This is a genomic window from Shewanella sp. Isolate11, assembly GCF_022398315.1.
Taxonomy (GTDB): Bacteria; Pseudomonadota; Gammaproteobacteria; order Enterobacterales; family Shewanellaceae; genus Shewanella.
The window spans coordinates 1-370885 of record NZ_JAKEVF010000004.1 but is presented as its reverse complement, the minus strand read 5'-3'; the positions used below and the strand labels follow the sequence as shown (position 1 = coordinate 370885).

General features: G+C 45.2%; 296 protein-coding genes, 6 tRNA genes, 1 rRNA gene, 1 other RNA gene, 1 pseudogene and 3 riboswitches. Of the genes and pseudogenes, 132 read left to right on the top strand and 173 right to left on the bottom strand.

Features of this window, described 5'->3' with window-relative positions; all coding sequences use genetic code 11:
- Both L1D21_RS12525 and pssA read right to left on the bottom strand, forming a co-directional pair.
- Window positions 1-124 (bottom strand): 16S ribosomal RNA (locus L1D21_RS12525); the annotation flags it as partial.
- 735 nt (window positions 125-859) lie between these two features.
- Complete coding sequence (gene pssA / locus L1D21_RS12520) at window positions 860-1684, bottom strand: CDP-diacylglycerol--serine O-phosphatidyltransferase (protein WP_239845594.1); 825 nt, start codon at window positions 1682-1684, stop codon at window positions 860-862.
- Window positions 1685-1831: 147 nt separating this feature from the next.
- On the opposite strand from pssA, the gene L1D21_RS12515 reads away from it, so the two are divergent.
- Complete coding sequence (locus tag L1D21_RS12515; protein ID WP_345773518.1) at window positions 1832-2284, top strand: DUF4124 domain-containing protein; 453 nt, start codon at window positions 1832-1834, stop codon at window positions 2282-2284.
- Window positions 2285-2373: 89 nt separating this feature from the next.
- On the opposite strand, the gene L1D21_RS12510 is transcribed toward L1D21_RS12515, so the two are convergent.
- From L1D21_RS12510 to rluD, 4 genes are all read right to left on the bottom strand, one after another.
- Window positions 2374-2685: a hypothetical protein gene (locus L1D21_RS12510; RefSeq protein ID WP_239845592.1), complete on the bottom strand. Its 312-nt coding sequence runs from the start codon at window positions 2683-2685 to the stop codon at window positions 2374-2376.
- 206 nt (window positions 2686-2891) lie between these two features.
- Window positions 2892-5465: an ATP-dependent chaperone ClpB gene (gene clpB, locus L1D21_RS12505; RefSeq protein ID WP_239845591.1), complete on the bottom strand. Its 2574-nt coding sequence runs from the start codon at window positions 5463-5465 to the stop codon at window positions 2892-2894.
- A 109-nt stretch (window positions 5466-5574) separates the two neighbouring features.
- Entirely contained in the window at window positions 5575-6294 is a 720-nt protein-coding gene (gene pgeF, locus L1D21_RS12500; RefSeq protein WP_239845590.1) for a peptidoglycan editing factor PgeF, read from the bottom strand.
- The gene (gene rluD, locus L1D21_RS12495; RefSeq protein ID WP_239845589.1) at window positions 6294-7265 is read right to left on the bottom strand and encodes a 23S rRNA pseudouridine(1911/1915/1917) synthase RluD; all 972 of its coding nucleotides are present in this window, start codon (window positions 7263-7265) and stop codon (window positions 6294-6296) included. Before rluD ends, pgeF begins: the two co-directional genes overlap by 1 nt.
- Before the next feature lie 123 nt (window positions 7266-7388).
- Between rluD and L1D21_RS12490 the strand changes: the two genes are divergently transcribed.
- Both L1D21_RS12490 and L1D21_RS12485 read left to right on the top strand, forming a co-directional pair.
- A complete protein-coding gene (locus tag L1D21_RS12490; RefSeq protein ID WP_239845588.1) occupies window positions 7389-8144 on the top strand; it encodes an outer membrane protein assembly factor BamD in 756 nt (251 codons plus the stop codon).
- 193 nt (window positions 8145-8337) lie between these two features.
- A tRNA-Phe gene (locus tag L1D21_RS12485) sits at window positions 8338-8413 on the top strand.
- Between the two features lie 224 nt (window positions 8414-8637).
- On the opposite strand, the gene L1D21_RS12480 is transcribed toward L1D21_RS12485, so the two are convergent.
- Window positions 8638-9069 (bottom strand): hypothetical protein, encoded by a 432-nt coding sequence (locus L1D21_RS12480; protein WP_239845587.1) that lies wholly within the window; start codon window positions 9067-9069, stop codon window positions 8638-8640.
- Between the two features lie 190 nt (window positions 9070-9259).
- Between L1D21_RS12480 and L1D21_RS12475 the strand changes: the two genes are divergently transcribed.
- The 3 genes from L1D21_RS12475 to L1D21_RS12465 are packed head-to-tail and all read left to right on the top strand — an operon-like array spanning window position 9260 to window position 11252.
- Window positions 9260-9796: an RNA polymerase sigma factor gene (locus L1D21_RS12475; RefSeq protein WP_239845586.1), complete on the top strand. Its 537-nt coding sequence runs from the start codon at window positions 9260-9262 to the stop codon at window positions 9794-9796.
- On the top strand, window positions 9796-10311 hold the full coding sequence (locus tag L1D21_RS12470; RefSeq protein ID WP_239845585.1) for a hypothetical protein: 516 nt from the start codon (window positions 9796-9798) through the stop codon (window positions 10309-10311). The genes L1D21_RS12475 and L1D21_RS12470 overlap by 1 nt, the downstream gene beginning before the upstream one ends.
- Window positions 10308-11252 (top strand): DUF4097 family beta strand repeat-containing protein, encoded by a 945-nt coding sequence (locus tag L1D21_RS12465; RefSeq protein WP_239845584.1) that lies wholly within the window; start codon window positions 10308-10310, stop codon window positions 11250-11252. The genes L1D21_RS12470 and L1D21_RS12465 overlap by 4 nt, the downstream gene beginning before the upstream one ends.
- Window positions 11253-11371: 119 nt before the next feature.
- Here the strand turns inward: L1D21_RS12465 and L1D21_RS12460 are convergent, their stop codons facing one another.
- The 6 genes from L1D21_RS12460 to L1D21_RS12435 all read right to left on the bottom strand — a co-directional run bounded on the left by L1D21_RS12460 (window position 11372) and on the right by L1D21_RS12435 (window position 17517).
- Window positions 11372-11605, bottom strand: coding sequence for a cytochrome c3 family protein (locus tag L1D21_RS12460; RefSeq protein ID WP_239845583.1), 234 nt, complete (start codon window positions 11603-11605; stop codon window positions 11372-11374).
- A 316-nt stretch (window positions 11606-11921) separates the two neighbouring features.
- Entirely contained in the window at window positions 11922-13610 is a 1689-nt protein-coding gene (locus L1D21_RS12455) for an NAD-dependent malic enzyme (RefSeq protein ID WP_239845582.1), read from the bottom strand.
- A gap of 436 nt (window positions 13611-14046) precedes the next feature.
- Window positions 14047-14511, bottom strand: a complete 465-nt coding sequence (locus L1D21_RS12450) for a DUF1456 family protein (protein ID WP_239845581.1) — start codon at window positions 14509-14511, stop codon at window positions 14047-14049.
- A gap of 98 nt (window positions 14512-14609) precedes the next feature.
- Entirely contained in the window at window positions 14610-15695 is a 1086-nt protein-coding gene (locus tag L1D21_RS12445; RefSeq protein WP_239845580.1) for a serine hydrolase domain-containing protein, read from the bottom strand.
- Window positions 15696-15699: 4 nt separating this feature from the next.
- Window positions 15700-16965 (bottom strand): Nramp family divalent metal transporter, encoded by a 1266-nt coding sequence (locus tag L1D21_RS12440; RefSeq protein ID WP_239845608.1) that lies wholly within the window; start codon window positions 16963-16965, stop codon window positions 15700-15702.
- 15 nt (window positions 16966-16980) lie between these two features.
- Window positions 16981-17517: a PH domain-containing protein gene (locus L1D21_RS12435; protein ID WP_239845579.1), complete on the bottom strand. Its 537-nt coding sequence runs from the start codon at window positions 17515-17517 to the stop codon at window positions 16981-16983.
- A 261-nt stretch (window positions 17518-17778) separates the two neighbouring features.
- Here L1D21_RS12435 and L1D21_RS12430 point away from each other — a divergent pair, with 261 nt between their 5' ends.
- Window positions 17779-18408, top strand: coding sequence for a glutathione S-transferase family protein (locus L1D21_RS12430; RefSeq protein WP_239845578.1), 630 nt, complete (start codon window positions 17779-17781; stop codon window positions 18406-18408).
- A gap of 59 nt (window positions 18409-18467) precedes the next feature.
- On the opposite strand, the gene L1D21_RS12425 is transcribed toward L1D21_RS12430, so the two are convergent.
- The 4 genes from L1D21_RS12425 to L1D21_RS12410 form a co-directional block, all read right to left on the bottom strand.
- Complete coding sequence (locus L1D21_RS12425; RefSeq protein WP_239845577.1) at window positions 18468-18968, bottom strand: DUF4447 family protein; 501 nt, start codon at window positions 18966-18968, stop codon at window positions 18468-18470.
- A 51-nt stretch (window positions 18969-19019) separates the two neighbouring features.
- Window positions 19020-19421 carry an SMI1/KNR4 family protein gene (locus L1D21_RS12420; RefSeq protein WP_239845576.1) on the bottom strand — a complete coding sequence of 134 codons (402 nt, stop codon included), beginning with the start codon at window positions 19419-19421 and terminating at the stop codon, window positions 19020-19022.
- A 99-nt stretch (window positions 19422-19520) separates the two neighbouring features.
- Complete coding sequence (locus L1D21_RS12415) at window positions 19521-20300, bottom strand: RelA/SpoT domain-containing protein (RefSeq protein WP_239845575.1); 780 nt, start codon at window positions 20298-20300, stop codon at window positions 19521-19523.
- Between the two features lie 150 nt (window positions 20301-20450).
- Window positions 20451-22535 carry a M13 family metallopeptidase gene (locus L1D21_RS12410; RefSeq protein ID WP_239845574.1) on the bottom strand — a complete coding sequence of 695 codons (2085 nt, stop codon included), beginning with the start codon at window positions 22533-22535 and terminating at the stop codon, window positions 20451-20453.
- A 288-nt stretch (window positions 22536-22823) separates the two neighbouring features.
- Here L1D21_RS12410 and rsuA point away from each other — a divergent pair, with 288 nt between their 5' ends.
- Entirely contained in the window at window positions 22824-23513 is a 690-nt protein-coding gene (rsuA, locus tag L1D21_RS12405; protein ID WP_239845573.1) for a 16S rRNA pseudouridine(516) synthase RsuA, read from the top strand.
- 71 nt (window positions 23514-23584) lie between these two features.
- Here rsuA and L1D21_RS12400 read toward each other — a convergent pair whose 3' ends face one another.
- Both L1D21_RS12400 and L1D21_RS12395 read right to left on the bottom strand, forming a co-directional pair.
- Window positions 23585-24016: a DUF3069 domain-containing protein gene (locus L1D21_RS12400; protein WP_239845607.1), complete on the bottom strand. Its 432-nt coding sequence runs from the start codon at window positions 24014-24016 to the stop codon at window positions 23585-23587.
- A 34-nt stretch (window positions 24017-24050) separates the two neighbouring features.
- Window positions 24051-24551, bottom strand: a complete 501-nt coding sequence (locus L1D21_RS12395; protein ID WP_239845606.1) for a phosphatase PAP2 family protein — start codon at window positions 24549-24551, stop codon at window positions 24051-24053.
- A gap of 244 nt (window positions 24552-24795) precedes the next feature.
- Between L1D21_RS12395 and L1D21_RS12390 the strand changes: the two genes are divergently transcribed.
- Window positions 24796-26709 (top strand): diguanylate cyclase, encoded by a 1914-nt coding sequence (locus tag L1D21_RS12390; RefSeq protein ID WP_239845572.1) that lies wholly within the window; start codon window positions 24796-24798, stop codon window positions 26707-26709.
- Here L1D21_RS12390 and L1D21_RS12385 read toward each other — a convergent pair.
- Window positions 26706-27479, bottom strand: a complete 774-nt coding sequence (locus tag L1D21_RS12385; protein WP_239845571.1) for an ABC transporter substrate-binding protein — start codon at window positions 27477-27479, stop codon at window positions 26706-26708. The genes L1D21_RS12390 and L1D21_RS12385 overlap by 4 nt on opposite strands.
- A 228-nt stretch (window positions 27480-27707) precedes the next feature.
- On the opposite strand from L1D21_RS12385, the gene queG reads away from it, so the two are divergent.
- The 4 genes from queG (at window position 27708) to L1D21_RS12365 (ending at window position 33377) form a co-directional block, all read left to right on the top strand.
- Window positions 27708-28835 (top strand): tRNA epoxyqueuosine(34) reductase QueG, encoded by a 1128-nt coding sequence (queG, locus tag L1D21_RS12380; RefSeq protein WP_239845570.1) that lies wholly within the window; start codon window positions 27708-27710, stop codon window positions 28833-28835.
- Between the two features lie 321 nt (window positions 28836-29156).
- Window positions 29157-30110, top strand: coding sequence for a PHB depolymerase family esterase (locus tag L1D21_RS12375; RefSeq protein ID WP_239845569.1), 954 nt, complete (start codon window positions 29157-29159; stop codon window positions 30108-30110).
- A 182-nt stretch (window positions 30111-30292) separates the two neighbouring features.
- The gene (locus L1D21_RS12370) at window positions 30293-32572 is read left to right on the top strand and encodes a TonB-dependent receptor (protein ID WP_239845568.1); all 2280 of its coding nucleotides are present in this window, start codon (window positions 30293-30295) and stop codon (window positions 32570-32572) included.
- Between the two features lie 133 nt (window positions 32573-32705).
- On the top strand, window positions 32706-33377 hold the full coding sequence (locus L1D21_RS12365; protein ID WP_239845567.1) for a response regulator transcription factor: 672 nt from the start codon (window positions 32706-32708) through the stop codon (window positions 33375-33377).
- A 444-nt stretch (window positions 33378-33821) separates the two neighbouring features.
- On the opposite strand, the gene L1D21_RS12360 is transcribed toward L1D21_RS12365, so the two are convergent.
- Window positions 33822-37343 carry a PAS domain-containing hybrid sensor histidine kinase/response regulator gene (locus L1D21_RS12360; protein WP_239845566.1) on the bottom strand — a complete coding sequence of 1174 codons (3522 nt, stop codon included), beginning with the start codon at window positions 37341-37343 and terminating at the stop codon, window positions 33822-33824.
- A 176-nt stretch (window positions 37344-37519) separates the two neighbouring features.
- Here L1D21_RS12360 and L1D21_RS12355 point away from each other — a divergent pair, with 176 nt between their 5' ends.
- Both L1D21_RS12355 and L1D21_RS12350 read left to right on the top strand, forming a co-directional pair.
- Window positions 37520-38704: an MFS transporter gene (locus L1D21_RS12355; RefSeq protein ID WP_239845565.1), complete on the top strand. Its 1185-nt coding sequence runs from the start codon at window positions 37520-37522 to the stop codon at window positions 38702-38704.
- Window positions 38692-39642: an alpha/beta hydrolase gene (locus L1D21_RS12350; RefSeq protein WP_239845564.1), complete on the top strand. Its 951-nt coding sequence runs from the start codon at window positions 38692-38694 to the stop codon at window positions 39640-39642. Before L1D21_RS12355 ends, L1D21_RS12350 begins: the two co-directional genes overlap by 13 nt.
- 81 nt (window positions 39643-39723) lie before the next feature.
- Here the strand turns inward: L1D21_RS12350 and L1D21_RS12345 are convergent, their stop codons facing one another.
- Window positions 39724-41823: a PHB depolymerase family esterase gene (locus tag L1D21_RS12345; protein WP_239845563.1), complete on the bottom strand. Its 2100-nt coding sequence runs from the start codon at window positions 41821-41823 to the stop codon at window positions 39724-39726.
- 112 nt (window positions 41824-41935) lie between these two features.
- Window positions 41936-42754 (bottom strand): 3-hydroxybutyrate dehydrogenase, encoded by an 819-nt coding sequence (locus L1D21_RS12340; protein WP_239845562.1) that lies wholly within the window; start codon window positions 42752-42754, stop codon window positions 41936-41938.
- Window positions 42755-42923: 169 nt separating this feature from the next.
- On the opposite strand from L1D21_RS12340, the gene L1D21_RS12335 reads away from it, so the two are divergent.
- Both L1D21_RS12335 and L1D21_RS12330 read left to right on the top strand, forming a co-directional pair.
- A complete protein-coding gene (locus L1D21_RS12335; protein WP_239845561.1) occupies window positions 42924-43631 on the top strand; it encodes a CoA transferase subunit A in 708 nt (235 codons plus the stop codon).
- A gap of 12 nt (window positions 43632-43643) precedes the next feature.
- Window positions 43644-44303 carry a 3-oxoacid CoA-transferase subunit B gene (locus L1D21_RS12330; protein ID WP_239845560.1) on the top strand — a complete coding sequence of 220 codons (660 nt, stop codon included), beginning with the start codon at window positions 43644-43646 and terminating at the stop codon, window positions 44301-44303.
- A 152-nt stretch (window positions 44304-44455) separates the two neighbouring features.
- Here L1D21_RS12330 and L1D21_RS12325 read toward each other — a convergent pair whose 3' ends face one another.
- From L1D21_RS12325 to L1D21_RS12305, 5 genes are all read right to left on the bottom strand, one after another.
- Window positions 44456-44659: a dodecin gene (locus L1D21_RS12325; protein ID WP_239845559.1), complete on the bottom strand. Its 204-nt coding sequence runs from the start codon at window positions 44657-44659 to the stop codon at window positions 44456-44458.
- A gap of 122 nt (window positions 44660-44781) precedes the next feature.
- Window positions 44782-45513, bottom strand: coding sequence for an HDOD domain-containing protein (locus tag L1D21_RS12320; RefSeq protein ID WP_239845558.1), 732 nt, complete (start codon window positions 45511-45513; stop codon window positions 44782-44784).
- A 231-nt stretch (window positions 45514-45744) separates the two neighbouring features.
- A complete protein-coding gene (locus L1D21_RS12315) occupies window positions 45745-46359 on the bottom strand; it encodes a GDSL-type esterase/lipase family protein (RefSeq protein WP_239845557.1) in 615 nt (204 codons plus the stop codon).
- 338 nt (window positions 46360-46697) lie between these two features.
- On the bottom strand, window positions 46698-48683 hold the full coding sequence (locus L1D21_RS12310; protein ID WP_239845556.1) for a TonB-dependent receptor: 1986 nt from the start codon (window positions 48681-48683) through the stop codon (window positions 46698-46700).
- A 168-nt stretch (window positions 48684-48851) separates the two neighbouring features.
- Window positions 48852-49076, bottom strand: a riboswitch (cobalamin riboswitch).
- Between the two features lie 151 nt (window positions 49077-49227).
- Window positions 49228-50520, bottom strand: coding sequence for an amidohydrolase family protein (locus tag L1D21_RS12305; protein ID WP_239845555.1), 1293 nt, complete (start codon window positions 50518-50520; stop codon window positions 49228-49230).
- 202 nt (window positions 50521-50722) lie between these two features.
- On the opposite strand from L1D21_RS12305, the gene L1D21_RS12300 reads away from it, so the two are divergent.
- From L1D21_RS12300 to L1D21_RS12275, 6 genes are all read left to right on the top strand, one after another.
- Window positions 50723-52288: a pepsin-like aspartyl protease gene (locus L1D21_RS12300; protein ID WP_239845554.1), complete on the top strand. Its 1566-nt coding sequence runs from the start codon at window positions 50723-50725 to the stop codon at window positions 52286-52288.
- A gap of 29 nt (window positions 52289-52317) precedes the next feature.
- On the top strand, window positions 52318-52881 hold the full coding sequence (locus tag L1D21_RS12295) for a GNAT family N-acetyltransferase (protein ID WP_239845553.1): 564 nt from the start codon (window positions 52318-52320) through the stop codon (window positions 52879-52881).
- A gap of 335 nt (window positions 52882-53216) precedes the next feature.
- Entirely contained in the window at window positions 53217-54023 is an 807-nt protein-coding gene (locus tag L1D21_RS12290; RefSeq protein ID WP_239845552.1) for an SAM-dependent methyltransferase, read from the top strand.
- Between the two features lie 24 nt (window positions 54024-54047).
- Complete coding sequence (locus L1D21_RS12285) at window positions 54048-54314, top strand: hypothetical protein (protein ID WP_239845551.1); 267 nt, start codon at window positions 54048-54050, stop codon at window positions 54312-54314.
- Window positions 54315-54332: 18 nt separating this feature from the next.
- Window positions 54333-56093, top strand: coding sequence for a GGDEF domain-containing protein (locus L1D21_RS12280; protein ID WP_239845550.1), 1761 nt, complete (start codon window positions 54333-54335; stop codon window positions 56091-56093).
- Between the two features lie 321 nt (window positions 56094-56414).
- Window positions 56415-58583: a cation:dicarboxylase symporter family transporter gene (locus L1D21_RS12275; RefSeq protein ID WP_239845549.1), complete on the top strand. Its 2169-nt coding sequence runs from the start codon at window positions 56415-56417 to the stop codon at window positions 58581-58583.
- Window positions 58584-58877: 294 nt separating this feature from the next.
- On the opposite strand, the gene L1D21_RS12270 is transcribed toward L1D21_RS12275, so the two are convergent.
- The 5 genes from L1D21_RS12270 to L1D21_RS12250 form a co-directional block, all read right to left on the bottom strand.
- The gene (locus L1D21_RS12270) at window positions 58878-60674 is read right to left on the bottom strand and encodes a S8 family serine peptidase (protein WP_239845548.1); all 1797 of its coding nucleotides are present in this window, start codon (window positions 60672-60674) and stop codon (window positions 58878-58880) included.
- 116 nt (window positions 60675-60790) lie between these two features.
- Window positions 60791-63319, bottom strand: coding sequence for a carboxypeptidase-like regulatory domain-containing protein (locus tag L1D21_RS12265; RefSeq protein ID WP_239845547.1), 2529 nt, complete (start codon window positions 63317-63319; stop codon window positions 60791-60793).
- Window positions 63309-64004: a hypothetical protein gene (locus tag L1D21_RS12260; RefSeq protein ID WP_239845546.1), complete on the bottom strand. Its 696-nt coding sequence runs from the start codon at window positions 64002-64004 to the stop codon at window positions 63309-63311. The genes L1D21_RS12265 and L1D21_RS12260 overlap by 11 nt, the downstream gene beginning before the upstream one ends.
- 475 nt (window positions 64005-64479) lie before the next feature.
- A complete protein-coding gene (locus L1D21_RS12255) occupies window positions 64480-65274 on the bottom strand; it encodes a CLCA_X family protein (RefSeq protein WP_239845545.1) in 795 nt (264 codons plus the stop codon).
- A 113-nt stretch (window positions 65275-65387) separates the two neighbouring features.
- Window positions 65388-67664 carry an acyl-CoA dehydrogenase gene (locus tag L1D21_RS12250; RefSeq protein WP_239845544.1) on the bottom strand — a complete coding sequence of 759 codons (2277 nt, stop codon included), beginning with the start codon at window positions 67662-67664 and terminating at the stop codon, window positions 65388-65390.
- A gap of 464 nt (window positions 67665-68128) precedes the next feature.
- Here L1D21_RS12250 and L1D21_RS12245 point away from each other — a divergent pair, with 464 nt between their 5' ends.
- Genes L1D21_RS12245 through L1D21_RS12235 form a run of 3 tightly spaced genes read left to right on the top strand, consistent with a single transcriptional unit; the run spans window position 68129 to window position 70814 of the window.
- Window positions 68129-68872 (top strand): (Fe-S)-binding protein, encoded by a 744-nt coding sequence (locus tag L1D21_RS12245; protein WP_239845543.1) that lies wholly within the window; start codon window positions 68129-68131, stop codon window positions 68870-68872.
- A 9-nt stretch (window positions 68873-68881) separates the two neighbouring features.
- Window positions 68882-70243, top strand: coding sequence for a lactate utilization protein B (locus L1D21_RS12240; RefSeq protein ID WP_239845542.1), 1362 nt, complete (start codon window positions 68882-68884; stop codon window positions 70241-70243).
- A 1-nt stretch (window position 70244) separates the two neighbouring features.
- Entirely contained in the window at window positions 70245-70814 is a 570-nt protein-coding gene (locus L1D21_RS12235; protein WP_239845541.1) for an LUD domain-containing protein, read from the top strand.
- A 111-nt stretch (window positions 70815-70925) separates the two neighbouring features.
- Here the strand turns inward: L1D21_RS12235 and L1D21_RS12230 are convergent, their stop codons facing one another.
- Window positions 70926-71825, bottom strand: coding sequence for a LysR family transcriptional regulator (locus L1D21_RS12230; protein ID WP_239845540.1), 900 nt, complete (start codon window positions 71823-71825; stop codon window positions 70926-70928).
- Between the two features lie 390 nt (window positions 71826-72215).
- On the opposite strand from L1D21_RS12230, the gene ppiC reads away from it, so the two are divergent.
- Entirely contained in the window at window positions 72216-72494 is a 279-nt protein-coding gene (gene ppiC, locus L1D21_RS12225) for a peptidylprolyl isomerase PpiC (RefSeq protein ID WP_239845539.1), read from the top strand.
- A 34-nt stretch (window positions 72495-72528) separates the two neighbouring features.
- On the opposite strand, the gene L1D21_RS12220 is transcribed toward ppiC, so the two are convergent.
- Complete coding sequence (locus tag L1D21_RS12220) at window positions 72529-74220, bottom strand: diguanylate cyclase (RefSeq protein WP_239845538.1); 1692 nt, start codon at window positions 74218-74220, stop codon at window positions 72529-72531.
- Between the two features lie 306 nt (window positions 74221-74526).
- Between L1D21_RS12220 and mgtE the strand changes: the two genes are divergently transcribed.
- Window positions 74527-75882, top strand: coding sequence for a magnesium transporter (mgtE, locus tag L1D21_RS12215; RefSeq protein WP_239845537.1), 1356 nt, complete (start codon window positions 74527-74529; stop codon window positions 75880-75882).
- A gap of 32 nt (window positions 75883-75914) precedes the next feature.
- On the opposite strand, the gene L1D21_RS12210 is transcribed toward mgtE, so the two are convergent.
- The 3 genes from L1D21_RS12210 to L1D21_RS12200 all read right to left on the bottom strand — a co-directional run bounded on the left by L1D21_RS12210 (window position 75915) and on the right by L1D21_RS12200 (window position 78947).
- Entirely contained in the window at window positions 75915-76793 is an 879-nt protein-coding gene (locus tag L1D21_RS12210; RefSeq protein WP_239845536.1) for a mechanosensitive ion channel domain-containing protein, read from the bottom strand.
- A 77-nt stretch (window positions 76794-76870) separates the two neighbouring features.
- Window positions 76871-78376, bottom strand: coding sequence for a methyl-accepting chemotaxis protein (locus L1D21_RS12205; protein ID WP_239845535.1), 1506 nt, complete (start codon window positions 78374-78376; stop codon window positions 76871-76873).
- Window positions 78363-78947, bottom strand: coding sequence for an SCO family protein (locus L1D21_RS12200; RefSeq protein ID WP_239845534.1), 585 nt, complete (start codon window positions 78945-78947; stop codon window positions 78363-78365). The genes L1D21_RS12205 and L1D21_RS12200 overlap by 14 nt, the downstream gene beginning before the upstream one ends.
- Before the next feature lie 636 nt (window positions 78948-79583).
- On the opposite strand from L1D21_RS12200, the gene L1D21_RS12195 reads away from it, so the two are divergent.
- The 5 genes from L1D21_RS12195 (at window position 79584) to proC (ending at window position 84615) form a co-directional block, all read left to right on the top strand.
- Window positions 79584-79760, top strand: coding sequence for a hypothetical protein (locus L1D21_RS12195; protein WP_239845532.1), 177 nt, complete (start codon window positions 79584-79586; stop codon window positions 79758-79760).
- A 3-nt stretch (window positions 79761-79763) separates the two neighbouring features.
- Complete coding sequence (putP, locus tag L1D21_RS12190) at window positions 79764-81260, top strand: sodium/proline symporter PutP (protein ID WP_239845530.1); 1497 nt, start codon at window positions 79764-79766, stop codon at window positions 81258-81260.
- 10 nt (window positions 81261-81270) lie between these two features.
- Complete coding sequence (proB, locus tag L1D21_RS12185; RefSeq protein WP_239845528.1) at window positions 81271-82371, top strand: glutamate 5-kinase; 1101 nt, start codon at window positions 81271-81273, stop codon at window positions 82369-82371.
- Between the two features lie 16 nt (window positions 82372-82387).
- Complete coding sequence (locus L1D21_RS12180) at window positions 82388-83635, top strand: glutamate-5-semialdehyde dehydrogenase (RefSeq protein WP_239845526.1); 1248 nt, start codon at window positions 82388-82390, stop codon at window positions 83633-83635.
- An 86-nt stretch (window positions 83636-83721) separates the two neighbouring features.
- Entirely contained in the window at window positions 83722-84615 is an 894-nt protein-coding gene (proC, locus tag L1D21_RS12175; protein WP_239845524.1) for a pyrroline-5-carboxylate reductase, read from the top strand.
- Window positions 84616-84680: 65 nt separating this feature from the next.
- Here proC and L1D21_RS12170 read toward each other — a convergent pair whose 3' ends face one another.
- A complete protein-coding gene (locus tag L1D21_RS12170) occupies window positions 84681-85376 on the bottom strand; it encodes an energy-coupling factor ABC transporter permease (RefSeq protein WP_239845523.1) in 696 nt (231 codons plus the stop codon).
- A gap of 267 nt (window positions 85377-85643) precedes the next feature.
- Between L1D21_RS12170 and L1D21_RS12165 the strand changes: the two genes are divergently transcribed.
- The 6 genes from L1D21_RS12165 (at window position 85644) to yghU (ending at window position 93764) form a co-directional block, all read left to right on the top strand.
- Entirely contained in the window at window positions 85644-86705 is a 1062-nt protein-coding gene (locus L1D21_RS12165; protein ID WP_239845521.1) for a PepSY-associated TM helix domain-containing protein, read from the top strand.
- Window positions 86706-86827: 122 nt separating this feature from the next.
- The gene (locus L1D21_RS12160) at window positions 86828-87070 is read left to right on the top strand and encodes a YdcH family protein (RefSeq protein WP_239845520.1); all 243 of its coding nucleotides are present in this window, start codon (window positions 86828-86830) and stop codon (window positions 87068-87070) included.
- Between the two features lie 191 nt (window positions 87071-87261).
- Window positions 87262-89340, top strand: a complete 2079-nt coding sequence (locus tag L1D21_RS12155) for a M13 family metallopeptidase (RefSeq protein ID WP_239845519.1) — start codon at window positions 87262-87264, stop codon at window positions 89338-89340.
- A gap of 392 nt (window positions 89341-89732) precedes the next feature.
- Entirely contained in the window at window positions 89733-90659 is a 927-nt protein-coding gene (locus L1D21_RS12150; protein ID WP_239845518.1) for a TAXI family TRAP transporter solute-binding subunit, read from the top strand.
- A 166-nt stretch (window positions 90660-90825) separates the two neighbouring features.
- Window positions 90826-92766 carry a TRAP transporter fused permease subunit gene (locus L1D21_RS12145; RefSeq protein WP_239845517.1) on the top strand — a complete coding sequence of 647 codons (1941 nt, stop codon included), beginning with the start codon at window positions 90826-90828 and terminating at the stop codon, window positions 92764-92766.
- Between the two features lie 137 nt (window positions 92767-92903).
- Window positions 92904-93764, top strand: coding sequence for a glutathione-dependent disulfide-bond oxidoreductase (yghU, locus tag L1D21_RS12140; protein WP_239845515.1), 861 nt, complete (start codon window positions 92904-92906; stop codon window positions 93762-93764).
- 226 nt (window positions 93765-93990) lie between these two features.
- On the opposite strand, the gene L1D21_RS12135 is transcribed toward yghU, so the two are convergent.
- The 6 genes from L1D21_RS12135 to L1D21_RS12110 form a co-directional block, all read right to left on the bottom strand.
- Complete coding sequence (locus tag L1D21_RS12135; protein WP_239845514.1) at window positions 93991-94584, bottom strand: hypothetical protein; 594 nt, start codon at window positions 94582-94584, stop codon at window positions 93991-93993.
- A gap of 640 nt (window positions 94585-95224) precedes the next feature.
- On the bottom strand, window positions 95225-97411 hold the full coding sequence (locus L1D21_RS12130) for an OsmC domain/YcaO domain-containing protein (protein ID WP_239845513.1): 2187 nt from the start codon (window positions 97409-97411) through the stop codon (window positions 95225-95227).
- Between the two features lie 205 nt (window positions 97412-97616).
- Complete coding sequence (locus L1D21_RS12125; protein WP_239845512.1) at window positions 97617-99752, bottom strand: hypothetical protein; 2136 nt, start codon at window positions 99750-99752, stop codon at window positions 97617-97619.
- A gap of 148 nt (window positions 99753-99900) precedes the next feature.
- Entirely contained in the window at window positions 99901-101415 is a 1515-nt protein-coding gene (locus tag L1D21_RS12120) for a DHA2 family efflux MFS transporter permease subunit (protein WP_239845511.1), read from the bottom strand.
- Window positions 101416-101431: 16 nt separating this feature from the next.
- On the bottom strand, window positions 101432-102499 hold the full coding sequence (locus tag L1D21_RS12115; RefSeq protein ID WP_239845510.1) for an HlyD family secretion protein: 1068 nt from the start codon (window positions 102497-102499) through the stop codon (window positions 101432-101434).
- An 8-nt stretch (window positions 102500-102507) separates the two neighbouring features.
- On the bottom strand, window positions 102508-102948 hold the full coding sequence (locus tag L1D21_RS12110; RefSeq protein ID WP_239845509.1) for a MarR family winged helix-turn-helix transcriptional regulator: 441 nt from the start codon (window positions 102946-102948) through the stop codon (window positions 102508-102510).
- 344 nt (window positions 102949-103292) lie between these two features.
- Here L1D21_RS12110 and L1D21_RS12105 point away from each other — a divergent pair, with 344 nt between their 5' ends.
- Complete coding sequence (locus L1D21_RS12105; protein ID WP_239845605.1) at window positions 103293-103538, top strand: DUF3297 family protein; 246 nt, start codon at window positions 103293-103295, stop codon at window positions 103536-103538.
- A gap of 166 nt (window positions 103539-103704) precedes the next feature.
- Here L1D21_RS12105 and L1D21_RS12100 read toward each other — a convergent pair whose 3' ends face one another.
- The 4 genes from L1D21_RS12100 to L1D21_RS12085 all read right to left on the bottom strand — a co-directional run bounded on the left by L1D21_RS12100 (window position 103705) and on the right by L1D21_RS12085 (window position 117565).
- Window positions 103705-108639, bottom strand: a complete 4935-nt coding sequence (locus L1D21_RS12100; protein ID WP_239845507.1) for a S8 family serine peptidase — start codon at window positions 108637-108639, stop codon at window positions 103705-103707.
- A 502-nt stretch (window positions 108640-109141) separates the two neighbouring features.
- On the bottom strand, window positions 109142-111238 hold the full coding sequence (locus L1D21_RS12095; protein WP_239845506.1) for a TonB-dependent siderophore receptor: 2097 nt from the start codon (window positions 111236-111238) through the stop codon (window positions 109142-109144).
- A gap of 455 nt (window positions 111239-111693) precedes the next feature.
- Window positions 111694-113835 carry a hypothetical protein gene (locus L1D21_RS12090; protein WP_239845505.1) on the bottom strand — a complete coding sequence of 714 codons (2142 nt, stop codon included), beginning with the start codon at window positions 113833-113835 and terminating at the stop codon, window positions 111694-111696.
- The gene (locus L1D21_RS12085) at window positions 113816-117565 is read right to left on the bottom strand and encodes a DUF5666 domain-containing protein (protein ID WP_239845504.1); all 3750 of its coding nucleotides are present in this window, start codon (window positions 117563-117565) and stop codon (window positions 113816-113818) included. Before L1D21_RS12085 ends, L1D21_RS12090 begins: the two co-directional genes overlap by 20 nt.
- A 516-nt stretch (window positions 117566-118081) precedes the next feature.
- Between L1D21_RS12085 and L1D21_RS12080 the strand changes: the two genes are divergently transcribed.
- Window positions 118082-118522: a cytidine/deoxycytidylate deaminase family protein gene (locus tag L1D21_RS12080; RefSeq protein WP_239845503.1), complete on the top strand. Its 441-nt coding sequence runs from the start codon at window positions 118082-118084 to the stop codon at window positions 118520-118522.
- A 163-nt stretch (window positions 118523-118685) separates the two neighbouring features.
- On the opposite strand, the gene L1D21_RS12075 is transcribed toward L1D21_RS12080, so the two are convergent.
- The 4 genes from L1D21_RS12075 to L1D21_RS12060 form a co-directional block, all read right to left on the bottom strand.
- On the bottom strand, window positions 118686-118922 hold the full coding sequence (locus L1D21_RS12075) for a thioredoxin family protein (RefSeq protein ID WP_239845501.1): 237 nt from the start codon (window positions 118920-118922) through the stop codon (window positions 118686-118688).
- 9 nt (window positions 118923-118931) lie between these two features.
- Window positions 118932-119933, bottom strand: a complete 1002-nt coding sequence (locus tag L1D21_RS12070) for a permease (RefSeq protein WP_239845499.1) — start codon at window positions 119931-119933, stop codon at window positions 118932-118934.
- Between the two features lie 130 nt (window positions 119934-120063).
- The gene (locus L1D21_RS12065; RefSeq protein WP_239845498.1) at window positions 120064-120624 is read right to left on the bottom strand and encodes a sigma-70 family RNA polymerase sigma factor; all 561 of its coding nucleotides are present in this window, start codon (window positions 120622-120624) and stop codon (window positions 120064-120066) included.
- 313 nt (window positions 120625-120937) lie between these two features.
- Window positions 120938-121861: a LysR substrate-binding domain-containing protein gene (locus L1D21_RS12060; RefSeq protein WP_239845497.1), complete on the bottom strand. Its 924-nt coding sequence runs from the start codon at window positions 121859-121861 to the stop codon at window positions 120938-120940.
- Window positions 121862-121980: 119 nt separating this feature from the next.
- Between L1D21_RS12060 and L1D21_RS12055 the strand changes: the two genes are divergently transcribed.
- From L1D21_RS12055 to L1D21_RS12040, 4 genes are all read left to right on the top strand, one after another.
- A complete protein-coding gene (locus L1D21_RS12055; protein WP_239845496.1) occupies window positions 121981-122430 on the top strand; it encodes a nuclear transport factor 2 family protein in 450 nt (149 codons plus the stop codon).
- A gap of 34 nt (window positions 122431-122464) precedes the next feature.
- Window positions 122465-123421, top strand: a complete 957-nt coding sequence (locus L1D21_RS12050) for an LLM class oxidoreductase (protein ID WP_239845495.1) — start codon at window positions 122465-122467, stop codon at window positions 123419-123421.
- A 269-nt stretch (window positions 123422-123690) separates the two neighbouring features.
- Window positions 123691-124326 carry a hypothetical protein gene (locus tag L1D21_RS12045; protein WP_239845494.1) on the top strand — a complete coding sequence of 212 codons (636 nt, stop codon included), beginning with the start codon at window positions 123691-123693 and terminating at the stop codon, window positions 124324-124326.
- Window positions 124323-124709, top strand: coding sequence for a hypothetical protein (locus L1D21_RS12040; RefSeq protein ID WP_239845493.1), 387 nt, complete (start codon window positions 124323-124325; stop codon window positions 124707-124709). Before L1D21_RS12045 ends, L1D21_RS12040 begins: the two co-directional genes overlap by 4 nt.
- Window positions 124710-125612: 903 nt before the next feature.
- On the opposite strand, the gene gcvP is transcribed toward L1D21_RS12040, so the two are convergent.
- The 8 genes from gcvP to zapA all read right to left on the bottom strand — a co-directional run bounded on the left by gcvP (window position 125613) and on the right by zapA (window position 134607).
- Complete coding sequence (gcvP, locus tag L1D21_RS12035) at window positions 125613-128501, bottom strand: aminomethyl-transferring glycine dehydrogenase (protein ID WP_239845492.1); 2889 nt, start codon at window positions 128499-128501, stop codon at window positions 125613-125615.
- Between the two features lie 126 nt (window positions 128502-128627).
- Complete coding sequence (gene gcvH / locus L1D21_RS12030) at window positions 128628-129017, bottom strand: glycine cleavage system protein GcvH (RefSeq protein WP_239845491.1); 390 nt, start codon at window positions 129015-129017, stop codon at window positions 128628-128630.
- 74 nt (window positions 129018-129091) lie between these two features.
- Window positions 129092-130186, bottom strand: a complete 1095-nt coding sequence (gene gcvT / locus L1D21_RS12025) for a glycine cleavage system aminomethyltransferase GcvT (protein ID WP_239845490.1) — start codon at window positions 130184-130186, stop codon at window positions 129092-129094.
- A 452-nt stretch (window positions 130187-130638) separates the two neighbouring features.
- Window positions 130639-131847: an FAD-dependent oxidoreductase gene (locus tag L1D21_RS12020; RefSeq protein ID WP_239845489.1), complete on the bottom strand. Its 1209-nt coding sequence runs from the start codon at window positions 131845-131847 to the stop codon at window positions 130639-130641.
- Between the two features lie 58 nt (window positions 131848-131905).
- Complete coding sequence (gene ubiH, locus L1D21_RS12015) at window positions 131906-133147, bottom strand: 2-octaprenyl-6-methoxyphenyl hydroxylase (protein WP_239845488.1); 1242 nt, start codon at window positions 133145-133147, stop codon at window positions 131906-131908.
- Window positions 133148-133206: 59 nt separating this feature from the next.
- Window positions 133207-133779, bottom strand: coding sequence for a UPF0149 family protein (locus L1D21_RS12010; RefSeq protein ID WP_239845487.1), 573 nt, complete (start codon window positions 133777-133779; stop codon window positions 133207-133209).
- 228 nt (window positions 133780-134007) lie between these two features.
- A non-coding RNA gene (gene ssrS, locus L1D21_RS12005) (6S RNA) lies at window positions 134008-134189 on the bottom strand.
- Window positions 134190-134298: 109 nt separating this feature from the next.
- On the bottom strand, window positions 134299-134607 hold the full coding sequence (gene zapA / locus L1D21_RS12000) for a cell division protein ZapA (RefSeq protein WP_239845486.1): 309 nt from the start codon (window positions 134605-134607) through the stop codon (window positions 134299-134301).
- Between the two features lie 414 nt (window positions 134608-135021).
- On the opposite strand from zapA, the gene L1D21_RS11995 reads away from it, so the two are divergent.
- Window positions 135022-135657, top strand: a complete 636-nt coding sequence (locus L1D21_RS11995; RefSeq protein WP_239845485.1) for a 5-formyltetrahydrofolate cyclo-ligase — start codon at window positions 135022-135024, stop codon at window positions 135655-135657.
- A 109-nt stretch (window positions 135658-135766) separates the two neighbouring features.
- Window positions 135767-136180, top strand: coding sequence for a copper resistance protein NlpE (locus L1D21_RS11990; RefSeq protein ID WP_239845484.1), 414 nt, complete (start codon window positions 135767-135769; stop codon window positions 136178-136180).
- Between the two features lie 136 nt (window positions 136181-136316).
- Here the strand turns inward: L1D21_RS11990 and L1D21_RS11985 are convergent, their stop codons facing one another.
- Window positions 136317-136916: a hypothetical protein gene (locus L1D21_RS11985; RefSeq protein ID WP_239845483.1), complete on the bottom strand. Its 600-nt coding sequence runs from the start codon at window positions 136914-136916 to the stop codon at window positions 136317-136319.
- Between the two features lie 207 nt (window positions 136917-137123).
- Entirely contained in the window at window positions 137124-137792 is a 669-nt protein-coding gene (gene ung, locus L1D21_RS11980) for a uracil-DNA glycosylase (protein ID WP_239845482.1), read from the bottom strand.
- A 205-nt stretch (window positions 137793-137997) separates the two neighbouring features.
- Between ung and L1D21_RS11975 the strand changes: the two genes are divergently transcribed.
- Window positions 137998-138309 (top strand): DUF3144 domain-containing protein, encoded by a 312-nt coding sequence (locus L1D21_RS11975; RefSeq protein WP_239845480.1) that lies wholly within the window; start codon window positions 137998-138000, stop codon window positions 138307-138309.
- Between the two features lie 198 nt (window positions 138310-138507).
- Here the strand turns inward: L1D21_RS11975 and lysS are convergent, their stop codons facing one another.
- Both lysS and prfB read right to left on the bottom strand, forming a co-directional pair.
- Complete coding sequence (gene lysS, locus L1D21_RS11970; protein WP_239845479.1) at window positions 138508-140022, bottom strand: lysine--tRNA ligase; 1515 nt, start codon at window positions 140020-140022, stop codon at window positions 138508-138510.
- Between the two features lie 12 nt (window positions 140023-140034).
- Window positions 140035-141133, bottom strand: a protein-coding gene (gene prfB, locus L1D21_RS11965) for a peptide chain release factor 2 (RefSeq protein ID WP_239845477.1) whose coding sequence is annotated in 2 segments (ribosomal slippage) — window positions 140035-141057 and window positions 141059-141133 — 1098 coding nt in all. Because the reading frame shifts where the segments join, the coding sequence is not laid out codon by codon here.
- 296 nt (window positions 141134-141429) lie between these two features.
- On the opposite strand from prfB, the gene L1D21_RS11960 reads away from it, so the two are divergent.
- Both L1D21_RS11960 and fdhF read left to right on the top strand, forming a co-directional pair.
- On the top strand, window positions 141430-142410 hold the full coding sequence (locus tag L1D21_RS11960; protein ID WP_239845604.1) for an ion channel: 981 nt from the start codon (window positions 141430-141432) through the stop codon (window positions 142408-142410).
- 249 nt (window positions 142411-142659) lie between these two features.
- Entirely contained in the window at window positions 142660-146886 is a 4227-nt protein-coding gene (gene fdhF / locus L1D21_RS11955) for a formate dehydrogenase subunit alpha (RefSeq protein WP_239845476.1), read from the top strand.
- A 171-nt stretch (window positions 146887-147057) separates the two neighbouring features.
- Here fdhF and L1D21_RS11950 read toward each other — a convergent pair whose 3' ends face one another.
- Window positions 147058-152223, bottom strand: a complete 5166-nt coding sequence (locus tag L1D21_RS11950) for a S8 family peptidase (protein WP_239845475.1) — start codon at window positions 152221-152223, stop codon at window positions 147058-147060.
- A 637-nt stretch (window positions 152224-152860) separates the two neighbouring features.
- Here L1D21_RS11950 and L1D21_RS11945 point away from each other — a divergent pair.
- From L1D21_RS11945 to L1D21_RS11930, 4 genes are read left to right on the top strand one after another with little or no spacing between them, the layout of a single operon-like run.
- Window positions 152861-153703 (top strand): MipA/OmpV family protein, encoded by an 843-nt coding sequence (locus L1D21_RS11945; protein WP_239845474.1) that lies wholly within the window; start codon window positions 152861-152863, stop codon window positions 153701-153703.
- Window positions 153693-154088: a DUF3019 domain-containing protein gene (locus tag L1D21_RS11940; protein ID WP_239845473.1), complete on the top strand. Its 396-nt coding sequence runs from the start codon at window positions 153693-153695 to the stop codon at window positions 154086-154088. The genes L1D21_RS11945 and L1D21_RS11940 overlap by 11 nt, the downstream gene beginning before the upstream one ends.
- Complete coding sequence (locus L1D21_RS11935) at window positions 154085-154777, top strand: response regulator transcription factor (RefSeq protein ID WP_239845472.1); 693 nt, start codon at window positions 154085-154087, stop codon at window positions 154775-154777. The genes L1D21_RS11940 and L1D21_RS11935 overlap by 4 nt, the downstream gene beginning before the upstream one ends.
- A 2-nt stretch (window positions 154778-154779) precedes the next feature.
- Complete coding sequence (locus tag L1D21_RS11930; RefSeq protein ID WP_239845471.1) at window positions 154780-156003, top strand: ATP-binding protein; 1224 nt, start codon at window positions 154780-154782, stop codon at window positions 156001-156003.
- A 68-nt stretch (window positions 156004-156071) separates the two neighbouring features.
- On the opposite strand, the gene chrA is transcribed toward L1D21_RS11930, so the two are convergent.
- The 4 genes from chrA to L1D21_RS11910 all read right to left on the bottom strand — a co-directional run bounded on the left by chrA (window position 156072) and on the right by L1D21_RS11910 (window position 160473).
- Window positions 156072-157337, bottom strand: a complete 1266-nt coding sequence (gene chrA / locus L1D21_RS11925; protein ID WP_275658987.1) for a chromate efflux transporter — start codon at window positions 157335-157337, stop codon at window positions 156072-156074.
- A 196-nt stretch (window positions 157338-157533) separates the two neighbouring features.
- Window positions 157534-158670, bottom strand: coding sequence for a 23S rRNA (uracil(747)-C(5))-methyltransferase RlmC (gene rlmC / locus L1D21_RS11920; RefSeq protein WP_239845468.1), 1137 nt, complete (start codon window positions 158668-158670; stop codon window positions 157534-157536).
- Between the two features lie 133 nt (window positions 158671-158803).
- The gene (locus L1D21_RS11915; RefSeq protein WP_239845467.1) at window positions 158804-159988 is read right to left on the bottom strand and encodes a glycerol-3-phosphate dehydrogenase/oxidase; all 1185 of its coding nucleotides are present in this window, start codon (window positions 159986-159988) and stop codon (window positions 158804-158806) included.
- Window positions 159989-160008: 20 nt separating this feature from the next.
- Window positions 160009-160473 carry a MarR family transcriptional regulator gene (locus L1D21_RS11910; protein WP_239845466.1) on the bottom strand — a complete coding sequence of 155 codons (465 nt, stop codon included), beginning with the start codon at window positions 160471-160473 and terminating at the stop codon, window positions 160009-160011.
- A 321-nt stretch (window positions 160474-160794) separates the two neighbouring features.
- Between L1D21_RS11910 and L1D21_RS11905 the strand changes: the two genes are divergently transcribed.
- The 3 genes from L1D21_RS11905 to L1D21_RS11895 all read left to right on the top strand — a co-directional run bounded on the left by L1D21_RS11905 (window position 160795) and on the right by L1D21_RS11895 (window position 163213).
- Window positions 160795-161226, top strand: a complete 432-nt coding sequence (locus L1D21_RS11905; RefSeq protein ID WP_239845465.1) for a hypothetical protein — start codon at window positions 160795-160797, stop codon at window positions 161224-161226.
- Between the two features lie 215 nt (window positions 161227-161441).
- Window positions 161442-162863, top strand: a complete 1422-nt coding sequence (locus L1D21_RS11900) for a cytochrome C biosynthesis protein (RefSeq protein WP_239845464.1) — start codon at window positions 161442-161444, stop codon at window positions 162861-162863.
- Window positions 162864-163015: 152 nt separating this feature from the next.
- The gene (locus L1D21_RS11895; RefSeq protein ID WP_239845463.1) at window positions 163016-163213 is read left to right on the top strand and encodes a cytoplasmic protein; all 198 of its coding nucleotides are present in this window, start codon (window positions 163016-163018) and stop codon (window positions 163211-163213) included.
- Window positions 163214-163294: 81 nt separating this feature from the next.
- On the opposite strand, the gene ahpF is transcribed toward L1D21_RS11895, so the two are convergent.
- The 3 genes from ahpF to L1D21_RS11880 all read right to left on the bottom strand — a co-directional run bounded on the left by ahpF (window position 163295) and on the right by L1D21_RS11880 (window position 166556).
- Window positions 163295-164860, bottom strand: coding sequence for an alkyl hydroperoxide reductase subunit F (gene ahpF, locus L1D21_RS11890; RefSeq protein ID WP_239845461.1), 1566 nt, complete (start codon window positions 164858-164860; stop codon window positions 163295-163297).
- Between the two features lie 180 nt (window positions 164861-165040).
- On the bottom strand, window positions 165041-165610 hold the full coding sequence (gene ahpC / locus L1D21_RS11885; protein ID WP_239845460.1) for an alkyl hydroperoxide reductase subunit C: 570 nt from the start codon (window positions 165608-165610) through the stop codon (window positions 165041-165043).
- A 202-nt stretch (window positions 165611-165812) separates the two neighbouring features.
- The gene (locus tag L1D21_RS11880) at window positions 165813-166556 is read right to left on the bottom strand and encodes a fused MFS/spermidine synthase (protein WP_239845459.1); all 744 of its coding nucleotides are present in this window, start codon (window positions 166554-166556) and stop codon (window positions 165813-165815) included.
- A gap of 198 nt (window positions 166557-166754) precedes the next feature.
- Between L1D21_RS11880 and L1D21_RS11875 the strand changes: the two genes are divergently transcribed.
- Together L1D21_RS11875 and L1D21_RS11870 are read left to right on the top strand one after the other, a co-directional pair.
- Window positions 166755-167300, top strand: coding sequence for a mechanosensitive ion channel family protein (locus L1D21_RS11875; RefSeq protein ID WP_239845458.1), 546 nt, complete (start codon window positions 166755-166757; stop codon window positions 167298-167300).
- A gap of 69 nt (window positions 167301-167369) precedes the next feature.
- Window positions 167370-168341 carry a magnesium transporter CorA family protein gene (locus tag L1D21_RS11870; protein ID WP_239845457.1) on the top strand — a complete coding sequence of 324 codons (972 nt, stop codon included), beginning with the start codon at window positions 167370-167372 and terminating at the stop codon, window positions 168339-168341.
- Window positions 168342-168361: 20 nt separating this feature from the next.
- Here L1D21_RS11870 and L1D21_RS11865 read toward each other — a convergent pair whose 3' ends face one another.
- Window positions 168362-169099: a dienelactone hydrolase family protein gene (locus tag L1D21_RS11865; RefSeq protein ID WP_239845456.1), complete on the bottom strand. Its 738-nt coding sequence runs from the start codon at window positions 169097-169099 to the stop codon at window positions 168362-168364.
- Window positions 169100-169189: 90 nt separating this feature from the next.
- Window positions 169190-170179 carry a 2-hydroxyacid dehydrogenase gene (locus L1D21_RS11860; RefSeq protein WP_239845455.1) on the bottom strand — a complete coding sequence of 330 codons (990 nt, stop codon included), beginning with the start codon at window positions 170177-170179 and terminating at the stop codon, window positions 169190-169192.
- A gap of 248 nt (window positions 170180-170427) precedes the next feature.
- Here L1D21_RS11860 and L1D21_RS11855 point away from each other — a divergent pair, with 248 nt between their 5' ends.
- From L1D21_RS11855 to asnC, 5 genes are all read left to right on the top strand, one after another.
- Window positions 170428-170838, top strand: a complete 411-nt coding sequence (locus L1D21_RS11855; protein ID WP_239845454.1) for a hypothetical protein — start codon at window positions 170428-170430, stop codon at window positions 170836-170838.
- Window positions 170813-171358 carry a class I SAM-dependent methyltransferase gene (locus L1D21_RS11850; RefSeq protein WP_239845453.1) on the top strand — a complete coding sequence of 182 codons (546 nt, stop codon included), beginning with the start codon at window positions 170813-170815 and terminating at the stop codon, window positions 171356-171358. Before L1D21_RS11855 ends, L1D21_RS11850 begins: the two co-directional genes overlap by 26 nt.
- 75 nt (window positions 171359-171433) lie before the next feature.
- Window positions 171434-171721 carry a hypothetical protein gene (locus L1D21_RS11845; RefSeq protein ID WP_239845452.1) on the top strand — a complete coding sequence of 96 codons (288 nt, stop codon included), beginning with the start codon at window positions 171434-171436 and terminating at the stop codon, window positions 171719-171721.
- 74 nt (window positions 171722-171795) lie between these two features.
- The gene (gene rluA / locus L1D21_RS11840) at window positions 171796-172473 is read left to right on the top strand and encodes a bifunctional tRNA pseudouridine(32) synthase/23S rRNA pseudouridine(746) synthase RluA (RefSeq protein ID WP_239845451.1); all 678 of its coding nucleotides are present in this window, start codon (window positions 171796-171798) and stop codon (window positions 172471-172473) included.
- A gap of 122 nt (window positions 172474-172595) precedes the next feature.
- Window positions 172596-173057, top strand: coding sequence for a transcriptional regulator AsnC (gene asnC, locus L1D21_RS11835; RefSeq protein ID WP_239845450.1), 462 nt, complete (start codon window positions 172596-172598; stop codon window positions 173055-173057).
- Between the two features lie 271 nt (window positions 173058-173328).
- On the opposite strand, the gene L1D21_RS11830 is transcribed toward asnC, so the two are convergent.
- The 3 genes from L1D21_RS11830 to L1D21_RS11820 form a co-directional block, all read right to left on the bottom strand.
- Window positions 173329-174438 carry a succinylglutamate desuccinylase/aspartoacylase family protein gene (locus tag L1D21_RS11830; RefSeq protein WP_239845449.1) on the bottom strand — a complete coding sequence of 370 codons (1110 nt, stop codon included), beginning with the start codon at window positions 174436-174438 and terminating at the stop codon, window positions 173329-173331.
- On the bottom strand, window positions 174438-175793 hold the full coding sequence (gene lysC, locus L1D21_RS11825) for a lysine-sensitive aspartokinase 3 (RefSeq protein ID WP_239845448.1): 1356 nt from the start codon (window positions 175791-175793) through the stop codon (window positions 174438-174440). Before lysC ends, L1D21_RS11830 begins: the two co-directional genes overlap by 1 nt.
- Window positions 175794-175924: 131 nt before the next feature.
- Window positions 175925-176101: riboswitch (Lysine riboswitch) on the bottom strand.
- A 132-nt stretch (window positions 176102-176233) separates the two neighbouring features.
- Complete coding sequence (locus L1D21_RS11820) at window positions 176234-176665, bottom strand: DUF3293 domain-containing protein (protein WP_239845447.1); 432 nt, start codon at window positions 176663-176665, stop codon at window positions 176234-176236.
- A 575-nt stretch (window positions 176666-177240) separates the two neighbouring features.
- Between L1D21_RS11820 and arcA the strand changes: the two genes are divergently transcribed.
- The 4 genes from arcA to L1D21_RS11800 all read left to right on the top strand — a co-directional run bounded on the left by arcA (window position 177241) and on the right by L1D21_RS11800 (window position 179621).
- Window positions 177241-177960, top strand: coding sequence for a two-component system response regulator ArcA (gene arcA, locus L1D21_RS11815; protein ID WP_239845446.1), 720 nt, complete (start codon window positions 177241-177243; stop codon window positions 177958-177960).
- A gap of 452 nt (window positions 177961-178412) precedes the next feature.
- Entirely contained in the window at window positions 178413-178730 is a 318-nt protein-coding gene (locus L1D21_RS11810; RefSeq protein WP_239845445.1) for a hypothetical protein, read from the top strand.
- Between the two features lie 7 nt (window positions 178731-178737).
- Complete coding sequence (locus L1D21_RS11805; RefSeq protein WP_239845444.1) at window positions 178738-179037, top strand: hypothetical protein; 300 nt, start codon at window positions 178738-178740, stop codon at window positions 179035-179037.
- Between the two features lie 128 nt (window positions 179038-179165).
- Window positions 179166-179621: a DUF2846 domain-containing protein gene (locus L1D21_RS11800; RefSeq protein ID WP_239845443.1), complete on the top strand. Its 456-nt coding sequence runs from the start codon at window positions 179166-179168 to the stop codon at window positions 179619-179621.
- A 127-nt stretch (window positions 179622-179748) separates the two neighbouring features.
- Here L1D21_RS11800 and L1D21_RS11795 read toward each other — a convergent pair whose 3' ends face one another.
- Window positions 179749-182001 carry a S9 family peptidase gene (locus tag L1D21_RS11795; RefSeq protein ID WP_239845442.1) on the bottom strand — a complete coding sequence of 751 codons (2253 nt, stop codon included), beginning with the start codon at window positions 181999-182001 and terminating at the stop codon, window positions 179749-179751.
- Window positions 182002-182301: 300 nt separating this feature from the next.
- Between L1D21_RS11795 and L1D21_RS11790 the strand changes: the two genes are divergently transcribed.
- Window positions 182302-183291 carry a class 1 fructose-bisphosphatase gene (locus L1D21_RS11790; RefSeq protein ID WP_239845441.1) on the top strand — a complete coding sequence of 330 codons (990 nt, stop codon included), beginning with the start codon at window positions 182302-182304 and terminating at the stop codon, window positions 183289-183291.
- Between the two features lie 369 nt (window positions 183292-183660).
- Here L1D21_RS11790 and L1D21_RS11785 read toward each other — a convergent pair whose 3' ends face one another.
- Entirely contained in the window at window positions 183661-185448 is a 1788-nt protein-coding gene (locus L1D21_RS11785; protein WP_239845440.1) for a flavocytochrome c, read from the bottom strand.
- A 374-nt stretch (window positions 185449-185822) separates the two neighbouring features.
- Here L1D21_RS11785 and L1D21_RS11780 point away from each other — a divergent pair, with 374 nt between their 5' ends.
- Window positions 185823-187784 (top strand): transporter substrate-binding domain-containing protein, encoded by a 1962-nt coding sequence (locus L1D21_RS11780; RefSeq protein ID WP_239845439.1) that lies wholly within the window; start codon window positions 185823-185825, stop codon window positions 187782-187784.
- Between the two features lie 11 nt (window positions 187785-187795).
- The gene (locus L1D21_RS11775; RefSeq protein ID WP_239845438.1) at window positions 187796-189175 is read left to right on the top strand and encodes a sigma 54-interacting transcriptional regulator; all 1380 of its coding nucleotides are present in this window, start codon (window positions 187796-187798) and stop codon (window positions 189173-189175) included.
- 129 nt (window positions 189176-189304) lie between these two features.
- Here the strand turns inward: L1D21_RS11775 and L1D21_RS11770 are convergent, their stop codons facing one another.
- The 14 genes from L1D21_RS11770 to L1D21_RS11705 form a co-directional block, all read right to left on the bottom strand.
- Complete coding sequence (locus L1D21_RS11770; protein WP_239845437.1) at window positions 189305-190579, bottom strand: dicarboxylate/amino acid:cation symporter; 1275 nt, start codon at window positions 190577-190579, stop codon at window positions 189305-189307.
- 570 nt (window positions 190580-191149) lie between these two features.
- Window positions 191150-192370 carry a phosphoenolpyruvate carboxylase gene (locus L1D21_RS11765; RefSeq protein WP_239845436.1) on the bottom strand — a complete coding sequence of 407 codons (1221 nt, stop codon included), beginning with the start codon at window positions 192368-192370 and terminating at the stop codon, window positions 191150-191152.
- Entirely contained in the window at window positions 192370-193032 is a 663-nt protein-coding gene (locus L1D21_RS11760) for a hypothetical protein (RefSeq protein WP_239845435.1), read from the bottom strand. The genes L1D21_RS11765 and L1D21_RS11760 overlap by 1 nt, the downstream gene beginning before the upstream one ends.
- Window positions 193033-196701 (bottom strand): ATP-binding protein, encoded by a 3669-nt coding sequence (locus L1D21_RS11755; RefSeq protein ID WP_239845434.1) that lies wholly within the window; start codon window positions 196699-196701, stop codon window positions 193033-193035.
- A gap of 276 nt (window positions 196702-196977) precedes the next feature.
- Window positions 196978-197361 (bottom strand): MAPEG family protein, encoded by a 384-nt coding sequence (locus tag L1D21_RS11750; protein ID WP_239845433.1) that lies wholly within the window; start codon window positions 197359-197361, stop codon window positions 196978-196980.
- Between the two features lie 266 nt (window positions 197362-197627).
- The gene (locus tag L1D21_RS11745) at window positions 197628-198422 is read right to left on the bottom strand and encodes a cobalamin-binding protein (RefSeq protein ID WP_239845603.1); all 795 of its coding nucleotides are present in this window, start codon (window positions 198420-198422) and stop codon (window positions 197628-197630) included.
- Between the two features lie 362 nt (window positions 198423-198784).
- Window positions 198785-199417, bottom strand: coding sequence for a cob(I)yrinic acid a,c-diamide adenosyltransferase (cobO, locus tag L1D21_RS11740; protein ID WP_239845432.1), 633 nt, complete (start codon window positions 199415-199417; stop codon window positions 198785-198787).
- A 63-nt stretch (window positions 199418-199480) separates the two neighbouring features.
- Complete coding sequence (locus L1D21_RS11735; RefSeq protein WP_239845602.1) at window positions 199481-201058, bottom strand: cobyric acid synthase; 1578 nt, start codon at window positions 201056-201058, stop codon at window positions 199481-199483.
- 39 nt (window positions 201059-201097) lie between these two features.
- Window positions 201098-201679 carry a bifunctional adenosylcobinamide kinase/adenosylcobinamide-phosphate guanylyltransferase gene (cobU, locus tag L1D21_RS11730; protein WP_239845431.1) on the bottom strand — a complete coding sequence of 194 codons (582 nt, stop codon included), beginning with the start codon at window positions 201677-201679 and terminating at the stop codon, window positions 201098-201100.
- Window position 201680: 1 nt separating this feature from the next.
- Window positions 201681-202457, bottom strand: coding sequence for an adenosylcobinamide-GDP ribazoletransferase (locus tag L1D21_RS11725; RefSeq protein WP_239845430.1), 777 nt, complete (start codon window positions 202455-202457; stop codon window positions 201681-201683).
- A 61-nt stretch (window positions 202458-202518) separates the two neighbouring features.
- Complete coding sequence (gene cobT, locus L1D21_RS11720) at window positions 202519-203547, bottom strand: nicotinate-nucleotide--dimethylbenzimidazole phosphoribosyltransferase (RefSeq protein ID WP_239845429.1); 1029 nt, start codon at window positions 203545-203547, stop codon at window positions 202519-202521.
- A gap of 30 nt (window positions 203548-203577) precedes the next feature.
- Window positions 203578-204645: an iron ABC transporter permease gene (locus tag L1D21_RS11715; RefSeq protein WP_239845601.1), complete on the bottom strand. Its 1068-nt coding sequence runs from the start codon at window positions 204643-204645 to the stop codon at window positions 203578-203580.
- A 100-nt stretch (window positions 204646-204745) separates the two neighbouring features.
- Window positions 204746-205558, bottom strand: a complete 813-nt coding sequence (locus L1D21_RS11710) for an ABC transporter ATP-binding protein (protein WP_239845428.1) — start codon at window positions 205556-205558, stop codon at window positions 204746-204748.
- Between the two features lie 128 nt (window positions 205559-205686).
- Window positions 205687-205831, bottom strand: a riboswitch (cobalamin riboswitch).
- A gap of 181 nt (window positions 205832-206012) precedes the next feature.
- On the bottom strand, window positions 206013-206666 hold the full coding sequence (locus L1D21_RS11705) for a histidine phosphatase family protein (protein ID WP_239845427.1): 654 nt from the start codon (window positions 206664-206666) through the stop codon (window positions 206013-206015).
- A 364-nt stretch (window positions 206667-207030) separates the two neighbouring features.
- On the opposite strand from L1D21_RS11705, the gene metH reads away from it, so the two are divergent.
- From metH to L1D21_RS11690, 3 genes are all read left to right on the top strand, one after another.
- Window positions 207031-210771 (top strand): methionine synthase, encoded by a 3741-nt coding sequence (metH, locus tag L1D21_RS11700; RefSeq protein ID WP_239845426.1) that lies wholly within the window; start codon window positions 207031-207033, stop codon window positions 210769-210771.
- 462 nt (window positions 210772-211233) lie between these two features.
- The gene (locus tag L1D21_RS11695) at window positions 211234-211446 is read left to right on the top strand and encodes a hypothetical protein (protein ID WP_239845425.1); all 213 of its coding nucleotides are present in this window, start codon (window positions 211234-211236) and stop codon (window positions 211444-211446) included.
- A 485-nt stretch (window positions 211447-211931) separates the two neighbouring features.
- A complete protein-coding gene (locus tag L1D21_RS11690; protein ID WP_239845424.1) occupies window positions 211932-213974 on the top strand; it encodes a S9 family peptidase in 2043 nt (680 codons plus the stop codon).
- A 115-nt stretch (window positions 213975-214089) separates the two neighbouring features.
- Here the strand turns inward: L1D21_RS11690 and L1D21_RS11685 are convergent, their stop codons facing one another.
- From L1D21_RS11685 to L1D21_RS11670, 4 genes are all read right to left on the bottom strand, one after another.
- On the bottom strand, window positions 214090-214770 hold the full coding sequence (locus L1D21_RS11685; RefSeq protein ID WP_239845423.1) for a Fe2+-dependent dioxygenase: 681 nt from the start codon (window positions 214768-214770) through the stop codon (window positions 214090-214092).
- 14 nt (window positions 214771-214784) lie between these two features.
- The gene (locus tag L1D21_RS11680; protein WP_239845422.1) at window positions 214785-217121 is read right to left on the bottom strand and encodes a TonB-dependent receptor; all 2337 of its coding nucleotides are present in this window, start codon (window positions 217119-217121) and stop codon (window positions 214785-214787) included.
- A gap of 445 nt (window positions 217122-217566) precedes the next feature.
- Window positions 217567-217929, bottom strand: a complete 363-nt coding sequence (locus L1D21_RS11675; RefSeq protein WP_239845421.1) for a response regulator — start codon at window positions 217927-217929, stop codon at window positions 217567-217569.
- Between the two features lie 188 nt (window positions 217930-218117).
- Window positions 218118-219617, bottom strand: a complete 1500-nt coding sequence (locus L1D21_RS11670) for a YdiU family protein (protein ID WP_239845420.1) — start codon at window positions 219615-219617, stop codon at window positions 218118-218120.
- A gap of 304 nt (window positions 219618-219921) precedes the next feature.
- Here L1D21_RS11670 and L1D21_RS11665 point away from each other — a divergent pair, with 304 nt between their 5' ends.
- Both L1D21_RS11665 and nhaD read left to right on the top strand, forming a co-directional pair.
- A complete protein-coding gene (locus tag L1D21_RS11665) occupies window positions 219922-220776 on the top strand; it encodes a pirin family protein (protein WP_239845419.1) in 855 nt (284 codons plus the stop codon).
- A 278-nt stretch (window positions 220777-221054) separates the two neighbouring features.
- Window positions 221055-222530, top strand: a complete 1476-nt coding sequence (nhaD, locus tag L1D21_RS11660) for a sodium:proton antiporter NhaD (RefSeq protein ID WP_239845418.1) — start codon at window positions 221055-221057, stop codon at window positions 222528-222530.
- A 114-nt stretch (window positions 222531-222644) separates the two neighbouring features.
- Here the strand turns inward: nhaD and L1D21_RS11655 are convergent, their stop codons facing one another.
- The gene (locus tag L1D21_RS11655) at window positions 222645-224027 is read right to left on the bottom strand and encodes a Na+/H+ antiporter NhaC family protein (RefSeq protein WP_239845417.1); all 1383 of its coding nucleotides are present in this window, start codon (window positions 224025-224027) and stop codon (window positions 222645-222647) included.
- A 540-nt stretch (window positions 224028-224567) separates the two neighbouring features.
- On the opposite strand from L1D21_RS11655, the gene L1D21_RS11650 reads away from it, so the two are divergent.
- Together L1D21_RS11650 and L1D21_RS11645 are read left to right on the top strand one after the other, a co-directional pair.
- Window positions 224568-224810, top strand: coding sequence for a ribosome alternative rescue factor ArfA (locus L1D21_RS11650; RefSeq protein ID WP_239845416.1), 243 nt, complete (start codon window positions 224568-224570; stop codon window positions 224808-224810).
- A 325-nt stretch (window positions 224811-225135) separates the two neighbouring features.
- Window positions 225136-226062, top strand: coding sequence for a DMT family transporter (locus L1D21_RS11645; protein ID WP_239845415.1), 927 nt, complete (start codon window positions 225136-225138; stop codon window positions 226060-226062).
- Window positions 226063-226112: 50 nt separating this feature from the next.
- On the opposite strand, the gene L1D21_RS11640 is transcribed toward L1D21_RS11645, so the two are convergent.
- The 3 genes from L1D21_RS11640 to L1D21_RS11630 form a co-directional block, all read right to left on the bottom strand.
- Window positions 226113-227075 carry a hypothetical protein gene (locus tag L1D21_RS11640; protein WP_239845414.1) on the bottom strand — a complete coding sequence of 321 codons (963 nt, stop codon included), beginning with the start codon at window positions 227073-227075 and terminating at the stop codon, window positions 226113-226115.
- Window positions 227076-227183: 108 nt separating this feature from the next.
- Window positions 227184-228224 (bottom strand): endonuclease/exonuclease/phosphatase family protein, encoded by a 1041-nt coding sequence (locus L1D21_RS11635; protein WP_345773517.1) that lies wholly within the window; start codon window positions 228222-228224, stop codon window positions 227184-227186.
- Window positions 228225-228430: 206 nt separating this feature from the next.
- Window positions 228431-229258, bottom strand: a complete 828-nt coding sequence (locus L1D21_RS11630) for a hypothetical protein (protein WP_239845413.1) — start codon at window positions 229256-229258, stop codon at window positions 228431-228433.
- 472 nt (window positions 229259-229730) lie between these two features.
- Here L1D21_RS11630 and L1D21_RS11625 point away from each other — a divergent pair, with 472 nt between their 5' ends.
- Window positions 229731-230393 carry a thiol:disulfide interchange protein DsbA/DsbL gene (locus tag L1D21_RS11625; protein ID WP_239845412.1) on the top strand — a complete coding sequence of 221 codons (663 nt, stop codon included), beginning with the start codon at window positions 229731-229733 and terminating at the stop codon, window positions 230391-230393.
- Window positions 230394-230484: 91 nt separating this feature from the next.
- Here the strand turns inward: L1D21_RS11625 and L1D21_RS11620 are convergent, their stop codons facing one another.
- Window positions 230485-231012: a cytochrome b/b6 domain-containing protein gene (locus L1D21_RS11620; protein WP_239845411.1), complete on the bottom strand. Its 528-nt coding sequence runs from the start codon at window positions 231010-231012 to the stop codon at window positions 230485-230487.
- 27 nt (window positions 231013-231039) lie between these two features.
- Window positions 231040-231561, bottom strand: coding sequence for a menaquinone-dependent protoporphyrinogen IX dehydrogenase (gene hemG / locus L1D21_RS11615; protein WP_239845410.1), 522 nt, complete (start codon window positions 231559-231561; stop codon window positions 231040-231042).
- A gap of 242 nt (window positions 231562-231803) precedes the next feature.
- Between hemG and L1D21_RS11610 the strand changes: the two genes are divergently transcribed.
- Window positions 231804-232625 (top strand): TIGR03899 family protein, encoded by an 822-nt coding sequence (locus L1D21_RS11610; protein ID WP_239845409.1) that lies wholly within the window; start codon window positions 231804-231806, stop codon window positions 232623-232625.
- A gap of 2 nt (window positions 232626-232627) precedes the next feature.
- Here the strand turns inward: L1D21_RS11610 and cobA are convergent, their stop codons facing one another.
- Window positions 232628-233449, bottom strand: a complete 822-nt coding sequence (gene cobA / locus L1D21_RS11605; protein ID WP_239845408.1) for a uroporphyrinogen-III C-methyltransferase — start codon at window positions 233447-233449, stop codon at window positions 232628-232630.
- Window positions 233450-233878: 429 nt separating this feature from the next.
- On the opposite strand from cobA, the gene L1D21_RS11600 reads away from it, so the two are divergent.
- The 3 genes from L1D21_RS11600 to L1D21_RS11590 all read left to right on the top strand — a co-directional run bounded on the left by L1D21_RS11600 (window position 233879) and on the right by L1D21_RS11590 (window position 236959).
- Window positions 233879-234871, top strand: a complete 993-nt coding sequence (locus L1D21_RS11600; protein WP_239845407.1) for a phospholipase A — start codon at window positions 233879-233881, stop codon at window positions 234869-234871.
- A 31-nt stretch (window positions 234872-234902) separates the two neighbouring features.
- Entirely contained in the window at window positions 234903-236354 is a 1452-nt protein-coding gene (locus tag L1D21_RS11595; RefSeq protein WP_239845406.1) for a S41 family peptidase, read from the top strand.
- A 65-nt stretch (window positions 236355-236419) separates the two neighbouring features.
- Window positions 236420-236959: a redoxin domain-containing protein gene (locus tag L1D21_RS11590; protein ID WP_239845405.1), complete on the top strand. Its 540-nt coding sequence runs from the start codon at window positions 236420-236422 to the stop codon at window positions 236957-236959.
- 8 nt (window positions 236960-236967) lie between these two features.
- Here the strand turns inward: L1D21_RS11590 and L1D21_RS11585 are convergent, their stop codons facing one another.
- The 5 genes from L1D21_RS11585 to L1D21_RS11565 form a co-directional block, all read right to left on the bottom strand.
- Window positions 236968-237378 carry a DUF3010 family protein gene (locus L1D21_RS11585; RefSeq protein WP_239845404.1) on the bottom strand — a complete coding sequence of 137 codons (411 nt, stop codon included), beginning with the start codon at window positions 237376-237378 and terminating at the stop codon, window positions 236968-236970.
- Between the two features lie 92 nt (window positions 237379-237470).
- Window positions 237471-239180 (bottom strand): hypothetical protein, encoded by a 1710-nt coding sequence (locus tag L1D21_RS11580; RefSeq protein ID WP_239845403.1) that lies wholly within the window; start codon window positions 239178-239180, stop codon window positions 237471-237473.
- 532 nt (window positions 239181-239712) lie between these two features.
- A complete protein-coding gene (locus L1D21_RS11575; protein ID WP_239845402.1) occupies window positions 239713-240465 on the bottom strand; it encodes a phosphoadenylyl-sulfate reductase in 753 nt (250 codons plus the stop codon).
- Window positions 240458-242155 (bottom strand): assimilatory sulfite reductase (NADPH) hemoprotein subunit, encoded by a 1698-nt coding sequence (gene cysI, locus L1D21_RS11570; protein ID WP_239845401.1) that lies wholly within the window; start codon window positions 242153-242155, stop codon window positions 240458-240460. The genes L1D21_RS11575 and cysI overlap by 8 nt, the downstream gene beginning before the upstream one ends.
- 84 nt (window positions 242156-242239) lie before the next feature.
- A complete protein-coding gene (locus L1D21_RS11565) occupies window positions 242240-244024 on the bottom strand; it encodes an assimilatory sulfite reductase (NADPH) flavoprotein subunit (protein ID WP_239845400.1) in 1785 nt (594 codons plus the stop codon).
- A gap of 634 nt (window positions 244025-244658) precedes the next feature.
- Between L1D21_RS11565 and L1D21_RS11560 the strand changes: the two genes are divergently transcribed.
- Window positions 244659-246185 carry a Re/Si-specific NAD(P)(+) transhydrogenase subunit alpha gene (locus L1D21_RS11560; protein WP_239845399.1) on the top strand — a complete coding sequence of 509 codons (1527 nt, stop codon included), beginning with the start codon at window positions 244659-244661 and terminating at the stop codon, window positions 246183-246185.
- 11 nt (window positions 246186-246196) lie between these two features.
- On the top strand, window positions 246197-247573 hold the full coding sequence (gene pntB, locus L1D21_RS11555; RefSeq protein ID WP_239845398.1) for a Re/Si-specific NAD(P)(+) transhydrogenase subunit beta: 1377 nt from the start codon (window positions 246197-246199) through the stop codon (window positions 247571-247573).
- Between the two features lie 77 nt (window positions 247574-247650).
- Here pntB and L1D21_RS11550 read toward each other — a convergent pair whose 3' ends face one another.
- On the bottom strand, window positions 247651-248553 hold the full coding sequence (locus tag L1D21_RS11550) for a hypothetical protein (RefSeq protein WP_239845397.1): 903 nt from the start codon (window positions 248551-248553) through the stop codon (window positions 247651-247653).
- Window positions 248550-249980 (bottom strand): bifunctional D-glycero-beta-D-manno-heptose-7-phosphate kinase/D-glycero-beta-D-manno-heptose 1-phosphate adenylyltransferase HldE, encoded by a 1431-nt coding sequence (gene hldE / locus L1D21_RS11545; protein ID WP_239845396.1) that lies wholly within the window; start codon window positions 249978-249980, stop codon window positions 248550-248552. The genes L1D21_RS11550 and hldE overlap by 4 nt, the downstream gene beginning before the upstream one ends.
- A 102-nt stretch (window positions 249981-250082) precedes the next feature.
- Here hldE and L1D21_RS11540 point away from each other — a divergent pair, with 102 nt between their 5' ends.
- The 5 genes from L1D21_RS11540 to L1D21_RS11520 all read left to right on the top strand — a co-directional run bounded on the left by L1D21_RS11540 (window position 250083) and on the right by L1D21_RS11520 (window position 258307).
- Window positions 250083-251009, top strand: a complete 927-nt coding sequence (locus L1D21_RS11540) for an LpxL/LpxP family Kdo(2)-lipid IV(A) lauroyl/palmitoleoyl acyltransferase (protein ID WP_239845395.1) — start codon at window positions 250083-250085, stop codon at window positions 251007-251009.
- Window positions 251010-251320: 311 nt separating this feature from the next.
- A complete protein-coding gene (locus L1D21_RS11535; RefSeq protein ID WP_239845394.1) occupies window positions 251321-253612 on the top strand; it encodes a nitric-oxide reductase large subunit in 2292 nt (763 codons plus the stop codon).
- 169 nt (window positions 253613-253781) lie between these two features.
- On the top strand, window positions 253782-255317 hold the full coding sequence (norR, locus tag L1D21_RS11530) for a nitric oxide reductase transcriptional regulator NorR (RefSeq protein WP_239845393.1): 1536 nt from the start codon (window positions 253782-253784) through the stop codon (window positions 255315-255317).
- Between the two features lie 21 nt (window positions 255318-255338).
- Window positions 255339-256841 carry a pitrilysin family protein gene (locus tag L1D21_RS11525; RefSeq protein ID WP_239845392.1) on the top strand — a complete coding sequence of 501 codons (1503 nt, stop codon included), beginning with the start codon at window positions 255339-255341 and terminating at the stop codon, window positions 256839-256841.
- Window positions 256838-258307, top strand: a complete 1470-nt coding sequence (locus L1D21_RS11520; RefSeq protein ID WP_239845391.1) for an insulinase family protein — start codon at window positions 256838-256840, stop codon at window positions 258305-258307. The genes L1D21_RS11525 and L1D21_RS11520 overlap by 4 nt, the downstream gene beginning before the upstream one ends.
- A gap of 76 nt (window positions 258308-258383) precedes the next feature.
- Here the strand turns inward: L1D21_RS11520 and glnE are convergent, their stop codons facing one another.
- Window positions 258384-261260: a bifunctional [glutamate--ammonia ligase]-adenylyl-L-tyrosine phosphorylase/[glutamate--ammonia-ligase] adenylyltransferase gene (gene glnE / locus L1D21_RS11515; protein ID WP_239845390.1), complete on the bottom strand. Its 2877-nt coding sequence runs from the start codon at window positions 261258-261260 to the stop codon at window positions 258384-258386.
- Window positions 261261-261495: 235 nt separating this feature from the next.
- On the opposite strand from glnE, the gene L1D21_RS11510 reads away from it, so the two are divergent.
- From L1D21_RS11510 to L1D21_RS11475, 8 genes are all read left to right on the top strand, one after another.
- Window positions 261496-262452: a hypothetical protein gene (locus L1D21_RS11510; RefSeq protein WP_239845389.1), complete on the top strand. Its 957-nt coding sequence runs from the start codon at window positions 261496-261498 to the stop codon at window positions 262450-262452.
- A gap of 9 nt (window positions 262453-262461) precedes the next feature.
- A complete protein-coding gene (locus L1D21_RS11505; protein WP_239845388.1) occupies window positions 262462-263373 on the top strand; it encodes a DUF350 domain-containing protein in 912 nt (303 codons plus the stop codon).
- Between the two features lie 10 nt (window positions 263374-263383).
- Window positions 263384-265111: a polyamine aminopropyltransferase gene (locus L1D21_RS11500; RefSeq protein WP_239845387.1), complete on the top strand. Its 1728-nt coding sequence runs from the start codon at window positions 263384-263386 to the stop codon at window positions 265109-265111.
- 76 nt (window positions 265112-265187) lie between these two features.
- On the top strand, window positions 265188-265601 hold the full coding sequence (locus L1D21_RS11495) for a DUF2170 family protein (protein ID WP_239845386.1): 414 nt from the start codon (window positions 265188-265190) through the stop codon (window positions 265599-265601).
- Between the two features lie 62 nt (window positions 265602-265663).
- Window positions 265664-266350: a PspA/IM30 family protein gene (locus tag L1D21_RS11490; RefSeq protein ID WP_239845385.1), complete on the top strand. Its 687-nt coding sequence runs from the start codon at window positions 265664-265666 to the stop codon at window positions 266348-266350.
- A gap of 79 nt (window positions 266351-266429) precedes the next feature.
- On the top strand, window positions 266430-267077 hold the full coding sequence (locus L1D21_RS11485) for a DUF4178 domain-containing protein (RefSeq protein WP_239845384.1): 648 nt from the start codon (window positions 266430-266432) through the stop codon (window positions 267075-267077).
- Window positions 267078-267150: 73 nt separating this feature from the next.
- Entirely contained in the window at window positions 267151-267483 is a 333-nt protein-coding gene (locus L1D21_RS11480; protein WP_239845383.1) for a hypothetical protein, read from the top strand.
- Between the two features lie 48 nt (window positions 267484-267531).
- Complete coding sequence (locus L1D21_RS11475) at window positions 267532-268338, top strand: ion transporter (protein WP_239845382.1); 807 nt, start codon at window positions 267532-267534, stop codon at window positions 268336-268338.
- Between the two features lie 117 nt (window positions 268339-268455).
- On the opposite strand, the gene L1D21_RS11470 is transcribed toward L1D21_RS11475, so the two are convergent.
- On the bottom strand, window positions 268456-269943 hold the full coding sequence (locus L1D21_RS11470) for a CYTH domain-containing protein (protein WP_239845381.1): 1488 nt from the start codon (window positions 269941-269943) through the stop codon (window positions 268456-268458).
- Window positions 269944-270198: 255 nt separating this feature from the next.
- Here L1D21_RS11470 and L1D21_RS11465 point away from each other — a divergent pair, with 255 nt between their 5' ends.
- The 4 genes from L1D21_RS11465 to putA all read left to right on the top strand — a co-directional run bounded on the left by L1D21_RS11465 (window position 270199) and on the right by putA (window position 276436).
- Entirely contained in the window at window positions 270199-270879 is a 681-nt protein-coding gene (locus L1D21_RS11465) for a TIGR00153 family protein (RefSeq protein WP_239845380.1), read from the top strand.
- A gap of 24 nt (window positions 270880-270903) precedes the next feature.
- Window positions 270904-272172, top strand: a complete 1269-nt coding sequence (locus L1D21_RS11460; protein ID WP_239845379.1) for an inorganic phosphate transporter — start codon at window positions 270904-270906, stop codon at window positions 272170-272172.
- 199 nt (window positions 272173-272371) lie between these two features.
- Window positions 272372-272947 (top strand): TIGR04211 family SH3 domain-containing protein, encoded by a 576-nt coding sequence (locus L1D21_RS11455; protein ID WP_239845378.1) that lies wholly within the window; start codon window positions 272372-272374, stop codon window positions 272945-272947.
- A gap of 309 nt (window positions 272948-273256) precedes the next feature.
- Entirely contained in the window at window positions 273257-276436 is a 3180-nt protein-coding gene (gene putA, locus L1D21_RS11450) for a bifunctional proline dehydrogenase/L-glutamate gamma-semialdehyde dehydrogenase PutA (RefSeq protein ID WP_239845377.1), read from the top strand.
- Between the two features lie 132 nt (window positions 276437-276568).
- Here putA and cydC read toward each other — a convergent pair whose 3' ends face one another.
- A complete protein-coding gene (cydC, locus tag L1D21_RS11445) occupies window positions 276569-278386 on the bottom strand; it encodes a cysteine/glutathione ABC transporter ATP-binding protein/permease CydC (RefSeq protein ID WP_239845599.1) in 1818 nt (605 codons plus the stop codon).
- Window positions 278387-278400: 14 nt separating this feature from the next.
- Window positions 278401-280242 (bottom strand): cysteine/glutathione ABC transporter permease/ATP-binding protein CydD, encoded by a 1842-nt coding sequence (cydD, locus tag L1D21_RS11440; RefSeq protein ID WP_239845376.1) that lies wholly within the window; start codon window positions 280240-280242, stop codon window positions 278401-278403.
- Between the two features lie 309 nt (window positions 280243-280551).
- On the opposite strand from cydD, the gene L1D21_RS11435 reads away from it, so the two are divergent.
- From L1D21_RS11435 to L1D21_RS11405, 7 genes are all read left to right on the top strand, one after another.
- The gene (locus L1D21_RS11435; protein ID WP_239845375.1) at window positions 280552-280770 is read left to right on the top strand and encodes a hypothetical protein; all 219 of its coding nucleotides are present in this window, start codon (window positions 280552-280554) and stop codon (window positions 280768-280770) included.
- A gap of 280 nt (window positions 280771-281050) precedes the next feature.
- The gene (locus tag L1D21_RS11430) at window positions 281051-282685 is read left to right on the top strand and encodes a methyl-accepting chemotaxis protein (RefSeq protein ID WP_239845374.1); all 1635 of its coding nucleotides are present in this window, start codon (window positions 281051-281053) and stop codon (window positions 282683-282685) included.
- Window positions 282686-283272: 587 nt separating this feature from the next.
- Entirely contained in the window at window positions 283273-283728 is a 456-nt protein-coding gene (locus tag L1D21_RS11425; protein WP_239845373.1) for a hypothetical protein, read from the top strand.
- 69 nt (window positions 283729-283797) lie between these two features.
- A complete protein-coding gene (locus L1D21_RS11420) occupies window positions 283798-284079 on the top strand; it encodes a hypothetical protein (protein WP_239845372.1) in 282 nt (93 codons plus the stop codon).
- A gap of 9 nt (window positions 284080-284088) precedes the next feature.
- Window positions 284089-284322, top strand: coding sequence for a hypothetical protein (locus L1D21_RS11415; protein ID WP_239845371.1), 234 nt, complete (start codon window positions 284089-284091; stop codon window positions 284320-284322).
- A 486-nt stretch (window positions 284323-284808) separates the two neighbouring features.
- Window positions 284809-285921, top strand: coding sequence for an agmatine deiminase (gene aguA / locus L1D21_RS11410; protein ID WP_239845370.1), 1113 nt, complete (start codon window positions 284809-284811; stop codon window positions 285919-285921).
- 13 nt (window positions 285922-285934) lie between these two features.
- Window positions 285935-287641 (top strand): amidase, encoded by a 1707-nt coding sequence (locus L1D21_RS11405; RefSeq protein ID WP_239845369.1) that lies wholly within the window; start codon window positions 285935-285937, stop codon window positions 287639-287641.
- A 115-nt stretch (window positions 287642-287756) separates the two neighbouring features.
- On the opposite strand, the gene L1D21_RS11400 is transcribed toward L1D21_RS11405, so the two are convergent.
- Complete coding sequence (locus L1D21_RS11400) at window positions 287757-288092, bottom strand: DUF3622 domain-containing protein (RefSeq protein WP_239845368.1); 336 nt, start codon at window positions 288090-288092, stop codon at window positions 287757-287759.
- Window positions 288093-288469: 377 nt separating this feature from the next.
- On the opposite strand from L1D21_RS11400, the gene L1D21_RS11395 reads away from it, so the two are divergent.
- On the top strand, window positions 288470-289921 hold the full coding sequence (locus L1D21_RS11395; protein ID WP_239845367.1) for a DEAD/DEAH box helicase: 1452 nt from the start codon (window positions 288470-288472) through the stop codon (window positions 289919-289921).
- Between the two features lie 83 nt (window positions 289922-290004).
- On the opposite strand, the gene dbpA is transcribed toward L1D21_RS11395, so the two are convergent.
- Window positions 290005-291444 carry an ATP-dependent RNA helicase DbpA gene (gene dbpA, locus L1D21_RS11390; protein ID WP_345773516.1) on the bottom strand — a complete coding sequence of 480 codons (1440 nt, stop codon included), beginning with the start codon at window positions 291442-291444 and terminating at the stop codon, window positions 290005-290007.
- Window positions 291445-291638: 194 nt separating this feature from the next.
- On the opposite strand from dbpA, the gene L1D21_RS11385 reads away from it, so the two are divergent.
- Window positions 291639-291950, top strand: a complete 312-nt coding sequence (locus L1D21_RS11385) for a hypothetical protein (protein WP_239845366.1) — start codon at window positions 291639-291641, stop codon at window positions 291948-291950.
- 27 nt (window positions 291951-291977) lie between these two features.
- Here L1D21_RS11385 and L1D21_RS11380 read toward each other — a convergent pair whose 3' ends face one another.
- Window positions 291978-292172 (bottom strand): YheV family putative zinc ribbon protein, encoded by a 195-nt coding sequence (locus tag L1D21_RS11380; protein ID WP_239845365.1) that lies wholly within the window; start codon window positions 292170-292172, stop codon window positions 291978-291980.
- Window positions 292173-292339: 167 nt separating this feature from the next.
- Here L1D21_RS11380 and L1D21_RS11375 point away from each other — a divergent pair, with 167 nt between their 5' ends.
- Both L1D21_RS11375 and L1D21_RS11370 read left to right on the top strand, forming a co-directional pair.
- On the top strand, window positions 292340-294253 hold the full coding sequence (locus L1D21_RS11375; protein ID WP_239845364.1) for an ABC transporter ATP-binding protein: 1914 nt from the start codon (window positions 292340-292342) through the stop codon (window positions 294251-294253).
- Between the two features lie 116 nt (window positions 294254-294369).
- Entirely contained in the window at window positions 294370-294858 is a 489-nt protein-coding gene (locus L1D21_RS11370) for a TIGR02444 family protein (RefSeq protein ID WP_239845363.1), read from the top strand.
- Between the two features lie 37 nt (window positions 294859-294895).
- On the opposite strand, the gene L1D21_RS11365 is transcribed toward L1D21_RS11370, so the two are convergent.
- Together L1D21_RS11365 and L1D21_RS11360 are read right to left on the bottom strand one after the other, a co-directional pair.
- The gene (locus tag L1D21_RS11365) at window positions 294896-296503 is read right to left on the bottom strand and encodes a GMC family oxidoreductase (RefSeq protein WP_239845362.1); all 1608 of its coding nucleotides are present in this window, start codon (window positions 296501-296503) and stop codon (window positions 294896-294898) included.
- Window positions 296504-296587: 84 nt separating this feature from the next.
- The gene (locus L1D21_RS11360; RefSeq protein WP_239845361.1) at window positions 296588-297094 is read right to left on the bottom strand and encodes a TAT leader-containing periplasmic protein; all 507 of its coding nucleotides are present in this window, start codon (window positions 297092-297094) and stop codon (window positions 296588-296590) included.
- Between the two features lie 136 nt (window positions 297095-297230).
- Between L1D21_RS11360 and L1D21_RS11355 the strand changes: the two genes are divergently transcribed.
- The 3 genes from L1D21_RS11355 to L1D21_RS11345 all read left to right on the top strand — a co-directional run bounded on the left by L1D21_RS11355 (window position 297231) and on the right by L1D21_RS11345 (window position 299442).
- On the top strand, window positions 297231-298205 hold the full coding sequence (locus tag L1D21_RS11355; RefSeq protein ID WP_239845360.1) for a hydrolase: 975 nt from the start codon (window positions 297231-297233) through the stop codon (window positions 298203-298205).
- A gap of 3 nt (window positions 298206-298208) precedes the next feature.
- Window positions 298209-298454: a YheU family protein gene (locus L1D21_RS11350; protein WP_239845359.1), complete on the top strand. Its 246-nt coding sequence runs from the start codon at window positions 298209-298211 to the stop codon at window positions 298452-298454.
- Between the two features lie 100 nt (window positions 298455-298554).
- Window positions 298555-299442, top strand: coding sequence for a phosphoribulokinase (locus L1D21_RS11345; RefSeq protein ID WP_239845358.1), 888 nt, complete (start codon window positions 298555-298557; stop codon window positions 299440-299442).
- Between the two features lie 232 nt (window positions 299443-299674).
- On the opposite strand, the gene L1D21_RS11340 is transcribed toward L1D21_RS11345, so the two are convergent.
- Window positions 299675-300454: a tetratricopeptide repeat protein gene (locus tag L1D21_RS11340; RefSeq protein WP_345773515.1), complete on the bottom strand. Its 780-nt coding sequence runs from the start codon at window positions 300452-300454 to the stop codon at window positions 299675-299677.
- 420 nt (window positions 300455-300874) lie between these two features.
- Here L1D21_RS11340 and crp point away from each other — a divergent pair, with 420 nt between their 5' ends.
- The 4 genes from crp (at window position 300875) to L1D21_RS11320 (ending at window position 304054) form a co-directional block, all read left to right on the top strand.
- Window positions 300875-301510, top strand: a complete 636-nt coding sequence (crp, locus tag L1D21_RS11335; protein WP_011864391.1) for a cAMP-activated global transcriptional regulator CRP — start codon at window positions 300875-300877, stop codon at window positions 301508-301510.
- 81 nt (window positions 301511-301591) lie between these two features.
- Window positions 301592-301936: a hypothetical protein gene (locus L1D21_RS11330; RefSeq protein ID WP_239845357.1), complete on the top strand. Its 345-nt coding sequence runs from the start codon at window positions 301592-301594 to the stop codon at window positions 301934-301936.
- Window positions 301937-302048: 112 nt separating this feature from the next.
- A complete protein-coding gene (locus L1D21_RS11325; protein ID WP_239845356.1) occupies window positions 302049-302723 on the top strand; it encodes a response regulator transcription factor in 675 nt (224 codons plus the stop codon).
- The gene (locus L1D21_RS11320) at window positions 302720-304054 is read left to right on the top strand and encodes an ATP-binding protein (protein WP_239845355.1); all 1335 of its coding nucleotides are present in this window, start codon (window positions 302720-302722) and stop codon (window positions 304052-304054) included. The genes L1D21_RS11325 and L1D21_RS11320 overlap by 4 nt, the downstream gene beginning before the upstream one ends.
- A gap of 310 nt (window positions 304055-304364) precedes the next feature.
- Here the strand turns inward: L1D21_RS11320 and L1D21_RS11315 are convergent, their stop codons facing one another.
- From L1D21_RS11315 to orn, 28 genes are all read right to left on the bottom strand, one after another.
- Complete coding sequence (locus L1D21_RS11315) at window positions 304365-305165, bottom strand: DUF1338 domain-containing protein (protein ID WP_239845354.1); 801 nt, start codon at window positions 305163-305165, stop codon at window positions 304365-304367.
- Window positions 305166-305228: 63 nt separating this feature from the next.
- Window positions 305229-306689: a succinylglutamate-semialdehyde dehydrogenase gene (gene astD / locus L1D21_RS11310; RefSeq protein WP_239845353.1), complete on the bottom strand. Its 1461-nt coding sequence runs from the start codon at window positions 306687-306689 to the stop codon at window positions 305229-305231.
- A 9-nt stretch (window positions 306690-306698) separates the two neighbouring features.
- Window positions 306699-307718, bottom strand: coding sequence for an arginine N-succinyltransferase (astA, locus tag L1D21_RS11305; RefSeq protein WP_239845352.1), 1020 nt, complete (start codon window positions 307716-307718; stop codon window positions 306699-306701).
- Between the two features lie 128 nt (window positions 307719-307846).
- Window positions 307847-309064, bottom strand: a complete 1218-nt coding sequence (locus L1D21_RS11300; protein ID WP_239845351.1) for an aspartate aminotransferase family protein — start codon at window positions 309062-309064, stop codon at window positions 307847-307849.
- Between the two features lie 384 nt (window positions 309065-309448).
- Window positions 309449-310594 carry an HDOD domain-containing protein gene (locus tag L1D21_RS11295; RefSeq protein WP_239845350.1) on the bottom strand — a complete coding sequence of 382 codons (1146 nt, stop codon included), beginning with the start codon at window positions 310592-310594 and terminating at the stop codon, window positions 309449-309451.
- 391 nt (window positions 310595-310985) lie between these two features.
- Complete coding sequence (locus tag L1D21_RS11290; protein WP_239845349.1) at window positions 310986-313460, bottom strand: prolyl oligopeptidase family serine peptidase; 2475 nt, start codon at window positions 313458-313460, stop codon at window positions 310986-310988.
- Window positions 313461-313616: 156 nt separating this feature from the next.
- The gene (locus L1D21_RS11285) at window positions 313617-314192 is read right to left on the bottom strand and encodes an aminodeoxychorismate/anthranilate synthase component II (RefSeq protein ID WP_239845348.1); all 576 of its coding nucleotides are present in this window, start codon (window positions 314190-314192) and stop codon (window positions 313617-313619) included.
- Between the two features lie 190 nt (window positions 314193-314382).
- Complete coding sequence (locus L1D21_RS11280; protein ID WP_239845347.1) at window positions 314383-314832, bottom strand: ClpXP protease specificity-enhancing factor; 450 nt, start codon at window positions 314830-314832, stop codon at window positions 314383-314385.
- The gene (gene sspA, locus L1D21_RS11275) at window positions 314832-315461 is read right to left on the bottom strand and encodes a stringent starvation protein SspA (RefSeq protein WP_239845346.1); all 630 of its coding nucleotides are present in this window, start codon (window positions 315459-315461) and stop codon (window positions 314832-314834) included. Before sspA ends, L1D21_RS11280 begins: the two co-directional genes overlap by 1 nt.
- Window positions 315462-315567: 106 nt before the next feature.
- The gene (locus tag L1D21_RS11270) at window positions 315568-316269 is read right to left on the bottom strand and encodes a cytochrome c1 (RefSeq protein ID WP_239845345.1); all 702 of its coding nucleotides are present in this window, start codon (window positions 316267-316269) and stop codon (window positions 315568-315570) included.
- Window positions 316269-317483, bottom strand: coding sequence for a cytochrome bc complex cytochrome b subunit (locus L1D21_RS11265; RefSeq protein ID WP_239845344.1), 1215 nt, complete (start codon window positions 317481-317483; stop codon window positions 316269-316271). The genes L1D21_RS11270 and L1D21_RS11265 overlap by 1 nt, the downstream gene beginning before the upstream one ends.
- Window positions 317483-318073 carry a ubiquinol-cytochrome c reductase iron-sulfur subunit gene (gene petA / locus L1D21_RS11260; RefSeq protein WP_239845343.1) on the bottom strand — a complete coding sequence of 197 codons (591 nt, stop codon included), beginning with the start codon at window positions 318071-318073 and terminating at the stop codon, window positions 317483-317485. Before petA ends, L1D21_RS11265 begins: the two co-directional genes overlap by 1 nt.
- A gap of 323 nt (window positions 318074-318396) precedes the next feature.
- A complete protein-coding gene (gene hflC, locus L1D21_RS11255; protein ID WP_239845342.1) occupies window positions 318397-319275 on the bottom strand; it encodes a protease modulator HflC in 879 nt (292 codons plus the stop codon).
- A gap of 2 nt (window positions 319276-319277) precedes the next feature.
- On the bottom strand, window positions 319278-320420 hold the full coding sequence (hflK, locus tag L1D21_RS11250; protein WP_239845341.1) for an FtsH protease activity modulator HflK: 1143 nt from the start codon (window positions 320418-320420) through the stop codon (window positions 319278-319280).
- A gap of 36 nt (window positions 320421-320456) precedes the next feature.
- Window positions 320457-321758 (bottom strand): ribosome rescue GTPase HflX, encoded by a 1302-nt coding sequence (gene hflX, locus L1D21_RS11245; RefSeq protein ID WP_239845340.1) that lies wholly within the window; start codon window positions 321756-321758, stop codon window positions 320457-320459.
- Between the two features lie 20 nt (window positions 321759-321778).
- A complete protein-coding gene (gene hfq, locus L1D21_RS11240; protein ID WP_239845339.1) occupies window positions 321779-322054 on the bottom strand; it encodes an RNA chaperone Hfq in 276 nt (91 codons plus the stop codon).
- A 94-nt stretch (window positions 322055-322148) separates the two neighbouring features.
- On the bottom strand, window positions 322149-323075 hold the full coding sequence (miaA, locus tag L1D21_RS11235) for a tRNA (adenosine(37)-N6)-dimethylallyltransferase MiaA (protein WP_239845338.1): 927 nt from the start codon (window positions 323073-323075) through the stop codon (window positions 322149-322151).
- Window positions 323062-324921 (bottom strand): DNA mismatch repair endonuclease MutL, encoded by a 1860-nt coding sequence (gene mutL, locus L1D21_RS11230; protein WP_239845337.1) that lies wholly within the window; start codon window positions 324919-324921, stop codon window positions 323062-323064. Before mutL ends, miaA begins: the two co-directional genes overlap by 14 nt.
- 9 nt (window positions 324922-324930) lie before the next feature.
- Complete coding sequence (locus L1D21_RS11225) at window positions 324931-326253, bottom strand: N-acetylmuramoyl-L-alanine amidase (protein ID WP_239845336.1); 1323 nt, start codon at window positions 326251-326253, stop codon at window positions 324931-324933.
- Between the two features lie 73 nt (window positions 326254-326326).
- Window positions 326327-326794: a tRNA (adenosine(37)-N6)-threonylcarbamoyltransferase complex ATPase subunit type 1 TsaE gene (gene tsaE, locus L1D21_RS11220; RefSeq protein ID WP_239845596.1), complete on the bottom strand. Its 468-nt coding sequence runs from the start codon at window positions 326792-326794 to the stop codon at window positions 326327-326329.
- Between the two features lie 107 nt (window positions 326795-326901).
- Complete coding sequence (locus tag L1D21_RS11215; RefSeq protein ID WP_239845335.1) at window positions 326902-328380, bottom strand: NAD(P)H-hydrate dehydratase; 1479 nt, start codon at window positions 328378-328380, stop codon at window positions 326902-326904.
- Window positions 328381-328742: 362 nt separating this feature from the next.
- The gene (locus L1D21_RS11210) at window positions 328743-329198 is read right to left on the bottom strand and encodes a hypothetical protein (RefSeq protein ID WP_239845334.1); all 456 of its coding nucleotides are present in this window, start codon (window positions 329196-329198) and stop codon (window positions 328743-328745) included.
- A 331-nt stretch (window positions 329199-329529) separates the two neighbouring features.
- Window positions 329530-329605: transfer RNA gene (locus L1D21_RS11205), tRNA-Gly, on the bottom strand.
- 41 nt (window positions 329606-329646) lie between these two features.
- Window positions 329647-329746, bottom strand: a tRNA-Gly gene (locus L1D21_RS11200).
- A gap of 17 nt (window positions 329747-329763) precedes the next feature.
- Window positions 329764-329839, bottom strand: a tRNA-Gly gene (locus tag L1D21_RS11195).
- Between the two features lie 41 nt (window positions 329840-329880).
- Window positions 329881-329981: transfer RNA gene (locus L1D21_RS11190), tRNA-Gly, on the bottom strand.
- A gap of 17 nt (window positions 329982-329998) precedes the next feature.
- Window positions 329999-330074 (bottom strand) — tRNA-Gly (locus L1D21_RS11185).
- Window positions 330075-330185: 111 nt separating this feature from the next.
- Window positions 330186-330731, bottom strand: a complete 546-nt coding sequence (orn, locus tag L1D21_RS11180; protein ID WP_239845333.1) for an oligoribonuclease — start codon at window positions 330729-330731, stop codon at window positions 330186-330188.
- A 113-nt stretch (window positions 330732-330844) separates the two neighbouring features.
- Between orn and rsgA the strand changes: the two genes are divergently transcribed.
- The 7 genes from rsgA to L1D21_RS11145 all read left to right on the top strand — a co-directional run bounded on the left by rsgA (window position 330845) and on the right by L1D21_RS11145 (window position 339166).
- Entirely contained in the window at window positions 330845-331900 is a 1056-nt protein-coding gene (gene rsgA, locus L1D21_RS11175; RefSeq protein ID WP_239845332.1) for a small ribosomal subunit biogenesis GTPase RsgA, read from the top strand.
- Window positions 331901-331935: 35 nt separating this feature from the next.
- Window positions 331936-332796, top strand: a complete 861-nt coding sequence (asd, locus tag L1D21_RS11170; RefSeq protein ID WP_239845331.1) for an archaetidylserine decarboxylase — start codon at window positions 331936-331938, stop codon at window positions 332794-332796.
- Between the two features lie 7 nt (window positions 332797-332803).
- On the top strand, window positions 332804-333676 hold the full coding sequence (locus L1D21_RS11165) for a DMT family transporter (RefSeq protein WP_239845330.1): 873 nt from the start codon (window positions 332804-332806) through the stop codon (window positions 333674-333676).
- Window positions 333677-333827: 151 nt separating this feature from the next.
- On the top strand, window positions 333828-337013 hold the full coding sequence (locus L1D21_RS11160) for a mechanosensitive ion channel domain-containing protein (RefSeq protein ID WP_239845329.1): 3186 nt from the start codon (window positions 333828-333830) through the stop codon (window positions 337011-337013).
- A complete protein-coding gene (locus L1D21_RS11155) occupies window positions 337013-337717 on the top strand; it encodes a glycerophosphodiester phosphodiesterase family protein (RefSeq protein ID WP_239845328.1) in 705 nt (234 codons plus the stop codon). The genes L1D21_RS11160 and L1D21_RS11155 overlap by 1 nt, the downstream gene beginning before the upstream one ends.
- A gap of 146 nt (window positions 337718-337863) precedes the next feature.
- Complete coding sequence (locus L1D21_RS11150) at window positions 337864-338790, top strand: D-2-hydroxyacid dehydrogenase (protein WP_239845327.1); 927 nt, start codon at window positions 337864-337866, stop codon at window positions 338788-338790.
- Window positions 338791-338974: 184 nt separating this feature from the next.
- On the top strand, window positions 338975-339166 hold the full coding sequence (locus L1D21_RS11145; RefSeq protein ID WP_239845326.1) for a bacterioferritin-associated ferredoxin: 192 nt from the start codon (window positions 338975-338977) through the stop codon (window positions 339164-339166).
- A 135-nt stretch (window positions 339167-339301) separates the two neighbouring features.
- Here the strand turns inward: L1D21_RS11145 and parC are convergent, their stop codons facing one another.
- The 7 genes from parC to nudF form a co-directional block, all read right to left on the bottom strand.
- Complete coding sequence (gene parC, locus L1D21_RS11140) at window positions 339302-341569, bottom strand: DNA topoisomerase IV subunit A (protein ID WP_239845325.1); 2268 nt, start codon at window positions 341567-341569, stop codon at window positions 339302-339304.
- A gap of 14 nt (window positions 341570-341583) precedes the next feature.
- The gene (locus tag L1D21_RS11135; RefSeq protein WP_239845595.1) at window positions 341584-342618 is read right to left on the bottom strand and encodes a PQQ-dependent sugar dehydrogenase; all 1035 of its coding nucleotides are present in this window, start codon (window positions 342616-342618) and stop codon (window positions 341584-341586) included.
- A gap of 136 nt (window positions 342619-342754) precedes the next feature.
- Complete coding sequence (gene parE, locus L1D21_RS11130) at window positions 342755-344641, bottom strand: DNA topoisomerase IV subunit B (RefSeq protein WP_239845324.1); 1887 nt, start codon at window positions 344639-344641, stop codon at window positions 342755-342757.
- Window positions 344642-344689: 48 nt separating this feature from the next.
- Window positions 344690-345268 (bottom strand): YqiA/YcfP family alpha/beta fold hydrolase, encoded by a 579-nt coding sequence (locus tag L1D21_RS11125; protein WP_239845323.1) that lies wholly within the window; start codon window positions 345266-345268, stop codon window positions 344690-344692.
- Between the two features lie 233 nt (window positions 345269-345501).
- Complete coding sequence (cpdA, locus tag L1D21_RS11120; RefSeq protein WP_239845322.1) at window positions 345502-346341, bottom strand: 3',5'-cyclic-AMP phosphodiesterase; 840 nt, start codon at window positions 346339-346341, stop codon at window positions 345502-345504.
- A 9-nt stretch (window positions 346342-346350) separates the two neighbouring features.
- Window positions 346351-346797, bottom strand: coding sequence for a DUF1249 domain-containing protein (locus L1D21_RS11115; protein WP_239845321.1), 447 nt, complete (start codon window positions 346795-346797; stop codon window positions 346351-346353).
- Complete coding sequence (gene nudF, locus L1D21_RS11110; RefSeq protein WP_239845320.1) at window positions 346794-347402, bottom strand: ADP-ribose diphosphatase; 609 nt, start codon at window positions 347400-347402, stop codon at window positions 346794-346796. Before nudF ends, L1D21_RS11115 begins: the two co-directional genes overlap by 4 nt.
- A gap of 269 nt (window positions 347403-347671) precedes the next feature.
- On the opposite strand from nudF, the gene tolC reads away from it, so the two are divergent.
- The gene (tolC, locus tag L1D21_RS11105; RefSeq protein ID WP_239845319.1) at window positions 347672-348997 is read left to right on the top strand and encodes an outer membrane channel protein TolC; all 1326 of its coding nucleotides are present in this window, start codon (window positions 347672-347674) and stop codon (window positions 348995-348997) included.
- A 259-nt stretch (window positions 348998-349256) separates the two neighbouring features.
- Here tolC and L1D21_RS11100 read toward each other — a convergent pair whose 3' ends face one another.
- Genes L1D21_RS11100 through L1D21_RS11090 form a run of 3 tightly spaced genes read right to left on the bottom strand, consistent with a single transcriptional unit; the run spans window position 349257 to window position 351473 of the window.
- Window positions 349257-350000, bottom strand: coding sequence for a TIGR04219 family outer membrane beta-barrel protein (locus L1D21_RS11100; protein WP_239845318.1), 744 nt, complete (start codon window positions 349998-350000; stop codon window positions 349257-349259).
- A gap of 3 nt (window positions 350001-350003) precedes the next feature.
- Window positions 350004-350975 carry a DUF2333 family protein gene (locus tag L1D21_RS11095; RefSeq protein ID WP_239845317.1) on the bottom strand — a complete coding sequence of 324 codons (972 nt, stop codon included), beginning with the start codon at window positions 350973-350975 and terminating at the stop codon, window positions 350004-350006.
- Between the two features lie 12 nt (window positions 350976-350987).
- Window positions 350988-351473, bottom strand: a complete 486-nt coding sequence (locus L1D21_RS11090; RefSeq protein WP_239845316.1) for a copper chaperone PCu(A)C — start codon at window positions 351471-351473, stop codon at window positions 350988-350990.
- A 36-nt stretch (window positions 351474-351509) separates the two neighbouring features.
- Here L1D21_RS11090 and L1D21_RS11085 point away from each other — a divergent pair, with 36 nt between their 5' ends.
- The gene (locus L1D21_RS11085; RefSeq protein WP_239845315.1) at window positions 351510-352247 is read left to right on the top strand and encodes an enoyl-CoA hydratase; all 738 of its coding nucleotides are present in this window, start codon (window positions 351510-351512) and stop codon (window positions 352245-352247) included.
- 49 nt (window positions 352248-352296) lie between these two features.
- On the opposite strand, the gene L1D21_RS11080 is transcribed toward L1D21_RS11085, so the two are convergent.
- The 5 genes from L1D21_RS11080 to dnaB form a co-directional block, all read right to left on the bottom strand.
- On the bottom strand, window positions 352297-352503 hold the full coding sequence (locus L1D21_RS11080; RefSeq protein WP_239845314.1) for a PspC domain-containing protein: 207 nt from the start codon (window positions 352501-352503) through the stop codon (window positions 352297-352299).
- A 153-nt stretch (window positions 352504-352656) separates the two neighbouring features.
- Window positions 352657-352941, bottom strand: a complete 285-nt coding sequence (locus tag L1D21_RS11075) for a hypothetical protein (RefSeq protein ID WP_239845313.1) — start codon at window positions 352939-352941, stop codon at window positions 352657-352659.
- Window positions 352942-353393: 452 nt separating this feature from the next.
- On the bottom strand, window positions 353394-354404 hold the full coding sequence (gene dusA, locus L1D21_RS11070; RefSeq protein ID WP_239845312.1) for a tRNA dihydrouridine(20/20a) synthase DusA: 1011 nt from the start codon (window positions 354402-354404) through the stop codon (window positions 353394-353396).
- Window positions 354405-354621: 217 nt separating this feature from the next.
- The gene (gene alr / locus L1D21_RS11065) at window positions 354622-355698 is read right to left on the bottom strand and encodes an alanine racemase (RefSeq protein WP_239845311.1); all 1077 of its coding nucleotides are present in this window, start codon (window positions 355696-355698) and stop codon (window positions 354622-354624) included.
- A gap of 208 nt (window positions 355699-355906) precedes the next feature.
- Window positions 355907-357313, bottom strand: coding sequence for a replicative DNA helicase (gene dnaB, locus L1D21_RS11060; RefSeq protein WP_239845310.1), 1407 nt, complete (start codon window positions 357311-357313; stop codon window positions 355907-355909).
- 121 nt (window positions 357314-357434) lie between these two features.
- Here dnaB and L1D21_RS11055 point away from each other — a divergent pair, with 121 nt between their 5' ends.
- Both L1D21_RS11055 and L1D21_RS11050 read left to right on the top strand, forming a co-directional pair.
- Entirely contained in the window at window positions 357435-359639 is a 2205-nt protein-coding gene (locus L1D21_RS11055) for a S46 family peptidase (RefSeq protein WP_239845309.1), read from the top strand.
- Between the two features lie 241 nt (window positions 359640-359880).
- Entirely contained in the window at window positions 359881-362838 is a 2958-nt protein-coding gene (locus L1D21_RS11050; protein ID WP_239845308.1) for a TonB-dependent receptor, read from the top strand.
- Window positions 362839-363053: 215 nt separating this feature from the next.
- Here the strand turns inward: L1D21_RS11050 and rplI are convergent, their stop codons facing one another.
- From rplI to rpsF, 4 genes are read right to left on the bottom strand one after another with little or no spacing between them, the layout of a single operon-like run.
- Window positions 363054-363506, bottom strand: coding sequence for a 50S ribosomal protein L9 (gene rplI / locus L1D21_RS11045; RefSeq protein WP_239845307.1), 453 nt, complete (start codon window positions 363504-363506; stop codon window positions 363054-363056).
- A gap of 27 nt (window positions 363507-363533) precedes the next feature.
- Window positions 363534-363761: a 30S ribosomal protein S18 gene (gene rpsR, locus L1D21_RS11040; RefSeq protein ID WP_011867078.1), complete on the bottom strand. Its 228-nt coding sequence runs from the start codon at window positions 363759-363761 to the stop codon at window positions 363534-363536.
- An 11-nt stretch (window positions 363762-363772) separates the two neighbouring features.
- Window positions 363773-364078, bottom strand: coding sequence for a primosomal replication protein N (priB, locus tag L1D21_RS11035; RefSeq protein WP_239845306.1), 306 nt, complete (start codon window positions 364076-364078; stop codon window positions 363773-363775).
- An 8-nt stretch (window positions 364079-364086) separates the two neighbouring features.
- Complete coding sequence (gene rpsF / locus L1D21_RS11030) at window positions 364087-364500, bottom strand: 30S ribosomal protein S6 (RefSeq protein ID WP_239845305.1); 414 nt, start codon at window positions 364498-364500, stop codon at window positions 364087-364089.
- A 226-nt stretch (window positions 364501-364726) separates the two neighbouring features.
- Here rpsF and L1D21_RS11025 point away from each other — a divergent pair, with 226 nt between their 5' ends.
- The gene (locus L1D21_RS11025; protein WP_239845304.1) at window positions 364727-365470 is read left to right on the top strand and encodes a DUF481 domain-containing protein; all 744 of its coding nucleotides are present in this window, start codon (window positions 364727-364729) and stop codon (window positions 365468-365470) included.
- Window positions 365471-366633: 1163 nt separating this feature from the next.
- On the opposite strand, the gene rlmB is transcribed toward L1D21_RS11025, so the two are convergent.
- The 4 genes and pseudogenes from rlmB to L1D21_RS11005 form a co-directional block, all read right to left on the bottom strand.
- On the bottom strand, window positions 366634-367374 hold the full coding sequence (rlmB, locus tag L1D21_RS11020) for a 23S rRNA (guanosine(2251)-2'-O)-methyltransferase RlmB (RefSeq protein ID WP_239845303.1): 741 nt from the start codon (window positions 367372-367374) through the stop codon (window positions 366634-366636).
- A gap of 73 nt (window positions 367375-367447) precedes the next feature.
- Window positions 367448-369904 (bottom strand): ribonuclease R, encoded by a 2457-nt coding sequence (gene rnr, locus L1D21_RS11015; protein ID WP_239845302.1) that lies wholly within the window; start codon window positions 369902-369904, stop codon window positions 367448-367450.
- Between the two features lie 49 nt (window positions 369905-369953).
- Window positions 369954-370598: a flagellar protein MotX gene (locus L1D21_RS11010; protein WP_239845301.1), complete on the bottom strand. Its 645-nt coding sequence runs from the start codon at window positions 370596-370598 to the stop codon at window positions 369954-369956.
- Window positions 370599-370797: 199 nt separating this feature from the next.
- A pseudogene (locus L1D21_RS11005) lies at window positions 370798-370885 on the bottom strand (IS200/IS605 family transposase); the annotation flags it as partial.

Sequence of the window (370885 nt, the reverse complement as noted above, 5' to 3'; positions counted from 1 at the left end):
CATTACTCACCCGTCCGCCGCTCGTCATCTTCAAAAGCAAGCTTTTGAAATGTTACCGCTCGACTTGCATGTGTTAGGCCTGCCGCCAGCGTTCAATCTGAGCCATGATCAAACTCTTCAATTAAAGTTTTTGTGTTCCAAACCCCGTTGAGAGTTTAGAACGGCTCAATGAATTCTGATTCGTTTTAAAGACTCGGAAGAATCTATAAAACGTTTGTACATATTGCTATGGACATTCATCGTTGCATTGAGAAATAAATCGTTTTCGATTAACTCAATACCTGTGAGTGTCCACACAGATTTCTTGTTTTATCTTGTTAAAGAACGTTCGCCGCTGTGGGCTAGGGCTGCGTATTCTACGCTTTCCTTGGTCGGCGTCAAGTGATTTTTTAAAAAGTTTTTTAAGTGGTTATTTACTACGCTGACCATTTAAAGCCTGGCGGTAAATCACAGCTAAAAAACTTGTTTCACTTGCTGCCCTGACTTAGCTTTACTTCGCCTTGCGACGCTGCCTGCCGTGTCAGTGGATGCGCATTATAGGGAGTTATTGAAAGGGCGCAAGGGCTTTTTTGAAGAAAATGACCAAACGTTCAAATAACAAACAAAACACATCCAAATAGTACTAAATTCCATCAAAATGACTAGATAAATGCTCATTTGGTAAAACAATAGACTTTAGTTTATCTACTCAGTGCTTTTATCAGCAGGCTTATTACCAAGAAAATAAGTCTGGCATAGATAATTGAACTCTGCCAAAAATCTCACCTGCCGTGCGGATGAAGTTAAAGAAATATGTTCGCCGATACAGATATGCTGCAAGATATCATCTCTATCACTCGGCTAGGACTCTAACTAAATACTAGGACGGTCTAGAAGCATCACTGTCTGAAGTAGTTGAGTCATTTTTGTTTGGGTCATTGTTACTGACTTCAGATTCATCCCCTACAAGATGACTCACCTTTAATTGTTTTACTGTTCTAATAGTATAAATCGGGCCGGATATAGCGTAGAGACAGAAAACGATAAACAGAATCGTGGCAGGTTGTACCGACACCACAACAAACAAGCCGACCAAAGCGAGTATCACCACAAAATTAACTCGACCGCGCCAGTCATAATCTTTAAATGAGTAATACCGGAAATTACTCACCATTAAAATACCAGAGCTCGCCGTGAGCAGTAATAGTAAATAACTGACTTGTGAGCCACTGATTTCATAATACGTGCCACTCCAAATTGCACCAGCGATGATGGCCGCAGCTGCGGGACTGGCTAATCCCTGAAAAAATCGTTTATCTGCCACACCGACTTGAGTGTTAAAACGAGCCAAACGTAGCGCTGCACCTGCACAATAGATAAACGCAGCTAACCATCCAACCTTACCTAAATCCGATAACCCCCAGTTGTAAGCGATTAAAGCTGGCGCCACGCCAAAGGACAGCATATCCGCCATGCTGTCATATTCGGCACCAAATTCACTTTGAGTATTAGTCATTCTTGCCACTCGACCATCTAATCCATCGAACAGCATGGCGACAAAAATGGCGATAGCAGCCTCCTCAAAGCGTCCATTCATCGAGGCAATAACCGCATAGAAGCCCGAAAACAATCCGGCGGTTGTTAATAAATTAGGTAACAGATAGATACCGCGGTTCTTTGCCGACTCTTTGTTTAAATTTTGCATATAATGGAAAGCAAGGTTATCTTCGATTAAGTTAAAGATAACACAGATTTTTATAATGACTTTTGGGGTCAGTTAACACTATTGTCAGCTAGGCTTCATTTACCATCCCCCAAAAGTACAGCTTATGCCGAACCGCTTATTTTATGGATGAATATCATGACTAGGAAAAGTTTTTGCGCTCTTTTATTAGTACTCTTTTTTTGCCCTACTCTTTTTGCGACCACTATATATAAGTGGGTGGATGAAAAAGGGGTAACTCATTATAGCCAGCAGATGCCGCCCGAAAAGCAGGCCGAAAAACTGTATAGCGAAGATATTGAACAGCAAAGAGTCGGCTTTGTTGCGCCCAGTGCTTCGGCAGCCAAAGAACCCGTACCTAGCGAAATGGAAGCTGCGGCAAATGAGATTAATCAAAAAGATAAAGAACAAGCCAAGATGATCTGTGACAGTGCCACTCACCAACTAAACGTACTCAACACCCATACAAATCTCACTAGAAAAAATGCTCAAACTGGTGAAATGGAAAAAATGACTGAAGAACAACGACAAGAACAAATTGCAGCCCAACAAGAACGCATACGCCTGTTCTGTACTCAATAAGCTTTCACCTTCATTCAGGCCACAAAGTAAAACAGACTCCTCGGAGTCTGTTTTTTGTTACGCTAAGCGTTATCTAGATTTTGGCTATATTACTGTTTACTTACCGTATACATTGAGCGGCTTACACCATCTTCACAAGCTTTTGTGCCTGCATCCCAACCATTATCAAATTGACTCAGGCCATCGAGAGTTTCATCCTTCATCGATTCAACGTCACCGAGATTAGGATCTTGTTTTACCTGCCCCGCATAGCGACACCCTGTGTTGTAGCCAAAATGGTATAGGCTATCGTATTCGACATTGCCCACACCAATATAGGTATCTTCGGTTTTTTCAGGCGATGAACTACATCCAAACATCATCATTGTTAATGCCGCTACCGTGACCAATTTTGCTTTCATCCATTACTCCTTCAATGTATCAAAATCGACTTTACTTACTCTTTGCAAACTAGACGAAATCGACCATGATTGCAAAGAGTGTGATGATTAATCAGCCAATATAATAAAAGGCTCAAACCTAATACACCAATCTCAGTGCATAAGTTTGAACCTAATATCTAAGCACAACCTCAACCCTGCTTTAAGGTGGTTTGAGCAACTAGCAGTTATTGACTAAACGCGAGTTCGCCGCCACTGGCTTCCACTTTAATCGGCGTACCCGGCAACAGTTGACCACTTAAAATCTGCTGCGCCAATGGGTTTTCGACTTCCTGTTGCAGCGCACGTTTCAAAGGACGCGCCCCATAAACCGGATCGAATCCCGCCTCTGCAATTAATGCTAATGCGTCATCACTAACCTCAAGTTCGAAATCCTTTTCAGCCAATCTTGCTTTTAGGTTATCGATCTGAATTTGAGCGATATGGGTGATATGCTCGGCTTCCAGCGGATGGAATACCACACTTTCATCGACACGGTTAAGGAACTCGGGTCGGAAACTGTGTGTCACCACATTCATCACTTCAGCTTTCATCTCTTGATAACTCGCCACACCGAAACGCTCTTGAATGACATCTGAGCCGAGATTCGACGTCATGATCACCACGGTATTACGAAAATCAACAGTTCGCCCCTGGCCGTCAGTCAAACGTCCATCATCGAGCACTTGCAGCAAGATATTAAACACGTCGGGATGTGCTTTCTCGACCTCATCAAGCAAAATCACCGAATAAGGTTTACGTCTTACCGCCTCAGTTAGATAACCGCCCTCTTCATAACCCACGTAACCGGGAGGCGCCCCAACTAAACGTGACACCGAATGTTTTTCCATAAACTCGGACATATCGATGCGCACCATAGCCGCTTCGGTATCAAACAAAAATTTAGCTAACGACTTACACAGCTCAGTCTTACCCACCCCAGTAGGTCCGAGGAATAGGAACGAACCAATTGGACGTTGAGGGTCGGCAAGTCCGGCTCGACTACGACGAATGGCATTAGAAACCGCATCAACCGCTTCGTTTTGACCAATAACCCGGGTATGTAACGCTTGCTCCATCTGCAACAATTTCTCTTTTTCGCCTTCAAGCATCTTAGAAACTGGAATACCGGTTGCCTTAGATAACACCTCGGCAATTTCGACATCGGTAACCTTGTTGCGCAGCAAAGTCATATCCTGCATCTCAGCTTGCGAGGCTAGATCGAGTTGTTTCTCTAACTCAGGAATACGACCATATTGTAGCTCTGACATACGAGTCAGATCACCAGCACGTCTTGCCACTTCCATATCCAATCGGGCTTGTTCGAGATCCGCCTTAATGTGTTGAGTGCCCGCCAATGCCGCTTTTTCGGTGTGCCACACTTCGTTTAGCTCTGCCGCTTTTTTCTCGACTTCACTCAATTCACTGCGCAAAGTTTTTAATCGACGTAAACTGGCTTCGTCGCTCTCTTTACTCAGGGCCTGCTCTTCTAACTTAAGCTGAATTCCTCGACGCTCAAGCTTGTCGAGAGGTTCAGGTTTAGAGTCAATTTGAATTCGGATACTAGACGCTGCTTCATCAATCAAGTCGATAGCTTTATCGGGCAGTTTTCTATCTGAAATATAACGATGCGACATACTGGCTGCAGCCACAATGGCCGGATCGGTGATCTCGACATGGTGATGAAGCTCATAGCGTTCTTTCAGGCCTCGTAAAATAGCGATGGTGTCTTCCACATTAGGCTCTTCCACCAGCACTTTCTGGAATCGACGCTCTAGGGCAGCATCTTTCTCAATATATTGACGATATTCATCTAAGGTTGTGGCACCAACACAATGCAATTCGCCTCGCGCCAATGCAGGTTTAAGCATATTACCGGCATCCATCGCACCATCGCTTTTACCTGCGCCAACCATAGTATGCAGCTCATCAATAAATAGAATGACCTGACCTTCCTCTTGCGAAAGCTCATTCAGTACCGCTTTTAAACGCTCCTCAAACTCACCTCGGTATTTGGCACCTGCAACCAACGCGCCCATGTCTAGAGCCAATACGCGCTTGTTTTTAATGCCTTCAGGAACCTCACCATTGATGATCCGCTGAGCTAATCCCTCAACAATCGCGGTTTTACCCACACCCGGTTCGCCAATCAAAACGGGGTTGTTTTTACTACGACGCTGCAACACTTGGATAGTGCGGCGGATCTCATCGTCACGACCGATCACAGGATCTAATTTACCTTGCTCGGCACGCTCGGTTAGATCTACAGTGAATTTTTTTAATGCCTGACGTTGATCTTCAGCGTTAGGATCATCGATATTCTTACCGGCACGCACCTGCTGGATGGTTTGCTCTAGCAGCTCTTGGGTCGCCCCCGACTTTTTCAAACATTGCGCTAACGCATCGTTGCCATCTAATGCGGCCAACAGAAACAGTTCACTAGAGATATATTTGTCTTTACGCTTTTGCGCCAATTTATCGCACAAATTGAGTAAACGGATCAGCGCTTGCGATAGCTGAACATCGCCGCCAGTCCCCTCAATTTGTGGTAAGCGTTCTAACTCTTGGCTAAGTGACGAGCGTAATGTGCTCACCGAAATCCCAGCCTGAGTCAGTAATGGATGAATTGAGCCACCGTCTTGATTCAGTAGCGCCATCATCAAATGAATAGGTTCAATGAACTGATGGTCTCGCCCCAACGCTAATGATTGAGCATCGGAGATTGCTATCTGAAATTTGTTAGTCATACGATCGAGTCGCATACAGCCTCCTAATTAACTATGAAGTTTACCTTCAGTATTTTGTTAATTTATAGATGGGGGCATTTTTGCTTATTTCAAGCAGATGGCGACGCAAAGCAGTAAAAAATTGCTACTTTTCTAACCAAATTAGAGAGGCCATTCGTCCAGTGACAGAGTCGCGGCGATAAGAAAAATAACGCTCACTCAAACGGTAAGTACAGTGAGGTAATTGATAGATGTGTTGCACGCCTAATGCCTGAGTTCGATAGCAAGCAATTCCCTGCAAATCGCCGAAGTATTTATCTCCCTGAGGGATAAAATACTGGCTGGTTTGTGGATGCTGAGACACAAAAGCTTGCCTGACCTCAGAACCCACTTCAAACGCATCAGCCCCAATACAAGGACCGAGGTAAACATATAATTCATCGGCAGGAGCATTAAACGACGCAACTGCAGCCTCGATAATCCCGCTACACAATCCGCGCCAGCCAGCATGTACCGCGGCCACTTGAGTTGCCTGCTTATCGCAAATCAACACTGGTAAGCAATCGGCAGTCATCACCACACAGACATGATCCGTCGAGCGACAAACACTGCCATCGGCAGTTCGATTGTCATCACTATCAAGATCAACGATATCGATACCATGTACCTGAGTCAGCCAGGCCGGTTCTGATGTTAGTCCCAATTGCAGTGATAACAGTCGGCGGTTTTGCAGCACAGCCTGTGGATCATCGCCCACATGTTCGCCAAGGTTCAAACTATCAAATGGCGGCTGACTGACACCCGAAGTGCGCTCACTAAAGGCAAGTTTAACACCATCAGGGATCTGCCAGTCAGCGGGGAGCATTAATACTCCTGAGGATTTGCTTTGGTATCTTCACGTAATGCACGAGTCAGAGTTTGCATATCTTCAGGTACAGGCGCCTGCCAGCTCATGATTTCCAACGTGAAAGGATGTGCCAGTTCAAGTCTTACCGCATGCAGTGCCTGACGATTGAAACTCATGTAGGTTTCTAAAAACTCAGGAGTCACCGCCTTAGGTGGACGCGGACGACCGGCATAAACAGGGTCACCCACTAACACATGACCAATATGTGCCATGTGTACACGGATCTGGTGAGTACGCCCCGACTCTAGGCGTAAACGTAAGCGTGTATGAGCACGGAATTTCTCCGCAACACGGTAATGAGTCACCGCCGGTTTACCGTTATGTACCACAGCCATATGAGTACGCTTAGTCGGATGGCGATCGATTGGCGCATCGACAGTACCACCAGAAATAATCACTCCTTGGACTAAGGCTTCATATTCACGCACGATTTCGCGCGCTTGCAATGCTGCCACCAAATGAGTTTGTGCCTCAACGGTTTTGGCTACCACCATTAAACCTGTAGTGTCTTTATCAAGACGATGCACGATACCCGCTCTTGGGACTAACTCGATAGATGGACAATGATGCAGTAGGGCATTCATTAACGTGCCATCGCTATTACCCGCACCGGGATGAACCACTAAGCCCGCCTGTTTATTGATAACGATAATATGCTCGTCCTCATAAACAATGTTCAGCTCAATCGCTTGCGCTTCGGCTTTGGTTTCCTCTTCCAGTGTGGCTTCGACGATGACCTCTTGGCCTTCAAGCACTTTTTCTCTTGGCTTAGTGTGTGCTACGCCATCGACGTAAACGGAGCCATTTAAAATCCATTCTTTTATACGTGTACGGGAATAGTCAGGAAACAACTCGGCCAAGGTTTGATCCAATCTTTGTCCGGTTTGTGTTGCTGTTATCTCGCTTTTTAGATTAATCTCTTGTGTCATAAGGAACCGTACCCGCGTTTTGGGGTCATAAATTAAAGTGCTATCTGTTACAATCGGATTGTTTCTATTTTATCCTGAAATGGAAAAATTCATAACTACAACTTAAAAGAATCGAATTCAAGTATGCATAATTTTGTTAAAGGCGCCGCTGTTGCCTTGTTATCACTGGCTTTATCGGCCTGCAGTAGTAGCCCAGAAGATGATACACTGGCGAAAACATCACCTGAAGTCTTGTATACACAAGCAAGAACTTCGATGGAACTGGGCAATTACAGTAAAGCCGTCCGTTCTTTAGAAGCCTTAGATTCCCGCTATCCTTTCGGAGCCCATAAAACTCAGGTTCAACTTGACCTGATTTACGCCTACTACAAGCTTGATGATTCAGCCTCTGGTATCGCGAACATCGACCGCTTTATTCGCCTAAATCCGACTCATAAAGATATCGACTACGTCTATTATATGCGTGGCTTAGTGAACATGCAGTCTGATAACTATATGTTCCACGATGTATTAGGTATCGACAGAACAGATAGGGATCCGAAGGCGGCACAAGATGCCTTTAATGATTTTGCCCGATTGGTAAAGTCCTATCCTAACAGCAAATACGCTGCCGATGCGCAAAAACGTATGCAATATTTGAAAAATCGCCTGGCTAAATACTCCATTACCGTTGCGGAGTATTATATCAAGATGAATGCTTGGAGTGCAGCAGCCGTTAGAGCACAATCGGTAATGGAGTCATATCCTGATACTCCATCGACCGAAAAAGCCCTAGAGATCATGGCAACCGCTTACGAAGAGCTAGGTCAGCAAAAACTAAAGGATCATGTATTATTGGTGATGAAAGCTAACTTCCCCGATAATGACCTATTGCAATAATATTAACAATTAGCTTTGAAATGAACCCCGTTTTAACGGGGTTTTTATTGTCTGCGACAAAATCACCTATTTGAGTCCAATAGGTGATTTTAAATTCATTTCGAATAAATCTTATTCAAACAGCTCTACTTGAGCACTATTTTTCAAAAATTAGTTGACTCAAATGCGCAAAAGCCTTTTAATGCACCCCGTTGCCCGAATAGCTCAGTCGGTAGAGCAGAGGATTGAAAATCCTCGTGTCCCTGGTTCGATTCCGGGTTCGGGCACCATATTCAATGAGATGCTTACAGCTTCTCAACAAAAAAACCTCGCTTAGCGAGGTTTTTTTGTATCTGCTATTCCTTTCCACATATTGTTCAATTATCACCCGTATATAGCCTACGGATACGAAGTAAATCATTGCAAATGCTTAACGTTATCCCCCTAGCAATAAACAACAAAAAGCACCTAATAAGGTGCCTTTGATAAATCATAAACCCCAACCCAAAGCGTTTTAGCTAACTGAATCTTGTCTTTTCGATAATTTCGATAAACGGCTCAAAAGTGCCATTGTCAGTAAAGGCATAACAATCATCACTAGCGCATCTTTTATGCCAACCTTCATGGTGAACCCTTCATTCATTTCGGGGTACTGCAACGCAGTCACTAAGGTAAATATACCAATAGGCAACCCCGCCAGCAGACTCAGTCCATAGACTTTTTCATTGATAAACTTAACGATGATGACTACGGTCACTATTGCAGCAGCAAACACCCCAATAGCATGAGGAATACCAAGCTTTAGCAAAGCGATCATGCTTGGTCCCTCAACAGAAATATCGATAAAAGGTAAAAACAAACGATAAGTAAGTGGTATCAAGAAAAAAATGAGCAAGGTATACACACAAGGTAAGGTAAAAATAAGTAACAGTTTTTTAGTGGTCATTGATGTCCCTTAATGAACAAGCCTATTTACATTTTGGCAACATAACATATGCGAGCAGCAAATTCACCACTAAGCACTTAAATGACTTAGCAGTGGAATAAACTTAATTCTCATTATTTTTTATTTTGCTTTAAACCTTTTTCGTACCAAGGCATGTCTAATTAAATAATAACCACACAGGGAAACAACATTGAGTGTATTGCGACCGCCGCAGAGTGAACTAAGACACTTTGATAGCTTACTGATCACACAAGCTAAACAAGGTGATAAAGCCGCGTTTCATGAGCTATATAAGCTACATCATCGCCGAGTTTATGCTCTGTGTTTTAGATTGGCAGGGCAACCAGATTTAGCCGAGGAAGCCACTCAAGAGACCTTTGTGCGTTTATGGCAAAAGCTGCCTTTATTTGATGGACAAAGTCAATTTAGTACCTGGCTTCACAGCCTGACAGTAAACCAAGCATTGACCACCATCAAGAAGCAGAAAAGCTTTTGGGCCAGAATGATACCAGCGGAGCACGCAGCCGAAACCGGTGGCACCGACCTGCACTACGAAGTGTTAGATAAACTGTTACTGCGACTGCCTGAACGAGCCCGCATGGTATTTGTCCTGTTTGCCTTAGAGGGCTATCAGCATGACGAAATCGCTAGACGGCTTAATATCGCACCAGGCACCAGCAAGGCCCAATATCATAGAGCTAAGCAACTGCTACAGGAGATGATCTGATGACAACAAAATCTGAACAGCTGGATTGTCTGATCGCTAATACCACAAAAGAGATCACGCCTGAGCGAGATCTATGGCAGCAAATAGAACGTCGCTTGGATGCGCCTTTGGCGAAAAAAAACCACTACTGGAAGCCAGTTGCTATCGCTAGCCTGTTAGTGCTGTCTTTAGTGGTAGGACAAAAATTCGTAACGACTCAGCCCGAAGTCGTACCGTCAAACGAACTACTGTTAACCCTTGCGTCAATCAAAGCGCAGCATCAGCAGCAAGTAGAACTACTGCAAACTCAAGCAGTCAGGGTCAACTGGCAAAGTAGCCCTTATGGTCAGCCCGTTGAGCAAGGTATCGAACAATTAAGATCAGCAGCAGAGCTGATTTATCAGTCATTACAACTAAATCCAACTGACAAACAGCTTTGGCAATTGTGGCTTTGGACGCAACAAAGAGAGATAGATTTAGTCAAACAGGGACAACAGCTCCCAGTCAATCATAAACAAAAGGGAGACGTAATATGAACCTCTATCACAAGCTAGCTATCATTCCACTGCTTTTGCTCAGCCAGTTTGCTCTGGCTGCCGAACAGGTTGATAAAACCATCAGCAGCCCAGATAACCTCAGACTAAAAGTGACGGTACAGCGCGGTGAGGTCAAACTACTGCCTTGGGATAAGAGTGAGATTCAGGTAAGCGGGACTTTAGATGAGCTCAGCCAAGGGCTCAACTTAATGCAAAATGGCAATGCGGTGATCCTTGAAGACAAGATGCCACGTAGCTACTCCGGTAATAATAGCCAAGGTTCCGATTTAACCATTATGGTGCCTAAGTCGCTTAAACTTTATGCGGAAGGGGTTTCTGCCAATTATCAACTCCGCGGACTCCAAGGCGACATTAATATTCAATCAGTCAGCGGCGAGATTAAGGCCTCCACCCTAGTCGATAATGTCACCATTCATACGGTTTCAGGCGACATTAACACCGAGGCGCTCAAGGGCAAACTCGAACTAGAAAGCGTTTCTGGTTCTATTCAAGATAACCACAGTATCGGCAGTGTTAGCTATAAGCTGGTTAGTGGAAACTTAACAGCTAACAGCCATGCTAAAGAGGTCGCCATCGAAGTCGTGTCGGGTGATGCTAAAATCGAGTTAAATGAAGTCAGTAGCTTAAAAGGCCAGAGTGTCAGCGGTGACCTAGACGTATCACTTAATCGCCTGACCTCTAAAATCAACCTCGACAGTGTTAGCGGTGATATCGAACTGACCCTACCCGCTGATCTAAATGCCAATATCAATATAAATGGTGGCCCAGGTGGTGATATCAATAACAACTTAACGTCTGATAAGCCTAAGAAAGGTAAGTACTCACCCACGAGTAGCTTACAATTTCAAATGGGTAATGGCAGCGCAGAAGTCAATCTCGGTACCATTAGCGGTGAGATTGAGCTAAAAAAGATTAAGTAACTTTGCTCGGCTTAATTGCTAATCCTAAAATAGGTACGAAAAAGCCAGTGGTATTATCCACTGGCTTTTTGATGCTCATCTCAGGCCATTTCTCATAGGTAATAGCCTAGAAGTGCAACTTACTCCATGCCGTGGCAATCAGCACATTCGGCCATAGTTAAATCTGGCGTATGCAATTCCATATCAACAGTATGAGCATCAGCCATACCATGACAATCGTTACAGGTCGCTAATGTTGCTTCAGCATCTTTATGCATCGCTTGGTCGATTGTTTCATGACAATCACTGCAATCTACAGCAGCAACCGAAGCGGCGAATAATAGTGAAGATAACAGCACAACAAACTTCTTCATAAAAACTCCTAATATTGGGTCTTTAACCCGTAAAAGCTAAATTTATATCGATGATTTACATACGACTTCGAGCCAGTAGTAAATCTCGCATAATTTCTTATTTTCGCCACTCTACATCCAAAAACCTTAAATGAAACTTAAAATTAAAAACTGATACTAATAAATGTCGATTGCATCAAAATAATAATCAAGAGTTTGTGAACTCGCTCAAATTCACAGCATCACACCACAGGCTTCAAAACCAAAAAGCCTGCCATCATTGGCAGCCTTTAAATAGCTAACGTTTTCAACAAAACTGACTGAATATTCGCTCAGTTTAGAATGAGGTACGCTTATAACGACGGTATTCTGCAGTCCAGAAGTTATCTTCGATAGCTTGGCGTAATAGATCGTCGCTACAAGGTAAAGCATGCCCCTGCTCTACCGCCACTTTAGCCACGGCAAACGCGATATGCTTACTCACTTCATGAATATACTCTAATGCCGGTAACAATGAACCTTCACCCTCTTTGGCTAAAGGTGAACACTCAGCCAAAGCACGACTCGATGCCATTAACATCTCATCACTCACTCGCTTCGCACCAGAGGCTAACACCCCTAAACCAATACCAGGGAAGATATAACTGTTGTTGCACTGGGCGATTTCAAAAGTCTTATCATCTAGCACCACTGGCTCGAAAGGACTCCCGGTCGCCACCAAGGCTTCGCCTTTGGTCCAATGTAGAATATCTTTTGGCGTCGCTTCGACTCGGCTTGTTGGATTAGACAGCGGGAAAATAATCGGACGCGCACAATGAGTGTGCATCGCCTTAATGATCTCTTCACTGAATAAGCCAGGCGCACCGGATACACCAATCAATACCGTTGGCTTAGCGTTATTCATTACATCAAGCAGTGAGATATTTTCGTGGTCGCTGTTCCAGGCTTCAACTTCAGACGCTTTCTGAGCCAATTTATGCTGGAACGCGAGCAAGTTAGGCATGTTATCTTGCAGCAAGCCCCAGCGATCGACCATAAACACTTGCTGACGTGCTTGTTCATCGGTGATCCCTTCAGAAACCATCTGCGCAATAATGGCTTCGGCAATACCGCAACCGGCACTACCGGCACCTAAGAAGGCAACGCGTTGCTCACTTAGTTTGCTATTCGCCGCTTTACATGCCGCTAAAAGCGAACCAACGGTAACAGCTGCAGTCCCCTGAATGTCATCATTAAAGCAGCAGTATTTGTCTTTGTATCGCTCCAGTAATGGCATGGCATTTTTTTGCGCAAAATCTTCAAACTGAATTAACGCATCTGGCCAACGTCGGTGAACGGCTTCCAAGAACGCTTCAACGAATTCGGCATACTCTTCACCGCCAATACGCTTATTACGCCAGCCCATATACATAGGGTCTTCCAGCAGATGCGGATTATCGGTACCCACGTCGAGAGTAATAGGCAGGGTATAAGCAGGACTGATACCGCCACAGCTGGTATATAACGACAACTTACCGATAGGGATCCCCATGCCGCCAATACCTTGGTCGCCCAAGCCCAAAATACGCTCGCCATCGGTCACCACGATGATCTTTACCTTATGGCGAGTCGAGTTGTTGAGCATATCATCGATACGATCTTTATTCGGGTAAGAGATAAACAAGCCACGGTTACGACGATAGTTTTTAGAAAAACGCTCACAAGCCAAGCCCACGGTTGGGGTATAGATGATAGGCATCATCTCGGTAATGTGATTTTGCACCAAACGATAAAATAGTGTCTCGTTAGTATCTTGAATGTTTCTTAAATAGATATGCTTATCGAGATCATTGGTGAAGTTTTTGAATTGATCGTAGGCACGAGATGCCTGCTCCTCAATGGTCTCAATCACTTGAGGCAGCAAACCTTCAAGATTAAAAAAGATCCGTTCCTCTTCGGTAAAGGCACTGCCTTTGTTAATTAACGGAGCCTCGAGAATGGCGGGTCCAGCAAAAGGAAGATAGAGCGGGCGTTTGTTATCGTCCATTGGAAACCTTTATATTTTTAAGCGTAAAAGTGCTGTTCGATTTAATGGGGCTAAGATTATCACAAAGTGTGATCTTTGTTGTCTTTTTCAAAAGGATTTTTTGATTATTTTAAAGACAATTATCTAATACCAATCAGTATAAAAGTGTGATTGCTCAGCGAGAATTTAGCACCTCTAAGGCAAGCTCTTTAATTGCTCCTGCATTAAAGACATTCACAACATCCCTGTTGATTGCCCTTAATTGCTCCTGCATTAAAGCCATTCACAACATCCCTGTTGATTGCCCTTAATTGCTCCTGCATTAAAGATATTCACAACATCCCTGTTGATCGCAACGAGTGAAGCGCATTGTTGTTCTACGGTAAACTTGTTAGCACAGCATCAGACACAAAAAAGCACAGCCTATGCTGTGCTTCTATCTCATACTATAGAGAGACTATTTGCCGCGATATTTAATGGATAATCCACTCAGGAAATTACGTAAAACCTGATCGCCACACTCTTTAAAATGTTTATGGCCAGGTTTTCTGAACAAGGCGCCTAATTCCGATTTGCTCATATTGAAGTCTGCCAGCGCTAAGGTATTGATAATATCCTCTTCACGCATCTCAAGGGCAACTCTAAGCTTTTTAAAAATCAGGTTATTATTCAGCTGTGACACAGGCTCTGGGATCTCAGCGCCCTCTTTCAAACCGCGCTTTTCAATAATAAGCCCATCTAAAAAACGACAAAGGGTTTTATCGTTACACGGCTTGTACCCTTCTTCCGCCTCTTTCTTGAGCATATCAAGTAACTCTTCCTGAGGCATCTCGTGTTTGACCTTGGCAAAAATTTTAATCATCTTGGCATTTTTGTAGTCAAATACAAAACGTAGGCGGCGTAAAATATCGTTATTTATCATAGTGAAATATCTTTATCTCTAAAACAGCGCGGCTGCGCTATCATCATTGCGACATTATAAACGAGTTTTCACTTCGCCTTGAGATTATTTTTCCAGTATCAAGGCCTCTCCAGTATCAGAGCATTTCGCAGCGCATGGCGTAGCTTATCGTGTAGACCAAAGACCTTATCTTTGTCATCCAGCGGCCAAGAGGCATTTTCCAACACCACCAAATAAGTATCGAACTCGGGATAACTCAGACTCAAGGACTGATAACCCGACAAATAACCAGAATGACTGTATTCGTTAAGCTCCTGCCGATTTACCTGTACTCCATAGCCGTAATACAGCTGAGGCCAGCGATGAGGTCGCAATATCCTTGGTGTGGTCATCATCTGATATTGCACCGCAGGCAGCAAGTTACCACTATGCAGAGCGCGAAGATAAGTTAACAGACCCAGAGCTGAACCCGTCATGCCGCCCCCAGGTAGCAGGTTCATCTGAACCTCATAATTCATTGGCTCACCACTGCTTATCTCAATTCCCTTTAGCAACCCCGTCTGCTCGCCTAATTGTGCGGTGATTCCATTTATACCGTGACGCTTAAGAAAATGAGTAACCAATGAGGTAAAGGGTTGCTGATATACCGCCTCAAGCACCTGTGCTAGCACCTGATAACCTAAATTCGAATATTGAAAATCACTGCCTGGTGTAAAACGATTCGGCTTGCCGCTAGGCGCTATCCCCGAGCTATGACTAAGCAGTTGATCTAAGGTGATCCTTTCATCATAGCCAGCTAATCCTGCTTGGCGAAGATAAGGGGTAATTTTATCATCCAAACTAAACTTAGCGTCGGCAACTGCCTGCATCACCAAAGCGGCAGTAATCATCTTGCTCTGCGAAGCCAGCATAAAACGGCTGTCGAGCGTCGGGACTAATGCTCCTTGATAAGCATTAGTGTTGAGGTAGCTGATCTTGCCGCCCTGCATCAGAGCCACTAAGCCATAAAAAGGGCGCTCATTAGTAGCAATAATCTCATCGAAAATACCGCTAAGCCCAACTTGTTGCTTTTGAGTCACCTCGACGCCTAGGGCCGCTGTTGTTGGATTTGTTTCGGCGAATACTGGCTGACTCGAACTGAACAGAAAAACCAGTAGACAGAGGCATATCAATCTTGGGTTGTTTGTCATCCTTGTTTTACTCATTGAGTTAACCGAACCATTTCCAGTAAATAAATAACGCTGCAAACCCTAATAGATAAACCATACCCACCCAAGATAGCAGGCGCATTCCTAAACCATAGCGATCTGTGACTGCCAAGTTGTCACTGGTCATCAGCCGATAATTAAGCCAAGCAAAAATCACTGTGGTTAAAAAGGCCAAAGTCATCACAAACTCTAATAGCGGCAATAATGCACCTTTAAAAAATAGAATAATTCCTAAGCCTAATATGCAGACAGCAAGCATGATTAAACTCAGATTTCGACTGCTAACGTCCTCTGTTCTCTGAGTCAATAACTGCCAGCCGAGTGCTAAGGTTCGACTATACCCATCGATAACAGTAACCGTAGTACTAAAGATACACAGCAAGGCCACAAGGCCTATCAAATATCGGCTTTCATTACCTAAAACCTGGCCATAGAGTCGAATGAGCTGGTCGGCAAACTTAACTCCCGAAGCAGAAAAAGCCTCGCCACTGCCATGCATTACCAGTGCGCCTAATGCCAAGAACACCACGGCTAGCAATGCCGTGACGCCATAACCTAAATTGAAATCAAATAGCATCTGCGATTGACTGAGTGGTTGTTGCTTACTTTTTTCCAGTAGCCATAGTGAATTCCATGAACTGATCTCAATCGGCGCTGGCATCCAGCCCATCATGGCCACAAGAAAACCGACATGAGCCCAATCCCAAGGTGACGCACTCACTAGCGGTTTATCAACAATCGAAGTCACATTGAAAGCCAGCGCAACAGCCATCAAGGTGCTAATAGTCAGCACTAACATGATCACCTTGGTGACTTTATCTAATAACTGATAATGACCCAGTATCAGCAACATAAGGCTAGACAGTAGAACTATCATTGCCAATAAGTCGATCCCCAAAGGGATAAACTGGCTTAACATCGCAGCGGTTAACATGGCGACACCAGCTGTACTGGCAATGGCGCCGATGGCATTAAGTAGCGTAAACAACCACAGATAGCCCCGTCCCTGACGTTGATAGCCATGAAGCAAGCTTTCTCCCGTCGCAGCCGTATAGCGCGCTCCAGCCACAAAGAAGGGATATTTAAGCAGATTTACCGCCAAAATCACCCAAGCCAGTTGCCAGCCAAACTCGGCTCCGGCACGAGTTGATGCCACCAAGTGAGAGGCACCTATCGCAGCGGCGGCAACCAAAATCCCCGGCCCTAGTGATTTAACAGTTTGATTTAACCTGGTGAAAACCGTCTCTTTAACGGTCATTTGCATCATCGCCATACTCATTCCCTACTGTGGCTTAGATGCTAAAGCGGCTTCGATACGTGATAGTGTCGCCGCTATCTCTTGTAAGTAAACCAGGTTGGCATCTTGCTCTGGGTCACTTTGGCTTGCTTGGCTGTATTTCTCTGCCAGTACACTTTTTTGACTCAGCACCCTAGCGCGAAACTGCTCGACCTCATCGACACCGATCAGACTGATTAATGCTCCAGCACCTGACTGCCCCGCAGTTTCTATGGTCAGCTTATGCAAGCCTAACATCCGCATAATAGGACCTTGAATTAATGCCATATCGGTAATTTTATCGAGAGGAACCGTATTTTCAGTTCGAGTGAAAATACCTTTACGAACAATCAACTTCTGAGTGGTTAACTCGGCACTCATATTATCGATATACCGTTGAGTCACCCATTTTCCAAGTGGGAACCAGATCAACAGCAATGGAATACCAATAATGCTCACACACAGCCCAACCGCTCCTGATAGCAACCAATAACGACCTAAGTTTTCACTAAATTTTGCCTGTAATAACAACTTATCTTGCATCTTATTCTCCATGGCAAAATTTGCCTTGAATCCCCCAAACGGATCTAACTTATCACGGCCTAATTAATAAACAAATCATGAGTTTGTCACTAGGGTCTACTGCTCTTTAATAATGATTTTTGCAATAGCGTCATAAGTCAGTCGATTGATGACTTGTTAACTAGCTTAAAAATCGCATAGGCTAGCCAAAGCAAGTTGATAAACAGGCAAACAGGGCACAATCAACAACACTTCACCTAAGTTAGAGGATAAGGAAAACCTATGGTCACTTTATACGGCACGCCAAAAAGCCGCGCACTGCGTGTATCTTGGTTATTAGAAGAACTAGCAATCGATTGGCAATTTAATTTTATCAATTTCTCGAAAGGCGATAATCGCAGCGAGTCATTTTTAGCCTTAAATCCCAGTGGCAAAATCCCCGTGATCACCGATGATGATCTGCTCATGACGGAGTCAGCCGCCATCTGTAGCTATCTAGCTGAAAGATATGGTCAAGGAAAATTCCTCCCAGAGGCAGGAACCCACGTCTCGGCTCAACATCACCAATGGATTAGCTTTATAATCACCGAGCTTGAACAACCACTTTGGACCATGGGCAAACACAGATTTGCTTTACCAGAAGCGCAGCGCCAAGAGGTAATGCTCAGTGTGGCACAGTGGGAGTTTGATAAGGCAGCCGCATTAGCCGAAGCCATGTTACCCGACTCGCCATTTGTGTTAGGTGATGAGATTTCGGTAGCCGATATTCTGCTGGCACATACCTTGATATGGGCAACCATGTTTAAACAAAGCCTGCCACCAAAACTCACGGCCTACCGAGATAGACTGCAAGCTCGCCCTGCTTTAGCTCAAGCATTGCAAAAAACTGAAGCGATAGCGGCGGCTAACTAATACTTCAGCTAATAAAAAAGGAAGCCAGAGGCTTCCTTTTTTATTGAATCTCATCGACATTAAAGCTGAGTCGCAGCCCATTTAGCACGGCTCTCACGGCTCTCTTTCAAACCTTCCTTCTCTCGGTAGGCTTTATAAGCTTCAACATCTAACGCCACCAAGGTCACATCCACCTCGAGTACTAATTTACACTCTTTCTTAATTCGCCACGCTGCGGTGTTATACAGCTCAGTCAAGGGGAGTGCACTGAGGAACTCAGGGTTATATTGGGTGTAAACCACTTGGGTAGGATAGACCACAAAGCTCAGACGACGCTTTGGCTCTTTTTTAAATAACTCTTCGATACCATCGCAAGTATTCAGTACCTGCATCTCTATGGTTTCATCCAGTTCCAGCAACTTTTTAGCCGCTAAGCCAGACACCTCTAGTTCACCCGCTTCCCAGGCCAATACTTGCTCTTCCGTCGCCTTTGAAAGTTCGGCAACTTGAGCCGCACTTAGGCCTAACGAATGGCGCAGATATTTAATCTCTATTGCGTTTAATTCTGCTTGTTTCGACATCTTGATTTCCAAATTTAATTAATAATTTAAGCCTGTATCTGAGCAGCTAGGTTAGCTTGGGATCCAAACCTCTTCGGCCCATTGCCAAAACGACTCCCAGCTCTCATCGCTCAATTCACCCTGCTGCCACAGCAGCACCTCACCCTCTTGGGAGATACAATAAAAGTCGTCACCTTGTTGGCAAATGGCAATGTATTCGCGCGGCAGGCCAATAGACCAAGCATAGGAGGTCACTTCGGGTAAATAGGTATGAGAAAACGGATCGCTGGCCGTGACGGGTTCTAATCTGCCATGGATAACATCGCTGGCAAACAGTAAATACTCTTTCAATTCCGACGGGAGCGGGATGAGGATCTGTTCTTCAACATCTACCAGCTGGTCGAAACTAGGTAACTCTAGCGGCACAGGAACGGTTTCACTGAGTTCCTGTAGCTGCTCAATAAGATCATGCATTTGAGTTCGCTTATTATGAGGCTAATGGCGGCAAGTATAATCGCTTTAGATTAAATTTGTTAACTCAATTTATTTTTGCAGCCACTGCTAAACCAAACCTTAAGCGGCGATCAATCGGGCATTATCAATCCGTTTATAATTGAGCCAGGCCTTATGGTACAGCTTGTGAGATTGCTGGCGCAGCTGAGTAATTTTAGCGACTTCGAATGGCAATAGCGCTCTTTGTTGCTGTTTTGCCTCCGCCTCAATGTTTTGCACCATCTCGTAAACTTGATGCTCTGCACCACTTTTTATCTCGGCGATGCTTTTTAGATGCAGCTGAACTTCTGCAATCATCTGAGTTTGTGGCAGTTTGACCAATAAATTCAAATCACGATAACCGGAGGCTTTGGGCTCGGCAAATCGGTTTTTCACTTGCACTATAACCCCTTTATCTTTGAGTGTTTCAAAGGCCGTCATCAAGCTGTAGATATTATCGGTGACTATGCTGGCTCTGGCCAAATCGGTTAGCTGGCTCGCGTCGCCGTTAAATTTATTAACGACTTTCTGTTTTGCTCTTTGAGCCGATTTTATCGCGGGAATAATGAGCTGATAATGTGGGGAATCAGCTATCGATGCTAATAACTGAGCTAATTCTGTTTGCGCAGCATCCGCTTGAGCATAAAGATGGTCAAAATCAGCACTGGCTTGACGAATCACGATAGCGCTGGAACTAGGAATAGCATAGAGGCCGTGGAGTTCTTTGGAGAAGGCCTGCTTGAAGGCAACATTACTACGAGATTCATTAATCTCGATGTTGTTATCATAACTTGCTGCAAAACCACTTCGAGTCGACAGCAATAAAAGAAAAATAAAGAAAGTGCGAAATAATCTATTCATAACCATCCTCGGTCTGTCTCCCACCCTTATGTATTCAATCTAGTCTCGATTGGCTTAACCCCGGCTGAACAACAAATGAAACATAGTTAATCTTTAAATAGGCAATAAAAAAGAGCGCCAAGGCGCTCTTTTAAAAGGATTAAATGGCTATTACCAAATCTTCACACGCTTGTCTGGCGCAATATACATTGCATCGCCAGGCTTAACGTCAAACGTGGTATAGAACTGCGGCATATTCGACAGAGAACCAATAGCGCGGAACTTAGCTGGTGAATGTGGGTCCGTCGCTACGCGGTTACGCATCGCTTCCTCTTTCATGTTCGCGCGCCATACTTGCGCGAAACCGTAGAAGAAACGTTGATCGCCAGTTAGACCATCGATCACAGGCGCTTCTTGACCATTAAGCGACTTCTTATACGCTTTATAAGCAATAGTTACACCTGAAAGGTCACCAATGTTTTCGCCTAACGTCAGACTGCCGTTAACGTGTAGATCGTCATACACATAATAACCATTGTATTGATTCACTAACGCTGCAGTACGCTCAGAGAACTCTTTTAGATCTTGCTCTGTCCACCAATCACGTAGGTTACCTTCGCCGTCAAATTTAGCGCCTTGGTCATCAAAACCATGACCCATTTCATGACCAATTACCGCGCCAATACCACCGTAATTTACCGCATCATCAGCCGCCATGTTGAAGAATGGAGGTTGAAGGATAGCCGCAGGGAATACGATTTCGTTCATGGTTGGGTTGTAGTAAGCATTCACGGTTTGTGGCGTCATTAACCACTCCCACTTGCGAATTGGGCCGCCTAATTTTTCAAGTTGCTGCTCATGGCTAAATTCATTAGCACGAATTTCGTTACCGACAAGATCATCACCGGTAATGGTTAGCTTGCTGTAATCTTTCCATTTATCTGGGTAGCCAATTTTTGGAGTGAACTTAGCAAGTTTGTCTTTAGCGGCTAACTTAGTTTCAGCGCCCATCCAGTCTAGACCGTCGATGCTATCGCCATAAGCTTCACGCAGGTTCTCAACCAAGACTTGCATGCGATCTTTCGCTTCTGGTGTAAAGTGACGCTTAACGTAGACTTTACCAACCACTTCACCTAATACCGAGTTAACCGTTGACACACCACGCTTCCAACGCGGCTCAGGCTCAGCTTGACCATTTAGCGTCTTAGAGAAAAACTCAAAATTCTCACGATCAAGATCTGAGCTTAATACGCTGGCAAAATGAGTCAGGGTTTGCCAAGTCATATAAGTTTTCCAAGTCGCTAAGTCGTTCGCTTTTAGCACTTCGCCAAAACCTTCGATAAAGCTAGGTTGGTTGATAATAATATCTTCCTGCTTATCGGCACCCAGTACTTTCAAGTAGCCAGCCCAATTCACATCTGGTGCAAGTTTGCTAAGCTCGGCAACTTTATAAAGATTATAAGTCTTGGTACTGTCACGAGTTTCAACCACATTCCAATGACGGTTCGCGATGGCGGTTTCGAGTGCCAATATCTTCTCGGCACTGGCCTTAGCATTAGGCAATCCCGCTAAGGTGAACATTTTTTCGATATGTTCAACGAAGGCTTTACGGATCTTCACGAAACGCTCAGCATCATTAAAGTAGTAATCTTTTTCTGGCAGGCTTAGGCCATATTGCCAAATATGTGTGGCATAACGACTTGAGTTTTTAGAGTCTACATCGATATAAAACGCAAACGGTGTACCACCACCGATGATCTGGCTATGAGCAAAATACTCAACCAATTCATCTTTATTCTTGAGGCCGGCAATCTTATCTAACTCGCCTTGAATTGGTTTGATACCCAGACTATCAAGCGTGGTCGTGTCCATAAATGAACGATATAGATCGGCAACTTTCTGTTCGTCACTGCCTTGCACCAAGTTTGGTGTCGCAGCCACTTCTTCAATAATCGCTTTCACATCATCACGTGATTTATCACGTAAGTCATAAAACGCACCGACACTGGTTTTATCTGCAGGGATCTCAGTCTTTGCTATCCAAGCACCGTTTACGTATGAATAAAAATCATCTTGAGGACGAACGGACTTATCAAAATTTGCGAAATCGATACCAGACGTCAGCGCTTTGTTTACTGCAACAGCAGCTTCGGTCTTAGCCGTTTCTGGGCCTTTCACCTCGACATTGTCGCTGTTACACGCACTCAGCCCAGCGATTAAAGAGGCACACAAGCCCCCAATAAGAACTTTCTTCATTATGCATTCCTTCGTGATTGCTTATATTGTTTTAATTCGTTTACTTTTTAGTGGTAGAGCCAAATGATCAAAAAAGATCTAGCTTTCCATGTTAAGGCCACTTCACCAAAGTAAACAAGTGTATCGCGTAAATAGCTGCCGCGATCCGGCCATTGATCTGTAAGAAAAAATTTCCTACATCCCCATATACATTAGCAAGGCTGACAGAATCGGCCACACAGAGCTTTCGCTTTAATTTTTTTAGCCTCATAATGACGGCCTTTATCGTTTAGTTATCAGAGAACCACAGTGCGTTTAGACAAATATATCTGCGAGTCCACTTCACTAACCCGCTCATTAGCCAAGAAAGCATTACATCGGGGCGATGTAACCTGCGATGGAGCGGTAATTAAAGACTCCAGCTTTAAAGTCCAACCGCAACATCAAATTTGTCTAAACGGTGAGCCGATTGCGGTAATTGGCCCTCGGTTTATCATGTTAAATAAGCCTGTAAATACTATCAGTTCAACCATAGATGAAGATCACCCTTCGGTGCTCAGCCTGTTAGATCTAGCACGTAAAGATCAATTGCATATTGCAGGCAGACTCGATGTCGATACCACAGGACTCGTGCTCATCACTAGCGATGGTCAGTGGTCGCACAAAATCACATCTCCTAAAAAAGAGTGCGGTAAACGTTACCTAGTTGAACTGGCAGACCCCATCGACGATAAACTCATCAGCCAATTTAGCCAAGGGATAGCCTTAAAAAATGAACAAGATTTAACGAAGCCTGCCTTGCTGGAGATCATTGACAGTCACCATGCCAGACTGACCATCAGCGAAGGTAAGTATCATCAGGTAAAACGTATGTTTGCCGCTGTAGGCAATAAAGTGGTGGGATTACATCGAGAGTGTATCGGCCATATTGAACTCGACCCAGATTTAGCGCCAGGTGAATGGCGCTTCCTGACGGAGAAAGAGATCGCTTCTGTGTAAGGCTGCGAGCAAATACACAAAACAAAAAAGCCAGTCACAGCGACTGGCTTTGTTATATCTGGTTTTAATTTTTAACCCGCAATCACACTCTTAATGCTATTCAATAGTGCTCGGTCGGTACGGGCTTTCTTAAGTTTCTTGGCACTTTCTTTCAATGAGGCATCCGATAAGCGGGTAAAAATATTGTTGTACTCATTTTCATCAATCGCTTCATCACTATCTGCTAACTCAGCGATATCTTGCGCCACTCGGCTTAGCTGCAACCAAGCATTAGCAATGTAAAAACCATGAAAGTCGGCTTGAGGTAATAGCGCAGAAGCACTGGCAGGTAATGCTTGCCACTGGCTAGCAAATTTAGACTCTTTATCTTCCAGTAGTTCATTACATAGATTGGCATAGGCTTCCAACAGATTAGCCGGAACCTTATCCATTGGGATCACGCTATTACAAACGTTTAGCGCAACCTGTTCGGCACGCTGTTTATATTCAGGGGTTACCACAATTTCACTCCTAATATTGCCGTATTACAACTGGCCGTTAAAACTTACCACTAATTGCAACACCATAATTTCCACCACCAGCAATCGGTGTCACTGTGATGCCTTTGTACGGGTCCGTAAAATATAACCCAGATAAGACACCGATGGCGGCACCTGCAAGTACATCTTCAACATAATGTTGGTCACTTGCTACGCGGGTATAACTGACATAAGTCGCACCTATGTATGCTGGAATAGCCCACTTCCAACCATAACGCTGCTGTACGAAAGTCGCGGCGGCAAATGTATCAGCGGCATGTCCAGATGGAAATGAATCCATATCTGAACCGTCTGGGCGCTGTTTGTCGATACCGTATTTGAGCCCCTCAACCACCAAACGAGACACTACGCCGGTTTTAATCAATTGCCATGAACCTTGATAATCGTCTTCAACAATCAGGCTGGCTCCTAATGCCGTTGCGGGAAGCAACAGATGTAAAATATCACCCGACTTTTCCAATTGACCTTCGGCATTAGAACTGACACTAAAAAACAACAAAAAAGTTACAAATAAGGCTTTCACTGTAGACTCGTTGGTAGGATAAATAGAGACTGACGTTATACCTTTCAAGTTGACCAAAAGCAAAAATTGAATCAAAGGACTTAGTCAATAAAATTAAATTTTACTCAAATAGAGTTTAAACCTAATACCATTTCAGCATCATACGCTATAAAATCAATGCTCAAACCACTCGATATGTTATAGTTTGATTGTTACTCAGCAAGGTTAACTAGTTCTATAAATGATAAAAATAATTCTTCGACCTTGGTTTACACTGGCACTTATTTTAAGTTTTAGCGGACTCAGCAGTTTCGCGGCTTCTGCTGGTCCTGTCACCAGCATTCCCCAAAGCGTCGAGGAGATTTTTAACATCTTCGATAGCGGCCAAGTTCAAGATCCTAAGTCCATGCAAGCTATGCTGGATTATTTAAAGCAAAATATCACCATCGAGGATGAACAAAATTATCTTAAAGTCCAGCCCATTCTGTGTTGGAATCAATTCGATATATCTCAATCTCAAGGGATAGATGAAGCCATCGCTTTCGCTAACCAACAAATAGCGGCTCCTCAAGTTCCCAATTCAGCGGAAGCCACTCTCGATTTAAAACTCTGCCGTGCTTATATGATGCAGCTAAAAGGCGAAGTTGATGCCGCGTTGAAAGAATATAATGTATTGGTTAATCAAGCTTATACTATCGAATCTCCCAAACTTATCGCCGATATTCACTCACTAAGGGGCGCAATTTATTCGTTTCAAGGTAACTTTATCCTAGCGCTAAAAGATCTGATTGCGGCACAGAAGTTATATGAAGAACTCAAACTCGAATATTGGTCGTTACAAAACCTCACAGAATTAGCAACTAGCTATCGAAGGATGGGAGATCCACAGACAGCTATCACCTATTATAAGAAGCTCGAAGCTCAGTTTACTAAGCTTAATTATGCAGACAGTGCCAATTTAATGAATGTTCAAATAGCCTATGCATTAGAGGAGTTAGGAGAAAATGAGCAAGCATTAAAATACCATTTAATCAGTCATAAATACTGGCAAACTCACTCCCATAAAACAGATGCAGCTTATAGTGCAGTCAACATTGCAGGAACTTTAATTCAGCTTGGACGTATTGCAGAAGCCGATCACTATTTAGCGCAAGCAGAACAAGTGATCACTGCCGACGCAGACGAAATCTATAGCTTTATGAGGCTGTATCAAGCGCAATCGGTACTTGAAAAACTGGACTTTCAAACAACCCAAAAATACTTAGATGAAGCTAAAAATAGCTTTATATCTATTAATAATCTCCGTGGCTTAGAGATGCTATACCAAGTAAAAAGTCAGGCTTCTGCCATACAGCAAGATTGGCAACAAGCCTACCAAGCACAACAAGATTATATTGAAACACATAAAGTCTTGGATAAAAGCAGACAAAGTGTGAATGCGGCTCAGATGCGGACTCGCTATGACACAGAGCGTATCGAACGTGAAAACCAACAGTTATTAGAACTCCAAAAAGTCAAAGAAAATGAGTTGGTGATTTCAAATCAAAACCGCATATTGCAGTTAACTGTAATTATTCTTAGCTGCATCATCATGTTTTTCTTAGCTATTATTGCTTATAAACAAGCACAAAAATCGAAGAGCTTATCGATATTGGCATCAACTGATCATTTAACTCAGCTACCTAATCGTCGCTCCACTTATCATAAGGGTGAACAATACTTTGTATCTACCGACGCCGAAGATCAGCCATTGTCGTTGATTTTGTTTGATATCGACCACTTTAAGCAGGTCAATGACAAATACGGCCATGACATCGGGGATATCGCGCTAATTGAAATTGCCAAAGTCAGTAACAGCATGATGCGCAAACAAGACTTAGTTGGCCGGGTTGGCGGCGAGGAATTTCTCGCCATATTACCTGGTACCAATGCAGAACAAGCTATGAATATTGCCCAACGTCTGGTGAATACCATATACGAAAAAAACTTCGATAATGTCGCAGCGGATTTTAAACTAGCCATCAGCGCTGGTGTAGCCACCAAAGCAGAAGATAACAAATTTGCTGAACTTCTCAAACGTGCCGATGAAGCCCTGTATCAAGTAAAAACATCGGGCAGAAACGCCGCTAAACTAAGTGAAAAAAACCGGATTTAATCAGCCAGTTCGATATGCTCAATTTCATTAGGCTCATAATCATCCGGAATCCAAGCCTCGAATAATCTTGCTAATTCACCTTGTGACTCTAATTGCTGAAGTGCATTGTGCCACTGTCTAACAACTTTAGGATCCGTTCCTTTTGAAAAGGCCAGATACAAATCAATTTTTGCTAATTCATATACCGGTTTTATCTGCTCAACCCCAGCAGAAACGTCATCGAGTAAACTAACTACCGCTAAATCGGCCTGACACCAAAAACGAATACGCTTGTGCAATAACTGTTTCGCTGAATGTTGCGGCATACTTGCAACGGTTAAATGTTTAACGCCTGCATCAGTCAGCATTGATTGACCAATTGCACCACGGTAGACACCGACACTACCCAGTTCATCTAGCTGAGATAGATCTTCAATTTCAACATCGTCATCGGCATGAGCGTAGATGTTAATAGTGGCCGTAGCGATAGGACCGACAAAATCAAATAATCGACTACGCTCGGCATTATCTGACATGGGAAATAACATCACGTTCGGTTCAGAAGAAGCGATAGAATAAGCCCTAGCCCAAGGTAGAACTTCAATATCAGCATCTACATCCAGTTGATGCGCAAGTTGCTGTACCAGTTTCACCCCATATCCCTGAGGAACACCATGATCCTGAAAACTTATTGGCGCCCATTCTTCTGTGAGTATTCGTAGTGATGCATTAGCCTTACCTAAAGGAATGATAAGTAATAACAATAAAAAGCAAAGCGTTAAATATTTCAATTAATTTCATATTCCATAATTCATCGCCGACTCACTCAGGCGTTGGAAGTAACAATTTATTAACCTTTGTAACTCATTAGCGACACCTTATCTTGCCCATCATAATTAGTCCAAGGTTTTGTCTAATTGGCTTAACTGCTATGATGAGTTGGTTATCCACTTGCTACCAGCCTTATGCCAACTCAGCCGCAACCTCAATTAACCTCTGTACAGTTACAGCAAATAGCCATGCAAATTAAGCAATGGGGCAAAGAACTCGGCTTTGCACAAGTCGGCATTACTGATACAAACCTAAAGCAGGAAGAGCCTAAGCTGCAATTCTGGTTAGACAGTGAATATCACGGTGAAATGGGTTACATGGCTAATCATGGCATGATGCGCGCGAGGCCACAGGAGCTTCATCCCGGAACCCAGCGCGTTATCTGTGCCAGAATGGACTACCTACCACCCGAAGCCGGTTTTGCTACTCATTTAAGCGACCCCAATTTGGCCTACATATCCCGTTATGCAGGTGGCCGCGATTATCATAAGTTGATGCGAAATCGTCTCAAAAAACTGGGGGATAAAATAGAGCAACAACTGCTCGAATTAGGTCTGAGCAAACCTAATTTTCGTCCATTCGTCGATTCCGCACCTATCTTAGAACGGCCGTTGGCTGATAAAGCCGGAATAGGCTGGACAGGTAAACACAGCTTATTACTCAATGATCAGGCGGGTAGTTGGTTTTTTCTAGGTGAGCTGTTGGTCGATCTGCCGCTACCCATAGATATCCCAATCAAAGAAGACTGTGGTAGCTGTGTCGCCTGTATCAAATCTTGCCCAACCAATGCCATTGTTGCGCCCTATATCGTCGACGGACGCCGCTGTATCTCTTACCTAACAATCGAATTGCAAGGGGCTATTCCCATTGAATTTCGAGAACAAATAGGAAACCGCATCTATGGTTGTGATGACTGTCAATTGGTGTGTCCGGTCAATAGCCAAGCGCCTCTAACTCAAGAGAGCGACTTTCATATCCGCGATACCTTAAAACAACCTCAATTACTGACGCTATTTAGCTGGAGTGAAGACCAATTTCTGCATAACACTCAAGGGAGTGCTATTCGACGCATTGGTCACCAACGCTGGCTACGTAATATCGCGGTAGCCTTAGGTAACGCTCCCTACAGTGCAGACATTGTTGCAGCGCTACAGAGTAAACGAGAGCAAGTTGACGAACTGGTATGCGAACATATCGACTGGGCTCTGGCACAACAAGCGATTAAACAGCAGGATCAAAATCTTACATCCATTACTAACCGTAAAACCCAAAGAATCATTCGTGCCATCGAAAAGGGTCTGCCTCGCGATGCCTAAATTTTTGAGTCTATAGCCAACGTCATTTTACACTTGCCAAAAAGCGCAGCCGATTGTAGCTTCGGCTGCGAGAACATGGATATTTATACCCATATTTTTGGCTTCCAACTTCTGCGTTAATGGCCTTACAAGGGACTAACCATTAGATCATCTACCGCCTTGAAAGAGTTGCCAAAAAACACGCTGAGTAGAGCACTTTCTTATAATGATTAGCATTACTCAAATAAAATCAGTCGATTAACCACATGGGTCTAAAGTGCCATTGCTGTATTAGGCAAAATTTCGCAAGTTCTCACTATGAACAACTTGGAAGTTTAGCCAATGCCAAAACGCTTTTTTAATCTATTAATAAAACAGCTTTCCAGCCTATGGATCTTGCTGCTCATAATCGCTAGCGCCCACGCCGCTCAGGCAAATGAATACCAACCCCTTAGCGACTTTGGTGAGAATCCAGGCGAGTTGACCGCCGACTACTTTGTACCAGAGAATTATAACCATCAGGCACTGGTGGTATTACTTCATGGATGCGTACAACAAGGGATTACTCTGGCTAACGATAGTGGGCTCACCTCACTGGCGCAACAACATCATTTTGCCATATTGGCTCCACAACAGAGTTATGAAAATAATGTAAAGGCTTGTTTTAACTGGTTTTCAAACCAAGATACCCAGTTAGATAGTGGAGAGATGCTATCAATCCACAATATGATCAGCGCAGCACAGCAGCGACTCGAAGCCAAACAAGTCTACTTAGTAGGGCTTTCCGCAGGTGGTGCCATGGCCAGTGCCCTTCTGCTCAACTATCCACAACAGTTCCAGGCTGGGGCAATAATCGCAGGACTCACTTATCCCTGTGCTGATAATCTCACAAAGGCGATCTCCTGTATGAAATCAGGCCCCTCTTATTCAATACAAGAGTTAGTGACTCACGCAAAAGACCTGCACCCACAACAGCAGAGCTGGCCTTCACTCTCAATTTGGACTGGCACCAAAGATCTAGTGGTGAATCCGGTTAATTCGGAGAGATTGGCACTACATTGGGCTGAACTCACTCAAGCCAAACCTGTAGCCAATTCAAATCCCCGATCGGGTATTCACACCCGCACCTGGGAAAGCCGTACCACAGCAACCCAAATTTCATTGACTGAAATAGATAATATGGGGCATGGAATTGCGGTTAATCCAGATATTCAAAATGGTGGGATAGAAGCGCCATTTTTACTTAAAACCCCCATCAGCACCATGGTAGAAATAATTAAAAACTGGAATATATAACTGGCAAAAATATATTAAATAAAAGTGTAAAACCCTTTAAAAAACATAAGAAGCAATAAATTTAAATAACACATACTACTATAGTACCGATTCAAATTTTGAAAAATTACTATACAGTCAATGTGAACAATAAATAAGTAGTAAGAAACAACCTTAAAATAAATACTACAACGGGAACCTGTATGAACCAGAATAAGATAAAACTCAGCTGCCTTGCTTTAGCTATCTCATCTGCGTTATTGACCCAGCACGCTATCGCGGCCGAGGAAAACAATAACACCGAAGCTAAAAAAGCCACCTTAGAACGCATTGAAGTAACGGCACGTAAAACAGCCGAAAGCCTACAAAATGTCCCAGTGGCTGTTACCTCAATCAGTAGCGACGAACTTAATGATAGCGGTATTAGCGTCATGACTGAAGTTCAGCAGTTTTCTCCTAACACCACCTTACAAACCAGCCGTGGTACTAACTCTACCCTTACCGCATTTATCCGTGGTGTAGGCCAGGAAGATCCGCTTTGGGGTTATGAGCCTGGCGTCGGTATCTATATTGATGATGTATATGTTGCCCGTCCACAAGGTGCAGTACTGGATATTTTGGATGTACAACGTATCGAGGTTCTTCGCGGCCCACAAGGTACCCTATACGGTAAAAACACCATTGGTGGCGCAATTAAGTATGTCACGAAAAAAATGACTGGCGATGCCGAATTGAGCCTTAAAGGGACTGTAGGGAGTTATGCTCAAAAAGACCTTAAAATTGCTGGCCAATATCCGATCATCGACGACAAATTGTATTTTGGCTTTGCTGTTGCAAGCTTGAATCGCGATGGCTTCGGCGAGTTCATCACCTCAGCACTTCCAGATCAAGATACTGAAAACTATAACAAAGATGTATTAGCTGGCCGTGTTAGCTTAGAATATACTCCTACCGACAGCCTATTTATGCGTTTGACTTACGACAAGACTAAAGATGAGTCGAACGCCAAAGGCGGTTATCGTATCCTGCCGAGCTTGCTAACTAATGCGCCAGTACCAGATAGCAAGTATGACTCGTACACCAGTATGCCTACTTGGAACAAGGTAGAAACTGAAGGTTGGGGCCTTACCTTAGAATACGATCTCAATGAGAATTGGGTCTTAAAATCGGTTACCGCATCACGTGAAAGTTACTCACCAACGAACATCGATTTCGATAATACCAGCCTGCGTATTTTCGATGTTCCCGCCATCTATGATGATTCACAGTTTAGCCAAGAACTTCAGGCCAACTACGTAGGTGACGATCTGACTCTTGTTACTGGCTTATACTACTTTACCGGTGATTCATGCGGTAAGTTTGATGCTATCCTCGAAGAGGCTTTTAAAGCGTTCGGCGGTCTAACTCGCGAAGTCAGCGGTTGTAACAACAGTGAAAGTTATGCGGCTTATGCCCAAGGCTCTTACGATATTACCGAGCAACTATCACTGACGTTAGGTGCACGATATACCCGTGAAACCAAAGAAGCGACAGTAAACAACGGGGTTATTTTCGATAGTATCTACCCAGAAACAGGTTGGTACCCTGGCTATGTTCGTGATGAAGCCTTAATCGACGCCAGCATTCCAACCGTCCTCGACGATGAAGAGACTTGGTCACGCTTTACGCCACGACTCGGCTTAGAATACCAAATCAACGATGACATGATGTTATTTACCAGCTACTCACAAGGTTTTAAGTCAGGTACTTTCAACCCACGAGCCACTACAGCAGAGCCTGCGGTTGATCCAGAAGTGGTTGATTCTTATGAGCTAGGTATTAAAACTGAGTGGAACGATAATCTGCGTATCAACGCAACGGCATTCTATCTAAACCATAAAGACAGACAGTTCGTCGCCGTGTTACCCGGTGCCACCGCTGCCGATCTTAACCAACGTTTAGGTAATATTGGTACCTCAACCGGTACTGGTCTAGAACTGGATGTCGAATATGCTGCCACTGAGTCACTAAATCTGTTCGCAAGTTTAGGCTTAATCGACACTTCATTTGAAGAAGTGATCTCATACGATGCTAACGGTAATAAGCAAGATATCAGTGATACTTACACCATTACCAATACTCCAGATACCACAGCTAACGTCGGTTTCAACTACACCTTAGATACAGACATCGGTACTTTTGTGGCTAACGGTAACTACTACTATCGTGGTGATTATGACCTCGCAGTAGTAGACAACCTACTTAGCCAAGACGCTTACGGTCTACTAAACCTAGGTTTAAACTGGTATAGCAACGATGGTCATTGGAACGCTGGCGTTCACTGGAAGAACGTAACCGATGAAGAATACCTAGTAGGTAATTATGCTTTCGTAACCCCAGATACCAACGGTGGATATATCCCAGGATTGGGTGGTGATAATACATTAATTGGTTATTATGGCGACCCGCAGACAGTTTCACTAACCCTTGGGTATATTTTTTAAAAAATAATTTGATATTTAAATTAATAAAGCCGACTTAATTAAAGTCGGCTTTTTATTTAAAACACCAATAACGACTGGTAATTATTTCTAAGAAGATTAAACTGACAATAACATTATTTAAATGGAGCAGATAATGTCTAACATAAAAGTGGCTATTGCAGATGACCATCCTTTATTTCGAGCCGCATTAACACAGGCTGTTCTAAAAAGCTTTAAAAGTGCAGATATATTAGAAGCTGAAAACTTCAAAGATTTAATTAGCGTCGTCGAGAAAAATCCTTCGATTGAAATTATTTTTCTCGACTTGCATATGCCTGGCAATGATGGATTTACCGGCCTAACTCTACTACAAAACCATTTTCCCGATATCGTCGTGGTGATGGTGTCTTCGGACGATCAGCCTGAGATCATTCGCAAAGCCATCAATTTTGGCGCCAGCGCCTTCATACCTAAATCGGCCAATCTTACTGAGATAACCACAGCTATAGGCAAGGTACTCGATGGCGAAGTCTGGTTACCTCAGCACACAGACATCACAGTCGATCAACAAACGGCCGCCGAACATCAACGCCTAGCCAAACAGTTAGCCCAGCTGACACCACAGCAATATACGGTGCTGGCTTGTATCGCTAATGGCCGATTAAACAAGCAGATAGCCTATGATCTCAATATCAAAGAGACCACAGTCAAAAAGCATGTTTCTGCTATTTTGCTCAAATTAGAGGTGTATAACCGAACCCAGGCAGGTTTGGTGTTTCAGCAGCTGATGATCACCTCAAACGAAAACCAGCAGATCAGCGCTTAATACCAATCGGTATAAAAAAGTGCACTACTCAGCGTGTTTTTTGGCAACTCATTCAGGGAAATAGAAGATGGAATGGTTACTCCTTTGTGCAGCCATTCAACGCAAAAATAGGAAGCCCAAACACGCCTAACCGGCAAGTTTTAGCACTTCTGATTCTGTGTTAACGAGTTTGACCGTAGAGCAACTATGCGCTTCACTCGTTGCAATCAACACGGATGTTGTGAGTGTCTTTTATGCAGGAGCAATTAAGGACAATCAACAGGGATGTTGTGAGTGTCTTTTATGCAGGAGCAATTAAGGACAATCAACAGGGATGTTGTGAATGTCTTTTATGCAGGAGCAATTAAAGACCTTGCCTCAGAAACGCTAAATTCTCACTGAGCGATCACATCTTTATAATGATTGGTATCGTCAAAATAAGTGGAGGCATTCGCCTCCACCATTTTAAGCTAACTGCTTAATTATCCTCTTTAAAGCAATACCTTTCACAGGCTTACGCACAAAGCTAAACCGCGCATTACTGGTATGTTGCCTCACTCGCTCGGAGGGATCGGCCGAGCAGATAAGACACATGGGTTTATCGGCCGCTAAACTTGGGCTATTACGCAACAGATGCTGTACCAGATCGACGCCGTTATGATCGTCATCAAGATGATAATCGGCAATAATTAACTTAGGCGGCGCACACTGTTGCAGTAACAACTCAGCACTGGCTTGGTCTTTAGCCGCAATCACCTCACAGCCCCAATCACTCAAAAGCGAAGAGATCGCTTTTAGCATGAGCTCATCGTTATCAATCACCAACACCTTAATGTTCATCTGCTGCTGATTAAAATCATCTTCGACAGGGAAGTTGACCACATTTGAAACGCGAGGCTGAGATTGAATCCTCGGTACCTCAACACTAAAACAGGTTCCCTTACCCACCTCTGAATGCAATGTGATCGACAAGCCAAGCAGTTTAGCTATTCGATCGGATATGGCTAAGCCTAAGCCTAAACCCGGAATTTCACGAGTCTGCTCTAAGCGCTCAAACTCTTGAAATATCGCTTGCTGTTTCTCCACAGGGATCCCCGGACCATTATCCCAAACTTGAATAACAATGCTGTGCTCTAGCCTTCTGACACCCAGCAAGACTTTAGGCACAAATGTCGATGTCAGATTATTTTGAGACGAGATACTCTCAGCGATAGATTCTCCGACACTCTCACCAACAATATGCTGATAAGCTTGATTCATCGCCCCAGCCGGAGAGTAATGAAACGCATTGGAGAGGAAGTTTTGAATAATACGTCGCAAAAGTCGCTGATCGCTTTCAACAAAACAGGAACTGGTTTGATAACTAAAGTCGATTTGTTGCGACACCGACAACGCCTTAAACTCGTTTACCAGCGTCGAGAGAATATCATCAATAGCAAACTGACCCAGTTCAGCCTTTTGTGAATGGCCGTCGAGACGGGAGATCTCAACCAAATCTGATAGCAGGCTTTCTACCACATTAAGCGAGTCTTCAATATGGGTCGCCAAGTCGTGCACTTCAGGTGAATTTGCGCGCTGCTTGAGCATATCGGTAAACAAGGTCAATGCATTAAAAGGCTGCATTAAATCATGGCTAGCTGCGGCTAAGAAGCGAGTTTTACTGCTATTGGCCGCTTCCGCCTCAGCTTTGGCTTTAGCCAGTTCTTGAGTACGACTGGCCACCCGGCGCTCGAGACTTTCGTTAGCTTGTTGTAGGGCTTTTTCGGCCTCAATATGCGCAGTAATATCGGCGAAAGTACTCACAAATCCACCACCTGGCATGGCTTGGCCGCGGATCTCCAGTACCTTACCATCGAGCATGGTCCGCTGGAAATAATGAGGGCTCCCCGAGCGCATGTGCGCCAATCGCTTCTCTACCAGCTCATGGGCTTCGTCACCGACAATAATGCCGCGATCTATGTTGTATCGCAGCAATTCTTCGATGGGGATCCCCGCTTTGACATATTCGGGAGGATAATCCAATAACTCAATATAGCGCCGGTTCCAAGCAACCAAGCGCATGTCTGCATCGACTACGCTGATGCCCTGCTCGATATTTTCTACTCCAGACTGCAGCAGCTCACGATTGAATTCAAAGATCTGGCTGGCTTCATCGACAATACTCACCACATCTTCTAGAGGCACATGCTGCGAGCGGGACACGGCATTCATTACCATCCTAGTCGAAGCCGAGCCTAACACCCCTGAAAGCTTCAGCCGTGTATGTTCAACCAGATTGTCGATACTAACGTGCTTACCAGCTTGCTTGGCGCGCGCCAATAACTCATCGGCTTCCTGTTTATTGATAAAGCGATGCAACAAACTGGCTAAATCTTCCACCGATAAATCACGTTCTAACAGCACCTGTTTGCGGTTAACAAACAGATCTGCCTGTAGCATTTCACCGACAGTGTTTTGTTTAAGCAGCGAAATTATCATAAAACAGCCAATATTAGCCGCCAAACTGAAAACCACACCATGACTTATATTATCTAAGCCACTGATCCCAAATAATGCCGTCGGCTTTAACCAATCAAAACCCAACAGGCCTGCATTAACCCAATGTGCATCCGGAAACGTCGCAGGAAGCAATAAGGTATATAACCAGACAACAGAGCCTACTAGCATTCCGATGAAGGCACCTTGGGTCGTCGCATTGCGCCAATAGAGCGCGCCTATCGCAGCCGGAGCAAATTGAGATAACAATACAAATGACAATAAGCCAATTGAGGCCAAATGATTCTGTTGATCGATATAACGTTCAAAACCAAAGGCTGACAGCAAAATAATCGCTATCGAGAATCGTCTTAGATTCAACAAAATTCCCGCTAACTGCGGGGTTTTCTGCGAGCTAAATCTCGGCAGACGAAGCAATAGCGGTGTGATGATTTCGGTTGAGATCATAGTGCTCAGTACAATAGCAGCCACAATCACCATGGCGGTTGCCGCCGCCAAACCACCGATATACACCAATATCCCCAACCAGGCTTGCTGATAAAACAACGGCAGAGTTAACACATAGGTATCGGCATCGACACTGCCGCCGGGGAAAGTCAGTTGTCCGGCGATGGCGATGGGCAGAACAAAGACATTGATCAATAGCAGATAGATAGGCACCATCCACCGCGCTAGCTTTAGCTCTTTTTGATGATGATTTTCAATCATCATCATGTGGAACTCTTGCGGCAAAGCATAGATAGTGATGGCACCAAGCAACACTTGTGACAAGGCTAAGTAAAGCGAGCTGCCATGGGACACTTTAGGTAGGCTCTGACCTTGAGCGAGCAGATCATTAAAACCATCAAACACATAAAATGTAGCGAAAAATCCCACCGCAGTCAGTGCAAATAACTTCACTATCGAACTAAAGGCAATTGCCAATACTAACCCAGGGTTATGTTTATTGGCCGCAAGCTGACGAGTACCAAATAAGATACTAAATAAAATCAACACTATCGTTACCACAAAGGCGGTACTGATCCCCGACTGATAAGTGCCAGTGACGAGATCGAAAGAGGTACTGATAGCCCTTAACTGCAAAGCAATATAAGGAATAGTGCCTAATAAAGACACTATCGCCACACTGGCGGCTATTTTGGGCGAGCGATCGTATCGACAGGCAATAAAGTCAGCGATAGAGGTGAGGTTTTGGCTTTTAATGATCTGCAATGTGCGCATCAACACCGGCCAGGCAAACACAAAGCAGATTATCGAGCCAATATAGATTGGCGCTAACCAGGCTCCGGTTGTGGCCGCTTGACCAACGGTGCCATAGAAGGCCCAAGTGGTACAGCACACGCCTAAGGATAAACTATAAATCCAAGGCCGATGACGCCAGCGACTAACGCTTTGATTTTGTCCCCACTGAGCTACAACAAACAACATCGCCAAATAAGCGATAGAGATAAAGGTGATTAACCAAGTATCTACAGACAACCAAGCAAGCAAGAGATTCCCCAAAGATTTTCTTATTATTATCTGCTCAACCTACACTAGCCAGATTAAATGATAAAGAGTTGTTAAATCTTAAATTTGCTGCAGTGCACTAAGGTAGTACTTATTTCTGCAGGGTCATCAGATAACCTAGCTTCAGTGTCCATTTCAGGTTAAAGAATAATTACACAATGAAAATAACCAATAAATATTTAGTCGAAGGCCTAGTCTTCACTAGTTATGTTTTATTTGCCATGGCCTGGGTTGGCGGAACTGCAAGCATGAATAGCATAATGCAGTCGATGCATATTGATAGCCTAGCTTCAGCCAGCTTTATCAGTGGTGCCGTCACCTTAGCCAAGATTGTAGGCACCTTTTGTGCGGCTTATTTAACCCTCAAATTTGGCGTCAAATTTGCTTTTTTAATCTCGGCATTGTTGATTGTCACAGGCATCATTACCCCATTTGCGCCTAACTATGAATTACTGCTGCTTAGCCGCTTTTTCATGGGACTCGGTGGCGCCTTCATGATTGTCTATTTCAATCCGATTGTGATGAAGTGGTTTGCGCCCGAAGAACGCCCGGTGATCAATGGTATTAATGCCGTTGCATTTAATGTCGGCACCGCCATTGTACTCTGGGGCATGCCCAGCATTAATCAATTAACCGGTAGCTGGCAAACCAGCTTATTGCTGTTCTCTATCACCAGCTTAGTGTTAGCAATTTTATGGTTATTTGTTAAATATCAAGATGATAATCCGCAAATCAATGCTGGTGACACCCCCGAGGTCATTTACAGTTACCTCGACGGTTTAAAAGATAAATTTAACTGGGTGTATGCGTTAACTTACTCAGGGCTATTATCTTTTTATATCTGTCTGTTTACCTTCTATCCTCAGGCGGGGATAAGTCAAAGTAAATGGGTGATAGGTTTTGGCATCATAGGTACCATTGCCGGGATCCTTTATAGCCGTAAGCAGCCCCTGCGTTTACCGGTTATCCGCAGTAGCGGTGCCATTATTTTTATCACCATTTTAGGACTCAGCTTCTGTCCAATCCCTTGGCTACAAACCCTGTGTGCCATAGTGCTGGGTTTCTTTATTTTCTTCCCCATTACTGCCTTGGTTTCTATCCCTCACGAATTGCCTAAAATGACCGGCCAAAAAATCACAGTAATATTCAGCCTGTTTTGGTCAATCAGCTATTTGGTCTCAACTATCGTATTATGGATTTTTGGCAAACTGGTGGACATCAACAACGGCGACTATTTAAGCGCATTTATCTTAATCAGCATTCTGAGTAGCACAGTCTTTATTGGTAGCTATTTGTTACCAGAAACAGGGAAAAAACAGGAGTTATCCCCATGCGAGGCGTAGCATCCCCAAAACTTGATGAATTCCTTCAACAGGCAAATCAAAACATTGCGTTAGCAAAAAAGAATAACATTCAGCTGACACCTGCTCTGGCACGTGAAAACCTCAATAAGCTTGGCGGTTTGATGAGCGAGTCGGTGGCTGTCAAATATATAAAAGATAAATATTGGCAGCTCGAAGATAGGATTATTCCTGCCAGAGTCTACAGCCCTGCACCAAAACAAGCCTTGCCGGTAATGGTACATTTTCACGGCGGCGGTCATATGTGTGGCAGTATCGAACTTTACGACCCTATCTGCCGTCATCTGGCTCAAAAAGCCAATTGTGTGGTGATTTCGGTCGATTATCGCTTAGCACCAGAACACCCTTACCCTGCTGGCCTAGATGATTGTGAATATGCCCTTATTCATTACCAAGAATTATTAGATGAAGTTAACCACAATGGTACGGTAACCATCATAGGAGACAGTGCCGGTGGCGCTATCTGCAGTGGATTAAGTATGCGTAGCCTAAGTAACCCTCGCATTCACATTGATCAACAAATCTTGATCTACCCTAGTGTCGATTACACCATGAGTTCAGACTCAATCAAGAGCAATGGCAGCGGATTCTTACTCGAAACCCCAAGAGTGAAATGGTATTTCCAGCACTATTTTCAACATAATGCCCATGATGTGGATTACATCAAGCAGGCATCACCACTACTGGGACCTATCACGAATAAGCTACCTCGAAGTCTTGTGTTTACCGCAGGATGTGACCCGCTAAGAGATGAAGGTGTTGCTTATGTAAATGCCCTAAAACAAGCCGGTGTCGCTGTTGAACATCACCAACTGGATGGCATGATCCACGCCTACATGCTACTGCATGATCTCGTTGAGCAAGAGTGCCTAGAAACTTATCTATCAATTGCCCACTTTATGCAAACAAAAACACAGTAACAGTCATACCCCAACAATAAAGCAGCATGAAAAAAACGCCATAAAGTCAGACTTTATGGCGTTTTTAATTAATGGATGTTATCAGTTAGGACATTGTCCAATCTGATAATAGCCTTCAGCCGTCTCGGCTAAGGTTGTGGTATAGAAGGTATTATATAATCCCATACTTGCACCAGAACCAATGGCGAAGGCGTATATACCATTTGTCGTCGCTCGACCGGCCTGTACGTGGGCATAATTACTCGCTAACACTTCTGTACATGCATAAGTATCGCCATCAGGTGTTGCATCACAAGCATTACCAGTTCCATCATTATCATTATCAGCCTGTGTCGCATTAGCCACATTAGGACAGTTATCGATTCCATCCTCAATGCCGTCACCATCGCTATCGACGACACCGGTATCACCACCGGTATCTCCGCCCGTATCGCCACCAGAATCCCCACCTGTATCGCCAGAGCCTACAGTCGTATCGGAGCACGCTTGCAAAGGCCCTGCACAGCTTGAGTTATCATCGGCAACCCACTGACATTGATCGTTACCAACGGCATATTCACGCATAGTGAACTCGGCTGTACCGAACGCTAAATAACAAGCCGAATAACCAGATCCCCACGTAATGTGCCCGAGGCTAATATGACTGTTGTAGTCATCAGTGCTTCCAGCATCAACTTCAAAATTGATACTTAATTGGCTCGATAATTGTGCAGCATCTGTTGCAACCACTGTCGCCATATTGGTTCCGCCAGGTAAGTTACAAGCCTCTGCACTAAAACTGTCACCTACGATATTTGCCGTTTCTTGAGCGCCATTACTAAAACTCACTTCAACACTGGCGAGATCCAGGTTTACATCAAGTACGGTTCCAGTCACCGTTGCACACTGTCCTAATACACTAGCTTCGACATTAGTTAGCTGCGGCGCAGCAGCGGCAGGCTCAGGCCCGACTCGCACTGTTAATTCAGCAGCTAACCCAGTTGCACTTTGATCGTCAGTGGCCTCGGCCGTGACTTTGTATAAGCCATCGCTTAACACCTGAGTCGTCACGCTAAAGCCACCGTTTGCATCAAAACTGCTCACTGACAATGTTTCAATCAAGCTCGAATCAACACCAACCAATTGATAAATATTAACGACAGCATTTTCCACACTGCCATCTTCATCACTGGCTTCGGCTGATATAGATAAAGCAGCATTGGTTTCAACTGCGGTTAGATTACTCACTGTCGGCGCCGCATTTCTATCTACACGTAAATTGTGTTCAGCAAAATATTGCCCGAGATACATAGCAAAGTTAATACTATCGTTGGCAACATAATCACCCGATGCGCCTGCGCCACCAGACCATGAATGATCTAAACCTTCAAACCACAACATAGCAACACGGTTATCGGTCCAAAGACTTTCTGAGGCCGTATGTCCCACACCATCACTCAAACTGTTACTACCAGAAAGTTGAGAAACGCCATATAAGGCAGCAAACCCGGCAGCATTTTGCTGGTTGTAGCAGGTATTCACTGTGGTATCAGCATCGCCATGGCCAATTATCGCTAGCTGATCGGCGAAATGACTCTTATAACTGCCAGCATAAGATTCACAGCGAGAGACGAATGTTGCCGTTGATACTGATTCACAGGTCGATATCGCACCGCTAGAACTTGTGCCAATTGTTGGACCCGCACTTGGAGCTACCCCAGCAAAGATATCAGGTGCGACACAGGCTGTTTGCGCTGCCATGGCAGCACCGGACGATAGACCCGCTATATACACTTGCTTAGCATCGATATTACGGTTGGTATCTGCAGACATATCAGTGGCGAGTTTGATCAGATTTTTATAGTCACCAGAAGTGCGATTAATCGTCCCCTGCCAATAAGACCAACAACTATAACCGGCTTTATTCATCGCATCAGGCACAGCGATGACTAGGCCATAGGCCTCTGCCGCCTGCTCCAAGTTAGCAGTAAGGTAGTTATTGATTGGCTGAACACAACCATGCAGGACAATAAGTAAGCCTTTACCTTGACCTATGCTTGAGTTGCTATCAGGGGTATAAATATGCACATTATTAAAACCACCAATAGCAACATTTTGTTGCCAACTTCCAGCGAATGTACAGGTAGAAAAAAGCCCAAAAACCAAGACTAGAGTTTGGGCAAACACACGAGAAATTTTCATGCTATCACCTTAGATTTATTATTGTTTGAACAAAACGTTCAAAACTCAACCTAGGTGAATGGTCAAAAGTTAGGTATGGGTCTTTAGGAGTAGTTAAGCATTCGCCAATATATTATTGCGCCGTCCATGCCCCATCCATAGGTAAAGATGATCCAGTAATTCCTCTGGCAGCATGCCCACAAAGAAACAGTACAAATTCCCCAATTTGACGCGGGTCAAGCATTTCAGGCAGCGGTTGCTTGGCCGTCACTAACTGATATTTAGCCTGAGCGTAATCAATATTTTTATCGGCAGCGATATTCTCAATTTGTTTATTAATTAATGGGGTATCGACCCAACCAGGGCAGATAGCGTTAACCGTGATGCCCATCTCGGCACATTCAAGCGCAACCACTTTGGTTAAGCCAACAATGCCATGTTTAGCTGCACAGTAGGCCGACTTATTCACCGAGGCCACCAAGCCATGCACCGAAGCGATGTTGATAATCCGCCCCCAACTATTTTCAGCCATCGCAGGTACAACTTTCTTAATGGTATGGAATGCCGATGAAAGGTTAATAGCGATAATGTCGTTCCACTTTTCCTCGGGAAAATTGCTGACATCTTGAGTATGTTGAATACCAGCGTTATTCACCAAAATGTCGATATTGCCCAGCTTGGCAACCGCGGTATCCATAAACTGATAAATACTGCTGGCATCCCGTAGGTCGGCATTACTAAAACAGGTGTTAATTTTATATTGGCTGGCAAATTCAGCGGCGAGGGCTTGGCCCTCTACTTCGCTCATTAAACCATGCAACACTAAATGACAGCCTTGTTCAGCCAAGACATGGGCCGTCGCTAAGCCAATGCCACTGGTTGATCCTGTAATTAGGGCGACTCGGCCAGCAATCCCAGTATTCGCCCCTTTTGTATCCGTCACTTGTGACATGATGATTCCTCTTATTATTCTCTATGATGCATTTTCAGCACTGCTATTACTAAGAGATTAAAACAACTTGAGGCAAATTTATTTGGCACCTTAGTACCATAGGAGCGTTTGCTTTTTTGAGTAATAGTATCCAGTACTACTTTCAGCTTTCGTCAAAAGAGAGAAACTCATGTCTGGATTTAATAAAGTCGTCACTAGCTACGCAGAGGCATTAGCGGGGCTAGAAGATGGCATGACCGTCATCGCCGGTGGATTTGGCCTTTGTGGTATTCCCGAAAATTTGATCAACGAGATCAAACGTAAAGGCACTAAAGATCTAACTATGGTGTCTAACAACTGTGGTACCACAGAGCATGGTCTCGGGGTGCTGCTGTTCGACAAGCAGATCAAGAAAATGATCGCCTCTTACGTGGGTGAAAATGCCATTTTTGAAGCGCAGATGATGTCTGGCGAGTTGGAAGTTGAACTCACACCACAAGGCACTTTAGCAGAAAAAATGCGCGCTGCAGGTGCGGGGATCCCCGCTTTTTATACCGCGACAGGCTATGGCACTGACGTTGCAATCGGCAAAGAGTGTAAGCAGTATAATGGCCGAGACTACATCCTTGAAGAGTCTATTCAAGGTGACTTTGCCATCGTTAAAGCCTGGAAAGCTGACACTTTTGGAAATCTAATTTTTCGTAAAACCGCACGCAACTTTAATCCCTTAGCCGCCACAGCAGGAAAGATCACCGTGGTCGAAGTGGAAGAGATAGTCAAGCCCGGTGAACTGGATCCCGATGAGATCCACACCCCGGGAATCTACGTCGATAGGCTGATCCAAGGCACTTTCGAAAAACGCATCGAACAAGTCACCACTCGCCCATCAAGCAAGTAAATAGGATTTCAAATGGCACTTTCAAGAGAACAACTGGCGCAGCGTGTGGCGCAAGAAATTAAAGATGGTTATTACGTTAATCTAGGCATAGGTATTCCCACTTTAGTGGCCAACTATATTCCTGAAGGCATAGAAGTAATGTTGCAGTCGGAAAATGGATTATTAGGCATGGGGCAGTTCCCCACAGAAGATGAAATTGATGCCGACTTGATTAATGCAGGTAAACAGACGGTCACCATGATCACTGGCGCCGCGGTATTCGACTCTGCCGAATCCTTTGCCATGATCCGCGGCGGTCACGTAGATTTAACCGTACTTGGCGCCTTTGAGGTCGATACCCAAGGTAATATCGCCTCTTACATGATCCCAGGCAAATTAATCAAAGGAATGGGCGGCGCGATGGATCTGGTCGCCGGTGCAGACAATATTATTGTCACCATGACCCACGCATCAAAACATGGCGAGTCGAAACTGCTGAGCGAATGTAGCTTGCCGTTAACTGGTAAAGGCTGCATCAAGAAAGTGCTGACCGATTTAGCCTTAATCGAAATTAAGCAGGGTAAATTCCACCTACTGGAACGTGCTCCCGGTGTCAGTGTCGAGGAGATTATCAAGCTCACTGCAGGCGAACTCGTGGTGCCAAGCCATGTACCTGAAATGAGTTTTAACTAATAACTCAAACTAGTGCCCATAAATTAATGTAGGCACATCTGGGCGTGAAGGCAGCTCTCCCCTGCTTTCATGCCCACCCCCTCATACCAAGCTCTTGATACCCGATTCTTCATACTCAGCTGATTAGCAATAGGCTTAATAGCGAACGAGCCTCAATCCAAAGTAAAACCGACCTTAATTGTCACCTGCCAATGGGCTATGAGTCCGGCTTCAAGATGACCACGAGTTTCCACCACCTGAAACCAGCGCAGATGATGAAGCGACTGGCTCGCTTCGGCGATAGCATTCTTAATTGCCTCGTCAGAACTCACAGGTGAAGAGCCAACAAGTTCGATGATTTTATAAGTATGACTCATAGCGATTATCCCAATTAACATGAATAAGTTACTTGAGTATAGAAGCTTACAAAACCTTCGCTATCTCTGCCGAAAAAACAAAAAAGTCTGCAATATGCAGACTTTTGAAGGTTATAAAGAGTTTACAGCGCCTTGAGCAGCTGATTACGCATCGCCAATACTCGGCGCAGTACCAAACCTGGAGAATCAGGGTTACGAGTCTGACGCAGATTATGAGCAATCATAAACTCATCTTTTAACTCATCATCTAAGCCTAGCGCATCGAACGCTTCAAGAGTGAAAGTTTGCTTCTTATTATCAATCAAGTTCTTAATGATTGATAATGGGAAGGACTCTTCCGACTCGGCATTTAAATAGGCAAATGCAGTTAACGCAATGATCTCACCAAAAACGCTAAATAAGCCTAAGGTCTGCACTTCATCGGGGTTAATCTCGACCCCTTCCATATGATGTAAGCTATCTACGGCATCGGTGGCAATACTTTCAGTTAATGCCCAGTAACCAAACACCAATTTCTTATAGGGTTGAGGCAATTCATCGAGGCGCTCTTTAAGGTAAAAAGTGAAGGCGTAACGATAGATATTCACCTGGCCTAAACGTACCAAAGCATCTTTCAATGAACGATTTTTAGAAATTGTGGCCGTTGTGGCATTCACGGCCGCATTACTGCGCCACAACAAGTGAGCCGCTAAAGCAGGATCTGAAGAGACTATATCGATCACATTGCGAATGTCGCCGTCGGCGATAATGGCTTTCTTCAATGGAATAAGAATACCGCGTCGACCAATGACCTGTTCTTCATTGGCAATAATTGCACGTACTTGAGTAAATACTTGCTGCTCAAGATCTGTCATGAGAAGTAATTAACCTGATTTATTATTCTGGCAAGCCGCCATTTGTTATTTGAGAATTTACCCACAAAACGCCCGTCATGGTCAAGTCGATTTAGGCTAAAAGATAACTTTAACCCAAATATTTGCATAATGCGTCATGCACAGTGATTTATCCCATCGATCTTGGCTCATTTAGCGCCAGTTTTTCGCCGTTATACGTTTTGCTGGCACTACCAGCACATCATAAGTAACTTAAAGCGCGCCAGCCTGTTGTAAATGGCTCTGTATCTGCTCGGCCAGACGGCGATACCCTTGTTCGTTAAGATGCACCGAGTCAGATTTTAGCTCAGGGGATCCCAGTAGTTCTGTTAACGTGGCCTCAATCCAAGACAATTGATATTGCTCGGCTAAACGGGCATACAAGTCTGCGGGAGCCAGCCAAACACTTTTCTGTGGTACGGCTATCAACACCACGGCGATATCACGGGACTGTGCCTGCACTATCATGGTAGCCAAATTCGCTTCGGCTTGCTGCTCAGAAAGGTTACGTAAAAAGTCGTTACCACCTTCCAATAGCAACACAAGATCAGGATTAGCTTTATCCAACTCAGCCGCGAATCGCTTCGCGCCCTCGGCAGTGGTTTCTCCCGAAATGCCTGCGTTTACAACATTAAGCCCGGTAAGCTCGGCCAAGATAGTCGGATAATCATTACCACGACTTGCTCCAACGCCTTGGGTAAGACTATCGCCAAAAGCCAGAATCGTCGCATCGGCTGGCAACTTAGGTAACTCACAGGCTCGATTACCGAACCAGATCCAAGCCAAGAATCCCGCCACAACCAGCAGCAACAGATGTTTAAACTTCATTCATCACCCTAAATAACCTGGGCTCTGAATAAGCAGAGCCGTTGAATAGGCAGCTTTGTGTGCCTCTGTGCATTGCTCTGCCTAACCATAGCTCACTATGGTGTACGGCTGAGCGCCTTGATATGCACAACAAACTGCGCATTTAGTCAGAAAATAGACTTTCCTTTTTAAACTAATCCTTTATAACATTGAATTATATTGTTAAATTTAGATTTCCCGACACGCCTTATCTCGAGTTCAGATTAAGTAAAATGTTTTCAATTTCACCATCATCAAAACATAAAAAGCCAATCAGCAAAACCGATTGGCTTTAAAAACACACTTAAACAAAGCGTTGATTAAAAACGATAGCTCGCCGTCAAACGCCAGGCTCTACCGTCGCCCACATAATAGCCACTACCGTAACTGCTGTAATAGCCTGAGCTGGCATAAATTTCGTCAAACAGGTTATCGACACGTAAGCTGGCTAACCAAGCGCCGCGAGTATAGTTAACCGCAACATTGGTGAGAATATAGGATTCGAGTTGATCGCCCATATTGCTGTTATCGCCTTCCATATAACGAGAGCCGGTATAAACCCCTTCGGTAAATAGCTGAAAATGATCACTGATATCGAAGCTGACATAACCACGGCCACTGTTTTCAGCTACCCAAGAAAGCGCCTTACCTTCATTGGCGCCTTCGGTAAACTCGGCATCGATATAGTTATATTCCAGCCCCAATTGCAGCGCCTGAGTGATCTGCCAGTCCCAATCTAAATTCGCCCCGTAACGACGCGATGCATCGGCGTTGACATTAGCGCCGGGATAACTGCCACCGGTCGGTGTGGGGGCGCTGGAATCGAAGACAATTTCATCTTCTAAATCTAAACGATAAACACTGACGCGTAATGTGTGCGACGTGAGATTTAAATCCCAGCCCGCTTCATAGGAGCGACCCGTTTGAGGCGCTAGACCGAATACATTGGCTGGGGTGTAAGCCTGTTCATCGACCTTGGCAAAACGGAAGTTATCATCGGCGCGGATGTAAAAACGCTGTCCCGCCGTCGGACGATAATTGATACCTAACTCAAAGGCATGAGCTTCTTGCTCTAACTCATCACCAGCAGGATAAGCCTGCGAGTCAACCAAATCATCGCTGACTTTGGCATAGCGGCCACCAACGACATAAGTTAAATCCTTTGCCAGTGGGACAGTCGCCTGAACGTAAACACTGGCTTGTTTTTGCACATTACTACGGCCACTGCTGAACTCAGATTCACCACGACTTAAATCTAAGCCTGTGACCAAGTTAAGCTCACCATTTCTAGTATTAAATTTGGCAATGGCTTTAGGGTTAAACTCTAATAACGAACGAGTATCGTCACGATTGGAACCCCAACTATTCAAACCGGTGATCAGCGTATCGGAATAATTTAAATCGGCACTCAATGCCCATTGCCGGTTAAGTTGATGCTTCACTCCCATACGCGCAGCGGTGGTCATCTCATGAAAATAACTATCGAACGCCGCGGCAGACTGGCGTGGATCTGCGTTAAATTGATCTAAGGTTAGCGCATTCGCCAGCTCTCTGTGATTATCGTAATAGCTGCTCTCAACAAAGAATTCACTGCCATCATCACGATATTGCACCCGACCTAAAATCGATGAGGTTTCATTGGCATTATGCTCTCGATAATTGTCACCTTGGTTGTAACTCATGGCGCCGTAGACATTCCAATGCGCGTTAATCGCGCCAGAAACATCGGCTTTAGCTTCATAAGTGTCGAAACTACCGCCCGAAAGTTGCACGCTTCCACCAGTACTGTTGGGTGCTTTCGTGATGATATTAATCACTCCGCCTACCGCTTGATCGCCATAGAGCACACCTGCACTCCCCGATAGAATCTCAACGCGCTCCACCTGATTAAGCGGAATAGCACTAATACTCGGAGCAGCAATATCGATATTATTCAGGCGACGGCCATCGAGTAAAATCAGCGTATTATTCGCGGCTTGGCTAGCGTTAAAGCCACGCATGGAAAATACCGCACCTGAATTACTATTTGAAATTTGAATACCACTTTGTCCACGTAACACTTCGGTCAATGTGGTTGCACCGCTGAGTTCGATAGCGGCTGCATCGATAATATTGACATTAGCCGCCACATTTAATGCAGAGCTTTGCGCACGGCCAATCACAGTGATCACTTCATCGGTTTGGACTGAGGTTGCTTCGCGGGGCTGTATTGCTTCGACTGCCAAGGCAGAACTCGAAACCACAGCGGTATTGAAAGAGAGTATCGCCCCGATAATCATGGCGATATTGCTTGGTTGTGTTCCCATTTACCTTTAACTCCTAAAAGGAAAACAGGGCAAGAAAGGTCACGATATTCTATCCATAAAGCACACAAACGCTAAGAGGTAAATCTCAAAGAATGCGTCCAAAAGAGCTAAATCCTGAATGCTCTCGTTACTGAAAAAATACCGCATTTCGAGATCTGCCCACCGAAATCTCAAAATCATCTAAAGGGCCGGTCTCCGGACTTAGGATAGGTATTCATCAAGATAAATACGACAAGCAAGGATTTTTATAACGCCCGCTCTATTCACACAAAGCTTAGCGCATCCCACTTTCACCTTTCACCGTTGCGGGGGCAGTGCCAGATTTTCACAGGCTTCCCGATTATCTCGACCTCATTGATTGAGGTTACGAGCACCACTGAAGATTGACTTAATTGTGTCTATGCCGACAGCATTGAATATCTAATTACTCAAATTGCGAGTCAGCAAGGACGGCATTATAGACATCTATACGTTTAAATGTCTAATTGATATTCCCCAAACACAAAAAACAAATGCGACCACGTCCTTGTGGTAACTAGGAAATTTATTGCTTATAAACTTGGCCATTTTTCATCACAAAACCCACATCCAGCAGCGCACTAATATCCTCTAACGGACTGATATCGGTGGCGATAATATCGGCGTATTTACCCACTTCTAAACTGCCTAAGCTGTCAGACATGTCGATCAATTCGGCGCCATTGATGGTCGCCGAGATCAGAATATCTTTATTACTCATACCTGCCTGATGCATCAGCACCGCTTCTCGTGCATTAATACCATGAGCCGATACACCGCTGTCGGTACCGTAGGCAATTTTGACCCCTGCCTTATAGGCTCGAGCGAAATTATCCATCATATCGCCACCGACTCTTTTCGCCTTAGCCTTGATCGCCTCAGACATAAAATCGGCATTATTTGCCATGTTCACCACAGTATCGCCAGCTAGCAGAGTCGGCACTAAGAAGGCATTATTTTTCTTAAATAACTTGATGCTCTCTTTATCGGCGTAACTACCATGTTCAATACTGTCGACACCCGCTCGCAGCGCGGCATTAATCCCTTCGGTAGCATGGGCATGACTGGCGACTCTGCGCCCCAGAGCATGTGCGGTGTCGACAATCTCTTTAATCTCATCGTCGGCCATCTGCTGTCCCGTGCCGGTATTAGTATCCGATAGCACCCCTCCGGTAGAGGTAATCTTAATCACATCGGCACCAAACTTAATCGCTCGTCGTGTGGCTCTGCGGCAATCATAAGGGCCGTCACAGATGGTTTTAGTGGTCAATTTATCCAGAAGATCTGGGCTCATACCATCCACATCACCATGACCGCCCGTGACAGAAACACCTCCTGATGCGATGATGCGCGGCCCATCTATCCACCCCTTATTGATGCCATCTCGCAGGGCATAAATCTGCTCAGGTTTTGCGCCTAAATCCCTCACGGTAGTGAAGCCTGCTAACAGGGTCTTTTTAGCAAAATAAGCGCTTTGCATAGCAACATCAGCATCTGACATTCTCAGCTTTTCACTGTCATTTTTGGGCCCTATTTCACCTTGTAAATGCACATGCATATCCATCAGACCCGGCATGACAAAACGGTTTTTCAAGTCGATATAAACCACATTGTCACCGAAGGATTCGGCGGCGATAAAGCCTGAGCGTATTTGGCTTATCTTGCCATCTTCAATCACTAAGGTTTGCGCTTTGAGTGGTTCGCCAGCAGGATTAGCTAATAGAGTTCCGGCATGGATCACGCTCACATTTGCCAATGCACCTTGGCTCACCAAGGCTGTCATCAAGCTAGTCAGTAACCATTTATTATTGTTTTTCATCGAGTTTCCTTAAAAAGTCCATTGCCTTAACGCATTAAGCTAACCTGCCAAATTACCATTACAAACACAAGTCGTACTTATGGACTACTGAGCAATCAAGATTCATGGTGAACCAGAACCAAGGTTTGCTCCGGTAAGGAAGATCGTGTAAACAATAACTTATCTATAATCATGACACAGAAATCTTGTCCAATAGGCCAGCATGAGTTCAACTACACCCTCGCCCCGTACCCTTAAAGTTCCATTAGTTAATGTCTACGCCAAAGGCGGCTACAGCGCTCAACTGAGGTTCGGTGCCCAGAAGCAGCCACTCAACCTGATCTTGGATACTGGCAGCAGTACTTTAGTGGTTTCTGGCAGTGATTATGTCGAAGAAAATGACAGTGCCTTAACGCCCACCAGCTTCGCGCAGGAAGTCTTATATGGCATTGGCGGTTGGGATGGCCCAGTGGTTTACACCCGAGTCGGTATTCGTGAAGATGAGATAGATTTCGACATTCATGACGCCCATGTTCCTTATGCTCACAACCCCATAGTATTAGCTCAATGTCCTGTGGCCGTAGTGTCATCTTTGCAACAGGAAACCAGCTTCGCCGACGCCGATGGCATATTGGGCCTAGCCTACCACTCACTTAATAAGGCTTATGATCTCAAAGATTACTTCAATCATTACGGCATAGTTCCAGCGCTCACCTATCCCTGGCCGTTCGATGAAGAGATACATCTTTGCAGCCAGCATTTTTCACCCATTATCAGCGACGAGGGCCAGCACCTCGTAGGCGATAACACCACTCTCGATGAGCACAATTGGCATCAACAGAGCGAAGGCAGTTTTAATAGTGATGATTTAAGACAATTTAAGCGCTTTCTCAAACGCCAACCGACAAGCGATTTGTCGCCCTATTTTAACGCACTTACTCAGCAAGGACTGACCCAGAATAAGTTTGCCTTTTACGGCCAACGTTCAAGTATTCACGTGGCCAGCCATGAAGTCATCACCGCAAACAGTGCCAACGAGTTTGCCTTTCTCGGACAAGACCCACTCAATCAAGGCTGGCTTATTTTAGGTGGTGGAGAGGAACATACCGAGCTATATCAGGGAGAATTTAAGACCATTTGCGTCACTGAGAACAAATATTACAACGTTCATCTCATTGGATTAGCCATTGGTGATAACCCTATGATTGAAAGTCAGCTCACGCAGTCACTGCAATCGACCCCGTCACCCCAAGATGTCGAATCCTTAGCTCAGAGCAATCAGCATACACATGGCGTAACCATCAACAGCAAGATGCGAGGCCAAAGCAACGCCATTGTCGATACAGGTGCCTCGGCCATCGTACTGACCGAATATCTATTTGAGCAGATGAAAGTTCAACTTAAAGCGATAAACCCTCAATTTATTGACCTTATTGATCCATTCGGCGAGATTGCTTTTCAGCAACAAGGAATTGATATGAGCCAGTTACAACTACAAGACTGGCCGGATCTGCATTTCATTTTTGTAGGCCAAGCCAATGCAGTCGATAACCAAGCCGAACAGATATGCCTCACGGTTACAGCAGAACATTACTGGCAGATCAACAGCCCTGCGCCGGAGAAAGCCTGCTTTAAAATCCTATCGCAGCTACCGGGCTGGCCCGATCAATCGATACTAGGTTTACCATTAATGAGTGGCTATTACGTGATTTTTGATCGCTCTGCCTATCAAAAAGGCATCATACGATTTGCGCAACAAAAACGCGCACCCACTCTGGAAACTTATTAATGAAAGGCACTGATTGTAGAACGTTACAAATGACATCCGTCAGCTCCCCCATGGGATTTAATACGCAGCGACTAAAGATGCGTCCTATCTGTGATGCAGATAAACAGCTATATAGGCAGTTGTATTGTGACCCTAAGGTGATGCGAAATATCTCCGCCCCTTTATCTCAACAGCAGGCAGATAAAGCATTTGCAACTTATCTTGAAGCCATGACACCTTACCAACATCAAGCGTCCTCTCAAACCAAATATATGAGCTGGACGATTGTCGAGACACTCAGTCAGCAACCTATAGGAATACAAGGACTCACTTGGCACACCCATGACAAAACAATAGCTGAAATCGGTATTATGTTATTACCTAAAGCTAATGGGAAAGGTTATCCCGAAGAAGCAATGGGCGCGTTACTCGAATATGGATTTCAACAGCTAAAACTGAGTCGCATCTATGCTCATTTCGCCAGTACAAATCTGGCAACCAAACGATTTGTAAAAAAACTCGGATTTATTTTTGAACCACTTGGGCAACATCCCCCCTTAAACAAGAAGACCAGCCAAAAGTGCTATATCGAACTACCTCACTATTTAACCTGAACTCGGGATAACGAGTGTCGAAAAATCTAAATTTAACAAGCTAATTCAATTAGCTATAAAGGATGAGTTCGAAAAGGAAAGTCTATTTTCTGACTGAATACGCAGATTTTTGAGCATATCAAGGCGCTCTGTCGTACACCATAGCGAGCTATGGTTAGGCAGAGCAACGCAGAGAGGCACGCAAAGATGCCTATTCAGCGGCTCTGCTTATCCAGAGCTCAGGTTATTTAACAAAAACATGTTAGCTCACAAGGCATTAATTATCGGTTTAAAATATCACGCAACGCTGTTATCTTAACCTCCACTTAACAAATATAAAGTTTGAGAAACAAAGCATGGCAGGAAGCTTAGCTTGCGTTGGCATAGGTATGACCTTAGGCGCTCATATCAGCCCATTAGCTCGCAGCTATATAGAACAAGCAGATATTGTCTTTTCTGGCGTATCCAATGGCATTGTCGAGCTGTGGCTACGTGAGATGCACAATGATGTTCGATCGCTGCAAATCTATTATAGCGAGGGCAAGTCACGTCACATCACCTACCGTGAAATGGTTGAAGCTATCCTGACAGAAGTTAGACAAGGAAAGAAAGTGGTCGGCGCCTTCTATGGTCACCCTGGCGTTTTTGCCCATGCCCCCCATAAATCTATCGAACTAGCCCAAGCAGAAGGCTTCGAGGCAGTCATGGTGCCAGGGATCTCCGCCGAAGATTGCCTGATTGCCGACTTAGGCATCGACCCAGGACAATTTGGTTGTCAGCAGTTTGAAACCAGCCAATTTATGTTTTATCAGCGCCGTTTCGACCCTTCCTGCTATCTTATCCTGTGGCAAATTGGCTTAGCCGGCGATAAAACCATGACCAGATTCAGTACGGGTAAGGCTCATCGACAACTGCTTATCGAATTACTGGCCGAAACTTATCCATTAAATCATCAAGTAATTCTCTATGAAGCCGCTGTTTTACCCATAGATAAGGTTCGCAAGCAGAAATTGAAATTGTCGGAACTAGCCGATGCCGAAATATTCATGCATACCACGCTGGTGATTCCCCCAAGTGAAAAGATGCAACCCAACCAATTGCTGTTGGAAAAGCTGGCAAAACTAGAGGCTAAGCACCATTTGGCAGAGTCTGTGATAGCTTAATCACTCAACATAAAAGGAACGAAAATGTCGAACATCATTCAATTACTAGAACGCATGGGTCAAGATGCTGAATTGCAAACACAAGCGAATCTTGAGCAGGCAATTACTGAGGCAAAGCTATCAGAAACTTTAAAGGCCTCACTACTTAACCGTGATGACATTAGCCTAAAACGCGAGCTAGATATTTGTCCCGATGTTGTGGCCTTCTTATTGCCTGCCGAAGATGAACAAGATCCAAAAGACGAGCCACAAAATGATGATCCCGAACAAGATAAGGCTGTTAATCAATAGAAGAATACATTCATATTTATGAAGTTAAATATTGTAATCATTAGTTTTTTGTTACTCTTCCTCGGCCAGTCCATGGCCGAAGAAGTCAATGTCGACTCGATTTTGGTGCAAGCAGAACAGGTAAAAAGCAGTGATCCAAAGCTCTTTTCTCAATTACTAGATTCTTTACAACAACAGACGCTAGATAAACAACAATCTCACTACTTAAAATACCTACAAGCCTATGAGCTAACCTATAAAGGTAAAGGTACGGAAAGTATTAAAGTTTTCAATGATATTATCACTTCTGATGCCAACGAAAAATTAAAGTTCAAGGCCAATCAAACCTTAATCAATATTTATGCGATTTCTCAAAACTGGAACCTTGGGCTATTACACTTATCCAAAAACTTCGAATTACTCGACGAAATTAATGATCCTGAACTAGTTCAAAATGGATTAGCCATTGCCGCTATTTTTTATAATCAGCTTGAACAATATGAGTTAGGCTTAATCTACGCTGACAAATTAAAATCAACAGCAAATTCTTCACGCAACACCTGTCTAGCCAATGGCTTAGCTATCGAAGCCCAACTCGGTTTAGGTCAACTTCAGCTCGACTCACCCACTCTACAATCGGCAATAGAAAGCTGTAGTAACGAAGTGATCATGCAAAGTTTTATTCACTCATATATTGCTACCAGACACTTAAGAGATGGCAACATAAACAAAGTATTCGAACAGTTATCACCTCAACTCTCTATCATTGAAAGCACCCGTTATCCCAGACTAATCGTCGAAGTCTATGCCACACTGGCGCAAAGTTACTTTCTACAAAACGAAACCAACAAAGCTTCTACCTTTGCCAATAAAGTCATAAATTTAGCCAGTGGCTTAGGGAATACTCAAGCCCTTGTTAGTGCCTATCAAGTGCTCTATAAAATTGCTGAAGCACAAAATAACTATCAAGCTGCACTAGACTACCACATCAAATACGCCCAGGCCGACAAGGCCTATCTTGACGATATCAAGACCAAGCACTTAGCCTTCCAGCTCGCCGAGCACCAAGCGGCCGAGCAGAAGAGTCGTATTGCGCTGCTAGACAGGCAAAACAATCTACTGATCACCGAACAAAAACTGGCGAATACCCAAGCGGAAAATACCCGTCTGTTTATCTCGTTACTCATAGCCATCATCACCCTGCTTGGCTTTTGGGCTTATAAGTCTTGGATCATTCAGAAACGCCTAAAACAATTGGCAGAATACGATTCGCTGACCCATGTTCTTAACCGTGGCCATTTTACTCAAGTCGCCCAAAGCGCGTTAACCTATTGCGAGAATACTCGGGTCAATATGAGCTATATCTTGTTTGATTTAGATTTTTTTAAACAGATAAACGATCAGTATGGTCATGCCTGCGGTGATTGGGTACTTAAGAAGGTGGCTAAGGCTTGTGAGGCTCAAGGGCGTAAAAATGATATTTTCGCTCGCATTGGTGGTGAAGAGTTTTGTATCGCTTTACCTGGCGCAGACCTTAATAGCGCGCTGAAAGTGGTTGAAAATTGTCGTAACGCCATTGCCCTGTTAGATTCCCGTGAAACGGGTCATGAATTTAAAGTCACTGCCAGTTTCGGCGTCACTGACACTAAGCTATCGGGTTATAAACTCGAGCGGCTGATCAACGATGCCGATCACGCCATGTATCAATCTAAACACACTGGCCGCGATAAAGTATCTATCTTTAATCCAAAAGATCCCAGCGCTATCCAATCTAGTTCGCAATCATTACTTGCGCTGTAATGTTAAGCGGTGCAAAACCATTTGCACCGCTTTGTTCATTCAAGCCTGAAATGGCTCTGAGCCAAAACCCGAGTTTGAGTTTGAGTTTGAGTTTGAGTTTGAGTTTGAGTTTGAGTTTGAGTTTGAGTTTGAGTTTGAGTTTGCCAAATTCATAATCCTACGGCTTTAATCAACAAAATGTGCGAGAGCGCAAAGCTTAAACCCGTAAAGCCTTTTATATACCTCGCAAGAGAACCTATAATAAACAATCATTAAGCTATTGTTATCACTAGACCTAGACAAAACCTACGTCTGTAAACCATTTTCAATTGGAATGAACTCGTGCTCAAAAAACTCTTCGCCATGCAAAGCTCCACCCAGATGATTGTCGCCATGTTAGTTGGCTTAGTTTTTGGGCTTTTTTTCGGTGAGTCAGTCGGCTGGCTAAGCACCATAGGTAATGGCGTGATCCTGTTAATGCAGATGACAGTATTACCCTATATTCTGGTGTCGTTAGTGGGCGGTATCGGTAAACTTAAGCGCAGCACCGCGAGCCTGATCTTTAGTCGTGCTGGCGCAATCATGTTGATACTCTGGCTCGTGGCTTTAGCCATTATATTACTGATGCCATTGTCGTTTCCTTTCGTCGAAACCGCCTCATTTTTCAGTACCAGCATTATTGAACCAGCGGCGCCAATCGACTACTTCAAACTCTATATTCCATCTAATCCATTCGAATCGATGGCGGCAGGTTATGTGCCAGCCATGGTGATTTTTAGCATCGCAATGGGTTTGGCCCTAATTGGCATGGAAGGCGAGCACAAACAGCAAATTATCACCTTTATGCATACCTGCAGCGAGATTTTTTCCAAGATCACTCAAGCACTAGTTAAAGTATTGCCTATCGGTATTTTTGCTATGTCAGCTTCGGCTGCAGGCACTATGGGAGTAGACGAGTTTGCTAGTATGCAAGTCTATCTCATCAGCTATTTCGCACTGTGTTTATTACTGACTTTTTGGGTATTGCCTTGGATCATTGCCTCACTCACCCCAGTGACTTTTGCTCAGGCGCTACGGATCTCAAAATCTAGCCTAGTCACTGCCTTTGCAACCGGTAACATCTTTATTGTGATCCCAGTGATCATCGACGAATGTAAACAGATCATGCGTGAGCATGATAACCTCAGCGACGATGCCGAAACCTTAATTGAAATCTTGGTACCTATCGCCTTTACCTTCCCCAATATTGGTAAGCTGACGGTAATTCTATTTGTATTATTCGCCGGATGGTTTAATGGTACTCCCATCGAGGTCAGCGAACTCACCTCCCTATCTATCAGTGGTTTATTGTCACTATTTGGCAGTGTATATGTGGCGATTCCATTTATGCTGGACTTGGCACATTTACCTCAAGATTTATTCCAATTGTTTGTCATGTCAGGCTTTATCACAGGAAAATTCAACTCAATTACCGCAGTAATGAACCTGTTTGCCTTAACCTTACTTACCGTTGCTTTGTTCCAAAAATCGCTACAATATCGCCCACCGCAATTGATTAAGTTATCGACTGGCGTTGTGGCAGGGGTGGCGATTATTCTTATTACTTGCCGAATAGGTATGGGAGTGTTTATTCACAGTCCTGAAGTTACCAGTGGCGTGATCGCCAATATGCACGTGGTCGATGATGTACCTACCGTGGTAAAACGCCAGTTCCCCGTTTTAGGTGAAACCCCAAGCTCTCCTATTGCTGATGTCGAAACCATACGTCGTCGCGGCGTACTCAAGGTGGGCTACATTCCCAGTAACGTTCCTTTTAGTTATTACAACAATGCCGCTGAACTAGTCGGTTTCGACAGCGCTATGGCGAGCAAATTAGCCAACGATCTCGGAGTAAAAGTAGAATTTATTCCATTTAGGAAATCCCAACTCGCCGCCTCGCTTAAAGCAGGCTTTTTCGATATCGCGATGTCAGGGCTTGGGATGGATATAGATCAGATGGACAAACTCAGTTATGTCGATCCTGTACTTGAGCTCAATCTTGGCGTTGCCACTAAAGACTACAAGGTCAATAGTTTTAAACGCGACCAAAGCATTCTGGCGATGAAAAATACCACTATTGCCTATGTCGAACATGGTGATTTAATCGAAGAAGCCAAGGCCTATTACACCAACCTTAAGTTTGTTCAAATTGGCGGCTATAAAGACTTCTTTAGACAGAAAGGCGACAAATATGATGCGGTAGTGATCAGTGCCGAGGCAGGCTCTGCATGGACACTGTTCTTCCCCCAATACGGTATTGCTATATTGGAAAATAAGGTGCAATACCCAGTCGCCTATGCCGTTGCACAAGATAATCAATCGCTACTTAATTATGTCAATAACTGGCAGAAATTGCGTAAAGTCGATGGTCATCAACAGAAACTGTATAACTACTGGATGTTGGGGCTAGGTGCGACTGAAGAGCAGCCTCGCTGGTCGATTATCCGTGACGTATTGCATTGGGTCGATTAACAAGTTCAAGCGAGCGATAGCATTATTGCCGACCGTTCGCTTCGCCTAAGGGCTCGAAATAATCAAGCAGTCGCTGCATATTCCAGGTTCGAAGGCATGGTATTTATCATGTCATGGTCGCTTAAGTTAGCTTCAGATAACGAGTAATTGACCAATTCTAACTCGCTAGTCAGGGGCAATCAGTGCTTCCCCCTGCAATCCCCCTCAACACCTCATTCTTAAAGATATAAAAAAGCACCTGCGTCACTGGGTAACGCAGGTGCTTTTCAGCTCCAAGTCGCCACAATTAGCGATTTAAAGTTTCACATCCACCTCGTTTGAACAAGTACCAGTATCGTATTCACATACTTTATAGGTAAATGTTGCTTTACCTTTAGTAGAGAATGAATCGCGGTAGTCGCCATCATTGTATATCGCGTCAACACGTTGATTGTTGCGATAAATATGAATGATCTCACTCGCTGTACCTGTCCATGAAAGATCAACATACTTGCTACCACGTTGCTTGCCAGTGATTACTGATAAGGTAAACTCAGGCGCTTCCGCGACTGGACAACCGTTAGCAGCAATGTAGTCATAAGCCGCTTTCGCTTTAACAATGCCATACCCGAAGTAAACATCGTGACCAGCATCACCACTATCTTCTGCAGTCATACGCAAGGCATTACGTATACCTTCACCACTACATTCGGGGTAATGTGACCATACTAATGCCGCTAAGCCTGATACTGCAGGCGTTGCCATTGAGGTACCATTCATATAGCCATAGTCGCTGTCACCCACAATGACGGTTGCCACATTGGCATTGATTAGCGCATCGCGATCTGCTAAATCAGCGCCAACCACTGGAATAGCGATGTTGGCATAGTTGTCACCTAAAGTACCATAAAGCATGCCGTCAACGTTGTTGATGACGATAGCACCGATACCGCCTGAGGCTTGACAGTTTGATGCTTTATCGTAAAAAGCAATTTCACCACGGTCGATAACACAAATCTGTCCGTTCGCGCCTGAATCTACCGCGTTGCCCAATCCCATATGATAGGTGTTACCAGTTGCTATGCCTTTAATTTCCATGCCTGATGCAGCATAAGCAACATCGTCAGCATTAATATCAGCAAATGCTGCCGCTTGTGCCGGATACGTTGATAAGGTATTTACGCCACCCGCAGTGACTTCAACACAACGGCTTTCATCCATGCTGTTGCCTTTACCACAATCGGGGAATTGTGAGAAATCAGCAATGTTATTGTCGGCATCGTTGGCACCAACCATCATGACTGACGGGTAACCAGCTGGGAAGCTACGGACATTACTACCATTATTACCCGCAGCAGCGACGACTAACCCACCAGCGGCAACGAAGTTTTCCATGGCATAGGATTCGGTATTGCTTGGCGAACCACCACCTAAGCTCATATTGATGATATTAGCGCCGGCATCACTACATAATTGTGTTGCCTGTGCTAAATCTGAAGAATACCCCCAGCCATCGGCGTTAAATACCTTGATAATGTGCATATCAATACCGGGGGCCATACCAATCACACCTGTGTCATTATCTGCTGCACCAATCGTCCCTGCTACGTGAGTACCATGTGCACCACCCGCTTCATCCCAATTGCCTGTCCCTGAGTCGTTATCACCTGTGATACCTACCCAGTTAAAGTCGGTATTTGAGCGATCTAAACCCGAGTCAATCACACAGACTTTCATGCCTCCTTGATAAGCAAGTTGATCAGCTTGTGATTGGTAATAGGCATAAGGGGTAACTTGAGTTCTATTTGGGTTACCTACATCATCATTGTACAGTGCCATTGGCTTACGAACGGCATCTTCTTCTACTAATTTTACGTGTGGGTTATTCAATAACCCTTTCACTTGCGCTAAATCTTTACCAGCAAATGTTGCCGCAATAAACCCGTCAGCATCAACATGAACTTCACCACCGATTTTTTTTGCTAACGCCTTAACAATACCTTTGCTGTTGTTTTCTACTTGGATGATATAACGGTCATCCGCCGCTTGTGCTGCAAATGCTGACGCGATTGATAATGCCAGTGCAGATGCTTTTAATCCTGAAATTTTCATTTGATTATCCTTGTTATTCTTATATTGCGCTGTTTGTTTGCTTTCAGCACAGAATGATTTTTTGATTAAGGAATGAGATGATGCAGACTGAGGTATTCCTCAGCCTGCAAATACGATTATTGAGGCACAATTGGACGATCGGCTTGACATAAGCCAACTTCAGCACCTTGAGCTAAGTGACTATCCATACCACCAGGGAAACCGGTCAATTTAGATTTACCATTATGACAAACCCAAACTTGATCAAGTTTTACCATAGCACCGCCATAACTCGTTGCAGATACACCTTGACCGACGATAATTTTACCACTACCAGAAATGTCGGCGGGGTAGAAGTCGGTGTCCAGAGAGGTCATCACACCTTGATGCTGTAAAAACTCATTCAGGTCGCGCATGCCGATACTTTCACGCCAGATAAACGGTATGATGCCTGTGAAGAAAGTACCGGCTCGACCAACTACCGTTGTACCGTCATCAGAAATCGCCACACCTTCAGCTGGCATACCGCCATCACATAACCATGCATCAGCTGGGCATGGCATATTACCTAATAGTTTAGTGCCTGTTGTCGGGCTCCAAATATAGGCTTGAGTGTAATCTTTTTGGATATGAATCGAACCATCCCAGCTGATATCTTCACCCAAAGGTTCACCACCTGCTTGACCACCTGTAGCTGCCATACCGTTTTGGCTGACATCATTGGCCGAACCTATCCAGCCGTTATAGGTATCAGTACCCATTAATTGATATTCACCATTTACCCATGCAGCACCAATCCAACTTAAGTCGCTATCTAAATGACCAACTACCGTTGTACCATCACCTGAAATTGCGTTAGCACGAGCACCGCGGACATTACAGTAACCGTATGGGGTATAGGTAGTCCAAGTGCTATCCCACTCACCGCCACAATCATCAGCGATAGGGTCGCCTTCAAATATTTTTTCAGGGCGCGCTAATACTTGCCAGCTTGGATTTTTTTGCTTGTTGTCTAAAAGCACCGCGTTATAGTTACTACAACTATCGCCATAGGCTAAACCAACCACTTTGTTCGCCATAGCATCAGTGTCAAAAGTAGAGACAACAATGCCACCACAACCTTGGTCATTCGGTAAGTCAAAGAAACTCCAGCCAGTAAACTCATCCCAATAACCCGGCTTATTGATACCACCATCCCAAGAGTTCACCTCTCGCTCTTTGGTACCAACAAATTTTTGGCCATTTTCTGACAAAGCAACACTGCTTGATTCATTAACTCTAAAGCCATTTTTGCTGTCCCAAATCCATGAAGTCCCTGTCGAAGCGACACCAGCCAGTGTTTTACCGTTTTTCGAAACGGTATCAACTGAAGGCGCAGGAATAGTCACGAATAGCGGTGCTCTATCTATGCCATTAAAGGTAATGGAAGCGTCTTTAACGGTTCCTGCTTCTGCGATGATTGGTGTGTAAGCACATGGGTCGTCTTGCGCCGCATTGCCACTTTCGCCGTTACCATTAAAGTACTCGGCAATACTTGGTAGTACCGCTGGAGTGGTCGGGTAACCACCAGAAACAATCTGCTCAACGTATACAACATATTCTTCTCCCGGCGTTAAACCATTAATGGTAAAGCTGCCGTCTGGGCCTATCATGCCTTGCGTCTGGTCGCCAGACATTGCTGACACGGCGTCATTGTATGGATTGTTAATGTTTCGGGCGATGACGTTAACGCCGCTAATTTCAGTGCTACCATCTGTTAGTAAAATTTTACCAGAGATAGTACCGAACTCTGCTTTATAATGCGGTGCAGGGTAGATATTAGACAATGCTACTTTATCATCGGTAATATCGATCGTGCCTTGCACGTCACCTGAAAAACCAGGATTTATGAACGGGTACATAGTTTCGATACGGCCAATGTTAATTACCCATTGCTCATAGGTATCACCATTAGGGTAATCTACCGCTGTACTGTCAAAGGCTGTCGAACATCGACCAGGTGCACCGTCTCGGTTATTCATTACCTTACGGCCATTGGTTTGTGAATGCGATAAGTTTATGGCGTGCCCAAATTCGTGGGTAAACACACCTAAAGTGTGATCCATTGACTCTTTAGCGTTCGCTTCTGGGTCTGCTTCATAAGATATTGGTGAGGCAAGTACGCTCATCACTGCCCAACTTTCGGTAATAATGCCATTTTCGTCAGCAATTTCGGGCGATGCAATACCTAACACGCCTGACGGCGCACCTAAATATTCCGTGATAATCGTCGCGTCGGCATCGTATAAAATGTGAATACCACCGCCATTATCCGCGCCAATGATAGTATGCGCATTTGAGCCGGTAATATCTGTGGCAATAGAGCCTTTAATTTCTGCTTGGAAATTTGAGGTATCAACATTGCTCCATTCTGCAACGGCTTTTGCTGAAACTTCATTGGCTTGTTCATTGGTTAAACAACCCGCACCATACCAAGAAGGTAAAGCAGGGTTACATAATTCGCCTTGGTCGGTATAAACCGGTACTGGATGAGATACGTCATATTTGTAGGGTTGACCTGGCTTTAATAAATAAAGTGGGCCTGCGGCCAGTGCCGAGTTAGCATAAATACCAGCAAGTACAGCTAGTGATAGTGCGCCTTTAATCATGTTTTTATTATTTTTCATTGCGCATTACTCCATTTTCAATCCAACCTTCTGCAACAGCACGCTCAACTAATTGCGTTAACGCTTGTGAATTAAATTTAGCGCTAGTACCCGCGATCATTGCTTGCTGTTCTGGCGTTAAATTAGCAGCAGAAACAGATAACTTTTCAAATAAACCTTTGTTTTCATATGAATTTGTTAATTGGCCATTAACATAAGAGAGTTTACCTTGACTTAAACCAGCGGTTGTTTGTAAGCCGGTCATACTGGCAGGTTTGTGCAAGAACAACATAACTCTCTCGCCTTTTCCGTAAGTCGACCAACCCTGTGGAGTGGTCATTAACAAGGTTTTACCGTTGCTTAATTTGCGTGGCTTGATTAAACCAAACTGTTTAAACGTGATAGTTTCACCTTGTTGATCGTCGAATTTTTTACCATTTTTCTTGCCTTTAATCTTGCGACCAACACTCATAGTCACTTCGGTGTATGGCAGGTTGTTAGCGTCAAAACCATCAGTCACATTGGTGATGACTCCAGCAACAATTTGCTCACTACTTTCTATAAGTTGCACTAAATTTTGTCGTTCAATTTGTGCGGCAGAACTGCTGAAATGAGTAAGTGAGAGTATTATCGCCGAACATGCAATCATGACTGATTTGCATTTTCGACTGTACCAACTAGGGAGGTCGCGCGTTTTTATGTTCATATTTATTCTCTCTTATTGTTATTTTTGCGCCTGATCGGAGCACGCTTAAAATGAGCAATTGTCCAGATGACGTCTTTGAGTCTATGACACAAAATTTGCTTCTTATATAGAACAATTACCCCACGTGAGTAGGACAAATGACCTAGAAAATGGATAGAAGTGCTCGATAGATACTGTCTAACTAGATAAAGTGAAATGAAATTATGAGGCATTATTGTGGCGTCAAATACACATCGCATCAGCCATGTATTTACAGAGCTGAGTTTTTATTGAAGCAGTGTGTTACTTCGATGTTAGGGGGGAAGCGATTAAGGTGAATCCTTGAGTTTACGACTGCAAAACAGACTATAGGCAACATTTAAAATCATGTTCGCTCTTATAAAAAAAACGTCACAAGCAAAATGGCACGCTAGTATTAGCAAAGGCAGGCATTAACCGGCCATAACACGCTAAAAACGGATGACAAATAGAGTGATTAAGGTGTTTGCTGACTCAAAGCTTCCCCTAGCGGCTCAAAGTAATTCAATAATTGCTGCAATATCTGCTGCTGATGTTTAAGGTCGGGATAGCCCCCGGCCTTTGCTAATGATGAGCCCTGTATATCATCGGCTAAATAGGCATTATCAATCTCTGGATGCGCCTCGATACAGGCCTCGAATGCCCGAGCCATCAGTTCGGTTGGCTTAGCAAAATAGTAATTTCCCTGCTGCTTATCCAGCGCCACCGCCCGAGCGACATAATCATGGCTGTCCAAACCATCTTGGCTCAGCATAGTGGTGTGAAATAGCTGTTCTAACCTTTGATTAAGTGGATGAGATATGGCGCTCACCTCACTAAGCCAGCAGCTACTCGCAAACGCAGTGCCGCGGTTACTCTCGGTTCTCAACTGATACGCCTTGGGCGCAATATAATGATCAAACGCATGCCAAAATTCATGGGCTAACGCTCCTGCACCGGCATTTTTAGCCAAGGCCAATTCACGATGAGCAGGCATGTAGTGCGCCTGCACACCAGGTTGTCCACCGCTACCAAAAGCCAGATTTAAGGTTTGCCTCAGTCCAATCGCCTGGGGAGGCAACTTTAAGATATAAGCCAAGTCGGCCAAACCATCGAAGATTAAGTTAGCCGCTTTATGTTTCTCTTCATCATCGACCCAACTTCCCAAGCGGATATGATTAAGCCCAAAAACCTGCTTGATGTCATTAAAACTGACTTGCTCACCGCGGCGAAAATCGGGACCTCGGCGGGTAAAATGTCGTCGCTTTAGCACTTAAATCCCCAGATAAAACCATGAGGCGCTATCATAGCAAACAGACGCGGTTAACAAGGATAAAAACAAACAGCCGCCCAAATGGACGGCTGTTATACACTCATTAATGGGTATTAATTAGCAATTTTCAACTCGCTGTTTTGAACAGTCTGAACTTGCTCAGACTGGGCTCGCCCCGTTTGTTCGATAAGCCTCATATCAAAGTCGAATTCATCGACACGAATTGCACGCTCACGCTTGATGTTGTAATCCTGCAACTGCTGATGCTCACTCTCGCTGATAACCTGAGCCACTAACGCATTGTCTAAGGTCTGAGCAAAACGCACTCCGGCACTAAATCGACGAGACTTAAGCCCTTTCTTCACTTTTGCTAACAGAGGCAAACAGGTGATTTTCGCTAAGTAGGCTTGTTGATTAATATCATGACCATCACCAGCAACCGGTTTCACCAAATGAGTAATTTGCTTCTTAAACTCGGTATTAAGCTGTGCCTGATGCGCCAATTCTCGCACCAAGTCATCATTAACCTTCTTCATTTTCGGTGAGTAAGTTACCGTGATCAGCTTCATTAACTGACGAGTGGCGGGCGACGGGAAGTTATCTAGGAAATCCAACAAGGCTTTCTCGGCATTGCCTAGCGCCCAGCGTGTCGCATAATGGAAATAGGCTACGGCCTCACTGCGCTGTTGCTCGGCGACTTTCTGTTCATAGTAACGAATAGAAGCCATTGCGGCGTACAGGTAGCTCATCACATCACCCAGTCGCGCCGATAACATCTCCGCCTGTTTAAGCTTGCCACCTAATACCAACAATGAGAAATCGGCATAAACCGCCAGTTTTGAGGCTAATTTATTTACCGCTTTTTCATATTCTGCTACTTCACTTAGAGGCGATGTCGCACCGGCAGTGAAAGGCAATAAACCTAAACGGAAGGCTCGTAAGCTGTTACCCACGCTATAACCTATGGTTTGACGTAAGATACGGTTAAAGGTTTTGTCCGCCGACTTATCATCGCTATGAATTGATTCCACCATGCTTTGTAGATGTGGGTGGCAGCGCATTACCCCTTGACCAAAAATCATCAAGTTACGGGTCAGAATATTGGCTCCTTCAACGGTGATCGCTATAGGTTGCGCGATAAATGCCGAGGCCAGGGTATTTTGTGGACCACGCTGAATCGCCTTACCAGCCTGAATATCCATTGCCGAATTAAGTACATCTCGACCTAATTCCGTCATATGGTATTTAGCGATGGCAGTTACCACTGAAGGTTTTAATCCAAGTCCTAACCCCTCAGTCGTCAGTACTCGCATTGCCTCTTGTAAATAGGTTTTTCCAGCGATATCGGCCAGCTTTTCTTGGATACCTTCAAACTTGCCAATGGCCAAGCCAAATTGCTCACGCACCGCGGCGTACTCCGCCGATGACTTAAATGAGGCTTGGCTAACAGAAACCCCAAGTGCGGGCAGAGAGATCCCCCGCCCCGCCCCTAAGCAAGCCACCAACATCTGCCAACCACGGCCGATATTCTGTTGGCCACCAATAATGAATTCCATCGGAATAAATACGTTTTCGCCACGGGTAGTACCGTTATAGAAACGGCATCCCATAGGGTCATGACGATTACCGAGTTCGACGCCAACATGAGACTTAGGGATAAGCGCACAAGTGATACCAAGCTGCTTCTTATCGCCCAACAAACCTTGTGGATCTTCCACCTTAAAGGCCAGTCCCAACACAGTCGCTATCGGAGCGAGTGTAATATAGCGTTTGTCCCAAGTGACGTTCAAACCTAATACTTGCTGACCCTGATACTCTCCCATGGTGACGGTGCCGATATCTGGAATACCGCCGGCATCTGAGCCCGCTTCAGGGCTGGTTAGTGCAAAACAGGGGATCTCTTGTCCATGGGCTAAACGGGGTAACCAATAATCACGCTGCTGATCGGTACCATAATGCATTAACAACTCGCCGGGGCCTAAAGAGTTAGGCACCATTACCGTTACCGCCAATGCAGAACTCTTTGCCGCAATAGTCGCCACTATGGTGGAGTTGGCATAAGGGCTAAATTCATGTCCGCCATAAACTTTAGGAATGATCAGTGAGAAGAATTTATTGTCTTTAAGAAAATTAAGTAGCTCATCAGGAAGATGAATACTATCTTGCAATGCAAAATCATCCACCATTTCGATAAGTTGTTGCACCGGGCCATCGAGGAAAGCTTTTTCTTCAGCAGATAAGCTAGCGACAGGTATCGCTCTTAGGGCATCAAAATCAGGACGTCCCTGATAAATTGAACCTTCAAGCCAAACATCACCCGCATCCAACGCTTCCTGTTCCGTGGTAGAGATACTCGGTAAAACTTTTTTTAATTTTGTTCTTAAACTCATCTTCTGACTCGGCTAGCAATAACTGTTAACGCATTACGTCACAAAATAAGAATTAGATCAAACATTCTAACCACAAAAAATGAATAAAATTCATACAGAAAAAATAAAAGTAAAAATAAAACCAATTAAATTCAATCAATTAACCAACAAAAAATACACTAAAAAATTTAAACACCCGTTTTATATAAACGTTTAACACATCACTGTATAAATCAACAAAATTTGGTTAAATAACCACTAAAATTATCGGACTTTTTTAAAGCGACAACACTATTTCATTTTTGCAAAAATAGACTGCTATATTTACTAAATTAACACTACTCATTATATGGATATGCGCTTAAATTATCGCCACGCATAATGCCTGTTTAATGGGGTAGCGATATCGACTGAAGCGGTAAAATCAACAGCAATAAACCGCATAAGCCCCCCCAAAAAACAGCAAAGACCTAAGAGAGCGCTTCATGAAAATTGCCCTGTTTATACCTTGCTTAGTTAATCAAATGATGTCACATGTGGGCATCGCCACCGTTGAGCTGCTAGAAAAACTCGGTCACCAAGTGATTTTACCCAAAGGGCAAACCTGTTGTGGTCAGCCGATGACCAACTCGGGCTGTTTTAATGAAGCGCAAAAAACCACCCTAAAACTGCTTAACGCCTTTAAAGGGGTTGAGTGTGATGCCATTGTTTGTCCTGCGGCATCTTGCTTAGTCGCGGCGAAAGAGAACTTCCATGAGTTCGATTCGAGCCCAGAAGCTCAGGCAGTGATCGACAAGCTTTACGAACTCACCGAATTTCTACACGATGTCTCTCCTATCAAGGCATTTAATAAACCGTTTGCCCATAAGATCAGCTTACAACTGAGCTGCCACGGCATACGTATGCTTGATCTGGCTACACCAAGTGAACAGATGGGGCCGCGCATGAATAAAGTCGAAGCGGTACTGAAAGATATCCCTAATATCGAGATTGTTTACCCCGGTCGTCACGATGAATGTTGCGGCTTTGGTGGCACATTTGCCGTAGATGAGGGCGCTGTATCGGCCAAGATGGGTAAGGACAAAGCCCAAGCCCATGCCGAAACGGGTGCCAAATATGCTGTAGGTTTCGATCCTTCATGTTTATTGCACCTCGATGGCATGATGCGCCGCCAGAAGTTGCCTATCGAAACCTTACATATTGCCCAAGTGATCAACGCTGCGCTTTAGGAGATTATTATGTCGACTCATGCTAGTAAAGCCGAAATTTTTTGCAAAGATGAAGCCCGCGTTGATTGGCACTCTAAGGCACTTTGGACATTAAGAGAAAAGCGCGATCGTGCAGCTGCATCATTACCTGAATGGGAACAATTGCGCCAGCTAGGCTCAGAGATGAAACTCCATACTCTGACGCATTTAGGTGAATATTTACAAGAGTTTGAAAAAAACTGTCAGGCTAATGGTATTCAAGTTCATTGGGCAAAAGATGGTGTAGAACACAACCAGATAGTCCATAAAATCTTAGCCGATAAGCAGGTCAAGAAGCTGGTCAAATCTAAGTCGATGCTGACTGAAGAATGCCACCTTAACCCTTATCTTGAGCAGCGTGGCATCGAAGTTATCGATACCGATTTGGGTGAGCGGATTATTCAGCTGAAGAAACAGCCTCCATCACATATTGTTGTCCCCGCTATCCATCTTAAAAAAGAGGAAGTAGGTGAGCTTTTCCATGAAAAACTGGGGACAGATGAAGGTGCTTCTGATCCACTGTATTTAACTCGCGCAGCTCGTGCTCACCTACGTGAACAGTTCTTGTCAGCAGATGCGGCTATGACAGGGGTTAATATGGCTATCGCCGATAAGGGCGCGGTCGTGGTGTGTACCAACGAGGGTAACGCCGACATGGGCGCGAACTTACCTAAGCTACAATTGCACTCTATGGGAATCGATAAAATTGTCCCTAACCTAGATAGTGCAGCTATTTTACTTCGCACCCTAGCTCGTAATGCTACCGGCCAGCCAGTAACAACCTACAGCTCATTCTATCGTGGCCCACAAGTTGACGGTGAGATGCACGTCATTATCGTCGATAACGGCCGCACCGATATGCTGCAAGATAAAATTTTGGCGGAGTCGTTGAAGTGTATTCGTTGTGGCGGTTGTTTAAATACTTGCCCTGTTTATCGTCGTTCAGGTGGTTACAGCTATAACTACACCATTCCGGGTCCTATCGGTATTGCCGTGGGTTCTCAGGCCGATGATAGCAACTCTATTCCGTGGGCTTGTACCTTATGTGGCAGTTGCAGTTATGTCTGTCCAACAAAAGTTCCGTTAGATAAGATCATTCATCACCACCGTAGACTCAAAGCAGAAGCTGGAAAACTACCTTATGGTAAACGCAGCTATATGCCACTGGTGGGTAATTTTATGGCCAGCGAAACCATGCTCAACTGCTCAATGAGCGTAGCACGTACCGCATTAAGAATTCTGCCGGGTGCCGTACTCAAACCATTCTCTGGTGCTTGGGGCAAATATCGAGAACTGCCTGTAGCGCCAGAATCTAGTTTCGAAGCTTGGTTTAACAAAAATAGAGGTCAGTAATATGTCGAGCAAACAATCTATCCTGCACGCCTTGAAGAGTGTTGCTGTTGAGCCACAAGCCATGCCGAAAATTGATGTCAGCCCTCGACTCGACGATATCATTGGCCAATTTGAAAACAGCCTGACCACAGTTGCCGCGACCTTACACAAAGACCAAGGTATCGACGGCCTGCAAGTTAAAGTCGATGAATTAGTCGCTCAGGGATTGCAAGTGATCTCAACCATAGACGGTATCAAGGCTAATCGTGACGTACCAGAAACCGCTCATGAGCTTAGAGATATAGATTATGCGGTGATTAAAGGCGATGTAGGTGTGGCAGAAAATGGCGCTATTTGGGTCAACACCAGCAAGCTAGGCCATCGAGTTACCCCTTTTATCTGCGAGAACTTATTGTTAGTGGTGGAAGCTAGCTCTGTGGTTGCCAACATGCATCAGGCAATCCAAAACGTCGCATTAAACAATGGTGAATTTGGTGTGTTTATCGCAGGCCCTTCAAAGACTGCCGATATCGAACAAGCCTTAGTCGTAGGTGCTCATGGCGCTTGTAGCCTAAACGTATATTTAGTTTAAAGGTTTTATTTTTAAGTGGTTTACTAGAACTAGCATCCCCCCAACAGGCTAGTATCTTCGAGTCGAATTTCACTTAACAGCCCTGCCACCGACATTTTCGGTGGCAGTTTTTTATCTGATATCAAACAAACGTCTCGCGTGTTGCTGCATATACTCGATAAATAGCTTTACCTTCAAAGGCTGCTGACTGCGCTGATGATACAGCAATGAGATCCGCCGCTGCTCTCCATGCCAATCTGGCAAAACATGCTCCAGCTTACCCAGTACAATTTGCGGCTGCATAAACAGCGCCGGACCATACAAGATCCCACCATCGTCGACCGCGGCCTGTACTGCACCATTAATATCACCCAAGGTTAACTTTGCAGGCCCTTCATAATAAAAATTGTCACCATTGGCATGCTTCATCGACCAGTTAAACAAAGGCCAAACTTTAATTAAATTATGATGTTGTAACTGTTTTGGATGAGTTAATCTCTGCGCCGATGCCAAATAACCCGGTGAAGCATAGAGGCCATAATCTAGCACACCTAAAGATTTAGACACCCAAGAAGAGTCTGGCTGTGCGCCGCCCACAATGGCGACATCCACCCCTTCATCAATCAAGTCTATGTTGCTGTTATTTTGAGTAATATGCAGCTGAATATCGGGATAGGCTTTAGAGAAATCATTGATCACTCCAATTAAAATCATCGAAATGATCGACACTGGTGCGGCAATACGTAAGGTACCTTCAGGCTTTTCTACCCTAGAATTATTGCAGCTGTCAAAATAGGCGACCGCATCTTGATAACGACCAAAGAGTTCGCTGCCCTCTTCAGTCAATCGTAGTTTGCGCGTGCTACGCATAATCAGCTGAGTATCAAGCTGGGCCTCTAGTTTAGTAATTTTGCGACTCACAGTCGCCACTGGCATATTTAGCTCTTTTGCTACTTGGGAGAAGCCCCCTGCATTCACTAAATGAACAAACAGGTGGATCAATTGCAGTTCAGAACCCGCCGATGAAGCCATGTAAATCAATCTCTAGCGATAAAATGGCCAACAGTATAACAAAGCCAAGACTAAGCAACAGCTACTGTAGGGGATGCAATTTTAAGATAAATCAATAAAGCCTTAGAAACAGTGAGTCGTTGCAGTTATTATCTGATCATTCTTGCTAGTTAAAATCGCCGATAACCGTGTTATAAATTTTGTTATTAGAATAACTAGTTACTGCAATTTACGCCTTGTTCTCGACTATTTTTCCTGTGCCCTTTTCTGTTACAAACGGGCTGATCACTAATTTACTTTGATTGGTATTAAAGCGATGAATCTCGTCAATGAGATTGCTATAATGTCGCCTCAGATCGTAACCGAGCGTGCGTTAAGCTCGGCCCACTAGCAACCCAGGCGAATATACAGATGGCAAGAACTGCGTCAGCGCTTCATATTTTGGTCAAACACAAAGAGCAAGCTGAAGAGATCATCAAGCAACTAAATAAAGGCGCTAAATTTGATCTACTTGCCAAGAAACACTCGACTTGTCCTTCGGGCAAAAAAGGCGGTAGCCTAGGTGAGTTCAAGAAAGGTCAGATGGTTCCAGCTTTCGATAAAGTCTGTTTTAGCGGTGAATTAATTACGCCACACTTAGTAAAGACCAAATTCGGCTGGCATGTGGTGAAGGTGCTGTATCGTACTTAAGGCTTAAAGTCTGCTACAGCCGAACATGCCTTGTTTAATTAACAGCGCCTTCAGGGAAGATCGCACTCACAACCTGATTCCTGCCGTTTTTCTTCGCTTGATAGAGTAAGACATCCGCTTGCTTGAGCATTTCATCTAAAGAAACCTTATCTTTTAATTCAACCACGCCAAAACTCGCAGTTAAATTAACCGTCATACCGCCGGTTTCTAAAGGAGTTTGTTGCAATACTATTCTTAACCGCTCAGTGAAAAGACTGGCTCGCTTACAATCATCTTTAGGTAATAGAATCACCAGCTCTTCACCGCCATATCGGCCAATAAGATCATCTTTGCGAGTATTTTCTTTTAATATAGTAGCAACATGGATTAAGGCCTCATCGCCGACATGATGACCATAGGTATCATTTACTTTTTTGAAATGATCAATATCCATGACCACAATTGACAAAGGAATGCCCTCTGCCTTAAACCGATTAATTTTTTGCGATGCTAAGGCAAAAAATGAACGCCGATTTAACAAATTAGTGAGCGGATCAAAGGCTGCAAGATATTCCGCTTTTAACCGTTCATTTTCCTTCATTTTTAAATCGGCTGACAAAATAAAGGCAAGCACTATAGCTTCGAGCAAGACACCAAATTCAGCCGCGTGATAACCAAAATAGGTAAAAGGAACGACTCCAGCATTAGTTGCAACTGTTATGAACAACCCTATCATGCTCGCGGTAACCGCAAGTAAAAAATAGTTGGCTCTTTCCACTATGTTTAGATGTAGTACACCTAATAAAACCATCACCAAAGTCGTGATAGCAAGATAAGTAAAAGCAAAGAATGCTGCAAAAAAATGCCATTGAAATAAGGTCGAAATCACTATGGAAAAAATACCAATTCCCATATATGGCAAGACAAAACTAAATAGTTTGGGGCGGTAACGCTTAACATCTAAAAACTTCATCGTGAACAGCAAACCTAAGATACTATGCACAACCATAATATTAAGGGTAAGGTAATTTTGTAGCTGCGAATTATTTGGATGCATCCATGAAAACAAAAAGCCATTGTAGCCCGTATTCATAATAATAAAACTGCCAATATATACGGAATAGAAGGCGAAACGAGTTTGCTTTAAAGAATGATATAAAATTATGTTATATCCCAATAGTGTCAATAAGATCCCATACATAACCCCATACAAAATTCCCGCTAATAAATCGTGATCAGCCACATCATCTAAAGACAAAAACTGGATTGGCATTACAATCGGATCATTGGCTTGGGCACGAATATAGAATTCACTTTCTCCGATAGGCAACGAGACATTAAAAACAATGCCCACACTGGGCAAAATTTCTTTTGTACGCGCAAAGGCATCACCTGCAGACCATTTTTTGACAACACCACTGTCGTGAATTTGATACAGATCGAGATAATTTATCCACGTCACGCCGGTGGTTAGACGCTGGGTTATAATATGCTCGGTAGGATTGTTAACTCTAATCCTAACCCATCCAGCATGAGTACCAATCCCGAGAGTCAGCAGACCGTTTTCAGAATCAGCCCCTTTTCCCATTGCAAACATTTGTTTCACTTCTTCAAGGGACAAAGGCTGATTGGCAGATTCTTTTAAAGAATCTACCTCATAGGTAAATGTGTTTTGGGCATAGCTATTTGAAAAAAATAAACATCCAAAAACAACAAAGCTAACAAAGAAAAAACGTAAAATGCTCAATAAAACCTCAGGAGGGCATTCCTCTTATAACCTATAACGCCAATGTAAAACATACGTAAAGCGATAACATAGCGTTATCATGACAGTTTTAAATTGTTTTTAAACTTAATTTGTTACTGATCTTCAATCAAATCACTAAAATATTATGTTTAGCGTGAAAAAGTCTATGACTCAATTTAACAAAGTTCTTCTCACCTAAAAGTAACCTAAACCCTGCCAACTAGGCTTTCGCTGAAACATGAACCGCGTATACTAAAAAGGGCCGCATTATCCATACTAATTGATTATCTTCAGGAACTCGTCACTATGACCATAAAATTTCAGCACCTTGTTAACTCCATCGACAAAGCGTTAGCTGAAAACGATAGTGATGCCATACAGTCAATTTTAAGCCAGACCTCTGCGCCCGAAATCGCCCGTCTAACCGAGTCATTGCCACAAAAAGAACGTCTAGTGCTATGGCAACGGGTGCCTAATGCAGTGCGTGCAAAAGTCCTGTTAGAGCTTAACCAAGAGTCACGTCGCGCCTTAATTGCGCAAACCGATGAGCAAGAGTTAGTTAAGAGTCTCAGTGCGGTGCAGATGGATGAACTGGCTGATATCGATGAAGATCTGCCCATCACGGTGATTTCAGCTATGGTGCAAGCCATGGACTCGCAACGTAGGCAGCGCTACGAACTAGTCAAACATTATCCCGACGAGAGTGCCGGCGGCTTGATGGATGTGGATATCACCGCGGTACGTGCCGATGTATCTCTCAAGGCTGCTTTACGATATTTACGCCGCCTTAGACAACGCGAAGACGGTTTACCAGAACACTTAGACAGCTTAATGGTGGTCGACCGTAACAATGTATTGTTAGGCGTAGTGCCTTTAAGTCAGCTAGTTTCCCACGACCTCAACGCCAGTGTCAGACAAGTGATGTCCACCGAAGTCACCCATTTTACGCCGCTGGTTTCTGCCAACAATGTCGCCCAAGCGTTTAAGGATAAAGATCTGTTATCCGCACCAGTGGTAGATGAGCAGCATAAACTTATCGGCCGAATTACCGTAGATGATGTCATCGATGTGATCCAAGAAGAGGCCGATAAAGAGGTGTTTTCACGTGCAGGTTTAGACAATCACCCTGATATGTTCGCGCCGATTTTAAGAAGCAGCGGCCGCCGAGGCATTTGGTTAGGGCTCAATCTTATTACCGCTTTTTTGGCCTCTTGGGTAATTGGTTTGTTCGAAGCCTCAATAGAGAAAGTGGTAGCACTGGCGGTACTCATGCCGATAGTCGCGAGTATGGGCGGCGTGGCGGGTAGCCAGACCTTGACCATGGTGATCCGAGGTTTGGCGCTCAACCAGCTTAACCGCAACAATATCGCTAAACTCATTGGCCACGAACTCAGCATTGGTGCACTCAACGGCGGATTATGGGCCAGCGTCGTCGCCATTATTGCCTATCAGTGGTTTGGGGACTGGCAGCTTGGCATCGTGTTTGGGGCGGCCATGATTATTGTCTTAATCGCTGGCGTATTGGCTGGCACTCTGATCCCACCACTACTGAAAAAGATGGGCATAGATCCGGCTCTGGCCGGTGGTGTTGTACTCACTACAGTCACTGATGTGATTGGTTTTTTCGCCTTCCTTGGCCTAGCAACTGTGATCATTTTATAGCAGCGAATATAGCTAATTCAAACAGTTAGACATTACTGAAGCAGTTCTTCATCTTCACGCTTAATACTAATAGCACCATCGAGGTGAATATCTCGTTGCGGGAAGGCTATCACAACCTCGTTTTCATCAAATAGTTCGTAGATACGAAAACGGATATTACTGCGAATTTTGCGGGTATCGGTTTCGGTATTAGCATGGATCCAAAATATGCCGTCAAAGGCTAACGCGTTATCGCCAAAGTCAGAAAACAGCACTACAGGCTCAGGTGTTCTCATCACCTCTTGTTGATCTAAAAGTGCCTGTTCAACCAGCTTGGACACTAGTTTCACATCTGAGCCATAGGCGACGCCAACACTAACCGAGGTACGTAAGCGATCATCTATCAGCGTCCAGTTAGTGACAGTATTTTCCAACAGCTGACTATTGGGTACCAACATGTGCACCCCATCATTACGGCGGATCAGTGTTGAGCGAGTATTGATACTTTCAACAACACCTTTGGTGTCGCCTATCTCCAAAAAATCACCAATGCGTATCGGACGCTCCCACATTAATATCCAACCACTGATGAAGTTATTAATGATATTTTGTGCCCCAAACCCCACTCCAATGGCAATAGCACCGGAAACGAAGGCAAAGGCTTTAATGGGAATGTTGAGGATATCTAAGGTGGTGACCAAGATGATTGCGATTGCGATCACTAAATAAATGCGTAAGAACAGATGAATCGCATCCGGAGCCACTTTGCGTACTTGCAAGGCTTTACGTATTAACTTGGCAATTCGGGTGACCACAAACCAAGCAAGCCATAACAACAGCGGAACTTGTAATACTTGGGATACCGTTATTGGTGATTCACCGTAAGTAAATAAAACATAAGACAGTAAATCTTCAATCTCTTGCCAACTCATTAAACTGACTCCCCATTGTCGATACTAGTGCAATAACGTCTGCCGCAGCATTGCAATTTGAAATAGCGATGTAATCACTACACCTTATAAATTGCGGCTTTAATTTGGTACTCCTTGGCTATATCTTGAATCGCAATTGCTGCAGTAGCTAATTTCTGAACTTGGAGTGATAACTGTTGGATCGAATCTGCATTTTGTAAAATTTCAGCGCCTACACTTTCTAATACGCTTGATTGTGATTTGGTCTCCGTTGCGACACCGCCACTTAACTGAGCAACCTCAGAGATTTGCTCGGAACGAACACCCAGGCCATCGGCAATATTTTGCGTATGCTCGACATTTTCCAAGGTTCTTTTTTGCCCCAGATCCATCGACTCAACGGTTTTCACCATAGAAACGTTAAGCCTCTCAAGCACTATCGCTATCTCATCTGTCGAATGACTGGTTCTTTGAGCCAAGGCGCGAACTTCATCGGCGACCACAGCAAAACCACGACCAGACTCACCCGCCCTCGCGGCTTCGATCGCCGCATTGAGTGCCAATAGATTGGTCTGTTCTGAAATGCTGCGTATTCCTTGGAGCAAATTGGTGATGGCGGTAACATCAGAAGTCAGTTCAGAGAGTGAACCACGGATCTCATCTGTATTGGCCTCTAGCAGCCGCATATCTTTCATCACTTGTAGTGCGCTGTGTCTATCTTCGATAGTCGATTGCGCGGCAGATTTAGCGCGCTCAGCCGATAGCTGGCTATCACAAACCACTTCGTTAATCCGAGCAATGACATCTTGAGTGGTATAGGTGATGGATTTAGCTTGTTGATTGTAATGTTCAACTTCATCAACCGTTTTATCGCTGGTCGCTTTTAATTCATCAGTGGTCATGCCCATCTCTTTGGCGATATCTCGATAATCGGCAAACAATTGAGCAAGTTGATCAAGCATATTATTAAATGCAGCCTCAGCACTGCTGCTACCCGAGACTAGGCGCAAGGTCAGATCTTTATTGTGTGAAATGGTTGCGATTGCTTGAGCGATGCGTTGATTAGCAGAAGACTCCTTGCGCATAAAGGAGGCTAACAACATCAGTATCCCAGTTTCAGCAGCGGCAAACACAGCATGAATAAGTGTAATGTTCCAATTACATTCACCGGCAAAAATCATTATCGGCAGATCCATAAAGCTGCCCTGTTGAAGTTGAATGGCAGTAAAAAGCACATGATGAACTGCTACCGTAAGTAATGCCGCCAACAAGGGTTGCCAACGCTGATAAATCAAAAACACAGCCATAGATGCGAAAATATGAAAATGCATTTCAATCATTCCCATCTGGCTCTGAATCAAGGCGACAGAAACCGTCATCATGATCACCGCAGCAACAATACCAAACAGGCTGGTACCTTTTAGTAGCTGATAGGCCAGGGTTGTCACAACCAAAATCACTATTGCACTCATACTCGACATCAGCGTCAGCTGTGAGCCTAACAATCCACTAATAAATAAAATTGGAGCTTGCGCCAACAATATCCGGAAAATATAAAGATCGTTTCTCAATGTCAGTTCAACGCTGTGACTATTTTGATGCATATTTAACACTCTTGTAGGGTAACAGTGGGATTAAATCTACTTGCAATTTTTCAATCGATAATTGCCACTGGGTATAAATCCGCTCTAATCTAGTATCACTAGAGAATAGATATAAATTACCCGCGTGATTTGGCATCCCGTCGGATCTAGTCACTTTTTCTCGTAGCACTAATTGTAGTTTATCTAGTTCATCTAGCGACATATTTGCACTCACAAAGCGCTCAGAACGATCATCGATCAGCTGGCTTCGAAGTGCTGGAACATCAGTTTGCGGGTCGATAGTGATAAACAAAAAACGCACAGCATGATTAGAATAAGACTGGGTATCTAACCAGTTATCCAGTGCAAGCATCTGCCCTATTCGAATGGGACAAATCTCAGAGCAGCTCAAAAATCCCATAAAGAGAAATGTCGGACCTTGCTGCCAATCACTAAACTGATGCGAGCGCCCTTCGACATCTTGCCAAGTAAAATCAATCTGCTTATTTGATACTTTTAGTCCATAACCGCCTTGGGACACTTGAGTGATGTAAACAACCAATGGAATGATGATCAGTGTAAAAAGGATCAATAATCCTGCGATGATAAATTGCCGTGTAACTGTCATAAGTGAATAAAGTTAAGTGGTGAATAAAAAGTATGGTCAACAATCTGCTAAATAAATATTTAACTCATAAAATACTTAACTGAATCAAATGTTAGTGACAAACATGCCATCAAAAATTGAAATTCAATCAGCAAAACCAAGCATTATTAAGTACAGCAAAAAGCAAAATACTCATCGATGATGGCGAATCTATACGAATACAACTTAACAAGCGATCACTTTTTGTTTTGATTAATCGCCCCTCGAAGAATAAAGTCATCAACAAAAATTTTCTGTTCGAACTCTTGTGCGAATATCAGGAGGTAAACTTGCGTTAAATTGAGAAATATCCATCCTGCTATACAAGTCGCCACTTAAGTCACTCCGTAGCTTTCATCACCACTCCACTCAATAATTTTGTGACCTACATCCCACTTAAAAACTCAGATTTCAAACCATTTTTAATCACTAACCAAGACATAAAAACAGTAACTAAGCCGTCTAAAGGTGGAAATCAACAAGAGAATAGTGATAATATAGTTACAACACTAACTATTAGCCTTAAAACTATTTGATGCGCTTTAGTTAGTTTTTTTATGATTAAATGCTCAGGAGGGCACAATGTCGTCAGACAATGCAACGGAAGAAAATCTCATTCATCAGCTGTGGGCAACCACATGCTTGAAATGTAAGGAAGGCTTTCAGCTTTTCTGCTTAATCGCCATTTTAAGCACCTATCTCTTTGTCATGTTGAAACCAGGCTGGATTCAAAATAACAAAGCGTTAGGAGGCCAATAACCCATGCACTACCTCACCTATGTCTCTCTGGCTATCTACTTTCTTGCCATGCTTAGCATCGGTCTTTTTGCCTACAAACAGTCAACCAGCGATGTTTCTGGTTACATCTTAGGTGGACGTCAAGTCAGTCCACAGGTTACCGCACTATCTGCGGGTGCCTCGGATATGAGTGGCTGGATGTTAATGGGACTTCCCGGCGCCATGTTTTTGGTCGGGTTCGAGACCATCTATATCGCAGTGGGTTTATTACTCGGCGCGTTAGTCAACTATTTAGTCGTGGCTCCTAAACTGAGGGTTTATACCGAAGTTGCCGATAACGCTTTGACTATCCCAGAGTTTTTTGCAAAACGTTTTAATGATTCCAGCAGCAAAATCCGTATTGTTGCCGCGGTGATCATCGTTATCTTTTTTACCTTGTATACCTCAGCCGGTTTAGTCGCGGGCGGTAAGCTGTTTGAATCGGCCTTTGAACTTAATTATGAGCTCGGCTTGATCATCACCCTAGGTGTTGTGGTGTCTTATACCCTACTCGGGGGCTTCCTTGCTGTAAGTCTGACCGACTTTGTTCAGGGTTGTATTATGTTCGTAGCACTGATCTTGGTGCCTGTAGTGGCCTATCAGCAGTTTAACGACGCCGATAAGATGATGAATTTCGCCTATGAGTCGATCCCCCATTTTGGTGAGGCAATGCAAAGTGTTACCGCACTGGGACTGATTTCGGCACTGTCTTGGGGTCTAGGCTATTTTGGTCAACCGCATATTATTGTGCGTTTCATGGCAATTCGCTCTGTATCGGATATCAAAACAGCTAAAAATATCGGCATGAGTTGGATGACAGTCACCATTATTGGTGCATTGGCGACCGGCCTAGTTGGTATTGCCTACGCCAACAAATTTGATATGAAACTCAGCGACCCTGAAACCATCTTCATTGTGTTCTCGGAGCTGTTATTCCACCCGATGATCAGTGGATTCCTGCTTGCCGCTATTTTGGCCGCAATTATGAGTACCATTTCATCACAGCTATTAGTTTCTTCTAGCTCACTCACCGAAGATATCTATCGTGTGATCTCGAAAAAAGAAGCCACAGAACAAGAGATGGTAAAAATGGGACGCTTTGGTGTAGCCGGTGTCGCGATTGTCGCCAGCTTACTAGCACTGGACCGCTCTAACAGCATCTTGTCACTCGTCAGTAATGCCTGGGCAGGATTCGGCGCTGCATTTGGACCATTGGTGCTATTTAGTCTGTATAAGAAAGACTTAACCCACAAAGCGGCGATGGCCGGAATTATTGCCGGTGCAGCTACGGTACTGTTTTGGATTTATGCGCCAGTGCTGGCAGACGGAAAAGCATTAACATCTGTGCTTTACGAGATGATCCCGGGCTTTGTAGTTAGTAGCTTAGTCATCTGGATTGTTACTGCACTGGACGGCGCTCCTTGCGACACCACAGTCAAAACCTTTAACAAAGCTGGCCGAGTTTTAGCAGAGCAAAGATAGGGAAAGCATAATGGCAGAATTACACTGGAAACGCATCGTCGTCAAAGTGGGCAGTGCCTTAATCGCTCCCCATAAACAAGGCTGTAGTAGTCACTTCCTCTTGGGTATCGCGCAGTTTATTGCAAACTGCCGCGCCCAAGGGTGCCAAGTAGTACTCGTTTCTTCAGGCTCTGTAGCCGCAGGCTGGCATCGTTTTCCAGGGGTTGAAAACCCCAATGTTGCAACAAAAAAAGCGATGGCAGCGGCAGGTCAAGCAGACATGATGGCCACCTGGGATAAACTGTTCGACTTCGCTTCGGCGCAGATGTTAGTAACCCATGGCGATCTTAGGGATCGCGACCGTTATATCAGTATTAAAGAGACCATTTTTAGCTTGTTGGAGCACGGCTTATTGCCGATCATCAACGAGAATGATGCGGTCACCACCGACAAATTAAAAGTCGGCGATAACGATAACCTCTCAGCGATGGTTGCAGCGGCTTGTGATGCCGATGCCTTGATCATCTGCTCAGACGTTAAAGGGCTTTATACCAAAAATCCTAACATTCATGACGATGCCAAGTTGATTAAGCAAGTCGGCGACATCAACGAAGATATTTATCGTATGGCTGGCGGCGCCACCAGCGACGTGGGTACTGGCGGTATGCGTACTAAAATCCAAGCCGCCGAAAAGGCCATCTCTCACGGAATTGAAACCGTGATAGTCAACGGTTTTGACTCAGATACTTTCAACCAACTGTTGAAAGGGCAAAACCCAGGTACGCTATTTACTCCATTTGAGAAACCGATGCAGGAACACTTGCACTGGATGACTCACACCTCACAGGCTCAAGGTGAATTAATTGTCGAAAACGATTTCGACGGTGATTTGGAGCAGCAAAATAGCCAATTAACTAGCGACGATGTAGTTGAAGTCAAAGGCAACTTTTCCGTCGGTGACACTGTTCTGGTTCGAAAAGATGATGGCACTAAATTAGCCAAAGCCAGATCGAACTACAGCAGCTGTCTACTTAACTTTATTGCGGAGCAAGAAGATCCCGAGTTTGCTAACGATGTTCAGCAAAAGACCGGTCCGATCATTTCCGACAAGAATATCGCCATATTGGAATAATGTGGCAGGAGAAAATATGAGTTTAATAAAGAATTTAGCAGAGCAAGCAGCCGAAGCGGCACAGACGCTTGCCGTATTAGATGAACAATTGAAAAATACCGTATTACTGGATATGGCTAGGGCGCTGAGAGCCCATAGCTTTGAGATCCTCAATGCCAACAAAGTCGATATGGACAACGCCGCAGCGAATCAACTTAGCGATGCCATGTTAGACAGATTAAAAATGAATCAAGATCGTATTGAAGCCATGGCACAGGGGATCGAAATGATCGCCACTCTGCCCGATCCTATCGGCGAACTACGTGATATGGGAAAACGCCCTAACGGCTTAAACATCAGTAAGATGCGTGTACCTTTAGGTGTTGTATGTATGATTTATGAGGCACGACCAAATGTCACCGCCGATGCCGGAGCCTTATGTTTTAAATCAGGTAATGCCGTTGTTTTACGTGGTGGTAAAGAAGCCCTGAGTACCAGTAAAGTGATTGCCGAAATTTTACAAACCGTGTTGAAACACTATGGTCTACCTGCGGCATTAATTACCGTAGTACCGGATCCCGACCGCGCCTTAATGATGGAGCTAATGCAGCAGCGTGATTACATCGATGTGATCATTCCACGTGGTGGTGAAGGCCTAATTAACTTCGTTACCGATAACAGTAAAATTCCAGTGATCCAGCACTTTAAAGGCGTGTGTCACTTGTATGTGGATAAAGATGCCGATTTAGATACCGCACTCGCGCTATTACTTAACGGTAAGACTCAGCGAACGGGTGTCTGTAACGCCCTAGAGGGCTTGCTAGTGCACCAAGATGTCGCCGAGCAATTCTTACCCAAAGTGGCTGCGGCATTCAGTCAGCATCAAGTGAAAATTAACGCCTGCGGCGAAGCGGCTAAATATTTCGATGCTTGCACCTTGATGGAAGAAGCCGATTTTGGTCAAGAGTATCTGGATCTGGAAATTGCCGTGCGTCAGGTCGAAGACTTCACCCAGGCGATTAACCACATCAGACGCTTTGGTAGCCATCATACCGAAGTTATCTGTACCACCAATGAGCTTACCGCAGCCCGTTTCCAGCGTACTGTCGATGCCTCAGTGGTGATGGTTAATGCTTCATCTCGCTTTTCCGATGGTGGCGAGCTGGGATTAGGCGCAGAAATTGGTATTGCCACCACTAAGTTACATGCCTATGGCCCAATGGGACTGGAATCCCTTACCACAGAAAAATACTTGGTCAGTGGCGATGGTCAAATCCGCGCATAACTAGAAGCGGATCAACAAATTGACCTCAAGCGCCCCGCTATATTAATCCTATAGCGGGGTGTTTCATTATTCACCTTTAAGCATTTGTGAAAAATAGGAGCCTTACTATCTTTCAGCCACAACAGAAATTAGATCCCAAAGTACGTGTCGCCTTTATCGGCGGCGGTAACATGGCCAAAGCCATTATTGCCGGATTACTCAAGCATGGACACGACCAGCAAAACATTCTGGTGTGTTCGCCAACACAAACCACACGTAACGCCATTGTCGATGAATTTAATGTGCGTGTGCACCATAGTAATAGTGCTGCAGTAAGTTTTGCCGATGTGATTATTATTGCAGTTAAGCCTTTTGTGGTGCCCTTAGTATGCGAAGAGATCCAACCGCTCTTGAGCGAAAACAATAACGCGAATGCCAGCAATGCTAATACCAATAATAAATTAGTGATCTCCATTGCCGCAGGCATCAAACAACAGACCATTAGTCAAAAGCTCAATGATGCCAGCCCAGTGGTTTGCGCCATGCCCAATTTGCCCACCGCGATAGGTAAAGGATTAACGGGCATGTTCACTCCAGTCACCACAGACAAGTCATATATCCAGCTCGCCGATGGCTTAATGAATGCGGTAGGTGATACAGTTTGGCTTGATGATGAGCAGCAGATGTCGACCATAGTGGCCACCGCTGGCAGTTCTCCAGCCTATTTTTTCCTCTTTTTAGAGGCTATGGAAAAGGCGGCCATCAATCAGGGACTTCCCAAAGACACAGCCACCAAAGCCGTGCTGCAAAGTGCCATGGGCGCGATTTCGATGGCCATGAGTAGCCAGTTAGATTTTGCCTCGCTGCGCCGCCAAGTCACGTCACCTAAAGGCACCACAGAGCAAGCAATTCTGGCTTTTCAGCATGGTGACTTAGACGAGTTAGTTGCCAATGCAATGGACTCGGCAGCCGAGCGCGCCAAAGAGCTTTCTCTAGGCTAACGGCTTATATCAAATAGCATAGAAACAACTAGACCGCTCAATGAGCGGTCTTTTTTTATGCAGCATTATTCCTTCGAAGTATCAAAATAGGTCTTATCGCTATAGTCATACAAGTATTCTGGGCGATAGACCACCAACAAGGTCACGGCCATGCCATTAAGTAGCGCCTCAGGGAACCCCAATAACGGGATCAGTAACAGATAACTATCTGTAATATAAAGCCAATCATAATCGCTGCTGAGCCATAACCAAACTGCCCATGGCAACATATAAAACAAAATCGAAGTAAAACCATTGATAAAGGCACTGCAAAAGATATAAATAAACAGATGATGAGGCAGATACTTAAACACTTGGCTATAAACTAAAAAACAGAGAAACAGCGGCATCGCTGTCATCAACAACATATAAATTGCGAATTCAAACGGTTGCTGAACCACAAAGGTACTGAAAAACATCACAGGCAACAGAGTGATCAGCGTAGCCAGACGCCAACCAAACATTAGCATCAAGGTCACTAGCCCTAGAAAATGCAGATGCATTCCTGAGGTGATACTGGCATTCATCAACCAAAGTGCATTGATCGCAAATGCCGCTAACCAAGCCCGACTCTGCAGCTTTTTATCCTTAGCTAATGCGCGTAAATCCTGACTAGGCCAAATGGCCCGTAACCATAAGACTAAAACGCCGAGCGCCAATAGCTGGCCAAAATCTAGGCTCCAGTCAATGTTATTAAGGCGCTGTAAAATAAATTGTGTCATCCCTTAGACTCTAAATGTCTCACCGCTATTCGGCATCATTTTATTCCTTACACTAAAAAGTGCGATAGATCGCAATTCGGCTTTATAAGCTATCAATTTACACTTCTTTAATTGAAAAGCCATTTGAGAGTAATTATCATTCTCGAAAATTTATTTCGACCCCTTGCGCGCTAAGTCAATCAATCACAAATGTTTATTAGCGCTAACTTCCGTCAGTTTGACTGACTTAACAAGTTATCGATTTCCTATATAAGAGCTAAAAATAAGATGAATCTAGTCCATGGATTAAAGTGGTTTCATAACTGGGTAGGATTTTTTATCACCCTGACCATGCTAACAGTGCTCACCACCGGAGTGTATTTAGGTAGCGTCGATATTATCAAGCGGATGCAAACTTACGATCAACAATACAGCCCACTCACTCTGGAGCAAAAAGCGCAGGCAATAGACAGTTTATTTAGCCGTTACCCAGAAATGAGCACGGTTCGTTTTCCGACTGAACATACGCCTTATATCCAAGCTGCGACTCGAGGAAAATCCATTGTTTTTGACAGCCAGCTTAACGAAGTGGCGGTAAGACAAAACTCAGATATCCCCATGTACGGCACCCTATTCTGGTTACACCGTAACTTCCTGATGGGTGACTTTGGTAAATACCTCAATGCTTGGGCTTCTTTGATTGGCGCAGCCATTACGCTTGTGGGTATTTATCTTTGGTGGCAAGTGCGTAAAGGCTTTCGATTAAAGCAAACCATTCCGACAAATACTCGTTCCAGTAGCCTGTTTAAGAGTCATATTCAGTTAGGGTTATTTATCTCTGTCCCGCTGTTTATTCTCTGCTTGAGCGGCTATTTAATTACCTATAAAGGTCTGTGGTTAGATGCCCTTAAGTCTCAGCCTAATAGCCAGATAAGCTACCCAGCTAGTCAGCCTAGCGACTGGCTAAACCAACTGACCACGGCACAAAATCTATGGCCTGACTCGCAACTGGTTGCGATAAGCAAGCCACGCTCTAGACCTGGAGCTGAGTCAGCGGCTGAGTTGAACTACAGTATTCGTTTCGATAGTCATCCAGGAGTGTGGCTTCGTGAGGCCGATTCGATCACCATGAGCTATGAGCAGGGTGTTATTCAATCGGCATTAAAACACAGCGATAGACCCTTATCAGGCAAAGTCGCGTCTTTCGTTCGTCCATTGCACGATGCGTTAAATATGCCGCTCAGCTATGTGGTCTTAATCACCTTGGTATCGGTAATTGCGACGATTATTTTGCTATTTAGTTTAGTGACGTTTTACCGACGCACATTCAAAAAGAAAAGTCGTAAATGACCCCAAGGCCTGACTGGTAAAACAACGTCAGGCCTTATCACTTCGACATAGAACTCAACTTGTCATTGCGACTATGTTTGACTTTAATTACAGAGCAACTAATTTAAATTAAAGGAGTTTTTATGTTAGGTGAAAGCCACTCTCTTGCAAATGATTTTCCAGAATATCAAGCAATTATCACCAAGTTAGTCCAAAGCGATGCTGTATTTGCCAAAGAGGTAAAACAGTATGATGCCCTCGATAAGGAGATCAGAGTTCTCGAACTCAATGGCGCGCCCATCGATGATGACGCCATGCATCAACTCAAGCACGACAGAGCAGAACTGAAAGATGCCCTTTATCAGCAATTAAATAATCACAGCTGAACACTCCCTTTTTTACAATGAGAGGCAAAGCCAAACTCTTTGCCTCTGCCCCTTTCCTACCACACTCAGCCGTACACATTTTGTTAACAAACTATCCACTTAACAAACTCACTAAGATTGACATTTTTTGTCAGTACTAGAAGATGTATGGCGTATTAATAACAATCAACTCAATAAGGAAGAGAAAATCAATGAGAAAATCCTTAATCGCTATGGCCTTAGCAACCACTTTCCTCGGTGGCTGTGGAACCCAAGAAACCACTAGCCCTAAGAGTGACACCCCATCTGACGTTGTCGCACCTATGCAAGCCAAAGCTGAATTAGGTAGCTTTGGTGTTGACCTTACAGCGCGTAATCTTAACGTTAAGCCCGGCGATGACTTCTTCATGTATGCCAGCGGTACTTGGTATGACAACTTTGTCATGCCGGCTGACAAAACCCGTTTCGGTGCCTTTAACGCCTTGGCTGAGCGAAGTGAAACTCAAGTTAAAGAGATCATCGACGATATCGCCAGCCGCACTAACCTCAATCCAGATGAGCAGTTAATTGCCGACTTCTACCATGCTTATATGGACACAGATACCATCAACAAATTGGGGATCACGCCAGTTCAAGCAACATTAGATCAAATCGCGGCGATCAAGTCTACCGACGATTTGACCAAAGTATTTGGCGATTCATGGTTACTAGGCGTGACCTCTCCTATCCGTGGAGGCATGTGGTTTAACCGCCTAAACCCAGATCAGTATGAGATGTCTATCGGTGCCGGTGGTCTTGGCTTACCAGATCGTTCTTATTATCTTGAAGACAGCGAGCGCTTCGTTAAAATTCGTGACGCTTACTTAGTCCATATCACTAAGATGCTTGAGTTTGCTGGCGTTAAAGATGCCGCACCTCGTGCCGCTGCAATTCTGACACTAGAAACCAAAATCGCCGAAGGCCAATGGCCAAGAGAGAAACGTCGTAACCGCGACCTGACGCTTAACCAAATTAAACGCGATCAGCTTAGCACCGAATATCCTGGTTTTAACTGGGATCTTTACTTCGCTGAAACAGGCTACAAAGTACCTCAGCTTAATATCTCTGAGCCTGAGCCAATTAAAGCCATGATCGACCTAGTCAATAAAGAAGACTTAAGCGTTTGGCAAGATTATCTCACCTTCCATACCATCAGCGACAACGCCGATCTATTGGCAGAAAACATCTATACCACTTACTTTGACTTCTACGGTAAAACCTTAAATGGTCAGGAAGAGCCGCGTCCACGTTGGAAGCGTGCTGTTGAGCAGATGTCAGGTACCCAATCTTTAGGCTTTGCCATAGGTAAAGTATATGTCGCGCGCTACTTCCCTGAGTCATCTAAGCAACAGATGGCAGAATTGGTGAAAAACCTACGTACCGCTATGGGTCAACGTATCGACGGCCTAGACTGGATGGGTGCAGAAACCAAAGTCAATGCACACGCTAAACTGGATTCGTTCAACCCTAAGATTGGTTATCCAGACGTATGGCAAGAATTTGATGGCCTTAAAGTCAGCAGCAATGACTTAATGGCTAACATCAAAAACCTCAGACAATTCTTTAGAGATGATAGCGTCGCTAAAGAGCTGCAAAAGACTGACCGTAACCGTTGGGGCATGACGCCACAACGCGTTAATGCTTACTACAACAGTTCATTTAATGAGATTGTATTCCCAGCGGCCATCTTACAGCCTCCATTCTTCGATCCTAACGCCGACCCAGCGGTGAACTATGGTGGTATCGGTGCGGTTATTGGCCACGAAATGGGTCATGGATTCGATGACCAAGGTTCTAAGTCTGACGCCAACGGTATTCAACGTAACTGGTGGACAGATGAAGATCGTGCCGCCTTCGAAGCTAAAGCTGATCAACTTGCCGCACAATACAGCAAGTATGAACCTATCGAAGGTAACTTCGTAAACGGTCGTAACAGCTTAGGTGAGAACATTGGTGATGTGGGTGGCCTATCTATGGCATATCACGCCTATAAACTGAGCCTTAACGGTAAAGAAGCACCAGTGATCGATGGCCTGACTGGCGATCAACGTTTCTTCCTCGCTTGGGCACAAGTATGGAAAGAGAAGCGCACCGAACAGAGTATGCTTAACCAGCTTCGCGGCGGTACTCACGCACCGGGTCGTTACCGTGCATTAGCACCACGCAACCACGATGCTTGGTATAAAGCCTTCGATGTTCAGCCAGATGATGCGCTTTACCTACCTGCAGATCAGCGTGTAAAGATTTGGTAATGACTAAAACCTCCTAACAAAATGCCAGTCAGCTTATTGAGAGATAAGCGACTGGCATTTTTATATTCAATGGCAGCGGATAAGTATCGGCTAAGCGTATTTGAGCCAGCAATCTCTTGCTAGGAAACTTACTGGCGATTTACAGCCACAGTCTACAATAAGAGTCTATCCAACCGCGCACCTAAACCATCAAAAACACCTTTGTCAAGAAGACGATAGCCCAAGAGCAATAACTTGACATCCCCGCCCGCTTAATTGAATATTTACCGCTAGTCGTTGAAAAAACCACCAACTGTTATTGTGCTAAATCAACACATGGATGAGCCATTACAGTAATAAAAAACGATATCTACACCTACCAACAACCGCTTTATTCATTCAAAGGAAAGACTATGATTAATCGCATCCTAGCGCTTGCTGTATTGCTTATTCTGCCAGCAAGTGTTCAAGCTGAAAATTACTCTATAGGTACCGGCGGACAAAGCGGTATCTATTACCCCTTTGGTGGCGCCTTAGCTAAGGTATGGTCGGAAAATGTCGCCGACGTTAATGTTAAAGCCGAGGTCACCGCCGCTTCAGTCGAAAACACCATCAAGGTCGTTCGTGGCGATATGATTGCCGGTATTGCTATGGGCAATGTGGTACTCGATGCTTATAAAGGTGAAGGTAAGTTTAAAAGCCCTATGCCCGTAAAAACCCTATTCGCGCTTTATCCAAATCTAGTTCACGCCATCACCTTGAAGAAGTCGGGCATCAACTCACTAGCGCAGCTAAAAGGCAAGCGTATCTCTTTGGGTGCCCCCGCCAGTGGCACTGCGGTCACGGCAGCGGCTCTACTTGAATCTTTGGGTATCGATGTCAAAAAAGATATCGATGCGGTTTATCTAAACTATTCAGAAACCACTAATGCTTTAGCCAATGGCCAGATTGACGCAGGTTTTATCGTCGGTGGCCAAGGTGTTGGCGCGGTGACCCAAATCGCATTGACCCGAGATATCAATATTATCCCTATCTCTGATGCCGAAAGTGCCGCCTTTATTAAGCAATATCCTGCTTATAGCAGCTATACCATTCCAGAGAATGTGTATAACAATGTCGGTGCTGTTTCGACTTTGAGTGTGTGGAACGTGTTGATAGTAAGCGCCAGTATGAGCGATGAAATGGCGTTTAACTTAACCAAGGCGGCATTTGAACATATGGGTGACATTCGTAAAGTCGTTAAAGTTGCCGATGCCACTACTGTTGACAATGCCACACGCCTCACAGGTGTTCCATTGCATCCAGGGGCGAAGAAATATTTCGATTCTTTAGCTAAATAAACGCTAATTAGCCGTGCATTTTTCAAACCTAACACAGTTATTTACAGAGGCATGCCATCGTGGCAGCCTCTGCTTTTCATCACGCTAAGTGAATCTAGCAAATATTAGTTCCGACCACATTACGCCTAGCTATCACCCAAAATATCCAAATACAAAGAGGTATAACATGAGCGCAGACGCCGATAAAAATGACCAAAGCAGTACAGCTGCGATAGTCGAGCCACTGCCGTTAGAAAACATCTTTACTCTGTTTGGTTATCTCATTTTGGTTGTCGCCGTCGCCCTTTCTGCATTTCAAATCTGGCAAGGGATCACCTCGACCATCTCGGCTACTTATTTTCGCCCGGTGCATCTTTCATGGGTATTAGTGCTGATTTTTCTACACTATCCACTGATCGATAATCGTCACAACAAACTCTATATACCCGGTCGAGTCGTCGACCTAATTCTGTGTATGCTGACCGTTTTCGCAGGCTATCGGCTATGGATTTTTGACTACAACGACATCGACCATCTGCTGTATGGGCTTAGTATCACTGACTTGATCTCAGGCTGTGTTTTACTGGGATTATTGATGGAAGGCTGCCGGCGCACTGTCGGCTGGGTCATGGTGTTCATCGCCCTGCTGTTCCTCAGTTATAGCGCTTTTGGTGACCTATTACCCGGCACGCTTGCAACCAAATCTTATACGTTGCAAGAGCTGATTCAATTTCAGATCTATTCCGCTAACGGCGTATTTGGTTCCGCGTTAGGGATTGCCGCCACCACAGTATTTGTATTTGTTCTCTTTGGCGCATTTTTAGAAGTCACAGGCGCGGGTAAGTTTTTTATCGATTTAGCCTTCTCTATCGCAGGAAAATACCGAGGTGGTCCAGCGAAAGCAGCAGTGTTAGCATCGGCGGGATTAGGCTCAATTTCTGGCTCCGCCATCGCCAATACCGTGACAACGGGTTCGGTGACAATTCCGATGATGAAGAAGCTAGGTTATACCCCAGAACAGTCGGCAGGAATCGAAGCAGCAGCCTCAACTGGTGGACAAATCATGCCACCGATTATGGGTGCTGGCGCCTTCGTTATGGCGCAATTTACCGGCGTTCCCTATAGCGATATTATGCTGACATCCATAGCCCCCGCGATTTTGTACTTCTTTTGCACATTGCTCTACGTTCACTTGATGGCCTGCAAACTTAATTTGCAAACGCAAAGCCGTACTCAAGCCGTCATCAGCGTCATGAAAGATGGCGCCCACCATCTTATTCCTCTGCTTTTAATCACCCTGTTATTAATGTTGGCCTACTCGCCCTTGTTAGTCGGTGTAGCGGGCTGTGCAGCGGTGTTACTGACTTCTGCGCTGCGAAAACACAGCCGAATAGGTGTTAGCAAGTTTATCTCTGGCATGAAGAACGGCGCGTTATTAGCACTGCCTATTTCCGTAGCCTGCGGCGCTGCGGGTATCATCGTCGGCGTGGTTGGTCAAACCGGCATCGGCTTACAATTTACTCAATTTGTAATGGATTTCTCAGGTGGCTATTTGCTGATAGCCTTACTATTAGTGAGCATTGTCGCCTTAGTGTTGGGAATGGGCCTGCCTGTGACCGCAGCTTATATCGTGCTAGCTGTAATGGCGGTACCTATGTTGGGCGACTTTGGCCTACCCGTGCTTAGCGCTCACTTAATCGTATTTTGGTTATCACAAACTTCCAATGTCACCCCACCTATCGCACTTGCAGCTTTTGCCGGAGCAGGGGTTGCCAATGCCAACCCTATGAAATCATCAGTCGAAGCCTTTAAGTTAGCAGGCGGACTATTTATTATCCCAATCATGATGGCTTATACCGACTTACTTAATCCCGATGCAGGCCTAATCCCATTTATCTTTGCTCTGTTGCAAGCCACCATAGTGATAGTCTCGATTGCCATTGCGATTGAAGGGTACATGCTACGTAAATTAACTCTCGTTGAGCGGTTAATCGCCCTTGGTGCAGTCCCGTTAATCTTATTTAACCCCTACAATATTGGGGTCGCGGGTATAGTGATTATTCTTATCTTACTGGCACTTCAGTGGCGTAATAGAGATATTATAGAAACCAATAAATCAGATGATTAACTCAGATTGAAAACTCAGCGCTTATTACTTAGCCGACCAAGAAATAACTAAGGGGTCTAGTGAAAATCAGGTTTTTACCGTTTTCACCCCAATATCGATATTAATATCAATTAAAACATGATCGATAAGGATTTAAGATGACAACAGAATATATCCCACCCAAAGTCTGGACCATGGACAGTGAAAATGGCGGTAAGTGGGCCAGCATTAATCGCCCAGATTCAGGTGCAAGATATGAGCGTGACCTAGCTCATGGGGAACACCCGCTGCAGCTTCATTCCCTAGCCACCCCAAATGGTCAGAAAGTCACTATAATGCTCGAAGAGCTGCTCGCCAAAGGGGTCAGCACAGCAGAATACGACGCTTACCTTATCAATATTGGTGAAAACGATCAGTTTTCCTCGGGGTTTGTGGCCATCAATCCTAACTCTAAAATTCCAGCCTTAGTGGATAACTCTGGCGACACGCCGATTCGGGTTTTCGAATCTGGCGCCATCTTACTGTATTTGGCTGATAAATTTGGTCACTTCTTACCTAACGATATCGCCGCTAAAACCGAAACCCTAAACTGGTTGTTTTGGTTACAGGGATCGGCGCCTTATTTGGGCGGTGGATTTGGCCACTTCTATGCTTATGCGCCAGCCAAATTTGAATACCCTATCAACCGTTTCTCGATGGAGGCCAAGCGCCAGCTGGATCTATTAGACAAACAGTTAGCTGAACATGCTTACATTGCTGGTGATGAATACACCATAGCCGACATGGCTATCTGGCCTTGGTATGGCAACCTAGTACTGGGTAAATTATACGATGCCGCAGAATTTCTCGATGTCACCAGTTACCCCAACCTCATTCGCTGGGCCGAAACGATCGCAGCGAGACCTGCCGTGCAACGAGGGCGCATCGTCAATCGTGTGTCAGGAGAAGAATGGGAGATATTACCAGAGCGCCACAACGCTGAAGATATTGATAAAGTGCTCAGCAAACAGCCTAAATAAGCCTAAATAAGCCTAAATAAGCCTAAATAAGCCTTTAAGGTACTGATAATAAAGAGGGAAGCTTAATACTTCCCTCTTTGTCGCATTTTCTCAGCAGTTAAATTCAGGCTGTAGATATGAAAACGCCCTTCTTAGTGCAACAGCATTAAGAAAGGCATCTTGTAAAACTTAAACTTTCAATAAAACCTAGACTTCGAACTTAGGTGATTAATTAAGTTGAGTTGATTTAGTCCAGTGTTATGTCACCGCCAACAAAAGAAAAGTCAGTTTTCTCTTTGTCTTCACCGGTAATGGTACCTGTTGCAACATCATCCAAGAAAATGTCATTGCTCTTGTCATAGACAAAGTCAGCCGCTTTAGCGTTATAAACCAAATTATCTGGCTCAGATAAGGTAAAGGTGGTGTCTTTTAGCTCAATGCTATAGTTACCATTGGCATCTTGAGTCAAGATGATCTCGTTCTTACCGTCATAACCTGATAAGTCCACATTCGCTTCAACGTTAGCTGTATCGATTTTAAGATTGCTTTTTGATGTGATCACATATTGGCTTTCATCACCAGTGATCACTAAGTCACCATCTACTTCACCACTTACTGGACATGCGGAGCCATCTGCAGCAATTGGAGTACACTGAGCTAATGCCTTTTGCGCAATCACCTGCAAGCTTTTTACAACGGCATCTGATGCTTCAACAACATCACTTTTTGATTCAACACCGCCATTTCTGACAGCTTCTTGCTTAACGTCATCAACAAAGTCGTCCGCGTTACAGCCAGTAATTGCAGTTAACACAATGGCAGAAAGTAAAAGTTTTTTCATAGTAATCACCTATTTCTAAAAGTTGACTGGTAGGGAGAACGTCCTCCCGTTGAAATAACTATCGGCCATTTTTTGTAATAAATAAACGTAAATTAAAACATAAAATTACAAAGTGTGATCTGGGTAGCATATATATGCACAATTAAGCGAATAAATACCAAAAAAGGGTACTTTTAAGCAAAAAGACTAACAATTTAGTGAGTTAACAACAAAGTCATAAAGTTTAAAGTGAAGGTTATTTGTACATTAATTGGTAATTAATGTGTAAATCGACTTAAAAAACAACTTACAATTACGCAACAAATAACCAAAATGTAATTAAATTACACTTAAATATAAGTTATATGAAAATGAACATAAGCAAAATACTGACATGAGGATTAAGAAAATTCTTACACGGCAATGAATTAAGTAATAAGAAAGCGAGCTAATGCTCGCTTTCTTATATTAAGAGCTATACCAAGGAGTTTTAATGAATAGTTATGCAACCACTCTGGGGTTATTCAACAATTACACACCTTTAAATTACGTAATCGCGCTACGTGAGCCTTAGTTCAGGCCAGACAACTGTCCCCCCAATTACATTGATGCAAACAGCTGTGTCACGAATAGCTGTGTCACGAATAGTGCAGGCCAAAAATTAGATTGCAGCTTTGGCTTTTCGCGCCTGATGTAACTTTTTATAGCTTTCGATTAATCGTAAATGAGGCTCTATACCTTCAAGCTGCATACTGGTTTTAGTCAGGCCTGAGAATCTTATCTCACCATTCACCGACCCCACAACCTGCTGCATAACCGCTTCGCCAAACATACGTTGGAAATTGCCAATAAAATGCTCAAGCTCGAGGTCTTCATCTAACGTCACTTCCAATACTGCATTGATCGCCTGATAGAACAGGCCACGCTCGACGGTATTATCGTTAAACTGTAAGAAGTCACCCACCAGCTCCAAGGCTTCTTCATGGGCGCCAAGCGCTAGATAAATTAGAATCTTCAACTCGATAATAGTGAGCTGTCCCCACACCGTGTTTTCATCGAACACGATACCGATGAAGGTACGAATATCGGTGTAGTTATCTAGCTGACTCTCTTCTAAACGATTAACGAGATCCACCAGCTGATCATCATCAAGAATATGGAGATTCAAAATATCCTCGCGGAAATCCAGCGCCTTATTGGTGTTATCCCAAATAAGATCATCCACAGGATACACTTCAGAGTAATCAGGCACTAAGATACGGCAAGCCGATGCTCCCAACTGATCAAACTCAGCAACATACACCTCTTTACCCAATGATTCTAAAATACCAAACAGACCTTTAGCTTCCTCTTCATTGCTACCCGAGAAGTCCCACTCGCAGAACTCATAATCTTGTTTACTACTGAAGAAGCGCCACGAAATCACCCCGGTAGAATCAATAAAGTGTTCAACAAAGTTTTCTGGCTCGCTAACCGCCATGCTATTAAAGGTTGGCTTAGGCACATCGTTTAAGCCTTCAAAACTACGGCCTTGCAACAACTCGGTTAAACTACGCTCTAATGCCACTTCAAAACTGGGATGTGCGCCAAAAGAAGCAAATACACCGCCAGTTTTCGGGTTCATCAGGGTGACACACATCACAGGGAATTGACCGCCTAAAGAGGCATCTTTCACCACAACCGGGAAACCTTGTTCCTCTAAGCCTTTAATCCCAGCCAAAATACTGGGGTATTTTTCAAGTACTTCAACCGGTACGTCCGGCAGTACAATCTCTTGCTCAATGATCTGACGCTTCACTGCACGCTCGAAGATTTCAGACAGACACTGCACTTCGGCCTCTTGTAAGTTATTACCCGCGCTCATGCCATTACTGAGAAACAAGTTCTCAATCAGGTTCGATGGAAAATAGACGGTTTCACCGTCGGAGCGACGAGTGTATGGGATCGTACAGATGCCGCGCTCGATATTGCCAGAGTTAGTATCGATAAGATGCGAGCCACACAGCTCACCATCTGGGTTATAAATGGCTAAGCTGTAATCATCGAGCATACCCGCTGGCAGCGCATCATCGTCTTCGAGGGCAAACCACTTTTCATTGGGATAATGCACAAATTCGCTGTTAGCAATATCGACCCCGAAAAACTGATCGTTATAGAAGAAGTTACAGTTAAGGCGCTCGATAAATTCGCCTAAGGCCGAACATAATGCGCTCTCTTTGGTCGCCCCTTTACCATTGGTAAAACACATGGGCGATGCGGCATCACGAATATGTAACGACCACACATTCGGCACGATATTTCGCCATGAGGAGATTTCAATCTTCATGCCGAGATCGGCCAAAATGCCGGTCATATTTGCTATGGTCTGCTCAAGAGGTAGATCCTTACCCAAGATATAAGTATTAGCGTCGCCATCAGGTTGGCCCATCAGCATGGCATTCGCATCCGCGTCTAGATTCTCGACGGTTTCTATCTTAAATTCAGGCCCAGTCTGTACCACTTTCTTCACAGTACAGCGATCGATTGAGCGCAAGATCCCTTGGCGATCTTTCTCTGAGATATCTTCCGGTAATTCGACTTGGATCTGGAAAATCTGGTTATAACGATCTTCTGGATCGACAATATTGTTCTGTGACAGGCGAATATTCTCAGTAGGAATATCACGCGCCTTACAATACACCTTAATAAAATAGGCGGCGCACAATGCCGACGAAGCAAGGAAATAATCGAACGGACTCGGTGCACTACCATCACCTTTATAGCGGATCGGTTGATCTGCGGTAACAGTAAAGTCGTCAAATTTGGCTTCGAGTCTGAGGTTGTCGAGAAAATTAACTTTGATTTCCATTGAAGGTATCCGGTGATGCGCGGCGTTAGCCTGTAAAACTGATGGGGTGAATTATCGGTGTTTTTAGACCATTAGTCTTGGGTTTATTGCCCATTGCACTAAATAAACCGATAAACAAACAAAAATGCCAGCATATTATTGCTGACATTTTTAAGTAACATACGGTCTATCTTGACGGGACTAAACCAAGCCTAGTGTCATTCAACTAGAGTAATTTAAACTCCAACACCTGTAATGAATGGTCGGCACTATTACCGCTAACCGACCAAACAGAGCCAGATTGATACAAGAGTTCATCACGACGATTAAGCCTCAGGTTGGGTAACTCATAAGTTGAACCAACTTGAATCGCATCGAAACCAACTAGCATCGCCTTAGTAGTGAGATAATCGGTTTGTGACCACTCTTCCCACAACACTAACACCTGGTCTTTCCCCGGTAAGGACAGGGTTTTCACTCGCGAAACATTATGCTCAAGATCTTGTGGATCTAATTGAGTCAACCAGTGTATTCCCGCTACGCGTTGTAAGGATTCTCCACCACTGAAGTTATAGAAAGAGCCTGTTTCTGCAGGATAATCACCCGATAACATCATCAAATCATCACTGATTTGAGTGCCTGAACCAGAAGCATTTTCAAAATCACTAACAACTTTCACTACCCCTAGATTACGCGCGTTATTAAGGTAATCCACCGCCTGAGCATTATCTAACACCTTGCCATTACTATCGTGTTCAGAAGCGAAAAACACCAGATAGCCATTACCGGTATCAACTAGACCACCCAGCTCAGTATAAATTTTATTATCGTTGCTCCACTTATACGTGGTTTCACCCTTGGCGTTTTGACCTAACACACCGAAACCATTCGGACTCGTGCTGTGAGCAGTCTTGTAGCTGTATACAGCGCGCGATTGCTTGCTGGTCGCATCGAAACGAGACAACAAGATCCCACGAGGATAATTGTCCCCCAGATCCAGCGACAAGAACTGACTTTCATCTTGGCTAGTCGTTAAAATCTGACTAAAGGAATGACTCGCTGTTTGCCCATGATCTTTAATTAGCGCTAATGTATCAGTATTGAAAATCTCAACTTCTGCCCATTGATGACCATTTTGATGAGTGCCTGAATAGATCACCCCAAGTTGATTACCTAATACCTTAAGCACAGCTTGATTACTTGCACTGGGTAAATCACCAAATGTGGCTAACTCATCTATCGTTGCGGTGACATCTTGTTGCAGTAACATTTTGCCATTAAGGTCTGTTTTCATCAGCCACGCCACTAAATCATGGCTCTGCGTACCAGCCTCAATTAATAGATAATAAAGGTTATCACTGGTATCGGCCGTCGCCCCCGCTAACATAAAGTCACCACTGGCTGGCGCTGCAGGTAATTCAATCGTATTACTTGCCTGAGATGCATTGAGACGAGTGAAATAATATTGATAACTGGCTTTATCTTGCCAAATAGCCCCGATACCACCGTCACTTAATCCAAAAAGGTCAAAATAGTGATTTTGACCATAAACATTATTATGTTTACTTGGACCTTGATTAAAGTCCTCCGCGGCTTTCGGGTTCAAAGCATCATCTAACTGAATACTATAGAGGTTAATATCAGCAATCCCGGTCATGGTTGATAAATAAGCCCCTTGCACATTCTGTCCCAGAGCCTGCATGGTTGTCGGTTTATCAGCCGATGTCGGCATTACCACAAATGTCAGTGTTTCGCTCAAGGTATCTAAATCGATAAAAGGAAGTGGCGTATAGTCACCTGCCGTTGTGGCAGTCACTTGACCTAACTGGGTAAAACGATGAGTTTGACTGTTATAGTTATAGACGGCGTAATCATCAGCAGCACTAAACTTCATTTGCACTTTATGATGACTACCGACAAAGTTAGTCGCTGCGACTTGTGATGGCGAAACTTGATAAGCATCATAATGACTATCATCAAAGCTTAATTGACCATAAGCTATCGGGTAGTCATTGTTGTTATATCGCCCATCGGTATAACACCCATTTTGATAATAAACCGCGTAAACATTGAGATCGGCAATGCTATCTTCAACATCAATATTGCCACTACAGTTTCCGGCCTCAGTACTTTTACCTGGTGCAATCTTATTTTCAACAGCCGTAAATACATACTCGGCAATGGGAGATAGGCTCGATACTGAACTACCACCATCCTGACCCGTGCCTTGATCTGTTCCCTGATCGGTTCCAATACCTCCAGTATCGACCTCAGAGCTATCTGTAGAAGAGTCACTACCACCGCAGCCAGTTAATAAGGCAGCCAATATGCCTGCCGCGAACATCGAAAGCGTTTTATTCATCAATTAATTCCTTCTACAACCTTGTAACCATTACCACTCTGAGTTAAGCACATTACGCGAACTTATCACTCACCTGAGCGAATCTTACTTTATAAAAAATGGAAATAGCAAAATAATAGTTCTAAGTAATTTAATGCTAAACACACACTTAGTGCTTTGGTTTATCCAGCAATAGTAATAGCGGCAACATAGCAACACAAAGAAACATCATAAAACGGAAATCTTGCAGATAAGCTAAAATCGCCGCTTGTTGATTCACCATAGCATCGACAGCCACTAATCCTTTGGTGGTGGAAATATCATAAATGCCTTGGTTAACTCCCTCCATCAAGGCCACATTGAAGGGGTTGATATAGCCAGCAAAGGCGGCGTGATTCAACTGCACATTGTGAGACAAATAAGTCATCACCACCGAAATACCGATACTGCTACCTATATTACGGATCAAGCTAAACAAAGCCGTGCCTTCATTTCTAAAATGGCCAGGCAAGCTCGAAAAAGCCAGTGTCGATAACGGCACAAACACCAAGCCTAAGCCTACGCCTTGAACAACTCCGGTACGAATAATATCGCTACGGGTAATATCCACAGAGAACAGCGACATCTCCCACAGAGAGATAATCATTAACAGCACACCGATAGTGATTAAATAACGCAGATCGACTTTACCCGACAGGCGCCCCACCACCATCATGCCCGCCATAGTACCGAAACCTCGTGGCGTTAATAACAAACCAACATCCAGTACAGGATAGCCCATCAAATTTTGCAAAAAGGGCGGTAATAACGCCATGGTCGCCAGTAAGATCACCCCAAGAATAAAGGCGAACATCAAACCGACGACGAAGTTCCTGTCTTTAAACATCAAGGGATCTAAAAAGGGCGACTTAGCTGTAAACATATGCACGATAAACATATAAAAGGCGATCACTGCCAGGCCAATCTCGATATTGATCTCTAAACTGGCCAACCAGTTTTGCGACTCGCCCCGATCGAGGAACATCTGCAAGCTACCGATCGCTAACGCAAGCAAGGCAAAGCCAAACATGTCGAATTTACGTGAAGGGTCGAGCTTGGTCTCTTTAACAAATGCCGCAATGCCCATCCAAGCTAAGATGCCAAACGGCACATTGATGTAAAATACCCAGCGCCAGTTGTAATACTCGGTTAACCAACCACCAAGAGAAGGGCCTAAAATGGGTCCCACCATCACACCCACGCCCCACATCGCCATGGCTGAGCCATGCTTTTCTGGAGGATAAGTATCGAGTAATACCGACTGAGATAGCGGCACTAAGCTGGCGCCAAAGATCCCTTGAAGCAAACGAAACAGGATAATTTGATCTAGAGATTGCGCCGCACCACACAGCACCGAGGCGAAGGTAAAACCAATCACAGAATAAAGAAATAAACGTCTACGACCGATACGCGCCGCCACTAATCCCGTCAGAGGCATGGCAATAGCGGCCGCAACAATATAAGAGGTCAGCACCCAAGAGATCTGATCTTGAGTCGCACTCATCGAACCTTGCATGTGTGGTAATGCCACATTGGCTATCGTGGTATCCAGCGCCTGCATAATAGTGGCTAACATCACCGATAGGGCAACGAAAGTCTTATTAACGGCTGCTTCCTTTTCAGGCGCGGCGGTTGAGGTTTGCATTATCGTTTCAGCCAATTTATAGCGATAGATGACGTTGATGCTGAGTATCAACGGTGACTATGGTGCTGAGTCCAGCACGCAATTGCGGCGCATTGGCTTTATCGGCACTACCAATATAGATGCGTACCGGCACGCGCTGAGTAATTTTCACCCAGTTACCCGTGGCATTTTCAGCGGGAATAACCGAATACTCAGAGCCAGTGGCAGGGCTAATACTTTCAACTTTCCCCGTCCATTCAAAGTCAGGAGCGTAGTCCACTTTAATCTCAACCGACTGACCCACTTTCATATAAGAAACTTCGGTCTCGGTAAAGTTGGCTTCGACCCACAGGTTGTGATCGGCCACCATCATCATGGTCAAGCTGCCAGGTGTCATATACTGGCCTTTTTTCGCCACTTTAGTCACCACACCATCGGTAGGAGCATACACATCTACATGGCGCAGATCGTTTTGTGCTTTATCTAAGGCCGCGAGGGCACTTAGATATTTAGGATGTTGACTAATCGGCGCATTTACATCACCGCCCAAGCTTTCAACTAACTGCTTTAAATCTTTTCTCAATGCTTGGATCTGTAACTCAGCCATACGCGTTTTCTGCTTGGCGCTGTCAAAATCAGCCTGAGAGGTATACTTCTTAGTCAGTAGATCTTGCTGACGAAGCTGTTCGCGTTGCAGATATTGATACTGACTCTGCTCGACCTCGATATTAGCCTGCTTGCTATCATACTCGGCTTTAAGCGCTGTTAGGCTAGTATTCACATCACTTAAGTTAGCCTTGGCCTGCTCAACCGCAATTTCATAAGGCTTAGGATCGATTTTCAGCAGCAGTTGACCCGCTTTTACTTGCTGATTTTCCACCACAGGCACATCAATAACCACACCTGACACTTCGGCGGCGATACTGGTTTTATCGGCCTTAACATAGGCATTGTCGGTTTCTACATAACGGCCACCATGCAGGTAAGCTGCGCCACACCCCAGAACAACGACCACAGGAACCACAAACAACAATAGCCAACGCTTAGCCTTACTCGCTTTAGGAGCTAACTCCACTGGCGCTATTTGTTGATTAACTTCTGACATACTGATACCTACTCATTTCCCTTGGACAGATTGCTATGGATCTGCTCCAAGCTTGCAATAAACTCATTAACTTGTGATGTGCTAAAACCATCCAAACCTCGCGCCCAGATATCTTGACTGACACAACGTACCTTCTCCATACGCTCTTCTGCGGCAGGTACTAGATACAATAGGTGTGCGCGGCGGTCACTCGGATCTGAACGACGCTCGACTAAGCCCTCATCAACTAAAGAGTCGATGACTCTAACCAAGCTCATCGGCTTAATCTCTAGTCGCTCTGCCAATTCAACTTGCTTAATTCCCTCGTAACGAGAGATCAACCCCAACGCCCTCGCCTGCGCCATGGTGATGCAAGTCAATCGAGGATCGTTCTGAAATTGTTTTCTTGCTAGTCGAATGATGTCTGTTAGTAGATAACCAACCGAAGGTTGCTGAGTGGAATGTTTCATAAATCACCTGAATATTGGCTTCGCAGCCATTTTTTGGCTGCTTACACAATCAATATGATAAGCTTTACTTACTATATGTAAAGCTTATTTTGTTTTTTAATCATTAAAACCTGTTCATTTGGCACACGAATCAATGGAAAAATACCCCTAATATCAACAGCCAACTTAAGTTCAAATTAAATCCATAAGGTTTGTTTAGTTTCAGCATCGCTCTTAATCAGTTGCAAAATTGAACCTGAAGCCAATTAATGAAATTTAACTCACACTCGCTGGTTAATATCTTGAGCCTCAAACCACTATTACCTACAATACTCGACGAACTTAAATCACCACAGACAAGCACTATGACAGATACTACATCACAACCCGCATTACCCGATCGTCTATCAGTTAATCCGCGTAGCCCGCATTTTGTGGCTGAGGTTTTCGAGCACGACGTGGGGATCCGCTTCAATGGCAAAGAGCGTTTCGATGTCGAGGAATATTGCATTAGTGAAGGTTGGGTGAAGATCTCAACTAAATCATTAGACCGCCGTGGCCAACCTTTATTGTTAACCCGTAAAGGCACGGTAGAAGCGTTTTACCGCTAAACGGCTCAGGGATTCATATCTGAGGTCCAGCTATAACACCTCAGAGATAAAAAAAGCGAACCTTTTGAAGGGTTCGCTTTTTTATTTTGTCATTTACCAACTAAGCTAATACAGCTAAAGATATCAACCACTCAAAGCATCGATATCAATAGCTTAAGCATTGGAATTAGAATGACTTTCTTCTTCTAATTGCAAATGGTAGTAAAGCTAAAACTAACCAGCCTAATGCACCACCAGCGCTTTTATCTTCAGCCGCATTCGCTTCTTCAGATTCCTCTTCAGCAGCGTATTCACAACTACCGTCATCGGTGTTAGCCGCTTTATTGTAGTTGTCGGCACTTGAGTCGGTACAACCCAGCTCAACACCATCTGAGCCCACAATGAGCTTGAAGCTGGTTGAGCTTGCATCACCAGAGTTAACTGAATCGCGTACCGTCACAGTTACTTCTGTTTCACCGTTAAAGTGTTTCTTAGGTTTCAAAGTAACCTTGCTACCAGAAACATTGCCATCAATCTCCACAGAGAAGTTCTCACCTGTCACTTCGATAATGTTACTAACTGCATTTTCATCAGAGTAGTAAACTTCGAAACTGACTTCTTCGTTCTCTTCAGTGAAGATATTGGCAATATCAGCCAGATTAATGTTACCAGTCACGTCCACTTGCAGTTCAAGCTGTTCAACATCTGAACCAACAAGGTGGTTTTCAACGACTAATGTTTGAGTTGTACCAGCCGCTTTTTCAGACACATAAGCATTAAACTTAAGATTAAATTGTGACTGCTCAGGACCGGTATAATCCATACAAACCACAAACTGATCGCTGATCACATCACCTAAGTTGTTATAGGCCACCGAATCACCTAAGTTGATATCGATAGGCATATCACCATCGACAATAATTCTGCCATCGGCAGCTTTAAAGCCAATAGTACCTTGATCGTCAACCATCTGCAGATTGTCGTAAGCAAACAGCATCTCATACTCACCTGGCTCATAGTTGATATTCGTACGCAGGAACATCTCAAAGTCCACCAGCTGACCAGGGGTTCTGCTACGCTCAACATTATCCCACTCAAGCACTAACCACTCACGTGAATAGGTATAAGTCGGAGTAATACCGGCATTTAAGTGATATTCACCATAGCCACCATCATAGCGCTGAGGAATAGCGTTATCACCCACCCAGTAAGGCGCGATCACATACTCAGGTACCATGTTATGCGCTTCAGGGAACTCAGTATGGAATGAAGGAATACGACGTGCCGAGTTAAAGCTCAACAGACCCGCAGGGCTCAATTTCAACGTATCTACATGGTATTTGTTGAAGAATGGGAAAGTAATATCTTCACTGGTGTTCATCAGCTCACTTAGCTTGTACTCGAAAGTATTACGATAATCACCTTCAACCCCTTCTAGCGTTCTCCAACCAAAGTTTTCCCTCAGCTCAAGATAACCCGGCGTTGGCGAGTTTGCCGTAGTTAATGAACACATAGGATCATTCTGGTTATTAGTGACCAAGTAATTACGAACCACGTCTTTAGTGGTTTCTTGAACCCCTTCCAATGACAAGCTGTTAGCTTCTAATACCGGCTCACCAGGAGTCGCATGAGATGCTACAACGCTGTCAGGAATGATCTGAATACCTTCAGGGAAATTCGCTTTTAAGGCAAAATCACGAGCACTCTCTTCGTTGTTCGCAATTACGCTCACTTCGAATTCAAGCACATCACCAGGCTTAGCATTTTGTTTGTTTACGCTAAAGTTAACATCCTTATCGATCTGATTAATGATCACAGGAACAAAACCTAAGTTGCCAGCATCATTGGCATTTGAACCAATATCGAAACCACCAAAATAGGTATCACCCACTTCCATTTCAGGTAGGTTATAAGCTAACTCTAGGTTGTACTCTTCATAACCTGGGATCTGTGCAGGCGCGCTAACGGTCAAATTACTATTATCAACATCCACTAAAGCCGTTGAAATCGTGATATCACGTCCTAGGTCAACTTCACCGGTAGAGATAGTCGCCAAGTTCATGTATACGGTGAAATAACGACCCGCATGAGGCTCGGTAATAGTACAGAAGTTAGCAATGCTGTAGTTGGTAGACATACATAGGGTTTCTTCCATAGATGGCAAACCATCACCATCAGAATCTTGTCCCATGAACACCAACACGCGATTGTATTCATCACCTACCACACTACCGGCTAACAGCTTAGCGCCCTCAGGCACATCGGTCCATTCGATGTGATTAGGGTTCACAGCACCATCTTCACCTTCAATCAAGTCGAAAGGATCTGCACCAGTGGTATCTGTATAAGTGTGAATCGTTTTGTTTTCACCTTTAACCAGACCAAAACTGCGTGATGTAAAATCGGTAATTTCAGCGGTGTTGAAAGGTCCAACGTTCAATGTAGAAGACTTACGATGCGCATTGATTTTTAGATAATCAGGTAAACCAGAATCGCCCGCATAAGTCCAAATTGGTAGCTCAAGCACAGGTGAACTAGGATTATCAGAAACCAGTCTCACTTGACCTTGGTTACCAGTCAAATCGGTATAAGTCGCCGCAGAAACGTTTTGTAGCGCTTTAGCAGTGATCACAATTGACTGAGTCTCACCCGCTTTCAGGCTGAAACTTTCAGGCTGAGCAGAGATCTCGAAATCACCAAACCAAGCTTCGGTATCAACAGTCCAGCTAGCATCTTCAGTCGCTGTAAAAGTACGCACGAAAGAACATTCTTTTGGACAGTCGTTATCAACCATGTACGCTGTGTTCAAATTCTTAGGATATCCACCTAAATTTGGATTCGCAGCAGCCATGTTGTCCATTGACTCATCAAGCACTAAGCCAACTTTATCAGCCAACTCTACATGCATACGACCGGCACCCGCATCATGTAAACCCGACAGCTCACCGTAATCGCTGTAGTTGTCCAAGTAACCCGCGTTAGTTAAGGTTTTTGATGCGGTCATCATCAATGCTGACTGTACTTGCATTGGAGTCCAGTAAGGATGAGATTGACGCAGAAGTGCCGCAGCACCCGCTACGTGAGGACTCGCCATCGAGGTACCTGATAGCGTCGCCCACTCACCAGAATAAGGGTTGCTAGTGAAAGGTTGATCGTCTGACGCTGCTGCAAAAATATCTACACCAGGAGCAGCAATATCGACAAACAGGGTATCGATACCAAAGTATGAAGGCCCACGACCAGAGAAGTTAGCTACACGCTCTTTATCTACATCCGATATCTCACCGGCACTCGCCGATAGTGTCCCCATGTGACCGGCACCAGAATTGACCCAAGTGCGTAACGTTTTACCATCAGTTGATGGGATCAAAGTACCTGGAATGGAGTATGGAATACCTGGAATATTGCTATCTTGGAACGAATAAAGGTTAGTGATCACCACACCTTCAGCACCACCAGCCTTAACGTTATCAGCCTTATAAATTAACGGCTTAGAGCTACGGCTACAGATAACAATAACATCCTGCTGACTTTCATCGATATCTGCCGTATCTGGATTGTCGGCAAGATCAAACGTACCAGCAGGGAATGGACTGTCACAGTTCTTAACGTTTGGCGCATAACTCTCATTAGGGTTAGCGAAATTTGTCGCATCGACAATCATCCCTGAAGCCGACTCAAATGATTTAGTTGCACCAACGATATCGCTAGGAGGTGTGGTATCACCACCTGACATCTGCTCAACACCATTGTCGGCAAAGGTCACGATTTGATCGGCTGTATGTGCCGCAACAGTGGTTACCCAAGGAGATGAGTGATCTGCAGACTGTAAATATGGACCAGAGTTACCCGCTGCTACCGCAACAAATACACCAGAAGCGGCTGCGTTGTAGAAAGCTTGCTCAATTGGCTCAAGCCAAGGATCTTCTTCAAGCCCACCTAAAGAGGCGTTGATTACATCAACATTATCGATAGCCGATTGCTCAACTGCGGCAATGATCGCTGAAGTTGGACAACCCGCATAAGGATCGCCAGAACCACCTGGCCAACATACTTGGTAAGCGATGATATTAGCATGAGGCGCCATACCCGAAACTTGTGGCAGTACCAGACCTGTTTCAATCCCTTTACCGTCTTTAGTGTTCTCAGAGATGACATGATTTACATCCATTAACACGTTACCTGCAACGGTACCTGCAACGTGAGAGCCATGGTTATTATAATCTTCACCAATCGCTGGACGGCTTTCGCTAAACACAGGATCACTATAGGCCTGAGTAATTTCAGGATAAGAGTACACCCCGATCAGCTTGTCGTTACAGTATTCAGGTGATGCTGCACAGTCACCCAAAAAGCTGCTACCGAGTGGATTGGTATGCTGATAGCCATCACCACCCACTGCAGCAAATGATGGATGGTCAGTATTAATACCGGTATCAATAATACCGACAACCATACCTTCACCCTTATTAGAACTGTTTAACGCACTGCCACTCCATACACTTGTCGCGCCAGTTTGGGTTGGTGTACTGAAGGTTTGTAACTCATACACTTTTTCACGAGTAATGCGCTTTACCCCAGGAATTTTAGCCAATCGAACGGCTTCCTCTTGGGTTAATTCGGTCACAAAACCGTTAAGTGCAACTGAATACTCGCGACCCACTTGTACGTTTAAACCCTGTAAAGCTTGAGCCTGTGAAACCACAGTCGCACGCTTTTGAGCCAAATAGCTGCTATAAGCTTTAATATCTGATTGGTTTAAGTTTAGCGGTGCTTTTGACAGACGGGCTTTAGACACAGTTTTTTGTGTCGAAGCCAAGCTCGCAATGCCACCGTTATAGGTCGAAATAGGTGCATCACTTAACTGTACAATGTACTTGTTAACACCACTAACATCATTTTCGGCAACGAAAATAGATTGTTGTTTCTTAATAGTCTTATTGACTTGGTTTTCCCAAGTATAAGTCTCTTGCGGTAAAGGTTGTGGAGCATAATCTGCCGGCGCTACAGTCCACTGAGAATCTTGGCTCCCAGCAGCCTTAACAGCATCTGTTGCAGCGGCACCACTGCCTACATATAAAGCGGCCGCAACCATGGTTGCGACCTTATTGAGTTTAAGCATTTTTTATCCTTATTGCTCTTAACGCTGTTACCTCTAGGTAACAAATTTAAAACATCAAAGATACTCCCCCAACCGCTTTAACCCGTCAATCAAATACACCAAAAGTGTACAAAATGCTACATCAAAAACAACGACTTACATAAAGATGCAACAATAAAACGTTAAGTTTTACTGTCAAAACATCGACACCGTAAAATCAAAATTTACAACAAAGCAACAAATGACGCTCAAATAACACCTGACTTTCAACTACTGAATTTCAACTAATTTATTCAGTTTTAAGCGGATAAATGTGCCACAGACAAGACGATTTAAACCTGCATTTTCCGACCGATTTCAAACCGAAAAAAGTTCGACAAACATGAGTCAAAATCTCGACAAAAATGTTGCAAGTTTCAAGACAAAAAAATGCCTGTCAGCGCTTAACTGACAGGCATTAAACCTTAAAGGTTCGCTTTAAATTAGGTTGCTATGACTTTTGTCAGTAGTCTAACTTTCAAACTTACCAGTTGTAGCTCAAGTTGGCCGTAATACGACGCGACTCACCATAGTAACAGATACCATAATCACAACCGGCTAAATACGCTTTATCAGCGAGGTTATTTAAGTTCACCTGCAGGTTTAACTTAGGAGTAAATGCATAACTCGCCATCGCATCCCATACGGTATAAGCCGGCACTTTATCATTGATAAAATAGGCATTATCGACGCTGGTTCCTGTGTAACGAACACCGGCACCAAGAGTTAAACCATCGATACCAACACCGGCCATATCATAATGAACCCAACCGCTCGCCATATGGTTAGGTACCATTGATTTACGAACATCATTAGCACCTGTACGAGCATCTAAATAGGTATAGTTGGCGGTAAACATCAGGTTATCGGTTGCTTGCACTTTACCTTCAAGTTCAACACCTTGAGTTGCAACCTTATCGGTTTGGCTACTGGTTAGCGCACCGTTGCTATCAATCGCACTCGACGTCGCGTTTTGCTGCTCTAAGTCAAACCATGCCAAGTTAATGTAACCGTCCATCCACTCTGGCTGATACTTAACACCTACTTCGTACTGGTTACTTTCAACGGGTTTATACAGCTTGTTAGTGATGTAATCTAAGCTGCTCATTACGTAGAAAGATTCTGAATAGCTGACATAAGGTGACAGACCGTTATCCGCCTTATACATCAAGCTTGAGTTCCATGAAAACTGGCCATCATCAATAGCATCTTCATACTGACCTTTGTTTTCAACTTCAAACCAGTCATAACGTGCACCAACATTGGCAATCCAACGCTCGTTCCAAATGGTATGAAATTGTGAGTACACGCCAATTTGCTGCTTAGTGATTTCGTTATCGTAAAGGCTTAGATCGGGCACGTTACCATAGGTGGGGTTTAACGCATCGACCGCACCTACCCACGCGCCACTACCATTACCAGCAAATTCGTTAGTGTGATGCTGAATATCCGCACCGACTAAGAAACGGTTTTCAAAATCACCCGTTTGCCATTCGGCTGTCGCGTTATTATCTAAGGTAAAGCTATCAACAGTACCGTCATTAATCAGGGTGTAACGGTTTAAGCTGTAATGATCTGCCGATGGATCCCAAGGCGAGCCATAGGCTGAAGTACTGCGCAGATACAGATCCGTATGGGCGTAGTTAGCATTCTGCTTTAAAGTCCAGGTATCGTTTAGATAATGTCTGAGTTGATAACCTACAGAAAATTGCGTCTTATCAAACTCGTCATCGCCCGGCTCACCATAGTTGGTTGAAGGGTCGATTGTCTCGCCGTTAGGCAAGTTATAACGCGTACCGTACATAGGGAAGAAACCATTTTGCGGTACACCTTCATCTTTTAAGAAACTGCTTAACAAGGTTAATGAAGTATCATCAGAGAAATCAATGCTGTAACTTGGGGCGATATAGATACGCTCATATTCGGTGCCATCAAGCTCACCGTCTTTCTGATCAGCCATCGCCACTAAACGATAACGCTGGCTACCATCTTCGTTAGCCCAACCAGAAATATCGGCCGCTAAGCCCACATAATCTTTGTTACCACCTGAAACAGTGACATTACCTTGAGGCTTATCGGTCGGTTTTTTCTGTACTGCGTTTACTAGACCACCTGGCATAGAATCACCGTATAATACCGATGAAGCGCCTTTTATCAATTCGACACGCTCTAAGCCATAAGGCTCAACAGTCCACGCAAAGAACCCCTCTTTATACAGGCGGTTACCATCTAACAACACGCTAGGCTCAAAGCCACGAATAAACATCCACTCGGCATCGTTATCGGCGCCATAAGGCGAGGTGTAACCTGCGCTGTAACGGAAAGTTTCATCTAACTTCTGTACATCACGCATCTGCATTTCGTCACGGTCGATAATATCAACCGACTGCGCTGTCTCAGCCATAGGTGCTGATTGCTTTAGCGCTGAAGCCGTGACAACGATGGTTTCCATCTCTTGTGTTTCATCCGTTACCTCTTCGGCAATTGCATTGGCCGCAAATGCCAGCGACATAGGTAACAAACTCAAGCTGAGCGCATAACGGATGGATTGGCCAAGTGTCGTTGGACGTGTAGCAACCATATTTTAAAACCCCTAAGAAAAAATACCTGAGAACTGTAAATCTCGTTATGGGCATAATGGTACTACTAAAGTAGATAAGTATAAATACAAATGAGAATGAATCTTAATAATATTTAATCAAGATCAAATTTTTGCAAATTGACACAAAGAAAGAGTGGTATTTGCTCACAAAAGTGGGATTGGCTGAACAACAAACAATAAAAGAAGCAAAGAAAATGACTTGCCTAGCAAAAAACTTATCACTTGGAACCTGAGTAAAAGTTTAAGCTAAGGCAATCCTTAAGAGTAATAACATAGAGGGCTGTCTCGGTAGGTGCCTAGATCACCTGCCTTGTATCAATCATCATGCCTACCCCTCCTAACCAACCACTAAAAAGGCGAACCATGCAGGTCCGCCTTTGCATCATGTGCCGCCGAAATCGTCTTTCACAATAATAGCATGATGCGATTAAGAACTATTGAGGCTGTCCCTCCACTGTAACCCCTAAACTTTGCAAAGTGGTGATTTGTCCCACATCGATAAGCGGTAACTGATCGATTCCAATCCAGTTTAACACTGGCTTCCAATCATCATTTTGATACAAGATATCCTGCTGCTGCCTCAAATTGATCAACGGCTGTAGATCAGTAACTGCTGTACCACTAAGATCTGCATTTTCCAGACGAGTTAATTGTTCTACCCCTGCTAGGTCATTAACAGCCGTGTAGCTCAAACTAATCCGAAAAACATCAGGTTGATGAGTAAAGATCAATTGCAGAAAACTATTATCAAATTGTGAATTATCTCCCTGACCTATATTGTCTAAAGTCAAAGCCGTCATTAAACTTCCAAAGTCGGCATAACTTAACTCACCATTAAAATCAAAACCTCGCAGAGCAGATATCTGGGTCAATATTGAAATATCACTGACTTGATTGGTTCCCAGGGCAATATAGTTAAAGTTACTCAATTGAGTTAGTGGTGTTAAATCACGCTCAACACTTCCCCATAAGGACAAACCTGTAAGCTGAGAAACTCCGCCCAATGGCAACAGATTATCAAGGGCATCATTACCGGCGATATCCATAAACTCGAGACGGGGAATTGCGGCTAATTGCTCCACATGACTATTGTCTAGACTTAAATCGATTACGGAGAGCTGGGTTAACCTAGGCAACTGTTGCAACGGCGATAGATCAGTAATTTGTGTGTTACTGAACAACAGCCAGAACAAGCCTGTAAGCTGGCCTATATCACTAATATCACTGATATTACGACCATCACAGTTCATGTGACTCAGTTGATGCACATAGGTCAAGCCAGCATTGGCAGCCTCGTCATTCACACACAACTGTAACTCTGGATCGTTAAAGCTTATGCTCGCTAACTCAATGTACGGCGCTATAGTACCGTCGAGACTAATTTGCTGTGGTAATTGATTAATTTGCTCGCTGTCATTAAGAGTCAAATTGTTGATACTGGCGTAAGTTAAGCTCGATAGATTCCCCAACATACCAATATCGGCAATCAAGGTATCGTTAATGTATAACTCTTCAAGCTGCTGCATACCATCAAGCTCACCAGCTAACTCCATAACGGGGTTATCGCTTAAATCCAGCTTTCTCAAACTGTCGAATACCCATAGCCCCCAAACGTTGTGAACACCACGGCTGCCGCACCAGAGCTCTTTAAGTTGGCCCGAAACCACCATACCCTGTGTCTGCTCAGCAATACATTGGCGAAGCTCAGGATCGTAAATATTGTTTAAGGCATCGGCGATTAACCAACCATAAGCCAGCTGGCCATACACTTCGACATTAAGGCTCCATAAGGCTTGCACCTGAGTATCCAGTGAGCCATCTGTGACCCCTAAATTATCGACACTAATATTATTTAACGGCGTTACTAGTTGACTATATCCACCATCGGTAAACAGCATCGACAGATCAGTGACGGGAGTATATTCCAGCCCAAGCCCTTCCAATGATGGATGTTTAGCAAGAATTTGAGTTAACAGTTCATTGGTTAAGTAATTATTGTAGGCAAGGGATAAATGACGTAATCCAGTAAGGTTAAGAACCACATTGTTAATGTCATCCTCCACCATATCACCATTAAGCCATAGCTGCTCTAAAGCATTTAATTGCAAGATGACACTCAAGTCTTGTACTTGATTGGTGCCGAGTGCTAATTGATTAAAGTTTGCCAAACCAACCAGAGCAGTTAAATCATAAACCCCTTCTCCCCAAATATGCAGGCTTTGCAGATTTGTCATGGTGGCTGCAGCTGAAATATCAGTCACCTGATTTCCACCTATACCAAAACCAGCAACCGATGGATGATTAGCAAACGCATTAAAATCGGCATCATCAAAGCCTGTCTCCCAAGCACTTACCCACTGTAAACTGCCAATGGCAGCCAAAGGAGTAAAATCACTGATACTTGGGTTGCCACTTAACTCCACTGAATCTAAATGGGTCAACTGACTGATATCACTGATATCACTGATAGCACGATAGGAACAATCAATATGGGTAAGTTGCTCGACATAACCGGCTGAGGAGTTTGCGGCATTCTCAGACACGCAGTTTTGTAACTCAGCATCGTATGATGCCATCGAAATCTGAGTCTAACCCCAGCTCAATGGTTTCATAAAAGGTCAGACGCGGCTTAATATTTTCTCTCCAGATGGGCGCTTCACCATAGTTCCAAGCATTATCGTTAAACTGTTCATACTCGAGCACATAAACTCGGTTACCCACAGCCTTGAGCGGCATCCAAGTACGCTGACGCAGTTCGCTACAGTTGAAATCAACCGGGTCACACTCGCTGTACCATATTTCATCTTGGAGATARCTGGTCATCACCACAGCATTATGCGCTCCCCACTCCCAGCGCCATCTATCCCAACCACTACCGTAATTGGCCAAATCCAGGTTGCCATCGTAGATGCGCGTGGCAACACCACCATCCTCTAAACGATAACCAAATACCGCCTCGGGCTTGATGTTACCTTGTTCATCATAGGCATCAGAATTGGTAACACTAAAGCTATTAACCGTTGCCTGATGGAACAATGGCGCTAAGATCGTGCTGCTATCATAGGCTATCGCTAAATCGTAAAAACTACTGGGCACACCGGCCTTATCCACCTCAACCAGCACTTCATCGATATCAACCAAGTCCTGATAACGGGTCAGGGTCACCACAGTGCCGTCCCCATAGGTCAGCACCAGTTTGCCATCACCATCGATTAACCAGTTAAAGTTCACCCCAAAGTTTAATGTGCTGCCATTAACGCCGCCCACATCAAAACTGGCCACATCTGCATCGACAGTATCACCTTGGTAAGCGACTGGCAGCCCCCATGACTGACTCGTAAGTTCCGCTGCATCGAAGGCAACCGTAGGCAATACCTCTCGGTCTTTAAGCACTAAGCCATCACTGTTTTCAACCGTAACAACCGATTGCTCTAGGCCGATAAGCTGCTCCTGCTCCCACTGCTCCATAAACTGATAATCTGTGGTCGTGGTTTGCCARAAACTCTGAGTGGTRGCCGTCTCTCCTGCCCATTGCCAACGGCGTTGAGTCACTTGGAACGTCAATCCAAGCTGATAAACCCCGTTGACGGCCACAAAGTTATCCGCGGCTTGCTGAGTGATGATCCCAAGCTCAACCAATTGTGCTGGGGTACTCCAGGTAATTTGCTCCACCGGATCGCTGATAAACATCTCCAGCACATCGGTATCAAAACTGAAGCTGAAATCAATCGGCCCCACACGGGTGATCTGCTGACCCACAAATTGCTCATTGTCGAACAGGTATTGGTCACCTTCGGTCACACCTAAACGGAAAGTCGGCTCANGATCGCTGATAAACATCTCCAGCACATCGGTATCAAAACTGAAGCTGAAATCAATCGGCCCCACACGGGTGATCTGCTGACCCACAAATTGCTCATTGTCGAACAGGTATTGGTCACCTTCGGTCACACCTAAACGGAAAGTCGGCTCARCGACTCGGCTAGGCAATAAATACAAATAGTTGGCTTTTAAGTCAGCACTGGTAAAGCTACGGGCGGCACCGATAAGTGGATCATTCGGCGCTAAATCACTGTTATCACCACTGCCATCTCCATCGCTGTCGACTTGCTCWGAAGGATCATCCGGGAAGGCATCGGCATTATCGCCTACGCCATCACCATCACTGTCGGCCTGCTCAGAAGGATCACTCGGGTAAGCATCGCCATTATCACCGACACCATCACCATCGCTGTCAACTTGCTCAAAAGGATCCTCTGGGAAGGCATCGGCATTATCGCCAACATCATCACCATCTGTGTCAACTTGCTCAGTTGGATCATCTGGGAAAGCATCGGCGTTATCACCAACACCATCACCATCGGTGTCAACTTGCTCAGTTGGATCCGTTGGGAACGCATCAGCATTATCACCTAAGCCATCACTGTCGGAGTCTAACCACTCGGCGGGATCATCAGGAAAAGCATCGACCTCATTTAATGCACCATCACCATCTTTATCACTATCACAAACATCACCAAAGGAATCACTATCGAAGTTATCTTGCGATGGATTTGCAATGTATGGGCAGTTATCTAAATTATTAGCAAGTCCGTCACCGTCGCTGTCTTTAGAAACTGTTGGGTCTAACGGCCATAGATCAACACGGTCAAAAACACCGTCAGCATCAGTATCTTTTAAGCCCGGATCGGTACCGATTGATGCTTCTTCAGCATCTGTAAGGCCATCGTTGTCATCATCTTGATCAGGGTTTGCTCCACCGTTATCGGCTAATCCATCACCATCAGTATCAATAAATTCCATACCAGGGATGGCGGCATTGGTATCATCGGGATCCTGACCAATTTGTTGGTTATTCTCATCAAGCACACTTATCCAGCCGTCATTATCACTGTCTGTTCCTTGACCAAAACTTTGCAAGGCAGGATTGTAAGGATAATCATCATCAGCGTTTAACACTCCATCACCATCATGATCAGGATTGGATTCGGCAGGTGTAAGTTGCACCTCGACATCAACAGGCACCGGAGTGGACAAAGGCTCTGTTGTCTCTTGCTCACTTTCTAGAACCGAGGTGACCTCCGCAACGGTTTTGCCATCTGGATCGTTGGGGATAGGCAGGCTCATAGGGTCTTGCTCTAGTACTGTTAACGACGCAGCGGGATAAGACAGTGATGAAGAACTACCCCCATTATTTGTAACGACCCCATCTATATCACCATCAGACAGATCGGCGCTGAGATCCAACAAGATCTCATTGGTATCGACCGAAGTATCAGCCGTCACTTGTTGCATCTCATAAACAATCGCCGTCAACGCTTCTGACGCACTGCGATAAGCTGATATAGCGGCTAAGTCTTGTGTAGTTGTTGAGCTGGTGACCAATGGCGGTGTATTGAAAATATCAATTGAGCTATCTAGCCCAAACCCGAATGTAGATTTAACAATGATTTGCGCCTCATCTAGCGCTATTAAAAAATCACTCTCAGACACAGGGGAGTAAACATCGTTAGCATCAGTGTTTTGAGTAACGACATTGTGAATGGCCAAATCCACAACCAGAGTTGTTAAAGGCGTCGCATACACTTGTTGGCCAGAATTCAACATCTCTTGAGTGAGCACAGTTTTCATCACAGTAATAACTGGCGTCAATCCGGTGGTAATGTCTACAGTTCCCTGTTGCAGTAATGAAATACCATCGGTATCCAGTACCTCCTCTCTGGAGCTAAACTCGGTGATATAAAGAGATTTTAATGGGAAAGGTAAGGCCAAATTAACAATTTTGGCTTGTTCGTTGGTTTCACCGCTGTGAAACACTGATGACACGATTTCATTGGTACTGCCATCAAATTCATAAGCGGTTACATTGGCATAAGCCATTGGGCCTTTAACCCCTCCGCCGGAAACCGCAGCAGATTGCGGTGCATCATCAATATCTCTATTGGCTTTAAATTTGATTTCTCGCGCCAAAATATCGCAAGACTCCAAAGAATCAATGCTGCCTTTTACAGCCTTAACTTCAACGTATGCACCAACTTGCAATAACGATTTTTCTCCCCCTTTAAACACCGTTACTTCATCGACACAGACAATGATATCATCAACAGTAAACTCGCCATCGGACACTACTTCAGCAATATTTCCTTTTAACTTGTTGTGTTCATTGTAGATATCTCCCTTATTACTAGAGTGAGATTTTTTAGCCGTTGCAGATTGACTTGCCGCTAACGCGTTAAAATTACTTAAATTAATGACAAAAAAGATAAAAAGAGTGCGTAGGGTGAATTGAATTGTAGCGCGTACCATAACCAGTCCTTGTATATATTACCGTGCGTCCTTACTGCATGTTCTCTGACTTCTTGGACAAAATTTTAATTAAAAATAGTCGATTTTAACGATAATTCCACTCAATTGTTTATTTTTCATACAAATAGTGGTAGGGGGAATTTAAACCATTATTTTTAAATTAATTATAATTTTTGAATTCGTGAAACATGATATAAACAAAAAAGCGAACCTTAAGGTTTAATGCCGATCAGTTAAGCAATTGACATTTGGCATAATAGGATCAAAATCCGATGATCACAGGTCATCGGATTAATGTGATGGTCCGCCTCCCTTCTCAGCGACTCTGCTGAGATTAGGCATAGACAGGGGGTAGACCCATAACGACTTAGACGTACTGCCACACTAAGGAATGCGGTTGAATGAACATGAGAAATATGTGAGTTATCTTCAGCATAAAAGCTTTGATTTATTATTGTTCTAAGCAGAAAATAACGTCTAATACATTCAGAAATATAGAAAAGGAACTCCACAAAGATGATGACCAAATGGGCAGTACGCTTTTTACAGATGGCCGAACTAGTAGCATCTTGGAGTAAAGACCCCTCTACCCAAGTTGGCGCGGTGATCACCGAAAACAATCGCATCGTTTCTTTAGGTTTTAACGGTTACCCTCACGGCATTTCGGATAGTGCCGAAACCGATGATCGCGAGATGAAACTACTTAAAACTTTACACGCCGAAGAGAATGCCATTCTGCATGCTAAGCGCGACCTCAGTAGTTGTGAGATTTGGGTAACCCATTTCCCCTGCCCTAACTGCGCCGCCAAGATTATCCAAACAGGACTTCGCGCCGTGCATAGCCCACAACCCAGTGAAGACTTCTTGTCACGCTGGGGTGAAAAGATAAAAGTCAGTGAGGATATGTTTGAGCAGGCAGGTGTCAAAGTCGATTGGATGCAGGTAGAGCAACAATAGTGGTTATTATTTACTAAAGTTGCTGTAAAACAGAAAGTTAGGGCTAATAGAATTAGCCCATTTTATCTAGATTAAGGATGACAAAAGTAATATCTTAACAGTGACCCCCTGTCGATTTACTACTCAATTTTCCCTTTCCCCATACAACTTAAGCCTTTTAGTTTTAGGCACCAAGCCAAGTAAGCACTTTATCTGTTGGTGGAATGCCACCAGAATGAACGAGCGCTTCATTAAGCACCACAGCTGGAGTAGACATCACGCCGTAGTCCATGAAGGTTTCTAAATCCATTACTTTCTCGACCGTGATATCGACGCCGTGCTCCAAAGCCAATTTCTCAATCAGCTTGGCGGTGTTTTCACATTTAGCGCAGCCTGAACCCAACACTTTAAATTGTTTCATTTATCTCTCCTAAAACTGCCAATATGGCAAATTAAAAACCCAGCCCATTAACGTAAACGCTATAAGCAGTAACCCAAAAAGTAATCCGAGTAGTCGCCATTGCATAACCTGTTTCAACATCACAAATTCAGGGATACTGGCCGCAACTGTGCTCATACAAAAAGCCAGTGTCGTACCAATAGGGAGTCCGTTGTTAAGCAAGCTTTCCATGATGGGGATGACCCCGGTAGCATTGGAATACAATGGAATACCCACCAGCACCGCACCAGGTACAGACCACCATTGCCCAGCCCCTAGATTGCCTTCGATCCAGCCATCGGGGACAAAACCATGTAAACCGGCACCAATACCAACACCTAAAAAAACCCATTTCCATACTCTGCCAACAATCTCAACCATCTCGCGCTTAGCAAAATGATGACGTTGTGCAAATGTGATTGCAGGATCGACAGTCTCTGTAACGGGTGGATTGAACTTACAACAGGATTTCGAATGAGATAAAGCTTTAGCCGCTAAGGGTTGTAACCAACGTTCCGCCTTAATGGAATCTAAAAACCAACCGCTGAGAACGCCAATTAACATCCCCACGGCGACATACATAAGGGTGAACTTCCAGCCCAGTAGACTAAACAGCAGCAAGATGGCAACTTCATTAATCAGAGGAGATGTGATCAGAAAAGCCATGGTGATCCCTAACGGAATACCCGCAGAGGTGAAGCCGAGAAAAATAGGAATACTTGAGCAAGAACAGAACGGCGTAATGGCACCAAAAAAACTGCCAGCGCCATATCCAAAAAAACGCTTTTTGCCTGCCAAATAATATCGAACTTTCTCAACATTAAGTGAAGCTCTAAAGAGTGCGATCACATAGATCATCAACACCAGGAGGAATAAAATTTTACTGGTGTCTTCAATAAAGAAATGCACCGCATCCGATAATTTGGTGCCATACACCAAGTCAAATAAGCGATAGGTTACCCAGTCGGAAAAATCAGTAAAAACCTCAAACATCTACATTCCCTACAGTCAAAATAGCAACAAATAAAACTTAAAAAACTTGTCGATAAATAAGACGTAAGGCAGCGGTAAAAGATGCACAAATTATCTAAAATAATTTTTAAAATATGAAATTAAGTGGGATTTAAGTTTCTCTATAGAAACAACAAACACGCTGCTGCTCATCGAATCTAACGTAACAATCTCTTTGTAAGATGACCTTTAACTTTCGGCGGGCTCGCTGAATGCGAGACTTAGTCGCGACCAAGCTTAGATTAGAGGCTTCGGCAAAGCTTTGTTGACTGATACCATGTAAGTCGCAACGAGTGATGATTTCTCTATCGCTTGAGGTTAATTTTGCCAAAGCCTTAGGTAAGCACTGAGCAAGGCTATCGACCACTGGCGGTTCTTCCTGCTCATCAAGATGGTTAACTTCAAAGGATGGCACTACCAGTTCTTTTTGCGACTTTCTCTTCACATCAATCAACAAGTTTTTGGCCACTTTATACAGCCATGCCTTCTGATTTTGAATATCACAAAACTGCTTTTTCTGCTTGAGAGCCTTCAAGAAAGTCTCTTGTAACAAGTCAAAACTTAACTCGGGATCGCCGCTTTGCTTCAAAAGCCAAGCATAAATTTCAGATTCTGATAGATGCCAGCTCTCTAACAAACATGGCATAACTGCAGGCTCATCCAATTTAGTCATCGTTTTTACTGTTCACTTTTATACTAGAGATCAGCGTTATAGTGGCACTCTTAAAAAAAGGTTTCTGTGCACTGAGCATCACTAACGCTATTAAACACTCTAGTAATAATATTCAATTGGGGTCAACTTTATAGCAGAACTTAAAACTAAGTGAGCAGGCTAACGGGCATCAACTCTGAGACTCTGGTAATCCCCTAGAACAATAATCCCCTAGAACAATAATCACTTTAGCAACACAGCACACCGATATACCTTAACCGTTTTTGCTCCACAGCTTGAGAAGTTGTCATTCAAAGAAAATGGATTGATATTTCTACAACTGATAAACAGAAGTTGATTTCTCAGCATCTGCAACCAATGCATCAATCACCGCTCTCTGCCTAGGCTTTAAATAACGAGAACGAGGCCATACCGCATGTATTGGCATTTCTGCGCCTGCATAATCATCAAGTACCGTAACTAAAGCATCTGTCGCCAGGTATTCATTGATTAACCAAGTGGGCAACTGGGATACCCCCATACCATCAAGAACAGCGGATAACATAGCATCGCCATCACTAAAACAATATCGCCCATGAACCACTTGCGAAAAGCTGTTGCCATCTGAATGTCGAAACAGCCAGGCTGGTTGACTACTCCGTTGTCCCCCAACAATACAGTCATGCTCAGTAAGCTCAGTGACTAATTTGGGGGTGCCTTTCTTTTTAAGGTAATCCGGACTGGCGCAAACGACGAGTCTTTGGCGTCCTAATCGACGGGCAATTAAATCGGCATCATCTTCCAAAGCCCCAATACGTACAACAAGATCCACACCTTCATCAACCAAGTTAATGCGCCTTTCACTGAATGAAACCGACAAATCCAAATTAGGAAACCGCTTAGTTAAATCAAGTAAAAGAGGCATAACATGCCTTCTCCCAAAGGCGGCAGGAAGGTGAACATTCAAACTTCCTGAAACCTGAATACTCCCCGCGACAACACCTTGTTCTAAACTGTCTATGTCATCCAGAATCGCAATCCAGCCATCAAAATAGCGTTGCCCCTCTGGTGTCGGGGTTAAATTACGCGTGGTACGGTGTAAAAGCTTCGTCCCTAGCTTGCTCTCTAATCTTGTCACACTTTTCCCAACTGCTGACCCAGTTAGTCCAAGACGCTCCCCCGCTGCCGTAAATGAACCGGTTCTTAATGTTTCAACATATTCAATCACACCGGAAAATTGCGTTTCGCTCAGCTTCATTGTGGAACCATAGGATGAAATAAGTGGAATTTAAACAGTATTATCATTTCTCAACAAGTCAATACAATATAGCCATTATGCCAAATAACCTGTTCTAGATTATGAATTGGAGATGCACCATGACTGACAACAAACGAATTAACGCCCTTCTTGACCGTGAAGAAATTCGCCAATTAAGAATACGCTACAGCCAACTTCTTGACCAAGGTCAGGCTGAAAAAATGGAGCAAGTGTTTACTGAAGATGCAGAAGTTAAAGTGACTGTTGGCTCAATGAAAGGTTTAGCAGCCATAAAGCAAGGCCTGAAGCAGGCTTACCATACATTCGACACCCAAAACCGTGCACACTTTCCTTTTGTGCATGCTATTACCAATCACGACATTAGCTTAATCGACGAAAACCACGCATCAGGTAGCTGCTATCTTTTAGACTTTGTAACCGACCGAGACCCATCCCAACATCCATTTTTACTCTTAGGTCACTACGTGGATCAGTACGTGCGTGTTCAGGGTGAATGGCGTATTTCAAACAGTGAATTAGACATTTTATGGCCCCAAGAGTCTCATTAACCGCCGTCAATGAACAATCAAAAATAAGCATGCTATGAATAAAAGTAAACAGCCATTACCCGCAAGTTTTAATCGTGTTTTTTCAGACAACAAACTGTCTATCGGATTATTAACACCTTTAGAAGCCTACCCAAACACCCCTTTCCCAACGCTTAAGGAGCACCTTAAAATTGCTCAGCAAGCAGAACAGGCAGGCTTTTCCAGTATCTGGGCTCGCGATGTACCTTTTTATGATCCTAATTTCGGCGATGCGGCACAAATAATCGACCCATTCGTCTATTGTGGATACCTAGCTGCGGTCACTAGCGAAATAACTCTAGGAACCGCCGGCATAGTGCTACCACTTCGCGATCCTATTTCGGTTGCAAAACAATCAGCTTCCGTTGACTTACTGACTAATGGGCGTTTTGTATTAGGCCTTTCCACTGGAGACCGTCCTGTTGAGTATCCTGCTTTCGGGATTGGTTTCGAGCAGCGAGCAGAGCGGTATCGTGAATCTGTTGATGTCGTCAAGCGTTTGCACAGCGAACCCTTTCCACAAATAGAAACAGAACATTTTGGTACTTTAAGCGGCAATCTCGATCTCCACCCAAAGCCTGTTCATGGTCGCCTACCTATGATGGCTGTTGGACGTTCTCGCCAACCTATCGAGTGGCTGGCGAAAAATGTCGACGCCTGGATATGGTCTGTTGATAACGAACAGGCCATTAAAGATATTATTGCAAACCTTAAAGCAGTTGCAGGAGATAGTCCCGTTCCTAAATACGGCTATGCGACCTTCTTCGATCTCGATAAGAATCCAGACGCCCCTTATCAACGTTTTTATAATGTGGTCAGAATAGGACGCAATACTCTTATAGAGCGTTTAATGAAACATAAAGAGCTAGGGGTACGCCATATCGCTCTCAACCTAAAGCCATCACGCAGACCAGCAGATGAAGTGATTGCCGAAATGGGTGAACATGTGCTTCCTGTGCTAAATGAAGGGTGAACCTAACTTATGTTCCTGACTAGCGCCGAATAACCCCATTGACTGAGTCTTTTGCCCCAAAGTGATGGGACAAAGTACTAAGAATACCTTTTTTGGCTTTACCGCTCGCCAACTAGAAACGGGGATTGAACAGATTAAAGTGAAACAAAACTTCGATTAATGCTAGCTATAACATAATTGTGTCGCGAGATTCGATCTGATGTCATATCCAAGCTTGATTGGCAAATGCATATGTGGACAGCTCTTTGGTAAGGCCTGAGACTTATCAGATGGCTCAAACTGGCGGAGCTGCCAAGCAAGAGAAGAAAGCCGTTGGAGTACAGCAAGATGCGGATAATAAGGGTGCCAAGGATGCCGCAGATAATACTGGTAAGGTGATGACAGGTGTATCTATAGTGACTGCGGGGCTGGAACAGACGAAGGATCTAGCATTATTAAATACTGCTGGAACCGGGACTGCATTAATGGCAACAGGTTCCACAGGAAATGCTTGGGCATTAAGCAAAAATGCAAAATCAAATTTAGTTGCAGCATCTTTAGACGGCTCTAAGCTAGCTTCCAAATTGGCACCAAAGGCCACTGCAGTTGGTCTGGCAGCTTCTGTGATATCTAATACCCTGAACGATGATGCTTCTGGCGCGGAAGCGTTTGTCAAGTCTGGCGTTGATGCTAGTATGGCGCTTGTTGGCTTGCGGGGCGCTGGAGTAGGTACAGCTCTATCGATTGGTTATGCGATAGTTGATGTTACATATCCAGGCGGATGGATACAGGCGAATAAAGATGCCAATAGAGGTATATCGCAATTTTCAAATGAAATTGATACACATAGTATTCAGAAAGGATGGCGAGAAGACCCTGTGAGTACAATGAAACAGATTTTTGGGGTGCCGGTGATTAAATTATGAAAACTTTTTTCTTTGACGACTTTCTAATTGGTGGGTGGGCATACACAAAACGGCAAGGTGCATCAGATGAGCGTGCTTGTAGTCTTGCCGTCGCTCAAGTAGACATATTTATCATGTTTACTCTCATTCCTTGGTTAGTTCTATTGCTAAAGTATTTGAAATTTGAGAGTGCAAATATTATGTACTTGCTCATTGGTTCTTTAGTTGTGTTGGATATTGTTTTTGAGGTTTATGTTAGCAAAAAAGGTCTTTTTAGAAATATAGATTTCCACAGTGAAGAAGTAAGCAGAAAGATCAAAAAGTGTACATATTTTTTTGTCTTTCTATTTTTCTATATGCCACTATCAACCTACATTACGTGGCCCATTATGAGGCAGCTCTAATTTCTATCAGCTCCATTTCCTTGGAGGCTTTTTCTTGCCTGATACTGGGCAATTTTGCCAGCGCTCTGGGCAGTCGTGACCAGTAGAACTGATCAGTGTTTGCCAGCAGGGCGGGCAGTTTGGTGCAGAGCCGCCAAGTTGTACATATCAAAGACACAGAAAGAATATTCCCCTCCTGAGCTTTTTTTTGGGCTCGAAGAAACTTTCCATGTTTCACCAGAAATCTCGCCAAGAGAAGCCAACGAATTACTAATTGATATTCGGGACGAAGCCGAAGCTTTGTTGAATGAATCTTGGATCGAATGGGATGGTAACAACTTCAGACGAGAATCAACGAATCGTGGAAACAAGATCAGAGAATCTTTGAAAACCCGGATTGATGAATTTGCAGCATGATAAAGATGTAGCGACTTCTCTTTCTTTTAGTCGTTAATGCAGCTTTAAAAAAGCTAAGCGACAGCAATCCGTTTTATAGATAGTAGCATGTTAAAAAGTCAAAATTAGAATGGGCTTAACTACCTGTAATAAATGGCTTTATTTTGCTCGCAAAGAGATCGTTAAACAGTTTCGCCATTCACTACTGACTTCTTCCGTTGGGTCTATCAACAACTCCAACGCACCTATTTACTGCCTAAATCCCCCTTAGCTAAGGCGCTCCATTACACCGCGGAGCGCGAAAGTCAGCTCAAGCTATTCACTTGTGTCCACTTTCCCTTTAAAGAGACAGCTCTAAAATAGAGTTTTCCAAACATTACCAGACGCATAAAAAAGGCGAACCAGCTCTGGTTCGCTTTTTCATTTTACTGACCTCAGAATTCAACTATCGGTTGCAAACTTTATTTTAGTTGCAAACTTAATTCCGATAGTTGCATTCTTTATTCGAGATCTACACTAAGTAGTCATTTATTTGTAATCATCAATCGGTGCACAAGAACACATGAGATTCCGGTCGCCGTAAACGTCATCAATACGGTTAACCGTTGGCCAGAACTTGTTTGCCTTAACCGCTGCACTTGGGAACACTGCTAATTCGCGGCTGTATGGACGTGAGTCGAACTCGCTATCCATGATATCCGCCATAGTATGTGGTGCGTTGTGCAGTGGGTTGTTGTCGGCTGGCCACTCACCAGATTCAACACGGGCGATTTCACCACGGATTGAGATCATAGCATCGATAAAACGATCCAGTTCCACTTTAGACTCAGATTCTGTTGGCTCAATCATCAGTGTACCCGCTACAGGGAAGCTCATGGTTGGTGCGTGGAAACCATAGTCGTTCAGACGCTTAGCGATATCCATTTCGGTTACGCCTGAAGCTTCTTTAAGTTGACGCAGGTCGATAATACATTCATGCGCTACACGGTCATTACGGCCTGTGTATAGCACTGGGTAATGAGCAGATAGCTTCTTCATCATGTAGTTAGCGTTCAATAGCGCCACTTGTGTCGATGTTCTTAAACCTTGATAACCCAAGAGTTTAATATACATCCAAGTGATAGGCAGAATGCTCGCACTACCGTAAGGTGCAGCTGATACTGCGCCGTTATTGTCTGATTCAAGACCATGTTTAACCACTGCGTGACCTGGTACGAATGGCGCAAGGTGTGCTTTAACACCGATTGGGCCCATACCTGGTCCACCGCCGCCATGTGGAATGGCGAAGGTCTTATGTAGGTTAAGGTGAGAAACGTCTGCACCAATAAAGCCAGGAGCCGTTAGCCCGACTTGCGCGTTCATGTTCGCGCCATCTAGGTAGACTTGACCGCCATGCTGATGAATAACATCACAAATTTCACGAACCGTTTCTTCGTATACGCCGTGAGTCGATGGATAAGTGATCATGATACAAGAAAGGTTTTCAGCCACTTCAGCCGCTTTCGCTTTCAAGTCTTCCATGTCTACGTTACCGGCTTTATCACACGCGGTGACAACCACTTTCATGCCCGCAAGTTGAGCAGAAGCGGGGTTAGTACCGTGAGCAGATTGTGGGATCAGACAGATGTTTCTGTGCGACTCGCCGCGAGACTCGTGGTATTTATTGATTGCTAGCAGACCTGCGTATTCGCCCTGTGCACCTGAGTTAGGTTGCATACACACGGCGTCATAACCTGTGATATCGACTAACCATGCAGATAATTGCTCAACGAGTTCAGCATAACCTTCAGCCTGATCTTGTGGGCAGAATGGGTGCATGTTGCCAAATTCTGGCCAGCTAACAGGCATCATTTCTGTTGCCGCGTTTAGCTTCATGGTGCAAGAACCCAATGAGATCATCGAATGGTTCAAGGCCAAATCTTTGTTTTCGAGACGTTTAATGTAGCGCATCATCTCAGTTTCGCTTTGGTAGCGATTAAAGGTTGGGTGAGTCAAAATGGCATCAGTACGTAGTAAGTCTGCTGCAATTGAATCACTGCCGTTAGCCATAATGTCGGCATCAATTGCTGCCACATCTAAACCATGACCTTCACCTAGAATCACATCAAATAGTTGCGCGATATCTTCACGAGTCGTTGGTTCGGCAATGCTTGCACCGAAAATACCATCGTTGTCGATACGTAGGTTTAGCTCGTTAGCTACTGCGCGTGCTTTAACCGCATCGGCGTCAGCCACTTTAAATGAAATGGTGTCAAACCAGGTGCTGTTGACTAACTCTACGCCTTTAGCCTTAAGACCCGTAGCTAAGATATCCGTTAGACGGTGGATGCGTGAAGCGATGGTTTTCAGACCTTGTGGGCCATGGAATACCGCGTAAAAAGATGCCATGTTGGCCAATAGCACCTGTGCAGTACAGATGTTTGAGTTGGCTTTTTCGCGACGAATATGTTGCTCACGAGTCTGCATTGCCATACGCAGTGCGCGGTTACCGCGAGTATCTTGTGATACACCGATAATACGGCCTGGTAATGAACGCTTATGCTCGTCACGAGACACGAAGAATGCGGCGTGTGGGCCACCAAATCCCATTGGCACACCGAAACGCTGGGCACTACCAAAAACCACATCTGCGCCCATAGAGCCGGGTGACTTAAGTAGAACCAGAGACATGATGTCAGTCGCTACAGTAACAACCGCTTTCTTTTCTTTTAGTGCGGCAAATAGCTCAGTGTAATCACTGACGGCACCATGACGGTTACCATACTGGAACATGGCACCAAACAGCTCATAGTTAACGGCATCGCTTGCTGGGCCAACGATGATTTCGAAACCAAAACACTCGGCGCGAGTTTTCACTACGTCAATCGTTTGTGGCAATACGTCATCGGCGATGAAGAAGATATTAGCCTTCTTCGCTTTAGATACACGCTTAGCCAGTGCCATTGCTTCGGCTGCTGCTGTCGCTTCATCGAGTAATGACGCAGAAGCCAAATCCAGACCAGTAAGGTCCATCGACATCTGTTGGAAGTTAAGGATAGCTTCAAGACGACCTTGAGCGATCTCTGGCTGATATGGAGTGTAAGCGGTGTACCAACCTGGATTTTCAAACACATTACGTTGGATAACGCTTGGCACTAATGTGCCGTGGTAACCCATACCGATATAGCTTTTGAAAACCTTGTTTTTATCGGCAATAGCGCGAATCGCTACCATACCTTCGGCTTCACCACATGCAGGACTCACTGCTAAGTCGCGGCCTAGACGAATCGACTCAGGAACGATCTGCTGTGTTAAATCTTCTAAAGATTCTGCACCAACGAAGTTCAGCATCTCTTGCTGCTCTGCGCTGTCCGGGCCCACGTGGCGACGGATAAATAGTTCGTGCTGCTCTAACTGAGTGAGAGTTTGTTGGGTCATGATAAACCTAGTTCCATATTTGCCAGTGACTCACCGATAAAGGGGCACTGAATTTGTTTTAATGTAAGGTATATAACGAACAAAGCCCCATGTCAGAGTGGCACGGGGCTTTGTTTACATCGACGCTTACTCTTCGTCGATAACTGCTTGATAGCCTTCGGCATCAAGCAGGCTGTCAATTTCTGACTCGTCAGAAGGCATCACGCGGAAGAACCAACCGTCGCCGTATGCATCGCTGTTTACGAGTTCTGGAGAGTCTTCTAATGATTCGTTAACGGCAATCACTTCGCCAGATAACGGTGCGTAAATATCAGAAGCGGCTTTTACTGACTCTGCTACTGCACAGTCATCGCCAGCACTCACGGTGTCGCCAACTTCTGGCAGCTCAACGAATACCATGTCACCTAAAAGCTCTTGGGCGTGTTCACTGATACCAACAGTGTATGAACCGTCAGCTTCTTTGCGAACCCACTCATGAGAAGAGGCGTATTTTAGTTCAGCTGGAATATTGCTCATTATTTTTGTTCCTTGTTCCGTAATACTCAAATTTACAAATCTGACAAAATCTTGATTGCTATCACATAAGCTAATTAGAAAGCTTGTTTACCATTGCGCACAAAGCTAGGTGCAATCACTTTAACAGGCACGCGCTTTTTACGCATCTCTACTTCTGCGACATCACCTACAGAATTTGGTACGCGCGCCATTGCAATAGAATAGCCTAAGGTTGGCGAGAATGTACCACTGGTAATTGTACCTTGTTGTTCAACACCATCTGCATCGGTAAAGAACACGTCCATACCAGGGCGAATTACACCTTTAGCTTCCATGATTAAGCCAACCAGCTTATCAGTGCCAGCCGCTTTTAGTTGGGTTAATGCTTCACGACCGATAAAGTCACGGTCTGTTGGCTCCCAAGCAATAGTCCAGCCCATGTTGGCCGCTAGCGGGTTAACGCTTTCGTCCATATCCAGACCGTATAGGTTCATGCCAGCTTCTAAACGAAGGGTGTCTCGAGCACCTAGGCCACATGGCTTAACGCCTGTGTCGAGTAATGCTTGCCATAATGCTTCTGCCTCAGCTTCAGGCACGATAATTTCGTAGCCAGCTTCACCGGTATAACCAGTAGTGGCAATAAATAGCGAACCCGCCTGAACACCGAAGAAAGGTTTCATGCCTTCTACTGCGGCATTTTGTTCGGCGTTAAAAACTTCGGCAGCTTTGTCTTTAGCGTTTGGACCTTGAACCGCGATCATCGCCAGTTCAGGACGCTCGGTGACAGTGACCTCGAAACCTTGCATCTGCTCGTTGATCCAAGCGAGATCTTTTTCGCGAGTCGCAGAGTTAACCACAACACGATAATGGGTATCATCAAGATAATAAGTGATTAGGTCGTCAATCACGCCCGCGTCATGGTTAAGCATACCGCCGTATAGGGCTTTACCAGCAACTTTGAGTTTGGCAACGTCGTTGGCCAACAACTTACGTAGAAAGTCACAAGCTTGAGTACCGGTCACATCCACTACTGTCATGTGAGACACGTCGAACATACCTGCGTCTTGACGTACTGCGTGATGTTCTTCGATTTGAGAGCCGTAGTTTAGCGGCATATCCCAACCGTGGAAGTCGACCATCTTGGCGTTAGATTCCAAGTGCTTGTTAAAGAGTACCGTTTTATTAGCCATTATTATCTCTTCTTTTTACCCTTATCGGGCTTGCCTGACGGCAACCACATTCTGAAGACTCAAAAAAGGCCGAAGCCAGTCTCTCCCTGATACGTTGTTATCTAATGCTGTTTGCCTTAGATAACAACAACTCAAATACACTTGAGTCAGCATGTGATTGCAAAGATGAATTTTTTGCACCGATTACACTGGTGCGGCGCATCAACACTATTGAGTGTGCCTATGAACGATGCATCGACAATATTAGTGTAAATATGAACAATGGTATCAAAATGCGGCGAAATTATACCTTGCGTCACAGTTTTGTATACAAAAGAATTTTCTAATCCGAACGACTCTCGGATTAGATTTCCTTATGCATAAAAGGTAATAATTTTACACCTGTAAACGCAGAACAAATAAAACTATGTCAACCACTTGTATTTAAAAACAAAATAAAAGTAGTGCTACTTTTATTGGCACAAGCTGGGGAGACGTTTTTTGTTACCTAACGCCTGCTGCATAAACAGTGTTTTCACAGGCGAAAAGTTATCAACCAGATTTAACCCTAAATCGCGTACCGCTTTCTTAATTGGATTACTGCCTTCGAATAATCGTTTAAAGCCTTCCATCGCAGCAATCATCTCTAAGGCATCGGCTTTGCGCCAACGTTCAAGAGCCCGTAAATTCGCGTATTCACCAATATCTTTACCCTTGGCTTTGAGTTCGATAAGGGTTTCGATAATCGCTGCGGCATCGAGAAAACCTAAGTTAACCCCCTGCCCAGCTAAAGGATGTATGGTATGAGCCGCATCGCCGGCGAGTAACAAACGATGGCGGGCAAAATGACGGGCATAACGCATGCGCAATGGGAAAGCCTGAGCTTGGCCTTCTAACTTGCACAAACCCAATTTGCCATCGAAAGCAGCGGTAAGACTACGTTCAAACTGAACCGGATCGGCAGCCAGTAAGCTATTGGCTTTTTCCGGTGGTAATGACCACACAATTGAACAGAGGTTATCTTCAAACAGCGGTAAAAACGCCAGAGGGCCATCGCTTAAAAAAGCTTGGCGTGCCGTGTGGTTATGGGGTAGTTCAGTGCGAATAGCCGCCACGATCGCATGGTGACCATAATCCCAAAATGTCATCGGGATCTTACACTGTTCGCGCACCCAGGAATTTGCGCCATCGGCACCGATCACCAATGCCGCCGACAAGTTGTCACCATTATCCAAGGTTAGCCAAGCTTCGCGCTCGCCAAAGGCTATTTTATCGAGGCGACGATTTTCAAGATAAGTGATATTACTCAGTTCAGCTGCACGAGTTGCCAGTGCGTAGCTGATATTATCGTTTTCGATAATACTGCCAAGGCTCTGCTCGCTAATGCTGTGGGCATCGAAACCAATTTTACCTAAGCCATCTTTGTCCCATACCGCCATTTTCTGATAGGGTCCAACACGTGTTTCATCGATATAAGCCCAAGCACCGAGATGGGTTAATAAGCGCTGACTAGCCTTGTTGATCGCACTAACTCTCAGGCGTGCCGCGCCAGAAACCGCATGGGTTTCGCCAGCGTCGATAACCACAACCCGCAACTCTTCCATGGCAAGGCCAATCGCAGTGGCTAAGCCCACCATGCCACCGCCGATTATTGCTACATCATAGGTTTGTGTGTTGAACATTAACTTATATCCTTTCATCAAGCTGAGCATCATAATTAGCACCAGCTAAACGGTAAAATTATCCTTTCCAGCCCATGGCTTTTCGGGCGATTGGCGTTTTCAGCGGCGGACACCAAGACAGCAAACGTAAGCCTAAATTGCGTCCAGCAACCAGCGGCCAATGTTGATTAGAGAAACCACGCACTAAAAATTCCACATTGTTAATGGTCGACTCTCGATCATCGACTCGCTGAGCCAGATATTGGTGAGTTAATTTTGCGCCGCCAATATCTTCATTCTGTTCTAGCGCTTGACGCACCTCAGCGATCAAAGCGACTAAGTCACGTAAACCCAGGTTAAATCCTTGTCCGGCAATAGGATGCAGTGTTTGGGCTGCGTTGCCGATAAATACGGTGCGCTGATAAATGGGTCTGGTCATATAGGACAGCATCAAGGGATAGCTGTAACGCTGACCTACATCGATAAAGGCGCCAGCGCGGAAACCAAAATCTTGCTGCAATGTTTGCAAGAACTCTGCTTTGGAAGCGGCTAACATCTGCTGCGCTTTTTCAGGCGCTAACGCCCACACCAAAGAGACTCGCGGCTGACCATCGATATTAGCCATAGGTAAAATGGCTAATGGGCCGCTATCGGTAAAGCGCTCGTAAGCCCACTGTTGATGAGCTCTATCGGTAGCAACATTGGCCACAATCGCCACCTGTTGAAAATCCACTTGCTCAAGTGGCAGCTTAGCATCGCGCCTCACAACAGAATGATGTCCATCGGCGGCAACCACCAGCTTGGCCGAGAGTCGCTGCCCATCTACCAATAACAATTGATTGGCCTCGATTCCGGCTTCCATCTGCGCCAATTTGGCGGGACAGAACAAACTCACTTGCGCTTGCTGTAGTTGATTAAATAGCGCAGCACCGACTCGCTCAAGCTCGACCACTTGACCTAAATAAGGCAGATGAAAATCGCGAGCATTAAGGGTTGTCATGCCGAAGTGGCCACGATCGGACACATGAATGTTTTCGATGGCGGTACCCAGATGCGCTAAGTGCGGCCAAATGCCGAGTCGGGTTAGCTCGAAAATAGAACCTTGAGCCACGGCGATAGAGCGGGCATCGAAACCTTGATGCGGTTGATTTTTTTGGGTATTAATCTCGGGACTATGGGCTTCGATAAGGGCGATGTTTAACGGCTGTTTAAGCTCTTTGGCTAAATTGGCCAACCCAAGGGCCAGCGTCGCCCCCGCCATGGCTCCACCGACGATGGCGATATCAAATTGTTGGATTTCAGTTGAGGTCGAGGTGGTCATTCACTTTCTCTTACAAGCAAACTTGCTCGTCTGCCTGACACAAGGGAGTCTATCGTATCTTAATGAATCAAAGGATCTTCATCTTTAATCTCGCTCGGCTCTGGGCCAAACTCGGCATAGCAATGTAACGCCGCCATACGCGAAAACTCCATCAATTCGATATAGGCTGCTTCTGATTCTTCATCTTCGACGACATCAAATTCGACTTGAGCGATCTCAGCCAGATCGTTAATGACCTCTTTAACATCTTTCGAAGCACGATTTAACTTAGGCTGCACCATAGCTAAACCGGTAAGGAAGCTTTGTACCCATAAGGATAGCGCTTCGACACGCTTGCTTAATGACTCTTCCTCTTCCGGAGCCATTGGCGTAAAGCCAAAATCAGCATCGGTAATACGAGCTAAGGTATCTTGATAGAGTTCTTCAATTAATTGCGTTAACGAAGGAGGAGGCAATTGACCATCGTTAATCAGCTCCAGCAACGGCTTTAACCATTCGCTTTTTGCTTGACCCACACCACCACAGATAAGACCCACTAACGAGCCATGCACTTCCACTGGATGTTGAGCAATTTCGGCACCTTTGAGCTCAGTTAATAAGCTGTCGATACTTAAAGAGGGAGGCGTTGCCATATCTAATTCCAATCCTATTTTATCTATGTCCATGCTAGCAGATGTGACCCATTCGACCAAGGCGAAAAGCGCACTAAGCTCACAGAGTATGAACACCAATCAAAGATGCCTGATGAGCATTTTTTAATAAAAATAATAGAAAAATAAAAAAGCCAGAAGACAATAGCTTATCTTCTGGCTTTATCGCTTATAACGCTAAGCGCACAACCTGAGGTTGTTCAATTTGGAATGCTCCCCAAGATGCCGTTTCTCGGTGTAGCCCTTGAACCGTAGGTTCAAGGCGGGTAAATGATTAAATCCTAAGGCTTCTCGGTTCGTGCCGAGCTTGCGCAATGTCATTAAAGCATTCACCCTGAGTTTGTAAATATCGGCACAGGGACATAACCGATTCACGCACACCACAGGGAGCAAAGTTGTTGTCTGGGCATTATCTCGCCAAAAGCTGATAACACCGAATTAACCGACTAGGGTTAATTATTATTGAGGTGGAATAACCTCGCTATCGACTTACCGCCTAGTCTAATCTTCTTTCGCAGAACGCTCAACCAGTGCGTCTTCTAAAGTGGACTGTAATAAGCCGATTTTGCTGTCCATCTGCTTAATATAATCCTGATTTTTCTGCTGTTCTTCTAGCAGCTCATAACCAATATTTAATGCGGCCATGATAGCGATTTCTTCCCGACTCAAGTTATTTGTTCGGGCACGAAGAGTGCTCAACTGTTTTTCCAGTTTTGCCGCTACATGACGCAAGGCATCTTCTTGCCCCAATGGACAAGCGATGGAGTAGGTACGGCCCAATAAGCTAATCTCTATAGCATGGCTACTCATTGCGATGTAGATCCTTTTATCGTGTTGTTGAGCGGACTATATCGGTCTGTATCTGAAAGTGCAATAAGACTCGACGGCGAATAGCCCTTTGTTAGATTAAATGTTGTTTAGATAACCAATAATAGTCATTTCTCAACAAGATGGGACGTAATACCAATCAGTATAGGAAAGTGATCTACTCAGCATGCTTTAAGGTAACTCATTCAAGGCGAATAGATGATTAAATTGGTTATTCCCTTGTGATACCAATCGCATTCATTATCTGATCACTAATTTACTTTGATTGGTATGAGGTCATTCAACGCAGAAGTAGGCAGCCAAAAACACGCCTAAAAGACGGGTTTTAGCGCTAGATCTACATCCTACCTAGCGCTACACTGACCCTATAACTCGCTAATTTTTGTGTTGATATTTATGTCGGCTTTACCTCGAGCGACAGCACAACTCAGTGCTCGTCAAATCCTTAGACAGACAATTCGCCAAGCTCGTCGCAGTCTGAGTCAAACCCAACAACAGGATTTTTCCGCCCAAGCTAGTCTGCAAGTCATTTCACTAATCAAACAACAGCAAGCTAAACGGGTGGCCTTGTATCTCAGTAACGATGGAGAGCTCGATACTCAGCCTTTAATCGAAGCGCTTTGGCAACTTGACATTGAAGTCTACCTACCGCGATTACATCCTTTTAGCCCCGGAAATCTTATCTTTCTTCGCTATCAACCACACACCCAGTTGCAAACGAATACCTTGAAGATTAAAGAGCCGAAACTGGATATTCGGCAGATGGTGTTAGCCCATGAATTGGATATAGTGGTCACCCCGTTGGTAGCCTTCGACGCCCAAGGAAATCGCATGGGAATGGGCGGCGGCTATTACGACAGAACCTTAGCCAACTGGCAAACCATTGGTAAACCTTATCCTCTTGGCTTCGCTCATGACTGCCAGCAAGTACAGCAACTGCCCGTCGAACATTGGGATGTCCCACTGCCATTAATTGTGACTCCGACCCAGATCATTAAAAATGGTCATAAAGCTATTAACAATTTGCTATGACGACTAAACTGAGTCATAACTTAATAACTAATGAGTTGATAAATAGCGTAAATAATCATAGCTAGACTCATGAAATCGATTCTAGTTACCGATTAAAAGGAGTTTTCCCATGAAAAAAATAGCGTGGCTGCTACCTCTATTATGGCTGGCATTATCGGCCTGTAGCAGTTCTGATAATATGGCCATTGGTGACAATAGCCAAAATGCCTTAGATTGGCCCGGTGTCTATGCAGGAGAATTACCTTGCGGTAACTGTAAGGCTACTAAAGTGTTTTTACAGATTAATAGCGATAATACCTACGAGCTCACCCTACGCGAAGAAGATTTAGACGGTCGAGATCAAGCCCCTACAATTCAACAAGGCACATTTACCTGGAGTAAAAGTGGTAGCACGATCACCTTAGATAGAAAGGTATGGCCAAAACAATTCCTCGTCGGTGAAAACCAACTGTTTATGCTCGATGATGGCGGCAAGCGTATCACTGGTGATTTAGCAGCAAAATACCGTTTAATCAAAGACTAGCTTGTTATTCGGCGCAAATAGCTATTATCTAAGATATTTAAACCATTGCGATGTGTAATACTAATCACAGCAAGTATTCAGGTAAGTAACAACTCAATAAAAAGGCTCAACATCAAGATGTTGAGCCTTTTTATTACTATTCCAGCAGCGACTTACACCAAAGTTTTTCACAGGGCATCTCGCCCACTTTGGTCTCAAATCCCTGGCAGTTTTCCGTAAAATATTGCGCCTCTTGGCAAGAGCTCATCTGCAAACATTGCATACGAGCATCACACTTAAATACCACATTACTGAGATCTTGTTTGCCAACATAATATTCTGAACCCGCAGGGAATAACCCTGCGGGCGGCTTAGTAGTGATCTCATCACTCACATCATAATTGATAACCATTAAATAGAAGATATTTGCCAAGATAAGCGGCACGATCACTAAAGAGAGCTTGGTCTGCCAACTGACTTTTTTTAAGCCATTAAATTGCGTTTCAGGCTCGAAAGGAGAAGTTAACTTGATTGGATTGCCTAAATCTACCTCACCAGTGAGAATTTTGGTACCTCGAAGGCTATCTTTCCACTGGCGATAAACAATGGCTTCACCTTCTTGAGGCAAGTATTCATAGGGGAAAAGATGAACCCCTAAGATTCGTACCTCGGCAGAGCCATCATCGGGGGCAATAAAGCCCACTTGCTGCCTTTCATCCCAACGAACAAGCTTTCCTCGCTTTAATCTAATATCCATATTACGTCCGCCTAATTAACCCCATCAAGGATAGCGTGTCACTTAAGCTCACCACTTAAGTCTTCACTTACACGACTAATGGAGCAAAACTACGGTTATCCCGCTTAACGAGCAATCCTAGGCTCGTTAAATTAACCTCTTAAATATCACTGCATTAAATATAATAACAGATGTAAAATTGAGCAAGTTATCAATTCCATTCACTCATTAAACCTGCCAATCGATCGGCTGATCACCTTGCTTACTCAGTAACTGGTTAATGTATGAAAAATGCTTACAGCCAAAGAAGCCTCGATATGCCGATAACGGCGACGGATGCGGCCCAGAAAGCACCTTATGCTGAGCAGCAGTGATCCCTTTACCTTTCTTTATCGCATGACCACCCCATAGCACAAAGATAATAGGCCGAGTTTGCTGATTCAATAGGGCAAGCGCATTGTCGGTAAATGTCTCCCAGCCAGATTTTGCATGGGAATGAGCCTTACCCTGCTCTACAGTCAACACAGTATTTAGCATCAACACCCCCTGTTCGGCCCATTTAGCCAAATAGCCATGGTTAGGAATAATGAAGCCTGAGATATCTTCTGCCAGCTCTTTATACATATTCACTAACGAAGGCGGCGTTTTCACTCCCGGTTTTACCGAAAAACACAGACCATGTGCCTGACCCTCACCGTGATAGGGATCTTGGCCAATCAGCACCACTCGTACTCGCTCAAGTGGCGTAGCCTTAAATGCATTAAACACCTCATCATCGGCAGGATAAATGGCTTTGCCTTCCGCCCGCTGCTGAGCCACAAAAGTCTGTAATTTCTGAAAGTATTCCAGCTGAGATTGCTGCTCGATAAACTCATTCCAACTGCTGATGTGTTCCATAAGCTTATTGTTATTCCTCTCTAATTTGATTGATGCAGCCTAGCTAAGCTGGTGCTAAGCGCTATTATCCGCTGTTCGGTAGATAAGATCGAGGGCAGCGCAAAATTGCCGATTTAGATCCCATAACCTTAAAATTGATGATTCACTATCGGCTAATTTAAGTTACTATCAGAGCCATTACATTCACTCATTTATGAGCAAAAGCATGTCAGAACAGCAAAAAGAAACTACCATTTTTGAACTCGCAGATCAGTTTATTGCCCTTGCTAACGAACTCACAGCACAAGAGCAAGATGTCGGTAAAGTCGGCACTGCACTCCGTTTTGCAGCGGCTCGTTTTAACGCCTTCGAAGCGTCATTAAAAGCGGCAGACTTAGCTGCAGAGAAACAAACTGCGCTAGAGTGGTTTACCAATGAATACAAAGATATGCTTAGCGACAACCTCGATGATCATATCGACAACCCGCCTCAGGCTGAACCGGCTAAAGATGACGCGGTACAAGTTTATAACGGCTAAATAGCACTTTAGCTACGATAAAAACAACCACCTTGGTATAAGGTGGTTTTTTATTATCTGTACATTTTAATCTCGCGACCTTTCATACAGGAAACGCTGGGATTAAGGCATAAAAAAACCAGCCTAACTAATACTTGTAAGTACTAATAAAAGGCTGGTTTTTATCAAGCATTAGCGGTTTAACCCGCTAGTAGCACCTTATCCTTGAGGACGCATCGCTGGGAACAAGATAACGTCACGAATGGTTTGAGCGTTAGCAAACAGCATCACCAGGCGGTCGATACCGATACCTTGGCCCGCCGTTGGCGGCAGACCATGTTCTAGTGCCGTAATGTAGTCAGCATCGTAGAACATGGCTTCGTCGTCACCAGCATCTTTAGCATCAACCTGCGCCTTGAAACGGCTGTCTTGATCTTCGGCATCGTTAAGCTCAGAGAAACCGTTAGCCACTTCGCGGCCACCGATAAAGAACTCAAAACGGTCGGTGAAAAACGGGTTGTCATCGCTGCGACGTGCCAATGGTGAGATATCCGCAGGGTAACCAGTGATAAACGTCGGTTGAATAAGCTTAGGCTCAGCCGTTTCACCGAAGATCTCTTCCAGTAACTGGCCACAAGTCCAAAACTTCTCAACTTCTACGTGCACAGACTTAGCAATTTTCACCAATAGGTCACGATCTTGCACATCTGCCACAGACATCGCTTGAATATCGGCGTGATCTGGGTTGTAGTGCTTAATCGCTTCTAACATGGTCATACGTGCATATGGACCACCAAACTCAACCATCTCTACAGCATCATCTTTACCGTAAGGCACAGCTGTTTCACCGTGGATCTCTAACGCGATGCTCTTTAACATAGCTTCGGTTAGATCCATCAAATCGTTATAGTCGGCATAAGCCATATAGAATTCCATCATGGTGAATTCTGGATTATGACGTGGCGACAGACCTTCGTTACGGAAGTTACGGTTGATCTCAAATACACGCTCAAAACCACCGACAACTAAACGCTTAAGGTATAGCTCTGGCGCGATACGCAGATACATTTCGATATCCAGCGCATTGTGGTGAGTGATAAATGGACGCGCAGATGCACCACCAGGAATGCTATGCATCATTGGCGTTTCTACTTCCATAAACTCATTTTTTACCATGAAGTTACGAATAGCTGTCACCACTTTCGAACGAATAATGAAAGTGTTACGTGAATCTTCGTTAACGATCAAATCAACATAACGCTGACGATAACGCATCTCTTGGTCAGTTAAGCCATGGAACTTCTCAGGCAACGGACGCAATGCTTTAGTCAGCAATTGATAATCTTCCATGTTGACATAAAGATCGCCTTTGCCTGACAGGTGTAGCTGGCCAGTCACACCAATGATGTCACCGATATCTAAACCTTGGTACTTAGCTTTAAGCTCTTTCTGTACCTCTTTACCAGCATAAGCCTGAATACGACCGCTTACATCTTGGATAACTAAGAAAGGACCACGCTTAGCCATAATACGGCCTGCGATAGAGCGCTGGATATTCATGCCTTCCAGTTCTTCTTTACTGTACTGACCATACTCGGCTTGAATATCGGCAGCCTTATGTTTTCGATCGAAGTTGTTTGGGTGACCGTTAGCAGGGCAAGAAGCGCGAACGTGTTCTAACTTGGCACGGCGCTCTGCAATTAACTTGTTTTCATCTTGAGTTTGTTCAGTCATCTTCTTCTCTCGTTAAAGGCCAGATTTCAGGCTAGCTTCAATAAACTTGTCCAGATCGCCGTCGAGGACGCTCTGAGTATTTCGATTTTCAACGCCGGTACGCAAATCTTTAATACGTGCATCATCGAGCACATATGAACGGATTTGGCTACCCCAACCGATATCAGACTTAGCATCTTCGGCAGCTTGCTTGTCGGCGTTTTGTTTAAGCATTTCTAGCTCATACAGCTTAGCTTTAAGCTGTTTCATTGCCGAGTCACGGTTCTTATGTTGCGAACGGTCGTTTTGGCACTGCACTACCGTGTTGGTAGGCAAGTGAGTAATACGGATCGCCGACTCGGTTTTGTTAACGTGCTGTCCACCCGCACCCGAGGCGCGATAGGTATCAATACGCAGATCTGCCGGATTGATATCGATCTCAATAGAATCATCAATCTCTGGATATACGAATACCGAACAGAACGACGTATGACGCTTGCCCGATGAATCGAACGGCGACTTACGTACTAAACGGTGTACCCCAGTTTCGGTGCGTAATGAACCGAAGGCGTACTCGCCAGTAAACTTGATGGTCGCGCCTTTGATACCGGCTACATCACCATCCGTCACTTCGATAAGCTCAGGTTTATAACCTTTAGCCTCACCCCAGCGTAAATACATACGCAGTACCATATTGGCCCAATCTTGAGCCTCAGTACCGCCCGAACCCGATTGAATATCCAAGTAACAATCTGCCGCATCATTGGGGCCTGAGAACATACGACGAAATTCGAGCTCTTCCAAACGTTTCTCAAGCTGCGCTAGTTCACTGCTTGCATCGTTGAAGGTATCTTCATCGTCTTCTTCAACCGCGAGTTCCAACAAGCCCTCGACATCCTCAAGGCCACTATCCATATCATCGATAGTCTTAACCACGGCTTCTAAAGAGGCACGCTCTTTACCTAAAGCCTGAGCATTTTCAGGGTTGTTCCAAACTTCTGCGCTTTCTAACTCTCGGCTAACTTCTTCTAGACGCTCATTCTTGGCATCGTAGTCAAAGATACCCCCGAAGGACTTGGGTACGATCCGCCAATTCCTTGATTTTAAATTTTACTGGATTTACTTCAAACATGACTCTTCTACTTAAAAACTGTGGTTCTGCTTAAAATTTTAGGCAGGAGTGCAAACCGCGTATTTTAACTCAATCGCCCCTGTTCGCATAGGGGCAGAACCCGCTGATTTGTGCTTATTTCATAGGATAAAGTACAGGATCATAAAACGCTGTTTTTTCAAATAGTCATCATAGGGTCTGTAGAACTTTAATAGTGAAGTTTTGTTCGAGATAAGCTCATCAGTAAGAGAGCAGCCCCTAGCCATTATCGACTTAGTCCCTGAGCGGATTTAATTATGCTGGCTATACTTTTCTCTATGAACGATATGACAAAATGTTGCTACCACGAAGATGAAGGTTTCAGCTGCAACGAGCCAGCCGAAGCTTCAGGTTTGTGTTATTGGCACGATCCCAAAATCATCAAGAACAAACCTGAAGATATTGCCCGATTGGAACAATTTGCTCGTGATGGCGGCATGCTCAGGGGGATCAGTCTTAAAAGTGCTCATCTGCCCGGTGTCGATCTGGTGCGTCATCGCCACAAAGTCGGCTACGATATGACTCATGCAGAACTGTATCGCGCCAACCTCCATGGCGCACACATGTTCAATCTTAACCTGAAACACGCCAGTTTAATGAAGGCCGATCTGCGTGATGCCAATGTGCATTTTGCCAATTTGGAAAACGCCAATCTGTTGGGCGTAAAGTGGAAAGGCGCCAAAATAGAAAACATCCATACCGGCAATATCATTAAACAGGAACGTCTCGCCAGACATGCCGAACACTTGGGTGAAAAAGAGATCGCTATCGATTATTTTGAGCAGGCGGAGGAGATCTACCGAGACCTTCGTAAAGCCGCCGAACGGGAAGGGTTATTTGCCATGGCGGGCAATTATTTGCGCAAAGAGCTCACCATGCGTCGTCATCAAATGCCCAGATTGAGTGGACCAAGAGTATTATCGAAAATCATCGACCTCTTCTGTGGCTATGGCGAGGCACCTGTACGGGTGATTATTTTCTCTATGTTGTTGATCTTAGTCTGTGCCCTGCTCTATCTGTTCACTGGTCTCAACTACGACGGTCATATTCACATCTTTAAGTTCAGCAACGAATTCGGCACCAATATTAAGCTGTTCCTTAACTGTCTCTATTACTCTGTGGTCACCTTCACCACCTTAGGTTATGGCGACTTCACCCCTATTGGCTATTCACGCGCCATCGCCGCCATGGAAGCCTTCACCGGCAGCTTCACTATTGCGCTTTTCGTCGTGGTATTTGTGAAGAAAATGACCCGCTAATAACGTCATAACCTCTTATGATGTTGCATTAGCTGACCTAAATCACAGTCTACGCCTACAGTTGACGCCTTAGATCTCAATGGTCACAGCTTGTGTGAAACCCACCACAAAAACGACACAAAAAACCACTACTAAGACCTGTGCTGAAAAAAGCTCTGGGTATACTCAAGTAAAAGCTAAATCTACAGATAGCTCAATCAAGGTGATGGATAGCCAAACAGATAAACTCTTTTGAAAAGGTCGCAATAAATGATTGAAATCAGTTTTGACGGTAAATTAGCCAAGGCAGAAAAAGGTGAAAACTTACTCACCTGCGCCATCAATGCTGGCGTGGCCATTCCTCATCTGTGCCACCACACTCAAAGCGGCGACCAATCCCAAGGCCAACAAAGCTGCGGCCTATGTTATGTCGAGATCACCGATATCGATGGTCAGCGCGCCACAGTTAAAGCCTGTGAAACTCAAGTCGGTGAAGCTATCAGTGTGATCACCCATTCGGCGGCATTAAGTAAAATACGTCAGGCATCCCTAAAACATCTACTCAGCGACCACTTTGCCGATTGTGAAGCCCCCTGCCAGCAAGCTTGCCCAGCTGGCGTAGATGTTCAGTCGTATCTGTACCAAATTTCCCAAGGTAATCATCAACAAGCGATTAAAATCATCAAAGACACCTTACCCTTGCCGCTGTCGATCGGCCGTGTCTGCCCAGCTTTCTGTGAAACCGCATGCCGCCGTGGTGAGCTTGATGAACCAGTGGCTATCAGACAACTAAAACGTCACGCCGCCGATTTCGATCTGCAAGGCGACAGTTATGTGCCTAAAAGACTGCCAGCTACGGGTAAAAAAGTGGCGATTGTCGGCAGTGGCCCTGCGGGGATCAGCGCTGGCTTCTATCTTTCCAATGCCGGAGTCGATGTGACCCTGTATGAGTCGATGCCCAAAGCAGGTGGCTGGTTACGCTACGGCATTCCAGAGTATCGTTTGCCTAAAGCTATTTTGGATCAAGAGATCGAACTCTTGTGCCAAAACGGCATGAAAATCGAGACCAACACCCGCTTGGGTAAAGATATCCATCTGGACAATTTGCTCAGCGATTTTGATGCTGTGTGTCTGGCTATCGGCGCTCAAAAAGCGGTTCCAATGAAATACCCTGGTGTAGACTTAGAAGGTTGCTACTTAGGCGTCGATTATCTTAAAGATCACTGCACTGAGCAGCGTTATGTTACCGGTAAAAAAGTGGCCGTTATCGGTGGTGGTAATACCGCAATCGATTGCGCTCGAACCGCACTACGTGAAGGTGCCGATGTCACCTTGGTTTATCGTCGTACTCGCGACGAGATGCCCGCAGAAGACTATGAAATTGAAGAAGCCGAACATGAGGGTGTGCGTTTCTACTTTCTAACCAATCCTATTGAAAATCATAGTGATGGAGATGGACGCATTAATGCAGTGACCTTTGAGAAAATGGCACTTGGCGAGCCAGATGCTTCTGGACGTCGTTCGCCTAGAGCCACAGGCGAAACGTTTACAGAGGCATTCGATACCGTGATCCCTGCGGTTTCGCAGATGCCAGACATGGCCTTCCTTAAAGATCCTCAGAGTCAGCTTTCTTCAGGCGAAGTAGCACTGACACGCTGGAATACCTTCGCCGGTTGTGAATACACCATGTCTTCCGGTGTCGAAAAGCTGTTTGTTCTAGGGGATTCACGCACAGGCCCAGCTACTGCCGTGGCGGCGGTAGCCGATGGTAAAAAGGCTGCTGAAGCGATTCAAAAACAGCTAAACGGCAGCTTGAGTTGCGCGCTCAACCCCAAGCCATTTAATGCCGAAAAACGCGGCTCGGCCAAACTGGATTGGAGTCATTTCCCACAGAAATCACACCAAGACAAAGCCAAGATGCCCGAACTGGCTCTCAGTGCTCGTAGCGGCAGTTTTGCCGAAATTGAACTCGGTTTCAGTGAAGATGCCGCACTTGCCGAAGCGGCTCGTTGTCTCGAGTGTGGTTGTCAGGCCAATACCGATTGTCAGCTAAGAGATTATGCCAGCGAATACCGTATCGACGGTAAAGCGATCGATGGTCAGCAACATCGTGCATTTGTGCAAGACAAAAGCTCCCCCTTTATCAACTTTGACCCTAACCGCTGTATCAGTTGCGGCGCTTGTGTCGCCATGTGCCACCAGCAGGCGGGTCATAATGCCATTAGTTTCGAACCCGATAGTTACCTCGCGCTACCCAATGGCGAGACACAGGGTAAACGCAATGCGCCACGGGCAGGATTTACCGCCACTATGGCCGATAGTCAATGTGTGCAGTGCGGTAACTGCGTGCAAGTGTGCCCAACGGGTGCGCTAACCGATGCTCGCGACAAAGCCCAAGGGCGTAAGACTGAACTACAGCAAACTTCAACTATCTGTACTTATTGCGGTATCGGCTGTCGAGTGAATCTATTGACCGATCCCGACACTCAACAAATTGTTCAGGTCAAAGGTGACCCTAACTCTCCGGTTAACCAAGGCATGTTGTGTGTTAAGGGCTGCTTTGGTTTCGACTTTATTAACAGCCCACAGCGTCTCACCACCCCCTTACTGCGTAAGAATGGTCAATTGGTTGAAGCCAGCTGGGATGAAGCACTACGCTTTATCGGCGATAAATTAATAGCAGTGAAAAACGAATATGGGAGCAATGCCATTGCGGGGCTCGCCTCTGCTAAGGCGACTAACGAAGATAACTATCTGTTCCAAAAGTTATTTAGAAGCGTGATAGGCACAAATAATATCGACCATTGTGCACGTCTGTGCCATGCATCGACCGTGAGTGCGCTGCAAGCTTCGCTGGGCAGCGGCGCCATGACCAATGATATTCCGTCTATCAAAGACTCTGAATTAATCTTTATTCTTGGCTCTGACACAGAAGCAGCGCACCCCATCATCGCCTCGAAAATCAAACAGGCTGTGAACCAACATGGCGCGCGCTTGGTGGTTGCCGATCCTAAACGTGTCAGTATTGCCGACAGCGCCGAGCTGTATCTGTGTCATCGCCCCGGTAGTGATGTGATGCTAATCAATGCCTTGATGCAGCAGATCATTCTCAACGACTGGCACGATCTCGATTACATCAATGCCCGAGTCGAAGGTTTTAGTGAACTCTATGACGAGGTGATGAAACCCGATTACAGCTTGGACAATGCCGCCCTGATCACAGGTGTAAACGCCGCAGACATAGCCAAATTAGCTCAGCTGATTGGCACTAGTTCAAAGACCGCCGTTTATTACGCCATGGGGATCACTCAGCATACCTCGGGCCATGATAACGTCACTGCCATTGCCAATCTGCAACTGCTGTGTGGCAACATAGGTATCAGTGGCGGTGGGATTAACCCATTGCGTGGCCAGAGTAATGTGCAGGGCGCCTGTGATATGGGCGCACTACCCAACTACTTTACCGGTTACCAAAAAGTCGATGATCCGCTGATCCAGCAGCGCTTTAGACAAGCCTGGGGACAAACTGAGCTGCCATCGGATGCGGGCATTTCCGCTACCGAGATGATGCATGCGCTGGCTCATGGTGAATTAAAAGCTCTCTATGTGATGGGTGAAAACCCGGTATTGAGCGATCCCGATCAGGCACACGTACTCAAAGGTTTGGCTAATGCCGAGCTGTTGATCGTGCAAGATATCTTTATGACCGAAACCGCTGAGCTTGCCGATGTGGTATTGCCTGCGGCCAGCTTTGCCGAGAAACAAGGACACTTTACTAATACCGAGCGCCGGGTACAGCAGCTACAAGCCGCCATTGCATCACCTGGACAAGCACGACTCGACTGGCAGATTATTCAAGCTATCGCCAACGCCATGGGCGCCGATTGGCAATATCAGGATGAACGGCAGATCTGGTTTGAGATCACACAAGTCACGCCGCAATATCGTGGTATCAGCTGGAGCAGTATCGACAGTAATACGCCCGATGGACGTCAAGGGATCCAATGGCCTTGCCCTGCCGAAGGCCATCCGGGAACGCCTATATTGCATACACAGGAATTTACTCGCGGCCAAGCCTTAATGAAGCCGGTAAGCTATCGCCTACCCGCCGAAATGCCTTGCGAAGAGTATCCCTTTATTTTGTCGACCGGCAGATTGCTGGAACAGTTCCACACAGGCACATTGACCCGCAAAACCGATGGACTCAATGAGCTGGCAACGCCTAAAGTGATGATTTCGGCATTCGACGCCGATAAACTAGCCATCAAAAATGGTGACACGCTTAAACTCAGCACCCGTCGAGGGAGTATCGAAATTGCTGCGTTTGTTACCAAGCGGGCGCAGGCGGGAGTATTGTTTTTACCGTTCCACTTTGCAGAAGCTGCGGCCAATAAGCTGACCAATAATGCCTTGGATCCGGTAGCGAAAATCCCCGAATTTAAGGTGTGTGCCTTAAAGGTTTCTAAAGTCGTAGATTCACAACTGGCTGACGCTTAATCAGTATTACAGACTGACAAATAAAAAGGCCGCAATATACATTGCGGCCTTTATTTATCTTATTGATTATCCGGCTTTCTTGCGAACTTTAACCAGTACCCCAAAGTCCTGCTGGGGTAAAAAGACTGATATTTCGTCCCTGAAATACCAGCAAGAAGCAGGAACCTAATATTAAGCTTGAACTGATTTCAGTTTGCGACGAAGGCCTGCAAGCACCAGTAACATCAGTGCTGAAGCACCTAATGCACCACCTGACTCAGACTCTTCTTCAACGGTGAACTCTTCAACTTCACCTTCAATTTCAGTTTCGTCACCGCCTTGATCATTGCCATTGCCTTTGCCATCTGAAACCACATTTAGCAAGAAGGTCGTGCTGGCTTTATCCGCTGGGTTTTCAACATCAGCAACCGTTACCGTCACTTCTACTTCACCGTAGAAATGCTTGTCCGGAGTGATAGAGAAAGTACTACCCGAGGTATGACCGTCAACTTCAGCAGTGATGTTTTCACCGGTCACGGTGATTTGGTTAACACTGTTTTGCTCATCAGCGTACATCACCACAACACCTTCTAGAGTGGTGTTTTCATCGATACTTTGATCAGCAATGTTACCGATAGAGATATTTGAAGGAACTGACACCGTGTGGCTCATAGTGATATCAGCCATGCCTTCTACAGAACTAACCGCATTAACGGTCAGATCTTGGCCCGCAGAACTCTCTTTAACGCGAGTCCAAGCAGTCACTTCGAAAGATGAAGATTCTGGCCCGACGTAGTCGTAACAGATCACCAGACCGTCAGACAGCGTTTTATCTAAATCATCAAAAGCATATTGCTCGCCTAGGTATTGATTCAGAGGACCATAAGCATAGATACCACCTTTAAAGCCTTGTAGACCTACAGAACCACGGCCACCTTGGCTAGCGAAGTCCATGTTGTCATAGGCCATAAACAGCTCATATTCACCATCGCCATGACGAGTGTTTACATTGAAGATTAGCTCGAAATCAAATCGATCATCTTGCTCTTCCCATTGATAAACACGGTTAGCGTCAAGACCTGCTGAAATATAACCACGGGCACCATCGTACTCTAAAATACCCCAACCCGTTTGTGTGCTCGCGATAGTAATACCAGAACGATCACCGTAATTATTCACCAATGGTGTCGCAGTAATTGCTCTAGGCGCGCTCGGATCGGTCGGTGCATAACCACGCCACATCATACCAATCGACTCGTATGGGAAGCTGTTATATGGATAGATGTCATGATATGGGAAGAAGAAAGGCTGACCTTCCCATAGTGAAATCGCACCATGAGCACGAATATCGATAGAGTTTTGCTTACCTACATTCAAGTCATCTGCATTGTTAAACAGATGGAAGTTATCATAAGCGCCACCAAAGATAGCACTAACAGGGATCACGATACCTGAACGAGTCAGGATATTGTTATCGCGACCATTGATAGCACGACCGTTCTCAGCATACTCAACTGGGGCAAAACCACTCATGGTCGGGTAGATGCGGAACTCTTCCAAGTCTACATAACCACCTGGATTTGAGTTACCAAAATCAGGGGTACGACACATAGCATCAGTTAAGTTAGTGCTGATGTTGTAGCTGGCAACCACATCGGCAGTATTCGGTTGAACGCCGCTAATAATCAGCTTGCCATCTTCTAAGGTGATACCGGTAACGATCTCACTTGATGAAGCCAATACGTCTTCAACATCCAGACTTAGACCCGCAGGGATATCCGCAGTGATGGTGAATGCACGATCAGCACCACTATCGTTTGGCTGTACTTCGAAGGTAAATGGCACTTGATCGCCTAGTGCAGCACCTGTTTGCGGTACATCTAGATGAACATCATCCACACCACGAGTCAACTTAAAGGCCACTTTACCAATATTGCCGGCATTGATATCAGACGTACCAAAGTCGATCAGCGAGTAGTAAACGTCCCCTTCAACCATCTCTGGAATAGTCCAGTTAACTTGGATATCAACAGGCTCTTTACCATTGCTGCTTGGCACTTCAAGGCTCATGTTTGAAGCAAGAGTACCAGTTACTACTGTCGTAGCAAATTGGAAGGTCTCTTCAGGAGTATCAAAGTAGTTATTCTGAGCAGAACCTTTTCTTGGGTTATAGAAAATAGCCCAATATTTACCTTCTTCTGGCTGATTAATATTACAGAAGTTGTTGTATTGAATATGGTTAGACACACACAGTAGTTCCTCGAAAGGATCGGCTTGGCCATTACCATTGTAATCTTTACCAACAAAGACTGAGACATTACCTTTATCTAAGGAACCTTCTAATGTGCTCTCAATAGTACCCAAAGACTCAATCATTAAACGGCGAGCATTAGCTGGCACATCGATAAACTCAACGTGGGTCGCTTCATCTAAACGTTCGGTCATCTCAACAGTCAGATCTGCACCACTATCCCATGGGAAATATTTATCATCATCTTTTGGCAGAATGATAGTTTTCACATCGGCTTTCACAGGCTCAAAGATACGACCGTGAATATTGTCACCTTCAGGCAAGTTAATGCCCTTAATAACCGCATTACCATCATTTCGATGCGCTGTTGCACCTAAACGACCTGGCATACCATTCATGTCATATTTAAATACTACTGGCCAGTGCGCTTCAGACGCTGACCCCGAAGTTTCAGTGAAGCTAAGGCTTGTGTGTAGTTCAACTTCAGCGTTACTGAACCAGTCTTGAGTATCCATGATTGATGCTTCAACCACGATATCCATGCTTTCGCCAGCTTCTAAAGTGAATTCACTTGGGCTCACATTAATGGTGACACCGTTTTGCACCGATTGGCTACGTGAATCAAATGCCCAGTTAACCACATCATCATGAGTCACACTCCAGGTACCTGCAGTGGTCGCCTTAATGGTACGGATCCACTGACACTTAGGCTTACACTCGAAGTTGACCAACTGAGGAATATTCAGCTTATGTACTGCACCACCGTTTTCAGGATCTGCCGCTTTAAAGTTATCAGCCGTTTCATCCATTACGAAGCCTGCTTTCACAGCATTAGCCACATTGATACGACCCGTACCTGCCCGATATGTCGATGCTAAAGCCACATCCCCATTCTCATCGTTCAGTCTATGGTATTGCACCTTGTTTTCAGCCGTCATCGCCAAAGCCGACTGAATCTCTGTCGCTGTCCACTGTGGCTTGGCCTGCTTCAACAATGCCATTGCACCCGCAACATGAGGAGACGCCATCGAAGTACCGCTTAGGAAAGCAAAATCGGCACTACCAGCACCAGCCAGGAATGGATGCTCATCGGCAAATGCCGCATAGATGCTCACACCAGGTGCAGCTACAGCAGGGATCAAGGCTTCTTGAGTCGATGAACTTGGACCACGAGATGAGAACGCAGCTAACCAATCGGCACGCTCAGGATCGATATCACGGGCAATAGTGGTTTCGGTGATGGTTAACGTATGGTCACTACCGTATCTCAACCAGTCATAAAGACCATAACCGTTTAAGTCATCTTCCCAACGACCATCCCAATCCTGCTTAGCAATATGTACTGTCGGTACAGAGTAAGACGCCGTAGAAACGATGGCATCATCGTTTGAGAAGTTGTACATGATCATGCCGTCAGCACCACCGGCCTTGACGTTATCGGCTTTAGCCGTACGAGCAATACCATTGGCATCATTAAGATCATTACGCTGACAAACTACGATTACATCCGTTGGATTACCGCTTGCATCATTCAGGTCAAACGTCCCTTCAGGGAATGGCGTACCACAATAATGGTCACCATAATCGGCCGCTTGGACCACCAGACCAGTCACCGAAGAGGTGTTGATCGCACCACCCACAATTTCAGTCCATGTCGGCATCTCTTGGCCGCCCACAGGATCGACAAGCTTAGATTCAACCAAGACTGCACGGGCATGCGTCGACGCTGCAACGTTCAATAACCAAGGAGAAGCATGATCGATTGCACCAAAGTATTCTTGATAACCTTGAGGTTGGCCCGAGTTACCTGCAGCAACGGCTACAGAAATACCCGCTTCACGCGCAGATAAGAATGCAAGCTCAACATCGTCAGCCCAAGGGTGAGAATCTTGACCACCGATAGAGAAGTTGATCACGTCAACGCCATCGCTGATCGCATCTTCAATACCCGCGATCAAGGCTTCACCCGGACAGCCGCCATTGATTTCGTTTGATGGGTGACAAACCTGATATGAGATGATGTTAGCGTGAGGTGCTACACCACTCAAACGTGGGAACAAATCTTCTTTAACCACATCGCCATCAGAGACCGCATCGGTAGAGCGGTTAATAAAATCTACATCGTACAATACGTTACCGGCAGCTGTTGAGGCTACGTGAGTACCGTGACCTTGGTAATCTTCACCCACTGCTGGACGGGTATCACCATATTCACCAGTGGTGAAATAATCTGTGATCACAGGATATGAACGTACACCGATCAGCTTGTCGTTACACATGCTTTCGAAGCCAGACAGAGTACAGTCACCCACATACTGTCCTGACCCCCAAGGGTTAATGTGGTCGTAACCATCGCCACCCACATCGGCAAACGAGCTGTGATCTGTGTTCACACCAGTATCAACGATACCAACGATAATACCTTCACCTTGATAAGGTACCGACTCAGTAACGTTACCTGTCCAAACTTTGTCAGCGCCAATCAGCTCTGGGCCTGCATCAGAGTGAAGTTCATAGGTTTTAGAGCGACGAACCGAAGCCACACCCGCTAGTTGTGAAACTCGTTGTGCTTCGTCTTGGGTCATGGTCATAGAGAAACCGTTTACCGCATTGGTAAACTGCTGACGAACCTGACGACTGCCTAAATTCGATTGCACTTCAGAGATAACTTGCTGTTGTTTTTGAAGTAATTGACTACGATAGGCAGATACCGCGTTGTTTACTGGTTTACCCGCTACAAATAGCTTACCGTCTGACTTCTTCGCTGAAGTACGAGCAGTGCCACTATCAAGCCCCAGCAGACTTGCTCCTGCTTGAGCCAGTGGTTGCTGCTGCAGTCTTACGATGTAAATCTGTTCACCAATAATCCCTTCCTCAGCAACAAATTTACGGCTTTGAGGATTGATCTGTACGTTTAACCCATCATTTTGTAATAGGTTCTGGCGGGTCTGGAGATTCAAGTCATTGTTATACTGAGCAATCTGCTCAGCAGTCACCTTAAGCGGTTGAATAACTTGAGCTTGATCTTTTAAGGCAACGGCAGCATGAGCCATGCCAGCACTGTAAAGTGCGGCGCCCACTGCTGTTACAATAGTCTTCACTCTCATTCACTTTTCCTTCAATATGTAACGCTTGACGATGTAAAATTTTTGTATGGGTATTCATCAGCGGAATAACATATAATCACTTCATGAACATGAAGCAGCAGTGAATTGTTGTAGCATTTTGTACTTTTGTTAAAATTTAAACATAAAAACAACAAGCGACGACAGGGTAGAAATCAGCGAGACAAATGAAATAAAAACAATAAGTTAAAATATTTTCCGATTTTATTTTACATAAGTATTAGCGAGTGACACGTATTATGATGGAGGGTGGAATTCACTAACTTGAAATAGCTGTGAAATATTGTTGATGTAGGACATACTGAATTTCAAATGCAAATTAGTCTCGCAGCGAGTAATTCCCCAATTGCACACAAATGAGTAAAAATACTTCTGTTTATGCACCTGCAAGCCTATGGATGGATAACAAACAGACTGTTTGGGTAAATATCCAGTCGATATCACTAACCAATGAACAATCCCGAAAATGAACAAAAATTCGCTAAAAATCACATTAATACAAGCAAACAAACTTCATCTAACTTATGTAGCATTTTGTACACTTGTTAAAAATCCTACAGACTTTTAACATAAGATAGGTTTAGATGCTTATATACCCCATAGACCTTCGGTAACCGCCATGAAACAGCTTGTACTCGGCGTTGTTCTGCTACTTAGCCTGGTAATATTCGATACCAAAGCTGCAGATCCAATAGATACCATTACCACGGGCGAACTTCATTTTGCGCTCGCTGTCGGCTATGGTGGAATCGAAAATCCTCGTGCAAAATCTGAAGAAATTATCACTTATGCATTACCGAGCTGGTCTTACTATGATGAGCGCTTTTATGTCGAAAACTTTACTTTAGGTTACAGCTTATATGAGTCGGACACTTTTCTGATCGATCTGCAAAGCCAGCTTAATGAAGATGGACTCTTTTTTGAGTTTGATGGCCTAAATAAAATTTTTATGAGTGATATTTTAGGCTTTGTACCGCAAGGAGCCCCCATTAAAGGCAAGCCGACACCTCTAGTTCCCGTCGAGCGAAATATTTCCTATCTAGGAGGAATTAAAACCACATGGGTTAGCCCCTATGTCGATCTAAGTCTTAGTTATTTTCATGATATTAGTGGTGTACATCAGGGCAACGAAATCCATTTTAATCTCAACAAAAATATTGGATTTTCATGGGGAGCCCTAGGGTTCGAAATCGGAGCTGTACGTAAAAGTGAGAATCTCGTCAACTACTATTACCATTACACCGCCGCCGAGCTAGGAAGAAAAATAACAGCGGGTCTGCAACCGTCTGAATCATCAATAAACTATCACGCCCGTAGCGTGCTAAACCTACCGCTAGGACACAACTTCAACTTTGTCACGCTTGTTACCTATACTTGGTTAGGAAACGGCATCACTCGCAACGCCATGGTGGAAAAAGATAGCTATCTCTCAGGCTTTATCGGGGTGAGCTATGCTTTCTAACAAATTAGCTTTGATGAAGTTATTACTGTCATTCTTGTTACTGTGTAGCTTCGAAGCTCATTGTACAATGACAGAGGTTAATGTTGCCCCGAAAACCTGTGCTGTGCTTGAGGAAGGCAAACCTTGCCATATCCAACTTAAGGTTAATTATACTCTCGATAATCTTGAGCAAACCTGTATCTGGCTAGCTCACAAAACCAGCCCGGAACAGTGTTTCAATCGTCTCGATGTGGCCCACTTTTTAGAACTCACTCTCACCAAAGACACATTAGTCCTCATCAAAAATATAGATGAGAAAATACTTGAACAAGTTACAATCCAGATTGCCACTTACCAGCCGGTCAATCAGCGTAAACGACGAGGACTCAACTGGAACCTGCTATGAGCAACCCAAGATTATTGCTTATCGAAGATGATATCGATCTCGCCGAGCTAACGACTCTCTATCTAAGCCAACAAGGTTTTGATCTTACCCATACAGAATCGGCCGAAGCCGCATTAGCACTGCCAGAGCAAGCGTTTGAGTTGATCATCTGTGACGTGATGTTGCCCGGTGAAAGTGGTTTTAGCGTATTTGAACAACTTAAAAAGCGTTATCAATGTACCTTGATCTTTATGACGGCACTCGATGGCCAAGAAGACCAAATCAAAGGGCTGGATATCGGCGCCAGCGACTACATAGTTAAACCCATCAACCCAGAGTTATTAACCGCAAGAATTCGTGCCAATTTACGTAAAGCTTCGGCGCAAACCAGTAATTTAATTACCCTAGATGGCCTGACCATAGATAACAGCCTGCAACAAATCACCATCGACTCACACCCCTTAAAGTTCACCACTCAAGAGTTCAATCTATTGTGGATTTTTGCCCGTCGACATGGTCAAGTCCTCTCTCGAGAATACTTATTTGAGCAGTACGTAGGCCGTCCCTATGACGGCTTAGACAGAGCCATAGATCTCAAAGTCAGTCGGCTGCGTAAAAAAGTTGATAGCTATCAAATCGAAGGATTATCTATCCAAACCGTTCATGGCCGAGGCTATCTTTTTAACTATCAACCCAAGCATCTGGCGTAATCATGAAGTTTCAATTTTATAGACTCTACGCGCTGCTGATTATCAGTAGCGCGCTTATCATCTGGTCATTCAGTGAAATTCATGACTCATATCAGCAAGAAACTGAATCCTATCAATTAGATGTGGAGACGGTTTTTGAGAATCAGTTACAAAATCCGCAATCACTGTTAAGTTACCTTTCTACAGAAGAGCTCGCCTTACCCAAGGATTTAACCGATAGGCTCGCTCAAGGCAAAACCATCGCCTTGACCTTGAGTAACAATCAAACTTACTACTATCGACAAGCCCCGGAGCCGGGACATTTTCTTGCCTTAGGCCCCATTACCCACAAAGTCGAAAATCGAGTTCCGCCAGAGCTGATTATCTTTGCTCTCTATGCCAGCTTAGGTTGTTTAGCACTACTGTTAATTTGGCCGCTATTTAAAGATCTTGCCACGCTACAACAAGATGCAATCTCTTTTGGGGCCAAACCCAGAAAAATGCCGCAACGCATTAAAAAAAGCTCTGCAATTTACCCATTAGCCAAGGTATATAACCAGATCAGTGGTGAAGTCGTTGATTTAATTCAGATGCACAAAGAATTGTCACGCACCGTCTCCCATGAAGTCAGGACACCATTATCGAGAATGCGCTTTGCCCTGCAGCTCAGTAAAGAGGAACTCAGCACTAAATATTGGCAACGCCTCAATGCCGATATAGATGAAATTGAGCAGTTGGCAAACACCTATCTCTCTTTTGCTAAGTTAGAACATAGAGAAGCGAAAATAACAAAAAATCTGTGTTCAGCGGAAGAGTTTATGGCACAACTTGAAGAGAAGTTTTGCCTCTACCAACATAAAATTAGTATCGACTTCTCCTACCATGGTGACAAGGCATATCTGGATAACAACTCCATGTGTATCGCCGCACAAAACCTTATTATGAATGCCCTCAGATTCGCCCAAAGCAGGATCATTGTCACTATGGAATGCAGCGAACAGTTATGTAAGCTAACAGTGCAAGATGATGGCCCAGGTTTCGAAGGCAAAGGTAAGCAGCTGCTTGCCGCCTTTGTCAGAGATAAGGAACAATCAGACTCCTCAGGTTACGGATTAGGGCTATATATTGTTCGCAAGGTAGCGATTTGGCATCAGGGTGCCCTGCAAATCGATAACGGCGATCAACTTAAAGGTGCCTGTTTAAGTATTGAATGGAAAAACCAGCCGACGACCGACATTGAGGATTAAGGATTGAGGGTATAGTAAAGAGTCAGGCTAAGTGAGTCTTGTGCTCACAACCCCTTGGCTAAACATGGCTATAATAAATTTGGCAGCAGACTTAAGCCGACACCACACACACTAAAAAACAGTAGCAGCCATAAAATATTCAGTCGCAGCTGTTTTAAAAGCACCCATCCCACCAGCACCAACAGCAGATCCACCAACGAATTCATCGCACTGCTAATCACAGGCGAAATCAACGCCGCTAACAATAACCCTACCACGGCAGCGTTGACACCACTTATCGCCCCTCTCAACGAAGGATGCGACATCACCAGTTGCCAATGATGAAATACCGTAAGTACCAATAAAAAGCCCGGTAAAAAAATCCCCATGGTAGCAATTAAAGCACCGACTAAAGGCGCATCTTGTACCAGTTCGGCACCTAAGAATGCAGCCAAAGAAAACATAGGGCCAGGGACAGCCTGTGCCATGGCATAGCCGGTTAGGAAACGCTCACTGTCCATACTCTGACCAACGGACATTTCCAGTAAAGGCAACACCACATGACCACCACCAAATACCAAGGCTCCCGCCTGATAAAACTGTGCAAAGAGTCGGCTTAAGGGTTGGCTGAATTGCAGCAATAACAAGGTGACAATAAACAGCAGCCCAAACACGATTAACCATCTCAAAGACAGTTTTAACTGAGACGGACTATTTGGGGTATTTTCTACAAGGTTAGATGAGGTCTCATCACTGACTGATGAAGATTGTTTAGTCTTTTTAGCTGAAGACTTTGCAACTTTAAAAGTTGAAGGCTCTACCGCTTCAGGAGTTAACCACAATCTGCCCACAAAGGCGGCGGCAATTAAAACAGCCAACTGACTCCATAAGGTCACCGACCATAGGGTGATAACCGCGGCCAGCATCATTAAAACTTGAGTGCGCAGATGACGACAAAATTGACGTAACATAGTGATCACCGCATCGAAAACCACCACGACCGCCATCAATTTAAGTCCATGAATTAAACCGGTGAACCACGGCATATCTAGCCAATGTACACTGCCAACAGCAAGGAAATACATCAATACAAATGAAGGTAAGGTAAAACCGACAAAAGCGCTCAGCGCACCAAGCAAGCCGCCTTTGTGATAGCCAATAGCAAAACCTACTTGGCTAGAACCAGGGCCAGGAACCACCTGACTGAGTGCCACAAAACTGCTGTAGTGATGGGCATCTAACCAATGGAGTTCATCGACAAAACGTTTTTTAAAGTAACCAATATGCGCGGCAGGGCCACCAAAACTGACTAGGCCTAAAACAAAGAACTGATGAAAAATTAACCACACATCCATGTCCTCAAAACAAAGCTAATGTTATCTGAAGCTAGCCACTAAAAATCAAAAACACCATAAAAACACATCAATGATAACGAGTCGTCACTCCCATTGAAAAATACTCACCATGTTATGAGTGATTTTCACCAAGGATAATGATCTTAATGGGTATTATAGATTATGGCAGTTAAGTGACGATTTAGTGACAGGCTGACTAAAGTGCTTTTTCTAGGAGCACTAACACCTCAAAATGATCTGTGTGCGGAAACATATCAAACAGTTGCACCTTGCTGACCTGATAACCTGAAATGCAGCGCAAATCTTTAGCTAAGGTCTTAGGATTACAGCTGGAATATAAGATTGCCTTGGGAGCAAACTCGCTAAGAGAAGTACAAAGTGACTCACCTATGCCCCTGCGAGGTGGGTTAACGATGATCACATCAGGCTTATTGTTGGCATCACGGCCGCTGGCAAACTCGGTAGAATCCAGTGCAGTAAACTCCACTCTATCCAGCCCCATGGCCTCGGCCGACATCTTGGCACAAGCTATCGCCTCGGCCTCAATTTCAATACCGGTTAAGGCGATATCCTTGGACGCGCAGTGCAGACCAAAGCCACCAACACCACAAAACAGATCCCAAATCGCCTTAGGTGCTAACTGCGTCGTCCACTCTCTAGCTGTCTGATAGAGTTTTTCGGCCACTTCGGGGTGGGTTTGGAAAAAGCTCTTAGGTCGAATATACAGAGGCACATCGTTAAAACGTTCCTCGAGTCGCGTCGCCTGAGTCAGAAAAATCTCCTGTTCACCTTCTAAAATAGCCATATGCACAGGTTGTAGGTTAACCGACACCACTTTTATCTGCGGAAATTGTTGCAGTAACTGCGGCAGTTCACGCTCAATACGCTCAATGGCATTGGTTGAGCGCAACACGAAACGCAGCATATATTCGCCACGCACCTGACTGCGGGTCAATAGAATAAACTTAAGCTCGCCTTTGGCTTTATCGACACGATAAGGCGGTATTCCCGCCTGTTGAACAAACTTTTCTAAGCGATACAGTAGCCGCTGCATATCCTCTGGATACAAGGCACAATCACATAGACTCACAGCCTCGCCTGCCGGACTAACCAAACCTAAAATAGGCTGATGCGCCGCGCCTAATACCACCATTTTTGCTTTATTGCGGAAACCGTTTTCAGGCCCAAATACTGGCGCTAGCCATTGCTCGACGTTTAAGCCTTGAAGCAACTCTTTAAGCACTTGTGATTTTTGCGCAAGCTGCTGTTCCAGCGGCGTCTGAATGTGACGGCAAGATAAGCACTGTTTGGCATCGAAATAGGCACATTTCACAACAAATCAACTCACGCTCTAGATAAAAAGGCGCCACACTGTAGCGCTTTTATGATTAAAAATCACCTCCAACGCTAGTCTAAAGGTGCTCAAGTGGCTCTTCCCTCTGACAGGGCTAACGCCTAAGCCGAAGCTAATCTAAAGATAGCTTATCCACATCGGCCTTAATCGGCCTAACACCCAATCGGTCACTAGCCCATTGCAACGCCTCTTTAGCTGTGTGCCTAAAAGTGGTTAGCTTACCGCCATAAATAGTTAAAATATGCGGGTGAGACTTAGAGCTACGCATTAAAGTTTCTCTGGGAAGATCGAAAGCATCCCCTTGCTGTTTAGGTAACACTCGAATGCCGCAGTAATGCCTGACGATATTATCTCGCAGATGATTCTCATCGCCATGCTGAGGAAAATAATGAGCGTATATACCCAGTAGATAATGGATTTCAGCTTGGGTTATCCCAGCTTTATCAGGGCTATCGATGGCGGTTTCCGTGGTGCCAATCAAGGTTTTCCCCTGCCAAGGGATCACAAATACCACTCGCTTATCGAAGATAGACTCTAAATATAAAATCCCCGCAGGCGGAGGAATATTTAAAAGCAGATGACTGCCCTGCACGAGTTCAATATCCACTTTTTCAATGGCAGGTGAGACTAAGTCCAGCGTTTGATTGACCCAAGGGCCGGTGGAATTGATAACACATTTTGCAAAAATCTGTTGTGGCTCAGCTGAGATGGTTTTATCGGATTGACGGAAACTCAACACACAACCGGAATGGTCATGGCTAATTTGCTCAACTTGTACTTGAGTCTTGATCTGCGCCCCTAACGCTTGCGCACTTTTAGCCACCGCAACCGTGAGCTGATGATCGTCAGTTTGCGCATCCCAATAACGAAATACCGCTCTAAGACCATTGAGTTTTAATCCTAGCGACGGCCACTCTTTAGCATCAACCGCATTGAAGTGCCCCAAGGTATCAAACTCACTCAACATGGCATACAGACTTAATCCCGCCCGAATCGCTAATGGCCCCCGCTGACTACCTTGATAAATGGGGATATAGAATGGAACCGGCTTAACCAGTTTTGGCGCCAAGGTTAATAACGCCTTACGTTGAGCCAAAGATTGTCTAACTAAGCTCAGCTGGCCATTTTCTAAATAGCGCAACCCACCATGGATCAACTTACTGGAGTTAGCTGAGGTTTGTTCGCCAATACCGCCTTGCTCCAGTAATAGCACCCGATAGCCCGCTGCTTGCGCTCGCTGGGCAATACCTACTCCGGTTATTCCAGCGCCAATAATGGCGATATCCACAGCATCCATACTGCTACTCCCTCAGTATCTTAATCCGCTTTATCGGTTTCGGTTTGTGTCAAATAGCCATAGGCTTTGTCGCAAAGACGCTTAAGCTCGATAAACGCTTCAGGCTCGCCGCCTAATTTGCAGCGCATCTGTTCAGGAATCGCTAGCGCCTGTTGATGAAGCGCCGCACCTTTTTCGGTGAGGTGCAACACTCTTACTCGCTCATCGGACTCGCTTCGCCCCCGAGACACTAAACCTTTAAGCTCGAGTCGCTTCAACAAAGGCGTCAGAGTCCCCGAATCTAAATGAAGCTTGTCACCTAAGGTTTTAACGCTGATCCCCTGATGCTGCCACAGCACTAACATCGCCAAATATTGAGAGTAAGTTAAATCGAGACGTTCAAGCAGGGGACGATAAGCTCTCATCATGGCATTAGCCGCACTATAAAGAGAGAAACAAACCTGATTTTCTAATGCCAGTGGATCACGGGAAACGGATTGACTCATAATTGACTTTGTCCATTATTAAATTGCACACAACTTTTATAAAGTTTACTGCAATGTGCCCGAAAGTGAAAATTTATCAAAGGGAAGCTTTCAACTTTTGACAGTCAATAATTTGTCATTTAGATAACGGCAACCTGCGATTACCAAGTAAAACCATTGGGATATCTGGCGTCTAAATTATGACGCTAACAAACACATCCTCTGGCCAAGCTAAGTATATAAAGTTAAAGATAAAATCATACTTGATTTTATCTTTGTAATCCCCTAACTTGCCTGCATTAATTAGGGTTATATTCTAAAGTTAGATTGGAGCAGTTTCCCATGAAGCGACTATTAGTGACTATCTCTTGTTTGTTCGTAGGTCAGGCTTACGCGCAATGCTCACAACCTGTGACTCCGGTTGATATTCCTTTTGAAGTCAATAGCTCCTATTTTGCCAGCCAATATGCCCAGCAACTTCAGCAGTTTATTCAACAAACCGAATCAGATTCGGGTTACCTGTTAATCGAGTTCCCACTGTTTAAGGGCGACAAAGATGCTAAGATGCAAGAGTATGATCTCTGGTTAGCTAATCGCCGCATAGAAAGAGTCAAAACCTATCTGACTAAATCTGAGGTTCAATCACCAATCGTGACACGCCTACTCACCGCCGGCAAAGAAGATTCACGTACCGTTAGCCTGCACTGGTGCCAGCAAGAGCAAGATTATGCAGCTATTGCCGATAACAGCACTCAAGCTCGCAGCTTCGAATAACCTTAAGTCAACACAGCAATTATTAACAACGGCTTAAACCTACTCTGACTTTAAAAAAACTGTTTTAGTTAACATTTTTAGCATATTTAGTGGATAGGATTACAAATCTGCGACATACGCTCATTCTCCCTCCTTTGCCTCGAAGTACACTGCTTACATGGTTCTCCGCCACCAAACATTGTGATGAAACAGGCAAAACTTCCCGAGGAGGGAATATGTTAAGATCGCTTTATCTTTGCTTATTAATACTCTTTATCTGCGTTCCCTCATTGAGCCAAGCTTCCGAAACTCAGGCTATCGCTAGCAATGCACAAACGGGGCAGACTTGGCACTATGTCGATGCCGATGGTCAGCTAAAAATTAAACTGTATTTCTTCTGGTCTAAAACCTGCCCACACTGCGCCGAAGCGCATCCATTTATCGATGCTCTGCCCGAAAAATACCCTTGGATTGAGCTTGAATCTCACATGGTTTCTGCCGCTGGCACCATGGATAAATGGCAAGCAATCGCCGAAGAAACGGGCACACCACCACGCTCAGTCCCTTATATCGCCTCCTGTGAAAAAGCCACCATGGGCTACAGCAGTGAAGCGGTTACCGGGCAATTTATCTTACAAAACTTAAAGAATTGCTACCTCTCGTTAGGCGGTAAACTCAGCCAAGCAGAGATGGACAGCACAGTCACCACCAATAGTACTGAAGCAGCCCCTCTATTTGGTACTTGTGAACAAAGCAGTGAACCTGGCACCTGTGATCTGGACTTAACCCCAGTTGAAGCTACGCCAGTCAGCAGCGTTCAACCAGTAGACCTGCCGATTGTGGGTGTGGTTGCACCAGAGAAGTTATCACTACCCGTTCTGACCGTCGTGCTTGCCGGCGTCGACGCCTTTAACCCCTGCGCCTTCTTCGTGCTGTTGTTCTTACTGTCGATTATGGTCAATGCCAAGAGCCGTACACGCATGCTGATCGTCGGTGGCATCTTCGTGTTCTTTTCTGGCTTAATCTACTTTTTGTTTATGATCGCTTGGTTGAATATCTTCCAGTTATTAGGTGCTGGCAGCGATGGCGGGCTGATTATTCTCGGAGCGGGTATTCTGGCGCTGATCGCCGGTGTGATAAATATCAAAGACTATTTTGGAACCAAAGGCGATGTCACCCTATCTATGTCGGCTGAAAATCGCACCGGACTGATTAAGCGCATGGGGAAACTCACCAGTGCCAGCAGTATGGCCGCTATGATTATGGGTACCGTTGTGCTGGCCATTTTAGCCAATGCCTACGAACTGCTTTGTACTGCAGGCTTTCCGATGATCTACACCAGTGTGCTGTCGATGCATGACCTACCGGCTATCGAGCGTTATCTTTACTTAGTCTTCTATAACGTGGTTTACGTTATTCCACTGGCGATCATCGTTATTGCCTTTAGCGCGACCCTTGGCAAACGTAAACTGACCGAGAAAGAGGGGCAAACACTCAAGTTAATGTCTGGCATCATGATGATAGGTCTAGGGGGAACTCTGGCTGTTGAACCTAACGCCCTGCAAGATGTTACTTTAGCAATAGGCTTAATTGTCGCCTCTATCGGACTGACATTTATGATCACTTTGACGCGTAAACTACTGGCTAGAAAGGCCTAAGCTAGCAATTTTATACCAATACTAGGGCTTAAGCTGAGTATAATGATAGCCCGCTAAAACTTGAGAATGGACTTTAATATCCATTCTCAAGTTTTTTGCTTTTAGGCCGATAAATCTGCCATCAAGATTTTGCCAGCCATCAAGGAGTCACTATGAGCATTTCAGTCACTAGTCATGATCTGCAACCTAACTTAAATCACGGTAGTGTTGGAGTGAAAGTCGCTCAAATCGCCAAATCACAACAGCAAGCTGAAGGTCAAATGATAATGCAGCTTATCGAGGCAACTTCTGCACCGGCGCAACCCGTACCTGTGGGCAACAGCGGCCATATTATTGCTACAACAGCATAGATAAGCACAAAGATAAAATCGCATTTTATAAAGACAAACAAGCCCTCAACATTGAGGGCTTGTTCATAAAACAGGCTTTAATTAAGCTGCTTTTTCACTGCTTTCTTCGCTGTGACGGATAAGATAATCGAACGCACCCAATGATGCCGTTGCGCCACTGCCCATAGCGATAATGATCTGCTTGTAAGCCGAGTTAGTAACATCACCGGCAGCAAATACGCCTGGTAATGAAGTTTCGCCTTTAGCATCGACAATGATCTCACCACGATTAGTCTGCTCGATGGTCCCTTTTAACCACTCCGCATTCGGTACCAAACCAATCTGCACGAAGATACCGGCAAGTTCGACATGGTGGCTTTCACCTGTGGTGCGATCGGTATAGTTAAGGCCGTTTACACGTGTACCATCACCAGTCACTTCTGTTGTCATAGCCTGAGTAATAATATCAATATTACCCATTGAAGCCGCTTTACGTTGCAGCACTTCATCGGCGCGCAGCTTGCTATCAAACTCTAATACAGTCACATGTTCAACAATATTCGCTAAGTCGATTGCCGCTTCGATACCTGAGTTACCACCACCAATGACCGCAACGCGCTTGCCTTTAAATAGTGGACCATCACAGTGTGGGCAATAGGCTACACCTTTACCGCGATATTCTTGTTCGCCAGGCACATTCATTTCACGCCAGCGAGCACCAGTGGCGAGCAAAATGGTTTTACTACGTAGTAGTGCGCCGCTTTCAAGCTCTAATTCAAATAACTCACCAGATTTCAGGCTCAAGGCACGTTGGTTATCCATGATATCGACATCATACTCATGTACGTGAGCTTCTAAGTTAGCCACTAATTTCGGGCCTTCAGTCGCCTTAACCGAAATAAAGTTTTCGATACCCACAGTTTCAGCCACTTGGCCACCAAACTTATCGGCCACAATACCAGTACGTAAGCCTTTACGCGCCGCATAAATGGCAGCCGATGCGCCTGCGGGGCCACCGCCAACCACCAATACGTCGAAAGCTTCTTTCTGATTAAGTTGCTCAGCCTTACGACTAGCCGCATTAACATCTAACTTATTGAGGATCTCAACGACACTGATGCCACCTACAGAGAAAGGTTCGCCATTCAGGTAAACTGAAGGTACCGCCATGATATTGCGTTGGTCGACTTCCTCTTGGAATAGCGCCCCATCAATCATCACGTTAGTAATGTTAGGGTTAATTGCCGACATCATGTTTAACGCCTGTACCACTTCAGGACAGGTTTGGCAGCTGAGTGAAACATAGGTTTCAAAATGGTACTGACCAGGTAGATCGCGGATCTGCGCAATCACATCTTGATCAAGTTTGATCGGGTGGCCGCCAGAATGCAACAACGCCAGTACCAATGAGGTAAATTCATGTCCCATAGGCAGACCTGCAAACGTGATCTGGCTGTGAGTGTCTTTACTGGTTACTGTCATCGACGGGGTGCGCTCACCCGCTGATTCGGTCAATGACACTAAATTTGATAATCCGGCAATATCATTAGCCAGAGACTTTAATTCTTGTGCTTTAGGACTGTCATCTACTGATACGACAAGTTCAACTGGGCGCTTGAGGTTTTGCAGATAAGTAGTCAGCTGATTTTTTACATTCGTATCTAACATGAAAACTCCTAAATTCTGTCACTCATTCATGAGTAAATTTATTAAATGCTTTGGAATAAAATGCCGACTCAACCTGCAGGGGGATGGCTAAGTCGGCATGGAGAAAATGATGCCTAGTAAGGGACTAGGCCAAAGGATAAGGGAGATGAGGCCTTATCCAATGGGGTTGACGCAGTAGATTTAGATTTTACCTACTAGGTCTAAAGATGGAGCTAGAGTTTCTTCACCTGGCTGCCATGCTGCTGGGCATACTTCACCATCGTGAGTTGCAACATACTGAGCTGCTTGAATCTTACGAACTAGCTCAGAAGCGCTACGACCAATACCTAGGTCATGTACTTCAGCCACTTTGATTTCGCCTTCTGGGTTGATAACGAAAGTACCACGTAGGGCTAGACCTTCTTCTTCAATCATCACACCGAAGTTACGGCTGATAACACCAGTTGGGTCACCGATCATTGGGTAGTTGATCTTGCCGATAGTGTCAGAGCTGTCGTGCCATGCTTTGTGAGTGAAGTGAGTGTCAGTAGAAACAGAGTAAACTTCAACACCCATAGACTGTAACTTCTCGTAATGGTCAGCCATGTCACCAAGTTCAGTTGGGCAAACAAAAGTGAAATCAGCTGGGTAGAAGAAAACTACAGACCACTTACCTAGCAAGTCTTGTTCGCTAACTGAAACGAAATCACCATTGTGATAAGCAGTTGCAGAGAAAGGCTTGATTTGGGTATTGATAATAGATTGTGTCATTTGATGCTCCATTTACGTTATTAACTTAAATAAACTTCGAGGGTTAGCTTGTTAGCGAGCCCTAATGCGTTGTCGATGGAGAAATAATAGCGAGGAAGAATAATTAAAGATAACGGGTAAAAACTATCATACTAATCGATTTTTATGATTGAACTATTTATATGACAGAAAAACCGATTAGCCGAAAGGGAACATCACACTGTTATTGCCACAATTCGAAACGGGTCAAACTCCGGCTTAATGGGAAGTCGAGCTGCAATGATAGCTGCTGTGCTTGGGCTTTGAGGCCGCTACTGGAGATATCTTGAGCCACCTTACCTGCAAGAATAACCCAGTTGCCACCACCGGTTAAACAGGCTCTCACTTCGGCAAAATGAATCTGTAATAGAGACAAAAGCTGTTGGTCTTTGCTGTGTTCTTTCCAACAATTCAATACCAGATATCCATCTGATTTAATCAAACTTGCCGCATTAGCAATAAAAGTTTCGGTTAATTGATTTTCATCTACCCCATCAGCGCCATATATATCGGCAAAAATCACATCCACTTGTTTATGCTCTCGCTGCACCAAAAACTCAGTAGCATCTTGATGGATCAGGGTTAGTTTCTTGCCGCTAGGGAGTTGAAAATAGCGCTGAGCAATATCAATCACCGCCGATCTCAGCTCTACTGCGGTAATTTTGATTGCCCTATCGAAATGACGCAGCGCATGAATTAAACCTCCACCTCCTAAGCCTAATATTATGACTCGCTTAGGCTTTTTATATAGCAGCACCAATAACATAGCTTGAAGGTAGGTATGCTGAGGTATATGCGGTGCACTCTTTAGCAGCTTGCTTTGCTCATCATTATCACCAAAGGAAAGAATGCGCATCTGTTTGTCCTCAAGCACCATTAAAGGACCAAACTCATCTTCACTGCGATATATGGCTTGAAAATCTGTCATGCTTTTTCCAGAAAGGGGCACGCTGCAAAGGATTAAGCACGCCATTAAACAGCCTCCATTATGAAGCAATTGACCTCAGAACCACAGGCATTTAGTAAATCTACTCCAGACAAATTCGACCAAACCTATGATTCATTGCATAAATATCAATGTTGTAGTATTTGTTTAACTTCTCATGTTTCCACAATCGATAGTTTTATGACCAACACATTTGTTATTGCATCACTGTATATCGCGCTATTCATATTCGGTCAGCGACTGATCAGCCACTGGATCAGTAGACTGGCTGTCAATAAGCAGGTTTCTGATACCCGCGCTAAGCTGGTCACTCAGTATATCAGCTACCTGTTTTTCGGCGTGATGGCCTGTTTAACCGTGGTTTCTCTTGGGATCGAGTATCAACAAGTTTCCTTGTTTATCTCCTCGGTATTTGCTGTATTAGGTGTGGCATTGGTGGCTCAATGGTCGATCTTGAGTAACATTACCGCGGGGATCTTAATCTTCTTCGTGTTCCCTTATCGCATTGGCGATCGCATTAAAGTTATTGATAAAGATGAAGATGTAAGCGGTGTTATCGTTGAAATCAGCCTGTTTCATGTGTTAATTAAACGCCAAGACAAAATCGTCATCACCTACCCTAACAACTTGATGCTACAAAAAGGTGTATTGAAACTGCCGAAAACAGCGGCAAAAACTCAACCTCAAACACAAGATAAAGATCATACTCAAGTGCAAAGCGATTAAGCGCTGTGCTGGACTCAACTTTCAGTCATAACTTGTGACCGAATAACGCCCCATTGATGAGGTGCAAGCATGTTAACAACCTTACTCTACAACCCTAAAGATCAATCGCTCAGCAAGGGCGCTGAAGCCAATATTGCCAGTTGGAAGCAAAGTGATGATGCCGTGCTGTGGCTCAATATCGAAGGCGAACTCACGCCAACGCTGCAAACCATGCTACAACAAACCTTTGGCTTACATCACCTCGCACTGCAAGATGCCTCCCGCGATCGTCACCCCCCCAAAATTGAAGACTTTGACGATCACACCTTCATGGTGCTGCGTGGTCTGTCTGCCGATTCAGATTCTATTAACTGTGACAATATCCTGCTGGCGCTGTTTGTCAGCGAACGCTTTATTATTACCCGCCATTTAGAGCGTTCATTAAGTATCGAGCGAGCGATGAATGCGGTTGAGAAAGGTGAAATATCCTTTGCCAATGGAACCGGTGGCATAGCGCTGAAAATCAGCCGTTTCGTGGTTAAGCGTTACCATAAAATCCTGTTCGATTTAGAAGCACGCTTAGAAGAGTTAGAAGCGGTAATGCTCACAACTGCAGATGATAAGATTCTTTCTGAAGTCGTATTGTACAAGACAGATCTCACCCGATTAAGACGTAACTTTCATTATCATGTTGAGCTGTTCGATACGCTACGCAATGAGCCCTCAGTGCCGTTTGATAGCAGCTTAGCCCATGAAATTTATGATGTGTGTGAACATCAACACCGTGCCGCCAGTTTGGCAGACCTGTTCTATCAAGTCTCTAGCGATCTCATCGACGGTTATATTTCTATCAGCGCACACAGACTAAATAACATCATGAAAGTGTTAACCATTATTACCGCTATTTTTGTGCCACTGACCTTCATAGCCGGTATTTACGGCATGAATTTCGAATATATTCCCGAGTTAAAACATAAAGATGGATACTTTATAGTTTGGGGAGTCATGCTCTCTATTACTGCGGTTTTGATCTGGCTATTCAGAAAACGAAAGTGGTTGTAATACCAATCTGTATAACATCTTTAACGCAGCACACGATGGAAAAAAGCGATCGCTTGTTGATACATCTGCAGCGCCAACTGCGGATCATATCTGTCTCCCTCGTCACGCATAAAGGCATGCTGGGCATTCACCTCTAGCCAAGTAAAACGGCGACCCGTTTTAATCAATTGGCTATGAATAGTATTACGACCCGCCTCTGGCACATGCGGGTCTTGCTTACCAAACACCATCACCAACTCCCCCTGAATATCACAGGTGCGAGTCAGAGAGTCATTATCTTGATTACAAGGCAAGGTATTAGAGTGAATATCGGTAGGATAAAGACAGAAAGCGCCTAAAACATCATCATTTAACGCCGCACGATAAGCCAGGTGACCGCCGATACACACGCCCATGGCACCAACATGGCTGGTACAAAATGGCTGACGGTGAGCAAACTCGACTAAGGCCTGAGTATCACTATCGTGATGCTCTAAGTATTTAGTGAATTTATCGAGATTACCTTTATCTTTGCCCGCCTCATCATAAGCTAATACGGTGCCGATAGGATTAAGTTCATGGAATACTTCAGGCACTAAAACCACAAAACCATGGCCAGCTAACATGGTCGCCGCGCGGGCTATTGGGGCTGTTTGCTGGAAGATTTCTGAATAAAAAATAATGGTTGAGAACGCCCCTTCTGCATCGGGACGGTAGAGATAACATCTCATCAGCCCTGTGGGGGTATCAATATCGTGAACTTGCTGTTTAACCATCATATTCATGCCCTCAGGCTGATAAACTTTCAAGCTCTAATTTATCAGCCTAGGACATGCTTGTCAGTTAAAACCCGTCTGTTTTAACTCAATTTAAAACAACTGGTTTGGACAAGGCTCACCATTGATAAGCTGCTGGATATTACTCAAGCTAGTGTGGGCAATCGCACCGAGCGCTTCTTCGGTAAGGAACGCTTGGTGACCAGTAAAAATCACATTATGACAAGCCGATAGGCGTCTAAACACATCATCTTGAATCATCTCATTAGACTTATCTTCAAAGAACAGATCTTTCTCGTTCTCGTATACGTCTAGTCCCAATGAGCCAATTTTACCGGTTTTTAACGCTTCCATGGCGTCGATGGCATTAAGCAAACCACCACGGCTGGTGTTAATGACCATCACCTTAGATTTCATCTTGTTGAAACTCTCTTGGTTCAACAAATGGTGATTATCTTTAGTCAAAGGACAGTGTAAACTGATGATGTCACTCTGCGGATAAAGCTCATCCAAACTACAGTACTCAATGCCTAAATCGATAACGGCCTGATTCGGAAAGGGATCATAGGCTATGACCTTACAGCCGAAACCTTGCAAAATTTTAATCGTCGCCACGCCGATTTTACCAGTACCAATCACCCCAACAGTACGGCCAAACATGTTGAATCCCACCAGCCCTTCTAATGAGAAGTTGGCATCTCGGGTACGCTGATAAGCTTTATGCACTTTACGATTAAGGGTCAACATCAAGGCGACGGTATGTTCAGCCACAGACTCTGGCGAATAGGCAGGAACATTCACCACTTTTAAGCCCAATGCTTTAGCGGCATCCAAGTCAACGTTATTAAACCCTGCACAGCGCATAGCAATGATTTTAGTGCCATTTTGAGCTAGCTCAGTCAATACTTCTTCATTAAGCGAATCATTCACGAAGGCGCAGATCACTTCATAACCTAAAGCCAATTTCACCGTCTTCATGCACAGGCGTGAATCAAAATACTCGATATGCGCGCCAAACGCCTTATTAGTTCGGTTGAAGTGCTCCATGTCATAATGCTTGGAACTAAAAAATCCTATCTTCATTTTCATCACCTAATGTTATTAGTGCCAATATTGAGCTTGCTATAGCACGATTTAATGCTGTTTTTTCTAGTATAACCAAGGCTAAGTGGGGATTGAACGATTCATCTAAGAAGTGTGACAGGAGATGTGAATAAATGCTGCCCAACCCACAATTTCAACATAATCAAACTAGAGCCTGAGTTTTCAAATGTGTTTTAAGCCTGTTTCCTGATAAGCTAATTTTTAAACCTAACTAACTGATAGCACAGATGGGACGCCAAGCAATTTCCGAAAAGCAGTTTTGGCTGCAACGCCTTAGTAAAACCAGTTTACGTGCCTTACATATTCTCGGTGTCGTCGGTGCTGGCGGCGGCATTATTCTTGATGCAGTGAATCAAACGTGGACCCACTACTGGATGCTAGCAATGGTCACAGGCGCGCTATTGATGCTATGGGAAATCATCCGTGATTGGCGATGGTTAATCCAACTCAAAGGCGTTCTAACGCTGGTGAAGTTGGGACTTCTGCTACTGTTTATTCCATTAGCCAGTTATCAACATGAGCTGGTGATCATTATTGTCTTGCTTTCGGTGGTGGTGTCTCACGGTCCAGCTGGCCTAAGACACTATTCAATTATCCATAGGCGAAGAATCGATGGAAAAAAAGAGATTAAAGGCTGAGCCTGCAACACTACTCAGCCAACATCTACACCAATTAAATTTAGATGATCAAAGCCGAGTGCTCGATTTAGCCTGTGGCAGCGGCCGTAATGGTTTATATCTAGCCGAGACAGGCGCGCAAGTGACCTTTATCGATAGAGATTTAAGCCGTCTTGAACCCATACCAGCAAACTGTCTGCAGCTATGTGTGGATCTTGAAACTGACACTCCCGCACTTGAAGTCGCAAAAGCGGAATACTTAGCTGCCAATCAATATGATCTGATATTGGTATTTAACTATTTACATCGTCCCCTATTCGAGCAAATTAAACAGGCTATCAAACCCGGTGGCTTTATCGTTTACGAGACTTTTATCAACGAGCAAGCCCTCCATGGGCGCCCCAAAAACCCGCACTTTTTACTCAAGCCCAAGGAACTGTTACAGCAGTTCGAACAATTTGCCCCTTTGCACTATTTTGAAGGTAATGTAGGCTGTGAAGATAAGCCTTGCTTTAAAGCGCAACTTATCGCACAAAAGTAAGCTGGATTATCGCCTTATATCAATAGCAATCATCAATGGATTACTGTTGAGATGACATACCCAAAAGGATGCAAGATGTTTCCCTATCCAGAACAGTACCGACTCGCTGCACCACCGCTTATCACTGCATTTATGGTGGTATGGTCATTACTGTCTCGACCGATTTTGGGCGATGCTAACCCTATAGGTTTTTACCCGCTATTTATGCTGTTTCCGCTAGTGATTTTACTGCATGGCCATTTGATCTGGTCGGCCAAAGGGATGGAAAAGTTAGATCAATCGATTTACGCCTTTATTCATCTGTCACTGGCATTTGTGGTGTGGACCTTCGCCATTATGCATATCAATGGTCACAGCCTTTAATTGATGAGCATTTAGTTGCGACTAGCAGCAGTAACAGGTATCTTTGCTGCCGCTGATTTATAGATAAACTGACTATGGCCGACTTCCACTACAATCCTCCCACGACCCCTTGGCTCGATATCATCCATCAAGACAAAGATATTTTAGTGGTCAACAAACCTTCAGGCTTATTATCTGTGCCTGGGCGCGAAGCGGCCTATCATGACAGTGTCTACTCACGGGTGTTAAGAGATCATCCCAACGCACAGATTGTTCATCGTCTCGATATGGCAACCTCAGGCATCATAGTTGTCGCGCTCAGACGCAGTGCAGAGCGTGAATTGAAGCGCCAGTTTAGAGAGAGAGAAACGGCGAAAACCTATTACGCTCGGGTCGCTGGCCATGTCAAAGCCGAGGCTGGCAGTATAGATTTCCCGTTAATTTGTGATTGGCCTAATCGCCCAAAACAGAAAGTAGACCATGACATAGGTAAGCCTTCGACCACACTGTTTGAAGTGATAAGCCGCGCCAAACGTTCAACCTTAGTCAAGCTTACTCCAATAACTGGGCGTTCCCATCAACTTAGGGTGCATACTATGGCATTGGGACACCCTATTCTGGGAGACAACTTTTATGCCGATCCATTGGCTAAAAGCCTAGCACCTCGCCTGCTATTGCACGCCCAGTCATTAACCATCAAACACCCCTACAGCGGCGAAACTATGACCTTCGCTACCGAAATCCCGTTTGTAGAGACTACTGAACTTCAGTAAATCTAATAATACCGCTCAATGAAAAATCGTGATCTACGAATAAAATACGCCATTTTATTAGCCGTTTGATAAAAAATACCGTAAATTAATCAACAATATTATTGATTGACGATTAATTACTTATGGATAGTTCATTTCAACGTGATCAGCTAGATAACCAGATTCTTTCGGCGCTAATGGAAGAAGCCCGCACCCCTTTCGCCGAACTGGCTAAACGCTTTGGTGTCAGCGCCGGAACGATTCATGTGCGAGTGGAAAAGATGAAACAGGCGGGTATTATCACGGGTGCGCAAATCACAGTGAACCCTAAAGCCTTAGGCTACGATGTCTGCTGTTTTATTGGCATTAACCTCAAAAGCGCAGGTGATTACCCCGCCGCGATAGCTAAACTCAATGCACTGGATGAAGTGACGGAAGCCTACTACACCACGGGTAATTACAGTATTTTTGTCAAAGTGATGTGTCAGTCGATTGATGCACTGCAGCATGTGTTGATTAACCGAATTCAGTCGATCGATGAAATCCAATCAACCGAAACACTAATCAGCCTACAAAATCCCATCATTAGGGCAGTGAAGCCTTGATCCTCCTAAAAACAATCTAATACCAATCAAAGTAAATTAGTGATCAGCCCGCTTTATAAAAGAATGGGCACAGGAATAATTGTCGAGAACAAGGCGTAAATTGCAGTAACTAGTTATTCTAATAACAAAATTTACAACACGGTTATCGGCGATTTTAACTTGCAAGAATGATCAGATAATTACTGCGATTGGTATATAGACATAAGCTAAGAAATAATCCATACAAAGGAGCCATTTGGCTCCTTTTTAATTCTGTTTATTCAACAACAACTCAATCAATATCAAACAGATTGGTCATCACTTTATAAAGCTCTGTCCCTTGATAAACTGAGGCGGAAGCAAAATGTAAAATTGGTACGCAGTCCTGTGGCAAACTCAAACTGGTTAACGCGTTATCGCTGCCATATTGATCCAAGCGTAAAACCTGCGCCAATGGCTCACCAGCCGCCAATACTTGCCCTAACTTCGCCTGATACTGCACCATGCCGCCCATGGGAGCATGAAACTTCTTATAGTCCTTCAGGTAACAGGCCTGTCGCTGCATTTTAGCCGCATCGACCTTATCGGCAATCACCCCACGGTGACTCAAATACGCCATGATACCTTCAGCATCAACTTGCGCATCGTCCAAATCGATATGCTCCTGAGAGCCCAATTCAAGGGTAAAAGCTGACACAGGCACCTTAAGTTCGCGCCCCTGGGATTTTAGATATTCACTTAAGCGCCACCAAGGACAGAATATCGCCTCATCCATTGCACCACCAAAATCATTGGGGATAGCTAAGGTATAAGGAATTGAAAACCACTTAGCCGCTGGCAGGTCGTACTCAGGACAATACAAGTGTTTACAGGATTTAGGCCCAGTATGCAGATCCAGCACAATATCTGCTTCATGTCCCATCTGTTGTAAACTCACCGCTTGTCGGTGACCGGTAGTGACACCCCAAGAAAGTTGCAGGCGCTGCTGGCAATCGGCGATTAACTGAGCACGATATTGCATAATTAACTCATTATCGTCCAACTCACTATGAGCTTGATACCAAGCTGCGATATCCAGTTGACTGTCTAAATATTCCCGATTCCAGTTAACCCCGGTGATAGGATCGAAACGGCCTAAGGTAAACTCACCGCTTTTCTGATTAATCCCTAAAGGATTAGCCAGAGGTACTAGAGTTATTTTACCTAATATTTCGCTTTGCTCTAAGCATTTAAGCAGCTGATAAATAACGGCGTTACCCTGCACTTCGGCGCCATGAACATTGGCTTGAATATAGACGCTGGGGCCGATTATTTGTGGTGGTACAAACTGAAAAATGGGCAAGTCAAGATCTTGCCCAGTCGCTAACTCGCCCACTTTTAGCGCACTACGTTTTGGCTTCATTACGCGCCTTCGAATAGGTTTTCGTGTAATGAACGTACCACTTGCGCCGCTTCAGACTCAGCGACCAATACACATAAGTTATGCGGGCTAGCCCCCTGACAAATCATGCGTACATTATGTGGCTCAAGCACTTCAAATACGCGGCGACATACCCCTGCGGTTGAAGCAATTTTGTTACCCACAATAGCAACCAAGGCAAGGTTATCTTCAACACGCACACGACAATGCTGAGATAGCTCTTGCAGCAATGATTCGTTAAGCAGGCTATTACCAGCCGAATCAGAACCGGTTTTATCTAGGGTAAGTGAAACGTTCACCTCAGAGGTCGTGATTAAATCAACACTGATCTTATGGCGAGCAAGTGTGGCAAATGTTTCCGCAAGGAAACCTTGAGCATGCAGCATCTGCAGACTGTGTAAATTAAGTAGCGTTTGATCGCGGCGCACCGCCACTGCACGATAAATCGGTTCATCACTGACTTGGTGACGGATCCAAGTACCGCCCAGATCAGGAGCTTTACTAGAACCCACAAAGACCTGAATTTTTTGTCTTACCGCAGGCAAAATTGTAGCGGGATGCAACACCTTGGCACCAAATGTTGCCATCTCTGCCGCTTCATTAAAGCTGATCTCTTTGATCGGACGAGCGTTAGGGGCTAAACGGGGATCGGTAGTATAGATACCTGCAACATCGGTCCAAATCTCAACCGCTGACGCAGATAATGCTTCGGCCAGTAGCGCCGCAGAATAATCGCTACCGCCACGGCCTAAGGTTGTAGTTGCACCGTTAACATCTGAACCAATAAAGCCTTGAGTCACGATACGCTGACTAGTTAGCAATGGCGCTAAATGTTGCTCACAAAGCGCAGCAACTTGTTCAATTTGTGGCTCTGCACGACCAAAATGGCTGTCGGTACGCATCACTTGGCGCACATCAAACGCCGAAGCTGACTCGCCTTTTTCACGAAGCACGGCAGCAAATAACGCTGAAGAACACTGCTCACCTTGAGCCAGCAACTCATCCATAATTGATTTGCTTGGTTGCTCTTTTAATGACTCGCTCAACACGCTAATACGGCTCAACACTGTATCAACACGGGCGGCAACATCAGTAGGGTGACCCAGTTCATCCAGAATTCGATATTGAATTGAAGCGATATCTTTCAGCAGTTGCTTACGACGATCATCGTCGATGTTTGGCTGAGTCAACTCAACCAATAAGTTAGTCACACCGCTGGAGGCACTAACAACAACCACTCGGGTATTGGGATTGGCAAGAACAATATCGGCACACTTCTGCATCGATTGATAATCAGCAACCGAAGTACCACCAAATTTAGCGACGACAATAGACATTAGCTCACCTCAACTTGATTGTTTGAGATAGGCGTTAACACAGATAAAGAAAACATGATTAAGCTCCGAACCAACTTCGTTCGAAGAGCCTGGTGCAAAGATTACGCACCCCAAGACGGGAAACAGCGATCACCACCAGAAGCTCTCCACCAAAAAACAGGTGACAATCGACGGGATTCAGCCCTGACGACCGATAAGCAAATGTAACCAAACCAGTGCCTATCTCGGCGTTAATCTCCCTCATAAACCGTCACAGGAGTTTGGACTCCTCTAGCTTACTACCTAGTTAACGCTCCTCTTCTGTATCTCAATCTCCTGAAAGACTAAGAAGTGTGGAAATTAGCAAAAAATTATCTAGTAAGTCAATGGACTTTGAATGTAACAGTTAAATTTTTACCTAATAAGATAGTTCATAGCGCTGAAGTCGCCATTTTAAGTGCTTACGCACAAAGATCCGGTAACTCGCTTACTACGTGAACCCGAGCAGAAAAATGCCCTAAAGACAATTCAGGATAAGATAACAAGCAAGGCACTAATTGCAGTTGATCCTGCTGAATATAGTAAATCGCGTTTTGATGAAACTCTTTAGCCAGTTCAACGGCATCACGCTTATCCATTGGAATAGCCCAACTTTTCTCCATATGACTTAGATCCAGTGAACTGCCCACCAGCGAGCGATAAGGATGCTTTAATGTTTCAATTCGAAGTTGTAGCTGTCTGTCGAGTAAGCGATTTTGAGGGGCTGAGAGGGTTTCACCTCTAGGGTTGTGGGCGGTGACAATAGCAAAGGATAAAACGGGAGAAAGCGGTTGAGTTAGCAAAAACTGGGTTTGTTGGTAACAATGCCAAACATGATCGGTTGCAGTGCTCATCACTAAATTATTCCTAAATTAGATTCGAAAGATTATAGCAAAACCGCTGAAAAAACCTATAGCTGTGAAAGAGATCACTTTATTAAATTTCATCAATACCCTTAAAAACAGATACTTACTCTAAATAATGTGATTTAAGTCAAATCTCAACATAAATTTTTTAACATTTCATTTGTTAACAAATGGATAAAGCGAGTACAATAAGAATGTTGGTTCGCTTCTACTCATCAAGACGATGAAATACTTTTGGTTTGTCTGATTACAGACGCTGTAACCTAAAGTTAGTCAATTTCCTGTATAAAATGTGAGCTTCGGCTGTTGTAGCATTGAAACTTGAAATTAATTAATAGTTATTGAGGAACTATTTCCGGCTATTGTTAATCGAAGTGAATGCAGTTCGCGTTTCTTTATAGATAGATACGCATACTTTACTAATCATGAAGTGTGTTGCTGTTTCAAACCTGTTTTTATGAATGCACCTGCGTGAATCAGTAATTGTCAACACGACAAGTAGGGCGCCATTAAAGCCGCGCTCATGGTTAGAACGGATTTAAATCAATATTAGGTACTTAAATATGCAAAACCCGCACATTCTGATCGTTGAAGATGAAGCCGTTACCCGGAACACGCTAAGAAGTATTTTCGAGGCTGAAGGATATGTGGTAACTGAAGCCAATGATGGCGCAGAAATGCATAAAGCCATGCAGGAAAACAAGATTAACCTCGTCGTTATGGATATTAATCTTCCTGGTAAAAACGGACTTTTGCTAGCCCGTGAACTTCGTGAAATCAATAATATAGGCCTAATCTTCCTCACTGGCCGTGACAACGAAGTAGACAAGATTTTAGGGCTAGAAATTGGCGCAGATGACTACATCACTAAGCCATTCAATCCTCGCGAGCTAACGATCCGTGCACGTAACCTGCTAACTCGAGTTAACAGCACTGGTGCTGAAACCGAAGAGAAAAGCGCAGTTGAATATTATCGTTTTAATGGCTGGAGCTTAGAGATCAACAGCCGCTCTTTGGTTAGCCCACAAGGCGAGTCATACAAGCTGCCACGCAGTGAGTTCCGTGCCATGCTGCACTTCGTTGAAAACCCAGGCAAGATCCTAACTCGCGCCGACTTATTGATGAAGATGACAGGCCGTGAGCTTAAGCCACATGACCGTACTGTCGATGTCACTATCCGTCGTATTCGTAAGCACTTCGAAAGCTTGCCAGATACGCCAGAAATCATCGCTACGATCCATGGTGAAGGCTATCGTTTCTGCGGTAACTTAGAAGAAGCCTAATCACTTCTCCTTTAATAAACTAAGCCAGTCTAACGACTGGCTTTTTTGTGTCTGGAACACTTCTTATAAACAAAGAGTGCCAAAACCCAGGCACCAAAATGTTCCCTACATTTTTGGCATTTCCTCCATCAATGGAGGTCAGATGATAGTTTTGGTATTTGTACATGGACTGTACTTATCCCCGGTGATCAGTACCAAAATAAACCAAAAGCCTTCTGGTTAAGTAATGGCAATTCAAGGTTCACTTTTAATAGATAATACAAATTAATTATGGTACGTTGATTGGTGGAAGATATTTCACCTTAAGTTACAACGGGATATAGAACTTAACTCATGGATTGAGTTGTCCAGAACATAACCTCTTTCCAAACCTATCTTTATCTAAGTTCATCCTCCAGAAGACATTGGTTTTAACCTCGGTAATTTAGTTTCAATTTTTACAAGGAGATAAAATGAAACTACAGAATTTAGCCTTCGCCATTGGGCTAATATCCCTCAATGCAACTGCTCAAGATGCACCACCAATTGAAAACATTTCTCTAATCAACACAGAATCAGATACTTTGTCTGTGCAAAATTTTTCAGGTAGCTCTTTCACTATTGATATCTATGGGAAAGAATTCGATATCAAGCCATCTTCAGGTCTTTCTTTTCAATGTGAAGGTCATACGTACTTGGAAATTTTGGTAAAAAATATGATTCATGACTATTTCGAAGTCCCTTGTAATAGTCGAGTTATTTTTGAAAAAAACTTCAACATTCAGCAATAGGTTAACAATGAAAAGAATAATTTTAACTTCGGTTGCCATTGCTTTATTCGGCTGTGGTGGCTCAAACTCAGATGGCTCATCTAAATCAACTTATTCCTCTTGTAAAATTACACAATCAAGCGCCTTGCTTGCTAGTGACCGTGAACGTGACTTAAAACAGTGCTGGAATGCCCCAGGTAAAGGTTATGAAAGTATGGGAGATGCATTGCAATGGTGCGAATCACAAATTAATACGTATATTGCAAATACCTATCTTGTTGGCCACTCGGTAACTTATGTAGCTGAATCAACCTATTGTAAGAGTTAACAACTCTAAGAACATGCATAACCACCCTAACTTCCTAGATTAAAAAATAACGGTTTGCATGCAATTCCTATTCAAACATTAAATCATGTATCTAACGATATTTTACTATTACAAATTAGGGCATAAAAATGAAACTTAAAATACTAGCATCAGCTTTAATGATATCCATTCTATCCGGCTGTGCATCTGTTCCACTTGAAGATTCAAAAACATCAAACAAAGCCAAAGAATTTAAAGTTCCCACTAATGACAAATCTGGACTGTATATTTATCGTTCAGGTGGCTTTGGGGGGGCCCTAAAAAAAGATATTTGGGTAGATGGTGAATGTATCGGAGAAAGTGCTCCCAACGTGTTTTTCTACGTTGAACTACTTGGAGATAAGGATTACAAGGTTTCTACTGAGTCAGAGTTTTCTCCTAATGACCTAATAGTACAGATCGAATCAGGAAAGAATTACTTTGTTCGGCAATATATGAAATTTGGAGCCTTTGTAGGTGGAGCAGGTTTAGAACTGATTGATGAAGAAAAAGGAAAAAAAGAGGTCTCAAAATTAAAAATGGCAAAACAAGGAAAATGCAGCTAATAGTTTGATTAAAAGAGTAAATATATTCACCAAATAAGCGAAAAAAAGCCCTATCGCTTTCAAAACGACAGGGCTTCACTTACCGCTTAAAACTTACCGCTCGCTCCTCTAACCCCGAACCTCGCAGCTATCTTTTCAGTTGCTTCTCGAGAAAATCTGCCAATGAAAGATATAGGTGATTCTGCACCTTCTCACCACGCATCGAATGCTTAGACCCCGGATAATCGATCATCTGGAACAGTTTGCCTTCATCCTGCAGAGCCTTATACACGCGGGTACTATTTTCAAATAACACGTTATCGTCCGCCATGCCGTGATACATCAACAAGCCGGATTGATAACCCTTAACATAAGGGAAGACACTGCTGGCTTCATAACCTTTAGCATTGCTCACAGGGTCTGACAGATAACGCTCGGTATAATGCGTGTCGTACAGTGCCCAGTCGGTAACAGGTGCACCAGAGATTGCGGCCTTAAAATGTGTCGGAGCCTTAAACAAGCTCATCAACGCCATATAACCACCATAGCTGTGACCATAAATAGCGACATTGTCACCGTCGACATACGCTAGGCTACGCAAGTAATCGACACCCGCTTTCTGATCGTTAACTTCCGCGTCACCCAAGTGTTTATAAATCACTTGTTCGAAACGAGTACCACGATGCGCCGAGCCACGATTATCCAACTGGAATACGATAAAGCCTTGTTGCAATAAATACTGGGTAAAGTAGTCATGACTACTCCAGCTGTTAACAACCAACTGAGCATGTGGACCGCCATACACGCGAACTACCACCGGATATTGCTTTTTAGCATCAAAATCGACCGGCTTAAATAGACGGTATTGCAGTGTCTGGCCATCTTCGGCTTTTATCTCACCGAAGGTCGGCAACTGCCATAAGCCGAAATAAGGATGTAGCGGATGTGAGTCGTCTAATTTATTTTTCTCAACCCAAGCCAATCGCTGACCATTTTCATCATGCAGACTGATCTGTGGCGGCTGAGCCAGACTGTTAAAATAGTCAAGGTAGATAGGCTGATTATCGGCAAAAACCGCATCGTGCATACCGCTACGTTGGCTTAATTGCTCGATTTTTCCACCCTTAAGTGGCACTCGGAATAAGTGCTTTTCGATCACGCTGGCTTTACGGCCGGTAAAGTAAACATAACCGCCCTGCTCGTCGACATATTCCACTTGATCGACAGCCCAGTCACCCTTGGTTAATTGGCGAATTAAGCGACCTTGTAGGTCAAACAAATACAGATGATTAAAACCATCACGCTCCGATGCCCAAATGAGTTGCGGCTGTTTTTTCAAGAAACGTAAGTCTTTATTAAGATTAACCCATGCATCGCTGCGCTCTTGAATAACAACATCGGCAGTTTCTTGATTACGTAGATCCGCAATACGTAAATCTAACTGATGCTGATCTCGGCTTTGCCATTGGAAAGAAAGCTGCTTGCTATTGGGTAACCATTTTACTCGTGGCAAGTAGATATCTTTCTCTTTGCCAATATCGATCCATTTCACCTGCTTGTTGTCGATATTAACGACCCCAAGCTCAATGGTGATATTGTTCTGACCCGCTGCAGGATAACGCTGCTCAGTCAGCTTAATACCGTCAGCATAAATTTCATTGCGCGTCACTAGCTCAACGCCGGACTCGTCAATACGGGTAAAGGCGATAGCCGATTCATCCGGCGCCCACCAGTAACCTGTCATACGCCCCATCTCTTCTTGGGCGACAAACTCAGCCATGCCGTTCTTAATCGCCCCGCCACCATCGGTGGTCAGTGCGGTTAAGGCCGACGTTTTGATGTTAAGCAGATACAGGTTTTGATCTCGTACAAAGCTAACAAAATGGCCTTTAGGTGACAGTCTGGCATCGGTAGTAAAGCCTTCACCGGTAGGTAGCTGCGTCACTTTGCCATCGGCAACCGAGTAATAATACAGCGCCCCTGAAGCAGGGATCAGAATCGCCTGACTATCTTCAGACCAGAAGTATTCCATGATCCCTTGACCATAGATGCGCTGACGCTCACGGCGGGCTTTCTCTTCATCGGAGAGTTCGGCGATTTTAAGATCATCGGCATTAATCAATACCTTTTGTTCGCCGCTGGCCACATCCATCTGCCATAAATCGTAAAAGTATTGATCGTCATCACGACCGGCAAGGTAAGTCACACGCTTACCATCCGGTGACAACTTAAGGCCACGAGGACTGGTTCCTGCTAACGCTGGCGAAGCTGAGATACGTTCGATTGTCAGTGGCGTAGTACCCCCGACAGGCTGTTTTAAAGCGGGTTGCGACGCGCTGGCCGACTGAGAGAAAAGCATAGGGAGCACCATGAGGGCTGAGCTTATCCATGTTTTATTCATTATTATATCCTGGATAGAAAACTAATTCAGTTAAGCCTGATGGGATCTAGGCGCAGGCATTGTGCCTTAATTCGATAAAAACTTCGAGTCGGAGAGTAAAAGTCTAAGATCGAAGGAGAGTAAATACAAACGCTAAACTTCATCCAGAAAAACGCTATAGCCGCTATTTCCCCCTGCAATGCTAAGCGGTAACAACTCGCGACATCTAGCGATTTAAGGTAGAATCTGCGCAATAATTACAACATCAAATAAGATCCGACCTAAAACGAGAGTTTAACTCTTACTGTCAAAGGGAATAACATGCAAACTCTGGCACAACACTTAAGTTCACAAGGGATAGATGCTCCTTTGTCGCAACTCATTCTGACCTTAGCTGACACCTCTAAAGCCATTAGCCAAGCCGTTCGTCATGGTGCATTGGCTGGCATACTGGGGGCAACTGAACAAGAAAATGTTCAGGGCGAAACCCAAAAAAAATTAGATGTGATCACTAACGATATGCTCAAAGACGCGCTCAAGGCTGACAGCACAGTGCGCGGTTTAGCCTCTGAAGAGGAAGACCATATCGTCGAAGTGGGTCAGAGTGGTGATTTCTTAGTGTGTTTCGATCCACTCGATGGCTCATCGAATATCGATATTAACTCACTAGTGGGAACTATCTTCTCGGTATTACCTGCGCCTAAAGGGGAGTTAACACAACAGAGTTTCTTGCAATCGGGTCGTAACCAAGTGGCCGCTGGCTATGTGTTATATGGTCCATCGACCATGTTAGCCCTCACCACTGGTCAAGGGGTACAGCTGTTTACCCTTAACCCTGAAACCAACGAATATCTACTGACTAACCCAGCGATGTCGATCAGCAAAGATACCGCCGAGTTTGCCATCAACATGTCAAACCAACGCTTCTGGGAAGCGCCAATGCAGACCTATATTGGCGATCTTTTACTGGGAAAAATTGGACCACGTGAAAAAGCCTTCAACATGCGCTGGATTGCAGCTATGGTTGGCGATGTGCATCGAGTCTTATGTCGTGGTGGCTTATTCACCTACCCCACAGACAATAAAAACCCAGAAAAGCCATACAAGCTGCGTTTAATGTATGAAGCCAACCCTATGTCTTTATTAGTAGAACAAGCGGGCGGCAAGGCGACTACTGGCTATGAAACCATCTTAGATATCACGCCTAGCAATATCCATCAGCGTGTGGCGGTGATCTTAGGCTCGGCCAACGAAGTCGATACTTGTCTCGAATATCATCAAGTGGATTACAGCGAAGAGCCCAGCCTCTAGCAGCTAATGACTCAATAAAAAAGTCGCCATGGCGACTTTTTTATTAACGGTTTAATGATAAAAACACTAGATATTAATTTTTCAACTTTAAGCTTTAATCTTACTGCTTACCGCTTACCGCTTACCGCTTACCGCTTACCGCGGCCATTAAATATAAACACAAATCCATGTACAAATACCAAAGCTATCATCTGACCTCCATGCATGGAGAAAATGCCATAAATGTAGAGAACATTTTGGTACATGGACTTTGGCATAAGCGTTCCTGACACAAAAAAAACCAGCCTCCGTGCTGGTTTTTTAGGGGCGTCATCCATAACACCATTCATCATCCTAAAACGTTTTACTGATTAATCAGCTACTAGCAAACTAGTGCTCTTTAGCATATTTAGCAGCTTGTTCACCCGCTAAGCGACCAAAGGTGATGATATCCGAAATCGCGTTACCACCCAGACGGTTAGCACCGTGAACACCACCTGTGACCTCACCCGCACCATAAAGACCAGGGATAACTTGCTTCTTCGCATTAACGATTTCAGCTTTAGTATCAATCATCACACCGCCCATGGTGTGGTGTACACCTGGAGTAACTTCAATCACGTAGTAGTTACCTTCGTTCAGCGCTCGAGGTAGGTTTGGACGCTCAAAGTCTGCATCTTTACCACTCTTCACAAACTCATTATAACGGGCTACGGTTTCGGTCATCGCTTTACCATCGATACCTTGCATTTCACCGAGTTTCACCAGTGAGCTTGCCGTTGGTGCAACACCTAAACCGATATATTTATCAATCTTAGACAGAGACTTACGTACTGAGTCATCGAATAACAAGAAGGCTGACTTACCGGTTTGTTTTAAGATAGCCGCAGATGCTTTATCACGAGTGGTGATTTCGTTGACGAAACGCTTACCTTCGCGGTTAACCAAAATAGCACCGTTACCACGTACTGCTTCGGTAACCATTACGCCACCTTTGACAGACAATGTTGGATGCGCCTGAATATATTCAACATCTTTCATTGCTGCACCTGCATTCGCCGCAACATCGAGGCCATCACCCACTGCACCTGGTTGGTTAGTTGAGATAAAGCCTTTGAGTTTAGGATCTAGCTTAGCAACGCGATCATTGTTCTTAGCAAAACCACCGGTTGCCAGAATGACGGCATCGGCTTTAACCCAGTAATAACCCGTATACATACCTTTAACTAAGATACCTTTTACTTTGTCGCCATCTTTAAGGATTTCAACACCACGAGTATTCATGCGCAAGTCGATGTTACGCTGCATCGCATTATCATAAAGCACTTGCACCACGTGAGCGCCAACGCCTGCACCGCCCGTTGGACGATGTGAACGGTTAGCCGATGCGCCGCCCATACGACCTATGTCGTTAAGGTCTGCCCCCATCTTCGTCATCCAGTCAACTGAACCTTTTGAGTGTGAACTTAAGATCTCAACCAAGGCGGGATCGTTAATATCACGGCCACCTTTCATGGTGTCTTTGTACATAGACTCTGCGCTGTCTTCGATACCCTTAGCTTTCTGTTGGTCTGTCCAAGCAGCGTTCATACCGCCAGCAGCTAACTTAGCATTACCACCAATGACGGGTTCTTTCTCGATGAGAATCACTTTGGCGCCATTATCATGGGCAGATACCGCGGCAGAGAAACCTGCACCGCCAGAACCGACAACCACAACATCTACTGTGTCTCTAGGTGCGCTAGCAAGAGCAGCTTGACGTTCGGCTTTATCTTTAGTTAATTCATCAATTGTAGGTTCATGACGTTCCCACTTCTTAGCGTAAGGCATATTGAAATCGAAGCTATGGCAAGAGTCGCAATACACCATAGATTTTTCGTGGGCACTGTGGCAAGAAGTACAAGAAACATCGCCAGGGAAGTGAGAGTCGTGAGCGTTATAGTGTTCATGCTTGGTTAACTCAGCGACCTCTTTAAGGCTGCCGTGACACGAAACACATTGCTGGTTTTCATAGGTTAGGCTGTCGTTGGATAAGTCGCCATCAGGGGTATGACAGCTATCACACTCTTGGTTTTGGGCATGGAACTCAGCAAGATTATCTGCCGCCATTGCATTACCCATAAAAGCACCAGTACCCATGATGGTTGCTAGACAGACTGCTAGTTTCATCTTTTTCATTTTTTGCTCCCCCTCCAAAGCGAATCAAATCTCAGACTCAGCCCGGAAATACGCATGTAATTATCAGTAAATTTAATATTCATTAAGTGCCGTTATCACTGCTCTATGACATCGACTCAGACTTAATTTCGAGTTCATCATTGCTCAAGCTCGACAGCCCAGCAATCGGATAACTCAAATAGCAACAAGAAATGGTGTCTCTATCACAAGCCCCAAAAATCACTATGCAAACTTGCATAAACCCAAGGGGCTATATGCAAAATTGCATAGCCAAAAGCGGCCTAGATCACCTTGCTAAAAATGCTACATAATTAATTGCTAATTCGCGCATTGCTGCACAGTTTCATCGATGACATGAAAGGTAAAATAGCGCCATGAGATATTTATGGTTATTGCTTATCAGCCTCCCTTTTGCAGTATGCTCGCAAGAGAGTATCGTGTTTGGGGTGCACTCCAATACGGCCCCTTTAGAATGGCGCAACAATGGCGTGGATCAGGGCTTTAACCTCGAGCTGCTTGAACGGATCGGCCAGCGGATCGATAAGCGCATCTTAGTCAGACGCAAAAGCTTTCAACAGCTGGTTTATGATGTGCATCAACCCGATAGTGATATCGATATCATTGCCGTCGTTAGCCCTGTCACTCTAGATCGCCAATTAAGTCAATCAGACCCTATCTATGTCACTCACGCCAAGGCGTATACTCTGCATGGTTCAGCGCTGATCACCAGCTGGCTCGACTTACAGGGTAAACGGGTTGCCATAAAAAATGGCTCCTTCGTCGATGTGTACCTGTCGGGGTCACCACAACAATTTGAGCGTATCGATGTCGATCTGTATGAAACTGGATTTCAGCAGATGATAGATAACCAGGTCGATGTAGTGATTGCCGAGAGCTTTGTCGCCCGACGTCTACTCCCCCTTTACCCAGCAGTTCGCAGTTCCAGTGATGCCTTAATCTTTGGCGCCTTCAACTTTGTGGCCAATAAAGAAAAAGCCGCCTTAATGAGCCAAATTAACGATGCCTTAAGACAACTAAAACTGTCTGGTGAATACGATGAATTAGTTAATAAATGGTTCGGCACAGGTCGAGAAAAAGTCGACCTCACCTCCACCGAACAAAAGGTATTTGTGTTGGCGATTTTTATCGCCTCTATTTCTGCCCTTGGCATGCTCTACACCGGTTATATCAGCTTGCGATTACGCCGACGAACTCAGGCACTGGATATGGAGCTAAAACATCGCCATCGCGTCGAAGCTGAAATTTCCGAGTTATCGACACAATTTCAATCTGTGTTGGATGGTATTCCCCATGGCGTGACCATTATTAGCCAAACCATGCAACGCCTGTGGAGTAACGATAACAATATCCAGCTACTGGTTTCCGAGGAGTTTCAATATGCAGATGGCCAGCCCTTTTTATTAAAAACTGCAGTGCTTGAGGTATTAAACACTCAACAATCCATCAAAGCCGATATGCACTATCGGCAACAATTTTGGCAGTTACAGATCCACCCCATAGCGCAAGATCAAGTGGTCGTGCTATTAGAAGAATCCACCGAACAACATAGATTAAGGCAAGCCAACGAAGAGAGTAGCCGTCTGGCGTCTCTGGGTGAGCTCTCTGCGGGGATCGCCCACGAGATCAACAATCCCACAGGATTAATCGTTCACGCAGCGTCACTGTTCAGCGCTGCCATTAAAGATTTGGCTCCGGCGAGCAGCCATTATCAGAAGCAAAACCCCTTCTGGCAGGTAGCCGGGTTAGCCCCAGATATCGCCATAGAAGAGTTACAACACAGCTGCCAAACCATAGAAGATGGTGCTCAGCGGATCGGACGTATTGTGCATGACTTAAAACGTTATGCCATGCCGCATATTGCCGATGAACATAGCATAATCAGCCTGAATGAAGTGGTACAAGTCTCACTGCGGCTCACCGCCAATCAGACTAAGACTCTGCAGCTGAACCTCAACTTGTATGAGCCTAGTCCGACTATCAGTGGTGATGCTCAGCAGTTGCAACAAGTGCTGATTAATCTTATCCAAAATGCCTGCCACGCCTGTGAAGCCCATGCTGGAGTTATCTGCATCGAAACCACAATCAATCAAGATAAAGCGGTGTTAAAGATCAGCGACAATGGCTGCGGCATGGATAACGACACGCTCAAGCGAGTAACAGAGCCTTTCTTTACCACCAAACGCACCGAAGGTGGAACTGGCTTAGGGCTGTCTGTGAGCAGCCGCATCATTAAACAACATCATGGACAAATGCAGATGCAATCTAGACTTAACAAAGGCACCAGCATCAGCCTGACATTTGCACTGCAGCAATAGGAAACCAAGCGATGAAACTGGCAAGAAACATTCTTTTAGTCGACGATGAAGCCTCATGGCTAAGAACCTTAGCCATTACTTTACAACGCTTTGTGCCCGATGCGGATATCGATACTTGCGTCGATAGTCGTCAAGTACAAAACCGACTTAGCGTGGGCGATTATGCCTTAGTGTTACTCGATCTCACCATGCCGTTTCATTCAGGTGAAGAGCTACTGGCGATGATCCGCAGTGATTTTCCCAATACTCGCGTGATTATTGTCACCGGTGTTAATGAGGTCGATACTGCGGTGCGCTGTATTAAAAAAGGCGCCTATGATTATTTTATTAAGACAGATAATGTTGAAGGATTAGCGCATACAGTTCGCCGCGCCCTGGAAGTTGTAGGTCTTGAACGTAACTACCTGCATATCAAAGAACGCTTCCTAAGTCGCACTCTGGCTAACCCCAAAGCCTTTAATAATATCCTGACTTGTGAACCACAACTGTTAGATCAATTTCGTTATCTCGAGGCGGTGGCCTTTAGTTCTGAGCCACTGTTGATCTGCGGTGAAAGTGGCACAGGCAAGACCGAGTTTGCTAAATCTTGCCATCATCTGTGTAACCCCGATGCGCCTTTTATCGGCCTTAACCTTAATGGGCTGAGCAGTGAAGCTTTTGAGCAGAAACTATTTGGTCAGCTGTATCATCACAGCAATGGTGAAATCGATGCCGTGACAGGCTTGTTGCATCAGGTGGGCAAAGGCGTACTGTATCTTAGTGAGATCAGCGCGCTCAGCTTAAATGCGCAGGCAAAGTTACTCGAACTGATTGAGAGCAAACAATATTCTCCTCTAGGGAGTGACACTTACTACCCGGTAAAATGCAAGTTTGTGCTTTCAACCCAAGAAGATCTACTCAAGCGTCATCAAGCCGGTACATTCCGGAGCGATCTACTTTACCGCATTCGCGCCCATAAAATTAAACTACCTTCTCTGGCCGACAGGCCATTAGATATCACTATGCTGATCAATCATTTCATTGCGCTAGCCGCAGAAGAGTTACAACTGCCACCCCCTATCCAGCCGACCGATTTAGCGGCTAAACTGGCCAATTACGCCTTTCCCGGCAACCTGCATGAATTAAAAGGAATGGTGTTCGATGCCGTGAGTCGCAGTGATGGCTTGGCACTGAACACTTCGGCCTTTATGGAAGCGATTAATGAGCACAAATCGTTAAACCAAACCCCACAAGATAACATTATCTTCCCAAAGGTATTGCCCACCTTGGCACAGATGAATCAAGCGCTAATGGATGAAGCCATGAGCCGCACAGCCAATAATCAAACCGCCGCCGCACAGATATTGGGGATTAGCCAAAGCGCCTTGAGTCGCAGGCTAAAAGGGCATTAAGTCATTACTTTATTGAAGATTCTCTCAGCCTTAACCACATAAAAGAAAGCCCGCCGGATGGCGAGCTTTTGTCCTAATTTGAACTTGGATCTGTGGCTATACTTTTTGTTGCGAGTCCTAGTTTAGCGCTTAGCGATTTTCCGCTGGTAATCCTTGCACAGGATCTGCTGTGTGTTCGAGCTCATGCTCCTTTTCGGTGGCATCGACTATGGTTAATACCGCTGTGTCGCCGACAACATTACAAGACGTGAGCACCATATCGATCAATCGATCCAAAGCGGCAACAATCACAAACGCTTCAACCGGCAGGCCCATCTGATGGATCAATACGCCAATCATCACCATACCGCCGCCAGGTACACCACCTGCACCCACTGAAAGCAAGAAGATACTAAATAACAATGCAGGTAGTTGCTCCATGGCAATCGGTGCGCCAAAGGAGTTCGCTACAAAGAAGATAGCGATAGTGATATAAATCGATACGCCCCCCATGTTCATCGTCGCACCCAGTGGTACACCAAAACCAGCTACAGCTCGTTTAACTCCAAGCTTTTCTGTCAAGGTACGCATGGTGACGGGAATGGTCGCATTTGAACTTGCAGTAGAAAGCGAAAATAGGATTTGCTCTTGGGTTTTGGCACGAAACTCCTTCGCGCTGATAGGAGTAAACAGACTCACTGCAAAAGGATAAACAACAAAAATCCACAGGAGTAACAGTGCTAAAATCACCACAAGATATTCGATAACACTGAGAAATAGGCTGGCTTCCAGGGTCGCGCCTAGTTTGAGCATCAAGGCAAATACCCCATAAGGAGCCAGCTGCATCACCACGCTGATCAGCTTCATCATCAGCTTATTTGCCTGCTGAAAGCCTTGCTCCAGTAGCGGCAGGCTGCCAGACATTGACTTAATCACTCCGCCAATCAACAGTGCCATAAAAATCACCTGTAGCATATTACCAGAGGTAAAAGCAGACACAGGATTACTTGGTACTATGTTGACTAGAAGTTGCAGCAAGTTAGGCAGCTCAGTGGCGGTAATTTCAACACCGCTGCCACCAGACATATCCACGCCTAATCCGGGCTTAAGCAGTAATGCCACCGACAACGCGGCGAAAATCGCAACTAAGGTATTGATGATATAAAAGCCAAAGGTTTTACCACCGAGGCGACCAAAGCTCTTGAGATCTTTAAGCTCCAGCACGCCACAGACAATACTGACAAATACCAGTGGAACCACCATCATCATAATTAAATTGACGAACATGGTGCCGACTGCAGAGGCCAATTCGATAAGATCATTGGAAAATAGGCTGATATCGCCTAAAACATATTGAATGATTGTGCCCAGAATCAGGCCCGAAAACAGACCAATAAAGATCCGCGTAGAAAGTGATTTTGTCATCTGCTTGCCTTAAATTTGCGTCTCTTGAGTACGCTTATTCTTGTTTATCTTTATAGTAGAAATTCCATCTGAAACTCCCATCGTAAGATCTACGCCTTATCGATTTCGGCCAAGATAGTGGATCATGCTAGGAAAAAGATCAATCACAATCCGCAAAGGTTAAACAAGCTACATCTTGATAACATCACAAAATAAAATTTAAGCGAATGATCTAATTAAATTAATAAAATATAACGCTAAATATTCAAAGCTAAACTTTTACATTTAATCAGATAACACTACCTACTCAGACAAAAAAACCACAAACAACGTAGTTGTTTTATCTTTATTGGATGCAATATTCAAAATTAAAAACCAACAAATAACGAATAATCAGCGATTGAATTTATATCAGAGGCAACGACAGAAGGTTACACCTTACAAAAACAGACATAAGTAAAATTGTATAATCATAAGCTGCAGCGCTGAGAAACATAAAAGCCACTTAATCAGTTAGATTAACTTACTGATTAAGTGGCTTTAAATTTTCACCCTAGCATGTTAACGAAAAGATAAGCTGATGGGTGCGCCTTAAGCCAACCACAACTCCACATCACGAATAATAAAGTTGCCGTTATAGACGGGATGAGGCTCACCTATGGGCTCTAATTCAAAATAACGACGATGCTCTTCAGGCAAGCCCTCGAAACCACAGATCACTTGATAGAGCCAGCTTTCGCTATCCCATTCTAAGGCTTTCTGCTGATGATATTCCAAGGCCGATTGACGTAAGCCTGAATCAATCACCTCACAGAAATATTCATCCACCGCCAATTTAAGTGGATTATCCGGAATATCGAAATCTTCGGCATTCACTAGCGCAAAAGGCACGTCATGTTCACGCAACACCACATCGCGACCGACTCGTGAAATCGCCTTAATCTGCGACACCATCTCTAATAAGTCGTTTTCATAACCGGTATTATTCACATCCACTGCGGCAGCAGACAAAATAGGCTCGGCGGTATTAAACAACATAGGTAACTGCTTGTGACCGACATGATCGGCAACCCGATAATCAGGATGTTGATCGGTATACAGCAACCAGCCTTTGAGTAAACGCGTACGTCCTTGTATCTGCCTAAAGCGCCCCAGCAATTCCAATAAACGGCTCTGCACTACGCTAAGCTCTTGAGTACAGTCACTCAATGTTTCTTGCAAGGTGGTCACCAACAACTTACGCAACTCGCGAATATCACCGGCGATCTCACCTAGCTCGCTAAACTGAAACATCTCCAAGCCATTAAGCAATTCGCTCACCTGACTTTGGGCTAATTCGTTCTCACGGATCTTAGCGTTAATGGTTCCCACATAGCCAAACTCATTATTGATCCGGCTCCAGAGCACACGAATCGAATACCTAAGTCCTTCGGCAAAGCTATATACATGCTCACTCAAATCCGCAAGATAAGCTTCGCTGGCACTGTAATCCACCGCATGGCGCGCCTCTTTATAATGAGAGGCCAAGGTCTTGATGGTGGCTAAGCCTGAGCTGGCATTGGCATCAATTTGGCGATTACGCTCATCGCTCAGCGCTTCCTCTAACAAGGCTCGAACCGAACGCTTTAGACGCAAATCTTGCCCTGGTTCGGGCCGCCAGAGAATATCGGCTTTGCGCAGTTTTTCTATCGCCTGAGCATTTTCACCCGCTTCGCTAATCGAGCCAGACAGATACACATCCATGACGATATCGGCATGCCGACCTAGCTGTTTAAGTAGCGTTACCCCGGCTTGGTGTAAGTTACTACTCATTAGATAAGATCCCGTTGAATCGCAGTTTCAGCCTGCGCCTCTAGACTCAAACCTTCGGTTTCGTCGATAAAGCGAATCACCTCATAAAGGTAATCCAGCTTGCCTGTTGCAATATAAATTTGCTTCTCGGCATTGGGACGCAGCAGATAACCTAGCTCGACCAAACGCTTAAACACTAACTTTATTTGGGCATCCACCTGAGTACTGCTGGAGCCAAATAAACGGTAATGACTTATCTTGGCCAATTGCTCACGAAACGCCGGCGTATCTTCGATGCGCATCTGCAGTTCACTTAAACGTACCGCTGCCCCTTCCGATAATGGCGCATCTTGGCCACTAGCTTCTTGTACTAATACCAACCATTCCACCAGTGGAATAAGCCCATTACAGATATCGCGAAACTGACTGGATATCACCTTGCGCTCGTTTTCTCCCAACTGCTGATAACCGCAGAAAAACACCTCGCCCTCACCAGCCGAAGCCACGGTGCGATTAATCTGATTAAGGTATTGCTCAACACTATCGCGCGTGGTCGACGACTTCAGTGTGCGCCACGCTTCTTCATTACTGGTACGGCAGATAAACTCACCCCGAAGCAGACTCTCAATGACCGCACCTTGGCCCACTAATACGCTTTGTACGCTTTGGCTTGGATTACTCATTTACACCGCCTCCTTGGCAAATCGCTGGCTGAGTTTATCGGCAATAGGATTCACCTGAGGTTTCACCACCTGCAACTTCTTGGTCTGTTTATTGATGATATAGCGATTGGCAAACAGGTTTAACACCTCAGACTCTGGGTTAGGGAACGCGCCTAATACATTGATATTATTATTTTCACAGGCATCGAAAATCTTCTTCACGTTGCCATGGTGCAAGGTACCTAATTCATCGATTGGCCAATGAATAGTCACATCGGCACGGCCACGCAATAAGCGGGTAAAGGCCAGTAAGAACTTACATAAAATGAGGTACGCCATACCGTGACTGGAAGATTCATTGAGCTGACGGTCGGTGCGGATCACCAGATCGCTGTTACCTTCTTTCAAGCGTAATTCGATCTCCAGCAGCTTGGCAATGCCGCCCGAGAGTGCTGCACGACCGATAATATCTAAGGCGCGGCGCATGCTGTTGGTGTAATGCTCATCTGGCAATTCGGCAAAGCCATCGGCTTTCCACTGACGGAAGGCTTTCACAAACTCTTCTAGCTCAGGCCAGAATTCCAACTCGCTGATACGTGATCGGATCTTAACCGCCGACTCACTCACACCATCGAGGAACAGCTCTTCACCCACTTCACGGGTAATACGCGCACTCTGTGAGGCGATGCGGCGATCGATATCCGCTAATACATCGTAAAACGCCGTTAAATCGATACCGAAGTTACGCCCTTGTTCACGCAAGCCCATGACCGCCTGTGGCACTAACACATTAAGTAGCTGCTCAAGCTGTGGCACCAACTTACGATAATCCAGTAAACGTATGCCCTTATCATTGATGAAGCTAGATTCGTCTCGAACTCGCTCCCAAGTTTCAGACAAACTTGAGCCCGACTTACTTAAAATCACCGAATCGAAATGCTCGATATATTGCTTAACCGAGCCCAGCAATTGATCACGTTTAAGCAGTAGCTCTTCACCTTGACGCAAGCGTTCACTCAGGCCACCTTGCAGCTCATCATTGTTGGCTGGCAGTTTCAACTCGGCCAGTTTACGCATGACACTGCGAAGCTTAGTGAGGTTTTCAGAAGCTTCCACTTGGGCGGCATCCGACTGCTTACGCTCATTATCGAGTTGTTGTCTCTGCTGTTTAACTTCGTTGGATCTTGAGGTCAGCTGTTGCTCCAGTTCAGAGGCGGCCATTTTGACTTTACTGAGTTCAGTTTGCAGTTTTGGCTTACGCGACAACCAAGTGTGTTGATACCAATCATCGAAACGCAATACTTCGCTGCGGCGCTGATCGGCATGGCTGATATTGCTTTCCAGCTCTCGAATGCTCTGTTTAAGCTGAACAATTTTATCCTCATCGACGCCGCGAGATTTGAGTTCATTTTTATACCACTGCTCACAGGCTTTCTGTTCGCTCTTGGCCGCGTCTCGACGCTCCCCGATATTTTGCTTAACTTGTAAAAGCTGGTTATCTAATACGCCAACCACCTCTTGCCAGTAGGCGTTTTTCTCCATCCGCGCTTCGAGAGCTTGCTCTTTTTGATCATCAACCCAAGCCTGATGCTGGGCATGTAACTGTTTAAGCTCGCTGTCTAATCTGGATAATCGTTTTTGCGACTCGGCCTTACGGGCACTCAGCGCCTTGTTGATTTTTTCCTGCTCGCTACGTTTTTCATCGAATAAACGACGCAGATCATCACGGCTATTTTTATAGGCCGTTTTAGCAAAAGTCAGCTCACGGTTCAGCTTATCTAGCTCGGCATTGATGGCCACCAGCTGATCTTCGGCTTCTGCCTGCAAGCTTTTGGCACTGGCCAAGGCTTCTTCCGCCTCGCTATAACGCCCCCGAAGTTCCTGTTCGGACGCGGCATATTCTGGAATTTCCAGGGCTTTTAGATCTAACTCGACACCACAAAAACTGTTGCCTTGAGACGGTGTCGGATGCAAATCGCTGCGATGCAAGAGTTCGGGATTAATCAGCTTACCTATATTGGTTTCCCAACCGTTGACCTCTTTACGCAGATATTCCAGCAGGGTATGAGACTGGGGATACAACACATGATGTAACTCATCCAGCGCAGTTTGACGCTCAATCACCCGTTGGCCCGCTTGGCGCAACGCCTCGTTAGCCTGATCGCGTTTGGCTCTAAGTTTACGCTCCTCACTGCTGAGGCGGTCCAACTTGAGATTGCACACTTCCTGCTCTTCATCGGCACGGGAAATCCGCTCATCGAATACCGCGAGTGCCAATTTTTCCTCTTCGCTGTAGGTGACATTATTCACCTGCATGGTCAGCTCGGCAGCGGTGAGCTTATGTTGATACACTTGCTCGCTATGCTTAGCCTTACCCGCTTCAATCTGCTCACGCCACTGCTCTTCTAATGTGGCTAACTCACTACGGGCCAAGGTCTGCTGTTTATCACGAGCTTCACGGTGTTTATCTTGCTCTTTGTCGAGCTTTTCCAGTTCACGGTTAAGATTTTCACCAATCTTGCTACGACGGGCATTGTAAGCCGCCTCAATATCTTGATGCTTTTCGGTTTGTAGCTTATGACGCTCGGTTAGGTTTTCCAGATTTGCGCGCCAGCTCGGCAATTGCTCTAAATCCAATTTAGCCTGTTCGATATCGGCATCGAGGAAACTGGCATGCTGATCTTCGATAGCATCCAGCTCATGCTCAATCTTAGCCACATCCCCCTTAGCAGCAGACAAGTCGAGATTGAGCTCATCTCGAACCTCTTTCCATTCATCGTCAAGCTGTCTGAGCTGATGACCTAATTCTTTAGAGCGTTGTTGATTCTGTTCTTGGCGCGCTAATTCGGCGGCTTCGTCTTTGGCATAACCGCGTTTGAGACCCGCCAGTCGTTGTTCGGCGCTGAGCAGCTGATTGAACTCTTGCTCTAATTTTTCAAACTCGGGACGGATCTGTTCGAAACCTTGGATTAATTGACTCTCTCGGATCCAAGCTTCTACACGTTGTGGATTAAGGCGAGAACTCGGCGGATTAACGCCATCCTCTTCTAAAATGGCGGCGATCATCGATTTGATCGTCTCCATCTTACCCTCTTTTGAATGCACCGCTTTGGCCAATTTTTCGATATGACGCAGCGAGTGCTCACTTTGACACAAGGAGAACTGACGCGCATAACCGCGCAGCTCACTGCGGTTACTACCGGTACTGAGTAAGGTGCGATCGTTTTGAATGATGGCGCGGAATTCGCGGGTATTGAGCAGGTTAGTGATTGCCACGCCGTTACGTTTCATCTCACGACCCAACTCGGCCATGTTATGGCATAAAATGGTGTCTCCTTGGTGAGACTTTACATAATCTTCCAGCTCGAAGCCTTTGGCAATAAAGCGATAATTAACCCCTTTACCGTCACCGGCAGACGCCAACACTGCCTGATTCATCAAGCCATCATCGCGCAGATATTCATAAATAATGTAGCTAGAATCGTGGGGCAGATACCAACGCTCGAAACTGTCACGAGTCGACGGCACCACGCGGCTGGGATATTCACCATAAAAAACCGGGATCAGTCTTTGCAACGTGGTCTTGCCCGAAGCATTGGTACCACAAATATTGGTGTGTCCATCGAGGGCGAGTTCGACAACGCCGGGGAGGTGCGTATTAATCAGCACAATTCGATTCAAACTTGGCATCTGTTTCCTTTCCAAACAACGCTGTTGCAAAACAATAGCGTTGTTAATATCCACTAAGCACAAACCCTGAGCTGAGAGGGTCTGCAATACGGTATAACCTAAGACTATGCCCTAAAGTAAATCAAAGCTGCAGGCTTGGCAATCAAGGCGAGAGGTAGAGGCTTTTAGACGTTTAAAAACCGTGCTCAAAGCACAGTTTGATCGAGAATTCAGCAGAAAATGTCTTAGATATTTGTAGGTCGATATCTATAGCTGACATTTACTGCTGACACAGGATTAATAGGCTTGGCAGAAAATTCCTAAGACGCTAAAGAATCCCACAAACCACACTAGAGATCTCAAACTACTTTTATCTAACAGATACAAGATGTGATAAATCACTCTGGAGACGACATAGACCACGGCTAAGCTAGTTACCATGTCGTTTACTTTGTCTAACGCCATCACGGTCAACACGGCTATCGCAAAAATCAGCAAGGATTCGAAACCGTTTTGATGCCCCGCCATGGCTCGTGCACCAAAGCCCGTAAGCTGTGCCTGTTGACTACGCGGGTGATGGTTATCGTATCCCCCCAATTTTGCCATTGCCACTGCCACCGGCCCTTTGGCCAGATAGGGCAGGAGAATCGCAATCAGCAAGCAGGTTAATAATGTTGTCATATGGGGTCCTATTTAATAACTAAGATGAGTAGCTAACCTGAGCTCTGGATAAGCAGAGCCGCTGAATAGGCACCTTTGCGTGCCTCTCTGCGTTGCTCTGCCTAACCATAGCACGCTATGGTGTACGACAGAGCGCCTTGATATGCCCAAAAATCTGCACATTCAGTCAGAAAATAGACTTTCCTTTTCGAACTAATCCTTTATAGCATTGAATTAGCTTGTTAAATTTAGATTTTCCGACACTCGTTATCCCGAGTTCAGGTTAACTAGTTTCGGGCTTTATCTAAGGCGTCACACACAGACTCGACACCCAATATAGCCCTTGGTGCGGCGCGATGTAACAAATCGGCGTTAAGCTGATAGATATGTTGCTGTTTTACTGCAGGGATCTCTTGCCATGCCGACCAATCTAAGCCATTGATATTGCCCTCATCCTGACTTTGCAAAATCACCTCGGGCATTTTTAACAATACCGCCTCCAAGCTCACTTGCGGATATTCATTAGCCGCATCGACAAACACATTATCGCCATGACATATATCGATGATCTGCTCAATCCAACTGCCTTCGGCCACCGTCATTAGTGGTGTAGACCACAACTGATAAAACACCTTCACCGCAGGCTTAACAAGATTATCACTTCGCAACTGTGCCAGCTTAGCCAAATAGGCATCAGCCACTTGCTGTGCCTTCGCCTGATGACCTGTACGTTCCCCAAGCTCAATCAGATCATCGGCAACCTCGGCTAAGGTTTTCGGGTCACTGTTGTAAACTGTAAAACCAAGCTGTTTCAAGCGTGCTATTTCTTGCTGTTTGTTACCACTGCCCCAAACCACGATGAGATCAGGATTAAGTTCAATGACACGTTCGATTTGAATACCGTAATAGCCGCCAATTCGCGGGATAGCTTTAGCCGCAGCAGGATAATCGGCATGATCTGTAGTGGCGATAATATTGTCACCCGCCCCAATGGCGTAGAGCATCTCAACCGCATGAGGAGACAGCGCAATAATCTTAGTCGCGGGAGCCGCTAATACCCGATTCATCATAGCCTGCGTCATTAAAGTTGAGCAGAACAACAAGACTAAGCCGATCCATTTTTTCATTGGTTGTTTATTCCTTTATAAAACACAGCTATGGCAGCTCCCACTTCAATCTTTTGATGCTGTGGCTAAGCCGTCAAGCTAGTTCAGCCCATGAGCATACGCCAGTATGTGATTGGGCTAAGCTGGCGCAGACAATAACGCTACAAAAACGGTCTCAAGAAGCCAAAAACAAAAGTCTCTTCACCGCTAAGCCTACATTTCAATCTGTTTGAAGCTGTGGCTAAGCCGTCAAGCTAGTTCAGCCCATGAGCATACGCCAGTATGTGATTGGATGAACTGGCGCAGACAATAACGCCACAGCAAAAAACAGGCTGAAATCAATAATCAAAACCAAGCTGCGCCTTCACACCCACCTCAAAAGCATGCTTTATCGGCTGCACCTCACTCACAGTATCCGCCAGCTCAATTATCGAACGATGACAGGCTCTGCCTGTGATGATCACATGCTGCATAACGGGTCTATTTCTCAACGCATCGAGCACTCGTTCAAGCTCAATATAGTGATAACTCACCATATAGGTCAGCTCGTCCAAGAGGACGATATCGATACTGGGATCTTTCAATAAGATTTCTGCTTGTTCCCATGCACTCATGGCAGCTTGGGTGTCTTTTTCTCTGTCTTGGGTTTCCCAAGTAAAGCCAGTGCCCATGACATGAAACTGTACCCCAACCTTTTCCAACACGGCGCGTTCGCCACAGGGCCAGTTCCCCTTGATAAACTGCACTACTGCGGCATTTTTTCCATGGCCTACGGCTCGAGTAATATTGCCAAATCCAGCGGTAGACTTACCCTTACCATTACCCGTAAGGACTAACAGTACCCCTTTTTCGAGCTGCGCCTTGGCGATTTTGGCATCGACGGCATCTTTAACTTTTTGTTGGCGCGCCTTATGTCGCTCGGCTTTAACATCACTGATTTGAGTTGCACTTTTGGGGTTATCTTTATCCATCTGGATTTCCTGTTTACTCATTTTTTATTAATTTGATTCGGTCTTTCTTGGCGATAAGTAGGCTCATAACATGGCTTTAAGCTGCGCCATATCTAAATGCTGTTCTAACATCTGGGCTAATCTATCGAGTTGCTGCTCTCTGAGTTGATTGATATCGATGGCTGGAGCCTGACTCATTCCCGCCCACTTCAGCAGTAACTGACAAGCAGCAGGATTATCAAAGATACCATGCAGATAAGTGCCAAAGATCTGCTCATCGCTGGATAGACAACCATCGAAGAAATGACGCTGCTCTGCTGCCAAGTCGGCCACGTCGGTCTGTTGCAAGGTTAAAATAGGCTGACTGTCACTAGAAGCATGAGATTGCATTAAAATTTGCGACTCACCACAATGAATTTCATAGCCGCTCACAGGCGCCGCTTCGCCATTAAGCACCAACTGGCCAGACACCTGAGCTAACCGTTTATTGGACGTTAGCTGAGTCACAATCGGCAACATCCCTAGGCCATCAGTTTCCCCAGCTTGGCCTTCGACCCCCTGAGGATCATCGATTGCTAACCCCAGCATCTGATAGCCGCCACAAATACCGATCACCTTGCCACCATATCTCAAATGGGTTTTGAGTAATTTATCCCAGCCATTAGTTAACATAGTGGCTAAATCCTGACGCACGCTCTTACTGCCGGGCAAGATAATAAGATCCGCCTGTGGTGCCTTTCCATCAAAAACCGAAGTTACCGTAAGGTAATTAAATTCGATATCGGGATGCAGCCTAAGAGCATCGAAATCGGTATGATTACTGATCCGTGGCCAAATCAGCACTAACACCTTAAATTTTGTCTGTGCCGATTTTTGCGGTGCTTGAGTAATGGCATCTTCGGCGTCCAGATAGAGATCATCAAGATAGGGCAACACGCCTAACACGGGCTTATTGATCTCAGCTTCTAACCAATCGATACCGGGTTGTAGCAGGCTAATATCACCACGAAAACGATTAATCACCACACCTTTGACTCGCTCACGTTCTGATGCAGACAACAAAGCTAGGGTGCCAACAATATGAGCGAAAACGCCGCCTTTATCGATATCGGCGATGATGATCACTGGACAATCTACCGCCTCGGCAAAGCCCATATTGGCAATATCGCCCTCACGCAGATTAATTTCGGCCGGACTGCCCGCGCCTTCCACCAGCAGCAACTCATATTGCTGAGTTAATCGTGATAACGAATCGAGCACCGCAGCCATGGCTTTGGTGCGATAACCTTGGGCATTTTTACCAAAATATTGCTCACCTTCCATATGAGACAAGGCTTTTCCTTGAACGATCACCTGCGAACGGGTATCGGAACTGGGTTTTAGCAAGATGGGGTTAAAATCGGTATGAGGCGGCAAATGACATGCAATCGCCTGTAAGGCTTGAGCTCGGCCAATTTCGCCACCGTCAATGGTGACCGCACTATTGAGCGCCATATTCTGCGGTTTAAAAGGCGCGACTTTCGCGCCTTGCTTAGCAAAGTAACGGCACAATCCAGCCACTAGTGTACTCTTACCCGCATCGGATGTGGTGCCTTGTACCATTAAGATTTTTGCCTTACTGGGCGGCTTAACTTGCGGCGCTATCTGCGCTTCATCTTGCATCTTTCTCACTCAACAATATTAACCTTCAGCGGTTATGATTTAACTGCCGCCGGCTTTTAAACTCAGTGGCAACCCAGCGGTGACTAAAGTGACCTTATCGGCTATTTCAGCAATGGCCTGATGTAACCAGCCTGCCTCATCGACAAACCTGCGGCTCAAGGGATCGGCAGGAACCACACCACAGCCCACCTCGTTAGACACCAATAAGACATCGCCTTGCAGCGTTGATAAGGTGTTTAACAATTCGGCTTTAACTTCATGCCAGTTTGATTCGCTATCTTGTAACTCACCACCTTGTAGCTTATCGCCCTGTAACTCCTCGCTCAGCAGTTGATTGGTCAGCCACAAAGTTAAGCAATCCACTAAGATCACTTGCCCTACTTTGGCATGCTGAGTTAAACAGGTATTCAAGTCTAGCGGACACTCTATGGTTTGCCATGGTAAATCACTGACCTCACGTTCAAGCCGATGACGCGCGATACGGCTTTGCATCTCATCATCAAAACCTTGAGCAGTGGCGATAAATAAGCAGCTTGATCCCTTAGCGACATACTGCTCAACTTGAGCGAGCGCAAAACTCGATTTACCACTACGGGCACCGCCCAAAATAAGATGGATCATATTAAGCCTGTCCAAACAGTGAGATAAGAATAAACAGATAACAAGCTAGCTCAGTTAGCTGCTGCGCGGCCCCCAAGGTGTCACCGGTATAGCCGCCGATTTGGCGCCGAAAACCAACAATAATCAGATAACGCAGGAGATATAAAGCGATGCAAAGTCCCAAAGCATTAGCAATATCCGTAAACCACAAAGCAAGAGCGCCAGTGGCCAGCAACAGCATCAATTCGTTAAAAGATTGCGCCTGTGCTAAGGGCTTGCTCTTGCTGTTGGCATCTTCACGTACATAGGGCTCACTGTAGATAATGGATGCCGCTAAAACACGGCTCAAACAGTGGCTCACCACTAACGCGGCAACCACTTTGCCAGAATCAAATAACGCGATTTCGTTAAGTAAGACAAACTTCAACAGCAAGGCAAACACCAAGGCAAGTACACCATAGCTACCCACTCTTGAGTCTTTCATGATGTTCAGCTTATCCTCAACCGTCCAACCACCACCGAAGCCATCGGCAGTGTCGGCCAAGCCATCTTCGTGAAATCCTCCTGTAACCATAACGCTGGCTATCATCCCGAGAATTATCGCCACACTCACAGGTAATAACTGACTTGCTAACAGATAAACCAGCGCGCTGATTAGCCCCACCAGTAGGCCAACCAGAGCAAAATAACGGCTGGCCTTATTGAGTCCTTCGCTATCGACTTCTACCCATGACGGCATAGGAATTCGGGTAAAAAAGCCCAGCGCGATAAAAAACAGGGTTAACTCACGTTTGATCATGGTGGAACTTCACCTCATTTGGTTTAGCGCAACTGCCGATTTGATGCCCAAATTGCCATTTCTAAATATCTATGCCTAAATCTTGTAGGCTGGCCATGTCGTTATAAAAACCACAGGCAGCCTGCACTTGAGGCAAGGCTAACGCCGCGCCTGTGCCCTCTCCCAAGCGCATTCCCAGTTTCAACAATGGCTTGGCCTGCAGGTGCTCTAGCAGCAATTGATGACCACGCTCGCCAGACTCATGGGCAAAAATCATATAATCCCGCGCCGCCGGTGCAATATTTACCGCGACTAACGCCGCCGCGGTCGCAATAAAACCATCGACTAAGATCAGCATCTTGCGCTCGGCCGCCGCCAACATGGCACCTGTCATCTGCACAATTTCAAAACCGCCTAAAGCCGCCAGCACAGTGATCGGCTTGTCTAACTGCGTCTGGTGCAAGCTTAATGCTTGGGCAATCAACTGTTTCTTTCGCGCAAATGTCTCCTTGTCGATCCCCGTTCCTAAACCGACACAATCATCCAGATCCCGCTTTAATATCGCCGCCATGATCGCCGCTGCACTAGAGGTATTACCTATGCCCATTTCGCCGCAGGCAATCAAGTTGCAACCGGCTCGATAATGACAATCAACACGCTCCTTAGCGAAAGCAAAACCCTGCTCGACGCTATCGACACTCATTGCAGCTTCAAGATGAAATGGCCGTGTTCCCGCGCCTAACCGCTGCATAATCAACTTATCGTTATCAGCCACAGGTTTGGCGATACCACAATCGATCACTTCCATATTGAAGCCCGTCTGAGCGCAAAATACATTGATCGCCGCGCCACCACTCAAGAAGTTTGCCACCATCTGAGTGGTCACTTCGCTAGGCGCAATAGAAACCCCCGAAGCGGCAATACCGTGATCGCCAGCAAACACCATTAACTTAGGTTGGATTATTTCTGGTTTGTCTTTGCCCAAAACGCGAGCTATCTGCAGCGCCAAACTTTCTAGCTGACCTAGCGCTCCTAGAGGCTTGGTTTTACTATCGATTTTGGCCTGAATAGCTTGATCAAATTCATTACTGACTGGCGTAATACTAAACATCTCGACTCACCTTCTTATGAACTAAAGCCATTAACGGCGGCGTTTGGCCGCTAAAATGAACAGGAAAAACACACTGCCTATTACGGCGGTAATGATGCCAATGGGTAACTCTTGATAACTGAGCAGGCAACGGGCTAAGACATCGACCCAGATCATAAATAAGCCACCCACCAGCCCAGTGATCAACAAACAAAAGCGTCCTGGCAGCAGCAATCTGACCATGTGAGGGATCATCAAACCCACAAAACCTATGCCGCCACAATGGGCAACAATCACCGCGGTGATCAGCGAGCACAGCAATAACATCCCCAGACGTAAAGCCTGTACCTTTATCCCTAAGGTATGAGCCGTCTCATCACCCGCCTTCATCGCAATAATTTGTCGCTTAAACAGCAAAATTGTTAAAGTAGACAACAAGATAATCAATAAAGGGATCGTCAGTCCTGCCCAGCTGGCTTTAGCAAAACTGCCCAGACTCCAAAACAGCACCGAAGCGGCGGCTTCTGGACCAGAGAAATACAGCAACAAGCTAGTGAGTGCGCCAAACATAAATGACACCGCCACGCCCGAAAGCAACATACGCTCGATCTGGGTGCTCATACTGCGGCCGCATAACGCCAGTACCAATAGCACTGACAGACTCGCCCCGATAAACGCACCGATTGGCAAACTCACAGCTGAACCACTCAATCCAGCACCTAACCCTGAACCTAGCCCTGAACTTATTCCATCATTTAGCCCTGAGCTTAGCCCTACTCCCGAAAATAGCGTCAACACCACCACAGCACCAAAAGAGGCCCCAGATGAAATACCAAATAGGTAAGGGTCTGCCAGGGGGTTTCTCGTCACGGTTTGCAGCACCACACCCGCAATAGCCAGACCGAAACCAGCAACAAAGGCTAATATTATCCGAGGCATACGTAGCTCTAATACAATCCGCGATACCACATAGCTATTATCGGATTGCGCGCTCTCAGGCCGACTAACGATATGCGATAGCAACACATCGACCACCTGTTTAAAACTGATATCTGCCGCGCCAAAACTGGCGGCTAATAATGGTGTGAACAGGCAAAGCAAAATGACAGCCAAAGTCATGCTCAGCAGCCGAGCGCTCTGAAACTGATTGCTCTTAAATTGAGTAGTCTCGTGCGATTTAGCCAAGGCCTTCCTTGCATTTAAACCAGCAGAGCCAAGCTTAATCATGGCTTTGCTCCCCATTATCGGCGCGATAGCCGTAGAAATAACTGATTTGTGGCTGGCCATGTTGTGGATGCTGTGAGATCTGACAACAGACGCCAAAGACCTCAGCAATTTGCTGCTCGGTTAACACGGCTTTAGGTGTACCTTTCGCCACCATTCCCCCCTTGTTGAGCAACAAGAGTTCATCACATAAGGCGCTGGCCAGATTAAGATCGTGGATAGAGATCACCACTGTCATATCTAGGCTACGTAATAGTTCGAGGATTTGGATCTGATAACGAATATCTAAGTGATTAGTTGGTTCATCGAGTATAAGCAGCTTTGGCTGCTGCACTATGGCACGGGCGATCAAGGCACGCTGTTTTTCACCACCGGATAACTGTTCATAAGGTTGGTTGGCATATTCACTTAAACCAACGGTGGCAAGCGCATCGTCAATACGCACCTTGTCTTGCTCACTAGTCATCGAAAATGCCCGTTTATGAGGTGTCAGTCCGAGCGCTACCAACTGAGCCGCAGTCATATCAAAATAATGCGGTGTATCTTGCAGTACCACGGCCACTTGCTGAGCAAACGCCTTAGGAGAGAAGGTTTCGATGGCTTGGCCGAAAACTTCGATACTTCCTGAAGTGGGCGTGAGATAACGATATAGGCAACGTAACAGGCTCGACTTACCCGCCCCATTTGGGCCAATAATACCAAGCATTTTACCTTGAGTTAGTGATAAGTTGATATTGGATAGGATCGCGCGATCACCGCTATGCCAAGCTAGCTGATCGGTATAAATAGCGTAATTATCTCGGCTCAAAACATCACCTTACTAATAAGGTGCGGCAAACCCAGACCATTAGCGATTAATGGCGCAAGATCAACAGAGGCTAGAGCCTCAATCTGCATATTCATGATTAGCTCCCTCAAGTCACCCGCTTGAGTCATTAGGCTATACAGAATTAAGGCAGGTATCCTGGCTTATGGGCTGAAATCAAACGACAATCTCAACACACTTACAGTTGCGGGCACAGCTTGGGCTCCGGCTTTCGCCTCCCCAATTCCCTTTATTACCAAACATCATTGTTGAGTTTGGCATAAGAGTTCTGGCGCTAATCATTAGCGCTGCTCATCACCTTAATTCTCGGTCTAATTGCAACTTGAACACCACATCGTACACAAGATGGATAGACCTGAAATTGCTGGCTATTATGCGGTATTTCCACCAAGAGGCAAGCCCCAGCTTACCAATCAGTAATCCCCTACCAGCAGGTTTAACTTGCCGACTCTCCCCAATACAAACGCCAATGGGACTGAATAGATTGTGAGCCTTGTCGGCTAGCTTGTTTATCAAAATAGTGACTGATTTTCACTACACTGGCGTAATTTAAACTCAGCTGTGTATAAAACCCCACCTGACCTTGAACCCCTAATGCCTTGGCCATCAGATGGCGGATCACGCCACCGTGAGTAATTAACAAGATTTTCTTACCCGCATGTTGCTCGACCAGTTGCTCAAGCAGTTGATCTACCCGAGACTCAAATGCCTGCATGGTTTCGGCGCCCGGCAGTGGATTTTGCCAAGGATTGTCCCAATAGGAAGTGAGTGATGCCTCATGCTGGCTATAGAGTTCATCGATCCCCAAACCATCCCAATCGCCAAAGTAAATCTCCTTTAAGCGATCGTCACAACTGATAGTCAACGCCTCCTGTTGATTAAGCCTTTTACGGTCCAAATGCTCAGCAAATACTTGGCAACGAAGTAAAGGCGAGCTAACAACCACCTCAACGGATTCAGGCATCTTGGCATAAGCTAACTGCATACGAGCAAAACCCAGTTCACTCAGAGGAACATCAACATGGCCACGCAGCAGATCTCCTTGTTCGCATTCACCGTGGCGCATCAAATAAAATGTGGTTTGAGTCATAATCACCAAATTGTTGCATATAAGACTTAAAAAAGGACTTAAGCAGAATAATCTGAGCGGCTCGACAAATGCAATCGCTCGAATGTAACCAATTTAACATTATCTTTAGCGTTAACAATACAGAGCGTTCAGCAAATAAATTCGCCCCCCAAAATTACCCTGAAATGCGTCGATTTTCTCTTGGATTAATCGTCAATTGATACTCAACTCATCGTCGGCAAAGGTTATACTGATTGTGACTTGCTCTGAACCACGTTAGTCGCTTATTATAGACGTCTATACGTTTATACATCTAAATAGTTTAAGTATTTCTGTCTCATCCATTAGATGATGAGCCAGCATCAGTAAGCATAGGTAGAATTTTATGGCGAGCCCGACACCTGTTAACCATGTCAGACAGATAACAGCGCAGATCAGCGAACAACTTAAATCGCAAATTTTGATCCTCGATGGCGCAATGGGCACCATGATCCAAGATCATAAATTGGAAGAGGAAGCCTATCGCGGCGAACGCTTTAAAGACTGGCCCTGCAATGTCAAAGGCAATAACGACCTGTTGGTGCTAACCCAGCCAGAGATCATCAAAGATATTCATAAGCAATACCTGCTTGCCGGTGCCGATATTATCGAGACCAACACCTTCAACGCGACCCGTATCGCCATGGCCGATTACGAAATGGAAGATCTGTCCCGTGAGATCAACCTAGAAGGTGCCCGTCTGGCTCGCGCTGCCGCCGATGAAGTAACCGCAGAAACCGGCCGTACTTGCTATGTTGCCGGGGTGCTTGGCCCGACCAACCGAACCTGTTCTATCAGCCCAGATGTTAACGATCCCGGTTTCCGTAATGTCAGTTTCGACCAATTAGTCGACGCCTATAGTGAATCTATCGATGCCCTGATTGAAGGCGGCGCCGATATCATTATGGTGGAAACCATCTTCGATACCCTGAATGCTAAAGCAGCCCTATTTGCCATCGAAACAGTATTCGACCAACTCGGTCAGCGTTTACCCATTATGATCTCAGGCACCATTACCGATGCCTCGGGTCGTACTTTAACCGGACAAACCACCGAAGCTTTTTATAACTCATTGCGCCACGTCAAGCCGCTGTCTATCGGACTTAACTGTGCCTTGGGTCCTCAAGAGCTTAGCCCTTATGTGCAAGAGCTGTCTAAGATTGCCGACTGTTATGTATCGGCTCACCCTAACGCGGGTTTACCTAACGAATTTGGTGGCTACGACGAAAGCCCACAGCAGATGGCAGAAGTCATCGAAGAGTGGGCCAAAGAGGGATTACTTAATATTATCGGTGGTTGTTGTGGTACGACACCAGATCATATCCGCGTTATTCGCGAGGCGGTAACTCAACATCAAGCACGCAAAATCCCTGACCTGCCCGTTGCCTGTCGTCTATCAGGATTAGAACCGCTGACCATAGATGCCGACTCGCTGTTTGTGAATGTCGGTGAGCGAACCAATGTCACCGGCTCGGCTAAGTTCTTGCGTCTTATCAAAACCGGCGAATATGAAGAAGCGCTATCGGTCGCGCGCGAACAGGTAGAAAATGGCGCGCAGATCATCGATATCAACATGGATGAAGGCATGCTTGACGGCGTTGAGGTGATGCAAAAGTTCCTCAATCTTATCGCCTCTGAGCCAGATATTTCCCGGGTTCCCATCATGATCGACTCCTCTAAGTGGGAAGTGATCGAGGCGGGACTTAAATGTATTCAAGGTAAAGGCATAGTTAACTCGATCTCCCTTAAAGAGGGCGAAGAGAAATTTATCGAGCAGGCGACCTTAGTCAAACGCTATGGCGCCGCAGCGATTATCATGGCATTCGATGAAGTTGGCCAAGCCGATACCAAGGCGCGCAAAATTGAAATTTGTACCCGCGCCTATCGGGTGCTGGTCGATAAAGTGGGCTTCCCACCCGAAGACATTATCTTCGACCCCAACATCTTCGCCATTGCTACCGGTATCGACGAGCACGACAATTACGCAGTGGACTTTATCGAAGCCACCCGCGAAATTAAGCGTACCTTACCCCACGCCATGATCTCAGGCGGGGTGTCGAACGTGTCTTTCTCGTTCCGTGGTAACAACCCAGTGCGTGAAGCAATTCATGCGGTTTTCCTCTACCACGCCATTAAAGCCGGCATGGATATGGGTATCGTTAATGCCGGACAATTGGCCATTTATGATGATATCGATGCCGAGCTAAAAGAGCGTGTCGAAGCGGTGGTTCAAAACTTACCGAGCACGGCCAAAGATGCCGACGGCGAACTAATCAATAACACCGAGCAATTACTGGATATCGCCGAGAAATATCGCGGTGATGGTAGCCAAGGCGTTAAGAAAGGCGACTTAGAGTGGCGTTCATGGGACGTCAATAAGCGTCTGGCACATGCACTCGTTAAAGGCATCACAGATTATATCGATGAAGATACCGAAGAGGCGCGCCAGCAAGCGACGCGTCCACTGGATGTGATTGAAGGTCCTTTAATGGACGGCATGAACGTGGTTGGCGACCTGTTTGGATCAGGCAAGATGTTCCTGCCTCAGGTAGTAAAATCGGCTCGGGTGATGAAAAAAGCAGTCGCCTATCTCAACCCTTATATCGAGCTGGAAAAAGTCGAAGGTCAATCTAACGGTAAAATCTTAATGGTGACCGTAAAAGGCGACGTGCACGATATCGGAAAAAATATTGTTGGTGTGGTGCTGGCCTGTAATGGTTACGAGGTTATCGACCTTGGGGTCATGGTGCCGGTTGAGAAAATTATCGAAGTCGCTAAGGCGGAAAATGTCGATATTATCGGCATGTCGGGTCTGATCACTCCAAGCCTCGATGAGATGGTACATAACGTCAAGGCGTTCCATAAAGCTGGACTGACGATTCCGTCGATTATCGGCGGAGCAACCTGCTCAAAAATTCATACTGCAGTAAAAATTGCCCCCCACGCACCCACAGGTGCCATCTATATTGCCGATGCCTCACGCGCCGTACCTATGGTGTCGAAACTGATCAGCAACCAGACGCGTCAAGCCACAATTGATGCAGCGTATGAAGAGTACCAAGTGATGCGTGATAAGCGTAACTCACAGGCTAAACGTAAGCAGGTAATCTCTATCGAAGCCGCGCGTGAGAACCGTTGTCAGCACGATTGGGCCAACTATCAAGCCTATACGCCGAATAAACTAGGGCGTCAGGTATTTGATGATTATCCGCTAGAAGATCTGGTGGAGCGTATCGACTGGACGCCGTTCTTCCGTAGCTGGGAACTCCATGGCCACTTCCCGAAAATTCTCGATGATGAGGTGGTCGGTGAAGAGGCACGCAAGTTATTTGCCGATGCTAAAGACATGTTAGCCACCATCATCGAAGAGAAGTGGTTAACCGCAAAGGCGGTTATTGGCCTGTTTCCAGCCAATACTGTTAATCATGATGATATAGAGCTTTATACCGATGAGACTCGCACTCAAGTCGAAATGACCACCCATCATCTAAGAATGCAGATTGAACGTGTCGGTAACGACAACTTCTGTCTGGCCGACTTTGTCGCACCTAAAGAGTCGGGCGTTGCCGATTACATGGGCGGCTTTGCTGTTACCGCAGGGCATGGTATTGACGAACACATTGCCCGTTTTGAGGCAAATAATGATGACTATAATGCCATCATGCTCAAGTGTTTAGCCGACCGTTTAGCCGAGGCCTTTGCCGAAAGAATGCATGAAAGAGTGCGTAAAGAGTTCTGGGGTTATGCTAGCGATGAACAACTGGATAATGAAGCGCTGATCCGTGAAAAATATAAAGGGATCCGTCCAGCGCCAGGTTACCCTGCATGTCCAGATCACACCGAAAAAGGCTTGTTATGGGAACTGTTAAAGCCCGATGAAACTATCGACCTTAACATCACCGAAAGCTATGCCATGTTCCCCACAGCAGCGGTTTCAGGTTGGTATTTTGCCCACCCACAATCACGCTACTTTGGCGTAACCAATATTGGTCGCGATCAAGTAGAAGATTACGCTAAGCGCAAGGGCATGAGTATTGAGGAAACCGAACGCTGGTTGGCACCTGTACTGGACTATGATCCTGAATAAACTTCCTGAGTGAGCAGGATTTCATCACGCTAACGCGGTATTTGGTCGGTCTGACGACCGATAAAGTCGTGGGTCTTCAACCCACACCCGAGCAAAAGGGGAAAAGCGCCTGTTCCCCTTTTGCAAATCCCCCGGCGTCCCTAACGAAGTTGTGCTTCCTCATACTCCGTTAAAAATTGCCTAACGGCTCAGATGGGACATCCATGTTCCCCTGAGCCTTAGCCATCATCCATGATGGCTACACGACATTTTCACCTGCGTCTTTCGGCAACTTCGATGGGGAAATGATTGCAACCCTAACCTTCATTGACTAAAGCTGACTGTATTGAGTATTTGCAGGTTAATTCCAGTAGAAACTTGATAGCAGGTTATTTTCATCAGGATTGACATGTTAATGTAAGGCGTTAATATCAATGACTGTTCTATCGTCACCAAGGCGATAATTTAAGATAAGGAATATCAATGAACATCAATGCGACACTACTCGGACAAACGACGTTACTGCTAGCCATTGTCTTCGCAGCCATAGGTTTCTACTTGGGAAAGCGTAAAACAGAAACGCCTATTTTGGTGTCTGTTGTTGCATTTTTCTCCGCTCTAATACCACTTATTGGACTCATTTTCTTAATCGTGCTGGTATTTAAAAAAGATCGACCGACTGAACAAAATAGCTAATCAGGTCAATGTCAGCTACGAACCGAGCTACGCAGCAAACCTGAGCTGTGCCCAAAGCTTTAAGCATCACTCAGCGTTATTCAAACAAGAGCCACAGTAAAACAGCTGGAAGCTCATACTAATCGCTGGCCTTCAATACAAATTTCGCCATCTGAGGTGAAGAGAATCCACCAATATTTCTATCCTAAAACAGACCAATAACACTTATTGCAATGCATTCTACTCAATAAGCACCATTTCTACGGTTTTGGGCTGTTTAAGCTCCAAACCTTAGAAACTTGTATTTTCCCCCTGCTATTTTATCGATATCAGTTCATTTTAAGCTTCTATTAAGCCGCAGAAAGTAAAAGAAATCTTTTTTAAAAGCTTAACTGTGACATTGTGCTACAAAGCCATTAATTCGGCTCCTAAAGAGTGATATCGTCGCTATACTTGCTGCTGATAAAAAAGATAAAACCACAAGATCAATCGAAGGAGATCCACCAGTGAAAAAACTAGGGATTTTATTGCTTTGTTTTCTGATGCCTTTCTCTATGGCATCGGCTGAGCAGAGTAACAATCAAAAGAAGATGCTCACCGCCGAAGTGCTGTGGCAATTAAGCCGTATTGGCAGCCCCATAGTGTCACCCAATGGCAAATACATTATTGCCCCTGTAACCCAATATGATGTGCCAGAAGATAAAGGTTCGACTCAGCTTTATCTGTTTGCTAATGATGGTTCTAGCCAAAGAGCGCTGACCGCTAAAGGCCTGCGTGTCAGTGAGCCGACTTTATCTCCAGATGGCAAAACCCTCGCCTTTGTGAGCAAACGCGATGACGACGATGCCGGACAGATATATCTACTGCCGCTGGCAGCACCTGGTGAAGCTCAGCGCCTAACGGAAGTTCCAGGCGGCGTTTCCGGAATCAAATGGGTAGGTAAGCATCTGTACTTTATTAGCCGTATCTATCCGGGCAAAGACTGGGATGAGATGCAAACCCAGCTTAAAGCCGATAAAGATAATAAGGTTTCAGCCCATCAGTGGAATGCCCTGCCTTATGCCAGTTTCGACCATTGGATCGATGAAAACCGTCAGGCTCACCTATTTAGAATTCCTGCCACAGGCGGCGACATAGAAGCGATCACTCAGCCTTTAGGCAAAGAGTTACCACGCAGCTATCAAAGTGCCAGCCAGTATGATATCGATGCCAAAGAGAAATGGGTTGCCTTTAACGCTAATGGTTGGGACGATCAAATTGATGTTAAGCAAGATATCTTCCTAAGCCAAATTGGTAGCGGTAAAGTCGTTAATCTAACGCCTAACAACAAAGCGCCGGACAGCAACCCAAGCTTTAGTCCTGACGGCAGTACATTGGCCTTCACTCGCCAAAGCATCCCAGGCTTCTATGCCGATACCGCCAAGCTCGTTGTGCTCGATATGGATAAGCGTAAAGAGCGTGTATTAGCCAGCGACTGGGATCGTTCAGTATCAAACTTCAGTTGGACGCTAGACAGCAAAGGCTTCTATTCGGCCATCGATGATGCTGCAACTCGCCGTATTTACTATATTGATGCCAAAAGCGGTAAAGCCACAGCTATCACTAAGGCGACCAACTTCGGTCAACCCGCTATCACTAGCGATGGCAGCCTTTATGCCACGAACGAGAGCTTCTTACATCCTGCACGCTTAGTCAAAGTCAATGGCCGTAACGGTAAAACCACCCGCTTAGATAGCTTCAATGATGACATTTTGAAGGATGTCGATCTTGGCACTTATGAGTCTGTCACTTACAAAGGCTATAACGGCGATGATATTCAGATGTGGGTTCACTATCCTCCGGGATTTGACTCAAGTAAGAAATATCCTTTGTTTATGCTGATCCACGGCGGTCCACATAACGCGATTTCCGATGGCTTCCATTATCGTTGGAATGCACAAACATTCGCATCTTGGGGTTATGTTACCGCTTGGCCTAACTTCCACGGTTCCAGCAGTTTCGGTCAAGAGTTTGCCGACAGTATTAACCCTGATTGGAAAAATAAATCTCTTGAAGACATCATGAACGCGGCCGATTGGTTTAAGCAGAAGTCTTGGATCGACAGCGATCGTATGGTCGCCGGTGGCGGTAGCTACGGAGGATACTTGAGCTCAATTCTCTTGGGCCAAGAACAGCAGCCTTTTAAAGCGCTACTGATCCACGCTGCGGTATATAACATGTACTCGCAAATGGCGGGCGACTTCGAGGTTCATGCCACCCGATTCGGTCATTATTGGGAAAACCCAGAGATCTATAAGTCGATCTCACCGCATTACTTTGCCGACAAGTTTAATACCCCAAGCCTTATCATTCATGGTCAGCTGGATTACCGCGTGCCAGTGGGTCAAGGATTTGAACTATTCCGCACTTTGCAAAACAAGGGGGTCGAGTCGCGAATGATCTATTTCCCCGATGAAAACCATTGGATCTTAAAGCCTAATAACTCGATTTATTGGTATCAACAGGTCGAAGACTGGATGACAAGCCACGCCGAGCCTGGGGCGCACTAATACCTATCAGTATCATCTCGACGCTGTGCTAAAGATAAAAAAAAGCTGCCTAGGCAGCTTTTTTATTTCGAGATTGTATTTCGACAATAGGTGATTTAATTAATCCGATTTATCACTAGATCTGAGTAAATTGTCTTATCAGGTTATGATAAACATTATGTAGGTTATCTAACTCAGCACGTTCGGTATTACCTTGATTTATCAGACTTTGAATCGACTGATCCAGCTGATACAGGTTTTGCCTTAAGCCAGAGTCGCTCACCATACTTTGCATCCAAGTGATCACTGCAATCCGTTCTCCCTGAGTCACCGCCGTAACCCGATGTAGGCTGCTAGATGGATAAAGCACCGCATAACCTGCGGGTAACTTAATCTGCTGTTCGCCAAACTCGGTAGCAATAATTAACTCACCACCTTGATATTCCTCGGGATCACTCAAGAAAACCGTCATCGACATATCACTACGTAGCACGTCATTGGTGCCCGGAATACGCATAATGGCGGCATCCACATGGAAGCCATATTGCTCAGATTCGCTATAGCGATTAAAACAAGGCGGAAAAATCTTATGGGGTAAGGCTGCCGAAACGACCTTAGGCACATTGCCGATGCGAGCCAGCAACTGGTTCGCCAGCTGGCGAACCTTAGCATCCTCGCTATCGGCTTGATTGTTATTTTTAACCGAAGCCGCCATACCCATCGCCGTTTTTCGGCCATCGAGCCAAGGTACATCCACTAACTGCTGACGATAATGTTGCACCTCTTCAGCTGAGAGTATTTGCTCAATAACAATCATGATTTTCCCTTTAATTAAAACTCATAAGTCGCAGTTAAACGTGCATTTCTGGCATCACCTAAGTACATAAATGAACCCGAGCGGTAGGCCGCAGTCCAGTACTCTTCGTTCAGTACGTTACCCACATTCATACGTAGAGTGATGGCGTCGGTTGCATTATAGTTGGCAAATAATCCAACCACTTGGTAGTCAGGAACCACAATGCTATAACGGCTGTTTTGCTGATCGTAACCCGCCGCGCTGTCTGGCTGCCCGCCATACATCTCACCTTGATAGGTGTAGCTGCCGCCGACAACAAAATCATCACTTACCTGATAACGCAGTTGTAAATAAGCACTCTCATCGGCAAAATTACTCAACTTAAGGCCGACATTATCCTCGTTATATGAGGCTAACACTTCAGAGTCCATCACCGCCGCAGAGAACTGTACGCTGAAATCTTCGGTGATGTTACCCACCATACCAAACTCGATACCTTGAACGCGGTTTTTACCCGTATTCAAACTACCTAAAGTCGAGTAGCTATCACCAACACTTTCCATCACATCATTCTTAGTGATCTGGAAAATAGAAGCCGAGAACATCACGCTATCATCAAATAGCATCCATTTGGTACCTAGCTCGATATTTTCTACCAGCTCAGGATCCGCAGCGCGTGCTTGATCAGGCGTACCACACAAACCACCATAACCACAGTTTGCGCCTAGGTCTGACTCACCACCATTGATGTTAGTCGCGGTGCTGTAGTTAACATAGATGTTGCCATCTTCAGTCAAATCGTAAACTAAGCCAATATGACCGTTATACATATTATCTGAGTAGGCATATAACACATCGCCGCTTCGTCCAGAGGTGTCGTTACTGTAATCGAAACTATCAGTACGTAGACCGAAGAATAATTCAAGGTTTTCGGTTAGTGCGACCGTATCCATAAAATAAGCCGAGATGGTTTCAATGCTATAAAGAGCATCGCTTTGTCCTTCGGTATAAGTTCGACCCATTAGCTGATTGACATTATCAACCGTTTCGCCATTGCCATCGAGAATACAGTAGCTAGCCGATACACCGCCACGACCCGGCACTAAACAGTTAGTCGGGTTGTTATAAGTGATATCGTACACGCCGTTATCAACCTCTTGATCGGTATATTCAACACCGAATACCCACTTGTTTTTCATTCCTAGCAGCTCAGTATTCCAAAACAGGTTGAACTGAGTACTCAGGTATTCCACCTCTTGTCGTCCCTGATGGGTACTTAAGCTTAGGGTATCAACACCCGGTGCTACAGGATCGGTAACGTCTCGAGTCCTGCCACTCACCCCTGTAGTGATATAACCATTTTCGGTTTTACCCACACGAGTAGCGTTGTAGAGAGTGATATTATCGCTCAACTCATACTCGGTACGTAAAGTAAACGTCATCACCTCTGAATTGAGGAAATCTTCCTCTTGCGCATAAACAGGAATATCTTCAATCGGCTTACGGGTATCGCGATCAAAATAGCTGCCTAAGTCAGGAACATCTTGTGCATCGAGATAGTAACCATCGGCAATAAAGGACAGCTCATCCGTGGCATTAAACACCATAGACACCTGTGCGCCATTACGCTCGCGACTGATACCTTCACGGCCCGGTTTGTCTTCCTGCGCAATCAAACCGTTGAGACGCAGTGCCACATCATCGCTAAGCGGCACGTTATAATCGGCAGTAAAGCGAGTGTGATCATCGGTGCCTACGGCAGCATCCACACGACCAAAGTTATAAGAAGTCGAGGCCTTCTTGGTCACACTGTTAATCGCGCCACCCGATGAGCCACGTCCAGCGAAAGTCGAACTAGGACCTTTAGTGATCTCAACCTGTTCGGTGGCAAAACTCTCACGAGTCGTCATACCTGGGTCACGTAGTCCATCAACAAATACGTCACTACGCGCTTCGTGACCACGGATAATATAACGATCACCGAAGGCGTTGCCGTTTTCTCCGGTACCCAATGTCACACCCGCTTGTGCAGACAGGATATCTTTTAGGTCTGTTTTACCTGACTCTTGGATCTGATCTTGTGTCAAAACCGTGATCACTTGTGGGGTATCGACCAAGTCGGCAACACGTCGTTTATCACCGGATTTGTCATAAAGATAAACCGAACTTCTGACACCATGAACCTGAATACGCTCCATGGCTTCCTTCGACTTAGCCGGATCTGATTTCGCAGCCTTACATTCGACACTGCTGCTTATGTCACAGTTTTCAACAACTTCATCTGCTGCGTAAAGGTTTGTGCTACCAAACACAAGCGCAGTCGCAACTGCCTTAGCCCCTAAAGATAATGGCATTTGATGACGAGATTTCATCTGATAAAAGTCCTTTTTGTTAGAACACGTTAAATTAGGAAAAACATGTTAAACAAATTACAAAGATAATACAAATAGAAACTATTATCATTTACACTTGTATTCATTAAATGATCTTGCAAAGGAAAAGTTATACCAATCAAAGTAAATTAGTGATCAGCCCGTTTGTAGCAGAAAAGGGCGCAGGAAAAATTATCGAGAACAAGGCGTAAATTGCAGTAACCAGTTATTTTAATTATAAAACTTAAAACACGGTTATCGGCGATTTTAACTAGCAAGAATGATCAGATAATTACTGCGATTGGTATTAATCAGCAGAGAGCGAACAATGGACAAAATAAGAATTGTAAAATCAACGACCCGTAGGCCATAAAAAACCGGCTAAACCTGATGGTTTAGCCGGTTAGAATTTTAAACAGCAAAGAAAAACACGCCCTAGTGAGATTTAGCCAAGGTATTTAGCAACAATCTTATAGATAGCATCAGGCATTATCGGTTTAGAGACATAGTCATCGGCGCCCAATTTTTTAGCGAAATCTTTATCCGAATCTTCAGTTAAACTACTAATCACCACCACTGGAAGCGTACTTTCTTGCTCATCTTTAAGATGTTTAAGCACGTGATAACCGTTGACATCAGGCATGGTGATATCAAGAAAAATTAATTGCGGGGAAAAAGAGTCCAATAAGCTGATTGCACTACTTCCCGAATTAGCCGAGATCACCTCATAATCTTCGCCCAATAGTGAGAGCAAAACCCCTGTGCATACTGGGTCATCATCTACAACTAAGATCTTCGCTTTACTCATATTTCTCTCACTCTCAAATTGTTAATTCATTGTATGCAAAATTAGCAAAAAAGCTGGAAAGTATAAACCTACATAATCCTTAATTTCATTAAGATAAGTCCGACAGCCATTCGAATCACCTATTCTTTACTCTACCACTAGCAGATAGATTGTCCACTCGCTGATAATAACATCAAGAAATTACCCTCTTAGGTTCCGCAGTAACTGACAAAAGCCCCAAAACTTGCGGGTGCCGGTTGAGCATATTCTTCATAGCCCTCTCGCTCGATATAAGGGTCTTGCAGCAAAGCCGTTAACTTTTCAAAAGGTTGATAATCGCCCTGCTCGGCCGCCGCGATAGCGGCTTCTACCAAGTGATTTCGAGCAATATAGACAGGATTTACCGCGTTCATCATCGCCACCCGCTCAGGTGTAGATATTGACTCTTTAGCTAAACGCTCAAGCCAACTTAAACGCCACAGATTAAAGCTTTCAGGATCTTTAAATAAAGCCTGCGCACCGTTTTCAGTCTCTATTTTGTCATCATCAGCCGCTAAATCAGTGGCTAACTGTCTAAATAATTGGGTAAAATCGACCGCTTGTCCCGCCATACAAGCTAACAACTGTTCGGCGAGACTTTCATCTTCATCCAACTCAAGACTCAGTCCTAATTTGGGTCGCATCCCTTTCAACCAATGATATTTGAACTGTGTCCAGAAATCGGTGATCGCCTCGGTTGCCAGGCTAACCGCTTGCTGTTCATCACTGTGGATCAAGGGCAACAAGGTTTCTGCCAAGCGCGCCAAATTCCATTGAGCTATCGAAGGCTGATTACGATATTGATAACGCCCATCTCGGTCTATAGAGCTAAAGACAGCAGCAGGATCATATTCATCGATAAAGGCACAAGGGCCGTAATCTATGGTTTCACCGCTGATGGTCATATTATCGGTATTCATTACTCCATGAACAAAGCCTACCAATAGCCACTTGGCGATTAACTCTGCCTGTTTATCACGCACGGCGCAGATAAAATCAAGATAAGGCTGCTCGCTATGCTGTAACTCTGGGTAATGGCGCGCAATGGCATAATCGGCTAATTGTTTCAGCATCTGCTGCTCGTCTTGCACGGCAAAATACTGAAAGGTACCAACACGAATATGGCTGGCAGCAACTCGAGTTAATACCGCGCCGGGCAACTCACCTTGTTGACGAAAAATGCCCTCACCCGTGGTCACAACCGCCAACGCCCGTGTCGTTGGGATGTTTAACGCACTCATCGCCTCGCTGACGATATATTCTCTTAGCACAGCACCGATAACCGCTTTGCCATCACCGCCACGTGAAAAACGAGTCGGGCCCGAGCCCTTCAGTTGCAAGTCCCAACGCAGCCCCTTGTTATCCAAGACTTCACCTAGAAGCAAGGCTCGACCATCACCTAACTGTGGATTAAAGCCACCAAACTGATGCCCAGCATAAACTTGTGCCAAGGGCGAGCTATCAGCAGGAATCACGCCACCAGAAAAAGCCTGTGCCAGCTGCAGCGGATCGCGATTATTCAAGCCTAAACTGCTTGCCAAGGTGTGATTGAGTTTAACCAATTCGGGGGCCGGAGCCCGATCGCCGATACAGGCATCATAGGCGCCTTGCAGCTGTTTGGCGTAACTATTATCGAAATGAAAACCTAATTGTATCTCGGGTATTGTCATCTACTAAGAACCGAATTATTGAAGTGAGAAGCATTAACACTACTTTATCCTAAAGCCGGACTAAATCCGAATTAAACCGGCTCTATGCGAGCAAATCGATGCCACGCCCGCCCATAAGCTTACTAAAAAATAGAAATTAATAGCCGCTATTTCGCGATATTCGTTCTATCGAATAGTTGTTAATCTAACTCCATAGCCAAGTTGCTACACTGAATGCTAAGTGTCGAGTAAATCAGATAACTGCTCATTTAGCTTAAATAGTGTCTGCAACTTCATTTACTCTATTTTGTATGAGGAAAGACAGATGAAAGTACTAAGCCAGTTCAGTGCCAAAGCGGCGATGGATGGGGATGGCGTAAATATTCGCCGCATCGCCGACTTTATGAATACCAAGTTTGATCCCTTTCTGATGCTCGATGAGATCAAGTCTGACGATGAAAAAGATTTTATCGGCGGCTTTCCTCCACATCCCCATCGCGGCATAGAAACCTTTACTTATATCCGTAAAGGGGGTTTTGAACACAGAGATCAGATGGGCAACGTCAAAGCGATTCGCGCCACCGATGTGCAGTGGATGAGTACAGGTTATGGAGTGGTTCACTCTGAAATGCCGCTGGCAGATGCGGTCGATGGCTTACATGGGTTCCAGATCTGGGTCAATATGCCCGCCAAGGACAAACTCCGTCCCGCAACCTACCAAGACAGTACCGAAGTTCGTAACCCAGAAATCAGTAACAAAAGCCAAGCCACCCTACGCGCCTTAGCCGGTGATTGGCAGTTTGCAGGTGAAGATAGAATCAGTGCTCCGATCCAAGGATTATCGGGCGAAGCGGTAATTGCCGACTTGATGCTTGAAGCTAATGCCAGCGCCGAGATAGACCTTAGCCATAAACAATATGCTGGACTGTACCTCTACCAAGGTAGCCTAACGAGCACATTAGATAACGACAAAGTCTATCAGCAGGGACAATACCTTATTGTCGATAGCCAAAGCTTATTATCATTGCAAGCAGGCATCGAAGGTGCCGGAGCCTTAGTATTTGCCGGACAGCCGATAAAGGAAAAGATTGTCCAAATGGGCCCATTCGTAATGAATACGCAGGCGGAGATCCAGCAAGCGATTGCCGACTATCAAGATGGGAAGCTTGGTAGCCTGTAATACCATAAATCAGTATACCCCTTCCAAATAACCTGAACTCAGGTTAAGTAAAACGGCTCTGGGTCAACAAGCTAAACAGCTTGTTGACCCATCATAGTGTTACTCACTTTAGTCATATCTGAACTATTATTGCTATGTCTTATGTTTATCGTTCGTCTTTTCAAAGATGATTTAGATATTTCAGTATTAGCAAAAGCCATAAATTTGAAACACATCAAAATTTGAAACAGACAAGCTGTGGTAATTTTTAAGCGATAACTAAAATTAGAGCCCACTCAATGACTGTATTTCACACCAAGCAATCTTCACTATTTACCATTTTGGCAAAACCACTGCTAATACTTTGTTTTTGCTTCGCTCCCTCGGCTTTCGCTAACTCTACCGAAGCCACAACACAAGTATTAGATCTCACCGCAACAGGCGCTGGTTACTTGGCTGTCACTATTTTTGTGCTGGCCTACTTATTGGTCATGGGCGAAGAGGTGCTGCACCTTAGAAAGTCAAAACCGGTATTGATAGCCGCTGGATTTATCTGGGGGATCATTGGTTACATCTATGTGCAACATGGCATGTCCGAAGTGTCCGAGGCAGCCTTTAAGCACAATTTACAGGAATACGCCGAGCTGTTGCTGTTCTTGTTAGTCGCCATGACCTATATCAGTGCCATGGAAGAGCGCAATCTATTTGATGCACTACGAAGCTGGATGATCCGTAAAGGCTTTAGCTTGCGCACCGTATTTTGGCTAACGGGCTTTATGGCTTTCTTTATCTCGCCCATCGCCGATAACCTCACCACCGCCTTATTAATGTGCGCAGTGGTAATGAAAGTGGGCGGTAACAACACTCAATTTATCGCAATTGCGTGTATCAATATCGTGGTTGCTGCTAACGCTGGAGGAGCATTTAGCCCCTTTGGCGATATCACAACCTTGATGGTATGGCAAAAAGGCATGGTGCATTTCAGTGAGTTTATCAACTTGTTCATTCCTTCCTTGGTGAACTACTTAGTGCCTGCATCAATCATGAGCTGCTTTATCAAAAACACCACACAGACAACCGATGAAGAAAAGGTGGTATTGAAACGAGGCGCAAGACGCATCGTAATCCTCTTTCTATTGACCATTACCACCGCAGTTTGCACCCATAGCCTGCTCGGTCTACCGCCAGTTTTAGGTATGATGACAGGCCTAGGTTTCTTGCAACTCTTTAGTTTCTTTCTGCGTAAAACTTTCCCTAAAGCTCTAGTTAAAGCCAAAGAGAAAGCCAAACAGCAAAATGACTATAAGCGCCTAGAACAGCTGGGAAATGTTATCCCCTTTGATGTATTTAGCCGTATTGCACGAGCCGAGTGGGATACCTTGCTGTTTTTCTATGGCGTGGTGTTATGTGTCGGCGGGCTAGGCTTTATGGGCTATTTAAGCCTAGTGTCTGAGGCGATGTACAACCATTGGGACGTCACTTATGCCAATGTCGCAGTGGGACTACTGTCGGCCATTGTCGATAATATTCCGGTGATGTTTGCCGTGCTAACAATGAACCCCGATATGGTATTGGGGCAATGGTTACTGGTAACGCTTACCGCGGGTGTGGGAGGGAGTTTATTCTCTATCGGGAGTGCCGCAGGTGTCGCCTTAATGGGACAAGCCCGTGGCATCTATACCTTTATCAGCCATCTAAAATGGACCCCAGTCATTGCACTGGGTTATATCGCCAGCATTCTAGTTCACCTGTGGCTAAACGCGGCACTGTTTTAACCGACAGTCGCCTTCACTGAACAATAAAAAAGCGCCATGGGGAATCTCTTTCTAGTTAAAATGCCCCGTCCTAAATAGCGTTGGCGCTTTTTACAATGCAGATTTTGTATCGACTTATGCGAGCAGCAATAAACCGATGAAAGTTAACCCTGCGGCTATCAGCGCATAAGGTAATTGTGTCACAGCATGGCTGACCAAGTTACAACCTGAACCCTGTGCCGCCAACACGGTGGAGTCAGAATAGAAACACGCCTGACTACCAAATGAAGATGCCGAAAGCAGTGCACCGATCACCAGCGGAATATTGGCATCCACAGCTTGTGCCAGAGGCATCACGATAGGAATTGATACCGCAAAAATTCCCCAGCTCGATCCTGTCGCAAAGGCTAAAATCGACATCGCCAGAAATACCACTGCAGGTAGCAATTGAGGCGTCATATAAGGGCTCAAGTTATCAATCACATATTGCGGCAACATCAATTTGTCGCACACATCTTTAAATACAAAAGCGGCAATCACAGTACAGATAGCGGGTAACATAGACTTAAAACCATCCATCATCTGTTCCATCATCTCAGCCAAAGGCATCAAACGCTGAACCCCGTAATAAGGCAAGGTGATCGCCAGTGTAGCCACAAGCCCTTTAAGTACATCGATATCGAAATAAAGGGTAAAGCCCACCAGCAGAAAAATAGGCACAAAAAAGTTATGTAACTTACCGCCACTGTCAGCGTGCTTAAACTCCTCTTCAATGGCTTTAACCCCGTAATCATTAGAAGTTTGTACCGCATCTGCCTCATCTTGTGGCAAAGCAGCTTGCCCCTGAGCCGCAGCTTGTTGCGCCTTTTTCATCGGCCCAAAAGCTGGCATCACACCGAGAATAACCAGCAGCACCATCAACACCGCAAACCAGGCGTAGAGCATGTAAGGGATTGCGCTCATATAGACAGCAATCCCCTGGCCTTCACCAGCAATGCCGTTATCGACCAAGAGGCCACCAAAGAAAACAGCCCAGGTCGACAATGGCACTAACACACAAATAGGTGCAGCGGTGGAATCAACCACATAAGCCAGCATCTCACGTGACACGTTAAACTTGTCGGTCACTCGCTTCATGGTCGAGCCGACAGTTAAGGCGTTCAAGTAATCATCAATAAAAATCACCACACCTAAAACAAACGACATAAATAATGACGACTTGGGCCCTTTAGCCAAATTAAGCGCATGACGACCGAAAGCCATCGAGCCCCCAGTTTTCACTAATAAGGCAATTAAGGCACCGAAACCACCGCAAACCAAAATAAGCCAACCTATGGTTTCATCGGCCATTACAGACAGGGAGATATCGGAAAAATTATTCAGTACATCGGCAGGTTGATAGAGAACCAGCCCCACTAACGCACCTATGACTAAACTGAGAATTGGACGGCGTAACCAGATAGCTAACACCAATACCACTACGGGAGGAATAAGACTTAAAGCCGTCGGCTCAGACATGCGATAAGATCCTTCTTAAATTGTGCCAATACGGCAAACTAATTCACTATGCATAATTGTATTTAATTATGCTTACTAACTGTTTTATTTGGACAATCCACTGTTTACAACGCTAAATTTAACGCCAGCATACCAAGCAAGATAGTCATAACGAAACTGGTACTATCAAGGGAATTCAGTGCACCTTAGTAAAAACATCGGCGGCAAAATAATCTGCAATCGATTCCGAGTCAATAATAAATATTTATTTGCAGTTCATGATTTGCTCCAACCCAAAACAAACAAGACCTAATCAATTGAAATATAAAAATTTAACCAGTAAATCTTAAATGACTATTTTGGTTAAATACGCTATTGCTTATGCACCTTAACTGCGTATCTAGATTCTATCTGCTCAGTGATTAAAAATGTTTGCTTTTTAAACAATCCCGGCGTATCTTTGCGCCGTTTACAGTCAAGCGGATCAAAGCGATAGAGGTTGATTTAGCCAAACTGAAACACCATTTAAACATCAGCTAATGATTAATTTTTGGAGATAACATGAGTAAAAAGCAGCAAGGCTGCCACAAAGGAATGAGCCATATTCCGCACGAGAGTGGCCGCGGCAGCATAAAAGATAACGCCTTAAAGGCAATCGTCACCAGTGAGCTATTTAAGATGCGCACTGAAAAGCCAAAAAAAGGCAAAGGTTCATACAACCGCAAACAACAAAAGGGGCAAATGCTGAAGGGCGTTGCCCCTTTTGACTATTTAGGCGTTAACTCTCAAGCCATAAAGCACTAGCAAGAATATTTACAACCCCATAACTGATAATTACTTATAAATCAATCAACTGACAACTTGAATATGGTTACCAAATCAAAGTTTAGATTTGATGGTACCCCACCTCCTCAAGTCGCCCATAAATGGGCAATCGAGTTTCAGCGGCCAAGCTGCTCTATCCAGCCTTAAATTGCAATGATTCAAGCGGCGATATGACTGCAGCTGACTGGAATTAACTATTTTTCGATTAGGCTCATTTTCTCGTAGCCAATCGCTCAAAACTGAGTCAAAATCGCCAGCCGTTAAATATTAGCGTTGTCCTATTTTGTTGAAGGCGTAATCGACCATGTCAGCTCAAGCAGCTCTTCCTAAGCTAGTTCCTATTTCCTTCTTAGCCGTGGTGTTAATTTGGTCTACAACGCCACTAGGGATCGTATGGAGCAGCGAGTCGGTGCATCCCACCATGGCGGTTTTACTGCGTATGGTGATTGCACTGGTGATAGGGGCTTTCATCTTGTTGCTAGCGAACATTCGCCTGCCGCTGAGCCGCAACGCATTTAAACTGTACGGTTTCTCAGCCATAGGGATTGTTGGCGGAATGCTACTGAGCTATTTTGCCGCGCGTTATTTACCTTCAGGCACCATGTCACTGATCTTTGGCTTATCGCCTTTATTATCGGGTTTACTGGCACAGAAGTTACTCAACGAGCCCAAGTTTAGCCTAATGAGAATTGCGGCCTTTTTAATTGCCTTTATGGGACTCGGCGTCGTGTGTTCGGCCAAGCTGTCTCTAGATAGTGACAACTGGATTGGCTTAGTATTAGTCCTCTGTGCAGTCTGCCTGTTTAGTTTAAGCGGCGTGTTGATTAAAACAGTGGAAATTTCAATCCACCCCATCGCCAGCACTGTAGGTGCACTGATGATATCAACACCACTGTTTGCCCTGGCTTGGTTGCTGTTCGACGCCAGTATTCCACTAGACACTTGGTCGATGAAATCCATTGCCGCCATCATTTATCTGGGTATATTTGGTTCGTTAATTGGCTTTATTGGTTACTTTTATATCTTACAGCACCTTAATGCCAGCACCGTCGCTTTAGTCACCTTGATCACTCCGGTGTTTGCTATGGCTTTAGGGGCAATACTCAATAATGAAACTATCACCTATGAGCTGGTATGCGGCGCAGGATTAGTGATTAGCGGCTTGGGATTGTATCAATTTGGCGACAAGCTATTAGGCCGTAACGCCATTAAACAACCCATCGACAGCTAGGCGGGTCACAACCTAGGGTTTGATGAGTTAATCATAATTTAATCAGTAGCTTACTCATCTTCCTCCGCGACCGAAATATGCATCCGACTGATGTCACGATTCCAAAGTTGAATGATTTTACGAGTCTTATCTTTATTCCAGAAACATTTTCCGAAGATAATAATGCCGGCGCCTTCTAAGTCACGTCGAGAATCTATGCCAAAGCGTTGTTGCAACTTGGCTTGCACCGCATCGATAGGAATGCCCACATCTTTGCAATCGGCAGGATTAAGCCACTGCATGCTTTTGTCACAATGTGAAATTGTGCCCCAATACATGCGCGGCGCACCGTTTTCGGTAGGCTGAGCATCCTTAAAATTAACGAACAGATTCTTAGCTCGCCAGCGATACTTTGCATCGGTATATACCCACAGATCTGAACTGGCTAAGTCACTGCCACGCAATAAACTATTGAGCAACTTTTCTAACCCTTCGCTGCCAACTCGCTTATCCGAGGGCTTATCTGATGTTTTATCCGCTAACTTATCCGATACAAACTTGGCTGTATCCGTGGTCTGCATTGGTAATTGAGTGTATGCCTGTGTGTCTGCCTGAATATCTGTTTGAGGTTCTGCTTGATAAACTGCTTTGGGAGTTTCTACTTGCTGAACCTTAGCCTGCTGTTCTTTGGTGTTGACCTGATGATTTTTACGGTTTCTTGGACGACGAGCAAAATCAATGACTAACGCCTCACTATCCAGCAGTAGTTGATTCACCTCAACCGCATCTTGTTCCTCTTGTTGACGACTCAAGGAGGGCTTAAATTCACCACAATCCAATTGATGATAGCGAGAACCGAAACAGGCTGCCTTGCCATCACGAGAGGCTTTTCGAAAATAGGCTTTGCCGTCACAGGCGGGACAAAAAAGATGCTGACGCAAGCGCTCAATCTCGGCCTCATCGAAGGCTTGAAATTTAAACACCGAATAGGTGACGGCTTCTTCTCCCTCTAATCGACAAACGGCATCTAACATAGTCGGCCTCAATCGGTTTTCAACACCAGCATAGACTTAACTGATTTTATAAATAGATTCAATAGACTACAACGCTTACTCAAGCAATATCAAGCGGGCTAAGTCGAACTATTGCCTTACTCTCAAACTGATCATCACTGGAGCATGATCTGTGCTGTGACTATCGCACTCATAATCTGGGTTAATCAAATGCCGATCATAGGTCTGATAATGTTCTACTTCGGCCATCGATTGATCATAATGAGGATCAAATTCATTGGAGAGTAATATGTAATCCAATACCGAACCTTGATTAAGATGGTAATGAGTCGGAGATCTGGCAATAGCTGGAGGACAATATTGCGATCGTTCAAATAAGTGATAAGCGTCTTGCAAGCAATAATCTTTAAAATCCGCCTCTGACCACTGCACCTTTAAACGACTATCGGATGAGGTTAGACTTGCTAAAATGCCACTGTTTAAGGTGTCATTAAAATCACCCATTAGTATGATTGGCTGCTGAGTCTCCTGACGCCGAGAAGCCATGTGGTAGCGTAATAAACAGGCCTCACTTCCGCGTATGATACTGGCGCTCCATTTGGCTGCGGCCTCGACAGCAAAATGGGTTTGCAGCGCTTTGTCATCCAGACGTAACGCCTCTATCCCTTGTTCGACCTCAAAATGCCCTCGCTTGGATTTAAAATGCACCACATAACAGTCGCATAACCCTAGCGCAGGTAAATCTAGTGTGGCTCGCAAAGGCGCACGACTAAACTGGAACGAATCACTTAGTCCTAATAACTTTGCTAATTTAGATTCTGGGGTAACCGCGCAGGTGCTCGTAATCGGATATTTAGAGGCCAACGCCACGACGGGATCGCGATAGATAAAATCCTCATTGACGCTTGGTGTATCGACGACGGCAAAATAGTCGTAACCCGCTGCTTGGGTGAGTTCACGTAAAGCGTCGATGGAAAAGACTTCTTGAAACCCAACGATATCGGCTTGATGGCTCACCAGGTATTCGGTGAGCCATTGGCACTTTTTCAGCCATTGAGACTCACTATAAATATTCAAAAAATCATAATAGGCATCGGGCGGAGCAATAAAATTAAACAGATTGATGGTGGCAATATTTACCCTGAGTAACATTTCAGTTGAGGTCGACAATGGTGCTCCTGCGAATTAGATTAACAGTCTAGATCTGAAGCAAAGCAATCACTGTCAGATGATACAATCGAAACTTGCAGAGGACGAACCCCAGGTTCGCCCTCTAATACCAATTAGTATAAGCATTAATGACAAGCGCAAGTTATACCAATCGCAGTAATTATCTGATCATTCTTGCTAGTTAAAATAACGTTTTGTTCGCCGGGTTAACCCCAAGGCATTTCGAAGTAAATCAGTAATAACAGGTCTTTATTCCAAGGTAAAATAGGCAGATATCCAGGACTATCAGTTGGACGATTATCGTAAGGGGTTAGATTATACGTGGTGTAAGTCAGGTTAAATACTAACTCGCTGTCAGCCTTCCAATCCTCTTGAGAAAAACGAAACTCAGCCGCTAACTCATGCTCAAGCCAATCATCACCATCATTCCAAGTTTGGCCGGAAAATCCTAGAGACATATGCTTGCTTAATGCAAACTCAGTATTGGCGGCAAGCGTATAAGCTCCGGTTTTATTTCTGAAATCTTCACGATCATAGCCTCGAGTTCGAGGCACATCATCATCAATTTCTAAGAAGTAATAACCTGCACCGGCTTTAACATCGGCAGAAAAAGTGTCAGTCTGATATTGGTAACCTAGTGTTGGGAACAGCTTAAACTGCTTCTCTACCGAACTAACGGTATTACGCTTACCAACTAAAGTAAGATCCCAAGTGAGCGCACTCGCATCGGAAAAATCGACTAAATTCCCCTTCACACCATAACCAGAGCTAAACCAGATAGGGATATGATCGGGATCGAGCTCATCTTTATCTCTGTCTAAGTGAACGGTTAACTCGCCATTGTAAGTTAAACTGCTATCGGTCTGATGCTCAAACGCCATATAGACATGTGCACCAAAGGTATGAGAGTCGGCTTCATCAACATAATAATCGTGACCGCCGACACCTAAACGCCAGTCTATCGCCATGGTCGAACAGGAAAACATCGCAGCACATACGACGCCGCTATGAAGTAAAGCTGGGGTTATCTTCATGGTTATATCCTTATTATTAGCTGGCACTCACCCAAGGTCAGTGTCATTCTCCACTACTGCAATTTAAGCATGATTTAATTAATTTGCTAGCTTGTACTGATCTTGCCATTCACCCCGAACAGAAACCAAACCTTAAAATTCAACAGCCTTGATCATTACATCAAGCTATCTGCCTTTTACCAACCCTACAATAATCAGCAAAAACACCCAAGGATTGGTCGCTGCAAGCTAAAGAGTGCCACAATGAATATCTCGCCCGACTTTAATCCTAATCAAGCTTACAGCTCAGTTTGTGAACCTTGACAGGTTTTGTCGATAATCTCATTAAAAACAAGCCATTTTACAATCTAGGTCACATCTCTAAGGCTGATTATCGCTCCCGCTTCAGCCATACTTAAGCTTTTGCTATTACCCTAAAAGCATTGTTTACACTCATTACACCATAAGCAGTGATGCTTCCATTGAGGACACTATGATTAAACATATCGCCTTAGCGCTAACCTTAGCCGTTGCGCCATTAAGCAGCTTCGCGGCTCAGTTCATTGAAGGTAAACACTTCACTACGGTTTCAAATAAAGCCCCTAGTGCTGAGCCAAAACTGACTGAGTTTTACTCTTTCTACTGTCACAACTGTTTCAACATGGAAACCCAATATCTTGCCGATATTAAAGCTAATCTCAAGCCAGGTGTCAGCTTCGATAGCAAGCATGTGGATTTCATGAATAGCGACATAGGTACCGAAGTGATGCGCTCACTGGCAGTTATTCAAGAGCTAAAGGCACAAGATAAGATGATTCATGCCATGTTCACCGCAATTCAAGGTGAGGCAGGTGCTCACGGTCACAGCCATGACCACGACCATAGCGCCCATGAAAAACCAGAAATCAACACTCGCGATGACATTAAAAAAGTCTTTAGTGACCAAGGCATCGATGTCAGTGATTACGACAAGATTGCCGATAGCCAAGCAGTGACAGACAAGATTAACCTTTGGCGTGCCCAGCAAAGTGAATTCAAAGTGCAAAGCGTGCCAACCTTTATCGTTAATGATAAATACGCAGTTAACTTAGGTGCGATTCGTACCCTTGGCGAACTGATTGATTTAATCAACTACCTCGCGGTAGAGCATAAATAACCTCCTACAAAGAACAAAAAGCAAAAAACAAAAAGGCTCCTTAGGTGACTAAGGAGCCTTTTTTGTATCGCCGCACACCTACGTACTGACTTTAATTCCGAATAAAATCTAACAAATGCGAAGCGGCGCAGATGCAGTGCAGCACAACAAAGCCGATAAACCCTTTAGCAAAAACATGATGCCAACTACGCCAAGCTAATGCCTCGCTACTGCCTTGTAAACAAAACCAAATCGTTCCGGTTAAGGCCACAACAAACAGCAACAGAAGGCCTATGCCTTCGATTAAGCTAAATAACCCTTTACCACCGGCAGCTGGGATTTTACCTTTAAATAAGCCTTTGATATCGGCAGATACTTGAGCAAAATCCCCTGCCAACCAAGGAAAATATTGGCGCCACTTGCCCTGCCGGACATTGCTGAGTAAAAAGGTGACCGAGAAAAAGGCCGCGAGCAGGCCAAGATAAACATGCAGTAGATCCCATATCGACGCGTTGGCTCTAATCCCCCGCCCCATCAAAATCCAACCACTGGTACTGATAAGAAATACAGATAACAGGATCAACAGAAGATGCTGATACTCGATCATTTTTTTACTCAACGAGGCGAGCAATTTAACCATGGTTGGCTCCTGCTAGGTCATAGATGATTACAGTTGATCTAACTGCTGAGCATACTCGCTGACTTTATCCCAATTGGTGTATTCCACATTAGTGTCAATCGCCGTAGGCCCTTTAGTCAACCACATAATAAAGCGGATCGCATTTCTATCTAAGGCGTTATAGCCTTGGTAATTTAGGTTACCCGCAAACACCTCTACCAACTTAGGCTGCCAAGGGGTTTTAGCTAAAAAAGCCTGCACATAAGGGTTGGTTGCAGGGGTATTCTTCGCTGGTTTACGCGCCACTAAATTGATAGAGAAAAAGCTATTAGGTTTATCATCCAGTTGTTGTAGATTTTGGCTAATAAACTGATAAACAGCAGGGTTATGCTTACCATGGCGAATACTAGCGCCAATTATAATCTTATCAAACGCCGCAATATCGGGAGTTTCGTCTATGCTCGCGCAGCTCACTTCATTGCCCAACGACTCAAGTTGCTGCTTTAGGAAGTCAGTGACCTTGCGTGTCTGACCATGCACGCTGGAATAAATAATTAAAATTCGACTCACTGCTACCTCAACACATCATAAATTCAATTGATAACATCATCATAAGCTAAAACGCGGCAGATTTAATTGAAACAGATCACGAGGGCTTGCACAAACCTAGATTGGAGACCATCAACTTTGAGTAATATTTAACTGGGTCACAAACTGGCCATGCTACAGGCAGGTTTTAGGCAAGACTATTTCGCTGAGATATTTTGCGGTAAGCTTCTAAAAACCTTTAATTAAGAGCAATACTATTACTTATGTCGGAATCCCCAAGTAAATCTCATACCGCAGATGTCTCGGCACGTAAAAAAGTACTGCTCTTAGGGCGTTTCTTGGGTCTTGCCAGTGAAGATGATTATCGTGCATCTAATGCTTCGGTGGCTGAGCGCGCCGAGTTTCGCAACCGTAAGTTGGCCAGTCAATATCAGTCCAACTTAGAAACCATATATACCATTGCCATCTCGAATACCCCCTCGGATCTGACCGGTACAGACCTAGATCCTGACTGGGTGCATCAATTTTTTATCCTGGCCGAACAGATCCACAATCGCAATATGCAGGAATTATGGGGAAGAATATTGGCCAAAGAGATTGTCAACCCGGGATACTTTAGTCTGCGCAGTTTAGCCACACTCAAGCAGCTGACTCATAAAGAGGCACAGTTGTTTGAAAAAGCCTTAAGCATGTCGGTAAAGATAGGTGACGACCCTAAACTTAAACTCTTAATCGGATATCGTCATTCTGGCGGAATAGGTCAGTTATTTAGGAAGAGTAATGCAGTCAATATGGCGCTATCACACTTTGGCTTGCCCTACTCGTCGATCCTCACCTTAGTCGACGCAGGTCTACTACATAAAAGCGAATTTGAAACCGGAATACTAAACTCGAAAAACCCGATTAACTTCACTCTAGCAGGTCAACAAAGCACATTGACGCCAAAACATGGTCATCTGGTACTTAGCTATTATCGATTAACATCGACTGGAGATGAACTAGCACAACTTGTAAAACTTAAGGCCGACGATGCCTATGGAAAAGCGTTGAAAGCCTTATTTAATAAGAATTTTAAAATCGAATAATCTTAAACCTGCAAGCTTAACGATAACGCCTGCTCGGCATTAGACTGAACTTGCTCAGGGTTAAACCAATTTAAACTGTCGGCTAAACCCACCACCTCACCGATAATCATCAGTGCCGGCATTTTTAGCTCAGGCGAACTCACCAATTGCCCTAACTCACCTAAGGTACCGATAAAGCGACGTTGCTCAGACGTAGTCGCCTTAGACACTATTGCCACTGGCGTAGAAGCTGAGCGCCCCGCATCGATCAAACCTTGCTCTATGGTAGCGGCATTTAAGATGCCCATATAAATCACTAAGGTGTTTTGGCTATTAGCGCAAGCGTTCCAGTCCATAGGCCGACTCTCAAGCTTGCAATGACCCGTAATAAAAGTCACCCCTTGCGCATGATCCCTATGAGTCAATGGAATTCCGGCATAAGCCGACGTTCCACTAGCTGCAGTAATGCCCGGCACCACCTCAAAAGTCACCCCTGCTTCGACTAAGGTTTCAAGCTCTTCACCACCGCGGCCGAAAATAAACGGGTCGCCACCTTTAAGGCGCACCACGTTTTTACGTGTGTAGGCTTTGGTTACCAATAATTGATTGATTTCATCTTGGGCGGCACTGTGTTTACCGGCGCGTTTACCGACGGCAATTTTTTCTGCACTTTCTGGGACTAATGCCATGATGTCATCGCTGACTAAAGCATCGAAAAGCACCACATCCGCTTGTTTCAAGATGCGATAGGCTTTAAGCGTCAACAACTCGACGTCTCCGGGACCTGCGCCCACTAGCCAGACTTTGCCGAAATCGCCCTGTCTGGGTAAAGTAAATAATGCCATGTTCACATCTCTCGCAATAATGATTAGCTTAAATATAGCGCTATTCTTATTCCTTAAAAAATAGACATTAGTTAGGTTTTATTCCTTTTAGTTATCAATGGATCAAGAAACTCGATAAAAAGTGTTTAATTAACTCGGATGAATGGCATAAATTAAGCCAATAACAAGATGTTATATCCCAGCGAAAAATAGTGGAAATCATCAGCGGATAACTGAAGGGTGAAGCTATAAGCCCACAAAATAAATAACAGCTTACTTGCCACAGGTGATTGTCATTTCATGCTACTCGAATTAAAACTCACCACGATTTTAACTAGCAATAATGATTAAATTATTACTTTACTTAGTATTAATAGGTAGAATCCCTGTAAGGCTGGCTTGAGATAAGCAGCCAACTTCGGTATTAGATGACTTAAAAAGGATCCACGGATGAGTATTTCCCTTAGGCATTTTTGGCTACCATTATTTGGATTGTTAACCTTCAGCCCAGCCAGTTTTAGTGCAGAACCCACCGCTCCTGAAACGCAATCAAAGTCTGAAGATAAACGATCTGAAGAAAAACAGTCTGAACAAGATTCAGCAAGTGAAGAAGCACCACATACCGAATCCCTGCTGGAAAAACGCATCAAAGAAGAAGTCGCAACGGCAGAATTACCTTTTGTGATCACCCCACATAACGTCAATTATATTTTGCCTGTGACCTATAACACTTCACCGAATATGGAACCCTTCGTCGATCGCATTGCCGGTGGCGACGCTGAAGTAGATGAGATGGAAGCTAAGTTCCAAATCAGTTTCAAATTCCCACTGATGTACAACATCTTCGGCGACAATGGCCACCTGTTTTTTGCCTATACTAATCAGTCATACTGGCAGCTATATAACAAAGAGATCTCCTCTCCTTTTCGGGAAACCAATCATTCACCAGAGCTGTTTATGGTGTTTAACAATGATTGGAAGCTTGGTCCATTAACCAACTCGTTAATTGCTGTTGGTGTCATGCATCAATCAAATGGGCAGTCAGGTGAACTTTCTCGCAGCTGGAACCGTATCTATGGCTCAATGGTTTTTGATAACGGTCCCTTCGCAACGGCAGCCAAGGTTTGGTGGCGGATCCCCGAAGATGAGAAAGAAACGCCCACTTCGGCTCGCGGCGATGATAATCCAGATATCTTAGATTACATGGGATATTTTGAACTAACCTCTGTCTATGGCATTGATGAACATAGAGTTAGCATGATGCTGCGTAATAACTTACAAAAGAAGAATCGCGGTGCTGTTGAGCTAACTTGGAGTTATCCCGTCATTGGTAACCTTAGGGTTTACGCCCAATACTTTAACGGCTATGGCGAAAGCCTGATCGACTATAACGCCCATACCAATCGCTTCGGTATAGGCGTCGCCATCAACGATATTTTATAGTTCGTTTGCCGTACAAGGAGTCAGGATAAGCATGATGAAATTTGGACATCGAACCATTATTAATGGCTTTGGGCTTATCATGCTTATTAGTTGTATTCAGTTAGCCCTGATCACCTTACGTGACCAGCCGCCAAAAGAAGATCTTAGCCAGCGACAAATACAGGCAGATTTGGCTTTTTTACTACAGCAGGTCAGCGATAACTCTGCCTATGCGGCCCTGTATCCTGAGCGATTAGCCCGAGTAACTCAAAGAGTCGAGCAGCAGCTCAATTCTCCTTACCTCAGCATAAAACGCAGCGAATTTGCAGCACAACTCCTTAAGGTATTAGCCCCTTTGGATGATACTTCCAGCATGGTTTCCGATGTCGAAGTTGAATTTACCCTGCCGATAAAGCTGCAGCGAGAGGAGGACGAATGGCTCGCGTTTAATAACCAAGATACTCCCCTCGAGGAGGATTATCCTTTTCTCACCCATATCGATGGCATCCCTATGCCTAAATGGGTTGAAGCAAGTCAAATGTTCTTAGCCCCATCGTTACAAGCCATATCGACGCAACAGTCCAACAAGTTGCACCTGTTATCGTTGCTAAGGCAAGAGATAGGAATTGAGCGCCAAGATAGCGTACGTCTGACTCTGAGCGACGGTGAGCATACTCAACAGCTAACACTGGCATTAACAACAGCTTCACTCAAGCCAACAAAGGCAACAAAGGCAACAAAGGCAACAAAGGCAAATTTTAACAATAGCGTCGAAGGCATTTTCAGCTTTAATGATTTAGAAAAATTTAAGCTTGGCAGTCGACTAGAACAAAGCCTAAAAAAAGCCATATTTTCGCCCGTCACCATCTTAGATCTACGTCATGCCTATGGCCGCGGCGACCAATTATTAACTTGGCTAGCCCAATATTACACAAACCCAACTGAGTCGGCCAAAGCTGATTTCCCTTTACCCGATATTTATGCCATCGGCCTATATCGACGTGCACCCAAGATGCGTAATGACTATCTTAAGCCGCTGCTATTTACCCCATATCATCAACTGAGCCCACAAGCTCAGCAGCAAGTCGATGAGGCGATCCAGCAGATTGATACTCCATTTGATGAACGTTTTAGCTCTTGGCACGCGAGACAACCTCAGTCGCAACATCGCAGACTGACACCACCACAAACTCCGGGAAAATTAGTGCTACTAATCGGCCCCGAGTGTCGCCAGCAGTGTCAGTGGTTAGTTCACTTCGCTAAGCAATGGCACAACACCTTACTAATTGGAGAGCCCACTTTAGGTAACTACGATAAACATCACCAGTTTACGCTACCTAAGAGTAAAATTAGCGTTCGAGTCACTAACAGCATGATTTACGACATGCAGGCTAATCGCCTGTCAGGTGTTGCTACCGAACCCGATATTTTTCAGCCAGTGGATCAAGACTTTTATTGGCAACAAGTTTTAGACTTGGTAGATAATCAGCAAACAGAGTTGTAGAACAAACATAGAACTATTAACAAGATAGTCATATAGATAAATAAGATAACCAAAGGATTAGACCTATGAAAAGCCTTATTAAAACCCTGTTAATCGGCGCCAGCTTTTTTACCGCACTAAGCATTAATCACGCCCAAGCGACCGATCTTAAGGTAGGCGATAAAGCCCCTGAATTTCGCTTACAAGCCACCGACGGCCACTTCTACCAATTAAGTGACTACCTAGGAAAACAAACATTAGTGCTGGCTTGGTATCCAATGGCCAACACCCATGGCTGTACTTTGGAATGTAAGTCATTGGTAGAAAAGGGACACCTTATCCGCGAATATAACGCTGTCTATATGATGGCCAGCGTCGATGATTTAGAAGATAACCAAAAGTTTGCTACCGAGCAGAAAGCCGACTTCCCAATGCTAAGCGATCCCAGCAAGGACACCGCCGAAGCCTATGATGTGCTTAACCTGGTACGTGTAGCCAGCCGAGTCACTTTTTATATCGGTAAAGATGGTACCATCTTAAAAATCGATGATGACATCAACCCCAAAACTGCCGCTGAAGATATCGCTGCTACCCTTGCGACTTTAGGTGTCGAGAAAAAAAGTTAGTCTTGGGATTAAAGTAGTTCGAAAGCAAGGTCGTAGGCCTTGCCTAAATCTTGCGTCGCCGGACGATAGTTTTTTAGTTCGGCATATTTGTTATCAGTCGCCCGCAAAGTCGCAGGATGGACAAAACTGATCGGCCATTGTGAACTTGCAAGCAATACCCCTTCTAAAATAAAGCTTCCCGCTCCACCAGCGCCTTTACCTGTGGTTGCTCGGCGGTTAATCACCAGTTGCTCTGTGCCCTGCTGTTGACAATATTCGGCGAATGCCAAATTAAACTGCTGAATATCTTCGACACTCGGACTCTTAGGAATAGCTATCTTATTAACCTTAGTCGCTACTAGTTGATGCTCAGCACGGCTACCACACAAGCTGATTAATCGTGCCTCATATCCCTTTAAAAATACGCCTGTAATTGCCAATTGTGACTCCTGATAATTGTTAATACCAATCAGTATAAGCAGACAAAAAATAAGCCCCGTCTAAGGACGAGGCTTATCCCAAAATAAACAGATTACTTATAGGTCTGTACCGATGAGTCAATCACTATACCTTGCTGATTAACATCTAAGTCCATTTTAACCTTCATATTATAATCTTTAAGACTACTAAGCTCTTCTGGTACTGGCTCACCACTCATCTCCAACAACTGCATCACAGGGGTGAACATCTTGTTGTAATCCGATGACATGGTTAATAAGCCGTTACTGGTTAACGCTTCGTCGGCAATCTTATCGGCAAACCTTTTACTCTGGTCGCCGCTATAGATGACTAAGTGCTTACCTTTAAGCGCCATATAAACTTTCACATCCAAATAGGCGGGGAAAGGTAATAGGCTATTTAGTTCTATCGCCGAACCATCTTGAGGCAGGTTAACATTGGCTAACATAGGCGCAAATGGTTTAATCATATTAAACAGACTGGCAGGATCTTCTGCCGATAATGACATTATGGCGTCGAGATTTTTCACTGCAAACTCTTGGGTATCATTATCGAGTTGGTAATCACTCACTGATAAAGCGATCCCCTTAACCCCGTTAGCAAAACCGGAAAACATACCGAGCATAGCCGGATTCTGCGCTTCCATCTCAGCCTGCATTTCACGTAGCGGCTGGCACTGATAGCTAGGGGTTAGCAGTTCGCCCCACACTTTTGTCATTGCTGGCACAAACTGATTAACATCGACCCCCAAGCCTAGGGAGAAGATACCAATATGATCTTGAGTATAGGCAGGTAAGAAACCACGGATCTGATTAAGCGCCGACATTATTAACTGGTTTTTACTTTCGATTACTGTGCTAACACTAATATCACTCTGCTGTGAATCGATATTAAGCTGACGATAACCCATCACGGTTTTTGGCCAGTTATTAGCAATACCATCGAGCTCATCGCGACAAGTTTGCGAGCGAAACTCAACAAAAGGATCTTCATTAATCGCGCTAAATAGCTCAGATAGCTGTTTCGCCAATCGATTACCATCTTGAGTCGTAATCGCTTTCACCAGCTCTTTATGATTGATGTAACTAATGCCGTCTTTTAGGAAACCATGATCATTGAAGATATCTTTTATCAGGGGCGACTGACTCAGTGGATCAGCCGCAGGGCGAACACCTAGGGCAGTTTCCAACAAGGTAGGATCGGTAAAACTGGTAGCAAAAGTCACGGTTAACATCTGCTTTTCAATGGCAAATACCAAGTCAATCTGTTCGGTCTCGCTCTCATTCGTCAGAGTATATGCACGATATTCTGCTCCGGCACTAGCGCGAATCTGATGAGTGAATCCAGTTTTAGCTTCGATACTATCGAGCAAAGCCCAAAGTTTATCTGGATGCTCGATATCCAGTTTCATCACAGGGATCGCGCCTAAAGCGTAAACATAAGCACTGAGATCTTTGGGAAAACCAAAGGTATCGATAAAGGTTTGACCATCTTTCATGGCCGCAAAATATTGACTGACCAGTTCAAAAAAGAACTGCGAACGAGGGTCTTGCTCATTTTGCATTAAATCTTGCAGTCCTTGGGGTGACTGCTTATGCGCCTCAGGAAGCGAGTCGATATAGTCTTTTATCGGAAATGGTTCAAATTGTGCCGAAAACACCACAGTATCAGCAGGAACATAGTCCAACACAGCATTGGCTGATGACGATGAATTTTGCTGTGTAGCCCAATAGGATCCAGCAGCGACGGCAACAACAGCGACGGCCGACAATAACTTCTTCATTCATAACTCCCTTTATTTACTAAGCACTGCACTATCCCTGCAATAACAATCAGTATAAAGACGTGGATTGGTATAACAGTAAAGTAATTAAAAATAGATATAGATAGTACTATATTGATGAATAAAAAGGGAAATAGCTAACCCAAACTCGGGACAAGAAGTGGTGTAACAAAGCGGGCTTAGGCAATTCCCTGGATAGCCACTTAGGGCTACCCAGGGCCTAAAGCTAGATTTAGCAAGCGCTAGCAAACCAATCAAGCTCTCGCGATTGCGAGGGTGTTTCGATGATGTCGGCAACTCTGCCTGTAACTTCTCATTAGGAAGGTGAAGTTACGCGATCCAAGTCAGATCCGATACAGACAACATATCAAAACCATCTACGGGAACTTACAACTATAGATCAATATAAACTGCTGTGCATAACTATGTGCAAAAAAAGTGCACAAATCATAATAAAGTATTAAAAAGTATAGATTTATACTTTATTTAACAGTCAATTAGTTGGCCATAGTCAAATTAAAATTGCGCTAAATTAGATCTCGTAATGCAAGCCACACTCACGCTTGAGGCCGTTAAAACGAGTCTCCTCTTCGGTCATACCTAGTTCTAATGGTTTACTCGAGTGAGTATCACCAACAGACACATATCCTTGCTCCCATAATGGGTGATACGGCAATTCATATTGAGTCAAATATTGATGCACATCTTTGTTGCTCCAATCTAAAATGGGCAACAACTTATAGCGATCGCCATGGATAGCTAAAAATGGCAAATCTTCACGAGTACTCGATTGAGAGCGACGCAAACCCGCAAACCAAGTGCCGACATTCAGCTCTTGCAGGGCATTTTGCATCGGGATCACTTTATTAAGACGATTATACTGCTCGAGCCCATCAATACCCTGCTCCCATAAACGGCCAAATTTCGCTTCCTGCCATGCCGCAGTCATTGGTGCACGATACACCTTCAAATTAAGCTGTAATCGCTCAGTCAACTCATCGATAAACTGATAAGTTTCAGGGAATAAATATCCGGTATCGGTCAAAATCACCGGGATATCGTTTTGGATCTGACTCACCAGATGCAACATCACCGCACCTTGAATACCAAAGCTTGATGACAAAGCATGGCTGCCGGGCAGATACGCCAATCCCCAAACGACACGCTCGGCAGGCGTTAAGGTTTCAAGGAAATCGTTAATCCGCTGCAGTTCAGCTTGCTGCTGCTCTTTAGGCGCTTGTAACAGCGCCAAAAGTGCTTCGGCAGTAACAACTGAGTTAGGCATGAAAATCCCTAGCGGCGTCGATAACCGCTTTCACCACGCCCACTCGCACGGTGAAATTACCAAAAGTTTCACCTGCTTCACGTTCACTCACATAGCGAGCAAACAGCGCATCAAGCTCAGATAAGATCTCGGCTTCTTGAATATTTTCGCGGTACAGTTTGTTCAAACGGGTACCTTCGAAACTCGCACCAAGATACAAGTTATAACGCCCAGGCGCTTTACCCACTAAGCCGATTTCAGCGGCAAATGGACGCGCACAACCGTTAGGACAGCCCGTCATACGGATCACTATGCCCTGATCGAGAAAGCCATGTTTTTCCTGCAAGGCTTCGACTTTGGTCAAGAAGTCTGGGAAATAACGCTCAGCTTCTGCCATCGCCAAGGCACAAGTTGGCAGCGCGACACAGGCAATCGAGTGACCACGAGTTTGAGTGATCACTTTCCCCATTAAACCGTGAGCACGTGCGATCTCCTCGATCTGCGCTTTATCGGCCTCGGCAACACCAGCAATAATGATGTTCTGGTTAGAGGTCATGCGGAAATCGCCTTTATGTACTAGGGCAATTTCACGTAAACCGGTTTGCAGAGGTTGACCCGGTAGGTCTTTAATACGACCGCCTTCGATAAACAGCGTAAGGTGCCAGTTATCATCAACCCCTTTGATCCATCCATAACGATCCCCACGATCGCCAATGATAACTTCACGCTTAGGCTCAAATTTCACGCCGGCACGTTTCTCGACCTCGGCTTTAAACGCCTCGAAACCATGCTTAACAATGGTGTACTTCAACCGCGACTGTTTACGGTCTGAACGGTTACCCCAATCACGCTGTACTTTTAATACCGCTTCGGCAAACTTGAGGCAGTCTTCAGCTTTAATAAACCCAAAGTCATCGCCTAAACGTGGGAAGGTTTTAACTTCACCATGCGTTGACCCCATACCGCCGCCAGCGACTAAATTGAAGCCGACTAATTCGCCCTCTTCAGCTACGGCGATAAAACCAAGGTCATTGGTGTAAACATCGACATCGTTATCAGGAGGAACAGCAACTGCCATCTTAAATTTACGAGGTAGATAAGTTTTGCCATAAACTGGCTCAACATCATCGCCTTCGCTGACTGCAACCTTGTCATCTCCCAGCCAGATCTCAGCATAAGCCTTAGTGCGTGGCAGATAGTTATCTGACAACTGCTTAGCCCAGAAAAAAGCCTGTTGATGCAGCTTAGATTCCACCGGATTAGGGTTACACATCACGTTACGGTTCACATCACCACAGGCAGCAATTGAATCTAGCGCTTCCTTATCCAAATCTTGGATCAGCGTCTTGAGGTTACGCTTAGGGATACCGTGATACTGGAAAGTCTGACGCGTAGTAAGACGAATACTGTGCGAGCTAGTTAACGTCGATGCAATTTTATCAACACCCAGCCACTGCTTTGGCGTACATACACCACCAGCAACACGGGCACGCAACATGAAGCTATAAAGAGGCTCTAGTTTCTGCTCTTTACGCTCGTTACGTAGATCGCGATCGTCTTGCTGATAAAAACCATGAAACTTAATCAGCTGCTGATCGGCATCATTAAATGAACCCGTTAATGACGTATCTAAACCCTCTTCGATCGTGCCGCGAAGGTAGTTACTGTCATCTTTTAAATATTCATTTACTGATAATTTTTCTTTACTCATGGCGACTGCCTTTATCCTTTGTTGCACCGACGATGTCCATGCAAATTGTTCTGTGTCATTAATCTTAGTTTCGATGCCGCGATATTAGTAAACGTCTTTCTGATAACGCTTGTCGCAACGCAGAGCCTCTAAATACTCAATCGCTTGCTGCTCATCTTTACCACCAAATTGCTTAACCACATCGATTAAGGCCTGATGCACATCTTTCGCCATACGGTCGGCATCACCACAGATGTATAAATGAGCACCATTTTCTAACCACTGCCATAAGGTTTCGCCACGTTCGGCTATACGATGCTGCACATAAACCTTATGTTGCTGATCGCGAGAGAAAGCCGAATCTAAACGGGTTAAAGTGCCGTCATTAAGATATTGCTGCCACTCTGTTTGATAGAGGAAGTCTTGTTCGAAATGCGGATTACCGAAGAACAACCAGCTATCACCGACATTATCTTGCTGGGCACGTTCCTGCATAAAGGCTCTGAATGGGGCAACCCCAGTACCAGGACCAATCATGATCACCGGAGTTTTTGGATCGCTTGGCAGACGGAAGTGATTGTTAGGCTCAACATAGACCTTCACTTCACTACCTTCTTCGGCATTAGCCAAAAATTGCGAAGCACCACCAAAACGAGTCACACCATTTCGCTGCTCTTCAACCAGAGCCACAGTAAGGTGGACTTCCGATTCAACTTCGCTTTGGCTCGATGCAATTGAATACAGACGCGGAGTGATCGGACGTAACAACTCAACTAATTGGAAACCTGTGATATCGACAGGATATTGGCTCACAAGATCGGCTAATTGATGATTAAGCACAAACTGACGCGTTTGCTCCTTATCTTCAGCAATGGCTTGCAAAGCTTGGTTACCACTTAGTTGCGCCCAGTTTTGTACTAAGCCGGGATACAGCTGAGTCAATTCACGCTTTTCTTTTAGGGCATCGAATAGTGAGAGGGTTTGCTCACCAATAGTCACCTCAGCTTCGCCATCCAGCTTTAGACCCGCTAAAAGCTCATTCACTAACGCATCTGAGTTACTAAACCAAACCCCAAGTGCATCACCCACTTGATAATTTAATCCAGACTCACCTAAGTCGATTTCGACATGACGAACATCTCTATCAGAATCGCGACCAGTTAATTTTTGGCTCACTAACAGCTCGGCGGTATAAGGCTTTTGCTTAGTAAAGGCCGATACAGCAGAAGTTGGTGCATGAGAAATTGAGACTACGCTGGCACTTGATGCTTCAACCAAAGGTTTAACCGCTTCTAATACCTGCTGCTGCCACGCATTGGCTGAAGTTTCATAATCCACATCACATTCGGTGAGTGGCACAATCGCCTTAGCACCCAAAGCCGATAAACGTTGATCGAAATCTTTACCTGTTTGGCAGAAGAACTCGTAACTTGAGTCCCCTAACGCCAATACCGAATAGTTAAGATTCTCTAAACGCGGTGCGCGTTTTGATTCTAAAAACTTGTGTAACTCAATAGCATCGTCTGGCGCTTCCCCTTCACCATGGGTACTAACCACGGCCAAGAGTAAGGTTTCTTGCTTTAACTGACGGACTTTGTAATCGGCCATCGACACTAAGTTAACCGCATAACCTTGTGCCTGCGCTTTCTCAGCCAGCTCGGTAGCAACACCACGACCATTACCGGTTTGGCTTCCATATAAAATGGTAATCGTCTGCTCTGGCGCACTCGCTGGTGCCGCCACATTGCCACTCAGCTCAGCCGTAGCGGATAGATAACCACCAAGCCATGCTAGCTGCACTGCATTAAGTTCTGAAGTGAGTTGCTTAAGCTTATCCACTTGTCCCTGAGACAGTGGAGAAGCCAGTGATGAAAGCTCTTTTAACAACATGGAAGACGGCCCTATTACAATTTAATAGGCTAAGCTTAGTCTGATAATCGCAAAGCAAAAAAGAATAAAATCTAATTTTTAATTCGTTTTTGGAATATGCAAAGGTTATAAATTAAGCTACAAAATTGAGTGTGGTCAGGATTTTTGTAAAAAGAGTCCGATGGACCACAAAAACAAAACTTGAAAATGTGGCACAGCGCAAAATTTTGATGCTTGCTAGGGTCAATTTGTCGAATTTGAAAGTTTGGCTCTTGTGTCTCGTCACACAATTGCCACAATGAATGGCCGATGTCTAAGTCAATTTTATCGATTTAGCAAAGGGTAAATTAGACCTGTATTGTCTCAGCTTGAGATCAATATCATCCTAATAAAATTAGAGTTCAGACTCAAATCTTATTTAGGCAAAACAGCGCTTTATGCTAAACGGATTTAGCCCAACAGAAGCAATGTGCAATAAATTATTCATGCATTTATCTGCATGATAAAAGTACAACATGGGCTGAAGATCGTGCTCTTCCCCACTCAGGATCAAAAGTTACAAACCATTATCGTAAGATAATTAAATAGCCTGTTTGGCACTGTGACCTAGCCAAAACAGACCAGGCTATGATTTATTAACCATCAGGGAATAGTCATGCAGATTGGAATACCGAGAGAGAGTCTCAATGGAGAAACCCGGGTCGCGGCGACCCCGGCGACTGTCGTGCAACTTACAAAGCTCGGCTTTGAGGTTGCTATCGAAGCCGGTGCTGGCCAGCAATCTAGCTTCGATGATGCCGCATTTGAAGCCGCCGGAGCCAGTGTTGTCGATAAGGTGTGGGATGCCGACTTTATTTTTAAAGTGAACGCGCCTGACGACGCAGAAATTGAGTTATTAAAAGCAGGAACCACCTTGGTCAGTTTTATCTGGCCAGCACAAAATCCTGAACTAGTCGAAAAACTTTCCAAGCGTAATGTCACCGTGATGGCAATGGATATGGTGCCGCGGATCTCCCGAGCCCAATCTCTGGATGCGTTATCATCGATGGCCAATATCGGTGGTTATCGCGCCGTAGTCGAAGCAGCGCATCAGTTTGGCCGCTTCTTTACCGGACAAATAACTGCCGCAGGTAAAGTACCTCCGGCAAAAGTGTTGGTCATTGGTGCTGGTGTTGCCGGTCTTGCCGCCATCGGAACCGCTGGCTCATTGGGCGCCATCGTTCGCGCCTTCGATACCCGTCTTGAAGTCGCCGAACAGATCGAATCAATGGGCGGCGAATTCTTAAAACTCGACTTTGGTGACGAAGAAGGCGGTTCATCTGACGGTTACGCTAAAACCATGTCAGATGAATTTATCGCCGCCGAAATGGCGCTGTTTGCCGAGCAAGCGAAAGAAGTCGATATCATTATCACCACCGCACTGATCCCAGGTCGTCCAGCTCCCAAACTGATCACTAAGGCTATGGTCGATAGTATGAAACCAGGCTCGGTGATTGTCGATTTGGCTGCCGCAACCGGCGGTAACTGTGAATACACCCAATCCGGTGAACTCATTGTTACTGACAACGGCGTTAAAGTGATTGGTTACACCGATCTCCCCGGACGTCTTCCGGCTCAGTCTTCACAACTGTACGGCACTAACCTAGTTAATTTAATGAAGTTAATGTGCAAAGAAAAAGACGGCAATGCCGTATTGGACTTTGACGATGTGGTAATGCGCAACATGACGGTGACTCGTGATGGTGAAATCACCTTCCCGCCACCAGCGATTTCGGTTTCAGCGGCACCACAACAACCGGCAGCCAAGGCTGAACCTGCACCAGTAGAAGTTAAAAAGCCCTCAAAGCTTAAATACATCTTGGGTGCCTTAGGACTCATTGGTTTTGGCGCTGTCGCTTCAGTTGCCCCAGCCGAGTTTTTATCGCACTTTACCGTGTTTGTACTGTCATGTGTTGTAGGTTACTACGTGGTGTGGAACGTATCGCATTCATTGCATACACCACTGATGTCAGTGACTAACGCTATTTCAGGCATCATCGTTGTCGGCGCTTTACTGCAGATAGGTCATGGTTCGACCTTAACGACAGTGCTCGCCTTTATCGCAGTGCTCATTGCCAGTATCAACATCTTTGGCGGCTTCACCGTCACTCAGCGCATGCTGAAGATGTTCCGTAAGAATTAAGGGGGTTTAACGTGTCTCAAGGACTGGTAACAGCAGCATATATCGTTGCAGCCATCTTCTTCATCTTCAGTCTCGCAGGATTGTCGAAGCAAGAATCGGCTAAAAACGGCAACTTATTCGGCATTATTGGTATGGTCATCGCCCTAGGCGCAACCATACTCAGCCCTGAATCGAGTGGCTTACAATGGATCATCCTCGCCATGGTCATTGGTGGCGCTATCGGTGTTCGCCTAGCATTGAAAGTTGAAATGACTGAAATGCCTGAGTTAGTGGCAGTACTTCACAGCTTTGTGGGTATGGCGGCAGTGCTCGTTGGCTTTAACAGCTTTATCGACTTGCATGATTTAAGCGGCGCCATGCTTAACATTCACTTAGTTGAAGTCTTCTTAGGGATCTTTATTGGTGCGGTCACCTTTACCGGCTCTGTTGTGGCTTTCGGTAAATTGCGCGGCATTATTTCATCGAAACCTATGATGCTACCTCACCGCCATAAGCTTAATCTGATCGCGGTAATCGCCTCGCTTATCTTAATGGTGAACTTCGTCAATACCGGCGGCACTATGCCTGCACTACTGCTGATGACCTTGATTGCTTTTGCCTTCGGCTGGCATTTAGTGGCATCTATCGGTGGTGCCGATATGCCCGTTGTCGTGTCAATGCTGAACTCCTATTCAGGTTGGGCAGCCGCGGCCGCAGGCTTCATGCTATCAAACGACCTATTAATTGTGGTCGGTGCCTTGGTGGGGTCTTCCGGTGCCATCCTGTCTTACATCATGTGTAAGGCGATGAACCGCTCATTTATCTCTGTTATCGCCGGTGGTTTCGGTAGTGATGGCGTAGCATCGACTGCAGATCAAGAGTTAGGTGAGTATCGCGAAACTAACGCCGAAGACGTGGCTGATATGCTAAAAAATGCAACCTCAGTCATCATCACTCCTGGTTATGGTATGGCCGTTGCTCAAGCACAATATCCTGTAGCCGAGATCACTCAGAAGCTACGTGACAGTGGCGTCAAAGTGCGCTTTGGTATTCACCCTGTTGCAGGGCGTCTTCCAGGCCACATGAACGTACTGCTAGCCGAAGCTAAGGTGCCTTATGATATCGTGCTAGAAATGGACGAGATCAATGAAGACTTTGGTGATACCGATGTGGTGTTAGTGATTGGTGCTAACGACACAGTGAACCCCGCCGCAATGGAAGATCCAGGTAGCCCAATTGCAGGTATGCCAGTGCTAGAAGTATGGAAAGCCCAAAGTGTTATCGGCTTCAAGCGTTCAATGAACACAGGTTATGCGGGCGTGCAGAACCCACTGTTCTTTAAAGACAACACGCAAATGTTGTTTGGCGATGCTAAAGCCAGCGTGGAAGCGATTTTAAAAGCGCTTTAATCCACTGTTAAATCAATAAAAAGGGAGCATTTAGCTCCCTTTCTTATTGGGTATTTTCACTTTCATATTGTCTGCAATTACAGCTTATGCCCAGCCTCATGGGAGGCATCATCCTCAGTTAAAATTTGCTCTGCCAGTCTTTGCTGTATTAACCATTGATGTGCTTGGGTTTTCCCCATCAATTGTTCTACCGTAGGTTTAATAAAGCGACCCATTTCCGGTCGGCGCCAGAACATATAATGCGGTAAATTATGCTGCATTGTGCTGCCAAATAAGCGCTGAATAAGGCTAGCATACTCATTGAGTTCATCTTGGTTATATTGCTTTAACCTCGGATAACACTCATCAATCAGTGCATCAAAATCCTCAAATTGAGCTAAAGCCTGCCAACTATAACTTTCCAACAACTGAGTTAACATCGGCGTGCTCCAGTGAGACATGGCATCGACACTCTCAAAAATACCGATATTGCGTCTGTGATATTGCTGCCATGCTAGTTCAATGGGCTGACCCGCTTTGGCCAGTGACCAAAACAGATAAAAGTCGGCCAGCCATTCATGCTGAAATGTGGTTAAACGCTTTTGAGTTAGGTAGGTAGAGTTGGAGGAAGTGATCGCAAGATGACCCAGCTCGTGGCGCAGGGTCATATCCAAGGTATTGTGCAGCGCTAAACTATAAACTCGGCCGTTCAATAATGCCGATGATGCCTTGGGGATATTATCGACATTGAGCAAGATCACCCCAGCAATATCATCATGCTGAATCGGCCTTGCCATCGCGCCACGCTGGCCCATATCTTGTCTTAAACGCTCAATATCAGGCAATTGTTGCCTTGCACTCTCAGGCAGCTGCGCAAGGCATAAGGCTAATGTTTGTACATGGCATACTAAGGCTTGGCTGTTTTGACTGTGAATGTCGCCACTCATGGTAAGTGGCGTCCAAAACCAGCTGGTCGCTATCAGTAATGCCTGAAAAATCACTGTTTAGCCATGATGTTTTGAATAATCGCCGTGGTCGATACACCGTCTTCAAAACCTAGCACTTCGACACTACCGCCAGCGGCAATCACTTCTTTACCACCCGCAATATCTTCCACATTATAATCGCCACCTTTCACCAACATATTCGGTAACAGGCGGGCAATAATGCGCTGAGGTGTATCTTCACTAAAGCTGACGACCCAATCTACCGAGGCTAAACCCGCTAATACAGCCATGCGGCGATCCAGTGGATTTACCGGGCGTTCCTCACCCTTAAGGCGTTTCACCGAACTGTCATCATTTACCGCCACGATAAGGCGATCGCCCAAGGCTTTAGCCTGTTGCAGATAGCTCACGTGTCCCGCATGCAAGATATCGAAACAACCATTGGTCATCACCACTCGCTCCCCCCTGAGCTTAGCCTCTTCGAGAGCGTAAACTAATTGATCTTCAGTCAATACACCAAAGCCACTTTCGCCATGATTCAGGTTCAGCGCAGCAATCAATTCGATACGATTCACCGTCGAAGTTCCCAGCTTGCCCACGACAATGCCCGCTGCCGTATTGGCTATAGCACAGGCTTGTGGCAAATCGCTTCCAGCAGCTAAAGCCACAGCCAGAGCCGAAATTACCGTATCGCCGGCACCTGTAACATCATGCACTTCACGTGCAACCGTAGGAATATGCAGCTCAGGACCGCTGTGGGTGATTAAGGTCATCCCTTTTTCCGAACGAGTCACCAACAAGGCATCGAGTTCAAATTGTGTCAGCAGGCCTTGGGCTTTTTCTACCAAATCGGCTTCGCTCGTCACCTTACCCACCACTTGTTCAAACTCAGACATATTTGGCGTCAACAAGCTAGCACCACGATAGCGAGAAAAATCACTGCCTTTTGGGTCGACTAACACCTTGACCCCTTTAGCTTTAGCATTGGCAATAAATGCTTGCGGCTGATCAATAGCGCCCTTGGCATAATCAGATAGCACCACTACAGATACTTGATCTAATTGCGATTCAGCGCTGCTTAACAAGGCATTGCTATGCTCGGCGCCATAAGGCTGTTCGAAATCGAGACGCAACAGCTGCTGATTGCGAGACATCACTCGAAGCTTAGTAATGGTGGGCTTATCGGCCACGCGATACCATTTAGGATCAACTCCAAGCACTTTAACGCCCTTGGTTAATGCCTCGGCATTGTCATCTTCCCCAACAATCCCCGCGAGTTTTGCATGACCACCTAAAGAGGCAATATTCAACGCCACGTTTGCCGCGCCGCCGGGTCTATCCTCAATTTGATCAACCCTAACTACAGGCACAGGCGCTTCAGGAGAAATACGGCCAGTGGCACCTGTCCAGTAACGATCTAGCATCACGTCACCAACAACAAGAACTTTGGCTTTTTCAAATGCGGGCAGAGAAATCTTCATATTGAGGTTGTCTTTTCAAAAATTAATCCATGATTATACCTAATTTTACTCGTTTTTTGCGTTAGAATAAGCAGTAATTTTCGTTAATCATTTGAGTCGTCCGTGGTCGATAAAGCAGAGTTCTCATCACAATTTTACCATCCTAAATACTGGCTGATCTGGTTTGGCGTGGCTTTAATGCGTCTCACCCAATTGCTACCACTACCTATGCAGATGTCTATCGGTAAAGGGATCGGGCGTTTAGCCAAGCTGCTTGCAGGCAGTCGAGTAAACACAGCCAAACGCAATATCGAGCTGTGTTTCCCTGAATTATCAGCCCAAGAACAGGCGCAATTGCTCACTCGTAACTTTGAAGAAACCGGCAAGGCAATCTTCGATATCGCCAACGCATGGTGGTGGAGCAATGACAAGGTTCAGCAACACATGACCATCAAAGGTCAAGAGCATGTGGAACAAACCATCGCCTCTGGTCAGGGAGTGATCTTATTTGCTGTTCACTGTTTACCTCTGGAGATGGGCGCGCGTATCTTTGGTCAGTTCCAACCCGGAATTGGAGTCTATCGCCCTCACAACAATCCGTTGATGGAGTACTTACAAGTTAATGGCCGTTTACGTTCCAACAAGGGCTTAGTGCCCAAACGCGATCTGCGGCAGATGGTGCGCAGCCTACGTAATCCCGATGTGATCTGGTATACCGCCGACCAAGACTTTGGTCGTTCGAGCGCGGTATTTATTCCTTTTTTTAATGTTCCAGATGCGGCAACCATCACCGGAGCCACAACCTTAGCCAAACTGGGTAAGGCAAAAGTCTTACCCTTCTTCGTTGAACGTAATGCCGACGATAATGGCTATACCATTGAGATCCAAGCACCGCTGGATAATTTCCCCGGTGAAAACGAAGTCGAAGATGCCATTCGGGGCAATAAAATTGTCGAGTCGATTATCGATAGAAACCGCGCACAATATATGTGGTTGCACCGTCGATTTAAGACCCGCCCGAATAAAGAAGATCTCTCTTTATATCGTTAATATTTTCTTCGTATGTTTTAAGCTAAATATCACAAAAAACAAAAGCCAGCAATTTGCTGGCTTTTTTTAAAGGCTATGTAATACCAAACAGTATGAAGCAAAAAATGACTATCAAATAGACAAACATAACGACCACTAATGTCATATTGACACAATATGTCATTTAAACACTTTAAGGTATTGTCATATTAACATTGATGGATGACGAAAAATAAAAATTAACAATTAAAAACAACATGTTAAATAAGTGGCATAGCCAGTGCAAAGAGAAAGGTAACCAATTCTGACCCTAAATTGCACTGAGAGGCTTTATGAGTAAACAACGGCTAACCGCGATAGCACTACTGGTTGTGCTGGTCGCTTCCTTTACGGTACTGCTAAGCATAGGCAGTGAAATATATCGAGAAAAACCCCCAATCCCCACCGCCTTTACCGACAGCAATGGCAATGCTGTCATGACACAAAACGATATCGAACAAGGCCAATTGGTATGGCGCTCAATGGGTGGCCACCAGCTTGGTTCGATCTGGGGCCATGGGTCCTATGTCGCTCCAGACTGGACTGCCGACTGGTTACATCGTGAAGCCCAAGCCTGGTTAGATATCACGGCACAACAAAGATTCGACAGAAGCTTTAACGAACTGGACTCACAAAAACAAGCAGCACTTGAACAGGCTTTGCGTGAAGATATCCGCCACAATAGCGTAGTCACAGACGCAAATGGCAATATAAATATCAGTCTCTCAGATGTCCGCATCCAAGCCATTAATCAAGTCTCACAACATTACTTATCTCTGTTTGGTGATGATCCAAAATTATCAGTATTACGCGAACAGTATGCGATGAAAGAAGCTACGGTTCCAGATCTTGAACGTCGCCAGCAGCTAAATAGCTTCCTGTTTTGGGGAGCTTGGGCCGCTATCACTGAGCGGCAGGGACAAGATTATACTTATACCAATAACTGGCCTTTCGACCCTCAAATTGGCAATACGCCGACTGCCGATAATATTGTCTGGTCAATCTTAAGTGTGGTTACCCTAATTGCCGGGATCGGCGCATTAGTCTGGTACCACGCCGCAGGTAAACATGAGGAGCTGCCAAAGCCCGCCGAACAAGATCCCCTATTCTTGAAGAAGCCAACGGCCTCGCAAAAAGCCGTTGGTAAATATTTTGTCACCGCTATCGGTTTATTCTTGTTACAAATTCTACTCGGAGGCATCACGGCTCACTATGCCGTTGAGGGGCAGAACTTTTATGGTATTCCCTTGGCAGAAATCCTGCCCTATTCGGTAACCCGCACCTGGCATACTCAGCTTGCGGTGTTCTGGATCGCCACCGCTTGGTTAGGCACAGGGCTTTATATTGCTCCCGCTTTATCAGGATATGAGCCTAAATTCCAACGTCTAGGTGTCAATATACTCTGGGCAGCTCTGGTCGTCGTGGTACTTGGCTCCATGGCGGGTGAATGGATTGGTGTTCAACAATACTTCGACTTAGACACCAACTTCTTATTCGGTCATCAAGGATATGAATATATCGATTTAGGCCGCGTTTGGCAGGTGTTACTTTTAGTTGGACTATTGATCTGGTTAGCCTTAGTCACTGCTGCGATTCGCCCCGCACTAAAAGTAAAAGGCGAAATGCGTCCCGTGATTTGGGTACTCTACGCTTCTTGTGTCGCTATCGGTCTATTTTACGGCGCAGGTCTATTCATGGGTAAACACACCAATTTAGCCATTGCCGAATACTGGCGTTGGTGGGTGGTCCACCTTTGGGTTGAAGGCTTCTTCGAGACTTTTGCGACCTCTGTTATCGCTTTGATGTTGGTTCGTCTTGGACTTATTCGTGCTCGAAGTGCAAATGCGGCGGTACTGTTTACCACAGTGATCTTCTTAACTGGTGGCCTTATCGGGACCCTACACCACCTTTACTTCACCGGTACACCAACAGGGGTTATTGCCTGGGGTGCGATTTTCTCAGCACTGGAAGTGGTACCACTGGCACTGATTGGGTTCGAGGCGATTGAAAGCTACCGTATGCGTAATGCTAGCCCATGGATGATCCGCTACAAGTGGGCCATCATGTTCTTCGTTGCCACGGCATTCTGGAACTTAGTCGGCGCTGGTGTACTGGGCTTCCTGATCAATCCACCTATCGCCCTCTACTTCATCCAGGGGCTTAACACCACGGCGACCCACGGCCACGCTGCCTTTATGGGTGTGTATGGCATGCTAGGTGTAGGACTGATGTTATTCTGTCTTCGTGGCCTCACTGGACAAATTCAGTGGAATGAAAAGTTACTGAAAGGCGCCTTCTGGAGTCTAAACCTCGGACTCGCAGGCATGGTATTTATCTCACTACTGCCTGTAGGTATCACACAGTTCTTCGCGGTATTAGAGAATGGCTATTGGTTTGCCCGCTCACCAGAGGTGATCCACAGTCCACTGGTTGAAACCTTAGTTTGGATGCGTGTCCCTGGCGATGTGGTGTTTAGTATTGGAGGTCTATTCCTCGGTGCATTCCTATTCGACATTATTAGAAAAGCGATCGCAGCCAAAAACAGCAAAACAATACTCGATACACAAGTATCGGCTAACGCTTAATGCGAAGAGTCTGTATTAAAGGGGTCAATTGACCCCTTTTTCTTCCCTGAAAACCTGTTAAATTGACAATAAAAAACGGTTAATTTGACACAATTTAATCGCAATCTTGCCCCTAAATGCCATAATGGCCAACATACTGAGCAAGTAAATTTCCATTCACGGAGAACCTATGGCCCTTAGTCAAACACAGCTGACCCGCATGGCATTGGATATTACCTCAGGATTGTCCAACCACGATAGATTCTCGCGCCTGCTCGATACCCTAAGGGAGAGCATGCAATGCGATGCAGCAGCTCTGCTGGAATTTAAAGGACAGCAATTTACTCCGCTAGCCATTAATGGATTAAGCCCAGATGTCCTCGGTCGCCGCTTTGCCCTGCAAGAGCATCCGAGATTAGAGGCGATCGCTCGGGCAGGCGATGTGGTTCGCTTTCCTGCAGACAGTGATCTGCCCGATCCCTACGATGGCCTGATTCCTAATCAAGGAGATAATCTGACAGTTCATGCCTGTATCGGTCTGCCTCTTATTGCCGAAGGCACGCTGATTGGCGCCGTGACCATAGATGGATTCGATCCCGAACAGTTTAAATCATTTACCAACGAACAACTCAGAGGCATCAGTGCGATCGCCGCAGCATCACTCAATAATGCGCTGCTTATCGATAAGCTTGAAAAGCAGGCGTTACAATCCCCGTGGAGCAAAAATAACGATAATCCTCAAGTCTCTGAAGGTGACAAAGAGATCATTGGCCAATCTCAAGTGATGCGTAATCTTAAACAGGAAATCACGGTCGTCGCCCCTACCGCTCTCAATGTGTTGATCATGGGAGAAACCGGCACTGGTAAAGAGTTAATTGCCCATGAGATACATCTAGGTTCAGATAGGGCATCGAAACCACTTGTCTATCTTAACTGTGCGGCGCTGCCAGAGTCAGTCGCCGAAAGCGAATTATTCGGTCATGTCAAAGGTGCCTTTACCGGCGCCGTCAGTCATCGAAGCGGTAAGTTTGAGGTGGCGGATAAAGGCTCATTATTTCTGGATGAAATAGGCGAACTACCGCTAAGTCTGCAATCTAAATTATTAAGAGTCCTGCAATATGGCGATCTACAACGGGTGGGGGACGATCGTAGTCTGAAAGTCGATGTGCGTATCATCGCCGCGACGAATAAAAACCTCAAAGATGAAGTGCTTGCCGGACGCTTTAGAGCCGATCTCTATCACAGACTCAGTGTCTTCCCTATCATAGCCCCGCCGTTGCGCGATCGTGAACAGGATATCACCCTACTCTGTGGTTTCTTCATAGAACGCTGCCGTCAGCAACTCGGCTTACAAACGCTTAGGCTCAGCCCAGCCAGTTTAGCCATGCTAGAGGGCTATTCATGGCCTGGTAATGTTCGCGAGCTTGAACACAGTATCTACCGCGCCGCGGTCATAGCCAGAGCACAATACTCTGGAAAAAATACCATGATAAATCCAGAGCATTTCGAATTTGCTCAAGTCAAGTCCAACTCACAAAAACGCAGCAACAGCAAAATATATCCTCAATTTACAGGCAACCTGAAACAAGCCACTGCGCAATTTCAGGCGGAATACATTCGCCAATCACTCCTCAATAATGATAATAATTGGGCAGCAACAGCCAGAAATCTTGAAGTCGATTCAGGTAATTTGCATCGCTTGGCCAAACGGATAGGATTAAAATAAGTTCAATAAAGGAATAGACACTTGAACAGAGAACATACTGAAGGATTAGTTACTCGACTAAAAATAAGCCTCGGTCGGAATTTACATCTGAGTTTAGCGCTTTTATCTGGTTTATTTCTTACTCTAAGCCCCCCCATATATGCCGATGATACCGCTTTAGAGGCCGAGCAAGAAACTCGCTTACAAACACTCGCAGCTCCTTTATATCGCTTGGAGCAATCAATCGAATACCATAAATTAGACAATGGGTTACAGCTCAGGTTACTCCCCCTTGAACATAAGCATAGCGTTGCGATTGCCAGTCAATTTGCTGTGGGTTCACGCAACGAAACTCAAGGTCAAACCGGTTATGCTCACCTGTTTGAACACATGCTATTTAAAGGCAGTCAAAATGCGCCGGGAGACAGCTACGCGCAAACCATGAGTTCCTTGAGCGGCCAGTTCAACGCCAGCACCTTTTTTGATCAAACCAATTACTATCTCAATGTGCCGAGCAAGGCGCTGCAATTAGCGCTGTTTCTAGAGTCAGACCGATTTATTCGTCCAGATTTAACCCTAGAAACGGTTACAAACCAGCAGCAAACTGTATTAGAAGAGATGGCCACCACCATAGATAACCAGCCCTACTTGCGACCCGCGATGGAGTTGTTACTCCAACAAGTTCAAGGCACACCATATAGCCATGCCGTTATCGGTAGTAGAGCCGATATTCAAGCGGCGACACCTGCCAGCTTACTGCAATTTCATCAGCGCTTTTATCGACCCGACACCATGCAATTAACCTTAGTCGGCCAGCTGCCAAAACAGAGTCTAACCTGGGTCGAAAATTATTTTTCCACCTGGCCAGCACCGCAACATCAAGCCCAAACCTTTAGCGCGCCAAAGATTCAACGTCAGTTTGTGCATCAAGAAATTATCGATCCTCGTGGCCCTTGGCCCGCACTCCTCTTAGCTTGGCATACCGTAGGAAAAAACCATGCCGATGCCGCGGCGCTCAGTTTGGTCGAGTCTTATCTATTACAGAGTCGCACTAGCTTGTTAACCCAACAAAGCCTGACCAATCCTCAACAACTATTGAATTTTTCCTTGCCGTTATCGATGAGAGATATTGGCGTGATGAATCTGGTTATGGTTCCTAGAGCTAATGTGTCCCTTGATGCACTCACCGAACAAGTCAGCGCCATGATTAACCAGCTAGCCAGCGAAGGCATAAGTGAAGAGACACTCACCGAACTCAAACGCCAAGCACTCAACAAGCAACTGAGCCAACTGGATAACGATATCGCCTTAGCCACATTACTCAGTAACACCCTTGAGCAAGATCAGGCAACACCACTAAGTGGCCCTTGGCAACGAATAAATGCGGTCACTGTCGATGATATTCGTCGCGTCACCCAAACCTATTTACAACCAGGCATGGTGCGGCTCGACTTGCTGCCTTCTTGGTATATTCGCTGGGGGAAAACCTTGTTGGAGTGGCTACCCAAATCTTGGAGTGATAGTTTGGAGGAGAAAGCCTTATGATAAGCATCCGCCAACGTCTGTTCAGTTTCGGGCTATTTAGCTATTTAATCCTCTGTGCCGGTTGTCAGCAGACCCAGCTCAACTTCACTGCAGTACAATCGCCCACGCCACCTGAGTTTACCCCGCTCAATAGCGCTCCTAAATTGGCCGAAGTTCAGCCTGAACAAGAGGGTAAGCCAGCCTTTGCCCCAAAAGTCAGCAGCCTAGATAAGCAACACCATATTCATCTATTGCCCGGAGTGCCCTCGGCACTGAACCGTATTCATTTGGTCGCCGTCAGCCCCAATAAACCCTATGCCAACATCGATATTCTATCTAAGGCGTTTTCGGAAAAGGCACTGTGGCTCGCCAACCAAACATCGGCCACCACAGCCGACATTAACTGCGCAAACAGCTTTAATATCCAAGCAAGGCAACACAGTATTAGTTTAAGTTTTCGCTGTGAAGATGATCAGCTCACTCAAGCCGTCGGGTTATTAGCCACACAGTGGGCGACTAATAGCTTTGATAACTTGGATATTGCCAAACTTAGACGCACGCTGGCACTCAATAAACACATCAATGCCTTTAGCGGTAATGAAATTGAGCAAGTATGGGCTGAAAAAGTGTTAGGCAAGACTCACCCTTACAATCAATCGGTGAACGATACGGCACTGCAACAGCAATTAACCTTAAGCGATTTAAATCGACTGCGTCAGCAAGCTGTTGAGCAGAGCCAATGGCACCTGATCATTGAGCGAGACAATGATATTTCAACCAGTGACAAGCAAAAGCTTGAGCTGCACTTAGCCCAACTCGACTCTGTCGCAACAAGGGCAAATGGCTACCAAGATGACTTTCGCCCTTACGGTAAAACCCTGTTTGTCATCGATGCCCCAAACAGCGTGCAAACTCAAGTGAGGGTTGGCTATCACTTATTTGTTAAAGACGATACCAGCATTCAATGCCAGCAGCTTAGTCTATGGCTCGGACGCAGTTTTTCCGGGCGACTCTATTATGACCTGCGTGAACAACGCGGGCTGACTTACGGCATCTATGGACACTGTTTCGATAACCCTCTATCTCGCACATTAAAGTATTTTGGCAGCACTCAATTGCAACACACTGGCGCGTTCATCCGGGGGATATTAGATCACTTCGCCTTAGCGACAGAGCGAATGGCACCTCAAAGAGAAGTGAATGCACTCAAGCAGTATTACCTGAGCCAGCAAAGTTTGTTGCTCGATGATCCCAGTCGCCGCAGCCAACGCTATATCGAGCTGCTGACTCAGTCTCGTCAATGGCAATCGCAGCTCGAGGAGCAAAGTGAATGGCAGGCATTATCGCCTGCGAGATTACAGCAAGCGGCGCAGCAACAATTTGGCCAAATACCGGTTATCGTGATCCGTGGCGATCTGGATAAGATAAAGCCAGACTTGCAGGCAAAACTGCCTGACTGGCAGATCACCCTCGTCTCGCCTCAATAACCCTTATTTTATTAGCGAACAAATTATTAGCTGATAGTTTGTTAGCCGTAAGCCTCTGCAGATGTACAGCCAGAGGCTATTCACTACGACCTAAAATAAACTCATAGATGTCCAACACCCGCTGGGCATGTTCGGCAACTTGTTCGAGAGGCAAGGTGGTATTTGCCTGCTGCAGAGTCAAATGGTGACTCTCATCGCGCAGATAACAATAGGCTTGAGTTAAGTATTGCGCGCGAATGTCGGTGATCAATTCCAGCTCAGACAACACCTCGAAGATACGCACATTATCCGACCAAATCGCTAACTCTGGATATTCATGGGTATTGGCCAACACCAGATACTGGGCGATAAATTCAATATCGGCGATCCCGCCGGCACTCTGTTTAAGGTCGAAGCACCCTTCATCAACCTTAAGCAAATGAGCGCGCATCTTCTGGCGCATCTCGCGTACCTGCTTGGCTAATTCTGCCTTATCTCTGGGCAGGGCTAATACTTCGCCCCTTAGTTCACTAAAACGCGCCGCGAGACGATTCTCACCAAACAACACTCGAGCGCGAACTAATGCCTGATGCTCCCAGGTCCAAGCTTCCTCTTTCTGATAAGTGCCGAAATTCTCAATCTCACTGACCAATAATCCCGACGCGCCAGAGGGACGCAAACGCATATCCACTTCATAGAGTTCACCGGAAGTGGTGCGAGTAGAAAACAGGTGCAATACCCGCTGTGCCAACTTGAGATAGAAATGGCCAATATCCAACGGTCTATCGCCATTGGTTTGCAGACTGTCAGGATATTTCTCGCGGCTGTAATCATGCAAAAACACCAAGTCGAGGTCCGAGCCGTATCCCAGTTCTATCCCGCCCGCCTTACCATAGCCGATCACAGCAAAGCCCATTTCGCCGTTTTGCAGATGCGACGGCACACCATGACGAGCGGTTATTTGATGCCATGCCTGAGCCACCACCTGCTCGATAATCGCTTCGGCTAAGAAAGTCAGATGGTCGCTCACCTGCATGACCGGCAAAACGCCAGTGACATCGGCGGCGGCAATCTTCAGCTGCTGCGACAGTTTAAACTGACGCAGAGCCTCCATCTGCTGCTCCATATCCTCTTCAGGCACGCGCAGCAAATATTGCCGCAGTTCACTGGGGTAATCATCGAGGGAGGTGGTGTCATAAAGATGTGCAGGATCGATCAGTTCGTCCAACAGCATAGGAAATTTGGCCAGCTGCTCACCAATCCACGGACTGGCAAGACACAGGCTGACTAATTGTTGCCGCGCACCGGGGTTTTCAAATAGCAATTCGAGGTAAGTGGTTCGGGTCAAAATTTGATCTAACACTTTTGACACGGGAGCAAACGCTTTAGAAGGTTGCTGCAGATGACTAAACTCCTGCAATAACAAAGGCATTAGTTTATCTAAGGTGTCTCGGCCACGTGGACCTATGGTGCGTTTTGCCACCGTCGCGCGCCAATCTTTAAGTGCAGGCCAAAGCGCCTCATCTTCAAGACCTTGCTCATTCATCAAGCCGTGAGCATCGCTGTCTTCTTGAACATTCCACAACTGCTGAGTCCAAAGATCATTCACTTCATCGCTGTCTTGACCGCCCACGGTATCTTTAAAATAGCGGTGGATCTTAGCCATGGCCGCATCTATTTCACTGCGCAGCTCGGCTTCATCGGCCATATCCATAGGTAAACACAAACGCTGCCAATCCAAGTTCGTTTCCGGCAAGGTTTGGGTCTGCTGATCGCCAATAGCCTGCAGTAAGTTTTCAACTCGACGCAGCAGCAGATAACTGTGTTTCAGTTCATCTACGGCTAAATATTCTAATTGCCCAAGGCTGTAGAGAGTATCGATAGCGGCAAAAAGGCTCTGTTGACGCAATGCGGGCTCGCGGCCACCACGAATAAGCTGAAAACTCTGCACCACAAACTCGACTTCACGAATGCCTCCGGCGCCAAGCTTGATGTTGTCGGTTAGCTGTCTGCGTCTCACTTCTTGGGTGATCAACTGCTTCATCTTACGCAGTGATTCAATGGCAGAAAAATCGATATAACGGCGATAAACAAAGGGACGCAACATGTCGTGCAGTTCGTCGCTATAAGCGCTCCAAGGGCCAAGGGCACGTGCCTTGACCATGGCATAGCGCTCCCAATCTCGTCCCTGCTCCTGATAATAATCTTCAAGGCCACTAAAACTGACCACCAGCGGGCCACTCTCGCCATAGGGGCGCAGACGCATATCGACGCGATACACAAAACCATCGACCGTCACTTGATGCAATAAATTAATCAACCGTTGTCCCATACGAATAAAGAACTGCTGATTATCTTGCGCCCGTCGGCCACCTTGGGTTTCGCCATGTTCAGGGAAGGTAAAAATAAGGTCGATATCGGAAGAGAAATTTAACTCGCGGCCACCCAGCTTACCCATACCCAGAATCATCAATGGCTGAGGATTTCCCTCGCTGTCACAAGGAGTGCCAGACTGCTGGCACATCTGAGTGTAAAGCCAATCGCGTCCGGCAATGATCAAGGCTTCGGCTAGAGCAGATAGATCCAATAAGCTCCCTTGCAGCTCGGCATAATTACCAAAATCTCGCCAGGCAAGGCGCACCATTTGTCGGTTGCGATAACGGCGTAAAATCGCTTTGGCTTGCTCTTCATCACTCACGCCACTCAATAATGAATCAAGCTCAATGGAGAAAGACTCGCGATCTAATTCGGTTAATTGTCCTTCCAATAACGACACCACCCAATTGGGATGACGACAAAGCTGCTCGGCAACAAATTCACTCAAGCCCATTATCCGTTGTAACTCGGTGGTCTGCAGGCTCGTTAGCTGTTCTTGCATGTCAGGACATGCCTCAAGCAGGCGCTGCCAATGCTGTTGTGCAACTTGTTCCATCTCTGCGGGTAACGCCTGACTGCTACTATTTTCCATTGCCAAAACAATCCCTAACATTTAAACGGTCGACATAATATGTCTTGAGTGATATAGATATATGTCATTATCTAGCGCTGTGGTTATCTGATTTATACTAAGCCCGCATAAAAAACCAATGGGATAGATCATTAATCATACATAAGGTTACTATAACCCATCTAGCCGCTATATTATGCAAAGAAGTGATGAACTGATCATCTGATATCAGTCTCAATCTAACTAATTTTATGGAGAAAACATGGCAGCGACGCTAATGCGCGTTTTCACTCTACTGTTAATCCTCACCCTCAGCGGTTGTGGAGATGATAGACCAGAGAAAATCGCCAAATTTCAGCAATTAGCTCAAGAGCGGGTCAGCACCTTGGGCAAAATGCTCGATAATGGTGAGATCCGCAACGCTAACCTACTCAAGCAATACAGCAATATCCTCGAAGGTCAGAAGTCAGATTTACGTCCGCTTTTACAAGAGCTAGCCAAAGATGGCAGTAGTCAGGGCCCAATGTATCTGTCGCTGCAACGTCGTCTGAGTGAACTGGGTAATGGCAATAATTTTGTCGATCTCGACCAGCAATTAGACGAAGCGCAAAACCTCTATCAAGCCGCCGATCCAAGCCTATTTAACGATATGCTGTCCGATCCGGTTAACGTAGTGGCCGATATGTCAGATGGTGCCCTCGCCCGCGTAAACTCCATCAGCCGCGAAGCCGCTGTGCTCGCTAACGGCGCCGAAGACTTTGGTGCCGGTAGTCAGTTAGTGGGTAATCCGTCCTATGGTAGCTGGCAAACCGGTTCTAACGGCATGTCTTTCTGGGCTTGGTACGGTATGTACTCTATGTTCTCCAATATGGTGCGCGGCCCCGTTTATTATGATCGTTGGTCGAGCCGGCGTAATTACAGCTATTACAACGATGTTGGCCGCTACCGTTATACCTCGCCGAAACAGGCAAGGGCGCAAAATCAAACCTTTGAACGCACGCAAAAGCAGTTTAATAGCCAGGGTAAACGCTTCTCTAGCCCTTACGCTAAATCACGCGCAGGCTCGACGAGTCTGTCGAGACAGAGCGCCAGCGTGCCAAAAAGCAGTTCGGTAGGTAAAGCCAGCAGCGGCAGCAAGTTCCGCTCTAACTACTCCAAGAACAGTAATTTTAGAAATTCAGGAAGTCGCACGACTCGCGGTGTCCGTCGAGGCAAATAGGAAATAGTCATGACAATCTTTGAAAACTTTTTTGCCGACATTGGCATCACACAAGATCTCGCCATCATACTCTGTATCGATCTGGCGATCGCCATAGTGCTATTAACCGCCATGCGCTATCTCCAAGGCTGGACAGTTAAAGTCAGCAGCACCCATGAACTCTCCGAACGCGACAATTTCGCCTTCGGTATCAGTACTGCAGGCGCGGTTGCTGGACTCGGTATTGTCTTGAGCGGCGCCATCACAGGTGAAGCCGCACAATCTTATCTAACTGAGGCCATCGGCATGACCGCCTATGGTGTTTTTGGTTTGATATTGATAAAACTTGGACGATTCTTGCACGACAAAATCGCCTTAAATGAGATAGACAAAAACGCCTTAATCATCAAAGGCAATATCTCTGTCGCCATTGTCGATGCCACCGCAGCCATTGCTACCGCCATCATTATTCGCGCGGTTTTAATTTGGGTTGAAGATCTCACCCTAGATACCTTTATCGCCATTTTCAGTGCCTTCGTCATTTCGCAGTTGATGCTGGTATTGCTGCTGCGTATTCGTGAAAAAGGCTACGCCAAACGTCATCAAAACACTTCTATGCAAAATGCTTTGGCCCAAGGCGAAACCGCCCTGGCACTGCGCCATAGCGGTTATATGTTAGCCATGGCGCTGAGCTTTAACGCCGCCAGTCACTTTATCATCTACTCGCCTGAAGCTTATCTCGGCAATGTGCTTGGCTGGCTCGTGTTCTCGGTGATCATGTTAATTGCGCTGTCGCTATTGCAAACCTTAGTGAAGAAGTTAGTACTGGCTAACATCAACCTGACTCAAGAAGTTGAGCAACAGCAAAATATAGGTATCGCCGCCGTAGAACTGGCTATCAGCGTTGCCATCGCCCTGATCCTCACCAGCCTAATGGTGTAAACCAGAACCAATGCAATCTCAACATACTGCAGCGCCAACTTCGGTTGGCGCTAAACGTCTGAGCTGGTTTGATGACGTTTTATTACTGGGCATCATGGCGGTTCTCGCCGGCTGTGGCCTAATCTACGAATACCTCCTATCCCATTATGCAGGACGCGTACTCGGCGCACTCGAGGCCGCCATTTACACCATGATCGGCCTAATGATTGTCTCCATGGGCTTTGGCGCGTTTGCCGCACGTAAGATCCGCTGTGCTTTTACCGGTTTCGCCATCTTAGAACTGAGCGTCGCCTTAGTGGGGTCCTTGGCTATTTTAATCACCGCAGCGGTGATTGGCTTTGGTCAACAACTGCCGATGATCATTGCCAGCACTATCGGTCTGCCACCGGATCAACTTCCCGAAGGCGGCTTTATAGGCACCTTACAACGCTTGAGTGAATACTTACCTTATGTGTGGGGCGTATTACTAGGCTTAATGATCGGCATGGAAATCCCGCTTATTGCTCGGGTAAGGCAGTCTTTATGTGATGAGCATTTGATGCACAATGCCGGTACCATCTATGGCGCCGATTATATCGGTGCCGGTATCGGCGCCGCCATCTGGGTTAGCCTGATGCTGGCCATCGATATTCAGTTAGCTGCCGCGCTCACCGCCAGTTTTAACCTGTTAGCTGGACTGATATTTATCTGGCGTTTCTGGCACAAGATCCGCCGAGTAAAACTGCTTCTAGTAGGTCATCTTATTGCCAGTGTGGTTTTATTGATTCTCGCCAGCCACGGTCCACAATGGGAGCAGCAATTTAATAACTTGCTCTATAAAGACAAGGTGATTTTCGCTAAATCGACACGCTTTCAGCAGCTTACCTTTACCGAACGGTTACGAGGCAATGCCCTTCCACCAGTCTACTCCATGTATATCAATGGCCGACTGCAGTTCTCTAGTCAGGATGAACATATTTATCACTCTTTCCTTGTGCATCCGACGATGGAAGCCAGCGCACGGCACAACAAGGTGTTAATCATAGGCGGTGGTGATGGTTTAGGACTCAGACAAGTATTTAAGTGGCAGCCACAACAAGTAACACTGATGGATCTCGATGCCGATCTGCTCAAACTGTTTCAGTCTGGCGATCCGCAGATGCCGACTCGATTAGCCGATGCACTCAAAGCATTAAATGGCAATGCCCTTAACGATAAACGCCTACATCTTGTCGTTGATGATGCCTTTAATGGGGTCGATAAACTCATTAAACGCGGCGATAAATATGATGCCATTATTGTGGATCTGCCCGATCCGAGCCATCCAGACCTAAATAAACTCTACTCTGATATGTTCTATCGTAAGCTCAAAGAGCTGCTCAGCAGTGATGGCGCGCTTACGGTACAATCGACTTCGCCATACCATGCACCCAAAGCGTTTATCTCTGTGGGCAAGACCTTAGCCGCAGCAGGGTTTGACGTTAGCCAATATCACCACAATGTGCCCAGTTTTGGCGAATGGGGTTGGAGTATAGCGACCCTATCGGGCAAAAATGCTAAGCAACGTCTACAAGGATTAACTAAGCTATCCATCGAAGAAAACTGGCTGACGCCAGGGATGATTAGGGGCAGCTTTGAGTTTCCAGGCAATTATTACGATCACGCCGATCAGATACAGCAAAATGCCATAGGCTCTATGCAGCTGTATCGCTATCATCAGCAGGCCTGGTCAGAAAATCAAAATCTAAGCCTTTTTTGAGATAAAAATAGCACTTGACATATTATGTCTCGGTGCTATCTTTAACCGCAGACATAATATGTCAATAAGGACAAATATGAACATTCACACTATTGCCAACCATCTTAATAACCTGGGCGATCAGAGTCGCACCGGATTTCAATTCGATTGCTATCCCATCGATGGTGATGTTGAGGTGTTACAGGTCAACTTAGTAGGACGCGAAGAGATCCCTGTATTTGTATCGGTTACTGAAAATCAGGTGCTTTGTATTAGCTACCTCTGGGGCGAAGACGAAGTAAAACAAGAGCGCCGCAGCGAGATGTTTGAAACCATGTTAGAGCTCAACATCCCTATGCCACTCTCCTCCTTTGCCAAGGTGGATGATAAATATGTGGTCTATGGTGCGCTGTCGGTGCAATCGAGCATGGAAGAGATAGAACAGGAGCTATCAGTATTGTCTGATAACTGCCTGGAAGTGATTGATGAATTACATGAGTTTTTAAAGTAATCAACAACCTAATTTAATCATCTAGTGATTGACGCAATCATTAGGCTGTAAGGAGTCTCATTATGGGTATTCTAAATAAGATTTTAACCGCTTTCCGCGGTGGCGCGACCGAAGTCGGTCAAAGCATTGTCGATGCCAACTCGACCCGAATTTTCGAGCAAGAGATCCGCGATGCCGAGAAGCACCTCACCAAAGCCAAGCGTGAACTGACAGACGTAATGGCAAAAGAGATGCAAGCCAGTCGTGAGATCGACCGTCTTAAACGCTCGGTCAGCGAACACGAAGGTTATGCGACTCAAGCACTTGAGAAAAACAACGAAGCGTTGGCATTAGAAGTGGCCGAAAAAATTGCCCAACTCGATCAAGAATTGGCCGAGCAACAAGCGGCCAGTGACAGCTTTAGTGCGCATGCAACACGCTTGAAAGATTTAGTGCGTAAAACCGAACGTCAGCTAACCGATTACCAACGTCAGTTATCTATGGTCAAAACCACTGAAAGTGTGCAAAAAGCCACGGCGACAATTACCGACTCATTCGCGAGCAGTAACTCTAAGCTGCTGAATGCTAAAGACTCACTAGAGCGTATCAAGGCACGTCAGCAGCAGTTTGACGACCGCCTAAAAGCATCTGAGAACCTAGCCGAAGAAAACAGCGATAAGTCGCTGCAAGCTAAGCTAGCCGAAGCCGGCATCGGTGAGCAAAAATCAGATGCAAATGCGGTACTTGAGCGCCTAAAAGCGCGTAAATAATCGCAGTATGATTGAATCAAGCACTTGATGCGTCAGCCTCAGGTGCTTTTCAATATTTAGCTAAGGCCAGGAGCACAACATGGGATTCTTAAAAGGGCTTTTTGGTAAAAAAGCACCACCACCAAGACAACTTAATCACCCTAATGATCTGCAACTCGGTGACATGATCTCCATGGATGACAGTTTTGCCTTGCCGCCACAGCTGCGCGGTCAGCAATTGAGAGTCGAGTCTATCAATACCTACGAGTTCGAGCGCAAACAGCAAACTGAATGGGTGTTAAAAGGCCACGGCAATAGCAACGTATTTCTATCATTAGATGAAGATGACGAAACCTATCTGTGTTTATCGATCAAAATTAATCGCGCTCAAGTCGAACAGCTATTCGATTTAGACGCCTTTAGCGATATTTTTGAAGAAGATATTCAGGCAATACTCGATTTACAAGGTGAAGCGCCAGAAGAACTATCACAATGGCTTGCGCCGCAATATCATCAAGTTAACTACGCTCAGTTTGGCTATTTCCATCGCCAAGATTATCGCGGCCAACGTCCACCACAAGACGAAGGCCTGAACCGTGGTGATGCATTCGAGAGTTATCAACTGCTCGATGCTGAAGAAGATTTTGCTATCGATATTGAGGTCTATGAAGGGGGTGAAACCGATGTCTTATTAACTCAATACCGTCCCTTGAGTGACATTCGTGAGTATTGGCCTGGCAGCAACTAAGTTCATTCAATGCGCAAGCTCAACTAGGCTTTGACAAATAGACATCATTAAGGCGAACCACTAAGGTGAGATAATGACTAAGAGTAAAAATCCACTTCCAGAACAATGGCAGCAAAACCAAAAAGCGGCCAAAGCTACCCAAGTCGCCTTCGATCTCGATGAACAGTTTCAGTATTCCATTCGCAAGGCCGCCCTCGATGCCGGAGTCAGTCCATCGGATCAAATCCGCAATATTTTAGGTTTGTCGGTTACCAAGCGTCCGAAACGCCCTAGATTGACGGTTTCATTGAGCCTGGAGGATTATCAAATATTGGCACAAAAGTATCAGCTTGATCCCAGCGAGCAACTGGAGATCAAACGCCGCGTGCTCGATGATTTAGTGCATTTTGTAGTCAACAAAGAATAGCGTTATCATCAAAACAGAATAATAAGTGTCTATTTAGGAAACAATTTCATGGCAGATAAAAAGCGTTGGTTGCTCCCCATCAATGAGGCACCAACGCCATTCCAAATAGCAATGATGCTGTTATCACTCATTTCAGTGATCGTCGTGTTAACCATCACCTTCGGTAAATTAGAAACCGAGACTCGCCGCTTACTGCTATTTGTCGACACCAGTATCTGCAGCATCTTCATCAGTTATTTCTTGATTAACCTATTTAGAGCCGACAGCAAACTCGATTACTTCAAAAGAAACTGGATAGATTTAGTCGCCAGTATACCCGCTATCGAACCCCTGCGAATGGCGCGACTATTCCAAATTCTGCGCGTGATCCGCCTACTTCGGATGACACGCTCGATTCTTATTCCTTTGATGAAGCAGCGTCGTCAGGCGACCCTAGCCAGCTTGTTGGTGGCCATGGTCAGTATATTAACCTTTTCATCTATGTTGATCTTGATAGTCGAAGCCGGCGATCCCCAAGCCAATATTCACACTGCCGAAGATGCAATTTGGTGGTCTTTAGTCACTATTTCGACTGTAGGTTATGGGGATTATTATCCGGTCACCACTATAGGACATGTGATTGGTGGTGTGGTCATTGTGTGTGGCGTGAGTTTCTTCGGGGTTATCTCCGGTTATATGGCATCGCTGTTTATCGCGCCCGATGAGAGTGAAAAGCTAGAGAGTCAGCGACAAGAGATCCGCTGTGAAATTGAATCGGCATTGGCAAGAATGGAGCTAAATCAGCAGTCGCTACTGCAAGAGATTGCCGAGTTAAAACAGCAGCAAAAAGGCGCTAACAACAAGCCCGAAGATTAACCACAGCGGCTAATTCACTGGAACAGGCGCAAGAAAGCCCGCAATAAAAAGCCCACAATCAAAGACCGTGGGCTTATTAAAGTCAGTGAAAATACTGGCCAGTTAAGACACGACTCACTAGCGCCAATAGGGCTGCGACTTTAGCGCCCTGCGGCGTGAATGTTCCATAGCAAACAGCAAACTGTGCTCGTTATCATCCAGCCAAGTGTCGATAGTAATCCCAGCACTTTGGCTTAATTGACGCAGGCAACGATAGGCGCCTAAAGTGCGGATCCCTAAGATCAAATCTTGCCATGGAGCACGAAATTGGTCACGAGCTTTAGTGGAATACAGTTCACCATAGGCAAACCCAACTAAAATACTTTCATCTAACGCCTTAGCAAATGATTGATAATCTTCGCTATTAAACTGCGCTTCCGACGGCATTAGCTTAACAATACGTTGCCAGGACTCCTCTTGCATCTGATCGGCAAAGGCTTGTAAATCGATCTCTGTACCAACGTTAATCTTGCCAGCACGGCACGCAAACAGCAGATTAACCAGACTCAGTTGCAGATGGCCATAACCTGTATCTGCCAGCATAGACTGGATCGCCGTAGGCATGGCTAATTGGGTTAATCCTTGCTCAACCTCAACGATTATCGCTTCGCTCTCAGCCACACTGGCAAGCATCGCAGCGTCATCTTCCAGCACTTGAGTCAGGTTTAACCCCTGCTCCACATAATCAAGGTGTTGCTCTATGGCATCGATCTCTTGCTCAAGCTTTTGGTCGAGTAACTCAAACTGTTTAAGTGAGCAGCGGATCAGCCGAATACAAGCGCGTAACCGATAACTCAACAGCGGTAGTTGCGTTAAGTCGTCACTGGACTCAAGCAGCATAGACTCCAGTAACTGCCAGCGTTCTAGTCCTGTGCTCAATAGGGTGATAAAAGCTTGCTTAAGATCGCTCATCTTATCGAGCGCAATAAAGTCGAGGATCTCCAATTGCAAAGGACTCGACATTGCCGCCAATCGATAACCCCGCTGCGCCTTGCTGGCTCTGCCTAAACGCGCTGGAATTTTTTGCGTCACCTGCTCACCTAAACTCAGCAAAGCTAATGTGTCGCCTGCGAGCAACTCAAATTCCAATTCACATATGGGTTCACTTAATTCACCTGCACCAATAAAGCCGATATCCAGCGCAACTTCAACCAGACTTTCGTCAATATAGATATGCCAAATCATGCGGGTAAAATCGGTATCAAATAGCGAATAAAGTTGTTGTTGGACTTGCTGAATGTCGCCATTGTCTGGCCAAATCTGTTGCGGAAATAAACTTAAATCGACTTCGGGTTCACAAATATCAACATTATATTCAGGACGGGAATGCACTCCACCGACCACGGTTCCAGCTGTTTTAATGGTCTGTTCGAACTGCCCATTACAACCTCGTACACGCAATCCCATATCCCAATGTCGTAGTGTCAACTCTGGAGTATCGAAGTAACTATTACTAAGATGTTTTGATCCTTTTGGCTCACTATGAGGTAGACTATTTAACAGTGAGACTAGTGCTTCTCGTTCATTTTCGGGGAAAAATAGTTTAAGTTCTATTTCGGCTTCCATTCGCCAACTGCTCACTTTTTTTGGTTAACAATGATGTATTTGTCACAAATTGATCATTTTAAAGTCATATAAGATTCATAATGTAATATTACTGCAATAAATGACGCTTAAGATGTCGCTTTGAAGTTTATATATAACTCGTTAGAATAAAAACTGTCATTTTTTATGTAAAAACACAGTTTCAATGCGCGGACGCTTGGGTTAACATGCGCCCGCTTTTTCCAACAGTGGAATAACCTAAATAGGTAAACGGCAATGCCAGTAAACTCTATTTTGGGCGTGTTTGCAAAATCGCCAATTAAACCATTACAAGAGCACATCGACAAAGTATACGATTGTGCATCAATTCTTGTTCCATTTTTCGAAGCTACTGCCTCAGGTGACTGGGACAAAGCTGTTCAACTTCGTAAGCAAATCAGCCAAGCGGAAAGAGAAGCCGATGAACTCAAAAGAGAGATCCGCTTAACTTTGCCTGGTGGTTTGTTTATGCCGGTTGAGCGAACTGACTTACTGGAGCTACTTACCCAGCAAGATAAGATCGCTAACAAAGCGAAAGACATTTCAGGCCGTATCATTGGCCGTCAACTACTTGTCCCCGAAGCAATACAAACTCCTTTCTCTGCCTATTTACAGCGTTGTCTTGATGCTGTGGCTCAGGCAAAGCAAGCGATCAACGAACTGGATGACCTACTAGAAGCAGGTTTCCGTGGGCGTGAGGTCGATCTTGTGGCGAAAATGATTGGTGAACTCGATCAAATCGAAGAAGACACCGATGATCTCCAGATCAAGATCCGTCGTCAGTTATTTAGCATCGAAAATGAGCTAAATCCTGTCGATGTAATGTTCCTCTATAAGATAATTGAGTGGGTTGGAGACTTAGCAGATCTTGCTGAGCGTGTCGGTTCCCGCCTTGAGCTAATGTTAGCTCGCGTCTAAAACACAAGTTATCAAGGTATCAACATGGTTGATGTATTAGTCACCAATGGGCCATGGCTTATCGCCATCGCGGCCGCATTCGGATTTTTAATGGCGTGGGGTATTGGCGCAAACGATGTCGCTAATGCTATGGGAACCTCTGTAGGTTCAAACGCAATTACAATTAAACAAGCAATCATCATTGCAATGATCTTCGAGTTCGCTGGCGCTTATCTTGCCGGTGGTGAAGTTACCAGTACCATTCGTAAAGGTATCATTGACTCGTCTTTCTTTGTCGATTCACCTGAGCTACTGGTCTACGGTATGATTGGCTCACTATTAGCCGCGGGTATCTGGCTAGTGGTTGCTTCTGCATTAGGTTGGCCAGTATCGACGACTCACTCAATCGTAGGTGCGATTGTGGGGTTCGCCGCGGTCGGTGTCAGCACTGATTCTGTGGAATGGGGTAAGGTTGTCGGTATCGTGGGTTCTTGGGTTATTACCCCTGCAATCTCAGGTTTTATCGCCTTTACCATATTCCAAAGCGTACAAAAGCTGATTTTCAATACTGCAAATCCACTTGAAAACGCTAAACGTTATGTCCCTTTTTACATGGGACTGGCTGGCTTTGTTATGTCTCTGGTTACCATCAAGAAAGGCCTTAAGCACGTTGGTCTTCACTTCAGTAACGGTGAAGCCTATGCGCTAGCTTTTGCTGTTGCGGTATTGGTTGCTATCGGCGGTATGATTGCTATCAGACGTTTGAAGATGAACCCAAATGCCGATCACAAGACTCAATTCAGCAATGTAGAAAAAGTCTTTGCCATCCTAATGGTAGTGACGGCATGTTGTATGGCATTCGCTCATGGTTCAAACGACGTTGCTAACGCCATCGGCCCTCTAGCCGCTGTGGTTTCAGTGGTTAACAGTGGCGGTGAGATCTCCAGTAAAGCGGCGCTGGTCTGGTGGGTATTACCACTGGGTGCGGTTGGTATCGTATTGGGTCTGGCGATCTTTGGTAAGCGCGTTATGCAAACCATTGGTAAGAACATTACTCACCTAACTCCAAGCCGTGGTTTCGCAGCCGAGTTAGCAGCAGCCTCTACCGTTGTTATTGCATCAGGTACAGGTCTACCTATCTCTACAACGCAAACCTTAGTAGGTGCGGTTTTAGGTGTAGGTATGGCACGTGGTATCGCCGCAATTAACATTGGCGTAGTACGTAACATCGTAGTGTCTTGGGTGGTAACCCTACCTGCAGGTGCCGGCTTATCGATCATCTTCTTCTTTATGATCAAAGGTATCTTCAGTTAAGCTGACATCGCTTACTGCACACCAAAAAAGGAAGCCTAGGCTTCCTTTTTTATTGCATCAAGTCGCATACCCAAGCCACTTTTAAGGCTTAACAGCAGCTGAATTCACAGCATTCAACAAAAATATCCCCCTAACGCCTCTTGCAAAAAGCCCCCTAAATCCCTAGCATGTGGCAATATTTCGTTGAAGAGAACTCAAAGTGTTTAGACTCTTATCTATCATTGTCGTGATGTTACTATCACCTTCGCTTTTCGCAGCTGAGCAAACTCGTTATATTTCAGATGACGTTTTCGCCTATGTTCTTGGTGGCCCTAGCACTCAATACCGTATTGTCGGCAGCGTTGAAGCTGGCCAACCTATTACTTATTTAGGTGAAACCCAAGGCGACTACAGCAAAATCGTTGACCATAAAGGCCGCGAAGGTTGGGTTAAGAGTGAGTTTATTGCTAGCAGCAAGAGTTTTCGAGTTCAACTTCCTGAAGTACAAGCCAAGCTTGATAGCGTTCAGGCAGATTTCGATAAACTGTCAAATCAAACCGGTGATGATCAACAGTTAATCAGCCAACTAAAATCACAATTGTCACGAGCAGAGCAGCAATTAGAAACCGCGACTCGTGAACGAAACAAAGCCACCAGCGAATTAGCTAAGCTGCAAAACAATGAACGTTATGAAATGCTCAAGCAAGGCGGCCTTATCGCCGGTGTGGGTTTATTACTAGGGGTGATCATCGCTTATCTGCCAAGACCACGTCGTCGTCAGAAAAATCGTTGGTAAAGCCAAACTGATTTATAAGCCGAAGCCAGTGTCAAAATACACTGGCTTTTTTGTTGTTTTTACAGCTAATTTCTCTCAACCTATATATCCCCAATCCCTGATATACACTGAGCTAGCGCCAAGTTAGTCTCGCCCAAAATCAACAAAGCTCACATTCCATATCATAATAGTGTTCCTCATCACATTTTGTATGTATAATCCCCGCGCACAAGGCGCCAGATTGTATACAAAAAAAATGATAAGCGCCTAACTTACATATTGTTCAAGCTAAAACTGTCCCTAAATTAGGTCCAGGTGGAAGTTATTACTATGTTCAAAGCAAGTGAAGTTCTGACTGGTCATTATGACTCAGCTACCCTCGATGAGCTTTTTAAAGCGATCACGGACAACTATATTGTCGATGAAGAGCAATACCTCGGTGAACTGATCAAACTTGTTCCGTCAAGTGAAGCAGAAATCCAACAAATCACTCAACGCGCCCACGACTTAGTCAAAAAAGTACGTCAGTATGATAAGAAAGGCCTGATGGTCGGTATTGACGCTTTCTTGCAGCAATACAGTTTAGAAACTCAGGAAGGGATTATCCTGATGTGTCTCGCAGAAGCCTTACTGCGTATTCCTGATGCTGCTACCGCTGACGCGCTTATTGAAGATAAATTATCGGGTGCTAAATGGGACGAACACCTAAGTAAGAGTGACTCAACCTTAGTTAACGCTTCGACTTGGGGCCTGATGCTAACCGGCAAAATCATCACTCTAGATAGAGATATCGATGGTAAACCTAGTAGCTTACTGAACCGCCTCGTTAACCGTTTAGGCGAGCCTGTGATCCGCCAAGCCATGCTGGCAGCGATGAAGATCATGGGTAAGCAGTTTGTACTGGGTCGCACGGTTCAAGAAGCGCTGAAAAACAGTGTAGACAAGCGCAAACTCGGCTACACCCACAGCTATGACATGCTGGGTGAAGCGGCGCTAACGATGAAAGATGCACAAAAATACTTTGAAGATTACTCTAACGCTATTAGTGCACTTGGCGAGCAGCAATATGACGAAACCGAGGCGCCACGTCCGACGATTTCAATCAAGCTGTCGGCCCTGCACCCACGTTATGAAGTGGCTAACGAAGACCGCACCCTAACCGAACTTTACGACACTTTAATCAAGTTAGTGACTCAAGCTCGTAGCCTTAATGTAGGTGTATCGATCGACGCCGAAGAGGTGGACCGTTTAGAGCTTTCATTAAAACTGTTTAAAAAAGTATATAACTCTGACGCAGCTAAAGGCTGGGGATTATTGGGCATTGTGGTGCAAGCCTACTCAAAACGTGCCCTGCCAGTTCTGTGCTGGTTAACTCGTCTATCTAAAGATCAAGGCGATGAAATTCCAGTGCGTTTGGTAAAAGGCGCATATTGGGACAGCGAACTAAAATGGGCGCAAGTTGCCGGTGAAGCTGGCTACCCACTTTATACCCGTAAAGCGGGAACCGATGTATCTTACTTAGCCTGTGCGCGCTATTTGCTATCAGACAAGACTCGTGGTGCCATCTACCCACAATTTGCTAGCCATAATGCGCAAACTGTTGCGGCAATTACCGCAATGGCGGGCGATCGTAACTATGAGTTCCAACGTCTACACGGCATGGGTCAAGAGCTTTATGACACCCTACTTGCCGAAAGCGGCGTAAGTACAGTGCGTATCTATGCGCCTGTAGGCGCCCATAAAGATCTACTGCCTTACTTGGTGCGCCGCCTACTAGAAAATGGCGCTAATACCTCGTTCGTACACAAGTTAGTCGATCCTAAGACACCGATAGAATCTTTGGTTGTTCACCCTTTAACAACCCTACAAAGCTTTAAAACCCTAGCCAATAACAAGATAGTTCAGCCGATCGATATTTTCGGTGCAGAACGTAAAAACTCTATGGGAATCAATATGAACATCATCTCTGAATCTGAGCCATTTTTCGCTGCATTAGACAAATATAAAACCACACAGTGGACAGCGGGCCCTATCGTTAACGGTGAAACCCTCAGCGGCGAAACCATCGATGTTGTCAGTCCTTTCGACACCACTAAAATGGTCGGTAAAGTGGCTTTTGCTAACAATCAAGCGGTTGAGCAAGCCCTTGCCAGCGCACACAACGCCTTCGGTTCTTGGTGTTCAACTCCGGTTGCTGTACGTGCTAACGCGCTACAAAAACTGGCCGACTTACTCGAAGAAAATCGCGAAGAGTTGATCGCCCTTTGTACTCGTGAAGCGGGTAAGAGCATCCAAGACGGTATCGATGAAGTACGTGAAGCAGTTGATTTCTGTCGTTACTACGCTGTGCAAGCCAAGAAAATGATGGAGAAGCCTGAACTGCTTCCTGGCCCAACGGGTGAACTTAACGAGCTGTTTCTGCAAGGTCGCGGCGTATTCGTTTGTATCAGCCCATGGAACTTCCCATTAGCAATTTTCCTTGGTCAAGTTGCAGCGGCGTTAGCAGCGGGTAATACCGTGGTAGCTAAGCCAGCAGAGCAAACTTCTATTGTCGGTTATCGCGCAGTGCAACTGGCTCACCAAGCGGGTATTCCAGCCGAAGCATTACAGTTCCTTCCAGGTACTGGTGCGACCGTGGGTGCCACCATCACTGCCGATGAGCGTATTGGCGGCGTGTGCTTTACCGGTTCTACCGTAACGGCAAAACGCATCAACATGACACTGGCTGAGCGTAATGGCGCGATTATTCCACTTATCGCCGAAACCGGTGGTCAAAATGCCATGGTGGTGGATTCAACCTCACAGCCAGAGCAAGTGGTTAACGATGTCATTTCGTCATCATTCACCAGTGCCGGTCAACGCTGTTCTGCGCTTCGCGTACTCTTCCTACAAGAAGATATCGCCGAGCGCGTGATTGACGTAATGAAAGGCGCAATGAATGAACTGACCATTGGTGACCCAAGTTCAGTGAAAACCGATGTAGGCCCAGTGATCGATGCAATGGCTAAAGCCAACCTCAATGCACATATCGACCACATTACTCAGGTTGGCCGTTTGGTTAATCAGCTTGAGTTGCCTGCAGGTACTGAGAATGGTCATTTCGTGGCGCCAACTGCGGTTGAAATCGATTCCATCAAGGTATTGGAAAAAGAACACTTTGGTCCAATCCTGCATATCATTCGCTACAAGGCTGCCGACCTACCTAAGGTGATCGACGAGATCAATTCAACAGGATTTGGCCTGACGCTAGGTATCCACAGCCGTAACGAAAGCCACGCCCTTGAGCTGGCTGACAAGGTCAATGTCGGTAACGTTTACATCAACCGTAACCAAATTGGTGCAGTAGTTGGCGTACAGCCTTTCGGTGGCCAAGGCCTATCGGGTACTGGTCCTAAAGCCGGTGGCCCGCACTACCTAACTCGTTTTGTGACTGAAAAGACTCGCACTAATAACATCACCGCTATCGGTGGTAACGCGACGCTATTATCACTGGGTGACAGCGACGAGTAATCGTTCGCTAATCAAAAGCCGAGTAATCGCTCGCTAAACAAAAGCCGAGTAATCGTTCGCTCAGCCATAAATAAAAGCCAGTTGCTTAATCAACTGGCTTTTTTAATACTGCGACTTCAACACTATAAGCAATTAATGCAGCTGCTGATGCAGACTCAGATAATAATCGTCTTGCGCTAGCAACTGCTGATGGCTGCCACTGATGCGGATTTTTCCTGCCTCCATCAGGTGCACGCAATCCATCTTAGCCATGGCCGTTAAGCGGTGGCTGATCATCAATAGGGTTTTATCTTTAGCAAACTCAAGCAGCAGCGCCATGATCTCACGCTCGGTGCGCTGATCTAAGCCTTCTGTGGGTTCATCAAGCAAGAGCAATGGCGCATCACGTAACAATACGCGCGCTACGCCAATACGGCGTTGCTCGCCACCAGAGAGTTGTCGGCCACCTTCGCCAACCCAAGTATCGAGTGGCTTTTCTCCCTGAGTTAAGCTGCTAAGCCCAACGCGATTTAACACCTCAATCAGCAGATGATCATTGGCTTGTCGCTTGGCTTTACGATCGGCGCGGCTAAGTTGTTGCAGCTCATCTGAGTCACCTAACTGCGCCAAGATTAAGTTATCTCGTAAGGTTCCGGCAAACAGATAGATACGCTGGCTCATCACCGAAATTCCACGTCGCAGCGCCGACTCGCTGTATTGCTCAACAGGGCGATCATCGAGAAAAATCTCGCCCTGCTGCGCTTGCCACTGACGTAAAATCAGCGCCAACAGACTCGACTTGCCACAGCCCGTTTGTCCCAATAATGCGACTTTCTCGCCGGCTTTTATCGTTAAATTTATGCCATCAAGCACCTTATTTATCGGCTGAGTATTCGCCAGTACATCTTCATTAGCGGATTGATAACTAAACCCAAGCTGTTTTATCTCAAGCGCCCCGCGGCTAACTTGATGTTGCGCTTGGTTATCGAATACGATGCTTGGCGTTTGTAATGCCACTTCGTTAACCCGAGTCGCGGCGCACACACAAGCCGACAGGTGCTGAAATGCGCCAGCTAATGGCATCAACATCTCGATACAGGCAAGCGTCATAAACACCACTAAGGCCAACATAGGTCCAGGCGGCAGGGCATCACCCACCCCGTCGGCGGCCAGATAAAACAGCACCACTACAGCAAATCCATGGCATAACACCAACATCCCCTGACTCAATGCGGTGACATGAGCCATCGCCGCCTGACTGCTAAACAGCCTCGCTTCGGCGCTGTCGAGTTCAGCGCGAAAACGCCCTAGAGCACCAAACAAGGTCAACTCAGACTGACCTTGCAAATACTGCAGTAGTTGCACCCGTAAATGACGTTTGCACTCCAGTTGCGCAATCCCCGGCTGATGGCCCAAACGATAAAACAGCAGCGGCAGCAAGAGGCAAAACAGCAACAACAGACTGCACAGCGTCAATGCCAAATCGGTATCGAACCAGCCTAAAAACAGATACAAACCCGCAATCATCAAAAATGACGCAGCCATGGGGGTCATCAAACGCAGATAGAGATGATCTAAGGTGTCGATATCAGACACTAGTCGGTTGAGCAGATCGCCGCCGCGCAGTCCCTTTAAATCACTGGCACTCAAGGGCAGCAGCTTACGCCACGTCCAGCTACGCAAGTCAGTCAATAACTTAAAGGTTGCCTCATGGGTGGCTAAGCGCTCGCCATAACGACTGGCGGTACGGGCAATCGACAAGAATCGCACGCCCCCCGCTGGAGTAAAATAGTTAAACGCCTGCGCGGTCACCACACTCAACCCCGCCACTGCGGTCGCCGACAAAAACCAGCCCGATAATGACAATAGTCCAATACCAGCCATCAAGGTGGTGATGCTTAAAAACAGCCCGACAAACATCATTAGCCATTGACGTTTAAACAGCTTAAGAAAAGGCAATAACTGCTTCAATCCTTGCGTTCTCATTACTGTCCTCCTTCGTCAAGCGAGCCACCAACGGGCAGCTCATGACACATATCACGAAACAGTCCAGGCTGATTAAACAGCGCTTGATAGCTCCCCTGCTGCACTATTGCGCCATTATCTAACACCACAATTTTACTGGCCTGTTTTAGTGCATCTAAACGATGAGTCACCATCAGGCAGCTTGCTTTGGCGGTGGCTTGCTGCAATGCAGTCAGTACCGATTGTTCGCTAATACTGTCTAGGCTGGCAGTCGGTTCATCTAACAAAAACAGCTTGGCATCTTGTCCTAACGCACGGGCCAGACACAGACGCTGCGCCTGCCCTACCGAGACACCAGCACTCTGCTCATCGATAGGATGCACTAAACCTAACGCCTGCTGACGCACAAAGTCGCCGATATTGGCTTTATCGAGCAAGGCGTACACCTCTGCCTCACTCATATCTGGATTGCTCATGGCAACGTTGTCGAAAATCGAGCCATGAAATAGCTGCGGCTCTTGCCCTAACCAGGCAAGCTGACGGCGATAACTCACTTTGTCTAATTGACTCAGCTCGATATCATTTATCAACACGCTACCCTCATAAGGCAAAAAGCCTAACAGCATATTGAGCAAGGTGGTTTTACCTGCACCGCTCGGCCCCACCACGGCCAGTTGTTCTCCGGCTTCGATATCAAGATTAATTGGCCCTATGAGTGGCTGGCCTTGCAGACTACACACGCGCACATCACGCAACTTCACCGTCAGCGGCGCTAGGCTCATTAATGGCTTAGCCCCATGCTCAGTCGAGTCGGCTTGGTTTTGATTTTGGCTTTGGTTTTGGTTTTGGTTTTGGGTTTGCGCCTGATTTTGATGTTGCAACAGTTCCATTAAGGCTTCTGCCGCACCAACCGCCTGCGCCTTAGCATGATAATGTGTACCAAGATCCCGCAGAGGCTGATAAAACTCAGGAGCTAAGATAAGTACAAATAGGCCGGTAAATAAGGTCAGCCCTACGCCGTAATGCCCAAAGTCGAGATGATCTAAAAAGCTGAAACCGAAATAAACCGCCAGCACGGCAATCGATACGGCGGCGAAAAACTCCAACACAGCTGAGCTTAAAAATGCCATCCGCAGCACAGACATGGTGCGGCTACGCAACTCCTCTGAAGCGGTTTCAATCGCCTTCACTTCACTATCACCACGATAGAACAGCTTGATGGTTTCAAGGCCCTTTAAACGATCCATAAAGTGGCCACTGAGTCTGGCCAAGGCACTGAAATTTTTGCGATTAGCATCGGCTGCCCCCATGCCCACCAAGATCATAAATAGCGGGATTAACGGCGCGGTCGCCAATAAGATAATCCCCGCCGCCCAGTTGATAGGAAATACCACCGCCAGAATGGTCAAAGGAATAAATCCAGCCAACATCATCTGCGGCAGATACTTAGCATAGAAGTCCTGTAGGTCTTCCACCTGCTCCAACACGATACTGGCCCAGCTGCCTGCGGGTTTTCCTTTGATATACACAGGCCCCAGTTCAGTGAGTTTATCCAGCACAGCTTTACGGATAGCACCGCGCAGCAAACAGCCCGCCTTAAAACTGATGCGCTCTCGCCCATAAGCCAGCAAGGCGCGCAACACAATTAGCCCTGCCAGCAGGTAAAACTCGGTCATAAACTGGGTTTTAGGCAAGGAGTCGATAATCATCCCCTGCAACATGCTAGCCAGCAGATACGCTTGCAACACTAAGGCTAAGCCAGTAAGCACACCAAATAACACACTTAAATTAAGGTAGATGCCGCAAGCCGACTTTTGCTGTTTTAGCCAACGACCTAAGATTTTTTCGAGGGTTTTATCCATGAAACTCCGAGCGATACAAGGCGAGGATATAGAGTTAGATAACCTGAGTATCGCAGGCTCTTATTCAGGAATAAACCACTAATAAATCACGAGCGAGCTAATTGCTATCCGCCTCACAAAAATTGAGCTAGATCAAAAAACAGGGGAACTCGGTTTTATCTTGATGGAACCAGAACAAACAGCAACAAGGGCATCTTTCAAACGCTACTAATTCAGCTTGAGGTAGGTTAACTCTTTCTGCTACTTTGTTGAGCAGGAAACAGAACTTCCCCCCGAAATAGTTAACGCAATAAACTAAGAGGATGTTGTATGAAGCAGTTTTTGCCCCTTTTATCATTACTCGTATTACTACCAGCCTGTAGCGGTATGCAGCCATATCATGACAACGGTACAGAAACCCGGATTTCCCCAGATACAGGTCAAGAGGAAGATGTGGGTTATATTGCCGTTGGCGTGAAATCTGAAGAAAACGAAAAAGTCGATCTTAACTTCCCGAAAAAAGAAAAGCCTAAAGATAAAGGAAACTAAAAACAGCGAAAGCCGATTCCCGGGCTAGGATTGTCGACTAATACCTAGGATTGTCGACTAATACATGGCTTCGAAAACAACTCATTTTCTAGCCGAATGGAATAGCGCATGTAACACCTCGTATTTTTATTTCATGATAACTCTATGAAGTCGCTACTGTTCTAGGGTTTAGCAATGCGCACTACAAAAATATTATGCATCGGAATATTAAGTAAAACTGAATTTTGCCGACAACTATAGATAGCTTGGTCGTAGATTTATCAGAATAGAGGCAACCTCAATGAACTTTAAAAGTATCCGATTTAGATATACAGCGATGTTTTGTGCCATTGCGGTGGTTTTTATTGTTTCCGTTTTCTTATACACAAAGTTAATTGCAAAAACGGAAGAGGCGATAACACAAATTGGTCAAACATTTAATTTGGCTATTTCATCCGTTATAAATGCAGATAGAGACCTCTACCAAGCACAAGCCGCTGAATTAAGGCTGTTTCAAGGTGAAAATAGCGGTTCAAAGTTTAATGATAACCGCACCGAATTCGAAGAAAACGCGCAACAAGCTTTAGATAAAATGCAAGATTATCAAGAGTTAATGGAGGCGTACCCTAAAATATTGTCAAAGCTTAGCACATTTGAAAATGCCTATAACGATTGGCTAAGTCATGCAAGAGAGGTTTTTTCTTTAGTTGAAAGAGGCGAATTAACCGCAGCCCAAAACTTAAGTAAAACAGACGTTGTGACCAAATTTAATGCGCTAAGAGAGTACTATAACAATGCGGGAGAAGATGCTGACAAGGCCAGTTTAGACTTAAGTCGTCAAACAATCGAAAGTGTAACCAATACGAGTTATGCATTAATGATTTTCAGCATTTTGATTGTTGGCCTTACCTTTACTGTGGGGACACTGGGGCCAAAGTCATTGTCAGGTTTAATTTTGGCGCTATCGCACGAAATCAAGGGATTAAACAGCGGCGATGGAGACCTGACGAGAAGGATCAACTCTAAAAGAGAAGATGAAATAGGCCAGTTAGCCAATGACTTTGACGAGTTCGTTGCGGGGTTGTCAGAGTTAATCGGTTCAATTTTGGAACAATCAAAAACGGTTATTTCAGGCGTTGAGAAACTCGATGAAGGCGCTGCCAGCATTCAGGATACAAGCCGACAACAAGCACATAAAGTTGACTCTATTGTTACAGCAGTAAATGAAATGTCCTACGCTGTCAAAGAAGTAGCACAAAACGCTGTTTCCACATCTGACGAAATTGATGAAGTAAATAGGCTAACCCAAGAAGGGAGTCATATCACTAAAAGTACCGTTAATGATATGGAAGAGCTATCCGTAACAATAGGTACTGCTGCAAATGTCATTGAACATCTAGTCGAAAATTCAAATGACATAGCCTCTGTTTTAGACGTCATAAGAAGCATCGCGGAACAAACCAACTTATTAGCGCTAAATGCAGCGATAGAGGCGGCTCGTGCTGGTGAACAAGGCCGAGGCTTTGCCGTAGTAGCCGACGAAGTTCGTTCCCTTGCGAGTCGCACACAAGAGTCTACACAAAGTATTCAAAAAATGATTGAGAGCTTACAGTCTGGTGTGGAAAAAGCTGTTGAGTCTATAAATAAAGGCAGCGAAGGTACCATTTCAACAGCAGAAAAAGCTAAGCAAGCATTAGTGTCACTAGAAAATATATCGAAGGCATGTAGCAACGTCAGTGAAATGGCAGCACAAACTGCGACTGCAACTGAGGAGCAAGCTCAAGTTGCTCAAAATATTAGTCAAGACTTGACCACCTTGGCAGGACATACACAAGATAACTTAGATGTTGCCGTTGATAACGGCGCACACGCTAATAATACGATGGCAATGGCGACACAGTTAGCAACTTCAGTTGGGCGCTTTAAGTTAAATTAAAAGCGACTCAATACGGATGCCCTGTTGTTACTAAACCTGTGTTACTAAACTTGGACTTAACCTTTGGGTTTGAATCCCCTGCGGTGGGTGCTGTGCATGGATGCACCAATGTTTTGAATTAACTTTGGGTGAGTTTGAGCCTTTTAGATATCTGATGACCTCATCTGAAGTTGTCACTTCATTGTGACTTATCACCTGCGGTGGGCTTATGTGCAGATACTTCTTCGGGACGCTGTACGCCATCCATGGCAGCTTAACGAAAACATCCATGTTTTCGATACCCTCAGCCGCATCTACACTTGGGAATTTCATATCTTCGATTTGGCAGTGTTGATGACTAATGAAATAAGTGAACCTTACTTATCACTTTGAATAAGAGATCACTTTGCATAGGAATCAATAGCTATGCTCATTTTACAAATTTTTGTGCTCGTTTTCCCAGCACCACTCTGATAGAGTTCTTATTAATCAATAACTTTGAAAAAGTTCGACCTAGATAATATGTTTATTAAATGTGCATGCGCGTTTTGCCAAATATATGCGCATGCGCACCAATAAAATGTTACGTGTAATCAATTAGGAAGATTATGAATAACTGGATAGCAGGGTTATCTGAAACAGAGTTGAAGTATATGGCTCCAGCCTTGTTCGTATATGAAGATGATCCTGAAGATGCTGCAATCTTTATGTATAAAGAAGGGTTGTCCAAACCTATGGCCGCCACTGGCGACAAAGATGCTTTCATTGCCCGAGCCAAACAAGAAAAAGAATCTAGACCTCCCAAAAGCTATTGGGAGCAGGTCAAGCATGAGATTTTTACTTTGATATGCACCAGTGATTCAAAATACGACCAGTTAAGAAAATCACTTGAAGAAGTAAGTGAGCAAGGTACAAAAGTCATAGTTGCTACTGTTGCTGCCTCCGTAGCAAGTATTATGGGTGTTGAAGCAGGAATAATCTCAGGGTTCTGTGCGGTTCTTCTTCACTTTATTATAAAAGTCAGCAAAGAGAGTTATTGTACCCTTAAGCAACAAAACACGTAACAAGCAAAGGCAGCGGGCGCCAAAAAGCGGCGCTCGCTGCTTTGGAGGTTATGTTCCAAGGAGAGTCCGATGCCGGTTGGAATAAAAATTGAAAACTGTAAGGACATTAAAATAATTGATTGCGGTTTTTCTGGACTGCAAATTGGTATTGATGTTTCTGATAGCAATGAAGTTAATATCTCTGGTGCAAGCTTTTTGAATGTTAATACAGGTGTAAGGGCAAAAAGAGTCAGAGGACTAAAAGCCTCCAATTGCACAGATGATGATAGTTATACGAGCACATCGTTCCGTCTGTCTGCTGCTGCAAAAATAGTCAGATGGTATACTGAGTACTTGAGAGGCAGAGGATAGCATATGCCAATGTTCGACATAGAAGACTCAAAAGATATTGATTTAGAGAACAATAAGACATCAAAACAAACTCTAGCCAAGATTAAAAATGTTGAAGGCCTTAAAGCTAAAGGTAATGAAGCAGGAATTAATCCAGAAGCATCAAAGTCTGAAGAAGAAATAGTGGAACTGAAACCAAACTTTATGGGGTTCGGTATCAACCTTAGGGCTTTGTGGCGAAAAATAATATGCAAAAAAACATAAAAAAAGTAATTGTAGTAGCCCGCAAGCAGTCTGGGAGCTCCGCTGCTATGCAGCTTCGGCCCCTAAATTAGGCGTTAGCCTCCTAAATATTAATTCTAATCTAATGAATTAGAGCAAAAATCTAATTCGCTTTTGTCCAAATCCTTCCCATACAGCTAAATCGAAGAGACGAATAATCCGGTGTAGGTGCGGCTGAGACCTTCCGTGACATGGATGTCACGGTAGAGCCTACATGGACGTACTTGCAGCGTGTCGAAGCAGTACCTGCACATCAGCCTGCTGCAAGCAATTCAAAAGATTGAAGCCTAACGCTACATCATAGTGATAGCGCCAAATAAGATCAGACCTAGCAGAAAGAAACTTAGCTAACTTGTTTTCCGACAAGCACCAAATACCACTTGATTGATATTCACGGTATTCCTATTCTATCGTCCTATGTTTGGATTCATCCCTTATAGTTTTTCAGCATTACTGGAGACAAATTTCATGACAAACGCGAATGTGGATGCCGCGCAGTTAACCACTAAACCATCTGAAGATGGTTATAGCATGCCCGCCGAATGGGCAGCGCAGCAGGCAGTATGGATGATTTGGCCATACCGTCCTGACAACTGGCGCTCTGCAGGGGCTTATGCTCAGGCGACATTTGCCAAGGTGGCAGATGCCATAGGCGCAGTGACTCCGGTTTATATGGGTGTTCCCAAGGCATTTTTGCCAGAGGCTAAAAAAGTAATGCCTACCCACGTCACTCTGGTCGAAATCGACAGTGACGATTGCTGGGCGCGCGATACGGGGCCAACGGTGGTGACCCATAGCGATGGCGACTGCCGTGGTGTGGATTGGGGCTTTAATGCTTGGGGCGGACATAACGGTGGCTTGTATTATCCATGGGATAAAGACCAGCAAGTTGCCACTCAAATGCTAACTCAGCAAGGATTTGCCCGTTATAGCGCGCCACTGATCCTCGAAGGGGGGTCGATTCACGTAGATGGTGAAGGCACCTGTTTAACCACAGAAGAATGTTTGCTCAACGCTAACCGCAACCCAGATCTGAGTCGCGAACAGATCGAAGCGTTACTGAGTGATTATTTGAATGTGCAGCAGTTTATCTGGTTGCCTGAAGGTGTGTACATGGATGAAACCGACGGACATATCGACAATATGTGCTGTTTTGCTCGTCCCGGTGAAGTGATTTTACACTGGACTGATGATGAGTCAGATCCTCAGTATCCTCGCTCGAAAGCCGCTTTAGATGTGTTGCAAAATAGTGTCGATGCACAAGGGCGTAAATTAAAAGTCCATCTGATGCCACAACCGGGGCCACTGTATTGCACCGAAGAGGAATCAAAAGGTGTCATTGAGGGAACTGGCGTGCCACGTACTGCGGGCGAACGCTTAGCGGGTTCTTATGTGAACTTTTTAATCACCAATAATCGCATCGTTTTCCCGCTACTCGATCCCTCAACTGACGATATCGCTGCACAGAAACTGCAGCAGATTTTCCCTGAGTATGAAATAGTCGGTGTGCCTGCGCGCGAGATCTTATTAGGCGGTGGTAATATTCATTGTATAACCCAACAGATCCCCTCAGGTAAATAACAAGGAGCGACCCATGTTTGAAGTCACTGAGGTTTCTATTGCTGAGCTACGTAGCGCGCTCGAATCCGGTCGCACTACCGCCGTAGAACTGGTGAATGCTTATCTGGCACGCATTGAGGCATATGACGGCCCTGCGACAGAAACTAAGCTCAATGCCGTAGTGGTTCACAATCCCGATGCACTTAAAGAAGCCCAAGCCTCTGATGCTCGCCGTGCTCGCGGTGAAACACTTAGCCCGCTCGATGGCATTCCTTACACAGCCAAAGACAGCTATCTAGTAAAGGGGCTCACCGCCGCGTCGGGCAGCCCTGCCTTCAAGGATTTAGTTGCCCAGTTCGACGCCTTTGCTGTAGAGCGCCTGCGCGCCGCTGGTGCCATCTGTTTAGGCAAAACCAACATGCCACCTATGGCCAACGGTGGTATGCAACGCGGTCACTACGGTCGCGCCGAAAGCCCCTACAATGCTGACTACCTCACGGCTCCGTTTGCCTCGGGGTCATCCAATGGTGCAGGTACAGGCACTGCGGCAAGTTTCTCGACGTTCGGCCTCGCGGAAGAGACTTGGTCGAGTGGTCGTGGACCTGCATCCAACAATGGTCTGTGCGCCTATACCCCGTCACGCGGGGTGATTTCTGTGCGCGGCAACTGGCCGCTCACCCCCACCATGGATGTGGTGGTGCCTTACACTCGCACCATGGCTGATATGCTCGAAGTGCTCGATATCATCGTTGCCGATGACCCTATCACCCGTGGTGATCTATGGCGGCTGCAACCTTGGGTCGAGATCCCTAAGGCATCGACACTTCGTCCAGAGTCTTACTTGAGCCTTGCCGCTCAGGCCGACACCCTCAAGGGGAAACGTTTCGGTGTACCACGCATGTTCATCAATAAAGATGAATTGGCTGGCACAAGCGAAAACCCCGGTATCGGTGGCCCAACGGGTCAACGGATCCATACTCGTGATTCGGTGATCGATCTTTGGCAAGCGGCGCGTCAAGCACTGGAATCTGCCGGAGCCGAAGTCATCGAAGTCGACTTTCCGCTGGTATCTAACTGTGAAGGCGACCGACCTGACGCACCGACCGTATTCAATCGCGGCATAGTCACAGAGCAATTCCTAGAAGATGAGTTATGGGAGTTATCGGGCTGGGCATTCGATGAGTTTCTGCGCGCCAACAACGACCCTAAACTTAACCGACTAGCAGATGTGAACGGCTATCATATCTTCCCCCATGATCTTGGCACCTTGCCAAATCGTGAAGGTGATTTAGCCGCGGGCATGGAAGAGTATGTCAACATGGCCAAGCGTGGCCTTAAATCTTATGACGAAATCGACAGCATCCCCGATGGTCTGCGCGGCTTAGAGCAAACCCGCAAGCTGGATCTGGAAGATTGGATGGACGAGCTGAAACTCGATGCCGTGCTGTTTCCCACCGTAGCCGATGTGGGGCCTGCTGATGCCCACATTAATCCCGCCTCTGCCGACATTGCTTGGAGCAACGGCGTTTGGGTCGCTAACGGTAACTTGGCGATTCGCCACTTGGGTGTTCCCACAGTGACGGTACCTATGGGAGTCATGGCCGATATTGGCATGCCCGTAGGTTTGACCTTCGCAGGCCGTGCTTATGACGACAATAACTTATTGAGCTTTGCAAGCGCCTTCGAGGCCACTGGCAGCAAGCGGATGATCCCGCCACGCACGCCAGCGCTGGGAAAATAGCGCTAAGCTTTAGGCGATAAGCTTTAAAAAAACGGCAATTAAAAAGCCCAATGGTGATTCACCATTGGGCTTTATATTTGCAGCTATACGCTAGATATTAACGCTAAACGACGATTTACTCTTCGTCGTCAAAATCATAATCGTCTTCGAAATCAGCTTCGTCAGCATCTGGATGAGCTTCACGCCATGCGGCAGCAGCCGCTTCTTTTGCTGCTAATGCTTCGGTGCGTTCTTCACGACTTTTCGCACGGCGCTCGTTGCGTACCATCAAGTTTTCCACGATAGCTTGTAGTGCTTTGTTGCCCCACTCGCTCGCTTCTTCCTGAGTCGCGAAGCCCTCTTTTTTCTTAGTCACTACGGTTTTACGCGCGGTCATACGACGGGTGACTTGAGCACTCCAGCCTTGTTCGGTTTCAACAACGCGAAGGGCATACTTTTTATCTTGTGACATGATTCAATCCTAAATTGAGTAAAGGCATGCTCTTCGAGCGTTTACATTCGCTATCAACACTTGCCAAAAACAGATTCCAACTATGGGCATTACCCAAGTGAGGGATAGCCCGAAAGGCGGCTATTGTAGTCTCATTTGCACAAAACTCAATCATGATAGCTCGAATAACTCGATTAAATTGAATTATCGCTACTAAGGCCCAAAGTCAGTGGTAAAAACAAGTGTGATCCACCAGCCAAGCTTAAGCTAAACTGCAACAATAGTGTCAGTTTTATCGAATAATTAGCGCTCAGAAGGCAGATCCTGTAAGCTGCACGCCCGCCAACGTACTTGGCCCCCTGAATTTCGCTGCCCAAGCAGCCTCAAGAGACCCATCTATGAGTTTTACCTCCCTAGGTTTATCTGCTCCTATTTTAAAAGCTGTCGAGCAAAAAGGTTATCAAACCCCTTCGCCTATCCAAGCCCAAGCGATTCCTGCGGTTTTGGAAGGCAAAGATGTCATGGCCGCAGCACAAACCGGAACCGGAAAAACCGCAGGTTTTACCTTGCCACTACTTGAACTGCTCAGCCGTGGTGAACGCGCCCGAGCGAAACAAGTACGCGCCTTGGTATTAACACCCACAAGGGAACTGGCAGCGCAAATTGCCGAAAGCGTAACAACTTATGGGAAGAACTTGCCACTACGCAGCGCCGTTGTATTTGGTGGTGTGGGAATCGTGCCACAAATTAAGCAGCTTAGTCGCGGCGTCGATATTTTAGTGGCAACACCGGGACGATTATTGGATCTGTATAACCAAAAAGCCTTAAGTTTTAGCCAGCTAGAGATTTTAGTCCTCGACGAAGCCGACCGTATGCTCGACATGGGCTTTATCCATGACATCAAAAAAGTCTTGGCGATTTTACCGCCCAAACGCCAAAACCTGATGTTCTCAGCCACTTTTTCTAATGAGATCCGAACCTTAGCCAAAGGCTTAGTAAATAATCCAGTTGAGATATCAGTCACCCCGCGTAACACCACGGCTAACAGTGTCGAGCAGCTGATATGCCCTGTCGATAAAACCCGTAAATCTGCGGCCTTGATAACGTTGATCAAACAGCACGACTGGCAACAAGTATTGGTATTTAGCCGTACCAAACATGGCGCCAACCGATTGGCTAAAAACTTAGAGGCCAAAGGCATCACTGCAGCGGCGATTCATGGCAATAAGAGTCAAGGCGCGCGCACCAAAGCGCTAGCTAATTTCAAAAGCGGCGAAGTACGGGTATTAGTGGCAACCGACATTGCTGCGCGTGGCTTAGATATCGATCAGCTTCCCCAAGTGGTTAATTTCGATCTGCCCAATGTGCCAGAAGATTATGTACATCGTATTGGCCGAACAGGCCGTGCAGGCGCCAATGGTAAGGCGATCTCTTTGGTGAGCAGTGAAGAAACTAAGTTGTTAGCGGATATCGAACGCCTGATCGGTAAAGTGCTGCCTCGTAGTGAAGTCGAAGGTTTCGAGCCGACTCACGCGCTTGCCACCACAGATTTAACTCCTAAGCGTCATGGGCAACATAAAGGCCCACGTAACGCCGCAGCAAAACAGGACAATCGCCGCCCTGCTTCGCGTTCGAATCAAGCTAGCACGGGCAATAAAGCGGGTAACAAGGCTGGTAAAAATGAAGCTCAAAAAGCGCCTGATAAGGACAGTTCACAAAGTCAGACGCAAAAGCCAAAGCCGAATAAAGCACGCCGTCCACACCAAGGTAAGAGCGAGCATAAAGATGGCAACGCGCCCGCTCGCCGTCGTTCTCGTCGCTCCAACCCCGCTGCCGCCGCAAAAAGCTAACACTTCAAATATATAGACTGAAATAACAAAAAAGGAGCTAACCTAAGTTAGCTCCTTTTTATTTTGTAATGCCGGCTTAGAGGCTATCTTAACTCCCATGCACGATAGCTTTTGCCCTTGAGCTTGCCTTTAATAATCTTGTTAAGCGCCTTATTCAGTACCTTGCGATCCACTGCGACGTAAGAGCGGAATTCGGTGATTTTAATCTTACCGACTTGTGAACCTTCAATCCCATTATCGCCAGTCAAACACCCTAAGATATCACCCGGACGTACTTTGTTCTTTTTGCCGCCATCGATTTGAATCGTCACCATGCGAGGCTGCGGCGGATAAGTATCAAGCAGGCTTTCACTGGGCAAGGCCTCACCAACAATATCACGACCAATTTCATCTTCTAACAAGGCAATTTTGTAACCATCTTCATGATTGAAGAAGGTGTGCGCCGCACCTTTACTGCCTGCGCGTCCGGTACGACCGATACGGTGAATATGCACCTCGGTGTCGTAAGCCACATGGTAGTTAACCACCATATCCAGCGCATCTATGTCTAAGCCACGAGCCGCCACATCTGTCGCCACCATCACGCTGGCGCTCTTGTTGGCAAACCTCAGTAACATCTGATCGCGATCGCGCTGCTCCAGATCGCCATGTAGGGCAACCACGCTAAAACCTGCGTTGGTCAATTTCGCCGCCACATCTTTGGTCTCACGCTTGGTATTACAAAACACCACCGCACTTTCAGGACGGTTAGCCAGCAATAACAGCTGCAATGCCTTCATTCGATCGTTATTGTTACCACACTCATAGAAGTGCTGCTCAATCGTATTACCATCATGTTTTTGTTCAACTTTAACCATCACAGGGTTAACCAAAAACTGCTCGCTAATGGTTTGGATCTGCTCAGGGAAAGTGGCGCTAAATAACAAGGTCTGACGCTCACGAGGCACGGCTAACATGATGGCATCGAGCTCTTTTTGAAAGCCCATTTCCAACATGCGATCCGCTTCATCGAGCACCAACATATTGACGTTATCTAAGTCTAAACGGCCACGATCCAGATGATCTATGATACGCCCTGGCGTACCCACAATAATGTGCGCGCCGTGTTCTAAAGAACCAATTTGAGGCCCCATAGGCACGCCGCCACACAGGGTTAGAATTTTGATGTTATGAATACCGCGCGCCAAGGTACGCAGATCCGCAGCCACCTGATCCGCCAGTTCACGGGTCGGACACATCACCATGGCTTGAATACGAAAACGCTTCACATTGAGCTTATTCAGCAACCCTAAGCCAAACGCCGCCGTTTTCCCTGAACCCGTTTTGCCCTGACCAATAACATCTTCACCGTCGAGAATAGCGGGAAGACTGGCTGCCTGAATCGGCGTCATCGCCTCGAAACCTATGGTTTTTAGGGTATCGAGCAATTCGGTTTTTAACGGCAAACGCTCAAATGCGGTGCTGTTATCGACTTGATTATTGGCGGCTTGATTATTAGCGGCTGGGGGAGTGGCTTGAGTCACGGTATTTTCCTAATCGGAGAGGCTTACAACTGTCGCGCTGCAACAGTCAAAGTAATTGGCGGCGATTATAGCAATCTTTTAGCCAAGATGCTGTGGCAATCGCGGTAAATCATCGGCAAGATATCGCATCCAACTCCATTTACGGTTACCCTACAGCCAATTGTCTCAACAAGACTCAGAAGATAAGTCAGCTTATGAATAAAGCCAATATCACCAAAGCTCAGTTAATTGAGCAAATTAACCTTTGGAAACAGCAAGCGATCAGCGCCGAACAGCTACAAGACTGGATGGTCACCCATTATGACCCCGATGAAGTTGATGTCGGCTTAGGTGAGCCTGAATGGACCGTCGAAGCGATGAATATCGTGATGAATGAGTATGAAATTGCCAAGCTCGATAAGTTTCGCCAAGAAAACGCCCAACTGGGTATCGATTTTATCGAATGCGACGAGTCTCGTTTTAACCAGACCCGTCATCTCTTCTTACAACAAGGTTTTAAGGATTAAACTTCCAGCTTAAGGCTAAAAACCAAGCTAAGGTTTAAAAACCCCGATAACATCGCCGCTGGCTTTAGCGGCGACCTGCTGTTCAGCTTGTTGCTCGCGATAGTCACACTCGACACATTCAACGGTTTCTACGCCCTGCTCTTTAAACAGTACTATGCTGTCTTGCGCCTGACACTTGGGACACTTGGCTCCTGCAACAAAACGTTTTTTGACTCTTTTCACTTGGTATTAACCTGTATTACTGACCATCAAGGTGGGACTGAGGTTATTTTGCCATAAACAGATCTAAAACACCGTATAATTGTTCGACCTAAAACATAGCAAGCATAGTCGGTTCTAGGGTATTATCCTTGGCCATTATCTCCAGCTAGCTTCAAGTCGACTTTTTAATGATCACCATCACCCAAGCACAACTTATCCGTGGTTCCAAAACCTTATTGGACGAAACCTCACTGACCATTTATCCCGGCCATAAAGTGGGTCTTGTGGGGGCCAACGGCACAGGTAAGTCTTCGTTGCTGGCACTGATCTTAGGTCACCTGAGCTTGGACAAGGGCGAAATTAATGTCCCCAGTGGCTGGCAAATTGCCACCGTAGCTCAGGAAACACCAGCGCTGGATGTGAGTGCTATCGAGTATGTTATCGATGGCGATCGAGAATATCGTCAGCTAGAGCAAGCGTTACATCAGGCTCAGCTGGATGATGATGGTAATGCAATTGCCCTGCTGCACGGCAAAATTGATGCCATCGGCGGCTATGCGATTCATTCTCGTGCCGCCAGTTTATTAGCAGGTTTAGGCTTTAGTGAAGCCGAGCAGAAAAACCCTGTCAAAAGTTTTTCCGGTGGTTGGCGTATGCGTCTTAACTTGGCTCAGGCGCTACTGTGTCGCTCAGAACTCTTGTTACTGGATGAGCCTACCAACCACTTAGATTTAGACACAATGTATTGGCTCGAAGGTTGGATTAAATCTTACCAAGGCACCTTAGTCTTAATCAGTCACGACAGAGACTTTATCGATGCCATCGTCGATGAAATCGTTCATGTAGAACAGCAAAAGCTTAACTACTACAAAGGTAATTACAGCGCGTTTGAGCGGATCCGCGCCGAGCGTATGGCGCAGCAACAAGTGGCCTACGAACGCCAACAGAAAGAGCGTTCGCACATGCAATCTTTCGTCGACCGTTTTCGCTATAAGGCCAGTAAAGCGAAACAGGCCCAGAGTCGCTTAAAAGCCTTGGAGCGGATGACCGATTTATTGCCCTCAAAGGCCGACAGCCCATTCTATATGGAGTTTCGAGCCCCCGAAGCATTGCCTAATCCGCTAGTGACCATGGAAAAAGTCTCTGTCGGCTATGGCGACAAAGCCATTTTAAATCATGTTCACCTGAACTTGGTGCCCGGTGCTCGCATCGGTTTGTTAGGACGCAATGGCGCGGGTAAATCCACGCTAATCAAACTGTTGTCAGAGCAACTTAAGCCAATGAGCGGTTTGTATGAGACTAATCCTGGCCTGAATATTGGCTATTTCGCCCAGCATCAAATTGAATTTTTGCGTCTCGATGATTCGCCACTGCAACACCTTACCCGCTTAGCACCGACACACAGAGAACAAGAGCTACGTGATTTTCTCGGCGGTTATGGCTTTCATGGCGATATGGCACTCTCACCAGTGCGACCTTTCTCTGGTGGTGAAAAAGCCCGTTTAGTGTTGGCGCTACTGGTGTGGCAACGTCCCAACCTGTTACTGCTGGATGAGCCCACCAACCACTTAGATCTTGAGATGCGCCATTCCCTGACAATGGCACTGCAATCTTTCGAAGGCGCGATGATTATCGTCTCCCATGATAGACACTTACTGCGTCTGAGCTGTAGTGATTATTATCTTGTGGATCAAGGAGAAGTACGCAGTTTCGACGGCGACCTCGATGATTATCATCAATGGTTATTAGATGCGGCTAAGAGTGATAACAAGAGCGAAGTGATACTGGACGCGACCCCTGCTCAAGATAAAAAACTGCAAAAACGCCTAGAAGCCGAGTTAAGACAAAAGCTATCGCCCCACAAGAAAGCGCAAGCCAAACTGGAAAAAGCACAGCAGCAGCACAATGAGCGCCTCAGTGAACTGGAAAACCTGTTGGCCGATACCAGCCTGTACGATGCCGACAATAAGGCTCAACTCACTGAAGTATTAAGTGAGCGAACTCAACTCACTCAAGCCCTCGAAGAGAGTGAGATGGAGTGGCTTGAGTTACAAGAAGAGATCGAAGCCATCGAAAAACAGGTTAATGCCGAGCTAAGCTAGTATTTAATTAAAATCGTAATTCAAGGAGCCGAGGCTAGAGGCTCAGAATTGAGAGAGCCAGTAAAGATAAAACGGTCTAAAAGACATGGAAAGGACTGCAAAGCAAAGGAAGCAATATGAATGTAGCTAAGCCATTTACAGCATCGTTATGGCAAACTTGCGATCAGATTTACGCCCAGCAACAGCCACTATTTATCAATCTGCAGGATGAATATGGGGTTAACGTAAATCTGTTGCTGCTGGCGCTGTGGCTAGATCAACAAGACTATGTACTGAGCCGCCAACAATGGCAGCAACTGTTTGTCGAAATCGACCATCATGATCAACGAGTGTTACAGCCCTATCGCCGCCTGAGAAAGTTGAGTAAGCATCATCTAGAGGGTGAAGAGTATCAGAAGATGCTCGAAGTCGAATTGATGTTAGAGCGCAAGACTCAGAGCTTACTGTTACGCAAGCTTAATCAGTTAACGGCTAACCAAAACGATGCGTCAATCCAGCCTGTCTCGCCTGCTGAATCTTCGACTAACCTCCAAGGCTACTTATTGCTGTTTGGCCTCGATAGCAGTGATTATCCTCAGCTGAGTTCACTCGCGGCTCATACTTAACCGCACCTCATGAGCCGCCGAGCTAACCAAACCCCAGTTAACTAGACTGCGTCACCGACTGAGGCTTTAATCGCTCGGCAAGTAGCGTGGCATTACGCGCCGTGATGCCATACACAGACAACTGCGGGTTTGCGCCTAAGCTGGTCGGGAAAATCGAGCCATCCATCACCGACAGATTTTCATAATAATGTGAGTCGCCCTGACTATTAACCATCGCCAATTGCGTGTCTTCTCCCATTGGGCAGCCCCCCATCACATGAGCACTAGCCACCACGGTTTTTAACGGCGCTAAATCCATCTCACTGATGGCCTGCTTGGCCTGTGTCCAACTGGTCATAAAAGGCATGCCTTCACTGATAGGTAAGACTTTTTTCGCCCCCGCCGCAAACTGTAACTCCGCCATACTGGCAAATGCGCGCCGTGCCGCATCCCAGAACGCTTGTTCTAAGGGATAATCTAAGTTGAAACCATGGGGTGTTAACTCTACAGTGCCGCCTTGGCTCTGCGGATGGAAGCCGTCTCGCACCAAGGCGATAGTGACTTGCATTTGATTAAACTTGGCCATCAACTCGGCATGACTCTGACCAAAACCTAAGGTTTTCGATGAGATCAACACCGGATGCACTGGTGGTACTTCCAATTTATAACCCAGCTCACCATCGGCACCGTTTTGCCACACAAATTGATCGCTATAAATCGATTGAGGCGCGCCGCTATGGGCGTTTACCGCATCGCTAAATAATGCGCCGCTGAGCACAGTAGGATGCAAAAAGATACGCTTACCGAGTATTTCATAAGGATCGGTTAGTTTCGATTGCATCATCATCACCGGCGTATGAATAGACCCGGCGCTTAACACATAGTGTTTGGCCTTAAACATCAGTTCGACGCCAGTGAAGTTTAACGATTCACTCAGCGCCTGTGCCTTAAGGGCAAATATTTTTTCTTTATGATGTTCGATTTTGGTAACTTTGGCGCGGCTGACAAGAATTGCTCCCTGATCTAGCGCCGAAGGAATCGTGGTTATCAACATCGACTGCTTAGCATTAACCGGACAGCCCATGCCGCAATAGCCAGTATTCCAGCAGCCTGCGACATTGCGTTTAATGCGAGTGTATTGCCAGCCTAGCGCCTCACAACCATTTTTCAGCGCCATATTGTTGCGGTTGGGATCGTAGCTCCACTGCTTGATATTCAGTCGCTGTTCCATCTGCTCAAACCAAGGCGCTAAGCTTTCGCTATTAAGACCAGCAACGGATTTCTGCTTCGCCCAATAATCTAAGGTATTGTCTGGAGTGCGGATAGAGGTGGTCCAATTCACTGTAGTCGACCCACCGACGGCACGGCCTTGAAAGATTCCAATGCCCTTGTCTTTGGTTTTCATCGAGGCTGCTTGCTGATACAGATTAGGATAAGCACGGCGCTCCTCCATATTGAAGCTCTCGGAAGACTTAAGCGGACCACCTTCGACGATAATCACCGACAAGCCTGCTTTGGATAAGATCTCTGCAGCGACACCACCACCAGCTCCACTTCCAACAATGACGACATCGGCTTCGAGAGTGACATTGCCTGTCAGTGTACTGCCATCGATGTGATGCCAGCCTCCCGCTAAACCTTCAACTATGGGATCTGCTATCGCCACAACTTACCCTCCAGGGTGGTGCTTTTATTTGAACAAATGATTAAATAGGTGATTGAAAATTTCATCTGATGCTTGTCGAGTTGATCAGGTAAAGAGCTGAGGCTTTTCGTAATTAATCTGGCTCCAATGCTCTGGACAAGCGTAATAACTGGCGATAACCAATTCACGTAGTCCTTGATAAGCCAACACCATCATGTCCAAATAACTGCTCCGCCAGGTTTCTAACATCTCGGCCAGAGCTTGCGGCGAACGCAGCAGTAATGGCGTCATATTGCCGGTTAATAACAGCAAACCAAGGCGTGACTCCAATAGCTCAATTAACTGTCCTAATTCGTCACGGCTTTCTCTGGGTAACTCCTCGATCATATTGGTGATAGCATCTAAGGTGCGATTCTGTGCCGCCAACCTTAACGACTCCGTCTGAGGCAGCGCACCATCGAGTAACACAGGGATCAGCACACTGAACAGTAGACGGTTCTCCCTATCGAGGGATTTAATCACCCCGACATGGGGCGGATGATACAGGTTCACTCCCAGAGCCAAAGCACCGGTACCCGCAAGCGCCGTTAATAAAAAGGTGCGTCTTTTCATTGTGTTCCTTACATTGAGCCAACCAAGATTTGCGCCTACACTGAAATTAAAGCTTGCCTCTTCCGGCATCAACTTCTGTGTTACACTTGTCCTACATAATTAAACACACGTTTTAAAATGCAGCAATAGCAAATTTATGACTAAGCTCCAATTTTCACCACCATGGTGGGCGAGAAATCCCCATATTCAAACCATCTTACCCCTATTCACTAAGGTAAAAAAACCGCATTTAAAACGTCAACGACTCGAACTCGATGATGGTGATTTTATCGATCTCGATTGGTCAGGTATCCCTGTAGAAGGAGAACCTATTGTCGTTTTAGTCCACGGATTAGAAGGCAGTGCCAATTCCCATTATGCCAGACGACTACTGCAAATATTGGCAGCACAAAATATTTGTGCCCTGGTGCATCACCATCGCAGCTGCTCGGGTGTCACTAATCGACTAGCCCGTAGCTATCACAGCGGCGATACCCAAGATCTCCAATCCAGCTTATTGATGCTCCAAGCGCAATTTCCAAATTGCCCCATATATGCCGTTGGCTACAGTTTAGGCGGCAATGTGCTGGCCAAATATCTAGGCGAACAGCAGCATGCGAGTCTGATTAAAAGTGCAGTCGTAGTGTCAGCGCCCTTACAACTAGCGGCCTGCGCCACCCGACTCAAAAATGGCTTTTCAAAGGTGTATCAAAGCTATTTGATCAAGCAGCTACAACAGAAAGTCTATGACAAGCTCAACATCCCTGACTTGAGCCCACAGATGCCGCTGACACAGGCCGATGTCGCCAAGCTCACCACCTTTCACCTATTCGATGATAGAGTCACCGCGCCGCTTCATGGTTTCACAGGGGTCGACGACTATTATGCCCGTTCCAGCGGTTTACCCTATTTAAGCCAAATCACAACGCCGACGCTGGTGATCCACGCTAAGGACGATCCCTTTATGAACGATGAAGTGATCCCCAGCCAAAACCAATTAGCTCCGGCGGTGGTTTATGAACTACATAACCACGGCGGTCATGTCGGCTTTATTGATGGCGGCACGCCATTGAAACCCCAATTTTATTTAGAGAAACGCATCGTCCATTTCCTGTTCGAGCAAGGACAATAATTCATGTTAGTGCCCTATGAAGCATTACAGCAACTAGCCGCTGAAACCTTAAATAATTTGATTAAAGAGTATCTGCTGACACAGATGGAAGATGGCAGTTTTGCGACGCTCGATGACAAGGCCTTATCGAATGCAATAGCACAATGCCAGCGTGCCCTTGCTCGAGGTGAGTTATTGGTCGAATACAGTGAGGACGATGAATCTATTGCCATCAGGCACAAGGATAATACCTTAACCATTACACCTTAAACCAAAGTGGCAATTGACCTTTTATAGGTCTGTGCCGTATAACTACTGCTCCACCTTTGCTTTGCAAAGGTGCCTATTTTCAGCGTTTTTAGGTAAAAACATGTCAGCTAAGCACCCTATTATTGCCGTTACCGGCTCTTCTGGAGCAGGTACCACCACGACTACGACTGCCTTTAGTCATATTTTCCGTCAATTGGGAATTAACGCAGCCGTTATCGAGGGTGACAGCTTTCATCACTATACCCGTCCAGAGATGGAGCTGAAGATCCGTCAGGCGCAAAAAGACAATCGAAACATCAGCTATTTTGGGCCTGAAGCCAATGACTTTAAGAAGCTGGCACAGTGCTTTAGCGATTACAGCGCAACGGGACAGAGTGAGACTCGCTCTTACCTACATACTTTCGATGAAGCCGTGCCCTTCAATCAGATGCCCGGCACCTTTACCCAATGGCATCCACTGCCTGAAAATACCGACATGCTCTATTACGAAGGGCTTCATGGTGGTGTGGTTACCGACGACTGTGATGTAGCGCAGCATGTGGATCTGCTGATCGGCATGGTGCCCATCGTCAACTTAGAGTGGATTCAAAAAATTATTCGCGATACCTCAGATAGAGGCCACAGCCGCGAAAAAGTGATGGGATCAATCGTGCGCAGCATGGACGATTATATTAACCATATGACGCCGCAGTTTTCGCGCACACACATCAATTTTCAGCGAGTACCTACCGTCGATACCTCGAACCCGTTCAGCGCAAAAACCATTCCGAGTCTTGATGAAAGTTTTGTGGTGATCCGCTTTCGTGGTATTAAAAATGTCGACTTTCCCTACTATCTGAAGATGATTGATGGCTCGTTTATGTCACGTATCAACACCTTAGTGGTGCCTGGCGGCAAGATGTCATTGGCGATGGAATTAATTTTGACGCCACTGATCCGCGACTTATTGGAAAAGCGCCAACATTTGCTGGATTTAGATAGCGAATAAGAATCAGTTAAGTTTGATTTAAGTCAGTCAAGATAGACTTCTACACATCGGGATTTCAGGCGAAATACTGATAGTTAGTATACTCTTGGGAGTGAATTCCCCCATCTTGATCTGTTTACTTCCTCGAGTATGCTAGCGTCTCAACTCTCCCCCTCTTTGCAATGACATTCCCCCAATAACATCACGACAAATTCGGTCTTGATTGAGCCAGCTCGAACCACATAAATATGGGTTAATCAGTGAGTGAAACCACTTCTCGATAAGGTTGTTGCTGCTGATATTTTTGCAGACGACGTTCGAATTCATCAAAACGGTTCAGCTGCGACGAATGCTTTAATGCTTCAATCGCACGTTTTTGAGTATGAATTGCCGCTGTATAATCGCCAATTTCCGCATACGCTGCAGCAAGGTTATCTAGGTTAGTAGGATCTTGCTCGTTAGCTTCGACCAAGCCCTTACCTATTTCAATAGCGCGGTCACCATTACGGTATTCCGGCTCTGGACAGGTAGATAAAATCCACACTACGTTCCCCAGAGACACTTCATCACCAACACTCAAGAAGTGATCGACCGCTTTACCACAATTACGCTCAATGCCTTTACCACCAGCGGCATAAATAAAACCTAAACGGAATTCGGCCCACTTATCCCCTTCCACAGCTAATTGCTGATACCAGTGTTCGGCTAAACTCAGATCTTGGTCGATAATTTTGCCATCGAAAGCGAGATCCGCGATGGTCTTTGCCGCCTTAAGATGACCTTGCTCGGCAGCATTAAGCAGCCACATACGACCTTGCTGTAAATCGGGGTCAACAAATCGGCCCGACAAATACATCAAGCCTAATAAAAACTGCGCCTCAGCTTCACCTTCAGTTGCCCGAAGTTGAATATAAGCCAGCCTGCTGGCATTCACTGTTTGTTCCGTTTGTGGAATCGAAAAAGCCTGTACATTGTGGCTTATTGTCGCGGTCATGAATAAGCCTAATACCGCAACCCAAACGTTCAATCTCACTGGTGAATCTCCTCAACACTATCGCCCAAACGACTTAGGCAAAATTGCCTCAAAACGACTAACCGAACGAGACAATAGAGGCCTAACGGTAGCAATAATTGGCCAATCAAGTCGAGAAAAAACTACTAAAAGCCACTTTTATCAAGATACCAATGTGATCTAAGTAAGTGTTCGACCTATAAACAGATGTGATTTGTGCAACATAATCGGCTAAATAACAGAGGCTTTTAACAGTATTAGTTGACATAGATTGCTAATGTATCAAAATCAACCTTCATATTTTAAAGTGGCAGCATTAAAGTAGCGATTGCATTCTCCGTGCAGAATTTAGCCTTATTTTCAGGTTTTTTAGCTCAATTGACGTAATCTGCTTATTTAGGATACTCTTGTATTTACATTAATCAGTCGAGGAACATAGGCATGGCTCTGATTGGTAAGCCTAAACCGGATCCAACTTTAGAATGGTTTTTATCACACTGTCACATTCATAAATACCCAGCTAAAAGCACTTTGATCCATGCTGGTGAAGACTCTGATACCTTGTATTACATCGTTAAAGGTTCTGTTGCTGTATTGATTAAAGATGAAGAAGGCAAAGAGATGATTCTCTCTTACCTTAACCAAGGTGACTTTATCGGTGAGTTGGGTCTGTTTGAAGAACAGGCTGAACGTACTGCTTGGGTTCGCGCTAAGCAAGCTTGTGAGATTGCTGAAATTTCATATAAGAAGTTCAAGCAACTGATCCAAGTTAACCCTGAGATCTTGATGAAGCTTTCTTCGCAAATGGCTTATCGCCTACAAAGCACAAGCCAAAAGGTCGGTGACTTAGCTTTCCTAGATGTAGCAGGCCGTATTGCACAGACATTATTGCACTTAGCTAAGCAACCTGATGCGATGACTCACCCAGACGGTATGCAGATCAAGATCACACGCCAAGAAATTGGTCAAATTGTGGGTTGTTCTCGTGAAACCGTAGGTCGTATCTTAAAAATGCTTGAAGAACAAAATCTTATTCAAGCTCACGGTAAAACTATCGTAGTTTACGGCACTCGCTAAGCTAGCATTAAGTTAGAATTAATGGATGTTCGTTAAAGTGACCTGACATATTGTCAGGTCATTTTTTTTAGGACAGCTTTAGTGAAACCGATATACCTTGTTAGCGCCTTAACGCTCTCACTCATATCAGTCCCATTGAGCCAAGCGGCTGCCCTAATCGAACTTGAACATAACCAGGCTCAACAGCTGGTCAATGAAGGCAAGATCTTGTCTCTCGATCTCGCTCTCTCCAACCTAGAAGAATACTGCTCGGGTAAACTTCTCGATGCAAACCTGTACCAAAGCAATGGCGATTGGCTCTACTCATTACAGCTACGTAATCTTGCTGGCGACATCATTTCTTTCACCATGAACGCTACAACAGGTAAACCTAAATCACATTCTTCAATTCCTAAGGCCTGCCAGGTCGACAAATTAGCGCCCTAAACTACATCCACTTATAGAAAAAGTGTATTATTCTTTATTGGTTAAATTGTGGCTAATGTAGCCCATGCGCTACAAATGGCGATCATCTGAAACAAAACCTGAAAGGCTTACTATGAAATTGCTGCTCGTTGAAGACAACACGCTTTTAGTTGAAGAGCTTGGAAAACAGCTAAAACTAGCCGGCTATGTTACCGACATCACCGACAAGGCCAGCGAAGCAGACTATTTAATTAAAGAAACCAACTACGATTGCGTCATTCTTGATATTGGTCTTCCCGATGGCAACGGTTTAAGCCTGTTAGAAAAGTGGCGTAACAATGGTCTTAACACGCCAGTGATCATGCTGACAGCCCGTAGCCAATGGCATGAAAAAGTAGAAGGTTTCAATGCCGGCGCAGACGATTACCTAGGTAAGCCGTTTCATACTCAAGAGTTATTGGCTCGTATTCACGCCTTAATCAATCGTGCCCATGGCAAAGCCAGCACGCCAACCAAGGAACTCAGTTTCGAAGGCGTTACCTTAGATGAAGGACAGCAAAGCGTCATGGTGGGCGAGCAGCAATTTGAGCTTACTGCGATGGAATTTCGTCTACTGAAAATTTTCCTTATGTCACCGAAGAAGCTGTTATCCAAGGCGCAATTAACCGACAAGCTTTATCAATTCGATGATGAGAAGGAGAGTAACGTCGTCGAAGTGTATGTGACGCACCTACGTAAAAAATTAGGTAAAACCGCCATCGAAACCCGTCGTGGCCAAGGCTATATATTCCACGGCATAATCGAATGATATCGATCCGCACTAAGCTAAGCCTTTGGCTATCAGGCTTAGTGATCATCACCACATTTGTCGCCATTATGATTTTCGAGTCGATGCTAAGGCAGGCATTTCACGACTCGATTATTGCTCGCTTAGAGGAAGATCTACAGCAGGTGGTACTGGCGGTAAACTTTGATGATGGCGAGATCAATATCGACTCATCACAACTATCAGGTTTCTACAAGCCTGTTTACTCCGGCCGCTATTATCAGCTTAACGTTAATGATCTTGAGCTGCGCTCGCGCTCATTGTGGGATCAAAGGCTAACCATAGAGCCTCTCACCAAAGGTGAAAGCCGCTCATGGCAAGCCAAAGGGCCACAAAATCACGATATTCAATTACTCTCCATCGGACTGAGTAACGCCGATACCAATATCAAAACCACCCTAACGGTTGCCCAAGATCTCAGTATTGGTCGCCAAGTTTTCACCCAAGTCTATGGCACCAAGTTAGGGGTTAACCTCGCCATGCTGCTGGCGATGATCTGCGGTATTTATATCGTATTAAGGCAATCATTGAAGCCGATAAATGAGATGCAGCAATCGCTAGTGAAACTTCGAGAAGGCGAAATAACCGCTTTAGATATTAAACACATTCCACCAGAACTTGCCCCATTGGCAACCACTTACAACGATCTGTTGCAATATACGAGTAAGCAGATGGAACGCAGTCGTAATAATTTGGGGAATTTAAGCCATGGCCTGAAAACCCCACTCGCGGTGATGCAGCAACAAGTAGAAGCTTTAGGACTTAAAGATCCCGATGCGGCCATAGCACTGCAAAAGCAACTGGATCAAGTGCATAAGATGATCGAACGTAAACTCGCTGCCGCGCGGATCACTGGAGATATGTTACCAGCAGCACAGATGCAGCTGCCAAAAGATCTATTGGATCTATCACAGACCTTGGATAAGGTACATCAAGCCAAGCAGATCAAGTGTGAGTTTGAGATTCCTGAGACTATTGCTCGCCTACCAATTCATCGTGAAGATGGCATGGAGTTGATTGGAAACTTACTCGATAATGCCTATAAATGGGCCAGTTCACGGGTTTATGTCAGCGCCACAAACAACAAGGGACAGCTCAATTTAATCATTGAAGATGATGGTCCTGGAGTAGCAACCGAACAACTAACCCAGCTGACTAATCGCGGCAAGCGTCTTGATGAAGCCACCATGGGACATGGTTTAGGCTTATCGATAGTGAAAGATATTGCCGAGCAATATGAGATGAGTTTGAGCTTCGAACACAGCGAAAAATTAGGCGGCCTCAAAGTCCAGCTAGGATTTGTCGAAGCCTAGCAATATTGCTCCTGACATTCATTACATCATAAAAAAGCCAGCTTAATGCTGGCTTTTAACTACACCTTCTTCAACATTAGTTAACCTGAGCTCTGGATAAGCAGAGCCGCTGAATAGGCATCTTTGCGTGCCTCTCTGCGTTGCTTTGCCTAACCATAGCTCGCTATGGTGTACGACAAAGCGCCTTGATATGCTCAAAAATCTGCGCATTCAGTTAGAAAATAGACTTTCCTTTTCGAACTAATCCTTTATAGCATTGAATCAGCTTGTTAAATTTAGATTTTCCGACACTCGTTATCCCGAGTTCAGGTTAGTTAGCGTTATTGGTGCTCTCGAAAATCTTATCCGCAGAAGCCGCCACAAAGCCGGTATAAAGCTCACCGTCCGCTTTAGGGTAACGTAGAGCAAATTCATAAAAACAGCTAGGAATACGCTGTACGCTGTCTTTAAACTGCACATCTAACTTATCAGCCATGGTCGAAGATTGTTCAAGCAAGACTTCAGGTGAACCTTTTACTTCACCACCGGCAGTGTTTAAGGTAAATCCGGCCAGCTTGAGCTTGTCGTTGACCTGTTCGATAGTCTCAAAACCCGGTAGATGATTAATCGACACCGTAAAGTGATTTGCCCGATAACCAAAAGCAGCCACCCATGCGGCATATTCGCTTTCGGCTAACAATGCTTGATACGTTGCGCTATCTAATTGCCAATGACGTCCCGAATAGAGGAAGTTATCTGCAGTGGTCGCTGCCTCATCAATCTGCTCTACCAAGTCTTTAATGCTGGCTTGTAACTGTGGGCTAAATTCTTCCACTAACAGCTCAGAAATAAAGACCTTGGGTTGAGTGTTATCTGGATGCTCATAATGTTTAGCCTTCAACTTTTTCGCTTCGAAATTATAATCGCCACAGGCGACATATCCCAAAGATTCAAAATGCTTAGCCAATACGCTGAGATTCACTTTATCAATGTTAAAGGTACGCAAAGCGATATGATCATTAATGATGCTATCACCTTGAGCCAACAGTTGATGAATTTTGGCAGCAGATGGAGTCATCTCCACATAGTCCTGCCATAGGGCGTCAAATAACGCATTTATATCTGTGTGCATCGATTCAATCCTCAATGACTTAAATATTACCCTAGCAAAAAAGCTAGGGGTTAATATCAGCGATTAAACGCTTAAACCTGGGCTTAGATTCGCTGGCAAACTAACTGCATCGGCTTCAACTGAGGCGACTGGATAAGCACAATAATCGGCAGCATAAAACGCACTGGCTCTATGGTTGCCTGAAGCGCCGACACCACCAAATGGTGCCGCACCAGAAGCTCCTGTGATCTGCTTATTCCAGTTAACAATACCGGCACGAATACGCGCTAAGAAGTAATCATAATCTTCTCGACTATCAGCCAAAATACCCGCTGATAAACCGTAACGCGTGTTGTTGGCTAACTTGATTGCCTCGTCAAAATCACTGTAACGAACCACTTGCAGTAGCGGGCCGAAATATTCTTCGTCAGGTAACTCGATAACATCGGTCACATCGATTAAGCCCGGAGACACCAGACCGGTGCCAGCTTCAAGATGCGTCAATTCCACCAACACATTTGCGCCTAAATTGACCAAATTTCGCTGTGCTTCGAGCATGCCTTTCGCCGCCGTTTCAGAGATCATTGAACCCATAAAAGGTTGAGGCTGTGCGTTCCAAGGACCAACTTTTATCTGCTTAACCGCAGCAACGAGCTGAGCTAACAGAGCATCTCCCTCGGCACCTTGTTCGACATAGAGTCGACGTGCACAAGTACAACGCTGTCCAGAAGAAATATACGCCGACTGGATAATGTCATGCACGGCAGCCTTTGTATCTTTTACGCCTTTGATAATGAGAGGATTGTTACCGCCCATCTCCAGCGCCAAGATCTTACCTGGATGTCCGGCATATTGCTGATGCAATATATGGCCAGTACGGGAACTGCCAGTAAAGAACAAACCATCAATCTGGGGATGAGATGCTAAGGCTTTACCGGTTTCCACTTCACCTTGAACTAAGTTAATCACACCCGCTGGTAATCCCGCTTGCTGCCACAGTCTGAGCATCAACTCAGCGGTTTTTGGCGTCAGCTCGGACGGCTTAAACACCACAGTGTTACCCGCTAATAATGCCGGTACGATATGCCCATTGGGTAGATGTCCAGGGAAATTATAAGGACCAAATACAGCCACCACGCCATGGGGCTTATGGCGCAATACCGCACGGCCTGCAGGAGTGTCGCTTTCTGTCGTGCCAGTACGCTTTTGATATGCACTAACTGAAAGTCCGATTTTACCTATCATAGCGCCCGCTTCGGTAGCGGTTTCCCACTGTGGCTTACCGGTTTCTTGAGCTATGGTTTCAGCAATTTCGGCTTTATTGGCATCGAGCTGATCACGATAGGCTTCCACTATGGCTAAACGTGCCTCGAACCCCAGCATAAACCAATCAAATTGTGTGCTACGCGCCGCATCAACCGCTTGGTTAACTTGTTCTGGAGTAGCGGTTTTGCTCTGCCAGATAATCTCGTTGTTCGCAGGGTTTTTCGATGCCACATCGTGACCTAGACCGGCAACCCATTGGCCGTTGATATATTGACTCATAATAATTCCCTACATTGCTAAAACACGGATCTGCTCACCTTGCTCAACCTTTAAGGCCAGTGCCAACTCAGAGGAGATAATCACCTCATCGTCATCATCACTGACCAATAGGTTAGCTGAAGTGGCGCGATACTCCGCCAGCAGCGTGTTTGAAATAATAAAGCTGGTTTTAGACGCTGGCATGTCACCAATTTTGATCGTAAGCAGTCTGCTTTCTCGTACACCACGAATGTCAGATAAATTACATTCGACCGTTGGGCCGCCATCGAAAATATCCACATAACCTCGACATCTAAAACCTTCGGCTTGTAGCAGATTAAGCGCAGGACGAGTATTGGTATGTACTTCGCCAATGACCTTTTGCGCCTCTTCAGGCAACAAACAGACATACACCGCATTCTTGGGCATCATCTCGGCCATAAAGGCTTTTTGACCCAAACCTGATAGATAATCGGCCTGAACAAAGTCAATTCCTAAGAAGTGCTTCTGCAACCAACCATAAAAGGGCGAACAGCCTTGAGTATCACTTTCACCGCGCATCTCGGCAATCACCACATCACCAAAACGTTCTGCATGCTGAGCTAAAAACAGAAAACGACTGCGTGATAACATGCGGCCATTATTATTTTTACGATAAGACGAGCGTAAAAACAGCGTGCAAAGCTCGGCTGAACCTGTGTAGTCATGACATAAGGTCAAGGTTTCTACTTCGTTACGAACACCTATCTGTTCTGAGTAATAAACCTCAGTACCGAGGCGATAATGATAGAAGGCGTCGACCATGCCCACGGCCGCCTCTAACCCACAAGTTCCAACCACTTCGCCACTATCGGTATCTTCAAGCACCATCAAATAACCTTCATCGAAAGGCTTTTCAATCTGCTTAACGAACGAAGCTTCTACACGGGCAATTTTACTGCGCAGCAACTCTTCATTGACGGGTAAAGAGGTAAATCCATGACCTGACTCCACAGCGATTTGATATAAGGCTTCATAATCGCTGGAGCGGATAGGACGGATAATTAACATCTCTGCTCTCCTCAGTTTTACTCGTAATCAATGCCATACACCTCAAACCTATGGCTTAGGGCATTGAAGCATGAGTATCTTTTACTGATAAAAAAGCGCGAATATCAAATTCGCGCTTAATCAGCCTCTTAGCCTGCAACTACTTTTGCAACGGCACGTTCGAAGCGAGCAAGACCTTCAGCGATATCAGCTTCAGGGATAACGAGGGATGGAGCAAAACGAACCACATTAGCACCAGCGACTAGGGTCATTAACCCTTCTTCAATAGCGGCAACTAAGAAATCTTTAGCGCGACCTTGATACTGATCATTTAATACCGCACCAATAAGCAAACCTTGACCACGAACCTGCTCAAAAACATGATATTTTTCATTAATCTGGTTTAAGCCATCGCGGAATAATTGCTCACGATGCTTAACACCGTTCAAGACTTCAGGGGTATTAACAACATCCAATACCGCATTACCGATAGCACAGGCTAATGGGTTACCACCGTAAGTTGAACCATGAGTGCCGACTTTAAGATGTGAAGCCACTTCGTCAGTCGTCAACATAGCCGCAATAGGGAAACCACCACCAAGGGCTTTAGCCGTGGTTAAGATATCGGGAACCACATCACCACGCATATAAGCATAAAGCTCACCTAAACGACCGACACCGGTTTGTACTTCATCGAAGATAACCAACGCGTTATGCTTGTCAGCAAGGGCACGAACGGCTTTTAAGAACTCGACATCCGCATCGATAATGCCGCCTTCACCCTGTAATGGCTCTAACATGATCGCACAGGTTTTATCAGAAACTTGTGCTTCTAATGCAGCGATATCATTGTATGGCAGATGAGTGATGCTCTGTGGCTTAGGACCAAAACCATCAGAATAAGCGGCTTGACCACCTACGCTCACGGTAAAGAAGGTACGGCCGTGGAAAGCTTTATCGAAGGCGATGATCTGATCTTTCTCTGCACCAAATTTTTCCAGCGCATAACGACGCGCCAGCTTCAAAGCCGCTTCGTTCGCTTCGGCGCCAGAGTTAGCAAAATAAACTTTGTCTGCAAAAGTCGCATCAACAAGCTTAGTCGCCAAGGCTAAAGCAGGTTCGTTAGTCATCACGTTAGACAGATGCCAAAGCTTTTCACCCTGCTCTTTTAATGCAGCAACTAAAGCGGGATGACAATGACCTAGACAGTTAACCGCAATACCACCAGCAAAATCGACATACTCTTTACCTTGTTGATCCCAGACTCTGCTGCCTTGGCCTCGAACAGGGATAACCGCAGATGGTGCATAGTTAGGCACCATGACTTGATCAAATTGCTCTCGGGTTAACTCGTTGTTCACGCTCATTCCTCTCATCCTTTCAATGTTGACAGATGGCTCGAAAGCCCATCATCCCGTCTTTTATGTTACCTATGACCCATAGCCATGACGGTTATTTAGTTAGCTTAAAAGTCATTAATAGCGAAAATGTGATCAAAATACCAGTTTGTTACACTCAACTTGTTAAGTGTTAGCGAGTTTACTGCATAAAGATTTGAGCTTAAGAGTTATACAAGCGTTTACCGTGGGGGTATTCGACATATTTAGTCATAAAAAAGTTTATTAGCGCCCATTTTCACTAAAAATGCAGCAATAATGAATACCTAGACGAACTAACAAGCTCGATAATGAGTGACTTTTGTGAAATATGCTGTTTTTTGAAGCGTTTTTAAAATAGGCCTTGATCACCCCTCAGCCGATTTCAAGTTTACGAAAGTTTTGCCCTTGTAGTCGGATAAGCTGCTGCTCGGTTAATTCATAATAGTCAAACATCAACTGCTTTTCTTTGGGCGTTATCATGCGCATATCTTCCAACATCATCATCTTGGCATAACAACTCGCCTGAGCCACCAGAGCAGCATATTCAGACAGCTCACTATAGCTCAGGCAGGTATCGAGCTCTCTTTGCACTTGAGTCAGCGGGCTCTGCTCAAACTTAAGTAAACTCAATAATTGCCAATTAAGGCGATGGGCATGAACTAAAGTTTGCTTCAAGACGTTAGAGGCGGGAAACTCCGTTGCCAATACTGCATCATAAACGGCTTTCTCTTGGTTATGATTGGCCTCTTTCAACCAGCTACCCCAGACTTGCTCAAAGACTTTAGCCGCATGTTTTAATACCACAGAGCTCCCTAGCTGATGCAATAGCCCACAGCTATACGCTAACGCGTTATTTTTCTGTTCCAACTGGGCTAAGGCTTTAGCTGCGATAGCGGTTAATATGGAGTAACGCCACAGCTTACGAGTCGTCCAAAGCAGATTAGGTTGACCACTGGGTAACCAGTTTCGCAAGCAAAAATAGGGGATCAGACTCTGCAAGTTTTCCATACCAATAAAATTAAGCACAAGCTTAAGATCGGAGACTTTAACTTCTGAGCGCTGCACACCATGGTGACGAAACGAGGGGCTGTTAACTATATTAGTTAAATCTCGGCACAACCAAGGAAGATCGCTAATTAGGGTACGTAATCGTCTCAAATCGGCATTTTTATGTTGTAGTACTTCAAGTATCAACACCTGGGTTTCGTTGATTCCAGATTGTTGTAACAACAACTGCGGCGAAGCGAGTTGATCATCTAAAGTTGAATTAACCGTATCGATTAACTGACCCGAAACCGATTCGAAAGGTTGCTGCTGCTCAAGTTGTTTTGACAGGCGATTACGGATGGCTTGGCGCTCAATTTCCAGCTTATTGGCATCATCTTCCAATGATTTATCGAGCTCGGCAAACATGGGCAACGGCGCTTTATGCTGACCGACAATGATTTGCTGTAACAGACGATGCTCGATATCCACTATCACACCGGGTCGTACTCCGCCTGAAATCGATTTTCCCACCTAGCCTTTCTCCATTTAGCTTATACCTAATATTACACATCCAGTAATACTGGCTTCAGTATATTCCTTATTACAGCGCTTATTTAATCATTGTTGCGACTTAAAATCACGACTAGATGTATGAATATTTCGCCAGCGCACGATTAGATTGCTAATACCAATCGCAGTAATTATCTGATCATTCTTGCTAGTTAAAATCGCCGATAACTGTTGTAAATTTTGCAATTAGAATAACTAGTGACTGCAATTTACGCCTTGTTCTCGACAATTTTTCCTGCGCCCTTTTCTGTTACAAACGGGCTGATCACTAATTTACTTTGATTGGTATAAATCCTGCTATCTATTTCAAAGCCATAAAAAAACAGGCCTCATATGAGGCCTGTTAGATTAACTATTTAAGCTCTTGCTCAAACAGTTTAAAGATACGTCGATATTCATCTAACCAACTCGATGGCTGACGGAAACCATGCGGCTCAACTGGATAGATAGCCGTTTCAAACATCGGCTTTTCTAGCTCAATCAAACGCTGTACCACACGTACACTGTCTTGGAAGAAGACGTTGTCGTCGAGTACACCACTCATGATCAGTAGTGGCTTTTGTAGACCCTGTGCATGCTCAATCGGCGAGCTACGCTCATAAGCGATTGCATCGACATCTGGCGTGTTGAGGATATTTGAAGTATACGGTGCATTATAATGCGCCCAATCACTTACTGGTCGCAGCGCAGCCCCCGCTTGGAAGAGTTCTGGCTCGGTAAATAGCGACATAAAGGTTAAAAAGCCACCGTATGAACCACCATAAGTCCCCACGTGGTTAGCATCGACATTGGCATTTGCCGCCATCCAGCTTACGCCGTCTTTTAAATCTTCCACTTCTGGATGACCCATGTTGCGGTAGATAGCGGTACGCCAGTCGCGTCCGTAACCTTTAGAACCACGGTAATCCATGTCCATCACTACATAGCCGTGTTGGCTCAATAGATTGTGGAACATAAACTCACGGAAATAACCTGAGAAGCCATAATGGGCATTCTGTAAATAACCTGCCCCATGGTTAAAGATCACCGCAGGATATTTATCTGCGTTGTTCTTATCATAGCCTTGGGGTAGATACACACGAGCATAGATATCAGCAGCACCATGAGATGACTTCATTTTAACCACTTCAGGCGCTTGCCAAGGATATTGAGCAAATGCATCACTGGTGTAATGAGTTAGCTGTTTTAGTTCTCCGCCAATAGGCTGAACAAAAAGCTCGTTAGGCTGTGTACGGCGTGAAGCGTTAAGCAATAGCTTAGTGCCGTCAGGGCTCAAGCTATAGTCAAGCTGACCATCCCATTGGGTCAACTGTTCACTCTTACCGCTAGCGATCTCAACACGATAAACGTTATCGATACCTGGATGATCTTTATTCGCTTTGTAGTAGATGAACTGCGCTTTAGGACCTAAGGTAATATCACTCACCACATATTGACCTTGAGTTAGGGCGTTGGCTTTTGTGCCTTGCTCCTTAAGGTAAAGCTGTGAATAGCCAGTCTCTTCTGACAAGTAATAAAGCGTATCGCTATTAGGTAACCAACCAAACTGGTTAAAGTCGTAGTTAACCCAGGCATCGTCATGCAATCTGTGCTGAGTAACAAGCTTACCGGCATCTAAATCAACCGTGGCTAACCAACGATCTTTGTTATCGACAGCTTCGAGCATCACGGCAACTTTATCGGTATCGGTTTGCCATTGAATCGCACTTTGTCTCCAGCCCCAATCTTGCATTAGCTGAATTTTACGTGGTGCTTTCTCACTCTTGTAAGACTCACCTTTGGCTTGCGCATTTTCAGCTTTAACCGCTGCAAGTACGTCTTCATCATAACCATCGAGTCCCTCGATAGTGATATCGTGCTGCTTGTGTTGCTGCAAATCCAGTACCACTAAACGCTCACCAGGAGGATTATCTTCAGCCACGCGAGCGCGAGCAGGAACCGCATCTATATAACCATCGCTGCCTAAGTAGTTAGGCATGATGTCATGCTCACTGCGCCAGCTATAGTTCTTGTCGATAAGCGATAGCAGTAGATAGCGCCCATCAGGAGAAAGACTCATCTCTGAGACTCTTTCACTGTCGCCCAGATACCAAGTTTTAGCGGCAAGAGTAGGATCGGCTTTATCTAACTCAGCTTGATACTCTTCACGCTGCTTGGCATTGCTCTGCTGCAGAGCCACATAATTAATTAACCTATGTTGCTGCTTCGCGATATAACTGCTTGGCGCTTTAACACCTTGTGGCTCCTTGGCCATCTTGATGCTAGCCAACTGCTCAAAAAGACCTGTGTCTTGATGAATCCTAAATAGCTGCTCACCTTGCCAGAAAGCAATATCACCATTATTTAAAAAGCGTACACCATCGACCTTGGTATTTTGGCGAGTCAGCTGTTGAACTTTGCCACTGGCCAAATCTTTAACGAACAAGTTGCCTTGATAGATGTAAGCTTTGCGAGTGTGCTTGCTGTCAAACACGCCACGTTGCTGATCAGCAAGATGCAGTTGCTCAAGCGATAGCTGGCTAGCGCTGCTGGCATCTAACGATTGTTGATAATAATCACGCACAGGAGAGCGGTCGGCTTGACGAGTAAAATAGATAGATTGGCTGTCGTCACTCCAATATTCACCCTTGGCAAAAATCCCCATCCAGTCGGGGTTAGCCATAATTTGATTCAATGTTAGCGCTTGATCGACGCTTGGTGGTGTGGCGAGAGGAACGGAAACGGCTTGATTCGATTGTTCGGCTTGTGGTTGAGGAGTGACTGCACATCCCCCTAAAATGGTGATAGTCAACAAGCTAAGACCTACACCTCGAATTACACGCGACATCTTTCTTCCTTATAGTTATTACCCCGCAGGCCTTCGCCGCAAGGTCATTCTTTTGCCGCCTTTTATACCATAAATAGACTGGAGATCGGGGAATGATTAAGCATAAATCATGTAACAGATTGAAAACAGATTGAGCGGATAGTTTGGCTGGACGTGTTATACAGCGAAATCGACGAAATTTTTCAGCAGCGACAGACCTTGCTCGGTCAATATGGATTCAGGGTGAAACTGTACCCCATAGATAGGCAAGCTCTTATGATGCATGGCCATAATTTCATGGCCATGAATAGGATCGTCAAACCAAGCATCGAGCTCAAAACCCTGCGGCACTTGCTCTACTAGCAAGGAATGATAACGCGTCACCGTTAATGGCAGATTTAATCCGGCAAACAAGCCTTGCTGCTTGTGTTGAATTTGACTGGTTTTACCATGCATCACACGCTTGGCACGAACAACTTTGGCACCAAAAACTTGTGCAATAGCTTGATGCCCCAAACAAACCCCCAGAATCGGCAGCTTGCCAGCAAAATGACGAATCGCCTGCAGCGAAACTCCCGCCTCAGTAGGCGAACACGGACCAGGTGAGATCACCAATAAGTCCGGCGCCAAAGCTTCAATCTGCTCCAGCGTAACCGCATCATTACGTTTTACTACGACCTCCTGGCCCAGCTGCTGAAAATACTGAACCAGATTGAAGGTAAAAGAATCATAATTGTCGATCATCAAGATCATATGCGTGTAACAGACCTAAATAAGAACGGGTTAATTTTGTGGCGCAGATGCTAACACAGAGTGCAGCAGGATTCATCTACTTGGCGGAGGCTTGAGGTTATGATATTCAAGCCAAACCGTCTCAATCTGCTACAAAATAGTGGCAAAAAAAAACCAGTCTAAGACTGGCTTTTTTCAACAACTAAATAAGCTACTTAACCACGGTCAAATGACCACGACGCTTAGGCTTATCATCCTGTTTTGACTTAGATTCTGTTGATTCTTCAATACTAGGCTCTTCGACAACGCTCAGGCCAGCTTCTTCGGGTTCAACCTCATAAGCTTCTTCCTGATCGAAAACCGTACCAGCACCATTTTCACGGGCATAGATAGCAACAATCGCCGCCATAGGTAAAACAACTTGTTGAGGAACGCCACCAAAACGGGCATTAAACTCAATAAAGTCATGACCAATTTGAAGATTACCTACTGCACTAGAAGTAATGTTCAACACAATCTGTCCATCTTTGACATATTGCTGTGGCACTTGAGTACCTGGAACATAAGCATCCACCACCACATGGGGGGTCAGCTCATTGTCCATTAGCCAATCATAATAGGCTTGCAACAAATAGGGACGATTAGGTGTCATCGGTTTCATTAGATACCCATGCGCATTTCGCGCTCGGCCTCTGTAAGCGACGCTTTAAATGATTCACGATCGAAGATACGTGTCATATAAGCTTTCACTTCTTTGGCGGTACGGCTATCGAGTTCGATACCCAGTACAGGCAAACGCCATAATAATGGACCTAAGTAGCAATCGGCTAAACCGAACTCTTCAGCCATAAAATATGGCATTTCATTGAAGATGGGCGCGATTGCGGTCAAGCTTTCTTGTAACTCTTTACGAGCCGCATCAGCACGGTCACCATGACGAATACGATCCACTAATGTGTACCAATCATTTTCAATACGGTGCATCATCAAACGAGTCTGACCACGAGATACAGGATACACAGGCATCAGAGGTGGATGAGGAAAACGCTCGTCCAGATATTCCATAATGATGCGTGAGTTATAAAGCACCAATTCACGGTCAACAAGTGTTGGAACTGTATTATATGGATTTAGCTCAATAAGATCTTCAGGCATCTCACTAGGGTCAACCTGCAAAACATCGACAGTGACGCCTTTTTCCGCCAAGACAATACGTACTTGATGGCTATAGAGATCGTCAGCGCCTGAAAACAGGGTCATGATTGAGCGTTTATTGGCAGCAACAGCCATTGATACCCTCCAAAATTAAATCAAAAGCTAAAAAAGCAAAAACAAACGAGGGGCAAAGCCCCCCGTTTAGAATATGCGGATAATACATTCTAACCTTTATTGGGGGTTAGTGTACATCTTTCCAGTATTCTTTCTTCAGCAGATAAGCCACAACGAAGAAAATAAACAGGAAGCCCAAGACCCACCAACCTAAGCTTTCACGCTCAAGTTTGACAGGATCACCCGAATAAACGAGGAAGCCTGTAATGTCACGAACCACTTGATCATACTCTTCAGCAGATAGCTTGCCGCCTGTGGTTACAAAGCTGCCATCGTCTTGCTTAACCGACAGGCCTTGTAACTCTTGAAGCACGTGTGGCATTGCTACAGATGGGAATACTGTGTTGTTCACACCAAAAGGACGGCTATCATCTTTATAGAAGCTCTTTAGGTATGTGTATATCCAATCTTCACCGCGAACACGAGCAACCAGAGTTAAATCTGGTGGCGCCGCGCCGAACCACTTGGCTGCATCAACTTCAGAGATAGAGTTCTCCATCAAGTCACCCACTTTAGCGCCTTCGATGAACATATACTTGTTACGCATATCATCGATTGAGATGCCTAAATCTTCGGCCACTCGGTTATAACGCTGGTATTGGGTGCTATGACAACCAGAACAATACTGCTGGAATGATGCCAAACCGCGCTCTAGAGACTCTTTGTCATGTAGGTCGACGTTAGCACTTTCTAAATGTACATGTGCTCCACCCGCCGCAAAAGCAAGCGTTGGTACTAATGTAACTAATGCAATCAATAATTTTTTCATTAGTGAGTCAACCTCTCTGGTACAGGCTTAGTTTTCTCATTCTTGCTGTAAATCCATAGCGCAAGGAAGAAACCGAAGTAGGTCAGAGTAAAGATACGTGCCGCGATGGTTAACGTCGGTGTAGCAGGAACTGCACCCAAGTAACCTAGTACCACGAACGATACAGCAAACTGACTGATATTCAGTTTGTGGATCATGCTACGGTAACGGATAGACTTAACATTACAACGATCTAACCATGGAAGTACGAACAACACAGCAATCGCTAAGCCCATGCCGACGACACCTAACAGCTTGTCAGGAATAGCACGCAAGATGGCGTAGAATGGTGTGAAGTACCAAACTGGCGCAATATGTTCAGGCGTCTTCATCGGGTTAGCCGCTTCGAAGTTTGGCTTCTCTAGGAAGTATCCACCGCCTTCAGGCATAAAGAACAGCACATAACAGAAGACAATCAGGAAGCCAGCAACGCCCATGATATCTTTAACTGTGTAGTACGGGTGGAATGGGATACCATCTTTTGGCCAGCCATTCTCATCTTTGTTCTTCTTGATTTCGATACCGTCTGGGTTGTTTGAACCCACTTCATGCAGTGCAATCAAGTGTAGGAATACCAACACAACCAACACTAATGGCAATGCAATAACATGCAATGCAAAGAAGCGGTTTAGGGTCGCACCCGATACAACGAAGTCACCACGGATCCAAAGTGTCAGGTCATCACCAATCACAGGAATCGCGCCAAATAGCGAGATAATTACCTGAGCGCCCCAGTAAGACATTTGTCCCCAAGGCAGTAGATAACCCATAAAGGCTTCAGCCATCAACACTAAGAAAATCAGCATACCGAATAGCCAGAGTAATTCTCTAGGCTTCTGGTATGAGCCGTAGATAAGACCACGGAACATGTGCAGATATATCACCACGAAGAATGCCGATGCGCCTGTTGAGTGCATATAACGTAGCAACCAACCGTATTCCACATCACGCATAATATATTCAACAGAAGCAAAAGCGCCCTCTGCTGTTGGCACGTAATTCATGGTCAACCAAATACCTGTAAGTAACTGGTTAACAAGCACTAGCATGGCTAGTGAGCCAAAGAAGTACCAAAAGTTAAAGTTTGATGGCGTTGCATATTGACCAACATGACGGTTGTAGGTCGCCGTCATTGGGATGCGTGCATCAATCCAATCAATAATATTCTTAACCATTACGCAGCCCCTTGGTCGACACCGATGATCACATGACCATCATCGATATATTGATGAGGTGGAACGACAAGATTCAATGGAGCTGGTACGCCTTGGAATACACGACCGGCCATGTCAAATTTAGAACCGTGACATGGGCAGAAGAAACCAGAGGCAACACCTTCAACTTGCTCTCCGAAAGTATCAGGCAGATACGTTGGAGAACAACCAAGGTGGGTACAAAGACCTACAGCGATAAAATACTCAGGCTTAATTGAGCGAACCGCATTCTGCGCATAAGCAGGTTGCTGTTCTTCTGTAGAAGCTGGATCTCGTAATTTATCGTCATGCGTAGCAAGACCTTCCAAAATCGCTTCTGTGCGACGGACAACCCATACAGGCTTTCCACGCCACTCAACGCGGATCAATTGACCCGGCTCTACTTTACTAATATTTACTTCAACCGGTGCACCTGCAGCTTTCGCTTTGGCACTCGGATTCCATGACTTTATAAACGGGACCGCCACAGCGACGGCACCAGCACCACCTACTACGGCGGTGGCTGCGGTCAGAAATCTGCGACGTCCGGTATCGACTGGCGCATTGCTCATCCACTTATCTCCAGAGAGTGTTGGAATTTTTGTTTTAAAAAATTTTTATGGGGTTACACCCCAAAGCGCAAAAATCAAATTTGAGGCGGGGCTCATTATAGCCAAAAATTAGAACCAGATCATAGTAAAACAAGGAACAAAGTTAACTATGTCAGCAAATTCAGCACTCAAGTGCATTATTAGTAAGGAGAAAGGCCGAAATATCGATTGATTTTATAAATAAGAATAGAAATCAGTTAAAAACAAGTTTAACTAAATTAGTAACTTGCATATCTCAAATACAAAAAAGCCCGAACTAGTCGGGCTTTTTTCATGTTTAGCAGTTATTTACCGCTAGAATGCTTCATATATTTGAAGAAGTCACTGTCAGGCTCTAGCACCATAACATTAGAGCCCCCTTCAAAACTTGCGTTGTAAGCTTCTAAGCTGCGTAAAAACGAATAAAACTCTGGATCTTTGTTGTAAGCATCAGCATAGATTTTCGCGGCGATAGCATCACCGTCACCACGAACCGATAACGCTTTACGCTCCGCTTCGGCGATTTGAATTTCTACGCTTGCATCAGTCTTAGCACGAATGATCTCAGATTGCTCTTTACCCTGTGCACGATGCTCTTTTGCTACCGCGGTACGCTCAGCGCGCATACGTTGATAAATACTTGAGCTCACGTTAGCAGGTAAATTAATTTGCTTAACACGAACATCAACCACTTCGATACCTAGGTCTTTGGCACTTTCAGAGGCATTCTTTAATGCATCTTGCTGTAACTCATCACGACTACCAGAAACAATATCTTTAATGGTACGGCGACCAAATTCAGTACGTAAATCGTTGTTGATCTTACGTTGAAGTAGCGATTCAGCTTGAACCTTGTTACCACCGTTAGTTGCCAGATAATATTTCTCATGATCGAAGATGCGCCACTTCACATAAGAATCGACCATTAAGTCTTTCTTCTCTGAAGTCACAAAACGATCTGCGGCACCATCCATCGTCTGGATACGTGAGTCGAGTAACTTAATCTTGTCGATCAATGGTAATTTAATGTGTAAGCCCGGCTCATATATCCGCGTTACGCCATCGTCTTTCAAGATTTTACCAAAGCGAGACACAATAGCACGCTCACCTTCATTGACCACCAACAGCGAGGACAAACCTACAGCAATCAAGATAGCCACAATAATGACGGTTAATCTACCCATGATTAGTTTCTCCCCTGACGAGTATTATCGCTACGACTCGGACGACCATCGAGTGGAATACGCATGCTATTAACCACGCTATTCACTGAACTATCCGCCGAAGAGTCTGTCGTCGTTGCAGCCTTAGGTTGTTGAATGGTCTTACTCTTATCCATCAACTTATCCAGAGGAAGATACATCATGTTGCCGTTGCTCTTAGCATCGACCAAAACCTTGTTTGCGCCAGAGTAAACTTTAGACATAGCATCAATATAAAGACGGTTACGTGTTACTTCTGGTGCCGCTTTGTATTCAGGTAACAGCTTCTCAAAACGAGCGACTTTACCACGGGCTTCTAAGATTTCACGCTCTTTATAGGCGTTAGCCTGCTGCTCCATACGTTGTACAGTACCACGGGCCTTAGGCTCAATCTCACGAGAATAAGCTTCAGCTTCACGAATAAAACGCTGTTCATCTTCTTGTGCTGCAATAGCGTCATCAAAGGCATCTTTCACCTCTTCAGGTGGACGCGCAGGCAAGAAGTTAACATCACGGATCTCAATCCCTAAATTGTAAGGTGCAATAATGCGATTGACTTCATCCCAAGTATCACGACGGATCTGATCACGACCTGTGGTCAGGATGTCATCCATCTTGTTATGACCCACAACATAACGCAGTGCACTATCAGTGGCCTCACGTAAACTTGAGTTAGCGTCAACTGCACTGAACAGATAACGATACGGATCAACCACAATATATTGCACGTCAAGCTCGACCAATACGACGTTTTCGTCTGCGGTCAGCATACTACCCGATGCAGGGATTGAACGAACATTACTGACGTTTACCGCATGTACATCATCGATAAAAGTTGCTTTCCACTGTAAGCCAGGCTCCACTTGACCAATATATTGACCAAAACGTAATGCCACGCCTTTTTCAGCTTCTTTGATGGTGTAAAAACCCGAAAGCCCCCACACCACGACGGCGATACCTAAGACAATAACGAATCCTAATGCACTGAATCCGCCGCCAGAACCTTTTCCGCCAAAGCGCTTAGAAATATTCTTAAACACTTCGTCTAGATCTGGTGGCCCTTTGTCATTGCCATTTTTGTTTCCCCAAGGGTCTTGCCCCTTGTTACCGGGCTCGTTCCAAGCCATTTAGCACTCCATAGGTGTATGAATTAAACGAGGTTACTAAAGCTCTACTGCTGCTTTTTCAACAATAAAGGTTTCTAACTCTCCTTGGCTCTGCTTCGTTAATCGATGCCAATCGGCCTCTAATAAACGTACAGATAGGATACAGTTCCCCAAATCGTCATACTCTTTCTGCTGTATCACATTCAGTCGATAAAACTGACCAAGATAATGTCCAGCCTTTGCTGGTATTTGTAAGGTCAACTCAACAATGACGTTACCAACAATCTGGTTAATCGCCTCTTCGATGAGTTCTAAGCCTTCGCCTTGTTGGGCCGAAACCCAAACGCGCGTTGGAACCCCATCACTATCGTAATCGATCTTTGGGCCGACCTCTTCCAACAGGTCAATCTTATTACAGACAACCAATTGTGGAATATCTTCGGCACCAATTTCTTTGAGCACCAACTGAACTTGCTCAAAATTATCACCCATATTGTCATCAGCACAATCGACAACATGCAGCAACAGATCTGCCTCTCGAGTCTCTTGTAAGGTCGCCTTAAAGGCGGCAACAAGATCGTGAGGCAGATGCCGAATAAAACCAACGGTATCGGCTAAAATCACCGGACCATCTTTTAATTCTAACTTTCTCAAAGTTGGATCAAGTGTGGCAAACAACTGATCTGCCGCATAAACCTCTGACACCGTAAGAGAGTTAAATAATGTTGACTTACCCGCGTTGGTGTATCCCACCAAAGAAACGGTGGCAAGCTCACTTCGCTGACGCGCACGTCGACTCTGCTCACGCTGTTTATCAACTTTTTCCAAACGCTTATTAATAGTCTTAATACGACCACGTAATAGACGTCTATCTGTTTCGAGCTGAGTTTCACCCGGACCGCGTAAACCGATCCCCCCTTTTTGTCTTTCAAGGTGGGTCCAGCCTCTAATTAGGCGAGTCGACATGTGGCGCAATTGCGCTAGCTCCACTTGTAACTTGCCTTCATATGTACGCGCACGCTGGGCAAAAATATCTAGGATCAACGTGGTGCGATCTAACACGCGGCATTGGCAAATCTGCTCAAGATTACGCTCTTGGGCAGGACTCAACGGATGATTGAAAATCACCACACTTGCTTCAGTTGCAGCAACTAATGCCGCTAACTCTTCTGCTTTTCCCGATCCTACAAAAAACTTTCTATCTGGAGACCTGCGACTTCCGGTGATCACACCAACGGTTTCAGCACCTGCCGACTCGACCAATAAACGAAGTTCAGTAATATCTTCTCTACTGTCTTCATCAGAAAAGTCGATATGAACAAGGACTGCTGCATCTCCCGCTTCATAGCGATCAAACAAAAAGTAAACTCCTCAGGAAATTATTCAGCACTATCGTCTTGAGCGGTATTAAAACCTGCTCCTTGACTTGGTGCATGGTGATTGCTCACGTTAAATGGACGCGCCGGTACCACAGTAGAAATGGCATGCTTGTATACCATTTGGCTGACAGTGTTCTTCAATAAAATAACAAACTGATCGAATGACTCAACCTGTCCTTGAAGTTTGATACCATTAACGAGGTAAATAGATACAGGAACGCGTTCACGACGTAATGCGTTCAAAAATGGGTCTTGTAAAGATTGCCCCTTTGCCATTTTATAATTTCCTTTTTATTAAAATTAAATAAAACCAAACACAACAATCAATTTTTTAGTTTGGTTTTAGTATTATATAGAGTGAATAAATTAGCTAGCGACAATAATGTATTAGTCTAGCTAGATTTGATTCATCACCACTCTCTAACCAATTAAGCTCAGTCCATCCCCGCAACCATGTTAATTGACGCTTAGCTAATTGCCTAGTAGCAACTACAGATTTTTCGACCATAGTATCATAGTCGTACTCACCTTCTAGGTATTGCCACACTTGGCGATAGCCAACACATCGCATCGAAGGGAGGTCTATATGCAAATCTCCTCGTGCCTTGAGGGCTTGTACCTCTTCAATGAAGCCTTGGTTTAGCATCAATTTAAATCTTTGCTCAATCACCTGATGCAGTAATTTACGATCTTTCGGTGCTATACCAAATTGGACTACATTATAAGGTAATGCTTCGGCTTTCACTTGAGTCAGCTCGGTAAGGCTCTTACCACTGATACGATACACTTCCAATGCGCGCGACAATCGCTGCGGATCATTAGGATGAATTCGTTCAGCCGACACAGGGTCAACTTGCTGTAATTGCTGATGCAAAACTTGCCAACCAAGGGTATCTGCCTCTTGAGCAATATCGGCACGAATAGCCTCATCAGCAGCCGGTAAAGGAGATAAGCCCTCTAATAATGCCTTGAAATACAGCATTGTACCGCCCACTAACAAGGGCGTTTTTCCCGCCGCAAGAATAGCTTCTATTTCATTAATCGCATCGGTGCGAAAATCCGCAGCCGAATAACTTTCATTTGGATCACGAATGTCGATTAATCGATGGGGAGCTAACGCCAGCTCTTCAGCTGTCGGCTTAGCACTACCGATATCCATGCCGCGATAGATTAATGCAGAGTCAACCGAGATAATTTCGCAGCGATGATTAGCCACCAACTCCATAGCCAGAGCTGTCTTCCCTGAAGCCGTCGGCCCCATTAAGGTCAATATTGTCGGCTTATTATCGCTCGTCACTCGTTTGCTCACTTAACCAAGTTTGCCAAGGCAGAGCCTTAGCCTTTGAAATCATCTGTTGTTGCTGAGTTTCATCCAATAAACAAAACTCAGACCATAATGCCGCTGCCGAAGTAAACTGGTTACGGCTCTGGATAAGTAACCAATTAACTAATGCCTCATCAGTGGGTTGCTCAAATCGAATCCATTGCAATAATTCGGGTATCACATCGGCTAACTGGCTTTGCCTTAGATATGGGGGCACTTTTTTAATAATCAACTGGCCTAGGCGAATCGTCAGTTCAATACCTAGTTTTCTTAATAATACTGCTCGCTGCTCGAGTGTATCGGCCCAATCATCATGAGCTTTCACCGACACTGGCATCAATAAAGGTTGGCTGACTAAGCCGGACGCTAACTTGTACTCTATCTGCTGACGAGTCAAAAAGGCCGCTACGCTATCGAACGCCAAGATACGTAGTTCGTCGGCATTGGCGATAACCCAAAACTTTCCAGCTAAAACTGCAGGCATTTGCGGCTCATGATTTCGATGCACGTTTGATGGACTAACACTGGGAGTAGTTAATAGCTGGGCATAATTGTCAACGGCTAGCTGTGACGGCAACTCTGCCGATTGATAACGATTATTACCACCCTGGTTTGAACGACTGCTGTACGGTATTACAGGTTTCTCGGTAACAGAATGTGATCTTCTCGGCGTATCAAACACCAAGCTAGAAGGCTGTTGTGCTTGCTCTCTATCGCGCTGATATTGCTCTTGATGATAATGCTGTTCAGAAGGCTGTTCTGTCGTTTCATTCCTAGTGCTCACTATGGATTCACTGGCGCCACCTGTACCCAGTGATAACACTTCAGCTTGCGCTAAGGCCGATTGCAGTGCCTGCAAAATAAAATCATGTACATAACGACTCTCATGAAAACGTACTTCATGTTTTGCCGGATGCACATTGACATCCACTTGATGTGGATCGAGGTTAAGCATCAAAACATAACCGGCTTGGATACCGTCAAGCTGCTCGGCAAAGGCTTGTCGAACTGCATGATTAACTAAACGGTCACGCACCAGCCTTCCATTAACATAGAAGTACTGAGTATCAGTTGTACTCACCTCAAAATAGGGTGATTGAATATAACCCTTTAATTGCAAGCCGTTGTGCTCGCAGTCAACAGCCAGCGCATGTTCGGCAAACTGCTTACCACTCACCTGTGCCAGTCGCTGCAGGTATTGTTGCTCGGTATTAGCTGGGCGATAATTACGCACCATTTTACCGTTATGCTTCAAGGTAAAATGAATGTCACTTCTCACCAGTGCAATACGCTTTAACCACTCATCAATATGAGTAAATTCAGTTTTATCACTCTTTAAAAAGCGGCGTCTTGCCGGAGTATTGAAGAACAGATCCACGGCTTCGACAGTTGACCCTACCGGATGCGCAGCAGGTACTATCTTCACCGCCATATCCGATCCTTCGGCATAAGCTTGCCAAGCTTCTGTTTGCTCTGCAGTGCGGGAAGTAAAGGTTAAGCGAGAAACCGAGCTGATACTGGCCAGCGCCTCACCACGAAAACCGAAACTGAGAATCGCATCAAGGTCGTCTAAACTCGCCAGCTTGGAGGTAGCATGTCGAGACAGGGCAAGGCTTAGCTCATCTTTTGGGATCCCAGAGCCATTGTCTTGAATTTTAATTAATTTACTACCGCCTTTATCGATTTCAATCTCAACCTTGGTCGCGCCAGCATCTAAACTGTTTTCCACCAACTCTTTAATTACCGATGCAGGGCGTTCAACCACTTCACCGGCAGCAATTTGGTTAGCCAGCTGGGGAGGCAAAACTTTAATGGTCATTTTGACTCCTTAGGCGCGGGGAATAACTAACTTCTGGCCGATACGTAAGGTATTGGATTTGAGGTTATTCGCCTTTTTGATACTGTCAATTGATACCTGATAACGATGCGCAATCACAGATAAAGATTCACCTTTTGCCACTTTATGGCTCGCACCTTTGTTATTAGCCATTAGGGTATTAACGGGGGGATTATCTTCAAAATAACGTAACACTCCTCGATGAACCGCTGAAGCAATACGATTTTGATGTTCACGTTGAGTCAATAATCGCTCTTCTCTATGGTTTGAGATAAACCCCGTCTCAACCAAAATAGAAGGAATATCTGGCGACTTTAATACTGCAAAGCTGGCCGACTCAGGGCGATGTTTATGTAATTTGGTAACCTTGCCTAAATTGGAGAGCACATCACCAGCGATGTTATGGCTAATAGCCATCGACCTATCCATCGACATATCTAATAACGTCATCGCCAAATATTGTTCATTATCAGTATTTTGAATAATTTCGCCTGCACCACCGAGCAGTTCAGAATGTTTCTCTTTCTTCTCTAACCAGCGACCGATCTCACTATTAGCCCTGCGCATCGACAATACCCAAACCGACGCCCCCTGCGGCTGAGGATTGGTAAAGGCATCGGCGTGAATAGAGACTAATAAATCCGCTTTATTGCTACGAGCAAGCTCAGAACGCTTGTTCAGGTTAACGAAGTAATCTCCCGAACGGGTCATAATTGCCTTCATACCTGGCGTGGCATTAATTTTAGCCTCAAGTTTTTTGGCTATCTGTAAGGTGATTTTCTTTTCATAAATACCTGATGGACCAATAGAACCGGGATCGTCACCACCATGCCCTGCATCGATGGCCACAATGACATCGCGCAGCTTTTGCTGTGTGTGAACCTTAGGTTCGCTCTTGGTATTGCTGACAGAGTCATCCAGATCAACCACTAAACGGTTACCGTAAGGCGCTGTAGGAGATAGAGCAAACAAATTCGCTTTAGCGGGTTTAACCAAGTCAATTACCACCCTCAAAGTACCTTTTGAAGGAGACTTAGAAATGCGGACTTTCTTAACCAGTTTACTGTTGTTTTCAATCTTACCCAGATCTAACTTAGTCGCGGTCGAGTCAAAATCCACCACCAAGCGATAGGGGCTCGTCAGGGTAAAATCGCTGTATTTAGGTGGCTTACTTAAGTCAAACACTACCCGCGTCGAATCAGGTGCAGCCCAGATTCGAACACCTTCTAACTTATTTGCGCTTTGGGCAACAGCTGGCATACATAGCAGCAAAAGCACCAAAATAGATCTTATTATCGATTCAATTCTTATCATTATTAGGCAAACTATCTTACGGCTTCCATGTAATTAACAGTGGTCATTCAGACATATAGGTTTCAATTAATAATCAGTTTGCAAGCTTAGCTGCGGTTAACAGGGTTTCACCCGCGAGTGTTTGCGCTGTTAACGTCACTTCTCTTCCTTGTTGCAAATACTTAATATCAATCAATAAATCAGCGGCAGGTAATATTCCCGCACCTTTATCTGGCCACTCAACAATACATAAACTTGTGTCGGCGAAATAATCTCTTATCCCCATAAACTCAAGCTCTTCGGCATCGCTTAAACGGTAAAGATCAAAATGGTATATATCCATTCCGGCCAACTCATAGGGTTCCACTAAGGTATAGGTTGGACTCTTAACCGCACCTTTATGGCCTAAACTTTGAATTAGGCCACGACTAAATGTGGTTTTTCCTGCGCCTAATTCTCCGCTCAAATACAGTGTTAGTGGCGGTTGAATAGCTTGAGCTAACTTAGTTCCTAAGCTAACGGTTTCAATCTCATTTTCAAGATAAACTTTTACTGGCAGCATTTCTTCTTCGTCAAAATCCACAGGTGAAAATTCCAATAACAGCCAGATACTTTAACCCAAACTCCGGGCTAGCTAAACTAGCATCGACGCTTTTTACATCTTAAAGATTAAATCTTATCGACTAACAAACGAATAAAGGGAAACAGATCACAAGCCAACATACCCCGCTCCCCGTCTTTGGCAGCCATATCGGCAGCAACACCGTGGATAACAACCCCAGCACTCGCCGCATCCATGTTGGACATTCCTTGTGCCATTAATGCAGCAATAATCCCACCAAGTACATCACCGCTACCGCCACTAGCCAAACCGGGATTACCGACCGGTGCAACATGACATCGCTCACCGTCATAAATAATGCTTCCAGCTCCTTTAAGTACGATCACTCCACCAAATTTTTGCTGCAAAGCCCTTACAGCGGCAAAACGATCTTGTTCGATTTGCTCCACACTCACTCCCAGCAACCGCGCAGCCTCGCCACTATGAGGAGTCAGTACCCAATTATGCTGCTTTGCCGGTTCTGTAGCTAACAGGTTGAGTGCATCGGCGTCCATGACACAAGGCTTATCACTCAATGCAGTGGCCTTAAGCAAGTTATAACCCCAATCTTGCTTCCCAAGGCCAGGGCCAATTAACAAAACATCAGCCCATCCAAGGCGCTGATAAACTTCCATATCGACTAACTCACAACCCCAAAACATCAACTCAGGTCTGCCAGAATTAATCACCACAAGGTGCTGCGGACGAGAAATGACACAAACCAAGCCCGCGCCAGCTCGTAAACAGCTTTCCCCAGCCAGTCGGGTTGCACCGGCCATACCAATATCACCTCCGATCACAGTGACCTTACCGCAGGAACCTTTATGACTATGCTTTGCCCGAATCGGCAGACCTAAATCGGATTGTTGGTAAGCAATATTAAAACAATTGCTAGCGGGTAAGAACGGTGTTAATCCGAGATCGGTAAACCACAATTGTCCGACACAATCTCTCGCTTTAGCAGTGATCAACCCCTGCTTCATCGCTCCAAAAGTCAAAGTCGCATCGGCCTTAATCGCTAGCAATCCAGCCCCAGTGTCGGCAGCTATTCCTGAGGGAATATCCAGCGACAGAGTCCATGCCTGATGGGCATTAATCGCATTGATAACCTCAGCAAACTCAGCAGTAACCTCGCCGTGAAAACCTGTGCCCAATAGCCCCTCGACGATCACATCTGCATCATCAAGGGCTGCACCTAAATTTTCACTTAAACAGCCACCAGCGGTAATAAATGCTGCTTTTGCATGGACGTTCCCTGCACCTACTTCTTCGCGCGGGATGGCAAACAGGGCGACATTAGCACCAGCCTCGAGTAGTAAAGTGGCACAGATATAAGCATCCGCGCCGTTATTTCCATACCCAGCAATCACCGCAACTTTGCCACTACTACGCTGCAGTTGTTGTAAAAGATCGAATGCCGCTTGCCCTGCTCGCTCAATCAACTCAAATAGGCCAACTTCTCCTGAATGAATATAACTTGCCTCCGCCTCTCTTACGGTTTGCGCCCGATAAAGTGCTTTAGGCAACTGTTCATCTTTGAATAACATCGCAAGTCTCCTTACATCAAAGCTAATTCGAGTTTAAGTTAAGTTTGAGCATATTCGATATTGGAACCAAAATTCGTAAATAGATTCATCAGAACCTACACTTATTGAAGGAAGTTTGATCTTGCACAAAGTCAGGGACAACAGATGAAACTGTTTACATTAGTCATTTTAGTGCTGTCGATAGCGATTGTTATGTCACCATTACAGTCTCCGATATTGTTGCAAGGGTTAATGATTATATGCATAGCCCTAGTTGCCACGAGTCTGTACAAAGCCATCAAATCTTCACCGTCTGAAGATAAAAACCACAAGCATTGAGCATAAAAAAAGCACCCTAAGGTGCTTTTCAAAACAACTGAAAATTAGATATCATCCATTCTAATATAGCTATGTACTAATCGTTGCTGCTGGATCTTCTCAACGCGAATAAGATCGGCTAATGCACTTTTCACTTCGCCCGGAACCGACGATCTTTCTGTTTTTTCCAATAATCCAATAAGGCAATTGTCGAGTTCAAGATGGAGTTCTAACAAGCTTTCTTCATCCATATTGGCATGAATAACAATATCTTGGCATCGTTTAATAAAGTCTTCAAAAACAATATCGTTATACCAAAGCTCAAGTAGACGAGTCGGTGCTTCTTCAATGTAGTTGTCGATTTTCTTAGCAACATCTTTCTCATGCTGTTGTAAATATTCAAGCATCAACTTCACTCGAGATGAATCGACGCCTTCATGTAAACGGCGATATAGCTTAGCTATTTCTAAGCGACATTTTGAGACATACGCCAACTGTTCATTTAACTGTTGAAATCTCATCTTCTCTTCTCCATTCGATGCTGTATCGTGAGGCTGACTAATAATTTGGTTTTATTATGAAAGTATTTAGCCAATCTTTTTTTGAACAATGTCAAAGTTTATGTATTTTGACTCAAGCTACATTAGTAAAGATTAAATAAATGCCAATTAGGTCACAATCGATCAAAACGATAGCTTAAGACGATACAGCGAAGACTTATATCTAGAAAAAATTGATGAACAAAGAGCCCACTAAGCTAATGCCAATAAGCAGTAACCATCTATGGAAGATAGGAATGAATAAATCAGGAGAAAGTGAAACAAAAAAGAAAATCAAAGCAGAAATGAAAATTGGAGCGACATATCGGGTTCGAACCGATGACCTATACCTTGGCAAGGTATCGCTCTACCAACTGAGCTAATGTCGCGTAAATCTTTTATATTGTAGCTTTGGAGTGACTACAAATTTTGGAGCGACATACCTGGTTCGAAACTGAAACCGATGACCTATACCTTGGTAAGGCATCGCCCATTATCTCTATGCAAAGAGTCAACTGAGCTAATGTCGCATCTTTTATAAAAGCTTTGGAGCGACATATCGGGTTCGAACCGATGACCTATACCTTGGCAAGGTATCGCTCTACCAACTGAGCTAATGTCGCGTAAATCTTTTATATTGTAGCTTTGGTGTGACTACAAATTTTGGAGCGACATATCGGATTCGAAACTGAAAACCGATGACTAATACCTTGGTAAGGTATCGCCCATTATCTCTATGCAAAGAGTCAACTGAGCTAATGTCGCATTTTTTATAAAAGCTTTGGAGCGACATATCGGGTTCGAACCGATGACCTATACCTTGGCAAGGTATCGCTCTACCAACTGAGCTAATGTCGCATCTAAACTATTCAACTCTTCTTCGCGAGACCGCTAGTGAAAAGCTGAGGCCGCATTATAGGAGAATTTCGCCCGGCTGCAACCCCTTCTTGAAAAAATTGTATCGTTTGGTCAAATTTTAAATACTTTGTCACGATAGAACTGCAATTCAGCGATGGATTCTTGGATATCGACCAAGGCTTGATGAGTACCCTGCTTCTTAAATCCATCCATAACTTCTGGCTGCCAGCGTCTCACCAACTCTTTAACTGTGCTGACATCAATATTGCGATAATGGAAATAATCTTCCAGCTCTGGCATGTAGCGATTTAAAAAGCGTCTATCTTGTCCAATGCTGTTACCACACATGGGTGAAACACCTTTAGGCACATATTGAGATAAGAAGGCAATCGTCTGTTCAATCGCTTGCTGCTCACTGATATTACTGGCTTTAACTCGGTCGATTAAGCCAGAAGCACCATGATGTTGTTGATTCCAATCATCCATTGCAGCTAACAACTCATCAGATTGTTTGATAGCGAGCACCGGACCTTCGGCTAAAATATTAAGCTCTTTGTCGGTGACAATAGTCGCGATCTCAATAATTCTATCGACACTTGGCTCAAGCCCTGTCATCTCTAGATCAACCCAAATCAGATTCGTTTCATCTGCAGCCATAAGTGCCTTCTAACTCCTGTTTGCCTAAATTCAGGCTTTTTTATTTAAGACCGTGTATCATACTGCTTTTTTAGGCGACACAAAATAACCTTTATTTTGACGATGACAACACTGTGAGTAAAAAGAAACCCTTAAGCCAAGGCCAGCGCCGTCGTATGCGTGCTAATCATGAAAAACGTTTACAGCGTAAAGACGCAGGAGACGCAGTCACTGAACTACAGGATAGTTCATTAGGACCGGAACAACTTGGCACCGTCATCTCCCGTTTTGGTCAACATGCCGATATCGAAACCGAAGCAGGCCAACTGGTTCGCTGTAACATTCGCCGTAATATTCAAAGTTTAGTCACCGGAGATAAAGTGATTGTTCGTCTCGCTAACGAGACCACTGCCACTATTGCCGGTGTCGTTGAAGCTGTACACCCAAGACATTCATCGCTGTCTCGTCCCGATTTATATGACGGCATCAAAGTCATTGCCGCCAATATCGATCAGATTTTAATCGTATCCTCTGTCGTCCCTAGCTTTACGACTCAGATCATCGATCGCTATCTGGTCGCAGCAGAAGATACCGGTATTGTACCGGTGATCATTTTAAATAAAATCGACCTACTCACTGCCGAAGAAGCGCCAGAAGTGGAAGCGGCGCTGAAGCGTTATCAAGCTATCGGCTACCGTGTTTATCAAGTCAGTAGTTTAGACGGTAGTGGCGTCGACAGTATCAAAGCATTACTCAAAGACAAAGTCAGCGTGTTTGTCGGTCAGTCTGGTGTCGGAAAATCATCGTTAATTAATGCGCTATTACCCGACGCAGAGCTGCTTACCGGCGATGTTTCAGAAAACTCAGGCCTTGGACAACACACCACCACCACAGCTAGGCTGCTGCATTTTCCCAGTGGCGGTGACTTAGTTGACTCACCAGGAGTTCGAGAGTTTGCCTTATGGCATCTACCCGCAGAAAGGGTTGGCTGGTGCTTTGTCGAATTTAGAGATTACATAGGTACTTGTAAGTTTAGGGATTGCAAACATAAAAATGATCCCGGTTGTGCTATTACTGCCGCTTATGAAGATGGCAAAATAGCCGAAGACAGATATAACAACTATCATCGCATCATCGACAGTCTCGATGAACAGCGTCATGCACGTCATTTCAGAAATGATAACGACTAATAAAAATTGCATATTGTATTTGAAGGAAACAAAACGTGGACAAACTGAAAATTGCCTTGCAATACCTGCTACCTAAGCATTTATTATCGAGACTAGTCGGTAAATTGGCGGCAGCTGAACTTGGCCTAGTGACCACCAGCGTCATCAAATGGTTTATTAAGCAGTATAAAATCGATATGAGCGAAGCGGCTCAAAGTAATCCAGAAGCTTATACTAGCTTCAATGCATTTTTTACCCGTGCACTCAAACCTGGTATTCGTCCATTATGCCAAGATGATGACTATATTGTTCATCCTGTCGATGGTGCCGTCAGCCAATGTGGCCCCATCAGAGAAGGACGAATCTTCCAGGCTAAAGGCCATGATTACTCGGCACTAGCACTGTTAGGCGATCAAAGTGATGACGCCAAGCGTTTTGAAGGCGGCGATTTTGCCACAATCTATTTAGCGCCTAAAGATTATCATCGCATCCACATGCCAGTGAAAGGTACGCTGTCAAAGATGACCTATGTGCCGGGCGAGCTGTTTTCAGTTAACCCATTAACAGCCGAAAATGTGCCAGGCCTGTTTGCCCGCAATGAGCGTGTTGTAGCCATTTTTGAAACTGAAATTGGTCCAATGGCAATGGTATTAGTCGGCGCAACGATTGTTGCCAGTATTGAAACTGTTTGGGCAGGCACTGTCACTCCTCCTACGGGGAAAAAAGTCTTTACTTGGGATTACCCAACTGAAGGGCCTGATGCGCTGACACTCGATAAAGGTGACGAAATGGGTCGCTTTAAATTGGGCAGCACTGTGGTCATGCTATTTGCAAAAGATGCTATCGAAGATTTTGCCGATGGTGTTGAACCCAAGGCAGTGACTCGTATGGGTCAAGCCTTCGCTAAGATAGATTAAACCAACCTTGAATTCTCAGCGTTCAGGATTAATCGAACTACATATTGCCGTACTGCTTTTTGGTGGTACGGCACTGTTTTCTAAATTAATCCCACTCAGCGCACTCGACATTACCTTGCTACGCTGCTGCGTTGCTGCTGTGATCTTAGCTTTATTGGTTAAAGCTACAGGATCGAAATTACGTCTCAACAGTCAACGAGATTATTTCGTCGCCCTAGGATTGGGCGTTATCGTCAGCCTACATTGGGTCACCTACTTCGCTTCGATGCAACTTTCATCTGTCGCTATCGGTATGATCGCATTTTTTACCTATCCGGTAATGACAGTATTAGTCGAGCCCCTGTTTACCGGTAGTCGTATCCAGCGAACCGATCTGCTCTGCGGAGTGATGGTTTTAGTGGGTGTCAGTCTGTTAATTCCTGAAGCCACCTTGGGTAATGATGTGACCTTAGGAATTGTGGTGGGAATTTTATCTGCGATGCTGTTTACCGCACGCAACTTACTCCATAAACGCTATTTCACCGAATATAGCGGCGCTCAGGCAATGCTGTATCAAACCGCTGTTACCGTACTGGTGCTTTTGCCTTGGCAACAAGCGGAAATCGACAGTATTGACAGCCATGTTTGGTGGCTAATTATTCTGCTAGGCGTTGTCTTTACCGCCGCACCTCACGCGCTATTTACTTCGGCGCTGAGACAACTGAGTGCAAAAACCGTCAGCTTAGTATCCTGTTTACAGCCACTCTACGGCGCTTTGCTCGCATTAATCTTATTGGGTGAGCAGTTGGCATTGAAAACTGTGATTGGCGGCTCTTTAGTGGTGATCACCGCCATTTACGAAACCCAGCGCAGTCATAAAGCTCACCGCGCTAACAAGTAAATACCTGCTCTCGGATAGGTGACTGAGCATTGTCTCATTTTCAACTATTTAGCCTAGGAAAACTGAAGACGAGTACCTCAAAAACTCACATCATTTTAGAAATTGGTATATTATATTTGTTAACTCACGCATCAATGCGATTAAATCCTCTATGTCTCGTATTTTGCTCGTTTTTTTATGCTGCTTATCTTTCACTGTCAGTGCTAATTCCCCCTTATCGATAAATAAGCGCCTCGGCCTTGGCGAATCTCAAGCTGTGGTCGAAAAGTCCACCGAAGAGCAACTGCAATGGCTTAATGAACAACTTGAACAACAAATCACACTTCAGAAGCGATTTGAGGCGGTTCTGCATCAATATTCCACCCAGAAACAGAAACTCAATACCCAGTTAGAAAATGCCGCTAAGCCACTCAGCTGGGATGCTAAGCAAAACATCGAACAACAATCTGCACAGGCATCCACTAGTCTTGCCAAGCTCAAAGAAACCGAATCGAACCTCAGCCAGCAGACTAATGAACTGATTAAGCGCCAACGTCAGTTACCTTCCCTGATCACTCAGGCCAATCAATCTGTCGCACAGCTTAAAAAGGCCGGCAACGACAAAGATACCCGACTAACTGATGCGCAAAATAAGCTGTCGCTACAAACCTTATCAACCTTAGAAACTGAACTTGCCAGCAGTCAAAAACAGATCGCGTTAAGTCAGCAACAGCTTAATCTAGTCAGACGTCAACTGCTGCAACAAGAACGACTGATCGAAGAGTTAAATAGTGCCATTTCCCTCAAGCGCCACAAAACTACAGCCGCTACGATTGCAGAAAGTCAAATCGACTCACTGATTACCGACGATCTGCAAGCCATCAAGATCAATCAACAAAACCAGACATACAGTGAACAATTACAACAACTCACCTATGATATGGCACAGGTGGCAACACAGCAGGAACAAGCTGAAATTCAATACCAATTTCAGGCAAAACAGCTAACCAATATCCAACAACAAATCGCCTTAGTAAAATTAAACTCCGCCTTTGGCGAACGTTTTTTACGTATCTTATCGTCGCTGCCAAAACCACCGAATCAAGATGATGTCAGCAGCCAAATTGCCAATGCCAGATTAGCGCGTTATCAACTTGAACAAGATCAGGCACTAGCCGCCAGTACTGCCGATGGTCAAACTGAGCCTACTCAATTACAAAGCAAGCTTTTAGAGTCACAGCAAAAGCTGCAACGCCAGTTACTGGAAAACTATGATCTTTATATCGGTGAGCTCGCTGAATTAAGGGTGCTGTATGAGCAACTTAATCAGCAATATCGCACCCTCAAAACCACACTTAATGAACACCTTTTCTGGGTAGCAAATGCCAACAGTATCGATAGCTTCTGGTTTAGCGATTTATTGCAAAGTAGCCATTGGCTGGTGACCCAAGCCCCCTGGCAACAATTACATGATTCCTTCGATGCACAGGGATCGTTATGGGCAACTTGGGTTATTTTAATGGTACTGTGTTTGGTATTACAGGACTTAATCACACCTATATTCCACCGCACTATGGCTCACAATATGAGCTTTGTCGGCAAGGTGACCCAAGATAAATTTATTTATACTTTCTCTGCACTTATCACCTCTCTGCTTTACAGTGCGATCAAACCGCTACCCTTGATCATGGCCGGCATCATTTTTTACCTCTCAAAGCAAGATATTGTCTCTGCCGTGGGAATGGCCATGATGACCATTGGCGCCTTGTATTGGTTACATCGAGTCACTTATCTGCTGTCACTAGATAACGGCATCTTAATTGGCCATTTTAAAGGCGATGCACAACTGATCCATGCCACCCAGGAGCGCCTCAAACACTTTACCGTCATGACTGTGCCTTTCATCGGTATAGTCAGCTTTACCGAGGTTATGGAAGCCTCGATGATACGGAACAGCTTAGGACGTGGCGCCTTTATCCTATTCGCCATCATGCTGTTCTGGTTTTACAAAGATATTTTGCAGCTGGCCAAGAAAGAGCGCCATTATCATCAAGACGATAAGAACAAGCGCCTATTACAGAAAGTGTTATGGGCAGTGTTGCTGATACTTCCTCCTGCCTGTGCCATTCTCGCCTTCAGGGGTTATTACTACACGGCATTCCAAATGCTACTGCAACTCCAGCTGTCACTTATTTTATGGCTGAGCTTTATGTTGCTTTACCTGTTAATCAAACGATGGATGCTGATAGAACGTCGACGAATTGCCTTTAACCGCGCCAAGGCGAAACGGGCCGAGATCATCGCCCAACGTGAAAAAGAGGGAGAAAGTATCGGCAGTGAAGGCGACACCTACGAAGAGCCCGAAGTTGACTTGGAAACGATCTCAAGTCAGTCACTGGGTCTGGTTCGTTCTTTGCTGACCTTAGCCTTTTTAATCAGCCTCATCGGACTGTGGACTCAAACCCATAGTGCGATTTTCTCCTTCTTAGATGGCATCACCCTATGGACAAGTTCGACCGTCATCGACGGTATTGCCCAGCCTTTGCCGATCACGCTGAAATCATTACTGTTAGGGCTAATCATCGTCGGCTTCTCGCTGATGATAGCCACCAACTTGCCGGGCTTGTTAGAACTTATGATCCTGCAGCGACTAGAGTTGTCCCAAGGCACCGGGTTTGCAGTCACGACCGTTAGCCGTTATTTGGTGGTCTTTTTCGGTATGCTCGGCGGTTTCTCTACTTTGGGCATGGAATGGTCAAAACTACAATGGTTAGTGGCAGCACTTTCTGTTGGTTTAGGTTTTGGCCTACAAGAGATTTTTGCTAATTTCATCTCAGGTTTGATCATCTTATTTGAAAAGCCTGTGCGTATCGGTGACACAGTGACCATCCGCGATCTCACCGGTACTGTAAGTAAAATTCAAATTCGTGCCACCACAATTGTCGATTGGGACAGAAAAGAGATCATTGTGCCCAACAAGGCCTTTATTACCGAGCAGTTAATCAACTGGTCACTGTCCGATCCTATTACTAGAGTCATCGTCTATGTCTCTGTAGCTAGAGATTCTGATCCCGCTAAAGTTGAAGCAGTGCTTTACCAAGCGGTACAAGAGAGTGAAGAAGCCCTCACGACTCCCGAGCCTGAAGTCTGGTTTGCAGGCTTCGGGAAGCATACTCAAGATTATGAGATCCGCGCTTACGCTAAAGACATGAGCGCTCGCTGGCCGCTGCGCCATGCACTGCATAATAAAGTCAGTAAGAAACTCAAAGAAAATGGTTTAGAGCTCGCCTTCCCACAATTAGAAGTTCACATCAAAGGAGGGCAAGGCAAAGACACACAAGGATTGATTAGAAGCTGATGCAAGTATTTGCCCATCGCGGTGCCAGCGGCTATGCACCAGAAAACACCCTCGCCGCCATGAAAAAAGCGATCGCCTTGGGTATCACGGCTATCGAACTCGACGTGCATAATGTCGAAGGGGAACTTTATGTTTTCCATGACAGACGCCTCGATGGAAAAAGCTCAGGCGTAGGGTTAATTGAGTCAGTCAGCCAAGCCTACCTATCGACCATAAATGTTGAGGGAGAGCCGATACCTAAGCTTTGGGAGCTACTGGTCTATTTAAAACCCTATCAGCCTGTGGTGAATATAGAATTAAAAGGCATGGCTTCCTTAGCCGCTTTTATCGAATTATATCCCAAGGTGTTAAGCCAACTGGATTATAAGCCACAACAGCTTATCATCTCTTCTTTCAACCATGGCTTTATTAGAGAAGTAAAACAGCAGTTTCCCCAAGCATTGGTCGCACCACTTATCGAAGGGATTCCCGATGATGGTGCAGCGCTGGCCTCTCGATTGCGGGCCTACTCATTACATTTAAGCCTAAGCTTTTTAACTCAAGAAATTATCGACGATGCCCATCAACGCGGTATCAAAGTATTTGTCTACACAGTCGATAATCCACAGGACATCGCAATGTTAGCAGCTATGGGCGTCGATGGTATTTTTAGTAATTATCCAGATAAGAGCCTGCAGCAGATCAAGCAAATCAGTCAGCTTTGAACTCAACCAGCTAACCCCTCATCCAACCCCGTAATAACTTAACAAATAACTATTTTCTCCGATTTTATCTAAAGATGCGCTTTAGGATAATCTTCGGTTAAACTGTATTTGAAAGAGATGGATAATAAAAGCAACAAGGAGCCTCCATGGAACACAAGCTGCTGCTGCTCACTAGTGATAATGACAAGTACCGCGAATTACTCGCTTCTTGCCACTTACCCCAAATTAAATTACTGGGAGACGATCCAAAAAGTATTTTAAGTGCTGATATTTGGCTTGCAGAGCCTCCGCTTGCCGCTCCTTTAATTGGCCACGCTAGAAACATGGTTTGGATGCAATCAACCTATGCGGGTGTAGATCCTTTAGTTAAGCCTCGTCTGCGCCGCGATTACTTGCTAACTAATGTAAAAGGAATTTTCGGCCCTTTAATGAGTGAATATCTGTTTGGTTATCTGCTCGCTCACAAGCGCGAACATCAAAAGTATAAGTCGCAACAGGCCGAAAAAATTTGGCGCCCAGGCAGTTTCAAAACCCTTCAAGGACAACAATTATTACTGCTGGGAACTGGCAGTATCGCACAACATATTGCCAAAACGGCTAAGCACTTTGGTATGCATGTGACCGGAATTAATCGTGGTGCTAAACCTACTATCGGATTCGATCATGTTGACCGATTGGCCAATCTTCCCAGCCATATCGCTCAGGCGGATGCCATTGCCACTATTTTACCAAGCACCCCTGAAACTAGAGGCATATTAGATGCACAAACTTTAAGCCTAATGAAACAAAATGCGGTGCTGTTTAATATGGGCCGAGGCGATGTGCTTGACCTCGATGCTCTATTTCAACAGTTACATACTAATCCTGAACAGCATGCGATTTTGGATGTATTCAACCAAGAGCCTCTGCCACAAGAACACCCAATTTGGTCACTCAATAATGTGATTATTACGCCTCATATCGCTGCCCCGAGTTTTCCTGAACAAGTGGTGGAGATTTTCGCAAATAATTATCACAAACTGCTTAATCATGAGCCGTTAAGTAACCAAGTCAACTTCGAGCGAGGTTACTAGCACTCTAGGGTAAGAGTGAGTGAAAAGGCAACGGTGATCGATAAAGTCGAGTAAATATAGAGCTTGTCACAGTTTTTAATAGCTCACATAAGAGAGAAAAGCAGCATCTTATAACTCAGAGTTATTGGCAGTGCGAATCATTATCATTTATACTCTCAAACATCGAAATTGAGAGAGTAAAAGAATGTACGTTTGCTTATGTCATGCCATCACAGATACCCAGATAAAAGAAGCGGTAGATCAGGGTGATACCAGTCTAGCAGCTGTAAAGCAGCGTCTAGGTGTGGGTAACCAGTGTGGTAAATGTAGCCGTATGGCCAATGAAATCATTCAGGCTCGTTTAGATGTCACGCCTAACTTTTACGAAGTCGCTTAACCGTCATTTCTAGATAATTCGACTTTAACTCAAACTGTTTTTCCCAATAAAAAAGCTGCTTAATGCAGCTTTTTTATTCTCTCAACATTGACCACTTGTAACTCTCTGGTCAATTATCTAGCTAGACCCCTTATACTAGAGCACCGCTTCATCGCCACCCAGTTCAACTTTATCGACCCGCTGTAAGCCACGAGGTAACTTGGCACCTCGACGACCACGTTCACCTCGGTAATGCTCTAAGTCACTGGCTTTAAGGGTAAGCTTACGCTTACCAGCCCATAAAGTGACAGCAGTTCCTTCGGGTACAACATGTAAGTGAATAAGCAATTCTTCACGGCTCTTAGCCCGTTCAGTTGGTATACCAATCACCTTGTTGCCCTTACCTTTAGCCAACTGAGGTAAAGCGTCAACCGAGAACAGCAACATACGCCCTTCGTTGGTGATCGCTAATATCGATTCACTACGAGACTTATCGACACGTTGAGGCACTAACACCTTAGCGTTTTGCGGCAAACTCAATAAAGCTTTACCCGCCTTATTACGCGAAACCATATCTTTGTAATCGCCAATAAAACCATATCCCGCATCGGAAGCAAGTAGATAGCATTGGCCATCCTCTCCCATCAGCGCATGCTCAATGGTCTCTCCCGCCGATAACTGGAATCGGGTAGTAAGCGGCTCACCCTGACTCCGCGCCGACGGTAAACTATGAGTATCTGTCGCAAAGGCGCGCCCTGTACTACCGATAAATACCGTGGGCTGATTGCTTCGACCTGAAGCCGAACAAAGGTAACTATCGCCTGCTTTATAGGAAAGCGCGGTAGGGTCGATATCATGCCCTTTGGCACAACGTACCCAACCTTTCTCTGACAGTACAACGGTAACCGCTTCTGCTGGTACTAATTCTTGCTCGCTTAGGGCGCGGGATTCACTGCGCTCGATTAATGGCGAACGTCTATCATCACCATAGGTTTCAGCATCTTGCTTAAGTTCTTTCTTGATCAAGGTCTTCATACGTCGATCTGAACTTAATAGTAGCTCTAACTTCTCCCGCTCCTCTTCAAGTTCACTCTGCTCTGCCTTGATCTTAAACTCTTCCAACTTAGCTAAGTGGCGGAGTTTAAGGTCGAGAATGGCATTGGCTTGTTCGTCACTAAGATTAAAGCGCGACATCAGTTCGGCTTTAGGATCATCGTTGTAACGGATGATCTCAATCACTTCATCGATATTGAGGAAGGCAATCATCAAGGCATCGAGAATATGTAGTCTTGCTAATACCTTATCGAGACGATATTCCAAACGACGTCTAACCGTGGTTAAACGGAACTCTAACCACTCTGTCAGTAGCTGCTTTAAGCCTTTGACTTGTGGGCGACCATTGAGACCTAATACGTTTAAATTAACCCGGAAGTTCTTTTCTAGGTCTGTGGTGGCAAACAGATGCGCCATTAACTGCTCACAATCGACACGATTAGAGCGCGGCACAATCACCATACGCACAGGACTTTCATGATCAGACTCATCACGTAAGTCCACGACCATTGGCAGTTTTTTTGCCTGCATCTGCGCGGCGATCTGCTCTAAAATCTTACCGCTACTAGCTTGATGTGGCAGTGCGGTAATTACGATTTCTCCCGCCTCTACACTATAAACTGCTCGTGCTTTAATCGAGCCACGACCCGTGCTATAGATTTTTTCGATATCGGCTTTAGGCGTAATGATTTCCGCTTCAGTTGGATAATCAGGCCCTGGCACCAACTCCATAATCCGGTCTAGCTCAGTTTTTGGATTATCTAGCAGCTCGATACAGGCATCGACGAGTTCACGCGCATTATGGGGCGGCACATCGGTCGCCATACCGACAGCAATACCAGTAATACCATTAAGCAGAATATGTGGCAGACGAGCAGGTAAAACCAGCGGCTCTTTCATGGTTCCGTCAAAGTTAACGCCCCAATCCACAGTGCCTTGGCCAAGCTCAGTGAGTAGAATTTCTGAAAATTTAGACAAGCGCGCTTCGGTGTAACGCATTGCAGCAAATGATTTAGGGTCGTCTGGAGCACCCCAGTTACCTTGACCATCAACCAATGGATAGCGGTAAGAGAATGGCTGAGCCATCAACACCATAGCTTCGTAACAAGCGCTGTCACCATGGGGATGATATTTACCTAACACATCACCAACGGTACGTGCCGACTTCTTATGCTTCGACTGTGCAGAGAGTCCCAGCTCGCTCATCGCATAAATAATACGTCGCTGAACGGGTTTTAGACCATCTCCGATATGAGGCAATGCACGATCCATGATGACGTACATTGAATAGTTAAGATAAGCATCCTCGGTGAAACGTCTCAGCGGCATCTGTTCGACGCCATCAAGGCTTAAATCTATCGCATCACTCATTGATTAGGGTCCTGTTATTCACTCTCATCGGCACCATCCCCCTTGTAATACAAGCGGTAAATATTGCCTTTTAAATCATCTGATATGTACATGGCGCCATCGGGAGCCATGATTAATGCATAAGGTCTCGCCACCGGAAATTCGCCATCTAAGAAACTCACCACAGTTTGACGCTTAGTCACCTTGTTTTCTTCGACGGTCAACATGGTCACTTGATAGCCAATTTTACTGGAACGGTTCCAAGAACCATTTTCGGCTACAAACATCTGCTGTTGATACTTTTCAGGAAAAACGTTACCACGATAAAACTGCAGTCCCGTTGGAGCGACGTGAGCCGGCAACTCAAATTCTGGCAAGTCAACTTTCAAGCCTTTGGGTTTCTCGTAAGCGGGCTCTAAGACACTAGTAGCATGAATATAAGGGAAGCCGTAATGCGCCCCAGTGCTATCGATACGATTAATTTCGTCTGGTGGAAGACGGTCTCCCATCCAATCTCGCCCAGAATCGGCAAACCACAATTTATTATCTATCGGTGACCAGTCGAAACCTGAGACAGTGCGAATGCCTGTCGCTATCTGCTCGCTATTACCGGTATCGATATCAATAGCAATAATACTGCCAAATGGTGCTTGGGGTTCGCACACATTACAAGGTGCCCCAATAGCGACATAGAGGCGACCATCGGGTCCAAAACGCATTGCACGGCGGCTCTTGTTTGCCTTGGCTGGTAAACGGTCATAAACCTCTTTACCTCGTCCCTGACGACGCAGACGACTTTCGACATCGTTAAAACGTAAAATACGTTCCTGTTCAGCAACGTAAAGATCGCCTTTATAGTAAGCTAGCGCCTCTGGATACTCTAAGCCTTTGGCAACGACATAACGCTTATCGACTCGCCCGTCGTTATTACTATCAACCAAAGCCTGGATCGTACCGGATTTATAGGAGCCCACAAACAGCGTGCCCTTCTCACCCAGAGCCATCTGTCTAGCATCGCCTAAATCGGAAGCATATAACGTCAAGCCAAAACCTTTAGTCACAGTGATCATCAGCGGCTGATCTGCTTGTGCACCAGCCGAAATCACGCTTGAGACCAATATAGACAACGTTAACGCAAACTTATAACTCATTGCTTTATAATTCATATTATTGAGTCGTACCACAGTTTTAAAAATTAAATCGAATTTATATTTGTGCCAAATCACCTTTGGTTTCTAACCAAGTTTTTCTATCGCCTGAACGCTTTTTCGCCAACAACATATCCATCAACGCCATAGTATCATCGGCATCATCGATAGTAAGCTGGACTAAACGTCGAGTATTGGGGTCCATCGTGGTTTCACGCAATTGTAATGGGTTCATTTCACCCAAACCTTTAAAGCGTGTCACTTGCACCTTGCCTTTCTTATTTTCGGCTTTAATCCTATCTAAAATCCCCTGTTTCTCTTCTTCGTCGAGAGCATAAAAGACCTCTTTACCCACGTCGATTCTGAACAGTGGCGGCATGGCGACATAAATATGACCCTTTTCGACCAACACTTTATAGTGCTTCATAAATAATGCACACAGCAGCGTCGCAATATGTAGTCCATCAGAATCAGCATCGGCTAAAATACAAATCTTGCCATAGCGCAGCTCAGAGATATCACTGCTATCAGGATCGCAACCGATGGCAACCGAAATATCATGGACTTCTTGAGAAGCCAACACCTGTGAAGCATCCACTTCCCAAGTGTTTAAAATCTTACCACGCAGCGGCATAATCGCCTGAAACTCACGATCTCGCGCCTGTTTTGCACTCCCGCCTGCCGAGTCACCCTCGACCAAAAATAGCTCGCCGCGCATAGGGTCTTGACCACTACAGTCGGTCAACTTGCCAGGTAATGCAGGTCCAGAGGTGATTTTTTTGCGCGCCACTTTCTTGGCTGCTTTCAACCGTTTCTGGGCGTTATTAATACACATTTCGGCCAAAGCTTCGGCTTGGTCAGTATGGGTATTGAGCCACAGACTGAAAGCATCACGCACTATGCCAGAAACAAATGCCGCACTTTGACGACTAGAAAGTTTCTCTTTGGTTTGTCCGGCAAATTGTGGGTCTTGCATCTTAATCGATAGAATAAAGCTGCTGCGATCCCAAATATCTTCTGGCGATAATTTAATGCCTCGAGGGATCAGATTTCGAAACTCGCAGAACTCTCGCATCGACTCCAGCAAGCCCTGCCGGAAACCATTAACATGGGTACCACCCAGCGGAGTTGGAATAAGGTTAACGTAACTTTCATTAAGATAGTCACCACCTTCAGGTAACCAAGTGATTGCCCAATCGACCGCTTCTGCATTCCCCTTCATGCTGCCGATAAAAGGCTCTTTGGGCAACATTTCGGCGCCGTTCACCGAGGCTTGTAAGTAATCGGTTAGGCCACTTTCATAAAACCACTCTTCAGTTTCACCCGATTGCTTATTAACGAATTTAATGCGTAAACCAGGACACAAAACGGCTTTGGCACGTAGTAGATAGACAAGTTTAGGAATGGAGAAATTGACTGAATCGAAGTAGCTGGCAGTGGGCCAAAAGTGAACCCGCGTACCGGTATTGCGTCGACCACAAGTACCAGTAACCTCAAGGTCGGTGACTTTATCACCATGCTCGAAGGCCATATCGTACACTTGGCCGTTACGTCTAACGGTTATCTCAACCCGATTAGACAGCGCGTTAACCACCGAAATACCAACACCATGCAAACCGCCAGAGAATTGGTAGTTATCATTAGAAAACTTACCGCCGGCATGCAGTTTAGTTAAGATCAGTTCGACCCCAGGAATCCCCTCTTCAGGGTGAATATCCACGGGCATACCTCTACCATCATCGATGACTTCAAGAGAGTTATCTTTATGTAAAATAACATCTATTCTAGTGGCATGGCCTGCTAACGCCTCATCGACACTGTTATCGATAACCTCTTGGCCTAAATGATTAGGACGTGTGGTATCGGTATACATACCGGGTCTGCGTTTTACTGGGTCGAGTCCATTTAAAACTTCAATTGCATCTGAGGTATATTGATTCGTCATAGCACACAATTTATATAGTTATTCAGGCCATGTTGCGGCCCTACATGTCTATTTGTCAAGAAACAGGAACTGACAGATCCTATCCAACTGTTGTTCATAACCAGCAAAACTATGGTCACCACCCGCTTCTACGAGCAGCTGACAACAATGGTATTTATTCACTGCTTGCTTATAATCAAGCACTTCATCGCCCGACTGCAGCAATACAAAAAAACGATCCGGATTGATAATCACTTGAGTATCAAATTTCGCCACATCATTTTTATGTTCGGGCAATACCTGATAAGTTTCATCGGTATAGGGATTATATTGCTGCCCGATAAACTCATCAAAAAGTTCAAAAGGCTTAACGGCGGGATTAATTAATACGGCTTTACCACCATAAGTTTCGACTAAGTAACTAGCAAAATAGCCACCGAGTGAAGAACCGATAAAATTAAGAGACTCCCCTTTGGCTTTCTCGCGCTCAACCAAATCAATCAATGACGCCATCGCGGCTTTGGGAGTACTAGGAAGCTGGGGTTGAAAAAAAGCAATCTGTGGAAAATGACGCGCTATATATTCGGCTGTAATCACCCCTTTATCTGATTGGGGCGAACTATTAAAACCATGGATATAGAGCAGCATATTCCCTCGATAACGATTATTTTCCAATTGGGCAACTCGGCGAATATCATTAGTATTATCACCAATTTTTCGCAGGTAACTCTATATAAATAACAGGGGGAGACATAATCTAACGCTGCGATTAATGAGATGCTAACACTGGCGACACAATTCACCAAATAAAGCTTTACTGGGATAGGAGTTTAATCACTAATTCCAAACAAACGACAACAGAGCAATAACCTCAAGTAATCTTAATAGCCTTTTGACTCATGATCCGGGGCAAATTTGTTGCCAGGAACTCGATACACATTGGTTAAAATGCTGCCATCGGCTTTCAGCTCGAGTAGGCGATAACCAGGTTGCTTTGCATCTAACGCAAAATAGGGGGACTTAGGCTTAAACTGAATACAAGTCGAAGGCGTTGCCATCAGCTGTAGTTGACCCAATTCGGTCGAATAAGTGCTATCTAAGCTCTGATGTACATGCCCCCAAAGCAAGCCTTTAACTTGCGGAAGCTGGCCAACACGAGCAAGAAAATCACTACCGTTATCCATGGAGTGTTGATCCAACCATTTACAGTCAACCTGAATTGGATTGTGATGCATCACCAACAGCGTGTTTTTATCGGGCTCAGCAGCAACTGCCGCCTCAATTAATAGCATCTCATCTTCGGCCATATTGCCACCGGGTTTTCCCCTGACAGTAGAGTCCAACATGATGATCTGCCAGTTGCCAGCCAAAATGCGTCTATCACCATAAATCTTCGGCCCTTGCATATGTAAATGCATGATCCTTGGGTCATCATGATTCCCAGGAAGGTAGTGACAAGGCAGCTGCAATGGGGCGATGGCTTTAACAAAATTTTGATAGGATTCACTAGAGTAATCTTGACTGATATCGCCAGTGGCTAACATGAAATCAGCTGGATAATCGATCGCCTGAATGGTGTTCAAAACAGCTGCTAAACTGTGCGCGGTATTAACACCCAAAAGCTGTGCTTCAGGATCGGCAAACAGGTGAGGATCAGTGACTTGAACAAGCCTGATACTCTCATTACGGTTTATAGGATAAGAGATAGCCTCTTTTAACACATTACAATCCTAAGATTCTGACTGACAAATAATCCGCGTGTGGTTGTCAATCTTTAGTAACTCTTCAAGAAAAGCATTTACCTGATACTTTTCATCTCGGTGGTACATACGCACATTTGGATAATCATATACCGCCCGCAAGCGATAAATCTGTCGACTAGTTAACACTTCTGCCAATTTAGCATCATGATAAACCCGCACTACAACTTTAGGAGTATCAACTAATTGCGGTAGTCCTATGGAACGTGAAATTTCGATTAACTGCGTATATTGAGTGTTTTCTAACAGTTTTACATCTAAACAGCCAAAATCACCTTCAACCTGCCAGCACTCCCCCTCTACGCAGGTAATCGGCAGCCAACGCAGAATATGGACATAGTTACGACCACATAATGCAAGGAAGCGGCTAACATCCACTTGATAGCTATGACGCCGTTTATTCAAAGATACACTCACTCTGCCGCTCTTAACTTCGTATAGTTGAGTTGCAGCCACTGCAAACCAATCACAGTTGATGCGTTATTAATTTTACCATCACACACAGCTTGATAAGCCTCCGCCCTCGAAATTACGTGTACCTTAATATCTTCGCCTTCATCACTCAAGCCATGAATGCCAGAAGCTTTACGGGTATCGACTTGAGCCCAGAAAAAGTCGAAACGTTCGCTGGTGCCACCCGGGCTGGAAAAATAGTTGCTAATATAATTTAATTTAACGGCATCTAAACCGGCTTCTTCTTGCAGTTCTCGACGAGCCACTTGTTCACTGGTCTCATCTTTGTCAATCATGCCGGCCACAAGTTCCATTAACCATGGTTTATCTGTTACGGCGACGATGGGAATTCGGATCTGTTCAATCAGCACGACTTTGTCTTCCAGCGGATCATAAGGCAGCACCACCACGGCATGACCACGCTCAAATACCTCGCGAGTGATCACTTCGCTCCAGCCACCAGCAAATAATCGATGTTTAAACCGATATTCATCTAATCGAAAAAAACCTTGATATACAGTCTGCTGACTAAGCATTTCGATGTCATTGCGAGTAAATTTTTGGCTCATAATCTTTCTCAGTGAGATCTCCGCAGGCCGCCTAAACAAACCAATATAGCATGTGATAATGGAAAATTTGCAGACATAAAATCAAAAACTGTTACACTTCGGAGTTGACTTAAAATTGGTTAATTTCTTAATATCTTAACTCTATAAGTTTAGATGTATCGGGAAGCGTCGGGAAGCGCAGACCGCTTTACTCAAAATAACGAAGTAAAGCATCACTTAACGTTATTAACTCCTAATAAGGGGTATATATGTCTCAAAAAGGACAGGTAATGAAATTTAAGATTCGCACCTTGTGTGCAGCCTTGACTCTTTCGGCAGCAACTTCTGCCGTTCACGCCGACGATCTATTACAGATATACCAACAAGCTCTCACAAGTGATCCTGTTGCGCTACAGGCTCAATCTCAACGTGACCGCCTATATGAGCAGATTGAAGAAAATCGTGCTCCTCTTTTACCAACTATCAGCGCCAGCGTCGGTTACGGTAAAAGTTGGTCAAACGTTGAAGACGATAAATACAACATGGGATTAAATGCTGGGGTTTCGCTCAACCAAGTCATTTATGACCACAGTGCATGGGTTGGGCTCGACTTAGCCGAGCTGGCCGCTTCACAAGCCGATGCAGCCTACGCATCTAGCTTACAATCTTTAATCATTCGAGTAACCAGCGCTTATTTCGATGTGTTATCGGCTAAAGATAACTACGAATTTCAGGGTGCTGAAAAACGCGCTATTGAGCGTCAACTAGAGCAAACAAAACAACGCTTTGCCGTTGGTCTTACGGCCATCACCGATGTTCATGAAGCTCAAGCCCAATACGATTTGGCTCGTGCATCTGAAATCTTGGCAGAAAACCAACTGACTAACAGTTATGAAGCCCTGCGTGAAATCACCGGACTTGAGCATTCATCTATCGATGTACTCGATACCACTCGCTTTACCGCTGTTGAACCGTCACCAGCACAACCTAACGAATGGTTAAAAATGGCCGAAACCAACAGTGTCGACCTAATGACCACTCGTATCGGTACTGATATCGCCAAGAAAACTATTTCGCTTTACAAAGCGGGTCACATGCCTTCATTAAACTTGAATGCAGGTTATACCACTAACCTAGAGCAAGAAGATGAGACCGGTTCTCTGGACGATTATGATAACGCCAACGTAGGTCTGACATTGAGCATCCCTATTTTTGAAGGTTTCAAAGTCAGTTCTAAAGTGAACCAAGCTCAATATCAGTATGTTGAAGCCAGTGAAAAAATGGAACAAACCTACCGTCAAGTCGTTAAAAACGTGCGTAACAACTTTAACAATGTCGGTGCTTCAATCAGTTCGATTCGTGCATACGAGCAATCAGTGATCTCATCTGAAAGTGCATTAAAAGCTACTCAAGCGGGTTTCGAAGTGGGTACTCGTACTATCGTAGACGTGCTTAACCGTACTCGTGACCTTTATGATTCTAAGCGTCAGCTTTCGAATGCGCGCTATGGTTACATCAACTCTATTCTGGCACTTAAGCAAGCTGCAGGTACCTTGAATGAGGATGATGTTATCGCAATCAACAACGGCCTAACTGAGCCAGTTGCCAGCGAATAATACCTCATTGATACAATAAAAAATGAGCAATAAAAAACCGCCTATTGGCGGTTTTTTTATTGAGTTCAAATCAACTCAGGTATTATACCAATCGCAGTAATTATCTGATCATTCTTACTAGTTAAAATCGCCGATAACCGTGTTGTAAATTTTGTAATTTTAATAAATAGTTACTGTAATTTACGCCTTGTTCTCGACAATTTTTCCTGTGCCTATTCTTTTATAAAGCGGGCTGATCACTAATTTACTTTGATTGGTATTAGAACACTATTTCAACACCGGCGAATGCGCCTTTAAATTGGTTGTTAGCGGTGATACGGTCGAAACCATTAACGTCGAACGTAAAGTCACGGTAACCAACGCGAACTTTAGTATCTAATGCAATACCATCAAACATCCAACCTAAGCCCACTGAATAGTCATATACGCTGGTTTCATCAATACCTAGCATCACATCGGCAAAACCATATAAACCTAGACCTGGCACGCCAACTTCAGCATTAGCTGAAGCCATCACAATGCCTTTACTGATATCACGTTCTTCTGGATGACCCGAATCGGCAACACTGTATGAACCATGCATCATTTTATAAGCAGCACCAACATCCAGGGCAACCAGATCGTTATCCAGGATCTCATAATATAAGACAAAATCGGTATTACTCAGGTTAACTGAAGAAGTAATATCGCCTGAAGTAAAGGTGTTGTTATTGAATGTCCAATCACCGGTTAACGTCGCCTTACCGTCCACATCTAAACTATTTTCGCGAATTTTTAGATTTGGAACAAATGGAATGGGATGCTCAACCGCTACCCATAAGCTACCTTGCCAAGATGAATCATAATCAAAATCTTGCTGAGTTTGGCCCTTTTCAGCAAAAGTACCACTGGTATCGGCTTGCCAATAATCACCACCTACTTTAAAACCAACAAGGGTTGCTGCATTAGCAGAAGTGGCAGCCAAAGAACCCAGAATTGCACATACAAGTAGTGTCTTTTTCATAATTTAACCTTGAGTCAATAAGTTAGTTAGATCAATCACCGCAGCATTTGCGCGGGAAATATAATTCGCCATCACCAAAGAATGATTAGCCAAGATGCCAAATCCAGAACCATTGAGCACCATAGGGCTCCATACCGGTTGCTGAGTTTGCTCTAATTCACGAATAATTTGTTGTAGGCTTACCTCAGCGTTTTTCTTCTTCAACACATCGGCAAAGTCGACTTCAATCGCCTTCATGAAATTCAATAATGCCCAAGTCGCACCTCGAGTTTCATAAAAGACATCATCAATTTTCCACCAGTTGGTCTTAATCAGGTTACTCGTCTGCGTTGGTGTCGACTGACTTGCCTCAGTTTCACCAGCAAGATCGGTATTTAACCGCTCCTGACCTACACTCGCAGATAAATGCTGCGACATACTACCTAAACGCTTTTGAATCTCTTTTAGCCACTCATTGAGATTATCGGCACGGGCATAAAACTGCGCATCAGGATTATTCGGGTCGGCAATTCTTGCGCGATACAGTTTGAGTAACTTCACTGCGTCACGATATTCACTCTCAGCGCTTGGCACTAGCCAACTAGTATGTTCGATATTCAGCTTTGAATGTGCCGCTAGTAGATCAGCATCGGCTGTCGATTGTGACTGAGAGCGACTGAACTCTTTACGCATAATCAGTGCTAAGTCGCGAACTTGCTCAATAGCGCCAAACTCAAACGCTGGCATATTATCCATAAATAGCGAAGGCGGCATGACATCATTGGACAGCCAACCACCATTTTTATCTAGCAGGGTTTCAACCGTTAGAATTAGCGATGTGGTTGTCGCGTATCCCACGACTTTATGGCCTTCACTATTTTGCAGCTGTTGCGGTGATAGCTCGTCAGGCTCAACGCTCCACCAAACACTGATAAAATAGCCAATCAAAATTAAAACCGTGGCAACTAATGCGCCTTTTTTCCAGGTTATCTGCATCTTAATACTCCATTAATGATGGTGGTGATGTTGCATGTCACCCTCTTGCTGAGCCATGTCTTGCTTACGAACCCTCAGCTTTATCAGCTGTTGACTGCCATCATCAAAAGTTAATGTTAAATCAACTTGATCACCAATATTCAATGGTTGCTTAAGTCCAAGCAACATAATGTGATCACCAGAAGGAGCTAAGTTTAGATTGCCATGCTCGGCAATAGCAAAATTTGGCTGTTGTCTCATCTTAACCACGCCATCTTCTTCAACCAATGTATGCAGTTGAGCTTCCGCGGCAATAGGGGTTTCCACAGCCACCAGTTTGATTGCCGCGCCGTGATTCATCAAAGTGAAATAAGCAGCGGTATTTGGAACACTCGGAGGCATTGCTCTGACATAACCATCCACCAACATGACATTTGCCAAGACAGAGAATGAAGTGCATGATAGCAATACAAAATTAAACGCATGTTTGAAAATGTGTTTCAATGTCTTAAACTCCATTTACTCCCACTGGCCAAAAATAAGGATCATTGACCAATGAGCACCATTCAAATTCAGGATAAGCAAGGCGTTCGCATCATTACTTTAAATCGTCCAGATAAACTCAACGCGCTTAACCTTGAAATGTACACTCAGCTTACAGAATACCTTATCCAAGGGGAGTCAGACAACGGAATTAACGCCTTTGTGATCAAAGGACAAGACAATTGTTTCACTTCAGGCAACGATATCGCAGACTTTTTAAAAAATAGTAGCTTAGGGCCAGAACATCCTGCATTTAAGTTTCTCTTTACCCTACTCGATATTAACAAACCCCTAGTCGCAGCAGTAAGCGGGGCTGCCGTCGGCATTGGTACAACCCTGTTACTGCATTGCGATTTAGTCTATGCCGATAACAGCGCTAAGTTTAAGCTGCCATTTGTGGATTTAGCCTTAGTACCTGAAGCTGGAGCCAGCCTATTATTGCCTCGTTTAGTCGGACGTACTAAAGCTGCAGAGCTGTTATTACTGGGTGATAGTTTTAACGCTGATGATGCCAAGCAGATGGGACTGGTTAATCAAGTTTTACCGAACGACACTCTGTTTGACTATGCCATAGCGCAAGCCACCAAACTGGCCAAACAACCACCTGAGGCGCTGCAAGCCACGAAAAAACTAATCAACTATGATGTAGAGCTTGTCAGGGAACAGATGCAAAAAGAGCTAAAAGAATTTGCCATTAGATTACAAAGTGATGAAGCCAAGAGCAGATTTCAAGCCTTTTTAAATAGATAAAACATCAACTTAGCGCTCTGCCTACTGGCTTTTGTTTGAGGCAGAGCATCTAGTGTTGTGCATCCCATTTTGGCAACAATAACGCCAGCGCAAAATAGATCAGTAAGCTGATAGCTGGATTCATAATCACCGCCACGGCCCAAACAATTCGAGTCCAAAAGCATGACCAGCCAAACTTATCGGCCATCATTGCTGCGATACCGCACACCAAGCGTGTAGGGCGTTTAATCCTAGAAATCACATCATCGCTGTTCATTGTATTCTCCTAAAGCACTAAAAGGGGTTGAGCCATACACGGGTTAAAACGACTTGTGCCATCTCAAATGACAAATAATGGTTGCACACAGTGCAAAGCTCAACACGGGTAGCAATAATATCGCAGCTAGTTCAATGAAATATGCCACCATAATTACTTCACCAATGCACTAGTGATCACAACCTCTTGATCTGCTGCTTCACTATCAGCAACTGCAACTGATTGCTCCATGGTCTCAAATAACGATTCTGACAATTGAGCTTGCAGTGAAAGGCTCAACTCTTGCTGAGCAACCTGCATCATCTCTTGCATCTGAGCCGCTAGATTGCGTTCCAATGTTGCACTGATGTCCGTTGGAATAACATCGTTGGCATTAACAGAAAAACTTAATCCAACAAGTAATGAGGTAATTAGTGATACTTTAGTTAGCTTGTTCATGAGGTCGTCCTTTCCTTTTCTATTAAGACAACTAAGACAATACAAGCGATATGCCAACTTTATTAAAAATACATTAAACACATGATTTAAAAATGATTTAATTTAAAATCACACAAGAAAATGTATCTAATTGAGATAGGGTTAGATGTAAAAATAGCCAGTTTCACCATGTGCTGGTGAAATTCGCTATTTTGCAGTCAAAGATTAAAAAATAGACAAAAAAGCCTTCAGAGTAACTGAAGGCTTTGTAAAAAATAATGCAGAAATAGAAAGTAATACCAATCAAAGTAAATTTAGTGATCAGCCCGCTTTATAAAAGAATATTGCACAGGGAAAATTGTCGAGAACAAGGCGTAAATTGCAGTAACTAGTTATTATAATTACAAAATTTACAACACGGTTATCGGCGATTTTAACTAGCAAGAATGATCAGATAATTACTGCGATTGGTATTACTTAAGTGTCATGCTTTCTCTAGCCTGATGGATCACTTCAATACCCGCTCCTTGGCGATGAGCATTTTCGCTCAAATAACGTCGCCAGGCTCGCGAACCCACTTCACCTTGGTATAACCCAGTAATATGACGCGTAATATGATTGAGTCTGCCACCTTGCTGAAGGTGTTTCTCCATATAGGGAATCATTTTCTCTAAAACAGCATCTCGGCTAAGTACGGGTCTGTCGCTACCACACAGCAGCTGATCCACCTGAGCTAAAATATACGGATTCTGATAAGCCTCTCGACCTACCATTACACCATCTAACTGCTCAAGGTGACTGGCACACTCGGCTAACGTTTTCACGCCGCCGTTAATTGAAATGCTTAATTTAGGATAATCACGCTTTAATTGATAAACCCGCTCATAATCGAGCTCCGGGATCTCACGGTTCTCTTTCGGACTTAAGCCCTGCAACCATGCCTTACGGGCATGAATAATAAAAGTATCGCATCCAGCTGTGGCAACTTTATCAATAAACTGAGTGAGGAACTCATAGCTGTCTTGTTCATCGATACCAATACGGGTTTTAACTGTTACAGGAATATCGACCACGCTACGCATCGCATCGACACATTCGGCTACTAATTGTGGTTCAGCCATTAGACAGGCGCCAAAACGCCCGCTCTGAACTCTATCTGAAGGACAACCGACATTTAAGTTAACTTCATCGTAGCCACGTTCAGCGGCGATCTTGGCACAGGTCGCTAAATCGGTGGCATTTGAACCACCCAGTTGTAATGCTAGAGGATGCTCTTCTTGGTTATAGGCAAGATAATCCCCCTTACCATGAATAATCGCGCCAGTCGTCACCATCTCGGTATACAGCAGTGTCTCACTCGACATAAGCCGCGCAAAATAACGGTAATGGCGATCGGTCCAATCGAGCATTGGCGCAATAGAGAAGGTGCGATTAATGGTATTTGGCATGGTAGTTAACGGCTCTGAAATATGGGTTAACGGCATAGTAAAGCGTGATCCTAAATATTAGCAGCCTAGATTAGCCTTAAACTTAGATTAGCTTTGAGCATAGATTAGTCATGAACAGGGGTTAATCTTGCAGGTTGTAAAATAGCACTAACAAACTCAACTCTAAATCAATCTAACACCGTAAGCATGGCCGCGCATTTTACACGGCTCAGAGTAAAATGCACAGGGCACACTTTAAAGAGATTAATAACGGCTATTTAAAACAGACGGCAACTCTAGGTGTCAGCTTAGTCACCAACTCATAGGCGATTGTACCTATATGCTCGGCGACCTCTTCCACTGGCAGGGCTTGTCCCCACAGCAACGCATCATCACCCACAACATCATTTGCATCGGCGCCTAAGTCAACGGTGAGCATATCCATAGAGACGCGGCCAACAATCGGCACCAAGCGACCGTTTACCCACACAGGCGTGCCCTCTGGTGCGTTACGCGGATAGCCATCACCATAACCGATGGCAACCACACCCAATTTAGTATCTTGCTTAGCATGCCAATAACTGCCATAGCCGACGGGATCGCCCGCTTTATGCTCTCTTACTGCTATCAGTTGTGACACGAGTTCCATCGCTGGGATCAGACCATGATTACGGCCTAAATCCCCTACCACAGGTGAGACACCATATAAGGCGATGCCCGGACGGATCCAATCGGCTTGGGTCTGCTGCCAATAGAGCGCTGCTGCCGAATTGGCTAAGGTTCGTTCACCAGGTAGATCTTGAGTGAGCAGATTGAAACGCTCCGCTTGACGCAAAGTCGCTGGATTATCTGGCTCATCGGCGCAGGCAAAATGCGTCATCAGGTGGATCGGTTTGGCCACTTGTGGGCAGGCTAATAAGCGTTCATAGGTGGCATTAAACTGCGCTAAGCTAAAACCGAGCCGGTGCATGCCCGAGTCGATTTTCATCCATACCGTAACAGGTTTAGTTAACTGCGCCGTTTCGAGCATCTCGATTTGAAACTCGTGATGCACTACAGTATCGATATCATGCTCCACCAAGGTATTGAGGTCATTCTGCCTAAAAAAGCCTTCAAGTAGCAGCAGCTTAGTGGTCACGCCGCCCGCTCTTAGCTCTAAGGCTTCTTCTAAACGCGCTAAACCGAAGCCATCGGCACTAGTAAGGCAATTGGCAACATTGAGTAAGCCATGACCATAGCCATTGGCTTTAACAACCGCCATCACCTTACTCTGAGGAGCCAGCTCACGTAATCGCTTTAGGTTGGATAGCAGTGCATCACCGCTGATCTCTGCTCTAGGAAAGGGTTTCAAACAATAACCTTAATAAAAACCGAACGATGAAATTAATACCAACAAACTGATAAGTACTTTACGTTGACCCAATAGCTGTCACTGAGAGCACGACTGGCAGTCATGGTTACAGGCTAAATGAATCTCAACAGCGTCTTAATGATTTTAACCCGCAACATTTGACTGCGATTGGTATACCACTGAACAACTCATCCCTTATCTTACGGGCTTATTCCTCTTCAAATTGAGGACCGGCGTAGTTGTCAAAACGAGAATACTGCCCCTGGAACACCAAACGTACCCGCCCAATAGGGCCGTTACGCTGTTTACCAATAATAATCTCGGCGGTGCCTTTGTGCTCAGAATCATCGTGATAAACCTCATCACGATAAATGAACATGATCAAATCCGCATCCTGCTCGATAGAACCCGATTCACGCAGATCCGAGTTAACTGGACGTTTATCGGCGCGTTGCTCTAGCGAGCGGTTAAGCTGTGAAAGCGCAATGACGGGGATCTCTAGTTCTTTCGCCAGAGCCTTAAGCGAACGTGAAATCTCGGCAATTTCCAGAGTACGGTTATCAGACAGGGCTGGTACCTGCATCAACTGAAGGTAATCGATCATAATCATCGACAGGCCACCATATTCACGCGCAATACGGCGTGCACGGCTACGCACTTCGGTAGGAGTTAACCCTGAGCCATCATCAATATACATCTTACCCTGTTCGAGCATGATACCCATGGTCGAAGAGACTCGCGCCCAATCGTCATCGTCAAGCTGACCGGTACGGATCTTAGTTTGGTCAACTCGACCGAGCGAGGCCAACATACGCATCATGATCTGTTCTGACGGCATCTCTAAACTGAAAATCAGCACAGGTTTATCTTCATTGAGCGCAGCCTGTTCACACAGGTTCATCGCAAATGTGGTTTTACCCATAGATGGACGCGCAGCAACAATAATTAAATCGCCAGACTGGAAGCCAGCCGTCATCTTATCGAGGTCGTTAAAACCACTGGACACCCCTGTGACACCGTTATGAGGATTGTTATACAGCTCTTCAATCTTATCGACGGTTTTTTCCAGGATGGTTTTTATGCCTTCGGGGCCTTCATTGGCATTGGCACGCTGCTCGGCAATTTTAAATACTTTGCTTTCAGCTAAGTCCAACAGCTCGCCGGAATTGCGCCCTTCAGGATTAAAACCCGCATCGGCTATCTCGTTAGCCACTTTAATCATCTCCCGCACGACCGCACGTTCACGTACGATTGAAGCGTAAGAGAGAATGTTACCCGCACTCGGGGTGTTTTTGGCAATCTCACCTAAATAGGCAAAACCACCCGCATCTTCAAGACTGTCTTCGAGTTCTAATTGCTCAGATACTGTGATCAAATCGATTGGCTGCCCCGCGGCGACGAGAGATTCCATCGCGGTGAAGATCATCTTATGGGAACGAGAATAAAAGTCCTCTTTTACCACAGCTTCAGCCACTTTATCCCAAGCGTCGGAGTCAAGCATCAAGCCACCCAGCACAGACTGTTCAGCCTCGATCGAATGCGGCGGCATCTTCAATGCATCGAGCTGTATATCTCTTGGCTTCTTTTTCGCCTGAAAACCACCTTTCTGTGCCATTAAATCTCCAAATTTCCAACAATTGGGCAAAATATGATATAAACCCGAGCTCAAGCAAAGCTCAAACAGGTTATCTCTGCCTGAGAGTCCATAAAATACATATAATAATTAAGGAAGAAACATGCGCAAAGCATTGGTCGCAGCCTTAATGCTGTCATCGGGTGTAGCAATTGCCGATGAAGGGCAATGGCAACCATATCAGATGCCGTCGATCGCCGACAAGCTAAGCGAACGCGGTATTCAAATTCCAGCAAAACAACTTTCCGATCTGACTCAATATCCAATGAACGCCGTGGTCGGCCTCGGCTATTGTACCGCCAGTTTCGTATCACCCCAAGGCTTAGTTGTGACTAATCACCACTGTGCTTATCGAGCTATCCAATATAACAGCAATCAACAACATAACTATATCGCTGATGGGTTCCTTGCCAAAACACAAGCCGATGAACCTTCTGCCGGGCCGAACGAGCGCCTCTATATTACCGAAGCCGTTACCGACGTCAGTGACAAAGTGAAAAGCGGCCTAAGTGATGACCCGCTTGAGCGTTATGACACTATTCAGGCCAATCGCAAGGCATTGATCAAAGAGTGTGAAAGCGATGATAACTATCGTTGCTCGGTACGTAGCTTCCATAATGGTCTCGAATATTACCTGATCAAACAGTTAATGATCCGTGATGTGCGTCTAGTCTATGCACCAGCTAAAAGTGTGGGCGCTTTCGGTGGCGATATCGATAACTATGAATACCCACGCCACTCAGGTGACTTCACTTTCCTTCGCGCCTATGTTGGCAAAGATGGTAAGCCAGCGGCCTACTCGCCAGACAACGTTCCCTTTAAGCCAAAGAGCTATTTAAAAATTAATGCCGATGGCGTTAAAGCGGGCGACGGTGTCTTTGTTGCGGGTTACCCAGGTTCAACCAGCCGCTATCGCCTAACCAGTGAACTTAAGTTTGCCAGTGACTGGCTCTACCCGACTCTGGCTGAGCGTTATCAACTGCGCATCGATACCATCGAAGCCATGGGCGATAGCGACGCAGCAATAAAGATTAAATATGCGGGGACATTAGCCTCTATGGCTAACCGCATGAAGAAATACAATGGCTTACTCGATGGTTTTAAAGCCACCGATATTGCGGGTATTAAGCAGGCTCGAGAAGATGAGTTCAAAAAATGGTTAGCCGCCGATAGCCAATATCAAAGCTATCAGAGCAAAGTCGACCAGCTTGAAGCTCTGCTGATCGAACAGCGTAACGCACAGCAAAAAGGCTATTACTTCAATAATGCCCAGTCGAGCGATCTCCTTGGCGCAGCCAAGCAGCTTTATCGTCTCGCTAAAGAAAAAACCAAGCCTGATACCGAACGTGAAGAAGGCTATCAGCAACGTGACATGAATATGTTTAAGGCTCGCCTTAAGCGTATCGATTCAAGCTTTGCAGTGAGTGTCGACAAAACCCTATGGCAACAAGATTTACAAGCCTATCTTGCCCAAGATAACCGTGTTGCCGTACTAGATGACATCCTCAGCAGCCAAGATCAACAAGTGTCATTGAGCGATAAACTTGAAGGTTTCTACTCATTAACATCACTGACCGATCAGGCTAAACGCCTAGCATGGATGGATGCCGATGTGGAGGCTTTCGAAACCAGCGCTGACCCTTTCATTCGCCTTGCTGTTGCCCTATATGACACCAACATGACCGATGAAAAAGCCAATAAAATCTTGGCCGGTAAGTTATCTCAATCGCGCCCCGATTATATGCAAGCCATCATCGCCTATAACAAGGCGAATGGCTGGCCTGTGTATCCAGATGCTAACGGCACACTGCGTATCACTTACGGTATGGTCGATGGCTATCAATCGAAAGATGCCCTATATAAACAGCCATTTACTCGCTTAGAAGGCATCGTTGCTAAAGACACAGGTGTAGAGCCATTTAACTCTCCACAGAAGCTACTAGATGCAATAAATGCCAAGCGCTACGGCAGCCACAAAGTGGATACTGTGTATCCAGATCCAGCCTCTTGGTTATGTCGCCTGTTTTCTTGCTTAGATAAGCCTGAACAATTTGGTTCGGTACCGGTGAACTTCCTATCGAGTGTCGATACCACTGGCGGTAACTCAGGCTCACCGGTATTCAATGGTAACGGCGACTTAGTCGGGCTTAATTTCGACTCCACCTATGAAGCGATTACTAAAGACTGGTTCTTCAACCCCACCATCACTCGTGCGGTTCACGTCGATTTTAGATATATCCTGTGGATGATGGATGAAGTCGATCATGCAGATAATTTAATTCAAGAACTAGACTTGGTTAGAAATTAATCAAACGCTTTTATTTATGGTATCAACGGCATAAGAATTTTCTTCTTATGTCGTTTTTTTTATCTTAGAAAAATCCAACAACCATGCGGCTTTGACGCCAGACTTTTTCCCCCAGTTAAAAAATCCCGCAAAGATTAATGTTACAACCATTGAAATACATTTAACAATCGTATAACAATAGTTACGCTTTAAGTACAATTAAATAACAATAATCTTACAAAAACTCCTTAAGGAAAGATTGATGACACACTCAACATTCAAGCGTTCTTTGCTTGCTATTGCAGTCGTTTCAAGTCTGAGCATGGTCGCCCCACAGGTATTAGCAGCAAGTAATACTGACGGCGCGATTCAGGGCACAGTTACATCGGGTACCAGCGCTCCTGTTCTTGGAGCAAAAATTACTATTAAAAACCAAGACACAGGTCTAGTTAGAACTATTGAATCAGATGGCAACGGGAAATATCGTATTCCTCGCTTACCTATTGGCCAATATACACTAACGATTGCCGCTGACGGTTATGATGACAAGGTAGTTGAAAACATCCCTGTCACCATTGGTAGCAGCTCAAACATTACTACCGAGCTTCACCAAGTGGGTATGGAAAGATTAGCGGTTGTGGGTTCTTCACGCATCGCGTCTATCGACACCACCTCTTCAGAAGCAGCCCTAGTGATCAGCCAAACTGAAATCGAACGCCTACCACTACCTAAAGATATTACCAGTGTTGCACTACTGGCTCCGGGGACTACCCGTGGTGATGGTCGTTTCGGTAACTTTGCCTCATTCGGTGGCGCATCCGTTGCAGAGAACGCCTTCTACATTAACGGTCTAAACGTAACTAACTTCCGTAATGGTCTAGGTTTCTCAAACGTTCCTTTTGACTTCTATGAGCAGTTCGAAGTGAAAACTGGTGGTTATGGTGCTGAGTTTGGTCGTTCTACAGGCGGTGTGGTTAACGCGGTAACTAAGAGTGGTTCAAACAACTGGGAGTTTGGCGGTAACGTTCGCTATCGTCCAGATGCACTGTCTTCGACGTCACCTGACAGCTATAACCCTGCGGGTGATATTTACACCTATAATGGCGCAGACGCTTACGACAAAATCGAAGGGAATGTATACGCTTCAGGTCCATTAATTAAAGACAAGCTGTTCTTCTATGCTATGTACCAACCTCGTAGCACCAAACAAGAATACGCATACTCTCATGCCACTGCGTTCTCAGATGTTGAATCTGATAATCCATTCTGGGGCTTAAAACTTGATTGGAACATCACTGATAACCACACCTTAGAATTCTTAGGTTTCTCAGATAAAAACGACAATAACTACACCAACTATGAATATGACTTCTTGAATAAAGAAGTGGGTATGGAAACCTCTAAGAGTGTGAGTAAGAGTGGTGGTGATAACTATGTATTCACCTATACCGGTCAATTCACTGATACTTTCAGTGCTCGTGTACTATATGGGGTAAATGAATATAACTTAACCTCTTCAAGTAACATTGCTGGTGACTGTAACTTAATTTACGATTTACGTGCTAGTGCCCCACAGGTTTCACGTGGTTGTGCTTCTGCTGCCGACTACTTTCAAGAAGAAGGTAACGATAAGCGTAAAGAATTCCGTGCCGATTTCGAATGGTTAGTCGCTGAAGACCACACCCTGAAATTTGGTTACGACCAAGAAGTGAATACTTCACACAGTAACCAATTCTACTCTGGTCCTGGTGGAGTTTACTGGTTTTACTACGATACGGCTCCAGGCACAGTACTGGCTAACGGCGCAACAGTACCTGCTGGTGTGACTCAATATGCACGTTCACGTGAACGTACTGTAGGTGGTGATTTTGAGGTAAATTCACAAGCAATTTATCTAGAAGATACTTGGGCTGTAACCGATACTGTCACACTATCTCTAGGTCTTCGCTGGGATTCATTTGATAACATGAACTCGGAAGGCGAAAGTTTCGTTAAAATTGACGACATGATTGCACCACGTATGGGTGTGTCTTGGGATATCAATGGTGACGGAGAATCTAAACTGTTTGCTAACGTAGGTCGATACTTCCTGCCCGTAGCGAGTAACACTAACGTACGTCTTGCGGGTAACGAATTTGATGCATACCGTTACTACGCTCTCAACGGTACAATTGACCAAGATATCAATGGCACAATTGTTCCTACGCCGGACTTAGGTGCGCAAATTGGCGGTGACCTATCGTTAGCCGATGGCACAGTACCTGATACTTCAGGTATCGTCGACCAAGAGTTAGACCCAATGTACCAAGATGAAATCATCATCGGCTACCAAGCGATGATCGACGATACATGGTCATGGGGTATCAAGGGGACTCAGCGTAAACTGAACGGTGCTATCGATGATATGACTATCAGCCATTGGACCGAAGCTAAATACGGTTGTGCTCACCCAGGTGGTGGCGGATATGTGCTAGGTAACCCAGGGGAAGACATGACAGTTAAGTTAGATACTGACTGTGATGGCGCTGTAGATAGTGTTGAAACGATTCCAGGTAATGAACTTGGCTATCCTTCTGCTGAACGTACCTATAACGCTGTCGACCTAACCTTAAACCGTGCATGGACTGACGATTGGAGCATGAGCGCGACATACACTTGGTCACAAAGCTACGGTAACACTGAAGGTCTAGTTAAGTCTGATAACGCTCAAGGCGATGCTGGTCTAACCCAAGACTTTGACTTCCCTGAGCTAATGGATGGTGCTGATGGTTACCTACCCAACGATCGTCGTCATATGTTCAAATTATTTGGTGCCTATGCAATAACCGATTCGCTGACTGTCGGCGCGAACCTATCTGTAGAGTCTGGTCGCCCACTAAACAAATTCGGTATTGGTCACCCAGTTAACCGTCCAGATTATGGTGATACCTACTACACGCTCAACAGCGATGGTTCGTACAGCTTTAATCCTCGCGGCTCTGCCGGTCGTACCGATTGGGTCTACCGTTTAGACCTATCAGCCTCTTACACTATGGAAGTGTCTGATTTAGATGTAGTGCTAAAAGCAAACGTTTACAACGTACTTAACTCAAGCGCAACTACGCGTCAAATTGAAACCTTTGAGAGCGGTGATGAAGGGATGGCAAACCCTGATTACGGCACTATCACTGGTTATCAAACGCCACGTTATGTTGAATTTAGTGCAAGTGTGAAGTTTTAAATAAAGTGAGTACAACCGCTTCGAGTCTCTCCCCTCGAAGCGATTGATTAAGACACCGTGCTGATTGATTCGCACGGTGTTTTTTTATCTGTAAAAGCTGTAGCTAAATCGCTTCAGGCCGCTTCTTAAAATCCCGTAACCTAGAAGTAGGCCATAAAAAAACACCGCACTAATTGCTTAGCGCGGTGTTTTCTTTAAAGCTTTTTAGCTAGGAATTAAGCTTCTGCAACAACAGATAACTTAACAACAGCTTTAACTTCAGTGTGAACTTGTACGTCGATTTCGTACTCACCAGCAACGCGGATAGCGCCAAGTGGTAGACGAACTTCGCTCTTAGCTAGTTCAACACCTGCAGCAGTTACTGCATCAGCAATGTCACGGTTACCGATTGAACCGAATAACTTGCCTTCGTCGCCCGCTTTAGAAGCGATAACAACAGTTTCAAGAGCGTTGATTTTCTCAGCGCGCTCGTTTGCAGCAGCTAGATCAGCAGCTAACTTAGCTTCTAGTTCAGCACGACGTGCTTCAAAAACTTCGATGTTAGCAGCATTAGCAACAACAGCTTTACCTTGTGGTAAAAGGAAGTTACGTGCGTAACCCGCTTTTACAGAAACTTGGTCACCCAAGTTGCCTAGGTTAGCGATTTTATCAAGTAAAATAACGTTCATTTTATATTCCTCTAAATTAATGCGGTATTACTGATGTAAATCAGTGTACGGCAGTAGAGAAAGATAACGAGCACGCTTGATAGCGCGAGCTAGTTGACGTTGATATTTAGCGTTTGTACCAGTGATACGGCTAGGAACAATTTTACCACTTTCAGTGATGTAGTTCTTTAGAGTAGCGATATCTTTGTAATCGATCTCTGTAACGCCTTCTGCAGTGAAACGGCAGAACTTGCGACGACGGAAATAACGTGCCATGTGACAGTCTCCTAAGTTTTCAATTCGACATTTTCAGCGTGTAATACCAATCGGTTTTGACCATTGCGCCCTTGTTGTAGCGCGATAAAGCCTTGTACCTGGATATCCACACCGGTTTTCAGTTTGTCTGTTATGCTTTCAAAGCGTTGTCCACTCAACACCACTTGCATTTGGCAGTATACGTTTCGGAGCATTTCCGCTTCATAAACCTGCGATTTGTGTTCCAACATAATCACACAATGTGCAATACCTGCTGGGCTTTTAAAGCTTCTAGAACGCGTTATGGTTCCAGATAACACCAAGTGATTGGTGGTCACAGAAAAACTTACTCAGCTGCGTTTTCAGCGGCTTCTTCAGACTCATCGGCAGATGCTTCAGCAACTGGACGATCTTCGCTAGAACGACGTGAATCACGCTCGTCTTTCGCTTTAGCCATTGGAGAAGCTTCAGTGATGGCACCTTTAGTGCGCATAACCATGCTACGAAGAACAGCGTCGTTGAAACGGAAAGCTGTTTCTAGCTCTTCAACCGATTCTGCAGTCGCTTCTACGTTCATAAGAACATAGTGAGCTTTATGCAATTCGATGATTGGGTAAGCCAGTTGACGACGGCCCCAGTCTTCTAAACGGTGGATTTGACCGCCTGCTTGGGTAAGAATACCCGTGTAACGCTCGATCATACCTGGCACTTGTTCACTCTGATCAGGGTGAACTAAAAATACGATTTCATAATGACGCATTTTTTGCTCCTTACGGTTATCTAGCCTCGTTGTTGGCTCAGTCAAACCAAATAGAGGCAAGGAACTAAATAAAATGACTGAATTAAGCCGCGGAATGATACATGGGGCAAGGTCGAAACTCAAGCGATATCTTTGGCAATTGCTTTTGCCCATCGCAGCCTGAAAAGGTATGATTAGCCGCTGTTATAAAAGCGCTAAACAATTAGACTCTTTAAGAATAAAAATAATGCTAAGAACACTGCTTTTTTTTGTCACTCTCAGCCTCTCTTCCGGCGCATGGGCTTTGGTCCCCCCAGACTATCAAGAACCGCCCAGTGACTTCTCGGCCGAAATTGAAGCCGGGCTGCAAATCAATACGGGTAACACTGACTCCAGTAGCTTTAACGGCCGCACTAAGCTGGTGTACGACACCAAGCAATTCAGACAAGAAGGCGTATTTAAAGGCTATTACGCCGCCGACTCAGAAAAAACCACCTCTGAAAAATATGATGCACAGGTTCAGTCCAGCTACAAGTTGTACAGCGGCTATATTTTTGCCCGTGGTGAATTCACCAGCGATCGCTTTGGTAGTTATACTCGCATCGCCACCGTATCGACCGGTTATGGTTTCGACGCCGTCAGCACCGACCGCACCAAACTCAGTTTAGAAATCGGCCCAGGTTATCGTTATAACCTACCGCAAGAATCCGATACCGAACCGTTTCCTGACCCAGATCGCGAAATCATCTTGCGTACCGCCGCCAAGTTTGAACAAAAGATCCACGAATACACTAGCTTTAATGCCGACTTCACTTCAGAGCTTGGCCAAGTCACCAACACCTTCACCTTAGACATGGGTTACAAGAACACCCTATTCCAAGACTGGGCTTTTAAAATTGGCGTCAACATCAAGTACACAGATGTGGTACCTGAAGGTTCAAAGAAAACCGATACCATATCGACATTTAATTTGCTCTATACCTTCCAGTAAGGTGAGTTCACCTTGAATAGCACAAGGTTTCAATGCTGATCTGGTAGATGAATGGCTGCTTCAATGGTCTTTGCTTCCAGCCTAATTGAAATTTGAAAGTGTGCTTTGAACCATGGCTTCTTGGTGTATTTATCACCTGCGGTGGGCTCATGTGCAGGTACTGCTGAGGCTCGCTGTAAACCCGTCACTGGGCGCTTTACGATTTCATCCCTGAAATCGAAGGCCTCAGCCGCACCTACACCGGGTTATTTATCTCTTCGATTTGACGTATTTGGATTCAGGCAAAATTATCTATATTCCCATTCCTGATTCATTTTACGATTACTATCGCAATTGTGTGGGTACTAAATACGATGAAGATATCCAGATGCCATTCGGAACTCACCTAAGAACTAAATACCACTACACAAGTGAATACATCAAAATAGAAAGTCAGAGAAAATGTATGGATTACTACCAGATATCTAGGAATAACTTTTATCTACTCTATAGATAGGTACACTTGCAACAATAGAGATTCCTGCAGGATCAACTCCGAGTGCTAATTCACTTTAATCTTATCAATAGCAGTAACCCTATACCGTTAAATCGAAGAGACGTTTAGATTCGGGTGTAAGCACGCTTTTTGGCTCTCGGCGGCATCAATTCCTCTCGTTCGTGGGCTCGAAGCTACGCTTCATTCACCGTGCCAAAAGAGTGCTTGCACTTCCCCCGCCGGGCAGGCGATAGATAACAATGAAGGTTAACGCTGCAAGATCCACGGCAAGAACAAATGCACTTTAACCAGACGCATAGAAAATTCCGATACCGTTCAATCGAAGAGATGAAATAACCGGGTGTAGATACAGCTGCGGACGTCGATGGCAGGGCCAAAAATGTTCCCTACATTTTTTGGCATTCCCTACATCCATGTAGGTCAGATGCTATAGTCGAGCCTCCAGAGACGACTCTCTTTGAAATAAAGAGTCGGCGTGTAGCAGATGTATCTGCACATAAGCGAGCCGCAGGCTATAAACAACAGCGACGGTTAACGCTAAAACCACGTCACTAAACGACCACATCGTCAAACGACAGATACAAAAATGCCGATGAAGTCTCCCTCATCGGCATTCATCAACCTTGAGCCATCACATCGACTCAAAATTCAATTATCGAATTCGCGATTATCCAATTCTTTGGCGAACCGCCTCAAACAGACAGATACCGGTAGCCACCGAAACGTTGAGGCTCGAAACCGAACCCGACATAGGGATTGATGCCAATGAATCACAGCTTTCACGGGTTAAGCGGCGTAATCCTTTATCTTCTGCGCCCATGGCAATGGCGATAGACCCTTTGAGATCAGCTTTATAAAGATCGTGTTCGGCTTCACCGGCAGCACCGATGATCCAAATACCCTTTTCTTGCAGTGCCTTCATGGTTCGCGCCAAGTTAGTCACTTGAAACAGAGGCACCACTTCGGCTGCGCCGCAGGCCACCTTGCTTACAGTTGGAGTTAGGCCTGCCGAATTATCACGAGGCACAATCACACCATGTACGCCAGCGGCATCGGCATTACGCAGACAAGCGCCTAAGTTATGCGGATCGGTAACCCCATCGAGAATCAACAGAAACGGAACTTCGATTTTCTCAACCAAGGCGAGTAAGTCATTGTCATTAAGTTGTTTAACCGGTTTGACTCGGGCTAAAACGCCTTGATGTTGACTGCTACCTGCTTTTTCATCCAAAGCTTTACGTGAGGTCTTTTGAATCGCAACGCCATATTGAGCAGCGATCTCTAGCAAAGGGATCAGGCGTTGGTCGTCACGACCTTGAAGCACCCACATCTCAATCACACGTTCGGGGCTGTGTTTAAGTACTGACTCCAGCGCATGAATTCCGAAGGTGATATCTTGTTTTTTCATTTATCTCTATCTCACATTAAACAGTCAACACTGTCTTTATTAATCTGGTTTAATCGCGTTATCGACGTTTTAATCACTTAGATTTACGTTTAGTCGACTTACGCTTTTTAGCACCCGCTTTAGCCGACGAAGATTTAGCTTTAGCGCCAACAGGTTTACCCGCTTTATTGGCCGCAGTGCTCTTAGCCGATGAGCCTCGACGTGGTTTCTTAGCGCCATCTTTACCGGCAGGCTTTTTAGCTAGCTTAGCCCCTTCAAGATTCACTCGCTCTCTAGCCGATAGCGGCTTTTTATCGCTACTAGCCGCTCGGCGGCTACTACTCTTGCCACGTTTAGTCGAGCCTGCATCATTGCCCACCATCATTAAATCAATTTGACGGTCATCGAGGTTAACTCCAGCTACTTTCACAGTCACTGGATCACCAATTTGATATACCTGACCGCTGGCTTCACCCACCAAACGTTGACGCATATTATCGTAATGATAATAGTCGCCACCAAGGCTAGAGATATGTACTAAGCCGTCGATAAACAACTCGTTTAAGCGCACGAATAAACCGAAATGGGTCACCGATGCAATCACAGCTTCAAAGGTGTCGCCAACATGATCTTGCATAAACTCACATTTAAGCCAGTCGCTAACATCACGGGTTGCTTCATCGGCACGACGTTCAGTTGTCGAACACTCTTCACCGAGCAAGTCTAATTCTTCAATTTGATAATGATAGCCACCATCAGGTGTCCATTTCTCTTTCGCTTCACCACGTTCTTTGGCCAGTAAATAACGTATAACGCGATGCAAAATCAGATCAGGATATCGACGAATTGGCGAGGTAAAGTGCGCATACTGCTCCAGTGCCAAACCAAAATGACCTTCATTATCTGGGGTGTAAGTGGCTTGTCTCATCGAGCGCAGCAACATCACCTGGATCAGTTCGGCGTCGGGTCTATCGGCAATCTGCTCCATGATACCTTGATAATCTGCTGGCGTTGGCTCTAAACCACCACTCATGCTTAGGCCACGCTCTTTGAGGAAGTCCTTAAAATTGGTTAGCTTCTGCTCCGACGGCGCTTCGTGCACACGGTACAACACTTCCCCTTTATGCTTTTGCACAAACTTAGCCGAGGCCACGTTAGCCATGATCATACATTCTTCGATGATCTTATGAGCCTGATTACGTGTTCTAGGTTCGATGCGGTCAATCTTACGATTGGCATTGAAGATAAACTGTGTCTCGGTAGTCTCGAAGGCTATCGCGCCGCGCTGAGCACGGGTTTCATCTAACGTCAGATACAAGGACTGCAATGTCTGTAGGTGCGGGAAGATATCTTTGAGCCCATCGCTAACCTCACCACCTTCGAGCATCGCTGCCACTTGGGTATAGGTTAAGCGCGCATGTGAATGCATCACCGCCGAATAAAACTTATAACCAGACAGTTTACCCGCCGCCGAAATGGTCATCTCGGCAACCATGCAGAGTCTATCGACGCCGGGATTAAGTGAACACAAGCCATTAGAGAGTTTCTCTGGCAACATGGGGATCACTTGCGATGGGAAATACACCGAGTTACCGCGAGCACGCGCTTCGGTATCCAGTGCCGACTCGGTACGCACATAATGGCTCACATCGGCAATCGCAACCCACAGACGCCAGCCACCGCTTTTCTTCTTCTCGGCATACACGGCATCATCAAAATCTCGGGCATCTTCACCATCGATAGTGACTAAAGGTAAGTTACGTAGATCGACTCGGCCTTGCTTATCTTCCTCAGTGACTTCATCGGGAATTTTACGCAGCTTCTTCTCAATCACGCTCGACCAAGTATGGGGAAGATCATAGTTACGCAGGGCAATTTCAATCTCCATACCTGGTGCCATCTCTTTACCTAACACCTCGGTGACTTTGCCGGCGGCCTTAATGTGACGTCCAGGGCGACGAGTTAACTCCACCACTACGACATCACCTTGGCGGGCACCGTTTCGGTCTTCATTAGGCACCAAGATCTCTTGGGTAATACGGCGATCATCGGCGATCACAAACGCCATGCCAGAGTCGACATGGAAACGGCCGACTAAAGCTGCACTTCGTTCATGGGTTAACCGCACGATACGGGCTTCGCGGCGCCCTTTGCGATCGACACCGGCTTTCTGTGCCAGCACCTTATCACCGTGAAAATACATCGCCATATCACGGTTATGAATATAGAGATCGTCGCCACCTTCGTCGAGTTTTAGAAATCCAAAACCGTCTCGATGGCCGATAATGGTGCCGCTAAGCAGATCCATTCGTTCGGGTAAGCCATAGGCTTGGCCGCGAGTAAACACTAACTGACCATCGCGCTCCATAGCACGTAGGCGACGACGCAAGGCTTCTAGCTGCTCTTCGCCACTGATCTTAAGTGCATCAGCGATTTTTTCTCGATTGAGGGGTGATGTCTCTGAACGTAAGTAATCTAAGATATACTCACGACTGGGAATGGGGTTGTCGTACTTCTCTTGTTCACGCTTAATATGCGGATCTTTGATCATTCAATATCCAAAATGTCAGCCCGCTTGCTCACCATTGAGTTTCGGGCAATTACTGGGATCTCAGATGCTCCTGCTTTGCCCGAGTAACCGCACTGGGGGGCATTTTTGCTTCTAGCACCTTCAATAATTTAATGGCTTCCTGCTTGGTCGCCTCATCACTAAATACATCATTGTATAGCCAATGATAACCCAACACATAGTCTCTAGGGCTACCGTAGCCTTCGCCAAACAGTCTAACCAACATGATACGTGCAGGTTGGTCGCCACTGGCTGCCGCGGGTAATGTGTATTGCACTGCCCGCTGTTTATCTTGGATCACAAACTTACCATCATGATAATACTCGGCAATCCTGACCATAGCTTCGGCGCTGCCTTGTTCGGCGGCATCACGAAGTAATGATATTCCCCTTGGCGGATTTGCTGGCACACAGATGCCATAATTTAGCATTTCAGCCCAAAGGTATTGATATAGAGGCTGCTTTAATACTTCTGCACGAGCCTCAATATCTTGTACTAATTGACATTCATCTCCTCTCACTCGAGTGAGATAAGATTTATCGCGGATCATATCAATCAACTGCTCTTGACTATAAATATCAACAGCTCGTGTATCTAAGTACGCTTTTACATCTGTTTTAGCATAGCTTGCTAAAGATAAGCTACTAACAATAATAAAGAATACAAATCGAAACATAACAAATTCTCTATATCAATTTAGCCCAATATCGGTTTGCAATAGATATTTGTCTTGGGCGGTATTAGTTAGCTTATCGGCAGCTTGGACCAGATCTTAACTTGATTGCAGCACTCAATTAATGCAAAAGTCTGACTCAGTAAAAATCCACCTTCATAGAAGGTGGCTTTGATTGGCCCCCTATAAGGGGGCTTATTCATTAATCAACGTTCAATTGTAATTGACGCTCGGCTTCTTCCTTCTCTTGTTTGTCTTGATGTCGCACATATCGCCTAATTATTTCTTCG

Bases quoted from the DNA above. Each gene is read 5' to 3' on its own strand.
- mutL (WP_239845337.1), bottom strand. From the start codon at position 324,921: ATGACCATTAAAGTTTTGCCTCCCCAGCTGGCTAACCAAATTGCTGCC.
- L1D21_RS11870 (WP_239845457.1), top strand. From the start codon at position 167,370: ATGTTAACAACCTTACTCTACAACCCTAAAGATCAATCGCTCAGCAAG.
- L1D21_RS11100 (WP_239845318.1), bottom strand. From the start codon at position 350,000: ATGAAAAAGACACTACTTGTATGTGCAATTCTGGGTTCTTTGGCTGCC.
- L1D21_RS12420 (WP_239845576.1), bottom strand. From the start codon at position 19,421: ATGCATGATCTTATTGAGCAGCTACAGGAACTCAGTGAAACCGTTCCT.
- cydD (WP_239845376.1), bottom strand. From the start codon at position 280,242: ATGGATAAAACCCTCGAAAAAATCTTAGGTCGTTGGCTAAAACAGCAA.
- L1D21_RS12450 (WP_239845581.1), bottom strand. From the start codon at position 14,511: ATGATAAATAACGATATTTTACGCCGCCTACGTTTTGTATTTGACTAC.
- L1D21_RS11400 (WP_239845368.1), bottom strand. From the start codon at position 288,092: ATGTCACAAGATAAAAAGTATGCCCTTCGCGTTGTTGAAACCGAACAA.
- L1D21_RS12250 (WP_239845544.1), bottom strand. From the start codon at position 67,664: ATGAGTTTAAGAACAAAATTAAAAAAAGTTTTACCGAGTATCTCTACC.
- L1D21_RS11880 (WP_239845459.1), bottom strand. From the start codon at position 166,556: ATGACAGATTTTCAAGCCATATATCGCAGTGAAGATGAGTTTGGTCCT.
- L1D21_RS12315 (WP_239845557.1), bottom strand. From the start codon at position 46,359: ATGAAGTTTAAACATCTGTTGCTGCTGGTTGTGGCGGGATTCTTGGCT.
- ubiH (WP_239845488.1), bottom strand. From the start codon at position 133,147: ATGACCACCTCGACCTCAACTGAAATCCAACAATTTGATATCGCCATC.
- L1D21_RS11645 (WP_239845415.1), top strand. From the start codon at position 225,136: ATGTCAGCTCAAGCAGCTCTTCCTAAGCTAGTTCCTATTTCCTTCTTA.
- pgeF (WP_239845590.1), bottom strand. From the start codon at position 6,294: ATGCTCCCCGCTGACTGGCAGATCCCTGATGGTGTTAAACTTGCCTTT.
- rnr (WP_239845302.1), bottom strand. From the start codon at position 369,904: ATGATCAAAGATCCGCATATTAAGCGTGAACAAGAGAAGTACGACAAC.
- L1D21_RS11155 (WP_239845328.1), top strand. From the start codon at position 337,013: ATGCAAGTATTTGCCCATCGCGGTGCCAGCGGCTATGCACCAGAAAAC.
- L1D21_RS11460 (WP_239845379.1), top strand. From the start codon at position 270,904: ATGGTTGATGTATTAGTCACCAATGGGCCATGGCTTATCGCCATCGCG.
- L1D21_RS11495 (WP_239845386.1), top strand. From the start codon at position 265,188: ATGAACATTCACACTATTGCCAACCATCTTAATAACCTGGGCGATCAG.
- L1D21_RS12300 (WP_239845554.1), top strand. From the start codon at position 50,723: ATGAGTTCAACTACACCCTCGCCCCGTACCCTTAAAGTTCCATTAGTT.
- L1D21_RS11695 (WP_239845425.1), top strand. From the start codon at position 211,234: ATGAACATCAATGCGACACTACTCGGACAAACGACGTTACTGCTAGCC.
- L1D21_RS12070 (WP_239845499.1), bottom strand. From the start codon at position 119,933: ATGTTTGAGGTTTTTACTGATTTTTCCGACTGGGTAACCTATCGCTTA.
- L1D21_RS11565 (WP_239845400.1), bottom strand. From the start codon at position 244,024: ATGTTGTTAAAAGAGCTTTCATCACTGGCTTCTCCACTGTCTCAGGGA.
- lysC (WP_239845448.1), bottom strand. From the start codon at position 175,793: ATGTCTATTGTCGTCGCTAAATTTGGTGGTACTTCGGTTGCTGATTAT.
- L1D21_RS12170 (WP_239845523.1), bottom strand. From the start codon at position 85,376: ATGACACAATTTATTTTACAGCGCCTTAATAACATTGACTGGAGCCTA.
- L1D21_RS11210 (WP_239845334.1), bottom strand. From the start codon at position 329,198: ATGAGATTTCAACAGTTAAATGAACAGTTGGCGTATGTCTCAAAATGT.
- L1D21_RS11620 (WP_239845411.1), bottom strand. From the start codon at position 231,012: ATGGTTAAATTGCTCGCCTCGTTGAGTAAAAAAATGATCGAGTATCAG.
- L1D21_RS11150 (WP_239845327.1), top strand. From the start codon at position 337,864: ATGGAACACAAGCTGCTGCTGCTCACTAGTGATAATGACAAGTACCGC.
- L1D21_RS11270 (WP_239845345.1), bottom strand. From the start codon at position 316,269: ATGAAAAAATTATTGATTGCATTAGTTACATTAGTACCAACGCTTGCT.
- sspA (WP_239845346.1), bottom strand. From the start codon at position 315,461: ATGGCTGTTGCTGCCAATAAACGCTCAATCATGACCCTGTTTTCAGGC.
- L1D21_RS12310 (WP_239845556.1), bottom strand. From the start codon at position 48,683: ATGGGAACACAACCAAGCAATATCGCCATGATTATCGGGGCGATACTC.
- L1D21_RS11430 (WP_239845374.1), top strand. From the start codon at position 281,051: ATGAACTTTAAAAGTATCCGATTTAGATATACAGCGATGTTTTGTGCC.
- L1D21_RS11355 (WP_239845360.1), top strand. From the start codon at position 297,231: ATGACTAAGCTCCAATTTTCACCACCATGGTGGGCGAGAAATCCCCAT.
- L1D21_RS11595 (WP_239845406.1), top strand. From the start codon at position 234,903: ATGATGAAATTTGGACATCGAACCATTATTAATGGCTTTGGGCTTATC.
- L1D21_RS11225 (WP_239845336.1), bottom strand. From the start codon at position 326,253: ATGATAAGAATTGAATCGATAATAAGATCTATTTTGGTGCTTTTGCTG.
- L1D21_RS12230 (WP_239845540.1), bottom strand. From the start codon at position 71,825: ATGGCTTCATCGGCGGGTTCTGAACTGCAATTGATCCACCTGTTTGTT.
- L1D21_RS12180 (WP_239845526.1), top strand. From the start codon at position 82,388: ATGAGTTTAATAAAGAATTTAGCAGAGCAAGCAGCCGAAGCGGCACAG.
- L1D21_RS11325 (WP_239845356.1), top strand. From the start codon at position 302,049: ATGAAATTGCTGCTCGTTGAAGACAACACGCTTTTAGTTGAAGAGCTT.
- L1D21_RS11725 (WP_239845430.1), bottom strand. From the start codon at position 202,457: ATGATCAAACGTGAGTTAACCCTGTTTTTTATCGCGCTGGGCTTTTTT.
- L1D21_RS11655 (WP_239845417.1), bottom strand. From the start codon at position 224,027: ATGTCTGAGCCGACGGCTTTAAGTCTTATTCCTCCCGTAGTGGTATTG.
- L1D21_RS11420 (WP_239845372.1), top strand. From the start codon at position 283,798: ATGCCGGTTGGAATAAAAATTGAAAACTGTAAGGACATTAAAATAATT.
- L1D21_RS11535 (WP_239845394.1), top strand. From the start codon at position 251,321: ATGAGTAAACAACGGCTAACCGCGATAGCACTACTGGTTGTGCTGGTC.
- L1D21_RS11935 (WP_239845472.1), top strand. From the start codon at position 154,085: ATGAGCAACCCAAGATTATTGCTTATCGAAGATGATATCGATCTCGCC.
- proB (WP_239845528.1), top strand. From the start codon at position 81,271: ATGGCAGAATTACACTGGAAACGCATCGTCGTCAAAGTGGGCAGTGCC.
- L1D21_RS11215 (WP_239845335.1), bottom strand. From the start codon at position 328,380: ATGTTATTCAAAGATGAACAGTTGCCTAAAGCACTTTATCGGGCGCAA.
- L1D21_RS12115 (WP_239845510.1), bottom strand. From the start codon at position 102,499: ATGTCAGAAGTTAATCAACAAATAGCGCCAGTGGAGTTAGCTCCTAAA.
- L1D21_RS12260 (WP_239845546.1), bottom strand. From the start codon at position 64,004: ATGAACATAAAAACGCGCGACCTCCCTAGTTGGTACAGTCGAAAATGC.
- L1D21_RS12340 (WP_239845562.1), bottom strand. From the start codon at position 42,754: ATGTCACAAGTGACGGATACAAAAGGGGCGAATACTGGGATTGCTGGC.
- asnC (WP_239845450.1), top strand. From the start codon at position 172,596: ATGGATAGTTCATTTCAACGTGATCAGCTAGATAACCAGATTCTTTCG.
- lysS (WP_239845479.1), bottom strand. From the start codon at position 140,022: ATGACTGAACAAACTCAAGATGAAAACAAGTTAATTGCAGAGCGCCGT.
- gcvP (WP_239845492.1), bottom strand. From the start codon at position 128,501: ATGACCCAACAAACTCTCACTCAGTTAGAGCAGCACGAACTATTTATC.
- L1D21_RS11780 (WP_239845439.1), top strand. From the start codon at position 185,823: ATGAGATATTTATGGTTATTGCTTATCAGCCTCCCTTTTGCAGTATGC.
- L1D21_RS11435 (WP_239845375.1), top strand. From the start codon at position 280,552: ATGAAGCAGTTTTTGCCCCTTTTATCATTACTCGTATTACTACCAGCC.
- L1D21_RS11765 (WP_239845436.1), bottom strand. From the start codon at position 192,370: ATGAGTAGTAACTTACACCAAGCCGGGGTAACGCTACTTAAACAGCTA.
- L1D21_RS11960 (WP_239845604.1), top strand. From the start codon at position 141,430: ATGAACGATATGACAAAATGTTGCTACCACGAAGATGAAGGTTTCAGC.
- L1D21_RS11910 (WP_239845466.1), bottom strand. From the start codon at position 160,473: ATGAGTCAATCCGTTTCCCGTGATCCACTGGCATTAGAAAATCAGGTT.
- L1D21_RS11025 (WP_239845304.1), top strand. From the start codon at position 364,727: ATGCTAAGAACACTGCTTTTTTTTGTCACTCTCAGCCTCTCTTCCGGC.
- L1D21_RS12350 (WP_239845564.1), top strand. From the start codon at position 38,692: ATGCGAGGCGTAGCATCCCCAAAACTTGATGAATTCCTTCAACAGGCA.
- L1D21_RS12160 (WP_239845520.1), top strand. From the start codon at position 86,828: ATGTTAGGTGAAAGCCACTCTCTTGCAAATGATTTTCCAGAATATCAA.
- cobU (WP_239845431.1), bottom strand. From the start codon at position 201,679: ATGATCCATCTTATTTTGGGCGGTGCCCGTAGTGGTAAATCGAGTTTT.
- norR (WP_239845393.1), top strand. From the start codon at position 253,782: ATGGCCCTTAGTCAAACACAGCTGACCCGCATGGCATTGGATATTACC.
- L1D21_RS11805 (WP_239845444.1), top strand. From the start codon at position 178,738: ATGAAAAGAATAATTTTAACTTCGGTTGCCATTGCTTTATTCGGCTGT.
- L1D21_RS11820 (WP_239845447.1), bottom strand. From the start codon at position 176,665: ATGAGCACTGCAACCGATCATGTTTGGCATTGTTACCAACAAACCCAG.
- L1D21_RS11485 (WP_239845384.1), top strand. From the start codon at position 266,430: ATGGGATTCTTAAAAGGGCTTTTTGGTAAAAAAGCACCACCACCAAGA.
- L1D21_RS12095 (WP_239845506.1), bottom strand. From the start codon at position 111,238: ATGGTTGCTACACGTCCAACGACACTTGGCCAATCCATCCGTTATGCG.
- putA (WP_239845377.1), top strand. From the start codon at position 273,257: ATGTTCAAAGCAAGTGAAGTTCTGACTGGTCATTATGACTCAGCTACC.
- L1D21_RS12370 (WP_239845568.1), top strand. From the start codon at position 30,293: ATGAACCAGAATAAGATAAAACTCAGCTGCCTTGCTTTAGCTATCTCA.
- L1D21_RS11095 (WP_239845317.1), bottom strand. From the start codon at position 350,975: ATGCAGATAACCTGGAAAAAAGGCGCATTAGTTGCCACGGTTTTAATT.
- L1D21_RS11855 (WP_239845454.1), top strand. From the start codon at position 170,428: ATGGGACGCCAAGCAATTTCCGAAAAGCAGTTTTGGCTGCAACGCCTT.
- L1D21_RS11895 (WP_239845463.1), top strand. From the start codon at position 163,016: ATGAGCATTTCAGTCACTAGTCATGATCTGCAACCTAACTTAAATCAC.
- L1D21_RS12465 (WP_239845584.1), top strand. From the start codon at position 10,308: ATGAACCTCTATCACAAGCTAGCTATCATTCCACTGCTTTTGCTCAGC.
- petA (WP_239845343.1), bottom strand. From the start codon at position 318,073: ATGAGCAATGCGCCAGTCGATACCGGACGTCGCAGATTTCTGACCGCA.
- L1D21_RS11560 (WP_239845399.1), top strand. From the start codon at position 244,659: ATGCAGATTGGAATACCGAGAGAGAGTCTCAATGGAGAAACCCGGGTC.
- L1D21_RS12105 (WP_239845605.1), top strand. From the start codon at position 103,293: ATGACAGATACTACATCACAACCCGCATTACCCGATCGTCTATCAGTT.
- cysI (WP_239845401.1), bottom strand. From the start codon at position 242,155: ATGAGTAAAGAAAAATTATCAGTAAATGAATATTTAAAAGATGACAGT.
- gcvT (WP_239845490.1), bottom strand. From the start codon at position 130,186: ATGGCTAATAAAACGGTACTCTTTAACAAGCACTTGGAATCTAACGCC.
- L1D21_RS11685 (WP_239845423.1), bottom strand. From the start codon at position 214,770: ATGATTGTTATTGAGCAAATACTCTCAGCTGAAGAGGTGCAACATTAT.
- L1D21_RS11345 (WP_239845358.1), top strand. From the start codon at position 298,555: ATGTCAGCTAAGCACCCTATTATTGCCGTTACCGGCTCTTCTGGAGCA.
- L1D21_RS11775 (WP_239845438.1), top strand. From the start codon at position 187,796: ATGAAACTGGCAAGAAACATTCTTTTAGTCGACGATGAAGCCTCATGG.
- L1D21_RS11490 (WP_239845385.1), top strand. From the start codon at position 265,664: ATGGGTATTCTAAATAAGATTTTAACCGCTTTCCGCGGTGGCGCGACC.
- L1D21_RS11480 (WP_239845383.1), top strand. From the start codon at position 267,151: ATGACTAAGAGTAAAAATCCACTTCCAGAACAATGGCAGCAAAACCAA.
- L1D21_RS11125 (WP_239845323.1), bottom strand. From the start codon at position 345,268: ATGCTGCTCTATATCCATGGTTTTAATAGTTCGCCCCAATCAGATAAA.
- L1D21_RS11470 (WP_239845381.1), bottom strand. From the start codon at position 269,943: ATGGAAGCCGAAATAGAACTTAAACTATTTTTCCCCGAAAATGAACGA.
- L1D21_RS11415 (WP_239845371.1), top strand. From the start codon at position 284,089: ATGTTCGACATAGAAGACTCAAAAGATATTGATTTAGAGAACAATAAG.
- chrA (WP_275658987.1), bottom strand. From the start codon at position 157,337: ATGGATGTGTGGTTAATTTTTCATCAGTTCTTTGTTTTAGGCCTAGTC.
- mgtE (WP_239845537.1), top strand. From the start codon at position 74,527: ATGACCATAAAATTTCAGCACCTTGTTAACTCCATCGACAAAGCGTTA.
- L1D21_RS11905 (WP_239845465.1), top strand. From the start codon at position 160,795: ATGAAGCGACTATTAGTGACTATCTCTTGTTTGTTCGTAGGTCAGGCT.
- L1D21_RS11580 (WP_239845403.1), bottom strand. From the start codon at position 239,180: ATGAAGAAGTTATTGTCGGCCGTCGCTGTTGTTGCCGTCGCTGCTGGA.
- clpB (WP_239845591.1), bottom strand. From the start codon at position 5,465: ATGCGACTCGATCGTATGACTAACAAATTTCAGATAGCAATCTCCGAT.
- L1D21_RS11630 (WP_239845413.1), bottom strand. From the start codon at position 229,258: ATGAAGATAACCCCAGCTTTACTTCATAGCGGCGTCGTATGTGCTGCG.
- L1D21_RS11670 (WP_239845420.1), bottom strand. From the start codon at position 219,617: ATGACAATACCCGAGATACAATTAGGTTTTCATTTCGATAATAGTTAC.
- L1D21_RS11665 (WP_239845419.1), top strand. From the start codon at position 219,922: ATGAAAGTACTAAGCCAGTTCAGTGCCAAAGCGGCGATGGATGGGGAT.
- rlmB (WP_239845303.1), bottom strand. From the start codon at position 367,374: ATGAAAAAACAAGATATCACCTTCGGAATTCATGCGCTGGAGTCAGTA.
- L1D21_RS12060 (WP_239845497.1), bottom strand. From the start codon at position 121,861: ATGAAGCTGAGCGAAACGCAATTTTCCGGTGTGATTGAATATGTTGAA.
- L1D21_RS12110 (WP_239845509.1), bottom strand. From the start codon at position 102,948: ATGAAACATTCCACTCAGCAACCTTCGGTTGGTTATCTACTAACAGAC.
- L1D21_RS12010 (WP_239845487.1), bottom strand. From the start codon at position 133,779: ATGGCAACGCCTCCCTCTTTAAGTATCGACAGCTTATTAACTGAGCTC.
- arcA (WP_239845446.1), top strand. From the start codon at position 177,241: ATGCAAAACCCGCACATTCTGATCGTTGAAGATGAAGCCGTTACCCGG.
- L1D21_RS11320 (WP_239845355.1), top strand. From the start codon at position 302,720: ATGATATCGATCCGCACTAAGCTAAGCCTTTGGCTATCAGGCTTAGTG.
- L1D21_RS12430 (WP_239845578.1), top strand. From the start codon at position 17,779: ATGGTCACTTTATACGGCACGCCAAAAAGCCGCGCACTGCGTGTATCT.
- L1D21_RS12365 (WP_239845567.1), top strand. From the start codon at position 32,706: ATGTCTAACATAAAAGTGGCTATTGCAGATGACCATCCTTTATTTCGA.
- L1D21_RS12065 (WP_239845498.1), bottom strand. From the start codon at position 120,624: ATGACTAAATTGGATGAGCCTGCAGTTATGCCATGTTTGTTAGAGAGC.
- L1D21_RS12515 (WP_345773518.1), top strand. From the start codon at position 1,832: ATGAATATCATGACTAGGAAAAGTTTTTGCGCTCTTTTATTAGTACTC.
- L1D21_RS12345 (WP_239845563.1), bottom strand. From the start codon at position 41,823: ATGAAAATTTCTCGTGTGTTTGCCCAAACTCTAGTCTTGGTTTTTGGG.
- L1D21_RS12120 (WP_239845511.1), bottom strand. From the start codon at position 101,415: ATGCAAACCTCAACCGCCGCGCCTGAAAAGGAAGCAGCCGTTAATAAG.
- L1D21_RS11985 (WP_239845483.1), bottom strand. From the start codon at position 136,916: ATGGATATTAGATTAAAGCGAGGAAAGCTTGTTCGTTGGGATGAAAGG.
- gcvH (WP_239845491.1), bottom strand. From the start codon at position 129,017: ATGAGCAATATTCCAGCTGAACTAAAATACGCCTCTTCTCATGAGTGG.
- L1D21_RS12135 (WP_239845514.1), bottom strand. From the start codon at position 94,584: ATGAAAAAACTTTTACTTTCTGCCATTGTGTTAACTGCAATTACTGGC.
- L1D21_RS12235 (WP_239845541.1), top strand. From the start codon at position 70,245: ATGTCGAGCAAACAATCTATCCTGCACGCCTTGAAGAGTGTTGCTGTT.
- L1D21_RS11405 (WP_239845369.1), top strand. From the start codon at position 285,935: ATGTTTGAAGTCACTGAGGTTTCTATTGCTGAGCTACGTAGCGCGCTC.
- L1D21_RS11610 (WP_239845409.1), top strand. From the start codon at position 231,804: ATGTCGGAATCCCCAAGTAAATCTCATACCGCAGATGTCTCGGCACGT.
- L1D21_RS11290 (WP_239845349.1), bottom strand. From the start codon at position 313,460: ATGTCGCGTGTAATTCGAGGTGTAGGTCTTAGCTTGTTGACTATCACC.
- L1D21_RS12090 (WP_239845505.1), bottom strand. From the start codon at position 113,835: ATGGCATCATACGATGCTGAGTTACAAAACTGCGTGTCTGAGAATGCC.
- nhaD (WP_239845418.1), top strand. From the start codon at position 221,055: ATGACTGTATTTCACACCAAGCAATCTTCACTATTTACCATTTTGGCA.
- L1D21_RS11950 (WP_239845475.1), bottom strand. From the start codon at position 152,223: ATGAGAGTGAAGACTATTGTAACAGCAGTGGGCGCCGCACTTTACAGT.
- L1D21_RS11875 (WP_239845458.1), top strand. From the start codon at position 166,755: ATGACCAACACATTTGTTATTGCATCACTGTATATCGCGCTATTCATA.
- dnaB (WP_239845310.1), bottom strand. From the start codon at position 357,313: ATGGCACAGAAAGGTGGTTTTCAGGCGAAAAAGAAGCCAAGAGATATA.
- L1D21_RS11995 (WP_239845485.1), top strand. From the start codon at position 135,022: ATGTCGGCTTTACCTCGAGCGACAGCACAACTCAGTGCTCGTCAAATC.
- L1D21_RS12375 (WP_239845569.1), top strand. From the start codon at position 29,157: ATGCCAAAACGCTTTTTTAATCTATTAATAAAACAGCTTTCCAGCCTA.
- L1D21_RS11505 (WP_239845388.1), top strand. From the start codon at position 262,462: ATGACAATCTTTGAAAACTTTTTTGCCGACATTGGCATCACACAAGAT.
- ppiC (WP_239845539.1), top strand. From the start codon at position 72,216: ATGGCAAGAACTGCGTCAGCGCTTCATATTTTGGTCAAACACAAAGAG.
- orn (WP_239845333.1), bottom strand. From the start codon at position 330,731: ATGGCTGCAGATGAAACGAATCTGATTTGGGTTGATCTAGAGATGACA.
- L1D21_RS12415 (WP_239845575.1), bottom strand. From the start codon at position 20,300: ATGAATAGATTATTTCGCACTTTCTTTATTTTTCTTTTATTGCTGTCG.
- L1D21_RS11745 (WP_239845603.1), bottom strand. From the start codon at position 198,422: ATGACGCAGGCTATGATGAATCGGGTATTAGCGGCTCCCGCGACTAAG.
- L1D21_RS11640 (WP_239845414.1), bottom strand. From the start codon at position 227,075: ATGTTAGATGCCGTTTGTCGATTAGAGGGAGAAGAAGCCGTCACCTAT.
- L1D21_RS11845 (WP_239845452.1), top strand. From the start codon at position 171,434: ATGTTTCCCTATCCAGAACAGTACCGACTCGCTGCACCACCGCTTATC.
- L1D21_RS12410 (WP_239845574.1), bottom strand. From the start codon at position 22,535: ATGAAGAAAGTTCTTATTGGGGGCTTGTGTGCCTCTTTAATCGCTGGG.
- L1D21_RS11085 (WP_239845315.1), top strand. From the start codon at position 351,510: ATGAGCACCATTCAAATTCAGGATAAGCAAGGCGTTCGCATCATTACT.
- tsaE (WP_239845596.1), bottom strand. From the start codon at position 326,794: ATGCTGCCAGTAAAAGTTTATCTTGAAAATGAGATTGAAACCGTTAGC.
- L1D21_RS11055 (WP_239845309.1), top strand. From the start codon at position 357,435: ATGCGCAAAGCATTGGTCGCAGCCTTAATGCTGTCATCGGGTGTAGCA.
- L1D21_RS11830 (WP_239845449.1), bottom strand. From the start codon at position 174,438: ATGAAGCCAAAACGTAGTGCGCTAAAAGTGGGCGAGTTAGCGACTGGG.
- L1D21_RS12055 (WP_239845496.1), top strand. From the start codon at position 121,981: ATGACTGACAACAAACGAATTAACGCCCTTCTTGACCGTGAAGAAATT.
- L1D21_RS11900 (WP_239845464.1), top strand. From the start codon at position 161,442: ATGTTAAGATCGCTTTATCTTTGCTTATTAATACTCTTTATCTGCGTT.
- cobA (WP_239845408.1), bottom strand. From the start codon at position 233,449: ATGGCATTATTTACTTTACCCAGACAGGGCGATTTCGGCAAAGTCTGG.
- L1D21_RS12195 (WP_239845532.1), top strand. From the start codon at position 79,584: ATGTCGTCAGACAATGCAACGGAAGAAAATCTCATTCATCAGCTGTGG.
- L1D21_RS12245 (WP_239845543.1), top strand. From the start codon at position 68,129: ATGAAAATTGCCCTGTTTATACCTTGCTTAGTTAATCAAATGATGTCA.
- L1D21_RS11145 (WP_239845326.1), top strand. From the start codon at position 338,975: ATGTACGTTTGCTTATGTCATGCCATCACAGATACCCAGATAAAAGAA.
- L1D21_RS11475 (WP_239845382.1), top strand. From the start codon at position 267,532: ATGGCAGATAAAAAGCGTTGGTTGCTCCCCATCAATGAGGCACCAACG.
- L1D21_RS12285 (WP_239845551.1), top strand. From the start codon at position 54,048: ATGTCGAACATCATTCAATTACTAGAACGCATGGGTCAAGATGCTGAA.
- L1D21_RS11375 (WP_239845364.1), top strand. From the start codon at position 292,340: ATGATCACCATCACCCAAGCACAACTTATCCGTGGTTCCAAAACCTTA.
- L1D21_RS11975 (WP_239845480.1), top strand. From the start codon at position 137,998: ATGTCAGAACAGCAAAAAGAAACTACCATTTTTGAACTCGCAGATCAG.
- L1D21_RS11520 (WP_239845391.1), top strand. From the start codon at position 256,838: ATGATAAGCATCCGCCAACGTCTGTTCAGTTTCGGGCTATTTAGCTAT.
- crp (WP_011864391.1), top strand. From the start codon at position 300,875: ATGGCTCTGATTGGTAAGCCTAAACCGGATCCAACTTTAGAATGGTTT.
- cobT (WP_239845429.1), bottom strand. From the start codon at position 203,547: ATGTTTAGTATTACGCCAGTCAGTAATGAATTTGATCAAGCTATTCAG.
- L1D21_RS12270 (WP_239845548.1), bottom strand. From the start codon at position 60,674: ATGAAAATTTCAGGATTAAAAGCATCTGCACTGGCATTATCAATCGCG.
- L1D21_RS12435 (WP_239845579.1), bottom strand. From the start codon at position 17,517: ATGCAAGATAAGTTGTTATTACAGGCAAAATTTAGTGAAAACTTAGGT.
- astA (WP_239845352.1), bottom strand. From the start codon at position 307,718: ATGTTAATTATCCGTCCTATCCGCTCCAGCGATTATGAAGCCTTATAT.
- L1D21_RS12125 (WP_239845512.1), bottom strand. From the start codon at position 99,752: ATGAATAAAACGCTTTCGATGTTCGCGGCAGGCATATTGGCTGCCTTA.
- L1D21_RS12335 (WP_239845561.1), top strand. From the start codon at position 42,924: ATGTCTGGATTTAATAAAGTCGTCACTAGCTACGCAGAGGCATTAGCG.
- L1D21_RS12455 (WP_239845582.1), bottom strand. From the start codon at position 13,610: ATGGACGATAACAAACGCCCGCTCTATCTTCCTTTTGCTGGACCCGCC.
- L1D21_RS11680 (WP_239845422.1), bottom strand. From the start codon at position 217,121: ATGAAATCTCGTCATCAAATGCCATTATCTTTAGGGGCTAAGGCAGTT.
- L1D21_RS12440 (WP_239845608.1), bottom strand. From the start codon at position 16,965: ATGATGCAAATGACCGTTAAAGAGACGGTTTTCACCAGGTTAAATCAA.
- L1D21_RS12305 (WP_239845555.1), bottom strand. From the start codon at position 50,520: ATGAAAAACAATAATAAATGGTTACTGACTAGCTTGATGACAGCCTTG.
- pssA (WP_239845594.1), bottom strand. From the start codon at position 1,684: ATGCAAAATTTAAACAAAGAGTCGGCAAAGAACCGCGGTATCTATCTG.
- L1D21_RS12020 (WP_239845489.1), bottom strand. From the start codon at position 131,847: ATGTTCAACACACAAACCTATGATGTAGCAATAATCGGCGGTGGCATG.
- L1D21_RS11850 (WP_239845453.1), top strand. From the start codon at position 170,813: ATGGAAAAAAAGAGATTAAAGGCTGAGCCTGCAACACTACTCAGCCAA.
- L1D21_RS11010 (WP_239845301.1), bottom strand. From the start codon at position 370,598: ATGTTTCGATTTGTATTCTTTATTATTGTTAGTAGCTTATCTTTAGCA.
- L1D21_RS12290 (WP_239845552.1), top strand. From the start codon at position 53,217: ATGGCAGGAAGCTTAGCTTGCGTTGGCATAGGTATGACCTTAGGCGCT.
- L1D21_RS11135 (WP_239845595.1), bottom strand. From the start codon at position 342,618: ATGATCACTGTGACTAAAGGTTTTGGCTTGACGTTATATGCTTCCGAT.
- L1D21_RS11705 (WP_239845427.1), bottom strand. From the start codon at position 206,666: ATGACTCAAACCACATTTTATTTGATGCGCCACGGTGAATGCGAACAA.
- L1D21_RS11915 (WP_239845467.1), bottom strand. From the start codon at position 159,988: ATGGATGCTGTGGATATCGCCATTATTGGCGCTGGAATAACCGGAGTA.
- L1D21_RS11510 (WP_239845389.1), top strand. From the start codon at position 261,496: ATGGCAGCGACGCTAATGCGCGTTTTCACTCTACTGTTAATCCTCACC.
- L1D21_RS11370 (WP_239845363.1), top strand. From the start codon at position 294,370: ATGAATGTAGCTAAGCCATTTACAGCATCGTTATGGCAAACTTGCGAT.
- rluA (WP_239845451.1), top strand. From the start codon at position 171,796: ATGGCCGACTTCCACTACAATCCTCCCACGACCCCTTGGCTCGATATC.
- L1D21_RS11160 (WP_239845329.1), top strand. From the start codon at position 333,828: ATGTCTCGTATTTTGCTCGTTTTTTTATGCTGCTTATCTTTCACTGTC.
- L1D21_RS11990 (WP_239845484.1), top strand. From the start codon at position 135,767: ATGAAAAAAATAGCGTGGCTGCTACCTCTATTATGGCTGGCATTATCG.
- L1D21_RS11750 (WP_239845433.1), bottom strand. From the start codon at position 197,361: ATGACAACATTATTAACCTGCTTGCTGATTGCGATTCTCCTGCCCTAT.
- L1D21_RS11800 (WP_239845443.1), top strand. From the start codon at position 179,166: ATGAAACTTAAAATACTAGCATCAGCTTTAATGATATCCATTCTATCC.
- hflC (WP_239845342.1), bottom strand. From the start codon at position 319,275: ATGGGTAGATTAACCGTCATTATTGTGGCTATCTTGATTGCTGTAGGT.
- L1D21_RS11945 (WP_239845474.1), top strand. From the start codon at position 152,861: ATGAAACAGCTTGTACTCGGCGTTGTTCTGCTACTTAGCCTGGTAATA.
- parE (WP_239845324.1), bottom strand. From the start codon at position 344,641: ATGACGAATCAATATACCTCAGATGCAATTGAAGTTTTAAATGGACTC.
- fdhF (WP_239845476.1), top strand. From the start codon at position 142,660: ATGATTGAAATCAGTTTTGACGGTAAATTAGCCAAGGCAGAAAAAGGT.
- parC (WP_239845325.1), bottom strand. From the start codon at position 341,569: ATGAGTGATGCGATAGATTTAAGCCTTGATGGCGTCGAACAGATGCCG.
- L1D21_RS12390 (WP_239845572.1), top strand. From the start codon at position 24,796: ATGATAAAAATAATTCTTCGACCTTGGTTTACACTGGCACTTATTTTA.
- L1D21_RS11865 (WP_239845456.1), bottom strand. From the start codon at position 169,099: ATGATGGTTAAACAGCAAGTTCACGATATTGATACCCCCACAGGGCTG.
- L1D21_RS11715 (WP_239845601.1), bottom strand. From the start codon at position 204,645: ATGACTTTGGCTGTCATTTTGCTTTGCCTGTTCACACCATTATTAGCC.
- L1D21_RS12155 (WP_239845519.1), top strand. From the start codon at position 87,262: ATGAGAAAATCCTTAATCGCTATGGCCTTAGCAACCACTTTCCTCGGT.
- hldE (WP_239845396.1), bottom strand. From the start codon at position 249,980: ATGAAGATTTCTCTGCCCGCATTTGAAAAAGCCAAAGTTCTTGTTGTT.
- L1D21_RS11315 (WP_239845354.1), bottom strand. From the start codon at position 305,165: ATGCACACAGATATAAATGCGTTATTTGACGCCCTATGGCAGGACTAT.
- ahpF (WP_239845461.1), bottom strand. From the start codon at position 164,860: ATGTTAGATACGAATGTAAAAAATCAGCTGACTACTTATCTGCAAAAC.
- L1D21_RS11790 (WP_239845441.1), top strand. From the start codon at position 182,302: ATGCAAACTCTGGCACAACACTTAAGTTCACAAGGGATAGATGCTCCT.
- L1D21_RS11735 (WP_239845602.1), bottom strand. From the start codon at position 201,058: ATGCAAGATGAAGCGCAGATAGCGCCGCAAGTTAAGCCGCCCAGTAAG.
- L1D21_RS11385 (WP_239845366.1), top strand. From the start codon at position 291,639: ATGAATAAAGCCAATATCACCAAAGCTCAGTTAATTGAGCAAATTAAC.
- L1D21_RS11625 (WP_239845412.1), top strand. From the start codon at position 229,731: ATGATTAAACATATCGCCTTAGCGCTAACCTTAGCCGTTGCGCCATTA.
- ung (WP_239845482.1), bottom strand. From the start codon at position 137,792: ATGGAACACATCAGCAGTTGGAATGAGTTTATCGAGCAGCAATCTCAG.
- L1D21_RS11755 (WP_239845434.1), bottom strand. From the start codon at position 196,701: ATGCCAAGTTTGAATCGAATTGTGCTGATTAATACGCACCTCCCCGGC.
- L1D21_RS11590 (WP_239845405.1), top strand. From the start codon at position 236,420: ATGAAAAGCCTTATTAAAACCCTGTTAATCGGCGCCAGCTTTTTTACC.
- L1D21_RS11600 (WP_239845407.1), top strand. From the start codon at position 233,879: ATGAGTATTTCCCTTAGGCATTTTTGGCTACCATTATTTGGATTGTTA.
- L1D21_RS11395 (WP_239845367.1), top strand. From the start codon at position 288,470: ATGAGTTTTACCTCCCTAGGTTTATCTGCTCCTATTTTAAAAGCTGTC.
- L1D21_RS11265 (WP_239845344.1), bottom strand. From the start codon at position 317,483: ATGGTTAAGAATATTATTGATTGGATTGATGCACGCATCCCAATGACG.
- L1D21_RS12265 (WP_239845547.1), bottom strand. From the start codon at position 63,319: ATGAAAAATAATAAAAACATGATTAAAGGCGCACTATCACTAGCTGTA.
- L1D21_RS11465 (WP_239845380.1), top strand. From the start codon at position 270,199: ATGCCAGTAAACTCTATTTTGGGCGTGTTTGCAAAATCGCCAATTAAA.
- L1D21_RS11080 (WP_239845314.1), bottom strand. From the start codon at position 352,503: ATGAACAGCGATGATGTGATTTCTAGGATTAAACGCCCTACACGCTTG.
- L1D21_RS12075 (WP_239845501.1), bottom strand. From the start codon at position 118,922: ATGAAACAATTTAAAGTGTTGGGTTCAGGCTGCGCTAAATGTGAAAAC.
- L1D21_RS12050 (WP_239845495.1), top strand. From the start codon at position 122,465: ATGAATAAAAGTAAACAGCCATTACCCGCAAGTTTTAATCGTGTTTTT.
- L1D21_RS12330 (WP_239845560.1), top strand. From the start codon at position 43,644: ATGGCACTTTCAAGAGAACAACTGGCGCAGCGTGTGGCGCAAGAAATT.
- L1D21_RS12480 (WP_239845587.1), bottom strand. From the start codon at position 9,069: ATGACCACTAAAAAACTGTTACTTATTTTTACCTTACCTTGTGTGTAT.
- L1D21_RS12280 (WP_239845550.1), top strand. From the start codon at position 54,333: ATGAAGTTAAATATTGTAATCATTAGTTTTTTGTTACTCTTCCTCGGC.
- rplI (WP_239845307.1), bottom strand. From the start codon at position 363,506: ATGAACGTTATTTTACTTGATAAAATCGCTAACCTAGGCAACTTGGGT.
- zapA (WP_239845486.1), bottom strand. From the start codon at position 134,607: ATGAGTAGCCATGCTATAGAGATTAGCTTATTGGGCCGTACCTACTCC.
- L1D21_RS12445 (WP_239845580.1), bottom strand. From the start codon at position 15,695: ATGAGTAAAACAAGGATGACAAACAACCCAAGATTGATATGCCTCTGT.
- rluD (WP_239845589.1), bottom strand. From the start codon at position 7,265: ATGACACAAGAGATTAATCTAAAAAGCGAGATAACAGCAACACAAACC.
- L1D21_RS11425 (WP_239845373.1), top strand. From the start codon at position 283,273: ATGAATAACTGGATAGCAGGGTTATCTGAAACAGAGTTGAAGTATATG.
- queG (WP_239845570.1), top strand. From the start codon at position 27,708: ATGCAAATTAAGCAATGGGGCAAAGAACTCGGCTTTGCACAAGTCGGC.
- L1D21_RS12460 (WP_239845583.1), bottom strand. From the start codon at position 11,605: ATGAAGAAGTTTGTTGTGCTGTTATCTTCACTATTATTCGCCGCTTCG.
- L1D21_RS12295 (WP_239845553.1), top strand. From the start codon at position 52,318: ATGACATCCGTCAGCTCCCCCATGGGATTTAATACGCAGCGACTAAAG.
- tolC (WP_239845319.1), top strand. From the start codon at position 347,672: ATGAAATTTAAGATTCGCACCTTGTGTGCAGCCTTGACTCTTTCGGCA.
- L1D21_RS11860 (WP_239845455.1), bottom strand. From the start codon at position 170,179: ATGAAGATAGGATTTTTTAGTTCCAAGCATTATGACATGGAGCACTTC.
- L1D21_RS12130 (WP_239845513.1), bottom strand. From the start codon at position 97,411: ATGGAAATCAAAGTTAATTTTCTCGACAACCTCAGACTCGAAGCCAAA.
- hfq (WP_239845339.1), bottom strand. From the start codon at position 322,054: ATGGCAAAGGGGCAATCTTTACAAGACCCATTTTTGAACGCATTACGT.
- L1D21_RS11285 (WP_239845348.1), bottom strand. From the start codon at position 314,192: ATGATCTTGATGATCGACAATTATGATTCTTTTACCTTCAATCTGGTT.
- L1D21_RS12145 (WP_239845517.1), top strand. From the start codon at position 90,826: ATGAGCGCAGACGCCGATAAAAATGACCAAAGCAGTACAGCTGCGATA.
- L1D21_RS12165 (WP_239845521.1), top strand. From the start codon at position 85,644: ATGAATCTAGTCCATGGATTAAAGTGGTTTCATAACTGGGTAGGATTT.
- L1D21_RS11650 (WP_239845416.1), top strand. From the start codon at position 224,568: ATGAGTAAAAAGCAGCAAGGCTGCCACAAAGGAATGAGCCATATTCCG.
- L1D21_RS12100 (WP_239845507.1), bottom strand. From the start codon at position 108,639: ATGCTTAAACTCAATAAGGTCGCAACCATGGTTGCGGCCGCTTTATAT.
- yghU (WP_239845515.1), top strand. From the start codon at position 92,904: ATGACAACAGAATATATCCCACCCAAAGTCTGGACCATGGACAGTGAA.
- L1D21_RS12320 (WP_239845558.1), bottom strand. From the start codon at position 45,513: ATGACAGATCTTGAGCAGCAAGTATTTACTCAAGTACGTGCAATTATT.
- L1D21_RS12045 (WP_239845494.1), top strand. From the start codon at position 123,691: ATGGCTCAAACTGGCGGAGCTGCCAAGCAAGAGAAGAAAGCCGTTGGA.
- aguA (WP_239845370.1), top strand. From the start codon at position 284,809: ATGACAAACGCGAATGTGGATGCCGCGCAGTTAACCACTAAACCATCT.
- L1D21_RS12510 (WP_239845592.1), bottom strand. From the start codon at position 2,685: ATGAAAGCAAAATTGGTCACGGTAGCGGCATTAACAATGATGATGTTT.
- astD (WP_239845353.1), bottom strand. From the start codon at position 306,689: ATGAGTCAATATATCAACGGCCAATGGGTTGCCGGTCTAGGTCACGAT.
- L1D21_RS12240 (WP_239845542.1), top strand. From the start codon at position 68,882: ATGTCGACTCATGCTAGTAAAGCCGAAATTTTTTGCAAAGATGAAGCC.
- L1D21_RS11500 (WP_239845387.1), top strand. From the start codon at position 263,384: ATGCAATCTCAACATACTGCAGCGCCAACTTCGGTTGGCGCTAAACGT.
- cobO (WP_239845432.1), bottom strand. From the start codon at position 199,417: ATGGATAAAGATAACCCCAAAAGTGCAACTCAAATCAGTGATGTTAAA.
- L1D21_RS11760 (WP_239845435.1), bottom strand. From the start codon at position 193,032: ATGAGTAATCCAAGCCAAAGCGTACAAAGCGTATTAGTGGGCCAAGGT.
- L1D21_RS11350 (WP_239845359.1), top strand. From the start codon at position 298,209: ATGTTAGTGCCCTATGAAGCATTACAGCAACTAGCCGCTGAAACCTTA.
- L1D21_RS11280 (WP_239845347.1), bottom strand. From the start codon at position 314,832: ATGAAACCGATGACACCTAATCGTCCCTATTTGTTGCAAGCCTATTAT.
- L1D21_RS12205 (WP_239845535.1), bottom strand. From the start codon at position 78,376: ATGCATCAAAATAGTCACAGCGTTGAACTGACATTGAGAAACGATCTT.
- L1D21_RS11675 (WP_239845421.1), bottom strand. From the start codon at position 217,929: ATGAGTAAAGCGAAGATCTTAGTTGTAGATGATGACCCAGTATGCACA.
- L1D21_RS11770 (WP_239845437.1), bottom strand. From the start codon at position 190,579: ATGACAAAATCACTTTCTACGCGGATCTTTATTGGTCTGTTTTCGGGC.
- L1D21_RS11940 (WP_239845473.1), top strand. From the start codon at position 153,693: ATGCTTTCTAACAAATTAGCTTTGATGAAGTTATTACTGTCATTCTTG.
- ahpC (WP_239845460.1), bottom strand. From the start codon at position 165,610: ATGACACAATCTATTATCAATACCCAAATCAAGCCTTTCTCTGCAACT.
- L1D21_RS11810 (WP_239845445.1), top strand. From the start codon at position 178,413: ATGAAACTACAGAATTTAGCCTTCGCCATTGGGCTAATATCCCTCAAT.
- L1D21_RS11300 (WP_239845351.1), bottom strand. From the start codon at position 309,064: ATGAGCGTGAACAACGAGTTAACCCGAGAGCAATTTGATCAAGTCATG.
- L1D21_RS11075 (WP_239845313.1), bottom strand. From the start codon at position 352,941: ATGAACAAGCTAACTAAAGTATCACTAATTACCTCATTACTTGTTGGA.
- rpsR (WP_011867078.1), bottom strand. From the start codon at position 363,761: ATGGCACGTTATTTCCGTCGTCGCAAGTTCTGCCGTTTCACTGCAGAA.
- L1D21_RS12325 (WP_239845559.1), bottom strand. From the start codon at position 44,659: ATGAGTCATACTTATAAAATCATCGAACTTGTTGGCTCTTCACCTGTG.
- L1D21_RS11360 (WP_239845361.1), bottom strand. From the start codon at position 297,094: ATGAAAAGACGCACCTTTTTATTAACGGCGCTTGCGGGTACCGGTGCT.
- L1D21_RS12355 (WP_239845565.1), top strand. From the start codon at position 37,520: ATGAAAATAACCAATAAATATTTAGTCGAAGGCCTAGTCTTCACTAGT.
- L1D21_RS11050 (WP_239845308.1), top strand. From the start codon at position 359,881: ATGACACACTCAACATTCAAGCGTTCTTTGCTTGCTATTGCAGTCGTT.
- rpsF (WP_239845305.1), bottom strand. From the start codon at position 364,500: ATGCGTCATTATGAAATCGTATTTTTAGTTCACCCTGATCAGAGTGAA.
- dusA (WP_239845312.1), bottom strand. From the start codon at position 354,404: ATGCCGTTAACCCATATTTCAGAGCCGTTAACTACCATGCCAAATACC.
- L1D21_RS11785 (WP_239845440.1), bottom strand. From the start codon at position 185,448: ATGAAAAAGATGAAACTAGCAGTCTGTCTAGCAACCATCATGGGTACT.
- L1D21_RS12490 (WP_239845588.1), top strand. From the start codon at position 7,389: ATGCATAATTTTGTTAAAGGCGCCGCTGTTGCCTTGTTATCACTGGCT.
- L1D21_RS12040 (WP_239845493.1), top strand. From the start codon at position 124,323: ATGAAAACTTTTTTCTTTGACGACTTTCTAATTGGTGGGTGGGCATAC.
- putP (WP_239845530.1), top strand. From the start codon at position 79,764: ATGCACTACCTCACCTATGTCTCTCTGGCTATCTACTTTCTTGCCATG.
- L1D21_RS12150 (WP_239845518.1), top strand. From the start codon at position 89,733: ATGATTAATCGCATCCTAGCGCTTGCTGTATTGCTTATTCTGCCAGCA.
- metH (WP_239845426.1), top strand. From the start codon at position 207,031: ATGGCGAGCCCGACACCTGTTAACCATGTCAGACAGATAACAGCGCAG.
- L1D21_RS11930 (WP_239845471.1), top strand. From the start codon at position 154,780: ATGAAGTTTCAATTTTATAGACTCTACGCGCTGCTGATTATCAGTAGC.
- L1D21_RS12470 (WP_239845585.1), top strand. From the start codon at position 9,796: ATGACAACAAAATCTGAACAGCTGGATTGTCTGATCGCTAATACCACA.
- L1D21_RS11795 (WP_239845442.1), bottom strand. From the start codon at position 182,001: ATGAATAAAACATGGATAAGCTCAGCCCTCATGGTGCTCCCTATGCTT.
- hflK (WP_239845341.1), bottom strand. From the start codon at position 320,420: ATGGCTTGGAACGAGCCCGGTAACAAGGGGCAAGACCCTTGGGGAAAC.
- L1D21_RS12425 (WP_239845577.1), bottom strand. From the start codon at position 18,968: ATGTCGAAACAAGCAGAATTAAACGCAATAGAGATTAAATATCTGCGC.
- L1D21_RS11090 (WP_239845316.1), bottom strand. From the start codon at position 351,473: ATGGAGTTTAAGACATTGAAACACATTTTCAAACATGCGTTTAATTTT.
- nudF (WP_239845320.1), bottom strand. From the start codon at position 347,402: ATGAGCCAAAAATTTACTCGCAATGACATCGAAATGCTTAGTCAGCAG.
- L1D21_RS12080 (WP_239845503.1), top strand. From the start codon at position 118,082: ATGATGACCAAATGGGCAGTACGCTTTTTACAGATGGCCGAACTAGTA.
- L1D21_RS11575 (WP_239845402.1), bottom strand. From the start codon at position 240,465: ATGCCTAACTCAGTTGTTACTGCCGAAGCACTTTTGGCGCTGTTACAA.
- L1D21_RS12210 (WP_239845536.1), bottom strand. From the start codon at position 76,793: ATGAGTTGGCAAGAGATTGAAGATTTACTGTCTTATGTTTTATTTACT.